The organism is Streptomyces sp. NBC_00076 (genome assembly GCF_045041235.1).
Lineage (GTDB): Bacteria > Actinomycetota > Actinomycetes > Streptomycetales > Streptomycetaceae > Streptomyces.
In genome coordinates, this window is record NZ_CP108242.1 from 2,164,297 (window position 1) to 2,620,802 (window position 456,506).

At 70.7% G+C, this 456,506-nt stretch carries 403 protein-coding genes, 1 tRNA gene, 3 rRNA genes, 6 pseudogenes and 1 riboswitch (1 of these 414 running past the window's edge); of the genes and pseudogenes, 170 read left to right on the top strand and 243 right to left on the bottom strand.

Annotation, left to right across the window (positions count from 1 at the left end; genetic code table 11):
* Positions 1-1,234: the 3' portion of an FAD-dependent oxidoreductase gene (locus OHA64_RS09925; protein WP_405611014.1), read on the top strand. Its footprint begins 383 nt before the window's first position; the window shows 1,234 of its 1,617 coding nt (coding positions 384-1,617); its start codon lies beyond the left edge, outside the window; it ends in the stop codon at positions 1,232-1,234.
* Positions 1,235-1,267: 33 nt separating this feature from the next.
* Here OHA64_RS09925 and OHA64_RS09930 read toward each other — a convergent pair whose 3' ends face one another.
* Positions 1,268-1,396, bottom strand: a complete 129-nt coding sequence (locus OHA64_RS09930) for a hypothetical protein (protein WP_405611017.1) — start codon at positions 1,394-1,396, stop codon at positions 1,268-1,270.
* 73 nt (positions 1,397-1,469) lie between these two features.
* Here OHA64_RS09930 and OHA64_RS09935 point away from each other — a divergent pair, with 73 nt between their 5' ends.
* Complete coding sequence (locus OHA64_RS09935) at positions 1,470-2,141, top strand: FadR/GntR family transcriptional regulator (RefSeq protein WP_405611020.1); 672 nt, start codon at positions 1,470-1,472, stop codon at positions 2,139-2,141.
* A gap of 140 nt (positions 2,142-2,281) precedes the next feature.
* Positions 2,282-3,277: a PAC2 family protein gene (locus OHA64_RS09940; RefSeq protein ID WP_405611023.1), complete on the top strand. Its 996-nt coding sequence runs from the start codon at positions 2,282-2,284 to the stop codon at positions 3,275-3,277.
* Positions 3,278-3,542: 265 nt separating this feature from the next.
* Here OHA64_RS09940 and mshC read toward each other — a convergent pair whose 3' ends face one another.
* The 4 genes from mshC to OHA64_RS09960 form a co-directional block, all read right to left on the bottom strand.
* Positions 3,543-4,772 carry a cysteine--1-D-myo-inosityl 2-amino-2-deoxy-alpha-D-glucopyranoside ligase gene (gene mshC / locus OHA64_RS09945; protein WP_405611026.1) on the bottom strand — a complete coding sequence of 410 codons (1,230 nt, stop codon included), beginning with the start codon at positions 4,770-4,772 and terminating at the stop codon, positions 3,543-3,545.
* A 150-nt stretch (positions 4,773-4,922) separates the two neighbouring features.
* On the bottom strand, positions 4,923-5,753 hold the full coding sequence (locus tag OHA64_RS09950; protein WP_405611029.1) for an SCO1664 family protein: 831 nt from the start codon (positions 5,751-5,753) through the stop codon (positions 4,923-4,925).
* On the bottom strand, positions 5,717-6,307 hold the full coding sequence (locus tag OHA64_RS09955; RefSeq protein ID WP_405611032.1) for a DUF3090 domain-containing protein: 591 nt from the start codon (positions 6,305-6,307) through the stop codon (positions 5,717-5,719). Before OHA64_RS09955 ends, OHA64_RS09950 begins: the two co-directional genes overlap by 37 nt.
* Before the next feature lie 116 nt (positions 6,308-6,423).
* On the bottom strand, positions 6,424-7,110 hold the full coding sequence (locus OHA64_RS09960; protein WP_405611035.1) for a histidine phosphatase family protein: 687 nt from the start codon (positions 7,108-7,110) through the stop codon (positions 6,424-6,426).
* Positions 7,111-7,172: 62 nt separating this feature from the next.
* Here OHA64_RS09960 and corA point away from each other — a divergent pair, with 62 nt between their 5' ends.
* Positions 7,173-8,168, top strand: coding sequence for a magnesium/cobalt transporter CorA (gene corA, locus OHA64_RS09965; RefSeq protein ID WP_405611038.1), 996 nt, complete (start codon positions 7,173-7,175; stop codon positions 8,166-8,168).
* Positions 8,169-8,315: 147 nt separating this feature from the next.
* On the opposite strand, the gene OHA64_RS09970 is transcribed toward corA, so the two are convergent.
* Complete coding sequence (locus OHA64_RS09970) at positions 8,316-9,104, bottom strand: ferritin-like domain-containing protein (protein ID WP_405611041.1); 789 nt, start codon at positions 9,102-9,104, stop codon at positions 8,316-8,318.
* Positions 9,105-9,422: 318 nt separating this feature from the next.
* Positions 9,423-10,478: an LLM class F420-dependent oxidoreductase gene (locus tag OHA64_RS09975; RefSeq protein ID WP_405611044.1), complete on the bottom strand. Its 1,056-nt coding sequence runs from the start codon at positions 10,476-10,478 to the stop codon at positions 9,423-9,425.
* A 413-nt stretch (positions 10,479-10,891) separates the two neighbouring features.
* Here OHA64_RS09975 and OHA64_RS09980 point away from each other — a divergent pair, with 413 nt between their 5' ends.
* The gene (locus tag OHA64_RS09980; protein WP_405611047.1) at positions 10,892-11,875 is read left to right on the top strand and encodes an aldo/keto reductase; all 984 of its coding nucleotides are present in this window, start codon (positions 10,892-10,894) and stop codon (positions 11,873-11,875) included.
* Positions 11,872-14,019: a helix-hairpin-helix domain-containing protein gene (locus OHA64_RS09985; protein ID WP_405611050.1), complete on the top strand. Its 2,148-nt coding sequence runs from the start codon at positions 11,872-11,874 to the stop codon at positions 14,017-14,019. Before OHA64_RS09980 ends, OHA64_RS09985 begins: the two co-directional genes overlap by 4 nt.
* 78 nt (positions 14,020-14,097) lie before the next feature.
* Here OHA64_RS09985 and OHA64_RS09990 read toward each other — a convergent pair whose 3' ends face one another.
* Positions 14,098-14,772, bottom strand: coding sequence for a hypothetical protein (locus OHA64_RS09990; RefSeq protein ID WP_405611053.1), 675 nt, complete (start codon positions 14,770-14,772; stop codon positions 14,098-14,100).
* A gap of 47 nt (positions 14,773-14,819) precedes the next feature.
* Between OHA64_RS09990 and OHA64_RS09995 the strand changes: the two genes are divergently transcribed.
* On the top strand, positions 14,820-15,008 hold the full coding sequence (locus OHA64_RS09995; protein ID WP_405611056.1) for a DUF5703 family protein: 189 nt from the start codon (positions 14,820-14,822) through the stop codon (positions 15,006-15,008).
* Positions 15,009-15,118: 110 nt separating this feature from the next.
* Here the strand turns inward: OHA64_RS09995 and OHA64_RS10000 are convergent, their stop codons facing one another.
* The 3 genes from OHA64_RS10000 to OHA64_RS10010 all read right to left on the bottom strand — a co-directional run bounded on the left by OHA64_RS10000 (position 15,119) and on the right by OHA64_RS10010 (position 17,981).
* Entirely contained in the window at positions 15,119-16,105 is a 987-nt protein-coding gene (locus OHA64_RS10000; RefSeq protein ID WP_405611059.1) for a chaplin family protein, read from the bottom strand.
* 160 nt (positions 16,106-16,265) lie between these two features.
* Positions 16,266-16,499 carry a chaplin ChpH gene (chpH, locus tag OHA64_RS10005; protein ID WP_405611062.1) on the bottom strand — a complete coding sequence of 78 codons (234 nt, stop codon included), beginning with the start codon at positions 16,497-16,499 and terminating at the stop codon, positions 16,266-16,268.
* Positions 16,500-16,655: 156 nt separating this feature from the next.
* Positions 16,656-17,981 carry a M20/M25/M40 family metallo-hydrolase gene (locus OHA64_RS10010; RefSeq protein ID WP_405611065.1) on the bottom strand — a complete coding sequence of 442 codons (1,326 nt, stop codon included), beginning with the start codon at positions 17,979-17,981 and terminating at the stop codon, positions 16,656-16,658.
* Positions 17,982-18,191: 210 nt separating this feature from the next.
* Here OHA64_RS10010 and OHA64_RS10015 point away from each other — a divergent pair.
* From OHA64_RS10015 to OHA64_RS10030, 4 genes are all read left to right on the top strand, one after another.
* Positions 18,192-18,276: transfer RNA gene (locus OHA64_RS10015), tRNA-Leu, on the top strand.
* Positions 18,277-18,595: 319 nt separating this feature from the next.
* Positions 18,596-22,468, top strand: coding sequence for a Pls/PosA family non-ribosomal peptide synthetase (locus OHA64_RS10020; protein WP_405611068.1), 3,873 nt, complete (start codon positions 18,596-18,598; stop codon positions 22,466-22,468).
* A 192-nt stretch (positions 22,469-22,660) separates the two neighbouring features.
* Entirely contained in the window at positions 22,661-24,040 is a 1,380-nt protein-coding gene (locus OHA64_RS10025; protein ID WP_405611071.1) for a M1 family metallopeptidase, read from the top strand.
* Between the two features lie 192 nt (positions 24,041-24,232).
* Positions 24,233-24,643 carry a YchJ family protein gene (locus OHA64_RS10030; protein WP_405611074.1) on the top strand — a complete coding sequence of 137 codons (411 nt, stop codon included), beginning with the start codon at positions 24,233-24,235 and terminating at the stop codon, positions 24,641-24,643.
* 55 nt (positions 24,644-24,698) lie between these two features.
* Here the strand turns inward: OHA64_RS10030 and OHA64_RS10035 are convergent, their stop codons facing one another.
* Positions 24,699-25,400 (bottom strand): FadR/GntR family transcriptional regulator, encoded by a 702-nt coding sequence (locus OHA64_RS10035; RefSeq protein WP_405611077.1) that lies wholly within the window; start codon positions 25,398-25,400, stop codon positions 24,699-24,701.
* Between the two features lie 150 nt (positions 25,401-25,550).
* Here OHA64_RS10035 and OHA64_RS10040 point away from each other — a divergent pair, with 150 nt between their 5' ends.
* The 4 genes from OHA64_RS10040 (at position 25,551) to OHA64_RS10055 (ending at position 29,395) form a co-directional block, all read left to right on the top strand.
* A complete protein-coding gene (locus tag OHA64_RS10040; protein ID WP_405611080.1) occupies positions 25,551-26,069 on the top strand; it encodes a gluconokinase in 519 nt (172 codons plus the stop codon).
* A gap of 71 nt (positions 26,070-26,140) precedes the next feature.
* Positions 26,141-27,568: a GntP family permease gene (locus OHA64_RS10045; RefSeq protein ID WP_405611083.1), complete on the top strand. Its 1,428-nt coding sequence runs from the start codon at positions 26,141-26,143 to the stop codon at positions 27,566-27,568.
* 10 nt (positions 27,569-27,578) lie between these two features.
* Positions 27,579-28,340: an SDR family oxidoreductase gene (locus OHA64_RS10050; RefSeq protein WP_405611086.1), complete on the top strand. Its 762-nt coding sequence runs from the start codon at positions 27,579-27,581 to the stop codon at positions 28,338-28,340.
* A 17-nt stretch (positions 28,341-28,357) separates the two neighbouring features.
* A complete protein-coding gene (locus OHA64_RS10055; protein WP_405611089.1) occupies positions 28,358-29,395 on the top strand; it encodes an L-idonate 5-dehydrogenase in 1,038 nt (345 codons plus the stop codon).
* Between the two features lie 33 nt (positions 29,396-29,428).
* On the opposite strand, the gene OHA64_RS10060 is transcribed toward OHA64_RS10055, so the two are convergent.
* The 6 genes from OHA64_RS10060 to OHA64_RS10085 form a co-directional block, all read right to left on the bottom strand.
* Positions 29,429-31,432 carry a nitrate- and nitrite sensing domain-containing protein gene (locus OHA64_RS10060; protein ID WP_405611092.1) on the bottom strand — a complete coding sequence of 668 codons (2,004 nt, stop codon included), beginning with the start codon at positions 31,430-31,432 and terminating at the stop codon, positions 29,429-29,431.
* A gap of 49 nt (positions 31,433-31,481) precedes the next feature.
* Complete coding sequence (locus OHA64_RS10065) at positions 31,482-32,291, bottom strand: MHYT domain-containing protein (RefSeq protein WP_405611095.1); 810 nt, start codon at positions 32,289-32,291, stop codon at positions 31,482-31,484.
* A gap of 439 nt (positions 32,292-32,730) precedes the next feature.
* Complete coding sequence (locus OHA64_RS10070; RefSeq protein WP_405611098.1) at positions 32,731-33,357, bottom strand: cytochrome b/b6 domain-containing protein; 627 nt, start codon at positions 33,355-33,357, stop codon at positions 32,731-32,733.
* Positions 33,358-33,359: 2 nt separating this feature from the next.
* Positions 33,360-34,103 (bottom strand): molybdopterin-dependent oxidoreductase, encoded by a 744-nt coding sequence (locus OHA64_RS10075; RefSeq protein WP_405623921.1) that lies wholly within the window; start codon positions 34,101-34,103, stop codon positions 33,360-33,362.
* A gap of 146 nt (positions 34,104-34,249) precedes the next feature.
* Positions 34,250-35,791: an APC family permease gene (locus OHA64_RS10080; RefSeq protein ID WP_405611101.1), complete on the bottom strand. Its 1,542-nt coding sequence runs from the start codon at positions 35,789-35,791 to the stop codon at positions 34,250-34,252.
* Positions 35,792-35,888: 97 nt separating this feature from the next.
* On the bottom strand, positions 35,889-36,833 hold the full coding sequence (locus tag OHA64_RS10085; RefSeq protein WP_405611104.1) for a hypothetical protein: 945 nt from the start codon (positions 36,831-36,833) through the stop codon (positions 35,889-35,891).
* 642 nt (positions 36,834-37,475) lie between these two features.
* On the opposite strand from OHA64_RS10085, the gene OHA64_RS10090 reads away from it, so the two are divergent.
* The 6 genes from OHA64_RS10090 to OHA64_RS10115 all read left to right on the top strand — a co-directional run bounded on the left by OHA64_RS10090 (position 37,476) and on the right by OHA64_RS10115 (position 42,475).
* Positions 37,476-38,369 (top strand): DMT family transporter, encoded by an 894-nt coding sequence (locus OHA64_RS10090; RefSeq protein WP_405611107.1) that lies wholly within the window; start codon positions 37,476-37,478, stop codon positions 38,367-38,369.
* Between the two features lie 121 nt (positions 38,370-38,490).
* Positions 38,491-39,006, top strand: a complete 516-nt coding sequence (locus tag OHA64_RS10095; protein ID WP_405611110.1) for an NUDIX hydrolase — start codon at positions 38,491-38,493, stop codon at positions 39,004-39,006.
* Positions 39,007-39,232: 226 nt separating this feature from the next.
* Positions 39,233-39,625 (top strand): YidH family protein, encoded by a 393-nt coding sequence (locus tag OHA64_RS10100; RefSeq protein WP_405611113.1) that lies wholly within the window; start codon positions 39,233-39,235, stop codon positions 39,623-39,625.
* Positions 39,622-39,951, top strand: coding sequence for a DUF202 domain-containing protein (locus tag OHA64_RS10105; protein WP_405611116.1), 330 nt, complete (start codon positions 39,622-39,624; stop codon positions 39,949-39,951). The genes OHA64_RS10100 and OHA64_RS10105 overlap by 4 nt, the downstream gene beginning before the upstream one ends.
* Before the next feature lie 280 nt (positions 39,952-40,231).
* Positions 40,232-41,254 (top strand): phosphotransferase family protein, encoded by a 1,023-nt coding sequence (locus OHA64_RS10110; protein ID WP_405611119.1) that lies wholly within the window; start codon positions 40,232-40,234, stop codon positions 41,252-41,254.
* 6 nt (positions 41,255-41,260) lie between these two features.
* Complete coding sequence (locus OHA64_RS10115) at positions 41,261-42,475, top strand: acyl-CoA dehydrogenase family protein (RefSeq protein ID WP_405611122.1); 1,215 nt, start codon at positions 41,261-41,263, stop codon at positions 42,473-42,475.
* A gap of 59 nt (positions 42,476-42,534) precedes the next feature.
* Here OHA64_RS10115 and OHA64_RS10120 read toward each other — a convergent pair whose 3' ends face one another.
* From OHA64_RS10120 to OHA64_RS10130, 3 genes are read right to left on the bottom strand one after another with little or no spacing between them, the layout of a single operon-like run.
* Positions 42,535-43,128, bottom strand: coding sequence for a TetR/AcrR family transcriptional regulator (locus OHA64_RS10120; protein WP_405611125.1), 594 nt, complete (start codon positions 43,126-43,128; stop codon positions 42,535-42,537).
* Positions 43,129-43,169: 41 nt separating this feature from the next.
* Positions 43,170-44,831 (bottom strand): class I adenylate-forming enzyme family protein, encoded by a 1,662-nt coding sequence (locus OHA64_RS10125; protein WP_405611128.1) that lies wholly within the window; start codon positions 44,829-44,831, stop codon positions 43,170-43,172.
* A complete protein-coding gene (locus OHA64_RS10130) occupies positions 44,828-45,601 on the bottom strand; it encodes an SDR family oxidoreductase (protein WP_405611131.1) in 774 nt (257 codons plus the stop codon). Before OHA64_RS10130 ends, OHA64_RS10125 begins: the two co-directional genes overlap by 4 nt.
* Positions 45,602-45,807: 206 nt before the next feature.
* Between OHA64_RS10130 and OHA64_RS10135 the strand changes: the two genes are divergently transcribed.
* A complete protein-coding gene (locus OHA64_RS10135; RefSeq protein ID WP_405611134.1) occupies positions 45,808-47,037 on the top strand; it encodes an exo-beta-N-acetylmuramidase NamZ domain-containing protein in 1,230 nt (409 codons plus the stop codon).
* A gap of 85 nt (positions 47,038-47,122) precedes the next feature.
* On the opposite strand, the gene OHA64_RS10140 is transcribed toward OHA64_RS10135, so the two are convergent.
* A complete protein-coding gene (locus tag OHA64_RS10140) occupies positions 47,123-49,918 on the bottom strand; it encodes a penicillin acylase family protein (protein WP_405611137.1) in 2,796 nt (931 codons plus the stop codon).
* A gap of 221 nt (positions 49,919-50,139) precedes the next feature.
* Between OHA64_RS10140 and OHA64_RS10145 the strand changes: the two genes are divergently transcribed.
* Positions 50,140-50,742: a hypothetical protein gene (locus OHA64_RS10145; protein WP_405611140.1), complete on the top strand. Its 603-nt coding sequence runs from the start codon at positions 50,140-50,142 to the stop codon at positions 50,740-50,742.
* Positions 50,743-50,948: 206 nt separating this feature from the next.
* The gene (locus OHA64_RS10150) at positions 50,949-51,677 is read left to right on the top strand and encodes a 3-keto-5-aminohexanoate cleavage protein (RefSeq protein ID WP_405611143.1); all 729 of its coding nucleotides are present in this window, start codon (positions 50,949-50,951) and stop codon (positions 51,675-51,677) included.
* 130 nt (positions 51,678-51,807) lie between these two features.
* Here OHA64_RS10150 and soxR read toward each other — a convergent pair whose 3' ends face one another.
* Complete coding sequence (soxR, locus tag OHA64_RS10155) at positions 51,808-52,323, bottom strand: redox-sensitive transcriptional activator SoxR (protein ID WP_405611146.1); 516 nt, start codon at positions 52,321-52,323, stop codon at positions 51,808-51,810.
* Between the two features lie 103 nt (positions 52,324-52,426).
* Between soxR and OHA64_RS10160 the strand changes: the two genes are divergently transcribed.
* The gene (locus OHA64_RS10160; protein ID WP_405611149.1) at positions 52,427-52,888 is read left to right on the top strand and encodes a MaoC family dehydratase; all 462 of its coding nucleotides are present in this window, start codon (positions 52,427-52,429) and stop codon (positions 52,886-52,888) included.
* A gap of 69 nt (positions 52,889-52,957) precedes the next feature.
* On the opposite strand, the gene OHA64_RS10165 is transcribed toward OHA64_RS10160, so the two are convergent.
* From OHA64_RS10165 to OHA64_RS10175, 3 genes are all read right to left on the bottom strand, one after another.
* Positions 52,958-53,581, bottom strand: a complete 624-nt coding sequence (locus OHA64_RS10165; RefSeq protein ID WP_405611152.1) for a TetR/AcrR family transcriptional regulator — start codon at positions 53,579-53,581, stop codon at positions 52,958-52,960.
* Positions 53,582-53,652: 71 nt separating this feature from the next.
* Positions 53,653-53,898 carry a YiaA/YiaB family inner membrane protein gene (locus OHA64_RS10170; protein ID WP_405611155.1) on the bottom strand — a complete coding sequence of 82 codons (246 nt, stop codon included), beginning with the start codon at positions 53,896-53,898 and terminating at the stop codon, positions 53,653-53,655.
* Positions 53,899-54,013: 115 nt separating this feature from the next.
* Positions 54,014-55,165: an acyl-CoA dehydrogenase family protein gene (locus OHA64_RS10175; RefSeq protein ID WP_405611158.1), complete on the bottom strand. Its 1,152-nt coding sequence runs from the start codon at positions 55,163-55,165 to the stop codon at positions 54,014-54,016.
* A gap of 112 nt (positions 55,166-55,277) precedes the next feature.
* Here OHA64_RS10175 and OHA64_RS10180 point away from each other — a divergent pair, with 112 nt between their 5' ends.
* A complete protein-coding gene (locus OHA64_RS10180) occupies positions 55,278-55,919 on the top strand; it encodes a TetR/AcrR family transcriptional regulator (RefSeq protein WP_405611161.1) in 642 nt (213 codons plus the stop codon).
* A 77-nt stretch (positions 55,920-55,996) separates the two neighbouring features.
* Here OHA64_RS10180 and OHA64_RS10185 read toward each other — a convergent pair whose 3' ends face one another.
* The 11 genes from OHA64_RS10185 to OHA64_RS10235 all read right to left on the bottom strand — a co-directional run bounded on the left by OHA64_RS10185 (position 55,997) and on the right by OHA64_RS10235 (position 69,778).
* On the bottom strand, positions 55,997-57,319 hold the full coding sequence (locus tag OHA64_RS10185; protein ID WP_405611164.1) for an MFS transporter: 1,323 nt from the start codon (positions 57,317-57,319) through the stop codon (positions 55,997-55,999).
* A gap of 124 nt (positions 57,320-57,443) precedes the next feature.
* Positions 57,444-58,526, bottom strand: coding sequence for a Zn-dependent alcohol dehydrogenase (locus OHA64_RS10190; protein ID WP_405611167.1), 1,083 nt, complete (start codon positions 58,524-58,526; stop codon positions 57,444-57,446).
* Positions 58,527-58,537: 11 nt separating this feature from the next.
* Positions 58,538-59,926 (bottom strand): aldehyde dehydrogenase family protein, encoded by a 1,389-nt coding sequence (locus OHA64_RS10195; protein WP_405611170.1) that lies wholly within the window; start codon positions 59,924-59,926, stop codon positions 58,538-58,540.
* A 197-nt stretch (positions 59,927-60,123) separates the two neighbouring features.
* Entirely contained in the window at positions 60,124-61,464 is a 1,341-nt protein-coding gene (locus tag OHA64_RS10200) for an ABC transporter ATP-binding protein (RefSeq protein WP_405611173.1), read from the bottom strand.
* A 228-nt stretch (positions 61,465-61,692) separates the two neighbouring features.
* Positions 61,693-62,316, bottom strand: coding sequence for a class F sortase (locus OHA64_RS10205; protein ID WP_405611176.1), 624 nt, complete (start codon positions 62,314-62,316; stop codon positions 61,693-61,695).
* On the bottom strand, positions 62,303-63,046 hold the full coding sequence (locus OHA64_RS10210) for a hypothetical protein (RefSeq protein WP_405611179.1): 744 nt from the start codon (positions 63,044-63,046) through the stop codon (positions 62,303-62,305). Before OHA64_RS10210 ends, OHA64_RS10205 begins: the two co-directional genes overlap by 14 nt.
* Before the next feature lie 102 nt (positions 63,047-63,148).
* Positions 63,149-64,393 carry an MFS transporter gene (locus OHA64_RS10215; RefSeq protein ID WP_405611182.1) on the bottom strand — a complete coding sequence of 415 codons (1,245 nt, stop codon included), beginning with the start codon at positions 64,391-64,393 and terminating at the stop codon, positions 63,149-63,151.
* Positions 64,394-64,425: 32 nt separating this feature from the next.
* Entirely contained in the window at positions 64,426-65,853 is a 1,428-nt protein-coding gene (locus OHA64_RS10220; protein ID WP_405611185.1) for a CitMHS family transporter, read from the bottom strand.
* Between the two features lie 122 nt (positions 65,854-65,975).
* Positions 65,976-68,252 carry a molybdopterin oxidoreductase family protein gene (locus OHA64_RS10225; protein WP_405611188.1) on the bottom strand — a complete coding sequence of 759 codons (2,277 nt, stop codon included), beginning with the start codon at positions 68,250-68,252 and terminating at the stop codon, positions 65,976-65,978.
* Between the two features lie 255 nt (positions 68,253-68,507).
* Positions 68,508-69,161, bottom strand: coding sequence for a TetR family transcriptional regulator (locus OHA64_RS10230; RefSeq protein WP_405611191.1), 654 nt, complete (start codon positions 69,159-69,161; stop codon positions 68,508-68,510).
* Complete coding sequence (locus tag OHA64_RS10235; RefSeq protein WP_405611194.1) at positions 69,158-69,778, bottom strand: hypothetical protein; 621 nt, start codon at positions 69,776-69,778, stop codon at positions 69,158-69,160. The genes OHA64_RS10230 and OHA64_RS10235 overlap by 4 nt, the downstream gene beginning before the upstream one ends.
* A 161-nt stretch (positions 69,779-69,939) precedes the next feature.
* On the opposite strand from OHA64_RS10235, the gene hmgA reads away from it, so the two are divergent.
* The 3 genes from hmgA (at position 69,940) to OHA64_RS10250 (ending at position 73,316) form a co-directional block, all read left to right on the top strand.
* On the top strand, positions 69,940-71,265 hold the full coding sequence (hmgA, locus tag OHA64_RS10240) for a homogentisate 1,2-dioxygenase (RefSeq protein ID WP_405611197.1): 1,326 nt from the start codon (positions 69,940-69,942) through the stop codon (positions 71,263-71,265).
* Positions 71,266-71,293: 28 nt separating this feature from the next.
* Positions 71,294-72,043, top strand: a complete 750-nt coding sequence (locus OHA64_RS10245; RefSeq protein ID WP_405611200.1) for a GntR family transcriptional regulator — start codon at positions 71,294-71,296, stop codon at positions 72,041-72,043.
* A 115-nt stretch (positions 72,044-72,158) separates the two neighbouring features.
* Entirely contained in the window at positions 72,159-73,316 is a 1,158-nt protein-coding gene (locus tag OHA64_RS10250; RefSeq protein WP_405611203.1) for a type ISP restriction/modification enzyme, read from the top strand.
* Between the two features lie 32 nt (positions 73,317-73,348).
* Here OHA64_RS10250 and OHA64_RS10255 read toward each other — a convergent pair whose 3' ends face one another.
* The gene (locus OHA64_RS10255) at positions 73,349-74,062 is read right to left on the bottom strand and encodes a TetR/AcrR family transcriptional regulator C-terminal domain-containing protein (protein WP_405611206.1); all 714 of its coding nucleotides are present in this window, start codon (positions 74,060-74,062) and stop codon (positions 73,349-73,351) included.
* A 63-nt stretch (positions 74,063-74,125) separates the two neighbouring features.
* Between OHA64_RS10255 and OHA64_RS10260 the strand changes: the two genes are divergently transcribed.
* Positions 74,126-75,085 carry an ATP-binding cassette domain-containing protein gene (locus OHA64_RS10260; RefSeq protein WP_405611209.1) on the top strand — a complete coding sequence of 320 codons (960 nt, stop codon included), beginning with the start codon at positions 74,126-74,128 and terminating at the stop codon, positions 75,083-75,085.
* Positions 75,082-75,864 (top strand): ABC transporter permease, encoded by a 783-nt coding sequence (locus tag OHA64_RS10265; protein ID WP_405611212.1) that lies wholly within the window; start codon positions 75,082-75,084, stop codon positions 75,862-75,864. The genes OHA64_RS10260 and OHA64_RS10265 overlap by 4 nt, the downstream gene beginning before the upstream one ends.
* Positions 75,865-76,197: 333 nt before the next feature.
* On the opposite strand, the gene OHA64_RS10270 is transcribed toward OHA64_RS10265, so the two are convergent.
* The 3 genes from OHA64_RS10270 to OHA64_RS10280 all read right to left on the bottom strand — a co-directional run bounded on the left by OHA64_RS10270 (position 76,198) and on the right by OHA64_RS10280 (position 77,972).
* The gene (locus OHA64_RS10270) at positions 76,198-76,467 is read right to left on the bottom strand and encodes a hypothetical protein (protein ID WP_405611215.1); all 270 of its coding nucleotides are present in this window, start codon (positions 76,465-76,467) and stop codon (positions 76,198-76,200) included.
* A gap of 126 nt (positions 76,468-76,593) precedes the next feature.
* A complete protein-coding gene (locus tag OHA64_RS10275; protein WP_405611218.1) occupies positions 76,594-77,433 on the bottom strand; it encodes an anti-sigma factor domain-containing protein in 840 nt (279 codons plus the stop codon).
* Positions 77,430-77,972, bottom strand: coding sequence for a sigma-70 family RNA polymerase sigma factor (locus tag OHA64_RS10280; protein ID WP_405611221.1), 543 nt, complete (start codon positions 77,970-77,972; stop codon positions 77,430-77,432). The genes OHA64_RS10275 and OHA64_RS10280 overlap by 4 nt, the downstream gene beginning before the upstream one ends.
* A 229-nt stretch (positions 77,973-78,201) precedes the next feature.
* Here OHA64_RS10280 and OHA64_RS10285 point away from each other — a divergent pair, with 229 nt between their 5' ends.
* The 4 genes from OHA64_RS10285 (at position 78,202) to OHA64_RS10300 (ending at position 85,170) form a co-directional block, all read left to right on the top strand.
* The gene (locus OHA64_RS10285) at positions 78,202-79,737 is read left to right on the top strand and encodes a DUF4331 domain-containing protein (protein WP_405611224.1); all 1,536 of its coding nucleotides are present in this window, start codon (positions 78,202-78,204) and stop codon (positions 79,735-79,737) included.
* A 151-nt stretch (positions 79,738-79,888) separates the two neighbouring features.
* Positions 79,889-81,721: a tetratricopeptide repeat protein gene (locus tag OHA64_RS10290; protein ID WP_405611227.1), complete on the top strand. Its 1,833-nt coding sequence runs from the start codon at positions 79,889-79,891 to the stop codon at positions 81,719-81,721.
* Positions 81,718-83,505, top strand: a complete 1,788-nt coding sequence (locus OHA64_RS10295) for a sulfite exporter TauE/SafE family protein (RefSeq protein ID WP_405611230.1) — start codon at positions 81,718-81,720, stop codon at positions 83,503-83,505. The genes OHA64_RS10290 and OHA64_RS10295 overlap by 4 nt, the downstream gene beginning before the upstream one ends.
* Positions 83,506-83,550: 45 nt before the next feature.
* Positions 83,551-85,170 (top strand): protein kinase domain-containing protein, encoded by a 1,620-nt coding sequence (locus OHA64_RS10300; RefSeq protein WP_405611233.1) that lies wholly within the window; start codon positions 83,551-83,553, stop codon positions 85,168-85,170.
* 23 nt (positions 85,171-85,193) lie between these two features.
* On the opposite strand, the gene OHA64_RS10305 is transcribed toward OHA64_RS10300, so the two are convergent.
* Positions 85,194-86,000, bottom strand: a complete 807-nt coding sequence (locus tag OHA64_RS10305) for an SGNH/GDSL hydrolase family protein (protein WP_405611236.1) — start codon at positions 85,998-86,000, stop codon at positions 85,194-85,196.
* 239 nt (positions 86,001-86,239) lie between these two features.
* On the opposite strand from OHA64_RS10305, the gene OHA64_RS10310 reads away from it, so the two are divergent.
* From OHA64_RS10310 to OHA64_RS10330, 5 genes are all read left to right on the top strand, one after another.
* Positions 86,240-86,674 (top strand): hypothetical protein, encoded by a 435-nt coding sequence (locus tag OHA64_RS10310; RefSeq protein ID WP_405611239.1) that lies wholly within the window; start codon positions 86,240-86,242, stop codon positions 86,672-86,674.
* Between the two features lie 342 nt (positions 86,675-87,016).
* Positions 87,017-87,838, top strand: a complete 822-nt coding sequence (locus tag OHA64_RS10315) for a glycosyltransferase family 2 protein (RefSeq protein WP_405611242.1) — start codon at positions 87,017-87,019, stop codon at positions 87,836-87,838.
* On the top strand, positions 87,835-88,845 hold the full coding sequence (locus OHA64_RS10320) for a glycosyltransferase (protein WP_405611245.1): 1,011 nt from the start codon (positions 87,835-87,837) through the stop codon (positions 88,843-88,845). Before OHA64_RS10315 ends, OHA64_RS10320 begins: the two co-directional genes overlap by 4 nt.
* Positions 88,838-89,638: a polysaccharide deacetylase family protein gene (locus OHA64_RS10325; protein WP_405611248.1), complete on the top strand. Its 801-nt coding sequence runs from the start codon at positions 88,838-88,840 to the stop codon at positions 89,636-89,638. The genes OHA64_RS10320 and OHA64_RS10325 overlap by 8 nt, the downstream gene beginning before the upstream one ends.
* Positions 89,631-93,446, top strand: coding sequence for a lipopolysaccharide biosynthesis protein (locus OHA64_RS10330; protein ID WP_405611251.1), 3,816 nt, complete (start codon positions 89,631-89,633; stop codon positions 93,444-93,446). Before OHA64_RS10325 ends, OHA64_RS10330 begins: the two co-directional genes overlap by 8 nt.
* 116 nt (positions 93,447-93,562) lie before the next feature.
* Here the strand turns inward: OHA64_RS10330 and OHA64_RS10335 are convergent, their stop codons facing one another.
* Positions 93,563-94,993, bottom strand: a complete 1,431-nt coding sequence (locus tag OHA64_RS10335) for a GH39 family glycosyl hydrolase (RefSeq protein WP_405611254.1) — start codon at positions 94,991-94,993, stop codon at positions 93,563-93,565.
* A gap of 301 nt (positions 94,994-95,294) precedes the next feature.
* Here OHA64_RS10335 and OHA64_RS10340 point away from each other — a divergent pair, with 301 nt between their 5' ends.
* The gene (locus tag OHA64_RS10340) at positions 95,295-96,389 is read left to right on the top strand and encodes a DUF5925 domain-containing protein (RefSeq protein WP_405611257.1); all 1,095 of its coding nucleotides are present in this window, start codon (positions 95,295-95,297) and stop codon (positions 96,387-96,389) included.
* Between the two features lie 21 nt (positions 96,390-96,410).
* Positions 96,411-97,142 (top strand): annotated as a pseudogene (locus OHA64_RS10345) (DUF72 domain-containing protein); the annotation flags it as partial.
* A 75-nt stretch (positions 97,143-97,217) separates the two neighbouring features.
* Here the strand turns inward: OHA64_RS10345 and OHA64_RS10350 are convergent.
* Positions 97,218-97,589 carry a GntR family transcriptional regulator gene (locus OHA64_RS10350; RefSeq protein WP_405623922.1) on the bottom strand — a complete coding sequence of 124 codons (372 nt, stop codon included), beginning with the start codon at positions 97,587-97,589 and terminating at the stop codon, positions 97,218-97,220.
* A 72-nt stretch (positions 97,590-97,661) separates the two neighbouring features.
* On the opposite strand from OHA64_RS10350, the gene OHA64_RS10355 reads away from it, so the two are divergent.
* On the top strand, positions 97,662-98,591 hold the full coding sequence (locus OHA64_RS10355) for a GNAT family N-acetyltransferase (protein ID WP_405611260.1): 930 nt from the start codon (positions 97,662-97,664) through the stop codon (positions 98,589-98,591).
* On the top strand, positions 98,572-99,072 hold the full coding sequence (locus tag OHA64_RS10360) for a DUF402 domain-containing protein (protein ID WP_405611263.1): 501 nt from the start codon (positions 98,572-98,574) through the stop codon (positions 99,070-99,072). The genes OHA64_RS10355 and OHA64_RS10360 overlap by 20 nt, the downstream gene beginning before the upstream one ends.
* A gap of 55 nt (positions 99,073-99,127) precedes the next feature.
* Here the strand turns inward: OHA64_RS10360 and OHA64_RS10365 are convergent, their stop codons facing one another.
* Positions 99,128-99,757 carry a class I SAM-dependent methyltransferase gene (locus OHA64_RS10365; protein WP_405611266.1) on the bottom strand — a complete coding sequence of 210 codons (630 nt, stop codon included), beginning with the start codon at positions 99,755-99,757 and terminating at the stop codon, positions 99,128-99,130.
* A gap of 139 nt (positions 99,758-99,896) precedes the next feature.
* On the opposite strand from OHA64_RS10365, the gene OHA64_RS10370 reads away from it, so the two are divergent.
* Positions 99,897-100,028 (top strand): hypothetical protein, encoded by a 132-nt coding sequence (locus OHA64_RS10370; RefSeq protein ID WP_405611269.1) that lies wholly within the window; start codon positions 99,897-99,899, stop codon positions 100,026-100,028.
* A 19-nt stretch (positions 100,029-100,047) separates the two neighbouring features.
* On the opposite strand, the gene OHA64_RS10375 is transcribed toward OHA64_RS10370, so the two are convergent.
* The 3 genes from OHA64_RS10375 to OHA64_RS10385 all read right to left on the bottom strand — a co-directional run bounded on the left by OHA64_RS10375 (position 100,048) and on the right by OHA64_RS10385 (position 102,097).
* Positions 100,048-100,497, bottom strand: a complete 450-nt coding sequence (locus OHA64_RS10375; protein WP_405611272.1) for a GNAT family N-acetyltransferase — start codon at positions 100,495-100,497, stop codon at positions 100,048-100,050.
* A 111-nt stretch (positions 100,498-100,608) separates the two neighbouring features.
* Positions 100,609-101,466: an esterase/lipase family protein gene (locus OHA64_RS10380; RefSeq protein ID WP_405611275.1), complete on the bottom strand. Its 858-nt coding sequence runs from the start codon at positions 101,464-101,466 to the stop codon at positions 100,609-100,611.
* Between the two features lie 184 nt (positions 101,467-101,650).
* Positions 101,651-102,097 carry a MarR family winged helix-turn-helix transcriptional regulator gene (locus OHA64_RS10385; RefSeq protein WP_405611278.1) on the bottom strand — a complete coding sequence of 149 codons (447 nt, stop codon included), beginning with the start codon at positions 102,095-102,097 and terminating at the stop codon, positions 101,651-101,653.
* 111 nt (positions 102,098-102,208) lie between these two features.
* Here OHA64_RS10385 and OHA64_RS10390 point away from each other — a divergent pair, with 111 nt between their 5' ends.
* Positions 102,209-102,583 carry a cupin domain-containing protein gene (locus OHA64_RS10390; RefSeq protein ID WP_405611281.1) on the top strand — a complete coding sequence of 125 codons (375 nt, stop codon included), beginning with the start codon at positions 102,209-102,211 and terminating at the stop codon, positions 102,581-102,583.
* Positions 102,584-102,633: 50 nt separating this feature from the next.
* Here the strand turns inward: OHA64_RS10390 and OHA64_RS10395 are convergent, their stop codons facing one another.
* Positions 102,634-103,614: a DNA polymerase thumb domain-containing protein gene (locus OHA64_RS10395; RefSeq protein ID WP_405623924.1), complete on the bottom strand. Its 981-nt coding sequence runs from the start codon at positions 103,612-103,614 to the stop codon at positions 102,634-102,636.
* A gap of 5 nt (positions 103,615-103,619) precedes the next feature.
* Complete coding sequence (locus OHA64_RS10400; protein ID WP_405611284.1) at positions 103,620-107,075, bottom strand: DNA polymerase III subunit alpha; 3,456 nt, start codon at positions 107,073-107,075, stop codon at positions 103,620-103,622.
* 382 nt (positions 107,076-107,457) lie between these two features.
* On the opposite strand from OHA64_RS10400, the gene OHA64_RS10405 reads away from it, so the two are divergent.
* Together OHA64_RS10405 and OHA64_RS10410 are read left to right on the top strand one after the other, a co-directional pair.
* The gene (locus tag OHA64_RS10405) at positions 107,458-107,583 is read left to right on the top strand and encodes a hypothetical protein (RefSeq protein WP_405624440.1); all 126 of its coding nucleotides are present in this window, start codon (positions 107,458-107,460) and stop codon (positions 107,581-107,583) included.
* Position 107,584: 1 nt separating this feature from the next.
* Positions 107,585-107,902, top strand: a pseudogene (locus OHA64_RS10410) (response regulator transcription factor); the annotation flags it as partial.
* A 112-nt stretch (positions 107,903-108,014) separates the two neighbouring features.
* Here the strand turns inward: OHA64_RS10410 and OHA64_RS10415 are convergent.
* The 8 genes from OHA64_RS10415 to OHA64_RS10450 form a co-directional block, all read right to left on the bottom strand.
* Positions 108,015-109,097 carry an alpha-lytic protease prodomain-containing protein gene (locus OHA64_RS10415; protein ID WP_405611287.1) on the bottom strand — a complete coding sequence of 361 codons (1,083 nt, stop codon included), beginning with the start codon at positions 109,095-109,097 and terminating at the stop codon, positions 108,015-108,017.
* Between the two features lie 420 nt (positions 109,098-109,517).
* Positions 109,518-110,423 (bottom strand): S1 family peptidase, encoded by a 906-nt coding sequence (locus tag OHA64_RS10420; protein ID WP_405611290.1) that lies wholly within the window; start codon positions 110,421-110,423, stop codon positions 109,518-109,520.
* 184 nt (positions 110,424-110,607) lie between these two features.
* Complete coding sequence (locus OHA64_RS10425) at positions 110,608-111,417, bottom strand: DUF1684 domain-containing protein (protein ID WP_405611293.1); 810 nt, start codon at positions 111,415-111,417, stop codon at positions 110,608-110,610.
* A gap of 4 nt (positions 111,418-111,421) precedes the next feature.
* Entirely contained in the window at positions 111,422-112,750 is a 1,329-nt protein-coding gene (locus OHA64_RS10430; RefSeq protein WP_405611296.1) for an NtaA/DmoA family FMN-dependent monooxygenase, read from the bottom strand.
* Positions 112,747-113,826: an LLM class flavin-dependent oxidoreductase gene (locus OHA64_RS10435; protein WP_405611299.1), complete on the bottom strand. Its 1,080-nt coding sequence runs from the start codon at positions 113,824-113,826 to the stop codon at positions 112,747-112,749. Before OHA64_RS10435 ends, OHA64_RS10430 begins: the two co-directional genes overlap by 4 nt.
* A gap of 84 nt (positions 113,827-113,910) precedes the next feature.
* Entirely contained in the window at positions 113,911-114,672 is a 762-nt protein-coding gene (locus tag OHA64_RS10440; protein WP_405611302.1) for an amino acid ABC transporter ATP-binding protein, read from the bottom strand.
* Positions 114,673-114,703: 31 nt separating this feature from the next.
* Positions 114,704-116,470 carry an FAD/NAD(P)-binding protein gene (locus tag OHA64_RS10445; protein WP_405611305.1) on the bottom strand — a complete coding sequence of 589 codons (1,767 nt, stop codon included), beginning with the start codon at positions 116,468-116,470 and terminating at the stop codon, positions 114,704-114,706.
* On the bottom strand, positions 116,467-117,324 hold the full coding sequence (locus OHA64_RS10450; protein ID WP_405611308.1) for an amino acid ABC transporter permease: 858 nt from the start codon (positions 117,322-117,324) through the stop codon (positions 116,467-116,469). The genes OHA64_RS10445 and OHA64_RS10450 overlap by 4 nt, the downstream gene beginning before the upstream one ends.
* A 433-nt stretch (positions 117,325-117,757) precedes the next feature.
* On the opposite strand from OHA64_RS10450, the gene OHA64_RS10455 reads away from it, so the two are divergent.
* Entirely contained in the window at positions 117,758-118,711 is a 954-nt protein-coding gene (locus OHA64_RS10455; protein ID WP_405611311.1) for an ABC transporter substrate-binding protein, read from the top strand.
* An 8-nt stretch (positions 118,712-118,719) separates the two neighbouring features.
* Here OHA64_RS10455 and OHA64_RS10460 read toward each other — a convergent pair.
* A pseudogene (locus OHA64_RS10460) lies at positions 118,720-118,931 on the bottom strand (hypothetical protein); the annotation flags it as partial.
* A gap of 300 nt (positions 118,932-119,231) precedes the next feature.
* On the opposite strand from OHA64_RS10460, the gene OHA64_RS10465 reads away from it, so the two are divergent.
* A complete protein-coding gene (locus OHA64_RS10465; RefSeq protein ID WP_405611314.1) occupies positions 119,232-119,672 on the top strand; it encodes a cell division protein SepF in 441 nt (146 codons plus the stop codon).
* 46 nt (positions 119,673-119,718) lie between these two features.
* Here OHA64_RS10465 and OHA64_RS10470 read toward each other — a convergent pair whose 3' ends face one another.
* Positions 119,719-120,891 (bottom strand): acyl-CoA dehydrogenase family protein, encoded by a 1,173-nt coding sequence (locus OHA64_RS10470; RefSeq protein WP_405611317.1) that lies wholly within the window; start codon positions 120,889-120,891, stop codon positions 119,719-119,721.
* A 109-nt stretch (positions 120,892-121,000) separates the two neighbouring features.
* Positions 121,001-122,602, bottom strand: coding sequence for an MFS transporter (locus OHA64_RS10475; RefSeq protein WP_405611319.1), 1,602 nt, complete (start codon positions 122,600-122,602; stop codon positions 121,001-121,003).
* 276 nt (positions 122,603-122,878) lie between these two features.
* Between OHA64_RS10475 and OHA64_RS10480 the strand changes: the two genes are divergently transcribed.
* Together OHA64_RS10480 and OHA64_RS10485 are read left to right on the top strand one after the other, a co-directional pair.
* On the top strand, positions 122,879-124,102 hold the full coding sequence (locus OHA64_RS10480; RefSeq protein WP_405611323.1) for a mannosyltransferase family protein: 1,224 nt from the start codon (positions 122,879-122,881) through the stop codon (positions 124,100-124,102).
* A 248-nt stretch (positions 124,103-124,350) separates the two neighbouring features.
* Positions 124,351-125,352, top strand: a complete 1,002-nt coding sequence (locus OHA64_RS10485; RefSeq protein ID WP_405611326.1) for a phosphatase PAP2 family protein — start codon at positions 124,351-124,353, stop codon at positions 125,350-125,352.
* A 127-nt stretch (positions 125,353-125,479) separates the two neighbouring features.
* Here OHA64_RS10485 and OHA64_RS10490 read toward each other — a convergent pair whose 3' ends face one another.
* On the bottom strand, positions 125,480-125,695 hold the full coding sequence (locus OHA64_RS10490; protein ID WP_405611329.1) for an I78 family peptidase inhibitor: 216 nt from the start codon (positions 125,693-125,695) through the stop codon (positions 125,480-125,482).
* 431 nt (positions 125,696-126,126) lie between these two features.
* Here OHA64_RS10490 and ctaD point away from each other — a divergent pair.
* A pseudogene (gene ctaD / locus OHA64_RS10495) lies at positions 126,127-127,809 on the top strand (cytochrome c oxidase subunit I); the annotation flags it as partial.
* On the opposite strand, the gene OHA64_RS10500 reads toward ctaD, so the two are convergent.
* From OHA64_RS10500 to OHA64_RS10510, 3 genes are all read right to left on the bottom strand, one after another.
* A complete protein-coding gene (locus OHA64_RS10500; RefSeq protein ID WP_405611332.1) occupies positions 127,697-128,737 on the bottom strand; it encodes a helix-turn-helix transcriptional regulator in 1,041 nt (346 codons plus the stop codon). The pseudogene ctaD and the gene OHA64_RS10500 overlap by 113 nt on opposite strands.
* Before the next feature lie 178 nt (positions 128,738-128,915).
* Positions 128,916-129,482 carry a transglycosylase family protein gene (locus tag OHA64_RS10505; protein ID WP_405611335.1) on the bottom strand — a complete coding sequence of 189 codons (567 nt, stop codon included), beginning with the start codon at positions 129,480-129,482 and terminating at the stop codon, positions 128,916-128,918.
* A gap of 117 nt (positions 129,483-129,599) precedes the next feature.
* The gene (locus tag OHA64_RS10510; RefSeq protein WP_405611338.1) at positions 129,600-130,298 is read right to left on the bottom strand and encodes a transglycosylase family protein; all 699 of its coding nucleotides are present in this window, start codon (positions 130,296-130,298) and stop codon (positions 129,600-129,602) included.
* A gap of 540 nt (positions 130,299-130,838) precedes the next feature.
* Here OHA64_RS10510 and OHA64_RS10515 point away from each other — a divergent pair.
* Both OHA64_RS10515 and OHA64_RS10520 read left to right on the top strand, forming a co-directional pair.
* The gene (locus OHA64_RS10515; protein ID WP_405611341.1) at positions 130,839-131,621 is read left to right on the top strand and encodes a hypothetical protein; all 783 of its coding nucleotides are present in this window, start codon (positions 130,839-130,841) and stop codon (positions 131,619-131,621) included.
* An 84-nt stretch (positions 131,622-131,705) separates the two neighbouring features.
* Positions 131,706-132,083 carry a hypothetical protein gene (locus OHA64_RS10520; protein ID WP_405611344.1) on the top strand — a complete coding sequence of 126 codons (378 nt, stop codon included), beginning with the start codon at positions 131,706-131,708 and terminating at the stop codon, positions 132,081-132,083.
* 71 nt (positions 132,084-132,154) lie between these two features.
* Here OHA64_RS10520 and der read toward each other — a convergent pair whose 3' ends face one another.
* The 5 genes from der to aroH all read right to left on the bottom strand — a co-directional run bounded on the left by der (position 132,155) and on the right by aroH (position 136,650).
* Entirely contained in the window at positions 132,155-133,630 is a 1,476-nt protein-coding gene (gene der / locus OHA64_RS10525) for a ribosome biogenesis GTPase Der (RefSeq protein ID WP_405611347.1), read from the bottom strand.
* Between the two features lie 105 nt (positions 133,631-133,735).
* Positions 133,736-134,431 (bottom strand): lysophospholipid acyltransferase family protein, encoded by a 696-nt coding sequence (locus OHA64_RS10530; RefSeq protein WP_405611350.1) that lies wholly within the window; start codon positions 134,429-134,431, stop codon positions 133,736-133,738.
* Positions 134,389-135,075, bottom strand: a complete 687-nt coding sequence (cmk, locus tag OHA64_RS10535; RefSeq protein ID WP_405611353.1) for a (d)CMP kinase — start codon at positions 135,073-135,075, stop codon at positions 134,389-134,391. Before cmk ends, OHA64_RS10530 begins: the two co-directional genes overlap by 43 nt.
* A 124-nt stretch (positions 135,076-135,199) precedes the next feature.
* The gene (locus OHA64_RS10540; RefSeq protein ID WP_405611356.1) at positions 135,200-136,285 is read right to left on the bottom strand and encodes a prephenate dehydrogenase; all 1,086 of its coding nucleotides are present in this window, start codon (positions 136,283-136,285) and stop codon (positions 135,200-135,202) included.
* The gene (gene aroH, locus OHA64_RS10545; protein ID WP_405611359.1) at positions 136,282-136,650 is read right to left on the bottom strand and encodes a chorismate mutase; all 369 of its coding nucleotides are present in this window, start codon (positions 136,648-136,650) and stop codon (positions 136,282-136,284) included. Before aroH ends, OHA64_RS10540 begins: the two co-directional genes overlap by 4 nt.
* Before the next feature lie 176 nt (positions 136,651-136,826).
* Here aroH and OHA64_RS10550 point away from each other — a divergent pair.
* Positions 136,827-136,999, top strand: a pseudogene (locus tag OHA64_RS10550) (DUF6529 family protein); the annotation flags it as partial.
* The gene (locus OHA64_RS10555) at positions 136,996-137,403 is read left to right on the top strand and encodes a Rieske (2Fe-2S) protein (RefSeq protein ID WP_405611362.1); all 408 of its coding nucleotides are present in this window, start codon (positions 136,996-136,998) and stop codon (positions 137,401-137,403) included. The pseudogene OHA64_RS10550 and the gene OHA64_RS10555, both read left to right, overlap by 4 nt.
* Positions 137,404-137,509: 106 nt before the next feature.
* On the opposite strand, the gene OHA64_RS10560 is transcribed toward OHA64_RS10555, so the two are convergent.
* The 10 genes from OHA64_RS10560 to OHA64_RS10605 form a co-directional block, all read right to left on the bottom strand.
* A complete protein-coding gene (locus OHA64_RS10560) occupies positions 137,510-138,526 on the bottom strand; it encodes an ADP-ribosylglycohydrolase family protein (RefSeq protein ID WP_405611365.1) in 1,017 nt (338 codons plus the stop codon).
* A gap of 173 nt (positions 138,527-138,699) precedes the next feature.
* Positions 138,700-139,821: a pseudouridine synthase gene (locus tag OHA64_RS10565; protein WP_405611368.1), complete on the bottom strand. Its 1,122-nt coding sequence runs from the start codon at positions 139,819-139,821 to the stop codon at positions 138,700-138,702.
* The gene (scpB, locus tag OHA64_RS10570) at positions 139,821-140,486 is read right to left on the bottom strand and encodes an SMC-Scp complex subunit ScpB (protein WP_405611371.1); all 666 of its coding nucleotides are present in this window, start codon (positions 140,484-140,486) and stop codon (positions 139,821-139,823) included. The genes OHA64_RS10565 and scpB overlap by 1 nt, the downstream gene beginning before the upstream one ends.
* Positions 140,483-141,589, bottom strand: a complete 1,107-nt coding sequence (locus OHA64_RS10575; protein ID WP_405611374.1) for a segregation and condensation protein A — start codon at positions 141,587-141,589, stop codon at positions 140,483-140,485. Before OHA64_RS10575 ends, scpB begins: the two co-directional genes overlap by 4 nt.
* Before the next feature lie 18 nt (positions 141,590-141,607).
* Positions 141,608-142,201 (bottom strand): hypothetical protein, encoded by a 594-nt coding sequence (locus OHA64_RS10580; RefSeq protein WP_405611377.1) that lies wholly within the window; start codon positions 142,199-142,201, stop codon positions 141,608-141,610.
* Entirely contained in the window at positions 142,186-143,310 is a 1,125-nt protein-coding gene (locus tag OHA64_RS10585; protein ID WP_405611380.1) for a ParA family protein, read from the bottom strand. Before OHA64_RS10585 ends, OHA64_RS10580 begins: the two co-directional genes overlap by 16 nt.
* Before the next feature lie 401 nt (positions 143,311-143,711).
* On the bottom strand, positions 143,712-144,836 hold the full coding sequence (gene ald / locus OHA64_RS10590; RefSeq protein WP_405611383.1) for an alanine dehydrogenase: 1,125 nt from the start codon (positions 144,834-144,836) through the stop codon (positions 143,712-143,714).
* A 136-nt stretch (positions 144,837-144,972) separates the two neighbouring features.
* The gene (locus OHA64_RS10595) at positions 144,973-147,060 is read right to left on the bottom strand and encodes a tetratricopeptide repeat protein (RefSeq protein WP_405611386.1); all 2,088 of its coding nucleotides are present in this window, start codon (positions 147,058-147,060) and stop codon (positions 144,973-144,975) included.
* A gap of 183 nt (positions 147,061-147,243) precedes the next feature.
* Complete coding sequence (locus OHA64_RS10600; RefSeq protein ID WP_405611389.1) at positions 147,244-147,870, bottom strand: NUDIX domain-containing protein; 627 nt, start codon at positions 147,868-147,870, stop codon at positions 147,244-147,246.
* A gap of 142 nt (positions 147,871-148,012) precedes the next feature.
* On the bottom strand, positions 148,013-149,695 hold the full coding sequence (locus tag OHA64_RS10605) for a CTP synthase (RefSeq protein WP_405623925.1): 1,683 nt from the start codon (positions 149,693-149,695) through the stop codon (positions 148,013-148,015).
* A gap of 511 nt (positions 149,696-150,206) precedes the next feature.
* Between OHA64_RS10605 and OHA64_RS10610 the strand changes: the two genes are divergently transcribed.
* The 3 genes from OHA64_RS10610 (at position 150,207) to OHA64_RS10620 (ending at position 155,239) form a co-directional block, all read left to right on the top strand.
* The gene (locus OHA64_RS10610; protein WP_405623927.1) at positions 150,207-152,009 is read left to right on the top strand and encodes a glycoside hydrolase family 15 protein; all 1,803 of its coding nucleotides are present in this window, start codon (positions 150,207-150,209) and stop codon (positions 152,007-152,009) included.
* Positions 152,010-152,078: 69 nt separating this feature from the next.
* Positions 152,079-153,461: an FAD-binding oxidoreductase gene (locus tag OHA64_RS10615; protein ID WP_405611392.1), complete on the top strand. Its 1,383-nt coding sequence runs from the start codon at positions 152,079-152,081 to the stop codon at positions 153,459-153,461.
* 137 nt (positions 153,462-153,598) lie between these two features.
* Positions 153,599-155,239: a PucR family transcriptional regulator gene (locus OHA64_RS10620; protein WP_405611395.1), complete on the top strand. Its 1,641-nt coding sequence runs from the start codon at positions 153,599-153,601 to the stop codon at positions 155,237-155,239.
* 27 nt (positions 155,240-155,266) lie between these two features.
* Here the strand turns inward: OHA64_RS10620 and OHA64_RS10625 are convergent, their stop codons facing one another.
* The 5 genes from OHA64_RS10625 to OHA64_RS10645 form a co-directional block, all read right to left on the bottom strand.
* On the bottom strand, positions 155,267-156,403 hold the full coding sequence (locus tag OHA64_RS10625) for a glycosyltransferase family 4 protein (protein WP_405611398.1): 1,137 nt from the start codon (positions 156,401-156,403) through the stop codon (positions 155,267-155,269).
* A gap of 384 nt (positions 156,404-156,787) precedes the next feature.
* Positions 156,788-158,506, bottom strand: a complete 1,719-nt coding sequence (gene recN / locus OHA64_RS10630; RefSeq protein ID WP_405623928.1) for a DNA repair protein RecN — start codon at positions 158,504-158,506, stop codon at positions 156,788-156,790.
* A 157-nt stretch (positions 158,507-158,663) separates the two neighbouring features.
* On the bottom strand, positions 158,664-159,569 hold the full coding sequence (locus OHA64_RS10635) for an NAD kinase (RefSeq protein WP_405611401.1): 906 nt from the start codon (positions 159,567-159,569) through the stop codon (positions 158,664-158,666).
* Positions 159,566-160,381: a TlyA family RNA methyltransferase gene (locus tag OHA64_RS10640; RefSeq protein WP_405611404.1), complete on the bottom strand. Its 816-nt coding sequence runs from the start codon at positions 160,379-160,381 to the stop codon at positions 159,566-159,568. The genes OHA64_RS10635 and OHA64_RS10640 overlap by 4 nt, the downstream gene beginning before the upstream one ends.
* A 7-nt stretch (positions 160,382-160,388) precedes the next feature.
* Positions 160,389-160,736, bottom strand: a complete 348-nt coding sequence (locus OHA64_RS10645) for a hypothetical protein (protein ID WP_405623929.1) — start codon at positions 160,734-160,736, stop codon at positions 160,389-160,391.
* Between the two features lie 201 nt (positions 160,737-160,937).
* Between OHA64_RS10645 and OHA64_RS10650 the strand changes: the two genes are divergently transcribed.
* Positions 160,938-161,285, top strand: a complete 348-nt coding sequence (locus OHA64_RS10650) for an SCP2 sterol-binding domain-containing protein (protein WP_405611407.1) — start codon at positions 160,938-160,940, stop codon at positions 161,283-161,285.
* Here OHA64_RS10650 and OHA64_RS10655 read toward each other — a convergent pair.
* The 4 genes from OHA64_RS10655 to OHA64_RS10670 form a co-directional block, all read right to left on the bottom strand.
* The gene (locus OHA64_RS10655) at positions 161,269-162,135 is read right to left on the bottom strand and encodes an ABC transporter ATP-binding protein (protein ID WP_405611410.1); all 867 of its coding nucleotides are present in this window, start codon (positions 162,133-162,135) and stop codon (positions 161,269-161,271) included. The genes OHA64_RS10650 and OHA64_RS10655 overlap by 17 nt on opposite strands.
* The gene (locus tag OHA64_RS10660; RefSeq protein ID WP_405611413.1) at positions 162,132-163,169 is read right to left on the bottom strand and encodes a FecCD family ABC transporter permease; all 1,038 of its coding nucleotides are present in this window, start codon (positions 163,167-163,169) and stop codon (positions 162,132-162,134) included. Before OHA64_RS10660 ends, OHA64_RS10655 begins: the two co-directional genes overlap by 4 nt.
* Entirely contained in the window at positions 163,166-164,209 is a 1,044-nt protein-coding gene (locus OHA64_RS10665) for a FecCD family ABC transporter permease (protein WP_405611416.1), read from the bottom strand. Before OHA64_RS10665 ends, OHA64_RS10660 begins: the two co-directional genes overlap by 4 nt.
* Before the next feature lie 96 nt (positions 164,210-164,305).
* Positions 164,306-165,334, bottom strand: coding sequence for an HAD hydrolase-like protein (locus tag OHA64_RS10670; RefSeq protein WP_405611419.1), 1,029 nt, complete (start codon positions 165,332-165,334; stop codon positions 164,306-164,308).
* Positions 165,335-165,406: 72 nt separating this feature from the next.
* Between OHA64_RS10670 and OHA64_RS10675 the strand changes: the two genes are divergently transcribed.
* The gene (locus tag OHA64_RS10675; protein WP_405611422.1) at positions 165,407-166,699 is read left to right on the top strand and encodes a DUF1015 domain-containing protein; all 1,293 of its coding nucleotides are present in this window, start codon (positions 165,407-165,409) and stop codon (positions 166,697-166,699) included.
* A 62-nt stretch (positions 166,700-166,761) separates the two neighbouring features.
* Here the strand turns inward: OHA64_RS10675 and OHA64_RS10680 are convergent, their stop codons facing one another.
* The 6 genes and pseudogenes from OHA64_RS10680 to OHA64_RS10705 form a co-directional block, all read right to left on the bottom strand.
* The gene (locus OHA64_RS10680) at positions 166,762-167,631 is read right to left on the bottom strand and encodes a hypothetical protein (RefSeq protein WP_405623930.1); all 870 of its coding nucleotides are present in this window, start codon (positions 167,629-167,631) and stop codon (positions 166,762-166,764) included.
* A 42-nt stretch (positions 167,632-167,673) separates the two neighbouring features.
* Positions 167,674-168,945, bottom strand: a pseudogene (locus tag OHA64_RS10685) (hypothetical protein); the annotation flags it as partial.
* A gap of 53 nt (positions 168,946-168,998) precedes the next feature.
* Positions 168,999-169,115: ribosomal RNA gene (gene rrf / locus OHA64_RS10690) — 5S ribosomal RNA — on the bottom strand.
* Between the two features lie 103 nt (positions 169,116-169,218).
* Positions 169,219-172,341 (bottom strand): 23S ribosomal RNA (locus OHA64_RS10695).
* Between the two features lie 319 nt (positions 172,342-172,660).
* A 16S ribosomal RNA gene (locus OHA64_RS10700) occupies positions 172,661-174,186 on the bottom strand.
* The 16S, 23S and 5S rRNA genes sit together here, the layout of an rRNA operon.
* 541 nt (positions 174,187-174,727) lie before the next feature.
* Entirely contained in the window at positions 174,728-175,369 is a 642-nt protein-coding gene (locus OHA64_RS10705; protein ID WP_405611425.1) for a DNA-3-methyladenine glycosylase, read from the bottom strand.
* 137 nt (positions 175,370-175,506) lie between these two features.
* Between OHA64_RS10705 and OHA64_RS10710 the strand changes: the two genes are divergently transcribed.
* From OHA64_RS10710 to OHA64_RS10720, 3 genes are all read left to right on the top strand, one after another.
* Positions 175,507-176,289, top strand: coding sequence for a sporulation protein (locus tag OHA64_RS10710; RefSeq protein ID WP_405611428.1), 783 nt, complete (start codon positions 175,507-175,509; stop codon positions 176,287-176,289).
* Between the two features lie 42 nt (positions 176,290-176,331).
* Positions 176,332-176,874 carry a YbhB/YbcL family Raf kinase inhibitor-like protein gene (locus tag OHA64_RS10715; protein WP_405611431.1) on the top strand — a complete coding sequence of 181 codons (543 nt, stop codon included), beginning with the start codon at positions 176,332-176,334 and terminating at the stop codon, positions 176,872-176,874.
* A gap of 146 nt (positions 176,875-177,020) precedes the next feature.
* Positions 177,021-177,527, top strand: a complete 507-nt coding sequence (locus OHA64_RS10720; protein ID WP_405611434.1) for an HNH endonuclease — start codon at positions 177,021-177,023, stop codon at positions 177,525-177,527.
* A 157-nt stretch (positions 177,528-177,684) separates the two neighbouring features.
* Here OHA64_RS10720 and OHA64_RS10725 read toward each other — a convergent pair whose 3' ends face one another.
* The 3 genes from OHA64_RS10725 to OHA64_RS10735 form a co-directional block, all read right to left on the bottom strand.
* A complete protein-coding gene (locus OHA64_RS10725) occupies positions 177,685-178,632 on the bottom strand; it encodes an SPFH domain-containing protein (RefSeq protein ID WP_405611437.1) in 948 nt (315 codons plus the stop codon).
* Positions 178,633-178,768: 136 nt separating this feature from the next.
* Entirely contained in the window at positions 178,769-179,200 is a 432-nt protein-coding gene (locus OHA64_RS10730) for an NfeD family protein (RefSeq protein WP_405611440.1), read from the bottom strand.
* 94 nt (positions 179,201-179,294) lie between these two features.
* The gene (locus OHA64_RS10735) at positions 179,295-180,092 is read right to left on the bottom strand and encodes an ABC transporter ATP-binding protein (RefSeq protein ID WP_405611443.1); all 798 of its coding nucleotides are present in this window, start codon (positions 180,090-180,092) and stop codon (positions 179,295-179,297) included.
* A 150-nt stretch (positions 180,093-180,242) separates the two neighbouring features.
* Here OHA64_RS10735 and OHA64_RS10740 point away from each other — a divergent pair, with 150 nt between their 5' ends.
* Complete coding sequence (locus OHA64_RS10740; protein WP_405611446.1) at positions 180,243-181,031, top strand: hypothetical protein; 789 nt, start codon at positions 180,243-180,245, stop codon at positions 181,029-181,031.
* 165 nt (positions 181,032-181,196) lie between these two features.
* On the opposite strand, the gene chpE is transcribed toward OHA64_RS10740, so the two are convergent.
* The 3 genes from chpE to OHA64_RS10755 form a co-directional block, all read right to left on the bottom strand.
* On the bottom strand, positions 181,197-181,439 hold the full coding sequence (chpE, locus tag OHA64_RS10745) for a chaplin ChpE (RefSeq protein WP_405611449.1): 243 nt from the start codon (positions 181,437-181,439) through the stop codon (positions 181,197-181,199).
* Positions 181,440-181,607: 168 nt separating this feature from the next.
* Complete coding sequence (locus OHA64_RS10750) at positions 181,608-182,249, bottom strand: response regulator (RefSeq protein ID WP_405611452.1); 642 nt, start codon at positions 182,247-182,249, stop codon at positions 181,608-181,610.
* On the bottom strand, positions 182,242-183,411 hold the full coding sequence (locus OHA64_RS10755; protein ID WP_405611455.1) for a GAF domain-containing sensor histidine kinase: 1,170 nt from the start codon (positions 183,409-183,411) through the stop codon (positions 182,242-182,244). The genes OHA64_RS10750 and OHA64_RS10755 overlap by 8 nt, the downstream gene beginning before the upstream one ends.
* Positions 183,412-183,596: 185 nt before the next feature.
* Here OHA64_RS10755 and OHA64_RS10760 point away from each other — a divergent pair, with 185 nt between their 5' ends.
* The 3 genes from OHA64_RS10760 to OHA64_RS10770 all read left to right on the top strand — a co-directional run bounded on the left by OHA64_RS10760 (position 183,597) and on the right by OHA64_RS10770 (position 186,486).
* The gene (locus tag OHA64_RS10760; RefSeq protein ID WP_405611458.1) at positions 183,597-184,292 is read left to right on the top strand and encodes an SDR family NAD(P)-dependent oxidoreductase; all 696 of its coding nucleotides are present in this window, start codon (positions 183,597-183,599) and stop codon (positions 184,290-184,292) included.
* Positions 184,289-185,383: an S-adenosylmethionine:tRNA ribosyltransferase-isomerase gene (locus OHA64_RS10765; RefSeq protein ID WP_405611461.1), complete on the top strand. Its 1,095-nt coding sequence runs from the start codon at positions 184,289-184,291 to the stop codon at positions 185,381-185,383. Before OHA64_RS10760 ends, OHA64_RS10765 begins: the two co-directional genes overlap by 4 nt.
* Before the next feature lie 296 nt (positions 185,384-185,679).
* The gene (locus OHA64_RS10770) at positions 185,680-186,486 is read left to right on the top strand and encodes a transglycosylase SLT domain-containing protein (RefSeq protein WP_405611464.1); all 807 of its coding nucleotides are present in this window, start codon (positions 185,680-185,682) and stop codon (positions 186,484-186,486) included.
* A gap of 91 nt (positions 186,487-186,577) precedes the next feature.
* On the opposite strand, the gene OHA64_RS10775 is transcribed toward OHA64_RS10770, so the two are convergent.
* Positions 186,578-189,160: an FHA domain-containing protein gene (locus tag OHA64_RS10775; protein ID WP_405623931.1), complete on the bottom strand. Its 2,583-nt coding sequence runs from the start codon at positions 189,158-189,160 to the stop codon at positions 186,578-186,580.
* 240 nt (positions 189,161-189,400) lie between these two features.
* Here OHA64_RS10775 and OHA64_RS10780 point away from each other — a divergent pair, with 240 nt between their 5' ends.
* On the top strand, positions 189,401-191,752 hold the full coding sequence (locus tag OHA64_RS10780) for a streptophobe family protein (protein WP_405611467.1): 2,352 nt from the start codon (positions 189,401-189,403) through the stop codon (positions 191,750-191,752).
* Positions 191,753-192,105: 353 nt separating this feature from the next.
* Positions 192,106-193,323, top strand: a complete 1,218-nt coding sequence (gene serB, locus OHA64_RS10785; protein ID WP_405611470.1) for a phosphoserine phosphatase SerB — start codon at positions 192,106-192,108, stop codon at positions 193,321-193,323.
* A gap of 110 nt (positions 193,324-193,433) precedes the next feature.
* On the opposite strand, the gene OHA64_RS10790 is transcribed toward serB, so the two are convergent.
* From OHA64_RS10790 to OHA64_RS10805, 4 genes are all read right to left on the bottom strand, one after another.
* Positions 193,434-193,952 (bottom strand): SixA phosphatase family protein, encoded by a 519-nt coding sequence (locus OHA64_RS10790; protein ID WP_405611472.1) that lies wholly within the window; start codon positions 193,950-193,952, stop codon positions 193,434-193,436.
* 65 nt (positions 193,953-194,017) lie between these two features.
* A complete protein-coding gene (locus OHA64_RS10795) occupies positions 194,018-194,224 on the bottom strand; it encodes a hypothetical protein (protein WP_405611475.1) in 207 nt (68 codons plus the stop codon).
* A gap of 169 nt (positions 194,225-194,393) precedes the next feature.
* Complete coding sequence (locus OHA64_RS10800) at positions 194,394-194,510, bottom strand: SGM_5486 family transporter-associated protein (protein WP_269787331.1); 117 nt, start codon at positions 194,508-194,510, stop codon at positions 194,394-194,396.
* 68 nt (positions 194,511-194,578) lie between these two features.
* On the bottom strand, positions 194,579-195,919 hold the full coding sequence (locus OHA64_RS10805; RefSeq protein WP_405611479.1) for a CynX/NimT family MFS transporter: 1,341 nt from the start codon (positions 195,917-195,919) through the stop codon (positions 194,579-194,581).
* Between the two features lie 70 nt (positions 195,920-195,989).
* Between OHA64_RS10805 and OHA64_RS10810 the strand changes: the two genes are divergently transcribed.
* On the top strand, positions 195,990-196,733 hold the full coding sequence (locus tag OHA64_RS10810; RefSeq protein WP_405611482.1) for a FadR/GntR family transcriptional regulator: 744 nt from the start codon (positions 195,990-195,992) through the stop codon (positions 196,731-196,733).
* On the opposite strand, the gene OHA64_RS10815 is transcribed toward OHA64_RS10810, so the two are convergent.
* From OHA64_RS10815 to OHA64_RS10840, 6 genes are all read right to left on the bottom strand, one after another.
* Complete coding sequence (locus OHA64_RS10815; protein WP_405611485.1) at positions 196,711-197,076, bottom strand: hypothetical protein; 366 nt, start codon at positions 197,074-197,076, stop codon at positions 196,711-196,713. The genes OHA64_RS10810 and OHA64_RS10815 overlap by 23 nt on opposite strands.
* A 174-nt stretch (positions 197,077-197,250) precedes the next feature.
* On the bottom strand, positions 197,251-198,018 hold the full coding sequence (gene fabI, locus OHA64_RS10820) for an enoyl-ACP reductase FabI (protein WP_405611488.1): 768 nt from the start codon (positions 198,016-198,018) through the stop codon (positions 197,251-197,253).
* Positions 198,019-198,023: 5 nt separating this feature from the next.
* Positions 198,024-198,743, bottom strand: a complete 720-nt coding sequence (gene fabG / locus OHA64_RS10825; protein ID WP_405611490.1) for a 3-oxoacyl-[acyl-carrier-protein] reductase — start codon at positions 198,741-198,743, stop codon at positions 198,024-198,026.
* Between the two features lie 192 nt (positions 198,744-198,935).
* Positions 198,936-200,435: a hypothetical protein gene (locus OHA64_RS10830; protein ID WP_405611493.1), complete on the bottom strand. Its 1,500-nt coding sequence runs from the start codon at positions 200,433-200,435 to the stop codon at positions 198,936-198,938.
* A gap of 3 nt (positions 200,436-200,438) precedes the next feature.
* Positions 200,439-204,959, bottom strand: a complete 4,521-nt coding sequence (locus OHA64_RS10835) for a hypothetical protein (RefSeq protein ID WP_405611496.1) — start codon at positions 204,957-204,959, stop codon at positions 200,439-200,441.
* A gap of 31 nt (positions 204,960-204,990) precedes the next feature.
* On the bottom strand, positions 204,991-206,115 hold the full coding sequence (locus tag OHA64_RS10840; protein WP_405611499.1) for a hypothetical protein: 1,125 nt from the start codon (positions 206,113-206,115) through the stop codon (positions 204,991-204,993).
* 372 nt (positions 206,116-206,487) lie between these two features.
* On the opposite strand from OHA64_RS10840, the gene OHA64_RS10845 reads away from it, so the two are divergent.
* From OHA64_RS10845 to tyrS, 3 genes are all read left to right on the top strand, one after another.
* The gene (locus OHA64_RS10845; RefSeq protein ID WP_405611502.1) at positions 206,488-208,011 is read left to right on the top strand and encodes a TldD/PmbA family protein; all 1,524 of its coding nucleotides are present in this window, start codon (positions 206,488-206,490) and stop codon (positions 208,009-208,011) included.
* An 82-nt stretch (positions 208,012-208,093) separates the two neighbouring features.
* Positions 208,094-209,488, top strand: a complete 1,395-nt coding sequence (locus OHA64_RS10850; protein ID WP_405611505.1) for a metallopeptidase TldD-related protein — start codon at positions 208,094-208,096, stop codon at positions 209,486-209,488.
* Positions 209,489-209,565: 77 nt separating this feature from the next.
* Complete coding sequence (tyrS, locus tag OHA64_RS10855) at positions 209,566-210,834, top strand: tyrosine--tRNA ligase (RefSeq protein WP_405611508.1); 1,269 nt, start codon at positions 209,566-209,568, stop codon at positions 210,832-210,834.
* Positions 210,835-210,911: 77 nt separating this feature from the next.
* On the opposite strand, the gene OHA64_RS10860 is transcribed toward tyrS, so the two are convergent.
* Complete coding sequence (locus OHA64_RS10860) at positions 210,912-211,190, bottom strand: GlsB/YeaQ/YmgE family stress response membrane protein (protein WP_405611511.1); 279 nt, start codon at positions 211,188-211,190, stop codon at positions 210,912-210,914.
* A 246-nt stretch (positions 211,191-211,436) separates the two neighbouring features.
* On the opposite strand from OHA64_RS10860, the gene OHA64_RS10865 reads away from it, so the two are divergent.
* Complete coding sequence (locus OHA64_RS10865; RefSeq protein ID WP_405611514.1) at positions 211,437-211,850, top strand: DUF3099 domain-containing protein; 414 nt, start codon at positions 211,437-211,439, stop codon at positions 211,848-211,850.
* Positions 211,851-212,083: 233 nt separating this feature from the next.
* Positions 212,084-212,332 (top strand): hypothetical protein, encoded by a 249-nt coding sequence (locus tag OHA64_RS10870; RefSeq protein WP_405611517.1) that lies wholly within the window; start codon positions 212,084-212,086, stop codon positions 212,330-212,332.
* On the opposite strand, the gene moaA is transcribed toward OHA64_RS10870, so the two are convergent.
* The 3 genes from moaA to OHA64_RS10885 all read right to left on the bottom strand — a co-directional run bounded on the left by moaA (position 212,329) and on the right by OHA64_RS10885 (position 215,444).
* On the bottom strand, positions 212,329-213,318 hold the full coding sequence (gene moaA, locus OHA64_RS10875; protein ID WP_405611520.1) for a GTP 3',8-cyclase MoaA: 990 nt from the start codon (positions 213,316-213,318) through the stop codon (positions 212,329-212,331). The genes OHA64_RS10870 and moaA overlap by 4 nt on opposite strands.
* Before the next feature lie 153 nt (positions 213,319-213,471).
* Complete coding sequence (locus OHA64_RS10880) at positions 213,472-215,091, bottom strand: cation acetate symporter (RefSeq protein WP_405611523.1); 1,620 nt, start codon at positions 215,089-215,091, stop codon at positions 213,472-213,474.
* Positions 215,088-215,444: a DUF485 domain-containing protein gene (locus tag OHA64_RS10885; RefSeq protein WP_405611526.1), complete on the bottom strand. Its 357-nt coding sequence runs from the start codon at positions 215,442-215,444 to the stop codon at positions 215,088-215,090. The genes OHA64_RS10880 and OHA64_RS10885 overlap by 4 nt, the downstream gene beginning before the upstream one ends.
* Before the next feature lie 253 nt (positions 215,445-215,697).
* On the opposite strand from OHA64_RS10885, the gene OHA64_RS10890 reads away from it, so the two are divergent.
* From OHA64_RS10890 to OHA64_RS10900, 3 genes are all read left to right on the top strand, one after another.
* Positions 215,698-217,227 (top strand): S8 family peptidase, encoded by a 1,530-nt coding sequence (locus OHA64_RS10890; protein WP_405611529.1) that lies wholly within the window; start codon positions 215,698-215,700, stop codon positions 217,225-217,227.
* Between the two features lie 146 nt (positions 217,228-217,373).
* Positions 217,374-218,939 carry a S8 family peptidase gene (locus OHA64_RS10895; RefSeq protein ID WP_405611532.1) on the top strand — a complete coding sequence of 522 codons (1,566 nt, stop codon included), beginning with the start codon at positions 217,374-217,376 and terminating at the stop codon, positions 218,937-218,939.
* Between the two features lie 39 nt (positions 218,940-218,978).
* Positions 218,979-220,364 (top strand): CoA transferase, encoded by a 1,386-nt coding sequence (locus OHA64_RS10900; protein WP_405611535.1) that lies wholly within the window; start codon positions 218,979-218,981, stop codon positions 220,362-220,364.
* A 157-nt stretch (positions 220,365-220,521) separates the two neighbouring features.
* Here the strand turns inward: OHA64_RS10900 and OHA64_RS10905 are convergent, their stop codons facing one another.
* On the bottom strand, positions 220,522-221,232 hold the full coding sequence (locus OHA64_RS10905; RefSeq protein ID WP_405611538.1) for a VIT family protein: 711 nt from the start codon (positions 221,230-221,232) through the stop codon (positions 220,522-220,524).
* 261 nt (positions 221,233-221,493) lie between these two features.
* Here OHA64_RS10905 and OHA64_RS10910 point away from each other — a divergent pair, with 261 nt between their 5' ends.
* The 5 genes from OHA64_RS10910 (at position 221,494) to OHA64_RS10930 (ending at position 226,384) form a co-directional block, all read left to right on the top strand.
* Positions 221,494-222,492, top strand: coding sequence for a DEDDh family exonuclease (locus tag OHA64_RS10910; protein ID WP_405611541.1), 999 nt, complete (start codon positions 221,494-221,496; stop codon positions 222,490-222,492).
* 79 nt (positions 222,493-222,571) lie between these two features.
* Complete coding sequence (locus OHA64_RS10915; RefSeq protein WP_389158348.1) at positions 222,572-222,805, top strand: hypothetical protein; 234 nt, start codon at positions 222,572-222,574, stop codon at positions 222,803-222,805.
* A 64-nt stretch (positions 222,806-222,869) separates the two neighbouring features.
* On the top strand, positions 222,870-223,667 hold the full coding sequence (locus tag OHA64_RS10920) for an SURF1 family protein (protein WP_405611544.1): 798 nt from the start codon (positions 222,870-222,872) through the stop codon (positions 223,665-223,667).
* Between the two features lie 168 nt (positions 223,668-223,835).
* On the top strand, positions 223,836-225,623 hold the full coding sequence (locus OHA64_RS10925) for a glycoside hydrolase family 15 protein (RefSeq protein ID WP_405611547.1): 1,788 nt from the start codon (positions 223,836-223,838) through the stop codon (positions 225,621-225,623).
* A gap of 5 nt (positions 225,624-225,628) precedes the next feature.
* Complete coding sequence (locus tag OHA64_RS10930; protein ID WP_405611550.1) at positions 225,629-226,384, top strand: SDR family oxidoreductase; 756 nt, start codon at positions 225,629-225,631, stop codon at positions 226,382-226,384.
* 13 nt (positions 226,385-226,397) lie between these two features.
* On the opposite strand, the gene amaP is transcribed toward OHA64_RS10930, so the two are convergent.
* Genes amaP through OHA64_RS10955 form a run of 5 tightly spaced genes read right to left on the bottom strand, consistent with a single transcriptional unit; the run spans position 226,398 to position 228,732 of the window.
* On the bottom strand, positions 226,398-226,976 hold the full coding sequence (gene amaP / locus OHA64_RS10935; protein ID WP_405611553.1) for an alkaline shock response membrane anchor protein AmaP: 579 nt from the start codon (positions 226,974-226,976) through the stop codon (positions 226,398-226,400).
* A 5-nt stretch (positions 226,977-226,981) separates the two neighbouring features.
* Positions 226,982-227,647 (bottom strand): DUF6286 domain-containing protein, encoded by a 666-nt coding sequence (locus OHA64_RS10940; RefSeq protein WP_405611556.1) that lies wholly within the window; start codon positions 227,645-227,647, stop codon positions 226,982-226,984.
* Entirely contained in the window at positions 227,644-228,027 is a 384-nt protein-coding gene (locus tag OHA64_RS10945; protein WP_405611559.1) for an Asp23/Gls24 family envelope stress response protein, read from the bottom strand. The genes OHA64_RS10940 and OHA64_RS10945 overlap by 4 nt, the downstream gene beginning before the upstream one ends.
* Complete coding sequence (locus OHA64_RS10950) at positions 228,024-228,218, bottom strand: hypothetical protein (RefSeq protein WP_405611562.1); 195 nt, start codon at positions 228,216-228,218, stop codon at positions 228,024-228,026. The genes OHA64_RS10945 and OHA64_RS10950 overlap by 4 nt, the downstream gene beginning before the upstream one ends.
* Before the next feature lie 34 nt (positions 228,219-228,252).
* Positions 228,253-228,732 carry an Asp23/Gls24 family envelope stress response protein gene (locus OHA64_RS10955; RefSeq protein ID WP_405611565.1) on the bottom strand — a complete coding sequence of 160 codons (480 nt, stop codon included), beginning with the start codon at positions 228,730-228,732 and terminating at the stop codon, positions 228,253-228,255.
* Between the two features lie 84 nt (positions 228,733-228,816).
* Here OHA64_RS10955 and OHA64_RS10960 point away from each other — a divergent pair, with 84 nt between their 5' ends.
* Positions 228,817-229,539, top strand: coding sequence for a nucleopolyhedrovirus P10 family protein (locus OHA64_RS10960; protein ID WP_405611568.1), 723 nt, complete (start codon positions 228,817-228,819; stop codon positions 229,537-229,539).
* Positions 229,540-229,621: 82 nt separating this feature from the next.
* On the opposite strand, the gene OHA64_RS10965 is transcribed toward OHA64_RS10960, so the two are convergent.
* From OHA64_RS10965 to OHA64_RS10975, 3 genes are all read right to left on the bottom strand, one after another.
* Positions 229,622-230,434 carry an enoyl-CoA hydratase/isomerase family protein gene (locus OHA64_RS10965; protein WP_405611571.1) on the bottom strand — a complete coding sequence of 271 codons (813 nt, stop codon included), beginning with the start codon at positions 230,432-230,434 and terminating at the stop codon, positions 229,622-229,624.
* Between the two features lie 117 nt (positions 230,435-230,551).
* Complete coding sequence (locus OHA64_RS10970) at positions 230,552-230,773, bottom strand: helix-turn-helix domain-containing protein (RefSeq protein WP_004002281.1); 222 nt, start codon at positions 230,771-230,773, stop codon at positions 230,552-230,554.
* 351 nt (positions 230,774-231,124) lie between these two features.
* On the bottom strand, positions 231,125-232,723 hold the full coding sequence (locus tag OHA64_RS10975; protein ID WP_405611574.1) for an ABC-F family ATP-binding cassette domain-containing protein: 1,599 nt from the start codon (positions 232,721-232,723) through the stop codon (positions 231,125-231,127).
* Positions 232,724-233,012: 289 nt separating this feature from the next.
* On the opposite strand from OHA64_RS10975, the gene OHA64_RS10980 reads away from it, so the two are divergent.
* Positions 233,013-233,426, top strand: a complete 414-nt coding sequence (locus OHA64_RS10980; RefSeq protein ID WP_405611577.1) for a VOC family protein — start codon at positions 233,013-233,015, stop codon at positions 233,424-233,426.
* Between the two features lie 12 nt (positions 233,427-233,438).
* Here the strand turns inward: OHA64_RS10980 and OHA64_RS10985 are convergent, their stop codons facing one another.
* The 3 genes from OHA64_RS10985 to OHA64_RS10995 form a co-directional block, all read right to left on the bottom strand.
* The gene (locus OHA64_RS10985) at positions 233,439-234,863 is read right to left on the bottom strand and encodes a hypothetical protein (RefSeq protein WP_405611580.1); all 1,425 of its coding nucleotides are present in this window, start codon (positions 234,861-234,863) and stop codon (positions 233,439-233,441) included.
* A 243-nt stretch (positions 234,864-235,106) separates the two neighbouring features.
* Positions 235,107-236,246 carry an alpha/beta hydrolase gene (locus tag OHA64_RS10990; protein ID WP_405611583.1) on the bottom strand — a complete coding sequence of 380 codons (1,140 nt, stop codon included), beginning with the start codon at positions 236,244-236,246 and terminating at the stop codon, positions 235,107-235,109.
* 159 nt (positions 236,247-236,405) lie between these two features.
* Positions 236,406-237,137: a class II aldolase/adducin family protein gene (locus OHA64_RS10995; protein ID WP_405611586.1), complete on the bottom strand. Its 732-nt coding sequence runs from the start codon at positions 237,135-237,137 to the stop codon at positions 236,406-236,408.
* 195 nt (positions 237,138-237,332) lie between these two features.
* Between OHA64_RS10995 and OHA64_RS11000 the strand changes: the two genes are divergently transcribed.
* From OHA64_RS11000 to cobI, 10 genes are all read left to right on the top strand, one after another.
* Positions 237,333-238,079 (top strand): lysozyme, encoded by a 747-nt coding sequence (locus tag OHA64_RS11000; RefSeq protein WP_405611589.1) that lies wholly within the window; start codon positions 237,333-237,335, stop codon positions 238,077-238,079.
* A gap of 163 nt (positions 238,080-238,242) precedes the next feature.
* On the top strand, positions 238,243-239,499 hold the full coding sequence (locus OHA64_RS11005; protein ID WP_405611592.1) for an anion permease: 1,257 nt from the start codon (positions 238,243-238,245) through the stop codon (positions 239,497-239,499).
* A 43-nt stretch (positions 239,500-239,542) separates the two neighbouring features.
* A complete protein-coding gene (locus OHA64_RS11010; protein ID WP_405611595.1) occupies positions 239,543-239,764 on the top strand; it encodes a hypothetical protein in 222 nt (73 codons plus the stop codon).
* A 143-nt stretch (positions 239,765-239,907) separates the two neighbouring features.
* Positions 239,908-240,040, top strand: a riboswitch (cobalamin riboswitch).
* A gap of 100 nt (positions 240,041-240,140) precedes the next feature.
* Positions 240,141-241,106 carry a cobalamin biosynthesis protein gene (locus tag OHA64_RS11015; protein WP_405611598.1) on the top strand — a complete coding sequence of 322 codons (966 nt, stop codon included), beginning with the start codon at positions 240,141-240,143 and terminating at the stop codon, positions 241,104-241,106.
* Positions 241,103-242,635 carry a cobyric acid synthase gene (locus tag OHA64_RS11020; protein ID WP_405611601.1) on the top strand — a complete coding sequence of 511 codons (1,533 nt, stop codon included), beginning with the start codon at positions 241,103-241,105 and terminating at the stop codon, positions 242,633-242,635. Before OHA64_RS11015 ends, OHA64_RS11020 begins: the two co-directional genes overlap by 4 nt.
* The gene (gene cobN / locus OHA64_RS11025; RefSeq protein WP_405611604.1) at positions 242,632-246,297 is read left to right on the top strand and encodes a cobaltochelatase subunit CobN; all 3,666 of its coding nucleotides are present in this window, start codon (positions 242,632-242,634) and stop codon (positions 246,295-246,297) included. Before OHA64_RS11020 ends, cobN begins: the two co-directional genes overlap by 4 nt.
* The gene (locus tag OHA64_RS11030; RefSeq protein ID WP_405611607.1) at positions 246,294-248,306 is read left to right on the top strand and encodes a putative cobaltochelatase; all 2,013 of its coding nucleotides are present in this window, start codon (positions 246,294-246,296) and stop codon (positions 248,304-248,306) included. Before cobN ends, OHA64_RS11030 begins: the two co-directional genes overlap by 4 nt.
* On the top strand, positions 248,306-248,905 hold the full coding sequence (gene cobO, locus OHA64_RS11035; protein ID WP_405611610.1) for a cob(I)yrinic acid a,c-diamide adenosyltransferase: 600 nt from the start codon (positions 248,306-248,308) through the stop codon (positions 248,903-248,905). The genes OHA64_RS11030 and cobO overlap by 1 nt, the downstream gene beginning before the upstream one ends.
* Positions 248,899-250,380, top strand: coding sequence for a cobyrinate a,c-diamide synthase (locus OHA64_RS11040; protein WP_405611613.1), 1,482 nt, complete (start codon positions 248,899-248,901; stop codon positions 250,378-250,380). The genes cobO and OHA64_RS11040 overlap by 7 nt, the downstream gene beginning before the upstream one ends.
* Positions 250,377-251,126, top strand: coding sequence for a precorrin-2 C(20)-methyltransferase (gene cobI, locus OHA64_RS11045; RefSeq protein ID WP_405611616.1), 750 nt, complete (start codon positions 250,377-250,379; stop codon positions 251,124-251,126). The genes OHA64_RS11040 and cobI overlap by 4 nt, the downstream gene beginning before the upstream one ends.
* 20 nt (positions 251,127-251,146) lie before the next feature.
* Here cobI and OHA64_RS11050 read toward each other — a convergent pair whose 3' ends face one another.
* Complete coding sequence (locus OHA64_RS11050) at positions 251,147-251,884, bottom strand: ZIP family metal transporter (protein ID WP_405611619.1); 738 nt, start codon at positions 251,882-251,884, stop codon at positions 251,147-251,149.
* An 83-nt stretch (positions 251,885-251,967) separates the two neighbouring features.
* Here OHA64_RS11050 and cobM point away from each other — a divergent pair, with 83 nt between their 5' ends.
* From cobM to cobC, 6 genes are read left to right on the top strand one after another with little or no spacing between them, the layout of a single operon-like run.
* Positions 251,968-252,786 (top strand): precorrin-4 C(11)-methyltransferase, encoded by an 819-nt coding sequence (gene cobM, locus OHA64_RS11055; protein WP_405611622.1) that lies wholly within the window; start codon positions 251,968-251,970, stop codon positions 252,784-252,786.
* A complete protein-coding gene (gene cbiE, locus OHA64_RS11060; RefSeq protein ID WP_405611625.1) occupies positions 252,783-254,099 on the top strand; it encodes a precorrin-6y C5,15-methyltransferase (decarboxylating) subunit CbiE in 1,317 nt (438 codons plus the stop codon). The genes cobM and cbiE overlap by 4 nt, the downstream gene beginning before the upstream one ends.
* Positions 254,096-255,799: a precorrin-3B C(17)-methyltransferase gene (gene cobJ / locus OHA64_RS11065; RefSeq protein WP_405611628.1), complete on the top strand. Its 1,704-nt coding sequence runs from the start codon at positions 254,096-254,098 to the stop codon at positions 255,797-255,799. The genes cbiE and cobJ overlap by 4 nt, the downstream gene beginning before the upstream one ends.
* Positions 255,796-256,386: a precorrin-8X methylmutase gene (locus OHA64_RS11070; RefSeq protein WP_405611631.1), complete on the top strand. Its 591-nt coding sequence runs from the start codon at positions 255,796-255,798 to the stop codon at positions 256,384-256,386. Before cobJ ends, OHA64_RS11070 begins: the two co-directional genes overlap by 4 nt.
* The gene (locus OHA64_RS11075) at positions 256,383-257,309 is read left to right on the top strand and encodes a sirohydrochlorin chelatase (protein ID WP_405611634.1); all 927 of its coding nucleotides are present in this window, start codon (positions 256,383-256,385) and stop codon (positions 257,307-257,309) included. Before OHA64_RS11070 ends, OHA64_RS11075 begins: the two co-directional genes overlap by 4 nt.
* On the top strand, positions 257,299-258,360 hold the full coding sequence (gene cobC / locus OHA64_RS11080; RefSeq protein ID WP_405611637.1) for an Rv2231c family pyridoxal phosphate-dependent protein CobC: 1,062 nt from the start codon (positions 257,299-257,301) through the stop codon (positions 258,358-258,360). Before OHA64_RS11075 ends, cobC begins: the two co-directional genes overlap by 11 nt.
* Here the strand turns inward: cobC and OHA64_RS11085 are convergent.
* The 9 genes from OHA64_RS11085 to OHA64_RS11125 all read right to left on the bottom strand — a co-directional run bounded on the left by OHA64_RS11085 (position 258,308) and on the right by OHA64_RS11125 (position 269,306).
* A complete protein-coding gene (locus tag OHA64_RS11085; protein ID WP_405611640.1) occupies positions 258,308-260,254 on the bottom strand; it encodes a DUF2264 domain-containing protein in 1,947 nt (648 codons plus the stop codon). The genes cobC and OHA64_RS11085 overlap by 53 nt on opposite strands.
* Before the next feature lie 113 nt (positions 260,255-260,367).
* A complete protein-coding gene (locus OHA64_RS11090; RefSeq protein ID WP_405623933.1) occupies positions 260,368-261,429 on the bottom strand; it encodes a LacI family DNA-binding transcriptional regulator in 1,062 nt (353 codons plus the stop codon).
* Between the two features lie 60 nt (positions 261,430-261,489).
* Complete coding sequence (locus OHA64_RS11095; RefSeq protein ID WP_405611643.1) at positions 261,490-263,139, bottom strand: sugar ABC transporter substrate-binding protein; 1,650 nt, start codon at positions 263,137-263,139, stop codon at positions 261,490-261,492.
* 56 nt (positions 263,140-263,195) lie between these two features.
* Positions 263,196-264,095: a carbohydrate ABC transporter permease gene (locus OHA64_RS11100; RefSeq protein WP_405611646.1), complete on the bottom strand. Its 900-nt coding sequence runs from the start codon at positions 264,093-264,095 to the stop codon at positions 263,196-263,198.
* Positions 264,092-264,946, bottom strand: a complete 855-nt coding sequence (locus OHA64_RS11105; RefSeq protein ID WP_405611649.1) for an ABC transporter permease — start codon at positions 264,944-264,946, stop codon at positions 264,092-264,094. The genes OHA64_RS11100 and OHA64_RS11105 overlap by 4 nt, the downstream gene beginning before the upstream one ends.
* A gap of 661 nt (positions 264,947-265,607) precedes the next feature.
* Positions 265,608-266,699 carry an amidohydrolase family protein gene (locus OHA64_RS11110; RefSeq protein WP_405611652.1) on the bottom strand — a complete coding sequence of 364 codons (1,092 nt, stop codon included), beginning with the start codon at positions 266,697-266,699 and terminating at the stop codon, positions 265,608-265,610.
* An 87-nt stretch (positions 266,700-266,786) separates the two neighbouring features.
* Positions 266,787-267,596, bottom strand: coding sequence for an amino acid ABC transporter ATP-binding protein (locus OHA64_RS11115; RefSeq protein ID WP_405611655.1), 810 nt, complete (start codon positions 267,594-267,596; stop codon positions 266,787-266,789).
* On the bottom strand, positions 267,593-268,426 hold the full coding sequence (locus OHA64_RS11120; RefSeq protein ID WP_405611658.1) for an amino acid ABC transporter permease: 834 nt from the start codon (positions 268,424-268,426) through the stop codon (positions 267,593-267,595). Before OHA64_RS11120 ends, OHA64_RS11115 begins: the two co-directional genes overlap by 4 nt.
* Positions 268,427-268,430: 4 nt before the next feature.
* Positions 268,431-269,306 carry a transporter substrate-binding domain-containing protein gene (locus OHA64_RS11125; protein ID WP_405611661.1) on the bottom strand — a complete coding sequence of 292 codons (876 nt, stop codon included), beginning with the start codon at positions 269,304-269,306 and terminating at the stop codon, positions 268,431-268,433.
* Between the two features lie 172 nt (positions 269,307-269,478).
* Here OHA64_RS11125 and OHA64_RS11130 point away from each other — a divergent pair, with 172 nt between their 5' ends.
* Complete coding sequence (locus tag OHA64_RS11130; protein WP_405611664.1) at positions 269,479-270,579, top strand: pyridoxal-phosphate-dependent aminotransferase family protein; 1,101 nt, start codon at positions 269,479-269,481, stop codon at positions 270,577-270,579.
* 101 nt (positions 270,580-270,680) lie between these two features.
* On the opposite strand, the gene OHA64_RS11135 is transcribed toward OHA64_RS11130, so the two are convergent.
* Positions 270,681-271,007 (bottom strand): hypothetical protein, encoded by a 327-nt coding sequence (locus OHA64_RS11135; protein WP_405611667.1) that lies wholly within the window; start codon positions 271,005-271,007, stop codon positions 270,681-270,683.
* A gap of 159 nt (positions 271,008-271,166) precedes the next feature.
* On the opposite strand from OHA64_RS11135, the gene OHA64_RS11140 reads away from it, so the two are divergent.
* From OHA64_RS11140 to thpD, 5 genes are all read left to right on the top strand, one after another.
* The gene (locus OHA64_RS11140; RefSeq protein WP_405611670.1) at positions 271,167-271,700 is read left to right on the top strand and encodes a DinB family protein; all 534 of its coding nucleotides are present in this window, start codon (positions 271,167-271,169) and stop codon (positions 271,698-271,700) included.
* Between the two features lie 328 nt (positions 271,701-272,028).
* Positions 272,029-272,547, top strand: a complete 519-nt coding sequence (gene ectA / locus OHA64_RS11145; protein ID WP_405611673.1) for a diaminobutyrate acetyltransferase — start codon at positions 272,029-272,031, stop codon at positions 272,545-272,547.
* A gap of 57 nt (positions 272,548-272,604) precedes the next feature.
* Positions 272,605-273,876 carry a diaminobutyrate--2-oxoglutarate transaminase gene (ectB, locus tag OHA64_RS11150; protein ID WP_405611676.1) on the top strand — a complete coding sequence of 424 codons (1,272 nt, stop codon included), beginning with the start codon at positions 272,605-272,607 and terminating at the stop codon, positions 273,874-273,876.
* Between the two features lie 55 nt (positions 273,877-273,931).
* Entirely contained in the window at positions 273,932-274,336 is a 405-nt protein-coding gene (locus tag OHA64_RS11155) for an ectoine synthase (RefSeq protein WP_356777138.1), read from the top strand.
* Positions 274,337-274,343: 7 nt separating this feature from the next.
* Entirely contained in the window at positions 274,344-275,255 is a 912-nt protein-coding gene (thpD, locus tag OHA64_RS11160) for an ectoine hydroxylase (RefSeq protein ID WP_405611680.1), read from the top strand.
* A gap of 264 nt (positions 275,256-275,519) precedes the next feature.
* On the opposite strand, the gene OHA64_RS11165 is transcribed toward thpD, so the two are convergent.
* The 3 genes from OHA64_RS11165 to OHA64_RS11175 form a co-directional block, all read right to left on the bottom strand.
* Entirely contained in the window at positions 275,520-276,608 is a 1,089-nt protein-coding gene (locus tag OHA64_RS11165; protein ID WP_405611683.1) for an aminotransferase class V-fold PLP-dependent enzyme, read from the bottom strand.
* A 116-nt stretch (positions 276,609-276,724) separates the two neighbouring features.
* Positions 276,725-277,441, bottom strand: coding sequence for a DsbA family oxidoreductase (locus OHA64_RS11170; protein ID WP_405611686.1), 717 nt, complete (start codon positions 277,439-277,441; stop codon positions 276,725-276,727).
* A 181-nt stretch (positions 277,442-277,622) separates the two neighbouring features.
* The gene (locus OHA64_RS11175) at positions 277,623-278,618 is read right to left on the bottom strand and encodes a GlxA family transcriptional regulator (protein ID WP_405611689.1); all 996 of its coding nucleotides are present in this window, start codon (positions 278,616-278,618) and stop codon (positions 277,623-277,625) included.
* A gap of 70 nt (positions 278,619-278,688) precedes the next feature.
* On the opposite strand from OHA64_RS11175, the gene OHA64_RS11180 reads away from it, so the two are divergent.
* Positions 278,689-280,071 carry an MFS transporter gene (locus OHA64_RS11180; RefSeq protein ID WP_405611692.1) on the top strand — a complete coding sequence of 461 codons (1,383 nt, stop codon included), beginning with the start codon at positions 278,689-278,691 and terminating at the stop codon, positions 280,069-280,071.
* Here the strand turns inward: OHA64_RS11180 and OHA64_RS11185 are convergent.
* Together OHA64_RS11185 and OHA64_RS11190 are read right to left on the bottom strand one after the other, a co-directional pair.
* The gene (locus OHA64_RS11185; protein ID WP_405623934.1) at positions 280,037-280,645 is read right to left on the bottom strand and encodes a DUF1349 domain-containing protein; all 609 of its coding nucleotides are present in this window, start codon (positions 280,643-280,645) and stop codon (positions 280,037-280,039) included. The genes OHA64_RS11180 and OHA64_RS11185 overlap by 35 nt on opposite strands.
* A gap of 46 nt (positions 280,646-280,691) precedes the next feature.
* Complete coding sequence (locus tag OHA64_RS11190; protein WP_405611695.1) at positions 280,692-282,221, bottom strand: aldehyde dehydrogenase (NADP(+)); 1,530 nt, start codon at positions 282,219-282,221, stop codon at positions 280,692-280,694.
* Positions 282,222-282,375: 154 nt separating this feature from the next.
* Between OHA64_RS11190 and OHA64_RS11195 the strand changes: the two genes are divergently transcribed.
* The 3 genes from OHA64_RS11195 to OHA64_RS11205 all read left to right on the top strand — a co-directional run bounded on the left by OHA64_RS11195 (position 282,376) and on the right by OHA64_RS11205 (position 285,190).
* Positions 282,376-283,149 carry an IclR family transcriptional regulator gene (locus OHA64_RS11195; RefSeq protein ID WP_356776745.1) on the top strand — a complete coding sequence of 258 codons (774 nt, stop codon included), beginning with the start codon at positions 282,376-282,378 and terminating at the stop codon, positions 283,147-283,149.
* 4 nt (positions 283,150-283,153) lie between these two features.
* Positions 283,154-283,624 carry a GNAT family N-acetyltransferase gene (locus tag OHA64_RS11200; protein WP_405611699.1) on the top strand — a complete coding sequence of 157 codons (471 nt, stop codon included), beginning with the start codon at positions 283,154-283,156 and terminating at the stop codon, positions 283,622-283,624.
* 114 nt (positions 283,625-283,738) lie between these two features.
* Positions 283,739-285,190, top strand: a complete 1,452-nt coding sequence (locus OHA64_RS11205; protein WP_405611702.1) for a peptidoglycan D,D-transpeptidase FtsI family protein — start codon at positions 283,739-283,741, stop codon at positions 285,188-285,190.
* A 114-nt stretch (positions 285,191-285,304) separates the two neighbouring features.
* On the opposite strand, the gene OHA64_RS11210 is transcribed toward OHA64_RS11205, so the two are convergent.
* Positions 285,305-286,756 (bottom strand): NCS2 family permease, encoded by a 1,452-nt coding sequence (locus OHA64_RS11210; protein ID WP_405611704.1) that lies wholly within the window; start codon positions 286,754-286,756, stop codon positions 285,305-285,307.
* Between the two features lie 272 nt (positions 286,757-287,028).
* Between OHA64_RS11210 and OHA64_RS11215 the strand changes: the two genes are divergently transcribed.
* Complete coding sequence (locus OHA64_RS11215) at positions 287,029-287,595, top strand: SigE family RNA polymerase sigma factor (RefSeq protein ID WP_405611706.1); 567 nt, start codon at positions 287,029-287,031, stop codon at positions 287,593-287,595.
* Entirely contained in the window at positions 287,592-288,434 is an 843-nt protein-coding gene (locus OHA64_RS11220) for a hypothetical protein (protein WP_405611708.1), read from the top strand. The genes OHA64_RS11215 and OHA64_RS11220 overlap by 4 nt, the downstream gene beginning before the upstream one ends.
* Positions 288,435-288,702: 268 nt before the next feature.
* Here OHA64_RS11220 and OHA64_RS11225 read toward each other — a convergent pair whose 3' ends face one another.
* Entirely contained in the window at positions 288,703-289,857 is a 1,155-nt protein-coding gene (locus OHA64_RS11225) for a right-handed parallel beta-helix repeat-containing protein (RefSeq protein WP_405611710.1), read from the bottom strand.
* A gap of 235 nt (positions 289,858-290,092) precedes the next feature.
* Between OHA64_RS11225 and OHA64_RS11230 the strand changes: the two genes are divergently transcribed.
* On the top strand, positions 290,093-292,315 hold the full coding sequence (locus OHA64_RS11230; RefSeq protein ID WP_405611712.1) for a family 43 glycosylhydrolase: 2,223 nt from the start codon (positions 290,093-290,095) through the stop codon (positions 292,313-292,315).
* On the opposite strand, the gene OHA64_RS11235 is transcribed toward OHA64_RS11230, so the two are convergent.
* Positions 292,308-293,105: an HAD family acid phosphatase gene (locus OHA64_RS11235; protein ID WP_405611714.1), complete on the bottom strand. Its 798-nt coding sequence runs from the start codon at positions 293,103-293,105 to the stop codon at positions 292,308-292,310. The two genes, OHA64_RS11230 and OHA64_RS11235, sit on opposite strands and share 8 nt — an antisense overlap.
* A 205-nt stretch (positions 293,106-293,310) precedes the next feature.
* Between OHA64_RS11235 and OHA64_RS11240 the strand changes: the two genes are divergently transcribed.
* Positions 293,311-293,733, top strand: a complete 423-nt coding sequence (locus OHA64_RS11240) for a hypothetical protein (RefSeq protein WP_405611716.1) — start codon at positions 293,311-293,313, stop codon at positions 293,731-293,733.
* A gap of 42 nt (positions 293,734-293,775) precedes the next feature.
* Entirely contained in the window at positions 293,776-294,087 is a 312-nt protein-coding gene (locus OHA64_RS11245) for a hypothetical protein (protein WP_405611718.1), read from the top strand.
* A gap of 9 nt (positions 294,088-294,096) precedes the next feature.
* Here the strand turns inward: OHA64_RS11245 and OHA64_RS11250 are convergent, their stop codons facing one another.
* From OHA64_RS11250 to OHA64_RS11340, 19 genes are all read right to left on the bottom strand, one after another.
* The gene (locus tag OHA64_RS11250; RefSeq protein ID WP_405611720.1) at positions 294,097-295,209 is read right to left on the bottom strand and encodes a right-handed parallel beta-helix repeat-containing protein; all 1,113 of its coding nucleotides are present in this window, start codon (positions 295,207-295,209) and stop codon (positions 294,097-294,099) included.
* Positions 295,210-295,281: 72 nt separating this feature from the next.
* Positions 295,282-296,436 (bottom strand): dienelactone hydrolase family protein, encoded by a 1,155-nt coding sequence (locus OHA64_RS11255; protein WP_405611722.1) that lies wholly within the window; start codon positions 296,434-296,436, stop codon positions 295,282-295,284.
* A complete protein-coding gene (locus tag OHA64_RS11260) occupies positions 296,429-297,703 on the bottom strand; it encodes a polysaccharide lyase family 1 protein (protein ID WP_405611724.1) in 1,275 nt (424 codons plus the stop codon). The genes OHA64_RS11255 and OHA64_RS11260 overlap by 8 nt, the downstream gene beginning before the upstream one ends.
* On the bottom strand, positions 297,696-298,751 hold the full coding sequence (locus OHA64_RS11265; RefSeq protein ID WP_405611726.1) for a pectinesterase family protein: 1,056 nt from the start codon (positions 298,749-298,751) through the stop codon (positions 297,696-297,698). Before OHA64_RS11265 ends, OHA64_RS11260 begins: the two co-directional genes overlap by 8 nt.
* A 1-nt stretch (position 298,752) precedes the next feature.
* Positions 298,753-299,883, bottom strand: coding sequence for a pectinesterase family protein (locus OHA64_RS11270; protein ID WP_405611728.1), 1,131 nt, complete (start codon positions 299,881-299,883; stop codon positions 298,753-298,755).
* A gap of 109 nt (positions 299,884-299,992) precedes the next feature.
* Positions 299,993-301,306 (bottom strand): polysaccharide lyase family 1 protein, encoded by a 1,314-nt coding sequence (locus OHA64_RS11275; protein ID WP_405611730.1) that lies wholly within the window; start codon positions 301,304-301,306, stop codon positions 299,993-299,995.
* Between the two features lie 30 nt (positions 301,307-301,336).
* Entirely contained in the window at positions 301,337-302,143 is an 807-nt protein-coding gene (locus tag OHA64_RS11280; protein WP_405611732.1) for a rhamnogalacturonan acetylesterase, read from the bottom strand.
* A gap of 106 nt (positions 302,144-302,249) precedes the next feature.
* Positions 302,250-303,599, bottom strand: a complete 1,350-nt coding sequence (locus OHA64_RS11285) for an ABC transporter substrate-binding protein (protein ID WP_405611734.1) — start codon at positions 303,597-303,599, stop codon at positions 302,250-302,252.
* Positions 303,600-303,688: 89 nt separating this feature from the next.
* On the bottom strand, positions 303,689-305,671 hold the full coding sequence (locus OHA64_RS11290) for a pectinesterase family protein (RefSeq protein WP_405611736.1): 1,983 nt from the start codon (positions 305,669-305,671) through the stop codon (positions 303,689-303,691).
* 55 nt (positions 305,672-305,726) lie between these two features.
* Positions 305,727-307,235, bottom strand: a complete 1,509-nt coding sequence (locus OHA64_RS11295; protein WP_405611738.1) for a family 43 glycosylhydrolase — start codon at positions 307,233-307,235, stop codon at positions 305,727-305,729.
* A complete protein-coding gene (locus OHA64_RS11300) occupies positions 307,232-308,077 on the bottom strand; it encodes a PmoA family protein (protein WP_405611740.1) in 846 nt (281 codons plus the stop codon). Before OHA64_RS11300 ends, OHA64_RS11295 begins: the two co-directional genes overlap by 4 nt.
* Complete coding sequence (locus tag OHA64_RS11305; RefSeq protein ID WP_405611742.1) at positions 308,077-309,219, bottom strand: Gfo/Idh/MocA family protein; 1,143 nt, start codon at positions 309,217-309,219, stop codon at positions 308,077-308,079. Before OHA64_RS11305 ends, OHA64_RS11300 begins: the two co-directional genes overlap by 1 nt.
* Positions 309,216-310,508 carry a polysaccharide lyase family 1 protein gene (locus OHA64_RS11310; RefSeq protein ID WP_405611744.1) on the bottom strand — a complete coding sequence of 431 codons (1,293 nt, stop codon included), beginning with the start codon at positions 310,506-310,508 and terminating at the stop codon, positions 309,216-309,218. The genes OHA64_RS11305 and OHA64_RS11310 overlap by 4 nt, the downstream gene beginning before the upstream one ends.
* Complete coding sequence (locus OHA64_RS11315; RefSeq protein ID WP_405611746.1) at positions 310,505-311,401, bottom strand: carbohydrate ABC transporter permease; 897 nt, start codon at positions 311,399-311,401, stop codon at positions 310,505-310,507. Before OHA64_RS11315 ends, OHA64_RS11310 begins: the two co-directional genes overlap by 4 nt.
* Positions 311,398-312,333, bottom strand: a complete 936-nt coding sequence (locus OHA64_RS11320; RefSeq protein ID WP_405611748.1) for a carbohydrate ABC transporter permease — start codon at positions 312,331-312,333, stop codon at positions 311,398-311,400. The genes OHA64_RS11315 and OHA64_RS11320 overlap by 4 nt, the downstream gene beginning before the upstream one ends.
* Before the next feature lie 177 nt (positions 312,334-312,510).
* Entirely contained in the window at positions 312,511-314,250 is a 1,740-nt protein-coding gene (gene araD / locus OHA64_RS11325) for an L-arabinonate dehydratase (RefSeq protein WP_405611750.1), read from the bottom strand.
* The gene (locus OHA64_RS11330; protein ID WP_405611752.1) at positions 314,247-315,155 is read right to left on the bottom strand and encodes a dihydrodipicolinate synthase family protein; all 909 of its coding nucleotides are present in this window, start codon (positions 315,153-315,155) and stop codon (positions 314,247-314,249) included. Before OHA64_RS11330 ends, araD begins: the two co-directional genes overlap by 4 nt.
* On the bottom strand, positions 315,152-315,826 hold the full coding sequence (locus OHA64_RS11335; protein ID WP_405611754.1) for a GntR family transcriptional regulator: 675 nt from the start codon (positions 315,824-315,826) through the stop codon (positions 315,152-315,154). Before OHA64_RS11335 ends, OHA64_RS11330 begins: the two co-directional genes overlap by 4 nt.
* 265 nt (positions 315,827-316,091) lie before the next feature.
* Entirely contained in the window at positions 316,092-316,688 is a 597-nt protein-coding gene (locus OHA64_RS11340; RefSeq protein WP_405611756.1) for a TIGR03086 family metal-binding protein, read from the bottom strand.
* Positions 316,689-316,937: 249 nt separating this feature from the next.
* On the opposite strand from OHA64_RS11340, the gene OHA64_RS11345 reads away from it, so the two are divergent.
* Positions 316,938-318,200: an MFS transporter gene (locus OHA64_RS11345; RefSeq protein WP_405611758.1), complete on the top strand. Its 1,263-nt coding sequence runs from the start codon at positions 316,938-316,940 to the stop codon at positions 318,198-318,200.
* Here the strand turns inward: OHA64_RS11345 and OHA64_RS11350 are convergent.
* On the bottom strand, positions 318,137-319,300 hold the full coding sequence (locus OHA64_RS11350) for a hypothetical protein (RefSeq protein WP_405611760.1): 1,164 nt from the start codon (positions 319,298-319,300) through the stop codon (positions 318,137-318,139). The two genes, OHA64_RS11345 and OHA64_RS11350, sit on opposite strands and share 64 nt — an antisense overlap.
* A gap of 322 nt (positions 319,301-319,622) precedes the next feature.
* A complete protein-coding gene (locus OHA64_RS11355) occupies positions 319,623-320,564 on the bottom strand; it encodes a 5-dehydro-4-deoxyglucarate dehydratase (RefSeq protein WP_405611761.1) in 942 nt (313 codons plus the stop codon).
* A gap of 226 nt (positions 320,565-320,790) precedes the next feature.
* Here OHA64_RS11355 and OHA64_RS11360 point away from each other — a divergent pair, with 226 nt between their 5' ends.
* From OHA64_RS11360 to OHA64_RS11395, 8 genes are all read left to right on the top strand, one after another.
* A complete protein-coding gene (locus tag OHA64_RS11360) occupies positions 320,791-321,600 on the top strand; it encodes an NAD-dependent epimerase/dehydratase family protein (protein ID WP_405611763.1) in 810 nt (269 codons plus the stop codon).
* Positions 321,601-321,915: 315 nt separating this feature from the next.
* On the top strand, positions 321,916-322,686 hold the full coding sequence (locus tag OHA64_RS11365; RefSeq protein WP_405611765.1) for a DeoR/GlpR family DNA-binding transcription regulator: 771 nt from the start codon (positions 321,916-321,918) through the stop codon (positions 322,684-322,686).
* Between the two features lie 94 nt (positions 322,687-322,780).
* Positions 322,781-324,154, top strand: a complete 1,374-nt coding sequence (locus OHA64_RS11370) for an ABC transporter substrate-binding protein (RefSeq protein WP_405611767.1) — start codon at positions 322,781-322,783, stop codon at positions 324,152-324,154.
* A complete protein-coding gene (locus OHA64_RS11375) occupies positions 324,151-325,089 on the top strand; it encodes a carbohydrate ABC transporter permease (RefSeq protein WP_405611769.1) in 939 nt (312 codons plus the stop codon). The genes OHA64_RS11370 and OHA64_RS11375 overlap by 4 nt, the downstream gene beginning before the upstream one ends.
* Entirely contained in the window at positions 325,086-325,937 is an 852-nt protein-coding gene (locus tag OHA64_RS11380; RefSeq protein ID WP_405611771.1) for a carbohydrate ABC transporter permease, read from the top strand. The genes OHA64_RS11375 and OHA64_RS11380 overlap by 4 nt, the downstream gene beginning before the upstream one ends.
* Positions 325,934-326,923: a zinc-dependent alcohol dehydrogenase family protein gene (locus OHA64_RS11385; RefSeq protein ID WP_405611773.1), complete on the top strand. Its 990-nt coding sequence runs from the start codon at positions 325,934-325,936 to the stop codon at positions 326,921-326,923. Before OHA64_RS11380 ends, OHA64_RS11385 begins: the two co-directional genes overlap by 4 nt.
* Before the next feature lie 82 nt (positions 326,924-327,005).
* A complete protein-coding gene (locus tag OHA64_RS11390) occupies positions 327,006-327,230 on the top strand; it encodes a hypothetical protein (RefSeq protein ID WP_405611775.1) in 225 nt (74 codons plus the stop codon).
* Positions 327,231-327,304: 74 nt separating this feature from the next.
* A complete protein-coding gene (locus OHA64_RS11395; protein WP_405623935.1) occupies positions 327,305-328,534 on the top strand; it encodes a TerD family protein in 1,230 nt (409 codons plus the stop codon).
* 49 nt (positions 328,535-328,583) lie between these two features.
* On the opposite strand, the gene OHA64_RS11400 is transcribed toward OHA64_RS11395, so the two are convergent.
* The 10 genes from OHA64_RS11400 to OHA64_RS11445 all read right to left on the bottom strand — a co-directional run bounded on the left by OHA64_RS11400 (position 328,584) and on the right by OHA64_RS11445 (position 341,115).
* Complete coding sequence (locus OHA64_RS11400) at positions 328,584-329,171, bottom strand: TetR/AcrR family transcriptional regulator (RefSeq protein WP_405611777.1); 588 nt, start codon at positions 329,169-329,171, stop codon at positions 328,584-328,586.
* A 78-nt stretch (positions 329,172-329,249) separates the two neighbouring features.
* Positions 329,250-330,122: a carbohydrate ABC transporter permease gene (locus OHA64_RS11405; protein ID WP_405611779.1), complete on the bottom strand. Its 873-nt coding sequence runs from the start codon at positions 330,120-330,122 to the stop codon at positions 329,250-329,252.
* Positions 330,112-331,143: a carbohydrate ABC transporter permease gene (locus tag OHA64_RS11410; protein ID WP_405611781.1), complete on the bottom strand. Its 1,032-nt coding sequence runs from the start codon at positions 331,141-331,143 to the stop codon at positions 330,112-330,114. The genes OHA64_RS11405 and OHA64_RS11410 overlap by 11 nt, the downstream gene beginning before the upstream one ends.
* Position 331,144: 1 nt before the next feature.
* The gene (locus tag OHA64_RS11415; RefSeq protein ID WP_405611783.1) at positions 331,145-332,452 is read right to left on the bottom strand and encodes an ABC transporter substrate-binding protein; all 1,308 of its coding nucleotides are present in this window, start codon (positions 332,450-332,452) and stop codon (positions 331,145-331,147) included.
* A 255-nt stretch (positions 332,453-332,707) separates the two neighbouring features.
* On the bottom strand, positions 332,708-333,751 hold the full coding sequence (locus tag OHA64_RS11420; protein ID WP_405611785.1) for a LacI family DNA-binding transcriptional regulator: 1,044 nt from the start codon (positions 333,749-333,751) through the stop codon (positions 332,708-332,710).
* A gap of 95 nt (positions 333,752-333,846) precedes the next feature.
* Positions 333,847-334,863, bottom strand: coding sequence for a 1-aminocyclopropane-1-carboxylate deaminase (locus tag OHA64_RS11425; RefSeq protein WP_405611787.1), 1,017 nt, complete (start codon positions 334,861-334,863; stop codon positions 333,847-333,849).
* A gap of 20 nt (positions 334,864-334,883) precedes the next feature.
* Positions 334,884-335,537 carry a GntR family transcriptional regulator gene (locus tag OHA64_RS11430; protein WP_405611789.1) on the bottom strand — a complete coding sequence of 218 codons (654 nt, stop codon included), beginning with the start codon at positions 335,535-335,537 and terminating at the stop codon, positions 334,884-334,886.
* An 85-nt stretch (positions 335,538-335,622) separates the two neighbouring features.
* The gene (locus OHA64_RS11435) at positions 335,623-337,212 is read right to left on the bottom strand and encodes a TROVE domain-containing protein (RefSeq protein ID WP_405611791.1); all 1,590 of its coding nucleotides are present in this window, start codon (positions 337,210-337,212) and stop codon (positions 335,623-335,625) included.
* Positions 337,213-337,713: 501 nt separating this feature from the next.
* Positions 337,714-339,174, bottom strand: coding sequence for an alkaline phosphatase PhoX (locus OHA64_RS11440; RefSeq protein ID WP_405611792.1), 1,461 nt, complete (start codon positions 339,172-339,174; stop codon positions 337,714-337,716).
* 516 nt (positions 339,175-339,690) lie between these two features.
* A complete protein-coding gene (locus OHA64_RS11445) occupies positions 339,691-341,115 on the bottom strand; it encodes a hypothetical protein (RefSeq protein ID WP_405611793.1) in 1,425 nt (474 codons plus the stop codon).
* A gap of 278 nt (positions 341,116-341,393) precedes the next feature.
* On the opposite strand from OHA64_RS11445, the gene OHA64_RS11450 reads away from it, so the two are divergent.
* Positions 341,394-343,220: an endonuclease/exonuclease/phosphatase family protein gene (locus OHA64_RS11450; RefSeq protein ID WP_405611795.1), complete on the top strand. Its 1,827-nt coding sequence runs from the start codon at positions 341,394-341,396 to the stop codon at positions 343,218-343,220.
* Positions 343,221-343,230: 10 nt separating this feature from the next.
* Here OHA64_RS11450 and OHA64_RS11455 read toward each other — a convergent pair whose 3' ends face one another.
* The 7 genes from OHA64_RS11455 to OHA64_RS11485 form a co-directional block, all read right to left on the bottom strand.
* Entirely contained in the window at positions 343,231-343,971 is a 741-nt protein-coding gene (locus OHA64_RS11455) for an SRPBCC domain-containing protein (protein ID WP_405611797.1), read from the bottom strand.
* Positions 343,972-343,984: 13 nt separating this feature from the next.
* The gene (locus tag OHA64_RS11460) at positions 343,985-344,596 is read right to left on the bottom strand and encodes an ArsR/SmtB family transcription factor (protein ID WP_405611799.1); all 612 of its coding nucleotides are present in this window, start codon (positions 344,594-344,596) and stop codon (positions 343,985-343,987) included.
* A 107-nt stretch (positions 344,597-344,703) separates the two neighbouring features.
* Complete coding sequence (locus tag OHA64_RS11465; protein ID WP_405611801.1) at positions 344,704-345,408, bottom strand: antibiotic biosynthesis monooxygenase; 705 nt, start codon at positions 345,406-345,408, stop codon at positions 344,704-344,706.
* 206 nt (positions 345,409-345,614) lie between these two features.
* Positions 345,615-346,061, bottom strand: a complete 447-nt coding sequence (locus tag OHA64_RS11470) for a DUF3618 domain-containing protein (RefSeq protein ID WP_405623936.1) — start codon at positions 346,059-346,061, stop codon at positions 345,615-345,617.
* A 5-nt stretch (positions 346,062-346,066) separates the two neighbouring features.
* On the bottom strand, positions 346,067-346,486 hold the full coding sequence (locus tag OHA64_RS11475; RefSeq protein ID WP_405611803.1) for a phage holin family protein: 420 nt from the start codon (positions 346,484-346,486) through the stop codon (positions 346,067-346,069).
* A 75-nt stretch (positions 346,487-346,561) separates the two neighbouring features.
* Positions 346,562-347,254 carry a hypothetical protein gene (locus OHA64_RS11480; protein WP_405611805.1) on the bottom strand — a complete coding sequence of 231 codons (693 nt, stop codon included), beginning with the start codon at positions 347,252-347,254 and terminating at the stop codon, positions 346,562-346,564.
* On the bottom strand, positions 347,251-347,379 hold the full coding sequence (locus OHA64_RS11485) for a hypothetical protein (RefSeq protein WP_405611807.1): 129 nt from the start codon (positions 347,377-347,379) through the stop codon (positions 347,251-347,253). Before OHA64_RS11485 ends, OHA64_RS11480 begins: the two co-directional genes overlap by 4 nt.
* A gap of 175 nt (positions 347,380-347,554) precedes the next feature.
* Here OHA64_RS11485 and dapA point away from each other — a divergent pair, with 175 nt between their 5' ends.
* Positions 347,555-348,445 (top strand): 4-hydroxy-tetrahydrodipicolinate synthase, encoded by an 891-nt coding sequence (gene dapA / locus OHA64_RS11490; protein ID WP_405611809.1) that lies wholly within the window; start codon positions 347,555-347,557, stop codon positions 348,443-348,445.
* On the opposite strand, the gene OHA64_RS11495 is transcribed toward dapA, so the two are convergent.
* The 4 genes from OHA64_RS11495 to OHA64_RS11510 form a co-directional block, all read right to left on the bottom strand.
* Positions 348,446-349,675, bottom strand: a complete 1,230-nt coding sequence (locus tag OHA64_RS11495) for a WD40 repeat domain-containing protein (RefSeq protein ID WP_405611811.1) — start codon at positions 349,673-349,675, stop codon at positions 348,446-348,448.
* On the bottom strand, positions 349,672-350,232 hold the full coding sequence (locus OHA64_RS11500; RefSeq protein ID WP_405623937.1) for a SigE family RNA polymerase sigma factor: 561 nt from the start codon (positions 350,230-350,232) through the stop codon (positions 349,672-349,674). Before OHA64_RS11500 ends, OHA64_RS11495 begins: the two co-directional genes overlap by 4 nt.
* A gap of 269 nt (positions 350,233-350,501) precedes the next feature.
* Positions 350,502-351,491, bottom strand: coding sequence for a 2,3,4,5-tetrahydropyridine-2,6-dicarboxylate N-succinyltransferase (gene dapD, locus OHA64_RS11505; RefSeq protein ID WP_405611812.1), 990 nt, complete (start codon positions 351,489-351,491; stop codon positions 350,502-350,504).
* 110 nt (positions 351,492-351,601) lie between these two features.
* Positions 351,602-352,921, bottom strand: a complete 1,320-nt coding sequence (locus tag OHA64_RS11510) for an MFS transporter (protein ID WP_405623939.1) — start codon at positions 352,919-352,921, stop codon at positions 351,602-351,604.
* A 101-nt stretch (positions 352,922-353,022) separates the two neighbouring features.
* Here OHA64_RS11510 and OHA64_RS11515 point away from each other — a divergent pair, with 101 nt between their 5' ends.
* The gene (locus tag OHA64_RS11515) at positions 353,023-353,910 is read left to right on the top strand and encodes a winged helix-turn-helix transcriptional regulator (protein ID WP_405611814.1); all 888 of its coding nucleotides are present in this window, start codon (positions 353,023-353,025) and stop codon (positions 353,908-353,910) included.
* Between the two features lie 52 nt (positions 353,911-353,962).
* Here OHA64_RS11515 and OHA64_RS11520 read toward each other — a convergent pair whose 3' ends face one another.
* On the bottom strand, positions 353,963-354,508 hold the full coding sequence (locus OHA64_RS11520) for a TetR/AcrR family transcriptional regulator (RefSeq protein WP_405611816.1): 546 nt from the start codon (positions 354,506-354,508) through the stop codon (positions 353,963-353,965).
* Positions 354,508-354,828 (bottom strand): DMT family transporter, encoded by a 321-nt coding sequence (locus OHA64_RS11525; protein ID WP_405611818.1) that lies wholly within the window; start codon positions 354,826-354,828, stop codon positions 354,508-354,510. The genes OHA64_RS11520 and OHA64_RS11525 overlap by 1 nt, the downstream gene beginning before the upstream one ends.
* A gap of 219 nt (positions 354,829-355,047) precedes the next feature.
* Between OHA64_RS11525 and OHA64_RS11530 the strand changes: the two genes are divergently transcribed.
* Positions 355,048-355,878 carry an AbfB domain-containing protein gene (locus OHA64_RS11530; RefSeq protein WP_405611820.1) on the top strand — a complete coding sequence of 277 codons (831 nt, stop codon included), beginning with the start codon at positions 355,048-355,050 and terminating at the stop codon, positions 355,876-355,878.
* A 66-nt stretch (positions 355,879-355,944) separates the two neighbouring features.
* Here OHA64_RS11530 and OHA64_RS11535 read toward each other — a convergent pair whose 3' ends face one another.
* The 8 genes from OHA64_RS11535 to OHA64_RS11570 form a co-directional block, all read right to left on the bottom strand.
* Positions 355,945-356,277 (bottom strand): metal-sulfur cluster assembly factor, encoded by a 333-nt coding sequence (locus tag OHA64_RS11535; RefSeq protein ID WP_030039960.1) that lies wholly within the window; start codon positions 356,275-356,277, stop codon positions 355,945-355,947.
* Positions 356,274-356,741, bottom strand: a complete 468-nt coding sequence (gene sufU / locus OHA64_RS11540; RefSeq protein ID WP_405611823.1) for a Fe-S cluster assembly sulfur transfer protein SufU — start codon at positions 356,739-356,741, stop codon at positions 356,274-356,276. The genes OHA64_RS11535 and sufU overlap by 4 nt, the downstream gene beginning before the upstream one ends.
* A gap of 18 nt (positions 356,742-356,759) precedes the next feature.
* A complete protein-coding gene (locus OHA64_RS11545) occupies positions 356,760-358,016 on the bottom strand; it encodes a cysteine desulfurase (protein ID WP_405611825.1) in 1,257 nt (418 codons plus the stop codon).
* Positions 358,013-358,777 (bottom strand): Fe-S cluster assembly ATPase SufC, encoded by a 765-nt coding sequence (gene sufC / locus OHA64_RS11550; protein WP_405611827.1) that lies wholly within the window; start codon positions 358,775-358,777, stop codon positions 358,013-358,015. The genes OHA64_RS11545 and sufC overlap by 4 nt, the downstream gene beginning before the upstream one ends.
* A gap of 7 nt (positions 358,778-358,784) precedes the next feature.
* The gene (locus OHA64_RS11555) at positions 358,785-359,105 is read right to left on the bottom strand and encodes a non-heme iron oxygenase ferredoxin subunit (RefSeq protein WP_405611829.1); all 321 of its coding nucleotides are present in this window, start codon (positions 359,103-359,105) and stop codon (positions 358,785-358,787) included.
* On the bottom strand, positions 359,105-360,286 hold the full coding sequence (gene sufD, locus OHA64_RS11560) for a Fe-S cluster assembly protein SufD (RefSeq protein WP_405611831.1): 1,182 nt from the start codon (positions 360,284-360,286) through the stop codon (positions 359,105-359,107). Before sufD ends, OHA64_RS11555 begins: the two co-directional genes overlap by 1 nt.
* Positions 360,287-360,348: 62 nt before the next feature.
* The gene (sufB, locus tag OHA64_RS11565) at positions 360,349-361,770 is read right to left on the bottom strand and encodes a Fe-S cluster assembly protein SufB (RefSeq protein ID WP_405611833.1); all 1,422 of its coding nucleotides are present in this window, start codon (positions 361,768-361,770) and stop codon (positions 360,349-360,351) included.
* Positions 361,767-362,510, bottom strand: coding sequence for a helix-turn-helix transcriptional regulator (locus tag OHA64_RS11570; protein WP_405611835.1), 744 nt, complete (start codon positions 362,508-362,510; stop codon positions 361,767-361,769). The genes sufB and OHA64_RS11570 overlap by 4 nt, the downstream gene beginning before the upstream one ends.
* 161 nt (positions 362,511-362,671) lie before the next feature.
* Here OHA64_RS11570 and OHA64_RS11575 point away from each other — a divergent pair, with 161 nt between their 5' ends.
* The 4 genes from OHA64_RS11575 to OHA64_RS11590 all read left to right on the top strand — a co-directional run bounded on the left by OHA64_RS11575 (position 362,672) and on the right by OHA64_RS11590 (position 366,344).
* The gene (locus OHA64_RS11575; RefSeq protein ID WP_405611837.1) at positions 362,672-363,475 is read left to right on the top strand and encodes an aminoglycoside N(3)-acetyltransferase; all 804 of its coding nucleotides are present in this window, start codon (positions 362,672-362,674) and stop codon (positions 363,473-363,475) included.
* A 100-nt stretch (positions 363,476-363,575) separates the two neighbouring features.
* Positions 363,576-364,499 carry an ABC transporter ATP-binding protein gene (locus tag OHA64_RS11580; RefSeq protein WP_405611839.1) on the top strand — a complete coding sequence of 308 codons (924 nt, stop codon included), beginning with the start codon at positions 363,576-363,578 and terminating at the stop codon, positions 364,497-364,499.
* Positions 364,496-365,290: an ABC transporter permease gene (locus OHA64_RS11585; protein ID WP_405611841.1), complete on the top strand. Its 795-nt coding sequence runs from the start codon at positions 364,496-364,498 to the stop codon at positions 365,288-365,290. Before OHA64_RS11580 ends, OHA64_RS11585 begins: the two co-directional genes overlap by 4 nt.
* Before the next feature lie 46 nt (positions 365,291-365,336).
* A complete protein-coding gene (locus tag OHA64_RS11590) occupies positions 365,337-366,344 on the top strand; it encodes a COX15/CtaA family protein (RefSeq protein ID WP_405611843.1) in 1,008 nt (335 codons plus the stop codon).
* Between the two features lie 24 nt (positions 366,345-366,368).
* On the opposite strand, the gene OHA64_RS11595 is transcribed toward OHA64_RS11590, so the two are convergent.
* The 3 genes from OHA64_RS11595 to OHA64_RS11605 form a co-directional block, all read right to left on the bottom strand.
* Positions 366,369-367,475 carry an amidohydrolase family protein gene (locus OHA64_RS11595; RefSeq protein WP_405611845.1) on the bottom strand — a complete coding sequence of 369 codons (1,107 nt, stop codon included), beginning with the start codon at positions 367,473-367,475 and terminating at the stop codon, positions 366,369-366,371.
* Positions 367,476-367,555: 80 nt separating this feature from the next.
* The gene (locus tag OHA64_RS11600; protein WP_405611847.1) at positions 367,556-367,912 is read right to left on the bottom strand and encodes a hypothetical protein; all 357 of its coding nucleotides are present in this window, start codon (positions 367,910-367,912) and stop codon (positions 367,556-367,558) included.
* Between the two features lie 104 nt (positions 367,913-368,016).
* A complete protein-coding gene (locus OHA64_RS11605) occupies positions 368,017-368,970 on the bottom strand; it encodes a heme o synthase (protein ID WP_405611849.1) in 954 nt (317 codons plus the stop codon).
* 356 nt (positions 368,971-369,326) lie between these two features.
* Between OHA64_RS11605 and tkt the strand changes: the two genes are divergently transcribed.
* From tkt to pgl, 5 genes are read left to right on the top strand one after another with little or no spacing between them, the layout of a single operon-like run.
* On the top strand, positions 369,327-371,414 hold the full coding sequence (tkt, locus tag OHA64_RS11610) for a transketolase (protein WP_405611851.1): 2,088 nt from the start codon (positions 369,327-369,329) through the stop codon (positions 371,412-371,414).
* Positions 371,415-371,448: 34 nt separating this feature from the next.
* On the top strand, positions 371,449-372,567 hold the full coding sequence (tal, locus tag OHA64_RS11615) for a transaldolase (protein WP_405611853.1): 1,119 nt from the start codon (positions 371,449-371,451) through the stop codon (positions 372,565-372,567).
* A gap of 13 nt (positions 372,568-372,580) precedes the next feature.
* Positions 372,581-374,110, top strand: coding sequence for a glucose-6-phosphate dehydrogenase (zwf, locus tag OHA64_RS11620; RefSeq protein ID WP_405623940.1), 1,530 nt, complete (start codon positions 372,581-372,583; stop codon positions 374,108-374,110).
* Positions 374,107-375,315, top strand: a complete 1,209-nt coding sequence (gene opcA, locus OHA64_RS11625; RefSeq protein ID WP_405611855.1) for a glucose-6-phosphate dehydrogenase assembly protein OpcA — start codon at positions 374,107-374,109, stop codon at positions 375,313-375,315. The genes zwf and opcA overlap by 4 nt, the downstream gene beginning before the upstream one ends.
* A complete protein-coding gene (gene pgl, locus OHA64_RS11630; RefSeq protein ID WP_405611857.1) occupies positions 375,312-376,094 on the top strand; it encodes a 6-phosphogluconolactonase in 783 nt (260 codons plus the stop codon). The genes opcA and pgl overlap by 4 nt, the downstream gene beginning before the upstream one ends.
* Positions 376,095-376,198: 104 nt before the next feature.
* On the opposite strand, the gene OHA64_RS11635 is transcribed toward pgl, so the two are convergent.
* The 5 genes from OHA64_RS11635 to OHA64_RS11655 form a co-directional block, all read right to left on the bottom strand.
* Positions 376,199-377,038, bottom strand: a complete 840-nt coding sequence (locus tag OHA64_RS11635) for a carbohydrate ABC transporter permease (RefSeq protein ID WP_405611859.1) — start codon at positions 377,036-377,038, stop codon at positions 376,199-376,201.
* Positions 377,035-378,396, bottom strand: a complete 1,362-nt coding sequence (locus OHA64_RS11640) for an ABC transporter permease subunit (protein ID WP_405611861.1) — start codon at positions 378,394-378,396, stop codon at positions 377,035-377,037. Before OHA64_RS11640 ends, OHA64_RS11635 begins: the two co-directional genes overlap by 4 nt.
* Before the next feature lie 6 nt (positions 378,397-378,402).
* Entirely contained in the window at positions 378,403-379,728 is a 1,326-nt protein-coding gene (locus OHA64_RS11645; protein WP_405611863.1) for an ABC transporter substrate-binding protein, read from the bottom strand.
* Between the two features lie 80 nt (positions 379,729-379,808).
* Positions 379,809-381,440, bottom strand: a complete 1,632-nt coding sequence (locus OHA64_RS11650) for a glycoside hydrolase family 13 protein (RefSeq protein WP_405611865.1) — start codon at positions 381,438-381,440, stop codon at positions 379,809-379,811.
* 144 nt (positions 381,441-381,584) lie between these two features.
* A complete protein-coding gene (locus OHA64_RS11655; RefSeq protein WP_405611867.1) occupies positions 381,585-382,856 on the bottom strand; it encodes an ABC transporter substrate-binding protein in 1,272 nt (423 codons plus the stop codon).
* A gap of 149 nt (positions 382,857-383,005) precedes the next feature.
* On the opposite strand from OHA64_RS11655, the gene OHA64_RS11660 reads away from it, so the two are divergent.
* The 3 genes from OHA64_RS11660 (at position 383,006) to OHA64_RS11670 (ending at position 386,631) form a co-directional block, all read left to right on the top strand.
* Complete coding sequence (locus OHA64_RS11660; RefSeq protein ID WP_405611869.1) at positions 383,006-383,530, top strand: PadR family transcriptional regulator; 525 nt, start codon at positions 383,006-383,008, stop codon at positions 383,528-383,530.
* Positions 383,527-384,276 carry an ABC transporter ATP-binding protein gene (locus tag OHA64_RS11665; RefSeq protein WP_405611871.1) on the top strand — a complete coding sequence of 250 codons (750 nt, stop codon included), beginning with the start codon at positions 383,527-383,529 and terminating at the stop codon, positions 384,274-384,276. The genes OHA64_RS11660 and OHA64_RS11665 overlap by 4 nt, the downstream gene beginning before the upstream one ends.
* 72 nt (positions 384,277-384,348) lie before the next feature.
* Complete coding sequence (locus OHA64_RS11670; protein WP_405611873.1) at positions 384,349-386,631, top strand: FtsX-like permease family protein; 2,283 nt, start codon at positions 384,349-384,351, stop codon at positions 386,629-386,631.
* A gap of 60 nt (positions 386,632-386,691) precedes the next feature.
* Here OHA64_RS11670 and pgi read toward each other — a convergent pair whose 3' ends face one another.
* The 12 genes from pgi to uvrC form a co-directional block, all read right to left on the bottom strand.
* On the bottom strand, positions 386,692-388,353 hold the full coding sequence (gene pgi / locus OHA64_RS11675) for a glucose-6-phosphate isomerase (RefSeq protein WP_405611875.1): 1,662 nt from the start codon (positions 388,351-388,353) through the stop codon (positions 386,692-386,694).
* 64 nt (positions 388,354-388,417) lie between these two features.
* Positions 388,418-389,686: an MFS transporter gene (locus tag OHA64_RS11680; protein WP_405611877.1), complete on the bottom strand. Its 1,269-nt coding sequence runs from the start codon at positions 389,684-389,686 to the stop codon at positions 388,418-388,420.
* 133 nt (positions 389,687-389,819) lie between these two features.
* Complete coding sequence (locus OHA64_RS11685) at positions 389,820-390,155, bottom strand: RNA polymerase-binding protein RbpA (RefSeq protein ID WP_003976875.1); 336 nt, start codon at positions 390,153-390,155, stop codon at positions 389,820-389,822.
* Positions 390,156-390,368: 213 nt separating this feature from the next.
* Positions 390,369-390,599, bottom strand: a complete 231-nt coding sequence (gene secG, locus OHA64_RS11690; protein WP_362441621.1) for a preprotein translocase subunit SecG — start codon at positions 390,597-390,599, stop codon at positions 390,369-390,371.
* 131 nt (positions 390,600-390,730) lie between these two features.
* The gene (gene tpiA / locus OHA64_RS11695) at positions 390,731-391,507 is read right to left on the bottom strand and encodes a triose-phosphate isomerase (RefSeq protein WP_405611879.1); all 777 of its coding nucleotides are present in this window, start codon (positions 391,505-391,507) and stop codon (positions 390,731-390,733) included.
* 4 nt (positions 391,508-391,511) lie between these two features.
* Complete coding sequence (locus OHA64_RS11700) at positions 391,512-392,723, bottom strand: phosphoglycerate kinase (protein WP_405611881.1); 1,212 nt, start codon at positions 392,721-392,723, stop codon at positions 391,512-391,514.
* A gap of 133 nt (positions 392,724-392,856) precedes the next feature.
* The gene (gap, locus tag OHA64_RS11705) at positions 392,857-393,861 is read right to left on the bottom strand and encodes a type I glyceraldehyde-3-phosphate dehydrogenase (RefSeq protein ID WP_405611883.1); all 1,005 of its coding nucleotides are present in this window, start codon (positions 393,859-393,861) and stop codon (positions 392,857-392,859) included.
* A 225-nt stretch (positions 393,862-394,086) separates the two neighbouring features.
* A complete protein-coding gene (locus OHA64_RS11710; RefSeq protein WP_405611885.1) occupies positions 394,087-397,035 on the bottom strand; it encodes a M14 family zinc carboxypeptidase in 2,949 nt (982 codons plus the stop codon).
* 149 nt (positions 397,036-397,184) lie between these two features.
* Positions 397,185-398,174, bottom strand: coding sequence for a DNA-binding protein WhiA (whiA, locus tag OHA64_RS11715; RefSeq protein WP_405611887.1), 990 nt, complete (start codon positions 398,172-398,174; stop codon positions 397,185-397,187).
* Positions 398,165-399,232 (bottom strand): uridine diphosphate-N-acetylglucosamine-binding protein YvcK, encoded by a 1,068-nt coding sequence (gene yvcK / locus OHA64_RS11720; RefSeq protein ID WP_405611889.1) that lies wholly within the window; start codon positions 399,230-399,232, stop codon positions 398,165-398,167. The genes whiA and yvcK overlap by 10 nt, the downstream gene beginning before the upstream one ends.
* On the bottom strand, positions 399,229-400,281 hold the full coding sequence (gene rapZ / locus OHA64_RS11725; RefSeq protein ID WP_405611891.1) for an RNase adapter RapZ: 1,053 nt from the start codon (positions 400,279-400,281) through the stop codon (positions 399,229-399,231). Before rapZ ends, yvcK begins: the two co-directional genes overlap by 4 nt.
* Entirely contained in the window at positions 400,278-402,347 is a 2,070-nt protein-coding gene (uvrC, locus tag OHA64_RS11730; RefSeq protein ID WP_405611893.1) for an excinuclease ABC subunit UvrC, read from the bottom strand. Before uvrC ends, rapZ begins: the two co-directional genes overlap by 4 nt.
* 195 nt (positions 402,348-402,542) lie before the next feature.
* Here uvrC and OHA64_RS11735 point away from each other — a divergent pair, with 195 nt between their 5' ends.
* The 4 genes from OHA64_RS11735 (at position 402,543) to OHA64_RS11750 (ending at position 406,186) form a co-directional block, all read left to right on the top strand.
* A complete protein-coding gene (locus OHA64_RS11735) occupies positions 402,543-402,716 on the top strand; it encodes a hypothetical protein (protein WP_405611895.1) in 174 nt (57 codons plus the stop codon).
* A 413-nt stretch (positions 402,717-403,129) separates the two neighbouring features.
* Entirely contained in the window at positions 403,130-404,086 is a 957-nt protein-coding gene (locus OHA64_RS11740) for a hypothetical protein (RefSeq protein ID WP_405611897.1), read from the top strand.
* A gap of 136 nt (positions 404,087-404,222) precedes the next feature.
* On the top strand, positions 404,223-405,281 hold the full coding sequence (locus OHA64_RS11745; protein ID WP_405611899.1) for a LacI family DNA-binding transcriptional regulator: 1,059 nt from the start codon (positions 404,223-404,225) through the stop codon (positions 405,279-405,281).
* On the top strand, positions 405,278-406,186 hold the full coding sequence (locus tag OHA64_RS11750; RefSeq protein WP_405611901.1) for a carbohydrate kinase: 909 nt from the start codon (positions 405,278-405,280) through the stop codon (positions 406,184-406,186). Before OHA64_RS11745 ends, OHA64_RS11750 begins: the two co-directional genes overlap by 4 nt.
* Before the next feature lie 114 nt (positions 406,187-406,300).
* Here the strand turns inward: OHA64_RS11750 and uvrA are convergent, their stop codons facing one another.
* Positions 406,301-409,336, bottom strand: coding sequence for an excinuclease ABC subunit UvrA (gene uvrA, locus OHA64_RS11755; RefSeq protein WP_405611903.1), 3,036 nt, complete (start codon positions 409,334-409,336; stop codon positions 406,301-406,303).
* A gap of 224 nt (positions 409,337-409,560) precedes the next feature.
* Between uvrA and OHA64_RS11760 the strand changes: the two genes are divergently transcribed.
* The 5 genes from OHA64_RS11760 (at position 409,561) to OHA64_RS11780 (ending at position 413,844) form a co-directional block, all read left to right on the top strand.
* The gene (locus OHA64_RS11760) at positions 409,561-410,250 is read left to right on the top strand and encodes a maleylpyruvate isomerase family mycothiol-dependent enzyme (protein ID WP_405611905.1); all 690 of its coding nucleotides are present in this window, start codon (positions 409,561-409,563) and stop codon (positions 410,248-410,250) included.
* A gap of 46 nt (positions 410,251-410,296) precedes the next feature.
* On the top strand, positions 410,297-410,953 hold the full coding sequence (locus OHA64_RS11765; protein ID WP_405611907.1) for an MBL fold metallo-hydrolase: 657 nt from the start codon (positions 410,297-410,299) through the stop codon (positions 410,951-410,953).
* Positions 410,954-411,293: 340 nt separating this feature from the next.
* Positions 411,294-412,178, top strand: coding sequence for an ABC transporter substrate-binding protein (locus OHA64_RS11770; RefSeq protein ID WP_405611909.1), 885 nt, complete (start codon positions 411,294-411,296; stop codon positions 412,176-412,178).
* Complete coding sequence (locus tag OHA64_RS11775; protein ID WP_405611911.1) at positions 412,175-413,095, top strand: amino acid ABC transporter permease; 921 nt, start codon at positions 412,175-412,177, stop codon at positions 413,093-413,095. Before OHA64_RS11770 ends, OHA64_RS11775 begins: the two co-directional genes overlap by 4 nt.
* Positions 413,096-413,115: 20 nt before the next feature.
* On the top strand, positions 413,116-413,844 hold the full coding sequence (locus OHA64_RS11780) for an amino acid ABC transporter ATP-binding protein (protein WP_405623941.1): 729 nt from the start codon (positions 413,116-413,118) through the stop codon (positions 413,842-413,844).
* A gap of 24 nt (positions 413,845-413,868) precedes the next feature.
* On the opposite strand, the gene aroQ is transcribed toward OHA64_RS11780, so the two are convergent.
* Entirely contained in the window at positions 413,869-414,342 is a 474-nt protein-coding gene (gene aroQ, locus OHA64_RS11785) for a type II 3-dehydroquinate dehydratase (protein WP_405611913.1), read from the bottom strand.
* A gap of 224 nt (positions 414,343-414,566) precedes the next feature.
* Between aroQ and OHA64_RS11790 the strand changes: the two genes are divergently transcribed.
* Positions 414,567-415,838: an MFS transporter gene (locus OHA64_RS11790; RefSeq protein ID WP_405611915.1), complete on the top strand. Its 1,272-nt coding sequence runs from the start codon at positions 414,567-414,569 to the stop codon at positions 415,836-415,838.
* A gap of 150 nt (positions 415,839-415,988) precedes the next feature.
* On the opposite strand, the gene OHA64_RS11795 is transcribed toward OHA64_RS11790, so the two are convergent.
* From OHA64_RS11795 to OHA64_RS11815, 5 genes are all read right to left on the bottom strand, one after another.
* On the bottom strand, positions 415,989-416,987 hold the full coding sequence (locus OHA64_RS11795) for a TerC/Alx family metal homeostasis membrane protein (RefSeq protein WP_405611917.1): 999 nt from the start codon (positions 416,985-416,987) through the stop codon (positions 415,989-415,991).
* A gap of 226 nt (positions 416,988-417,213) precedes the next feature.
* On the bottom strand, positions 417,214-419,304 hold the full coding sequence (locus tag OHA64_RS11800) for a TerD family protein (RefSeq protein ID WP_405611919.1): 2,091 nt from the start codon (positions 419,302-419,304) through the stop codon (positions 417,214-417,216).
* A 50-nt stretch (positions 419,305-419,354) separates the two neighbouring features.
* Entirely contained in the window at positions 419,355-419,921 is a 567-nt protein-coding gene (locus tag OHA64_RS11805) for a TerD family protein (protein WP_405623943.1), read from the bottom strand.
* Between the two features lie 210 nt (positions 419,922-420,131).
* Complete coding sequence (gene uvrB, locus OHA64_RS11810) at positions 420,132-422,264, bottom strand: excinuclease ABC subunit UvrB (protein WP_405611921.1); 2,133 nt, start codon at positions 422,262-422,264, stop codon at positions 420,132-420,134.
* Between the two features lie 99 nt (positions 422,265-422,363).
* Positions 422,364-423,233 (bottom strand): MHYT domain-containing protein, encoded by an 870-nt coding sequence (locus tag OHA64_RS11815; protein WP_405611923.1) that lies wholly within the window; start codon positions 423,231-423,233, stop codon positions 422,364-422,366.
* A gap of 279 nt (positions 423,234-423,512) precedes the next feature.
* Here OHA64_RS11815 and OHA64_RS11820 point away from each other — a divergent pair, with 279 nt between their 5' ends.
* Both OHA64_RS11820 and OHA64_RS11825 read left to right on the top strand, forming a co-directional pair.
* Positions 423,513-424,388, top strand: a complete 876-nt coding sequence (locus OHA64_RS11820; RefSeq protein WP_405611925.1) for a glycerophosphodiester phosphodiesterase — start codon at positions 423,513-423,515, stop codon at positions 424,386-424,388.
* Between the two features lie 81 nt (positions 424,389-424,469).
* Positions 424,470-425,024: a methylated-DNA--[protein]-cysteine S-methyltransferase gene (locus OHA64_RS11825; protein WP_405611927.1), complete on the top strand. Its 555-nt coding sequence runs from the start codon at positions 424,470-424,472 to the stop codon at positions 425,022-425,024.
* A gap of 144 nt (positions 425,025-425,168) precedes the next feature.
* Here OHA64_RS11825 and OHA64_RS11830 read toward each other — a convergent pair whose 3' ends face one another.
* The gene (locus tag OHA64_RS11830; RefSeq protein ID WP_405611929.1) at positions 425,169-425,597 is read right to left on the bottom strand and encodes a VOC family protein; all 429 of its coding nucleotides are present in this window, start codon (positions 425,595-425,597) and stop codon (positions 425,169-425,171) included.
* 98 nt (positions 425,598-425,695) lie between these two features.
* On the opposite strand from OHA64_RS11830, the gene OHA64_RS11835 reads away from it, so the two are divergent.
* Both OHA64_RS11835 and OHA64_RS11840 read left to right on the top strand, forming a co-directional pair.
* The gene (locus tag OHA64_RS11835) at positions 425,696-426,604 is read left to right on the top strand and encodes a pseudouridine-5'-phosphate glycosidase (RefSeq protein ID WP_405611931.1); all 909 of its coding nucleotides are present in this window, start codon (positions 425,696-425,698) and stop codon (positions 426,602-426,604) included.
* Positions 426,605-426,681: 77 nt separating this feature from the next.
* Positions 426,682-427,572, top strand: coding sequence for a carbohydrate kinase family protein (locus tag OHA64_RS11840; RefSeq protein WP_405623944.1), 891 nt, complete (start codon positions 426,682-426,684; stop codon positions 427,570-427,572).
* A gap of 236 nt (positions 427,573-427,808) precedes the next feature.
* Here the strand turns inward: OHA64_RS11840 and OHA64_RS11845 are convergent, their stop codons facing one another.
* Positions 427,809-428,603, bottom strand: a complete 795-nt coding sequence (locus OHA64_RS11845; protein ID WP_405611933.1) for a methyltransferase — start codon at positions 428,601-428,603, stop codon at positions 427,809-427,811.
* 385 nt (positions 428,604-428,988) lie between these two features.
* Between OHA64_RS11845 and OHA64_RS11850 the strand changes: the two genes are divergently transcribed.
* Positions 428,989-430,116, top strand: a complete 1,128-nt coding sequence (locus tag OHA64_RS11850; RefSeq protein WP_405611935.1) for a magnesium and cobalt transport protein CorA — start codon at positions 428,989-428,991, stop codon at positions 430,114-430,116.
* 88 nt (positions 430,117-430,204) lie between these two features.
* On the opposite strand, the gene OHA64_RS11855 is transcribed toward OHA64_RS11850, so the two are convergent.
* Positions 430,205-430,636 carry a CBS domain-containing protein gene (locus OHA64_RS11855; protein ID WP_405611937.1) on the bottom strand — a complete coding sequence of 144 codons (432 nt, stop codon included), beginning with the start codon at positions 430,634-430,636 and terminating at the stop codon, positions 430,205-430,207.
* On the opposite strand from OHA64_RS11855, the gene OHA64_RS11860 reads away from it, so the two are divergent.
* Positions 430,635-430,982: a hypothetical protein gene (locus OHA64_RS11860; protein WP_405611939.1), complete on the top strand. Its 348-nt coding sequence runs from the start codon at positions 430,635-430,637 to the stop codon at positions 430,980-430,982. The two genes, OHA64_RS11855 and OHA64_RS11860, sit on opposite strands and share 2 nt — an antisense overlap.
* A 42-nt stretch (positions 430,983-431,024) precedes the next feature.
* Here the strand turns inward: OHA64_RS11860 and OHA64_RS11865 are convergent, their stop codons facing one another.
* The gene (locus OHA64_RS11865) at positions 431,025-431,666 is read right to left on the bottom strand and encodes a uridine kinase (protein ID WP_405611941.1); all 642 of its coding nucleotides are present in this window, start codon (positions 431,664-431,666) and stop codon (positions 431,025-431,027) included.
* A gap of 117 nt (positions 431,667-431,783) precedes the next feature.
* On the opposite strand from OHA64_RS11865, the gene OHA64_RS11870 reads away from it, so the two are divergent.
* From OHA64_RS11870 to OHA64_RS11880, 3 genes are all read left to right on the top strand, one after another.
* A complete protein-coding gene (locus OHA64_RS11870) occupies positions 431,784-432,503 on the top strand; it encodes a DUF2293 domain-containing protein (RefSeq protein WP_405611943.1) in 720 nt (239 codons plus the stop codon).
* Between the two features lie 257 nt (positions 432,504-432,760).
* On the top strand, positions 432,761-433,240 hold the full coding sequence (locus OHA64_RS11875; protein ID WP_405611945.1) for a DUF1772 domain-containing protein: 480 nt from the start codon (positions 432,761-432,763) through the stop codon (positions 433,238-433,240).
* 290 nt (positions 433,241-433,530) lie between these two features.
* Positions 433,531-435,018 (top strand): glutamate synthase subunit beta, encoded by a 1,488-nt coding sequence (locus tag OHA64_RS11880; protein WP_405611947.1) that lies wholly within the window; start codon positions 433,531-433,533, stop codon positions 435,016-435,018.
* Positions 435,019-435,210: 192 nt separating this feature from the next.
* Here the strand turns inward: OHA64_RS11880 and OHA64_RS11885 are convergent, their stop codons facing one another.
* Positions 435,211-435,732 carry a carboxymuconolactone decarboxylase family protein gene (locus OHA64_RS11885; protein ID WP_405611949.1) on the bottom strand — a complete coding sequence of 174 codons (522 nt, stop codon included), beginning with the start codon at positions 435,730-435,732 and terminating at the stop codon, positions 435,211-435,213.
* A 47-nt stretch (positions 435,733-435,779) separates the two neighbouring features.
* On the opposite strand from OHA64_RS11885, the gene OHA64_RS11890 reads away from it, so the two are divergent.
* Positions 435,780-437,240 (top strand): PLP-dependent aminotransferase family protein, encoded by a 1,461-nt coding sequence (locus tag OHA64_RS11890; protein ID WP_405611951.1) that lies wholly within the window; start codon positions 435,780-435,782, stop codon positions 437,238-437,240.
* A gap of 87 nt (positions 437,241-437,327) precedes the next feature.
* On the opposite strand, the gene OHA64_RS11895 is transcribed toward OHA64_RS11890, so the two are convergent.
* The 3 genes from OHA64_RS11895 to OHA64_RS11905 all read right to left on the bottom strand — a co-directional run bounded on the left by OHA64_RS11895 (position 437,328) and on the right by OHA64_RS11905 (position 439,373).
* A complete protein-coding gene (locus OHA64_RS11895) occupies positions 437,328-438,140 on the bottom strand; it encodes an SAM-dependent methyltransferase (protein WP_405611953.1) in 813 nt (270 codons plus the stop codon).
* Between the two features lie 117 nt (positions 438,141-438,257).
* Positions 438,258-438,512: a DUF397 domain-containing protein gene (locus tag OHA64_RS11900; protein WP_362441748.1), complete on the bottom strand. Its 255-nt coding sequence runs from the start codon at positions 438,510-438,512 to the stop codon at positions 438,258-438,260.
* Complete coding sequence (locus OHA64_RS11905) at positions 438,513-439,373, bottom strand: helix-turn-helix transcriptional regulator (RefSeq protein ID WP_405611955.1); 861 nt, start codon at positions 439,371-439,373, stop codon at positions 438,513-438,515. It lies immediately after the preceding gene.
* Positions 439,374-439,599: 226 nt separating this feature from the next.
* Here OHA64_RS11905 and OHA64_RS11910 point away from each other — a divergent pair, with 226 nt between their 5' ends.
* The 3 genes from OHA64_RS11910 to OHA64_RS11920 all read left to right on the top strand — a co-directional run bounded on the left by OHA64_RS11910 (position 439,600) and on the right by OHA64_RS11920 (position 443,016).
* The gene (locus OHA64_RS11910) at positions 439,600-440,379 is read left to right on the top strand and encodes an ATP-binding protein (RefSeq protein WP_405611957.1); all 780 of its coding nucleotides are present in this window, start codon (positions 439,600-439,602) and stop codon (positions 440,377-440,379) included.
* Positions 440,370-440,813 carry a hypothetical protein gene (locus OHA64_RS11915; RefSeq protein WP_405611959.1) on the top strand — a complete coding sequence of 148 codons (444 nt, stop codon included), beginning with the start codon at positions 440,370-440,372 and terminating at the stop codon, positions 440,811-440,813. The genes OHA64_RS11910 and OHA64_RS11915 overlap by 10 nt, the downstream gene beginning before the upstream one ends.
* Positions 440,814-441,120: 307 nt before the next feature.
* On the top strand, positions 441,121-443,016 hold the full coding sequence (locus OHA64_RS11920) for an ABC transporter ATP-binding protein (protein WP_405623945.1): 1,896 nt from the start codon (positions 441,121-441,123) through the stop codon (positions 443,014-443,016).
* A gap of 2 nt (positions 443,017-443,018) precedes the next feature.
* Here the strand turns inward: OHA64_RS11920 and OHA64_RS11925 are convergent, their stop codons facing one another.
* Both OHA64_RS11925 and OHA64_RS11930 read right to left on the bottom strand, forming a co-directional pair.
* Positions 443,019-443,204, bottom strand: coding sequence for a hypothetical protein (locus OHA64_RS11925; protein ID WP_405611961.1), 186 nt, complete (start codon positions 443,202-443,204; stop codon positions 443,019-443,021).
* A gap of 260 nt (positions 443,205-443,464) precedes the next feature.
* Positions 443,465-444,817 (bottom strand): amidohydrolase, encoded by a 1,353-nt coding sequence (locus OHA64_RS11930; protein ID WP_405611963.1) that lies wholly within the window; start codon positions 444,815-444,817, stop codon positions 443,465-443,467.
* 137 nt (positions 444,818-444,954) lie between these two features.
* Here OHA64_RS11930 and OHA64_RS11935 point away from each other — a divergent pair, with 137 nt between their 5' ends.
* Positions 444,955-445,905, top strand: a complete 951-nt coding sequence (locus OHA64_RS11935; protein WP_405611965.1) for an endonuclease/exonuclease/phosphatase family protein — start codon at positions 444,955-444,957, stop codon at positions 445,903-445,905.
* Between the two features lie 43 nt (positions 445,906-445,948).
* On the opposite strand, the gene OHA64_RS11940 is transcribed toward OHA64_RS11935, so the two are convergent.
* From OHA64_RS11940 to OHA64_RS11950, 3 genes are all read right to left on the bottom strand, one after another.
* Complete coding sequence (locus OHA64_RS11940; protein WP_405611967.1) at positions 445,949-447,928, bottom strand: FUSC family protein; 1,980 nt, start codon at positions 447,926-447,928, stop codon at positions 445,949-445,951.
* Between the two features lie 675 nt (positions 447,929-448,603).
* Positions 448,604-449,335 (bottom strand): hypothetical protein, encoded by a 732-nt coding sequence (locus tag OHA64_RS11945; RefSeq protein ID WP_405611969.1) that lies wholly within the window; start codon positions 449,333-449,335, stop codon positions 448,604-448,606.
* Positions 449,336-449,376: 41 nt separating this feature from the next.
* Complete coding sequence (locus tag OHA64_RS11950; protein ID WP_405611971.1) at positions 449,377-450,162, bottom strand: nucleotidyltransferase domain-containing protein; 786 nt, start codon at positions 450,160-450,162, stop codon at positions 449,377-449,379.
* Positions 450,163-450,279: 117 nt separating this feature from the next.
* On the opposite strand from OHA64_RS11950, the gene OHA64_RS11955 reads away from it, so the two are divergent.
* Positions 450,280-450,720 carry a RidA family protein gene (locus tag OHA64_RS11955; protein WP_405611973.1) on the top strand — a complete coding sequence of 147 codons (441 nt, stop codon included), beginning with the start codon at positions 450,280-450,282 and terminating at the stop codon, positions 450,718-450,720.
* A gap of 130 nt (positions 450,721-450,850) precedes the next feature.
* On the opposite strand, the gene OHA64_RS11960 is transcribed toward OHA64_RS11955, so the two are convergent.
* Positions 450,851-451,597 (bottom strand): aspartate/glutamate racemase family protein, encoded by a 747-nt coding sequence (locus tag OHA64_RS11960; protein ID WP_405611975.1) that lies wholly within the window; start codon positions 451,595-451,597, stop codon positions 450,851-450,853.
* Between the two features lie 5 nt (positions 451,598-451,602).
* Entirely contained in the window at positions 451,603-453,081 is a 1,479-nt protein-coding gene (locus tag OHA64_RS11965; protein ID WP_405611977.1) for an NCS1 family nucleobase:cation symporter-1, read from the bottom strand.
* Between the two features lie 141 nt (positions 453,082-453,222).
* On the opposite strand from OHA64_RS11965, the gene OHA64_RS11970 reads away from it, so the two are divergent.
* Positions 453,223-453,891 (top strand): GntR family transcriptional regulator, encoded by a 669-nt coding sequence (locus OHA64_RS11970; protein ID WP_405611979.1) that lies wholly within the window; start codon positions 453,223-453,225, stop codon positions 453,889-453,891.
* Here the strand turns inward: OHA64_RS11970 and pip are convergent.
* Both pip and OHA64_RS11980 read right to left on the bottom strand, forming a co-directional pair.
* Positions 453,888-454,850 (bottom strand): prolyl aminopeptidase, encoded by a 963-nt coding sequence (pip, locus tag OHA64_RS11975; RefSeq protein WP_405611981.1) that lies wholly within the window; start codon positions 454,848-454,850, stop codon positions 453,888-453,890. The genes OHA64_RS11970 and pip overlap by 4 nt on opposite strands.
* Before the next feature lie 75 nt (positions 454,851-454,925).
* Positions 454,926-455,768, bottom strand: a complete 843-nt coding sequence (locus OHA64_RS11980; RefSeq protein WP_405611983.1) for a uracil-DNA glycosylase — start codon at positions 455,766-455,768, stop codon at positions 454,926-454,928.
* Positions 455,769-455,863: 95 nt separating this feature from the next.
* Between OHA64_RS11980 and OHA64_RS11985 the strand changes: the two genes are divergently transcribed.
* Entirely contained in the window at positions 455,864-456,469 is a 606-nt protein-coding gene (locus tag OHA64_RS11985) for an RNA-binding S4 domain-containing protein (protein WP_405611985.1), read from the top strand.
* Positions 456,470-456,506 lie beyond the last annotated feature (37 nt).

Consider the following 456,506-nt stretch of genomic DNA (forward strand, 5'->3'; position numbering starts at 1 on the left):
CGGGCCGCACGGCGCGGCGAAGCTCGGAGCCGGTGTCTTCGCGTACTCGATGCTGTCGGCGTTCGGCGACGGGGTGGGACACCTGCTGTCCCCCTCGAAGGCACAGCGGGACGTGCCCGAGCTGCGCACCGAGAACCTCAAGGCCGTGGCGGTGTACGGCGACGACCAGATGAACGACGCGCGCATGGCGCTGATGACGGTCCGCGGGGCCGTCGAGGCGGGCGCCGTGGTCCTGAACCACGCCGAGGTCACCGGCCTGCGCTTCACGAAGGGCCGGGTGACGGGCGCGGACCTGCGCGACCGGACCTCGGGTGACGAGTTCGGCGTGAGCGCCCGGCTGGTGCTGAACGCGACCGGCCCGTGGGTCGACCACCTGCGCAGGATGGAGGACCCGAACGCGGCGCCGTCCATCCGCCTGTCCAAGGGCGCGCACCTGGTCCTGAAGCGCACCTCCCCGTGGAAGGCCGCGCTGGCGACGCCCATCGACAAGTACCGGATCACCTTCGCCCTCCCCTGGGAGGACATGCTGCTGCTCGGCACGACCGACGAGGAGTTCGAGGGCGACCCGGCGGATGTCGCGGTCACCGAGAAGGACACCGCCCAGATACTCGACGAGGCCGCGTTCTCCATCCGCGACCAGCAGCTCGACCGTGACCTGATCACCTACTCGTTCGCCGGTCTGCGGGTGCTGCCGGGCGGGCCCGGCAGCACCGCGAAGGCCAAGCGCGAGACGGTGGTGACCGAGGGCAGGGGCGGCATGCTGTCCGTCGCGGGCGGCAAGTGGACGACCTTCAGGCACATCGGCCGTACGGTCATGCAGAAGCTGGAGGCGCTGCCCGGGCACCCGCTGGGCGACGCCTTCGAGCCGATCTCCTCGCTGCCGAAGAAGCTGCCGCTGCCTGGTGTGGCGAACCCGCGCGCGGTCGCCCACCGCCTGCTGGTCGACCACCCGGCGACCGGCACCCGGATGACCGCCGACACCGCCAGGCACCTGGCCACGCACTACGGTTCGCTGGCCTTCGACATCGCCCGGCTGGCCAACGAGAACCCGGAACTCGCCGAGCGGGTCCACCCGGACGCCCCGGAGATCTGGGCGCAGGTCGTCTACGCCCGGGACAACGAGTGGGCCCAGACGCCGGACGACGTGCTGCGCCGCCGTACGACGCTGACGATCCGGGGCCTTGCCACGGACGACGTCCGCGCGAAGGTGAAGGACCTGCTCGACAAGAACTAGTGCCGTGGCAGGCAATGTTTGCCCGCCGCGGCACTAGCCCCCACGGTCCCGGCCCGGCCCTCCCCTGACCAGGGTCGGGACCGTGGAGGCTTCGTCGACCCGGGCACCCACCCGGTGACCCTCGGCGAGGTAAAAGGTGATCGCCGATCTGGCTGCGCTCATCTGACCTGCCCCCATAATGTGCTGAGACATCCGATGTCTCGGCACAGCATGAGTACGACAGGGAGGCCAGGTCATGGCAGTCACCGATGAGGCGATCGAGAAGATCAAGGGCATGATCGTCTCCGGCGCGCTGCGCCCCGGCGACCGGCTCCCCAAGGAGAGCGAGCTCGCCGCCGAGCTGGGGCTGTCCCGCAATTCGCTGCGAGAGGCCGTGCGCGCCCTGTCCCTGATCCGGATCCTGGACGTACGCCAGGGCGACGGCACGTACGTCACCAGCCTGGACCCCCAGTTGCTGCTGGAGGCGCTCAGCTTCGTCGTGGACTTCCACCGCGACGACACGGTCCTGGAGTTCCTCGCGGTGCGTCGCATCCTTGAGCCGGCCGCGACCGCGATGGCGGCCCTGCGCATCAGCGAGCAACAGCTGAACGCGCTCTCCGCCCAGATGGACAAGCTCGGCGACAGCCCGTCCGTGGAGGAGCTCGTCGCCTGCGATCTGGACTTCCACCGCGGCATCGTGCAGAGCTCCGGGAACTCGGTGCTGTGTTCCCTCCTCGACGGCCTGTCCGGCCCCACCACCCGGGCCCGGATCTGGCGCGGCCTGACCCAGGAGGACGCGGTCGTCGGCACCCTGCGCGAGCACCGGGCGATCCTGGCGGCGCTGCGCGACCGGGACGCGGAGGCGGCCCGGTCCTGGGCCACCGTGCACATCGCGAGCGTGGAGCAGTGGCTGCGGTCGAGCCTGTGAGGACCGGGGGGCGGGGTGTCCGGGGCCGGCGAACGGGGCAGTGATCCGTTCACTCCCCCGTGCAAGGGGGCTGCGGGCGCCCCCGCCACACGCCGTAAGGTTGGGTCGTTAAGCGAGGGCACGTCGGAAGGAGGCGCTGGGTGATCGAGCTCGAGGGGGTTCCCGAGCTGATCGACCCGGTCATGGTGGCCGCGTTCGAGGGCTGGAACGACGCCGGCGACGCCGCTTCCACCGCGGTCGCGCATCTGGACAGGGAGTGGAAGGGCGAGGTGTTCGCGGCGCTGGACGCCGAGGACTACTACGACTTCCAGGTGAACCGTCCCACGGTGTGGCTGGACGGTGGCGTGCGGAAGATCACCTGGCCGACGACCAGATTGTCGGTCGTCCGGGTCGGCGGTGACAAGCCCCGCGACCTGGTTCTCGTCCGAGGTATCGAACCGTCCATGCGGTGGCGCTCGTTCTGCAACGAGCTGCTGGGCTTCGCCCACGAGCTGGGCGTGGAGCTGGTGGTGGTCCTGGGCGCCCTGCTCGGCGACACCCCGCACACCCGTCCGGTCCCGGTCAGCGGGGTCACGTCCGACCCGGACCTGGCCCAGCGCATGGATCTGGAGGAGACCAAGTACGAGGGGCCCACGGGCATCGTCGGCATCCTCCAGGAGGCGTGCACGCACGCGGGTGTCCCGGCCGTGTCGTTGTGGGCGGCCGTACCGCACTACGTGTCGCAGCCGCCGAACCCGAAGGCGACGCTGGCCCTCCTGAACCGTCTGGAGGACCTGATCGACGTGCGCATCCCGCTGGGGGAACTGCCGGAGGACGCGCGCGCCTGGCAGGTGGGCGTGGACCAGTTGGCCGCCGAGGACAGCGAGGTCGCCGAGTACGTCCAGTCGCTGGAGGAGGCCCGGGACACCGCGGAGCTGCCGGAGGCGTCGGGCGAGGCGATCGCCCGCGAGTTCGAACGGTATCTGCGGCGCCGGGACGGGTCAGGGCCGGGCGGCTCCGGCGGGCACGCCACGGCGGACGGCAGCGACAGCACGCCCTATCTGCGGGACAACCCCAGCGGTCGTACCAAGCCGCCGAAACCGCCGAAACCGCCGACGACCGAGGCGGACGACGACGATTCGCCATCGGAGGACTGAGCCGGTTCCCGGATCCAGGCGGCCGTCGCCTTCGGCCAACGGCTGATCGGGTGATGGGGTGATCGACGTATGGGGCGCCATGTCCCGAGCGTCCCGCGAAGCGTCCGGATCCAGAGCGGGTCCGACCCGCCGTCGAGAGCCGGTCGGCCCGCCCCCGGGAGCCGGGATCGGGTCGGGTCGGCTCGGGTCGGGTCGGCTCGCGAGAACGAGAGGGGCGCTTCCTCCGCTTGGAGGAAGCGCCCCTTTTTCCGTGCAGTCCCGTGGCCTACAGAGCCACGCCCAACAGTGCGTCCACCGCCCGCGACACGACCCCGGGCGCGCCCTCGTCCGTACCGCCCCGCTCGTCCTGGAGCGCCGCCCACCGGTCGACGGCGGCCAGCGCGCCCGGGGCGTCCAGGTCGGCGGCGAGGGCCTCGCGGATCTCCTCGACGAGCGCCTCGGCGGGCGGACCGTCGGGGCGGGAGACGGCGGCACGCCAGCGGCCGAGCCGGTCGACGGCGTCCTGGAGGACCTGGTCGGTCCACTCCCAGTCGGCCCGGTAGTGGTGGGCGAGCAGCGCCAGCCGTATGGCGGCCGGGTCGACGCCGTCGCGCCGCAGCTTCGACACGAAGACCAGGTTGCCCTTGGACTTGGACATCTTCTCGCCGTCGAGGGCGACCATGCCGGCGTGGACGTACGCCTTGGCCATGGGGAACTCGCCGGTGAGGGCCTGGGCGTGCGAGGCGCCCATCTCGTGGTGCGGGAAGGCGAGGTCGGAGCCGCCGCCCTGCACGTCGAAGCCCATCCCGAGGTGGTCCAGGGCGATGGCCACGCACTCGATGTGCCAGCCGGGGCGACCGCGTCCGAGGGAGGCGCCGTCCCAGCTGGGCTCGCCCTCACGGGCGGCCATCCACAGCATCGGGTCGAGCGGGTTCTTCTTGCCCGGCCGGTCCGGGTCACCGCCGCGCTCGGCGGACAGCAGCCGCATGGCGGCGGCGTCCAGGTTGGACACCTTGCCGAAGTTCGGGTCGGACTCGACGGAGAAGTAGACGTCGCCCTCGAGTTCGTAGGCGGCGCCCGCGTCCCGCAGCCGTTCGACGAGCGGCACGATGCCGGGTATCGCCTCGACCGCGCCGATGAATTCGCGCGGGGGCAGCATGCGCAGGGCGGTCATGTCCTCGCGGAAGAGGGTCGTCTCCTTCTCGGCCAGGGCGGCCCAGTCGATGCCGTCCCGCTGTGCGCGCTCCAGCAGCGGGTCGTCGACATCGGTGACGTTCTGGACGTAGTGGACCTGGCGCTTGGTGTCGAGCCACACGCGCTGAACGAGGTCGAACGCGTTGTAGGTCGCCGCGTGACCGATGTGGGTGGCGTCGTACGGCGTAATGCCACAGACATAGATTCGGGCGACGGGACCGGGGGCGGTGGTGACCAGGCCGCCGGTCGCGGTGTCGTGGATCCTCAGGTCGCGGCCCTGACCAGACAGGGCGGGGACCTCGGAAGCGGGCCAGGCATGCATGTCATGAGCCTAACCGGACGGATGTTCCGCATACGAACCGGACCGCGCAGATGTCCGGTAGGGCGTTCTTGCGCCGTGCCGGCCGTTGTGCTGTCGGCGGTAGTGGTCCGTCGAGGGGCCGGTGGTCGACGTGTCCCCGGTCGGCATCTCCTAGACGGGCGGCCAGGGGATCGCCGGCCACTCCCCGCTCGGCTCCGGGTGCTTCCCGGACGCCAGCAGCGCGTCGACACGTGCGCGTACGGCGTCGGTCTCGGCGGCGGTGATCAGCGCGGTCAGTCTCGCGGTCAGCGCGCCCGACTCCCCGAGCGACTCCTTGAGCCCCTTGAGCACGTCGACGGCCTCGCCCGTCAGGGGCTCCCCGGCCCATCCCCACAGCAGCGTGCGCAGTTTGTTCTCGGCGTTGAAGGTGACCCCGTGGTCGATGCCGTACAGACGCCCGTCGGCGGTCGGCAGCAGATGCCCGCCCTTGCGGTCGGCGTTGTTGATCACGGCGTCGAGTACGGCCAGCCGGCGCAGCCGCTCGTCGTCGGCGTGCACGAGCAGCGCGGTCCGTCCCTCACCGACCTCGGCGAACCCGATCGCCTTCCAGCCGGGCTCGGGTTCCTCCGCGTCGACGAGCGCGAGCAGTTCGCTCTCGGGCGTCACCTCGATCCACAGCTGGCACATGCCCTCGCCGTACGGTCCGTCGCGCAGCACGGTGGGCGGTACGAGCCCCCAGCCGGTCGCCTCGGAGACCGCGTACGCGGCGACCTCGCGCTGGGCGAGCGTCCCGTCGGGGAAGTCCCACAGGGGCCGCTCCCCGGCCACCGGCTTGTAGATGCAGGTGGCTTCCTGGCCCTGGTGCGAGACCGTGCAGTACAGCGCCGCGTTGGACGCCTCCCGGATGCGGCCGCGCACGGTCAGCTCGCCCTCGGCGAGCAGCTCGGCCGACATCGCCCCGGCGGTCACGCGTCGCGTCGGTATCCGTTCTGGCGCGGACATACGTGTCCTTCCGGGTCGAGCGGGAGACTGCACAGCGGACACGGCGGCCGCCCGGCGTTGACGACGTCCAGGGCACGCTTGGCGAAGGCTCTCGCCTGCGCGCCGGTGAGCCTGACCCGCAGCATCGGGGGTCCGTTCTCCTCGTCCTGGAGCAATCGCTCCTCGGCCTCGGCGAGGTCCTCCTCGGAGTCGGCGTCGAGCTCGACGAGAGCCTGCGCCTCGACGATCATGCGCTGCTCGTCGCCGTCCCAGGCGAGGGCCATGGTGCCGACCCGGAACTCCTCCTCGACGGGGGCGTCCAGAGGGTCGGTGTCGGCGACTTCGGTGGGCGGCACGGCCGGGACGGCGGCGCTGCCGCCACTACGGCGTACGACCTCGTCCAGCAGCTCGTCCATCCGCTCGGCGAGCGCGGCGACCTGGGTCTTCTCCAGAGCCACACTGGTCACCCGGGGGCCGGCCGTGGCCTGGAGGAAGAACGTACGGCGTCCGGGCAGTCCGACCGTACCGGCCACGAAGCGGTCCGGGGGGTCGTAGAGGAACACCTGACGGGACACGTCCTGTCTCCATTGAAATCGTGAGTCCGTGGTCGTGATTGCGGAGTCGTGGTTGCGGGGTCGTGAGTGCGGAACGTCCGTGTGCGCGGACCGCTTCACCCTACTGCGCCCGACGATCACGGTGCGCCCGCACCACCCCCCACGGGGGCGTCCCCGGCCGGAGGTTCCTCGTGCGGCGCCAGCGACGCGAAGTCACCGGTGTCGCCGAGGCGGACGAGAAACGGCCTCAGACGGGTGTAACGGATCGCGGTGATGGAACACGGTTCAACAGAAATCCGCTGGAAGAGGTCGAGATGAAGTCCGAGTGCGTCCGCCACGAGCGATTTGATGACGTCGCCGTGAGAGCACATCAGATAGACGGCGTCGGCTCCGTGATCGCGCTCCACGCGCGCGTTCCACTCGCGGACCGCCTCGGCGGCACGGGTCTGCATCGCCCGCATCGACTCACCGCCGGGGAACGCGGCCGCCGAGGGGTGCGCCTGCACGACCTCCATCAGCGGCTCCCCGCTGAGCTCGGCGAGCTTGCGTCCGGACCAGTCGCCGTAGTGGCACTCCCCGATCCGCTCGTCGGTGTGGGCCGTGAGACCGGGCCTGGCCTCCAGCAGCGGCCGGATCGTCTCCTGGCAGCGCTGCAGCGGGCTGGCGACCACCTCGGAGAGCGGCAGCTCGGCGAGCCTCCCGGGCAGCGCGGCGGCCTGCGTGGCGCCGCGCTCGTCCAGGGCGACGCCGGGCGTCCAGCCGGCGAGCAGGCCCTCGGTGTTGGCGGTGGATCGTCCGTGACGGACCAGGATCAGCGTGGGCATGCCGCCCAGCGTAGGCATACGCTCGCGTGCGGCGGACCTCGGGCGACGGGAGAACACGCACTGTGATCGTCGACTGCGCCATCTACCGTGACGGGCACCGGACGGAGGGCCCCGAGGACCTGTCCGACGCCCTTTCCGAGGCCCGGTCCGCGCACGGGTTCGTCTGGATCGGCCTGCACGAACCCTCCGAGAAGGAGTTCGACCACGTCACCCAGGAGTTCGGACTGCACCCCCTGGCTGTCGAGGACGCCCTCAAGGCCCACCAGCGGCCCAAGTTGGAGGTCTACGACGACTCGCTCTTCGTGGTGCTCAAGCCCGTGGTGTACGAGCCTGAGAGCGACGCCGTCTCGACCGGCGAGGTGATGCTGTTCCTCGGCGACTCCTTCGTGGTGACCGTCCGGCACGGCGAGGGCTCCCCGCTGGGCGATGTCCGGCGACGGCTGGAGCACGAGCCCGAGCTGCTCGGCAAGGGCCCCACGGCTGTGCTGTACGCGGTCGCCGACGCCGCCGTCGACCACTACCTCGACGTGGCCACCGAGCTGCAGACCGACCTCGAGGAGCTGGAGGCGGAGGTGTTCTCGCCGGACGGCGGGGGCTCGCGGCACACCGCCTCCCGGATCTACACCTTCAAGCGGCAGGTCCTGGAGTTCCGCCGGGCCTGCGGCCCGCTGGCGGTACCGCTGAACCGGCTCGCGGACGTGGGGCAGTTCGGCGGGGCGGTGCCCTTCGTCAACGAGAAGGCGCGGCCCTTCTTCCGTGACGTCAACGACCACCTCACGCGTGTGAACGAGTCCGTGGAGGGCCTGGACCGGCTGGTCTCGGACATCCTGTCCGCGCATCTCGCGCAGATGAGCGTCCGGCAGAACGACGACATGCGGAAGATCTCCGCGTGGGCGGCCATGGCGGCCATCCCCACGATGATCGCGGGGATCTACGGCATGAACTTCGAACACATGCCGGAGTTGCGCTGGGTGTGGTCGTATCCGGCGGTGATCGCGTTGATGGCCGGCCTGGAGGTGCTGCTGTACCGGCTGTTCAAGCGCCGGGGGTGGTTGTAAGGGGCTTTGGGTGGGGCGAGGCGAGTGGGGGCGCGGCTGGCGGGTGCGGGTGCCTGGGGGTGCGGCTGCCGGGTGTTTGGGGGTCGGGTGCTCGTAGGCGCTTGAGGGTGCGGGCGGGTGTGGGTGCGGGGCGCGTCGCGGTTCGGTTCAGGCGAACTCGTGGGCCGGGGTCGCGGGGCCGCCGAGCGCGTCCCGGCGTTCCGGCATCCTCAGCGACACCATTCGGCGCCAGCCGCCCAGCCGCTCGTACGCGTACATCGCGTGGATACCCACCGCGAGGAGCGCCGACTTGCCCTTCGACCAGCCGAGGATGCGGCCCATGTGGGCCATGACCGCCAGGCTGACGTCCCGGTGGACGCGGATCTCGGCGAGGGCGCACTCGCGCAGCGTGCACTGGATGAACCGGCCGTGCCCGGCGGCCGCGAAGCGCAGCAGCTCCTCGTGGGTGTACGCGAGATGGTTGTCCTCGTCGTTGGAGATCATCCGGACCGCCTTGCCGACCTCGGGGTGGTCCCCGAAGTACTTTCGCAGCATCGCCATCTGGTCGGCGGCGCGCTGCTCCGTGACCCGGCTGTGCGCCAGGTACGTGATGACGTCGTCCACCGTGAGCGGCTGGTCGGCCTTGAGCCTCGCGTGCGCCAGACCGATGCCCCGCCTCTCCAGGAGCATCGTGTAGTCGGTCTCGGACGGGACCCCGGCGGGCTGCAGGCCGCGCTTGCTGAGCAGGGCGTTGAAGATTCGCCCGTGCTTGTCCTCGTCCGCTCCGTGCCGGGTGATCTTGGGGGCGAGTGCGCGCTCGCTCGCCGGCACGAGCGCCGCGATGCGGCCGTTCTCCCAACCTCCCTGTGACTCCCCGCTGGCCGCGATGGAGCAGAAGAGCTGGAACGACTCGTCGTTGTCGACGATCTCCTTGAACAGACTCTTGGCCGAAAGCATCGAAGGCGCCTCTCTGCAGGGTTCCCGCAAAGAACGAGTCAAGTGCGGTACGAGAGGTGCGGCAACAGCTGTGTCCGACAACTCCGCCGAAAGGGGGACCCGGGGTCTCGTCGGGGGCGTAGCCGTGCGGGCTCGGGTGTGTTGTCCCCCGTGACGGCCGCGGCCGTGGTGGGCCCCCGAGTCCCCACCACGGCCGCGGAGACCTCCGGTGGTTGAACCGGGTTACGTCGGGTCTGGTGGTCGCCGGTTCGGTGTTCGCGGGTTCAGGTCGTTGGTTCAGGTCGTTGGTTCAGGTTGTCGGTTCAGGTGCGTTCGGTGTCACGCGAGTCCGGCCTGTTCCAGGGCCTCGATGCCGGCGCGGAGCGAGGCGAGCCGCTCGTCGAGTGAGAAGCCCGCGGGAGACAGGCTGAGGGTGGTGACACCGGCCTGGGCGTAGGCCTTCATGCGGTCCGCGATGCGGTCCACGGAGCCCAGCAGCGTCGTCTTGTCGATCAGGTCGTGCGGAACCGCGGCCGCAGCGCCCTGCTTGTCGCCGGCCAGGTACTTGTCCTGGATCTCGGCGGCCTCCTTCTCGTAGCCCATGCGCCGGGCGAGCTGGTTGTAGAAGTTCTGCTTGGGGCTGCCCATGCCGCCGACGTACAGCGCGGTGTACGGGCGGAAGGTGTCGGCGAGCGTGCTGACGTCCTTGTCGTCGCCTACGGCGAGCGGAAGGGTCGGGCACACGTCGAAGCCGTCGAGCGTCTTCCCGGCCTTCTCCCGGCCGGCCCGCAGGTACTTGATCGCCGTGTCCTCGATGTGGTCGGCGGAGGGGAAGATGAGCAGGGCGCCGTCGGCGATCTCGCCGGTCTGCTCGAGGTTCTTCGGGCCGATGGCGGCGATGTAGAGCGGGATGTGCTCGCGCTGGGGGTGCACGGTGAGCTTGATGGGCTTGCCGGGGCCGCCGGGCAGGGGCAGGGTCCAGTGCTCTCCGTCGTGGGTGAGGCGCTCGCGGGTCATCGCCTTGCGGACGATCTCCACGTACTCGCGGGTGCGGGAGAGCGGCTTGTCGAACTTGACGCCGTACCAGCCCTCGGAGACCTGCGGGCCGGAGACACCGAGGCCCAGGCGGAAGCGGCCGCCGGAGAGGGAGTCGAGGGTGGCGGCGGTCATCGCGGTCATCGCCGGCTGGCGGGCCGGGATCTGGAAGATGGCCGAGCCCACGTCGATGCGTTCGGTCTGGGCGGCGACCCAGGTGAGGACGGTGGCCGCGTCGGAGCCGTAGGCCTCGGCGGCCCAGCAGACGGCGTAACCGAGGCGGTCGGCCTCCTTGGCCACCGCGAGATTGTCCGCGTCCATTCCGGCACCCCAGTAGCCGAGGTTGATACCGAGCTGCATGCCGCATCCCCTTACCGATCAGTAACGTCCCTTGGGGAGACCATAGCGTGTGCCTTCGGCGGTGCGGTGGGGTGCCTGCTGTGGTCTGTGCGGGTTCGGTGGCGGGGGATGCCTGCGGCGGCCTGTGCGGGTTCGGTGGGGGTGCGTGTAGCGCCTGCGGTTCGGGGGGTGGGGCGGGGCCGGGACGGGGGTGTCCGTCCTCGGAACGTCGCGGAATCGGTCTCTCAGTGAGGGGGCGGTGTTGACGCGACAACCGCTGCGGGCGGACACCCCCGCCCCGTCCCCTTCCCGCCGTGCGCGAGCGCGGGTGGGTGGTGGGTGGTGGGTCGTGGTCTCAACAGGGCTGCCGCTGACGGGAACTGGTTATCCACAGGCACCCACATGGCAGGTTCTGGCCAGTAATCTCGGCGTCCATGGAGCAGAGGCATCTCGGCCGCACCGGCCTGCGTGTGTCCCGGATCGGGCTCGGCACCCTGACCTGGGGGCGGGACACCGATGAACATGACGCCGCGGACCTCTTGAAGACGTTCTGGGAAGCGGGCGGGAGTCTTGTCGACACGGCGGACGTGTACGGCGACGGGGAGGCCGAGTATCTGCTCGGGCGTCTCATAGAAGGCCTGGTGCCTCGTCGGGACCTGGTCATCTCCACGAAGGCCGGCAGTGTGCCGGATCCCGACCGTCGCTTCGACGGCTCGCGCGGGCATCTGCTCTCCGCGCTGGACGCCTCGCTGGCCCGGCTCGGTACGGACTACGTCGATGTGTGGCACATCCACGCCTTCGATCCGGACACCCCGCTGGAGGAGAGCCTCCAGGCGCTGGATCTGGCGGTGAGCAGTGGACGGGCCCGGTATGCCGGGGTGTCGAACTTCTGTGGCTGGCAGCTCGCCAAGGCGGCGACGTGGCAGATGGCGGCGCCGGGCACCCGGACCCGGCTGGCGAGCACGCAGTTGGAGTACTCGCTGCTCCAGCGCGGTGTCGAGCGGGAGGTGCTGCCGGCCGCGCTGGACCTGGGGATCGGCATGCTTCCCTCGTCGCCGCTCGGGCGCGGGGTGCTCACGGGCAAGTACCGGCACTCCACGCCGGCCGACTCGCGGGGCGCCTCGGAGCATCTGGCGCCGTTCGTCGCGCCGTATCTCGACGACACGGCGACGCGGATCGTGGACGCCGTGACGACGGCGGCGGACGGGCTCGCTGTGACGCCGCTCCAGGTGGCCCTCGCCTGGGTCCGGGACCGGCCCGGGGTGGCCGCGCCGATCGTCGGGGCGCGCAACGCGCAGCAGCTCACGGCGGCGTTGTCAGTGGAGGCCCTTAGTCTTCCTGACGAGATCTGCCGGGCGCTCGACGACGTGTCGGCGCCCGTGCACCGCTATCCCGATCACGACTGGAGCACGCTGTGAGCACGGAGCCGGAGCCCGCTGAGGACCTGGAGGCCACCGAGCCGGGTGCCGCCGCGACCGCGCAGGAGGGTGTCGAGGCCAAGGCACCGGATGCCGCGGACGCTGGTGAGGACGCGGGGAAGGTGTCCGAGGCCGCCGCCGAGCTCGCCGCGCAGCGGCTGGAGCGGGAGCGGATCGCGAAGCGGAAGGCCGAGAAGGCGCCGATCGCCGCCGGGACCAAGCTCAGCGGCACGGCCGCCGATCTGCTCGCGGCCGTGCGGGCCGTGGAGAGTGGTGAGAAGCCCGTGGCGGCCGTCGTCGAGGAGCCCGCGCCCCGACGGTCCGCACCCGAGCCGAAGCCGCAGCCCGTCTCGGCCGAGACGGCTGCCCTCCCGGCGCCGGACGTCGTCGAGGCCGTACGGGGTGTCCTGGTCGAGGGGGGTGCGCCGGACGGGCTCGCGGGGCAGGTCGCCGCGGTGCTCGGCGCGGGCGCCGGTGACCGGCTGCGGGCGGACCCCTGGCAGCTGTTGCGGGTGGGCGGGGTGCGGCCCGAACAGGCCGACGGGTTCGCGCGGGCGCTCCTGGGCGCGGAGTGCGGGCCGGACGACGAGCGGCGTGGGCGGGCCGTCACGGTGTGGCTGCTGGAGCAGGCCGCCCTGGCGGGGCACACGGTCCTGGAGATGCCGGCCCTTGTCGCGGCGCTCTCCCAGCGGGGCGTGCCGGATCCGGATGCGGCCGTCCAGGAGACCCTCGCCGAGGGTGAGGCCCTGGCCTTCCAGGACGCCCTGGAGGAGCCCGGAGCGCCCGCCCAGGGGGACGACGACGAGGAGGAGGAAGAGGAGCGGCCGGTCCGTGTCCTCGTGGGGCTGGAGCGGTACGCCCTCGCGGAGGAGAGCCTCGCCGACGGTCTGGCCCGGCTGATCAACTCCGTGCCGAAGGAGGACGGTTCGGACGCGGAGTGGGAGCGGATCGCGGACTCGGCCGGCGGGTCCGCCGCAGAGCTGATCCGCGCGGTCGCCCGCCACGGTCTCGTGCTGCACACCGGCGGTGAGGCCTCACTGGCCGAACCCGCGGCGTTGCTGCGCGGCGCCGGGGAGCTCGGGCTGCGGGCCTGGGCCGCCGCCCACGGTCCGCTGGGGCGCGATCGGTTCGCGGCCCTGCCGGGCGTGACGGAGGAGCCGCGGGAGTCGTCCGTCGACGGCGGCTCCACCGGCGTCGTCACCGTCGCCGGGCTGCTGTCCGGTGCCGAGGGGCCGGGACGGGACGCCGAGGGCAGGTTCGACCTCGACCTGCTCGTCGTCCTGGACGCTCCTCAGCTGGACGTCGAGACGGCGGCCCTGCTGTCGGAGTCGCTTCCTGACGGTGCCCGGCTGGTGCTGGCGGGGGACCCCGCGGTGCTGGCGTCCGTCGGTCCCGGGCGGGTGTTCGCGGATCTGCTGGCCGCCCGGGTCTGTCCCCAGGTCGCCTCGCGGCGGCCGGATCCCGGGCCGCTGGGCGAGCTGGTGTCCGGCGTCGGGATCGGCGAGCTGAACCAGGTCGAGGCCCCTGGCAAGGAGGTCGTGATCGTGCCGGTGCGAGACGCGGGAGAGGCAGTGCACCGGACCGTGCAGCTCGTCGCGGACTCGGTGCCGCGGGCCATCGGCGTGTCCGCCGAGGACACCCAGGTGATCACGCCGGGCCACGGCGGTGCGGCGGGCACCCGCGCGCTGAACGCGGTTCTCAAGGAGCGGCTCAACCCGGGCCCCGGCCGCTTCGGTGGTTTCGATCCCGGTGACCGGATCGCCTACTCCCCCACGCCGGGGCGTACGTTGCCGGGCCACGTGGTCAAGGCCGACGCCGAAGGGCTGCACCTGTCGTGCAGCGGCGAGGCAGTCGTCGTGCCGAAGGAGCGGGTGGAGCTGGATCTGCGGCACGGATGGGCACTGACCGCGCATCAGGCCGTGGGCGGCCGGTGGCCCGCGGTGGTCGTGGTGCTGCCCGGTGACGCGGCGCAAGCGCTCAGCCGGCCGTGGGTCTACACGGCGTTCGGGCGGGCGGAGCGGCATCTGTCCGTGGTGCACGGCGCGGAACAGGCTCTGCCCAGGGCGGTCGCCGAGGTCCGCGCCAAGCCCCGTACGACTCGGCTGCCCGTTCTGCTGGCGCCGCAGGTGCCGGTGTCCGGCTGACCGCGACCGCAACACAAGGCGGCGGTCGCGGAGGTTCAACCTCCGGGACCGCCGCCTTGATTCTCAGACCATGGTCGCTCAGCGGTCCGCGTCCAGGGGTTCCAGGTCCTCGTCCAGGTCGTCCACCACGTCGTCGGGCTCGTCGTCGATCTCGTCGTCGAAGACCGCGCTGACGTCGAAGCGGCAGATCACTCGCTGGGCGTCGGCCTGCTCGAACGGGGCCTCCAGCCACTCGCCGGGCTCGGGTGCTTCGTCGGCGGCCGTCACCCAGAGGGTGGAGTCGCCCTCCTCCAGTCCGAACTCCTTGTGCCGGGAGGCGATCTCGTCCGGTTCGAACTCGCCGAACAGCAGCCCCAGGGCGCCGTGGACCGTGCCGGATGCCCCCGCGCCGCTGCCGTCCTCGTCCGCCGCCTCGATCCGCTGGGCCTGCGCCAACAGCCGCTGGGGCTCCACGACGGAGTAGTCGCGGCGGATCAACACGCTGAGGGCGTTCGGTTCCTCGGGGCCCGTGTACGGCGGGAGCGAGTCGTCCGCTCCGGGGATCTCGAAGGGTGTGACCTCGTCGTATCGGTCGTAGAGAAGTTCGTCGTACGTTTCGGCGGCCGCGGCCAGCTCGTTGAACGCTTCGTAGACAGCCGGGTCGTCCTCCCCCGACCTGCGTTCGACCGCGGCCAGGTGGCGGTCGAGCGCGGTCTTGACCGCCTCGGCGGCGGCTCGTACCTCGGCAGCGGTGGGCTGCGCAGCATCAGACATAGTGCAGACGCTATCCGTACCGGGCCCCAGCCCGCACAATAGATGCGATGCCGGAATACGAATTTGTCGACGTCTACGTACCGCGCGGGGTCTCCCGCCAGGACGCCACACGTCTGCTGACGGACCATGCCGAGTACGGTCACTGGGAGTTGGACCGCCTGAGCCTGATGCGCGACGGCAGCCGCCGGGTGCGGCTGCGACGGAGGATCATCCGTCAGGTTCGCGCCACCTGGTGAGCTGAGGCGACGGAAACGGAGCGGGCCCCGCCGAGGCAGGGCCCGCTCCGTCGTGCGCACCGTGGGGGAGAGATCGCGGTGCTGTCGGTCGCCGTGCGGCTTGGGTGCGTCTACGCGGTGGCGCGGCCCTTCCGGTAGAGCACGGTGCCCGCCAGCAGCGCCCCCGCGCCCATCGGCAGGGCGAGGCCCATCGGCAGCTCGCTGCCGGTCTGCGCGAGCTGCGCGGAGCCCGTCGACCCGGTCGCCACGAACCGGGCTCCGGGCTGGTTGGCGTGCGCGGATCCGACCTGCGTCCCATCGACCGGGGTGGTCGGAACACCGGGGCGGCTGGGCTCCACCGGGTTGCCAGGGGTGCCGGGGGTCCCGGGGTGGCCCGGAGTGCCGGGGTGGCCGGGGGTGCCAGGGTGGCCGGGGTGGCCCGGCTGCTGGGGACCACCGGGCGGGGTCGTCCTGTCGCCGCCGCCGGGAGGCGTGCTTGAGTGTCCGCCGCCGGCGCCGTCGCCGTTCGCACAGCCGTCGGCCGTGGTGGCGTTGCCGATCCCGATGATGTCGACGCTGTTGCCGCAGACGTTCACCGGGGCGTCGATCGGCACCTCGACGTGGTTGCCGGATCCGACGCCTGGCGAGCCGCCGGTGTGCCCGCCGGCGTGCGAGCCATCGTGACCACCATGGCCACCGGGACCGCCATGACCGGAGTGACCGCCATGGCTGCCGTAACCACCCGAGTCGCCGTGTCCGCCCGAGCCGCCGTAACCGCCCGAGTCACCGTCTCCGCCCGAGCCGCCGTAACCGCCCGAGTCACCGTCTCCGCCCGAGTCGCCATAGCCACCGGACCCGCCGCCCCCGGTCCTGACGTCGGTGTTGACGCACTTGTTGCCCATCGCCGGGTTGAGGAGCCCGACGACGTTGACCGTGTTGCCGCAGACGTTCACCGGTGCGTGCAGCGGCGCCTGCACCGAGTTGCCCGACAGCACGCCGGGCGAGTCGGCGCTCGCCCCGCTCGCGAACGAGCCGGCGTGCGCGGCACCGCCGGTGGCGGCGATCACGCCGGTCGCGGCGGCCACGGTCATCAGGCCCTTGCGGGTGACCTGTCGCATTTGCTGAATTCCTGCCTTCGACCTTGTCCCGAAATCTCGACGTTCGGAAAGAACGATAAGAACCGTGAAGAGCTCTTCCGAAATGGCCGGTCGGCCCCGGAGCGCATGGCGTGCGCTCCGGGGCCGATCAGCTCAGCCCCTCACGGGGCGACGCACAACGTCACTTGTTGATGCAGGTGTTGCCGAACGCGGGGTTCAGCAGCCCGATCACGGAGACCGTGTTGCCACAGGCGTTCACCGGGACGTGAACCGGAACCTGGACCACGTTGCCGGACAGGACGCCCGGGGAGTGCACGGCGGCACCCTGGGCACCGGAGTCGGCAACGGCCATGCCCGCACCCGCGAGAACCAGACCACCAGTGACAGCAGCAGCGGCGAAAACGTTCTTGATCATTATTCCTCCTCGTTGGCAATGCGATCCCATGTAGCGGATCGCATCACCTGTAACGAGGAAGGAGTAATCGAGCTACGAGCTTATCGTCGCATTCACTCTTCTCAGTCGATTCCGTACGGGCGCGCGATTGCTGAAGTTTCGTTTCAGTGGGCGAATTCAGGACGCGTCGAGGAACCTGTCGAGCACCCGGACGCCGAACTTGAGCCCCTCCACCGGGACGCGCTCGTCGACTCCGTGGAACATGCCGGCGAAGTCCAGCTCCGGCGGCAGCTGGAGCGGGGCGAAGCCGAAGCCCCGGATCCCCAGGTCGTCGAAGGACTTGGCGTCCGTACCGCCGGAGAGCATGTAGGGGATGGCCTTCGCGGTCGGGTCCTCGGCGAGCAGCGAGGACTGCATCGCCTCCACCAGCGCCCCGTCGAAGCTGGTCTCCAGGGCCTTGTCGGAGTGCACGTCCTCGCGTCGCACGTTCGGACCGAGGATGCGGTCGAGGTCGGCGAGGAACTCCTCCTCGTGCCCCGGCAGGAAACGTCCGTCCACGTGCGCGGTCGCTTCACCCGGGATGACGTTGACCTTGTAACCGGCGCCCAGCTGAGTCGGGTTGGCCGTGTTGCGGAGGGTCGCGCCGATGAGCTTGGCGATGCCGCCGAGCCGGGCGAGGGTGGCCTCCATGTCCTCCGGGTCGAGCTCGGTGCCGAGCGCGTCGCCGAGTTCGTCGAGGAAGGCCCGGGTCGTCTTGGTGACCCGCACCGGGAACGTGTGCCGGCCGAGCCGGGCGACGGCCTCCGACAGTTCGGTGATGGCGTTGTCCCGGTGGATCATCGACCCGTGCCCGGCGGTGCCGGCCACCTTCAGCTTCATCCAGTGCATGCCCTTCTCGGCCGTCTGGATCAGATAGAGCCGCCGCTGCTCGCTCACGGTGAACGAGAACCCGCCGACCTCGCTGATCGCCTCCGTGACGCCCTCGAAGAGATCGGGGTGGTTCTTGACGAGGTGCTTGGCGCCGTACGTGCCGCCCGCCTCCTCGTCGGCGAGGAAAGCGAGGACGATGTCGCGCGGGGGCCTGCGCCCGCTGCGCAGCCGGTCGCGGACGACCGCCAGGGTCATCGCGTCCATGTCCTTCATGTCGACCGCGCCGCGCCCCCACACGCACCCGTCGGCGATCTCGCCGGAGAAGGGGTGGTGGGTCCAGTCGTCGGCGTTGGCCGGTACGACGTCGGTGTGGCCGTGGATGAGCAGGGCGGGCCGGGACCGGTCCTCGCCCTCGATCCGGGCCACCGTGGAGGCGCGCCCCGGGTGCGATTCGAAGATCTGCGGTTCGAGCCCCACCTCGGCGAGCTTCTCGGCGACGTACTCGGCCGCCTTGCGCTCACCGGGTCCCGAGTGGTCGCCGTAGTTGCTGGTGTCGATCTGGATCAGTTCGCGGCAGAGGTCCACGACCTCGTCCTCGCCGGTGACGCCCCTGGCCGTGTCCGTCTCGCTCACGCTGCTTCCTCCCGCACTGTCGCCGCTGGTGGTCCCTGCCATCCTCCCCCTCCCCCGGTCGCACCCCAAGAGCGGTCCCGGCCCGTCACACCGCGTTCACGCACGGAGGGGGTGTGATCAGCGGGGCGGGGGGTGATCAGGGGCCTGTCCAAAGCCTGGTAATGTTTCCTGTGTCGCCGCGGGGTCACTCCCGCACGCGACAGACACCTTGTCCGGGTGGCGGAATGGCAGACGCGCTAGCTTGAGGTGCTAGTGCCCTTTATCGGGCGTGGGGGTTCAAGTCCCCCCTCGGACACTGACGAATGAAACTCACGAAGACCCCTGTTGACCAGGGGTCTTCTGCTTTTCCGGGGCTCAGGATCCGCAATCGGGCCCGTGTGGCCGCCCTTTGATGTGTGCGATCTCTCCTTCCGTGGACGAACCTGCTGGTCATCGCCCGTTCGCGGGGCTGCCGGGCCGCCTCGGACGGCCGCCCCGACTGGCCGTTCGAGGCGGCCGAACCTAGCTTCGTACTAAAATTTCCGGCTTGTTACGTGAGCTGGACCGGACAACCCCAGGCAGACCTGCGGACCCGCCGGCGCCCCGGGCTTCCGGGAACGAGACGCGAGGACCCGATGGCAGCCACACACGAGAGCAGCGCTCTCAGTCTGCTCGACGAAGAGATCCGCGACCGGTTCGGCGACACCGCACGTTTCTCCGGAGGTCCGGCCGCCTCCCCGCGCACGCTCGTGGACGTCTTCGACGCTTCCGTACGGTCGTATCCGAACGAACTCGCCCTGGACGACGGCACGACGCAGCTCACCTACCGCGCGCTGGCCGGGGAGGTGGAGAGACTGCGGCTGCGGCTCGCGCACGCCGGGGTGGGACTGGGTGACCGCGTGGGCGTCCGGGTGCCGTCCGGGACCAATGAGCTGTACGTGGCGGTCCTCGCGGTGCTGGCCGCGGGCGCCGCCTATGTGCCCGTGGACGCGGAGGACCCGGACGAGCGGGCCGAGCTGGTGTTCGGGGAGGCGGCGGTGCGGGCCGTCGTCGGGGGCGGGCACGAGCTGACCGTCCACGGTCGGTCCGAGATTCCCGCCGCGCGTCCCGGCATCGAGCACGACGCCTGGATCATCTTCACCTCCGGGTCCACCGGGAAACCCAAGGGTGTCGCCGTCAGCCACCGCAGCGCCGCCGCCTTCGTGGACGCCGAGGCCGCGCTGTTCCTCACCGAGGACCCGATCGGGCCCGGGGACCGGGTCATGGCGGGGTTGTCGGTCGCGTTCGACGCGTCCTGCGAGGAGATGTGGCTGGCGTGGCGGTACGGGGCCTGTCTGGTGCCGGTGCCGCGTGCCCAGGTCAGGAGCGGTGCCGATCTCGGGCCCTGGCTGGTCGAGCAGGAGATCACCGTCGTGTCGACGGTGCCGACGCTGGCCGCGCTGTGGGAGCCCGAGACCCTCAACGACGTACGGCTGCTGATCTTCGGCGGTGAGGCGTGCCCGCCCGAGCTGACACAGCGGCTGGTGACGGAGGGGCGCGAGGTGTGGAACACCTACGGGCCCACCGAGGCGACCGTCGTGGCCTGTGCCTCGCTGCTGAGCGGTGAGGAGCCGATCCGGATCGGGCTGCCGCTGGACGGCTGGGAGCTGGCGGTCGTCGACGAAGCCGGGGAGCCCGTGCCGATGGGCTCCAGCGGTCAGCTGGTGATCGGCGGGGTGGGCCTCGCCCGGTACCTCGACGCCGAGAAGGACGCGGAGAAGTACGCGCCGCTGGAGTCCCTGGGCTGGGAGCGGGCGTACCGCAGCGGTGACCTCGTCAAGGCGGAGCCCGAAGGCCTGGTGTTCCTCGGGCGGGCCGACGAACAGATCAAGCTCGGCGGGCGGCGCATCGAGCTCGGCGAGGTGGACGCGGCACTGCAGGCGCTGCCCGGTGTCGCCGGTGCCGCCGCCGCCGTACGGACCGCTCGCAGCGGCAATCAGCTCCTCGTCGGGTATGTCGTCACCCAGGAGGGCTGGGACCACGCGACGGCCGTCGAGAAGCTGCGCGCCGAGCTGCCCGCCGCCCTGGTGCCGCTGCTCGCGCCGGTCGCCGAGCTGCCGACCCGGACCAGTGGCAAGGTCGACCGGGGCGCCCTGCCCTGGCCGTTGGAGGAGCTGGAGGGCAAGGGGCCCGCCGAGCAGCTCTACGGCACCGAGGCCTGGCTGGCCGAGCAGTGGAGCGAGGTCCTCGGCATTCCCGTGACGAGCGCCCGGGACGACTTCTTCGCCATCGGCGGCGGCAGTCTCGCCGCGGCCCAGCTGACCACCCGGCTGCGCACCCGCCACCCGAGCGCCGCCGTCCTCGACATCTACCAGCAGCCGGTGCTGCGGAAGCTGGCCCGGCACCTGGAGGAATCGGCACAGGACGACGGTGCCGTGCGGGTGATCGCTCCGGTTCCGGTGCGCGCCCAGGTGGTCCAGCTCCTCCTGCTGCTTCCCCTGTTCACCGTGCTCGGGCTGCGCTGGACCGTCGTGCTGGCCGCGCTCGGGAACCTGCTGCCCGGGTACGCCTGGCTGCCGACCGCCCCGTGGTGGCTCGTCGGCGCCGGGGCACTGCTCTTCTTCAGCCCGCCGGGGCGGCTCGCGATCGCCGCGGGCGGGGCACGGCTGCTCCTCAAGGGGGTCAGGCCGGGGCGGTACGCGCGCGGTGGCAGCGTGCACCTGCGGCTGTGGGCCGCCGAACGGCTGGCCGAGTTCAGCGGGGCGACCTCGCTGACCGGGTCGTGGCTGGAGCGGTACGCGCGGGCGCTGGGCGCCAAGGTCGGACCGGACGTTGACCTGCACTCGCTGCCGCCGGTCACCGGCATGCTCAAGCTGGGCCGGGGCGCGGCCGTGGAGTCCGAGGTGGACCTGTCCGGCTGGTGGCTGGACGGCGACCGGCTGGAGATCGGCCCGGTCAAGGTGGGCGCGCACGCCGTCGTCGGCACCCGCGGCATCCTCTTCCCGGGGGCCCGGGTCGGCAAGCGGGCCGAGGTGGCGCCGGGTTCCGCGGTCACCGGTCAGGTTCCGACCGGGCAGCGGTGGGCGGGCGCCCCCGCCGCCAAGCTCGGCAAGGCCAAGCGCAACTGGCCCAAGGAACGGCCGGCGCGGGGCACGTACTGGCGCGTGATGTACGGCCTGTCGGGCTTCGCGCTGAGCACGCTGCCGGTGCTGGCGGGCGCCGCCGCGCTCCTGGTGGGCCGCTTCTTCGTCACGCCCGAGGTGACGGCCTCGGGTGTCGCGCTCGGCCTCGTTCCGGCGACCCTCGCCTTCGGGCTGGCGTACGCGCTGCTGCTCCTGGTCGCCGTACGGGTGCTCAGCCTGGGCCTGCGTGAGGGCACGCATCCCACGCACAGCCGGATCGGCTGGCAGGCGTGGACGGTCACGCAGCTGATGGACCGCTCCCGCGAGACGCTGTTCCCGCTGTACGCCGGGCTGGTCACGCCGGTGTGGCTGCGGCTGCTGGGGATGCGGATCGGGCGGGGCGCCGAGGTGTCGACCGTGCTGGCGCTGCCCAGCCTGACGACGGTCGGTGAGGGCGCGTTCCTGGCCGACGACACGCTGACCGCGCCGTACGAGCTCGGTGGCGGCTGGATGCGGATCGGCCGGGCGGAGATCGGACGGCGGGCCTTCCTCGGGAACTCGGGGATGACCGCGCCGGGACGGTCCGTGCCGGACGGCGGGCTGGTCGGGGTGCTGTCGGCCACGCCGAAGAAGGCGAAGAAGGGCAGCTCGTATCTGGGGCTGCCGCCGATGAAGCTGCCGCGTGCGGCGACCGGCGGCGACCAGAGCCGGACGTACGACCCGCCGGCCCGGCTGCTGTGGGCGCGTGGGCTGGTGGAGCTGTGCCGGCTCGTGCCGGTGTTCTGCTCGGCCGCGCTGGCCGTGCTGACGGTGGCCTCGCTGTGCGCGCTCGGGTCCGACGGCGCGCTGGGCGCGTGGGCGCCGCTGCTGTCGGGTCTGGTGCTGCTCGGGGCGGGGTTCGTGGCGGGCCTGGTGTCCGTCGTCGCCAAGTGGGTGCTCGTGGGGCGCCACCGCGGCGGGGAGCATCCGCTGTGGAGCGGGTACGTGTGGCGCAACGAGCTGGCGGACACCTTCGTGGAGGTGCTGGCGGTGCCGTGGCTGGCGGGTTCCGTGCCCGGTACGCCGGTGCTGACGGCGTGGCTGCGCGGGCTCGGGGCGCGGATCGGCCGGGGTGTGTGGGTGGAGAGCTACTGGCTGCCCGAGACCGACCTGGTGACGCTGGAGGACGCGGCGACCGTGAACCGGGGCTGTGTGCTCCAGACGCACCTCTTCCACGACCGGATCTTGCGGACGGATACTGTGGTCCTCCGTGAGGGCGCGACGTTGGGCCCTGGCGGAATCGTCCTGCCCGGCAGCACGATCGGCGCCCGTACGACGCTGGGGCCGGCATCGCTGGTGATGGCGGCGGAGTCCGTTCCCGACGACACCCGCTGGCTGGGCAACCCGATCGAGTCATGGCGTTCCTGAGCGCGGCTCGGCCGGATCGGGACCGGTCCGGCGGATCAGGTCGCGGGAAGGTCGGCGGCGCCCCGTGAACGCCGTTGAGCGGGGGCGGTCACGCGTGCCGGCCCCCGCGCCTGCGGCATGATCTACCGGACAGGCCCTCAGTACGGCACACCGGCACGACGTCCGAGCACAGCGCAGGGAGCAGACGCAGCAGTGACCGTTCAGCAGGCAGTGGGTCCGGACCCGTACTTCCCGGCCAACGGCGATCCCCGCTACCGGGTGCACCGCTACGAACTCGCGCTGGACTACCGCCCGGCTCCCAACCGGCTGTCGGGGACGGCGCGGATCAACGCCATAGCGGGACGGTCGCCGCTGGCCGAGTTCCAGCTGAACCTGGCCGACTTCAAGATCGGCCGGGTCCGGGTGGACGGCCGGCAGCCGCAGTACACGCACCGGGGCGGCAGGCTGCGGGTGCGTCCGGCCAAGCCCGTCCGGCCCGGTGCCGCCTTCACCGTGGAGGTGCACTGGTCGGGAAACCCCAAGCCGGTGAACAGCCCCTGGGGCGGACTCGGCTGGGAGGAGCTGGAGGACGGGGCGCTGGTGGCGAGCCAGCCGATCGGGGCGCCGTCCTGGTACCCGTGCAACGACCGGCCCGCCGACAAGGCGTCGTACCAGATCTCGATCACCACGCCGTCCGCGTACGCGGTGGTGGCGGGCGGGCGGCTGCTGACCCGGACGACGAAGGCCTCGACGACCACCTGGGTGTACGAGCAGGCGGCGCCCACGTCCAGCTATCTGGTCGGGCTGTCGATCGGCAAGTACCAGACGGTGCTGCTGGGCGATCCGGGGCCGGGCGGCGTGCCGCAGCACGGGCACATCCCGGCGCACCTGCTGCCTGATTTCTCGCGGGACTTCGCGCGCCAGCCCCAGATGATGGACCTCTTCCAGGAGCTGTTCGGTCCGTACCCGTTCGACGAGTACGCGGTGGTGGTGACCGAGGAGGAACTCGATGTCCCCGTCGAGGCACAGGGGTTGTCGCTGTTCGGCGCCAACCATGTGGACGGGGCGCGGGGTTCGGAGCGGCTGGTGGCCCACGAGCTGGCGCACCAGTGGTTCGGCAACAGTGTGTCCATCGCCGACTGGCGGCACATCTGGCTGAACGAGGGGTTCGCCAAGTACGCGGAGTGGTTGTGGTCGGAGCGGTCGGGGGGCCGTACGGCGCATCAACTCGCCGCGGCGGCCCACCGGTTGCTGTCCTCGCTGCCCCAGGACCTGCGGCTGGCCGATCCGGGGCGCAAGTCGATGTTCGACGACCGGCTCTACCAGCGCGGCGGGCTGGCCCTGCATGCGGTGCGGTGCGCGACGGGCGACGAGGCGTTCTTCCGGATCCTGCGCGGGTGGGCCACGCTGCACCGGGGCGGGGCCGTGAGCACGACCACGTTCAGGGCGCACGCGGCCCGTTTCGCGCCGGAGCCGCTGGACGAGGTGTTCGAGGCGTGGGTGTACGGCACCGCGCTGCCGCCACTGCCGACACCGGACGCCCGGATACCGGCCCGCCCCGCGCATCCGCCGACCAACGCCGGGCCCGCGTAGGGGTCCCCGGTGGGCGGGGCTGGGTCAATGCCCCACCGGGTCAGTGCCCCACCGTGTCGGTGTTCCGCTGAGTCGGTGCCCCGCCGAGTTGGGACGGTCGGCCGTTCGGTGGGGACCTGGTGATACCGCCGCTCGTGCCCCGGTGACGGACCGGGTGGGCTCGCGCCGTGGGGCCGGCGGCACAATGGGCGCATGTCCCGACGCAGCACCCGCCCCGCCCGACCCTCCCGACCCGCCGTCACCTGCCCCTGCGGGCGTGCCGAGCCGTACGACGCGTGCTGCGGCCGGTTCCACGCGGGCGCCGCCGCTCCCACCGCCGAGGCGCTGATGCGGTCCCGCTACTGCGCCTTCGTGACGGGGGACTCGGCGTATCTGCTGCGGACCTGGCATCCCCGGACCCGGCCCGCGCGGGTCGACCTCGATCCGGGGCAGCGGTGGACGGGGCTGGAGATCCTGGGAGCGACGGAGGGGTCCGCGTTCCACACCACGGGGACCGTGACGTTCCGGGCCTCGTTCCGGGGCGGGTCGCTGCACGAGCGCAGCCGGTTCGAGCGGGTGCAGGGGGCCTGGGTGTACGTGGACGGGGAGTTCCTCGACCAGTAGGAGACCGGTCGAGGATCAACTGGGCACCGATTAAGGACAGTTGGGGAACAGCGCGCTACGGCGCCAGTATGTCCAGTTCCTGGAGCGCGCCCACCGTGATCTGGCGGGTCAGTTCCTCCGCGCGCGACGCGTCGCCCTCCCGGACCGCCTCGGCGACCTGGACATGGAGGGTGACAGCGGCCGGGTCGGGGTCCTCGAACATGACCTCGTGGTGGGTTCGGCCCGAGAGGACCTCGGCGACGACATCGCCGAGGCGGGCGAACATCTCGTTGCCGGAGGCGTTGAGGATCACCCGGTGGAAGGCCATGTCGTGGACGAGGTAGCCCTCCAGTTGGTGGCCGCGCGAGTGGGCCACCATTCCGAGGGCGCACTCGGTGAGTTCGGCGCACTGCTCCGCCGTGGCGTGTCTGGCGGCGAGGCCCGCGGCGACCGGTTCGACCGCCGAGCGCAGCATCGTGAGCGAGCGCAGTTGGCGCGGGCGGTCGGCGCCGGCCAGGCGCCAGCGGATGACCTGGGGGTCGTAGACGTTCCACTCGTTCTTGGGGAGCACGGTGACGCCCACCCGGCGGCGGGACTCGACCAGGTGCATGGACTCCAGGACCCGCACCGCCTCGCGCATCACGGAACGTGAGACGTCGAAGCGCTGGGCGAGTTCGTCCGTACGCAGGACACTGCCCGGCGGGTACTCACCCGCGGTGATCGCGGGGCCGAGGGTTTCCAGTACCTGGCCGTGCAGCCCCCGGCCCGATGTGCTCATGAACTCAGCGTACGGGGCACGCTGCACGCGGCGACCACGAAAAGTCAGACTTATTTGTCACAGACTCTTGAATTCGTCGTACCTAATGGGTTTCAGTATGGCCGACGTCAGATGTCGACGTCGGATGTCGAGGAAGACAGCGAGGCAGTGATGCGTACCCCTCACGTCGTCGTGGTGATGGGCGTCGCCGGCACGGGCAAGACCACGATCGGTCCCCTGCTCGCGGCCCGGCTCGGCGTCCCGTACGCCGAGGGCGACGACTTCCACCCGCGGGCCAACATCGACAAGATGTCGGCCGGCACCCCGCTCGAGGACGCGGACCGGTGGCCGTGGCTGGACGCCATCGGCGGCTGGGCGCACGGGCGGGCCGGGCTCGGCGGGGTGGTGAGCTGTTCGGCGCTGAAGCGGTCGTACCGTGACCGGCTCAGGGCCGAGGCCCCGGGGGTCGTGTTCGTGCACCTCGCGGGCGAACGGGCGCTGATCGAGGACCGCATGGCGCATCGGCAGGGTCACTTCATGCCGACCGCGCTGCTGGACTCCCAGTTCGCCACCCTCCAGCCGCTCGGCGCGGGCGAGGCCGGGGTCGTCGTGGACGTCACCGGCAGTCCGGAGGAGATCACCGAGCGGGCCGCGGAAGCGCTCGACGCCCGTGCCGAGACATCCCGGTAACCACTCCCCCCTCCCCACCCCCCACCGCAGTTCCCCCCTCCCACTTCCGTACCTGCAAGGGACCCCACCCCGTGACCAGACTCAGTGTCGAGATGCTGGCAGCGGACGCACCCGAGCCGATCACCTCGGCCGGCCATGCTCAGCTGGGTATCGCCGTTCTGGCGGGCATCGCCGTCATCGTCCTGCTCATCACCAAGTTCAAGCTCCACGCCTTCCTGTCACTGACCCTCGGGACGCTGGCGCTCGGCGCGTTCGCCGGTGCCCCGCTCGACAAGACCATCACCAGCTTCACCACCGGACTCGGGTCGACGGTGGCCGGCGTCGGCGTACTCATAGCCCTGGGCGCGATCCTCGGCAAGATGCTCGCCGACTCCGGAGGCGCCGACCAGATCGTCGACACCATCCTGGCTCGGGCCAACGCCCGCACCATGCCGTGGGCGATGGTGCTGATCGCCTCGGTGATCGGTCTGCCGCTGTTCTTCGAGGTCGGCGTGGTGCTGCTGATCCCGGTCGTCCTCATGGTCGCCAAGCGGGGCAACTACTCGCTGATGCGGATCGGCATCCCGGCGCTCGCGGGCCTGTCCGTGATGCACGGCCTGGTCCCCCCGCACCCCGGCCCGCTGGTCGCCATCGACGCGGTCAAGGCCAACCTCGGTGTCACCCTGGCGCTCGGCGTCCTGGTCGCCATCCCGACGGTGATCATCGCCGGGCCGCTGTTCGCGAAGGTCGCCGCCCGCTGGGTGGACGTCCCGGCCCCGGACCGCATGCTGCTTTCAACTGGGGGTTCCCCTCAGACCCCCGCCCAGCGCGCCTCCGAGGAACTGGAGCGGCGCCCCAGCTTCGGCGCGACCCTGGCCACGATCCTGCTGCCGGTCGTCCTGATGCTGGCCAAGGCGCTCGTGGACATCGTCATCGACGACCCCGAGAACACCGTGCAGCGTGTCTTCGACGTCGCCGGCTCCCCGCTGATCGCCCTGCTCGCCGCCGTGCTGGTGGGCATCTTCACCCTGCTGCGGCCCGCCGGGTTCGCCAAGGACCGGGTCTCCCAGCTCGTCGAGAAGGGGCTCGCGCCCATCGCGGGCATCCTGCTGATCGTCGGCGCGGGCGGCGGCTTCAAGCAGACGCTGATCGACTCCGGCGTCGGCCAGATGGTCCTGGACATCTCCAAGGACTGGTCGATCCCGGCGCTGCTGCTGGCCTGGCTGATCGCGGTGGCGATACGGCTGGCGACCGGATCGGCGACGGTCGCGACCATCTCGGCGGCGGGCCTGGTGGCCCCGCTCGCGGCCGACATGTCGACGACCCACACGGCCCTGCTGGTCCTCGCCATCGGCGCCGGCTCGCTGTTCTTCAGCCATGTCAACGACGCCGGGTTCTGGCTGGTGAAGGAGTACTTCGGCCTCAGCGTCGGCCAGACCGTCAAGACCTGGTCGGTCATGGAGACGATCATCTCCGTGGTCGCGGGCGGGCTGGTCCTGCTCCTTTCCCTGATCATCTAGGAGTACGTCGATGAGTCACCCCCTGTTCGACATCAGCGGCCGCACGGCCCTGGTCACCGGCTCCAGCCGGGGCATCGGGCTGGCGCTGGCCCGCGGCCTCGCCCAGGCGGGCTGCCGGGTCGTCCTCAACGGACGGGACGGCGAACGCCTCGCCGAGGCCGCCGCGGAGCTGCCCGGCGACGACGTCCACACGGCCGTGTTCGACGTGACCGACGGCCCGTCGGTCGCCGCCGGGATCGCGGATGTCGAACAGCGGGTGGGCCCGCTCGACATCCTGGTCAACAACGCGGGCATGCAACTGCGCGCCCCTCTGCTCGAGTTCACGGACTCGGACTGGCACCGGATCCTGGACACCAACCTGACCAGCGCGTTCCTGGTCGGCCGGGAAGCAGCCCGCCGGATGACGGAACGCGGCCACGGCAAGATCATCAACATCTGCTCGTTGCAGAGCGAGGTGGCCCGGCCCGGCATCGCGCCCTACGCCGCCACCAAGGGCGCGCTGAAGATGCTCACCAAGGGCATGTGCGCGGACTGGGGACCGCACGGCGTGCAGGTCAACGGTCTGGGGCCGGGATACATCGAGACGGAGCTGACCCAACCCCTTGTCCAGGACGAGGAGTTCAGCGCCTGGGTGCGGCGGCGCACCCCGGCCGGCCGCTGGGGCCGTACGGAGGACCTGGTGGGCGGGGTGCTGTTCCTCGCCTCGCCCGCCGCGGACTTCGTCGGCGGACAGGTGCTGTATGTCGACGGCGGCATGACGAGCGTGCTGTGACCTCCAGGGAGACCGCGATGCTGGGATGTGTGATCCACGGTCAGGGCGACCTGCGGGTCGAGGAGGTGCCGGTGCCGTCGCCGGGCCCCGGCCAGGCGCTGGTGGCCGTCCGCTACGGCGGTGTGTGCGGGTCCGACCTGCACTACTGGCGGCACGGCGGGGTCGGCGACTTCCGGCTCAAGGAGCCGATGGTGCTCGGCCACGAGGTGGTCGGAACGGTCGTCTCGTACGGCGACGGAGCGTCAGGCCCCGCTGCCGGTACGGCCGTCGCGGTGCACCCGGCGAGCCCCTGCGGGGTGTGCCCGGAGTGCGTGGACGGACGCCGGAACGTCTGCCGGGACACGCGCTACCTCGGCAGCGCGGCCCGCTTCCCGCACGTCCAGGGCGGCTTCGCGGCCCAAGTGGTCGTACCGGTCGAGCAGTTGAGGCCCCTTCCGGCCGGTCTGGAGCCGCGCCGGGCGGCGCTCGCGGAACCGCTGTCGGTGGCGCTGCACGCGGTGCGGCGGGCCGGGGACGTGCGCGGGCGGCACGTCCTGGTCACCGGCGCGGGGCCCATCGGGTGCCTCGTGGTCGCCGCGGCGAAGGCGGCGGGCGCCGCGCACGTGACGGTGACGGACCTGCTCCCGGCGGCACTGCGGTACGCGTCCGCCGCGGGCGCCGACACCGTCGTACGGGCGGACGATCCGGACGACGCCGGGTGGCCGGCTGAGGTGGACGCGGCCGTGGAGGCATCCGGAGTGGCCGCCGGGCTCGACGCCTGTCTGCGGCGGGTGCGGCGCGGCGGGGTCGTCGTGCAGCTCGGCATGCTGCCGCCCGGACCGAGCCCCTTCGCGGGCAACCTCGTGGTGAGCCGGGAGATCGAACTGCGGGGCGCGTTCCGCTTCGACGGGGAGTTCGACGAGGCGCTGGAACTGCTCGCGGCCGAGCCGGCGTTCGACGCCCTGGTCAGCGACGTGGTCCCGGTCGCGGAGGCGGAATCGGCGTTCGCGCTGGCCGCCGACCGGAGCCGGTCGTGCAAGGTGTTGCTGGACTTCGGCGTCCTCAGCGCACCCTGAGACATCACCACGTGTACCGAACCGGCGCACCCGCTACCCCCGCTGCTGAGGGATCAACGCCGAGGCGGGGGCCAGTGACCGGCCGCCGTCCTGACCGTCGGCGCGCACCTCGTCGTGCACCGGCATGTCGTCCCGTATGAGGTTCTCGCGGATGAGGACGGCCGCCGTGGCACCGCCGCTCTCCGAGGAGCGCAGTTCGACGCTCAGACCCTGCCGGGCGGCGATGCGGTTGACCACGAAGAGGCCGATCTGCTTGGCGTCGAGCAGGTCGATGTCCTCGGACTGGATCTTGCGGTTCGCCTCGGCCATCGCCTCCTCGTTCATGCCGAAGCCGCTGTCCTCGATCTCGATGAGGAGGCCCTCCCGCAGCCGGGCGGCCCGCAGCCGGACGTGGGCGCTGGGCGGGGAGAACGAGGCCGCGTTCTCGACGAGTTCGGCGAGCAGGTGGATGACGTCGGCGACGGAGCCGCCGTTGAGGGAGACGCGCGGTACCGGCCAGACCTGGACCCGGCCCGGCTGCTCGATCTCCGCGACGGCGGCCCGCAGGACGTCCACCAGCGGGATGGGGTCCCGCCATCCGCGTCCGGGTGCGATGCCGGACAGGATGAGCAGGCTCTCGGAGTGGCGGCGCATCCGGGTGGCGAGGTAGTCGACCTGGTACAGCTCCTGCACCTCGGCCGGGTCGCGCGGGCGCTGCTCCAGTTGGTGGAGCAGGTCGAGCTGGCGGTGCAGCAGCACCTGGCCGCGGCGGGCGATGCTGACGTACACCCCGGAGATACCGCTGAGCAGTTCGGCGCGCTCGGAGGCGGCCTTGAGCGCGGCCCGCTGCACGGCGGTGAGTGCGGTGCCCACCTGGGCGAGTTCGTCGCCGACGAGGCGGCGCATCGGGGCCTCGGCGTCGATGTCCACGCCCTGCCCGGCGTGCAGTCTGCGCATGGCCCGCGGCAGTCGGCGCCCGGCGACTTCGAGGGCGTCGTCGCGCAGTTCGAGCAGTTCGACGATGAGCCCCCGGCCGACCCCCACGGACACGAGCAGCGACAGCAGCACGCCCAGCAGACCGAGGATGACGGCGACGCCGGAGGCACCCAGCGTGTCCCAGCCGAACGGGTTCGCCTTGGCCGTGGCCCCCGTGCCGGCGTCCGACTCGGCCTCGCCGAACCCCTTCAGCACGGCGTCGGCGTCCTTGTCCCAGTCCTTCAGGAAGCCCGTGGAGATGACCGAGGCGCCGGGCCCGGCGCCGCGCACCCGGTTCTCACCGGCGGCGAACCCTGCGTAGTTCGAGCTTTGCAGCACCGCGTTGTACGCCGCCTGGTGGACCGCCTTCAGGTCGGCGATTGCGGGTTTCAGCAGCTCCTGCTGGGTGGCGACGGCGCCGACGAACAGCGTGTACTGCTCCGTGGTGAGCTTGCCGGCCCCGCTCCCCGCGGCGAGGAGTGCCTGTTCCTGGGCCACGGCCTCGCGGGCGCGGGCGAGTTCGAGCACGACCCGCGCCTCGGATGCGGCGTCGGTGCCGTTCTCGCCGGTGAGCGCGCCGGTGACGGCGAAGGCGTGCTCGATGACCGTCGAGTATCCCGTGAACGCCGTCCGGGAACCGTCCTTCGCCTCGGTCTGCTCGCGCAGCGCTGTGAGTCCACGCGCGTCGGCCTCCAGGCGGTCGATGCGCGTGGGCAGCCCGGCGTCGAGGAGCTCGGCGTCCGCGGTCGCGGCGTCGGCGCCGTTGCGGAGAGCGGTGGCGGCGTCGTCGGTGGCCTTGCCCGCTGCTTTGAGAGCGTCGAGACCTGCCGTGTTCCCGGCGGCCGCGTGGCGTGTGGCGGCGGTCCGCTCGGTCTGCAGTGCGGTGATGAACTCGTCGACGGGGGTGAGGAGTTCGGCGTTGACGTCCTTGACCCGCTGGGTGTCGCCGATGTGGGAGGCGGTGGTCACCGCGGCGTATCCCCACAGTGCCATGAGGGACACGATGGGCAGCATGAGCAGGGCGACGATCTTGGCCCGGACCGATCTGGGGCGCAGCCGTGCCGTTGTAGGGGTGACACGCATGGGATACCTCTTCGAGGGTGTGTGCGGTGCGGCTCTGCGGACGGACGGCTCAGACGGTCGCGGTGGCGGCGGGCTCCGTGGTCGTCGCGGTGGAGAGCTCGACCTCGCGCAACAGCTCGGCGGCGACGGACTCGGCGCGCTTGCCGGTCGGGGAGAGCGCCACGTACGCGGAGGCGAGGAAGAGGAACGAGCCGAGCACCACGGCGAGCGGGAAGAGGAACTCGGTGGCCGTGACCCCGGGCAGCTCCGCGCTGCTGGGCGCGAGGCTGACGCCGACGGCGTACATGGCGGTGTAGTGCATGCTGCTGACCGCGAGCCCCATGACGAGCGCGGCGACGACGGTGAGGACGGGGCCGCGCACGATGAGGGTGAGGGTGAGCGCGGCGGTCGCTGCGACGACGGCGATCACGACGGAGGCGGCGACGAAGGGCGGGTCGTAGTCGACGGAGCCGTGCAGGTTGAGCGCGGCCATGCCGGTGTAGTGCATGGCCGCGACACCCAGTCCGGTGCCGAGCCCGCCGAGCACCACCGCCGCCACGCGCGAGCGCCCGTACCCGGCGGTGAAGACGCCGGCGCTGACGACGGCGATGGCCATGACGAGGCTGAGCAGGGTCAGCGGGACGTCGTAGCGGATGGGGGTGCCCTCGACGCCGAAGCCCATCATCGCGACGAAGTGCATGGTCCAGATTCCGGAGCCGATCGCGAACGACGCCAGCAGCAGCCAGTTCCGTTTCGAGGCGCCGTCGGCGTCAAGCGCCCTGACGGTGCATCGCAGGCCGAGCGCCGAGCCGACGCAGGCCATGACGTAGGACAGGACGGGCGTGACCCATCCGGCGCTGAAGTGGTCCATGTGCCCCATGGAAAACCCCTCTCGCCCGCCGGGCGGTCAGCACAGCGCGCACGGTGGTACCGCCGGTGACCAGAGACATGGGGGGAACGAGATCAAGCCACTGGTTGCCGGAGGCCGGTGCGGACAAAAATACTGCCGTGTGCGCAACACTCCCGTTTGCGCGCAAGTGCTTCACATTCCTCTTACTGCGCCCACATTTTCCTTGCCAACGCGACGTGCGTGCCCGCCCGCGACCGTCGGATCGGGTATCAGGAGGGCCCGGGACGGCCAGGAACGACAGACTCCGCCCACCTCCAACGTGGCCGAAAGGTGCCCCCGGAAGGGGTGTTGAAGACCCGTCGTCGGCGACGACGGCAGCCTCACGATCCGTCAGCGGACGGCGAGTTGGGGAGTTGGGAGCGACGAGCTGGGAAGGACCAGCTGGGAACTACGAGCCGGCCACGACGAGCTACGGGCGCCACAGCGGATGCTCCCGCTCCGCCCATTCCCGGCTGACCTTTCCCGTCCGCAGGCCACGGCGGGCCTCCGGGTCCCCGAGTGCCATGCCGATGTGGCCGCCCAGGACGATGCCGACGGTGAGGGCGAGCCAGTCGTGGACGAAGGTCGCGCTGGTGCGCCACTGGATCGGGGTGAGATGGGTGAACCACATCAGCAGGCCCGTGCCGAGCATCACCAGGGTGGCTCCGGCGATCCAGGCCGCGTAGACCTTCTGCCCGGCGTTGAACTTGCCGGCCGGTCGGGACCCGGGCCGTTTGTCGCGGCGCAGGGCGGCGCGCAGCCAGACGCGGTCGTGCGGGCCGAAGCGGTTCAGGAAGCGCAGGTCGGCGCGGAACGCGCGGGAGGCGAGGCCCACCAGCACCGGGACGGGCAGCGCGAGTCCGGCCCACTCGTGGACGCGGACCACCAGCTCGCGGCGGCCGACGAGTTCGGCGAACTGCGGGACGTAGAGGCAGGCGGCCGTCACCACGCACACGCCCATCAGGGCGGCCGTGGTGCGGTGCACCCACCGCTGGGTGGGGCCGAAGCGGCGGACGCGGGACGCCTGCGGCGTCGGGGTGTCGGTTCCCAGGCTCATGGTCAACTCGTGGGCTTGTCGTCGCGGCCGTTCGAACGGCCGACCCAGGCGTCGACGTCGTAGCCGCGCTCCTCCCAGTAGCCGGGCTTCACGTCCTCGGTCACGGTGATGCCGGACAGCCACTTGGCGGACTTGTAGAAGTACATCGGCGCCACGTAGAGGCGGACCGGGCCGCCGTGGGAGTGGCCGATCTCCTTGTCCTGCATGCGCAGGGCGACCAGGACGTCCGCGCGGCGGGCCTGGTCGAGGGTGAGGCTCTCGGTGTACGCCCCGTCGAAGCAGGTGAAGCGCACCGCCCCGGCCGAGGCGCGCACTCCCGCCGCGTCCAGGAGCCGGGACAGGCGTACCCCCTCGAAGGGGGTGTCGGGGACCCGCCAGCCGGTGACGCACTGGACGTCCTTGACCATGCGGGTCTGCGGCAGATCTCGCAGGTCGCCCATCGTGTACGACCGCGGGTGGTCGACGAGGCCGCCGACGGTGAGGCGGTAGGTGTCCGCGTTCTTCTTGGGCACGGAGGACGTGACCGAGTAGTAGCGGAAACCGCCGCCGTTCGGAAGCAGGCCGGTCAGGCCGGTCGGGTCCTTGTCGGCGGCGCTGCCGAGGAAGGCCTCCAGGCCGCGTTGCAGGGTGGGTGCGGCGACCACACCGAGCGCGCCCAGGCCGAGGGTGCCCAGGAGGACTCGGCGGCCGATCGGCGCACCTCGTTCCTCGGGTCGTTCCGGGCTCGGCTCCTCGGGGCGGCTCATGCCTGGTTCCGCGGGGCGGTTCGTGCCGGCTTCCTCGGGCTGTTCGGAGTTCACCTTCTCATTCGAGCACCCGCGACCCCCGCCGGACCAGGGATAGCGGGTGCTCGTCAGAGTTCCGTAACCACTTCTCACTCCGCTCTCAGCGTCTACGGCGTCCGCTCCGCCGCCTTCTCGAGCTGGAACGCCTCGTTGCCGAGCCCGATGCGGGCGTGCGCCTCGGGGCGGCGGGCCCGCAGGACCACGCCCTGCAGCAGGCCGACGATCAGGGCGAGAGCGATGATGCCGGGCAGGACCCAGCTCAGCGAGGAGTCCGGGCCCGCGCCGACCAGGACGTCGAAATCCTTGACCGTGTAGCCGGCGATCACCAGCAGGGCGACGCCCGCGACGGCGGAGGTGAGCAGCCGCCCGGCCTGGGCGCGCACGGCCCCGCGCCGCGCGAAGAACACCACGACCGAGAACGAGGCCGCCGCCATCAGCACGATCACACCGAGCGCCCCGATGTTTCCGAACCACGTGAACAGGTGCAGGACGGGTCCGGTCGGATCGCCGGCCGGCTTGTCGTCGGCGACCGCGAAGCCGACGACGATCACCACGGAGACGGCCGTCTGGAGCAGCGAGCCGGTGCCGGGGGCGCCGCTCGCGCCGGTCGTACGGCCGAACGCGGCCGGCAGCAGGCCTTCGCGGCCCATGGCGAAGGCGTACCGGGCGACGACGTTGTGGAAGCTGAGCAGGGCGGCGAACATGCCGGTCACGAACAGGATGTGCAGGGCGTCGGTGAAGGTGGCGCCGAGGCGGGACTCGGTGAGGGAGAACAGCAGTCCGGCGCTCTGTTTCTGCGACTCGCCGACGATGGCGGAGGGGCCGGCGGCGACGGTGAGGGCCCAGCTGCTGAGCGCGAAGAAGACGGCGACCCCGCCGACCGCGAGGAACATCACGCGCGGCACCAGGATGTGCGGCCGGCTGGTCTCCTCGGCGTACACGGGGGCCTGCTCGAAGCCGAGGAAGGCGGCGATGCAGAAGCACAGCGCGGTGCCGACCCCGGCGCCGGTGAGGGTGTCGGGGTTGAAGGCGTGCAGGGACAGGCCCTCCTTGGCGGGGTCGGCGACCGCCGCGATGTCGAAGATCACGACCAGGGCGACCTCGATGACCAGCAGAACGCCGAGCACGCGGGCGTTGACGTCGATCTTCAGCCAGCCGAGCGCGCCGACGACCAGCGCGGCCAGCAGCGCCGGTATCCACCAGGCGATCTGGAGGTCGGCGTAGGTGGCGAACAGGCCGGAGACCTCGAAGCCGAAGATCCCGTAGATGCCGACCTGGAGGGCGTTGTAGGCGACGAGGGCGACGAGCGCGGCGCTCGCCCCGGCCGTGGCGCCGAGGCCGCGGGAGATGTACGCGTAGAAGGCGCCCGCGTTGTGGACGTGCCGGCTCATCTCCGCGTAGCCGACGCCGAACAGGACCAGGACCACACCGAGGACGACGAAGAGGAGCGGCTGTCCCACGATGCCCATCACCGCGAATGTGGTGGGCATGACACCCGCAACGACCATGAGGGGGGCGGTGGCGGCGAGGACGGAGAGCAGCAGGCCCCCGGTGCCGAGACGGTCGGCGCGCAGGGCCCGCTCCTGGCCCTTGAACGTGCTGATGCCGTCGCGCGTGGCTTTTCTCGTGTTGGAGCTGTCCGTTGTCACGGGAGGACCGTTCTGTTCGGAGGATCGGGGGATCGGATCTGTTCGGAGGATCGGGGGATCGGAGGATCGGGGGTCGGGAGAATTCGGGGCAAGGGCGTTACGCCGTGCCGAGCGCGTGGTCGCGGGCGGCGCGGAAGGCGGTGTACGGCTCACGGTCCGGGTACGACCAGGGAGCCGGGGTGGGGTGTTCGCCGATGCGGTGGAACAGGGCGGCGGCCTCGGCGCCCCGGCCCTCGCAGACCTTGGCGTGAGCGAGGAAGTTCAGGTCGACCAGTCGGCGGGGGTGGCCCTCCTGCTCCCACTCCAGCCACCAGTCGAAGGCGGCCTTCATCACCTGCCGGGCCCGGCGGCCGGTCCAGTGCCGGGAGATCGCCGGGTCGGGGGGCTCGTGGCCGGTGGCGGCGAGGACTCGGTAGCGCTCGGCGTGCGCCACGACCGGGAGGATCGCGAGCGGGGAGTCGGCGGGTGCCTGTTCGGCGGCCCAGGCGGCGAAGTCGTAGACCTCGTGCAAGGGGTCCGGGCCGGCGGCGGAACCGTGCTCGGCGAGGCGGGCGACCATCAGATGGTGGGCGTGGTGGTGGTCGGGGTGCCGGGCGCGGACCTCGCCGAACAGCCGGCCGACCTCGTCACCGGAGCCCAGGGACTGCTCCAGCAGGAGCAGCCCGAGCCAGGGGGTGGGGTCGGCGGGCGCGCGCGAGGCGGCGGACCGGCAGGACTCACGGGCCCGTGCCGGTTCCTCCTTGCCCCGCAGGGCGCGCCGGACCTGCGCGAGGGCGAGCAGGACGGCGGCGTCGGCGGAGTCGGGCTCGGCGAGCAGCCAGTCGTTGGCCCAGGCGGCGCAGTAGGGCTCCCGGGCGAGAACCGTCACCCGGTGCCCGCGGCGGTCCCACTCGTCCCCCGTGGAGGCCAGCAGCGTACGGGCCGCCTGCCATCGCCCCTGCGCGAGCGCGGCTCGCGCGGACACGAGCTCGGTGTCGTCCAGGGCGGCGTCGAGCGCGTGGGCGGCGGCACGCTTGCGGCTGAGTCCTGCTTTTCGGATCACGTCGGCTCCGCGGGACGGCGCCTGGAAGCGCGGGTGAGGGGGGTCATGGGGAGTCCCCTGCCCGAGCGGGGCCGCGGGCCGGGGGAAGCGTGCGGCTGCGGGGCGGAGTCGGGCGCCGCGATGCCGGTCACGTTTCCTGGTGAGTGCTGGCCGGCCTCCTGGGGCAGGGCGCGATCCGAACGGCAGGCCTCTGGGCCGTGGGGCGGGGGTGGGGACACCGCGGGGACTTCCTCACGCGACGCGGCTCATGGTCGGTTGTGCCGACGGGCCGGCCGGTTCACCCGGTCCCGGGTATTGCGGCTTGTCGTCAGCTGATCACGCACAGCCAATCCCCAGCCAACGGTTTCCGTCAAGTGCCGCCGGGACGTTACACGCGTCAACTCTAGGGATTCACTTAGTACTTGTGCATTCACAGGAGAGGGACGGCCCCCGTCGGGGGCGGCGTCTGTGTCGTACGCCATGGCGCCGACCGGCTCGGCACCGCACCATGGCAGGACGGACATGGTCCCGCCTTTGATCGATCGGGCGGCGTGACCGCGTCGACCGCCCGAATCCGGGTACTCCCAGGGGCAAGCCGGGCCCTGGGCCGCTACAGTCAGCCCCCTACGCACCCCGTGGCCCGGCTGGATCGAGGTACGCAGCGTGTCGGTACTGGTTCTTGTTCTCGCCGTGAGCGCGGCCTGCTGTCTGGGCTTCGGGTTCGTGCTCCAGCAGAACGCCGCCCGCCAGGCACCGATGAGCGACTTCCTGTCGTTCCGGCTTCTCCTGGACCTGATGAGGGTGCCGCGCTGGCTCGGCGGCATCGGCCTGATGGTGGCCGGCATGGCCCTCGGCGCGATCGCGCTGGGCAAGGGTGAGATCTCCCTGGTGGAACCGCTCCTCGCGACGAACCTGCTGTTCGCCCTCGCCCTCTCCCGCAGGCAGACCAAGCAGCCGCTGGGCCGCCAGGGCTGGGCCGGTCTCCTGCTGCTGGCCGGCGGGGTGACGGCGTTCATCGTGGCGGGCCAGCCACGCGGCGGCAACGCGGTCACCGACCCGCTGCGCCACTGGCTGATCATCGGCGTGATGATCGGTCTCGCGCTGCTGCTCACGACGTACGCGAAGCGTTCCCGGCTCAGCTCCGGACCGGTCCTTCTGGCGGTGGCGGCCGGCCTGCTGTACGGCGTGCAGGACGCCCTGACCCGGGTGAGCGGGGAGCGGTTCTCGGAGGGCGGCCTCGTCGAGGTACTGACCGGCTGGCAGCCGTACGCCGTCCTGGCGCTCGGTGTCACCGGCCTGGTCCTGGTGCAGAGCGCGTTCGAGACGGCACCCCTGCGCATGTCGCTGCCCGCCCTGACGGCGGCCCAGCCGCTGGCCGGGATCGTCTGCGGCGTCGGCTTCCTCGGTGACCGGCTGCGCACCGACCCCGGCGCGCTGGCCTGGGAGGCGGCCGGTCTCGCGGCGATCGTGGTCGGCATCGTCCTGCTGGGCCTCCACCCGGCGATGCCGCGCGGTGTGACACCGCCCGAACGGGCACGTGACCTGCAACCGCGCTGACGGCTCCGCCCTCTCGCCCCACTCGCCCCTCTCGCCGCCCGCCTGCTCGCGCGGGGTCGCACGGGCTGTGTTTGGTTATATGGAGCGTTTGGTTGTATGGAGCGTTTGGTTGTATGGAGCCATGAGCGCTGCTGACGAGATCCTCGACATCGTCGACGAGAACGACCAGGTCATCGGGCAGTCCCCGCGCGGTGCGGCCTACGCGCGGGGCCTGCGCCATCGCTGCGTCTTCATCCAGGCCCGGGACGCGGCGGGTCGGCTCTTCGTCCACCGCCGCACACCGACCAAGCTGGTCTTTCCCTCGCTGTACGACATGTTCGTCGGCGGAGTGGTCGGCGCGGGCGAGTCCTACGACGACGCGGCCCTGCGCGAGGCCGAGGAGGAGCTGGGGGTGACGGGCCTCCCCCGCCCCGAACACCTCTTCAGGTTCCTCTACGACGACGGCGCCGGGCAGACCTGGTGGTCGGCCGTGTACGAGGTCCGCTGCGACCTCCCGGTCAGCCCCCAGGTCGAGGAGGTGGCCTGGCACGCCTTCCTGCCCGAGGACGAGGTCGAGCGGCGCCTGCGGGAGTGGCGGTGGGTACCGGACGGACTGGCGGCGTACGAGCGGCTGAAAGCGCACCGGTCGGCGGGCTGAGTCAGTGAACGTCGACGCCGACTGCCGGCGAGCGATCGACAGGCCGTGCAGCCATCAGCCCGTCCGGCGCTCGAGGACGAGGCCCGCTCGAGGACGAGGCCCACTTGAGGACGAGGCCGTTCTGGCCCCAGCCGGCCCGGGGGCGGCAGCCCCCGGCGACGGCGAGCCCGCGGGCCACGGTCGGCCCAAGCCCAGCGCGGCGGAACCGCCGGGTAGGGTCCTCGGCGTGATCGGTTTCGCACGGAACGTTCGGTTGTGGTTCGCCCCGCGGGATCTCCGGCAGGAGGGCGGCACCCCCGACTACCGCTTCTCGCTGGCGAACGAGCGCACCTTCCTCGCATGGCTGCGCACCGCGCTCGCGCTGATCGGCGGCGGCTTCGCCGTGGACCAGTTCCTGCCGGACCTGCGCTGGGGCTGGCGGGTCGGGCTCGCGCTGGCGCTGCTCGCCGCGGGTGTGCTGTGCTCGCTGCGTGCGGTGAACCATTGGGTGCGCTGCGAACGGGCCATGCGCCGGGGCGAGGACCTGCCGGTGTCACGGTTCCCGGCGTTGCTGAGCATCGCGGTCGCGGTCGTGGCCGTCGCGATGGTCTTCGTGGTGCTCGTCGGGTGGGAGGGGTGAGCGGGACGGCCCCTGAGGGCACGGACCGGGATCCCGGCCTCCAGCCGGAGCGGACCCGGCTCGCCTGGCGGCGGACGACCCTGTCCAGCACCGTGGCCGCCCTGCTGGCCATGAAGGCCACGCTGCACGGCGGAGTCTCGGTGGCCGGGGTCACCGTGTGCGCGCTGTCCGGTGCCCTGTGGCTGGGCTTCCTGCTCGTCGCCCACCGCCGCATCCGCGTCCTGTCGGCGACGAGCAGCCCCACGGCGCTGGCCCCGCGGGACGCGACGACGGGGGCACTCCTGACCGTGGCGCTGGCCGTCTGCGCGGCGGCGCTGGTCTTCTAGGGCCGGCCGGAGAAGACCAGAGAAGGCCGGCCGGAGAAGAACCGAGCAGGACCGAGGAGAGTAAGCCTCCGATCAGCCGCATGCCTCACACGGACCCCGCAAGCAACTCCCGGCCGCGCCGACCGCTCCCCGTCGCCACCGGCGGGGAGCGGTCCGCCTATCGTGGCTCCGATCACGTTCTGCCCCGGCCCTGGACGACATACCGACCGGTCGGCATCATGGAGCAGTCCCGTTCACGCGCCCGCGGGCCCCGTGCACACCGCACACGTAAGGAGCATCGATGAGCCCCGACCACCCGCCAGGACTCGATCTCGACCGGCTGCGCGCCCTGCTCGACCGTGAGCGGCCCGGCCTGGTGCAGGGCCCGCTGACCGGCCGGCTGATCGAGGGCGGACGGTCGAACCTCACGTACGCGCTCTCCGACGGCAGCGCGAAGTGGGTCGTCAGACGGCCCCCGCTCGGCCATGTTCTGGCCACCGCGCACGACATGAAGCGCGAGCACCGGGTCATCAGCGCGCTGCACCCGACCGAGGTGCCGGTGCCGCGACCGGTGCTGCTCTGCGAGGACGAGGAGGTGCTGGGCTCGTCCTTCTACGTCATGGAGTTCGTGGAGGGCACCCCGTACCGCACCGCCGACCAGCTGGCCCCGCTCGGCCCCGCGCGTACCCGGGAGGCCGTCCTCGCGCTGGTCGACACGCTCGTCGAGCTGCACGCGGTGGATCCCGCCAAGGTGGGTCTGGCCGACTTCGGCCGGCCCGAGGGCTTCCTGGACCGGCAACTGCGGCGCTGGGGCAAGCAGTTGGACGCCTCCCGCAACCGTGAGCTGGCCGGGATCGACGAGCTGCACGCGACGCTCGGCCGCGCCATGCCGCACTCCCCCGACCCGACGGTCGTGCACGGCGACTACCGGCTCGACAACGTGCTGATCGGCGACGACGACCGGATCAAGGCCATCCTCGACTGGGAGATGTCGACGCTCGGCGATCCGCTGACCGACCTGGGTCTGCTGGTGATGTACAGCCTGCCGCTCGGTGCGCCCGACTCGCCGGTGTCCACGACCGCCGAGGCCCCCGGGCACCCGGATCCCGCCGAACTGATCGAGCGGTACGCGGCGCGCTCGGGCCGTGACGTCTCCGCGGTCTCCTGGTACACGGCGTTCGCGTGGTTCAAGCTCGCCGTGATCCTGGAGGGCATCCACTACCGCTACACCCTGGGCCAGACGGTCGGCCGCGGCTTCGACCGCATCGGCGACCTGGTCCCGGTCTTCATCGAGCACGGCCTGACCACCCTTCAGGAAGGCTGACCAGACATGGACTTCGCGTTCGACGCGCGCACCGAGGAACTACGCGCCAAGCTGCTCGCCTTCATGGACGAGTACGTCTACCCGGCCGAGGCCGTCGCGCACGAGCAGCGCGAGAAGCTCGCCTCGCCGTGGGACACCCCGGCCGTGGTCGAGGAGGTGAAGGCGGAGGCCCGCAGGCAGGGCCTGTGGAACCTCTTCCTCCCGGACTCCGAGTACGGCGCCGGCCTGACCAACCTCCAGTACGCGCCCCTCGCCGAGATCACCGGCCGTTCACCGCAGTTGGCGCCCACGGTGACGAACTGCGCGGCTCCGGACACCGGCAACATGGAGGTGCTGACGCAGTTCGGCGACGAGCAGCAGAAGAAGCAGTGGCTGGAACCGCTGCTGGCGGGCGAGATCCGCTCGGCGTTCGCGATGACCGAGCCGGAGGTGGCCTCCTCGGACGCCACCAACATCACCACGCACATCCGGCGGGAGGGCGACGAGTACGTCATCTCCGGCCGCAAGTGGTACATCTCCGGGGCGATGAACCCGGACTGCAAGATCTTCATCGTGATGGGCAAGACCGATCCGGACGGCGACGACATCCGCCGTCAGCAGTCCATGGTCCTGGTCCCGCGCGACACCCCGGGCGTCACGGTGAAGCGCGCCATGCAGGTCTTCGGGTACGAGGACCACTACCACGGCGGCCACGCCGAGGTCGTCTTCGACGGGGCGCGGGTGCCGGTGTCGAACCTGATCGGCGAGGAGGGCGGCGGCTTCGCCATCGCCCAGGCCCGTCTCGGCCCCGGCCGCATCCACCACTGCATGCGACTGATCGGCATGGCCGAGCGGGCGATCGAGCTGATGTGCAGGCGGGCCGTCTCGCGCGACGCCTTCGGCAAGGCGCTGGCCCAGCAGGGCGTGGTGCACAACTGGATCGCGGACGCGCGGGTGGCCGTGGAGCAGCTTCGGCTGCTGGTCCTCAAGACGGCCTGGATGATGGACACGGTCGGCAACCGGGGCGCCCACGCGGAGATCCAGGCCATCAAGATCGCCACGCCCCGCACGGTCGTCGACATCATCGACCGCGCGATCCAGCTGCACGGCGCGGGCGGCGTCAGCCAGGACTTCCCGTTGGCCGAGCTCTACGCCGGAGCCCGCACCCTGATGATCGCCGACGGCCCGGACGAGGTGCACCAGCGCTCGCTGGCGCGGCGGGAGTTGAAGAAGTACCTGTGAGGTGACGCGGTGAGGGGCGGTCGCCATGGCGACCGCCCCTCACCCATGTCCGTCGGCTGTCAGGGCCGCAGCGCCCGCAGCAGCAGGTCCGCGAGGTGGTCCGCGACCTCCTGCGGGCTCATCGGACCGTCGGGGCGGTACCAGGTGGAGAGGTGGTGGACGGAGCCGAAGTGGTAGTCGACCACCAGGTCGGCGGGGGTCGCCCTGGAGAAGACGCCTGCCTGCTGGCCCTCCTCGACGAGCGCGCGGAAGCGTTCGTGGTAGCGCCGGCGTTCGGCCCGCACCTGCTTGTTCTTCTCGGGGCTCAGGTGGTGCATCGAGCGGAAGAAGATCATCGCGTCGTCGAGGTTGTCGATGGTCGTGACGACGACGTCGGCCGCCGCGCCGCGCAGCCGCTTCTCGATCGGCTCGTCGGCGCCCGCGAAGGCGTCGAGTCTCTCCTGCTGGACGCGCAGCACGCGCGCGTACACCTCGTGCAGCAGGTCGTCCTTGGAGCCGAAGTAGTGGTAAAGCGCCCCCTTGGTGACGCCGGCCGCCTCGACGATCTCCTGCACCGAGGTGCGGTCGTAGCCCTGCTCGGCGAAGAGCCGGGTGGCGGCGGCCAGCAGCCGCTGCGGCACGGGGATCCCGTCACCGTCCGTCGTCCTGGGCACTGCCGCCACCTGCCTTCCGAGTTGTTCTTCTGCTGCTGCCTCTAGCCCTGCGGGCGAGACCGCAGTTCCCGCCGGAGGATCTTCCCACTAGCCGTCTTCGGCAAGTCGGGCAGGATCTCCACCTGCCGCGGGTATTTGTAGGCGGCCAGTCTCTCCTTGCAGTAGGCGGCGAGCGCACCGGGGTCCGTCTCGGCCCCCGGACGGAGACTGATGTACGCCTTGACGGTCTCCCCGCGGTACCCGTCGGCGACCCCGACGACGGCCGCCTCGCGCACCGCCGGGTGCGTGTAGAGGACGTCCTCGACCTCGCGCGGCCACACCTTGAAGCCGGACGCGTTGATCATGTCCTTCTTGCGGTCGACGACGTACAGCCAGCCCTGCGGGTCCATGAAGCCGATGTCGCCGGTGCGCAGCTCGCCGTCCGGGAAGGTCTCGGCGGTGGCCTCCGGGCGCCGCCAGTATCCGGGCACGACCTGCGGCCCTCGCACGACGATCTCGCCCTGCTCCCCGAAGGGCACCTCCGCGCCCTGGTCGTCGACGATCCGGACGACCGTGTCGGGGCCGGGCACGCCCACCGCCAGCGTCCCGGAGACCGGGTCGACCGGGGCCTCCAGGGTGGGCGGCACGGAGGCGCAGGGCGCGCTGCACTCGGTGAGCCCGTAGCCGTTGCGGATGTACGGCCCGAAGCCGGCCCGGAACTTCTCCACCAGGGCGGGCGGCAGCGGGGCACCGCCGGAGGAGATGGTGACGAAGGACGAGAAGTGGTCCCGGGTGACGTCGGGGTGGGCGGCCAGCGCCATGAAGGCGGTCGCCGGACCCACCGTGTAGTGCGGGCGGTGCTCGGCGAACGCGTCGAGCACGACCCCCGACTCGAAACGGTAGGCCAGGACCAGCGTGCCCGCGCTGTCGAGGCACGCCCCGAACTGGCAGACCATCCCGGTGATGTGGAACAGCGGCGCCATCGCGAAGTAGACGGGTGACTCGGGCAGGCCCAGGCCCGTCCGCTGCCGCTCGGCGTTGTACATGATGTTGGCGTGCGTGTTGGTGGCGCCCTTGGGGGTGCCGCTGGTGCCCGAGGTGTAGCTGATCAGCGCGACGTCGGACGGTGCCGGGTCGCGGCCCTCGGGTGCCTTGTGCCCGGCCCGGGCCACCTCCGTGAGATCGTCGGCGTCCCCGGCCCCCGGCAGCCGCTCGAAGGTCAGCACGCGCGCGTCCCCGCGGGTCTGGAAGTCCAGCTCGCAGGCGGTGAGCGCGATCCGCACCGGTGAGTCGGCGGCGGCGTCGCGCAGATACGCGTCCCAGGCTCGGTCGGAGCAGATCAGCGCGGCCACCTCGCCGTCGTGCAGGACATGACCGACCTCCCCCGACTTGTACATGGGGTTGACGGGCACGACGGTGGCGCCCGCCTTCCAGGCACCGAGCACCGCGAGCACGAAGTGCGGGGAGTTCTGCAGCAGGACCGCCACCCGGTCGCCGCGCTCCAGGCCGCGGGCGGCGAGGTGACCGGCGACCGAGTCGCTCAGTTCGTCGACCTCGCGGTAGGTCAGGCGGCCGTCGAAGTAGGCGAGGAAGGTGCGGTCCGGGGTCTCGGTGACGGCCCGGCGCAGGGCGTGCACGAAGGAGTCGGCGGGGTCGGCGGGGGCGCGCTGGGCGTCGTTGAGCAGGCCCAGCCAGGGCTTGGCCGCGTAGCGGGAGTCGGTCACCGGGTCGTCTCCCACTTCTGCTGGATGTGGTTCATGTTCGTCAGCCAGCGGTCCGGGTCGGCGGCCCTGGCCTGGTAGTACCCGGCGACCTCGGGGTGCGGCAGGATCAGGAAACGGTCCTCCTCGATGCCCTTGAACAGGGCGTCCGCCACCTCCTCGGGGGCGATCGCGGTCGGCTGGAGGATCAGGTTGCCCGCGCTGCCGGTGGCGGCCAGCATGTCGGTGCGCACGCCCTGCGGACAGATCGCGTGGACCTTCAGACCACGGTGCCGGTACGTCAGCGACAGCCACTCGGCGAAGGCGTACGCGCCGTGCTTGGTGACGCTGTAGGAGGGCGCGCCGATCATCGTCAGCAGGCCGGCGGCGGAGACGGTGGACACGAAGCGGCCACTGCCGCGCTCCAGCCAGGCGGGGAGCAGCTCATCGGCGGCACGCACATGGGCCATGACATTGACGTCCCACGCCACGGCCCAGGACTTCTCGTCGGCCGACAGCCCGTGGGCCCCGTCCTCGAAGGCGACACCGGCGTTGGCGCAGTACACGTCCACCGTCCCGCCCAGCGCCGCACGGGCCTCGGTGACGATCCCGGAGGCGTCGCCCGGGACCGCGATGCCGCCGATCTCGTCGGCCACCGCTCCGGCCCGGTCGGCGTCCAGGTCGTTCACGACGACCCGGGCGCCCTCGGCGGCGAAGCGACGGGCCAGCGCGGCCCCGATACCGCCCCCCGCTCCGGTGACGACCACTCCGGCATCCTGCACGGCTCCCACCATCGGTCTCCTTCGACGCGACGCGATTCGGCTCTGCCCCCGCGGCGCCCAGACTAACCGGTCGGTATGTTCGAAGGAAGGGTGGCTGGAGCACCTGAGGGCGAGAGCGCTGTCGATGTATCAATATGCGGCTCCGCCACGTGGGCGCGACAGGCCACAACCGACCCGGAGCTTACGTACGACCCGCGGGAGCGCTTAACCTGCACCGCATGCGCCTATCCAGACGAGCCCTGCTCGCGGCGACCACGGCAGCAACATCACTCACCGCCGCACCCCCCGCCTCCGCGGCCCGCCGCAGGCGAACCGGCTTCGAGAACCTGGCCGCGAACCACTACGCCCAGCTCAGCGGCCGGCGAACCGGCATCGTCACCAACCCCACCGGCGTCACCCGGGACGTCCGCCACATCGTGGACGTCATGCACGCCGACGACCGGGTGAACCTGGTCGCCGTCTTCGGTCCCGAGCACGGTTTCCGCGGCACCGCCCAGGCGGGCGGCTCCGAGGGCCGTTACGACGATCCGGCGACCGGCCTGCCCGTCTACGACACGTATCTCAAGAGCGGCCAGGCCCTCGCCGACATCTTCACCGCGTCCGGCGTGGACACCGTCGTCTTCGACATCCAGGACGTGGGCGCGCGCTTCTACACGTACATCTGGACGCTGTACGACTGCATGGAGGCGGCCCGACTCGCGGGCAAGCGGTTCGTGGTCCTGGACCGGCCGAACCCCGTGACCGGCCGGGCGGCTCTCGGCCCGGTGCTGCACAAGGAGTTCGCGACCTTCGTCGGACGGCAGCCGATCTCCCAGGCGCACGGGATGACCGTCGCGGAGCTGGCGCGTTTGTTCAACGGGGAGTTCCTGAGCTCGCCGGTCGAGCTGGACACCGTACTGATGACCGGGTGGCGCAGGTCGGAGTGGTACGACGCCTGGGGTCTGCCCTGGGTGCCGCCGAGCCCGAACATGCCGACGCCCGACACCGCCCTCGTCTACTCGGGGACCTGCCTCTTCGAGGGGACGAACCTGTCGGAGGGACGCGGGACGACCCGGCCCTTCGAACTGCTGGGCGCGGAGGGCCTGGACGGGCGGTGGGCTGCCGCGGTGAGTGAACTCGCCCTGCCCGGCGCGCACTTCAGGGAGGCGTACTTCGCGCCCACTTTCTCCAAGTTCCAGGGGAAGACGATCGGGGGCGTGCAGATCCATGTGCACGACCGGGACGCCTACGACCCCGTACGTGCCGGGATCGCGCTCCTGGTGACCGCGAAGAAGGTGTGGAGCGGCTTCGCCTGGCGCCCGGACAACTGGATCGACAAGCTGACGGGCTCCACGCTGGTGCGCACGATGATCGACGCAGGCGCGGACACCGACGAGGTGGTGGCGGGCTGGGGACGGGAACTGGCGGCGTTCCGGCGGATGCGCGGGGAGTACCTCGTCTACCGGTGAGGACGTCCACGGCTCGACCGGTGATGACGGCGGGCCGCGTTCGCCGACCCGCCGTCACTCGTGCCTCACCGGTGTTCCGCGGTGTTCACCGGTGTGACGTGAACTCCACGACCTGCTGGAAGGTGGGCCGGTTCTGCCAGCTGATGTTGCCGTGCTTGATGCCGCCCAGGGTGCGCTGGACGATCGAGTCGGCGCACCACTGGTTGCCGGCCGAGCACAGGTCGTCGCCGGGGTAGACCTGGGCGGGCGTCTTGCCCGCGGCCTCCTTCAGGGTGCTGATCAGGATGTCCCGGCAGGAGCTGCGGCTGCCGCCGCCGCAGTACTTCCGGGCGAGCGGCCCCTGGACCGACTCACCGAGCACCGACCGGATGTCCTTGTCGACATAGCTCCACCAGCCGTACTGGAAGGAGCTGCCCGCGTGCGCGCCGGTCGGGCCGTGCGCGGCCGAGGGAGCCTCGTCGACGGGCAGGTTGGCGGTGAAGGCGGTGTACAGGTCGTTGCCGAGGCCCGGCGTGAACTCGGCCTTCACCAGCAGCGGCCACCAGGCGTCCAGGAGGCGGATCGCGTCGGCATTGGCGTAGGTTTTCGAACCCGCCGACGTCTCGGTGCGCTTGGCGCCCGCCGTCAGCCACGCCTGCAACTTGCTCACCGCCGCCGCAGCCGTCGAGTCGGTCACCGTGGAGCTGTTGACCACCTTGAGGAGGTCCGGCAGCACGTCCTCGGCCCGCAGGTCGGCCAGCGCCGCGTCCGCCATCGCCTTGGTCAGCGCGGCCCGGGTGACCCCGCCCGCGGCGACCAGCTTCCTCACCCGGTCGTCGAGGAGGTTGCCGCGATGGACGGAGCCGTCGCCCCAGGACGCGGTCGTGTAGTCCTTGGCCTGCTTGTTGTTCCAGGAGATGTAGTAGTCCTGGTCCGTCGAGTGGGGGTGGGCCGAGGCCGGTGTGTAGTCCGAGGTGTTCGTCGCCGGGTTCCAGTTCCGCCACTCGTACGCCGGCCGCGCCCACACCGGGAACTCGGCGTCGACGCCGCTCGCCCGCACCGGGTTGTCGCCGCTGTTGTAGTACGCGGTGTGCTCGGAGTCGGCGTAGAACCAGTTGAAGGTGTAGTTGATGTGCTGCACCGCGGACTGGAAGCCCTCCGGGCCCTTCACGTAGTCGGGGTCGTTCAGCATCTGGAAGCCGATGATCGAGTCGGCCTCGTGCAGGAAGGAGGAGCGCAGGGTGGTGTAGGCGACCTTCTTGCCGCCGACCGTCGCGCGGTATTCGACGGGTCCGTACTCGGTGCGCCACGCCCGCATCGTGTAGGAGCCGGCCGCGGTGCCGTCGGCGGTGGTCGGCTTCCAGGCGTTCTTCTGCTCGATCTTCTCCATGGCCGTGCAGGTGCCGCGGTACAGGTAGTGGTAGTCGTCCTGGCACAGCTCGACGGCGTACGTGTCGATGATGTCCTGGCCGGAGGTGGTGGCGCTCCATGCGTAGTCCTGGCCGCGGCCGAGTTCGACGTACATGCTCAGGCCCGCGAAGGAGGCGCCGCGGGCGCTGAGGCCGGGGCCCTGGATCTCCTGGAGCATCAGCAGCTGGGGCGCGAAGTAGCCGGTCTGCGGGCCGAAGACGGCGATCGGGTTGCCGCTCGCCGTGTGGTCCCCGCTCACCACGAGGGCGTTGGACATGCCCCGCTTGGCCGAGGTGACGGCCGTCTTCGCCGCCGTCGTGGAGGCGCCGGTGGCGCCCGCGGTGGCCGCGCTGCCGGTGCGGTCGTAGACCAGTTGCTCCCGGGTCACCGAGCCGGCGTCGGGAAGGGCCTCGCCCTGGGCGTCGGCGGGCTTGGTGGCGTACGGGAAGCTGCCGTCCTTGACGGTGAGGACCGCCTCGGGGTCGTTGCGCTCACGGAAGGACTCCCAGACCTGGGTGCCCTGTTCCACGCCGTACTTCTGCTGTGCCGCGAGCAGCGACATCGCGTTGTTGACCTCGCCGCCGCCCCCGGAGCCGAAGAGCGAGCCGATGACGGAGGCCAGCGCCACCAGGTCGGTGGTCTTGAAGTGGTCGATCGTGCCGGCGTTGGTGACCGAGTCCTTGTAGCCGGTCAGGACGTACTCGCCGGGGAAGTAGCGGCCGCTGTCGGAGGCGTCGATGTAGGCGTTGATGCCGGCGACGTAGGCGTTGACGTCGCCGAGGGCCTGCCGGCCCCGGTCACCGGCGGAGGCGACGGCGTTGTCGATCTGGGCCTGGAGATCGGCCTCGGTGTAGGGGGCGTTGCGCCAGAACTCCTGCTCCAGGCCCTGGTTGGACGGGGCGCCGCCCGCGAAGGAGGTCAGCTGGCCGCGTCCGACGTGCCGGAAGACGTCCATGAGCCACAGCCGGTCCTGAGCCGCCGCATAGCCGGCGCCGAACTCCGTGCCGTATCTGGTGGTACCGGTGATGTGCGGTACGCCCGTCTTCTTGTCGCGGACGATCGTCACGTCGCTGCGACCGGCCGGCTTGACCGTGGAGGCGACTTGATCGGCGGGGACCCCGAAGGACGCGTCGTTGAAGAAGGTGTTGATCGTGGTGTCGGTGAGCGAGGGGTACCCCTTGGCCAGGTTGGCGTACGGGGCGAGTTGGTCCTCGGCGTGCTCGGGCTGGGTGCCGAAGGCCTGGTTGAGCAGGACCTGCGCGAGGGTGGCGTTGCCGTTCTGGCCCGGCGGGAGGATGTCGGAACACTGTCCGCCACAGTGGTCGTTCGCCGCCGTCGCGTCGACCGCCGCTGACTGAGCCGCCGCTGACGGGGCAAGCGGGGACAAGAGACCGGCAATCATGACGCATACGGAGGCGGACTTCAGGAACCCGGGGAATCTGCCGGGAGTTCTCAGTCTGTCGAGGACGGTGCGTGGGGTGCGCCGTGGCATGGCAGCTCCTACCGACGGGGGTGGGCCGGATGTTACCGCCGGTATCCCCGGGATTGAAGATGAACATGCGTCAAGTTTTGGAGGGGCGTCGGTCGGCTTATGGAGGCCATCGGAAATCGGATGGAGCCAAATCGCTTGTCGATACGTCTATTCGACGACGTCCGTTGGACGACGCCGAAGTGACCGAAGTACAGGTGCAGGTGTGACGGAGGTGCAGGGCGATGGCCGGTTTCCGGAGTTTGGCGAGACAGGTGCGCGACCCCCGGTGCGATCTGGCACTGCGGCGTTACTCGCTCCGCAAGTGCCTTGAGCGGTTCGCCCCTTACGGACACAGGGCGACCTGGGACCATTTGTGCTCCCGGGCCGGATTCGGTCCGGAGGACCGCTCCCCCGACCCAGCGCGGCTCGTGGCCGCACTGGAGGAACTGGAGGAGGCGCGTTCGGTCTGGCTGGCCTACGAGGTCGAGTTCGCCGAGCGACGCAAGAAGGAGAAGCACGACGGGCTGCGCAGGCCGGGCAGTGTGGACGACTGGCACCGGCTGACCTGGGGCGGCTTCGGAGTCGCCTGGTGCGACGACCCCCGGGTCCATCCCCATGAGCCGTTGGCGCTGGTACTGCGCCGGCTGATCTCCGCACTGGAACGGGAGCCGGGCGCCGAGTGTCCGGCGTGCGGCGGGGAACGCCTCGTCTGGAAGTACGAACTGGACCACGAACCCTCGACCGGTCCGGTCTGCACGGCCTGCGGAATTCTCGTACCGCGGCCCGTGCTCACGCCCGAGGCCCTGGCGGACGCCAGGCGCGGACGGCTGCTCGTGTCGGCCTGACCGAACTGACGGAAGCGATCCGAGGGATCGGAGCGACCGAAGTGACCCAAGCCACCGAAGCGACCTAGGAACCGTGCGTTGCGGGGGTGCGCCGGGGATGCCGCACCCCCCGTTTGTTCCCTACGGCTGTTCAGCAGCGGCACACCACAGTCGGTGGTGTCCGCAGTTCGGCGGTGTCCGCACTGTTTCGCGGGCATCATCGGGACATGGTGCAGGTGTGTCTCAACGGGCCCCGAGGGGCGACCGACGGCGCGATGGTGCCGCTCACCCCGGAGACGATGGCCGAGTCCGCGGTGGCGGCGGTCGCGGCCGGGGCCACGGATGTCCATGTCCATCCCAAGACCCCCTGCGGTCGGGACAGCGTGTCGACGCGTGTGGTCGCGGCCACCCTTGAGGCGATACGCGCGCGGGTGGCGGTGCCCGTCGGTGTGACCACGGGTGCCTGGGCGGAACCGGATCCTTCGGCTCGGGTGGAGCGGATCCGGAACTGGACCGTGCTCCCCGACCACGCCTCCGTCAACTGGCACGAGCCGGGCGCCGAGCAGGTGGCCGCCGCCCTGATCGACCTGGGCGTGGACGTGGAGGCCGGCATCTGGTCCGGGACGGACGGGGCGGCACGGTTCGCCGTGTCACCGCTCGGCCCGAAGGTGCTGCGGGTCCTCGTGGAGGTGACGGACCCGGCACTCGACACGGCCGAGCAGACCGCGCGCGCCCTCCTGGCCGACCTGGGCCCCGCACACGGCCGCCCGCTGTTGCTGCACGGCGAGGACGGCGGCGCATGGCCGGTGTTGCGGCTGGCCGGGCGGCTGGGGCTCGCGACCCGTGTCGGCCTGGAGGACACGCTGCTCCTGCCCGACGGTCAACGGGCCCTGTCCAACGCCCGGTTGGTGGCGGAGGGGCTGGCCCAGTACGGGTGGGCGCGGAGGTCGCCGTAGAGCTGGGTGGAGGTCCGCTGCGCATCGCGGGCCAGGCACCGCAAAGCGCCACCGCGACCACCACGGAGCCCACCGCCACCGCCACGGCACGACCCCACGCCAGCCGTACGACCCCACCTCAGCCGCGGCTTCAGCAAGGGCTCTCCGGATCTGGTTCTCCTTGGCGTCGTCCGGACTTGGGGCGGTCTGCACCCCGTTCCACCAACAGCCGTGATCCCGCCTGCCGTTCGCCGAACACGTCGTCCGGGTTGGACAGGACACAGCTCCGAAGGGAAAGGCAGCCGCAGCCGATGCAGTCGGTGAGGTGATCGCGGAGGCGGTTGAGTTGATTGATGCGTTCGTCGAGTTCGGAGCGCCATGCCTCGGAGAGGTGGGCCCAGTCCTCGCGGGTGGGGGTGCGTTCCTCGGGGAGTTCGGCGAGGGCATCGCGGATCGTCGCCAGCGGGATGCCGACGCGTTGCGCGGCGCGGACGAAGGCGACCCGGCGCAGCGCGTCACGGGAGTAGCGACGCTGGTTGCCCGTGGTCCGGCGGCTGCTGATCAGGCCCTTGGACTCGTAGAAGTGCAGGGCGGAGACGGCGGCACCGCTGCGTGCGGCGAGTTGGCCGACCGTGAGCTCATGGATCTTCTCGGGAATCTGGGGCACCCCTCGAACCCTACCCACCTCTTCGCCGCCCGGGTCCGTTGACATGGGGTGCGCGGGCGACCATGCTAAGCAGTCGCTTAGACATCACACGAGAGGCCGGGTCATGGCAGAGCCGAGGATCTTCACGTCCGCCGACGATCTGAAGGCGGCGGTGGGCGAGCAGCTTGGGCACACCGACTGGCTGGAGGTCGACCAGAAGCGCATCGACCTGTTCGCGGAGGCGACCGGCGACCACCAGTGGATCCACGTCGACCCGGAGCGGGCCGCCTCGGGGCCCTTCGGGACCACCATCGCGCACGGCTATCTGACCCTGTCCCTGCTGCCCCTCTTCGGGCCGCAGCTGATCAAGGTCGAGGGTGTCAAGATGGGCGTCAACTACGGCACCAACAAGGTCCGTTTTCCCGCCCCGGTCCCGGTCGGCTCCCGACTGCGCGCCACCGCCACGATCAACGACGTCGCGGATGTGACGGGCGGTATCCAGGTGACCGTCGCGTTCACCGTGGAGCGCGAGGGCGGGGACAAGCCGGTGTGCGTCGCGGAGTCGGTGTCCCGCTACTACCTCTGAGCTACCACCTCTGAGCTGCCGCGGCGGAGGCAGGGCCTCTGAGCCACTGCCTCCGGGGCCGCGGACGGCCTACTTCGCCCCCACCATCCGCAGCACGAGGTCGGCGTACAGCGCGCCGACCTCCTCGGGCGAACGCGGGCCCGCGACGTTGAACCAGCGGGCCACGTCGATGCAGAGGGAGAGCACGGCGAGGGTGGTGCCGGGCACGTCGAGCACGTCGAACTCGCCCGTGGCCACGCCGTCCTCGAGGATCCCGCGCACCTCGGCGTCGCACTGGCGGCGCAGCGCGAGGATCTCGGCGCGGGCGTCCGGGCCGAGGGAGTCGAGTTCGTACTGCACGACTCGCGCGGTGGTACGACCGCCCGCGTGCCAGCGGACGAAGGAGCTGACCGCGTCGGCGAGCCGCTCGGTCGCACTGCCCTCCCGCCGGGCTGCCACGCGCAGGATCTCCACGGCCTTCTCGTGGCCGATCCTGCTGATGCGGTGGAGGAGTTCCTCCTTGGTCTTGTAGTGGATGTACAGCGCGGCCGGGCTCATACCGGCGCGGCCCGCGATGTCACGGGTCGTCGTCGCGTGGTAGCCGCGCTCGGCGAACGCCTCCACCGCCGCGACGAGCAGCCGCCGCGCCGCGTCGGGCGTGACCTCGCCCCACGCCGACGTCTCGCCGTCGGCCGTCTCCTCCGCGGTACTCATCGCACGCTCCCTCTCCACTGACACGGCCTCCACCATACCGTCGAAGGTGAGCGAGCGCTTAGTGAGCCCGCTCAGAGCTTTTCGAAGGGGTGGTACGACGGTGCCGCCGCCTCCTGGCGGTCCCGGATCACCTTGGAGAGCGTGAAGGCGGAGGTGACCAGGTACAGGACGGCGATCGCCAGGAACGCCCGCACCCAGGCGTCGGCGTTCAGCTTGAAGATGCCGACGGCGGTGGCCGCCATGGCCACGGAGAAGGACGCGACGGCCTGGCCGTAGAAGGCTGCCGTGTTCTGCTGCTTGCCCGGTGTGTCACTCATGGGACAAGGATCGGCGGACGTGGCCCGTGCCACATCCGCCGAAGTACTCAGAGCGGTACTCAGATGACCCGCCGCCCGGACGACCCACCGCTCGGCGCGCTCGCCCGGTCGGGTCTCAGAACGCCGAAACCCCCGTGAGCGCCCGCCCGATGACCAGCTTCTGGATCTGGCTGGTGCCTTCGTAGAGGGTCATCACCCGGGCGTCGCGCAGCAGTTTGCCCGCCGGGTACTCGTCGATGTAGCCGTAGCCGCCGAAGACCTGGAGGGCGTTGTTGGCGGCGCGGACGGCCGCCTCCGAGGCGAACAGCTTGGCCTTGGAGGACTCGACGGCGAAGGGCCGGCCGCGGTCGATCAGGTCGGCGACCCGCCAGGTGAGCAGGCGGGCCGCGTCCACGTCCACGGCGATGTCGCTGATCAGCTCCTGGACGAGCTGGTGATGGGCGATGGTCTTCCCGAACTGCTCGCGCTCGCCCGCGTACCGGACGGCCACGTCGAGGGCGGCCTGGGCGATCCCCACACAGCCGGCCGCGACCGACATCCGGCCCTTGGCCAGCGCCGACATGGCGACCGAGAAGCCCTTGCCCTCGGGGCCGAGCATCGCGGAGGCCGGGACGCGCACATCCTCCAGGACCAGTTCCGCGGTCGCCTGGCCGCGCAGGCCGAGCTTGCCGTGGATGGTGCGGCGGGTCAGGCCGGGGGTGTCGGTCGGCACCAGGAAGGCGGAGACGCCCTGGTGACCGGGGGCGTCGGTGGAGCGGGCGAACAGCAGCACGACATCGGCCCAGGTGCCGTTCGTGATGAACGTCTTGGTGCCGTCGAGGACGTACTCCGCACCGTCCCGGACCGCACGCGTGGCGAGGTTGCCGGCGTCGGACCCGGTGCCCGGTTCGGTGAGGCCGAAGCAGCCGACGTGGGCGCCGGAGGTGAGCCCGGGCAGCCACTGCCGCTTCTGCTCCTCGTTCCCCCAGGCGGCGATCGTCTTGGCGACCAGGCCGAGCGAGACGGACACGATCCCGCGCACGGACGAGTCCCCGCGGCCGAGCTCCTCCGTGACCAGGCAGTACGCGAAGTGGTCGCCGCCCGAGCCGCCGTACTCCTCGTCGACGGTCAGGCCGAGGAAACCGACCTCGCCGAGCTTCTTCACGATCGAGCGGTCGACTTCCTCGGCGCGGTCCCACGCGACGACGTGCGGAGTGATCTCACGGGCCACGAAGTCCTCGGCGAGCCGTCGGACGGCCTCCTGCTCCTCGCTGAGCTCCAGATTCACGCGTCACCTCCATTGAACCGCTGCTCTGATCCGTTGAACCGCTGCACTGAACGGCTGTCGCACATTAAATTAGCACTGCTAGTTTCTGCTCGACAGCCCTACTATGTGCGCCATGGCCCGACCGCGCAAGCCCCTCCTCAGCACCGACCGGATCGTCGGGACGGCCCGCGTGCTCGTGGACGCGGAGGGTCTCGCGGCCGTCTCCACGCGTCGGCTCGCCGCCGAACTGGGAGTCAGCGGGCCCTCTCTCTACAACCACTTCCGCACCAAGGACGAGATCCTGGAGGCGGTCGCCGACTCGGTGAGCGCTCAGGTCGACCTGTCGATGTTCGAGGACGGCCGGGACTGGCGGACCGCGCTGCACGACTGGGCCGTGTCCTACCGGGCCGCCCTGCGCGACCATCCGAACATCGTGCCGGTCCTCGCGCGCGGCCCGGGCCGCCGGCCGGCGGGCCTGCGGCTCGCCGACGCCGTCTTCGGCGGGATGGTCGCGGCGGGCTGGCCTCCGGCGCAGGCCACGTCCATCGGCGCGCTGATGCGGTACTTCGTCATGGGCTCCGCGCTCGGCTCCTTCGCCGCCGGTTTCGTGGACGACGCCGGCGCGTACGACCCCGCCGACTATCCGCACCTCGGGCAGGCCCACCTCCTCGCCGAGCAGCAGGAGAAGATCGACGAGCGGGCCTTCGAGACCGGGTTGACCGCCCTGCTGGACGGGCTGGCACAGCAGTACGAGCAGGTCGGACGGACGGCGTAGGGCACTTCGGCTCCCACCGAAGTGCCCGTGCCCGATACCGGGACGCCTGGCCGCCAAGGTCCGAGATGGCGTCCGACTCAGTGTGGGCGCGCCCGGCCCGCGAGGACCTTGATGGAGAGCAGGGCGATCACCGCGAGTCCGATGATGTAGCCGGAGACCGCCATCGAGGTGCCGGTGGTCTCAAGGAGCAGCACCATCACGAAGGGCGCGAGCCCGCCGCCGAACACCGCCGCGATCTGGTAGCCGAGCGAGGCGCCCGTGTAGCGCATCTCGGGGGTGAACAACTCGGCGAACAGGGCGGCCTGGGGGCCGTACATGATGCTGAGGAAACAGCTGGCGACGAAGGTGGAGACCGCGAGCCACAGCAGCGAGCCGGTGTCGATCAGCAGGAACATCGGTACGGCCCACAGCGCGATGCCCGCCGCGCCGAACGCGTAGATCCTGATGCGGCCGACGCGGTCGGAGAGCGCGGCCGAGGCCGGGATCAGTACGAGCTGGGTGAGGCTGACGCACAGCGAGACGGTGAGCACCGCGCCGCGCCTCATGTCGAGTTCGCGGGTCGTGTAGTCGAGGACGCCGGTGATGAGGATGTAGAAGGTCGCGGTGTTCACGGCGAAGGAGCCGCCGGCCAGTAGCACCGTGCCGAGGTGGCCGCGCAGGATCGTGCGCAGCGGGGAGCTCCGCTCGGACCTCTCCTTCTCCGTCAACGCCTTGTCGGCCTGCCGGTATTCGGGGGTCTCCTCGACCTTGGCGTGGATGTACCAGGCGAGGACGAGCACGAACAGGCCGATGAGGAAGGGGACTCGCCAGGCCCACGCGGCGAACTCGCTGTCCGTGGTGAAGGCGCCGGCCAGCAGGAAGACCGAGTTGGCCGTCACCACGCCGATGGGGACGCCGAGTTGGACGACGCTGCCGTAGACACCACGCTTGCCCTCGGGGGCGTACTCGGTGGCCAGCAGCATGGCGCCGCCCCACTGCGCGCCGACCGCGACGCCCTGCACGACGCGCAGGGCGACCAGCAGGATCGGGGCGGCGACGCCGATGGTGGCGTACGTCGGGAGCAGGCCGATGCCGGTGGTGGCCAGGCCCATCAGGGTGAGCGCGAGGACCAGCATCGGCTTGCGGCCGCGCTTGTCGCCGAGGTGGCCGGCGACGATGCCGCCGAGCGGGCGGGCGAGGAAGCCGACGGCGAAGGTGGCGAAGGCGGCGAGGACGCCGGCGGTGGAGCTGCCCGAGGGGAAGTACAGGTCGCCGAGGACCAGGGCGGCGGCTATCCCGAAGACGAAGTAGTCGTACCACTCGACGGCGGAGGCGAGCGCCGCGGCGGTGGCCACGCGGCGACGGTCGGCCGTGGGGAGGGCCGTGGTGGGCGCGGTGTGAGCGGGTGGGGCGGTGTCCATGGATGCACACTCCGGTGGGTGCGTGGGGACGGTCCCCGGAACATACTGACCGGACGGTATGGGGTCAACGGTCGTGCGGGAAGGTTGCCCGGAGCACCCAAGGGCTCCGGGCGTCCCACCGCTCTCAGAACACGACGAGCGCCCTGCCGCCCTTGCCCGCCAGCATGTTCTCGAACGCCGCCGGAATGCCCTCCAGACCGATCCGTTCGGTCACCAGCGCACCCAGGTCCAGGCGGCCCGCGCGGACGTGGTCGGCGATGACGGGCAGGTCCCGCACCGGGTCCGAGTTGCCGTAGACGCAGCCCGCCAGGGTCCGGCCCCAGTGGAAGATCTCCAGGGCGTTGAAGGTGACCTGCTGGTCCTTGCCGCCGATGCCGACGACCGTCGTACGTCCGCCGCGGCGCGTGGACTCCCAGGCGGTGCGGATCGTGACCGCGCGGCCCACGCACTCGACGGCCACGTCGACGCCCTGCTTGCCGGTGAGGGCGCGGACCTCCCGGGCCGTGTCGTCCGAGGCGACGACGTAGTCGGTGGCTCCGGCACTCCGGGCCAGTTCCTCCTTCGCCGGGGAGACGTCGACCGCGACGATCTTGGACGCGCCCGCGATCCGGGCGGCCTGGAGGGCGGCGAGGCCCACTCCCCCGACTCCGTACACCGCGACCGTCTCCCCCGGGCGGACCTGCGCCGAGTGGTGGACGGCTCCGTAGCCGGTGAGGACGGCGCACCCGAGGAGGGCGGCGTCGGTCAGGGGGACGCCCTCCGGGGCCGGGAGGACGCAGTTCACCGCGACGACCGTCTCCTCGGCGAACGCGGCGACGTTCAGGCCGGGGTGGAGGTCGGTGCCGTCGGAGGCACGACGGGCGTACACGTCGGCGGCCCCCTTGAGGGCGTTGGCGCACAGCCAGACCTCGCCGAGCGTACAGGCATGGCAACTGCCGCAGGATGGGGCCCAGTTGAGGACGACGTCGTCGCCGGGCCGGGTGTGGGTGACCCCGTCGCCCACCGCGACGACCGTCCCGGCGCCCTCGTGGCCGAGGACGGCGGGGACGGGGACACGCATGGTGCCGTTGGACAGGGACAGATCGGAGTGGCAGACCCCGGCGGCGGCGAGCCGGACCCGGACCTGGCCGGGCCCGGGGTCGGGGAGGTCGATCTCGGCGATCTCCAGGGCGGCGCCCACGGCGGGAAGTACGGCGGCACGAACCACGGCAACGCTCCTCAGAACTGCAGGGACTTGGTCTGGAGGTACTCGGCCAGTCCGTGCGAGCCGAGTTCGCGGCCGACGCCCGACTGCTTGTAACCGCCGAAGGGGGCGAGCGGGTTGAAGCGGCCGCCGTTGATGTCGACCTGCCCGGTGTCCATGCGGCGGGCGAAGGCGACCGCCTCGGCCTCGTCGCCGGCCCAGACGGCGCCCGCGAGGCCGTAGACGGTGCCGTTGGCGATGCGCAGGGCGTCCTCCTCGTCCTCGTAGCGCAGGATCGACAGGACGGGGCCGAAGATCTCCTCCTGAGCCACGGCCATGTCGGGGGTGACGTCGGCGAGGACCGTGGGACTGACGAAGTAGCCCTGTTCGCGCGGGGACTCGGGGCCGCCCGCGATCAGCCGGGCGCCCTCGGACACGCCCTTCTCGATGTAGCCCCGCACCCGGTCCCGCTGCTTGGCGTTGACGACCGGGCCGATGCGCTCGCCGTACTTCGCGGCGGCCGCGGCGGCCAGTTCGAGGGCCTCGTCGTACTGCTCCCGGTGCACCAGCATCCGCGTCCAGGCACTGCACGTCTGGCCGGAGTTGGACATGACGTTGGCGACCCCGACGTTGACCGCCTTGGCCAGGTCCGCGCTCGGCAGGATGACGTTGGCGGACTTGCCGCCCAGCTCCAGCGCGACCTTCTTGATCGCCGCGCCCGCCGTCGCACCGATCTGCCGGCCGACGGCCGTGGAGCCGGTGAAGGAGACCAGGTCGACGTCCGGGTGCTCGGCGAGGGCCTGCCCGGCGACCGGGCCGAGGCCGGTGACCAGGTTGAAGACGCCCGCCGGAAGGCCGGCCTCGTGGACCGCCTCGGCGAAGAGCTGAGCGACCAGCGGGGTGTCCTCGGCGGGCTTCAGGACGACCGTGCAGCCCGCCGCCAGCGCCGGGGCGGCCTTGGCGACGATCTGGTGCAGCGGGTAGTTCCAGGGCGTGATCGCGCCGACCACGCCGACGGGCTCCTGGTGGACGACCGAGTTGCCGACCTTCTCCTCGAAGGCGTACGTCGCCGCCAGCTCGGCGTAGGAACCGGCGACGGCGATCGGCACGGCCGCGTGCACGGCCTGCGAGAACTTCAGGGGCGAGCCGAGCTCCGCGGTGACCGTCTCGGCGATCTCGTCCTTGCGGGCCGCGAGGACGTCCCGCAGGGCGGCCAGGCGTGCGGCCCGTTCGGCGGGGGCGGTGGCGGCCCAGGCCGGAAGGGCGGCGCGGGCGGCCCGTACGGCGGCGTCGACGTCCTCGGCGGTACCGGCGGGGACCCGGCCTACGATCCGCTCGTCGACCGGGTTCACGACCTCGATGACGTCCGGGCCGGTGGCGGGGCGCCACTCGCCGTCGATGTACATGCCGTCGTGTGCCTTCATCGTGCGTCCTCCCGGGCGGGGCTGCGTCGTCCGCGTCACAACCTAAGCGACCCCCATAAACTAGCGGCGTTAGTTTTTGACCGCCAGGGATCTCCGGGTACGGCCTGCGGTGATCTTCGAAACAGCCTGCGGTCCCCGGGACGGGCCCGCGGCCGTCTCCGGGACGGCCGGCGGTCGTGGCGGACGCCGGGCCGACCTCACCCGTCCAGATCAGGCAGCCGCGCCGGGGCCGGGCAGATGCGTTCGCCGTGCTGGTCGAAGACGAACAGGTGGGCGATGTCGACGAGCAGGGGGACCTGCATCCCCCTGCGGAGGTCGATGTCGGGGGTGGTGCGGACGACCAGGTCTCCGGGGAGACGGCTGTCCGGCCGTGCGGACGCGAGGACCGGCTCCGCCGGCTCGTCCAGGACCACCACCGGTCCGGCGCGCAGGGCGCCCGCCCGCTCCCGGAAGCGGCCCAGGACGGACCCGCTCTCGCGGTGACGGCGTCTGGCCTGGGCGGCGGCGGGGCGCGGGGCCTCCAGGTCCGGTACGAGGGCGGGGCTGGAGCCGGTGTTGAAGTGCACGAGGACCTCGTGCCCCTGGAACTCCACATGCTCCACGAGGCCGCTGATGGCCACCTCGCCGGGACGGGCCGCGGACGGCTTGGCGAGCCGGACGGCCTCCGAGCGCAGTCCCACGATGATCTCGCGGCCCTGCTGGACCCGGAGCAACTGGTGATCCAGGGACAGGGGCTCGGGCAGCCGCAGGTACTGCTTGCCAAGGCTGATGGTCATCGCGCCGTCGAGCGGGGCGCGGACCAGGCCGCGCAACAGGTTGATGCGCGGGGTGCCGATGAAGGCGGCGACGAAGACGTTGCGCGGCAGGCCGTACACCGAGCGCGGGGTGCCCACCTGCTGGAGCACTCCGCCGCGCAGTACGGCGACCCGGTCGCCGAGCGACATGGCCTCGGCCTGGTCGTGGGTGACGTACACCGTGGTGACGCCCAGCTCCCGGGTGAGGGAGGTGATCTCGGCGCGCAGGTGGTTGCGGAGCTTGGCGTCGAGATTGGAGAGCGGTTCGTCCATCAGGAAGGCGGACGGGTGGCGGGCTATCGCCCGGCCCATGGCGACGCGCTGGCGTTCGCCGCCGGAGAGCTGGCCGGGGAAGCGGTCCAGGATGTCCTCGATGCCCAGCATGCGGGCGGTGGCGTCCACGCGGGGGCTCGGGTCCTGGCCGGGTGTCTCGATACGAAGCGGGAAACCGATGTTGCCGCGGCTCGTCATGTTCGGGTAGAGCGCGAAGTTCTGGAACACCATCGCGATGTCCCGCTCGGACGGGACCCGGTCGTTGGCGTATTCGCCGTCGAGCAGCAGCCGTCCCTCGGTGATGTCCTCCAGGCCGGCGATCATCCTCAGCACGGTGGACTTGCCGCAGCCGGAGGGGCCCAGCAGCACGAGGAACTCGCCGGGCGTGATGTCCAGCGACAGCCGGTCCACCACCCGGACGCCTCGCGTGTAGGTCTTGCTCACGTCGTGAAGAGAGATGGCGCGTGTCATGACGGTGCCCCCGGGGGCTCACTGCGCGAGCGCTGACGCTCCGCGGCCGAACAGCCCGTGCGAGTCGTACGGGCTGTAAGTCACGGAAGTTAACGGAATGTACGCGCTCGGGGGAAGACGCGCGACGGAATCGGCTTCCGCCTTCCGCCGGGCGAAAGCGGAAGCGGCGATTCGGCGGGGAGGCGCCCCCGGGAGCCCACGACCGGCGTATGCACGCCCGGCTCCGGGTCAGCGGGTGGCGGTCAGATGGGCGAAGACGACGACGTTGCTGGTGTAGCCCGTCCTGCGGTTGAAAAGGCCGCCACAGGTGAGTACCCGCAGCTCCGGGCGCCGGCTCGGCCCGTACACCTCCTTGTCGGGGAATTTGGACTTGTCGAAGACCTTGACCCGGTCCACGGTGTAGACGGCCGTTCGGCCGTCGGCCCGCCGGGCCTCGATGTGGCTTCCGCGGTCCACCTGCGCGAGGGCGGCGAAGACCGCGGGGCCGGTCTTGGTGTCGCGGTGACCGACGGCGATGGCCGTGCCCTTCTCACCCGGCGTGGGACCGTCCTGGTACCAGCCGACGAGTTTGGGCTTGTCGAGCGGTGGTGTCCCGAGTTGCCGGTCGGGACCGAGCCGCATCCCGATGATCGGTGCGTCGATCTTCAGGGACGGGACGCGCAGGGTGGTCGCCGGCGACCTGGGCAGCGGCCGGGGCGGTGCGGCTCCCCCGGCCTGGTCCGGCGCGGTGAGCTGCTCGTGCCCCCCGCACCGGACGAGCGTCGCCAGGACGGCCACGATCATGACCGTCCTGACGAGGCGATAGGCGCGGGTCCGGTACCAGGGCCTGCGGCTACGCCTACGCGGCACCATGCGAGCGTCGGCGCAGCATCCGGAAGTACAGCGCTCCGCTGACCCCGACGAGGCCCACGGCGGCGGCCGCGCTCAGCGGGGTGTACGCCTGTGCGGTGTCACCGAGACCGCCGCCACCGGCGTGGACGCCGCCCTTCGGCCCGCCTTTCTCGTGCTCACCCCAGACGGGCTCTTCCTTGGGCTCCTCGCTCTCGTAGCCGCTCGGCTCGCCCTTTTCGTAGCCGCCCGGCTGTCCCTTCTCGCCGCTCGGGTCCTCGTACGAGTGGCCGCCGGGGCCGTGCGCCTTGCCGTGCTTGCGCTCCTCGTGGCAGTCGACCTGGAAGATCTTCTGGGCGGGGGGGACACTGACGTTCCCCGGGGGGTTGGGCCAGGTGAGCACGTACTGCCCGTCGGCCAGCTCGATCGGGATGCTCTGGCCGGCGCCGTTGGTGAGGGGGATGGTGCCCGTCGTGGTGACGGCGCTGGGGGGCACCTGCGCGGTGATCGTGTAGCCGACAGTCGTGTTGGCGATGGTTGGGAAGCCGACGGCGTCGAGGCGGAACCTGCAGACCACAAGGTCGTCCGCCGCCGAACCGTACGGCGTGCGCACGTCGTGGATCAGGATGTCCGGACCGGTGACGGCCACGGCGGTCGGGGTCGCGAGCCAGGTGGCCCCGGCCGCGGTGAGGACGGTCAGGGCCGTCGCGCCGAGGCGGGTGCCGGCGACGGACGGGGGCAACATGGTGCGCATGGATGTTCCTCCGAGTCAGACGATTTTCATACAAATCGCTCTTTCACGTGACTCTCTTTCACATCCAGCGCCCGCCGTGCGGGAGGGAGGCCCGACGCGCCGTCAGATATCGCTCGATCGGCGCAACCGGGTCTTGGATCCGCTCCCCCGCGGGGCGGGCCCGGCCGCCTGACCGTCTCCCGGGGGCGTCGGCGCGCGCAGTGCGGTGCCCGCCGAGAGCAGGAGCAGCGCCCCCAGCATCACGAACGGCGCGGCCACGCCGGCGACCCCCGCGACCAGGCCGGCCGCGGCGGGCGCGGCGACCTGGCCCAGGCGGTTGCCGGTCAGGCGCAGGGCGAGGGCGGTGGAGCGGGCCGCGTCGGGGGCGGCCTGGACGACCGTCGTCATGGACAGCGGCTGTCCGACGCCGAGGCAGAAACCGAGGGCGGCGAGGATCACGGCCAGCGCCCAGACCGGCACCGGCAGCGCGATGCCGGCGCACAGCACGGCGGCCAGCGCACAGGTGACGGTCAGCAGCAGCGACCGGCCCAGCATCCGCAGCAGGGGCGTCAGCACCAGACGGCAGGCGATCGTGGCCGCGGCGCGCAGGCTGAGCAGGAGGCCGATCACGGACGGGGCGATGCCCCGGTGTTCGCCGACCACCGGGAGGTAGGCGGTGAGGATGTCCGTCGCGGACAGCACGGAGAGGCTGACGAAGATGCCGGCGGGTACGCCCCGGGCGCGCAGGATGCGCTGGACGGGGACGCGGTCGCCTTGTGAATTACGGGACTTGACGGTCGTACGGTCCTCGATGCGCCACAGCGAGGTGAACGCGACCGCCGCTCCCGCGCCCGCCACGACGAGGGCGAGCGCGCTGGTGCCGGCCATGTCCCGGCCGCCGATCAGCGCGCCCGCGGCGATCGGGCCGACCAGTTGGCCGAGGGAGGCGCCGATGGTGAAGTGGCCGAAGTTGCGGTCCTGTTCGTGCGGCGCGGACTGGCGGGCGACGAGCGACTGGGCGCCGATCACGAAGCAGAGGTGGCCGAGGCCCATCACTCCGCTCCAGATCGCCATCGCCCACAGGGAGTTGGCGGCACCGCTCATCGCACAGCCGCCGGATATCAGGACCACGCCGGCCGGCAGCAGGGGCGCGCAGCGGCCGTGGTCGGTACGGCGGCCCAGCGGCACCGCGGCGAAGAGCGGCAGCAGTGCGTACACGCCCGCGATGACACCGATCGCCCTCTCGTCCGCGCCCAACGCGAGGGCCCGGTAGGAGACGGCGGGCCGGGCCATCGACACCGCCCCCTGCGCGAAGCTGAAGGCGATGACGAGGCGAAGCAGCCAGCCGCGGTTCCCACCGGGCCTCATGTGTGGATCCTCCGTCGGTGATCGGGTGTTGGTCAGATGATCCCGAAGAGGATGCCTGCCCCGAGGATGATGAGGCATGTGAGCGCCGCCCACTTGACCACGAACTTCGTGTGGTCGCCGAACTCCACCTTGGCCATGCCGACCAGGACGTACACGGCCGGGACGAGCGGGCTCGACATGTGCAGCGGCTGACCGACCAGCGAGGCGCGGGCCATCTCCAGCGGCGTGACACCGTGCGCCGCGCCGGCCTCGGCGAGGACCGGGAGGACGCCGAAGTAGAACCCGTCGTTCGACATGAAGTAGGTGAGCGGGAGGCTCAGGACACCGGTGACGAGGGCCATGTGCGGGCCCATGCCCTCGGGGATGACGTCCACCATCCAGCGGGCCATGTGGTCGACCATGCCGGTGCCCTGGAGGACGCCGGTGAAGACGGCGGCGGCGAAGACCATGCCGGAGACGTTGAGGACGTTGTCGGCGTGCGCGGCCAGGCGCGCCTTCTGGTCGGGGATGTGCGGGAAGTTCACGGTCAGCACGAGCGCGGCGCCGAGCAGGAACAGCACCGGGATCGGCAGCCACTCCATGATCATGGAGGTGAGCAGGACGACCGTCAGCAGCGCGTTGAACCAGTAGAGCTTGGGGCGCAGGGTGGCCCGGTTCGGGTCGAGGACCTGGAAGCGCTCCGCGTCACCCTCGGCGTCGGCGTCCGCGTCGGAACCGGAGCCGGCTCCGCCGGTGGCCGCGGCGCTCTTGCCCGTGCCGGAGGCACCGGAACCGGCGCCGACCAGAACCGTCTCGGTCTCCTTCTCCTCGACCTTCTCCTCCACCAGGACGTCGCCCAGCGTGAGGACACCGAGGCGCTTGCGCTCGCGCTTGCCGAGCACGTACGAGAGGACGAAGACGCCCAGCAGGCCGACCGCGAGGGCCGGGATCATCGGGACGAAGATGTCGCTGGCGTCCACCTTCAGCGCGGTGGCGGCGCGGGCGGTCGGGCCGCCCCACGGCAGGGTGTTCATGACGCCGTTGGCCATCGCGGCCACACCGGTCATCACGACGAGGCTCATCTTGAGGCGCTTGTACAGCGGGTACATCGCCGAAACAGTGATCATGAAGGTGGTCGAGCCGTCGCCGTCGAGCGAGACGATCGCGGCGAGGACGGCGGTGCCGACGACGATCCGCATCGGGTCGGCCTTCGCGAACTTCAGGATCCCCCGGACGACCGGGTCGAAGAGGCCGACGTCGATCATCACACCGAAGTAGACGATCGCGAACATGAGCATCGCCGCGGTGGGGGCGAGGCTGGTGACGCCTTCGATGACGTAGTCACCGAGCTTGGCGCCCTTCCCGACGAAGACGCAGAACAGTGCCGGGATCAGTACGAGCGCCGCGATCGGCGACATCTTCTTCATCATGATCAGGACCAGGAAGGTCGCGATCATGGCGAAGCCGAGGATGGTCAGCATGAGTGGATACCTAACGTTCGCCCTTGAACATCCCACCAGGGACGGCGGTTCTGCGACGTTAGGGCCCGTCAAGCAGCGTTAACAAGACGTTGACATGCGAGCAATAAGCGCAAAACTGCTGGTCACGGCTTTGCGCTGCTCACAGGGGGTGCGTTTTCGGCCCCGTGTCGGTCCGTCGCGGCCACTTTCACGGGGATGCCGTTGAGTACCGCGTTGCCCGAGAGCGGGTCGAGCAGAGTGCCGTCGAGGAGCTGGTTGACGTTCACGCCGGGGTCGTTGGCGGCGTGGCTGAGCCGGGTGCCGGGCCGGTCGTGGCCCCAGCCGTGCGGCAGGCTGACCACCCCCGGGCGCACGCTGTCGGTGACCTCGGCGGGAGCGGTCACCTCTCCCCCGGCGCCCTTGACGCGTACGGGGGTCGCGTCGCGCACGCCCAACCGTTCGGCGTCCTCGGGGTGGATCTGCAGGGTGCAGCGGTTGGAGCCGCCGGTGAGGGCGGGCACGTTGTGCATCCAGCTGTTGTTGGAGCGCAGATGGCGGCGGCCGACCAGGACGAGCCCGTCGGGGCGTTGCTCCAGGGCGTCCCTGAGCCGGGGCAGGTCGTCCGCGATCGGCTGCGGCAGCAGTTCCACCTTGCCGCTGCGGGTCTTCAGGGGCTGCGGCAGCCGGGAGCCGAGCGGCCCGAGGTCGATGCCGTGCGGATGCGCCAGCAGCTTGTCCAGGCCGAGCCCGTCCGGTCGTACACCGAAGCCGTCGCCGTAGGGACCGAGGCGCAGCATCATGTCGAGCCGCCGCTCGGGGCCGCTCTCGCCGGTGAGTTGTGCGGCGAGTTCCTTCGGGTCGCGGCCGTGCACGGGTGAGTACGGTTCGCCCACCGCCTTGTCGAGGGTCTGGCCGATGACCAGGTCGTCGACGGCGGACGGGTCGGCGCCGTGCATGCCGGTCGCGGCCAGGACCAGCCGGGCCAGGATCTCGGTCTCGGCCATCCTGCCCGGCTCCAGGGGGACGGCGGGGCGGGTGTAGCGGACCTGGTTGCGGACGGCGAGGGTGTTGAAGGCGAAGTCGTGGTGCGGGCTCTGGGCGGGCGGGGGCGGCGGCAGGACGACATGGGCGTGCCGTGAGGTCTCGTTGAGATAGGGGTCGACGCTGACCATGAAGTCGAGCGAGTCGAGGGCCTTGTCGAGCCGGTCGCCGTCGGGCGCGGACAGGACGGGGTTGGCGGCGACGGCGATCAGTGCCCGGACCGGCTCGCCCTCCTCGGTCGCGGTGTCGATCTCCTCCGCGAGCGCGGACAGCGGCAGCTCCCCCTTGGCCTCCGGGTGCCGGCCGACCCGGGAGTGCCAGCGCCCGAGCGCGAACCCACGGCCGGGTCCGGCGGGCCGGGGTGTCTTGTCGGTGGCCGCCTGCGGGAAGAGGGCACCGCCGGGCCGGTCGAGGTTGCCGGTGAGGATGTTGAGGACGTCCACGAGCCAGCTGGCCAGGGTGCCGTGCTGGACGGTGCAGCTGCCGATGCGGCCGTATACGGCGGCGGTGGGGGCGGCCGCCAGTTCGCGCGCGAGGGTGCGGATGGTCGCGGCGTCCACGTCGCACGCGCCGGCCACCGCCTCCGGGGCGAAGTCCCGTACGGATTCCCGGAGTTCGTCGAGACCCTGCACATGCGGGGCCAGCGCGCCGAGTTGCACGAGGTCCTCCTCGAAGAGGACGTACGCCGCCGCGGCGAGCAGCAGGGCGTCGGTGCCGGGCCGGATCGGGATGTGGCGGTCGGCGAGCCGTGCGGTCCGGGTCCGGCGGGGATCGATGACGGTGAGCGTGCCGCCGCGGGCCTTGAGGGCCTTGAGCTTGCCGGGGAAGTCGGGGGCGGTGCACAGACTCCCGTTGGACTCAAGGGGGTTGGCGCCGATGAGGAGGAGATGGTCCGTGTGGTCGAGGTCGGGGACCGGGATCGCGTTGGCGTCGCCGTACATCAGGCCGCACGACACATGCTTGGGCATCTGGTCGACCGTGGAGGCGGTGAAGACGCTGCGGGTGCCGAGCCCGCCGAGGAGCACGGTCGGATAGAGGCCTCCGGCGATGGTGTGCACGTTGGGGTTGCCGAGGACGATACCGACGGCGTGCGGCCCGTACCGTTCGACGACCGGCCGGATCCCGGCGGCGACCGCGTCGAACGCCTCCTGCCAGCTCACCTCCCGCAGCTCGCCGTCCTTGCGGACGAGGGGGGCGCGCAGCCGGTCGGGGTCGCCGTCGACAGCCCCGAACGAGGCCCCCTTGGGGCAGATGAACCCCCGGCTGAACACGTCGTCCCGGTCACCTCGGGCACCGGTCACCCGGGTCCCGTCGATGGTGAGGGTGAGGCCGCAGGTGGCCTCGCAGAGGGGGCAGATACGCAGGGCGGTGCGGGGCACGGGTCCTCCCGGAGGACGGCGGCGGCGACGGTGATGCCGGGTTCGAGGCCGAGCATACCGACCGGTATGCAGGGAGGGGAGGCCCTTGCGCCGACAACCCTCGGTCCGGCCCCCAGGCCGGCGGCCCTCGATCCGGCGCACGCGCCGACAGCTCTCGCTCCTGCACCCTCTCCGGCAGCCCTTGATCCGGCCCCGCACCGGCAGACTTCGACCCGGCACCCGCACCGGCAGTCCTCGACCCGGCACCCGCGCCGCTCAGTCCAGCACCCGCGCCAGATACGCCCGCAGCATCTCCCGCGTCTCCGCGATGATCCTCGCGTCCCCCTCCGGCGCCACCCGGAAGGCGAGATGGACGAGGGTGTCCGCGGTTTCCACGGCGACGAGGAAGACGCGGCGCAGATCCTCGTCCGGTTCACGGTCGAGGTAGCCGGAGAGGAGGTCGGTGAGGCGGTCGGCGACTCGGTGGTTGGGCTCGGCGTAGCGGGCGCCGACCGGGATCTGGTTGCCGAAGTCGACGAGAGAGAAGCCGGGCGCGGTGCGCTTCATGGCGAGGTACTCGTCGAGGACGGCGTCCACCGCCGCGCGCCAGCCTCCCCCACCTGAGGCTCCGCCCGAGCCGGACGCGTCCTCGGCGCCGGTCTTCTCGAGGCGCTCGGTGACCCGCTCGGTGTAGCGCTCCAGGTTGCGCTGGGCGAGCGCGTCGGCCATCGCGCGCTTGTTGCCGAAGAAGCGGTAGACCGAGCCGATGGGGACCTCGGCGCGCAGGGCGACGGCCCGGGTGCTCAGGGCGTCGTAGCCGACCTCGTCGAGCAGATCGGCGCAGGCGTCGAGGATCCTGGTCAGGCGTTCGGCACTGCGCCGCTGCACGGGCGCTCGGCGGAGCGATGTCGCTTGGGGCACGGGCTTCATGATGCCTCTCCGCCGGGGCCCGCGGAACCTCGCCCCCCAGTACGGAGCAGGACGCCGGGCGCACTCAGCGCGCCGTTCGCGGTTCCGGTGGGCGCCGGGTCCGAGGCGGTGATGTCCGCGGTGGACTCGACGGGTTCGCCGTCGACGGTCCACACGGTGCCGTCGTCGGCGTACAAGCGGGCGGTGAGGTGGTGCGTGCCGTGCGGGACGTAGCGGGCCGCGAGTCGGTATTCGGCGGTGCGCAGCCGCACGACGGGGCGCCCGTCCACGAAGAGCCGGGCCACGCCGCGGCCGGCCACCGCCGCCGGTTTCCGGCCGAGGGCCGAGAGGCGGAAGTCGCGGAGGGTCAGCCGTACGTTCCACCCGCCGTCGTTCCCGTCGGGCTGCACCTCGATGCCGATGCCGGGCGCGCCCTTCTCGTCCACCTCCCGGTAGCGGTGCCCCTGCTTGTCCGTCTCGTCGAGGAGCTTGCCCACCGGTGCGGACGAGTCTCCGTTCCTCGCGTTGTTCGCGTTGTTCGCGTTCTCCTGCGAACCGCCCGGGCCGCACCCCGCGGAGCCGGTCAGCAGCAGGACACAGACCGCGAGCACGGCAGGAAGTTCCCGTGTCCACGACATGCCGGGGAGCGTAGAACACCGGTACGACACCTCGAATCCCCCTGGGGTCTGGTTCCGGTCGGTTCCGGTAGTCCTCGGTGAGGAGGCCGCACGCCCCTCTTGCGCCCGGGAAACCGCAATCCTACGGTGGTGCATAGGAATCAAACGCCCAGGGAGCGATGATGAGCGGGGACCCGCGGAAGACCGCGGAGGGGCTGACCTACCTCTCCGGTTTCGGCAACGAGCACAGTTCGCAGGCCGTCCCGGGCGCCCTGCCCGACGGCCGGAACTCGCCCCAGCGCGCACCCCTCGGGCTGTACGCGGAGCAGCTCAGCGGAACGGCGTTCACCGAGCCGCGGGCCTGCAACCGGCGCTCGTGGCTGTACCGGATCCGTCCCTCGGCCGCGCATCCGGCGTTCACCCGCACGGAGAACGGCACGATCCGTACGGCGCCCTTCACGGAGGCGGTGGCCGACCCGAACCGGCTGCGCTGGGACCCGCTGCCCGAGCCGGCACCGGGAACCGACTTCCTCGCGGGGCTGTGGACCCTCGGCGGCAACGGCGACGCGACCCAGCGCACCGGCATGGCCGTGCACCTGTACCACGCCAACGCCTCGATGGACCGCGTCTTCAGCGACTCCGACGGGGAGTTGCTGATCGTGCCGGAGCGCGGCGGACTGCTGCTGCACACCGAGTTCGGACCGTTGTATGTGGAGCCGGCCCAGGTGGCGCTGATCCCTCGTGGGGTGCGCTTCCGTGTGGAGCTGATCGAGGACTTCGCCCGGGGTTATGTGTGCGAGAACTACGGCGCCCCCTTCCGCCTCCCCGACCTCGGCCCCATCGGCGCCAACGGCCTCGCGAACGCCCGGGACTTCCTGGCCCCGGTCGCCGCGTACGAGGAGGTCGAGGACCCGGTGGAGGTGGTCAACAAGTTCTGCGGCAACCTCTGGACGGCGACCTACGACCACTCACCGCTCGACGTGGTCGCCTGGCACGGCAACCATGTGCCGTACATCTACGACCTGCGCCGTTTCAATGTGCTCGGCACCATCTCCTACGACCACCCGGACCCGTCGATCTTCACGGTGCTGACCTCCCCGTCCGACACCCCGGGCCTGGCCGGTGTCGACTTCGTGGTGTTCGCGCCGCGCTGGCTGGTGGGCGAGGACACCTTCCGGCCGCCGTACTTCCACCGGAACGTGATGAGCGAGTACATGGGCCTGGTCGAGGGCGCGTACGACGCCAAGACGGCCGGGAAGGGGGGCTTCGTGCCCGGGGGCGGCTCGCTGCACAACATGATGTCGGCGCACGGGCCGGACCGGGAGACCTTCGACCGGGCCAGCGCCGCCGAGCTGCGTCCGCAGAAGGTGGACGACGGGCTGGCGTTCATGTTCGAAACACGGTGGCCGCTGACCCTGACACCGCACGCGGCCCGGGCGGAGCACCTGCAACAGCGTTACGACGACGTGTGGCAGGGCCTGCAGCGGCATTTCCGCCCCTTGCACTGAACACCGCCTACCGGTACGGATGGGCCCCGTGACCTCCTTCGCCCCGGACTCGATCGTCCTGAACCGCAAGCTGCCGCTCTGGTACCAGGTGTCGCAGTCGCTGCGTGCCTCGATACTCGGCCGCTCGCCCCGGGACCCCCTGCGGCTGCCCACCGAGGAGCAGCTCGCGGGGCACTACGGGGTGAGCGTCCTGACCATGCGGCAGGCGCTGAAGGAGCTGGAGGACGAGGGACTGATCACCCGCCACCGTCGCCGCGGCACCTTCATCGAGCCGGACGCCCGCAGGGGTACTCCCGTACGGCTGCTGGGCTCGGTGGACGCGATCGTGGCCCAGCAGTCCGGTATGGCGACGGAGCTGCTGGACCACGGCAAGGGGCCGGCGCCGGCCGAACTCGCCGAGTTCTTCCCGGATCTCGGGGAGGTGGCGACGTACCACCGGCTCCGCTCCGACGAGAAGACCGGCGAGCCGACCAACCACGCCCGCAACTACGTCCGGCCCGAACTCGCCGCGTCCATCGACCTGGACGACCTGGCGCGCTGGCCGATGACCAAGGTGCTGCGGGATGTCGTCGGGGCGGACATCAGCCGCATCACGGACACGGTTCAGGCCCGGCTGGCGGACCCGGAGACGGCCCGCCTGCTCCAAGTCCCGCTGCTCAGCCCGATCCTGCACTACACGGGCGTGACCTACGACGGTGCGGGCCGGGTGCTGGACGCGGCCGTCATCCACTACCGGGGGGATCGTTTCTCCTTCACGGTCACTCTCGACGCCACGTAGGCCGGTCCGGCGGATCAGCGGAGCAGCGAGCGGGCAGGACCCGCGCGCCGGAACAGCGCCGCTTCGGCCGCACGCCGGACAGGCCCTGGTCCCGCTGTCGTCGGCAGGTCGTACGATGCCCAGCGTGACGCACGACGACGCTCCGCTGCTGGCGGACCTCATGCCGTGGTCCGTCGCACCGCCCCGGCTCGGCCGGGGGTGGCCGGCGGGTCCCGACCCGGCATCCCTCAGGGCCCGCTGGGACGCCCTGCTGAAGGCCGAGGGCCCGGACCGGGAGGCCCTGTTCGAACCCACCCGTTCCCGCACGCTCCACTCGGCCGTCGGCCGGCTGCCGGGCCCGTCCGGCGGCACGGAGAAGCTGGTGCGCGCCTCGGGGCCCTGCCCGCAACCCGTACGGGTGCTGCACGCCCCCTTCGACGAGCAGTGGTTGATCCCCGACCAGCGACTGATCGACAGCGCCCGGCCGGAGCTGTGGCGGGTGGCCGACGAACAGCAGATCTTCGTCACGGAGACACCCGACGCGGCCGGCCCCCAACTGCTCGCGACCTCACTGCTCCCGCTTCTTCGCCCCGGCCGGATCCGCCCCCTCCACCGCCGCCCAGGCGGCGCGGAACCGAACCTGGCGCCGGGCCTGCTGGAGCACCTGGCCGGCCGCCTCGGCCTCTCCCCCTCCCCGGCGGACCTGCTGGCCTGGATCGTGACGGCGGCCCGCCCCGGCCTGACCGTCCCGCTCACCGAGGACCCCGAACTCTGGTCACACGGCGTCGAACTGGGCCACCGCACGCTCTGGCTGATGCGCCGCGACGGCGCCCGCCCCAAACTCCCCGGCGGGCGCCGCCCCTATGTCCGCGCCCCGCTGCCCGACCGTCCGCTGACCCTGCGCTACGACCGCGACGAGGAGTCCCTGCACCTCGACGACGGCCGTATCTCCCCGGTCCCCCCTGAGGCCTGGGACTTCGAGGTGTCGGGGGTACGGGTCCTGGAGCAGTGGTTCGCGAACCGCACGGCGACGGCGGACCCGGGCACGCTGGCCGCGATCCGCCCGGTGACCTGGCCGCAGACGTGGACGTCGGAACTGCTGGAGCTGATTACCGTGCTCGCGCTGTTGGCGGAACTGGGCCCACGGCGGGCGGAGTTCACCGTGACCGCCCCGATCACGGCATCGGAGCTGAGGAAGGCGGGCATCCTGCCGGTGCCCGAGGCGGCACGTCGGCCGGCCTCGGTCCTCGACCACCACGAGGAAGGCCCGGAAGGACAGTTCGCCCTGCTCTGAAGAGCCTTCCCCCTTGATCCCCGGCCTGGCCCCTACGCCTTGGGCTCGAAGGCGTCCAGCACGCGTTCCAGCATCCGCTCGAACACCGCCTCCATGTCGATCGGCCCCGCGTCCTCGGCGAACGCGGCGGCCAGCCTCGGATAGGCGCCGGAGGCGACCCGGCTGCCCAGATAGGCGATCCGCACCGCGTTCTCCTCGTCCTCCGACCACGGCAGCGACCGTGCCCGCTCGACCGAGGACAGCTCGGTCGCGACGTACGCCGTCACGCACCCGTTGAGCATCCCGAGCAGCTCCATCTTCGTACCGGAGGGCGCGTCGAGGGAGTCCATGCAGCTCATGCAGTGCTCGAGATAGCGCAGGGCATTGGGGCTGAAGCCGTAGACCGGTGACATGAGCCTCGGCAGCCACGGATGCCGGTGCATGGCGGCCCGCGTCTGGTGCGCCACCCGGAGCATGTCCGCCCGCCAGTCACCGCTCGGCTCCCACAACTCGTGCTCGCCGCCGACCGCGTCCACCATCAGCTCGTACAGGTCCTCCTTACGGGGGACGTAGTTGTAGAGCGACATCGTCCCGCAGCCCAGTTCGGCCGCGACATGCCGCATGGAGACGCCGTCCAGCCCCTGCGCGTCGGCGATCCGCACCGCCGCCGCCGCGATGTCCGCACGCGTGAACGCCGGTCTCGGCCCCCGGCCCGCGCGCTCGGGACGGGCCCAGATCACTTCGGGTACGGCCGCTCGGCCCGCCATCGATCATCACCTCGTCCACCATCGTAGTTACGTACAGCGTACGTAGTGCGCTATGGTCGAGGCATGACTTCTACGTACGCTGTACTTAGTGAAGGCCTGGAGAAGCGTTTCGGTGCTGTCCACGCACTCCGCGGCCTGGACCTCGCGGTGGCGACCGGCACGGTCTGCGGAATCCTCGGACCGAACGGGGCGGGCAAGACCACGGCCGTCCGACTGCTCACCACCCTGCTGCGACCGGACGCCGGTTCCGCGCGGATCGCCGGACACGACCTCGTCCGGGAGGCGGCGGCGGTACGGACGAGGATCGGCGTCACCGGGCAGTACGCGTCGGTCGACGGGGACCTCACCGGCCGCCAGAACCTCCACCTGTTCGCCCGGCTGCACCGGGTGCGCGGGCCGGCCGAGCGGGCCGGTGACCTGCTCGACCGCTTCGGACTGACCGAGGCCGCCGACCGGCCCGCGTCCACCTACTCGGGCGGGATGCGCCGCCGTCTGGACCTGGCGGCGAGCCTGATCCGCCGCCCCGAGGTGCTGTTCCTGGACGAGCCGACGACCGGCCTCGACCCGGCGAGCCGGAACCTGATCTGGGCCGCCGTACGCGACCTCACCGCGGACGGCACGACCGTACTGCTGACCACGCAGTACCTGGAGGAAGCCGACCAACTCGCCGACGACATCGCGCTGGTGGACCGGGGCCGGGTGGCACACACGGGTTCGCCGGCCGAACTGAAGGCGCTCATCGGGGCGCATGTCGAGGTGGTCGTCACGGACGTGGACGTCATGGCGACGGCGGCGGGCGTCCTCGACCAGCTCACCGGCGCGCAGCCGTCGTTCGACCACGAGCGGAAGGCCGTCAGCGCGGTCACCCGGGACTCGACGCTCACACTCCCCCGGCTGGTGCGTGAACTGGACTCGGCCGGCGTGCCGCTGCTGGACGCGAGCCTGCGCCCGCCGACCCTCGACGACGTGTTCCTCCGGCTCACCACGGAGACCGTCCTGGACCAGAAGGAGACCGCCGCATGAGCACGCTGGCGTACGACGGAACCGCGATGCTCGGCCGCCAGCTGCGGCGGACGCGGAACAACCCGGGCCTGATCGTCCTGACCCAGACCATGCCGGTCACCATGCTGCTGTTCTTCGGTTACGTCTTCGGCAGCGCGCTGGCGATGCCGGGCGGGGAGTACCGCTCGTTCCTGGTGCCGGGCCTGCTGGTGGCGACCGCCGCGAACGGGATCATGACCGGGATGTTCCAGGCGGCCCAGGACACCCACCGGGGCGTGATGGACCGCTTCCGCACGATGCCGATGAGCCGGGCCGCGGTACCGCTCGGCCAGGCAGGCGCGGATCTGGTGGTCACGGCGGCCGGCACGGTGCCCTTCCTGCTGGTGGGGCTCGCGCTGGGCTGGCGGATCGAGGGGAGCACGTTCGAAGCGGTGGGCGCCTTCGGCCTGTTGCTGCTGTTCCGGTTCGCGACCACGTGGATCGGGATCTTCCTGGGCCTGCTCACCCGGAACGAGGAGGCCGCGGGCCAGCTGGGCGGCGCGACCTTCCTGCTGCCGCTGCTGTCGAACGCGTACATCCCGACCGAGGGCCTGCCGGGCTGGCTGCGCGTGGTCGCCGAGTGGAATCCGATCAGCGCGATGTCGACGGCCCTGCGGGACCTGTTCGGAAACGCGCCGGTGCCTCAGGGTGCGGCCTGGCCGGTGGCCCATCCGGTCGCCGGGTCACTGGTCTGGTGCGCGGTGCTCCTGGCGGTGTTCGCGCCGGCTGCCGTGCACCGGTACGCGAACGGCGAGCGATGAAGCATTGCCGTACGTGCCGGGCGTCGCGCCGCGGCCGGCGCTGCCTGCCGCGGCGCCGGTAGGCCCGATCCACGCCCGTACCCGATCCACGCCCGCACCGGGCGAAGCCGTTGGACACGCCGGGTGGAGGCGTGCGGGCGGCGCGGGTGGGGGCGCGTGGTGGGCGCGGGGGATGGACGGGGGTCTTGCCCCGCGCCCGGAAACCACGACCGGTGCGGCGCCGCGTGCCGTGGGAATGACGGACGGCTGGAGCGCGGCGTCGCGCCGGGACGGCGTGGCGGCCCGAGCGGGGGCTCCTCGGGACGGCCCCGAGGAACGCCGGTGTCGGGTCGCTCAGCGCCCGCCGAACAGCGAGCGGCGCAGCCGTCGCAGTGGCGCGAAGAGCGAGACGCGGCGCACTCGCGCTCCCCTCGCACTTCGGTTCTGTGCGGGCTCACGTGCGGTCAGCTCGCGCATCAGCGAGGTCGCCTCGGCCGTCTCGACCTGCGGAACGGCGGGGCCGCCCAGCACCGAGAGATGGCGGTCGAGACGCGAACTGGTCGCGCTGCTCCCGCACGTGATCGCAGGGACCCTCGCCCTGCTGCGCACTGTTATCTGTTCCATGTCACTCCCCACCCGTACGAGTCCACCCGGCCCGGGCAGAGTAACCCTATCGCTCCCTCGGGGCACTCGTGTATCGCGGTCACAGGATTCACCTTCCCCACAAGGGCGTTGACGACTCCTTCTCGGTCAATCTCCAAATCCCACCGATTTCAGGGCGAGTTGGACAACTGGCTGGGTGGTGGGCTGCTCCGAGCCCCCATCCGGCTCGACGGTCACAGCGAGTGACGTCGCCGACTTGTCCAGCCCGGACGTGACCAAGGGCGTGTCGTCGGCGAAGAGTCCGAGGGAGCGCGGTTGCGCGTCGGGGCGCATGAGCCACAGTTGGCGTACGCGGTCACTCGGCGGATCGCCGTAGCCGCTCAGGGTCACCACCGCGCGCCCCTCTGATACGGAGGCGATCACTCCGATATTTCCACCCTGAGTGTCCCGCCCGATGCTCGACCGGGCGTCGGGAGCCCCGAGAACGTGGGCGATCTCACGTGACTGGGCCCGCTCGGCGTTCAGCGTGTCCCGTGTCTGGTTGGCCTGGACGGCGAACAGGGACGCCACCACGAGGGCCGCTGCCGCCGTCGCCGTGGCGAACGGCACGAACAGGGGGCGCGGGCGCGGCGCACGGGAGCGTGACGGCGGTGGCTGCGTGCCCCACACATGCGGCGGCAACTGGGTCGACCGCGCCCGTCCCGCGTCCTGCCGGGCGTGTTCCTGCCGGGGGGCGGGTTCCTGCGGAGTCGTGCGTACGGCGGCCAGTACCCGGTCGCGCAGCGCGGCGGGCGGCGGTGCGGCCGTCGACCAGGCGAGCCGGACGGCGTCCTCGGACAGGGTGCGGACCTCGGCGGCGCAGCGGGCGCAGTTCTTGAGGTGCTTCTCGAAGCGGACCCGCTCGGCGGGTTCCAGGGCGTCGAGGGCGTACGGGGCGGCGAGGGAATGGAGATCCCCGCGGCGGAACAGACGGTCACTCAGACTCATGCGGCACCTCCCAGGCACTCGCGCAGCCGGGTGAGTCCGTCGCGCATCCGGGTCTTGACCGTGCCAAGGGGCAGGGAGAGCCGCTCGGCCACTTCACGGTACGTATAGCCCTCGTAATAGGCGAGTGTGACCGACTGGCGCTGCAGGGCGGTGAGTCCGTCCAGACAGCGTCGCACCCACTCCCGTTCGAGTCCGGCCTCGACCTCCTCGGTGACCTGGTCGAAGGCGGGGTGGTGGGAGCGGCGGGCCTCGCGCTGCTCTCGTTCGCCGGCCGCCCGGGCGCTGCGCACCCGGTCGACGGCCCGGCGGTGGGCGAGGGTGAGGACCCAGGACAGGGCGCTGCCGCGCCCGGGATCGAACCGCGACGCGGTACGCCAGAGTTCCAGCAGCACCTCCTGCGCCACCTCCTCCGACTGCGCGGGATCCCGTACCACCCTCCGCACAAGGCCGAACACCGGTCCGGACACCAGCCCGTACAACTCCTCGAAGGCCCTCTGGTCGCCGCCGGCCACCAGCACCAGCAGCTCGTCCGCCTCCAACTCGTCTCCCCCTCCAGCCAGGCCGCACCTGGGTCGTCTCGTCCCACGAGGCATTCGCAACCAACCCACCTCCGGCAGGGGTTACGGATCGGCGGGCCGAAAACGCGGGTGGCCGTCGATGAAACAAGTATTCAGCCGCTCCGTAAGAACGTTTGGGATTCGACCAATCCACCCTGCCGACCGCTCCGAATCGCGTTCGTCAGGCAAGTTGGCACTGAGGACGGACGGCATGACACCAAACTCCAGGACCGGCGCGCGACACCGGAGCCTTGCGACCCTCATATGCGGAGCGCTGGCCGCCGGGGGGCTCGCAGCCGCCGGCGTGGCCACGCTGGAACCGGGGGCGGCCTCCGCCTCCAGCCACCGGGAGGCCCCGCTGATCTCGGGGCAGCCCCAGTACGACAACACCGACGTGTACGCGTTCGTCAGTCCGGACAAGCCGGACACGACGACCATCGTCGCGAACTGGATCCCGATGGAGGATCCGGCCGGCGGGCCCAACTTCTTCACGTTCGCCGAGGACGCCGAGTACGACCTGCGCATCGACAGCGACGGTGACGCGCAGGAAGACCTGCTGTTCCGGTACACGTTCAAGACGCACACGAAGAACGACAAGACGTTCCTGTACAACACGGGTCCGGTCGAGAGCCTCGACGACCCCGACCTCAACATCACGCAGACCTACGACCTCGAGCTGATCAAGCTGAAGCACCTGAAGGCGGTGTCGAAGACCAAGATCGCCAACGACGTGCCGGTGGCGCCGTCGAACGTCGGCAAGGCGTCGATGCCGGACTACAACACCCTGCGCAAGCAGGCGATCCACAAGCTCGCCGGCGGCGCCCAGACGTTCGCCGGGCAGGCCGACGACCCGTTCTTCCTGGACCTCAGGGTCTTCGACCTGCTGTACGGCGGGAACCTGTCCGAGGTCGGCAACGACACGCTCAAGGGCTACAACGTCAACTCCATCGCCCTGCAGGTCCCCAACAGCTTCCTCGCCGAGTCGCACGAACAGCCGATCGTCGGCATCTGGTCGACGACGCAGCGCGAGAACGCCAAGGGCTACTACTCGCAGGTCTCGCGCCTCGGCATGCCGCTGGTGAACGAGGTCGTCAACCCGCTGAAGGACAAGGACAAGTTCAACGCGTCCGCGCCGCGGGACGACGCGCAGTTCCTCAAGAACGTCACCAACCCGGAGCTGCCCAAGCTCATCGAGGGGATCTACAAGATCCCGGCGCCCGACGAGCCGCGCAACGACCTGGTCGACGTGTTCCTCAAGGGGGTCAAGGACCTCAACCAGCCGCCGTACGTGACGCCGTCGGAGCAGCTGCGGCTCAACACCTCCATCAAGCCGGCCGCCAAGCCCAAGCGGCTCGGCGTGCTCGACGGCGACACCGCGGGCTTCCCGAACGGGCGCCGGCTGACCGACGACGTGATCGACGCCTCGCTCCAGGTCGTCGAGGGTGAACTGCTCGGCGCTAAGAACGACCTCGGTGACGCGGTCGACAAGAACGACAAGGACTTCGAGAAGGCCTTCCCGTACGTCGCGCTGCCGACGGAGGGCTCGCGTGGCCCGCTCGCCAAGGGCACGACCGACGGGACCGACGTCCGCAGCCAGCTCGGCGACGCCCTTCAGCCGGCCGGCTCGGGCAGCTCCTCCGACAACATGACCCTGATCGCGGGCTCGGCGGGCGCGGGCGCGCTCGGCATCCTGCTGATCGGCGGGGCCCTGATGTGGTGGCGCCGGATGCGGGACCGGGCGTACTAGGACGGCCCTCCCGGCCGCACCGGCCGGGAGCCCGTCCCATCGACTGGCGCGGTCCGCTCGTACCCATCCCCCACGGCGCGGGCCGCGCCGCTGCACGGCAACCAGGTTGAACAGTCAGTCGACCCGTCGACCCGTCGACCAAGGAGAGGGCATGCCCCGGCGTACGAACGACAGCGCACCGGCCAGCGGCCACATGGCACCGCCACCCGCCGCACCGGAGCGCGAGCACGGCACGGGTTCACCCGCCGGGGCAGAGACACCGAGCACGCCGGAGGCCACCGAAGCGAAGACGCCGGCCTCCGGCCCGGAGCCGGCCACCACTCCGCGCCCCGCCGGGACGGAGACGGACTCGGCGCCGCGCCCCGCCGCGGCTGAGGCAGACTCCGCGCCGCAGCCGCAGCCCGTCGAGGCTGAGGCCGAGACGGCCAGCGCGCCGGAAGCCGCGGGGGCACACCCCGACGGGCCGTCCGCAACGGCCGGAGCCGAAGCCGGCTCGGTCGCGGGCCCCGTACCCTCCCGCGAGGAAACCGGCGTGGGGCAGGGCGACGGCACCGATACCGGTACCCCGGGCAAGGAGCCCGCTGGGGTCGGTGAGGGGTCGGGCGGGGATCCGCGGGTCGTCGCCGTGCGGCGGGTCTCGGCTGCCGGACGGCGTTGGCGGGTTGCCCAACTCGCCGGGTGTGCCGCCCTGTTGGCGGTGGCGCTCACCGCCGGATCCATCGTGGTCGGGGCCGCTCGGGACGGCGGGGGCACGGCGGTGGCACCCGCGTCCGCCGCGCTGTCACCGCAGTTGCTCACCAGCGGTGACATCGACACGAGCATCACCGCTCTCCAGGCCCATCTCCGCGCCCAGCCACGGGACTTCAGCGGCTGGGCCACCCTGGGGCTCGCCTACGTCGAGCAGGCCAGGACCAAGGGCGACCCCTCGCGCTACCCGCAGGCCGAGCGCGCCCTGAAGCACTCGCTGGACCTGGAGCCGGACAACGACCAGGCCCTGGCCGGCCGAGCGGCCCTCGCCGCCGCCCGCCACGACTTCGAGGACGCGCTGACGTACGCCGACCGGGCCCTGGAGCAGAACCCCTACAGCGAACGCGCGCTGTCCTCCCGTATCGACGCGCTCGTCGAACTCGGCCGCTACGACGACGCGTCGAAGGCGGCCGACACCGCCGACACCCGGCGGCCGGGCGTCCCCGTCTTCACGCGGTACGCGTACGTGCACGAGCTGCGCGGTGACGTGCGGACCGCGAGGCGGGTGCTGGAGCAGGCGCTCGCCACCGCCACCGCCCCGGGAGACGTGGCGTACGTGTCCACCTCCCTCGGTCAACTCGCCTGGAACCAGGGCGACTACAAGGCGGCCCTGAACCACTACGCGCGCGCCCTCGCCGCCGACGAGAGCTACCTCCCGGCCCTGGAGGGCCGTGCCCGCGCCCAGGCCGCCGACGGCGACAAGGCCGCGGCGCTGCGGAACATGGAGGCCGTGGTCGCCCGCTACCCGCTGCCCGGCCCGCTGGTCGAACTCGGCGAGCTGTACGAGGACCGGGACGCCGACGGCGACCGTGCGAAGGCACACGACCAGTACGCCCTCGTCGACGCCTGGACGGCACTCGCCCGCGCCAACAAGGTCAACGCCGACCTCGACACCGCGCTCGCCGCCGCAGACCACGGCGACAAGGCCGAGGCGCTGCGCGCGGCCCGCGCCGAGTGGTCCCGCCGCCACACCGTGCACACGGCGGACGCTCTCGCCTGGGCCCTGCACGTCAACGGCCGTGACGAGGAGGCCCTGCCGTACGCCCGCCGGGCCACCGCCACCGGCTACCGCAACGCCGCGTTCCGCTACCACCGCGGGATGATCGAGCGGGCCACGGGCCACGAGAAGGAAGCGCGCACCCATCTGACGGCGGCGCTGGAGCTGAACCCCGGCTTCTCGCCGCTGGGCGCCCGCGAGGCCCGTAAGGCGCTCAAGGCACTGGAGGCCGCCCGGTGAGCCGCCGGTCCGCGACCCGTCGCCTCGTCGCCTCCGGTGCGGCCGTGCTCACGGCCGCCTGCGCGTTCGTGCTGGTCCCGTCGGGGGCGGCGAGCGCCCACCCCCTCGGCAACTTCACCGTCAACCACTACGACGGACTCGTCGCCGCCCCCGGCGAACTGCGCGTCCGGCACGTCGAGGACCTCGCCGAGATCCCGGCCACCCAGGCCAAGCCGGACCTGAAGAAGCTCGGCACCACCGAGTGGGCCCGGCAGCGGTGTGCGACGGCCGCCCGGGACAGCGAGGTCACCGTCGACGGCCGTGCGGTCACGCTCACCGCGCGCGGCAGCAAGGTGCGGGTGCGTCCCGGGCAGGCCGGGCTCGACACCCTCCGCGTGGAGTGCCGGCTGACCGCCCCGCTGCCCGAGAACGACAGCGTGACCCTCGGCTTCCACAGCGTGGCCACCTCCGCCGGTCCCGGCTGGCGGGAGATCACCGCGCGCGGCGACCGTATGACCCTCACCGACTCGGACGTACCGGAGAAGTCGCTGTCGGGCGAACTGACCAAGTACCCGGCGGAGTTGCTCTCCTCCCCCGCCGACACCACGACCGCGTCGCTCCGGGTCCGCCCCGGCGGCCCGGCCCTGACCGAGACGGGCGGGGACGCTCCCGCCGCCTCCGTCCTCCCGCGTGGCGCCGACCGCTGGACGCGGGCCCTGGACTCCCTGGTAGCCCGCAACGACCTCACCTTCGGCTTCGCCGCGCTGGCGATCCTGATCGCCGTCGTCCTGGGCGCGATGCACGCGCTCGCGCCGGGCCACGGCAAGACACTGATGGCCGCGGTGGCGGCCGCCCGGGGCGGCAAGGCCCGGATGAAGGACGTCCTCCCGCTGGCCGCCTCGGTGACCGTCACCCACACCCTGGGCGTGGTCACCCTCGGCCTCCTGGTGACGGCCGGCTCGGCGGCGGCGCCCTCGGTGATCGCCTGGCTGGGCATCGCCAGCGGCGCGATGGTGACGGCCGCGGGGCTCACCCTCGCACGACGGGCCTGGCACAACCGGGCCCACGCGCGCGGGCACACGCAGGGTCACGACCACGGGCACGGTCACTCGCACGACGACCGCCACGGGCACGACCACGGGCCGGGGCACGGTCACGGTCACGGTCACGGTCACGGTCACGGCCACGATCACGGGCACGACCACCCGCACGACCACAGCCACCCGCACGAGACAGCCGACGCGCACGAGCGCCCGCTGGTCCTGGCCGCCGCACACAGCCACACCACCTCAGCGGCCCCCGCCACCACCTCCCCCGCCCCCTCCACGACCCCCGCGCACGACCACCCCCACCCCCATACGCATACGCATACGCACGACCACGACCACGACCACGACCACGACCAGAGCCACTCCCTCACGCACTCGCACGGCGGGTTCACCCACACCCACGCCACCGCACCCACCCTGCGCGGCACGATCCTCCTCGGCTTCGCCGGCGGGCTCGTGCCCAGCCCGTCCGCGGTCGTGGTGCTGGTGGGCGCCGCGGCGCTCGGGCAGGCCTGGTTCGGGCTCCTGCTCGTCGTCGCCTACGGCGTCGGGCTGGCCCTCACGCTGACCGCGGCCGGCTTCGCCGTCGTCAAACTGGGTACCGGTGTCACCCGGGTGCTGGACCGGCGTCCGCGGTGGACGGCCAGTCCGCTCCTGGCCCTGGTACGCAGGACCGCGCCCCTGGGATCCGCGCTCGTGGTCGTGGCCATTGGGGCCGGATTGGTGCTCAAGGGGGCCGCATCCGCACTCGGCTGAGCTACTTTTGTGGAGAAATCTCGCGGATGCGAATGGGGGACGCCCGTGTCCGAAGAACCGGGCAGTGAACGTCTGATCGCGGGCCGCTACCGTCTCCTGTCGCCGCTCGGCGAGGGCGGCATGGGGACCGTGTGGCGTGCCCGCGACGAGGTGCTGCACCGCGAGGTCGCGGTCAAGGAGGTACGGGCACCCGCCGGGCTGCAGGGATCCGAGATCGAGCGGATGTACGCCCGGCTGGAGCGGGAGGCGTGGGCGGCCGCCCGGGTCGCCAACCGCAACGTGGTGACGGTGTACGACGTGGCCACCCAGGACGGCCGTCCCTGGATCGTCATGGAGATCGTGCGGGGCATCTCCCTGGCCGAGCTCCTGGAGGCGGAGGGTCCGCTCTCCCCGCAGCGGGCCGCGCACATCGGCGCCGAGGTGCTGTCCGCGCTGCGGGCCGCGCACGAGGCCGGGGTGCTGCACCGGGACGTGAAACCGGCCAACGTGCTGATGTCGAACGACGGCCGGGTCGTGCTGACCGACTTCGGTATCGCCATGGTCGAGGGCAGCTCCGCGCTGACCATGACCGGCGAGGTCATCGGCTCGCCCGAGTTCCTGGCGCCGGAGCGGGCGCTGGGCCGCACGCCCGGCCCCGAGTCCGACCTGTGGGCGCTGGGCGTCCTGCTGTACGCGGCGGTCGAGGGCCACTCCCCGTTCCGCCAGAACACCCCGCTCAGCACCCTGCGGGCGATCGTCGACGAGGAGTTGCCGCCGCCGCTGAGGGCCGGTCCGCTGGCCCCGGTGATCGAGGGACTGTTGCGCAAGGACCCGGCCGAGCGGCTGTCCGCCGAGCGGGCCGAGCAGGACCTGCGGGTCGTCGGCGCGGGCGGCACACCGCGCGCGGACTTCGGGCCGGAGTCCTCGTTCGCGTACCCGCCGACCGTCGCCCGACAGCAGCCGCCGCCGACCTCGCCGGACCCGTCCCAGTGGACGCAGCCCACCCCGGCGGGTGGCCCCACGGCGCCCACGACCGCCCCCGGCGGACCCACCGGACCGCGCCGCAACCGCCGCGCGGCCGTCGTGCTGGTGGCGGGCATCGCCGCCCTGGCGCTGGCGATCGCGGGACTGACGTACACGCTGCTGAACGGTGACGACGGGGACAAGACCGAGGGCGGAGGGACCAAGAACGAGACCTCCGCGCAGGTTTCACCCTCGGTGAGCGACACCGCGCCGCAGGACACCGGAAAGCCCGAGCCCACGCCCAGCGAAAGCCGTGAGTCCACGTCCGCTGCCCCGGCGCAGTCGGTGAAGGTCTCCCTGGCCGGTTCGCACACGGAGTACTCCGGCACCTGCCCGCCGGCGCGGGACGACGCGCCCGCCTTCACGGCGACGTTCACGGTGGGCACGCTGCCTGCCGAGGTCAGCTACCGCTGGGTGTCGCGGGACGGCGACGTCATGGACGCGGGGTGGAAGACCCTCTCGTTCCCGGACGGCGGCGACAGGACCAAGCAGGACACGGCGTTCGTGACGACGAACGACGACAACGGCAGCTTCGAGAACGAGATCAGTGTCGAGGTCCGCGATCCCGTGCACACGACGTCCAACTCGGTGCCGTTCTCGGTGACCTGTGAGTCGGAGGCCCCGTCGGACGAGGCCTCCCCTTCCACTTCGGAGTCGCCGTGACGGCGCCCGCGCTTTCCTGACGGTCAGGCCAGGCCGTTGAACACCGGCAGATAGCCACCGGACTGGCCGGCCGCCTTCGGGTGGTACGACTCGCCGATGTTGAGCAGGTTGAGGCTGTTCAGCCAGGGGCTGCCGGAGCAGAGCTCGTGGCCGGTAAAGGTGCCTCGGACGTCGCCGAAGGCGAAGCCGTGGTCCGCGGCCCTCTTGGCGACCGCGGTGTCCAGGTAGTCGGCCGCGTCGTTGATGGCCTTCCGCTTGGTCTCGGAGAGGCCGACGCAGGTGGCGCCGAGCTGGTAGAAGCGGGGGTAGCCGAGCACGACCACGCGGGCGGACGGTGCCTTGGCGCGGATCGCCGAGTAGACGCTGTCGAGCCTGCCGGGGAGCGTCGAGTCGACGTACGCCCTCGCGGTGTCGATCCGGGACAGGCAGGAACTGTCGGACTGGAGCACACAGGTCGTCATGACATCGGAGAAACCGGCGTCGTTGCCGCCCACGCTGATCGAGACGAGGGCGGTGGCGGAGTTGAGCGGGGTCAGTTGACTCGCCAGAACATCACTCGTTCGGGCGCCCGAGCAAGCGGTGAAGTCGAAGGACGAGGGTGAATGGGCGGCGGCCCAGAGGTAGGGATACGCCTTCGCGCTGCGCTTGCAGTCACCGCTCGCGGAGAGGTAGCTGCCCGTGCCCACCCCGGAGGAGTAGGAGTCACCGAGCGCCACATAGCCGCCGGTTGCGGCGAGTTGGGACGCCTGGGCGGTGGCCGCGCCGGTGAGCGCGGTGCCGACGGCTAGGAGGAGAGAGCTGACGAATACGGCAAGTCGGGAACATCTCATGGAACCTCCTTTAGCAGGATCTCTGCCATAACTGTCGTAGCAACTACGCGTGTTGACGGGAAGTGTCCATGCCAAGTCTTTTCGGTCGTTTGCGCGAGTGACCGACCTGTTCGCCGTGACCTGAACCAGCGTTCCTGACCTGCTTCAGGCGCCCCCGGGAACGTGCGCGTCTTGACGGCCCGGCGGGGCTGAGCGACATTGAAGCCCGGCATCCGGCGCTTCGGGGGGCAAAGTCGCCAATGCGGACCACACGCGTCAAGGCATCGTCAAGAGATCTGTCGCCGCTGCTCGCCGGCGCCGCGACGGCCGTAGCGGGATGCGGCGCGCTGTTCGCGTTCGCCGACTCGGACTCACCGCTGCGCGGCCCGTTCACCCTGTTCTTCCTGCTCGCCACGCCCGCGGCCGCCATCGCCGCCGGGCTGCGCGGGCTGGAGCCGTTCGGTCGTCTGCTGACCGCGGTCGCGGGCTCGGTCGTCGTCAACATGCTGGTGGCCCAGGGCATGCTGGCCGTGCACCGCTGGTCGGTGCGGGGCGGGCTGGTGGCCGTGACCGCCCTCAGCGCTCTCGTGCTCCTGCCGTCCGTGGTGCGGCGAATGCGCGGGACCGTGCGCGGGCGCGCGCCCCAACTCACCGACGGCCAGGGATCCGTAACGGTCAAACCATCAAAAACGTGAGGCCTCGTTCCAGGTCTTGCCATACAGGCTCAATCATCAATACCGTCGTACATCTCACCCGCATCGGCCCATCATCAAGCGGCTCCAGGGGAGGGCTCAGGACCGCGATGGATTCCGGCGCGGGGCGCGGTAGGGGGGTGCCGTGCTCGGTGACGCACTTGTGACCGGGCCGTGCCGCGAGACCGGCTGCCGTTTTCCGGGGCCGGCCAGCTTTTGCCAGCTCACCCGGCACGCACGGAGATCGCCTCCGGCATGCCTCGGGTGAGAACCCCCCTTTCGAACCGGACAAAGAACCGGGCTGCCCAGGGGCGGGCGGTCCACCGGACGAGAGGGACCAGACCCATGAGCTCAGTTCTGCGCCCGGCCAGTACGGGCCACGATCCGTCAACAGCCGGTAAGTACCGTCCGATCTCCTCTCACCTGGCGATCACGCCACCGGTGAGCGTCGTGATTCCCGCCATGAACGAGGCGGAGAATCTCCCGTACGTCTTCAAGACCCTTCCGGCCTGGATACACGAAGTGGTCCTTGTGGACGGCAACTCCACCGACGACACCGTCGAAGTGGCCCGCTCCCTGTGGCCGGACGTCAAGGTCGTCGAACAGCGCGGCAAGGGCAAGGGCGACGCGCTGACCACCGGGTTCCAGGCCGCCACCGGCGACATCATCGTGATGGTCGACGCGGACGGCTCGGCCGACGGCAACGAGATCGTCAGCTATGTCTCCGCCCTCGTCTCGGGCGCGGACTTCGCCAAGGGGTCCCGGTTCGCCAACGGAGGCGGCACCGACGACATGACCTTCATCCGCAAGCTCGGCAACTGGGCGCTGTGCACGGCGGTCAACCGCAAGTTCGGCGCCCGCTACACGGATCTGTGCTACGGCTACAACGCGTTCTGGCGGCACTGCCTCGACAAGATCGAGCTGGACTGCACCGGCTTCGAGGTCGAGACCCTGATGAACATCCGGGTGGTGAAGGCCGGCCTCAAGGTGCAGGAGATACCGAGCCACGAGTACCTCCGCATCCACGGCACCAGCAATCTGCGGGCCGTGCGGGACGGGCTCAGGGTGCTCAGGGTGATCCTGAGCGAGCGCTCCAACCGGCGGGCCCTGCGCCGCCGGCCGCAGCACTCCCCGCTGCTCGACTCGGTCCGGGGAGAGGTGTCTTGAGCGGTCCCGACATCTCCGTGGTGATCTGCGTCTACACCGAGGACCGCTGGGAGGACATCCTCGCGGCGGTCTCCTCGGTGCGGGCGCAATCACACCCCGCGCTGGAAACACTCCTCGTCGTCGACCACAACGCGGCGCTCCTGGACCGGCTGGCCAAGGAGTACAAGGAGCCCCAGGAGACCCGGGAGGTGCGGGTGCTCGCCAACGCGGGCCCCCGCGGTCTGTCCGCCGGCCGCAACACCGGGATCGCCGCGGCGCACGGCGACGTCGTGGCGTTCCTGGACGACGACGCGGTGGCCGAACGGGACTGGCTGCGGCACTTCGCCGCCGGTTACGCCGATCCGCGGGTGCTGGCCGTCGGCGGCCGTACCGTGCCGATCTGGGCGTCGGGCCGCCGGCCGGCCTGGTTCCCGGAGGAGTTCGACTGGGTGGTCGGCTGCACCTACCGGGGGCTTCCCCCGGGCCGGGTGCGGGTGCGCAACGTCCTGGGCGGCAACGCCTCCTTTCGCCGCAGCGCCTTCGACGCGGCGGGCGGCTTCGCCACCGGTATCGGACGCGACGGCGACAAGCGGCCGCTGGGCTGCGAGGAGACCGAACTGTGCATCCGGCTCACCCGGGCGAGACCGGAGGCGATCCTGCTGATCGACGACCGTGCGGTGATCCACCACCGGGTGCCCGAGACACGTGAGCACTTCGGGTACTTCCGGACGCGGGCATACGCCGAGGGTCTGTCGAAAGCACTGGTGGCCCGAAGTGTGGGCACAGACAAGGGACTTGAGTCGGAGCGCCGGTACGCGACGCGGGTACTGCCGGCCGGGGTGGCGCGCGGTCTGCGGGACGCCCTGCTGGCCCGTCCGGGCGGCGCGGGCCGCGCGGGCGCGATCGTCGCCGGGGTGCTGACGGCGGCGGGCGGGTATGTGGTGGGCAGTGTCCGGGCGCGCCGCGGCACCACCACCTTCTCGGTGGCCGGGATCGACGGCGGGATCGAGGGGGAAGCGGATGGCTGACACGCCGGTGCCGATCCTCATGTACCACGCGATCGCGGCCGAACCGAACGAGGCCACCCGGGAGTTGTCGGTGGCCCCGGAGGCCTTCGCCGAGCAGTTGGCCGTGCTCGGCGAACTGGGGTTCACCCCCGTCGACACCGCCCGTCTCGCCGCCCGTTGGCGCTCCGGACGCCCGCTGCCCGCACGGCCCGTCCTGATCACCTTCGACGACGGCTACGAGGGCGTGCACCGGCACGCCCTGCCCGTGCTCGCCAAACACGGCTTCGCGGCCACCCTGTTCGTCTCCACCGGCTGGATCCGGGGCGCGTACGACACCGGGGGCGGCCTCGACACCATGCTGGACTGGGACCAGATCCGCGAACTGGCCGCGGCCCGCGTGGAGATCGGCGGACACAGCCACACCCACCCGCAGCTCGACCAGCTCGACGACGCCACGCTGCGCCACGAGCTGATCCAGTGCAAGGAGATCGTCGCCGACGAACTCGGCACGGTCCCGGCCTCGTTCGCCTACCCCTACGGCTACTCCAGCCGCCGGGTGCGGCAGGCGGTGCGGGAGACGGGGTACGGTCAGGCGCTCGCCGTCGGCAACGGGCTCGCCCGCCGCCGGCAGGGGCCGTACGCCCTGCAACGCGTGACCGTGCGCCGCAGCACCGGCATCGAGGAGTTCGAACGGCTCGTCCAGGGCCGCGCGATCGCCCGGAACTTCGCCCGGGACCGTGCCCTCACCAAGGGGTACGCCCTGGTCCGCAGAGCACGCCAGGTCCGCCGGAAGGCCATCCGTTCCCGTGTCTGACACGACCACGACCACGCCCGAGGACACATCGCCCAAGGACACCTCGCCCGCGACCAAGGCGCCCGAGCGGTCGGGGCGCCGGCTCCGGCTGCCCGGCCTGGGCCGGTCGCCGGGGGGCAGTCAGCTGTTCCGCAACGCCTACGCGCTGATGCTGAACACCGGCATCTCCGCGGTGCTCGGCCTCGGCTTCTGGCTGGCCGCCGCCCGCTACTACTCCGAGTCGGCGGTCGGCCAGGGCTCCGCCGCGATCGCCGCGATGAAGCTGCTCGCGGGTCTGACCGCGGTGACCCTGACCGGCGCGCTCGCCCGCTTCATCCCGGTCGCGGGCCGGGCCACCGCTCGGCTCATCTTCCGGACGTACGCGGGCAGTTCGGTGATCGTGGCGGTGGCCGCGCTGGTCTTCCTGCTCACCCTGAACCTGTGGGGGCCGTCGTACCGCTTCCTGCACGGGCCCCTCAACGGGCTCGGCTTCGTGGTGGCCGTCGTCGCCTGGTCGCTGCTGACATTGCAGGACGGGGTGCTGACGGGGCTGCGCAACGCGCTGTGGGTGCCGGTCGGCAACACCGTGTTCTCCGCGGTGAAACTGGGGCTGCTGGCCGCGTTCGCGGTGGCCCTCCCGACATCGGGCGTGTTCGCCTCGTGGGTCGCGGCGATCGCCTTCTCCGTACTGCCGCTGGGCTGGCTGGTGTTCCGGCGGCTGGCGCCCCGGCACATCGAGGCCACCGACGAGCACGCGCGGCCACCGACCCTGAAGGAGATCGGGCGGTTCCTGGCGGGCGACTACACCGGCTCGCTGTTCTCGCTGGCCGTGGTCTACCTGGTCCCCGTGATCATCGCCTCGCAGGTCAGCTCCGAGGACAACGCGTACTTCTACATCACCACCACGATCGGCGGCACGATCAATCTGCTCGCCATCAACATGGGCGCCTCGCTGACCGTGGAGGGCTCCCACGACCCGCGCCGGCTGGCCTCCAACACCCGGGCCGCGCTCAGGCGGATGGCCCGGATCATGCTGCCGGTGGCCGCGATCCTGTTCGTCGGGGCACCCTGGATCCTCGGCGTGTTCGGCGCGGGCTACGCGGACGCGGCCACCGGGCTGCTGCGCTGGTTCGCGGTCGGCGCGGTGCTGCGGGTCGTCATGGAGACCTACTTCGCGGTGCTGCGGGCGCAGAGCCGCACCGCCGGACTCGCCTGGATGCAGGGCCTGTTGTGCGTTCTGGTGCTCGGCCTGACGCTTTTGCTGCTGCCCCGCATGGGCCTGATCGGCGCGGGCGTCGCGGAGATCTCCTCGCTCGCGGTGATCGTGGCGATCGCCGCGCCCAAGCTCTACAAGACCGTCCGGGGCGGGCCTGGCGACCGGCCCGAGGACGCGGCGCCGGACGGGGACCTCGCCGACCTGGGGGCGCGCGAGGTCCCCGCTCCGACCGGGCCGCTCCGGCGCGGACCCGGCTGGGCGCTCGACCAGGACACCCTGGCCCTCGGTGTCCACGTCGACTTCGACCACCTGGAACGCCGGCCGGACGTCCGCCCGGGCCCCGGCACACCGCCCACCGGCACACCCGTGGAGCCTGAGGACCGACGTCCGGCCTGGGCGTGGGCGCCCGAGCTGGGGCTGCCCGTCGAGGCGCGGGAGCCGGGCTCCGAGGCATCGCTGGGTCCGGCGGAGGCCGAGGTGGACGCCCCGTTCGAGCCCCGGGAGGAGATCGCGCGGGGCGCCGAGGCGGCCGTACGGGAAGAGCCGCCCGTCCCCGCGAAGGCAGTCACCGGCGAAGCGGCACCGGCGCCCGCGCGTGGGGGGCCCACCCGCGTCGGGGTGATCCTGGGCTGTCTGCTGACCGCCGCGCTGCTCCTCTACTGGGTGCCCGCGCTGCGGCTCGGCGAGGCCGACCTGGACGAGATGGGCGGGCTCGGGTTGATCTCCGTGCTGCCCCTGCCCACCCTGGCCGGAGCGGCGCTGCTGGTCGTGGTGTTCGCGTCGCTGCTGTGGCTCGGGCGCGAGCACCGGGCGCTGCTGCTGCTGACGCTGCTGGCCACCGTCGTCTCCCTGCACGCGCTGCCCGCCGTGATCGAGACGGAACCGCGGTTCGCGACGGCCTGGCAGCACCTCGGGTTCATCGACTACATCGACCGGACCGGGTCGGCCGTGCCCGACCTGGACGCGCGCTGGAGCTGGCCGGGATTCTTCGCGGTGGCCGCGTTCGTGGCCAAGGCCTGCGGGGTCGGCGACCTCACCGAGGTCATCCGCTGGTGGCCGACCGCCATCCAACTCCTCTACCTGGCCCCGATGTTCCTGCTGGTGCGCTCGATGCGGGCGAGCTGGCGCGCCAAGTGGACCGGCATCTGGATCTTCGTGCTCAGCGGCTGGGTGGGGCAGGACTACTTCTCCCCGCAGGGCTTCACGTATCTCCTGTACCTCGTGTTCGTGGCGATCCTGCTCGTGTGGTTCCGGGCACCGGGCATGATCTGGGCGAAGCGGCGGCCCGGCGAGATCGAGGTCGAGCCGACGGACCGGCGTCAGCGGGCCGTGCTGCTGGTGATCGTGATCGGCCTGTTCGCGGCGAGCGTCCCGGCCCACCAGCTCACCCCGTTCGTGATGCTGGGCGTGCTGGCGGTGCTCGTCCTGGTCGGCCGCAGCGAACTGCGGGGCCTGCCCATCCTGTTCGGGGTGCTGGTGGCCGCCTGGGTGGGCTTCATGGCCGAGCCGTACTGGTCCGGGCACTTCGACGAACTGTTCGGCGGGGTCGGCGGGGTCGGCAGCAATGTGTCGTCCTCGGTGTCCGGCCGGATCCAGGGCGGCAGTTCGACGCACAAGCTCGTGCTGTACGTGCGGGTGCTGCTGGCCGGCGGTGTGATGGCCTTCGCCTGCTGGGGCTGGTGGCGCCGACGCTGGCACCGCTACCGCGAACGGTCGCTGCTGGTCCTCACCTTCGTACCGTTCCTGGGCTTCGGCATGCAGTCGTACGGCGGTGAGATGGCGCTGCGCGTCTTCATGTTCGCCCTGCCCGGCTCGGCCCTGCTCGCCGCACTCGCCCTGTTCCCGCGCACCGGCGTCACCGTCGAAGAACGCGACAAGGACCGGGTGAGCCTCGCCCCGCTGGCCGCGCTGATGGCGGGACTGATCCTCATGGGCGGTTTCCTGGTGGCGCGTTGGGGCAACGAGCCGTTCGAACGGATCCGGCCCGGCGAGGTCACGGCCATGGACTACGTGTACGCCCATGACGATCCGACGGTACGGCTGCTGTGGCTGAGCAACGACACGGTGAACAACGTGACGCCGGCGATGCCGTGGGGCACCAGGGACATGGAGAAGGTCCAGTACGTGCCGACGCTGGCACCGCCCGACCCGGTGCTGGTGTCGGGTCTGGTCAAGGCGTTGAAGGACGCGGGCCCGAACTCGTATCTGATGATCAACCGCAGTCAGGTCGTCTATCTCCAGCTGGACGTGGGCTATTCGGACAGCTGGGAACCTCGGCTGGTCAAGCACCTGGACGCGCGGCCGGAGCTGAGGAAGGTCCTCGTCAACGACGACGTGACGATGTACACGCTGCGCAAGCAGCCCGAGGGCAAGGTCCCGGCCGCGGCCCCGGGCCCGATCGGGCCGCAGGTGACGTGGACGCCGTGGTCGGTCGTCGGGGCGCTCGCGGCGCTCGCGCTGATCGTGCTGCTGACGGCACGGGAGGTCGTCCGGGTCGCGGTGCGGCCGAGCGTGCGGCAACTGCGGTGGCTGCAGAGCAGCTTCTGGTTCTCGCTGCCGTTGCTGGCGGTGCTGTTCGCCGCGCTGGTCCAGCGGTTCCTGACGATGAAGTAGGAGTCGTCGTCGGTGGAGTAGGGCTCGTTGTCGGTGGAGTAGGGCTCGTTGTCGGTGAGGCAGGGCGCGTTGTCGGTGAAGCGGGGATCGCCTCAGCGCGGGCCAGGTGAAGTGGCTCAGCCGGACCGCCGGTCGAGCCACTTCACCTCGTACGCCTGCATCTCGAACCGTCTGCCGTCGACCTGGGCGCTGATCTGCCGGTCGAGGGTGTTGACGACGAGGGCCAACGTGTCGGTCGCCAGGACCCGCACGTTGGGTACGTCGTCCTTGGCGACGGACACCGTCCGGTAGGCGGTGCCGGGCGGGAACTCCGCGCCGAAGCGGGAGACGAGGTCGTACAGGGGAAGCTTCGCGCCGCCGCTGCCCCCGTCGGTCGGGGTCCACAGACAGCCGGGACAGTCGGTGCCCTTCTCCCGCTCCGGGTTCCAGTAGAAGCCGGAGGAGGCGCCGCCCTTGACCATGGCGATCATCCCGGTGGCCTGGACGGCGACCCGGCGGGTCTCGGACCAGCCCTTGCGTTCGTCGTTGGCGTCGCCGGGCTCGACGTAGTACTCGGCCCACCACAACGGCAGGTCGCCGGTCCGCGCCCGCACCCACTTCCCCACCGCCGTGAACTTGTCGGTGGCCGCGAACTCGTCGGGCAGCAACTCGTCGTCGTTGGTGTAGCTGGAGCCGTCGACGACCACGAAGTCGGCGCCTGCCTTGTGCCGGTTCCAGTAGGCGAAGGCGTCGAGGATCCGCTGGTCCATGGCGCCCCAGGGCCCCTTGAAGGTGGTCGAGGCGTCGGCCGAGCGCGGGTCGACGCTGTCCATCACCAGGTACGGCCCGCCGACCTCGATGTCCTTGTCGACACCCTTGAGAGCCTTGTAGACCAGGTTGTAGAGCCTGGTGTAGCCCTCGTAGTCCCAGCGGGCCTCGGCGTCGTTCCAGAAGCCCTTGAACTCGTTCCAGACGACGAAGTGGCGTACGTCCGGATAGCGCTTGGCGACGGTCGCGGCCAGGTCGGCGAAGTCCTGGTAGTGGTCGGGAGTCGGCGAGGTCTCCAGGGCGGCCTGGCTCCAGTTCGTGTTGCCGACGCCTGCCTTGCCGCCCTTCATCCAGTCCGGGGAGCAGCACAGGGTGATCACCGGGGTGGCTCCGGAGGCGCGCATGAAGTCGACCCGGCGGTCCATGGCCCCGAAGTCGTAACGGCCCTTCACCGGCTCGGGGTTGTCGGCGCCCCAGCCCATGATGTGCTGGTTCTGCGGCAGGCCCCCGGCATTCGACAGCCGGTCCTCGACACGCCGGGTGGCGGCGCCGGCCCCCTCGTCGGCACTGAACTGGGTGTGCGTGAAGCCCCAGCCCACCTCGGGCTTCGCCGCACCGGCGGGAGCCCTCGGCGTGCCGTGCACCTTGTCGCCGTCGCGTGAGGTGCCCTCGGTGCCGCCGTCGTTCCCGGGAAGCGTGTTGAGCAGGGTCACGACCAGGGCCAGCGCGGCCAGGCCCACACCGAGCAGCGCGGTGAGACGCCACCGCCCGGCCCCCGAATTCCACCCATGACGTCCCATCAAGGGCAACGGTAACCGGCCCGACACCCGGCCGGGCAGATGTCGTAGCCGCACAGCTCTGTAACAGGACGGACGCCGGGACGGAGGGGACGCAGAGGACACAGGGGACACAGGAGAAGCACGTGACACCGGCTCCCCGGCTGACGCACCGACACCGACGCACCGACGGCACGGCTGGTGCGCCGAGGACACGACCAGCGTGCTGAGGGCCCGGCCGGCGCACGGACGACACGACAGGTGCACTCCGGTGCGCTACGGAAAGCGGGTGCACGAGGCCCGAACGTGCCGGATCATGGCGGGCATGTCTGCGAACCCACACGACGCTCTGCCGATCCGGCTCAACGTCGACGACAGCGACTCGCCGTCCGACGTCGTCGACGCGCTGTTCCTCGGTCGCTTCGCGACGGGCGAGCAGCCGTACTCGCACGCGGCCAACATCGACCGCGTGCGCTCCGGGGCGACCCTCCTGCCGCCGGACGCCCGTGTCCTGCGCATGGCCCGCGACGACGACCGCAGCGCGACGCTGGCCGAGGGCGACGGCTGGACCCTGCTGATCTCCCGCTGGAACCGGGGCGCGGACGTCACCGTCACAGCGACCACCGCGGAGCTCGCGGAGAAGGTCCTCGAGCAGGCCACCGACGGCGCCGCGGACGAGCCCGAGCCACAGCCGGAGAACGTGACGATGGGCTTCTGGTACGTCTCCCCGAGGCGTGGCCCGCACCGCACCACCCGGCAGATCTCCGCGGGCACCTGGGACGAGGTGCGGGCCAACTACACCGCGCCCGTCGCGGACGCGATGGACGTCCTGATGAAGACCACCCCGGAGGACATCGCCGGCCGGCTGCTGCTCCTGCACGGCCCGCCGGGCACCGGCAAGACGTCGGCACTGCGGACGCTCGCGCGGTCCTGGCGGGACTGGTGCCAGGTGGACTGCGTGCTGGACCCCGAGCGGCTGTTCAGCGACGTCGGCTATCTGATGGACATCGCGATCGGCGAGGACGACAGCACGGGCAAGGGACGCTGGCGGCTGCTGCTGCTGGAGGACTGCGACGAGCTGATCCGCGGCGAGGCCAAGCACACCGCCGGCCAGGCGCTGTCCCGGCTCCTCAACCTCACCGACGGCCTGCTGGGCCAGGGCCGCAACGTCCTGGTCGGCGTGACGACCAACGAGGACCTGGAGCGCCTTCACCCGGCCGTGGTCCGCCCAGGCCGGTGTCTGGCCCGTATCGAGGTGGGGCCGCTGACCCGACGGGAGGCCGTGAGCTGGCTGGGCGACGAGGAAGGCGTGGGCCGCGAGGGCGCGACACTCGCGGAGCTGTACGCGCTGCGGCGGGGCACCTCGCCGACGTCGGTGCCGGAGCCCCGGCCGGAGACGGACGCGGGGCTGTACCTGTAGGGCGCGTGCTTTGATGGAGGTATGACCCTGTTCGTCGGCACGTCGGGGTGGCAGTACAAGGACTGGCGGGGCGTGCTCTACCCCGCCGGGTGCCCCACGCGGCTGTGGCTGGAGGAGTACGCGGCGCGTTTCGCGACCGTCGAGATCAACAACGCCTTCTACCGGCTGCCGTCCCGGGAGAACTTCGAGGCCTGGCGGGAACGCACCCCGCCGGACTTCGTGGTCGCGGTGAAGGCCAGCCGCTATCTGACCCACATCAAACGGCTGCGGGACCCCGAGGAGCCGGTGCACCGTCTGATGAGCCGCGCGGCTGGCCTCGGCGACCGGCTGGGTCCGGTCCTGCTCCAGCTGCCACCGACCCTGCGCGCGGATGCGGAGCTGCTGGACACCTGTCTGTCCTGCTTCCCGGCCGGCACGACGGTCGCGGTCGAACCGCGCCATGACTCGTGGTGGACGTCCGAGGTGCGCGAGGTGCTGGAATCCCACGGCGCGGCCCTGTGCTGGGCGGACGTCCGCTCCCGCCCGTCGACCCCGCTGTGGCGCACCACCGACTGGGGCTACGTCCGCTTCCACGTCGGCCGCGCCCGGGCCTGGCCCCACTACGGCCGACAGTCACTGAGGAGCTGGGCCGAGCGGATCGCGGACACCTGGACCGAGGGCGAGGACGTGTTCGCGTTCTTCAACAACGACCCGAACGCGGCGGCGGTGAAGGACGCGGTGGTCTTCGCAAGGGCGGCCGACAGAGCGGGACTGCCCCCCTACGCGCACACCGTGAACATTCACCGACCTGAGCAGCCCACGACCGGCCTCACCCTCCACCGGCCCCGCTCACCCCGCCCCGTAAGCCGCCCGCAGGGCGTCCCGTACCGCGACAAGCGCCGCGTTCTCGTCCAGGCCCAGACGCCGGACCCGCTCGACGTACGCCTGGGCGGCCGACGCCGCTTCGCGTTCCGCCGCCGAGCCCGCGGCGGCGACATACGTTCCGTTGCGCCCCCGCGTCTCGATCACCCCGTCCGCCTCCAGCGCCCGGTACGCCTTGGCGACCGTGTTCGCGGCCAGGCCGAGCGACTCGGCCAGCCCCCGGACGGTGGGCAGCCGGTAGCCCACCGGCAGTTCTCCCGAGCGCGCCTGCTCGGAGATCTGTGCCCGTACCTGCTCGTACGGAGGGGCGCTCTCATCGATGTGGATCTTCAAGGTCACGCAGGCGATTGTCCCGCACCCGGGGGAAAATGAGAGGCACCGGTACGCGTCTCCCCCGTAGCGTGCGCCCATATGACCATGACTGTGCGCGACCTCCGACCAGGCGTCCGGGCCGACTTCGAGGGCTTCGCCCGTGTCCGCCATCTCGCCCTCCCGTTCTATCTCGTCACCCCGGACTCCCTCGCCCACGACCTCGCCCACGCGCATCCCGACTCCCACTACCGCCCCCTGGTCGCGGAGGAGGACGGGGAGGTGATCGGCACCGCCCAGGTCGGGATCGTGCACGAGAGTCCGGAACCGGGCCAGGGCTACGTCAACGTGTACGTGCACCCGGAGCGCACCGGCCGCGGCGCCGGTTCGCAGCTGGTGCGTGCCGCCGAGGAGTACCTGGCCGGCCTGGGGGCGACGAAGCTGTTCGCCTGGGTCCTGGACGAGCCGGACAACCGTGCCTTCGCCGAACGGCACGGCTATCGCGGCAGCCGCTCCGCCCACTTCCTGCGCCTGGACCTGGCGCACGGCACCCTGCCCCCGCTCCAGGACCCGCCACCGGGAGTCGAACTGCGTACCGGCGCCGACTTCGCCGACGACCCTCGCCCGCTGTTCGCGCTGGACTCGGAGACGATGTCGGACGAACCGAGCGACATCGCCTACGAGTTCACCGACTACGAGGCCTGGCTGGAGGACACCTGGAACCACCCCCTCCTCAGCCGCGAGCTGACCTCGGTCGCCGTGGTCGACGGCCGCCCGGTGGCCTTCAGCGCGGCCCGCACGGACGGCGGCACCCGCTACGGCACCGTCATGACCGGCACCGCCCGCGCCTTCCGCGGCCGCGGCCTGGCCAAGCTCGCCAAGACCGATTCCCTGCACCGCGCCCGTGCCGCGGGGTTCACCGAGGCGTTCACGGGAAACGACACCGGCAACGAACCGATGATCGCGATCAACAAATGGTTCGGCTACGAGATCTGTGCAACGGAGATGCGCCATGTCCGCGAACTCACCTGACCCGAAGTCCCTCGTGGAGGTCGTCCTCGTCAAGGCGGGCCGCACGAAGATCCGTTACGGGGCCCAACTCCTCGGCGACGACGGCACCCGGATCGCGGTCCGCGCCCCCTGGGCCGGCGAAGGCGTCCGCGACTTCGGCTTCGTCCGCTTCGAGCCGGGCGATGTCTTCACCGAGTACTACTGGCGCGACCGCTGGTATGCCGTGAAGGAGGTCCGCGACGGGGTCGGCGCCCTGAAGGGCTGGTACTGCGACATCACCCGCCCGGCCGCACTCTCCGGCGCGGAGCTCGTGGTCGAGGACCTCGACCTGGACCTGTGGGTCTCCGGCGACGGCACGGACGTACGCCGACTGGACGAGGACGAGTTCGCCGAGAGCGGTCTGGCGGACCGGGACCCGAGGGCCGCGTCCGCCGCCGTGGCCGCGCTCGACGAGCTGGAGGCGCTGGCCCGCGAGTCCGGCCTCGCCGGGCTGCTCGGCTAGCAGCTTCCGCCCCCGGCCGCACACCGTCCCCCCCCCCCCCCCCCCCCCCCGCCGCTCACCCCACCGTCGCCACCGCCACGTACCGCTCGTCGTCCACGTCCCTCCCCCACAGCCGCGCGTCGTCCGAGAGCCGGTCCACGCGCACCTGACCGCCGAGCGGCGTGAGCAGGGCGGTGAGCCGGTCGGCGGGTATGCCGACGGGGTGGGACGTGCCCCACAGGCCCTCGACGAGGACCAGCCGCCCGCCGGGGCGCAGCAGCTCCCGCCAGTGCCGCAGGGCCCGGCCGGGGTCGGGCAGCGCCCACAGCACATGCCGGACGAGCACCACGTCGAAGCGCTCCTCCCCCACCGGCGGCTCCGCCGCGTCGCCGACGAGGAACACGGCGTCCCGCCCGGCGAGCTTGGCGCGCGCGAGGGCCACCATGTTCGGGGACGCGTCCACCCCGGTGACGTGGTGTCCCTGCTCGGACGCGAGGAGCGACAGACTGCCGGTGCCGCAGCCGAGATCGAGGATGTCGGCGGTGGGTCCGGGCAGCCAGTCACGCAGCCGTTCGGCCCAGGCGTGGCGCACCTCCGGGTCGCGCAGGCCATGGTCCGGTTCGTCGTCGAAGGACTCGGCCCGCCTGTCCCAGTCGACATCCGTCGAGGTCATGGCCGGGTTCGTGGCATCACTCTCGTTCGTCATGGGCCCAAGAGTGACACCCGCCACTGACACCCGAATCGTGACACCGGCCACTGACAGACCGGCAACCGATGAGCAACTCTCCCTGCACGGGTCTACCTCCGTGAAAACACGGAACTCGGTAGCCCTGGAGGAGGCAGCCATGCGCCGTATGACCGTGCAGAAGCCCCTGAAGAAGACGGACTCCCGGGTCCGTGAGGAGGCCGACGAGCGCCCCGCGGGACGCCCGGAGGTCCGCAAGGACATCGCACGCACCTGGTGGCCGGAAGCGTGAGCGTGAGGGCCAGAGCCCCTCAGCCCAGCCGCTTGCGGTAGTGCACGCGGTCGTACGGCCCGTCGACGCGCCGCTCCACGACCTCATAGCCGAACTTCGGGTAGATCTTCTGGTTCTCCCACATCATCGCGTGGGTGTAGAGCCTGACCTCGGGGAGGCCGAGCTCACGCGCGCGTGCCTCGACGAAGTCCAGCAGCCGTCGTCCCACGCCCTCGCCCTGCGCGTCGGGGTGGACGGCGAGGTTGTCGAGGTACAGGTGATCGTCGCGTTCCTCGATCACCACCAGACCGGTCACGGGGTCTCCCGTGACGAAGACCATCCCCGCGGCCACGTTCGCCGCGTGGTCCCGCTCCATGGGCTGGGGCACCCTCCCGATCCGCTCGATGTAGTGGCGGTACGCCGCGTCGGTCACGGTTTTCACGGCCTGTACATCGCCCGCCGTGGCGGGCCGGATCTCCTCGCTCGTCATACACGCACGCTACCCATCTGACCGAGCCCGACGGAGTCCGAGGTCGCCGCCCGAGCCGCCGGGGCCTGACCGGCGGCTCGGGCCGGACAGCCCCCGACGACAGGAGTCGGTTCAGCTGAACGCCGACGCGCAGGTCGTGGGCTTGGCGTGGGCCGGGTCCAGCGCGTTGGCCACCTCGTGGAAGGCGATCCGGTCGAACAGCCCGATCGCCACGTGCTCGGACAGGTCGACCGGGCACAGGTCCTGCAGCAGCACGTTGTGCACGTCGGATCCGCTCAGGAACTGGCTCCGGTACGGCGTGACCACCTCGTCGTACCTGGTGGCGAGGACCGTGTAGCGGACGCCGGGCACCGTGTCGCCGCCCTCGTTGAGCCTGGCGAGGAAGGCGGAACCGGCCACCTGGTCGGCGAGGGCGGGGGTGTTGGTGGTGAGCAGGTCCCCGATGCCCGGGAAGTACGGCAGCAGTCCGGTGAGCCCGGAGAGTGTGGTGCCGTGGTTGATGGGTGCGATGCCGACGAGGGCGTTCACCTTGGCGGCTCCGCCGAGGAACTTGAGGTAGTGGCGGGGCATCATGCCGCCCTGCGAGTGGCCGACGAGGTCGGTCTTGTCGGCGCCGGTCGCCGCGAGCACCCTGTCGACGTATGCCTTCAACTGCTCGGCCGACTTGTCGATGGGACCGAGGCCGTAGAAGAGCGGGACGCCGGAGAGCCGGCCGTAGTCGAAGGAGAAGACGCAGTAGCCGCGGTTCTCCAGGTACGGCGCGAGGGCCAGCCAGTTGTCGACGGAGTTTCCGAAGGTGCCGTGCACGAGGACGACAGGCCGGGGGTGGGCGGCGGAGGGCTTGCAGGAGTAGTCGTTCCAGCCGGCGTCAGGACTGTCGGCCGCCTGGGCGGTGGCGGGGACGACGGCGGCCGCGGCGGTCAGCAGCAGCGCGGTCAGGGGTCTGAGCACTCGTTTCCAGGGCAGCATCGAGTGATCTCCTTGCGGCTCAAGGGAGTTGCGACGGCTCTACGCCCTGTGATCCGGATCACAAGAATGCTGTTCACTCGTCAAGTTACGGGCGAGTAGTGCTCTTGTGAAGTTACGCGTCAGTAAAAACTTCCAGTGGTAACCAACGACGGCAGGTGCCACTGATGCACCGCCACCAGGTACGTCACCAGGCGGGCCTGATGGGACCATGGGGAGCAATACGCCCCAATCGGTCACGCAACGCGCGCACTTCAGCCTCACCGAGCAGCGCGGCCCACACCCCGACGACCTCCGCCGCCGCCTCCTCCGCCGCACGAGTGCAGGCCCACCCCCGCCCGGTCAGCACGACCAGCCGGGCCCTCGCGTCCTCGGGATGCGGCCGGCGCTCGGCGTACCCCTTGCGCACGATCTCGTCGACCAGCTGACTGGCGGCCTGCTTGGTCACTCCCAGATGCGCCGCGAGATCGGTGACCGTCGCCCCGTCCGGGGCGAGCCGGGCGAACGCGAAGCCGTGCGCCGGCCTGACCCCCTCGAAACCGCGGGCGACGACACCCTCGTGAATGCGCTGCGTGAGCTCACCGGCGACGGCGAGCAGGGCGGCGGACAGGGCCATGGCGTCGGAGTTCTGCACGGGTGCATTGAAACACCCTTGACGAATTGGTCAAGCTGCTTGACTATAAGCTCAATTAGTCAAGCTGCTTGACCACTTGCCCGGTTCCGCATCCCGCGACAGGAGACAGCCATGCCCGTCATCCGCCAGTCCGAAGCCGTCACCCACGAGATCCACGGCGCCCGCTTCGTCTCGTACGCCACTCCCCTCACCGGCAGCAAGGAGCTGTGCGCCTGGCGGGGCGAGATCCCGCCCGGGACCAGGGCTCCCGCGCACACGGTGAACCGGGAGGAGATCTTCCACCTGCTCATCGGCGAACTGCTGATCACCCTCGACGGCCGCACCGACCGGCTCACCGCGGGCGACACGGCGATCATCGGCCGCGGAGCGACCGTCGCCATCGAGAACCCGACCGACCACACCGCGATCTCCTGGGTCACCACATCCGTCGGCCTGGAGGCGGAACTGGCCGACGGCACACGCCTCATTCCGCCGTGGGCCAACTGATCCCCGGGCCCGGAAGACAGGCCTGCGCCGACGGTCCTCCCCAAAGACGGTCAGTCAGCCAGAGCCGCTGGACGTACAGCCTCCGGCCCGAAGCGTCGGCGGGCACGGTCGGCGGCGGCCTCGGCTGCGCGGGCACGGGCATCGCCGGGATCCAGGGACAGCTGCCAGTAGGCACTGCCGGCCGGCAGCAGATCGTCAGCACGGATCGCGAAGGAGCGGACTCGTGCCCGCTGCAGCCCGAGGGCGCTCAACAGCCCCAGGGCGGCCGCGGCGAGGGCGGGTGAGTGATTGGTCGGTTCCGGCAGCGTGTGCGTGCGCGTGGTGGAGCTGCGGTCGGCGTACCGCACGGTGAGGGTGATCCGGCCGGCGATCTGGCCTTCGCCGCGCAGGCGCCCGCCGATCTGGTCGGCGAGTCCCAGGACGGCCCGGTGATGCCACGCCGGTTCAAGGCAGTCCCGCTCCAGCACGAGATCGGCGACCAGGTGCGCCGCCGGTTCCGACCTACCGACCGGGCGGGGATCATGGCCGCGGGCCCGCTCGGCCAGCAGCCGGGCCGAACCGGCGCCGAGGAGTCGCTGCAGGGTCGCCGCGGGTACGTCCGCGACCTGGCCGATGGTGTGCAGCCCATATCTGTCGAGCGTTTCCGCTGTCGCGCGGCCGATCCCCGGCAGCGCGGTGACCGGACGGGGATACAGCCACGTGGCGGCCTGCCCGTCGCGGACCCAGGTGGTGTCTCCCGGCGCGGACGCGTCGGCCGCCATGGCGGCCAGCATGCGGTTGTTCGCGAGCCCGGCGCTGCTGTCGATGCCGTAGAGGGCCTTCAGCCTCATCTTCGCCAACTGGACCAGGTCGTAGGGGGACAGGTCGAAGTATCTGAGTGCCGACGTCAGGTCGAGCTGGACGGCGTCGGGCCGGACAGCCTGGACATGAGGAGTGATACCAGACATCAGTTCGATTACATCGTCGTACTGAGTCTCGGTCAGTGCCGCGTGCAGGTGGAGGTGGGCAATGTGCCGCTGACGCGTGGTCATCTCGCTCATCCCGCGCTCCCCGGGCTGCGATGGCCGAACTTCTTCAGGTCGGCCGAGCGGGTGCCGGCGGGCTGGAGGTCGGCGTAGGGGTGCAGGCGGGCGCCGGTGGTGCCGTTGGCCAGGGTCCGCTGCGGCTGGGCGGGGGTCGGGGACGGATGGTCGGCGCCGAGGAGGGCAAGGGCGGCCTCGGGGCCCTCGTCACGGCGGGCGGCGGCGATCTCGTCCAGGTCCCAGGCCATGGTGCCGACGACGGTGCGGCGGGTGCCACGCACCTGGACCGTGCCGCGCACCAGCAGCAGTCCACTGTGGAAGACCGTGTGCGCGCAGGCCGGATGGGAGTCCTCGAAGAAGGCCAGGTCGACCAGGCCGGAGCCGTCCTCCAGGGTGACGAAGATGATGCGCCTGCCGCTGGCGATCGGCGGGGTCTGGGTCGAGGCCCGCACACCGGCGACCAGGACCTGCTGACCGGCGCGCAGTCCGGCCAGGTGGGCCGCGTCGGTCGCGCCGATCTCCCGCAGCAGTCGGTGATGGTGCTCCATCAGGTGCTTGGAGACGTCGATGCCGAGGGTGTTCAACTCGGCGCTCAGGGCTTCCCGTCCGGTCATCTCCGGCAGACCACTCGGCTCCGCTCCCCCGACCGCGCCCGTTTCGATGGGCAGTTGGCCCTTTCCGGCGGACCGGGCGCGGGAGGCCCGGTGGAGTTCGGCGATCTGCAGGAGCAGGTCGCGTCGCGTGAGGCGCCCGTCGTGGAGACAGGTCAGGGCGCCGATCTCGGCGAGGCGTTCGGCGACCGGTCGGCTGGGGTGGGCCCGCTGCCAGAAGTCCGACAGCGATCCGTACGGCTGCCCCTCCTCGATCCGGGCGCACTCGCCCTCGCTGATGCCGTGCACCGCTGAGAGAGCGAGGCGTACGCCCCACTGCTCTCCATCGGCCTTCTCCACCGTGTGCTTCACCTGGGAGTGGTTGATGTCGACGGGCAGAACGGGAACATCGCGCCGACGGGCGTCGGAGACGAGGACCCGCTTGGGCCACATCCCGGGATCGTGTTCGAGCAGGCCGGCCAGCAGAAACGCCGGATAGTGCGCCTTGAGCCACGCGCTCTGCAGGGCCGGTACGGCAAAGGCGACCGCGTGGGCGCGGCAGAAGCCGTAGGCGCCGAAGGCCTCGACGGTCTTCCAGACCTCGTCCCGCACGGTCGTGCCGTAGCCACGGGCCCGCGCTCGGCGATGGAACCAGTCCTTGATCCCGGGCAGTCGGCCCTTGTCCCCGAGTGCCCTCCGGGCGATCTCCGCCAGTGCGCGGTCGCAGCCGGTCATCACGGCGAAGGTCTCGATGATCTGCTCGTGCCAGATGGTCACGCCGTAGGTGTCGGCGAGCACCGGCTCCAGGTCCGGGTGGGCGTACGACGGTGTGCCGCCGTGCCGGGCGGCGATGTACCGCTCGGGCATGCCGCCGGCGACCGGGCCGGGGCGGAAGAGGCTGATGTCGGCGATGACGTCCTGCGGGTCGCGGGGCTGAAGCCGGGACAGCAGGTCCTGCTGGCCGGGCGACTCGAGCTGGAAGAGACCCAGGGTCTGGCTCTCCTGGATGAGCTTGAACGCGAAGACGTCGTCGAGCGGCACCTGCTTCGGGTCGTCCAGGTCGATGTGGCTGCCGGTGGTCCGTTCGATCTCGGCGACGGCGTGGGCCATCGCGGACTGCATGCGCACTCCCAGGACGTCGAGCTTGATGTTGCCCAGCGCCTCGATCTCCTCCTTCGCCGCCATCGCCATGGGGTAGTCGCCCTGTGGCGTGGGCTGCACCGGCAGCCGGTCCAGGAGCGTCGCGTCGCTGATGACCACGCCGCAGGGGTGCATGGCCATGCCGTGGACCAGGGAGTCGAGGCCTTCGGCGAGCTCCCACAGCGGTCCGTACCGGTGCGCCTCGGCCGCCAGCTGCCGCAGTTCGGGCAGTTCGGCGAGGGCGCCGGTGATGTCGGAGGCTCTCAGGTGCGGGAAGCTCTTGGCGATCCGGTCGACGTCCGCGGGCGCGATGCCGAGCGCGAGGCCGGTGTCCCGCAGGGCGCGGCGGGCGCGGTAGGTCTCGGGCATCGCGGTGACCGCGACCCTTTCCTTGCCGAACCGGTCGAAGATCGTGTCGTAGCACTCGAGCCGTCGGGCGGACTCCACGTCGATGTCGATGTCGGGCAGCGAGGCCCGGCGCACGCTCAGGAAGCGTTCGAACAGCAGGCGGTGGTCGAGCGGGTTGGCGGTGGCGATGCCCAGGGCGTGGCAGACCATCGACCCGGCGCCCGAGCCGCGGGCCGCGACTCTGATGCCCTTGGCCCGGATGTCGGCCACGACCTGTCCGACGGCGAGGAAGTACGGGTCGTAGTCGAGCTCGGAGATCACGGCGAGTTCCTCGTCCAGCCGGTCGAGCGCCGCCCGGTCGCGGTCGAGGCCACGGCGGGCCATGCCGGCCTCGCACTGCCGGCGCAGCAGTTGTGCCGCTCCCCCCGCTCCCGGCTCGGCGCCGAAGAGCGACGGCTCCGGGAAGTGCGGTGTGCCCAGCCCGAGGTCCGCTTCGGGGTCGACGGTGCACCCGGCCGCCGTGGCTGCGGTGTCCGCCATCAGGAGACGTGCCCGCCGGACGTCCGTTCCGGCGCATTCGGAGATCATCTGCGCGACGACCGTCATCGCCCGCTCGTCCTTGAGCCAGCGCTGTCCGCTGTCCAGGCGGCGCCTGTCGATCGGCCGCAGCAGTCTCGCGGCGTCCAGGACGTCGGCGAGGCGGTGCTGTTCGGGGTCGGCGTAGCGGACGGCGTTGGAGAGCACCGCGGTGGTACGGGTGCGGTCGGCCAGCGCCAGCGTCCGGGCCGCCAGCCGTAGCGATCCCGGCCCGACGCTGAAACGTTTCTGCGCAACAGCCTCCAACCTGACTCCACTCCCGAAGATCTCCCGCCAAGGCGCCAGCAGCTTCATCGCGACGTCCTCGCGACCGGCCGCCAAGGCCCGCACCGGCTCCGAGAGCGGCCCGAGCAGGACGGTCAGGCCGGGACCGCCGTACTCACGCAGCGCCTCCCACGGCACCACCACCGGTGCCGCGCCGGACGCGGTACCGGCATGGGCGGCCGACGTGATGCGGCACAGCCGCGCCCATCCCGTCCGGTTCTGCGCGAGCAGCACGAACCGCAGCGGCGGCTCGATCACGTGCGCGCCACCACGCGCCGGGGTGCGGCGCCGCCGGGGAGGCGGCGGGGAGGTGAGAGCCTCCACCGCCAGGTCGACCCCGAAGACCGGCCGGACCCCGGTCCCGGCGCACGCCTGGGCGAACCGGACGGCTCCGGTGACCGTGTCCCGGTCGGTGAGCGCGAGTGCCGTCACACCCCGCTCGGCGGCCCGCCGGACGAGATGCTCGGGGTGGGCGGCGCCGTAGCGAACGGAGTAACCGGACGCGACGTGCAGATGGGCGAAGCCCGCCATGCCGCACCTCCATCACTCCACCCCTTTTCGGCCATATACCCGCTACATACCGATATGCTCATCGTACTCTCGTTCGATTACTCTAACCCCACCAGCCCCCGGTCAGCGACTTGATTCGAACACACAAACGATTCTTTGGCGAGTCGAACAGGAACCGAAAAGGCGCCGGCCCGTCACCTCGTCCACGGGGCAGATCAGTTGCTCTCGCGGACTCTCCTGGAGGCCGCTCACACGTCGCGGCGCCTGACGACCGGCCGGCGGCAGCGACCGCGGACGCGGGGGTACGCGTCGACGTGTGCCGCAGCGGGAAGCAGCGTCCCGTGCCGGCCGACATCGACCTGTCCGCCTACCGCATCGTGCAGGAAGCTTCAGCATCATCGGGATGCGGGAGCGGGTCGGCCTGCTGCACGGCCGGCTCAGCGCCGGGCCCCGCCCCGAGGGCGGCTTCCGGGTGGCGGCACGCCTGCCGCCACCCACGCCCGCCGGAGTTCCGGTGGAGGCCCGATGACGCGCCGGGTGTGACGCGTCGTCTGATCGCGGACTTCGTCAAGCGCCCCGCGGATGTCCCGGAACTCCCCCCACGGCCGGCAGAGGGCATCACCGAGCGGGAACGGGAGGTACTGACCCTGGTCGGACGCGGCCGGTCGAACACCGAGATGGCCGAGGACCTCTTCATCACGGTGGCCACCGCCAAGTCACACGTGTCGAGGCTGCTCGCCGAACTGAGCGCGCGGGACCGGGGCCAGCTCGTCATCACCGCCTATGAGGCAGGGCTCGTGCCGCTGCGCGACCGGCGTCCTCGTCATTGGTCCGCCGTACGGCATTGATCCGCCTGTACGGCATTGATCCGCCCGTACGGCACGAAAGTCCCGCCCCTCGTGCGTGGGGCGGGACTTCGTCGGGCCGCGATCACGGCCGTGCCGTACTACCGCGTGGCCGTCAGCCGATCTCGGCGCCGAAGGCCGAGAGCGCCTCCGTGACCGGCTGGAAGAAGGTTTCGCCGCCCGAGGTGCAGTCGCCGCTGCCGCCCGAGGTGAGGCCGATCGCGTTGCTGCCGGAGAAGAGCGAGCCGCCGCTGTCGCCGGGCTCGGCGCAGACGTCGGTCTGGATCAGGCCGTTGACGATGTCGCCGTTGCCGTAGTTCACGGTGGCGTCCAGGCCGGTGACCGTGCCGTCGTGCACCTGGGTGGTGGAGCCGCTGCGGGTGACCTTCATGCCGACGGTGGCCGCGGCCGCTCCCGTGATCTTCTGCGTGGAGCCGTTGTAGAGGTTCACCTCGCTCGGGTGGGCCACGTCGCCGGTGTACTTGACCAGGCCGTAGTCGTTGTCCGGGAAGCTCGACTCCTCGTTCTGGCCGATCGTGTCGCCGCTGGAGTCGGACCAGGTGGAGATGGACTCGGTGCAGTGCCCGGCGGTGATGAAGTACGGCGCGCCGTCCTTGACCACGTTGAAGCCGAGCGAGCAGCGTCCGCCGCCGCCGGTGATGGCGTCGCCACCCGCTATGAAGGGTTTGAACTCCCCCTTCGTGCGCTGCAGTTCGGTGGTGGCGCCGAGTCCGTCGACGACCTTGGTCAGCTTCGCCCACTGGGCGTCGGAGACCGTGCGGTCGGCGGTGACGACCACCTTGTTGGTCGTCGGGTCGGTCGCCCAGGCGGTGCCGGGGATGCTCGCGTCCTGCTTGAGGGTGCCGTGGGCGCTCTTCAGCTCGGCGAGGGAGTTCTCGACGACTCTGGCCTTGGCGCCGGCCGCCTCGACGGTCTTCGCCGCGGTCTCGTCGAGCACGTTGACCACGAGGCTCTTGGTCTTCGCGTCATAGAACGTTCCCGCCGCGTCGGCGCCCAGGTCCTGACCGAGCGTCGAGGCGAGCTTTCCGGCCGCGAGGGCCGAGAAGGTCTGGGGCGCCGGGGACTTCGCCGGCTCGCTGGCGTTCGCGGACTGGAAGGTGACACCCGCGGCGACCAGTGCGGTGACGCCCGCACCTGTCAGGGCCACTCGTCGCCTGGATATGCGTCGGTGCTTCAACTCGCGTCCTCCTGTGGGGGGTCGGTCCGGATGGTTGTGGGGACCTCGGGACCGAAAGGCTGGTTGGCGAGCGCCCACTCTTCCGAATTCCACAGGGGGCGCACAAGGGTGACTTCAGGACGCGCGTAGAACGCGGTTGCGCGCCCCTCCGTTTTTGACGGTCCACGGTCACGCCAGGCCATTCGCGCCGCAAACACTACGGGCGAGTAACTCTCATCAACCCGTGAGGACTAGTCCTGTCTTGAAATCGACCCCTGCGTATCGGGGTTCGCATGGGCCTCGACGGGCGGGAGTTGCTCCTGCACCGGTTGCAGCGACTGCCGCACCGGCTGCCGACGAACAAGGGCGAGCCCCCGCACGAGAGTTCGTGCGGGGGCTCGCTCGCTGCCGGCTGCGGAGCCTCGCGGTGGCGCGGCCGGTCTAGAAGACGCTCACGCCATAGGCGTTCAGGGCCTCCACGACCGGCTGGAAGAAGGTCGTGCCGCCGGAGCTGCAGTTGCCGCTGCCGCCGGAGGTCAGACCGTAGGCGACACCGTTGGTGCCGTAGAGCGAACCGCCGGAGTCGCCGGGCTCGGCGCAGACCGTGGTCTGGATCATGCCGTAGACGACGTCGCCGCCACCGTAGTTGACGGTCGCGTTGAGGGCGGTCACCCGGCCGCTGTGGATGCCGGTGGTCGATCCGTCACGGGTGACGGTGGTGCCGACGCTCGGCGTGCCGGCGCTGGTGATGTCGGTGTTGCCCGCGGTGCCCGCCTTGGCGACCGACGAGTTGGTGTACCGCACGATGCCGTAGTCGTTCGTCGGGAAGCTGGAGCCCGACGTGGTGCCGAGCGTGGTGGTGTGACCGGAGTTGGACCACCACGTGCCGGCGCCGTCGGTGCAGTGACCGGCGGTCAGGAAGTAGTAGGTGCCCGCGCTGTCACGGACGTTGAAGCCGAGGGAGCAGCGCCAGCTACTCGCATAGATGGCGTCGCCGCCTCCGATGTACTTCTGGAACGTGCCGCTGGTGCGCTTGATCGTGAGCGCGTCGGCGTTGGCGCCCGCCTGCTCCTTGATCTTCGCGATCTCGGCCTGGGAGACCGTGCTGTCGGCGGTGACGAGCACCTTGCCGGTCTTGCTGTCGACGGCCCAGGCGGTGCCCGGGACATCGGCCTTGAGCACCGAGCTGCTGACGCTCTTGAGCTCGGAGGCGCTGAACGTGGGAGTGTCGGACGCGTTCGCGCTGGGGACCGCGATCGCGGCGGCGGCCACGAGGCCGGTGGTGACGGCGGTCAGCCGAGTGCGTCTCGCGATGCCGCTGCGGGGAGTGGTGCGCTTGATCCTCACTTTTCGTTCCTCCACATGGGAAGTCGGGGGCCCTCGTGGGGTTTGGGCCCGTGAGGCGCAGCCAGGGCGCCGACCGCCCGAAATCCGGACACGCCGTGCCCCTGACAAGCGCTGAGGGGGAGTATTCGGCCGAACGGACGGTCGGCGCAAGGGCGCCTTTCGGCCGTCAACCTTTGAACGATCTTTACGATCCCGGTGACCGTACCGCCCCTCGGAGCACGTTCCGCTCCCCCGCCCCGACCGCGACGGCCAGGGAGTTCCCCGGCGGCGGCAAGGGGCAGACGAAGTGGTCGGCGAACGCGCACGGGGGCAGCAGCGCCCGGTTGAGGTCGACCGTCGTACGGCCCTCGGCGTCCGGCGCGGCGGGCCGCAGGAAGCGGAACCGGTAACTGCTGTTCCCGCCCGTCGTATCGCCGAACACCGCCCACAGCGAACCGTCGGCCTCGACCGTCACCTGGAGCGTCAGTTCCTGTCCGGCCAGGCGGAAGGCCAGTTCCCCGCCGAGGCCGAGACCGCGCGTGCGGCCGTCCGCGTTCTCGACGCGTACGGTGCGGCTCTCCCCGTACGGCGTGAAGCGCCCCGGCACCGACCAGCGCGGATCGTACGGTGTGGCCTCGATGCCCCGGAACGCCTCGCGTGCCGGAGCGGCGGGGTCGAAGTCGCGTACACCCCACGCTCCTTCGCGCACCAGCACGACCAGGCGGCGCTCACCGTGCCCGACCCGGGCGGCCGCCACCGGCCCGGGGTCGGCGGTGAGCCGCACCGCGCCGTCGAAGGGCCGTCCGTCCACGCTCAGCCCGTCCGCCTCGGCGGCGGTCAGCCGCACCGCGTCGCCGTCGGTGGTCCACGTCCCGGGGATGTCCGGAAGTCGCCCGTCCGGATAGTCCTCCAGCCAGTGCGTTCCGGTGAGCGACAGGGGGCCGTAGGGCGCCGACACCGTCTCGACGCGGTGCTCGTGCCACTGCTTCCACGCCTCGGATGCGTCCGTCGTCATGTCATCAGCCCTTCCTCAGCGGGTCGGAGAGCCCGAGGTGGGAGCGCAGAGTGGTGCCCTCGTACGCCGTGCGGAAGGCCCCCCGCTCCTGGAGCAGCGGCACCACCCGGTCCACGAACTCGTCGAGCCCGCCCGGGGTGAGGTGCGGGACGAGGATGAACCCGTCGGCGGCGTCCCTCGTCACGAACTCGTGGAGTTCGGTGGCGACCGCCTCGGGGGTGCCGATGAAGGACTGCCGGCCGCTCGCCTCGATCACGGTCTGCCGGATGGACAGGCCCTTCTCCTTCGACAGCGCCCGCCACTTCTCGGCGATCGCCACGGTGTCGCCACGCCGGGTCCGCCCCTGTGTGATCGACGTGTCCGGCACCGGGTCGATCTCGGGCAGCGGCCCGTCCGGGTCGTACGACGACAGGTCGACGCCCCAGATCTGCTCCAGCGTGAGGATCGCGTTCTGCGGGGAGACCTGGCGGCGACGGATCCCGGCGGCTCGCTCCTGTGCCTCGGCTGCCGTGTCCCCGAGGACGACGGTGACACCGGGCATGATCTTCAGGTCGTCGGCACCGCGGCCGTACTTCTCCAGACGCCGCTTGACGTCGGCGTAGAAGGACCGTCCGGCCTCCAGGGTGCCGTGCCGGGTGAAGATCACGTCGGCCGTGGCGGCGGCGAACTCCCGCCCCTCGTCCGAGTCCCCGGCCTGGATCACGACCGGGTGCCCCTGCGGCGGGCGCGGCAGGGTGAACTCGCCCGCGATGTCGAAGTGCCGCCCTCGATGCGCGAAGGGGCGGCTCACGCCGTCCGGTGTCCAGGAGTCCCACAGCTCCCGTGCGGTGGCGACGAACTCGGCGGCCCGGGTGTACCGGTCGGCCTGGTCGAGGTATCCCCCACGGCGGAAGTTCTCGCCGGTGAACGCGTCGGAGGAGGTGACCACGTTCCAGGCGGCCCGGCCACCGCTGAGATGGTCCAACGTGGCCAGCCTGCGGGCGAGTTCGTACGGTTCGTTGAACGTGGCGTTGACGGTGGCGGCCAGACCGATGCGGTCGGTGACGGCGGACAGCGCGTTCAGCACGGTCAGTGATTCCGGCCGGCCGACCACGTCCAGGTCGTGGATGCGGCCCTTGTGTTCGCGCAGCCGCAGCCCCTCGGCGAGGAAGAAGAAGTCGAACAGGCCGCGTTCCGCGGTGCGGGCGAGGTGTTCGAAGGAGGAGAACTCGATCTGCGACTTCGAGCGCGGGTCGGTCCACACCGTCGAGTTGTTGACGCCGGGGAAGTGCGCGGCGAGATGGATCTGCTTCCCGCGCCTCCCCTGCCTCTGCGAAGGGGTGCGTACGGTCATGACGCTCCCCCTGTCACGGCGTACCGGTTGACGGGCCGGGCCAGGCCCAGGTGCTCCCGGAGTGTGCTGCCCGGGTAGAAGGTGCGGAACAGGCCCCGGTGTTGCAGCAGCGCCACCGTGCCGTTGACGAGTCGTTCCAGGTCGCGGCGGGGCTCGGCGGGCGTGAGGTGGAAGCCGTCGACGGTCCGGTCCGTGTACCAGGCGGTGATCAGGTCGGCGAGGTCGACGGGACCGCCCCGGTACAGCGGGCCCCGCGCGGTCTGCCGGGGGCCGCCTCCACCGTGGCCCGGCTCGGCCGCGTGCTCCCCGTCACCGAGGTCGACGACAAGGCATGCGAGCACACACAGGTCATCGGGATTCCGGCCGAACTGCTCGGCCGACTCCCGCACCTGGTCCCGTACGGCGGCGGCGTGCGCGGCGCTCACGGCCCGGACCAGCACCACGTCGGCGTACCGTGCCGCCGTCCGCCGGGCGGGCCCCTCGGTGGCGTCGACCACGCGCACCGGGTGCCCCTGCGGCGGCCGGGGCACGATCGACGGCCCCTTGACGGAGAAACCGGAGCCGGTGAAGTCGACGTGGTGCAGCTTGTCCCGGTCGACGAAGCGGCCGGTCGACACGTCCCGTATCTCGGCGTCGTCCTCCCAGCTGTCCCACAACCGCGCGGCCACGTCGGCTACTTCGCCGGCCTCCCGCCACAGCTCGTCGGCGGGGGCGGCGGACCGGCGGCCGAACAGGCGGGCCTCGCCCTCGGTGGTCGACACCTCGATCCGCCAGCCGGCCCGGCCGCGGCTGGCCCAGTCGAGGGTCGCCACGGCGGCCTGGACGTGGAACGGCTCGGTGTGGGTGGTGGTGACCGTGGGCACCAGGCCGATACGGCTGGTGGCCGGGGCCACCGCGGACAGGACGGCGAGCGCGTCGGGCCCCGGGCGGGCGAGGGTGTCGTCCAGGGTCACGAAGTCGAGGCCGCCGCGCTCGGCCAGCCGTGCCAGGCCGACGTAGGAGCCGGCGTCGTACACCGTCGGCTGGTCGACGGCGGCGGCCAGGTGCAGCGGGCCCCGGCCGGGCGATGAGGTCATGGGGGAAGCCTTTCTCGGCAGGTCGCGGAGGACCTGTTCGCAGGGGACCCGGTCTCGGAGAACGCGGTCTCAGGGGACCCGGTCTCAGAGGACCTTGGAGAGGAACGCGCGTGTGCGGTCGTGCCGCGGCCGGTCCAGCACGTCGGCGGGCGGGCCCTGCTCGACGATCCGCCCGTCGTCCATGAACACCACCGTGTCGGCGACCTCGCGGGCGAAGCCGATCTCGTGGGTGACGACGATCATCGTGGTGCCCTGGTGGGCCAGGTCCCTGATGACGTCGAGGACCTCACCGACCAGCTCGGGGTCGAGCGCGGAGGTCGGTTCGTCGAAGAGCAGCAGCCTGGGCTCCAGGGCCAGCGCCCGGGCGATCGCCACCCGCTGCTGCTGTCCGCCGGAGAGGCGCTTCGGGTAGGCGTCCGCCTTGTCGGCGAGGCCGACCCGGTCGAGGAGCCGGCGCGCGCTCTCGACAGCCTCCTGGCGGGGCCGCTTCAGCGCGGACACCGGTGCCTCGATGATGTTGTCCAGCACGGTGAGGTGCGGGAAGAGGTTGAAGTTCTGGAAGACGAAGCCGATGCGCGTGCGCTGCCTCAGCACCTCGCGCTCGGGCAGCTCGTGCAGGGTGTCGCCGGAGCGCCGGTAGCCGACCAGTTCCCCGTCCACGCTGATCGCGCCCCGGTCCACCTTCTCCAGGTGGTTGATGGTCCGCAGCAGGGTGGACTTGCCGGACCCGGACGGGCCCAGGATCACGGTGACCTCGCCGGCGCGCACGGCGAGGTCGACGCCCTTGAGCACGTCCAGGGGGCCGAAGCTCTTGTGCACGGACCTGATGTCGACCATGACGCTCATCGCGGGGATCCTTCGGGTAGGCGTGGATGTCTCATGCGGCCGCGCGCCCGGAGAGCGCGGTCAGGAACGTCAGCGCGGCCCGGGCCGTGGCGTCGTTCTGCCGGAACGCGGGCCCGCCGGTGCGCGGCCGGGTGAACGCGCCGGGAGTGCGGCCGTCGGTGTAGGGCCCGAGCGCGAAACGCCGGGGATGTGGCCGCCCTGCCCGGTCGAGGAGCCGTCCGTCGGCGGGATCCACCCGGAGCAGCCCGTCCGGTGTCTCGGCCGCCCCGTCGGCGTGCAGTGCGCGCAGCAGGGGGTCGCGGGCGCGCTCGACCGTCGGCTCGGGCAGCCGCGCCTCGACCAGCGCGCGGGCCTCGACGGAGAACCCGGGCACGGTGGCGCTCGACGCCCGGAACACCCCGCCCTCGGCGGCGACGGTCATGTCTGCGCCCAGGAACTTCAGGACGCCCGCGCGGGAGAGGGCGAGCAGCTGCCTGAGCCGGGGTCCGGGCGGTCCGGAGGCCAGATAGCTGAAGAAGCCGTGCCACCAGGGGCCCACGTCCCCGAGCCTGACCAACTGGCCGTAGACGGACAGCAGTCCGAGGAAGACCGCCAGGTCGGGGCTGTGCGCGGGATCGTGACGACGCCCCAGGTCCCGCTCGACATAACCCCGCAGCCCGTCCTGGAAGGCGTCGAAGGAGTCGTACCGCACTCCCTCCAGCGGGCGGTCCAGTGCGGCGAGGTCGAGCCGGTCGGCGGGGTCGGGCACGGCGGCGGCGACCAGGGCGGCCCGCCCCGCCGGATCGTCGACGGCCGCGTACTTCTCCTCGAAGACGCTCCAGGCCACGCCGGTCCGCTCGGGATGGACGGTGAACAGCCGGTGGTAGTGCGCGAAGCCCAGCTCCTTCTCCACCAGCGGCCACACGTCCCGCCGGAAGTCGAAGCCTCCCGGCCTGGCGAGCAGCCCGTTCACCTCGGCAGGGCCGAAGAACCGGGGCAGCGGCGGTCGTTCGCCGGTCCAGTCGTAGCCGATCTTCGAGTGGTACGGCACTCCGCGCCGCGAACCGACGTACAGGACCGGCTCCCGCCCGGACGGCACATAGGTGTCTTTGTCGTACCGCCCGCCCCGGCCCTCGGTGAGCAGCACCATCAGGTCGACAAAGGCGAGCCCGAAGCCGCGGACCAGGACGGGTTCGCCGGGTGCGAGCGGGGACAGGTCGCTGTCGGCGGTGAAGTCCGGCGGCAGGTGGACCAGCCCGTGGGCGCCCGCGTAGGCGGCCAGCTCGCCCTGCTGGTCGTCCAGTTCGGCGTCGAGGTGACCGAGGGCGAGCACCACGAGGTCGGCGTGGAGCGGGCGGGGGCGGCCCTCCAGCCACACCTGCTGGCGTCCCTCGGCCGGTCCGCCGACGCGCAGCGCCCGGCGCGGATGGTGGTGGACGGTGACACCCGGCGGCAGGGAGGCCACCGCCCGCTCGTGCACCCAGCGCAGATAGGCGCCCTGGATCCGCCGGTCGGCGAAGGTGCGCCCGTCGATGCCGGCCCACTCGTGCAGGGTGGGCCCCTCGGTGACGGGGCCGGCCATGTCGACCGTCTCGTCGGTGAACATGGTGACGTCCTCGGCGTGCGAGTTCATCCAGAGCAGCGACGACTGGGCCTGGCGCCAGATGCGTCCGGCACCCGGCGGATGCGGGTCGACGAGGTGGATGTCGAGGCCCGAACCGGCGTACAGCTCGGGTGCGTTGGCGGCGATCCGCTCGATCAGGCCGGTGCCCCGCGGCCCGCCCCCGACGATCACCAGGGAGGGTCGGTACGCGCTCATCGGGTGCGCTCCGAGCCGCGCGCGTAGTGCTTCTCGACGTAGTGCTGGCCGAGGCTGAGCACCGAGGTGACGACGGTGTACCAGACGGTGGCCACCATCAGCAGCGGGATGACCTGGTAGGTGCGGTGGTAGACGAGTTGCACCGAGTAGAGCAGGTCCTGGACCGCGATGACGCTGACGATGGAGGTGCCCTTGAGGGTGCCGATCAGCATGTTCCCGGCCGGCGGCACGATGGAGCGCATCGCCTGCGGGAGCACGATCCGCCACCATCGGCGCCACCGGCTCAGTCCGAGCGCCTGCGCGGCCTCGATCTGTCCGCGGTCGACGGAGAGGATGCCGCCGCGGACGACCTCCGCGGCGTAGGCGGCCTCGTGCAGGGTGAGGCCGATGACGGCGACGGTGATCGGTCCGAGCAGGTTCACGGTCTTCACGCCGAGGATCTGCGGGTACAGCGCCCCGATGTTGAACCACAGCAGCAGCTGCACCAGGATCGGGATCGACCGGAACAGCCAGACGTATCCCCAGCTGACGCTTCTCAGCACGGGGTTGGCGGACAGCCGGAAGGCGGCGAGCAGGGTGCCCAGCACGAAGCCGAGCACCATCACGACCGCGGTCAGCCACAGGGTGAGCCACAGGCCGCGCAGCACGGCGTCCGAGGTGAAGTAGTCGGCGACGACGTCCCACTGGAACGCCTCGTTGCGCAGCACGGAGTTGACGGCGAGCGCCAGGAGCACGAGCACGGCGACGGCGGCCGTCCACTGGCCGAACCGGCGTTGCGGGACGATCCGCAGGGACTCCGCGGGTTCCGGAATGTCCGGTGCGGCGGGGGCTTTGGCGAGGGTGTCGGAGGACATGCGAAGGCTCCGGGGCATCGAGTCGGGCGAACTCGGGCGGGTGCCTTCACACGGCGGTGCGCACGGACGCGACAGAGCGCGGCGCGGGATACGGCCGAGCCCCTCAGCAAGGCCGCACCTTGAGAGTACGGTGCCGTTTCCCGTCACTGTCAAGGCTGTCCAGAGTGTGAGCCGTACGTCTCAAGTCGGTTGACGCAAAACCGGATGCCTGTTCCACTTGGCCCATGCATCCACAGCAGTGGCTGGTCAAGCGCTCCCACATCGACTTCGGTCGCGTGTGGTCCTCTTCCTGTTGAGCTGACCCACTGCGCGCCCGGGATCCTCTGATCCCGCGGGCGCTTTCGCGTTCTCCCCTTCGCTTTGCCTTCACACGCGCTCCCCTCCCCTCACTCAGCGCCTTTCTTCGCCTTCTGCTTTCAGGAGACCGCACCCGATGCGCACGCCCATGCATGCCCGTAAAAACCTCTTTGCCGCTTTCACCCTGATCACCTCGGCGACCCTGTTCCTCACCGCGTGCGGCTCCGGTGCGGGCGACTCCACCGGTGGGACCGCCAACGCCGCGGCCCAGTCCGACGAGATCCCGACCAAGGACGTCGTCTCCGCCGTCAAGAAGGACCCGGCGGCGGCCAAGCTGCTGCCCTCCGGGACGCGGAGCCTCACCATCGCCGTCAGCGTCTCCGGCCAGCCGCCCGGCACCTCGATCCTGGACGACGGAAAGACCCTGGCCGGCCAGGACGTCGACTTCGCGAACGCCGTGGCCAGGGTCCTCGGCATCAAGCTCAAGACCGAACAGGCGAGCTTCGAGGCGATCCTGCCGGCCCTCGACAGCGGCAAGTACGACCTCGGCGTCGGCAACTTCGGTGTCACCGACGAGCGTCGCAAGACCATCGACTTCGTCACCTACATCAACGACGGCCAGGGCTTCGCCACCCGCGAGGACAGCAAGCTCTCCAAGGTCACCGACCTGCGGCAGCTGTGCGGCCTGAACATCGCGACCGGCGCGGGCACCACCTTCGAGGCGACCCTGGAGGACAACCGGCACCTGTGCACCGACGCCGACAAGAAGGCGTACAAGGTGCAGACCTACAACGAACAGGGGGCGATCTGGTCCTCGCTCCAGCAGGGCCGCAGCGATGTCGTGATGTCCACGATCAACGGCCTGCGCTACGCGGTCGCCCGCCAGGAAGGCGTGAAGTTCCTCAACGAGTTCCACCGCCTCGACGTCGGCTTCGCCTTCGAGAAGGGCACCAAGCTGGCTCCCGCGTTCCGGGCCGCGGTGAACAAGCTCATCGCGGACGGGACGTACGACAGGATCCTGAAGAAGTGGGGTACGACGGGCTCGGCGATCACCGCGTCACAGATCTCACCACCGGAACTGAAGAACTAGCGCCCGGCAGGACCCGCCGCACGCCGTCCTCCCCCGTCCCCTTCGGCCTGAGTCTCCGTCAAAACGGATATCGGCGGCCTGTCGTGGTTGGTCACGACCAGGTGAACTTTCCGTGGTCACTTACTCAGCGCGAGACACAGCCCGCACAAATGCGCCATCCACTGGGTTTTTTGAGGCCTTCACCGAGCCGGTGACGGACGGGCCCGACGATGGGGCACACGACGATCGCCCGTGGTGCGTACGGCGTTGAACTGCGAAGAACCGCGGTCTCGTACCGGTCCGGCCGTTCACCCGTACGCACCGGCCATCACCCGTACGCCGTGAAGAATCATATTTCACTCACAGTCAGCAGTTGTTTGCGGAACGACCCTTGGGACACCTGGACTCTCGACGGATTCGCTGTGCACCAGTACCGTCACAAACCCCCCGCTCGGCGTCTATCCACATGGCGCACCGTCCTCATCATGGATGACCATGGGGATGCGGAAAGCAAGAGAGACCGCTGTGAGAGGAGGCGTCCATGGGATCGGTACGCAAGGCGAGTGCCTGGCTCGGCCTCGTCGACGACAACGACGACGAGCGTTACTACGACGACGACTACTCCGAAGGGACCGAGCAGCCCGGGGAGGCCTGGGTCACGGACCCGCGGGTCAAGGTGGCGTCCGACGTCGCCGAGGAGAGAGGCCGCCGGATCGGCACGGTCACCCCGGACAGCTTCCGGGACGCCCGCGCCATCGGCGAGCTGTTCCGCGAAGGCGTCCCGGTCATCATGAACCTCACGGCCATGGAGGCGGGCGACGCCAAGCGTGTCGTCGACTTCGCGGCCGGGCTGATCTTCGGCCTGCGCGGTTCGATCGACCGGGTGTCCAACCGGGTGTTCCTGCTCACCCCCGCCGACACGGAGATCATCAGCGAGAAGTCGGCCGCGCACCGGACGGACGGTTTCTTCAACCAGAGCTGAGGCAGGGCCGCTCGCCGGCCCTGCCCCCGCAGGTCCCGATCCGTCTTCACCGGAAGGCGTCGAGTCCGGTGAGCGCCTTGCCCAGCACGAGCTGGTGCATCTCGACGGTGCCCTCGTAGGTGAGCACCGACTCGAGGTTGGTCGCGTGCCGCATCACCGGGTACTCCAGCGAGATCCCGTTGGCACCGAGGATCGTACGGGCGGTCCGGCAGATCTCGATCGCCTCCCGTACGTTGTTGAGCTTGCCGAAGCTGACCTGCTCGGGACGCAGACGGCCGGCGTCCATGCGCCGCCCCAGGTGGTGGGCGAGCAGAATCCCCTTGTGCAGTTCGACCGCCATGTCGGCGAGCTTGGCCTGGGTCAGCTGGAACCCGCCGATGGGCCGCCCGAACTGCTCCCGTGTCTTCGCGTAGTCGACAGCCGCCTCGAAACACGACCGGGCCGCGCCCATGGCCCCCCAGACGATGCCGTAGCGGGCGTGCGACAGACAGCTGAGCGGCCCGCGCAGTCCCGCGCCCTCCGGCAGTACGGCATCGGCGGGCAGCCTCACGTCGTCGAGCACGAGTTCGCTGGTGACGGAGGCGCGCAGGGACCACTTGTGCTTGATCTCCGGGGCGGCGAAACCGGGGGTGTCGGTGGGGACGACGAACCCGCGCATCCCGTCGTCGGTCTGCGCCCACACCACGGCGACGCCCGCGACGGACCCGTTGGTGATCCACATCTTCCGTCCGTCGAGGACCCAGTCGCCGCCGTCCCGTTTGGCGTACGTCCGCATCGAGGCGGGGTCGGAGCCGTGGTCGGGTTCGGTGAGCCCGAAGCAGCCGATCACGTCACCGGCGGCCATGCGCGGCAGCCATTCCTGCTTCTGCTCCTCGGAGCCGAACCGATGGATGGCGTACATGGCGAGGGAACCCTGCACCGACACCAGCGACCGGATACCGGAGTCGGCGGCCTCCAGCTCCAGACAGGCGAGCCCGTACTGCACGGCACTCGCCCCGGCACACCCGTACCCGCTGAGCGACATCCCGAGCGCCCCGATCCCGCCCAGTTCGCGGGCGAGGTCCCTGATCCCGGGCAGTTCCCCGCTCTCGTACCACTCCGCGACAAAGGGCAGGACCCGGTCCGCGGCCCAGTCCCGCACGGTGGCCCTGATCGCCAGGTCCTCCGGATCGAGCAGGTCGTCGATACCGAGGGGATCCGCGGGGTCGAACGGGGGCATGAGCACGTCCTCTCATAAACTAGCACCGCTAGTTACAGTCCGCTCCCGACGGTACGACGGACCGCCTCGCACGTCCAGGACCCACGCACGCGGGTGGGAGAGCGTCGCGTCAGGCGGAGACGCGGGACTCCGCGACCTCACGAGGCGCGGGGATCCCCGCCTCCACCGAGGCGGCCTCGCACTGCATGACCCGCGGCAACCGCAGCGCCATCACCGCGCCCAGCACCAGCAACCCCGCGCTCACCAGCAAGGTCACATGCAGCCCATGCACGAAGCAGTCCCGAGCCGTCCGCCGCAGGGCCACCCCGGCGGGCCCCCCGAGCCGCCCGGCGACCTCGTACGCCTCGCCCAGCGAATGCCCCGCGTCCGCCGACGCCGACGCCGGAACACCGGGCACCGACGACACCCCGGGCGTGTACGCCGCGTTCATCACGCTGCCGAGCAGCGCGATCCCGATCCCCGCGCCCAGCTGGTAGGAGGTCTCACCGATCGCCGCCGCCCCGCCCGCCTGCTCAGGCGGAGCCTCGCTCAGCATCGACTCGTACGCCCCGAACAGCGTCGTCTCCAGCCCGAAGCCGAGCAGCACGAACCCGGACAGCATGAGTCCGGGGTTGTCCTCGCCGCCCATCGCGGTCAGCAGCAGGACGGCCACCGCCGTCAGGCAGAACCCGAGGCTCACCATCCGCCGCGGCCCGAACCGCCGTAGCATCCGCGCCCCCGCCAGCCCTGCGGCCATCGCGGCGACGGTCAGCGGCAGCAGCCGGAGCCCGGTCTCCAGCGGGGACAGCCCCAGCACCAGCTGGAGATACTGCGCGGCGATCAGTTCGAGGCCCACCAGCGCGAGCATCGCCAGCACGATGCAGCCCACCGACGTACTGAACGCCGGCCGCGCGAACATCCGCAGGTCCACCAGCGGATGCGCCCGGCGCCGCTGCCGCCGTACGAAAAGAAGGATCAGAGTCGCGCCCACGGCCAGCGGCACCGCCGTGAACACGTCCAGCTCCCCGCTGCCGAGCCGCTTCACGCCCAGCACCAGGCAGAACAGCCCGGCCGCCGCCGTCAGCGCGCCGACCACGTCCCAGGGCCCGCGCCCGTCCCCCTTCGACTCGGGCAGCAGCAACCGCCCCACCGGCAGGCTGACCAGCATCAACGGAATGTTGATGAGGAACACCGAGCCCCACCAGAAGTGCTCGAGGAGGAAACCGCCGAGCAACGGACCGATCGCCGCGCCGACCGCAGCCACCGCACTCCAGATGCCGATCGCGAGCGCCCGCTCCCGCCGGTCCGGAAAGACCTGGCGCAGGATCGACAGCGTCGCGGGCATGATCATCGCGCCGCCGACCCCCAGCAGCGCCCGCGCCACGATCAGCACCTGGGCGGTGTCGGCGAGGGCGGCCACGGCGGAGGCGACGCCGAACAGGCCGTATCCGAGCAGCAGGATCCGTCTGCGGCCGACGCGGTCGCCGAGTGTGCCGAAGAGGATCAGCAGGGAGGCGCAGACGAGCGGGTAGACGTCGACGATCCAGAGCAGTTCGATCGCGCCGGGCCTGAGGTCCTCGGTGACGGCGGGGACCGCCACGTGCAGCACGGTCGCGTCGAGGGCGACCAGGAGCAGGCTCACGCAGAGGACGACGAGGACGACCCAGCGGTTGGCGCCGGCCCCGGCCGCCCGGCGGCGCAGCACAGCGGCGGCCGTGGTCGTCCCGGACATGCACGTACCTCCCAGATGTTCCCTCGCGTTCGGCGGGGCTCACGGGTGGGGACTCCCGTGACTCGGCCGGAGAGAAGCGGTGGTCTCCGGCCCGCGCAGCGAACGGCGAGTGACACGTCAGAGTACGCGAGTCCGCGTCGGAGCCGAGTGGCGGAGCTCTCACAGGCATACGGAACAGCTGTGGCCTACACCACTCCTCCCCTCTCTCCTCATCTCTCTCACCGAGCCGAGCCCCCACGGGCCGCCCGGTTCGGTCCGCGGTCGATAATCGGGCCCGTGACCGATCTTGAGACGCGCGGGGCCCGGCCCGGCGCCGCGACCCTGCGCCGCGCGGCCCCGGCCCTCCTCGGGTACGCGGCCGTGCGCGCCCTGGGGCTGCTGACGCTGGCCCTGTGGAGCGCCGCCCGCGACAAGAGCGCGTACACACTGCTGACCGCCCGCTGGGACTCGCTCTGGTACACGCGGGTCGCCGAGCTGGGGTACGGCTACGAGGTGCGCCTGCCGAACGGCGACGTGCACTCCAACCTCGCGTTCTTCCCGTTGCTGCCGTGGCTGGAGCGGCTGCTGGCGGCCACGACCCCGCTGTCGTACGCCGGCGCGGGCCTCGTCGTCGCTCTGCTCACCTCGCTCGCGGCGGCCTGGGGGATCTTCGCCGTCGCGGACCATGTGTACGGCGGTACGGACAACGGCGCGGAACCCGGCCTCGGCGGAGTGACGGCTGAGGGCGGGCGGGCGGGCGTCTGCGCGGTCCTGCTGTGGGCCGTACTGCCCGTCGGGATCGTGCAGTCGATGGCGTACAGCGAGTCGCTGTTCACCGCGCTGGCCGCCTGGTCGCTGTACGCGGTCCTGACCGGCCGGTGGGTGACGGCGGGCGCGCTGGCCTCGCTGGCGGGCCTGACCCGGCCGGTGGGGCTCGCGGTGGTCGCGGCGGTGTGGGTGGCGGCGATCGCCTCCTTCGCCCGCGATCGGAGGGCGGCCCCGGCGGCCCCGGACAGCAGACGGACCACAGCACGCGCCCTCGGGATGCTGCTCGCCCCGCTGGGAGCCGCCGCCTACGTCCTGTGGGTCGGCCACCGCACCGGCAAGGGCCCACTCGGGTACCTCGACGTCCAGGCAGGCTGGCGCAACGGCTTCGACGGCGGCTACGCCTTCGCCCGCTTCGTCGCCGACAAGTTCACGTCGTTCCCCTCGGCCATGGCGGGCGTGGGGCTGATCGTCGGGGTCGGCCTGATCGTCTGGCTGTACGTCGTCTGCGTCCGGCAGGGACAGCCACTGCCACTCCTGGTGTACGCGGGGGTCGTCACCGCCCTCGCCCTGTGCGCGTCCAGCTACTTCGGCTCGAAACCTCGCCTGCTGCTGCCCGCCTTCCCCCTGCTGCTGCCTCTCGCCCGGGCCCTGGACCGCGCGCGTCCCCGCAGGTCGGCGCTGGTTCTGGGCGGGGTCGCGGTGGCGTCGGCGGCGTACGGGGCGTTCTGGCTGAACGGCTCCGGTCCACCATGATCGACTACAGGGCGTGCACGAGCGTCAGTGAGCGCACGGGTAATTCCACCCCATGATTCGGTGAACGAATTCATAAGGGCCATATAACCCCCACCCAAAACGATCAAAGGAATTGAAGGGGGTACCCGGCCGGCATTGCGGATTCCTCGGAAATAAACCTCGCCGTGAGAGGAATCCCACATCACATGGTCATCACAAAGCCGTGGATTCGATCGGGGACTGAGCTCACTCGCTGTAACGTCGATTGGGTGCGTACCGAACGAAACCTCACCCGTCTGGACCGGGTGTTCGCCAGGCTCGACCGTGAGCCGGAACGACCGGCCCACCTCGATGTGCCGAAGATGAGCCGGCACCGAGTCGCGCTGCTCGCCGGAACCCTCGCGTTCTATCTGGCGATGGTGTGGCTCGTGGTGATCACCTCATGGCTGGTCCGTCTCGACTGGCAGGTCATGTTCTTCCGCCCGTACCAGCAGTGGGCGGAGATCCACTGGTTCGTCGACTACTACGTGGTGCTCGGCCAGCGCGGCCCCACCGCCGTCATGGTCGCGGCGTGGCTGGGCTGGCGCTCCTGGCGGCAGCACACCCTGCGCCCGCTGCTGACCCTGGGCGCCTCGCTGCTGCTGCTGAACATCACGGTCGGCGCCGCCAAGTACGGCATGGGCAGGCTCGGTCCGCACTATGCGACCGCCATCGGCTCGAACGAGATGGGTCTGGGCGGCGATATATTTCCCAGCGGCCACACCGCCAACGCCGTGGTGACCTGGGGCATCCTGGCGTACCTGGCCTCCACCCCGGGAGCGCGACGCACTCTGTCCGCCGTGTCCGCGGTGGTCTCGCTCGGCGTGGGCATGGCCACCGTCTACCTCGGTACGCACTGGCTCAGCGATGTGCTGCTCGGCTGGACCGCCGGCCTGCTGGTCCTGCTGGCGCTGCCCTGGTGCGAACCGCTGATCGCCCGCGCCGAAACCCAGATCTTCGATCTGCGCGACCGCTGGCGCGCCGGACGCGGCAGCCCGGCACCCGCGCCGCTCGCGCCGGTCGAGACGCCGGTGCGGCTCAAGCCGATCACCGTTCCGCAGAACGAGACCGCGGCCCGTTCCCCTCGGGCGCCCGCCTATCTGGCCCCGGGGCCGCACACGACCCGCTCGGAGCGCACGCCGGTCACCCCGGTCGGCAGCCGCCGGCCACCGCACCCGGACCGCGTCGCGCGGGGCGCAGGCCCTGCGGCCCGCCCGGTGACCGGCGGCTGACCTCCCGCACCACCGAACGCCTGGGACCACCCCCGTCCAGACAGGGGGCCCGGTACGCACAGCCCGGCGTCCGCACGGCGACGGCCCCGCTCCTCGACAGGAGCGGGGCCGTCGTCGTGTGCGGGACTCAGCCCTTCCAGGCCCGGGCCACGTGGCCGTCCTTCACCTCGAAGTTCAGGCGTCCACTGCGGTATTCCATGGTGATGACGGCCCCCGGCGGCAACGAGCGGACCGTCGACCACCCCCGCTCGCGGGCGAGCCGTTCGGCCCTTTCGGCGTCGAGGCCGGCATAGGTGTCCGGGCTGTCGTCGGGTTCGGCGGGAGGTGTCGGAATCGGTGCCATACGGCCACGCTAGGCGCTGGCCGACGACCGGGGAAGTCCGGACTTGTGCCGAACGTCACTCATCCGTCTCCGGTCACGCTTCTGTCACAGAACAACGACATCGTTTCGGCCTAACTCCGTCACACGTACGAGCGGTTTCGTACGCCTTCCGCTGGGATTCGAAAGTAATTCCCGCGTGTCGCACCGGCCGCGGGAAAAGCCCGGCGGAAAGTTCCGGAAGAACCGTCCCGGCCCTTTTCTCCTCACCGTTCCGAACGGGTCCACGGGAACCGACAACGCATAGCAAATACACGGTCGCGACACAGAACCCCCCGTACGCCACTTGTCGGAGCACGTGTAGACGCGAGCATCATCATGGCGACGGCTCGCGGGTACGCGTGGCGAGGGCTTCAGCGGGCTCGGGGTGCGACGAGCGAAGGGGCGAGCGAGCGATGGGGACGCAGACCGTGCAGGCGGCGGCACGACCCGAGGAACGGCAGACGCGCGGGCGTGTGATCGTCGACTGGCTGACCACGACCGACCACAAGAAGATCGGCCACCTCTACCTGATCACGTCGTTCCTGTTCTTCCTGATCGCCGGTGTCATGGCGCTGCTGATGCGGGCCGAGCTCGCCCGCCCCGGGCTGCAGATCGTGGACAACCAGCAGTTCAACCAGTTGTTCACGATGCACGGCTCGATCATGCTGCTGCTGTTCGCCACACCGAGTTTCGCCGGCTTCGCCAACGAGCTGATGCCGCTGCAGATCGGCGCCCCGGACGTCGCCTTCCCCCGGCTGAACATGCTGTCGTACTGGCTGTTCCTCTTCGGCGGCCTGATCGTGCTGGGCTCGCTGCTGGTGCCGTCCGGACCGGCCGCGTTCGGCTGGTTCGCCTACGCGCCGCTCAACGACTCCGTGCACTCCCCCGGGGTCGGCCCCGACCTGTGGATCATGGGTCTGGCGCTGGCCGGCTTCGGCACGATCCTCGGCGCGGTCAACTTCATCACCACCATCATCGGGATGCGCGCGCCCGGCATGACGATGTTCCGGATGCCGATCTTCGTCTGGAACACCCTGTTCACGTCGATCCTTGTCTTGATGGCGTTCCCGGTGCTGGCCGCCGCGCTGCTGGCCCTGGAGGCGGACCGGCGGTTCGGCGCGCAGGTCTTCGAGGCGGCCAACGGCGGGGCGCTGCTGTGGCAGCACCTGTTCTGGTTCTTCGGCCATCCCGAGGTGTACATCATCGCGCTGCCGTTCTTCGGGATCATCACGGAGATCATCCCGGTCTTCAGCCGCAAGCCGATCTTCGGCTATCTGACGCTGGTCGGGGCGACGATGGCGATCACCGGTCTGTCGGTGGTGGTCTGGGCGCACCACATGTTCGCGACCGGCGCGGTGCTGCTGCCGTTCTTCTCGTTCATGAGCTTCCTGATCGCGGTGCCGACGGGCGTGAAGTTCTTCAACTGGACCGGGACGATGCTCAAGGGCTCACTGTCCTTCGAGACGCCGATGCTGTGGGCGGTCGGCTTCCTGGTGTCGTTCCTGTTCGGCGGACTGACCGGGGTGATCCTCGCCTCGCCGCCGATGGACTTCCAGGTCACCGACTCGTACTTCGTGGTCGCCCACTTCCACTACGTCGTCTTCGGCACGGTCGTCTTCGCGACCTTCGCCGGCTTCTTCTTCTGGTGGCCGAAGTTCACCGGGAAGATGCTCGACGAACGGCTCGGCAAGATCCAGTTCTGGACGCTGTTCGTCGGCTTCCACACCACGTTCCTGGTGCAGCACTGGCTGGGCGCGGAGGGCATGCCGCGGCGTTACGCGGACTACCTCGCCGCCGACGGCTTCACCGCGCTCAACACCCTGTCGACGATCGGCGCGTTCCTGCTGGGCATCTCCACGCTGCCGTTCCTCTACAACGTCTGGAAGACCGCCAGGTACGGCGAGAAGGTCGACGTCGACGATCCCTGGGGCTTCGGCCGCTCCCTGGAGTGGGCGACCTCCTGCCCGCCGCCCCGGCACAACTTCACCACGCTGCCCCGGGTCCGCTCCGAGGCCCCGGCGTTCGATCTGCACTATCCCGAGTACGCGGCTCAGATCCCCCATCCCGAGCCAAAGAGCGAGCAAGCCGGTCCCGAGCGGTCCTGATCGCCTCGGTCAGCTCGGCCGGCTCCAGCACCTCGAACTCGAGGCCCAGCAACATCACGTGGATCACCATCACATCGAGGCTCGCGGCGCCCGTGCGCAGGACGCAGGCGTCCGGCCCGTCGGGCTCCAGCGTCCCGGCGGTCGGCGACACGTGTTCGGCGGCCTCCTCCAGCGGCACCAGCAGCCGGATCGCCGCGTGCGAGGCGTACACGCGCGTGGAGACCCCCTTGGAGACGTAGGCGGCGAGGTCGTCGGCGGGCGGCCTGCGCGGGGCGAAACGCGGGCCGTGCGGTGGCCTGGGAGTGACACGGTCGACGCGGAACGTACGCCAGTCGTCGCGGTCGACGTCCCAGGCAACCAGGTACCAGCGGCGCTCACTGCACACCAGTCGGTGCGGTTCGACGGTGCGGCGGCTGGGGGTGCCACCGTGATCGCGGTACTCGAAGCGGAGGCGCTCGGCGTCCCGGCAGAGGTTGGCGAGCTCGGTGAGGACGGCCGGGTCCACGGTGGAGGGGGCGGGACCGCGCAGCATCGGCACGGTGAAGGCGTTCAGGGCGCTCACGCGGCGGCGCAGCCGGCCCGGCAGCACCTGCTCCAGCTTGGCGAGCGCCCGCACCGAGGTCTCGCCGATGCCGTCGATGCCCTGCCCGGCGGCCGTGCGCAGGCCCACGGCGACCGCGACGGCCTCGTCGTCGTCCAACAGCAGTGGGGGCAGCTCGGCGCCCGCGCCCAGCTGGTAGCCGCCGCCGGTGCCGGGGCTGGCGTTGACGGGATAGCCCAGCTCGCGAAGCCGGTCCACGTCCCGGCGGACCGTGCGCGGGGTGACACCGAGGCGGTCCGCCAGATCGGCGCCGGACCATTCGCGGTGGGCCTGGAGCAGCGAGAGCAGACGCAGCAGACGTGCCGAGGTCTCCAACATGCGTCCGAGTCTGCCAGCGATCGCGGACAGCTTCTGTCCGCGATGGCATGGAGGCTGCTGCGGCGGCCCGGTGGGTCCTTGCGGCCGTCGGGCACGGTGGACGCCCGGTTCTGCGTGTTCGCCCTGCTCCTTCGGGTCGGCCGCCACGGCACGGGAGTGGCGACGGACCGACGACCGCCTAGGACCGGGCGAAGGACCGGGCCGAGCCCTTCGGGATGACCAGCAACGTGTCCGGGTACAGCAGCCCCGGACGAGGGCCGATCGATTTCCTGTTCACCGCGTAGAGCTTCTTCCAGCCGCCCTTGACGCCGTACTTGCGGGCGATCGAGGAGAGTGTGTCGCCGGTTTTCACGGTGTGCATACGGCCCTTGAGCCCGTAGCGCGCGGAGCAGACCGGCCAGGCCTTCCAGCCCTGCACGGCCAGCACCTTCCGGGCGACGGCGATCTGTTCCGTGCGGGTGGCCAGGTCCGCGCGCGGGGCGTACTTCAGGCCGCCGTACCCCTTCCAGGTGGGCTGCCAGAACTGCAGCCCCCCGTAGAAGCCGTTCCCGGTGTTCACATGCCAGCGGCCGCCGCTCTCGCACTTGGCGACGCAGCCCCAGGGCCAGTGGTCCTTCGCGCATTCGTAGGGCACGCGTCTGTGCGGCGGTCCGGGAACCGGCGGTGACGATGTGGCGTACGCAGCACCGGGGGCGAGGACGAGCAGGGCGGCGGCCAGGGCGAGCTCGATCGTCTTGGGGTACATCGGGCCACGCTATGCAGCCGGTGCCACGGGGCCGTCCCGGCGCGTCCGAGAAGCCCGGGGGCCCCACCCGGTCGGCGGACCGGATGGGGCCAGGTGCCGGGACGGCGGGGGCGAACCTCAGATGTCGAGGCGCTGACCTGGCGCGATCACGTCGGGATCACCGCCGATGGCGGCCTTGTTGGCGGAGTACAGCCGCTGCCAGCTGGTCCCGTGCCGGGCGGCGATGCCGCTCAAGGTGTCGCCCGCGCGGACGGTGTAGTCACCTCGGGACGAGCCCCGGGTGACGTGCTGCGCCGAACGCTCCGCTGCCCTGGTGGAACGCTCCGGAGCGTCGGCCGAGCGCTCCGGCGCCTTGTAGGGCTTCGGGGCGGAGTTCTGGGTCTCCGTACCGGAGGAGGAGGTCGCGGGCGCGTTCCCGGACGCTCCGGCCCGTGCCGAACAGGTGGGCCAGGCGCCCCATCCCTGGGCCCGCTGGACCTTGGTGGCCACGGCGATCTGCTGGTCCCTGGTGGCCTGGTCGGCGGTCGCCGCGTAGGCCGTGCCGCCGTACGCCCGCCAGGTGGAGGCGGAGAACTGGACTCCTCCGTAGTAGCCGTTGCCGGTGTTGATGTGCCAGTTGCCGCCGCTCTCGCACTGGGCGATGCGGTCCCACACCCCGCCGTCCGCCGCCGCGGCGTTGCCGGTCGCGGCCAGCACTCCGAGCGGGGCGAGCAGTGCCGCCCCGGCGAGAACCGCCGCGGTACGGGCCTGGCTCCTGCCGGGAGCCTTCTGCGCCTTACGAACGTTGTCGCGAGTGGTATCGGCACATTCGGACATGTAGTTCCCTCTCCAAGGACTCGGGGTCCCCCAAGGCGGTTCGCCACGGCCCGCGTTCGTACGCGGTCGTCGCGCTCCGCCCCGTCCGCCGGAAGGTGGTGCTGAAAGCCTGTGTGGTGCGGTCGGCGGACGTACCCGAGCGGTGCTGTCTGCACTCGGCGGAGAAATGTATGAGGGCGACCGGTCAAGATCAAGCAATCGCTTGTCCTCCCAGGCCAGTTCACCGTTACCGCGAGTACCGGCGATTTCCGGTCACCCACTTCATTCGTTGATTTCCGGATTTGTCGACCAGCCGACGCGGCGAGCTGTGACTCTGTTCACCTCTTCAACCCCCTTGCGCTTCCGTGGAGTTGACCATCCGCACCGACTTCCGCACCCTCTGCGACCTTGCACGTAGAGCGGTTCGATTCCATTCGGCGCGGAGCCGTGACTCCCGCCACAGCTCACCCGTTGTCTCATTCATGAGCCCGGGACCGGCCCGGCTTCACGGGCCGGGAGCCACCCGGTCCCACCACGCACCACATCCCGAGGGAGCCACCCGTGCCGCGCATGCTCGACGTCAGCGACGAGGTACGCGCCGAGATCGGCGACGAAGAGGCCGACCGGCTGCTCGCCGGAGAGAACGCCCCCGGCAGTTACGACTGCACGTCGTGCCGTACCCCGGGCGACTCCGCGCAGGAGCGCACCAGCACCGTCCTGTTCATCGGCGACGAGACCGCCGTCCTGGCCTTCGCCCACTCCAGCTGCCTGCCGTCCCAGGTCGTGCAGGTCACCGAGGAGCAGCTCCAGGGGGCGGTGAAATCCATCACCGGTGCCACCGTCGATTCGGAGCCGGACAGGAGCACGCCCGAGCAGGCCGTGCTCGGGGTGACCAGCGGGCTCGTCCTGATCGCCGGGGAACTGCACCCCGCGCTGGTCGTCGAGCCGACGGCGCCGATCGTGCGGCCCGGCGCGACGGGCTCCGGCGACGACTTCCTTCCGCTCCTGATCGAACAGGGGTTCATGCCGCTGACGGCCATCCAGTCCGTGCCCTCCGTACTGCACGGCTGGTCGGTGCTGTTGGCCGTGGGCCAGCTGCACGCGGTACTGCAGCCGTCACCGAACGGCGGGCAGCCGGTCGCCTGGTGGCAGGCGCACCAGCCGCTTCAGGTGACGGAGAGCTGGCGGGCCGCAGCCAACAAGCACCAGCAAGTACTGCTGTTCGCCGCACCGGTGGGGTCGATCGGCCGGCAGCCGCGCGAGGACCTGCTGCGGGGCGCGCTGGACAAGGCAGCGGCGAACGGGCAGTTGGTCGCGGCGGCGCTGCCGCTCGCGGGGACCTGAGCGGCAGCGGTTCCGCGGCTGGGGTGGCGCCCCTAAAGGGCGCCCCGGCCGCATCCCCGATGGCTCGGGGTCGTTTGGACATACGTGCACATCTACGACGTTCCCCGCCGCCAGCCCTACCAGTCGGTTCCGTCCGCGCGGTCGACTCAGGACCGCTTGGGCGGCCCATCGGCCACGCCGATCTACGACGCGCTCTACGCCGAGTACGTCAAGTCGTTCCGTTCGCTGCCGGGTGACCGCAGCGGCGAGGAGGAGCTGGGCTTCACCGCTTTCGGGAACACCCCGCACAGCACGGGCTCGTTCAACAACTCCTACAGCGCGTACAGCGCGGGGGCGTACAGCGCCCGGCAGCAGTCGCAGTGGCAGCGGGTGGGGCAGATCGGGCAGCAGCACAGCGCGCACAGCACCGGGATGCACCACGTTCCGGCGGCGCTGCCGCCCGGGCCTCGCAGGGGCGCCTGAGACGGTCCCGGGTGTTCGGCGGGTATGAGGAAGGGCGGCCCCGGTCGGGGCCGCCCTTCCTCATACCGGCGTCACTTCTTCTTGCCGCGCTTCTCGCGCACCCGCACCGAGATGTGGATCGGCGTGCCGTCGAAGCCGAACTCCTCGCGCAGGCGGCGCTCGATGAAGCGCCGGTAGCCCGCCTCGATGAAACCGGACGCGAACAGCACGAACCGCGGGGGCTTGGTGCCGGCCTGGGTACCGAAGAGGATGCGGGGCTGCTTGCCGCCCCGCACGGGGTGCGGGTGGGCGGCGACCAGTTCACCGAGGAAGGCGTTCAGGCGGCCCGTGGGGACCCGGGTCTCCCAGCCGGCGAGGGCCGTCTCGATGGCCGGGACCAGCTTCTCCATGTGCCGGCCGGTCTGCGCCGAGACGTTCACCCGGGGCGCCCAGGCGACCTGGCCGAACTCGGTCTCGATCTCCCGCTCCAGGTAGTAGCGGCGCTCCTCGTCGAGGGTGTCCCACTTGTTGTAGGCGATCACCATCGCGCGTCCCGCCTCCACGGCCATGCTGACGATCCGCTGGTCCTGGACCGAGATGGGCTCGGAGGCGTCGATCAGGATGACCGCCACCTCGGCCTTCTCGACGGCGGCAGCGGTGCGCAACGAGGCGTAGTAGTCGGCGCCCTGCTGGAGGTGGACGCGCTTGCGGATGCCCGCCGTGTCGACGAACTTCCAGATCACGCCGCCGAGTTCGATGAGTTCGTCGACCGGGTCGCGGGTGGTGCCCGCGATTTCGTTGACGACGACGCGCTCCTCGCCGGCCACCTTGTTCAGCAGCGAGGACTTGCCGACGTTCGGGCGGCCGATCAGAGCGATGCGGCGCGGGCCGCCGACCCCGGTGCCGAAGGTCTGCTCGGGGGCGTCCGGCAAGGCCTCCAGGACGGCGTCCAGCATGTCGCCGGTGCCGCGGCCGTGCAGCGCCGAGACGGGGTACGGCTCGCCGAGGCCCAGGGACCACAGGTAGGCCGCGTCGGCCTCGCCGCTCTGGCCGTCGACCTTGTTGGCGGCCAGGACCACGGGCTTGCCCGCCTTGCGCAGCAGCCGTACGACCGCCTCGTCGGTGTCGGTGGCGCCGACCTTGGCGTCGACGACGAACACGACGGCGTCGGCGGCCTCGATCGCGTACTCGGCCTGGGCGGCCACGGAGGCGTCGATGCCGAGGACGTCCTGCTCCCAGCCGCCGGTGTCGACGACCTTGAAGCGGCGGCCCGCCCACTCGGCCTCGTAGGTGACCCGGTCGCGGGTGACACCCGGCTTGTCCTCGACGACGGCCTCACGGCGGCCGATGATCCGGTTCACCAGGGTCGACTTGCCGACATTCGGGCGGCCGACGACGGCGAGGACGGGAAGCGGACCGTGACCGGCCGCCTCGATCGCGCCCTCGACGTCCTCGATGTCGAAGCCCTCTTCCGCGGCGAGCTCCATGAACTCCGAGTACTCGGCATCGCCGAGCGCTCCGTGGTCGTGCTCCTCGCCCGAGCCGTCGGAGTGGATGTGGTCGTTCATGAAGTCCGTACCTCGTTCATCGTGGTGATCGGTGGAGCATCCGGTTTCCTCCGGTTGATCCACTACTCAGTGTCGCCCAGCGCCCTCGTGGACGCCCGGCTTTTTTCACCGGCGGCCGGTCAGCCGCCTGGCGTTCTGCAGGTGCGCGGTGAGCTGCTTCTGGATGCGCTCGGTCGCCTCGTCGAGCGCCTTGCGCGTACGTCGTCCGCTGCCGTCGCCCGCCTCGAAGGGATCGCCGAAGACGACGTCGACGCGGCTGCGCAGCGGAGGCAGCCCCTTGACCAACCGTCCGGGCCGGTCGGAACTTCCCAGGACGGCCACCGGGACGATCGGTGCGCCGCCGCGTACGGCGAAGTACGCGAGCCCTGCGCGCAGCGCGGCGAAGTCTCCCTCGCCCCGGGTGCCCTCCGGGAAGATCCCGAGGCACCCGCCGTTGTCCAGCACGCCCAGCGCCTGGGTGATCGCCGTGCGGTCGGTGGTGTCGCGGTCGACCTTGACCTGCCCGATGCCGAGCAGGAAGGGGTCGAGCGGTCCGATGAACGCTTCCTTCTTGATCAGGAAGTGCGTCGGCCGCGGCGCCACGCCCATGACCATCGGGCCGTCGATGTTGTGGGAGTGGTTGACGGCGAAGATCACCGGACCGGACACGGGCACCTTCCAGGCACCCAGCACCCGCGGCTTCCACAGGCCGTACATCAGGCCGACGCCGATGCGCCGCCCCACCTCGGCGCCCTTCTCCGAGGGCACGGACGGACCACTCACTTCGCGTCCCGCTTCTCCTCGACGAGCGTGACGACGCACTCGATGACCTGCGCGAGGGTGAGCTCGGTGGTGTCGACCTCGACCGCGTCGTCCGCCTTGGCGAGCGGCGAGGTCTTACGGCTGGAGTCGGCCGCGTCCCGCTTGATCAGGGCCTCGCGGGTGGCGTTGACGTCGGCGCCCTTGAGCTCGCCGCTGCGCCGGGCCGCGCGGGCCTCGGCGGAGGCGGTCAGGAAGACCTTCAGGTCGGCGTCGGGCAGCACGGTCGTACCGATGTCGCGGCCCTCCACGACGATCCCCTTCTCGGCGCCGGCCGCGATGGAGCGCTGCAGCTCGGTGATCCGAGCCCGCACATCGGGCACCGCGCTGACCGCGCTGACCTTGGAGGTGACCTCCTGGGTGCGGATCGCGGCGGCCACGTCGGTGCTGTCGACCGTGATCGTGGGGTTCGCCGGGTCGGTGCCGGAGACGATGTCCGCCTTGCCGGCCACGGCGGCGATCGCCGACGGGTCGTCGGTGTCGATCCCGTTGGTCACCATCCACCAGGTGATCGCCCGGTACTGGGCGCCGGTGTCCAGGTAGCTCAGGTCGAGCTGCGCGGCGACGGCCTTGGACGTGCTCGACTTACCCGTGCCGGAGGGACCGTCTATGGCGACAATCACGGGCTGGGCGGCGCCGTTTTCCACGGGGGGACACCTTCCTGGTGCGGTGCGGTGGGGTGTGCGGGGCGCGATCGTGCCCTGCACAAGGTTACTGGCTCCCCGGGCCCCCTCTTACAGACGGATGATCGGCACGCTCGGGCGCGGGCGGTCACTGCCGGATGGCCCAGCCCCGCTCCTTCAGCGCCACCGTGAGCACGGGCGCCGCCTTCGGCTCCACCATCAGCTGCACCAGGCCCGCCTGCTGCCCGGTCGCGTGCTCGATACGGACGTCCTCGATGTTGACCCCGGCCATCCCGGCGTCCGCGAAGATGCGGGCCAGCTGGCCCGGCTGGTCGTCGATGAGGACGGCCACGACCTCGTACGCCCGCGGGGCGGACCCGTGCTTGCCGGGCACGCGGACCTGGCCCGCGTTGCCGCGCCGCAGGACGCCCTCGATGCCGACGGTGCCCTCCCGGCGCTTGTCCTCGTCGGAGGACTGCAGGGCGCGCAGGGCCCGGACCGTCTCCTCGAGGTCCGCGGAGACGTCCGTGAGGAGGTCGGCGACCGGCCCGGGATTCGCGGACAGGATGTCGATCCACATCCGGGGGTCGGAGGCCGCGATCCGGGTCACGTCCCGGATGCCCTGGCCGCACAGCCGTACGGCGGTCTCCTCGGCGTTCTCCAGACGTGCGGCGACCATGCTGGACACCAGATGGGGCATGTGGGAGACGAGCGCGACGGCTCGGTCGTGGGCGTCGGCGTCCATCACCACCGGCACCGCGCGGCAGTGCGAGACCAGCTCCAGGGCGAGGTTCAGGACCTCGGTGTCGGTGTCGCGGGTCGGCGTCAGCACCCAGGGCCGGCCCTCGAACAGGTCGCCGGTGGCCGCCAGCGGGCCCGACTTCTCGCGGCCGGACATCGGGTGGGTGCCGATGTACGGCGACAGGTCCAGGCCGAGCCCCTCCAGCTCGCGGCGCGGACCGCCCTTGACGCTGGCCACGTCGATGTAGCCACGGGCGGCACCCCGGCGCATGACGTCCGCGAGGACCCCGGCCACGTGGGCGGGAGGGGCGGCGACGATCGCGAGGTCGACGGGCCCCTCGGGCGCCTCGTCGGTGCCGGCGCCGAGCGCGGCGGCGGTGCGGGCCTGCTCGGGGTCGTGGTCGGCGAGGTGGACGACGACGCCACGCTCGGTCAGCGCGAGCGCGGCGGACGTACCGATGAGGCCGGTTCCGATGACAAGGGCGGTTCTCACTGGGCGATGTCCTTGCGCAGGGCCCCCGCGGCGCCGAGGTAGACGTGCGCGATGTCGGCGCGGGGCCGGGCGGACTCGATGTGCGCGAGGACCCGGACCACCCGGGGCATGGCGCCCTCGATGTCGAGTTCCTGGGCGCAGATCAGCGGTACGTCGGCGAAGCCGGTGCCGAGCTTGCGGGCGGCGGCCGCCGGGAAGTCGCTGTGCAGATCGGGCGTGGCCGTGAACCAGATGCTGATCAGGTCGTCGGCGGTCAGGCCGTTCCGCTCCATGATGGCGGTGAGCAGGGCTCCGACCTGCTCGTCCATGTGGCCGGCCTCGTCCTTGTCGAGTTGGACGGCGCCCCGGACCGCTCGTACCGCCACGGCGATGCTCCTTGCTGATGTACGGCTCTTGGTGTGTCCAGCGTAGTCAGCCCCCGTCGGTCCGGTATGCGGCGCCCGCCCCCTGAGACACCCTCCTCATACCTTGACAATGTGGTCCAATTCTCCCCACTCCGGCACTTGCGGGGAGAACACCCACGTGGGCGTGGCGAAGGGACTCGGTCCTGCGGTGCTTCTTCTTCGGTGCTTTCGGTGCCACGATGCTGCTCCGTCGGCAACGGCTGCCCGGCAGGCCGCTGCCGCTCGTCGGCGGGCCGGTCCTCACCGCTCTCGCCTCGTCCGGCCGGCCTCAGCCCTCTGGTTCTCACGCATCTTCGGAGTGACGACATGACCGACAGCCCCACGCGGCGCACCATCCTTCTCGCGGCGGGCGGGGCGGGCGCTGCGGCGCTGACCGCGGGCTGCGGCGAGTCCGGTGACGACAAGGCCTCCTCGAACGCCTCCCCCGGGCAGGAACTGGCCAGGACGACCGACATCCCGGTCGGCGGCGGCAAGATCTTCAAGGACGAGGGGATCGTCGTCACCCAGCCCAAGCAGGGCGAGTTCAAGGGATTCTCGAACATCTGCACACACGCGCAGTGTCCGGTGGCCGGCGTCTCGGACGGCACCATCAACTGCACCTGCCACGGCAGCAAGTTCAACATCACGGACGGCTCGGTGGCCCACGATCCGGCGACGCGACCGCTGCCCGAGAAGAAGATCACGGTGCAGGGCGACTCGATCCGCCTGGCCTGAGGACCACCCGGGCCGCCCGTTCGTCACCGGCCCGCCCTCCGGGCGTCCGACCAGCAGTCCGCCACCGGTCTCCTCCGGCGCCCGACGGGCGGTCACCAGCGGCCCGTCAGGCGTCCCAGAGCGCCCCGAACGTCGCCAGCTCGCTCTGGTACTCGATCCGGTCCGCCCACTGCCCGGGCCACACCTCCGCGCCCAGGTGCGCGCCCGCGAACGCGCCCGCCAGGCAGGCGATCGAGTCGGAGTCGCCGGAGGTGCAGGCGGCGCGCCGCAGGGCCGTCAGCGGCTCGTCGACGAAGAGCAGGAAGGACAACAGCCCGGTCGCCAGCGCCTCTTCGGCGATCCAGCCCGCGCCGGTGGCCAGGCACGGGTCGGTCTCGGGCGAGGGGGCCCGCAGCGCCTCCTGGAGACGGTCCAGGACTCCCACGCACTCGTCCCATCCGCGCGCTATGAACTGCTCGGGCGAGGGGTCGTGGCTGCGCGTCCACAGATCGCCGAGCCAGCGCTCGTGGTAGTGGCTGCGGTTCTCGTCCGCGTACGACCGCAGCAGCCCGGCCAGCGCGGCCGGCTCGGCCCCCTGCGCGAGCAGCCGTACGGCATGCGCGGTGAGGTCGGAGGCGGCGAGTGCCGTCGGATGGCCGTGAGTGAGCGCGGCCTGCAACTGGGCGGCGCCCGCGCGCTGTTCGTCGCTCAGCCCGGGGACGAGGCCGACGGGCGCGACCCGCATATTGGCGCCGCAGCCCTTGGAGCCGAGCTGGCTGGCGTCCTGCCAGGGCCGGTCCGGAAGCTCCAGCAGCTCGCAGGCCCTCAGACACGTGTTGCCCGGCGCCCGGTTGTTCTCCGGCGACCGGTTCCAGGCGATGAACTCCCGCCGCACGGGCTCCGCCAGGTCGGGACCGAGCACCCCTCGGTCCATGGCCGCCCGCAGGCCCCGGGCCAGCGCCAACGTCATCTGTGTGTCGTCGGTGACGATCGCGGGCGTCGGCAGCGCCATCTCCCGCCACGGCCCGCACTTGGCGAGGATCGACGGCACGTCGTTGAACTCGGTCGGAAAGCCGAGCGCGTCGCCGAGGGCGAGCCCCGTGAGCGCGCCGGTCGCGGCGCGCTTCGTGGCGGTCATGGTCATAGGTGGACGGTGTCCTTCCCGAAGTGATTGGAGGAGCGACGAGGCTCTTTTAATCGTCACCTTGACCATAAGGGGCGGCGGTGCGTACACGCAAGAAAGCGGCCGGCCCCGCCGCAACGGGATACCGGCCGCCTGCGCCTCAGCGGAACTCGCCGACGCCGCCACGGGGTTGCCTACAGATCGACTTCCTTCATCAGCATCCCGACCTCCGTGTTGGACAGCCGCCGCAGCCAGCCCGACTTCTGGTCGCCCAGGGTGATCGGCCCGAAGGAGACCCGGACCAGCTTGTCGACCGGGAAGCCCGCCTCGGCGAGCATGCGACGGACGATGTGCTTGCGGCCCTCGTGGAGGGTCACCTCGACCAGGTAGTTCTTGCCGGTCTGCTCGACGACCCGGAAGTGGTCCGCCTTCGCGTACCCGTCCTCCAGCTGGATGCCGTCCTTGAGGCGCTTGCCCAGGTCGCGCGGGATCGGACCCACGATGTGCGCGAGGTAGACCTTCTTCACGCCGTACTTGGGGTGGGTCAGCCGGTGCGCCAGCTCACCGTGGTTGGTGAGCAGGATGACGCCCTCGGTCTCGGTGTCGAGCCGTCCGACGTGGAAGAGCCGGGTCTCACGGTTGGTGACGTAGTCGCCGAGGCACTGCCGTCCCTCGGTGTCCTCCATCGTCGAGACGACACCGGCCGGCTTGTTCAGCGAGAAGAACTGGTACGACTGCGTCGCCACCGTCAGGCCGTCGACCTTGACCTCGTCCTTCTCCGGGTCGACCCGCTTGCCCTGCTCCAGGACGATCTCGCCGTTGACCTCGACCCGCGCCTGCTCGATCAGCTCCTCGCAGGCCCGCCGGGAGCCGTAGCCGGCGCGCGCGAGGATCTTCTGCAGCCGCTCCCCCTCCTGTTCGGCGCCCGGGAAGGTCTTGGGCAGCTTGACGTCCTTCTTGCCCGCGTACCGCTCGCGGTTGCGCTCCTCGGCGCGCGTCTCGTACTCGCGTGAGGTCGCCGGGGCCGTCCGCCTGCTCTGCTGGGGCCTCTTCGGGCCGCCCTTGGCGCCGCCGCGGGCCGCGCCGCCGCGACCGGCCTTCGGGCCCTCATGAGACGCGCTGGGTCCCACGTCGTAGCGGCGCTCCTCGGGGCGGGGCTTGCTGGGACGGCCCTGGCCCTTGCTCTGGCCCTGACTCTTGCTCTGACCCTGGCCCTTGCTCTGACCCTGGCCCTGCTTCTGGTCCCTGTTGTTGCCGGCCCCGCGGTGGTTACCGCGCCCACCGCTCTTGCCGCTACCGCTGCCGCTGCTTCGCATCAAAGTTCCGTCGTCGTCGGGTTCGTCGTGGGACCGTCGTCCGCGTCCGGGGCGTCCGGATCGAACGACGGTACGCCTTCCTGTGTCTCGGCCTCGATCGCCTCCGCCTCCGGGAGGAAGGGCGCGAGCTCCGGGAGCTCGTCCAGACCGCGCAGGCCCATCCGCTCCAGGAAGTAGTTCGTCGTCACGTACAGGATCGCACCTGTTTCGGGTTCCGTGCCCGCCTCCTCCACCAGACCGCGCTGGAGAAGAGTGCGCATCACGCCGTCGCAGTTCACTCCGCGCACCGCGGAGACCCGGCTGCGGCTGACCGGCTGGCGGTAGGCGACCACGGCCAGGGTCTCCAGCGCCGCCTGGGTCAGCCGGGCCTGCTGGCCGTCCAGGACGAAGCCCTCGACGGCCGGCGCGTACTCGGGGCGGCTGTAGAAACGCCAGCCGCCCGCGATCAGCCGCAGCTCGAAGCCGCGCCCCTGCACGGTGTACTCGTCGGCCAGCTCCCGCAGCGCGTCCCCGATCTGCCTCTTCGGCCGCTGGAGTATCTTCGCGAGGTGTTCCTCGGTCGCGGGCTCGTCCACGACCATCAGGACTGCCTCCAGGGCCGGTTTGAGATCGAGGTCGGCGACGGTGCGCAGCCCGGCCGGAACGTCGGTCGTGTCCTCGCTCACGCCTTCTTCTCCTTGGCTTCGCCGGCTTCGTCTCTGGCTTCGTCTCTGGCTTCGGCCTTGGGCACCTCGGGCGGCCGGTCGAACTCGTCGGTGACCCTCGGCGTATCGCCCCCGTCCCCGCCGGTCCAGCGCACCAGCAGCTCCCCGAGGGCGGTCTCCTGCTCCAGGGCGACGGCCTTCTCCCGGTACAGCTCCAGCAGCGCCAGGAAGCGCGCCACGACGGTCAGTGTGTCGTCGGTGTCCTCGATCAGCGCCCGGAAGGTCGCCTCGCCCCGCTCCCTGAGCCGTGCGACCACGATCTGGGCCTGCTCCTGGACGCTCACCAGCGGCGCGTGGATGTGATCGACGTACACCTGCGGCCGGGGCCTGGGCTGCATCGCCTTGACCGCGAGCTTCGCGAAGCCCTCCGCGCCGATGCTGATGACCACCTCGGGCAGCAGTTCGGCGTGGTGCGGTTCGAGTCCGACGGTACGGGGGTAGCGGCGGGCCTCGTCGTCGAGCCGGCCGCTGAAGATGTCGGCGATCTGTTTGTAGGCGCGGTACTGCAGAAGCCGGGCGAACAGCAGGTCCCGGGCCTCCAGCAGAGCCAGGTCGGCCTCGTCCTCCACCTCGGCTGCGGGCAGCAGCCGGGCCGCCTTCAGGTCCAGCAACGTGGCGGCGACGACCAGGAACTCGGTGGTCTGGTCGAGGTCCCAGTCCGGACCCATCGCCCGGATGTGCGCCATGAACTCGTCGGTCACCTTGGACAGGGCGACCTCGGTGACGTCCAGCTTGTGCTTGGAGATCAGCTGGAGGAGGAGGTCGAAGGGCCCCTCGAAGTTGGAGAGACGGACCTTGAAGACACCGTCGCCGGGTTCTTCGGGCCCTTCGGGCTCCTCGTGCTCCACAGGCGCGGAAATCTCCACTGGAGCGGGAGATCCGGCCTGAGCGGGCGGTTCAGCGGGAGTTGAGGGTTCAGCCGGAGCGGGGTGCTCCACCACCGGCGGTTCCGCCGGCGGAGCCGGGGCTTCCACAGGAACGGGAACTGCCCCCGGCCCTCTCCCCAGCGCACGCCTGCGACCGGCGGCTGCGCCGGGGCCCGGGGGAACGTCGTTCGAGGTCATGGCCCCCGCAGGCTACCGTTACCGCCCGCGCAGCCGTCGTACGAGGATGCTCGCGTCCCCGCGCGACTCCAGATCGGCCAGCACCACGGCGACGGCCTCGCGGACGATCCGACCGCGGTCGACCGCCAGCCCGTGCTCGCCCCTGAGCACCAGACGCGCGTGCTCCAGATCCATCAGCTCCTCGGCGGAGACGTACACGGTGATCTTCTCGTCGTGCCGCTCCCGTCCGCTCGGACGGCGCGAGGGGGCCCGTCCGCGCTTGCCGCGCGGCGCCGCCCCGTTGGCAGCCGAGGCAGAACCTTCCTGCGTCGCCTGACGACGTCCGGAGGGGTCGGCGCCCCGGCTGCGGGACTCACCGGCCCCGGCCGGCTCCGAGTCGGCCGCCACATGCTCCGCGCCGTCGCCGTCACCGCCCTGGGCCGGCACCGACTGCGGTGCGTCCTCGGACGTGGACGGCGTCGCCGTGACGGCGGCCCCGTCGGACTCCCCCGCGGGCGCCGGCACCCGGGCCTCGCCGTTGACCGGGCGCCGGGGAGCGGACGGCTGGAGCGCCGTGCCCCCTGTCGTACGGAACAGTTCGTCGGCCCCCGGCAGACTCACTCGGCGTGACACCGGGCGAGCACCTCCCTGGCGAGCTGGCGATAGGCGGCGGCACCGACGGAGTTGGACGCGTACGTGGTGATCGGCTCACCGGCGACCGTGGTCTCCGGGAAGCGGACCGTGCGCCCGATGACCGTGTGGTAGACGTGGTCGTCGAACGCCTCGACGACCCGCGCGAGCACCTCACGGCTGTGCACGGTGCGCGAGTCGTACATCGTGGCGAGGATCCCGTCGAGCTCCAGCTCCGGGTTGAGCCGCTCCTGGACCTTCTCGATGGTCTCGGTCAGCAGCGCGACACCACGGAGGGCGAAGAACTCGCACTCCAGGGGCACTATCACCTTGTGCGCGGCCGTCAGGGCGTTCACCGTGAGCAGGCCGAGCGAGGGCTGACAGTCGATCACGATGTAGTCGTAGTCGGCCAGCAGCGGCTTGAGGGCACGCTGCAATGTCGACTCGCGCGCGACCTCGGAGACCAGCTGCACCTCGGCGGCGGACAGGTCGATGTTGCTGGGCAGCAGGTCCATGTTGGGGACCGCTGTCTTCAGGAGCACCTCGTCGGCCGCCATGCCCCGCTCCATGAGCAGGTTGTAGACGGTGAGGTCGAGCTCCATCGGGTTGACACCGAGACCCACCGACAGCGCGCCCTGCGGGTCGAAGTCCACGAGCAGCACACGACGGCCGTACTCCGCGAGGGCGGCACCCAGGTTGATGGTCGACGTCGTCTTACCGACGCCGCCCTTCTGGTTGCACATCGCGATGATCGTCGCGGGGCCGTGACTGGCGAGCGGGCCCGGGATCGGGAAGTACGGCAGCGGGCGTCCGGTCGGACCGACGCGCTCACGGCGCTGTCGGGCGGCGTCGGGCGCGAGCGTGGCCGCGTACTCTGGATCGGGCTCGTACTCGGCGTCGGGGTCGTAGAAGTGCCCGTCGGGCAGTTCGTCGTAGTCGGCGAGTTGGTTGTGGGGCGCGCCACTTCCGTCGCCGGCCATGGCGTTCACGTGATGGCCATCCATGCTCTGGTGTGTCCTAGTCACCTGCGGACTCTGGTGGGCTGCGAAGGTGCGCACCGCGACGGAGCCGACAGCCTCGAACCCCTCGGGGTCCTGGGCCCCTGCAGGCATTCCTGGTTGACCACCCCCGGGAGAAAATGTCGACTCATTCACAAGTCGTCTTACCTCCTTGGTGACCAGGAAACTTCTAGACAGGTCGGCGTGGCACCATGCCGACGGTTGGCGACTCTATGGCGTGTCGGGCGTTTGCAGCAACACAATCCGCCGGACCCGGCAGGATGTGTCGGCAATGAAACATCCCTCTGTCAAGGGCGTACGGCCGTCGCACGGTGGGTTTCACCGGTGTACGAATCGGTTCAAGGGTTACGTTCGAGGCGAGTTGACCGAGAGCCGCAAAGTGACCATACACACACCTGGCCGGACCTTGTCGGGCAAGGTCCGGCCAGGTGCGCGGGGTTGACGACCTCTGTTGACGTATCGACCTTTACCAAAAGGAGACTTAAGGTCGTCGCTCAGCCGATCAGTGCGTCGAGCTCCACGTGCTCCAGGCCGTGCGCCTCGGCGACCTCGCGGTAAACGACCTTGCCGTCATGCGCGTTGAGCCCCTTGGCGAGCGCGGGATCCCGGCGCAGCGCCGCCACCCAGCCGTGGTCGGCGAGTTCGACGATGTACGGCAGCGTCGCGTTGGTGAGCGCGTAGGTGGAGGTGTTGGGCACCGCTCCGGGCATGTTGGCGACGCAGTAGAAGACCGAGTTGTGGACCGGGAAGCTCGGCTCGGCATGGGTGGTCGGACGGGAGTCCTCGAAGCAGCCGCCCTGATCGATCGCGATGTCGACAAGGACACTTCCCGGTTTCATGCGGGACACGAGCTCGTTGGTGACGAGCTTCGGGGCCTTGGCGCCCGGGATGAGCACGGCGCCGATCACGAGGTCCGCCTCCAGGCAGGCCTTCTCCAGCTCGAAGGTGTTGGAGACGACGGTCTGGATCTTCGTCCCGAAGACCTTGTCGGCCTCCTTGAGCTTGTTGATGTCCTTGTCGAGCAGGGTCACGTGGAAGCCCATGCCGATGGCGATCTGCGCCGCGTTCCAGCCGGAGACACCACCTCCGATGACGACGGCCCTCGCGGCCAGTACGCCCGGGACGCCGCCGGGCAGTACCCCGCGGCCGCCGTTGGCGCGCATCAGGTGGTAGGCGCCGACCTGGGGGGCGAGGCGGCCCGCGACCTCGGACATGGGGGCCAGCAGCGGGAGCGCGCGGCCGGGCAGCTCCACCGTCTCGTATGCGATCGCCGTGGTGCCGGACTCGACGAGGGCGTCGGTGCACTCCTTGGAGGCGGCCAGGTGCAGGTACGTGAAGAGCGTCTGGTCCTTGCGGAGGCGGTGGTACTCCTCGGCGATGGGCTCCTTGACCTTGAGCAGCAGGTCGGCGGTGGCCCACACCTCGTCGGCGGTCTCCAGGATCCGGGCGCCGGCCGCGACGTACTCGCCGTCCTCGATCGAGGAGCCGAGACCGGCACCCCGCTCGACGGCGACCTGGTGGCCGTGGCGCACCAGCTCGTGCACGCCGGCGGGGGTGATGGCCACCCGGAACTCGTTGTTCTTGACCTCGCGGGGGATGCCGACCTTCACGTCGATCACGGTCCTTGACTCAGAGAATGTGGGGGCATTACGAGACATACCCAGGCATGCTCGGGCACACCAGGACGCACCGCAGGAGAAGGCGCGGCAGAGCCAGTCTAATGAAGGCGTTCCCGCTGTCTAGCCTTTCATTGCATCAATCTTCAGCGGATGCACTACGGATTTCGCAGGCGTTAGCGTCTTGTTCCAGTTGAAGGGCCTGCTCCGGCCCCGGTTCGGCCGGTGTTTCGGGCTCCTGAAGCTCCTCGCCCAGCAGCCGCTCGGCCGCGCCCCGGTGCAGCGAGGCCGCCGCCGGATCACCGAGGTGCTCCAGCGTGTCGCCGAGCCGCAGCTGGAGCGCGGCCTGGAGACGGACGTCCTCGGCCCGGCGCGCCCACTCCAGCGCCTCGTGGCAGGTGCGCAGCGACTCCTCGAGGCGTCCGGCGTACTCCTGGACGCGCGCGAGTTCGCTCAACGCCCGCGCGTGGGCGGCCACATCGCCGTCCTTGCGGTGCCCGGCCGCCGCTGCCCGCCAACCACGCAGCGCCTCGCCGTATCGGCCCGCGAGTGTGTGTACGGCGGCGATACGCCCGTACAGCCGGGCGGCGTCGGCGCGCTCGTCCCGGGCCAGCCGCTGGGCGAGGGCGCGGCCGTACCAGTCGGCTGCCCGGTCGTAGTCCCCGAGCTCCTGGTGGGCGCCGCCCACGGATTCCATCGCACGGCCGGTCGCATACGGGTCGTTCGCCTCCCGCCCGGCGTCCAGTGCCGCCCGATATCGCGCCAGCGCCTCGTCCGTGCGGCCGGTCCGGGCGTCCAGGTCGGCGAGGTTCAGCAGCGCGGCGGCCTTCTCGCGGGGCAGCTTCCGGCGCTCGGCCACGTCGAGGACGAGGCGGTGGACTCCGTACAGGTCGGGCGCGACGGCCCGGGTGCCGCAGTGGGCCACCAGGGCCCGGACGAGCTGGGACATCAGACGCCGGGCGAGGGTGTCCAGCTCCCCGTCGGCGACCGCTAGGCGGGCCGCGGCGAGCAGGGCGGGCTTGCGGAGGGTCAGCCACTGGGCGGCCGCCCGGGGAGTCGGGAAGCGCAGCGCGCGCGGCATGCCCAGGAGCTTCTCGCGGGCCTCGGGGCTGTCGGTCTCGGTGATCGCCCGGCAGGACTGCAGCAGCCGTACGGTCCGCTCCAGCATGCGGGCCCGGGCCAGCTGCAGTTCGGCGGGCCGGTCCTCGGTCTCCGTGAGGGCCTTCAGCAGGGGGTGCAGACAGCCGGGAACCTCGTACTGCGGCAGCGGCGAGTCCACCGCCCGGAGCAGGCCGAGGGCGACGAAGTCGTCCAGGGCGGTGCGGGCGCCGTTCACCGAGCAGCCGGCCAGCGCGGACGCCGTGTGCGGGTCGACCAGCCCGGCCGGGGCGAGGGCGAGCAGGCGCAGGATCCGGGCGGCGGGGCTGGGCAGGGACGCGTACACGAGCCGGAAGACCCGGCTGAGCGGGGTGCCCTCGTCGCCCTCCGCGTGCAGCTGCTTGGCGAAGTCGGAGACGGCCGCCTTGGGACGGGCGGCGAGCCAGCCACCGGCCAGGGTCAGCGCAGCGGGCTGGGCCTGGCACGCCACGACCAGGCCCTCGGCGGCCCGCGGATCGACGGTGACGCGGACCGACCCGGTGTGCCGGGACAGCAGCTCCACCGCCGACTTGGTGTCGAGGCCGCCCAGGGTGCAGGGCCGGACGTCCGCGATCCCGGTCAGCGGGCCCCCGGAGACGGCGACGACCAGGCATTCCGGGGTGTCCGGCAGCAGGGCGTCGACCTGGGCGGCGGTGGCCGCGTCGTCGAGCAGGAGCAGCATCCGGCGGTCGCTGAGGGCCTCGCGAAGGGTCGCCGTGAGGTCGTCCTCGGCGGCTCCGGCCGGGGCGGGCGCCTCAAGCGCGGCGAGCAGTTCGCGGGCGGTGCGCTCGACCGGGACGGGCGTGCCGTCGGGCTCGCCGAGGCGGGCCCGCAGGACCCCGTCCGGGTAACGGTCCGCGACCTGCCGGGCGAGTTCCGCGGCGAGGGCGGTGCGTCCCGAACCGGGCCTGCCCGCGATGAGCAGCACGCGCGCGCGGGGGGCCTTGCGGCCGGAGATCGTATCCAGTCCCGCGCGCTCGATGTCGGCGCGCAGTTCCTTCAATTCCCGTGTGCGGCCGAGGAATTGGACGTCCGCGAAAACCCGTGCCGACAGCCGTGCACCGTCTGCGTCCACCGCCTGATCCGTCACGGGCCACACTCCCGTCCCACCGCACGCGCAAGCCCGCCGGGACTCCGGTTCGGGCGTTTCCAGAGCCTAGTTCACGCTCTGCTACCTTCCGGGCGGAGCGCGGCGGACACGTCCCCCGATCGGATCAGCCGATGGTCACACCGGATGGGAGATGTGAACGTTCCGGAACGGGGGTGCGGGCGTTCAGGAGTCGAAAGGACGCGCGGGCCACGGCGCCTCCGCCGGACGCAGTGCGTCGAGCCCGTCACCACCCCGCGCCGCGACCAGGGAAAGCACGCCCACCACGAGGCAGTTGTTGTGCAGGTCGCCCGCCAGCGCACCCCGGACGAGGTCGTCGACCGGCACCCGCGCGTGCTCCATGTCGGCCTCCTCGTCCTCCACCTCGAAGCGGTCCCCCTCGGCCTCGGACAGGCCACGGGCGAGGAAGATCCGTACGGCTTCGTCACAACCGCCGGGCGTGGTGTAGACGTCGGTCAGCACCCGCCAGTCCTCGGCCTTGACGTGCGCCTCCTCGTACAGCTCACGCTGGGCGGCGTGCAGCGGGTTCTCGCCGGGCACGTCGAGCAGGCCGGCCGGGATCTCCCACAGCCTCTGCCGCACCGGGTGGCGGTACTGCTTGATCAGCAGGACCCGGTCCTCGTCGTCGAGGGCGAGGACGGCCACCGAACCGGGGTGGACCTGGTAGTCGCGGTGGACCACCGAGCCGTCGGGCATGACCACCTCGTCCGTGCGGACGGAGGTCTTGTTGCCCACGAAGGGGGTCTCCGTCGACCGGATCCGCCACTCCTCGGGGGTGTCCTTGATCGTCATGCCTGTCCTTCCAGACGTACAGAAGCCACGCGGCGTACAGCGGCCGAAAGCCGCCTGACACACGGCGGCCACGCGCGAAAAAAAGCAGCCGGAGTGCTCACCTTTTGAAGGATCGCACCCCGGCCACCGTACAACTGGTGTGTTACTTCGAATTCTCCCGCGCGGCCTCTGTCCTTTGGACGGCCGCCTTCACGAGCCCGGCGAACAGCGGGTGCGGACGCGTCGGACGCGAGCGCAGCTCCGGGTGCGCCTGGGTGGCGACCAGGTAGGGGTGGACCTCGCGCGGGTACTCGACGTACTCGACGAGCTTGCCGTCCGGCGAGGTGCCGGAGAACAGGATGCCCGCCTTCTTCTCCAGCTCCACGCGGTAGGCGTTGTTCACCTCGTAGCGGTGCCGGTGGCGCTCCTCGACGTACTCCTTGCCGTCGTAGACCTCACGCACGATCGACCCCTCGGCGAGCTTGGCCGGATACATGCCCAGCCGCATCGTGCCGCCCATGTCGCCATCGCCGGCGACGATGTCGAGCTGCTCGGCCATGGTGGAGATGACCGGGTGCGAGGTGGCCGCGTCGAACTCCGTGGAGTTGGCGTCCGGGATGTCGGCCAGGCTGCGCGCGGCCTCGATCACGATGCACTGCAGGCCCAGGCACAGCCCCAGCAGCGGGATCCTGTTCTCGCGGGCGTAGCGGATGGCGCCGACCTTGCCGAGCACACCGCGGTCGCCGAAGCCGCCGGGGATGCAGATGCCGTCCACGTCCTCGAGCTGCTGGGCGGCGCCGGCCTGGGTCTTGCAGTCGTCCGAGGTGACCCACTTGATCGTCACGCGGGCCTTGTTGGCGAAGCCGCCCGCACGCAGCGCCTCGATGACCGAGAGGTAGGCGTCGGGCAGGTCGATGTACTTGCCGACCAGGGCGAGGGTGATCTCGTGGTCGGGGTTGTGGACGCGGTCGAGCAGGTCGTCCCAGGTCCGCCAGTCCACGTCACGGAACGGCAGGTCCAGCTTGCGGACGACGTAGGCGTCCAGGCCCTCGCCGTGCACGGTCTTCGGGATGTCGTAGATCGAGCGGGCGTCGGGGCAGGCGACCACGGCGGCCTCGTCGACGTCGCACATCAGCGAGATCTTGCGCTTGATCGCGGTGGGCACCTCGCGGTCGCAGCGCAGCACGATCGCGTCTGGCTGGATACCGATGTTCCTGAGAGCCGCAACCGAGTGCTGGGTCGGCTTCGTCTTCAGCTCACCCGAGGGACCGATGTACGGCAGGAGCGAGATGTGGACGACGAAGACGTTGTCACGGCCGACCTCGTGCCGGACCTGGCGGACCGTCTCCAGGAACGGCAGCGACTCGATGTCGCCGACCGTGCCGCCGACCTCCGTGATCACGACGTCGACCTCGTCGGTCGCCATGCGGCGGATGCGGTGCTTGATCTCGTTGGTGATGTGCGGAATGACCTGGACGGTGTCGCCGAGGTATTCGCCACGCCGCTCCTTGGCGATCACCGTGTTGTACACCTGGCCGGTGGTGACGTTGGCGGAGCCGTCCAGGTCACGGTCGAGGAAACGCTCGTAGTGGCCGATGTCCAGGTCGGTCTCGGCGCCGTCGTTGGTGACGAACACCTCACCGTGCTGGAAGGGGTTCATCGTGCCCGGGTCCACGTTCAGGTACGGGTCGAGCTTCTGCATCACGACGCGCAGGCCCCGCGCCTTGAGCAGCATGCCGAGGCTGGAGGCCGTCAGGCCCTTGCCGAGCGAGGAGGCGACACCCCCGGTGACGAAGATGTGCTTGGTCGTCGTGGCTGTGCTGTTTCGAAAAGCAGCGGTCGGCATGGCCAAGGCGGGGCTCCCGTGGTCGCGGTCTGGAGGTGCGGTGCGGCTGCCGAACCGGAGGCTCTCCGGAGGTGCCGTCGCTGCGGTTCGGGGGTTTCGTGCCCACCGGTCCACGGGCTACCAGGGTATCAGCGACCGGACGAGGTGGCTTCCGGCCACGCTCCGCACACAGGTCGCCACAGACCCGCACGCGCTTACGCTTTTCTCACCCCACGCTCACCCGTTCGGCCCGCCCGCGTTGCCCGGGGCGGCACGCAGATCATCTGCGTGCGTCGTATCCTGCTCGGACACTCGCTGCCGAGCCCGGCCGGCAACACGGCACCACCCCCGCCCGTAACCACCGGAACAACGAGAGCTCGTCAGTTCGTTGAGAGACAGTTGTCGTTTTGCCTCACAGCGGCACGACTGTTTTGATTCACCGCTCAACGACGCATTACCAAGACCCCCTTGACCGCACCAGCGACAGCCCCCTGTTCCGGGGGGTGACGTGGCCGTTCGACTGGAGTTGCACGTGGCCGGGCGCATCGAAGATTACGCACTCATCGGAGACATGCAGACCGCTGCCCTGGTCTGCCGGGACGGCACGGTGGACTGGCTGTGCCTGCCCCGCTTCGACTCGCATGCCATCTTCGCCGGTCTGCTCGGCACGGAGGAACACGGATTCTGGCGGATCGGCCCCGCGCACGCGTCCGACGCCGAGCCGCCCACCGCGGCCCGGCGCAGCTACCGCGGCGACTCGCTGATCCTGGAGTCCGAGTGGGACACCCCACGCGGCACGGTCCGGGTGATCGACTTCATGCCTCCGCGTGACGGCGCTCCGCAGCTGATCAGGATCGTGGAGGGCGTCTCGGGCCGGGTCCCGATGCGCTCGGCGCTCCGGATGCGTTTCTCCTACGGCCGGGTCGTCCCGTGGGTGCACAAGCACGAGGGCCGTACGGTGGCCGTCGCCGGCCCGGACTCCGTGTGGTTCGACACAGAGGCCGAGACGTTCGGAAAGTCGCTGACGACGTACGCGGACTTCACGGTCGCCCCCGGTGACCGGATCGCGTTCACCATCTCCTGGGAGCCCTCGCACAAGCAGCCGCCGCCGCTGCCGGAGCCCGAACAGTCGCTGGAGGCGACGGAGGACTTCTGGCGGGACTGGGTCGAGCACTGTACGTACCACGGCCCCTACCGCGAGGCAGTGGTCCGCTCGCTGATCACGCTGAAGGCGCTGACGTACGCCCCGACGGGCGGCATCGTCGCCGCGCCCACCACATCCCTGCCGGAGGAGATCGGCGGTGTCCGCAACTGGGACTACCGCTACACCTGGCTGCGGGACGCGGCCATCACCCTCTCCTCGCTGCTGCGCACCGGCTACCGCGAGGAGGCCCGTGCCTGGCGCGAGTGGCTGCTGCGGGCCGTCGCCGGTGACCCGGAGAACCTGCAGATCATGTACGGCATCGCCGGCGAGCGCGAGCTGGGCGAGGCCGAGCTGGACTGGCTGCCCGGCTACGAGAGCTCCGGGCCGGTCCGGGTCGGCAACGGCGCCGCGCACCAGCTCCAGCTGGACGTGTACGGCGAGGTCACCGAGGCCCTGCACCTGGCCCACATGACGGGTCTGGCCCGCAACGACTACGCCTCGCTGCTCCAGCTGAAGCTGATCCGCTACCTGGAGCAGCACTGGGACGAGCCGGACGAGGGCATCTGGGAGGTGCGCGGCCCGCGCCGCCACTTCGTGCACTCCAAGGTGATGGCCTGGGTCGCCGTCGACCGCACGATCAAGCTGATCGAGTCCGGCGACGCGGACGGCCCGCTGGAGAAGTGGCGTGAACTGCGCGACGACATCCACCGGGACGTGTGCGAGCGGGGCTACGACAAGGAGCGCAACACCTTCACACAGTCGTACGGCTCGAAGGAGTTGGACGCCTCCCTGCTGCTGATCCCGCAGATGGGCTTCCTGCCTCCGGACGACAAGCGCGTGATCGGCACGATCGAGGCGATCCAGCGGGAGCTGTCCACCTCGGACGGGTTCATCCTGCGTTACCCGACCTCGGGCGACAACGAGGGCGTCGACGGCCTGCCCGGCGACGAAGGCGCCTTCCTGGCCTGCTCGTTCTGGATGGCGGACGACCTCGCGATGATCGGCCGCGTGGACGAGGCCCGCAAGCTGTTCGAGAAGCTCCTGTCCCTGCGCAACGACCTCGGCCTCCTCGCCGAGGAATGGGACCCCCGTCTGCAACGCCAGGTCGGCAACTTCCCGCAGGCCTTCAGCCACGTGCCTCTCATCGACACGGCCCTGCGCCTGACGGCGTCGGGGGCGTACGGCGGCTGAGCGAGCCCTGAAAGCCGGGCCCGCCTAGGGTGGAAGCAGACAATGGCCCCTTCTCGGAAGGGGGCGGCCATGGCTTCCCTCTCGAAGGCGGGCGCGGCTCTCACCGCGTTGCGCGAGGATCTGGTCGGCGACGTGTTCGCCCCGGGGGACCCCGGGTACGAAGACGCCCGGACCGTCTTCAACGCCATGATCGACCGGCGGCCGGCGGTGATCGCGCAGTGCGTGGACGAGACCGATGTGGTGCGCTCGATCCGCTTCGCCCGAAGCCTCGATCTGCCGGTCGCGGTGCGCGGCGGCGGGCACAGCGTGGCGGGCATGGCGCTGGGCGACGGCTCGGTGGTGATCGACCTGCGTCATATGCGCGCTGTCACCGTGGATCCCGCGGCCGAGGCGGTACGGGTCGCGGGCGGCGCCATCATGAGCGACCTGGACCGGGCCACCCAGCCCCACGGCCTGGCCACCACCGGAGGCCGGGCGTCGACGACCGGTGTCGGCGGCTTCGTCCTGGGCGGCGGCACCGGCTGGCTGGACCGGTGCTGCGGACTGGCCGTCGACAACCTCCTGGGCGTGGAACTGGTCACAGCCGACGGCCGCCGGGTGCACGCGAGCAACGACGAGAACCCGGACCTGTTCTGGGCCCTGCACGGCGGCGGCGGCAACTTCGGCGTCGCGACCGCGATCACCCTGAAACTGCACGAGCTGCCGGAGTTCTCCATCGCGCTGCTGCTGTACCTCCCGGAGCACGGCCTCGAGGTCGCCCGTACCTACCGCGACGTGATCACGGCCGGCCCTGACGAGGCGGGCGGCGCCCTCATCCACCTCACCGGCCCGCCCGAGGAGTTCGTACCGCCGCACCTGGTCGGCACGCTGCTGTGCGGGGTGCTGCTGACCTACGCCGGGTCCGAGGCGGACCTGCGCAAGCTGGCCGAGCCGCTGCTGGCGCTGCCGCACGAGTCGGAGGTCGTCGGGGCGATGCCGTACGCCGACGTCCAGTGCATGCTCGACAATCCGCCCGGAATGCGGAACTACTGGTCGGCGGAGTATCTGACGGGCGCGCCCGACGACTTCCTGGCCGCCCTCTGCGCCCGGGGAGAGGCCCTGCCCGTGCCTACTGGCAGCATGCTCGCGTTGTTCCCCCAGGGAGGGGCGATCGAAGCCGGCCCGCACGAGTATCCCGCGCCCTACCGGGAGGCACCGTGGGGTGTGCACCCCTTCGGGCTCTGGGAGGACCCCGCGGACGACGAGCGATGCGTCCAGTGGGTTCGGGACGTCCGCGCCGACGTCCGGCCGTGGAGTACCGGCGCGGTCTATCTCAACTTCATCGGCGACGAGGGCAGCGACCGGGTCGTGGCCGGCGTGGGCGCCGAGAACAGTCAGCGGCTGGCGGAGGTGAAGCGGCGGTACGACCCCGACAACGTCTTCCGCTTCAACCACAACATCGGTCCGGCCTGAGAGCCGTCAGCTTTCCTGGGGTTTCCTGGGGTTTCCTGGGGTTTCCTGGGGTTTCCTGGGGCGGCTGCGTCCGGCGGACCGCCCCCGCGACGGTCCGGAGATGTCCCCGGAACGAGTCCGCGGGTAGCGTCCGATGCATGGACAGCCGCACGGACCAACGATTCGAGACCCACGGCGGCGGGATCACCGTGCAGCGCGCTCTCGAACTGCCGGGCCTGCGCGGCGGCCTGCCCGAGGTCCTCGCGGGCGCCGACCGGCTGCACCGAACCGTCCGCTGGGTACACGCGGGCGAGGTGCCCCACATCGCCTCGCTGCTCAAGGGCGGCGAACTGCTGTTGACCACGGGATACGGCCTCGGCACCCGCCCGGTCGACCAGCGCGTGTTCGTGCGCACCCTCGTCGAACGTGGCATCGCGGCCCTCGTCGTGGAACTCGGCCCGCGCTTCGCCCGGCTGCCCGCGGCCCTGGTGGACACGGCCCGCGCGGCCGGTCTGCCGCTGGTCCAACTGCATCGCGAGGTGCCGTTCGTGACCGTCACCGAGGAGATCCACACCGAGATCGTCAACGGTCACTACGCCCTGCTCCAGCGGGCGGAAGAGGTGCACCGTCGTTGCACGGAGGCCCTGCTGGGCCGCGGCGGGATACCGCAGGTCCTCGGCATCCTGGCCGACTTCGGCGGCAACCCGGTCTTCCTGGAGACAACGGACGGCCGGCTCCTGTTCGCCGCGGGGGCCGGCCCCGAGGGCACGGATCCGCTCCAGGTGTGGGAGGGGCTGCGCGGCCAGTACAAGGACACCCCGCCGGCCGGCTCGGTCCTGGTGGACGTTCCGGGCGGCGGGCCGGGGACGGGGGCGGTCCGGGCCCGCCTCGTCCTGCTGCCCGTACGCGCGCCGCTCGCGCCCGTGCACCGCATGGCCGCCGAACGGGCCGCCGGCATCCTGGCCGTGGTCCTGATGCAGGCCCGCCAGGAGGAGGAGCTGGCGGCGCGCGGACGCGGGGATTTCCTGACCGACCTCGCCGAGGGCCGAGTGGCGGCCCAGGACGCGCCCGCGCAGGCGCGCGTTCTGGGCTTCAAGCCGGGTGACAGCCCGCTGCTGCCCGTGGTGATGCGACTCGGGGACGCCCTGCCCCCGGGCGGCGGCTGGGCGGTCCTGGCGCGTGCGGTCGCGGAGGAGCTGGCGTCGTTGGGGGTGCCGGTCCTGTTGGGCGTACGACCGGTCGAGGGCCGTGTCCCGCTGCTGCTGGGTCTGCGGTCGGAGTCGGAGAGGTCGGCCGTCGCGGACCGGGTGGCGGCGGCGCTGCGGGCGGGTGTGGAGCGGGCCGGGACGCAGCGGCCGGGGGCGCAGCCGCCGGTGGTGGTCGTCGGGGTGGCCGGCGGCTGGGCGGCGGCGTCGGCGGGGCTCAGGCACGCGGCGGAGACGGCGACGGCGGCCCAGGGCCTGTCGGACCGCCCCTGGTACGACGCCCGCCGCCTGGACATCGACCTTCTGCTGTGGCGGCTGCGCGACCAACCGGACCTGGCGGCCTTCGTGGACCGTGCGATCGGTCCGGTCCGGGACCACGACCGCCGCTCCAAGCCGCCGCTGCTGCCCACCCTGGAGACGTATCTGGCGCACGCGGGACGCAAGGCGGAGACGGCCCGCGAACTCCACCTCAACCGGCAGACGTTGTACAACCGACTGGCGCGGATCGGGGAGTTGCTGGGTACCGATCTCGACGATCCGCAGACGGTACTGGCGTTGAGCCTGGCCCTGCGGGCACGCCGGCTGGTGCCGTAGTCCGGCGTTTCCAGTGCCTGCCGCGGGCTAGATCAACGGCCTGAGTTGGGTCAACTCGTCGTAGACGCTGAGGACTTGGGCGACGGTCTCGTCCTCGGAGGGCCAGGTGGCCGCCTGCCGGGCGCCCTTGTCCCGGAGCGACTCCTGACGCTCGGGGTCGCCGAGGAGGCGTACGACGGCGTCGGCGAACGCCTCGGGGTGTCCCGGCGGGACGAGTTCGGCCGCGTCGCCCACGAGTTCGGGGACGGCGCCGGAGGCGGTGGCGACGAGCGGCACGCGCGCGTGGAGCGCTTCCTGGGCGAGGACGGACCGCGACTCCCCGCTGTTCGGCAGCAGGGCGAGGTCGGCGGCGGCGAGCAACTCGGTGACGTCCTCCCGCCGTCCGATGAGCCGGACCGGCAGCCCCTCGCCCTCGATCCGCCCCTGCAACTCGGCGCGCGACGGTCCCTCTCCCGCGATCACCACCAGCGGCACGGGATCGAGGTGGCGCCACGCGCGCGCGGCGTCCAGCAGCATGTCGTAGCCCCGGTGCCGGTCGAGGGAGCCGACGGCCATCAGCAACGGACGCCCGGTGGCACCGAGTTCGGCCCGGATCTTGGCCTGCGGCCGGTCGGGGTCCTCCGGCTCGAGGGTCTCGCGCGGACCGGGCAGCGCCACGGCGGCGAGCCGCGCGTCCCGTGCTCCGGTACGGCGTGCCCGGTCCACGAGGGTGGAGGTGGTGCCGAGTACAACGGTGGCGGTCTTGACCACCCGTCGCTCCAGAAGCCGCAGGAAGTGGGCGCGCGCGCCCTCGGCGTACGCCCGGTCGTGCCAGGTGACGATGAGCGGGGTGCGCCGTCCGCTGAGCGCGAGCACGGCGCGGAAGGAGGCGTGCAGTCCGTGCGCGTGCACCAGGTCGGCGCCGGTGCACGCCTGCCGCAGCGCGGCCACGGACCCGGGGTCACTGCTGCGCGGCACGTGCACGTGTTCAGCACCGGCGCCGGTGAAGTCGTAGGCACGATCGGCCTCGACGGGGGCACACACGGTGACCCGCACGCCCCGCGCCACCAGCCCGGAGGCCAGGGAGCGCACATGCGCGCTGCTGCCGGCGTTGCCCCCGCCGAGCACCTGCACGGTGCGCAGCGGCGACTGGCCGGGCGGTGAGTGGCTGCTCACGGGGGTCACGTGGCCGGGGCTCCTGGTTCGGCGTCGGGCGGTCACGAGGAAACGTACAGAAGGTGTCGGGCGGAGGGGGTGTACCGCGCGCTTCCTACGCGTACTGCGTTCTGATCCAAGGATGCCAGTACGTACGGGTGTTCCGGGAACGCCGTCGGCCGTACGCCCTGACGGCACGGCGGCCGGGGTCACCCACACGAGTGAAGGAGGACATGATTCCGCACACATGTGCCCGCACTGTTCACCCTGGGGGACGCGCAAGCCACGCCCCGCGCGCGATCGGCCCCGCGAGCACAGCGGGTCGTCCGATCACCTTACGAGGAGACTCCTCGGCCCGGTGCGCGGCCGCTCGCCACTCGTCGAGCAGCAGGCGCCGAGCCCCGAGCAGCAGGCCTAGCCATCCGCCCTGGCCGTGGCCAGCAGCTCCTCCGCGTGGGCCCGGGCCGTCTCCGAGTTCTCCTGACCAGCGAGCATCCGGGACAGCTCCCGGACCCGCTCCTCCCCCTCCAGGACCTTCACTCCGGACCGGGTGACCGAGCCGTCGTTGGTCTTCTCCACCAGCAACTGCCGGTCGGCGAACGCGGCGACCTGCGGCAGGTGGGTCACGACCACCACCTGCGCGGTCTTCGCGAGCCGGGCCAGCCGCCGCCCGATCTCCACCGCGGCCTTGCCGCCGACACCCGCGTCGACCTCGTCGAAGAGATAGGTCGGCACCGGATCGTTCCCCGCGAAGACCACCTCCACCGCCAGCATCACGCGGGAGAGCTCACCCCCTGACGCGCCCTTGGCGATGGGCCGGGGCGGCGCCCCCGGATGCGGGGCCAGCAGCAGTTCGACCTCGTCGGCACCGGCCGGCCCGTAGGCGACCGCACGCCCGCCGACCTCGACACCCTCCGGGTCCTCGGTCTGCCGGATGTCGAAGGACACGCGCGCGTGCGGCATGGCCAGCGAGGCCAGCTCGGCGGTCACGGCGGCCGCGAACCGCTCCGCTGCCTCCGTCCGCGCGTCGGTCAACGCCTGCGCCAGCCCGCCCAGTTCGGCCCGCAGGGCGTCCCGTTCGGCGGTCAGCTCCCCGGTGCGCTCGTCGTCGCCGTCCAGTTCGGTGAGCCGCGTGGCACTGTGCTCGGCCCAGGCCAGCACCGAGGCGACGTCCTCGCCGTACTTCCGCGTCAGCGCGGTCAGCGCGGCCCGCCGCTCCTCGACGGCCGCCAGCCGCAGCGGATCGGCGTCCAGGTCGTCGGCGTACCCGGCGAGTTCCCCCGCCACGTCACCCAGCAGGATCCCGATCTCCCCGATCCGGTCCGCGAGCGCGGCCAGCGACGGGTCGTGCGACCGAACGGCGTCCAGAGCCCGCTGCGCGCCCGCGACGAAGGTCGTCGCGTCGATGCCCTCGGGATCCTCCGGGTTTCCGGCGAGTGCGGCGTGAGCGGCCGTGGCGGCGGACGACAGCGCCTCGGCGTGCCCGAGCCGCTCCGCCTCCTCCGCCAGCTCCACGTCCTCCCCGGCACGCGGTTCGACGCCGGCGATCTCGTCGAGCCCGTACCGCAGCAGGTCGGCTTCCTGAGCCCGCTCACGCGCGCGCGTGACGATCTCCTCCAGCTCCACGGACACCGCCCGCATCCGCCGATGGGCCTCGCCGTACTTGGCCAGCGGCACGGCGACGGCGTCCCCCGCGTACCGGTCGAGGGCCTGCCGCTGCCGGGACAGCTTCAGCAGCCCCTGCTGGTCGGTCTGCCCGTGCACGGCCGCCAGGTCGTCGGCGAGCTCGGCGAGCAGCCCCACCGGCACGGAGCGCCCGCCCAGGTGCGCCCGGGACCGCCCTTCGGCGGAAACGGTGCGACTGATCAGCAGCGCCCCGTCGTCGAGCTCGGCCCCGGCCTCCTCGGCCCGCACGAGGGCGGAGTCGCCGGCGGACATGCTGACCCGCCCCTCCACGACAGCGTTCTTCGCCCCGATCCGCACGAGCCCCGGGTCGGCACGTCCACCGAGCAACAGCCCGAGGCTGGTGACCACCATCGTCTTGCCCGCACCCGTCTCACCCGTGACGGCGGTGAAGCCGGGCGACAGCTCCACGACCGCGTCGTCGATGACTCCGAGCGACCGTATCCGCATCTCCTCCAACACGGACACGACCTTACGAGGTCGGAGAGGGGAAGTGCGACGGCCCCCGGTCCTGTGATGTGAAGGTGCAGGTAACGAATGCGCACAGCCGGCACTTGTCACCCAGGTGAGTGGAGGTGCCCCAGGGGAGCGGGGCTGTGTCGAACCGCTAGTGGGGCGCCCCCCGCCACCCGGAGACCGGCAGAGCGAACTTCGCCACCAACCGATCCGTGAACGAAGCGTGATGCAGCCGGGCCAGCCGCACCGGCACAGCCCCCCGCCGCACCTCGACGCGCGCACCCGGCGGCAACTCGACGGTCCGCCGCCCGTCACACCACAGAACCCCCGGCGGGATATGAGGCAGCACCTCCACCGCCAGCACGGAGTCCGGCGAGGTCACCAACGGTTTCGCGAACAGCGCGTGCGCACTGATCGGCACCATCAGCAACGCCTCGACCTCGGGCCACACCACCGGCCCACCCGCCGAGAAGGCGTACGCGGTCGACCCGGTCGGGGTGGACAGCACGATCCCGTCGCACCCGAACCCGGTGACCGGCCGCCCGTCGATCTCCAGCACCACTTCGAGCAGCTTCTCGGCGGACACCTTCTGCACGGCCGCCTCGTTCAGCGCCCAGTCGGTGTGCACGATGTCCCCGTTGCGATGCACGACCACATCGACGGTCATCCGCTCCTCGACCTCGTACGCCTTGCTCGCCACCCGCTCGACGACCCTGTCGAGGTCGTCCCGCTCGGCCTCCGCGAGGAATCCGACGCGCCCCAGGTTGACGCCCAGCATCGGCACCCCGGACGCCCGGGCGAACTCGGCGCCACGCAGAAGCGTCCCGTCACCGCCGAGCACGATCAGCAGCTCGCATCCGTCGAGGCACTGGGGAGTCGCCTCCTTGACCAGCTCCACCTCGCTCGGCAGCGGCAGGTCGGCGGCCTCGTACTCCAGGACGCGTACGCCGATGCCCTCGCGCAGCAGCCCCTTCACCACCAGTTCGGCGCTGCGGATCGCCGCGGGCCGCCCGGTGTGGGCCAGCAGGAAAACAGTACGAGCTCGGTTCTGGCTCAACGCGGCCCCTCCGCCACTGCACGGTCAACGTCAGCCGGGTCCAGTTCGGGTGCACCCGACCGCAGCCACAGAAAATACTCGACATTCCCGGACGGCCCGGGCAGCGGACTGGCGGTGACACCCTTCACGCCGAGCCCCAGTTGCCAGGCCCGCCCCGCCACCGCGCGCACGGCGTCGGCGCGCAGCTGCGGACTCCGTACGACTCCCCCACTGCCCAGCCGCTCCTTCCCCACCTCGAACTGCGGCTTGACCATCATCACCAGGTCGGAGTCCGGCTTCACGCACCGCGCCAGGGCGGGCAGTACCAGTCCGAGCGGGATGAAGGACAGATCCCCCACGACAAGATCCACTGGTTCCCCATCAATCACTTCGAGCGTCAACTCGCGTACGTTCGTACGGTCCTTGACGGTGACGCGTTCATCACTCCGAAGAGACCATGCGAGTTGTCCGTATCCGACGTCCACGGCGACCACGTGCGCGGCTCCCGCCCGGAGCAGAACATCCGTGAAACCCCCGGTGGACGCGCCGGCGTCCAGCGCCCGCCGCCCCTCGACGACAAGCCCCTCCGGTACGAACGCCGTGAGCGCGCCGGCGAGCTTGTGGCCGCCGCGCGACACGTAGTCGGGGTCGCTGTCGTCGGCCGAGACCACGATCGCCGCCGCGGTCTCCACCTGGGTGGCGGACTTGGTCGCGACGGTCTTCCCGACGGTGACCCGCCCGGCGGCGATCAGCTGCCCGGCGTGCTCGCGCGAGCGCGCGAGTTTCCGGCGGACCAGCTCCGCGTCGAGACGGCGACGTGCGACTCCTGCCACGTTCGGTTCAGCTCCTGTTTCGTACTGACTGGAAGGCGGGGCCCGAAGGGCCTCGTTGAGGTGCGGTGGTCGGATGACGGGCGGGCGGGGGCACCGGAGGTCCCGGGCGGGCGTCGAGCGCGGTGAGCGCGTCGCGCAGCCCCCGGTGTACATCCTCGTACACCTCGACGTGCCCGTCTGTGGCGAGGTGGTCGGCGTCTCCGAGCCGAGCCAGCTGGGCGTCCACCTCGGCGTTCCCGGTGGGGGCGCGGGGGACGGCCAGGGGGGCGGGCGCCGCCGGGTCGTAGTCCGATTCAGCCTGGCCGTCCGGTTCGTCCGGGACGCGCGCATCGGGAACTTCGGGTACGTCCGACACGTCGCGTACGTCCGGCACTTCGCGTGCGTCGGGTACGTCGATCACCTCGGGTGCGTCAGGTACGGCCGTCGGAGCCGGTACATACGTCGAGGTCGGGGCGTCCGACGCCGGAACCTCCGCTTCCGCCCGGACCGCGACCTCGGGCACTGAGTCGCTCATGCCCAGACGCTACCTCGTAGCCCTGGGGTAACGTCGATCGCGATGGCCACGATCGAGGAGTGCCGCGCCGCACTCGAAAAGCTCTCGGACACCCTGCAGACCGCCGAGGGGGACGTCCGCACTGCCGCGGCCCTGGACCGCTCGGTGAGCTGCCACATCACCGACCTGGACGTCACCTTCGTCGGTCGGCTCGTCGACGGCCGGATCGAGGTGGCGGACACGCTCCAGGGGCCGCCACCGGAGAAGGCCCAGATCAGACTCGCCATGGCGGGCGACGACCTGGTGGCCCTGGTGAACGGCGAACTGAACTTCGCGAAGGCGTGGGGTTCGGGCCGGGTGAAACTGGAGGCAGGTCTCAAGGACCTGTTCCGCCTCAGGAAGCTTCTGTAGCCACCGCACCCGTCCGAGCCTTGCGTGCCGCCGGCACCACCAGCGGCGTGCCCGTCTCCGGATCGTCGATGACCTGGCAGCGCAGTCCGAAGACCTCCTCGACCAGGTCGGCGGTGACGATGTCGTTCGGCGCGCCCTCGGCGACGACGGTGCCGTTCTTCAGGGCGATCAGGTGCGTGGCGTACCGCGCGGCGTGGTTGAGGTCGTGCAGGACGGCGACCAGTGTGCGGCCCTGCTCCTCGTGCAGTTCGGCGCACAGGTCGAGGACGTCGATCTGGTGCTGGATGTCCAGGTAGGTCGTCGGCTCGTCGAGCAGCAGCAACGGCGTCTGCTGGGCGAGCGCCATCGCGATCCACACCCGCTGGCGCTGGCCGCCGGACAACTCGTCGACATAGCGGTCGGCGAGTTCGGCGACCCCGGTCTGCGCCATCGACTCCTGGACGACCCGCTCGTCCTCGGTCGACCACTGCCGCAGGATCCCCTGGTGCGGGTACCGGCCGCGGCCGACCAGGTCGGCGACGGTGATCCCGTCGGGTGCGATCGACGACTGCGGAAGCAGCCCCAGGGTGCGGGCGACCTTCTTCGCCGGCATCGACTGGATGACCTGCCCGTCGAGCAGCACCCGCCCCCGGCTCGGCTTGAGCATCCGTGACAGCGCCCGCAGCAGCGTGGACTTGCCGCACGCGTTCGGGCCGACGATCACCGTGAAGGAGTTGTCGGGTATCTCCACCGACAACTCCTCGGCGATGACCCGCTGGTCGTAGGCGAGCGTCACGTTCTCGGCGGACAGGCGGTTCACAGTGCTCCTTCGGTTGTTCAGCCCGTTACGGGCGCTGCTGTCGACGCTCATATCCGGCCCGCCTTGCGCTCGATGACCAGCAGCCACAGCAGGTAGACCCCGCCGAGCGCGCCGGTGACCACGCCGACGGGCAGCTGGTCGGCACCGAACGCGCGCTGCGAGAGCCAGTCGGCGGTGACCAGGAGGGTGGCACCCATGCACAGGGACGGCAGCAGGTTCGGTCCGGGCGAGCGGGTCAGCCGACGGGCCAGTTGCGGCGCGGTCAGCGCCACGAAGCTGATCGGTCCGGACGCCGCGGTGGCGGTCGCGGTGAGCAGGACGGCGACCACGAGCAGCATCATCCGGAGCCGCTCGACACGCACCCCGAGGGCGTACGAGACGTCGTCGCCCATCTCCGTCATCCGCAGCCCGCGCGTGTTGGCGAGGACGAGGGGCACGAGCACGGCGCACAGCCCGAGCAGGGGCCAGACCTGGTCCCAGTCACGGCCGTCGAGCGACCCGGTCATCCAGACCACGGCACTGGCCGCGTCGGTGAGGTCGGAGATGGTGAGCAGATAGCTGTTGAGCGCCGTGAGGATCGCCGCCACACCGATGCCGACCAGCACCAGCCGATAGCCGTGCACCCCCCGCTTCCAGGCGAGCAGATAGATGGCGAGCCCGGTCACGATTCCGCCCAGGAGCGCCCCGGCGGTGACCTGGGCCGCGTTCCCGGACATCAGCACTATGACGATCAGCGCACCGGCCGCGGCCCCCTGTCCGAGCCCGAGCACGTCCGGACTGCCCAGCGGATTACGGGAGATGGCCTGGAACAGCGCACCCCCGAGTCCGAGCGAGGCGCCTACCAGGAGTCCGACCAGGACCCGCGGCAGCCGCAGATCGTTGATGATGATCTCCTGGCTCGCGCTGCCGTTGCCGACCAGCGTCCTGAGCACGTCGGCGGGCGGGATCGGGAAGTCGCCGGTGCCGATCAGCACGACACTCGCGGTGAGCGCGGCGAGCGACAGGATTGCGACGACGGCGACAGCACGGGCGTCCAGCCGGATCGACAGGCCGCCGCGGGTCCTGAGGGCACGGGTGGTCTTCACAGCTGGGCCAGCCTCCGCCGACGTACGAGAAAGATGAACACGGGGCCGCCGATGAGCGCGGTGACGATCCCGACCTGCACCTCCGCGGGGCGCGCGACGATCCGGCCGAGGACGTCGGAGCCCAGCAGCAGCACGGGCGACAGGATGGTCGCGTACGGCAGGATCCAGCGCAGGTCGGGCCCGGTGAAGGACCGCACGACATGCGGGACCATCAGCCCCACGAACACGATCGGCCCGCAGGCGGCGGTCGCGGCCCCGCTCAGCACGGTCGCGGCGAGCATCGACAGCGCCCTGGTGCGGTTCAGGTTGGCGCCCAGCGCCTTGGCGGTGTCGTCACCCATGGCCACGGCGTTGAGCGGCCGGGCCAGGGCGAGCGCGAGGACCGAGCCGGCCAGCAGGAACGGCAGCACCTGCGTGATGGTCGAGCCGGTCGCCGAGGACAGCGAACCGACCGTCCAGAAGCGCATCCGGTTCAGCGCCGCGTTGTCCAGGATCATCACGGCCTGGAGATAGCCGTAGAGCGCGGCGCTGATCGCGGTGCCGGCCAGCGCGAGCCGCACCGGCGTGGCCCCCCGGCTGCCGCCCAGGAACCAGACCAGAGCCCCGACAGCGGCCGCGCCGAGGAAGGCGAACCACACATACCCGCTCAGCGAGGTGACCCCGAGGAAGGAGATCGCGGTGACGACAGCGGCGGACGCCCCCGCGTTGATGCCGAGCAGCCCGGGATCGGCCAGCGGATTGCGGGTGAGCGCCTGCAGTACGGCGCCGGACAGCCCGAGCGCGGCGCCGACGAGCAGACCCAGCACGGTCCGCGACAGCCGGTCGGCCACGACGACGTCGGCGTACGTCCCCGAATCCTCGAACAGCCCGTGCCAGACCTCGGGGACGGAGAGCGCCTTGGCGCCGATCGCGATGCTCGCCACCGCGACGATCGTCAGCATCACGACCGACACGAACAATCCAACGACTCGTATCGCCCTGCGGTTCGGGGGCGCGGGGGCGGTCTCCGCGCGCTGTTCGGGGGGACTGTCGACCAACACGTAGTTAGGTTAGCCTACCCTCGCATTCAGTCACGATCCGGTGCCACGAACGTTCGTGGGCCTTTCACGGGCCAGTCACGGGTACGGGCCATGGGTTCACAAGCCCAGCCGTGCCAGCGCCTTCCCCCCGTCCAGCTCGCACACACCGTCCCCGGCCGCCGTCCAGGCCGCCGCGCACAGTGCCCGCAGCCCGTCCAAGGCCTCGCCTCCGCCGCCGAGTTCCAGCGTCTCGGCCCCGGCCGTCGCCGTCCACCCGCCGCACCGGAAGCCCTGCCCGTCCTCGGTGACCTCCGGCTGCCCGGTGAGCAACCCCCGCAGATCGGCGTCGACATACGTCGGCCGGTGCTGCGGCGGCGCGGCCAGCAACTGCGGCCCATCCGTGACCCCGGTCAGGACGAGCAGCGAGTCGACCTCCCCGTTGAACGCCCCCTCGATGTCCGTGTCCAGCCGGTCCCCGACCACCAGCGGCCGCTCGGCACCCGTCCGCAGAATCGTCTCCCGGTGCATCGGCGGCAGCGGCTTGCCCGCCACCTGCGGATCAGCACCGGTCGCGATCCGTACGACCTCCACCGCCGCGCCGTTGCCCGGCGCGATCCCACGCGCACTCGGGATCGTCAGGTCGGTGTTGGACGCGAACCACGGCACCCCGCGCGCGATGGCATAGCACGCCTCCGCGAACCGGCCCCACGGCAGGTCGGGCCCGCCGAACCCCTGCACCACCGCCGCCGGATCGTCGTCCGCCGACTCCACCGGCTCAAGGCCCCGCTCACGCAGCGCCACCCGCAGCCCCTCGCCACCGATCACGAGCACGCGCGCACCGGACGGCACCTGCTCGGCGATCAGCCGTGCGACCGCCTGCGCGGAGGTGATGACATCCGACGACCCCGTCGGTATGCCCAGCTCGGTGAGGTGCTCGGCCACGGTGTCCGGCGTGCGCAGCGCGTTGTTGGTGACGTACGCGAGCCGCATCCCGCCGTCGCGCGCGGTGGCCAACGACTCGACGGCGTACGCGATCGCGTTCCCGCCCGCGTACACCACCCCGTCCAGATCGAGCAGCGCCGTGTCATACGCCTCACTCAGGGCCTGCCCACTGCCCTCGGGCCTCGTCCTGACGCCCTGGCTCATTCCGCATCGCTCCTCGTTCGACGGATTTCCCCCGATCATCCCGCATGCCACTGACACACGTACGATGCCGGGATGAACTCAGCAGGTCACTCGGAAGCAACGGCGCCCCGAGGCCTGGAACTCACCCCGTTCCGAGGCCTGCGCTACGACCCCGACCGGGTCGGCAACCTGGCCGCCGTGACGTCCCCCCCGTACGACGTCGTCGTACGCCCCGACGGAGTGCACCACCTGCAGTCCGCCGACCCGCACAACATCGTCCGGCTGATCCTCCCCCAGGCCACGACCCCCGCCGAACGCAACGCACAGGCGGCCCGCACTCTGCGCCGCTGGCTGTCCGAAGGAGTCCTGACCACCGACTCCCAACCGGGCCTGTACGTCTACGAACAACGCGACGGCGACGGCCTGCTCCAGCGCGGCGTCATCGGCGCCCTACGCCTGTCGGAGCCGTCGGAGGGCGTGGTCCTGCCCCACGAGGACGTCATGCCGCACGTCGTCGCCGATCGCGCCGCCCTCATGCGCGCCACCTCCGCGAACCTGGAGCCCCTGCTCCTGACCTACCGCGGCGACGGCGCCGCGTCCGCCACCGCCGAGGTCGTCGAGCGCCTCGCCGAACAGCCCCCGCTGCTCGCGACGACCACGGAGGACGGCCACAGCCACCGCCTGTGGTCGGTCACCGATCCGTCCGACATGGACCGCGTCCAGTCCGACCTCGCCCGCCATCAGGCCCTCATCGCCGACGGCCACCACCGCTGGGCCACCTATCGTCGTCTACGCGCGGAGCACCCCTCCCCCAGCCCCTGGGACTACGGCCTGGTCCTCCTCGTCGACACGGCCCGCTACCCGCTGCGCGTCCGCGCCATCCACCGCCTCCTGCACGGCCTGCCCGTCGCGGACGCGGTGACCGCCCTGGACGGCCTGTTCCGCGTCCACCGCCTCGAAGTCCCGTTGGCGCAGGCGCTGGACGCACTGGCGGACGCGGCCCGCGAGGGCAACGCGTTCCTGCTGGCCGGCGACGGTGCCTTCCACCTGATCGACCGCCCGGATCCGGCCCTGCTGTCCCGCACGGTCCCCGCCGAGCACCCCGCCGCCTGGCGCACCCTCGACGCGACCGTTCTGCACGCCGCTCTCCTCGACCACGTCTGGCACATCCCCGAGGACGACCCCGCCCGCATCACCTACATCCACGACACGGCGGCCACGGTCGAGAAGGCCGAGCGTGACGGCGGTACGGCCGTCCTGATGCACCCGGTCCGCGAGGACGTCGTCCGCGATCTGGCCCGACGGGGCGTCACCATGCCGCGCAAGTCGACATCGTTCGGGCCGAAGCCGGCGTCAGGCCTGGTACTGCGCGCGCTGGACGTGTAGCGGCAGGGACAGCAGAAAGGGTGGGACCCCGGAACCGGGATCCCACCCTTCACACAAGGCCGTCAGTCCTTGCCGTCGTCCTTGTGGTCGTCGTTCACGTCGTCGTCCTTGTCGTCGTCCTTGTCGTCATCCCAGTCGCCGTCCTCGGCCTTCGCCACGGCGGCTTCCTGGGGCTCGACGTCGTCCGAGCGCTCGCTCTCGACCGCCCCCTCGGCCTCGACCGCCCCCTCGGCCACGACCTCGTCCTCGTCCTCGTCAAGGGCGTCGACGAATTCGACTCCGTCGAGCTCGGCGAGCCGGTCCGAGGCGTCCGTGCTGCCGTCCTTGTCGGCCTCAACGGCCTTGGCGAACCACTCCCGAGCCTCGTCCTCCCGCTTGGCGGCAAGCAGGGCGTCGGCGTACGCGTACCGCAGCCGCGCGGTCCACGGCTGTACCGAGTGAGAGGCCAGCTCGGGGCTCTGCAGCGTCACGATCGCCGCGTCCAACTGCCCCATGTCACGCCGGGCGCCGGCCGCGACGAGCCGCATCTCCACCTGTCCGGCCTTGTCGAGCTTGTGCACCTCGGCGGTACCGGCCATGTCCAGCGCCTTCTCCGGACGCCCGAGCCCACGCTCGCAGTCGGCCATGACGGGCCACAGGTCCACGTTCCCGGTCATCCGCCGCGCTGCCCGGAACTCCGCGAGCGCCTCGCTGAACTTCTGGTTCGCGTACGCCGCGAACCCGGCCGCCTCGCGCACGGCGGCAACCCGCGACGCCAGCCGCAGGGCCACCTTGGAGTAGCCGTAGGCGCCTTGGGGGTCCTCGTCGATGAGCCGGGCCACCATCACCAGGTTCTTGGCGACGTCCTCGGCGAGCCCCTTCGGCAGGCTCTGCAGCTCCTGCCGTACGTCCTTGTCGATCTCGTCGCCCGTGACGTCCTCGGGGATCGGCAGCCGCCTGATCGGCTCCCGGTCCCGGTCACGCTCGTCACGGAAGCGCCCGCCACCGCGTCGGTCGTCGCCGCCGCGCCGGTCATCACGCCCACGGAAGCCACCGGGGCGGTCACCCCGGTCGTCCCTACGCGGCCCACGGGCACCACGGTCGTCCCGCCCCCGGAATCCGCCCCGCTCGCCACGGCTGTCATCACGGCGGAAGCCACCGCGGTCGCCACCGCGGTCATCGCTCCGACGATCATCCCGACGATCGCCACCACGGTCCCTGTCACGATCGTCACGCCGGAAACCACCACGATCGCCACCGCGGTCACCGCTGCGATCATCACGACGGAAGCCACGATCACGGTCGTCACTCCGGAACCCACGGTCCCGGTCCCGATCGTCACGGCGGAAACCGCCACGGTCACCATCACGGCGGTCGTCAGTACGACGGTCATCAGTACGACGGTCATCACGCCGGAAGCCACCACGATCGCCACCGCGGTCATCACCGCGACGATCGTCACGGCGCCCAAAGCCGGCACGGTTGTCGTCCCGTCGGAAACCACCACGGTTGTCGTCCCGGCGCTCCCCACGGTCGTCGCGGCGGAAGGTCGGACGGTCTCCATCACGACGGGGACCACGGTCACGATCGTCCCGACGCGGCCCGGCGGGGCGATCGTCCCGACGCGGCCCCGCAGAACGGTCATCACGACGGGGCCCCACGGGGCGGTCATCCCTACGCGGCCCCGCAGAACGGTCATCCCGACGCGGCCCCACGGCGCGGTCATCCCTACGCGGCCCCGCAGAACGGTCATCCCGACGCGGACCCGCGGAACGGTCGTCGCGACGGAAGGCCGGACGCGGTCCACGATCGCCTTCACGTCGGTCATCCCGCCGGCCGTACCCGCCGCCCCGGTTGTCGTCCCGACGGAAACCACCCCGGTCGCCACCACGGTCGTCGCCCCGACGATCATCACGGCGATCGTCGCGACGGTCATCCCGCCGGTCGTCACGCCGGAAACCACCGCGGTCACCACGGTCACCACTGCGGTCGCCAGCACGGTCACCACTGCGGTCATCGCTAGGACGGTCGTCACGACGACCGTAGCCACCACGGTCGTTGTCGCGACGGAAACCACCACGATCTCCGCGGTAGCCCCCTCGGTCACCCCGGTCACCGCCGCGATCACCACGGTCACCACTGTCCCGTCGCCGCTGGTCGCGCTCCGGTCGATCGTCGGGAGAGTTGGTGGACATGGGTGACTCCTGTCTTCGGTACCGCAAGTCATTCTCGCGCAGCCGGGTACCCGACGCGCTCTGGAAAAACAAAAGGACCCCTGGTCCCAGCTGAACGCTGGTGACCAGGGGTCCTTCCAAAAATTGTTCGGCGGCGTCCTACTCTCCCACAGGGTCCCCCCTGCAGTACCATCGGCGCTGTAAGGCTTAGCTTCCGGGTTCGAAATGTAACCGGGCGTTTCCCTCACGCTATAACCACCGAAACCCTATTGGTTTCGAGCGAACAAGCACACTTTTCAGTTGGTGTTCTGCTCTAAGCCGGCAACGGTCGTTGCCTCAGAACTAACACAGTGGACGCGAGCAACTGAGGACAAGCCCTCGGCCTATTAGTACCGGTCACCTCCACACGTTACCGTGCTTCCAGATCCGGCCTATCAACCCAGTCGTCTACTGGGAGCCTTAACCCCTCAAAGGGGGTGGGAATACTCATCTCGAAGCAGGCTTCCCGCTTAGATGCTTTCAGCGGTTATCCCTCCCGAACGTAGCCAACCAGCCATGCCCTTGGCAGAACAACTGGCACACCAGAGGTTCGTCCGTCCCGGTCCTCTCGTACTAGGGACAGCCCTTCTCAATATTCCTACGCGCGCAGCGGATAGGGACCGAACTGTCTCACGACGTTCTAAACCCAGCTCGCGTACCGCTTTAATGGGCGAACAGCCCAACCCTTGGGACCGACTCCAGCCCCAGGATGCGACGAGCCGACATCGAGGTGCCAAACCATCCCGTCGATATGGACTCTTGGGGAAGATCAGCCTGTTATCCCCGGGGTACCTTTTATCCGTTGAGCGACGGCGCTTCCACAAGCCACCGCCGGATCACTAGTCCCGACTTTCGTCCCTGCTCGACCCGTCGGTCTCACAGTCAAGCTCCCTTGTGCACTTACACTCAACACCTGATTGCCAACCAGGCTGAGGGAACCTTTGGGCGCCTCCGTTACTCTTTAGGAGGCAACCGCCCCAGTTAAACTACCCATCAGACACTGTCCCTGATCCGGATCACGGACCCAGGTTAGACATCCAGCACGACCAGACTGGTATTTCAACGACGACTCCACCTGAACTGGCGTCCAAGCTTCACAGTCTCCCAGCTATCCTACACAAGCCGAACCGAACACCAATATCAAACTGTAGTAAAGGTCCCGGGGTCTTTCCGTCCTGCTGCGCGAAACGAGCATCTTTACTCGTAGTGCAATTTCACCGGGCCTATGGTTGAGACAGTCGAGAAGTCGTTACGCCATTCGTGCAGGTCGGAACTTACCCGACAAGGAATTTCGCTACCTTAGGATGGTTATAGTTACCACCGCCGTTTACTGGCGCTTAAGTTCTCAGCTTCGCCAAGACGAATCCTGACTAACCGGTCCCCTTAACGTTCCAGCACCGGGCAGGCGTCAGTCCGTATACATCGCCTTACGGCTTCGCACGGACCTGTGTTTTTAGTAAACAGTCGCTTCTCGCTGGTCTCTGCGGCCACCCCCAGCTCGAGGAGCACGTCCTCTCACCAGTGATGGCCCCCCTTCTCCCGAAGTTACGGGGGCATTTTGCCGAGTTCCTTAACCATAGTTCACCCGAACGCCTCGGTATTCTCTACCTGACCACCTGAGTCGGTTTAGGGTACGGGCCGCCATGAAACTCGCTAGAGGCTTTTCTCGACAGCATAGGATCATCCACTTCACCACAATCGGCTCGGCATCAGGTCTCAGACTATTGCCAGGCGGATTTACCTACCTGACGTCCTACACCCTTACCCCGGGACAACCACCGCCCGGGATGGACTACCTTCCTGCGTCACCCCATCACTCACCTACTACAAGTCTGGTCCGTCGGCTCCACCACTTTCCTTTCCCCGAAGGGTCCGGAACGGCTTCACGGACTTAGCATCGCCTGATTCAATGTTTGACGCTTCACAGCGGGTACCGGAATATCAACCGGTTATCCATCGACTACGCCTGTCGGCCTCGCCTTAGGTCCCGACTTACCCTGGGCAGATCAGCTTGACCCAGGAACCCTTAGTCAATCGGCGCACACGTTTCCCACGTGTGTATCGCTACTCATGCCTGCATTCTCACTCGTGAACCGTCCACCACTCGCTTACACGGCGGCTTCACCCGGCACACGACGCTCCCCTACCCATCACAGCGGGCGTTGGCCCTCATGCTGCAATGACACGACTTCGGCGGTACGCTTGAGCCCCGCTACATTGTCGGCGCGGAATCACTAGACCAGTGAGCTATTACGCACTCTTTCAAGGGTGGCTGCTTCTAAGCCAACCTCCTGGTTGTCTGTGCGACTCCACATCCTTTCCCACTTAGCGTACGCTTAGGGGCCTTAGTCGATGCTCTGGGCTGTTTCCCTCTCGACCATGGAGCTTATCCCCCACAGTCTCACTGCCGCGCTCTCACTTACCGGCATTCGGAGTTTGGCTAAGGTCAGTAACCCGGTAGGGCCCATCGCCTATCCAGTGCTCTACCTCCGGCAAGAAACACACGACGCTGCACCTAAATGCATTTCGGGGAGAACCAGCTATCACGGAGTTTGATTGGCCTTTCACCCCTAACCACAGGTCATCCCCCAGGTTTTCAACCCTGGTGGGTTCGGTCCTCCACGAAGTCTTACCTCCGCTTCAACCTGCCCATGGCTAGATCACTCCGCTTCGGGTCTTGAGCGTGCTACTGAAACGCCCTGTTCGGACTCGCTTTCGCTACGGCTACCCCACCCGGGTTAACCTCGCAACACACCGCAAACTCGCAGGCTCATTCTTCAAAAGGCACGCAGTCACGACGCACCAAGCAAGCTTGATGCGCGACGCTCCCACGGCTTGTAGGCACACGGTTTCAGGTACTATTTCACTCCGCTCCCGCGGTACTTTTCACCATTCCCTCACGGTACTATCCGCTATCGGTCACCAGGGAATATTTAGGCTTAGCGGGTGGTCCCGCCAGATTCACACGGGATTTCTCGGGCCCCGTGCTACTTGGGTGTCTCTCAAACGAGCCGTTGACGTTTCGACTACGGGGGTCTTACCCTCTACGCCGGACCTTTCGCATGTCCTTCGCCTACATCAACGGTTTCTGACTCGTCTCACGGCCGGCAGACCGTAAAAGAGAGATCCCACAACCCCGCATACGCAACCCCTGCCGGGTCTCACACGTATACGGTTTAGCCTCATCCGGTTTCGCTCGCCACTACTCCCGGAATCACGGTTGTTTTCTCTTCCTGCGGGTACTGAGATGTTTCACTTCCCCGCGTTCCCTCCACTTGCCCTATGTGTTCAGGCAAGGGTGACAGCCCATGACGACTGCCGGGTTTCCCCATTCGGACACCCCCGGATCAAAGCCTGGTTGACGACTCCCCGGGGCCTATCGTGGCCTCCCACGTCCTTCATCGGTTCCTGGTGCCAAGGCATCCACCGTGCGCCCTTAAAAACTTGGCCACAGATGCTCGCGTCCACTGTGCAGTTCTCAAACAACGACCAGCCACCCATCACCCCGAACCAACCGGTTCGAGTGCACTGGGGCCGGCAACTGAAGATCCAGACTCTCAAGCCCGTACCCTCAGACACCCAACAGCGTGCCCGGCATCCCTGCCGCTTCCCTCAACGTTCCACGCTCCGAAGAGCAGTACTGGAAGGAGAAGACGATCAAGTATGCCGAATAGTCAACGTTCCACCCTTGAGCAACCAGCACCGGACATTCGCCGATGTACTGGCCTCTGACCTCACCCCGGAGGGATCGGTAAGAAGTGCTCCTTAGAAAGGAGGTGATCCAGCCGCACCTTCCGGTACGGCTACCTTGTTACGACTTCGTCCCAATCGCCAGTCCCACCTTCGACAGCTCCCTCCCACAAGGGGTTGGGCCACCGGCTTCGGGTGTTACCGACTTTCGTGACGTGACGGGCGGTGTGTACAAGGCCCGGGAACGTATTCACCGCAGCAATGCTGATCTGCGATTACTAGCAACTCCGACTTCATGGGGTCGAGTTGCAGACCCCAATCCGAACTGAGACAGGCTTTTTGAGATTCGCTCCACCTCACGGTATCGCAGCTCATTGTACCTGCCATTGTAGCACGTGTGCAGCCCAAGACATAAGGGGCATGATGACTTGACGTCGTCCCCACCTTCCTCCGAGTTGACCCCGGCGGTCTCCTGTGAGTCCCCATCACCCCGAAGGGCATGCTGGCAACACAGAACAAGGGTTGCGCTCGTTGCGGGACTTAACCCAACATCTCACGACACGAGCTGACGACAGCCATGCACCACCTGTACACCGACCACAAGGGGGGCACCATCTCTGATGCTTTCCGGTGTATGTCAAGCCTTGGTAAGGTTCTTCGCGTTGCGTCGAATTAAGCCACATGCTCCGCTGCTTGTGCGGGCCCCCGTCAATTCCTTTGAGTTTTAGCCTTGCGGCCGTACTCCCCAGGCGGGGAACTTAATGCGTTAGCTGCGGCACCGACGACGTGGAATGTCGCCAACACCTAGTTCCCACCGTTTACGGCGTGGACTACCAGGGTATCTAATCCTGTTCGCTCCCCACGCTTTCGCTCCTCAGCGTCAGTAATGGCCCAGAGATCCGCCTTCGCCACCGGTGTTCCTCCTGATATCTGCGCATTTCACCGCTACACCAGGAATTCCGATCTCCCCTACCACACTCTAGCTAGCCCGTATCGAATGCAGACCCGGGGTTAAGCCCCGGGCTTTCACACCCGACGTGACAAGCCGCCTACGAGCTCTTTACGCCCAATAATTCCGGACAACGCTTGCGCCCTACGTATTACCGCGGCTGCTGGCACGTAGTTAGCCGGCGCTTCTTCTGCAGGTACCGTCACTTTCGCTTCTTCCCTGCTGAAAGAGGTTTACAACCCGAAGGCCGTCATCCCTCACGCGGCGTCGCTGCATCAGGCTTTCGCCCATTGTGCAATATTCCCCACTGCTGCCTCCCGTAGGAGTCTGGGCCGTGTCTCAGTCCCAGTGTGGCCGGTCGCCCTCTCAGGCCGGCTACCCGTCGTCGCCTTGGTGAGCCATTACCTCACCAACAAGCTGATAGGCCGCGGGCTCATCCTTCACCGCCGGAGCTTTTAACCACCATTCAGGAGAATGGAAGTGTTATCCGGTATTAGACCCCGTTTCCAGGGCTTGTCCCAGAGTGAAGGGCAGATTGCCCACGTGTTACTCACCCGTTCGCCACTAATCCCCACCGAAGTGGTTCATCGTTCGACTTGCATGTGTTAAGCACGCCGCCAGCGTTCGTCCTGAGCCAGGATCAAACTCTCCGTGAATGTTCTCCCGTAATCGGGATGACACCACGAGAGCGGAACAGCCAGGCGGAATAAGCCCGGCCGTTCACAGCGTCCTCGCTGTGTTTTCTTCAAAGGAACCTCGCCCCAACCGGAAATCCGGCCGGAGACGGGGTATCAACATATCTGGCGTTGACTTTTGGCACGCTGTTGAGTTCTCAAGGAACGGACGCTTCCTTTGTACTCACCCGAGAGACTCTCTCAGGCTTTCCTCCGGGCGCTTCCCTTCGGTCTTGCGTTTCCGACTCTATCAGATCCTTTCGGACCCGATTCCCTGCCGGAGGGGATTTGCCGGAAGGTCTTGGCTTTCGCCTGTCGGCCTTTCGACATTCACTACGTTAGCCGATTCCCGAGCCAACTCATAATCGAGCTCCGCAGGTTCCGAATTCAGACGTGCGGACACGTCGAACTCGCCCCCGCTGGGAGGGAGTCGTAGGTAGTGGGTTGGCCACTTCCGGCTGCAGGCGATCGCCGTACCCGGTTCAAGCGGCTGGAGCTACATTACGCATCTTGGGAAGGCGCGTCAACTTCGGCGACGCCTCGGTACGTGGGCCCGATAGGGGCTCACGGTCGGGTCGTTGGCGATCCAGAAGCGCCAGGGGTGGACGCCTCCGTCGCCGGCCACTCCGGTGCGAGGGCCGTTCAGTACCTGGTCAGAGGGGACGGGCGTACCGGTCAGGACCCGTAGCGGGGTGTCATGCGGAGTGCAGGCGTCCGTACCGTCCAGGGCGCGGTCCACGCCCAGGGCCGTCGCGAGGCGGGCCGGTCCTTTGGCCAGTTCCTTGTCGTTTCGGGCCGACAGCCGACGTTTGCGCGCCAGTTCGGCGCCCTCGACGATCTCGCCGGCGCGGAGCAGAACCGCACTCGCCCTGTCCGCGGGGCCGCACACCAGGTTCATGCAGAACCACATGCCGTACGTGAAGTAGACGTACACGTGCCCGGGGGGACCGAACATCACGCCATTGCGGGCTGTGCGACCGCGATAAGCGTGCGAACCGGGGTCGTTCGGACCGTCGTAGGCCTCGACCTCCGTGAGGCGGAGGGCGATCGGACCGTCCGGCGTGGTGTGTACGAGGGTGCGGCCCAGGAGGTCGGGGGCGACTTCCAGGACAGGTCGGTCGAAGAACTCCCTGGGGAGGGGCGTACGGTCGGGGGTCGCGATCATGCCGTCCGAGGGTAGTGCAGACGGGTGAGCGCAGCGGGGTGGTGCGGGGGCGTTCGCCTTGTCAGGGTGAGGACGCGGAACCGGCCGCGACCGGAACGCGTTTCTAAGGATCAAGGATCCATACGAGAGGGAGAGACATGGCGTTCAAGAAGCTGCTCGCGAGCCTGGGGGCCGGCGGGGCTTCGGTGGAGACGGTGCTGACCGAGGTCAACGTCGTTCCGGGTGGTGTCGTCCAGGGTGAGGTACGGATCCAGGGCGGGTCGGTCGACCAGCAGATCGAGGCACTGTCGGTCGGCCTGCAGGCCAAGGTCGAGGTCGAGAGCGGTGACCAGGAGTACAAGCAGGACATCGAGTTCACGAAGCAGCGGCTCGGCGGCGCCTTCGAACTGAAGGCGGGCGCCGTGCACGCGGTGCCGTTCGGGCTGGAGATCCCGTGGGAGACGCCGATCACGACGATCGACGGGCACTCGCTGCCGGGGATGCACATCGGAGTGAGCACGGAGCTGGAGATCGCCCGGGCGGTGGACTCCGGTGACCTGGACCCGGTCAACGTGCACCCGCTGCCCGCGCAGAAGGCGATCCTGGACGCCTTCATCCAGTTGGGCTTCCGGTTCAAGAACGCGGACATGGAGCGTGGCCTCATCCGCGGTACGCGCCAGCGGCTGCCCTTCTACCAGGAGATCGAGTTCCTGCCGCCGCAGCAGTACCGCGGCCTGAACCAGGTCGAGCTGAGCTTCGTCGCGGACGCGAATGCGATGGACGTCATCCTGGAGATGGACAAGAAGCCGGGTCTGTTCAGCGAGGGCAGTGACACCTTCCGGTCGTTCCAGGTGGGTCTGCACGACTACCAGGGCACCGACTGGGCGGCGTACCTCAACCAGTGGCTGTCCGAGGTCGGCAGCAAGCGCAACTGGTTCTAGGCTCGGAAGCACAGACTCCAGAACCGATCAGGAGGTACCGAGGTGACCGAGCTCAAGAGGCGGCCGCTCCCCCACGACTTCCATCCGCCCGTGCCGTCGTTCACGGTGGCGAGCGAGGACGTCGCGGAGGGCGCGACGCTCAAGGACGCTCAGGTCCACGCGGCCGGCAACACCTCGCCGCAGCTGCGGTGGGAGGGCTTCCCGCCCGAGACCAAGAGTTTCGCCGTGACCTGCTACGACCCCGACGCTCCGACGGGCAGCGGGTTCTGGCACTGGGTCGTTTTCGACATCCCGTCCTCGGTGACCGAGTTGCCGGTGGGTGCGGGCAGCGGCAAGTTCGAGGGCCTGCCGGAGGGTGCCGTACAGGCGCGGAACGACTTCGGGACGAAGGACTTCGGTGGTGCCGCGCCGCCGCCGGGGGACGGACCGCACCGGTACGTGTTCACCGTGTACGCCGTGGACCAGGACAAGCTCGGTCCGGACTCGGACGTCTCTCCCGCCGTCGTGGGCTTCAACCTGAGGTTCCACACGATCGCGCGTGCCCAACTGGTGGGTGAGTACGAGGTGTCGGCCGACGAAGCCTGACGTTCGTGGAACGTTTGCCCGTCCCTGGTCTTGGAAGTGATCAGGGGCGGGCACTTTTTATTTCGTTGTCCATCTCGGCGTGCCCGGCCAGAGTTGATCCCAGTCCGCCGTGGGGTGGGCGGGTGCACACGGGAGGTGGGCTGGTCATGCGGGACACGCTGGTACTGAACGCGAGCTTCGAGCCGCTGTCGACGGTGACGTTGAACCGAGCCGTCGTTCTGGTGCTTCAGGACAAGGCCGTCGTCGAACAGTCCCACCCCGAACTGCGCATGCGCGGAGCCGCGGTCGACATACCGGCGCCCCGGGTGATCAGGCTGTGCAGGTACGTGAGGGTGCCCTTCCGAAGACAAGCTCCGTGGTCGAGGCGGGGTGTTCTGGTGCGGGACCGGCACAGGTGCGCGTACTGCGGCAGGCGGGCGACGACCGTGGACCACGTGGTACCGCGGTCGCAGGGTGGTCAGGACACCTGGCTGAACACGGTGGCCTCGTGCGCGCAGGACAACCACCGCAAGGCGAACCGGACTCCGGAGGAGGCGGGCATGCCCTTGCTGCGGCTGCCGTTCGAGCCGACTCCGGCGGACGCGATGCTGTTGTCACTGGGCAACGAGGACCTGGGGGCTCTGCCGGACTGGCTCGCGCGGGAAGCGGCGTAGGGCCGGGGTAGGGCTGAGGTCATTCGGGCTGCGGTCGTTCGGCGGCTGCGGGTGGTTGGTGGCTGCGGGTGGTTGGTGGCTGCGGGTGGTTGGTGGCTGATAGCGCAGTTCCCCGCACCCCTTGGGGGGTGCGGGGAACGATTGTTTCAGGGCGGTGCTAGTCGATCGACGGCTTCTCTCGGCGTTCCGTGCCCCCGTTACCGGAGTTGCCTCCGCCCGAACCGCCGCCCATGCCACCGAAGTTGCCCATGGCGCCGGACAGGCCCTTGAGGGCGTCGCCGATCTCGCTGGGGACGATCCAGAGCTTGTTGGCGTCGCCCTCGGCGATCTTCGGGAGCATCTGGAGGTACTGGTAGGAGAGGAGCTTCTGGTCCGGGTCGCCTGCGTGGATCGCCTCGAAGACCGTACGGACCGCCTGGGCTTCGCCCTCGGCGCGCAGGGCGGCGGCCTTGGCCTCACCCTCGGCGCGCAGGATCTGGGACTGCTTCTCGCCCTCCGCGGTGAGGATGGCGGCCTGGCGCGTACCTTCGGCGGTGAGGATCGCGGCGCGCTTGTCACGGTCGGCGCGCATCTGCTTCTCCATCGAGTCCTGGATGGAGGTGGGCGGTTCGATGGCCTTCAGTTCCACGCGGTTGACTCGGATGCCCCACTTGCCGGTGGCCTCGTCGAGGACACCGCGCAGGGCCGCGTTGATCTCCTCGCGGGAGGTCAGGGTCCGCTCCAGGTCCATCCCGCCGATGATGTTGCGGAGCGTGGTGACGGTGAGCTGCTCGATCGCCTGGATGTAGCTGGCGACTTCGTAGGTCGCCGCCCGGGCGTCGGTCACCTGGTAGTAGATGACGGTGTCGATGTTGACGACCAGGTTGTCCTGGGTGATCACCGGTTGGGGCGGGAACGGCACGACCTGTTCACGCAGGTCGATGCGGTTGCGGATGGTGTCTATGAACGGGACGACGATGTTGAGTCCCGCGTTGAGTGTCCGCGTGTAGCGGCCGAACCGCTCGACAATGGCCGCGCTGGCTTGCGGGATGACCTGGATCGTCTTGATCAAGGCGATGAAGACCAACACCACCAGGATGATCAAGACGATGATGACCGGTTCCATCGTGTTCCCCGACCCCTTCTCCGCATCGCTTTCGGAAGATCTTATGGTTGTTGAAGATCTTGCTGGTCGAGTCTGACAGACCGTCGCGTACCTTGTGACCGTTCCGTTCAGTTACGTCATGCCTCAACTGACAAGGTCACATGACGATCGCGGTGGCGCCCTCGATCTCCACGACGTCCACTTCTTGACCTACTTCGAAGGCGTGGCCGGTGTCCAGGGAGCGGGCGGACCAGACTTCGCCTGCGAGCTTGATCCGGCCGCCGGAGCCGTCGACGCGTTCCAGGACGACGGCCTGTCTGCCTTTCAACGCGTCCACGCCGGTGGCGAGTTGGGGTCGTTGTGAGCGGTGCCGGGTGGCGATGGGCCGTACGACGGCGATGAGGGCGACCGAGACGATCACGAAGGTGAGCACCTGGACGACCACGCCTGCGCCCAACCCGGCCGCGATGGCGGCGGCCACCGCGCCCACCGCGAACATGCCGAACTCCGGCATCGCGGTCACGACGAGCGGGATTCCGAGCGCTGCCGCGCCGACGAGCCACCACACCCATGCGTCGATGTCGTTCACGTGGTCATGGTAGGGCTGCAAGTCCCGCCGCCGACAGGGCGCAGAGTGCCTGGGAACAGCTTCTTACCCGGGTTTTCACATGGTCGGGTGGGTTTCAGGACAGCGGGAGGCCGTGTGCGGTCCAGCGGTCTCCGACCTGTTCGACGACGAGCGGGAGACCGAAGCAGAGGGAGAGGTTGCGGGAGGTGAGTTCGAGTTCCAGCGGGCCGGCCGCGAGCACCTTGCCCTGGCGGATCATCAGGACGTGGGTGAAGCCGGGGGCGATCTCCTCGACGTGGTGCGTGACCATGAGCATCGAGGGCGCGATCGGGTCGCGTGCGAGGCGTCCGAGGCGGCGTACCAGGTCCTCACGGCCGCCGAGGTCGAGGCCGGCGGCGGGCTCGTCGAGGAGCAGCAGCTCGGGGTCGGTCATCAGCGCACGGGCGATGAGGGTGCGCTTGCGCTCGCCCTCGGAGAGCGTCCCGAACCTGCGGTCCACGTACTCGGTCATGCCGAGGCGGTCGAGGAAGGCGCGGGCGCGCCGCTCGTCCACGTCCTCGTACTCCTCCTGCCAGCCCGCGGTCATGCCGTAGGCGGCGGTGAGCACGGTCTGAAGGACGGTCTGGCGCCTGGGGAGCTTGTCCGCCATGGCGATGCCGGCCATGCCGATGCGCGGGCGCAGTTCGAAGACGTCGGTGCCGGGGGTGCCGAGGGTCTCGCCGAGGATGGTGGCGGTGCCCTTGCTGGGGTAGAGGTAGCTGGACGCGACGTTCAGGAGGGTGGTCTTGCCGGCGCCGTTCGGGCCCAGGATGACCCAGCGCTCGCCCTCCTTCACCGACCACGAGACCTGGTCCACCAGAGCCCGGCCCTCGCGGACCACGGATACGTCCTGAAGCTCCAGAACATCGCTCATGAGCGCGTTGTCTCCCCTTGCAGTGTGGCCGGTCTCGGCTGTCGGTTCGCCTGTGGCTCGGTCCGCCGCGCCGATGGGCGCAGCCCTCGAAGAAATCTACGCCACCGGTCCCCCGCTCCATTCCATCGGTCCGGTCCTTAGGGTGGAGGCATGCTTTCGGAACCACGTTCAGGACGCCTTGCCGCCTGGGGAAATGCCCTGTTGGCCGGACTTGTCTCGCCGGACGACGCCGTTCTCGCCATCGTGGGCGAGGACGCCGTGCACCGGGTGGAGGGGCTGCCGGGTGAGTCGGCGCCCGTCGGTCTCACGCTCGCGTTGGGGCGGCTGCGGTCGCTCGGGGTGGCGGGGCTGCGGATCGCCTTGCCCGCGCCCGGGCATCCGCTGGGGCTGAGCGGACCGCCGGAGTTCAATGCCCGGGCGTTGGACGCGGAGGAGGCCGTGGTCTGTCACGGGGCCGCGCTCGGGCTGGTGCCGGAGGTGTACGAGGTCGGCCCCGAGGGCGATGTGCATGCCGAGGTGATGTGGCATGTGCTTCCCGTACGGGAGGCGCCGCCCGCGGACGTGCCGTCTCTCGGGGAGGCCGAGCGGGAGCTGGCGGAGGCGCTGCGGGATGCGACCGAGGTGCTCACGCGGCTGGACGTGGCGGGGTCGGGGCCGGTGGCGGAGGCCGCGGTCGAGGCGTACCGGGCGCGGGCGGAGCGGGGCCGGGAGGTGTTGGCGCCGGGGTATCCGCCGCGCGCGGTGCGGGTGCTGGAGTTGGCGCAGCGGGTGGGGCTGCTTGTCTCCCTGGCGTACGGGAACGGGCCTGGGGGCGCGGTCAGCTCCGCTGAGATGAGGGCGCGTGCCGAGGCTCTGCGGCCGGTGGAGCGGACGGCTCGACGGGCGGCTGTCGCCTCCTACAACGCGTATGTGGAGGAGCGGGAGAGGGGGGTGCGGTGAGCGTCGGTCGGTGGGGGATCGCTTGTCGGTGTGGGCGTTCACAGCCGATATGGGGATCAGCCCGGGATTCGAACGCCTGCCCGTGCGGAACATCCGGCCCGCAAAAGGACCGGCCTCCCGGGTGGGCCGGGAGGCCGGAGGTCACTGCCCGTTCGGCGACGGGTGTCAGCGGTTGATGCCGAGGTTGCCGAAGGCGGGGTTCAGTACGCCGATGACGTTCACGCTGTTGCCGACCGCGTTCACCGGGATGTGCACGGGAGCCTGGATGAGGTTGCCCGAGGCGACGCCCGGGGAGCCCACGGCCTTGCCGTCGGCGTGCGCGTCGGTGGCGGAGGCCATTCCGGCACCGGCGGCGATCAGCCCGCCGGCCACCATCGTCACGGCCGCTGCCTTCTTCAGGTTCTTCACTTCTGAGCCCTCCCTAGCGATTGCCGCGGCAGTCGCCGCAGCACGCACTGGAGAACGGCGGAGATCGGCGAAGGATGCGCCATTCGGGGGACATTCCCACGACGGTATGAATCTCAGACCGGAGTGGAACGCTCCGTATTGCCGCGCGGAGCGCGCACCGGGCGCGTTTCAGCCGGTCACGCCATGGCGTACGGCCCACAGGGCCGCCTGGGTGCGGTCGGACAGGTCGAGTTTCATCAGGATGTTCGAGACGTGCGTCTTGACGGTCTTCTCGGAGAGGACCAGGGCGCGGGCGATCTCCCGGTTGGAGCGGCCGTCCGCTATCAGCCCGAGCACCTCCCGCTCCCGTTCGGTGAGCGAACCGCCTCTGCCCTGCCCCGAGTTGGTCTCCTCCTGGGACAACAGGGCGCCCGCCACCTCCGGTTGGAGGAGGATGTGGCCCGCGTGGACGGAACGGATGGCCCCGGCCAGGGCGTCGGGGTCGACATCCTTGTAGATGTATCCGGCGGCGCCGGCGCGCAGAGCCGGGACGACCGTGCGCTGCTCGGTGAAGCTGGTGACGATGAGGACGCGCGCGGGGTTGTTCAGTTCGCGGAGCTTGCGCAACGCCTCGACGCCGTCCATGCCCGGCATCTTGACGTCCATGAGGACCACGTCGGGTTTCAGTTCCTCGGCGCGGGCGACGCCCTCGACGCCGTCGGCCGCCTCGCCCACGACCTCGATGTCGTCCTGGACCTCGAGGAACGTGCGCAGTCCCCGGCGGACCACCTGGTGATCGTCGACGACCAGCACCTTGATCGGGTCAGCCACCGGGAACCTCCAGTTCGATCGTGGTGCCCTTGCCGGGCGCCGATTCCACGGTCAGTGTGCCGCCGACCCCGCTCGCCCGGTCCCGCATGGAGACCAGGCCGAGGTGCCGCCCCGCGCGGCGTACGGTCTTCGGGTCGAAGCCGCTGCCGTCATCCGAGACCCGGAGCACGGCACCGCTGCCGCGTCGGTCGACGGTCACGTCGACATGTCCGGCGCCCGAGTGCCGCAGGGCGTTGTGCAGTGCCTCCTGAGCGACGCGGAGCACGGCTTCCTCCTGGGAGGCGGGCAGAGCGCGGACGCCGTGGCCGAGGAAGGTCACGCGTGCGGTGTGCGCCCGGTCGAGGACCTGGATGTGGGTGCGGAGGGTCGCGACCAGACCGTCCTCGTCCAGTGCCGCCGGGCGCAACTCCACGACCGCGGCGCGCAGTTCGTCGGCGGCCTCGGCGGCCAGAGCGGCCACCTGCTGGAGTTCGCCCTTGGCGCGGGACGGGTCACGGTCGACCAGGGCCGCGGCGGCCTGGGCGGTCAGGCGCAGGGAGAACAGCTTCTGGCTGACCGCGTCGTGCAGTTCGTGGGCGAGCCGGGAGCGTTCCTCCGCGATGGTCAGCTCGCGGCTGCGTTCGTACAGGCGGGCGTTGGTGAGGGCGATCGCCGCGTGCTGGGCGAGGATCCCCAGGAGCTCCGCGTCCTCCTCGGTGAAGCCGCAGCGGTCTTCCGGCTCGGGGCTCGGGAGGCCATCCTCGTCAGGACGCAGCTTGTTCGCGAGGAACAGGGCGCCGATGACCTCCTCGCCGTCGCGGATCGGCAGGCCCAGGAAGTCCGACATCTCGGGGTGGGCGGAGGGCCAGCCCTCGAAGCGGGGGTCCTTGCGCACGTCGGCGAGGCGCTCCAGGCGGGCCTCCTGCAGCATCGCCGCGAGGATGCCGTGCTGGCGCGGGAGCGGGCCGATGGCCTTCCACTGGGCGTCACTGACGCCGTCCACCACGAACTGGGCGAAGCCGCCGTGATCGTCGGGCACGCCGAGCGCGGCGTACTGCGCGTCGAGCAGTTCGCGCGCGGAGGCGACGATCGTCTTGAGGACGTCGCGCACCTCCAGGTGCCTGCTCATGGCCAGCAGCGCGGAACTCACCGCGGCGAGGCCGGACCGGGGGCCTTGACTCATGCCCTCACGGTACCGGCGGGGTGTGACAGTCCGTATCGGTCCAGTGGCGGCCGTCGTCTAGGGCGCGGGACCTAGGGCGAAGGGCCTCGCCGGTCTGCGGCTCGCGTCCGAGGCGGACGGGGCGACCGGGTTCCTACGTTGGGGGCAGGCCGATCAGGAGGCATCGAGGACGAGGGGCGTGTGTCATGCCGGTAGCGATCATCACGGGAGCCTCGAAGGGGCTGGGGCGGGCGCTGGCCGATGCCCTGGCCGGACGTGGCTGGGATCTGGTGCTCGACGCCAGAGGCGCCGAGACCCTCACGGAGGCGGCCGGCGTCGTGTCCGCGCATGGGAGGCGCGTGACAGCCCTGCCAGGGGACGTGACGGACCCCTCCCACCGCGGCGAGCTGGTGGCGGCGGCCCGGAAGCTGGGCGGGCTCGACCTGCTGGTCAGCAACGCGAGTGCGCTGGGTGCCGAACCGCTGGTCCGGCTGGCGGGGCTGCCGCTGGAGGGACTGCGGCGGGCGCTGGAGGTGAACGTGGTGGCCGCCCTCGGCCTGGTCCAGGAGGCGCTGCCCATGCTGCGGGCCTCCGAGGCGGGCGCGGTGATCACGGTCAGCTCGGACGCGGCCGCGGAGGCGTACGAGACGTGGGGCGGCTACGGGGCGTCGAAGGCGGCCCTGGACCATCTCGCGGCGGTGCTGGGCGAGGAGGAGCCCGGGTTGCGGGTCTGGGCGGTCGACCCCGGGGACATGGCGACGGACCTGTACGCGGTGGCCGTACCGGAGGACGAGGACCCGCGGCCCGAGCCGGTGACCGTGGTGCCCGCGTTCCTGCGGCTGCTGGACGCGCGTCCCGCGAGTGGGCGGTACGGGGCTGTCGCACTGATGGAGTCACCGTGACGCTGGCGGCGAAGGTGCCTCAGGAGTTGTCGGCGCGGGTGCCTGCCGAGCAGCGTGGGCGCGGGCGTGACCGGGACGCCGTACGACTGCTCGTGTCGCGGGGCGTGGAGGTGTCGCACCACGCGTTCGTGGAGCTGCCCCGGCTGCTGCGGGCGGGGGATCTGTTGATCGTCAACACGTCCCCCACGCTGGCGGCGGCCGTGGACGGGCGGATCGGGCACGCGCGCGTGGTGGTGCACTTCTCCACCTGCGGGGACGACGGGCGATGGGCCGTCGAGCTGCGGGATCCCGACGGAACGGGCACCACGCGCGCGCGTGCCGGCGGGCCCGCGGGGACGGAGGTGCGGCTGCCGGCGGGGGTACGGCTGGTGCTCGAGGATCCGGTGGGCGCGGGGAGCGAGCGGCTGTGGTGGGCTCGGGTGTCCGTCGCGAGGGGCTCGGGGATCCTCGGGCTGATGCGGGAGTACGGGCGGCCTGTTCGCTACTCCTACACCGAGCGGGACCAGCCGTTGTCGGTGTACCAGACGGTGTTCGCGCTGCCGTCGTCGGACGGGTCGGGCAGCGCGGAGATGCCGAGCGCCGCGCGGCCGTTCACCGCGCGGCTGGTGGCGGAGCTGGTGAGCCGGGGTGTCCGGTTCGCACCGGTCACGCTGCATGCCGGGGTGGCCTCGGCGGAGGCGCACGAGCCGCCGTATCCGGAGCGGTTCGCGGTGCCGGAGTCCTCGGCGGAGTTGATCAACGCGGTGAGGGCGGGGGCCGGGCGGGTCGTGGCGGTCGGTACGACGGCCGTACGGGCCGTCGAGTCGGCGGCCGGTCCCGACGGGGTGGTACGCGGTCGTGCGGGGTGGACCGATCTCGTGGTCAGCCCGGAGCGCGGGGTGCGGGTGGTGGACGGGCTGTTGACGGGCCTGCACGAGCCGGAGGCCTCGCATCTGCTGATGCTGGAGGCGATCGCCGGACGGGCCGCGGTGGACCGCGGTTACGAGGAGGCGCTGCGCGGGCTCTACCTGTGGCACGAGTTCGGGGACGTGCACCTCGTCCTCCCGCCGGAAGGACCTCACACACAGCATTGCGCCAGCAACTGGTGGTGAGGTTGCTGTCCGCCCGATGTGAGCCCGGACATAGGGCGCACATCACGTACGAAGAGAAATAGGAGACAAAGGGTTCACACCTGAACGGGGCAGACGTTCTAGTCTGTCCCGTTTTGCCCTTCCCCGATCCACTACCCGGGGTCGTAGGTCACACCTTTGCCTGGGCATTTTGCTGCCGCTAAGAATGGCTCCCGTCGCTCGGCGCCGCGGGTTCGATCCGCGGCGTTTGTGCCGGAAGCACCCGTCCCCCACGGGACGACGAGCGACCTCCGCGCTATTCGAAGAGGTCCACTCGCATGCTCCAGAACATCAAGGCCCGAAGTCGCAACCTGAAGAACATCAAGGCCCGAAGTCGCAACCTGACCAAGACGCACAAGATCGCGATCGCTGGTGTGACCACACTCAGCGCCGCCGCCATAGCGTTCACCGCGGTTCCGAGCGGACAGACGACCACGTCCGAGGCTGCCGCCCCCGCACGCGTCGCCTACAGCTCCGAGCAGCTCAAGGGTCTCCAGTCGGGCGTCACCGAGCAGCTCGCCGGTGCCGGCCTGCAGGGCAAGAGCGTCGACGCGCAGGCCAAGGCGAAGGCGGCGACCCAGGCCAAGGCCAAGGCAGAAGCGGACGCCAAGGCCAAGGCTGCGGCCAAGGCCAAGGCCGTCGCGAAGAAGAAGGCCGCCGCGGCCGCCGCCAAGAAGAAGGCCGAGCAGGCCCACAAGGCGAAGAAGGCCGCGAGCCGGTCCGCCAAGCGTCCGCACCTCAAGACCGTCGCCGCGAAGTCCTATGCCAACAACCTCAACGGCTGGATCAGGGAATCCCTGGACATCATGAAGGCCAAGGGCATCCCCGGTTCGTACAACGGTCTGTACCGCAACATCATCCGGGAGTCCTCGGGCAACCCGAACGCGATCAACAACTGGGACATCAACGCCATCAACGGCATCCCGTCGAAGGGGCTGCTCCAGGTCATCCCGCCGACCTTCAAGGCGTACCACGTCGCGGGCACGTCCTGGAACATCTACAACCCGGTCGCCAACATCACCGCCGCCGCCAACTACGCGGCCGACAGGTACGGCTCGATGGACAACGTCAACAGCGCGTACTGAGGCCGCGCGGACCTCTTCACGCCGAAGGGCGGCACCCCCACCGGGGTGCCGCCCTTCACTGTCGTACGGAGACGATGCCGTACGGAGGCGATCACTTGCGCATGACCTCGGGCTCGTGGCGGCGCAGGAAGCGGGCCACGAAGAAGCCGCAGATCACACCGAGGACGATCAGGGCGGCCATGTCCATGCCCCAGGCGCCGACCGTGTGCTCCCACAGCGGGTCGTTGCCGCCGCCGTCCTTGGGCGGGCTGATCTTGTTGAAGTCCAGCGTGGCGCCCGCGGCCGCGACCGCCCAGCGGGACGGCATCAGATACGAGAACTCGTTCACGCCGACCGCGCCGTTCAGAGCGAACAGGCAGCCGGTGAACACGACCTGGATGATCGCGAACATGACCAGCAGCGGCATGGTCTTCTCGGCCGTCTTCACCAGCGAGGAGATGACCAGGCCGAACATCATCGAGGCGAAGCCCAGGGCCATGATCGGGATGGAGAGTTCGATCATGGTGTTGCTGCCCAGGACCACGCCCTCCTTCGGGATCTCCCGGCTGGCGAACCCGATGACGCCGACCAGCAGGCCCTGGAACACGGTGATCAGGCCGAGCACGAACACCTTGGACATCAGGTACGCGGAGCGGGACAGGCCGGTGGCGCGTTCCCGCTCGTAGATGACCCGTTCCTTGATCAGCTCACGGACGGAGTTCGCGGCACCCGCGAAGCAGGCACCGACCGCGAGGATCAGCAGGACGGTGGTGGCCGTGCCGTTGGGGATGATCCGGCCGGTCTTCGGGTTGGCCGGGTTGGGCAGCAGGCTGTTGCCCGAGTCGATGAGCAGGCTCACCGCGCCCAGGACCGCCGGCAGGATCACCATCAGGGCCAGGAAGCCCTTGTCGGAGGCGATCACCGAGGTGTAGCGACGCACCAGGGTGATGAACTGCGACATCCAGCCCTGCGGCTTCGGCGGCTTCATCGCCTGCATGGGCGGCATCTGTACGGACTGTGGCGCGACGGCGTCGATGTCCGCGGCGTACATCTGGTAGTGCTGCGAGCCCTTCCAGCGGCCCGCCCAGTCGTAGTCGCGATAGTTCTCGAAGGCGGAGAAGACGTCGGCCCAGGTGTCGTAGCCGAAGAAGTTCAGTGCCTCCTCCGGCGGACCGAAGTAGGCGACCGCGCCGCCGGGCGCCATCACGAGGAGCTTGTCGCAGATCGCCAGTTCGGCGACGGAGTGCGTGACGACGAGGACCGTACGGCCGTCGTCGGCGAGACCGCGCAGCAGCTGCATGACGTCGCGGTCCATGCCCGGGTCGAGGCCGGAGGTCGGCTCGTCCAGGAAGATCAGTGACGGCTTGGTGAGCAGCTCCAGGGCAACCGAGACGCGCTTGCGCTGGCCGCCGGAGAGGGAGGTGACCTTCTTCTCCTTGTGGATGTCCAGCTTCAGTTCACGCAGCACCTCGTCGATACGGGCCTCGCGTTCGGCGCCCGTGGTGTCGGCGGGGAAGCGCAGTTTGGCCGCGTACTTGAGGGCCTTCTTGACGGTCAGTTCCTTGTGCAGGATGTCGTCCTGCGGGACCAGACCGATGCGCTGACGCAGCTCGGCGAACTGCTTGTAGAGGTTCCGGTTGTCGTAGAGGACGTCGCCCTGGTTGGCGGGCCGGTAACCGGTGAGCGCCTTCAGGAGCGTCGACTTGCCGGAACCGGACGGACCGATGACCGCGATGAGCGACTTCTCCGGGACGCCGAAGGAGACGTCCTTGAGGATCTGCTTGCCGCCGTCGACCGTGACGGTCAGGTGACGGGCCGAGAAGGAGATGTCACCGGTGTCGACGAACTCCTCGAGCCGGTCGCCGACCAGGCGGAACGTGGAGTGGCCGACGCCGACGATGTCGTTCGGGCCGAGCAGCTGCGAGCCGCCCTTGGCGATCGGCTGGCCGTTGACGTACGTGCCGTTGTGCGAGCCCAGGTCATGGATCTCGAAGCGGCCGTCGGGCGTGGCGTGGAACTCGGCGTGGTGGCGGGAGACCTGGAGGTCGGAGACGACCAGCTCGTTCTCCAGCGCGCGACCGATCCGCATCACACGGCCCAGCGAGAACTGGTGGAACGTGGTCGGGCTGCGGTCGCCGTAGACCGGCGGCGCCCCCGCGCCACCACCGGGAACCTGCTGCGCGTACACCTCGCCCGGGCCCTGCTGCTGCGGGACCTGCGGCGCGGCCCCCTGCTGCGGCTGCTGCCAGCCGGGGTGCGGGGCCTGCTGCTGCGGTACCTGCTGGGGCGGTGCCTGTTGCTGCGGTGCCTGCTGGGGCGGGGCCGCCGCCCAGCCGGGACCGGCGCCCTGGGCCGCGTACGGCTGCTGTTGGGGCTGGGCCTGCGGCGAGGCGACCGCGGCGGCGGCCGCCGAGATGTCCAGGCGCGGTCCGTCGGTCGCGTTGCCGAGGTGCACGGACGAGCCGGGGCCGATCTCCATCTGGTGGATCCGCTGCCCCCGCACGAACGTGCCGTTGGTGCTGCCGTGGTCCTCGACGACCCAACTGCGGCCACCCCAGCTGATCGTGGCGTGCCGCCACGACACCCTGGCGTCGTCGAGTACCACGTCCCCCTGCGGATCACGACCGAGGGTGTATGGCCTGGACGCATCGAGCGTCCAGGTCCGTCCGTTCAATTCCAGTACGAGTTCCGGCACTCCATGCCCCACTGAGTAGTCCCCCGAGTTACCCCCATCACAGGGAGTCTAGGGATGTCGAACATCGTCGGGAACTATTTCAGGCTCGTCCCTCTGACCGAAAGCCGGGCCTTGCGAAGAAGGGGTACGTCCGTTTCGACTGTTTCCGTTGACGGGGTTGAAACCGGCCCGGAGAGTGGTAATCCACGCGAGGGGGACATGCGCGGCAACTCGGCCGTGCAGCGGATCGGGGGGTCTGCCATGAGTGCGTCCATGAGCGTCGGGACCGCGAAGCCGGGCGCGAGGCTGCCGTGGGGCGACATCCTGCTCGCCGCGATCGCCTCCGTGAGCTGGGCGTTGATCGGGATGGCGGGCACGGCGGCGCTCGGTCTGCATCTGCTCGAAGCCGATACGGCGAGCTCGCTCGGCCCGATGACCGCGGCGGTTGTGGCTCTCGGTGCGGGTGGTTCCGTCACTCCGTCCGGCGATGTCTCCGCGTTCGGGCTGAAGGGCGCGGAGGCGGCGACGGCCATCGAGATCACGCCACTTGGGGTCAGCCTGGTGGGCGGGCTGCTGTTGTCGTGGTTCTTCTTAAGGTCCCTGCGGACGGCCGGAGTGGTGATCGCCCCGTCCGAACTCCTCGCGCGCGCGGGCGCGGTGGTCGCGGTGTTCGTGGCGATGCTGGGCGGGCTGGTCTGGGCGGGGCACGACGTCATCACGATCGACGGAAGCTCGCTGGGTCTGGACGACTTGCCCGGTGGTGGCGGGGGCGGCGGCATCGAGATTCCCGGAGTGGGCGACATCGGGGACATCGGGGGGCTGCTGCCGGACCAGATCGGCGGCCTCATCGACGCGAAGGCGGCGGTCGGTTTCACGGTGGACACCGCGCCGACCCTGCTCGGCGGGCTGGGCTGGTCGGCCGGGATCCTGCTGATCGCGCTGCTGGCCTCGCGCCGGACTCCGCTGCCGCACGGCTTCGAGGTCGTGCACAGGGTGGTCCGGCCGGCCGCGTCCGCCCTCGTCACCGTGTTGCTGGTGGCGGTGGCCGCGGGGTTCGCCGCGGCGGCGTACGCGGCGATCGGGGACGACCACCCGAAGCGGATCGCGGGAGCGGCGCTGCTGGGCGCGCCGAACGGGGTGTGGCTGGGCGTCCCGATCGGCCTGTTCGTGCCGTGGGACGGCAGGGCGACAGGCGAACTGACCCGGCTTCTGCCGACCCCGCTGGACGACCTGTTGGGCAACGGCTCGAACCAGTCCATCACGCTGGGGCGCCTGGCCGAACTGGACGGGCGGGTGTGGCTGCTGGGGGTCGCGACAGCGCTGATGATGCTGTTGGCGGGGGTTTTGACGGCTGCGCGGACGCCGGCGGCTGCGCGGACGCCGGCGGGGGCGGGGGGCGCTCCGGATGCGGGGGCAGCTGGGGTCGGGGGCTCGGGACACGAGCCGCACACGAGACCGGCCGGGCCCGGGAACTCGGGGTTCGCTCCCGATACGAGGCCGGCCGGGGCAGGGGGCTCGGGACTCGATCCGCGGACGAGGTCGGCCGGGCCTGGGAGCTTCGCGGGTGTGGGGTCCGGCGGGGTGCGGGGTCCTGGGGCCCTCGGTTTCGCGGGGCGGTGTGCCCTGCGGCTGGGGGTCGCGACCGCGTTGACGTTGCCCTTGCTCGCCTGGCTGACGGAGGTGTCGGTGGACGCCTCGCTGTCCGTGCTGGGCTTCGACGCGTTCGGCGCCGGAATAGACCTCCACGGGCATCTCGGTACGGCGTTGCTTCTCGGCGCGCTGTGGGGTGCGGTCGCGGGAGCCCTCGGGGCGCTTCTCGCCCGCGCGACGGGTGCGGCGGGGCAGCGGGCGGCGCCCCTGGCACGGGGGGACGTGGTGGGGCTGCGGAGTGCGGGGGCGCCTGGGCCGGAGGACGGGCGGCGTGTCCGGTACGGGGGCGAGACCGGTGGGCCGTACGGGGGCGAGCCGGGGAGTCGCTCTGCGGCCGGGGCTGGGGCCAGGGATGAAGGGCCGTACGCCGGTCAGGCCGGGCAGGCGTACGGCGGTGAGCCTGGACGGTCCTACGGGGGTGATGCGGTTGATCCGTACGCGGCTGAGCGTGGGGGTACCGAGGCGGGCGGGTCCGGGATGCCGCCGTACACCGGCGCGTCCGGGGGCCCGCCGTACGCAGGTGAGTCCCGAGCGGGATCGAACCCGTACCCGGCGGTGCCCGGAGATCCGTACGCCGGTGAGCCCGGGCCCTATTCCCCCGGCTCGCCGCACCGGCCGCCGAACCCGGCCACCGATCCGTATCTGCGGATGCCGGAGGAGTCGCGGGAACCGCAGGACGCGCGACCGCCGGAGACAAGGCCGGCACTCGGGGCTGAGTCGGCCCCAGGGGCGGGGCGCCGGCCCGATGTCGACATGTACGGCTCACCCACGGTGGTCCGGCCGCTCGGGCCGCCTGTCCGCAAGCCCCGCAAACCTCCCGAGCCGAGGTCCGAAGACCGCCCGCCGTCCACACCGGACGACGGACCGCCTCCGCCTCCGCCACCACCACCGCTACCCCCACCACCACCGCCGCCCCCGCCCTCTCCCCCGCCGCCGGGGAGGCCGAAGCGGGGACGACCCTGACCCGGCGCACGCGCGTCCCCAACGCCTCGGGTCCCGATGCCTCGGGTTCCTGGCTCCTCGGGCCCCTGGCACCTCGGCCTCTGGCCGTGCCGGTGACACCACGTCCGGAATCGTCCCCGCCCCTCCCGCCCCTCCCGCCCCTCGCGCCCGGACGGAGTCGACCGGCGGGCGACGCCGTGGTCGCGCGGGCTTCGACTGCGGGTCGCCTCGTGACCGTCGCCGCGGTGGTCCGCGCCACGCATTGGTGGTCGAGACGTAAGGTCAGGGCCACCGGCCCGCCACCCAGTGTTCCCTGTCCGTCAGACGGACCTCGGGAGCGGAAGGCACTGCGTGCCGGATACGGTGGGAACACCATGAGCGCTTCGCAGACCTCGCTGTCCTCCGACGCCCCCACCCTTCTCGTCAAGATCTTCGGGAAGGACAGGCCGGGCATCACGGCCGGACTCTTCGACACCCTCGCCGCCTACTCCGTCGACGTGGTCGACATCGAGCAGGTCGTCACCCGTGGCCGCATCGTTCTGTGCGCGCTCGTGACCGCACCGCCCCGCGGGCTGGACGGCGATCTGCGCGCCACCGTCCACAGCTGGGCGGAGTCGATGAAGATGCAGGCGGAGATCATCTCCGGCCGCGGCGACAACCGGCCGCGTGGGCTGGGGCGTTCCCTGGTCACCGTGCTCGGACATCCGCTGACCGCGGAGGCGACGGCGTCGATCGCCGCTCGTATCACCCGGGCCGGCGGCAACATCGACCGTATCTTCCGACTGGCCAAGTATCCCGTGACGGCCGTGGAGTTCGCGGTGTCCGGTGTGGAGACGGAAGCCCTGCGCACCGCCCTGGTGACAGAGGCGGCGGCGCTCGGCGTCGATGTGGCGGTGGTCGCGGCCGGTCTGCACCGGCGGGCGCAGCGCCTGGTCGTCATGGACGTCGACTCGACGCTCATCCAGGACGAGGTGATCGAACTCTTCGCCGCGCACGCCGGGTGTGAGGACAAGGTCGCCGAGGTGACCGCGGCCGCGATGCGCGGTGAGCTGGACTTCGAGCAGTCGCTGCACGCGCGGGTGGCGCTGCTGGAAGGACTGGACGCGTCGGTGGTGGACAAGGTCCGCGCCGAGGTGCGGCTGACGCCGGGGGCGCGCACGCTGATCCGCACGCTGAAGCGGCTCGGCTTCCAAGTCGGTGTGGTGTCGGGCGGCTTCACCCAGGTCACCGATGATCTGAAGGAGCGGCTGGGGCTCGACTTCGCCCAGGCCAACACGCTGGAGATAGTCGACGGGAAGCTGACCGGCAAGGTCACCGGCGAGATCGTGGACCGTGCGGGCAAGGCACGGCTGCTGCGCCGGTTCGCCACCGAGGCGGGCGTACCGCTCTCCCAGACGGTGGCGATCGGTGACGGTGCCAACGATCTGGACATGCTGAACGCGGCCGGTCTCGGGGTTGCCTTCAACGCCAAGCCGGTGGTGCGGGAGGCCGCGCACACCGCGGTGAACGTCCCGTTCCTGGACACGGTCCTGTATCTGCTGGGCATCACCCGCGAAGAGGTCGAGGCGGCGGACGCGCACGTGGAGGACTGAGCAGGACCTCGTACGAGAACCGAGCAGCACTACATGTGTGAGGGGCCCAGCGCTGCAGGGCCCCTCAGGCATGTCTCTGGCGTGTCGTCTCGCGTGTCGTTGGGACCAGGTCAGTCGGACGGTGCCCAGTAGTCGAGGAGAGTGGCCACGCCCGGCTCCAGAGCCTTCCAGGGGCCGCTGAACGACAGGACGGCGAAGGCCGCGGCCGGGAAGCCGCGCAGGCTCATCCGGTCACGGGCGTCGCCCTCGGCCGAACCGGCCAGGATGTCCGCGAGGCCCTGCACACCCGGGTTGTGGCCCACCAGGAGGACGTTCTGCGCGTCGTCGGGGGTTTCGTTGAGCAGGGCGATCAGCTCACCGGGCGAGGCCTCGTAGATCCGCTCCTCGTAGACCGTCTTCGGTCGGTGCGCGAACTCGTGGACGGCGAGTTTCCAGGTCTCGCGGGTCCGGGTCGCGGTGGAGCACAGGGCCATGTCGAAGGAGAGGCCTGTGTCGGTCAGCCTGCGTCCGGCTTCGGCCGCCTCCATGCGGCCCCGATCGGTGAGCGGCCGCTCATGATCGGTGACCTGGGGCCAGTCGGCCTTCGCATGCCGGAAGAGGACGATCTTGCGGTGTTCTGCGACGCTCATGGGATCCAGCTTCGCATGAAACAGGCCATGGGGCGCGAGGAGTTGACGGGCGGCTCCGGCCGTGCTCAGCGCGATATCAGCTGCTGGAGGCGCTCGAAGAGCCGGGTGACGGCGGGGTCCCCGGTTGCCGCCTGGGCGTCCGTCGGGTTCAGGATCAGCGCCAGCAGCACGATGAAGGCGAGCGTCGGCAGCGCCAGCGCCCACCAGGGCAACCGGATGTCGACGCCGGCCCGGGAGGCCGGGTGGGGCCGGGTGTGCGTAGGGGCCGACATGGGTGCCTCCGCTGCTCTTCGAGTGGTCCGTGGTCCGCCGTTCGCGGCCACATCTCGAAGCTACGGAGTCCGTGCCCCTCAACCCATCCGGTGATCCACCCAGTTGACCCTGACACTCACCCCCTAGGGGATGGTGGTGCCAGCCCCACCCCTGGGCGGAACGATCAGGTCACGGCGAGGCGATCGTCGCGATGATGGCGATGATCACGAAGATGGCGAGGAACGAGCCGAAGACCAACAGCATCTTCTTCTGGCCGTTCTGGGGGTTCGGATCGAGCACTGGCATACGGCAAGTCTCGCACCGGTCCCCCGCGACCGTTCGCCGGGGGTGAGGTCAGGGGCTCCGGCACCGGCTCAGCGGGCTGCCTCGTCCTCCACCGTGCGGTTGCGTCCCGCGAGGACGCCCACCACCATCTGCGGCACCATCAGGGCCGCCATCAGGGCGATCGGCAGGCCCCAGCCCCCGCTGCCCTGGTAGAGCACGCCCACCAGGAGCGGGCCCGGGATGGAGATCAGATAGCCGGCGCTCTGCGCGAAGGCCGACAGCTGAGCGACGCCGGCGCCGGTCCGGGCCCGCATCCCGACCATCGTGAGGGCGAGCGGGAAGGCACAGTTGGCGACGCCGAGCAGCACGGCCCAGGCCCAGGCGCCGCCGGCCGGCGCGAAGTACAGGCCCGCGTACCCCGCCAGACCGCAGACGCCGAGCACGAGGACGATCGGCCCCTGGTGCGGCAGCCGGGTGGCGACCCGCGGGATGACGAAGGCCAGCGGCACGCCCATGACCATCGTGACGGCAAGCAGCAGACCGGCCGTGCTCGCGGGCACGCCCGCGTCCCGGAAGATCTGCGCCATCCAGCCCATGGTGATGTAGGCGGCGGTGGCCTGGAGGCCGAAGAAGACGGCGAGCGCCCAGGCGGTGCGGCTCCGGGTGATCCGTACCGCGGCCGGTGCCTCCTCGCGCGCGGGTTCGGCCGCCGCGGAAGCGGGCGATCCGGTGCTCCGGTCCCGTACGAGCGGAATCCACGGCAGCATGGCGGTCGCCGCCAGGACGGCCCACACGGCGAGCCCGGAACGCCAGCTGCCGCCCAGCGCCTCGGTGATCGGCACGGTCACGGCCGCCGCCGACGCCGTGCCGAGCGCGAGGGCCATCGAGTAGAGGCCGGTCATGGAGCCGACCCGGTCCGGGAACCAGCGCTTGACGATGACGGGCATCAGGACGTTGCTGACGGCTATGCCCATGAGGGCGAGGGCGCTGCCGGCCAGGAATCCGGGCGCGCCACCCGCGTACGGCCGTATGAGCAGGCCCGCCGCGATGGCGGCCATGCCCGCGCACACCACCGCGCCCGCTCCGAAGCGGCGGGCCAGTCGCGGAGCCATGCCGCCGAAGACGGCGAAACAGAGCGGGGGTACGGAGGTGAGGAGTCCGGCCACGCCGCCGCTCATGCCGAGTCCGTCGCGGACCTCTTCGAGGAGCGCGCCGAGACTGGTGATGGCGGGGCGCAGGTTCAGGGCGGAGAGCACGATGCCGACGACGACCAGACGGGTCGCCCACGCGCGTGTGGCGTCGCCTGCGGGCACGGCGGCTCCCTGGAAGTCGCTGGTGGCCGAACCGCGTGAACCGGGTGCGTGCGGCGTATCGCGTACGTTCGGGGCTTTCGTCGTCCGGGTTTCCTCGCTAGCCATGCGGCCCATCATAGGATCATGGGATGATTGGTTGTCCATTCCCGGGTCGCCCGCATCGGCCCCGCCCGTGCGAAGGTGTGCCATGCCTCTGAGCCATCCCCGCCGCTCGGCACTGTCCGAGCAGGTCATCGCCGCGCTGCGGCACGAGATCGCCTCGGGCGAGTGGCCGGTCGGCTCCCGGATCCCGACGGAGCCCGAGCTGGTCGAGCAGCTCGGGGTCGCCCGCAACACGGTTCGTGAGGCCGTCCGCGCGCTCGCGCACAACGGCCTGCTGGACATCCGTCAGGGCTCGGGCACCTATGTCGTGGCGACCAGTGAGCTGGCGGGAGTGATGCACCGCCGCTTCGCGGACGCGGACCCCCGGCACATCGCCGAGCTGCGGTCCACGCTGGAGTCGTCGGCCGCGCGACTCGCCGCCGAGCGGCGCACGGAGAAGGACCTCAAGCAGCTCGACGCGCTGCTGGTGCGACGCGAGGAGGCCTGGGACTCCGGCGACGCGGAGGCGTTCGTGACGGCGGACGCGACCTTCCACCTGGCGGTGGTGGCCGCCTCCCACAACGACGTGATGTCCGCGATGTACGCCGATCTGGGCGAGGTGCTGCGGGACTGGCTGCGTGAGGACGTGGGCGCGGAGCTGACTCCGGAGACGCACATGGACCACGCACGGCTCGTCGACGCGATCCGCGCGGGAGACGCCCCGGCGGCGGCGGAGGAGGCCGCGAGCTATCCGTTCCTGTGCCGCCCCGGCCGGTTCGGCTCTCCGGCCGGTCCGGCGGCGGCCGACGGTCCTACGGCTGACGGTCCTACGGCTGACGACGGTGGCTGACCCACACCGAGCGGACCTCCTTCCAGCAGCGGCCGGTCAGACGTACGGTCTGCGCGGGCCCGGCCGCGAGCGCGGCACCGTCGGTGTCGATGTCCCACCAGCGGTCGCACTCGATGTGCAGGCTGACGAGGTCGACCGGCACATAGGGGTTGTGGCAGTAGGCGCTCACCCGGGAGCCGGTGATCCGGCTGTGGCAGGTGGCGCCGAACAGCTCCGGGGCGGCGGCCTTCCGTGCCTGCACGCGCGCGTGCGGCCTCACGTCGTCCGGCATCGCGTCGTACGGCAGGGACAGCACGAGACAGACCGCGACGGTCACTGAGGCCAGGCTTCGGAACAGGCACACAAGGGGACCTCCGCGGCCGGGCTGGGGAGGGGAGCGTGTGGTGAACGCCTACTCCAGAGTGCGCGGTCGTGGCCGCTGCCCGCCCGGTCGAATAGGCCGAACGGTTGATGGGTGCGGGCCCGCGTCCGAAAGGACAGCGGGCCCGCACCCATCAACCGTGTCGAAGCGGCGGCGTCACGCACCGACCGCGTGCAGGCCGCCGTCCACGTGGACGATCTCGCCCGTGGTCTTCGGGAACCAGTCACTCAGCAGCGCGACGACGCCCTTGCCGGCCGGCTCCGGGTCCTTGAGGTCCCACTCCAGCGGGGCGCGGTTGTCCCACACGGCGGCCAGCTCGGCGAAGCCCGGAATGGACTTGGCGGCCATGGAGGCGAGGGGGCCCGCGGAGACGAGGTTGCAGCGGATGTTCTGCTTGCCCAGGTCGCGCGCCATGTAACGGCTGGTGGCCTCCAGGGCGGCCTTCGCCGGGCCCATCCAGTCGTACTGCGGCCAGGCGTACTGCGCGTCGAACGTCAGGCCGACGACGGAGCCGCCGTTCTGCATCAGCGGCAGGCAGGCCATGGTCAGCGACTTCAGGGAGTACGCCGAGACGTGCATGGCCGTGGCGACCGACTCGAACGGCGTGTTGAGGAAGTTTCCGCCGAGCGCGTCCTGCGGCGCGAAGCCGATGGAGTGGACGACGCCGTCGAGCCCGCCGAGCTCCTCACCGACGATGTCGGCGAGCCGTCCGAGGTGCTCGTCGTTGGTGACGTCGAGCTCGATGACCTTGGTGGGCTTCGGCAGCTTCTTGGCGATGCGCTCGGTCAGCGTGGGGCGCGGGAAGGCGGTCAGGATGATCTCGGCACCCTGCTCCTGGGCCAGCTTGGCGGTGTGGAAGGCGATGGAGGACTCCATCAGCACACCGGTGATCAGGACGCGCTTGCCCTCGAGAATTCCACTCATGGTGATCAGTGACCCATTCCCAGTCCGCCGTCAACGGGAATGACGGCTCCAGTGATGTACGAGGCGTCGTCCGAGGCGAGGAACCGCACCGTCGCGGCGACTTCCTCCGGCCGCGCGTACCGGCCGAGCGGCACCTGCGACACGATGCCGGCGCGCTGCTCGTCGGTGAGGATCTTCGTCATGTCGGTGTCGACGAAGCCGGGTGCGACGACGTTGAAGGTGAGGTTGCGGGAGCCCAGCTCACGGGCGAGGGAGCGGGCGAAGCCGACCAGGGCGGCCTTGGAGGCGGCGTAGTTCGCCTGCCCCGGGGAGCCGTACAGCCCGACCACCGAGGAGATCAGGACGACACGGCCCTTCTTGGCACGCAGCATGCCGCGGTTGGCGCGCTTGACGACCCGGAAGGTGCCGGTGAGGTTGGTGTCGATGACCGAGGTGAAGTCCTCCTCCGACATCCGCATCAGGAGCTGGTCCTTGGTGATGCCCGCGTTGGCGATCAGCACCTCGACCGGGCCGTGCTCGGCCTCGATCTCCTTGTAGGCCTGCTCCACCTGCTCGGGGTCGGTGATGTCGCACTTGACGGCGAGGCAGCCCAGTTCGGTCAGGGCGGCCGGCGGCTCGCCCGAGCGGTACGTGATGGCGACCTTGTCGCCGGCGTCGGCGAACACGCGGGCGATGGCGAGGCCGATGCCCCGGTTGCCTCCGGTGACGAGAACCGAGCGGCTCAACGGATCACCCTTTCGATAGCGGTCGGACACACCCGCCCGGACACCTGGATGACAGGCGGCTTCTCCCCGAAAACCTATCGGTCGAGGCCCGCGCGCGGACAATCGGGCGCCCACAGTGGGAGACTGTCAGTGCTGTGGGATCCCTACAGGCCAGCGGTACGCGGCGACCGGTGGCGGGCCGCCGCCGGGCTCTCACTCGTCGCCGGACCAGCGCTGATCCGCCCGGGCCAGTTCGTCGCACAGGATGTGCAGGGTTCGGTCGAACAACACCCCGCGGTGCGACAGCACGTTCCGGGCCAGGACCAGCTGCTCCAGCAGCCGACGGTCCTCGACCGGAAGGTTCAGGTGGCCCTGGCAGCAGGCACGGAGCATGGGACCGACCTCGATGGTGCGGAACACCTCCTCTGGGCGCGTGCGGTATCCGGCCGGAGGCCGCTCGACGTAGCAGGCGACCAGCTCGGCCACGGGCCTGGTCGCACCGGACAGGGCACGCAGCGCCAGGCGCTGGCGAGTGTCCTCGATCCACGGCAGCAGCACCCGTGCCTGGGCCTGGCTGACCAGGATCTTCAGGTGATCCGACCGACTCTGGTCACCACACCAGACCGCAGGGTGGACACGTGAGCGGCCGTCCCAGGCCTGCAGCAGCCCGCGTGCCCAGGCAGGGCGCAGCCCGGTCGCCGGCCGGTGCCCGGAGCCGACGACCGAGAAACCCGTCAGGGGTGGCACCGGCGGGGCTGCCCGGACGCCGCCCAGGCACGCCCGCAGGCTGTCCTCCAGCGTGCCCTGGCTACCGTCCCACCGCCGCGCCAGTCGCCAGCCGAGCACCGGGTCGGGCCCGCACACCTCGCTGACCACCTCGTCGCGGACCGCACGCAGGATGCGGTCGCGCGGTACTTCTCCGTGTCGGTGGGCAGTGCGGGAGGCATCGGTGCCGACGGCCGAGACGACCGTCGCGCTGTCGAGCCGGCCGAGGGTCCCCCACCACCAGTGCACGGCCGAAGTGGCCAGGTCGAGTTCGAGTTCATCGGGCATCCGGCGCGGAAGATCCTCGAACCGTGCCGTCACCAGCAGCCGGGGACGATCCTCGGGCGGCAGACCAGCCTGTTTGGCCGCCGCGCTGAGCGATCGGATCAGGCGGGCGACCTCACGACCACGCTCCTGCTGCGGCTCCCCGGTGCCCGCGCTCCGCACCGACTCTTCCCAGGCGCGGACGCCGATCACCGGCCGCCACCGCCGGTCGGGGGCGATGAGCGTGTCGACGGCCTCTCCCGGAGCCACGGACAGTTCCTTAGCCAGTCGGGTGAGGAGTCCGGACTCCGGCCCTTCAAGGGGCTCGGTCAGCGGCTCCGGCGCACTGCGCTGACGGGGGAAGACCGGTTCCCACCCGATGTCGAACCCGTCGTCGTAGTCCTCCAGGAGAGGCAGATCGTCCAACGCCCAGCCCGTCGGCTCCGGCGCGAATTCCGGAAGCGGGGTTGCGGGCGTCCCCAGCTCGGACGGCGCCGGTACGTCCAGGCGGTCGGGTGAGGTACAGAGCGCCACGCGGTGCAGTTCCTCCGCGTAGCCGCCCTCGACCAGATCGTCTGGGAGGAGCCAGAGGCAGTGCAGGCCTGCCGCCAGATCGGCCGCGATGCGGCCGATCTGGCGTCGCACCCCGGGCAGTTCGGACAGTGCTCGGGCGCTCAGTTCCACGCGTCACCCTCCGGCCGCGCGGGCGCGTGCCGCCCGGAAGGTGACGGCGTCCACGGCGTGTCCGCCCGGCAGGGAATCCAGCACCCCGAGAAGGTCGAGCCGACCCAGCCAGAGCCTGGCCTCCTCCAAGGGCCGCTCGATCGCCGCCGCGACGTCGTCCAGGGGCACGCCTTGGTTCTCGTCGACGTAAGAGGTCCACATACCGAGGAGTTGCTCATCCTGGCTGTCGAGTCCGGTGTGCTTCCAGTGCGTGGCGAGGTTGCCCGGTTTCCCGATGGCATGGTGTACGGCTTCCAGCGAACTGTCCAGAGTGGCGCCCTTGACCGAGACCTCGGTGATGGCGAGCTCCACCCAGGGAGCCCAGCCGCCCGTAACCCGGATCAGGCTGCTGCGCTCCATCCTCGACACGAACGGGCACTCGGGCCAGGCTCGCAGGCTGTCCACGGTCCACCGTTCAGGATGCAGGAACCGCACCGGCAGTCGTGTGCCCTCCCGGGCGTCGTCCGTCAGTGCCCCGGTCGCGAGCGCGTCGCCCAGCAGGAACACGGAACGGTTGCCGGCGTGTTTGCGGACGGTGGAACGCACCCGCACGTCGGCCGCGGGTCCGGCATGTTCGGCACACAGCTGAACCGCCGTGGTGAGTTCCTGCCTGTCCAGGCTGGACAGGTCGGCCACGAGGACGTAGTTGCGGCGCAGCCGGGAGGCGTCCGCGAGCGCGACGCGCAGGTCACCGGGTTCCTTCACTTTGCGTACGTCCACTCCGCGGGCCTCGGCGAAGGCCTCGGCGGCCCTGATCATCAGAGGCGGCCGATACGACTCGGTCACACCGATCAGGGTGACGCCGGGCTGGGCCGCCTCATGCAGCTGGCCCTCGGTGAGCGGGCTGTAGCGCTGGATGCCGTCTCTGGCGTCCCGTCCCAGAAGCCGGCGCGCGGCACGAGGGTCGTAGTCGTACGGAAGGCTGAACTCCGTCTCCTTGAGCTCCAGTTCCAGTTCCTCCCGCGTGCCCAGCATGTTCACCACGTTGGGGCTGCGCACAGCGAACCTGGACCGGTCGCCCAGCTGGACCAACAGGCCCAGGCCCACCATCTCGGTGAGGTAGATCTCGACCCGCTTCACCCCCAGTTCGTCGAAACCTCGCGGCCAGGCATCCCGCGCCAGGTCGAGCAGTTGCTCGGCCGTGTAGTCACCCCGGTACTTGTCGGCGAGACTGCGCAGGGCGATCACCAGGGTGAGGACCCGATAGCGGTCCTCCAGGTTGATGGTGAAGCGGAGCCGCTCCGCCAGACGCCGCCGGACCGTCTCGGAGGCGGCGACGCTCTGGACGTCCTCCTCGGTGATCCGCATCGGCCGTTCAGGCTCCGGGTGCGGGCGCCCCTGGAGAGTGCGGACGAGTTCGCTGCAGAAGATCTGCACCAGATTGGCCTGGTAGTTGGTGATGGCGAGGATCCGCCACACGAGCTCGGGGCGGTCGAAGACGAAGCCCAGGGCCGCCATAGGCTCGGTGACCAGCCGGACCGCGGCGTGCGGCTTGAGCGGACCTACCAGAACGTCGGGGCCGCCATGGGCAGTGGACACGTTCGACAGGTCGCCGAAACGCTGCACCTGGTGGAGACCGGCGAACACCACCTTCAGGCGCCGGTTGGTTTGTTCCATGAGCTGCTGGAACCGCTTGACGTTCTGGAACGTCGACTCGCCACCGCTGCGGAATACTCGCCGCGAGTCGGCGGTGAGGAAGGCGTCCGCCTCGTCCGCAAGGATCAGCAGTCGTCGTGACTCGTCCGCATCCAACCAGTCACGAATCCGTTTGGCCACCACATCGGGACCGCCGCGCTCGGACATCTTCACGTCGAAGACCTGACGTCGCTTGAGCCCCTCGGCCAACAGCGACCAGATCTGCTCCGGAGGTTCCGCCTGACCGATCTCGGCCTTCAGCAGATCGAGGTAGACGGCGACGTTGGACTCCGACCGGCTGGGAAACAACTCGGCCACACGTTGCAGCAGTGCGGACTTGCCCAGCTGCCGTCCGCCGTAGAGGAAGAGTCCCCCGTTGGGGTCCATCACCTCCCGCAACTCGTCGTCCCGCCCGTAGAAGACCTCCGGGGGTACTAGTCCAGCGACAAATGGGGTGTAGGGATTGTACGAGGTCCACGGCAGCGTGACCCGCTGCAGGGAACGGAACGAGCGGGGAGCCCGGGCCACCATCCAGCCGAAGACGGCCGGGTCGATGACCAGTGCCTGCTGGGCCTGTCCAGACGCCGCCTCGACGAGAGCGTGTCGGCCGGCGAAGCCCAGCGGATGGAGGTACAGCACGATGTTCGCGTCGACGTCGGCGTCCTCCAGGTGCGTCAGCGGTCCGCCCGCTCGCTGTTCCTCCCACACGAGCAGGATCGTGTACGAAGTGGCGCGGGAACCGAGCGCGGCGACGTAGCCGCCGTCCTCAGCGACGGTCGCACGGACCTTGAGCCGACGGACGCCCTGGCCGGGGCGGTCGGAGTGGAGCTGGCCGACCGGTTCGAGGCCCAGCAGGCGCAGTACGCGCGGTATGTGCTGCTGCCACTCGCTGCTGCGCCCCTTCTTGGTGCACAGCGCCTGCCAGGAGTCGAGCGCCTGCTCCGCGGCCGGGGTCAACCGCTCGCCGGAATCGTAGTTGCGGACCCACCACGAGGCGTGGACTCCCTCACCGCCGACCTGGGGCATGCCCGGGCCGGTGAGTCCGGACACGAACTCGACGAGTTCGGTTCCGTCGTGCTCGGGACGGTCCGGGAGGCTGTGCCCGCCGCTCGCCAGAGCCAGGAACTCCTGGGCGGTGACGGTGTCGCCCTCATCGATGAGCGCCCGGATGCGGTCGTGGTCACTCTCCGTAAGAGCGCGTTCCGGATCGAGGCGGAGGCGGTCCAGGTCCTGGAGCAGTCGCCCGGTCGATTCCTTGACGAGACCGGCTAGGTCCTGCACCAACTGAGCCAGTCGCTCACGTGCGTACCGGTAGCGTCCGGCCTCGTCCCCGTCGGCGAACTCCTGGAGCCGGCCGGTCAGGTTTCGTTCGACGTCCGGTGCCATCAGGTTGAGCGTGCGGATCTGGGCGAGGAGTCCGGCGGCTCGTCGGTGGTATTCCGCGGTGCGGTCGCGCCAGCCCTTCTCCGCCTCACGGCAGCGACGGGTCGCCACTTCGGCCCAGTCCTCCGGCAGGGACGCCATGAGGGACGGGTTCCGTTCGACCCACGCGATCAGCCCCTTGGCGAGGTGCAGGTCTCCAGCGTCCAGGTAGGTGCCGAGAGCGGCGTCGGGTGACGCGGGCGCGAGGAGCGCGGCCATCGCCCGCGGGGTGCGCGGGTCGCCGAGGTCGGGCTGTCCGTCGACGTCCCTGGGGAGGTCCGGCGCGAGCAGCAGGCAGTCGGCGGACGGAACGTGATGGGACGGCGCGCGTCCCACCGACGTCCCGGTATCAGCAACGGACTGGCCGACGAGCCAGTCCCGCAACAGGCCCAGAGCGGCTCCGCCCACGCCGGGCGGCGACCCGTACGACTCCAGTTCACCGATGGCGTTGGCCAGCTGGGGCAGGTCACTGCCCTGCGCGGCGCCACGACTGCGGATCGCCGCGGCCACGGCGTCAGCCTTAGCCAGCAGTTCACTCACGGATCGCACGGCAGCGTGGAGCTGACGCAGCGCTCCGGAATGGATCGCCTCCTTGGCCTGCTTCGGCGTGCGGAAACGGCTGTCGGCCTCCTCAATGAGACGGTCGACGTACTCCGGTCGTCGCAGGTTCTCGCTCAGTACGGCCAACGGTGCCGGGTCGCCCCCTTGGGCCCACGCCACGACCGCCTTGAGCGCCTTGTGCGGCGTACCCGACGGTCCGGTCAGATACTGCAGCACGCGGGAGGCCCGCTGGTACTTGATCTTCCGCCGCGGCAGGTCCTCCAGCAGGACGCGCGCGGACTCGCCGAGATCGCGCAGTGTGACGGCGTCACCCGGGTCGGCGAGGTCACCGATGGCACCGGGGCCGAAGGTCCGGCAGTCGCGTACCGCCGCGACCAGCACGGTGAGCAACTTCTGCCAGGGCTCGGGCAGTCCGGACGGCGTGACGAAGTCGCTGACCAGGGCATGCGGCCAGCCCGCGGTCAGGCCTGCTCGCAGGGCCGCGACCGTTGCGACGATTGCCGCCTCGCGGTCCTCTGCAACGCGCTCCGGCGTGATGTCGTGGTCGATCTGCACCTGCGTGGCCTCGTCGCTGCCGACGCAGCCGAAGGCCGCGGCGGCGAACGCGAGCGCCTGGGCGCGCGGCTCCGGTTCCTCGGACGCGGCCGTCATCCAGTAGGCGTGCGGCAATTGGCCCCGTCCGACCAACCGCGCCACAGGCGGGTCCTGGCTGGTCTCCCAGGGAACCGCCGGATCCCAGTCCGCGTGGGCCATGCCGACGGGCCAAGCCACAGGGGCGGGCGGGGCCTCGTCCGTGACCATCGACGGGTCGTCCTCGGTGGCCAGGGGGACGACCGGCTCCGGAGCGTCCGCGGTGGGCTCCAGCACAGGAACGTCCGGCTCCGCGGAGCCGTAGGCCTCACCGGGGTGCGGAGACGACCGGGGGGGCCGGAGCTTCCGCAGCAGCCGCCGTCTGTACGGCTTCCACCGGTTGCGTCGTCTCGCCGGCCTCGGTCACACCGTCGGAGTGGGAGGGTTGCGGTGCCACCGTGGCGGCTTCGTCACGGGTCGACTCAACAGGCTCGGCATCGAGGACGTCCTGTCCGACCACCACGGAGGGCTGAGGCGCCGGGGCGGCGGCGTCCACCGCCGCGTCCAGTTCTGTCGCCGGGGAGAGGTCGACCTCTTCTTCCGACTCCGCCGACGGAACGGCCGCCTCACCAGGGCCGCTCTCCAAATCGGCGATCTGCACGGCCAGTTGATTCAGAGCCTGTTCCAAATGCGCGGCGACAGAGGCGTCCGAGACGGCGATCAGCGTCTTCAGCTGGGCCTCCCGCTGACGCAGGTCTTCCAGTCGGCGCCTGCGCTCTTCCGATTCCACGGCTTCCAGGCGGTCGAACTCGGCCTCCAACTGCGCGAATCCGGAATCCACGTCCCACGTTCCACCGGCCCCGGACACGCTCTCGGCCAGCAGAGTGCGCCGCCGCCGCCAGCCGTCGACCGCGTCCGATGTCCACCCGTCCGCCGGAAAAACGCGCCCCTCGCTCATCAGCTGGGCCGTCTCGCGCAGGGCTCGCGCCAACTCGTCTCCGTGGGAGCGCAGTCGGTCGGCGGAGTCCCGGAGGTCACGCAGCTTCCCGTCATCCGAGGTTCGGGAGTCCTGCTGCTCTGGCGGCGTCATCGTGGCGGCTTCCGCTTTCTTGTCAGGCTCGGTGGGCGGGGCGGGCACGCGCAGTGAGGGGCCGACGTCCCGGGCCCCGGACGGTGGTTCGCTGTCCGCCGCGCGGAAGTACGCCTCCGGACGGCGCGTGGCGAGGGCCGCGGCCGGCATGTCCCTGAACTGCGGGTGCAACAGACCGTGGACGACGCATCGCGCGAACTCCGGGTCGAGCACCTCCAGCATCAGGACAAGTTGGTCTGCGGACGGCTCGGCCACCACTTGTTCGGGAAAGCCGTAATCCACCCTGAGGGCCCTGGCCGTGATGACCAGCGCACAATGTGCGACGTCGGTCAGCTGGGATTCCCTCGCCCTGGTCAACCACACCCGCGCAGACTGCGCCTCCTGGCGAGTGACTGGCTGTGCCACCGCGGTGGCCTTCCGGTGCACACATCTTCGCTGCCGCAGGCACGCGTGCCGCGTCAATAATCGCCGCATACGGACGTCATCCAGCGACAACGACCATGTGCGGAACTCAAGTCCCCACCCCTCCATGCCCAAATATTGGCATGAGTATCTGACAGTGCGTGAGGCACTTGCGGATCAGATATGAGAAGCGTGCACCGGAGGGGGCGAGATCACCCGGCTCGATCGGAAACGGACACGGTCACCTGCCGCGGTGGCGCATCATGGCACTTCGGTACGCCGGCTCGGAGATGGCGTGCCTGCCAAACGGGGTCGAAGAGGAGGAGGGCCACCGTGCCCCATGAGATCGACGCGACATTTCTCGCACTGCCCCTACGCGCCCTCGCCGACGCCGCCCTCGCCCGCGCCCGTGCCCTCGGCGCGCAGCACGCGGACTTCCGGTTCGAGCGGGTGCGCAGCGCGTCCTGGCGGCTGCGGGACGCCAAGCCCTCGGGCTCGTCGGACACCACCGACCTCGGGTACGCGGTGCGGGTGGTGCACGGCGGGACGTGGGGGTTCGCGTCCGGGGTGGATCTGAGCCTCGACGCCGCCGCCAAGGTCGCCTCGCAGGCGGTCCAGATGGCCAAGCTGTCCGCACAGGTGATCAAGGCGGCCGGGTCGGACGAGCGGGTTGAGCTCGCCGACGAGCCCGTGCACGCCGAGAGGACGTGGGTCTCGTCGTACGAGATCGATCCGTTCGGCGTGCCCGACGAGGAGAAGTCGGGGCTGCTGGCCGACTGGAGCGCGCGACTGCTGGCGGCGAGCGGGGTCAACCATGTGGACGCCTCGCTGCTCACCGTGCACGAGAACAAGTTCTACGCCGACACCGCCGGGACCGTCACCACCCAGCAGCGGGTACGGCTGCATCCGCAGCTGACCGCCGTGTCGGTGGACGAGTCGAGCGGCGAGTTCGACTCCATGCGGACCATCGCGCCGCCGGTGGGGCGTGGCTGGGAGTACCTCACGGGCACCGGCTGGGACTGGGAGAGCGAACTCGAGCAGATCCCCGAGCTGCTCGCCGAGAAGATGCGCGCGCCGAGCGTCGAGGCGGGGCTGTACGACCTGGTGGTCGACCCGTCCAACCTGTGGCTGACCATCCACGAGTCCATCGGACACGCGACGGAACTGGACCGGGCGCTGGGCTACGAGGCCGCCTACGCCGGCACCTCCTTCGCGACCTTCGACCAGCTGGGCAAGTTGCGCTACGGCTCCGAGCTGATGAACGTGACCGGGGACCGCACCGCCGAGCACGGCCTGGCGACCGTCGGATACGACGACGAGGGCGTCGAGGGCCAGTCCTGGGACCTGGTGAAGGACGGCACGCTCGTCGGCTACCAGCTGGACCGGCGGATCGCGAGGCTGACCGGGTTCGAGCGGTCCAACGGATGCGCGTTCGCGGACTCCCCCGGGCACGTGCCCGTGCAGCGGATGGCCAACGTGTCGCTCCAGCCGGACCCGGCCGGGATGGCCACGGAGGATCTCATCGGGGGCGTGGACCGCGGGATCTACGTCGTCGGTGACCGGTCCTGGTCGATCGACATGCAGCGCTACAACTTCCAGTTCACCGGGCAACGGTTCTTCAAGATCGAGAACGGGCGGCTCACCGGGCAGCTGCGGGACGTCGCCTACCAGGCGACGACCACCGACTTCTGGGGCTCGATGGCCGCGGTGGGCGGTCCGCAGACGTATGTGCTGGGCGGCGCCTTCAACTGCGGCAAGGCCCAGCCGGGGCAGGTCGCGGCGGTCTCGCACGGCTGTCCTTCGGCCCTCTTCAGGGGCGTCAACATCCTCAACACGACCCAGGAGGCCGGTCGATGAGCGTCAGTGCAGGACTCGGCTGGGGGGCCGGGGGTTATCCCCCGGTAAAGCACAGCCTGAACACCACGCAGGAGGCCGGTCGATGAGCTCTCGTACTAACAAGCCTCACGAGATCGTCGAGCAGGCCCTCGACCTGTCCCGGGCCGACGGCTGTGTGGTGATCGCCGACGAGCAGTCGACCGCGAACCTGCGCTGGGCGGGCAACGCGCTCACCACCAACGGTGTCACGCGCGGGCGCACCCTCACCGTCATCGCCACCGTCGACGGCCAGGAGGGCACCGCTTCCGGGGTCGTGTCGCGGTCCGCCGTGACCGCGGCGGAACTGGAGCCCCTGGTGCGGGCCGCCGAGGCCGCCGCGCGCGGTGCCGGGCCCGCGGAGGACGCGCGGCCGCTGGTCACCGGCGTACCGAACTCCCCCGACTTCCAGGACGCGCCCGGCGAGACCTCGTCCGCCGTGTTCGCCGACTTCGCGCCGGCGCTCGGTGAGGCGTTCGCACGCGCGCGTGCGGGTGGCCGCGAGTTGTACGGCTTCGCCAACCATGAGCTGGTCTCCAGCTATCTCGGCACGTCCACGGGACTGCGGCTGCGGCACGACCAGCCCAACGGCACTCTGGAGCTGAACGCCAAGTCGCCGGACCGGACGCGTTCGGCGTGGGCGGGACGGTCCACACGGGACTTCAAGGATGTCGACCCGGCGGCGCTGGACGCCGAACTCGCCGTACGCCTCGGCTGGGCCGAGCGGCGGATCGCGCTGCCCGCCGGGCGGTACGAGACGCTGCTGCCGCCGACCGCCGTGGCGGACCTGCTGATCTACCAGATGTGGTCGGCGTCGGGCCGGGACGCGGTCGAGGGGCGCACGGTGTTCTCCCAGCCGGGCGGCGGCACACGCGTGGGCGAGCAGCTGAGCGAGCTGCCGCTGACGCTGCGCAGCGATCCGAACGAGCCGGGTCTGGAGTCCGCGCCCTTCGTGCTCGCGCACTCCTCCGGGGGCGACCAGTCGGTGTTCGACAACGGTCTGCCGCTCGCGGCCACCGAGTGGGTGCGCCGGGGCGAACTGAGCAGCCTGCTGACCAGCCGGCACAGCGCGGAGCTGACCGGGCTGCCGGTCGCGCCGGGGATCGACAACCTGATCCTCGACGGGGGCGAGGACCGCTCCCTGGAGGAGATGGTCGCGAACACCGAGCGCGGGCTGCTGCTGACCTGCCTCTGGTACATCCGCGAGGTCGACCCGGCGACGCTGCTGCTCACCGGCCTGACCCGGGACGGCGTGTATCTCGTGGAGAACGGCGAGGTGAGCGGCGAGGTCAACAACTTCCGGTTCAACGAGTCCCCGGTCGGTCTGCTGGGCCGGGCCGCCGAGGCCGGGCGCACGGAGAAGACGTTGCCGAGGGAGTGGAGCGACTGGTTCACCAGGGCCGCGATGCCCGCGCTGCGGATCCCCGATTTCAATATGAGCTCTGTCAGTCAGGGCGTATAACCTCGTAGGCGGCTGTCTCTCGACCGCCCCAAGAGCATTTCGACTGCACGAAGATCCTCCAAGGAGATACGAGAACCGTGACGGACATCGTCGACGAGCTGAAGTGGCGTGGGCTGTGGGCCCTGTCCACTGACGAGGACGCTTTGCGCAAGGCGCTCGCGGACGGTCCCGTCACGTTCTATTGCGGTTTCGACCCGACCGCGGCCAGCCTCCACGTCGGCCACCTGGTGCAGGTCCTCACCATGCGCCGGCTCCAGCAGGCGGGCCTGCGTCCGCTGGCCCTGGTGGGCGGGGCGACCGGCCAGATCGGCGATCCCCGCCCCACGGCCGAGCGCACCCTGAACGACCCGGAGACGGTCGCGAACTGGGTGACCCGGCTGCGCGGGCAGATCGAGCCGTTCCTGTCCTTCGAGGGCGAGAACGCCGCGGTCATGGTGAACAACCTGGACTGGACGGCCGGCCTGTCCGCCATCGAGTTCCTGCGGGACATCGGCAAACACTTCCGCGTCAACAAGATGCTCACCAAGGACTCGGTCGCCCGGCGCCTGGAGTCCCAGGAGGGCATCAGCTACACGGAGTTCAGCTACCAGCTGCTCCAGGGCATGGACTTCCTGGAGCTGTACCGTCGGTACGGCTGCACGCTCCAGCAGGGCGGCAGCGACCAGTGGGGCAACCTCACGGCGGGTCTCGACCTGATCCACAGGCTGGAGCCCGAGGCCGAGGCGCACTGCCTGGCGACGCCCCTGATGGTCAAGGCGGACGGCACCAAGTTCGGCAAGACCGAGGGCGGCGCCGTCTGGCTCGACCCGGAGATGACGACGCCGTACGCGTTCTACCAGTTCTGGCTGAACGTGGACGACCGGGACATCTCGACGTACCTGCGCATCCTGTCCTTCCGGTCCCGCGAGGAGCTGGAGGAGTTGGAGAAGCAGACCGAGGAGCGTCCGCAGGCCCGTGCCGGGCAGCGTGCGCTGGCCGAGGAGCTGACGACGCTGGTGCACGGCGCCGACCAGACGGCCGCCGTGATCGCCGCGTCGAAGGCGCTCTTCGGTCAGGGCGAGCTGGCGGAGCTCGACGAGAAGACGCTGGCCGCGGCCCTGTCCGAGGTACCGCACATCCAGGTCGCCGAGCTCGCTCCGGTGGTCGACCTGTTCGCCGAGGTCGGCCTGGTCGCCAGCAAGTCGGCCGCGCGTCGGACGGTCAAGGAGGGCGGTGCCTACGTGAACAACGCGAAGGTGGCCGCCGAGGACGCCGTCCCCGCCAAGGAGGACCTGCTGCACGAGCGCTGGCTGGTGCTGCGCCGGGGCAAGAAGAACCTGGCGGCGGTCGAGGTCACGGGAGTCTAGGCAGTACGACGACGCGACGTGACGGCGGGGACGGTCTTCCTGAGGGAAGGCCGCCCCCGCCGTCGTACCGCCGGCTGTCAGGTCCGCTCTTTGTCGCGGCCGAGCGTGGCCATGTACGCCATGTCGCCCAGGGCGACGATGACGACCGCGGCGACGAGCTGGAAGAGGTGCCGCCACCAGTCGATGCCGGACGTGGCGTCGACGCCCGCCGCACGGGCGATCGCGTTGCCGACGATCGCTCCGAGAATGCCGCAGATGGTGGTCAGCCAGAGAGGGCTGTGCTGCTTGCCGGGGATGATCGCCTTCGCGATCAGGCCGAGCACGAATCCCACGATGATCGCCCACAACCAGCCCATGGCTGCCTCCTCGTACGGCTCGACGTGAGCATTACGCCCAGTGTCGGCCCGACTGCGGTACGCCGCATGTCAGGTACCGCCGTACGCGATACGGCCGGAGCGGTTGGTCCTGTTTGGATGTGCCCCGGTCTCGTTGACGACGCAGCCGCGGCGTAACGTGGGGGCTGTGCGGGTTCTCCTCCTCGACCAGGGGCGGACCTGGTGTCGGGGCGGGGTGGGGCCGATGCGGGCGGATGGTGGAGTGCGATGCGGAAGCAGCATGGCGGCGGCGGCAACGCCCAGGTGTTTCGGATCACCGGAGCCCGGACGGGGCTCGAGGAGGACGTGCGGGGACGGCAGCGCCGGTATGTCATCTCGATGGCGATCCGTACGGTGTCGGTGATCCTCGCGGCCACTCTCTGGAACGTGGAACGGCACGTCGCGATCGTCGCGCTGGTGCTGGGAGCGGTCCTGCCGTACATCGCCGTGGTCGTCGCCAACGCGGGGCGGGAGAACGCGCCGTCGCTTCCGTCGACGTTCGTGAACGTGCCGACGCGGCCGATGATCACACCGCCGAGTGCCGATGAGGGGTTCCCGGAATCCGGCGAGGGACCCCCCGCGGAGGACGTCAAGGCCGACTCCGGGCAGGGTGTACGGAACGAGCCGCGCGACCGGGCGTGATCATGGCGCATCCCTGTCGGGTGCCTCCCAACCGGAAGTCAGCCCCCCACCAAGCTCAAGAAAAGCTCAGATCAATCACGTTGTTCCGGTGCCGGGCGACGGGTCTCCCGTGACATACTTCGTAGGCGCTCCGCATCCCCCGTCGGAGCGACAGACCGACGCCGGGCAGCTCCCCCCGTGGCTGCTCGGCGTCGCCTTTTCTCCGCACCGATCGGGTTAGGGTCGGGCTTGTGATGGTCCCTGATCCTGATGCGCCGATCTGTTCCGCCAAGGGCTGCCGTGCCGCCGCCCTGTGGGTGCTCGCCTGGAACAACCCGAAGATCCACCCGCCGGAGCGCCGCAAGACGTGGCTGGCGTGCGAGGAGCACCGGGAACATCTGTCGCAGTTCCTCGGAGTGCGGGGGTTCCTGAAGGACGTGGTGACGTTCGAGGACTGGACGGCGCGGGAGAGCTCCCAGGACGGGTCCTGGGACAAGCCCTAGCCGCCGATCGCCGACATCGGCCGGTCCGGCTGGACGAACGTCGGGTCGTCCAGGCCCGCGCCCGCCTTCTTGCCCCACATCGCGAGGCGCCAGATGCGGGCGATCTCCTCGTCGGGGGCGTCGGAGCGCAGGGCCGCGCGCAGGTCGGTCTCCTCGCGGGCGAAGAGGCAGGTGCGTATCTGGCCGTCGGCCGTGAGGCGGGTGCGGTCGCAGGCCGCGCAGAACGGGCGGGTGACGGACGCGATGACACCGACACGGTGCGGACCGCCGTCCACGATCCAGCGCTCGGCGGGGGCCGAACCGCGCTCGTCGGAGCCCTCCGCGGTCAGTTCGAAGCGGGTGCGCAGGGAGGCGAGGATGTCTCCCGCGGTGATCATGCCGTCGCGCTTCCAGCCGTGCTGGGCGTCCAGGGGCATCTGCTCGATGAAGCGCAGTTCGTAGTCGTGTTCCACCGCCCAGGCCAGGAGGTCGGGGGCCTCGTCCTCGTTGAGTCCCGGCATCAGGACCGAGTTGACCTTGACCGGGGTCAGGTCGGCGTCGCGGGCGGCTTCCAGGCCCGCGATGACGTCCTCGTGGCGGTTCCTGCGGGTGAGGGTCTTGAAGACGTCCGGCCGCAGTGTGTCCAGGGAGACGTTGACCCGGTCCAGGCCGGCCGCCTTCAGGGCGGACGCCGTGCGCTTGAGGCCGATGCCGTTGGTGGTGAGGGACATCTGGGGGCGCGGCTCCAGGGCGGCGACCCGCTCGACGATGCCGACCAGGCCCGGGCGAAGCAGCGGTTCGCCGCCGGTGAAGCGGACCTCCTCGATACCGAGGGTGGTGACGGCGATGTCGATCAGGCGGACGATCTCGTCGTCCGTGAGCAGGTCCGGCTTCGCCAGCCACTGCAGGCCCTCCTCGGGCATGCAGTAGGTGCAGCGCAGATTGCACCGGTCGGTCAGCGAGACCCTCAGATCGGTGGCCGCCCGGCCGTACGTGTCGATGAGCACGTGGGTCCCCTCCCTCGCGGATCACAGGTTTTCCGACACCTGCGAGCCTACGCGACGCCACTGACATCAACAGAGCCCGATCCCACGACGAACGAAGCGGCCGCGTCGTAGGGAGCTACGACGCGGCCGCTCAGGGGGCGGATCGGAGCCGGATCAGTGGGCGCCGGTTCCGGTGAGGGACCGGACCTCCAGCTCCGCGTACTTGGCGGCGTCCGGCTCCTCCTTGGACAGGATCGTGCCGAGCCAGCCCATCAGGAAGCCGAACGGGATCGAGATGATGCCCGGGTTCTTCAGCGGGAACCAGGCGAAGTCGACGTCGGGGAACATCGCCTTGGGGTCACCGGAGACAACCGGCGAGAACAGCACCAGGGCGACGGCCACGACCAGGCCGCCGTAGATCGACCACAGGGCGCCCTGGGTGGTGAACCGCTTCCAGAACAGGCTGTAGAGGATCGTCGGCAGGTTGGCGGAGGCCGCGACCGCGAAGGCCAGGGCGACCAGGCCGGCGACGTTCAGGTCGCGGGCGAGGGCGCCCAGGAGGATGGAGACGGCGCCGATGCCGATGGTCGCCAGCCGGGCCGCCCTCATCTCCTGCTTCTCGGTGGCCTGTCCCTTCTTGATGACGTTCGCGTAGATGTCGTGGGCGAACGACGAGGACGAGGCCAGGGTGAGGCCGGCGACCACGGCGAGGATCGTCGCGAAGGCCACCGCCGAGATCGTGGCGAGCAGGATCGCGCCCCAGGTCGAGTCGACGCCGCCGAGGTGGAGGGCGAGCAGGGGTGCCGCCGTGTTGCCGGACGGGTTGGACGCGATGATCTCGTCCTGGGAGATCAGCGCCGCGGCGCCGAAGCCGAGGGCGATGGTCATCAGGTAGAAGCCGCCGATGATGCCGATGGCCCAGTTCACGGACTTCCGGGCCGCCTTGGCGTTGGGCACCGTGTAGAAGCGGATCAGGATGTGCGGCAGGCCGGCGGTGCCGAGCACCAGGGCGATGCCGAGGGAGATGAAGTCCAGCTTGGTGGTGCCGTTCGCGCCGTACTGGAGACCGGGCTCGAGGAAGGCCGAGCCCTTGCCGCTGTTCTCGGCTGCCGTGCCCAGCAGGTCGGAGATGTTGAAGTTGAACTTCAGCAGCACCAGGAAGGTGATCAGGATGGTGCCGCCGATGAGCAGCACGGCCTTGACCATCTGGACCCAGGTGGTGCCCTTCATCCCGCCGATGGAGACGTACACGATCATCAGCACGCCGACGAGGGCGACGATGCCGATCTTGCCCGCGTCGGAGGTGATGCCGAGCAGCAGCGAGACGAGGACGCCCGCGCCCGCCATCTGGGCCAGCAGGTAGAAGATCGAGACGACGATCGTGGAGGTGCCGGCGGCGGTACGGACCGGGCGCTGGCGCATGCGGTACGCGAGCACGTCGCCCATGGTGTAGCGGCCGGAGTTGCGCAGCGGTTCCGCGACCAGGAGCAGGGCCACCAGCCAGGCGACCAGGAAGCCGATGGAGTAGAGGAAGCCGTCGTAGCCGAAGAGGGCGATGGCGCCCGCGATGCCGAGGAAGGACGCGGCCGACATGTAGTCGCCGGAGACCGCGAGGCCGTTCTGGAAGGCGCTGAACTGGCGGCCGCCGGCGTAGAAGTCGGCGGCGTCCTTGGTCTGGCGGCCCGCCCACACGGTGATGACGAGCGTCGCGAGGACGAACACCGCGAACAGGGAGATGATCAGTGGCCGGTGCTCGCTGGCCTCGCCGGCCGCCAGGGTGATCGCGAGGCTCATGCGCCGCCCTCCATTCGGGTCTTGATGGCCTCGGCCTTGGGGTCGAGCTTCGCGGCGGCGTGCCGCGAGTACCACCAGGCGATGAGGAACGTGGTGAGGAACTGGGCGAGGCCGAGGACGAGGGCCACGTTGATGTTGCCGAAGACCTTGGTGCCCATGAAGTCGCCCGCGTAGTTCGACAGCAGGACGTACAGCAGGTACCAGGCGATGAAGCCGATGGTCAGCGGGAAGGCGAAGGAGCGGTGGGAGCGGCGCAGTTCACCGAACTCCGCGCTCTCCTGCACCTCGGTGAACTCCTCGGGTGAGGGGAGTTTGTGTGTCTCTTTCGAGGGTGGCGGTGCGTCGGTGGCCACGGAGTCTCCTCGCGGTGCGGATGCGGTTGTGACGGGGATCGGGGGCGCGTGTCCTCGCGCTCCCTGCCCAAGGTCACGGCGGCGCGCAAGGACCGGTTCAACAACGAGGGCGTCTTTGTGAAGTCACCTCCAATAGTTATTGCTGGCCAGCGACTTCGGAAGATAGCTTCGGGACCGCACCACCCGTCATGTACCTGCCCGAGCACCACCTGTGCCTCGGGCCGGTTTTGTTTCCGGATGATGTGGAGACCCCATGCCTCATCTGCGTTCCAGACGCCGACTCGCCCTCGCCGTCCCCGTCGTGCTCTCGCTGACGGCCTCGCTCGGCTTCCTGCCCGCGGCGGCGTCGGCCGCGCCCCGTGCGGACAGCGCGGCCCGGGCGACGGACGCGCCCGACCTGGCGTATGTCGTCAACACCAGGCTGGACCGCGGCACGATCGCGTCGGTGAAGAAGGCCGTCCCGGCGGTCGGCGGCACCGTCGTGACCACCTACGAGAAGATCGGCGTGATCGTCGTCCACTCGTCGAACCCCGGCTTCGGCAAGGAGATCCGGGCCGTTCGCGGGGTGCAGTCGGCGGGTGCCACACGGACCACGCCGCTGACCGCGACGGGGACGACGGACGAGGGCGCGGCCCGGTTCCTGTCGAAGGAGCAGGCCGCGAAGGTGGCGAGCGCCTCCGCCCGCACACCGGACAGCGAGCCGCTCGAGGCCGACCAGTGGGACCTCCGCGCGATCGGCGCCGACAAGGCAGCGAAGATCAACCCGGGCAGCCGCAAGGTGACCGTCGCCGTGATCGACACCGGCGTCGACGACAGCCATCCCGACCTCGCCCCGAACTTCTCCGCCGGCCAGTCGGCCAACTGCGTCGGCGGCGTCGCGGACACCAGCGCGGGTGCCTGGCGCCCGTACACCGCGGAGGACTACCACGGAACGCATGTGGCCGGTGAGATCGCCGCGGCCCGCAACGGCATCGGCGTCGCCGGAGTCGCTCCCGGCGTCAAGGTCGCCGGCATCAAGGTCAGCGACCCGGACAACGGCCTCTTCTACCCCGAAAGCGTCGTGTGCGCCTTCGTGTTCGCCGCCGACCACGGCGTGGAGATCACGAACAACAGCTACTACGTTGATCCTTGGATGTACAACTGCATGGACGATCCGGATCAGAAGGCGATCGTCGACGCGGTCAACAGGGCGCAGCTGTACGCCCAGAAGAAGGGCACGCTCAACCTGGCGTCCGCGGGCAACTCCAACCACGACCTGGACTCCGACGCGATCGTCGACGACACCAGCCCCGACGACTCCACGCCGGTCGCGCGCACCATCGACCCGCACGAGTGCTTCGACGTGCCGACGCAGTTGCCCGGTGTCGTCACGGTCAGCGCGACGGGCGTCCAGAACCTCAAGTCGTACTACTCCTCGTACGGCAAGGGCGTAGTGGACATCGCGGCGCCGGGCGGCGACCGGCGCTACCAGCTCCCGGACACGCCCTCCAAGGACGGCCGCATCCTGTCGACGATGCCGAACGGCGAGTACGCCTTCCTTCAGGGCACGTCGATGGCCTCGCCGCACGCCGCCGGTGTCGCCGCGCTGCTGAAGTCGAAGTACCCGCACGCCACCCCGGCCGTGCTGCAGGCTCTGCTCAAGGCGCAGGCGGACAACCCCGGTTGCCCGGCCTCGTACGACCAGGACGGCGACGGAACGCAGGACGCGGTGTGCGAGGGCGGCAAGCGCGTCAACGGCTTCTACGGGTACGGCATCGTCAACGCGCTACGCGCGGTGAAGTGAAGTAGCCGCCTTTCCCATGGCATCCCTCTCCCCCGACGTCCAGGACATCCCTTTCCCCGGACCTCCCTTTCCCCGGGACGTCCCCGCCGCTTCGGACTTCCCGCACGGCTCGCTCGTACCGCCAACGAACTGGAGACCCTGACACCATGACCGCGCCTCACCCGCGATACCGCCGAGCGCTCACCGTCCCGCTCGGAATGGCCATGGCCACGGCGGTGGCGTTCCTGCCCAACACCGCGGCCGCGGCCGATGTGCCCGGCACCGTCGCCGATGTCACCGGCGCCGTGAACGACGTCCTCGCGTCGGCCACGGCCGCGGACGCGTCCGCGCTCAGCTACGTCGTCAACGTCCGCCCCGGGCACGGTCCTTCCGCGCAGGTGAAGAAGGCCATCACCGAGGCCGGCGGCACGATCGTGACGTCGTACGACCAGATCGGCGTGATCGTCGTCCACTCGTCGAACCCGGACTTCGCCAAGACGGTCCGCAAGGTGCGGGGGGTCGACTCGGCCGGCAACACGCGCAACGCGCCGCTGCCCGCGCAGTCGACGACCGACCTGGGGACGCCGAAGGCGCTCAGTGCGACGGCGGTCGCCGCCGCCGAGGCCAAGTCGGCCGCCGGGCAGGACCCGCTGGAGTCCCAGCAGTGGGACCTGGCGGCGATCAAGGCGGACAAGGCGCACGAGAAGTCGCTGGGCAGCCGCAAGGTGACGGTCGGCGTGATCGACACCGGTGTCGACGACACCCACCCCGACATCGCGCCGAACTTCGACCGGGCCGCCTCCGTCAACTGTGTGACGGGCAAGCCGGACACGACCGACGGGGCGTGGCGGCCGAGCTCGGCGGAGAGCCCGCACGGCACGCACGTGGCCGGTGAGATCGCGGCCGCGAAGAACGGCGTCGGCATGACGGGCGTGGCGCCCGGGGTGAAGGTCTCCGGCATCAAGGTGTCGACCACCGCCGGCTACTTCTACACGGAGGCCGTGGTGTGCGGCTTCATGTGGGCGGCCACGCACGGTGTCGACGTCACCAACAACAGCTATTACACCGACCCCTGGTACTTCAACTGCACGGACGACCCGGACCAGAAGGCGCTCGTGGACGCCGTCTCGCGAGCCTCGCGGTACGCGGAGAAGAAGGGCACCGTCAACGTCGCCGCGGCCGGCAACGAGAACTACGACCTCGCGGCCGACGAGATAACCGACCCGTCCTCGCCGAACGACGGCACGCCCTCGGACCGGGTGGTCGACCCGTCGAAGTGCCTTGACATACCGACCCAGTTGCCGGGTGTGGTGACGGTCGCGGCGACCGGCGCGAAGGGCCTCAAGTCGTCCTTCTCCAACCACGGTCTGGGGATCATCGACGTCGCCGCTCCCGGTGGCGACTCGACGGCCTACCAGAAGCCGGAGGCGCCCGCGACGGACGGCAGGATCCTGGGCACGCTGCCCGGCGGCAAGTGGGGCTACATGGCCGGTACGTCGATGGCGAGCCCGCATGTGGCGGCCGTCGCCGCGTTGATCAAGTCGACGCACCCGCACGCCTCGCCCGCCCTGGTGAAGGCCCTGCTGTACGCCGAGGCCGACGCGACGCCGTGCACGAAGCCGTACGACATCAACGGCGACGGCAAGGTCGACGCGGTGTGCGAGGGCTCGAAGAACCGCAACAGCTTCTACGGCTGGGGTGTGGTGGACGCACTGGACGCGGTGACCAGGTAGGTCCATATATTGATTGGGTCAATACTGCATAGTGCAGTCATGACTGCAATCAAGTCCGCCTGGTCCGCGGTGGGCGGCGACCCCGCCCGCCTCTCCCGCGTGTCGACCGTGGAGCGGGAAGGCTCTCTCCAAGGGCGCCTTCCCGTACGGGAGTTGGCGCGGGCCTGCGTGGGCGCCTGCGCGCTGGCCGCGGCGGAACTCGGGGCCCGGCGGGCCGGGCTCCCGGCGGTGCCGCGGGTGCGGGTGGACGACGGAGCCGTCGCGACCGCGTTCGTCAGTGAGCGGCATCTGCTGGTGGACGGGCGGGCGCCGGTCACCTTCGCGCCGCTGTCCCGGTTCTGGCGGACGGCGGACGGGTGGGTGCGCACGCACGCGAACTATCCGCACCACCGGGAGCGACTGCTGACAGCACTGGGGCTGCCCGAAGAGCCGTCTGCGGTGAAGTCGGCACTGGCCGAGCGGTCCGCCCTGGAGGTCGAGGAGACCGTGTACGCGGCCGGCGGCCTGGCCGTCGCGCAGCGCACGCCCGAGGAGTGGGCCGCGCACGCACAGCGGGCCGCGGTGGCCGCCAGGCCGCTGGTGGAGCGCGGGCGTACGGACTCCGCGCACGCGCGCGTGCTCGCTCCCCTGGACGCCGGCACCGGCGCTCCCCTGCTGCCCGCCGCCGGCCTGCGCGTCCTGGACTTGACCCGGGTCATCGCGGGTCCGGTCGCCACCCGCACCCTGGCCCTGCTGGGCGCGGACGTGCTGCGCGTGGACGCCCCGCGACTGCCCGAGCTCCCCGACCAGCACGCCGACACCGGGTTCGGGAAGCGGTCGACCACCCTCGGCCTCGCGGCCGACCGACACACCTTCGAGGAACTGCTCGCGACGGCGGACGTGGTCGTCACCGGGTACCGGCCGGGCGCCCTGGACCGGTTCGGCCTGTCGGCCCAGGCTCTCGCCGAGCGACGGCCCGGGGTGGTCGTGGCGCAGTTGTCGGCGTGGGGCGGATACGGGCCGTGGGCCGGGCGGCGCGGATTCGACAGTCTGGTGCAGGTGGCCACCGGGATCGCCGCGATCGAGGGGTCGGTCGAGCGGCCGGGTGCGCTGCCGGCCCAGGCGCTGGACCACGGGACGGGGTACCTGCTGGCGGCGGCCGTGCTGCGGGCGGTGACCGAGCAGTCGTACGACGGTGGCAGCCGCTTCGTACGAGTGGCGCTGGCGCGCACGGCCGAGTGGCTGCTGCGCGACATCGGGCAGGACCGCGCGGAAGGTACCGCGGTCGGTACGGCGTACGACGGGCCGGGGCCGTGGCTGGCCGAGTCGGACAGCACGCTCGGGCGGCTGCGGTACGCGCGCTCGCCGGTCTCCTTCACGGGCGGGCCGGCCGACTGGACGCGGACGCCGGGGCCCTGGGGGTCGGACGCGGCCCGCTGGACCTGAGCCGCGGGTCGGCCTGCGCCGTACTCGCCGCAGGACTCACGCCCAACTCGCGGGCGGAATACCGTATCCCCAGGTATTTTCCGGCACCTGCCCCGTCCGGGGCGGGGTGATGAGCGCCGCGCGGGTCGCCGTGAGGCAGTGGGCCAGGGACGAAGGGTCAGACTCCCGCCGCCCCCAGCAGCGCGCCCGCCGCGTAGGTCACCCCCATCGCCAGCGCGCCGCCCGCGACGTTGCGCAGCATCGCCCGCCCCGGCCTCGCGGCCCCCAGCCGGGCGCTGCTCCAGCCGGTCAGGGTGAGCGCGGCGAGGACCGACACCACCGTGACCGGCACCCGCCAGTCCGCTGGCGGCAGGACGATCGCCAGCAGCGGCAGCAGCGCCCCGACCGTGAACGCGAGGAAGCTCGCCCACGCCGCGTGCCACGGGTTGGTGAGGTCGTCCGGGTCGATGCCGAGCTCCACGCGCGCGTGCGCCCGCAGCGCGTCCCGTTCGGTCAACTGGACGGCGGCCTCCCGGGCCACCTCACGGGTGAGCCCCCGTTCCGCCAGCAGCTGGGTCAGCTCCTGCAGCTCGGCCTCGGGCTGCTCGCGCAACTCCCGCCTCTCCAGCGCCAGGGCGGCCTTCTCCGAGTCGCGCTGGGTGGAGACGGACACGTACTCCCCCGCCGCCATCGACATGGAACCGGCCAGCAGACCCGCAAGGCCGGCCGTGAACAGCGTGGAGCGGTCCGCCGTGGCGCCGGCCACGCCGACCACGAGGCCGGCGGTGGAGACGATGCCGTCGTTCGCGCCCAGGACCGCCGCCCGCAGCCAGTTGAGGCGCGCGCCGAGCGCTCCGCCGTGGGCCTCGTCATGAGTGGGTTCGGTCACACCCGGAGGATCGCACTCCCGGCGTCGGCCGTCCCACACCGACGCGGATCCGCGTCGAGGGCCCGCGCCGCGTGCCTCGAGCGGGTCCGGAGCGGGGTGGCGCGCGGGTGCGCCCGGGGACGAACCCTCCACCGTGCAAAGGGACTTCGGGGCGCTACGGCCCGACCGCCCCGTCGAGTCTCGAACAGGCGGGCGCCGCCCGGGACCTGACGGACGGGTACGGGACGGCGCTGTCAGTCGTGGCCCGTATCCTCAGTGACCATGCTCGAAGACCGCACGACCGCAGCGTCCTCCGCCACGGAGTGGCCGGCCGCGTATCCGAAGGGATACGCGGTCGTTGACGTGGAGACCACCGGCCTTGCCCGCCACGACCGGATCATCTCCGCGGCCGTCTACCGCCTGGACGCGCGCGGCGAGGTCGAGGACCACTGGTACACCCTGGTCAACCCGGAGCGTGACCCGGGCCCGGTGTGGATCCACGGTCTGACGAACGACGTGCTGGAAGGCGCGCCCCTCTTCACGGACATCGCCGAGGAGTTCTCGAGCCGCCTCGACGGCCGGGTACTCGTCGCGCACAACGCGGTCTTCGACTGGCAGATGATCGCCCGGGAGTACGCGCGCGCGGAGCGCGAGGCTCCGGTGCGGCAGCGGCTGTGCACCATCGCGCTGTCCAAGGAGCTGGGCCTGCCCCTGCCCAATCACAAGCTGGAGACCCTCGCGGCGCACTTCGGCGTCGTACAGCAGCGTGCGCACCACGCGCTGGACGACGCGCGGGTGCTGGCGGAGGCGTTCCGGCCGAGCCTCAGGGCCGCCGCCACCGGCGGGGTACGCCTGCCCCTGCACGAGTGCCGGCCGCTGACCGAGTGGTCGGACGTACCGGCGCCCCGGATCGGGCAGCAGGCGGGCCCGGGGGGCTACGGCAGCTACCGGCAGACCAGCTGGCGCCCCGCCCGCAAGAGGCCCGCCTGCCCCTATCCCAACCCGGGCCGCTACGAAGACGGCAAACCGCTCAAGCAGGGCATGCGGATCGCCTTCTCCGGAGACACGTCCATCGAGCGCGACCTCCTGGAGGACCGCGCGACCGAGGCCGGCCTGCATGTCGCCACCAGCATCTCCAGGCTGACCAGCCTGCTCGTCACCAACGACCCGGACTCCGGCACCTCGAAGGTGGTCAAGGCCCGGCAGTTCGGCACCCCGGTCGTCGACGAGGCGGCGTTCGGGCAGCTGCTCAGGGATGTCGAGCCGGCCACGGCGCCGTGACCGTACGGACGGGTGATTGCCGGGCGACTCGCCCGCCGTCGCCTCGCTCCCACGGCACCGACGGCCCACCCTGTGGCGCATGGCGACATGTGAAGTCTGCGGCAACAACTACGGAATGACCTTCGAGGTGCACGCGCAGGGCGCGGTGCACGTCTTCGACTGCTTCTCCTGCGCGATCCACCGCATGGCTCCCCTCTGCGAGCACTGCCGGGTGCAGATCATCGGCCAGGGCGTCGAGGTCGAGGGCCACTGGTACTGCGGCGCCCACTGCGCCCGCGCGGAGGGAAAGGCGGGCATCGTCGACAAGGTCTGACACCGGACGGTACGAAGCGGCCCCCACCGCGATGCACCCCACGACCGAGTTGTACGGTCGTGGGGTGTACCGCTTCCTTCTGTCCCGGCAGTGGGTGATCCTCACGCTGGTCGCCCTCCTCCTCATCCCCACGATGATCAGGCTGGGCATCTGGCAGATGCACCGCTACGAGGAGCGCACGGCCCGCAACCAGCTGGTCTCGAACGCACTGTCCGCCGAGCCGGTACCGGTGGAGAAGCTGACCTCGCCCGGACACGTCATCACCACCGACGAGCGCTACCACAACGTGACCGCGAAGGGCCGTTTCGACACCGATGACGAGGTCGTCGTGCGCCGCCGCACCAACTCCGACGACGAGGTCGGCTACCACGTCCTGACCCCGTTCGTCCTCGACGACGGCAAGGTCCTGCTGGTCAACCGGGGCTGGATCCCCGCCGACGGACCGAGCCAGACCGCGTTCCCCAAGATCCCCGCACCGGCCCGCGGGGAGACCACCGTCACCGGGCGGCTGATGCCCGACGAGACGACCGCGGCGAGCGGCATCAAGAACGTCAAAGGACTGCCCGACCGGCAGATCATGCTGATCAACAGCGCGCAGGAGGCCCGCCGCCTCGGCGCGGAGGTGCTCGGCGGCTACATCGCGCAGACGGCTCCGGAGCCGAAGGGCGACGTCCCGGAGCTGGTCGGCAGGCCCGGCAACGAGGACGCGGCACTGAACTACGCCTACGCCATCCAGTGGTGGCTGTTCGCCGCGGGCGTCCCGGTCGGCTGGGTGGTCCTGGTCCGGCGCGAGCTGCGCGACCGGCGAGAGGCGGCGGCCGAGGAGCAGGCCACGGAGGAGACGGAACCGGCGGCGGTGTAGTCGCCTTCACGACTGGTCGGTGTAGTCGCCCGCGCGACCCGGCGGCGTAGTCGCCCGCGCGCCCCACCCCCATCACCACTCCACCCGCCACCACCCGCCCCACACGTCATGTCACCCGCCCGGTCCCGCCCCGGATTGGTGCGCCCGGGGGACGGGAACCCGCACTGCGTGCACCCCCGCATCGAGGACTACGCCATCATCGGCGACGAACAGACGGCCGCCCTGGTCGGCCTGGACGGTTCTGTCGACTGGCTCTGTCTGCCCCGCTTCGACTCGGCCGCCTGCTTCGCCAGGCTCCTCGGCGACGAGGACAACGGCCACTGGCGGATCGCTCCCAAGGGCAGCACAGGCCGCTGCGCCCGGCGCGCCTACCGCCCCGACACCCTTGTCCTCGACACCGAGTGGGAGACCGACCAGGGCAACGTGCGGGTCACCGACCTGATGCCGCAGCGGGAGCGCGCCCCCGACCTCGTACGCGTCGTGGAAGGTCTCAGCGGCCGGGTCACCGTGCGCAGCACCCTGCGGCTGCGCTTCGACTACGGCACGGTCATGCCGTGGGTGCGCCGGTCGGACGGCCATCGGGTGGCCGTCGCGGGGCCCGACTCGGCGTGGCTGCGCAGCGAACCGGAGGTGCACACCTGGGGCGAGGACTTCGGCACGCACTCCGAGTTCACGGTCGCCGAGGGCGAGAAGGTGGCGTTCGTCCTCACCTGGCATCCCTCGCACGAGCCGCGCCCCCCGCTCGTCGATCCGTACGAGGCGCTGGAGAGCAGCGTCGCCGACTGGCGGGCGTGGGCGTCCCGCTGCCGCTACGACGGCCCGTACCGGGACGCCGTGGTCCGCTCGCTGATCACCCTCAAGGCCCTCACCTACGCGCCGACCGGCGGCATCGTGGCCGCGGCGACCACCTCGCTGCCCGAGGAGGTCAGCGGGGTGCGCAACTGGGACTACCGCTACTGCTGGCTGCGGGACTCCACCCTCACCCTGGGCGTCCTGCTGTCCTGCGGCTACCACGAGGAGGCCGAGGCCTGGCGGAACTGGCTGCTGCGCGCGGTCGCCGGCGATCCGGCGGACCTGCAGATCATGTACGGCCTGGCGGGTGAGCGGCGGCTGCCCGAGTTCGAGCTGCCGTATCTGTCCGGCTTCGCCGGCTCCAGGCCCGTCAGGATCGGGAACGGAGCCGTCGACCAGCTCCAGCTGGACGTGTACGGCGAGGTCATGGACTCGCTGTCGCTGGCGCGGGCGGCCGACCTGCCCGCCACCAGCGACATGTGGGCACTGCAGCGCGCCCTGATGACGTTCCTGGGGTCGGCCTGGCGGCAACCGGACGAGGGGCTGTGGGAGGTGCGCGGGGGCCGCCGCCAGTTCGTCCACTCGAAGGTGATGGTGTGGGTGGCCGCCGACCGTGCCGTGCGCGCCCTGGAGTCGAACCCGGAGCTGCACGGCGATCTCGACGACTGGCGCGCGATGCGCGACGAGGTGCACCGGGAGGTGTGCGAGAAGGGCTTCGACCCGGAGCGGAACACCTTCACCCAGTCCTACGGCTCGCGCGAACTCGACGCGGCGCTGCTGCTGATCCCGCGCGTCGGCTTCCTGCCGCCCGACGACCCGCGCGTGATCGGCACCATCGACGCGATCCGCGAGGACCTGGGCCACGGCGGCTTCCTGCGCCGTTACAGCGTCGGGGAGAACGGTGTCGACGGGCTGCCGGGAGACGAGGGCACGTTCCTGGCGTGCTCGTTCTGGCTGGCGGACGCCCTGCACATGACGGGCCGCACGAAGGAGGCCCGGGAGCTGTTCGAACGACTGGTCGGGCTCGGCAACGACGTGGGCCTGCTGTCCGAGGAGTACGACCCCGTGGCGGGCGTCCAGCTCGGCAACGTTCCGCAGGCGTTCAGCCACATCGGCCTGGTCAACACCGCCCTCGCCCTGTTCGGGGGCGAAGGGGCAGGATAGGGGCCATGGATCTTGGACTGAAGGACCGGGTGTACGTCGTCACCGGAGCCACCCGCGGTCTCGGCAACGCCGCCGCGCGCGAACTCGTCGCCGACGGGGCGAAGGTGGTCGTCACGGGGCGGGAGGAGAAGGGTGTCGCCGAGGCGGCCGCCGCGCTGGGGCCGAACGCGGTGGGGGTCGTCGCGGACAACGCCGAGCCGGCGGCCGCGGAGCGGCTGATCGCGGCGGCGCGGGAGCACTTCGGCGGGTTCGACGGTGTTCTCGTCAGCGTCGGAGGGCCGGCGCCGGGGTTCGTCGCCGACAACACGGACGAGCAGTGGCAGACGGCGTTCGAGTCGGTGTTCCTGGGGGCGGTGCGGCTCGCGCGGGCGGCTGCGGCCGAGCTGGAGGCCGGTGGTGTCATCGGGTTCGTGCTGTCCGGGTCGGTGCACGAGCCGATTCCCGGGCTGACGATCTCCAACGGGCTGCGGCCGGGGCTGGCCGGCTTCGCGAAGTCACTGGCCGACGAGCTGGGGCCGCGGAACATCCGGGTGGTGGGCCTGCTGCCGGCTCGTATCGACACGGACCGGGTGCGTGAGCTGGACGGGTTGTCCGCGGATCCGGAGGCCACCCGGGCGGCCAACGAGTCGCGGATTCCGTTGCGGCGGTACGGGAGGCCCGAGGAGTTCGGGCGGACGGCCGCGTTCCTGCTGTCGCCGGCGGCCTCCTACCTGACGGGCGTCATGGTGCCGGTGGACGGCGGCATGCGGCACGGGTTCTGAGCGGAACGGCGGGTCAACCGACCCTTTCCGGGCGGTGCTTGACCCCGCTGAGCCGGACCTCCGTCGGCAGTGACGCCAGGCCCGCCGAGTTCCGGGCGCGGGTGAGCGCGCCCTCGGTGAAGTCGTGCAGGGCCGTTCCCGGATCCACGTGCGGTTCCAGTTGCAGCCGTACGCGGGCCTCGGGGGCGGTCGGGCGGCCGGTGAGGTGCGTGTGGGCGCGCGCCACGCCTTCCAACTCACCCGCCTGGCCTGCCAGTACGCCCTCCAGTGCGCGACCCCGCAGCAGCGCGCCCGCACCGTCGCCGGTGTCCACGAGAACCTGGGTGAGACGGCGTCGGCGCAGTACCGCCGTCAGCCACCACAGAGCGAGCAGGACGAGGACGGCGAGCACCGCCAGGACGGTCGGCCACCACCAGTCGGACTCCCGCCAGCGCGTCCGCTCGGCGTCGGAGAGCAGCACGTCATGTCGGCTGTCGTGGATCCACCAGGAGGGGGCCGAGACGCCCAGTCCGATGGCGAGCACGGAGCCGCCGAGGACGACCAGGACAAGGCCGACGACTCCGAGCAGTACGCGGTTGACGATCCTGAGCACCGCCCTCACCCCTTCCGTCCGGGTCGTGCCACATGCACCGACAGCGCGGGCGGGCGGGCCGCTCCCAGTCCACGGATCGCCTCGGTGAGCGTGGCGTCCAGGTCGGCGCGTACGTCGTCCAGCTCACGGAAGTGGGAGACCGCGCGGACGTCGGCCCGGGCGCGTTTCACCCGCACCCGTGCCGACTGCACGCCGGCGACCTCCATGGCCCGGTCGCGGAGCACCATCGCCGCCGCATCGCGGTGCAGTCCCGCGCGGACGTCGGTGTGGGGGCGCCGCATCGGGAGCACGGCACGCAGGCCGGGGGTGACCGCCAGCACGATCAGCCACAGGCCGAGGGCGGCGGCGACGCCCGCGCCGACGAGCACCCAGATGTCGTCCAGGGGACGCTCGGCGAGCTGCTCGGCGAGGTTCCGGCGCCAGGCCATGGCGTCCCGGCCGGCCCGTACGGCGGCGACGTCGTACAGGAAGGCGCCCGCGACGACCAGGAGCAGCAGCGCCACGATCCCCGCCGGGACGCGGCGCGCCGACCAGAAGCGGCCGCTACCGCGCGCCTCGTCCGTCTCGGCGGCCGGTACGGGTGGAGCCTCGTACTCCCCGCCGGTATCGGCCGGCTTCTCGATGACCGGCAGTCGTTGTGTGGTGCCCTCGGAACTCTGGGGCTCGCTCATCGCGTCCTCCCCTGTGCCGTGCCGTACGCCGTCGCCGGGTGCAGCCGCTCCACCTGAACGGCGACCTCCGGCACTTCCATGCCCACCAACGCGCCTACCCGCTCGACGACGTGTCGACGCACCGAACCGCATCGGGCGCCGATGTCGCAGGGATAGTCGAGTTCCAGGTGCACGCGGACCCGCGCGGCCCCGTGGTGGACGACGACGGAGGCGTGCGGGGGCGAGGCGGCGTCGGGCAGTTCGCCGAGGACCTCTCGCGCCGCCTGTCCGGCGACCTTCGCGACGACCCGGTCGGCGATCCGGGTCGCACCCCGCTCCCCCGGCGGAACGACGTCCGGAGGTTTTCGGAGCTCACCGGCCCCACCGGTCACGGACGTCATCTGGGCCGGTCGCGGCGGTCGTCACGGGTACGGAAGAAATCGCCGAGGTCCAGGTCCCCCTCCAGGAACCGGCCGACGACGAATCCGATGGCGCCCAGGGCGGCGACCAGCACGAAGGCGCCGAACCCGCCGAAGTATCCGGCGAAGCCCAGCGCCATGCCGGCGATCATGCCGACCACGGCCATGCTCATGGCGACTCCGTTTCGATTGTCGGTCGTCGGTGCGTCACTGGAGTCGGGTCTCCGGCTCCTCGTCCTCTTCCTCCGGCAGCTTCACGTCACTCACCGCGATGTTGACCTCGACGACCTCAAGACTGGTCATCCGTTCCACCGCCGCGATGACGTTCTCGCGTACCGCCTTGGCCACGTCCGCGATCGATACGCCGTAGTCGACGACGATCTCCAGGTCGAGCGCGGTCTGCACCTCGCCGACCTCGACCTTCACCCCGCGTGTCGCGGCCTTGGACCCGCCGGGCACCCGGTCCCGTACGGCACCGAAGGTGCGGCTCAGTCCGCTGCCCATCGCGTGCACGCCGAGGACGTCCCGGGCTGCGAGCCCGGCGATCTTCTCCACCACTCCGTCGGCGATGGAGGTCCGGCCCCGATTGGCCGGGTCCCCGCCGCCTCGCCGCACGGTCTTGCGGGTCTGTACCGGCGTCTCGCCCTCGGAGGTCTGCGTCCGGTTCGGCTCCGTGATGTCACTCATCGCCGTACGTCCCTTCCGATCGTCCTTTGACCACCGTAAGTGGGGTTGCGCGATCGCGCGCCAGGGATGCGGCAGGCTGGGGCAATGACAGTGGACCGGTGGACGCAGACCGTACGGCATCAGCTGGGGCTGGGCAGGTTGCTGCCCTTGGGGGACGCGCGGGACGGCGCGTGGATCTCGGAGGCGGCGGCCGACGCGGTGCTACGGCGCGCGGCCGAGAGCATGAGGGACGTGCGGCTGGGCGCCGTGCGGATCGGGCTCGCGGACCCGGAGGTCGGTCACGAGTCCGCCGTACCGCCGCCGCCCAGCGCCCTGCCGCCGGGCCCGCTGCGGGCCACGGCCGAGTTCGCCGCCACGGCGAACGAACCGCTGCCGACCGTCGGAGCGCGGCTGCGGGCGGTGCTGGTGGCCGCGGCGGAGGGACTCGGTCTGGCGGTGGCGGAGGTGGACCTGCGGGTGACGGATCTGATCGATGCGGCGGACGACGAGCCGGAGCCTCTTCCCGTACCGCCGGAGCCTGCCCCCGCCGTGTCGAGCGGGGACGACGACGAGGGCCACGCGGCCGACGCGGCCCTGTCCGTTCCGGGCGTGGCCCATCTCACCGGCACGCTGGGGCGCCCGGTGCACGTCGAGGAACGGCCGAGGGAGACGGCCGCCGCCCTGCCTCGCCGCCATGTCCGTGTGGAACTGGCGGTTCGCGCGGACCACCACCGGGCACTGGACGTGGCCCGGGAGGTCCGCGCGAGGGTGGGGCAGGCGTTGCCGGATCACCCGACGGTGGCGGTGCTGGTGACCACGGTCCGGTGAGGACAGGGGCCGTCGAGGGGTGTACTCGCCGACGCGGGCGGAAGGATCGGTGGCTGTCGAAGGACCGGTGGCCTTCGAAGGGCTATTCGCCCACGCCGGCCAGGTCCCGCAGCCGTCGGGCCTGCGCGGCCCGCTCCGCGGTGCGCTGCTCCTCGTAGTCCCGGTCCGATGCCCCGCGCAGCAGTGCCTTCGTCTCGATCACCGCGTCCCTGGGGGCGGCGAGGATCGCCGAGGCGAGGTCCCGTACCGCTTCCGCCAGTTGGTCCGCGGGCACGGCGACATTCGCCAGGCCCGTGCTCACGGCCTCCTCGGCGTGCACGAACCGCCCGGTCGCGCAGATCTCCAGCGCGCGGGCATAGCCGACCAGTCCCACCAGCGGATGCGTACCGGTCAGGTCCGGCACGAGGCCGAGGCTGGTCTCGCGCATGGCGAACTGCACGTCGTCCGCGACGACGCGCAGGTCACAGGCGAGCGCGAGCTGGAAGCCCGCCCCGATGGCATGCCCCTGCACCGCGGCGATGGACACGATGTCGCTCCGTCGCCACCAGGTGAAACCTTCCTGGTACTCGGCGATGGTCGCGTCCAGCTCGGCGTCACCACCCCGTGCGAGGTCGACGAACGACGGCTCGCCGTCGAAGCCCTCGGGCGTGAACGCCTGCCGGTCGAGTCCGGCGGAGAAGGACTTGCCCTCGGCACGCAGCACAACGACACGGACCGACCCCGGCAAGAGCCGCCCGGCTTCGGCCAACGCCCGCCACAGAGCGGGGCTTTGGGCGTTGCGCTTGGCCGGGTTGGTCAGCGTCACCGTCGCGATCGCGTCGTCGACGGTGAGCTGTACGCCGTCCTTGTCGAATGCGGGAACGTCGGGAACGACGTCCTGATCGGGCGAAGCCATGCGGCACCTCCGGTGAGTGCGGTCAACAGAGCGATGCTAAGTGACTGCACAGTAACCACCCGGTCGGTCAACCGACCGACCGGGTGGCCACCATCGAAGCCGATGGGCCGCCCGGGTTCAGGACGACGCGGCCTTCTTGCCCCGCGTCGCCCCGCCACGCCCACGGAGCGTGACGCCCGATTCGCTGAGCATCCGGTGTACGAAGCCATACGAGCGGCCGGTTTCCTCGGCCAGTGCCCGAATGCTCGCACCGGAGTCGTACTTCTTCTTCAGGTCTGCCGCGAGCTTGTCGCGCGCGGCGCCGGTTACCCGGCTGCCCTTCTTCAGAGTCTCGGCCACCCGGTCCTCCTCATGGGAAGTGCGCTCTGGTCTCCTCATGATCACCCCTCCGGCGCTTCATGGCCACCCATTCGGCAAGGTCCGTGAGACATGGTTTTGACGACAGGAGCACGTCCCCACATACGGAAGCCGCGATTCCAGGACTTGGCGTTCGTACCGCCGAACGGGTTCTTTCACGAAGTGCCAGGTCACAGACGTGCGACGGCCGAGCCCTTGTCGATAAAGGACTCGGCCGGGAAATCGGTGTAGGACACACTTCGGTACGAGGAGATCTCACACAGATGATGGATCACGGATCGGCCGAATGATCCATACGCAGTGGATCACGCCTTCGATCAAGCGTGCCGACCGTCAGGCGAGGGCGACGAGGTCCGCGTAGTCGGCACCCCAGAGGTCCTCGACACCGTCGGGCAGCAGGATGATCCGCTCCGGCTGGAGCGCCTCGACGGCGCCCTCGTCGTGGGTGACCAGCACGACCGCGCCCTTGTAGGTGCGCAGCGCGCCGAGGATCTCCTCACGGCTGGCCGGGTCGAGGTTGTTCGTCGGCTCGTCCAGCAGCAGCACGTTCGCCGACGACACCACGAGGGTCGCCAGCGCCAGACGGGTCTTCTCACCGCCGGAGAGGACCCCGGCCGGCTTGTCGACGTCGTCGCCGGAGAACAGGAACGAGCCGAGCGTCTTGCGGACCGCGACGAGGTCCAGGTCGGGGGCGGCGGAGCGCATGTTCTCCAGGACCGTCCGCTCCGGGTCCAGGGTCTCGTGCTCCTGGGCGTAGTAGCCGAGCTTGAGGCCGTGGCCCTCGATGACCTGTCCGGTGTCGGGCTTCTCGGCGCCACCGAGGAGCCGGAGCAGGGTCGTCTTGCCCGCGCCGTTCAGGCCCAGGATGACGACGCGGGAGCCCTTGTCGATGGCCAGGTCGACGTCGGTGAAGATCTCCAGCGAGCCGTACGACTTGGACAGTCCCTCGGCCATCAGCGGGGTCTTGCCGCACGGGGACGGCTCCGGGAAGCGCAGCTTGGCGACCTTGTCGGACTTCCGCTCGGCCTCGAGACCGGCGAGCAGCTTGTCGGCGCGGCGGGCCATGTTCTGCGCGGCGACGGTCTTGGTGGCCTTGGCGCGCATCTTGTCGGCCTGCGAGTGGAGGGCGGATGCCTTCTTCTCGGCGTTCTGCCGCTCGCGCTTGCGCCGCTTCTCGTCCGCCTCGCGCTGCTGCTGGTAGAGCCTCCAGCCCATGTTGTAGACGTCGATCTGGGAGCGGTTGGCATCCAGGTAGAAGACCTTGTTGACGACCGTCTCGACCAGGTCCACGTCGTGGGAGATCACGATGAAGCCGCCGCGGTAGGTCTTGAGGTAGTCGCGCAGCCAGACGATCGAGTCGGCGTCCAGGTGGTTCGTCGGCTCGTCGAGCAGCAGCGTGTCCGCGTCGGAGAAGAGGATCCGGGCCAGTTCGATACGACGGCGCTGACCGCCGGAGAGCGTGTGCAGCGGCTGGCCGAGCACCCGGTCGGGCAGGTTGAGCGCGGCGGCGATGGTGGCGGCCTCGGCCTCGGCGGCGTACCCGCCCTTGGTGAGGAACTCCGTCTCCTGGCGCTCGTACTGCCTCAGCGCCTTCTCGCGGGTGGCGCCCTGGCCGACCGCGATGCGCTGCTCGTTCTCGCGCATCTTGCGGATCAGCACGTCGAGGCCGCGCGCGGACAGGACGCGGTCACGGGCGAGGATGTCGAGGTCGCCGGTGCGGGGGTCCTGGGGGAGGTAGCCGACCTCGCCGGAGCGGGTGATGGTGCCGGCGGCGGGGGTGCCCTCGCCGGCCAGGCACTTGGTGAGGGTGGTCTTGCCGGCGCCGTTGCGGCCGACCAGGCCGATGCGGTCGCCCTTGGCGACACGGAAGGTGGCGGACTCGATGAGGACGCGCGCACCGGCGCGCAACTCGATACCGGAGGCGGAGATCACGGACAGACTCCAGGGCGGATGGGGGCAGGATGGGCGGCTGAGGACGTTCCCGCCGTCTAATGCGCGAGGAGAATGGCCATGAGGCCAGTCTAACGGGGTCGTGCAACCACTTTTTCTGCGTTCAGGTGTTCGAGCGACGTACTCGGGCGGGCCGTCGCGTCCTCGGCGGTGGGACGTCGCCGCCTTTGGTGAGGCGTCGTCAGTGCTCTCGTGAGGCGTTGTCAGTGGTCGCTGCGAGACTGGACAGCGGACGGAATTTCCGACATGTGGTCACAAGGGAGTGATCGGGATGGCAGGTACGAGCGGCGGGCGTCCGAGCATCTACCCGACCCTGCTCTACGCGGACGCGAAAGCGGCGATCCGGCAGCTGACGGAGGCCCTGGGCTTCACCGAACTGTCGGTGTACGAGGGCGAGGACGGCTCGGTGCTGCACGCCGAGCTGGCGCAGGGCAACGGCGCGGTCATGGTCGGCTCGAAGGGCCGCGGCGGCCTCTTCGACGCGGCGATGAAGGACTCGGGCACCACAGGGGTCTACGTCGTCGTGGACGACGTGGACGCACACCACCGGCGTGCCGTGGACCACGGCACGGAGATCATCATGCCCCCGACGGACCAGGACTACGGCTCACGGGACTACATGGCCCGGGACGTCGAGGGCAATGTGTGGAGCTTCGGCACGTACGCGCCCGACACAGGAGGCTGACGGCCGGGCGGTTCAGCTGCCTCCCGTGTGCACCTGGAAGGCGGCGCGACGCACGGCCTTGGCCAGGGCCGGGTCGGGGTGCGCGGCGGCGAGCGCGACCAGCACCTGCACGGTGCGCGGGTGACCGACGGCACGCACCTCGTCGAGGAGCGCGGGGACGGTCGGTTGCAGCGCGGACTCCAGATGCCGTACCAGCATCGGGGCCTCGCCGTGATCGGCGACGGCGGCGGCCGTGTCGACCCACAGCCAGGTGGCCTCGTCCCGGGTGAGGACCTCGTGGGCGTCCTCCGGGTCTATGCCGTCGTGCTCGGCGAGCCACAGTAGGGCGTACGGGCGCAGTGTGGGCTCGTCGGCCACGGAGCGGACATCGTGCTCGGCGGGGGCGCCGACGACGCGCAGGGCCTCGAAGGCGAGGCCGCGCAGCAGGGCGTCCTCGCCGCGGGCGGCGCCGAGCAGCTCGGTGACAGCGTTGCCGACGGGGCGGGCGGCGAGCCAGGCTCGGTATTCGGCGCGGGCCGCGTTGGGGCGAAGCTGGGCGCAGCCGCGCAGCATGCCCTCGGCTGCCTGCTCGATGTTCCCGGCGGGGCTCTGCGCGGCCACGCAGATCTGCTCCAGCTTGACCCAGACCGCCCAGCTGCCGAGCGGGGTGAGTGTCGCCTGCCCGTCGCCGTAGGTGAGCGCGCCGACGGAGGCGAGGGCCCGCAGAGCCCAGTCGAGAAGGGGCGCGAGAGGGGCGAGGGCGACGTCGGCGACGGGGGGCGGCTGGGGCGGTTCGGGGCGAGCCGGTACCGGCTGGGGGCCGTAGGGAATCTCGCAGCGCTCCGTGCGCAGCTCGGTGACCCGCTGCTCCAGGAGGTCGAGGAGCTGTTCCACGGGGACGGGACCGGCGGACAGCTGGAGAAAGGAGAGCACCTGCGGCATGGCCGAGACGACCTCGGCCACGGCGGACGGTTCGTGACCGGAGGGCTCGGGGAAGGCGAGCGACCAGGCGTCGAAGAGGGCGACCCAGCCGCGCAGTACGGCACTGTCGTCGCGGTTCCAGGCGCGCAGCCGCCAGCCGGGGCGGGCGCTGTCGCCGTGCACCTCGATGAGGCCGGCCAGGCGGGCGGTGTCCCAGTCGGCCCGGACCTGAATTGGGGTCAGGCCCAGGTCGGACGCCGCCTGTTCGGCGGTCTCGTCGGAGAGGGTGCCCTTGCCCTCGGGGCTGGCTCCGTCGCGGCCGGGGCGGAGTGCGGCGTCGGCCCACCGCGCGACGCGGGCCGCGGCGGCCAGACCTGAGCGCGCCATTCTGGCCAGTTCCGCGGGGGCGGGGGTGCCCTCCGGCGGGCGGGGTGCGGGGCGGCTCGGGCGCCGCTGGTTCACAGCTCGGGGGGCGGCGGCCAGGGGTCGCGGGCGGACGAGTCGAAGCCTGGAGTCGCGCGGGATACGGGACGTCACAGGTGCAGTCTTCCGGTTGACAGTCCGAAAACCCAAACGGAATGCCAACGCGGGCGGCGGCGAGGGCGGAAGCAGGGCCCTCGTGTATGGACTCAGGCCGAGATCAGGCCAGTGGTACGGCGTTAAACGGAATCTTTGCTACCGGGGTCGGGAGAGACGCGGCGACGAGGGGACGAGGGGCGAAGCAGCGGTGAAGAGAGCCGGCCGAGGGGCGGCCGAGGAGGGGGAATCGCGGCGGGTGTGTCACATCAGAGGGGTCAGGAAGCGGCGCAGTGCCTCTTCGTAGGCCTCAGGGTCGGCGTTCCACATGGCCGCGTGCGGGGCCTGGCGCACGGTGTGGAGGGCCACGCGGTCGGGGTGGGCGGCGGCGAGGCGACGGGACGGACCCCAGGGGGCCACCCGGTCGTCGGGGCCGTGGAAGATCAGGGTCGGTGCCAGGGCACGGCCGGGCGCGGCGACATCGGCGTCGGCGCCGACGAGGGGATCGGCGGACATGCCGGTGCGGCCCTGTGCGGCGCGCACCGCGAGCGGCAGCAGGACGCCCGGGGTGTGGCGGGCGGCGGCCAGGGCGCGCAGCGTCGTCTGCCAACTGAGCACCGGGGAGTCCAGCACGAGGCCCGCGATGCGTTCGCTCAGTTCCGAGCGCGCGGCGGCGCGCAGCGCCATGGTGGCGCCGGTGGACCAGCCGTGCAGGACGACCCGGCGGGCGCCGTGGGCCACGGCGTGCCGGATGGCCGCGTCCAGGTCGTGCCACTCGGTCTCGCCGAAGTGGTTCAGCCCGTCCGGTCGGCGGGGGGCGCCCGGGTCACCGCGGTAGGCGAGGGCCAGCACCGGGAAGCGGTGGTGGTGCAGGAACTCCATGATGTTCATGGGGTGTTCGCGGGTGGTGCCCAGACCGTGCACGGCGATCACCCAGGTGTCCCGGATCCCGGGCACGAACCAGGCGGGCAGGGTGCCGAGTTCGCCGGGGACGTCCATGTCGGTGTGGTCCAGGCCGAGCGCGGTGGCCGGGTCGCCGACGTGGAGGCTCGGGGTGAGCCAGACCTTGTCGCCGGGCTTCACCGTGCCGTGAGTGACGCGCTCCAGGCGTCGTACGACGGTGTCCGCGGAGCGGGTCTCCGTGCCGAGGACGGGACCGACGACCGCGTGCGATCCGTCTCCGACGAGACCGTACGTTCCCGGGCGCAGGGCGGCCAGGTCGCGGGTGACGGTGATCCGGCCCGCAGCCGTGGCGTGCACGGTGAGCCGGGGATCCGTGGGCAGGGGGAGGCCGGGCGGCGCCTTGAGTGCGGCGTCGCCGGCGAGTCGGCCGACGACGACGCTCGCCGCGCCGGCGGCGAGAACTGCGGTGACGGCAGCGGCCGTCGCTTTGACAGTGCGCACCCGTCCAGTGTCCAGGCCCACCCCGTCACCGGCCAGCGGGAGGACGGCTCGGAGTGACCGCTCTTGCCGGGCGTCCAGGCGACCATGCCACCCGTGGCCTCAACCCCGCGGGCCACACGCCGCCCGAAGCCTCGGGCCTGCGGCCTCACCCCCGCAGCCTCAACCCCGCTGTCCGTACCCCCGCAGCCGCTCCCCCGCCTCCGTCACCTGTGCCTCGGTCAGCAGCGTCGGCGACATCCCCGGGACCGAGGAGGCCGTCAGCCACAGGCGGCACATCCACTCCAGCTGGGCCGTGCGGTCGTAGGCCTGGTCGAGGGTGGCGCCGTGGGTGAGGGTGCCGTGGTTCTGGAGGAGGCAGCCGGAGCGGTCGACGAGGGCGTGGAGCATGTTCTCGGCCAACTCGTCGGTGCCGTACGTCGCATACGGGGCAACCCGGACGGTCCCGCCGAGCGCGACGGTCATGTAGTGGACCGCCGGGAGCTCGGAGACGAGCGTCGAGACGGCCGTGGCGTGCACGGCGTGGGTGTGGACCACGGCCCGGGCGTCGGTGGTGCGGTAGACCGCGAGATGCATGGGCAGCTCACTGGTGGGGACGAGCGTGCCGAGCACCTGGCGGCCGTCGAGGTCGACGCCGGTGACGTCCGTCGGCGTGAGCCGGTCGTAGGGCACGCCCGACGGCGTGACCAGCACGGTGTCCTCGACGCGCACGGAGACGTTGCCGGAGGTGCCGACGACCAGTCCGTCGGAAACCGTCCGGCGGGCGGTGGCGACGAGCGCCTCCCAGGCATGCGCCTCCTCGGGGCGCACACTCCTCCCCCGCGGCTCCCGCACATCCTGTGCGCCCTCACTCGCGCCTCGTACGCCCCGCGGGTCCCGCTGCTCCTCGACCATGTGCCGATCCTGCCAGGCCCGGCGTCAACTCGCCGTGGGGCGGGGGCACTTTAGGCCGGAATCCACCCTTCCGAAAGGTCACGTACCGCCACATAAAGACTCTTTGATCGCTTGGCCGGAGATCACCGAGTATTCGGTGATCTTCCAGTAGCCTCTGGGTGATTTGTCGTGTACGTCGCCATTCCCGGGGGACACATGGCCCGTGATCGCACACCGTTCCGCCGCCGGAGCGCCCTGGTGGCGTCCGTGGCGGCGCTCGCCGTAGGGGGCGTCGCTCTCGCCGGGACGCCGGCCTCGGCGGCGGACCCACCGAAGGGACACGACGTCTCTTCCCACCAGAGGAACGTCGACTGGCAGAAGGCAAGGACGAACGGCGCCAGGTTCGTGTACGTCAAGGCGACCGAGTCCCACACCTATCGCAACCCGTCCTTCGACCGGCAGTACAACGGGGCCCGCGACGTCGGCATCATCCGCGGGGCGTACCATTTCGCACTGCCGGACAGGTCGTCGGGCAGGACACAGGCGGCGTACTTCGTGCGCAACGGCGGCACCTGGAGCGCCGACGGCTGGACGCTGCCGCCCGCGCTCGACATCGAGTACAACCCGTACGACAAGCGACACAAGTGCTACGGGCTGAGCAAGGCCGGGATGGTCAGCTGGATCAAGTCGTTCAGCGGCGAGGTGAAGCGGCTCACGGGCCGCCGTCCGGTGATCTACACCACCGCCCACTGGTGGAACACCTGCACCGGCGGCAGCCGCGCCTTCGCCGCGAACCACGCCCTGTGGGTGGCCCGCTACGACTCCGCGGACGCGGGAGCTCTGCCGACGGGATGGTCGTTCTGGACGCTCTGGCAATACGCCAACAGGGGCGGCCTGCCGGGGGACCAGAACCTCTTCAACGGATCCCTGAACGAGCTCAGAAAGTTCGCCAGGGGCGCGTAACCAAGGGGCACTTGGGCCGCACGGGTCCGGTGGGACTCGGCCGGACCCGGCGGTGCGATAACCATCGCTCCCGGACACCGTGTGGCCTGCTTCAGTTCATCTTCCGTTCATTCAGGTTACTTACGTTCGTCCGGCCAATGACTTCGAACGATTGCCTGGGTAAATGGAAAACTTCTCGCTGATCCTCGCGATTGTGGTCGTAACCGCACTCGCGTTCGATTTCACGAACGGTTTCCACGACACCGCCAACGCGATGGCCACGACCATCTCGACCGGCGCACTGAAGCCCAAGGTCGCGGTGGCCATGTCCGCCGTGCTGAACCTTGTGGGTGCCTTCCTCTCCGTGGAGGTCGCCAACACGATCTCCAAGGGTCTCGTCGACGAGAGCGGAATACGTCCCGAGGTCATCTTCGCCGCCCTGGTCGGCGCGATCCTCTGGAACCTGCTGACCTGGCTGGTGGGTCTTCCCTCCAGTTCCTCGCACGCCCTCATGGGCGGTCTGATCGGCGCCACCATCGCCTCGGCGGGCACGGGCGCCGTCCACGGTGACGTGCTCGTCACCAAGGTCCTGATCCCGGCGATCGCGGCCCCGATCGTCGCGGGGCTCGCGGCGATGCTGGCCACCCGCCTGTCGTACTCCCTCGGCCGGAAGGCCGACGGCAAGGCCGCCGAGAAGGGCTACCGCGCCGGGCAGATCGCCTCCGCCGGCCTGGTCTCCCTGGCCCACGGCACCAACGACGCGCAGAAGACGATGGGCATCATCACCCTGGCCCTGGTCGCCGGCGGTGCCGTCGCCCCCGACTCCGACCCGCCCACCTGGGTCATCCTGTCGGCGGGCCTGGCCATCGCGCTCGGCACCTACCTCGGCGGCTGGCGAATCATCCGCACCATGGGCAAGGGCCTGACCGACCTTCAGCCGCAGCAGGGCTTCGCCGCCCAGACCAGCGCGGCCACGGTCATCCTGGCCTCCTCCCACCTCGGCTTCTCCCTCTCCACCACGCACTCGGTCTCCGGTTCGGTGATGGGCGCGGGCCTCGGCCGCAAGGGCGGCGTCGTCCGCTGGTCGACGGCGACCCGGATGTTCGTGGCGTGGGGTCTGACCCTGCCCGCCGCGGCCCTGGTCGGCGCGCTCGCCGAGTACGTGACCGGGCTCGGGGACTACGGCACGGCCCTCGTCGCCGTCTTCCTGATCGCTTCCAGCGCGGCCATCTGGAAGGTCTCCCGTCGCGAGGTCGTCGACGCGAGCAACGTCAACGAGCCCAGCGGGACCGGTGAGCCGGCCGGTGTGGTGACCGCAGCGATCGCCGCCGTGACCCCGCCCCCGGCGGGCACCGTCACCGAGGAGCTCACGGCCACGATCCCGGCCCCGACCGCCGCGGCCACCGACGCCGCGACACCGCCGGCCACGACCACCGTCTGAGCCCGGTCACCCAGGCACCCACCGGCACGAAGGAAGAAGCAGTATGAAGATCGACTGGGCGGCCCTCGGCTCCGTCTTCGGCGTCAGCCTCGTGGTCACCGTGGCCCTCGTGGCCCTGTTCACCCTCGGCATCATGGGCCTGTCGCGCCGCGAACGGGCCACGGCCCAGGGCGACTCCGCCGCCCTCGCGGTCACCGGCGCGTACGCGTGCTTCGCGGCGTGCGCGGCCGCGGTGGCCTACGGGATCTCACTGATCGTCGCCTGACCTGCGACACCCGGACGACACATGGGGTGCGGGACGGTTCGCCGTCCCGCACCCCATGTCTTTTGTGACGGCTGTGACCGCGCGCGTGTGGGTCTCAGCACACTCTCCCTTCGCAGGTCAACGGCAAGTTGACGGCCCTTCCAAGTGCGTGGTGGACTGCCGGGGCCATGTACGGCGGCAGAAGAGGAAGCCGGTGCGAGTCCGGCGCGGTCCCGCCACTGTCACCGGGGTAGAAAGCCCCGGGAGCCAGGAACTCTCGCCGCCGGTCTCGTCGAACCAGGGCGTGGACACCCTGAGTGAGGACATATCGCCATGCTCGGCTGCCGTTCGAGATCCCGTAGCTGCGCCCTGTCTGTGACAGCGGTCGGCTGAGCCCATGCGTGCCGATCGCGTCTTCGCGTACGGCGCCGCCGCCGGCCTCCTCGGTGACCTGCTCCTCGGTGATCCTCGCCGTGGGCATCCGGTCGCCCTGTTCGGGCGGGCCGCGGGTGCCGTGGAACGGGTGTTGTGGCGGGACCACCGGGGCTGGGGCTCTCTGCATGCCGTCGTGTGCGCCGGTGGCGCCGTCGCGCTCGGGTCCGCGGCCGTTCGTGCCGTACGTACCTCACCCGCCGCTTCCGTCGCGCTGACCGGCGCCGCCACCTGGGCGGTCGTCGGCGGGACGTCGCTCGCGCGGGAGGCCCGGAGCATCGGGCGTGCGCTGGAGGCGGGGGATGTCGCCGCGGCGCGGGCGCGGCTGCCGCATCTGTGCGGGCGGGATCCGCAGGCGCTCGACGCCGACGGGATCGCGCGCGCGGTCGTGGAGTCGGTCGCCGAGAACACCTCCGACGCCGTGGTGGGGGCGCTGGTGTGGGGAGCGGTCGGCGGGGTCCCCGGGCTTCTCGGGTTCCGGGCCGTCAACACCCTCGACGCGATGGTCGGTCACAAGTCGCCCAGGTACCGGCGCTACGGATGGGCGTCCGCGCGGCTCGACGATGTCGCGGGCTGGCCGGGGGCGCGGCTGACCGCCGTCCTCGCGGCGCTCGCGGGACCCGATCCGCGAGGTGCCGTGCGCGCCTGGCGGGCCGACGCGGCACAGCATCCCAGTCCCAACGCGGGGCCCGTGGAGGCGTCGTTCGCGGGCGCCCTCGGGGTGCGGCTGGGCGGGACGTTGTCGTACGGGGGCCGGGTGGAGCACCGGCCCGTGCTGAACGGGGAAGGGCGGGCCGTCACGTCGCACGACGTCGAACGGGCGGTACGCCTCTCGGGGCGCGTCGGCCGGCTCGCGCTCGTCGTCAGCGTCGCCGCACGACTCGCCGCACGACTCGTGACCGGGGAACGAGCGAAGGGGCGTACGCCATGAACGGTGGTCTTCTGGTCGCCGGCACCACCTCCGACGCCGGCAAGAGCGTCGTCACCGCGGGGATCTGCCGGTGGCTGGTGCGGCAGGGCGTCAAGGTCGCGCCCTTCAAGGCGCAGAACATGTCCCTCAACTCGTTCGTGACGCGGGAGGGCGCGGAGATCGGGCGGGCGCAGGCCATGCAGGCTCAGGCCTGCCGGGTGGAGCCGACCGCGGCGATGAACCCCGTGCTGCTGAAGCCGGGCGGTGAACAGAGCAGTCAGGTCGTCCTGCTGGGGAAGCCGGTCGGGGAGCTGAGTGCTCGCGGCTATCACGGTGGGCGGCAGCAACAGCTTCTCGGGACCGTCCTCGACTGTCTCGCTCAGTTGCGGGGCACGTATGACGCGGTGATCTGTGAAGGGGCCGGCTCTCCCGCCGAGATCAACCTGCGGCGGACCGACATCGTGAACATGGGCATCGCCCGCAATGCGCGGCTTCCCGTGCTCGTGGTCGGTGACATCGACCGTGGGGGCGTCTTCGCCTCCTTCTTCGGGACCGTCGCGCTGCTCTCGCCCGAGGACCAGGAACTCGTCGCCGGGTTCCTCGTCAACAAGTTCCGGGGGGACGTCAGCCTGTTGGAGCCCGGGCTCGACATGCTGCACGGGCTGACCGGGCGGCACACCTACGGCGTCCTGCCCTTCCGGCACGGCCTCGGCATCGACGAGGAGGACGGGCTGCGTGTCTCGCTGCGCGGGACCGTACGGGAGTCGAACCTCTCCCCGCCCGTCGGCGAGGACGTCCTGCGCGTCGCCGTCTGCGCGGTCCCCCTCATGTCCAACTTCACGGACGTGGACGCGCTGGCCGCCGAACCCGGCGTCGTCGTGCGGTTCGTGGACCGGCCCGAGGAGCTGGCCGACGCCGATCTCGTGGTGATTCCGGGTACCCGGGGCACGGTCCGTGCCCTGGAGTGGCTCCACGAGCGGGGGCTGGCCGAGGCCATCAGGCGCAGGGCCGCCGAGCAACGGCCCGTCCTCGGCATCTGCGGTGGCTTCCAGGTCCTCGGCGAGCACATCGAGGACGACGTCGAGAGCCGTCGCGGGCATGTGGACGGGCTCGGGATCCTGCCCGTCCGGGTGCGGTTCGCCCGCGAGAAGACCCTCACCCGGCCCGTCGGGGAGGCCCTCGGCGAGCGGGTCGAGGGGTACGAGATCCATCACGGCATCGCCGATGTCACGGGCGGGGACACGTTCCTCACCGACGGCCAGGGGCACAGCCTGGACGGCTGCCGGGTCGGCCAGACCTGGGGCACCCACTGGCACGGCTCGCTGGAGTCGGACGGCTTCAGACGGGCCTTCCTGCGCGAGGTGGCGGCCGCCGCGGGCCGCCGTTTCGTGCCGGCCGCCGACACCTCGTTCGCCGCGCTGCGCGAGGAGCAGCTCGACCGGCTCGGCGACCTGATCGAACAGCACGCGGACACGGACGCGCTGTGGCGGCTCATCGAGTCCGGCGCGCCGCAAGGACTGCCTTTCATTCCACCGGGAGCGCCCGCATGAGCACAGTGTTGTTGTTGTCGACCGCCGACACGGACCTGCTGGCGGCCCGGGCCGCTTCGGGTGCCTCGTACCGGATCGGCAATCCGACCCGGGTGGACGTCACGGAGGAACTGCCGGGACTCCTCGAGGGCGCGGACGTCGCCGTCGTACGACTGCTCGGTGGCAAGCGGGCCTGGGAGGACGGGCTGGCGGCCCTGAAGGCGTCCGGTGTCCCGACGGTGCTGCTGGGCGGGGAGAGCGTTCCCGACGCGGAGTTGATGGCCGAGTCGTCGGTGCCCGCCGGAGTCGTGGCCGAGGCGTTGCGGTACCTCGTGGAGGGCGGGCCCGACAACCTCACCGAGCTGGCGCGCTTCCTGTCGGACACCGTGCTGCTGACGGGTGAGGGGTTCGTCGAGCCGCGGAAGATGCCCGAGTTCGGGGTGCACGGAGAGCGTGCGCTCGAGGCCGGCCGTCCGACCGTCGGCGTGCTCTTCTACCGGGCCCATGAGCTGAGCGGCAACACCGCCTTCGTGGACACGCTGTGCGACGCGATCGAGGCGAGGGGCGTCAACGCCCTCCCCGTGTACTGCGGTTCGCTGCGCGACGCGGACGCCGGGCTGTACGAGATCCTCCAGAAGGCCGACGCCCTGGTCGCCACCGTCCTCGCGGCCGGCGGCACCCACGCCTCGCAGGCCTCGGCCGGCGGTGACGAGGAGGCCTGGGACATCGGAGCCCTCGCCGACCTCGACGTCCCCGTGCTGCAAGGGCTGTGTCTGACGTCCTCCAGGAAGGCCTGGGACGAGTCGGACGCCGCCCTGTCCCCCATGGACGCGGCGATGCAGGTCGCCATCCCGGAGTTCGACGGACGCCTCATCACCGTCCCCTTCTCGTTCAAGGAGCGGGTCGACGACGACACGGCCGACGTGCCGGTGTACGTCGCCGACCCCGAGCGGGCCGCGCGGGTCGCCGGGATCGCCGTGCGGCACGCGCGGTTGAAGCACAAGCCGAACGCCGAGAAGAAGCTCGCGCTGGTCTTCACCGCGTACCCGACCAAGCACTCCCGGGTCGGCAACGCCGTGGGTCTGGACACGCCCGCTTCGGCGGTGCGGGTGCTGGACTCGCTCCGGGACGCCGGATACGTCGTCGAGGGCCACCCCGACAACGGCGACGAGCTGATCCACCGGCTGATCAACGCCGGTGGCCACGACGTCGAATGGCTCACCGAGGAGCAGCTGGCCGCCGCCCCGGCGCGCGTGCCGCTGGCCGACTACCGGGCCTGGTTCGACACGCTCGCCCCGGACCTCAGGGACGGCATGCTGGACGCGTGGGGCGAGCCACCGGGCAGCCTGTACGTGGACGGGGACGACATCGTGCTCGCCTCGCTCCAGTTCGGGAACGTCGTCGTGATGATCCAGCCGCCGCGCGGCTTCGGCGAGAACCCGATCGCGATCTACCACGACCCGGACATGCCGCCGTCGCACCACTACATGGCGGCCTACCGGTGGCTGGAGAACAGTTTCGGCGCCGACGCCGTCGTCCACATGGGCAAGCACGGCACGATGGAGTGGCTGCCGGGCAAGGGGCTCGGGCTCAGCGGCGGCTGCGCCCCCGACGCCGTACTCGGTGAACTCCCGCTCATCTACCCCTTCATCGTCAACGACCCCGGCGAGGGCACCCAGGCCAAGCGGCGCGGGCACGCCACCGTCGTCGACCATCTGGTGCCGCCGATGGCCCGCGCCGACACGTACGGCGACCTGGCCAAGCTGGAGCAGCTCCTCGACGAGTACGCGCTCGTCTCCGACCTGGACCCGACGAAGGCGCCGGCTGTGCGGGCGCAGATCTGGACGCTGGTGAAGGCGGCCGAGCTGCACCACGACCTGCATGTCGACGACCAGCCGGACGACGACTCCTTCGACGAGTTCGTCATGCACATCGACGGCTATCTGTGCGAGATCAAGGACGTGCAGATCCGGGACGGTCTGCACATCCTCGGTGGCGGTCCGGTCGGCGAGCCTCGGGTGAACCTCGTGCTCGCCGTGCTGCGGGCGTCCCAGGTGTGGGGCGGGCAGGCGAACGCGCTGCCGGGCCTGCGGGCGTCGCTGGCCGAGCACTTCGGACTGGTGGAGAAGGAGCTGCTCGCCGAGCCGGGAGCGCCGCTCAAGGTGCCGGTGGAGCTGACGGACCTCGTCGAGGGGCCCGCCCGTTCGGCGGCCGACGCGGTCGACCTGCTGGAGCAGCTGTGCCGGCGGTTCGCCGAGGGCATGGAGGAGCGGGGCTGGGCGGTCGCCGAGAGCGCGCCGCTGGTGCGCGAGGTGCTCGGCACCGAACTCCCCGCCGCCGTCGCCGTGCTGGAGTTCGCCTGCGCCGAGGTGGTACCGCGGCTGGCCCGGACCACGGACGAGATCGACCACATCCTCAAGGCGTTGAGCGGTGGTTACGTACCGGCCGGCCCGTCGGGCTCCCCGACGCGCGGGCTCGTCAACGTCCTGCCGACCGGCCGCAACTTCTACTCCGTCGACCCCAAGGCCATTCCGTCCAGGCTGAGTTGGGAGGTCGGCCAGTCGCTCGCCGACTCGCTGGTCCAGCGCTATCTCCAGGACACCGGCGAGTACCCGAAATCCGTGGGCCTGACGGTGTGGGGCACGTCCGCCATGCGCACCCAGGGCGACGACATCGCCGAGATCCTCGCGCTGCTGGGCTGCCGCCCGGTGTGGGACGACGCCTCGCGCCGGGTGACCGGCTTCGAGGTGGTCCCGCCGGCGGAACTGGGCCGGCCCCGCATCGACGTCACGGTCCGTATCTCCGGTTTCTTCCGGGACGCGTTCCCGCATGTGGTCGGGCTGATCGACGACGCGGTGCGGGCGGTGGCGGAGCTGGACGAGACACCGGAGCAGAACTACGTGCGCGCGCACGCCGACGCGGACACCGCCGAGCACGGTGACCGGCGGCGCGCGACCGCCCGGGTCTTCGGCTCCAAGCCGGGCGCGTACGGTGCCGGGCTGCTGCCGCTGATCGACGCCCGCAACTGGCGCAGCGACGCCGACCTCGCCGAGGTGTACGCGGTGTGGGGCGGCTACGCCTACGGGCGCGGGCTCGACGGGCGGGCCGCGCGCGGCGACATGGAGACGGCGTTCAAGCGGATCGCGGTGGCCGCGAAGAACGTGGACACCCGCGAGCACGACCTCGTGGACGCCGACGACTACTTCCAGTACCACGGCGGCATGGTCGCCATGGTCCGCCATCTGACGGGCACCTCACCGGAGGCGTACGTCGGCGACTCGGCGACACCCGACCAGGTGAAGACCCGCACGCTCGGCGAGGAGACGCACCGCGTGTTCCGCGCCCGGGTGGTCAACCCGCGCTGGATGGCGGCGATGCGGCGGCACGGCTACAAGGGCGCCTTCGAGATGGCGGCGACGGTCGACTACCTCTTCGGGTACGACGCGACGGCCGGGGTCGTCGACGACTGGATGTACGAGAAGCTCAGCGCCGAGTACGTCTTCGACCAGGAGAACCGGGACTTCATGAAGAAGTCCAACCCCTGGGCGCTGCGCGGCATCACCGAACGGCTCCTGGAGGCCGCCGAGCGCGGGCTGTGGGCCGAGCCGGACGCGGACACCCTGGAACGGCTGCGGGCCACCTACCTGGAGCTGGAAGGCGATTTGGAGGGCGACGACAAGTGAGTACCCCGTTCCCGTTCACGGCCGTCGTCGGCCAGGACGACCTGCGGCTCGCGCTGCTGCTGAACGCCGTGTCCCCGGCGGTCGGCGGAGTGCTGGTGCGCGGCGAGAAGGGCACCGCCAAGTCGACGGCGGTGCGGGCGCTCTCGGCGCTGCTGCCGGAGGTCTTCGTGGTCCCCGGCTGCCGTTTCTCCTGCGACCCCGCCTCACCCGACCCCGACTGCCCGGACGGACCGCACGAGACCGGCGGCGGCGCCCCGCGTCCCGCCCGCATGGTCGAACTCCCCGTCGGCGCCTCCGAGGACCGGCTCGTCGGCGCCCTCGACATCGAGCGGGCGCTCGCCGAGGGCGTCAAGGCCTTCGAGCCGGGGCTGCTCGCCGACGCGCACCGCGGGATCCTGTACGTCGACGAGGTCAACCTCCTCCACGACCACCTGGTCGACCTCCTCCTCGACGCGGCGGCGATGGGCGCCTCGTACGTCGAACGCGAGGGTGTCTCCGTACGGCATGCCTCGAAGTTCCTGCTCGTCGGGACCATGAATCCCGAAGAGGGCGAACTGCGGCCGCAGTTGCTCGACCGGTTCGGGCTGACCGTCGAGGTCGCGGCCTCGCGGGAGCCCGACCAGCGGGTGGAGGTGGTACGGCGGCGGCTCGCGTACGACGACGACCCGGCCGGCTTCGCCGCGCGGTGGGCGGACGAGGAGGCCGCCGTACGGGCGCGGATCGTGGCGGCACGAAAGCTGCTGCCGTCGGTGCGGCTGGGCGACGGGGCGCTGCGGCAGATCGCGGCGACCTGTGCCGCGTTCGAGGTGGACGGCATGCGGGCCGACATCGTGATGGCGCGGACGGCGACCGCGCTGGCCGCGTGGGCCGGGCGGACGGACGTGCTCGCGGAGGACGTACGGCAGGCCGCGCTGCTCGCGCTGCCGCACCGCAGGCGACGCAACCCCTTCGACGCGCCCGGACTCGACGAGGACAAGCTCGACGAGACCCTGGAGGAGTTCGGCGGCTCGGACGACGAGGATCCGGAACCCGACGGGCCCGGTCCCGACGGAGACGGCGGGGGCGGCGGACAGCCGCCGTCCGAGGGGCCCGAGGGCGGCGACACCGGTGCGCGGCCCGAGGCCGGGGAGCAGGACGGGGAGCCGCAGTCCCCCGGCGGCGGCTCGGGTGAGCAGCAGCCGACGCGGGCCTCCGAGCCCTTCCGTACCAAGGTGCTGAGCGTGCCCGGACTCGGTGAGGGTGCCGCGGGAAGGCGTTCGCGGGCGCGGACCGAGCAGGGGCGCACGACCGGGGCCCGGCGGCCCCGGGGGGCGCTGACCAAGCTGCACCTGGCGGCGACCGTACAGGCGGCGGCGCCGCATCAGCGGGCGCGCGGTCGGTCGGGGCGTGGGCTGGTCGTGCGGCGGGACGATCTGCGGCAGGCGACGCGGGAGGGGCGCGAGGGCAATCTGGTGCTGTTCGTCGTCGACGCCTCCGGGTCCATGGCGGCCCGGCAGCGGATGAGTGCCGTGAAGGGTGCCGTGCTGTCCCTGCTGCTGGACGCCTATCAGCGGCGGGACAAGGTGGGGCTGGTGACCTTCCGGGGTTCGGCCGCCGAGGTGGCGCTGCCGCCGACCTCCTCCGTGGACGCGGCCGCGGTGCGGCTGGAGTCGCTGCCGACGGGTGGCCGGACGCCGCTCGCGGCGGGTCTGCTGCGGGCGCACGAGGTGCTGCGGGTGGAGCGGCTGCGGGATCCGGCCCGGCGGGCGCTGGTCGTGGTGGTGACCGACGGGCGCGCCACGGGCGGCCCGGAGCCGGTGGCGCTCGCCGGGCGTGCGGCCCGGCTCTTCGCGGCCGACTCGGTCGCCTCCGTGGTCGTGGACTGCGAGTCGGGGCCGGTGCGGCTGGGGCTGGCCGGACAGCTCGCGGGTGAGCTGGGCGGCACGGCGGTGACGTTGGACGAGCTGCGGGCGGACTCGATCGCCGGTCTCGTCAGGGAAGTTCAGGGCGATTCGAGGAGGGCCGCGTAATGCCGCAGGGACAACCGAGTGTCGTACCGGAGGACGGACTGACGACCCGTCAGCGGCGTAACCGGCCGCTGGTCGTCGTGCACACGGGCATCGGGAAGGGCAAGTCCACCGCCGCTTTCGGTCTCGCGCTGCGGGCCTGGAACCAGGGGTGGCCGATCGGGGTGTTCCAGTTCGTCAAGTCGGCGAAGTGGAAGGTCGGCGAGGAGCGGGCGCTGCGGGTGCTCGGGGACTCCGGCGAGGGCGGGTCCGTCGCCTGGCACAAGATGGGCGAGGGCTGGTCCTGGGTTCAGCGGGACTCGCAGATGGACAACGAGGAGAAGGCCCGGGAGGGCTGGGAGCAGGTCAAGCGGGATCTGGCGGCCGAGACGTACCAGCTGTACGTGCTGGACGAGTTCGCCTATCCCATGCACTGGGGGTGGATCGACACCGACGAGGTCGTCTCCGTGCTCCGGGACCGGCCCGGAACCCAGCATGTCGTGATCACCGGACGCAACGCCCCCGAGAAGCTGGTGGAGTTCGCGGACCTCGTCACCGACATGTCCAAGGTCAAGCATCCGATGGACGCCGGGCAGAAGGGGCAACGGGGCATCGAATGGTGACGTCCTCCGTCCCTCGGCTGGTCATCGCCGCGCCCTCCTCGGGCAGCGGCAAGACCACCGTCGCCACGGGGTTGATGGCCGCGTTCGCCGCGCGGGGGCTCGCCGTGTCCCCGCACAAGGTCGGGCCGGACTACATCGACCCCGGGTACCACGCGCTCGCGACCGGGCGGGTGGGACGGAACCTCGACGCGTATCTGTGCGGGCCGGAGTTGGTCGGGCCGTTGTTCGCGCATGGCGCGCGGGGCTGTGACATCGCCGTCGTCGAAGGGGTGATGGGGCTGTACGACGGGGCCGCCGGGGAGGGTGAACTGGCGTCCACCGCCCATGTGGCGAAGCTGCTGCGGGCGCCGGTGGTGCTGGTCGTCGACGCCTCGTCGCAGTCCCGGTCGGTGGCAGCGCTGGTGCACGGGTTCGCCTCCTGGGATCCGGAAGTGCGGATCGGGGGCGTGATCCTCAACAAGGTCGGATCGGATCGGCACGAGGAGCTGCTGCGGGAGGCGTTGGAGTCGGCCGGGGTGCCGGTGCTCGGTGTGCTGCGGCGGGTGGCTCAGGTGGATACGCCGTCGCGGCATCTGGGGCTGGTGCCGGTCGCCGAGCGGCGGGCTGAGGCCGTGGATGCGGTGGGTGCCATGGCCGCGCAGGTGGTCTCCGGGTGTGATCTCGAGGGGCTGCTCGGGCTGGCGCGCAGTGCGGGGGACTTGTCCGGTGCGGCTTGGGACGCGGCTGAGGTGCTGGTTTCTTCGCCCCCTCCGCCCCTTCCCGTCCCGTCCCTGGGGGCTGCCGCCCCCAGGCCCCCGCTTCGGCCTGAACGGCCTCGTCCTCAATCGCCGGACGGGCTGAGTGAAGCGGACGGGCGTTTCAAGGAACTGCCCGCCGTGAGAGTCGCCGTCGCCGGTGGTCCCGCCTTCACCTTCTCCTACGCCGAGCACACCGAACTTCTCACCGCGGCCGGTGCCGAGGTCGTCACCTTCGATCCGCTCCGGGACGAGCAACTGCCCGACGGAACAAGTGGGTTGGTGATCGGCGGCGGGTTTCCCGAGGTGTACGCCTCCGAGCTGTCCGCCAACGAACCCCTGCGCAAGTCCGTCGCGGCGCTCGCGGAGAGCGGTGCTCCCGTCGCCGCCGAGTGTGCCGGGTTGCTCTATCTCTGTCGTGAGCTCGACGGGCTGCCTATGTGCGGAGTGCTGGACGCCACCGCGCGGATGAGCGAACGGCTCACGCTCGGGTACCGGGACGCCGTGGCCGTCAGCGACAGCGTGCTCGCCGAGGCCGGGACGCGGATGCGGGGGCACGAGTTCCACCGGACCGTGATGGAGCCCGGGGCGGGGGAGGTCGCCGCCTGGGGTGTGCGCACCCCCCGACGGCGGCTCGAAGGTTTCGTACAGCAGGGTGTGCACGCGAGTTATCTGCACACGCACTGGGCGTCCGAGCCCGGTGTCGCCCGTCGGTTCGTGGAGAGGTGCCGGACGTCATGAGCAGCAGACTGATCGGAGTCGGGGTAGGGCCCGGGGACCCGGAGCTGGTGACCGTCAAGGGCGTCAACGCTCTGCGGGAGGCCGAGGTGGTCGTGGTCCCGGTGATGGCCGCGGCTGACGGGAAGGACGGCGGCGAGCGGGGGCGTGCCGAAGCGACCGTCCTGCACTACGTGCCCGAGGAGAAGGTCGTACGGGTGGTGTTCGCGCTCAACGAGCGCAGTGACCGGGCGCGGCGGGAGGCCGCCTGGGACGCGGCCGGGGAGCGGGTCGCCCGGCTGCTGGAAACCCGGGGCTCCGTCGCCTTCGCGACCATCGGCGATCCGAACGTGTACTCCACCTTCACCTATCTCGCGCAGACCATCACCGAGCTGGTGCCGGGCGTGGTCGTGGAGACGGTGCCCGGTATCACCGCGATGCAGGACCTCGCGGCACGCTCGGGGGCCGTCCTCACCGAGGGGACCGAGCCGCTCACGCTGGTACCCGTCACCGCCGGGGCCGCCGCGCTCAAGGACGCCCTGAACGGGCCCGGGACCGTCGTCGCGTACAAGTTCGGGCGGCAGTCGCAGGAGGTGGCCGAGGCGTTGCGGGAGACCGGGCGGATCGACGACGCCGTGTGGGGGTCGGCACTCGGACTGGAGTCCGAGTCCATCCGGCCGGCCGCCGACCTCGACGGTGCTCCGCTGCCGTATCTCTCCACGCTCATCGCACCCGCTCGGCGCGACGGCGGCCGGGGCGGCAAACTGTGAGCCCGTCAAGAACCACGGGGTCAGCCCGCGACTCCGACCACGAGCCAGATGAACGCCACCCCCGCGATCGTGCACAGCAGGGTCGAGCGGGCGGGGTGGTCGTGGTGGGCCTCGGGGAGGATCTCGGCGGCCGCGAGATAGAGGAGCGCGCCGCCGAAGAAGCCGAGATAGCTGCCGAGCACCCCCTCCGGGATCGTGAACAAGAGCGTGGAGGCCGCGCCCGCGACCGGGGCCGCCGCGTCCGCGAACAGCATCGCCAGGGCTCGGCGGCGGGCGTTCCCGTACAGACTCGTGATCGTGTACGTGTTGAAGCCGTCCGCGAAGTCGTGGGCGACGACGGCCAGCGCGACCGCCGCGCCCATGCCGCCGCCGACCTGGAAGGCCGCGCCGATCGCCACGCCGTCCATGGCGCTGTGACCGACCATCGCGGCCGCCGCCGTCAGACCCACCTCGGGGGCCCTGCCCTCGTGAGAAGCGCCGTCCTCGGCGCCGTGCGCGGCCTGCCGGCCGGCGAGCAGGCGTTCCACCATGTGGGCCAGCAGGAATCCGGCCACGAACAGGAGCAGGGCGGCGGGGACACCGAAGACCTCGGTGCCGGCCGCGTCCAGCGCCTCCGGCATCAGGTCCAGGCCGACCACGCCGAGCATCAGGCCGCCGGCCAGGCCCAGCACGAGATGGCGGCGGTCGGTCACCCGCAGTGCCGTCCAGCCGCCCGCCAGCGTCATCAGGAACGCGCCGAGCGCGACGAAGACCGCCATGTGCCCTTGGTATCCGATCAGGGCCCACTCACGCACCTCCGACCCCAGCAGCACTGAACTTCCGTACGAGAGGACCCGAACCCATGGCCGATGCCCCCACCGGCAAAGTGACCTTCGTCGGTGCCGGCCCCGGCGCCGCCGACCTGCTGACGATCCGTGCCGCGCGTGCCATCGCCGACGCCGACGTCGTGATCTGGGCGGCCAGCCTGGTCCAGGCGGAGGTCCTCCAGCACGCGCGCGAGGGCGCGGAGATCCTCGACTCGGCGACGATGTCCCTGGAGGACGTGGTGGCCGTGTACGAGCGGGCCCTGGCGCAGGGCCTGCGCGTGGCCCGTATCCACTCCGGCGACCCCGCCCTGTGGGGCGGTACGCAGGAGCAGCTCGACCGGTGTGCCCGGATCGGCATCGCGACCGAGGTGATCCCGGGTGTCTCCGCCTTCTCCGCCGTCGCGGCGCTCGCCGGGCGCGAGCTGACCATTCCGGAGGTCGCCCAGTCCGTCGTGCTCACCCGGCTCGGCGGCGGCAAGACGCCGATGCCGCCCGGGGAGGAGGTGCGGGAGTTCGCCAAGCACGGCACCACGATGGCGATCTTCCTGTCGGCCGCGCGCAGCGGGCAGCTCGTGCGGGAGCTCCTTGAGGGCGGCTACCCGACCAGCACACCGGTCGTCGTCGCCTACCAGGCGACCTGGCCGGAGGAGCTGATCGTGAAGTGCACGATCGGCACGCTGGAGGAGACGGTCAAGGAGCACAAGCTCTGGAAGCACACCCTGTTCCTGGTCGGCCCGGCACTCGACGCCGAGGGCACCCGCTCGCACCTCTACCACCCCGGTCACTTCCACGGCTACCGCAAGGCCGACCCTCAGGCCCGCAAGGCCCTGCGCGCCAGGGGTGCCGGCACGTGAGGGACCGTCCGATCACCGTCGTCGGTACAGGGACGGGGGCGCCGCTGCCGCCCGACGCCGCGGCCGCCGTGGCCGGGGCGGGCCTGGTCGTGGGCGGCCGACGCCATCTGGCCGCCGCCCCGGTGACCGCGGACGCCGAGCAGGTGGTCCTCGGTGCGCTGGCGCCGGCCCTGGACACCATCGAGCGATATCTGGACGACGAGCGGCAGCCGGACGGCGAAGAGCATCCGGACGGCGAGCCGCATGAGCCGCGCCCTGACCGGCCGGGCCCGGTGGTCGTGCTGGCCTCCGGCGACCCCGGGTTCTTCGGGATCGTCCGGGTGCTGGCGGAGCGGTTCGGCGCCGAGCGGCTCGACGTGCGGGCCGGTGTCTCGTCCGTCGCCGCCGCCTTCGCCCGCCTCGGGCTGCCCTGGGACGACGCGGTCGTCGTCAGCGCGCACGGGCGCGAGCTGCGGACGGCGGTCAACGTGTGCCGGGCCCGGCCGAAGGTCGCCGTGCTGACCGGGCCGGGCGCGGGGCCGGCGGAACTGGGGGCCGCGCTCGGCTCCGCCGCGCGGGTCCTGGTGGTCGCCTCCGCGCTCGGCTCCGAGGAGGAGCGGGTGGAGCGGGTGACACCGGCCGAGGCCGCGGCCCGGGACTGGGGATCGTCGGTGAACGTCGTGCTGTGCCTGGACGAGGCACGGGCGCTCGGCGCTGTGCGTACGGTCGCCGGACCGCCCGCCGGACCCGCCGGATGGGCCCTGGCCGAAGAGGACTTCGCGCACCGCGACTCGATGATCACCAAGTTCGAGGTGCGGGCACTGGCCCTGGCCCGGCTCGGGCCCCGCCTCGGCGACCTGGTCTGGGACATCGGCGCGGGGTCCGGGTCGGTGGCCGTGGAGTGCGCGCGGTTCGGCGCGGCCGTGACCGCGGTGGAGAAGACCGGCGACGGGGCCGGGCGGATCCGCGCCAACGCAGCCGCGCACGGCGTCGACGTGCGGGTGGTGCACGGGGCGGCGCCGACCGTGCTGTCCGGCCTGGACGATCCCGACGCGGTGTTCGTCGGCGGCGGAGGGCGCGAACTGCCCGCCGTCGTCACGGCGTGCGCGCGGCGGGCCCGGCGGACCGTCGTCGTCGCGATGGCCGCGCTCGACCGGGTGCCGGCCGCGCGGGCCGCGCTCACCGACGCCGGCTTCGACTGCGACGGGGTGCTGTTGCAGTCGTCCCGGCTCGCGCCGCTGCCGGGGGACGTGACCCGGCTCGCGGCGACGAATCCCGTTTTTCTGCTGTGGGGCGTCCGGCCCCCGGCACGGCCTGAAGGAGCAAATCAGTGATCGGCCTCATTTCCGCCACCGCGGCAGGCGCGGCCGCGCGGGACCGGCTGGCCGCGGCCTGGCCGGACCGGACGCGCGTGTACGAGGGCCCGGTGGGGGACGCCGTACGGGCCGCGTTCGCCCAGTGCGAGCAGCTCGTGTGTTTCCTGGCGACGGGGGCGACGGTCCGGCTGGTCGCGCCGCTGCTGGGCGACAAGGCGTCCGACCCGGGCGTGGTGTGTGTCGACGAGGGCGGCCGGTTCGCCGTGTCGCTGGTGGGCGGGCACGGCGGCGGCGCCAACGAACTCGCCTGCGAGGTCGGCGAGTTGCTGGGTGCGCACCCCGTGGTGACGACGGCCACGGACGCGGTGGGGGTGCCGGGGCTCGACACCCTCGGGTTCCCGGTCGAGGGGGATGTGGCCGGAGTGTCGCGGGCCCTGCTCGACGGCGAACCGGTGGCTCTGGAGGCGGACTTCGGCTGGCCTCTTCCGGCCCTCCCGGTCACCGCGGAAGGGGCGTACGTGATCCGGCTGACGGATCGTCTGGTCGAACCCGCCGAGCGTGCGGTCGTGCTGCGTCCGCCGTCCCTCGTCGTCGGCGTGGGCGCCTCCAGGGGCGCCCCGGTGGAGGAGGTGCTGGGGCTGGTCGAGGCCGCGTTGCGGGACGCGGGACTGTCGGCCCGTAGCGTCGCCGAACTCGCCACCGTCGACGCCAAGGCCGAGGAGGCCGGGATCGTCGAGGCGGCCGAGCGCCTGGGCGTGCCTCTGGTGACCTACTCGGCACCGGAGTTGGCCGCCGTGCACGTGCCCAACCCCTCCGACGCGCCGCTCGCCGCCGTCGGCACCCCGTCCGTGGCCGAGGCCGCCGCGCTCGTCGGTGGGGGTGAACTCCTCGTCCCCAAGCGGAAGTCGGCGGCGGATCCCGCCATGGCGACCTGTGCCGTCGTACGACGGCCCGCACGTGGCCGGCTCGCGGTGGTCGGGCTCGGACCGGGCGCCCGGGACCTGCTCACGCCCCGCGCCAAGGACGAACTGCGGCGTGCCTCCGTGCTCGTCGGGCTCGACCAGTACGTCGACCAGATCCGCGACCTGCTGCGACCGGGCACCCGGGTCCTGGAGTCGGGGCTGGGGGCCGAGGAGGAGCGGGCTCGGACGGCCGTCGAGGAGGCCCGCAAGGGGCAGGCGGTCGCGCTGATCGGCAGTGGGGACGCCGGCGTGTACGCCATGGCCTCCCCCGCTCTCGCGGAGGCCTCCGACGACATCGACGTGATCGGCGTACCGGGCGTCACCGCCGCCCTCGCGGCCGCCGCGATCCTCGGCGCCCCGCTCGGCCACGACCACGTGTCCATCAGCCTCTCCGACCTGCACACGCCGTGGGAGGTCATCGAGCGGCGGGTGCGGGCGGCGGCCGAGGCGGACATCGTCGTGACGTTCTACAACCCGCGCAGCCGGGGCCGCGACTGGCAGCTGCCGAAGGCGCTCGCGATCCTCGCCGAGCACCGGGAGGCGACGACGCCGGTCGGTGTCGTGCGCAACGCGTCGCGGCCGGACGAGTCCGCCCGGCTGACGACCCTGGCCGACCTGGACCCGGCGACGGTCGACATGATGACGGTCGTGACCGTGGGCAACACCGCGACCCGGCGGATCGCCGGGCGCATGGTGACGCCGCGCGGCTACCGCTGGCAGGAGAGCCCTCGGGACGCGCAGGAGGAGGCCAGGTGAACCGTGTGGTCCACCCGATCGAGCAGGAGTCCTTCCGGCGGCTGCGCGCGCGCCTGGACACCTCGCACTTCCCGCCGCTGACGCGGGCGGTCGTGGAGCGGGTCATCCACTCCGCGGCCGACCTGGAGTACGCGAACGATCTCATCATGGCCGAGGACGCGCTGGAGAAGGCGCACGCCGCGCTGCACGCCGGGGCGCCCGTGGTCGTGGACGTGGAGATGGTCGCGGCCGGGATCACCCGGCGGGAGACCGTCTGCCGGCTCAGGGACGCCGAGTCGGGGCCCGGGCTGACCCGTTCGGCCCACGCGATCCGGCTGGCGTACGAACAGGTCGGCCCGGGCGCCCTGTGGGTGATCGGCAACGCCCCCACCGCTCTGGAGGAGTTGCTGACCCTGGACGCCTCTCCCGCGCTGGTCATCGGCCTGCCCGTCGGTTTCGTCGGCGCGACCGAGTCCAAGGCCGCGTTGCGGGAGAGCGGACTGCCCGCCGTGAGCAACGTGTCCGAGAAGGGCGGTTCGGCGGTCGCCGCCGCCGCGCTCAACGCTCTGCTGTACCACCCCGATTCGCATCCCGAGGAGCAACAGTGACCACCCCGCCGCCCGCCCTGCTCATCGCCGGCCACGGCACCCGGGACGACGCCGGAGCCGAGGCGTTCCGCGACTTCGTACGGCGCCTGGGCAGCCGCCACCCCGAACTTCCCGTCGCGGGCGGCTTCATCGAGCTGTCCCCGCCGCCGCTGGGCGACGCGGTCGCCGAGTTGGTGGAGCAGGGGGTGCGCCGGTTCGCCGCCGTACCGCTGATGCTGGTGTCCGCCGGACACGCCAAGGGGGACATCCCGGCGGCGCTGTCCCGGGAGAAGGAACGGCACCCGGGGATCTCGTACAGCTACGGCCGCCCGCTGGGCCCGCACCCCGCGCTGCTGAGCGTGCTGGAGCGACGGCTGGACGAGGCGCTCGGCGGGTCGGTGCGCACGCCCGCCGACCGGGCCGACGTGACCGTGCTGCTGGTGGGGCGCGGTTCCACGGATCCCGATGCGAACGCCGAGGTGCACAAGGCGGCCCGGCTGCTGTGGGAGGGGCGCGGCTACGCGGGCGTGGAGACGGCGTTCGTGTCGCTGGCGGCGCCGGACGTGCCGAGCGGCCTGGACCGGTGCGCGAGGCTCGGGGCGCGGCGGATCGTGGTGCTCCCCTACTTCCTGTTCACCGGGATCCTGCCGGACCGGGTGCGGCAGCAGACGGAGGGCTGGGCGGCGGCGCACCCGGAGGTCGAGGTACGGTCGGCCGATGTCATCGGTCCGGAGCCGGAGTTGCTGGATCTGGTGTGGGAGCGGTACGAGGAGGCCGTCAAGGGCGACCTGCGGATGAACTGCGACTCGTGCGTGTACCGGATCGCGCTGCCCGGCTTCGAGGACAAGGTCGGGCTGCCGCAACAGCCGCACTTCCACCCGGACGACGACCACCACCACGGGCACCACCAGCACGGAGGACACACACACTCCCATGCGCACTGAGGGACATGACCTACGCCACCACGGCGACGCCGAGGTGCGTGACGCCGGCTCGGCGGTCGTCGACCTGGCCGTGAACGTACGCGCCGACACCCCGCCCGTGTGGCTGCGGGAGCGGATCGCCGAGTCGCTGACCTCTCTCGCCGCCTATCCGGACGGGCGGGCGGCGCGGGCGGCGGTGGCGGCGCGGCACGGGCTGCCGGTGGAGCGGGTGCTGTTGACGGCGGGTGCCGCCGAGGCGTTCGTCCTGCTCGCGCGTGCCCTGAAGGTTCGCCGGCCGGTCGTGGTGCATCCGCAGTTCACGGAGCCGGAGGCGGCGCTGCGGGACGCCGGTCACCCGGTCGACCGGGTGCTGCTGCGGGAGGAGGACGGTTTCCGGCTGGATCCGGCGGTCGTTCCGGAGGACGCCGACCTGGTGGTGATCGGCAACCCGACGAACCCGACGTCCGTGCTGCATCCGGCCGCCGCGATCGCCCGACTGGCGCGTCCCGGGCGGACGTTGGTGGTGGACGAGGCGTTCATCGACGCGGTGCCGGGCGAGCGGGAGGCGCTGGCCGGGCGGACGGACGTCCCCGGCCTTGTGGTGCTGCGCAGCCTGACCAAGACGTGGGGGCTGGCCGGACTGCGGATCGGTTACGTGCTGGCCGAGCCCGAGACCGTGGTGGAACTGGAGCGGGCCCAGCCCCTGTGGCCGGTGTCCACGCCCGCCCTCGCGGCGGCTCAGGCGTGCGTCTCGCCGCGGGCGCTGGCGGAGGCGGGCCATGCCGCCCACCGCGTCGCCACCGACCGGGCCCATCTCGTGGCGGGCCTGGAGGAGTTCGGCGCCGACGGGCTGCGGGTGGCGGGGCCCGCCGAGGCGTCGTTCGTCCTGGTTCGACTGCCGCACGCCCTCGCCGTACGACGGCATCTGCGCGACCTCGGGTTCGCGGTCCGGCGCGGGGACACCTTCCCGGGGCTGGACGAGCGGTGGCTGCGGCTGGCGGTACGGGACCGGGTGACCGTCAACTCGTTCCTCCAGGCGCTGGACCGGGCGATGGCTCTCGCGCAACGCTGAGCCCAACTACCACCCGCTCCCGTGTGCCGTCCGGGAAGCGGATCTCCACGGTGCCGTCCTCGGCGACCGACGCGCCCGCTCCGGTACGCAGCGCGTCCGGGTCCGCGCTGAGCACCACGAGGGTGACCAACAGCCTTGCGCCGTCGGCCAGTTCGAGCTGAGGTGTCGCCGAGTGGCGCCCGACGGCGTTGGTGCCGAGGGACGTCGCGACCGTTCCTTGGGCGCCGTCCCATCCGTACAGGCCGGTGATCGCGCTGCTCAGGCCGTCCGCGCGGCGGGCAGATGCCCGGCTCGGGCCGGTTTCGGCGACCGGCGGCGCGGTGTCGTCGGCGACCGCCCAGCCGCCTTCGCGGACCGGAGTTCCGGGCGGGACGTCGAGGCGGTGGACCCGCACCTCCCACGGGCCGTGGACCACGCTCACCGTCTCGACGCGGTGCCCCCGCGCCCGGTGCCAGGAGGCGGCACGCCCGCCCGAGGCGCCGAGCGGGTGGATACGGCCGCGGGGGGACGGCGTGCCGTCGGGGGCCAGCAGGGCGATGTGGTTGTCCGCACCGGTGCTCGGGGCGCCCGGGGTTTCGGGGGCCGTCGCGCTGGAGTATGCGAACCGGGCGTAGTGCGGGCTCTCCTCGGCGGTCGCCGGCGGGGGCGGGAACCGGTCACTGCCGTGGTTGACGAGGCGTACGATCCCGTCGGCGGCGGTGGAGTGCAGGAGCCAGCCGGGGGCGGGCAGGGCCAGGCGTACGTCGGCCGTGTCCACCGGGGAGGGCTCCTCGGGTGCCGTCCACACCGGGTGGTTCTCCGGCAGGAGCAGGCCGAGGAAGGCCTTGCTCGCCCAGTACGGGGAGGCGGGGCCCGAGTAGCGCTGGGTGACGGGGAGGAAGGGGCGGTACCAGCCGAGGGTGAGCAGACCGCGCTCGTCCGGCACGCCTCGCTCGGCGAAGTGCTTCAGCGCACCCGAGGCGAGGCGGCGGGCACGGCCCGGCGGTAACGGGGAGGCGTCGGCGAGGGCGCCCGCCCACAGCGGTGCGGTGGTCGCGAAGCGGTAGGTGAGGGAACGGCCCTGGTGCACCGGGGCGCCGTCGGAGCCGAAGAAGTGCTGGTGGACGGAGAGGAACTCACGCAGGCGGGCGCGGTGCCGGGCCACCGTGGCGGGGTCCGCGCGCGGCCCCGCGATGCGTGCCCACAGCACCGGGTACAGATGCAGCGCCAGGGCGTTGTAGGAGTCGAACTTGCGGCCGTCGCCGTCGGTGTACCAGCCGCCGCCCCGGTACCAGTCGTCCAGGCGGGCGAGCCCGGCGTCGATCTCGGCGCGGCTGTGCGGGGCGCCGACGGAGGCCAGGAACTCCTCCGCGATGACCTGGAACAGGCGCCAGTTGGAGTCGTTGACGTCGGCGCCGACGAACCCGCCCAGCCAGTCGGCGACCTGGTCGCGTACCCGGTCGTCGAGGTGATCCCACAGCCAGCGGCGGGACTCGTGCAGGGCGATCGCGATGGACGCGGCCTCGACCATGGGCTGGGCGCGGTCGGTGATGGGCGGCCAGCGTTCGTCGCCGCGCGGGTCGGTGCCGGCGGCGAGTCCGGCCGCGTACCGCTCGATGAGGGCGGGGCCGACGCGACCGCCCGAGCCCGCGATGCGGAAGGCGGCGAGGAGGAAGGAGCGGGCGAAGCCCTCCAGGCCGTCCGACCAGGGCCCGGAGTGGCTGGCCGGCCCGGGCAGCCGGTACTGCGCGAACCCCGGGGAGGCGTACGGCAGCAGCCCGTCGAGGAGGCGGTCGGCGATCGCCTCCCAGTGGGCGCGGGTCCAGCCGGTGATCGGCGAGAGCAGCGGGTCGGGTGCGGGAAGGTCGGGAAGGTGCGTCGGGTCGTCGGGCAGCGACACATGCGGCGCGGTCATACGGGGCTGAATCCTCCGTGTCGGTCAGATGGCGGCCAGTGCTGCGGCGCCCCTACAGGGACGTGGGGCCGCATCCATGTGCGGCTCCCCCCGGGGGCGCGAGCAGCCACAGGTCACCCGCAGTGGCCCGACGGCCTCGGCGGCGCGGCGACACTGCGGCGAACGACGATGTGCGTCCCCAGCAGATGGTGGCTCGCGGCGGCGTTGTCGGGGTCCCGCAGGGCGATGCGTACCGCGGCGCGGCCGAGTTCCTCGGCGGGGGTACGAACGGTGGTGAGGGGCGGGTTGAAGTCCTCCGCGAGCGGAATGTCGTTGTAGCCGACGACGGAGATGTCGTCGGGGACGGTGAGCCCCGCATCGGCGATCGCGCGCAGCGCCCCCGCGGCGACCATGTCGTCGCCGGCGAAGACAGCCGTGAACTCCCTTGTCTCCTTGAGCAGTTCGGCCATAGCCCGCAGGCCGGCCGCACGGCCGAGCCCGCAGTCGACGACCTGCGCGGCCTCGGGTGGCAGGCCATGTTCGGCGAGCGCGGCCCGGTAGCCGGTGACGCGGGCGTCGAGCGCGGTGTTCCCGGGCAGCCCGCCGAGGAAGACGATCCGGCGATGACCGGCCGACAGCAGGTGTCCGGTGATCGCCCGCGCCCCCGCCTCGTTGTCGAACTCGACCACCAGTGCGGGGATGTCGGGATCGGGCGCGGGTCGCCCGCACAGCACCAGCCGGGCGCCCGTGGAGTCGAGGGCCTGCGCGTAGTGGGCGACGCGCTCCCGGTAGGCGTCGTCCTCGACGACCCCGCCGACCAGGATCACAAGGCGCGCGCCCTCCTCCCGCATGAGCTGCACGAACTCCATCTCGCGCTGCGGGTCCCCGCCGGTCGCGCCGACCACGCACAGCCAGCCCCGGTCGGCGGCCTCCGCCTCCACGCCCTCGGCGACCTGGGCGTAGAACGGGCTGGTCACCTGGCGGACGACGACCGCGGCCATCTTGCGGCCGCCGCCGACCAGGGCGCGGGCGTGCGCGTTGGCGACGTAGTCGAGGTCGCGGGCGGCGCGCAGCACGCGGGCCCGGGTCGCGGCGGGCACCGGGTGGTTGCCGCTCAGGGCGCGGGAGGCGGTCGCCATCGACACGCCCGCCCGCTCGGCGACATCCCGGATCGTGACCCGCCGCTTGGACTCCATGTCGCTCCCCATCCCCCGCGTCTCCTCTTCCACCGGCACCCGCCGTCCACCGGTACCCGGTCACGTGTTGGCGTCGTAGTCCTTCGCGAACTCCTCGGCCATTCTGTCGCCGCCCCGGGAGCGCCACTTCTTGACCGCCCCGTCCCACTCCGACAGCGGGACGCGACCGGCGACGATGCCGGTGACAGTGTCCTCGAGCAGCGCCTTCAGTGTCGTGCCCTGGGCGTTCTTCGTCCGGGACTGCAGGCCGTAGGAGGCGTTGCGGATGGCGTGCGGGACGGTCTTGATCTGCCAGGCGTGCAGCGCCCGTACGGCGTCGGGCATGCCCGGCACGAACAGCACCTGGGGGCCTTCGGCGAGGTACTTCAGCGGCAGGTTGACGTTGTTCTCCACCTCGCCGAGCTTGGTGGGCTGCGGTGAGCCGTCCTTGCCGCGGGTGAAGTGGGTGCCCTCGACGCCGTAGTGGACGAGCTCCCACTCCTTGCTGCCGAAGGGGGCGGCGAGGTAGTCGAGGATGCGCAGCAGCAGTTCGACGCGTTCCTTCTTCGCCTTCTTCAGCACGGTGTAGCCGAAGGAGCGGCGGGCGGCGACGATGCCGCCGGGCTCACCGCCGACGCTGTACGGCAGCGCTGCGGCCGGGGTCAACTTGCCTTTCGACTCACGGTACTTGGGCAGGTAGGCGCCGAAGCCGTCCTGCATGGAGCCGACCGTGCCGTTGTAGTAGAGGGTGGTCAGGTCGATCTGCGAGATGGACGTGGCGTCCGGATGGTAGGAGCCCGCCTTGCGCAGTCCGGCCTGGAAGGCGATGGCCGCCTTGAAGCGTTCGTCGGCCCAGCCCGGCTGGAAGGTGCCGTCCTTGGTGACGGCCCACTCCTGGGGCGCGTTGTGGGCGGCGGAGTGCACGCCGTTGCCGAAGAGGGAGCCCTGGGCGGCGCCGAGCGCGTACGTCCGTCCGCTGGTCGCCCGCTTCGCGACGGCGGCGAAGTCGTCGGCGGTCCAGCCGTCCTTCATCCCGGCGTCGGCGAACATGCCCTGGTTGAGCCAGAGGGTGGAGCCGGGAAGCGGGCGTTCCAGGGGGATGCCGTAGATACGGCCGCCGATGCGGCCCATGTCGCGCCAGGCGTGGGTGGGGATGTTCGCGAGGTTCGGGTAGTCGGTGATGGCCTCGCCGGACAGGTGCGACGTGAGGTCCTCCGCGCGCCGCTGCACGAACTCGGCCTCGCGCGGCAGGACGAACCCGGAGAAGAGGTTGATGATGTCCGGCAGGGTGTCGGCGTCGCCGGCCATCACGGTGGCCATCTTCTTCTGGTAGTCGGCCTGGGAGACGACCGTGTACTCGATCTTCACGCCGAGGGCCTTCTCGACGGCCGCCCAGAAGTGGTTCGCGGAGGCGGGCTTGGGCGGGGTGCCGAAGGAGACCGACATGACCTTGACGGTGGATCCGTCGCCGGGCGTGCGAGCGACGGACTTGACCAGGTCGGAGGGGTAGGCGGAATAGCCGGCCTGGACACCGGCGTCGGTGGGGGCCAGGTCCGGCTTGGGACCGGTGGCGGGGCGGTACGCGGGCCAGGGGGCGAGCTTCTTGCCGGCGTTGGAGACGTCGCTGTCGCCGGAGCTCGTGGAACAGGCGGTCAGCAGGGTGGGCGCGGAGACTGCGGCGCCGACCGCGGCAGCGGAACGCAGCAGGGTACGGCGGGAGATGCTGGGCATGAGCGGATGACCTTTCTGGACACGGCTCTTGACGGCCTGTCAGCTCTCGGGACGGGTCAGCTCTTGATGGCGCCGGTGAGCACGCCCTTGGTGAAGTACTTCTGCAGGAACGGATAGACGAGCAGGATCGGCACGGTGGCGATCACCAGCACCGCCATCTGCACCGTCTGCGGGGCGGTGACCGTGCCCTCACCGGTCGTCGCGTCGGTGAGTCCGGAACCCGCCACCACGTAGGTGCGCAGGACCTGTTGCAGGGGCCAGTGGTCGCTCTCCAGGTAGAGCGAGGCGTAGAACCAGGAGTTCCAGTAGGCCACCGCGTAGAACAGCCCGACCACGGCGAGCGCCGCCTTGGACAGCGGCAGGACGATCGAGACCAGTACCCGCCAGTCCCCCGCCCCGTCGAGCCGGGCGGCCTCGTACAGCTCCTCCGGGATGCCCTGGAAGAAGCCGCGAAGGACGACGAGGTTGAACACGTTCACCAGGACGGGCAGGACCAGCGAGGCGTAGTTGTCCAGCAGGCCCAGCTCCTTGACCAGCAGGAAGCTGGGGATCATGCCGGGCGGGAAGAGGAACGTGAACAGGATCAGCAGCAGCGCGGGCCGGGCGCCGAAGACGCCGGGGCGGGACAGCGCGTAGGCGAGGGTCACCGTGCACACGAGGCTGAGCAGGGTGCCGACGATGGTGACGCCGGCGCTGACACCGAGGGCGTGGGTGACGATGCCGCCTTCGAGGATGTCGCGGTAGGCGTCGAGTGTGGGATCGGTCGGCCACAGCACCCAGCCGCCGTTGGCCACGACCTCGTCGGTGGAGGCCAGCGAGGTCGACACGATGACGAGGAACGGCACGCAGACCAGCAGCACGACGGCGACGAGCGCGAGGGCTTTGGCGGCCTGGGTGAGCGGCTTCGGCTTCTCCAGCCAGCCGGGCCGGACAGCGGTGCGGGTGCGGGCACTCACTTGTAGACCCCCTGTTCGCCGAGGCGGTGGGCGACCTTGTTGGCGGCGTAGACGAGGAGGGCGCCGATGACGCCCTTGAACAGGCCCGCGGCGGCGGCGAATCCGTAGTCGCCGCCGACGATGCCCTGGTAGTAGACGAAGGTGTCGATGATCTCGGCGGTCTCGGGGCCGACCGCGTCGCGCTGGAGCAGCATCTGCTCGAAGCCGACGGAGAGGATGTCACCGAGCCGCATGATGAGCAGCAGCACGACCACCGGGCGGATGGCGGGCAGGGTGACGTGCCAGAAGCGCCGCCAGGGGCCCGCGCCGTCGATCGCGGCGGCCTCGTACTGCTGCTCGTCCACCTGGGCCAGCGCGGCCAGGAAGATGATCGTGCCCCAGCCGGCGTCCTTCCAGATGACCTGGGCGACCACCAGCGGCTTGAAGGCGTCGGGGTTGCCGATGATGTCGACGCTTTGCAACCCCATGCCGTCCAGCGAGGAGTTGAGCAGGCCGGTGTCGCCGAGCAGCTGCTGGAAGAGGGCGACGACGATCACCCACGAGATGAAGTGCGGCAGATACGCCACCGACTGCACGAACCGGCGCACCGAGCTCCAGGTGAGGCTGTGCAGGAGCAGGGCGAGGCCGAGCGGCACCGGGAAGTAGAAGACCAGCTGGAGGACGGCGATCCAGACGGTGTTGAGGACGGCGGCCCAGAACTCCCCGTCCTCGAACATCCGCTGGAAGTTGCCCGGGCCGACCCAGGGGCTGCCCCAGAGACCGTCGAAGGGGACGTACTCCTTGAAGGCGATGACGTTGCCGACCAGCGCTCCGTAGTGGAACAGCAGGAAGTAGGCGAGGCCGGGCAGCATGAGCAGAAAGAATGCACGCCCTTGAAAACGTTTTCGCTTCGGATGCGCGCCACCGGTTGGGTGAGGAGTTACGTCAACCTCCTCTGTACCTGCATGTTCCCGCAGTACTGCGGCCACGGGTCCCCCTCATGTCTCGAAGTCGGAGTGAGGGGAAGTTAAAACGTTTTCATCGCGCCGTCAACAGCCCTGACACACAAGGACTGTTGACGGCGGAGATCCTGAACCGGTCAGCTCCTGCCGCGTCCCGCCGCCGCGACGGACTCTCCACCCGCGATGACCAGGGCGATCACCTGGCCCGCCGGGTACGGGGTCATCGAGCCGACGCCGGTCAGGCCAACTCCGTTTCGGTGGGGGCGCCTTGAGGGGTCACGCCGATGGCCGGAGCGTCGGCGGGGCGGGGGCGGCGCGGCGTGACGGGGACGGCGCGCGCATGGCGGGGACGGCGCGCGTGACGGGGGCATTCGAAGACGCCTGTAGATGCCTCGCGGGTCGCCTTCGCCGGACTGGCCCGTGGCGTGCCAGGATCCGGTCGCGCCATCGGGCGGGAGGCCGTCGTCACGGGGCGGCTGTCGCACCGGGCGGCCGTCACACCTGGCGGCCGTCGTCACGGGGCGGCCGTGGTCACGGCGAGGCCGTCGTCACCCGCCGGTTGTCGTCGTCTCTAGCCCGCGACCCGCCCGTTCACCACCACCCGCGACGGCGCCCCCAGCACGCGCACATCCGTGCGCGGGTCCTGTTCGTACACCACCAGGTCCGCCGGCGCTCCCTCCGTCAGCCCGGGTCGGCCCAGCCATGTGCGGGCGCCCCAGGCCGTCGCCGAGAGGGCGTCCAGGGGTGGGATCCCGGCGGTCACCAGTTCCGCCACCTCGGCGGCGACCAGGCCGTGCGGCAGGGTGCCGCCCGCGTCGGTGCCGACGAAGACCGGGATGCCGGCGTCGTAGGCGCCCCGGACGGTGTCGTAGCGGCGTTCGTGGAGCCTGCGCATATGGGCGGACCAGCGGGGGAACTTGGCCTCGCCGCCGTCGGCCAGCTTCGGGAACGTGGCGATGTTGACCAGCGTCGGGACGATCGCGACCCCGCGGGACGCGAACAGGGGGATCAGCTCCTCCGTGAGACCGGTCGCGTGCTCGATGCAGTCGATGCCGGCCTCGACCAGGTCCCGCAGGGAGTTCTCGGCGAAGCAGTGGGCGGTGACCCGGGCGCCGAGGCGGTGCGCCTCGGCGATGGCCGCCTCGACCGCCCCCCGCGGCCAACTGGGCGCCAGGTCGCCGAGGTCACGGTCGATCCAGTCGCCCACCAGCTTCACCCAGCCGTCACCGCGCCGCGCCTCCCGGGCGACGTACGCGACCAGGTCCTCCGGTTCGATCTCGTGCGCGTAGCCCCGGATGTAGCGGCGGGTGCGGGCGATGTGCCGGCCCGCACGGATGATCTTGGGGAGGTCCTCGCGGTCGTCGACCCAGCGGGTGTCGGAGGGCGAGCCGGCGTCCCGGATGAGCAGGGTCCCCGCGTCACGGTCGGCGAGCGCCTGCTTCTCCGCCACGTTCTCGTCCACGGCCCCGCGCGGGCCGAGACCCACATGGCAGTGGGCGTCGACCAGGCCGGGCAGCGCCCAGCCCTCCACGGTACGGACGTCACGGGCGCCGACGGGGCGGTCGTAGGAGATCCGGCCGTCGACGACCCACAGGTCGTCGCGAACGTCCTCGGGCCCGACCAGGACCCGGCCCTTCACGTGCAGTACCGCGTGATCGCTCATGCCCTGCACCTTAATGAGCGGCCCGGGCGGTCAAGGCCCCCAGGTGGTGGTCCCGCGCACGCGGGGGTCGGCGCCCGCCCGGGCCGCTCAGCCGTCGTCGTCGGCGGCGGCGTCGTCGTCGGCCTTGTCCGACGGCGTCGACTCGACCTCGGCCATCGCCGGGTCGAGGAGGCGGGAGAGGAAGTGGCGGGTGCGGTCGTGGCGGGGGTTGCCGATGACCTGTTCCGGGGTGCCGTCCTCGACGACCGCGCCGCCGTCCATGAAGACGACCCGGTCGGCCACCTCGCGGGCGAAGCTCATCTCATGGGTGACGACCATCATCGTCATACCCTCGTCGGCGAGCATGCGCATCACCGCGAGGACGTCCCCGACGAGTTCCGGGTCGAGCGCCGAGGTCGGCTCGTCGAACAGCATCACCTGGGGGCCCATGGCGAGTGCGCGGGCGATCGCGACCCGCTGCTGCTGCCCGCCGGAGAGTGAGGAGGGGTAGGCGTCCGCCTTCTCGGCGAGACCCACCCGCGCCAGGTTCTCGGCGGCCACCTTCGCGGCCTGCGCCTTGCCGCGCCCGAGCACCCGGCGCTGCGGCAGCGTGAGGTTCTCGGTCACCGTGACGTGCGGGAAGAGGTTGAACTGCTGGAAGACCATGCCGATACGGCGGCGTACGGCGTCGATGTCGACGTCCGGGTCGGTGAGTTCGGCACCGCCGACGAAGACCCGGCCCTTGGTGGGTTCCTCCAGCAGGTTCACGCACCGCAGCAGGGTCGACTTGCCGGACCCGGACGGGCCGATCACACAGACGACCTCGCCCTGGCCGATCTCCAGGTCGATGCCACGCAGGACCTCGTTGTCGCCGAAGGACTTGTGCAGGCCCTGGACCTGGATCTCCGGTCGGCTCATTTCACGGCCTCCTGGGCCTTCGCCTCCATACGGCGTACGACGAAGCCGAGCGGGATCGTGACCAGCAGGTAGCACAGTCCGGCGACGAGGATCGGCGTGGAGTTGGCGGTCGTACTGGCCAGGTCCCGGCCGTACTTGGACAGTTCGCGTTCCTCCAGCGTGACGCCGAGGAACAGCACCAGCGAGGAGTCCTTGAAGAGCAGGACCAACTCGTTGGTCAGCGGCGGGAGGATGATCCGGAACGCCTGCGGGATGACGATCGAGACCATCGCCCGCGCGGGTGAGAAGCCCAGCGAACGGGCCGCCTCCAACTGCCCCTTGGGCACGGCCTGGATGCCCGCGCGGATCGTCTCCGCCATGTACGCGGCGGCGACCAGGCCGAGCGCGAGGGCGACCTTGCCGTAGGTGCCGCCGATGATCTCCGTGCCCGGGAAGGCGAGGGGGACTGCGACACCGATGAAGATGAAGATCAGCAGGGCGGGCAGGCCGCGGAAGATCTCGATGTACACGCCGGCGAACCAGCGGTACGGGCCCACCGACGACAGCCGCATCAGGGCGATCAGCATGCCGAGCACGAGTCCGACGACGAAGCCGGACAGCGTGTAGAGCACGGTGTTCTTGAGCGCCAGGGTGATGACGTCCGGGAACATCTGCTCGGCGATGTCGGCCTGCGCGAACTGGTTCTTCAGCCGTCCCCAGTCCGCCGAGACCGCGAAGGCGATCACGGCGGCGACGAAGACGACGTACTGGGCGCCGCGCGACAGAGTGCGCTTCTGACGCCGGGTCAGGCCCTTTTTCCTGGGCTGGAGTGGTACGTCCGTGTCAGTCATGGGGTCAGGACGCGGACGGGGAAGCGGACGGGGAGGCGGCGGACTCGTCGTACGGGCCGATCCACTTCTCGTACAGCTTCTTGTACGTGCCGTCCGCCTTGGCGTCCGCGAGCGCCTTGTTGACGGCGGCCAGCAGCTTGGCGTTGCCCTTCTTCACCGTGAAGCCGTACTGCTCACCGGTGTTGAGGTTGTCGACGACCTTGTAGGCGTCGGCGGTGGCCTTGGTCTTCAGCCAGCCCTGGACGACCGGGTAGTCGATGACGACCGCCTTGACCTGACCGGTGCGCAGACCGTTGAGGACGGCGTCGGAGGACTCGAAGGAGACCGCGTCGAAGCCCTGCTTCTTGACGTAGTCCTCGCCGGTGGTCTGCGCCTGGGCGCCGAGCTTCACGCCCTTGGACTTCACGTCGGCGAGGGAGTTCACGCCGGCCTTCTTGTCGACCAGGACGGCCTGGGTGGCGTCGAAGTACGGGTCCGAGAAGTCGACGTTCTTCTTGCGCTCCTCGGTGATGGTCATGCCGGCCGCGGCGAGGTCGCACTGGCCGGCGTTGAGGAAGGCGCCGGTCTTGAAGTTCTCGAACGGCGTGTCGAGGATGTCCTGCTTCACGCCCAGGTCCTTGGCGACCAGGTCGACGAGGGAGACGTCGAAGCCCTGCACCTTGCCGTCCACCTCCGACTGGAAGGGCGGGTACGGCAGATGCGTGCAGGTGGTGAGCTGACCGCCCTTGACCAGTTCGACCCCGCCTGCGGCGGTCTTGGAACCGCTGCCTCCGTCGTCGGTGGAAGTACAGCCGGAAGCAGCGGCAGCCAGGAGCACCAGCCCGGCCGTCGCGGTGGTGGCGGCCAGGACGCGGGTCCGGCGCCCGATGAGCGTGTTCACGGCGGGCCTTCCTAGGGGGGACTAAGGGTTCGATTATAAGGAGAAGTTTGAGTCTCTCAAACCAAAACGATGGTCACGCGGCTGCCCGACCTAAGAAGTAATCGGTCGGAGGTGGACGAAAGGTGCCGGTTACCCTCGTCTCGTCTACCCCGAGAGTGAAGAGAGCACCCCCGTGACACATCCGTTTCTGGACCTGGCCCCGTTGACCGCGGCGCACTTCGCGTCGATCGAGGACCGCGTGGCGCGGCTGTTGAGTACCAGGCAGGACGTGGTGATCACGCAGGGCGAGGCGCTGCTGCCGCTGGAGGGCGCGATCCGTTCCGCCGCCGGGCCGGGCACCACGGCCCTCAACGTCATCACGGGCCCTTACGGGCAGACCTTCGGCGACTGGTTGCGCGACTGTGGCGCGACCGTGATCGATCTGGCGGTGCCGTTCCACACGGCGGTCGGCGCCGAGCAGATCCGGGAGGCCTTCGCCGAGCACCCGGAGATCGACTTCGTCTCCCTGGTGCACGCGGAGGCGGCGACCGGCAACACCAACCCGGTCGCGGAGATCGGAGACGTCGTACGACGGCACGGTGCCCTGTTCTACCTGGACGCCGTCGCGTCGATCGGGGCCGAGCCGGTGCTGACGGACGCGTGGGGCGTGGACCTGTGCGTGATCGGGGCGCAGAAGGCGATGGGCGGGCCCGCGGGTGTCTCGGCGGTGTCGGTGAGCGAGCGGGCCTGGGCCCGGATGGCGGCGAACCCCGGGGCGCCGCGACGGTCGTACCTCTCGCTGCTGGACTGGAAGGACCGATGGCTCGACGGCGGCCGGAAGGCGCTGCCGCACGCGCCGGCCCAGCTGGAGATGCTGGCGCTGGAGGCGTGTGTCGAGCGGATCGAGTCGGTGGGTCTTGACGTGGTGATGGACCGGCACCGTCGTGCCGCCGAGGCGACCCGGGCGGGTGCGCGGGCGCTGGGCGGAGGCATCGAGCCGTATGTGCACGAGGACCGTGAGGCCGCGCCGGTCGCCACGACCCTGCGGGCGCCGTCGGGAGCGGTGGCGTCGGAGTTGGTGGCCCGGGCACTGACGTCGGACCCGGCGGTGCCGTTGGTCGCGGGCGGGGGCGCTCTGGCCAAGGAGATGATCCGGGTCAACCACTACGGGGTGGACGCCACACCGGGAGCGGTGCGGGCGAGCCTGGCGGCACTTGGGGGCGCGTTGCGGGAGAACGGCCTGGGCGTGGATGTGGAGGCAGCGTTGCGAGCGGCCGAGGGTGCTTGGCGGTAGCCCTCGGTAGGGGGTGAGGGTGCGCGGCGGCAGCCCGCGGTAGGGGTCGAGGATGCGCGGCAGTAGCCCGCCCGGCGGCCGAGGATGCACGGCCACAGCCGTCAGTCGCGGTCGAGCGCTCGGCGGTGGTTGCCGGCGGCGGTCGGGATGCGGGGCCGCAGTCGTCGGCCCGGGTCCAACGCTCGGCAGCAGTCGCCGGCGCCGGTCGGGAAGCGCGGGCACAGGCCTCGGCGCAGGTCGAGTGCTGCGCGGTAGTCGCCGACGGCAGCCGGGACGCCCGCCCGCAGGCCTCGGCCCGGGTCGAGCACTCTGCGGCAACAGCCGTCGGCAACGCTCCAGCCCTCGGCCGCAGTTGCCGACGGCGGTCGGACTACGCGGCCGCAGGCCTCGGCGACGGCCGAGCACTCCGCGGCCACAGCCGTCGGCAACGCTCCAGCCCTCGGCGGCCGTTACCGACGGCAGCCGGGATGGCTCGCCCGCCGGCCCCGGCGACGGCCGAGCACTCCGCGGCAGTCGTCGGCCGCGCCCCCGGGGGCCTCGGCCGGAAACGCCGGACAGGTGGAAAATCCCCGTGCCATGCTCGCTCCATGACCACCGACACCAACTCACCCCTCACCCTTCCCGACGGCCGCCCCATCCCCCTCATGACCGGTGAGGAGCGGCCCATGCTGGAGAGCTGGCTCGCCTTCCACCGGGCCACGCTGGAGCTGAAGTGCGCCGGGCTGGACGACGTGCAGGTGCGGACCGCCTCGGCCGAGCCGTCGTCGCTCACCCCGCTCGGGCTGGTACAGCACCTCGCCGAGGTCGAGCGGAACTGGTTCCAGCGAGTGGCCGCGGGACTGGACGTTCCGCCGGTGTACGGGAAGGGGAACGGGTACGTCCTCGATCCCGGGCGGGGTCTCGACGAGGCGCTCGCGGTGTGGAGGCGCGAGATCACCCGGGGGAACGAGGTGTGCGCGGGACTGTCGCTGGACGACACCGGGCGGATCGCCGACGGGCCGATGGCCGGTCTGGAGGTCAGCCTGCGCTGGGTGTACGTCCACATGATCGAGGAGTACGCGCGGCACAACGGCCACGCGGACATCCTCCGGGAGCGGATCGACGGAGTGACCGGAGTCTAATTCCGGATTAACTCCCGGCGTAATATGGGACACATTAGAGAATGCATTCGCGAACAGCTTCCCGTATTCTTCTGCCCGCTTTCACTCGACCTAAACGCAAAGATTCTGCGAACGCCGAAGGGCGCAATTCGGGTAGATCTCGTGATGGTTACACGGCTGTGACGCGTTACACATCGTGATGCATTTGCCCCTTATCTGACGATCAAACCAGTCGATAAGGGGCCATGTTCGGGCGCCCGTACGCGCCCGCGTGATAACACAGATCGCGCCCGTACGTAACCCCCCGCGGCGATGCATTTTTCAATTTCCCTCGGTAAATTCAATTCGCATGACTGCCGCACAAGCAGACCTGCAAATCGACCGTCCGTCGGTGGCGGACGGCGCCGCGCTGTGGCGGATGGCCAGGGACTCGAAGGTCCTCGACCTGAACTCGTCCTACAGCTATCTGCTGTGGTGTCGTGACTTCGCCGCCACCTCGGCCGTGGCGCGCGACGAGCACGGTGAGCCGGTCGGCTTCGTCACCGCCTACGTCCGGCCGGACCGCCCGGACACCCTGCTCGTCTGGCAGGTGGCGGTGGACGAGTCGCACCGCGGCCGCGGGCTCGCCGCCGCCCTGCTGGACGGGCTGGTCGCACGGACCGTGACCGAGCGCGGGCTGACCACCGTCGAGACCACCATCACGCCGGGCAACACCGCCTCCGAGCGCCTGTTCACGTCGTTCGCCGAGCGCCACGGCGCCCGGCTGGAGCGCGAGGTGCTGTTCGAGACGGCCGTGTTCCCCGACGGGCCGCACGACCCCGAAGTGCTCTACCGCATCGGGCCGCTGTCCCGCACCCCCTCCGCCTGACCCCTGTCTTCGCCTGACCACCGCCGCTGCACCCCACGCAACGAGGAGCGATTCGTCGTGACCATCACCCAGCCCGACCTCAGTGTCTTCGAGACCGTCGAGTCCGAGGTACGCAGCTACTGCCGCGGCTGGCCCGCCATCTTCGACCGTGCGCAGGGCAGCCGCATGTACGACGAGGACGGCCACGAGTACCTGGACTTCTTCGCCGGAGCGGGGTCACTGAACTACGGCCACAACAACCCCGTCCTGAAACGGGCGCTGATCGACTACCTGGAGCGCGACGGCGTCACGCACGGGCTCGACATGTCGACCACCGCCAAGCGGGCCTTCCTGGAGTCCTTCCAGAACCTGGTCCTGCGGCCGCGCGACCTGCCCTACAAGGTCATGTTCCCGGGCCCGACCGGCACCAACGCCGTGGAGGCCGCGCTGAAGCTGGCGCGGAAGGTGAAGGGGCGCGAGTCGATCGTGTCGTTCACCAACGCCTTCCACGGCATGTCCCTCGGCTCGCTCGCCGTGACCGGCAACGCCTTCAAGCGGGCCGGGGCCGGCATCCCGCTGGTGCACGGCACGCCGATGCCCTTCGACAACTACTTCGAAGGCACGGTGGAGGACTTCCTCTGGTTCGAGCGGCTCCTGGAGGACCAGGGCTCGGGCCTCAACAAGCCCGCCGCGGTGATCGTGGAGACCGTGCAGGGCGAGGGCGGCATCAACGTGGCGCGCCCGGAGTGGCTGCGCGCGCTGTCCGAGCTGTGCGAGCGGCAGGACATGCTGCTCATCGTCGACGACATCCAGATGGGCTGCGGGCGGACCGGTGCCTTCTTCTCGTTCGAGGAGGCGGGCATCACGCCCGACATCGTCACCGTCTCCAAGTCCATCAGCGGCTACGGCCTGCCCATGTCGCTGTGCCTGTTCAAGCCCGAGCTGGACATCTGGGAGCCGGGCGAGCACAACGGCACCTTCCGCGGCAACAACCCCGCCTTCGTGACCGCCACCGCCACGCTGGAGGCGTACTGGGCGGACGGGTCCGTGATGGAGAAGCAGACCCGCGCCCGCGGTGAGCAGATCGAGCAGGCCTTCATCTCCATCACCGAGGAGAACCCCGCCGACGTGAAGGAGTACCGGGGCCGCGGCCTCGTGTGGGGCCTGGAGTTCCACGACAAGGACCGGGCCGGACGGGTCGCGAAGCGGGCCTTCGACCTCGGCCTGCTCATCGAGACGTCGGGCCCGGAGAGCGAGGTCGTGAAACTGCTCCCGGCGCTCACCATCACGCCCGAGGAACTGGACCAGGGCCTGAGCGTCCTGGCCCGGGCCGTCCGCGAAACGGCCTGATCAACACCAGCACGACCGACACATCCGTCATCCATCTAGGAGGCATCGCAGCACCGTGATCGTCCGTTCGTTCAAGGACATCGAAGGCACCGACCGGCACGTGAAGGCCGAGTCCGGCACCTGGGAGAGCAAACGCATCGTTCTCGCCAAGGAGAAGGTCGGCTTCTCCCTGCACGAGACGACCCTGTACGCGGGTACGGAGACGTCGATGTGGTACGCGAACCACATCGAGGCCGTCGTGTGCGTCGAGGGCGAGGCCGAGCTCACCGACGACGAGACCGGGCAGAAGTACACCATCACGCCCGGGACCATGTACCTGCTCGACGGCCATGAGCGGCACACGATGCGGATCAAGGAGGACTTCCGCTGCATCTGTGTCTTCAACCCGCCCGTGACCGGACGGGAGGACCACGACGAGAACGGCGTCTACCCACTGCTCACCGAGCCCGAGGAGGTGTGACATCACCATGACCGCCACCACGCACAGTCCCAGTGCCTCGGTCACGGACCTCTACCCCAGCCGCGGCGCCACCGAGGTGGCGATCCCGCGCCAGGACCCGGTGGTGTGGTCCGCGCCCGGCGCGGTCGGCCCGATTCCCGGCCCCGACCTCCAGTCGTTCGAGCGCGACGGTTTCCTCGCCATCGACCAGCTCATCGGGCCCGACGAGGTCGACGTGTACCACCGGGAGTTGGAGCGGCTCGTCACGGATCCGGTGATCCGCGCCGACGAACGCTCGATCGTCGAGCCGAAGTCGCAGGAGATCCGGTCCGTCTTCGAGGTGCACAAGATCAGCGAGGTGTTCGCGAACCTCGTGCACGACGAGCGGATCGTCGGCCGGGCACGGCAGATCCTCGGCTCGGACGTGTACGTCCACCAGTCGCGGATCAACGTCAAGCCGGGCTTCGGCGCCAGCGGCTTCTACTGGCACTCCGACTTCGAGACCTGGCACGCCGAGGACGGTCTGCCGAACATGCGGACGGTCTCGGTGTCGATCGCGCTCACCGAGAACTACGACACCAACGGCGGCCTCATGATCATGCCGGGGTCGCACCGGACGTTTCTCGGGTGCTCGGGGGCCACCCCGAAGGACAACTACAAGAAGTCCCTGCAGATGCAGGACGCGGGCACGCCGTCCGACGAGGCGCTGACCAAGATGGCCTCCGACTACGGCATCAAGCTGTTCACCGGCAAGGCCGGTTCGGCGACCTGGTTCGACTGCAACTGCATGCACGGATCGGGCGACAACATCACGCCGTTCCCGCGCAGCAACGTGTTCATCGTGTTCAACAGCGTGGAGAACAAGGCCGTCGAGCCGTTCGCGGCTCCGGTGCGGCGACCGGAGTACATCGGCGCGACGGACTTCACTCCGGTGCGGTAGGTCGAGTTCGGCCGGGGGTCCGGGTGTTGTCCCCCGGAACATGCGGCATCGGCGCGACGGACTTCACTCCGGTGCGGTAGGTCGAGCCCTGGGGGTGTCCCCGGAGTATGCGGCAACGGGCCACGGGACCTCACCGCGGTGAGGTGACCCCGGGCCCGTGGAGCGGGCGGTGTCACAGGCGTAATCGGCTATACGGCCACGCCAGTGACACCGCCCGCTCCAGTGCGTTCGGTGTGTTCGGTGTGTTTAGGGCGATCCGTACGTTCAGCCGGACAGGACGTCCAGCAGCCGGTCGACGTCGTCGGACGTGTTGTACAGGTGGAAGGAGACGCGCAGGTTGCCCGCGCGCTCGGCGGTCTGGATCCCGGCGCTGTTCAACCGGGGTCGGCGGTCACCGAGCCCGGGGACGGAGACGATCGCCGAGCCGGGAGCGGGCACGGGCTCGTGGCCGAGGGCGGCCAGTCCCGTGCGGAAGCGGTCGGCGAGGGCGAGGTCGTGGGCGTGCAGGGCGTCGACGCCGAGTTCCTCGACGAGTTCGAGGGAGCGGCGCATCCCGGCGTAGGCGGCCAGATCCGGAGGCAGGTCGAACCGGCGCGCGGAGTGGGCGAGTTCGGCCAGGGGGCCGTAGCAGCTGTCCCACGGGTTCTCCCCCGCGACCCAGCCGGCCAGGATCGGCGTGAGGCCGCCGAAGTCCTCCGAGCCCCCCGAGCCCGCCGAATCCTGCGAGTTCTCCGGTACGACGAGGAAGGCCACCCCGTGCGGGCCGAGCAGCCACTTGTAGCCGACCGAGACGGTGAAGTCCTGCGCGTCGGCCTTGATCGGCAGCCATCCGGCGGACTGGGAGACGTCCACGTACGTGCGGGCGCCGTGCTCGCGGGCCGCCTCCCGGAGCGCGGGCAGGTCGGCGATCCGGCCGTCGGCTGACTGTGCGGAGCTGACCGCAACGAGCGCGGTGCCCGGGCGGACCGACTCGGCGAGCCGCTCCAGGGGCACGGCGCGCACCTTGAGGTCCCCGCGGGCGTGGAAGGGGTTCACGACGGAGGTGAAGTCGCCCTCGGCGGTGAGTACTTCGGCGCCCGCGGGCAGTGAGGCGGCGACCAGCCCGGTGTGGGCGGAGACCGAGGACCCGGCCGCGACCCGGCCGACCGCGACGCCGGCCAGCCGGGCGAAGACGGCCCGGGCGGTCTCCACGTCCTCGTACAGCGGGTCCAGCGGGCTGCCCTCGGCCCGCAGCAGGGCCGCCTCCTGGAGGGCGGCCACGGTACGGGCGGGGAGCAGCCCGTTGCTCGCGGTGTTCAGAAAGGTGTTCTTCGGGGCGAACTCGGCGCGGACGAGGCTCTCGAAGGTCTCCATGAGACCACTGTGAGCCACCGACCACCCCTCGTCCATTACGCAGTTCTACGAGGATTCGCCAAGCGATGCTTATACGTCAGCCCCGACCTGCACGTCTCCCGGTGCGGCGGCACGGCTCAGTGCTGCGGCACCGCGCACCCGTCCGGACCGCACGCCTGCGCGCCGCCCTCGTCGATCAGCTTCAGCGGTGACCGCTCGCCCCACGCCTCGGTCAGCGCCTGCGCGAAGACCTCGGCGGGCTGGGCGCCGGAGACACCGTACTTGCGGTCGAGGACGAAGAAGGGCACCCCGTTCGCCCCGAGCTGGGCTGCCTCACGCTCGTCGGCGCGGACGTCTGCCGCGTACGCGGTCGGGTCGGCGAGGACCGCGCGGGCGGCGTCGGCGTCCAGGCCCGCGGCGACGGCCAGCTCGATCAGCCGCTCGTCGCCCTCGGAGAAGACGGACCGCTCCTCGGCGAAGTTGGCCGTGTAGAAGGCCTGGATGAGCTCGCTCTGCCTGCCCTGCTCCTTGGCGAGGTGGAGCAGCCGGTGCATGTCGAAGGTGTTGCCGTGGTCGCGGTCCCGGGTGCGGTACTCCAGCCCCTCGGCGGCGGCCTGCGCGCCCAGGTTCTCCTCGCCGGCCTGGGCCTGCGCCTCGCTCATGCCGTACTTCTTGGTGAGCATCGCGAGCACCGGCTGGATGTCGTCCTTGGCGCGACCGGGGTCCAGCTCGAACGACCGGTGCACCACCTCGACCTGGTCGCGGTGCGGGAAGGCCTCCAGCGCCTTGTCGAAACGGGCCTTGCCGACGTAGCACCAGGGGCAGGCGATGTCCGTCCAGATCTCGACGCGCATGTCTCGGTCTCCAGGTCGTACGGGTACGGAGGCTCCCTCCGCCGAGTGCGTGAACGTTAAAGCAACGTGGTTCATTCCCGAACGTGGTTCATTCCCGGGTGACGGGTTGCAGGGCCGTACCGATGCCGGCGCGCCAGTGGCCGGGGTCGACGCGGAACTGGAACAGCTTGACCGTGTCCGATCACGCAGCGGAGGACGTGCCGGTCACGGACGTGGTTCCCAGGCGGCTGAACTGTGCCCGGTAGGCGCTCGGGGTCAGTCCGGTCCGCCGCACCACATGGGCGCGCAGCGAGTCGGCGGTGCCCAGGCCGCAGGCGCGGGCCACCTGGTCCATGGACAGGGCGGTGGTCTCCAGGAGCTCCTTCGCCCGCTCGATGCGCTGGTGGAGCAGCCACTGCAGCGGGCTCACACCGCTCTCGGCGTGGAAGCGCCGGGTGAGGGTGCGCACGGAGACGCCCGAGTGCCGGGCCAGTTCGGCCAGGGTGAGCGGCTTGTCCAGGTTGCGCATGGCCCAGCCGCGGGTGTCGGCGCAGGCGGTCCCGCGCTCGGGCGGCAGCGGGGTCTGGGTGAACTGCGTCTGGCCGCCGGGGCGCACCGGGGCGACGAGGGCGAGCCGGGCGACCTTGTTGGCGACGGCGGCGCCGTAGTCGGTGCGGATGAGGTGCAGGCACAGGTCGATGCCGGCGGCGTAGCCGGACGCCGTCAGATACGGCCCGTCCTGCACGTACAGCACGTCCGCGCAGAGTTCGACCTGCGGGTAGCGCGTGCGGAGTTCCTCGGCGTGCGCCCAGTACGTCGTGGCCTTGCGGCCCTGGAGCAGGCCCGCCTCGGCGAGCTGGAAGGCGCCGGTGCACAGGGCCGCGATGCGCTTGCCGGTGGCGGCCGCCTCGCGGACGGCGGCCACGATCCGCGCCTCCGGCTCGAACGGCGCCCCGGTGCCGGCGACGAGCACCGTGTCCGCGTCCCGCACGGCGTCCAGGCCGTGCGGGACGTACAGGTCGAGGCCGCCGCTGGTGGGCAGCGGGCCGGGCTCAGCCGTGCAGATGACCACCTCGTACCCCGGCCGCCCGTCCCGCTCGACCTTGCCGAAGAGCATCTCCGGGATGGCGAGGTTGAACATCGAGACGGGTGAGGGCGCGATGACCGCGATGCGGTGCGGGCTGAGCTGCTCGGGCATGGCCAGAACCTCCGGGCATATGGCATTGCGGCCACTACTGTACGGCGGCGGAGATCCGCAGCATGGAGTCATGGCCACGAAACAGTCCCGGAGCCCCGACCGACTCGCCCTTCCTGAGCGCGAGTTGGGTTCCAGGAGACCCTCCTCCGCGCTCACTCTCACCGCCGCCCTGCTCGGCTTCGCGCTGATCTGCCTCGACGCGTCGGTGGTGAACGTGGCGCTGCCCGCGATCGGTTCCTCCCTCGACGCCGGCATGTCCGGCCTGCAGTGGGTGGTGGACGCGTACACGCTGGCCTTCGCCGCGCTGATGCTGTCCACCGGGGCGTTCTCGGACCGCGTGGGAGCGAGCCGGGCGTACGCGCTCGGCACCACCGTGTTCACGCTCGCCTCGGTCGCCTGCGGACTGGCACCGAATCTGCCGGCTCTGATCGGCGCCCGGGTGGTGCAGGGTGTGGCGGCGGCCGTCGTGCTCCCGGCCTCACTGGCGCTGGTGCGGCAGGCGTACACCGATCCGGCCCGGCGGGCCCGCGCGGTGGCCCTGTGGGCGGCCGGTGGTTCGGCGGCGGTGGCGCTGGGCCCGGTGGCGGGCGGTGCGCTGACCACGGCGTGGGACTGGCGGGGGATCTTCTTCGTCAATCTTCCCGTGGGGGCGCTGATCCTCGTCCTGCTCCTGCGGGCACCGCGCTCCGAGCGCCGTCCGGCACCACTGGATCTGCCCGGCCAGGTGACGGCGGTGCTGGCCCTGACGGCTCTGGCGTTCGCGGTGATCGAGGGCGGAACGGCGGGCTGGGCGGCGGGAGCGGTGGCCGTCGTCGCCGCGGTCGCGTTCCTGCGGATCGAGGCGCGCACCCCGCACCCGGTCGTCCCCCTCGGCCTCTTCCGCGACCGGACCGTGGTCGCGACGGTCGCGACGGGAGCGGCGGTCAGTGTGGCCTTCTACAGCATGGTGTTCGTCTTCTCGCTCTTCTTCCAGCAGGTGCAGGGCCGTTCGGCGCTGGCCGCCGGGCTGATGTTCCTGCCGATGACCGGGCTCATCGCGGTGACGAACGTGGTGGCGGGCAAGCTCGCCGGCCGCCACGGCCCCCGGCTGCCGATGCTGGTCGGGCAGGGGCTGGCCGTCGCGGGACTGCTCGGGCTGCTGTACGTCGACGCGGGCACCCCGCCCGCTCTGGTGGCGGGGCTCCTCGTGCCGATGGCGCTGGGCTGCGCGCTGACGGTGCCGCCGCTGACCGCCGCGATGATGGACGCCGTGCCCGCCGAACGGGCGGGCCTGGCGGCCGGGGTGCTCAACGCGGCGCGACAGGTGTCCGGGGGCCTGGGCATCGCCGTCTTCGGGGCGCTGGTCTCCGACGGGTTCGTCGAGGGGATGCGGCTGAGCCTGGCCGTCAGCGCGGCCCTGCTCGTGGTGACGTTCGCCCTCAGCTGCCGTCTCGCAGGTCGTCCGGCCAGGTAGGCCGGAACTCGATGTGGTCGTACGTCACGACACACCCCGCCCCCATCGGCGACTGTGTCATGAAGCCGACGAGGGCGGCGCCGGTCTCCTCCTCGTCCCCGAGGGTGAAGAGCCGGACGAAGGTCCAGCGCTCACCGTCGCGGGAGGCGTGAAAGGCGAAGGCCCGCCCGGTGCGGCTCACCCGCAGCCATACGGAACTGCCGTCCACGGCGAAGGAGTTGGCGTCGTCCGAGTGCCCCCGGGTGACCACCGTGCAGACGGTGGGCACGTCCGGGGAGAACTCCAGACACAGCTTCGCCCACGCCCGCTCACCGACATGGACGTACAGCACCCCGGCGTCGAAGGCCGCGGCGAACCCGACGGTGACCCGGGCGATCAGCTGGAAGTCGCCCACGGGTGACCCGAGCAGCCGGGGCGCGTCGGAGGCGGGGTCCAGGCCCTCGCCGGTGGGCGTGACGAAGCGGTCCTGGCGGGGTCCGGCCCATCCGGTGAGGACACCCTCCTCGTGGGACCAGTTGCCGTCGGGGCCGTAGGTGCGCAGGGGGAAGGGGAGTTCGGGAAGTTTCACGTCCATCATCGGAGTTTCCCAGTTTCCCCTTCTCCGCGCGGCCCTTGTGCGATCAGCGTTCGAGTCGGCCGTTGAAACGGCGGGGCAGCCCGAGCGGGTTGTCGTCCCGCAGCTCCGCCGGCAGCAGCGCCTGAGGCGCGTTCTGGTAGGCCACGGGCCGCAGCCACCGCTCGATCGCCGTACCGCCGACGGAGGTCGACGTGGAGGTCGTGGCCGGGTACGGCCCTCCGTGATGCTGGGCCGGGGCCACGGCGACACCCGTCGGCCAGCCGTTGACCAGCACCCGGCCGGCCAGCGGGGTCAGCTCCGCCAGGATCTCCGCGCCGCGTCCCTCACCGGCCGCCTCCTCCGTCGACAGATGGACCGTCGCGGTGAGGTTGCCCGGCAGGCGGGAGAGCACGGCCTGGGCCTGGGCGTCGTCGTCGTAGCGGGCCACGACCGTCACCGGGCCGAAGCACTCCTCCAGGAGGAGGTCGTAGGCGCCCTCGGTGGCCAGCTTGTCCGCCGCCACCGTCAGGAAGCCCGCGCTCACCGTGTGCTCGCTGCCCGCGCCCGGCGTCACCGGGGAGTCGACGTCGGGGAGTTCCACCCGCTCGGCCACGCCGGCGACGAAGTTGTCCCGCATGCGGTGGTCGAGGAGGACTCCGGCCTCGGTGTCGCTGACGGCGTCGGTCAGGGACTTCAGCAGGCGGTCGCCGGACGCGCCGGACGGTGCGAGGACGAGGCCCGGCTTCACACAGAACTGGCCGACGCCCAGCGTCATCGAACCGGCGAGACCCGCGCCGATCGCCTCGGCCCGTTCCGCGGCCGCCGCCTCCGTGATCACGACGGGGTTCAGCGACCCCAGCTCGCCGTGGAACGGGATCGGCACCGGACGCGCGGCCGCCGCGTCGAACAGCGCGCGGCCGCCCCGGATGGATCCGGTGAAGCCCGCCGCGGCGATCAGCGGGTGCTTGATCAGCTCGATGCCCGCCTCGAAGCCGTGCACGAGACCCACGACCCCCTCGGGGATGTCGTGCCCGGCGGCGGCCCGGCGCAGCACGGACGCGACCAGCTCGGACAGCGCCGGGTGGTCGGGGTGCGACTTGACGACGACCGGGGAGCCCGCGGCCAGCGCGCTCGCCGTGTCGCCGCCGGCGACCGAGAAGGCGAAGGGGAAGTTGGAGGCCGAGTAGACGGCGACCACACCGAGCGGCACCTTGTAGCGGCGCAGGTCCGGGATCGGCGGCGTCGCGGTGTCGTCGGGGTGGTTGATGACGACGTCCAGGAAGGCGCCCTCGTCGACGATGTCCGCGAAGGCCCGCAGCTGGTAGCAGGTGCGGGCGAGTTCGCCGGTCAGCCGCACCGGACCGAGCGCGGTCTCGGCGTCGGCGGCCTCGACGAGGTGGTCCTTGGCCGCCTCCAGACCGTCGGCGGCGGAACGCAGGAACGCCGAGCGCACGGTTCGGTCGGCCAGCGAGCCCCGCGCCGCGTGCGCGGCGCGGACGGTGGCGTCCACCTCCTGGGCTGTGGCCTCCACCGCAACCTGCTCGCGCTGCTTCCCGGTTCGGGGGTCGACACTCCAGACTGGTGCTGCTGCCACCGCGGGTCCCTCCAGGTATGTCTTGCGTATGTCTTGCGCTGTAATGCCGCAGTATCTGGGCCATCCACCAGGGCGTTCGATATGCTGAACACTGTCTCTGATGGTGAATATGCTGTTGGAGACTATTTCCCGTCGAACGAAGGGGTCAAGGGCGATGTCGGCAGCCGAGACAGGCGGCGGGGCGCAGGTCAAGTCCGCGGTACGGACCGTTGAACTGCTCGAATACTTCGCCGGACGCCCCGGCATGCACTCCCTGGCGGCGGTCCAGGAGGCCGTCGGCTACCCCAAGTCCAGTCTGTACATGCTACTGCGCACACTCGTGGAGCTGGGCTGGGTGGAGACGGACGCCACGGGCACCCGGTACGGCATCGGCGTAAGGGCACTGCTGGTGGGCACCTCGTACATCGACGGCGACGAGGTGGTCGCGGCCGCCCGGCCGACCCTGGACCGTCTCTCGGACGACACCACGGAGACCATCCACCTGGCCCGTCTGGACGGCACGAACGTCGTCTACCTCGCCACCCGCCAGTCGCAGCACTACCTGCGCCCCTTCACCCGGGTCGGCCGCCGCCTGCCCGCGCACTCGACCTCCCTCGGCAAGGCGCTGCTGAGCACCTACCCGGACGAGCAGGTCCGCAAGATGCTCCCGGAGACCCTGCCGGCGCTCACCGAGCACACGATCACTGATCGGGAGAAGCTCATCGAGGAGCTGCACCAGATCAGGGAGCAGGGCTTCTCCGTCGACCGCGAGGAGAACACGCTGGGGCTGCGCTGCTTCGGCGTGGCGATCCCCTACCGCACGCCCGCGCGGGACGCGATCAGCTGCTCCGTGCCGGTGGCCCGGCTGACCCCCGCCCACGAGCAGATGGTGAAGGACGCCCTGTTCGACGCCCGTGACCGGCTCACGCTCGCCACTCGGAGGCTCTGAATCGATGGAGATCGCACTGCGCGAGGTCCACGACAGCGACCTGCCGGTCTTCTTCCGGCAGATGAACGACCCGGAGGCCGTCCGCATGGCGGCCTTCACCCCGAAGGATCCCGCCGACCGGGACGCCTTCGACGCCCTCTGGAAGCGGATCCGCGCCTCGGACGCCGTCGCCCGGACGGTGCTGGCCGACGGTGACGTGGTCGGCAGCGCGGCGGTGTACGGGGAACCGGGCGAGCGCGAGGTGACGTACTGGGTGGACCGCGCGTACTGGGGGCGGGGCGTGGCCACCTCGGCCCTGCGCGCACTGGTGACCGAGGTGCCGGAACGCCCGCTGTACGCCCGCGTGGCCGCCGACAACGAGGGCTCCCTGCGCGTCCTGGAGAAGTGCGGCTTCCGGGCGACGGCACGGGCGCGGGGTTTCGCGAACGCGCGTCGCGAGGAGATCGACGAGGTCGTGCTGACCCTGCGGGGGTGAAGGCCCGTGCCCGCCGGACGGAGTTCGTGAACGCCCCATGTGTTCATGAACGTCCGATGAGAAATCCGGCGGAAGGGAACGATCCGATCGTCCTTGCTCGTCCTTCAGAGCGGGATGAACAAGACGATCAGGCGCGCCTCCGTCCTCACGCTGCTCCTGGTGCTCGCCCTGCTGGTCCGGGCGACCTGGGTGCAGTTCTACGACGGCCGGGCGCTCGCGGACGACAAGGACAACCGGCGCAACGCGATCGAGACGTACGCGGAGCCGCTCGGGAACATCATCGTGGCCGGCAAGTCGATCACCGGTTCCGCGCAGACGAAGGGCAGCGATCTCAAGTACAAGCGCACCTACACGGACGGCCCGCTGTACGCGGCGGTGACGGGCTACGCCTCGCAGGCGTACGCGCCCACCCAGCTGGAGGGCGTCTACCAGGACCTCCTCAACGGGACGGACAACCGGCTGAAGACGGTCATGGACACGGTCACCAACGAGCGGGCCGAGCCCGGCAACGTGGTGACGACCGTCGATCCGGACGTGCAGAAGGCGGCGTACGACACGCTCGGCGACAAGAAGGGCGCGGCCGTCGCGATCGACCCGAGCACGGGCAGGATCCTCGCGGTCGTGTCGACGCCGTCGTACGACCCCTCCTCGCTCACCGCCGCCAACACCGCCGGTACGGCCTGGGGAAAGCTGACCAAGGACTCCGACAAGCCACTGACCAACCGGGCGCTGCGCCAGCCGCTGCCGCCGGGCTCCACGTTCAAACTGGTCGTGGCGGCGACCGCGCTGGAGGACGGTCTGTACTCGTCGGTGGACGAGAAGACGGACAGCCCGAACCCGTACAAGCTGCCGCAGTCCAACAGCGTCCTGGCGAACGAGAACCCGTCGGCACCCTGCGAGAACGCCACGATCCGGGTGGCCCTGGAGTACTCCTGCAACAACGTCTTCGCGAAGATGGCCGTGGACCTGGGTGAGGACAAGATCCGGGCGACGGCCGACAAGTTCGGCTTCGACGACGCGACGCAGGACGTGCCGGTGCGCGCGTACGAGAGCGTGTATCCGAAGGACATGGACCAGGCGCAGACGGCCCTGTCAGGCATCGGCCAGTTCGATGTGACGGCGACGCCGCTGCAGATGGCCATGGTGTCCGCGGCCATAGCCAACGACGGCAAGCTGGTCTCGCCGCATATGGTTTCGCAGATCACCGACAGCGGCGGTTCCGTCCTGGAGAACTACGACGACGACGCGGACACCAAGGAGATCGTCAGCTCCTCCACCGCCGAGCAGTTGCAGTCGGCGATGCAGACGGTCGTCGAGGAGGGCACCGGCACGAACGCGCGGATCTCCGGTGCGACGGTGGGCGGCAAGACCGGCACCGCCCAGCACGGCGAGAACAACAGCCAGACGCCGTACGCCTGGTTCACGTCGTACGGCAAGGCCGATGGCAAGGAGGTCGCCGTGGCGGTGGTCGTGGAGCAGTCGAACGCGGCGCGTTCGGAGGTCAGCGGCAACGGGCTGGCGGCTCCGGTGGCCAAGGCCGTGATGGAAGCGGCGCTGAAGAACTAGGTGCGGCGCCGAAGGACTGGATGCGGCGCTGGAGAACGGATCGGTGCTGAGGTCCGGATCGGCACTGGAGAACGGGCGGAAGCCCCGGCAGGGCGCCGGGGCTTCCGCCCGTTCTCACTTCGCGCCGAGGATCTGCTCGATCGGGTCGATCGCGAAGTACACCAGGAACAGGGCGGCCGTCCCCCACAGCAGCCAGTGGATCTCCTTCGCCTTGCCGAGGACCGTCTTGAGCAGGACGTAGGAGAGGAAGCCGGCGCCGATGCCGTTGGTGATGGAGTAGGTGAACGGCATCACGGCGATGGTCAGGAACGCCGGGATGGCGATCTCGTACTTGTCCCAGTCGATGTTCTTGACCTGGGTCATCATCAGGAAGCCGACGGCGACGAGGGCCGGGGCCGCCGCCTGGAGCGGGACGATGGTGAGCAGCGGGGTCAGGAACAGGGCCAGGGCGAACAGGCCGCCGGTGACGAGGTTGGAGAAGCCGGTGCGCGAGCCCTCGCCGACACCGGCCGCCGACTCGATGTAGGAGGTGGCGGAGGAGGACGAGGACGCGCCGCCCGCGACCGCCGCCGCGCCGTCGATGAGCAGCACCCGCCCGAGGTTCGGCACCCTGCCCTGATCGTCCAGCAGTCCGGCCTCGGCGCTGACGCCGACCACCGTGCCCATGGTGTCGAAGAAGTCGGACAGGATCAGCGTGAAGACCAGCAGCACGACGGTGATGGCGCTGGTCTGACCGAAGGCGCCGAACAGGCTGAAGTGGCCGATGAGGCCGAAGTCGGGCGAGGCGACGATGTCGTCCGGGATCTTCGGCGTGGTCAGGCCCCAGGTCTTGATGTCGGCGATCGAGTCGATGACGATCGCGACGACCGTCATGGTCACGATGCTGATGAGGATGGCGCCCCTGACCTTGCGGGCGAGCAGTCCGATCGTCAGCAGCACCCCGAGACAGAAGACCAGGATCGGCCACCCGGTGAGGGTGCCGGTGGCGCCGAGCTGGACCGGGACGGTGGTGCCCGCCACGTCGGGGATCCGGCTGACGAACCCGGCGTCGACGAAGCCGATGAAGGCGATGAAGAGACCGATGCCGACGCTGATCGCCTGCTTCAGCGACTGCGGGATCGCGTGCATGACGGCCTCGCGCAGCCCGGTCACCACCAACACGCAGATGAGCAGGCCCTCGAGGACGATGAGGCCCATCGCGTCGTCCCAGCTCATCAGCGGGGCGATCTGGAAGGCGACGACCGCGTTCAGTCCGAGGCCGGCCGCGAGCGCGAGCGGGAGGTTACCGCCGATACCCATGATGATCGTCATCACGGCGGCCACCAGGGCGGTGGCGGTGGTCAGTTGGACGGCATCCAGCTGGTGGCCGAACTTGTCCTTCGCGCTGCCGAGGATGATGGGATTCAGGACAAGGATGTAGGCCATCGTGAAGAAGGTGGCGAGGCCGCCGCGTATCTCCCGGCCGAGGGTGGACCCCCGCTCGGAGATCCTGAAGAACCGGTCGACGCCGTTCGCCCCTGGTGGCGGGCCACCTGGCCGGTCGGTCGGCTGCTGCGTCACGGACATGGTCGTTGCTCCTTGTTGCCTGAATGATCGGTGTGCGGATGCTGGCTGGATTGTTCCGTCGTTGAACCGTTTTCAGGTTTTCTCCGTGTTACGGAATCAGAGTCGCGCCGGTCAGAGGGTGTTCGAAGGCCCGTACGAACCATGCGCACGATCGCTGCTACGCTTCCGGATCCCGAACCGGCCTACGCCGGATGATCACATGTCATACGCATGACACGCACAGACGGCATCCGTCTGCCGGATGCCCGAGCCGCCGTGAGGAGAGGTCGCCCGTGGGCACAGTCGTCGACGACGCAGCCTCCGTGGAGTTCCACGCCTTCTTCGAGCGTCACTACGCCGAACTGTCCCGTCTCGCACATCTGCTGACCGGTGAGGCGGACGCCGCCGACGACCTGGCGGCGGACGCCCTGCTGGCGTTGTGGCACCGCTGGGACCGGGTACGCGCGGCCGACCATCCGGCGGCCTACGCGCGCGGTGTCGTTGCCAACCTGGCCCGCACCCGGATCCGCAGTGCCGTCCGGGAGCGGCGACGGGTCGCGCTGTTCTGGTCGCAGCGCGAGGAGAAGACCGAGAACCCGGACGTGGCGGGCGTGGTCGACGTGCAGGAGGCGTTGCGTAGACTCCCGTTCCGCAAACGCGCCTGCGTGGTGTTGCGGCACGCCTTCGACCTCTCGGAGAAGGACACCGCGCTCGCTTTGGGCGTCTCGGTCGGTACGGTGAAGAGCCAGACCTCCAAGGGGATGGCCGAATTGCAGCGGTTGCTCGGGGCACCGGCAGCTCCGCGTCAGGTGCGCGCTGCGATGGTGCGCACCGGTGACGCCGGAGGAAGGGACCGATGATGATGCGGCGGGACGTGCACGACGGGCTGCGCGCTCGGCTGCACGAGGTGGCCGGGGCACACGAGCCCGACCGCGCGCGCATCCTGGCCCGGGTCGAGCGCGGGATGACCGAGCAGACCCGCGCCGACCATCGGGAGGCCCGTCCGCCGGTGTTCGGCTGGGTGCGGGTGGTCGGCGCCACCGCCGCGGTCGCGTGCGTGCTCGGGGTCGGCGGCTACGCGGTCGCCTCCGCGGTCAGGGACGAGGCTCCCCCTCAGGCGGTCGACGTCTCACCGACGCCCACACCGTCGCCGGACGCGACGAGCCGCGCGCCCGCCCCGCCGGCGGACCCGACACCGAGCACCACCCGGGAGCCCGACCCGCCGAGCAAGTCGCCCACTCGATCGCCGAGTTCCGCCACTACCGCGCCGCCGTCCGCCTCCGGCACCGAGGACGGCCCGCTGTGGTCGGACGGTTCGGTGGACCCGCACAGCAACGAGTTCTGGGCGCAGAGCAACGTCACCGTGAAGACGAGCGAGAAACTCACCGCGCTCACCGTCCGGTTGAAGGTCAGGCAGACCGGCGGGGTGACCTCGGCCGGTGCCTGGCGGTCCGCGCCCGAGGGCGACTTCACGGCGACGGTGGCCGAGCAGGACGGCTACCTCGTCTACACGTGGGTGCTCAAGCAAGGCCGTACGGTGTGGCCGGGCCAGTGGGTCTTCGCGGGCCAGTACGACCACGACCGCGGCGGCCGGGACGCGAAGGACGACACCTACACGGTCAGCGGCACCGCGGGCGGCGGGCAGCGCGCCGTGGCCGGCGACTTCGCCGCCCGTGGGAGCGACGAAGGCGACTCCTGAAAAAAGCCGACGCTGCGGCAACCCTTTCCTCGGCGGTGGCGACCAGGGAACATGGTCCCTGGATGCCGGCCTGGCCAAAGCCCCCCTTTGGGCCAGACCGGAAGCACTGGTCGAGCCCCCCTCGGCCGGTCACGAGGACGCCCCCGCCGGTGACGACCGGCGGGGGCGTTTCGCACCCCCAGGGGCGCGGGAAGACCTGGGCGACCAGCCGGACTTGGTACGGCCCCGGCGGCGCCGGCCGCCGCTCGATGCCGCCCGCGAACCGCACTCAGTGCATGGTGGCGCCGATGGTGGTGGACCCGGTGGTCAGGAACGTGGTGGAGGGCAGGGCCCCGTCCGGCTTCCGGGCCCCGTAAGCCGACGTCGCGTCGGTCGACCTGAAGACGGGCGTGCTGACACCGCTGTCCCAGTTGTTCGCCGCGGAGACGGTGGCCGGACTCAGCTCGGACAACCCGCCCTGGTTGCTCACCGCCAGGTTCCGGGCGAGCCGGGCCTTCCCCGTGGCGAAGAAGAAACCCGCCTCGGCGTTCGCGTAGGCCGTGTTCCGGTTGAGCACGATCGCGCCCGGGTTGGAGTTGTCGGTGAACCCGTGCAACGCGTTGTCCCAGGCCGCGTTGTGGTTGACGACATGCGCGACGGTGGCGCCCCCGCCGCCCAGCTTGAAACCGTTCCCGTTGCCCTCGAACGCGGAGTCCCCCCACCGGTTGCGGCCGTTGCCGAAGGCCCAGGTGCGCTCGACGGTGACCGACGAGGAGAACTGCCACAGGTCGAGGCCGTCGTCGGAGTTGTCGTACAACCGCGCCCCGATGATCCTGTTGCCGGTACCGGAGCCGAACTTCACGGCGATCCCGTCGGCGTTCTGCCCGTGCCCGGCGGCGTCGTAGTTGCCGTGACTGTCCAGGTTCTGCACGAGGTTGCCGGTCGTGCCGTCGCCGCGCAGCGTGAAGCCGGAGTCCCCGTTGTCGGCGGTGACCAGGTTTTTGAAGACACCGCCCACGGAGGACGTGGCCACGAAGCCCTGCGCCGGGGAGTTCTGGAAGGTGAGGTTCTGGACGGTCCAGTAGTCGCCGTGGATCCCGGCCAGCCAGGAGCCGTCGGGCAGCTCGGACCCGTCGATCCGCACCTTCTCGGTACCGTACGCCCGCAGCGTGATCCGGGCCGAACCGGTGCCGTCGGCCGTGGACTTGAGGGCGGCCGCCGGGAAGTACGTGCCCCCGCGGACCTGGATGACGGTGCCGGCGACCGCGTTCCTGACCGCCGACTCCAGCTGCGCGGTGGTGGACACGGTGACCGTCGACGAGGCGGCCTGCGCTCCGACGCCCGAGAGGCCGAGGTACACGCCGCCCGCCCCCGCGGCGACGGCCACCACCGCGGCGATCGACAGGGTCCGTGTCCTGCGGTGACGTCCGGTGCCAAGACGCACGAAGCGTTCCTTTCCTGGGGGATGGGGGCGAAACGGGCCGGAGGGGCCGCCCCGGCCCGTTTCTGGGATCTGGTCGCCACCGCTGACCGGAAAGGTTGCCGCCGCCCGGCGAAAACGATCGAAACTTTCGATCCCCGCGGTCCAGCCCGCACCGATTGACGCGCTGTGTCACTCCTATGACACTCCGAGGACACAGCGACCCAACAGAAACCCCCACAGTCCCACAGGATGTGTCATGCGACCCCCCAGACGCCGTACCGCCCGCACGCTCCTGGTCCCCTTCCTGGCGCTCCTCCTCTCCCTCCTCTCGATACCTCCCGGCACCGCCCATTCAGGAGCGCCACCCGTGAAGCAGCCCAAGTACGCCGGGTACCTCTTCACCTACTTCACCGGCGAGGGCACCGCCGACGGCGAACAGATCCGCTACGCCCTCAGCCGTGGCAACGATCCGCTGCACTGGCGGGAACTGAACGCGGGCAAGCCGGTCCTGACGTCCACCATCGGGGAGAAGGGGCTGCGCGATCCGTTCGTCATCCGCTCCCCCAAGGGCGACAAGTTCTTCCTGATCGCCACCGACCTCAGGATGTACCAGAACAGCAGCGGCAGCTGGGACGACGTCCAGCGGCACGGCAGCAAGTCGATCATGGTGTGGGAGTCCACGGACCTGGTCCACTGGACCGACCAGCGCCTGGTGAAGGTCGCTCCGGACAGCGCGGGCAACACCTGGGCGCCGGAGGCCTACTGGGACGACTCCCTCGGTGAGTACGTCGTCTTCTGGGCGTCGAAGCTGTACGCCGACGACGATCCCGACCACAAGGGATCGACGTACAACAAGATGCTCTACGCGACCACGAAGGACTTCCGCGACTTCAGCGAGCCGAAGGTCTGGGACGACCCGGGCTACTCGGTCATCGACTCGACGGTCGTGAAGAACAAGGACACCTACTACCGCTTCACCAAGGACGAGCGGGACCCGACCTCCAGCTCGCCGTGCGCCAAGTTCATCACCGGGGAGAAGTCGACCAGTCTGACGTCGACCAGGTACGACCTGGTCGCGGACTGCATCGGCAGCGGTGCCATGGACCGCGGTGAGGGCCCGACGGTCTTCAAGTCCAACACCGAGAAGAAGTGGTACCTCTTCATCGACGAGTACGGCGGCCGGGGCTACGTCCCCTTCGAGACCACCGACCTCGACTCGGGCAAGTGGACCCCGTCCACGAACTACCAGCTGCCCGCGAGCCCCCGGCACGGCACCGTCCTCCCGGTGACGCAGAAGGAGTACGACCGGCTCCTGGCCGCGTACCCCTCCACTCCCGCCTCGCTCATGGACGCGACGGCCGAGGGCCAGAAGGGATACGCGATCGTCACGGAGGCCGCGTCGAAGGCCGTGCTGCCGATGGAGCCCGGTACGGATCTGCGCCGACTCGCTCCGAAGCTGTGGGTGGGCAAGGGGGCGACGGTCAGTCCGAGGTCCGGTACCCGCCGGGACTTCCGCACACCGCAGAGGTACACCGTGACGGGCGCGGACGGCACAAGGCGCACCTGGACCGTCGAGGCGGTCCGCACCGGCAGCCCGACGCTGCCCGGCCTCAACGCCGACCCGGACGTGCACTACCTGAACGGCGAGTACTGGATCTATCCGACGACGGACGGCTTCCAGGGCTGGAGCGGCACGCGGTTCAAGGCGTACTCGTCGAAGGACCTGGTCCACTGGAAGGACCACGGAGTCATCCTCGACCTGGGTCCGGACGTGAGCTGGGCCGACAAGAACGCGTGGGCGCCGGCGATCGCCGAACGCGACGGCAAGTACTACTTCTACTTCTGCGCCGAGCAGCAGATCGGCGTGGCGGTGGCCGACTCCCCCGCCGGTCCCTTCAAGGACGCCCTGGGCAAACCCCTGGTGGCGAAGGGCGGTTCACTGAGCGGCCAGATGATCGACCCGGCGGTGTTCACGGACGACGACGGCCAGTCGTATCTCTACTGGGGCAACGGGCACGGGTACGTGGTGCCGCTGAACGACGACATGACCTCGTACGACGCTTCGAAGGTGAAGGACATCACCCCGGACAACTTCCGCGAGGGATCCTTCGTGATCAAGCGGAAGGGCACGTACTACTTCATGTGGTCCGAGGACGACACCCGTAGCGAGAACTACCACGTCGCCTACGCGACCGGACCGTCCCCGCTCGGCCCGTGGACCAAGCGGGGGACGATCCTGTCCAAGCGTGCCGAGTACGGCATCCTCGGCACCGGGCACCACTCCGTGGTGAACGTCCCCGGCACCGACGACTGGTACGTCGTCTACCACCGGTTCGCCGTGAACGGCCCCGGAAAACCGGGCGGCGACGGCATGCACCGCGAAACCACGATCGACCGCATGGAGTTCGCGGCGGACGGCACGATCAAGCCGGTGGTGCCGACGCTGGAGTCGGTGAGGCCGGTACGCGGGATCAGCTGACGAAGTACGTCGGGTTCGGCAGCTTGTACGTCCGGTCGGCGTAGCCGCCGTCGAGGTCGGAGTACTGGTCGCCGAAGTTGGCGACGACCTCGTACCCGAGGTCCTTCTCGATGTGCTTCCGGGTGCCGGACTTGTACTGCACCGTGGTGCAGGTCCAGGCACCCGGGGTGGCACAACCGCTCAGGTAGGACGGCGGGTTGGCGGCGTTCTTCAGGAACATGTGGTCGGCGTCGAGGTTGATGTCGGCGCCGATCTTCTTCAGGTTCTCGACGGCCGCCGAGCGCTGCGCCTCGCTGAGCCCCGAGTTGTAGAACACCTCGACGCCCTTCTTCTCGGCGTACCGCACCAGTTCGGGGCTGCCGAAGACGGCCGGGCGGTCGGCCTTGTTGACGTAGGCCGCCCAAGTGGCCGAGTTGTACGTGTAGTTGTAGCGCTTCTCGTAGTCGAGGCTGAGCAGCAGCGTGTCGTCGATGTCGAAGACGACCGCGGGCTTCTCGCCCCTGTGGTGGGCCTTGCGCGCCGCCTGGTCGAGGTACTTCCTCGCGGCGGCGTCGATCCGCGCGAGATCCTTGGCGTACGGGCTGTCCGGGGACGCCTGGTACACACCCTCGGCGTCGGGCGTGGTGCCGTAGTAGGTGTCGATGTCCTTGACCAGCAGCCCGATGTTGTAGGGCTCGTGCGTGGAGTTCGCCGTGGACTGACCGGCGGTGGCCGCGCCGGCGCCGTACAGGGCGCCACCGGCGACGACACAGGCGGCGCCGACGGCGGCCGCTTTGAGGGACTTCCGCATGGAATCTCCGGATCTGATGGGTGATTGATGCCCCAGGTCAGGGCACTGTCTACGCGCATCACACGCTCGGCGCGAGCCCCGTTATCCGATCGATACGCAGCCCATGGTGGGGGCATTGCCCACCCATGAACCGGGGTTGGCCATCCCTTGACCTGCCTCTCCTAGGGTCGGTAGCCGCAGCTGCGAACGGGGGCACCCATGGATCGTGAAAAGCTCGGGCGGGCGCTCCAAAGCCTTCCGGAGGAACCACACCATGACGGATCGTCCTTCCAGCAGGCCTCTCTCCCCCCTTGAACAGCGCGTCCTCGCCGAACTCCTCTCGGAGGATTTCAGCGGCGTACACGAGCTCAGAAACCAGCTTGCAGAAGCCCGCGTCACGGGCCACTGGGGGTCTGAATCTCCGAGTGTCGACCTCGAAGTGCCTTCCCGGGTTCCTGAGGCGCGGATCAAGGACGGCATCATTCCGGCTTCCGGCACGGTCACGGACAGCTCGGGCCGGCTGTTCGGTGAACTGCTCGTCTGGGTGAGCGGCGGAAGGCTTTCGGCACTCGAGTTCTCCTGGTACGGCGACACCGCTCCAACCGAACTTCCCGATCCTCAACTCGTCACCGTGACCGTCTCCGGATGACCACCACACCGTTGATCAGATGACAAGCAAAAGGATCGGGAATTGACTGACGCATTCTTCCTCGCCGCACGGTCGACCGGCAGCTCACCAGTTCTCCTCTCGGTCTTCTTCCTGGGCGGCGTCGTCGCCCTCTGGAGTGGAGTGAGCTGGGCTTTCGACATCCGCGGTATCACCACCCGGCGGGCCGAGCGGATTCGCCAGAGAAATGCCGACATGTGGGCGACGACGGGGCAACTCGGCGGGTCGCCCAGCATCTTCGCCGCACCCGGCTATCTCCGGTTCCTGGGCGCACTCATGGCAGTCGCAGGCATGCTCATGCTCCTGGTCACGTACGCCCTGTGGCACCTGGGCTGAGATTCCGCGCTAGTTCATGGTCGCGCCGATGGTCGTGCTGCCCGTGGTCAGGAACGTGGTCGCGGGCAGGGTGCCGCTCGAACCGCGGGCGTTGTACGTGCTGCTCGCATCCGTCGACTTGAAGGCGGGGGTGGATACCCCGGAGTCCCAGTTGTTGCCGGAGGAGACCACCGAGGAGCCCTTGCTCACCGAGCCGCCGCCGTTGCTGACTGCGAGGTTCTTGCCGAGGCGGGCCGCGCCGGTGGCGAAGTAGTAGCCCCACTTGGCGTTGGCGTAGGCGGTGGTGCGGTTGATGACGATGGCGCCCTTGTTGGAGTTCTCGGTGAAGCCGTTGCCCGCGTTGTCCCAGGCTGCCGAGTTGTTGATGACGTGTGCGACGACCTCGCCGTCACCGCCCAGCTTGTAGCCGTTGCCGTCGCCCGCGAACGCGGAGTCGGACCAGCGGTTCTTGCCGTTGCCCATGGCCCAGGTGTGTTCGACGGTGACGGGCGAGGAGAACGACCAGAAGTCCAGACCGTCGTCGGAGTTGTTGTAGAGGCGGGCCCCAGTAATCAGGTTGCCGGTGCCGGAGCCGAACTTCACGGCGATGCCGTCGGCGTTCTCGCCGTGGGTGGCGGCGTCGTAGTGGCCGTAACTGTCGATGTTCTTCACGGTGTTGTTGACCGTGCCGTCGCCGGTGAGCGTGAAGCCGGAGTCGCCGCCGTTGATGGTCTTGATGTTGTTCCAGACCGTCCCCGTGCAGGACTGGCAGACGACCGCGCTGTCCGGGGAGTTCTGGAAGGTGATGTTCGAGACGTTCCAGTAGTCCGCGGTGAGCTTGAAGATCCAGTCGCCCGAGGGGAGCGAGGAACCGTCGATCTTCACCGTCTCCGAGCCGTACGCGGTGAGCGTGACCGGTGAGGACGAGGTGCCGTTGGCCGTGGACTGGATCGTGGCCGTCGGGTAGTAGGTGCCGCCGCGCACCTGGATGACGGTTCCGGCGGTGGCGTTCTTGATGGCGTTGGACAGGTCGGTCGAGTTGCTGACGACCACGGTCGCGGCCTGGGCCTGGGTGGGGAGGACGGCGAGGCCGGCGCCGAGGGTCAGGGCCGCCAGGGCGGAGAGAGCGGTACGACGGGACATGGAGTGCGGGTCCTTTGCCTCGTTCGGATGGGGGGAGTTGTTCGCGGGGGAAAGGCGTTCGGATGGGGCGAGTCAGAGGACGCGGTCCAGCCATGTGAAGACCTCGTCCTGCATGCGGTCGACGAAGACGTGTCCGAGGTCGGGCCAGGTCTTCAGACGCAACCGCTCCTCGGCGTGGCGCGAGCGCCAGACGGCGCGCAGTTTGTCGTGGGCCACCCGCACGCCGTCGGCGGGGAAGAGGGTGTCCAGCGCGCCGCTGAAGAACAGCATCGGCCTGGGTGCGGCGATGCCCGCCACGTCGGGGAAGTCGAGGAACCGGGGAAGCCCGGGGTGGAGCATGTAGTACGACGACTGCCCGCGCAGCGTGTTGTTGCCGGGCACCATCATTTCCTTCAGGCCCGTCATCCAGCACACGCTCGCCGCCGCGGCGATGTCGTCGCTGAGCGCGGCCGTCTGCCAGGCTCGGAAGGCGCCCATGGAGAACCCGACGGCCGCGACCCGGCGTGCGTCCACCCGGTCGAGGCCGGCCAGGAACCCGGCGGCGCGGGCGTCCTCGCGGGCCATGAGCCCGGCGAGGGAGGAGCCGAGGTTGTAGAAGTTGGAGGCGAGGGCCTGCTGTTGGTCGTAGGCGAGCGGGCCGCGGTCTCCCCAGCCGAGCGCGTCCAGGCAGAGGACCACGTATCCGCGCCTGGCCAGTTCGTCGCCGACGAAGCGTCCGCTGAAGTACTTGTCCGCCCACGCCTGCGCGGAGGTGAGGCGCGTGTCGTCGTACCAGGGCCGGACGAGTTTCTCTTTGCCGATGTCGAACGTGGCCCCGTGGTCGTGGAGGAGGAGCACGGCGGGGAAGGGGCCGGGGCCGTGCGGGGTGAGCAGGACGCCGCGGACGCGTTCGTAGCCCGTCAGCGCGAGGGTCACCAACTCCCTTGTGTATCCCTCCTCCTGGGGTCCCGGGGTGAATCGGGGCGCGTACGGTGTCCCGTGCTGCGGGGCGACGAGGAGGTGGTCCTCGACCTTCGAACGGGCGGCTCGACGCCACGCCCGGAAGTCACGGACGGGTGAAGTGCCCCAGGCGAGCGGGAAGTTCAGCCCGTCCTTCAGTGCCGGGTGGAAGTCGGGCAGGTTGCCGGCCACCAGGTCCGCCGCCTGCGCGGTCCCGGTGCCGCCCGTGAGGAACGCCGCGGCGGCGGCCCCCGCCACGAACGTGCGGCGTCCGAGCGGCTCACTCATACGACCTCCCGGTGCCGGCGTGCTTCAGGACGTACCGTTCGACCGCCGGTCGGGACGTGAGGGGCCGGTAGTCATAGGTGTCGGCGGGGTCCCAGCCGACGTCACTCGTGAGACCGAGGCCGCTCGCCACGGCGTTCAGGCGGGCGGGGCGGCCGTTGAACCAGGAGCCGGTGTCCCGGAAGTGGTCGCCTCCGTAGTCCGCGACGGCGAGGGCCGAGGAGCCCCTCGGATACCGGAAGACGTTGCGCTCGGAGAAGATCGCCGACTCCAGGCCGACGCCGAGCGCGTACAGCGTGTCGGCCGTCCGCCCCCGGTAGACGTTGTTGACGACGTGCACCTGGCCGAAGCGGACCCGGGGGCCGCGCTGCACGATGTCCGTGAAGAGGTTGCGGGCGAAGGTGACCTTGAGGTGCCCGCGGTCCCGGTCGCCGCGCCCGTCCCCCGAGCCGATGAGGAGCGCCTTGTCGTGGTCGGTGAAGCGGCTGTCGGAGACGGTGACGAAGTCCGAGCCGTCCTCGATGTCCAGCAGCCCGTCGTGTCGCTGGACGTGCTCCCCGTGGAAGCCGAGGGGTGCCTCGCGGTCGGGGAAGCGGCCGTCGGTGAACGTGCAGTGGTCGACCCAGATGTTCCTGCCGGTGATCACGGTCATCGCGTCGAAGCGGGCGTTCCAGTTGCCCTGCGTGCCGTCGTCCGGGGACCAGGAGGTGAAGTGGTCGACGGGTGCTTCCAGTTCGAGGTTCCGGACGATGATGTTGGTGCCCGTGTTGACGGTCAGGAAGACGCCGAGGAGCCGCGCGGAACCGCCCGCGCCCACCAGGGTGGTGTTGCTCGGTACGGTCAGCTGGATCTGCAGTTTCTCGTTCGTCGACCCGGTCTGCCGGAGCTGACGCTGCTGTTTGCAGTAGTCGTGGCGGGTGTCGGACCAGGTGCTGCCGTCCGCACCGAAGCAGGACATGTACTTGGCGAGGTCGTACCCGGGCGCGTAGTCCTGCTCGCCGAGCAGCGATCCGTCCGCCGCCTCGTGGCCGTCGATGTCGCCGACGACCCGGATCACCTTGGGCGCGCTGGGCTCGCCCTTGTTGGCCAGCGCCTCCTTGAGCTCGGCGCGGGTGCGCACCGTCCAGGTGGTGCCGCCCGCCCCGCCGGTGGTGCCGGTGCCGGAGGCGGCCCAGCCGACGGGGGTGCGGGCGGCGGAGGTGGACGCGGAGGCCTCGGTCGGCACCAGCAGGAACGCGCAGGCCAGCAGGGCGCCGAGGGCCCTACGCACGGGGCCGCCAGTCGCCGAGGTAGGCCGACCTGGTGTGCGACACGGCTTCCGCCCGTCCGAGTTGAGGCCGGTTCTCCGGCACCGTGATCTCCGCTCCCGGCCCGGTGTTGCGGTACTCCCAAAACCGCATGGTCTGCCAGGGATACGCCTCCCGCATGTTGGTGTAGGGGGTCACCGCGTCGATCCCGGGACCGATCCGGGTGTCCCGCACGACGAGGGACGGCCAGGCGGTCGTCTCGTACGTCGGCACCCAGGGGCGGGCCAGTTTGTACGCCCCGTCCTCGGCGGCGGAGGTGATCCGGGAGCGGAGCGCCAGGATGCCGTGCGGGTTGGCGCGGGCCGTGGAGGGGGCGAAGACCATGCCCTTGGGGGTGAAGTCGACGTCCCGTCGCAGCGTGTGGAAGTGGCAGTCCTCGAAGACGGCGGTCGCCCGCCCGAAGACGAAGTCGACGTCGCCCTCGATGTGGCAGCGGTGGAAGTACTGCCGGTCGAACACGTCGAGCGCGGTCGTCTCGACGAAGAGGGTGTCCTGGTGGGCCAGCAGGCGCACGTTCTCGAAGTGGGTGCGGTCGCCGTAGGTGTACGCGGCCACCGCCTGGGTGCCGGTGATCTCGGGGTGGTCGGCGCGCAGCCAGTCGTTGGCGAGGGTGAGGTCGCGGACCCTCAGCCCTCGGGCCGCCGAGGTGAAGGTGGCGGAGCCGGCGGTGCCGTACGTGGTGCCGTCGGGCTTCTTCGTGCCGTTCGCGTTGTCGTAGACGATGACGACGTCGCGCGGGTCGCGGGTGGCGCCGCGCAGGGTCAGCTCGGCCTTGTCCGCGGCGATGGAGATGACCTCCCGGTACGTCCCCGGGTGCACGACGATCGTCCAGCCGGGCCCTGGCACCGCGTCGACGGCCGCCTGCACGGAGTCTCCGGGCCGCACGTGCAGGACCCGGCGGCCGGTGGCGGATGCCGAGGCGGAGGCGGAGGCGGAGGCGGAGGCGACGGGAGTGGCGCCGACGGCGACCAGGCCTGCGGACAGTCCCGTCAGGAGGGTGCGCCTGCGCATGTCAGCACCCCCGCTTCCATGGCCGCCAGTCACCCAGATAGGTGGCGCGGGTTGCCGACTCGGCCTGTTCCGCGGTGAGTTGGGGACGGTTCGCGGGCACGGAGATCTCGGCGCCGGGGCCCGTGTTCCGGTACTCGGCGAACCGCTGGCTCTGCCACGGGAAGCTGTCCGACATGTTGGTGTAGGGCGCGACCGCGTCGATGCCGGGGCCCAGCCAGGTGTTCCGCACGGTGAGCGACGGGCGGGCGGTGGTGTCGGAACTGGGCACCCACGGGCGGGCCAGTTTGTAGTGGGCGTCCGGGGCCTCGCTGCCGACCCGGCCGCGGACGACCAGGTATCCGCGTGGGTTGGCGCCGGCCGTCGAGGGCGCGAGGACGAAGCCGTAGGGGGCGGCCGTCAGGTCGGTGCGGTTCAGGGTGCGGAAGTGGCAGTCCTCGTAGACCGCGGTCGCCCGGCCGAAGACGAAGTCGACATCGCCCTCGACGTAGCAGTGGGAGTAGTACTGGCGGGCGAAGACGGCCAGGGACATGGAGTCTGCGTACAGGGTGTCCTGGTGGCCGAGGAAGCGGCAGTGGTGGAAGGCAGAGCGGTCGCCCCGCACCTTGATGGCGACGGCCTGGGTGCCGGTGATCCCTGGGTGATCGGCGCGCAGCCAGTCGTTGGCGAAGGTGATCCAGCGGGCGGTGAAGCCGGCTGCCTGCACGGTCGTGGTGGCCGACCCGGTGGTGCCGTAGGTGCCGCCGCCCGGCTTGGGGGTGCCGGCCGCGTTGTCGTACACGATCACGACGTCCCGGGGGTCCTGGGAGGCGCCGATCCAGGTCGCCTCCGTCCGGGTGGCGTCGACGGCGACGGTCTCCCGGTAGACGCCCGGTGCGAGGACCAGGGTCCGGCCGGTGCCGGTCGCGGCGGTCACGGCGGCCTGGACGGAGGTGAAGTCGCCGCGGCCGTGCGGGTCGACGTACAGGGTCTGCGGGGTGAGGCGGGCCGTGGGCGACCCGTACCGGCCGAAGGGGCGCTTGCCGCCGGCGGCCCGCGCGGGGTTCGCCCCGACCGCGAGCGCGGCGCCTGCCCCGGCACTCGCGAGCAGCAGTCCCCTTCTGGACAGGGGGAGTTGGAGGTGGTGCGAGGGCATGCGGGGCTCCTTGGATGTGCGGCGCGGCAGCGTGGCTCGGTTACTTCCTCGCGTGGGGATGTGGGGGCCGGGGCGGAGCGCGGTCCGCCCCGGCCGGTCGGTGCTTCTGTCAGCGCAGTCGGCCGGCGCCCGCGCCGCAGTTGACGATCCCGGGCACCGCCTTCGCCGGGTCGACCTTGGTGCGCAGGGTCGGCTTCCAGCCCGCGCCGGACGGGAGGGTCTCGCCGGGGATCTCCGCGTTGTGCACGGCGATCAGGTCGACGGGCTTGCCGTTGACGTAGTTGTCGGCGGCGGTGACCGGCGACTCGTTCCACCGCTTGAGGACCTTCGCCGCGCTGACTCCGGTGGGCAGCGTGAACGCGTTGTGCTCGGCGACGAGTTGGGACTCCTTGCCGATGCCGTAGCTGTAGGCGTATCCGGAGTCCGCCACGAAGTGGTTGTTGTACGAGTCGACCTGGCCGAAGCGGACCCGGGGCGCCCGCTCGACCAGCTTCGAGAACAGGTTGTGGTGGAAGGTGACCTTGAGGTGGCCCCGGTCGCCCGCCGCGGTGGACTCGCTGTCGCTGTTGCCGATCAGGATCGTCTTGTCGTGCTCGGTGAAGACGTTCCAGGAGGCGGTGACGTAGTCGGCGCCCCGGACGACGTCCAGTTCGCCGTCGTGCTGCTGGTAGAGCATCCCGAAGTAGGTGGGCGCCGCGCTGTCGGGGTGGCTGCCGTCGGTGAACGTGTTGTGGTCCAGCCAGACGTGGGTGGAGCCGTAGACGACGGCGGTGTCGTACTCGGAGTTCCAGTTGCCCTTGGCGCCGTCCGTCGGGTCCCACTGCGGGAAACAGTCGATGGGGCTCTCGAAGGTGAGGTTGCGGACGATGACGTTGTCCACGGCCTTGATCTGGAGGCTGGCGCCCTTGAAGCCGGCGTTCTTCCCCACCCCGATGATCGTGGTGTTGGCCGGGACGTTGGCCTTGATGGTCTGGTCCTGGTTGGCGGCGGAGACTCTGCGCAGGCCCTCGGGGCTGTCGGCGGGTTCGGCGCTCAGGTCGGTGTCCAGGCCCCATGCCTCGGGCGCGTACTTCTCCAGATAGGCGTCGAAGTCGTAGCCGGGCGCGGCGAGGGAGGCGCAGCCCTCCGACACCGCGTCGATGGTCCCCTTCACCTTGATGATCTTCGGCGCGCTGCCCCCGGCGGCCAGCGCTGCCTTGAACCCGGCCCAGGTCGTCACGGTGTAGACGTGGTCGGCGTCGGCGGCGGCGCCGCCGGTCGTGCCCGTCCCGTACGAGGCCCAGCCGTCGTTCGCGGCGAGCGTCCCCCGGGCGGGGTCACGGGGCTGGGCCTGGGCGGCGGGGCCGGTGGCCGTCAGGGCGAGGGCGGTGCATCCGACCAGGGCGATGGTTGTGGCATGCCCATGCCATCTCTGTGTGTTCACTGTTCGGCTCTCTCTTCCGGATCGGAGTGGTTACGCGGAGGCCTGCGGCCAGCTGATCCAGGACGCGGGGATCTCGTCGTCGAGCCGACGGACCTCCCGCGGGGTCAGCACCCGGGTACGCAGCAGTTCCCGGGCCACCAGCCGGGCCACGGCGATCGCGCCCGGCGGGTTGAAGTGCGTGTTGTCCTGCTCGGTCGCGGTCCAGTTGAAGTACGTCTTCGTCTCCTCGACCCCCAGCTTCTGCCACAGCGCGAGGGACAGGGCCTGGATGTCGAGCAACGCGACCCGCTCCCGCTGGGCGAGCGCACGCATCGCCGCCGGATAGTCGCCGTGGCTCGGCACGGCGTTGCCGCTCGCGTCGAACCTCCTGCGTTCGACGGGCGTGGCGAGCACCGGCCGGGCACCACGGGCCCGGGCGCCGTCGACGTACTGGCGCAGATGGTCCTGGTACGTCGTCCAGGGCTCCGTGTAACGAGTCGGGTCTTCCGCCTTCTCGTCGTTGTGCGCGAACTGGATGACCAGGAAGTCGCCGGGCCGGATCGCGCCGAGAATGACGTCGAGCCGTCCCTCGTCGATGAAGCTCTTCGAACTCCGCCCGTTCACGGCGTGGTTGGCGACGGGCCGGTCGCCGTGCAGGAAGAACGGAAGCGCCATGCCCCACCCGGTCTCGGGTGCGGCGTCGGCGTACTTCTGCGCTGCGGTGGAGTCACCGGCTATGTAGAGCGTGCGAGGCCTCTTGTGGGAGGCGGAGGCCTGGGCGCTCCCCTGGGCCGCGAGGGCGGCGAGGGGAACAGCGGCAAGAGCCGCGGAGGTGACCTGTCTGCGGGTGAGCGACACGACGATGTGCCTTTCTCGACAGTCCTGCTAGATAAAAGGGCCTTTCGAAAGGGGGGTGGTGCCCCCGCGCCCCCGAAGGGGCGCGGGGCCGTGCCGATGCGTGTTCTCAGGCCTTCTGCTCGTTCCACTCGGCCTGGGCGGTGTTCAGCTGATCGGCCAAGGTGTCCAGGAAGTCCTTCGCGCTCATCTTGCCGAGCAGGACCTTCTGGAAGTTCGGCTCGTTGTCCGACTTGGAGATGGTGTTCCAGTCCGGGAGGTAGTACGGCAGCTGCACGATCGTCGTGGAGCCGTCGGTCAGCGCGGCCGCGGCCAGTTTCGTCGGCTCGGCCTTGGCGATCCACGCGTCCTTGGCCGCGTCCAGGTTGGCGGGCACCTGACCCGCCGACTCGTTGAACTTCGAGCTCTCCTCGTGCGAGCTGGCGAACTCGATGAACTTCCAGGCGGCTTCCTTGTTCTTGGAGCTCTTGAACAGTCCGAGCCCGTCCACGGGGTTCGACACCTGGACCCGCTTGCCGCCGGGCCCGGTCGGCTGGGGAATACCCCGGAACTTCCCGGCTCCGAGCGCCTTCACATGGTCCTGGTAGGAACCCAGGTTGTGGTTCAGCATCCCGATCGTGCCGGAGTCCCACTGCGCGACCATCTTGGTGAAGTCGTTGTTCAGGTCGGCGGCCGGGGTGACCTTCTTGTAGAGCTTGGCGTACTTCTCCAGGCCCGCAATGTTCTTCGGGTCGTTGACGGTGGTCTTCTCACCGCTCGCGTCCCAGAACGAGGTGATGCCGGACTGTCCGTACATCGCGTCCAGCGCCTGGGCGATGGAACCGGCGCCGCCTCGGATGGTGTATCCGAACTCGTTCTTGCTGGCCTTCGTGAGCTTGTCCGCGGCCGTGTAGAAACTGTCCCAGGTCGTCGGCGCCTGAAGTCCCGCGCTCTTGAACAGGTCGGTGCGGTAGTAGAGGACGCCGTTGTTGGCGGAGGTGGGGATCGAGTAGAGCTTCTCGTCCCGGCCGCCGGCCGCCTTCAGCGACTTGACCATGTTCTCGTTGAGCTTGCCGTTGAGGGCCGACTTGGCGAGCCGGTCGTCCAGCGGGTCCAGCGCGTTCTGCGCGGAGATGGACGCGATCATCGCCGCGCCGACGCCGCCGACGTCCGGCAGACCGCCGCCCTGGATCGCGGTGTCGACCTTCGACTGGTAGTCGGTGGAGGGGATCCCGACGTACTCGACGTCGATGGACGGGTTCGCCTTCTCGAAGTCGGCGATGACCTCCTTCCAGATGTCGGTACGGACACCGCCGTTGTTGTCCCAGAAGACGATCTTGCCCTTGCCACTGCCTTCGGCGCCCTTGTCACCGCCCGAGCCGCTGCCGTCGTCACCGCAGGCGGTGGCGGTCAGCGCGAGGACGGAGCCCAGGGCGACGGCTGTGGCGACGCGCCTGCTTCTGCGGATGCTGATCTTCATTGGTCGGCTCTCTTCTTCTTTCTGGATCCAGCGGAGATATGAAGTTGTGGGGGGTCTGATGTCCCCCGGCACTGGGAGGGCCGGGCGACTCACCGGCGGGCGTGCGGCGCCCATCCGTCCGCGCCCTTGAGGTAGTCGGTGACGGTGTACGACCTCGCGTCGGTGTCGCTCAGCTGCGGCCGGTCCGCGGTGACCGCCGCCCCCGCGCCGCGATTGCGGTACTCGGCGAACCGCGCGTCCTTCCACGAGAACCCGCCCATGTCGGTCCACGGGGCGGCCTTGACCGCGGCGGGCAGTGCGGTTTCGCGGATCACCACCTGGGCGACCGCGGCCGGTTCACCACCCGGGTGCCAGGGCCGTCCGAGGTGGAAGGTCCCCTCCGGCGCGTCGCTCACGATCTTCGACCGGGTGATGAGGAAGCCGTACGGGTTGCCCGTCCACGTCGAAGCGGCCGTGATGTAGCCGTTGTTGCTGTCCGAGCCACGGCTCAGCGCGCGGATGACGGAGCGCTCGACGACGGTGGTCGCGCGTCCGTAGACGAAGTCGACATCGCCCTCGATGTACGAGTCGCGAACGTAGACCCGGCTGATCACGTCCAGCTTGGGGCTGTCGGTCATCAGGGTGTCCTGGTTGCCCAGGAAGGCGGTGTCCTCGAAGACGATCCGGTCCCCGGTCGTCTTCATCGCGAGGGCCTGCTCGCCCTTCAGCTCGACCGCGGCCTCGTCGAAGTCGTTGCTGAAGGTGAGGTTGCGGGCGGTGACGTCGTTCGCGGCGATCCGTACGGTCGCGCTCCCCGTGGAGCCCCCGTACTCGGCGGGCGTGTCGTGGACGATGACGGTGTCCGAGCGATCGTGTCCGGTCCCGAGCAACTCGATGTTCGGCTTGGTCGCGGGGATCAGGACCTTCGCCCGGTAGGTGCCCGGCGCGATCGCGATGGTCACCGGCACGGCGTTGGCGTCGGGGACGGCGTCCACGGCGGCCTGGACGGTCGGGTAGTCGGCCGGGACCCGAAGCGTGACACCGATCTGCTTCTGCGGCCCGGAGAAGCGCTTGACCACCGCCGGAACAGCCGCGGCCGGGTCCAGCCGGTAGTCGTAGAAGTCACGCGGGTCGAAGGCGGCGCCCCACTCGTCGTGCCGGCCCGTCGTGTTCCTCAGGATCGACCCGCGCTGCACCAACTCCGCGGTGGCGTCGGCCTGGTAGGGGTGCTGGACGTCCCGGTAGTAGCTGTTCTCGATGACCATCCTGGTCCGGCCCCGCGACCAGTTCCCGTACGTCCACACCGGATCACCGGGATCCACCTGTGCCGTCAGGTAGTTGTTGTAGAGGTGCGCGTAGGCGGCGTTGTCGACGGAGGGGTTGCGCTGCTTGGTGTGCGCGAACCAGTTGTGGTCGATGGTGATCTGCGTCTTGACGTCGGTGGTCCAACCGAGGCCGAACGTCTTGTTGTTGTTCTCGAACCGGTTGTAGGAGACGGTCACGTACTCGCTGTCCTTGCGGACGTCCAGCTGCCCGTCGCAGATGTTCGAGAAGCGGTTGTGGTCGACCCACACGTGATGGACGGTGTCCATCTGGATGCCGTCGAAGTCGGTGTCCTTGCAGTCCCAGTTGCCCGCGATCGCCGAGTCACGGATCGTCAGATTGCGGATGATCACGTTGCTGGTACCGGGGTTGAGGTGCAGCTCGCCGTGGACGATCTCGCCGGTGTCCCCCACGCCGACGATCGTCTTGTCCGAGGCCACGACGATGTCCGCGCCGAAGGGTTCGACGGCCAGCGCCCCCGACACCCTGATGACGTACGGCTCTTCGGCCGCCGCGTACCGGGCCAGCGAGGCCGGGTCGGTGACGGTGACGACCTTGCCGCCCGCACCGCCGCTGGTGCCGCCGGCCAGCGAGGCGAAGCCGTGCGGCCGGTCGGTCAAGCGGTCCGCCGTCGTCGGGGACCGGTCGACGGGCGCGGCCTCGACCTGTCCGACGGACCCGAGGCTCAGCGCGGCCACCAGGCCGATCACGGCAGCCAGGGCCTTGCCGAGCCCAGGTCTCGGCAAGCGCTTGCTCCGGAAGTGCGTCATTGCGGCTCCCAACAGGCGTACAGCGGGGGTTCGACAGGCGTGCGGGTGCGGTGCTCTACAGGTCGGTGATCCGGAACCGGGTGAAGCTCGCCGCGCCGGCGTGCCCCGGCCCGGCCGGTGCGACGGAGAACAGGCCGAGCAGGGCGCCGACCCACCGCCAGGGGGTGGCGGCGAAGACCGGCCCGGAGGGGCGCGGGCCGTCGCCGACGTCGTAGAAGAAGCGGCAGCGTGCTCCGGTGCCGATCTCGATCCGCAGCCTCGCCCGTCCCTCGGGCGCGAGGCGCGGGTGGTCGGCGTCGCGCTCCGTCTCCGCGACCGCCTCGGCGAACCGGTGCACCAGGTGCACGGTCCCGTCGGTCCCCCGCTGGAGTCCGATCCAGCCGAAGGCGTCCCCGAGGACGGCGAGCCCTGCCCGCGCCCCCGGCTCCTCACCGTGCAGCGTCAGCTCCACCTCGACCACGGACGGGACGCCCGGCAGCCGCTGGGTGAGGACGTTCGGCAGTTTGCGCAGGTCGTGCAGGTCCACCGAGCGGGAGCAGGAGAGTCTGAGGCCGTCCCCGGAGTGCTGGGTGGCCCAGCCGTCCTGCGGGTTGGCCGTCCACTGCCATTGACGGCCGAACCGTCCGCCGGGGAAGTCGTCGTCGGTGGCGGGCTTGGCGGGCGGCTGCGGCGGCAGGTCGGGCCGCCGGTGTACGGCGACGGGGGCGCCGTCGGAACCGAGCACCGGCCAGCCGTCGGCGCCCCAGCTCATCGGCTGGAGGTGGACGACCCGGCCGTAGGCGCCGCGCTGCTGGAAGTGCAGGAACCAGTCCTCGCCGGACGGGGTGCGCACCCAGCCGCCCTGGTGGGGGCCGTTGACGTCGGTGTCCTTCTGCTCCAGGACGATCTTCTCCTCGTACGGCCCGAAGAAGTCGCGCGAGCGGAAGGCGCCCTGCCAGCCGGTCTCCACGCTCCCGGCCGGGGCGAAGATCCAGAACCAGCCGTCGTGCCGGTAGAGCTTGGGGCCTTCGAGGGTGAACCAGCCGGGGATCCGGTCGCCGTCGACGATCACCTTGCCCTCGTCGAGAAGTGACGCGCCGTCAGGGTGCATGCGGTGGCCGGTGAGCCGGTTCTTGATGCCGGAGCGCGACTTGGCCCAGCCGTGCACCAGATAGGCCTCGCCGGTCTCCTCGTCCCACAGGGGGCAGGCGTCGATCAGGCCCTTGCCCGCCTTGAGGAGGTGCGGGCGGGTCCATGGGCCGCGTATCCCGGGGGCGTTGACCTGGAAGATGCCCTGGTCGGGATCGCCCCAGAAGATCCAGAAACGCTCGTCGTGGTAACGGAGTGCCGGTGCCCAGACCCCGCAGTCGTGCCGCGGGGTCCTGAACTCGCCCGCCGGTTCCAGGCGTTCCAGGGCGTGGCCGACCAGGGTCCAGTTCACCAGGTCGCGGGAGTGCAGGAGGGGCAGGCCCGGGGCGCGGCCGAAGCTGGACGCGGTGAGGTAGAAGTCGTCGCCGACGCGGACCACGTCCGGATCGGACCAGTCGGCGTTCAGGACCGGGTTCGTGTACGTCTCGGCGGTCACAGGTTCACCGCCTTGCGTATGAGGGCGGCTGCCCCGTCCCGGTCGAGGCGGCCGTCGGCCACCACTGTCACGATCCGTCGTACGACGGTGTCGCCCGGCTCGATCGGCAGCCGCTCGTCGAACGCCAGGGACGAGCCGACGCCCGGGTACTCGGCGGTGCGCACGAACCACGGGTCGCGGCGGGTCTGTTCGGTGGCGCCGGCGAAGACCAGGGTCCAGGTGGAGCCGGCCAGAGCGAGCCAGTCGGCGCGGGTGCCGTGGATCCCGGCCTCGCCCTCGGTGCCCGCGGTGAAGACCCGCGGGGCCTCGCTCTCCTTGCGGGCCCGCCAGAAGTAGCCGCCGTAGGCCGCGCCGGGGCGCCCGTTGGTCGCCGGGGAGCCGATCGACAGGGGGCCCTGGGTGACGTTGGTGAGCGAGAAGGTGAAGTCCAACGCCCATGCGGAGTCGGTGAGTTCGGTGGCGGCGACGGTCCGGCGCTCGCGCAGTAACTCGGCTCCCGGGGCGACCCAGCGCAGCTCCTCCACGAAGCCGTCGGGATCGCGCAGCTGGAACGAGGTGTGGCGCTGGACGCCATGGTTGTCGAGCTCGGTCGGGCCCTGGTCGCGGACGTAGGTGCGTCCGCCCCAGAAGTTGATCCCCTCGACGTCGGGAACGGCTACACCGACGCCGAGGTGGTGTGTGTGGTCGGCGGGGCTGAGTTCGGTGACCGCCGTGCCGGCCAGGGTGGTGACGGGGTGCAGATAGGGGCGCGGGGAGAGCCGGGCGGGCAGCTCGGGCCGGGTGACGTACCGGCCGACCGGCCGGCCCGCGACCCGCAGCACCGGCGTGTCGTTGCTCGTCATCAGGTGCTCACCTCTTTCGGTAGGGCCCAGGTGGCGCCGAGCTCGGAGAAGAGGGCGAGGTCGTCCGCGGAGGCCGCGACGAAACCGTCGACTCCGGGCACGACCCTGCGGTCCTCTCCCGGCAGCAGATGCCAGGCGTTCTCGGGCAGTGGGGCCGGGTCGGGGGCGCTGCGGATCGCCTCGACGACCTTCATGAAGGCGCCGGTCTCGTCCGGCGGCACCAGCAGGTCGACACCGTCGGTGAGGTGACCGACGAGGTTCTCCAGCAGGTCGGTGCGGCCGTACTCGTACTCCTCGGGGCCGTGGTCGGCGCGCTGGAGCAGGACGCGGTCCTGCTTGTACCAGAAGGTGATCCGGCCGCTGCCGCCGTGCACGACGACGTACGGATCGTCGGGGTCCTCGGCGCACAGGGTCGCGGCGACGGTGACCGGGAGCCCCCGCGTGGTGGTGACGCGCACGCAGGAGGTGTCGTCGGACTCGATGTCGTTGGCGCGCAGCAGCTCGGTCTCGATCCCGGCGACGTCCTCCGCGTGCGAGGCACCGGCCAGCGCGAGACCGGTCGCGACGGCGTGCGCCAGCGGGTTGGTCAGCGCCCCGTCGATCACGTCGACGCCGTTCAGCCGCCGCTTGCCCGCCCAGGGTGCCCGCCGGAAGTACGACTCGGGGCGCGCCCAGGCTCCGGCCCCGCCGACACCGACCACCTCACCGATCGCGCCCTCGGCGATCAGCTCCCGGATCGCGGGCACGGCGTGCGAGCCCAGCGACTGGAAACCGACCTGGCAGACCACCCCGGCCTCGGCGACCCCGTCCGCCATCCGCCGGAACTCGGCGTAGGAGGGGGCGGGCGGCTTCTCCAGCAGCAGGTGCACGCCCCTGCGTGCGGCCGTCAGCGCCAGGTCGGTGTGGGTCGGGATCGGCGTGCAGACGACCGCGATCCGGGCGCCGGTCGAGTCGAGGAGGGCGCCGAAGTCCGCGGACTGCTCGGGCGTGCCGAGGCCCTCGGGGAGCTCGTCCGCGGTCAGCGGGTTCAGCTCGCAGATGCCGGCGAGCCGGACGATCCCCTTGTCCTGGAGCCTGCGGATGTTGTCCAGGTGCCAGCGGCCGTGGCCGCGCGCTCCCGCCAGGACGATGTCTGTGCTCATGGGGTCCTCCCTGCGCCCGCGCCGCGTGCCACCTCTCGGTCGGCCGCATCGGCGCTGTCGATCTTTGTGTGCAGGGTAGGTGTCCAGCCGACGTCCGCCGTGAGGTCACGCTCGCTGCCCGAGTTGTAGGCGTTGTAGATCGTCAGCAGGTCCACCGGATAGCCGTTGAAGAGGGTGCCCGTCGCGTGCAGGGCGGTGCCGTTCCAGCTCTTGACCAGGTCGGCGACCTCGATGTGGCCGGGGGTGTGGAAGGCGTTGTTCTCGGCGAAGACCGCCGACTCGGTGGACACACCGACGGAGTAGCGGTAGTCGTGGGCGTCCTCGGGGACGACGTACCGGTTGTTGTACAGGTGCACCTGTCCGAAGCGGACCCTGGGCGCCCGCTGGACCACCGACTCGAACTCGTTGTGGTGCAGGGTGACCCGGAGTCGGCCGCGGTCGCCCGTCACCGTGTCGCCGTTGCCGATGAGCATCGCCTTGTCGTGGTCGGCGAACCGGCTCCAGGAGACGGTGACCAGGTCGGAGCCGCCTGTGATGTCCAGCAGGCCGTCGTGGCGCAGGTAGTTGCGGCCGAAGTAGGTGGGTTCCTTCTCGTCCGGGTGGCCCTTGTCGGAGGCCGTGACGTGGTCGACCCAGACGTGGGTGGCGCCGTTCAGCCACAGGGTGTCGTACGCCGTCTTCCAGTCGCCGAGGCCGCCGTTGTTGGGCTGCCAGACGGGGAAGCAGTCGTAGGCGTCGCGCAGTTCGAGGTTGCGGATGATCACGTTGTCCGCGTCCTTGACCTGGAGGCTGCCGCCCTTGAGGACGGCCTTGGAGCCGAGGCCGACGATCGTGGTGTTGGAGCCGACCGGCAGGACGACCCGCTCGGCCTGCCTGGCCGCCGACGCCTGGCGGGCCTCCTCCTGCGGGCCACTGGGCTTGGCCGACCCCCAGGTGCGCGGGTCGTAGGCGGCCAGGTACTTCTTCGTGCGGTAGCCGTCGGTGGCGTAGTCGGCGCAGTCCAGGCGGTCGCCGTCGTCGTCGGTGTTGGCGTCGATGGTTCCGGCGATCTTGATGATCTTCGGGGTGTCGCTGCCGCCGTCGAGGGCGCGGACCAGGCCGGCCCGGTCGGTGACCGTGTACACATGGGCGTCGTCGGCTGCCGAGCCGCCCGTGGTGCCGCCGTCGGCCCAGGCCCAGCCGTCGTTCTCGGCGAGGACGTCGCGGCTGATGTCCCGGGCCTCGGCGTGCGCCGGTACGCCCAGGAGCCCCAACAGCGCGCCCACGACGGCTACCTGACGGATTCTCATCCCTTCACCGCCCCCGCGCTGAACCCGGTGATCAGCCACTTCTGGATGAAGGCGAACACGATCACCACGGGTACGGCCGCGATGATGCCGCCCGCGGCCAGCGCGCCGAGGTCGACGCTGTCCGCGCTCATCAGGGTGTTGAGGCCGACCGGGATGGTCTGCTTGCTCTGGTTGTTGAGGAACATCAGGGCGAACAGGAAGTGGTTCCAGGAGTGCACGAAGGCGAACGAGCCGACGGCGATCAGACCGGGCCGCAGCAACGGCAGGACGACGATCCGGAACGCGGTGAATCGGTTGCAGCCGTCGACCCAGGCCGCCTCCTCCAGGGAGTACGGCACGTTCTTGATGAAGTTGCTGATCAGGATCATCGACAGCGGCAGCTGGAACACCGTCTCCGCGATGATCACGCTGCCCAGTGAGTTGATCATCTGCAGTTCGGCGAAGATCTCGAACAGCGGGACCAGCAGCAGCGCGCCCGGCACGAACTGGGAGCACAGCAGGGCCAGCATGAACGCCTTCTTGACCCGGAAGTTGAAGCGGGCCAGGGCGTACCCGCCGGCCAGCGCGACGAGGGTGGTCATCAGCAGGGTGGCGACACCGACGAGCAGGCTGTTCTGGAAGTAGGTGCCGAAGCTGCGGTCCGTCCACACCTTCTCGAAGTGGTCGAAGGTCATCGGCCAGGGCACGAGCGAGGTCGAGCCGGCCGGGCGCAGCGCGAAGAGCAGGATCCAGTAGAAGGGGATCAGGGTGAAGACGAGGTAGATCGACAGCGGCAGATAGACCTGCCAGCGCGGCACCTCGTCCCAGTTGCGGCCGGCCTTGAGCGGGCGCGGGGGGTCGGCGGGCGCGTGCGCGGGCGCGGGCGCCGCCTTGGTGGCCTCCTTGGTGATCACTTGTCCGTACCTCCGAACTTGCTCAGCCGCAGATAGACCATCGAGCAGAAGAGCAGGATCACGAACGCGACCGCGGTCAGGGCGGAGGCGTAGCCGAAGTTGTGGGCGTCGACGCTGGTGTTGGCGATGTACAGCGGGAGGGTCGTGGTCTCGCCCGCGGGTCCGCCGCCGGTCAGGGTGTAGAGCAGGTCGACGTTGTTGAACTCCCAGACCGCGCGCAGCAGCGTGGACAGGACGATGGCGTCCTTCAGATGGGGCAGCGTGATGTGCCAGAACTGCTTGATCCGGCTCGCCCCGTCGACCTCGGCGGCCTCGTAGAGGTCCTTGGAGACGGACTGGAGGTCGGCGAGGATCAGGATCGCGAAGAACGGGACTCCGCGCCACAGGTCGGCGACGACCGCCGCCGGGAACACCGTCGAGGTGTCCGACAGCCAGCTCGTCCCGTAGCTGCCGATGCCCATGTCCGCGAGGTAACGGGTGATGCCCGTCTGGGAGTTGTAGAGCAGCACCCAGATCGCGGAGGTCAGCACACCGGAGACGGCCCACGGCGAGAAGACCATCGCGCGGCCGAGCCCCCGCCCCACGAAGGTCTGGTTGACGATCAGCGCCAGCGCCAGACCGAACAACAGCTGGAGCCCGACCTCGACGACGACCCACTTGGCGCTGAAGGTCAGCGTGTCCCAGAAGACCGGGTCGTCGGTGAAGGCGTGGACGAAGTTGTCGAAGCCCGCGTAGCCGTTCCGCCACGGTTTGGTGGGGTTGTAGTTCTGCAGGCTGTAGTAGAAGACGCTGATCACCGGGTAGGCGATGAAGCCCAGCATCAGCAGGGCCGCCGGGGCGATCAGCAGGTACGGCAGCCTGCGCGGCGTGGCGGAGGCCCGGCGCCGCCGGGGTGGCGCGGGCGGCTTCGCCACGGCTGCGGCTTGGGCCATGACAGTTCTCCGTTCTCGTGCGTCTGGTGCAACTTGTGCGTTTCGTGCGGGGAAGCGCTTACTGTGCGGCGTGCGAGAGGCCGGCCGTCCTGGTGGGGGTCGGCCGTGAGGTGGTGCGGTGGTGACTCCTGGTGCTGTGCCGTGTCTTTGGTGCCGGCTGTGCTGTGGTGCGGTCGTTCAGCCCGCGTACGGGTCCTGCACCTTGCCCGGGCGGGCCAGGAACTCGAAGTCGCAGCCGGTGTCGGCCTGCGTGATCTGCTCGTTGTAGAGCGCGCCGTAGCCGCGTTCGTACCGGACGGGCGGCGGCGTCCAGTCCGCCCGCCGACGGGCCAACTCCTCGTCGGCGACGTGGAGATGGAGGCTGCGTGCCTCGACGTCCAGGGTGATCGGGTCCCCGGTGCGGACCAGCGCGAGCGGTCCGCCGATGTACGACTCGGGGGCCACGTGCAGCACACAGGCGCCGTAACTCGTGCCGCTCATGCGGGCGTCGGAGATGCGGACCATGTCCCGCACGCCCTGCTTGAGCAGGTGGTCCGGGATCGGCAGCATCCCGTACTCGGGCATCCCGGGGCCGCCCTTGGGTCCGGCGTTGCGCAGCACCAGCACGCTGTCCGCGGTGATGCCCAACTCCGGGTCGTTGATGGTGCGTTGCATGGTCCGGTAGTCGTCGAAGACGACCGCGGGCCCGGTGTGCGCGAGCAGGTGCGGCTCGGCGGAGATGTGCTTGATGACGGCGCCGTCCGGGCACAGGTTGCCGCGCAGCACGGCGACCCCGCCCTCGCTCGCGACCGGGTTGTCCCGGGGCCGGATGACGTCGTCGTTGTGCACCTGCGCGCCGGTGATCTGCTCGCGCATGGTGTCGTACGAGACGGTCGGCCGCTCCAGGTGGAGCAGGTCCGGGATCCGGGACAGGAACCCCGGCAGCCCGCCGGCGAAGTGGAAGTCCTCCATGAGGTACGTCTGTCCGCCGGGCCGTACGTTGGCGAGCACCGGCACCGTGCGGGCGATGCGGTCGAAGTCGTCGAGGGTGAGCTTCACTCCGGCCCGGCCCGCCATGGCGATCAGGTGGATCACGGCGTTGGTGGAGCCGCCGAGGCCGAGGACGGTCGTCACCGCGTCCTCGAACGCGTCACGGGTGAGGATGTCGGAGAGTTTGCGGTCCTGGTGGACCAGGTCGACGATCCTGAGGCCCGCCGCGGCTGCCATCCGGTCGTGCCCGGAGTCGACGGCCGGGATGCTGGAGGCCCCCGGGACCGTGACGCCGAGGGCTTCCGCGGCGGCCGTCAGCGTGGACGCCGTACCCATCGTCATGCAGTGGCCGGGTGAGCGGGCGAGGCCGCTCTCCAGCTCGGTCATCTCGCAGTCGCCGATGAGGCCGGCCCGCTTGTCGTCCCAGTACTTCCACATGTCGGTGCCGGAGCCGAGGACCTCGTTGCGCCAGTGCCCCGGCAGCATGGGCCCGGCGGGCACGAAGACGGCGGGCAGGTCGGCCGTCGCGGCGCCCATCAGCAGGGCCGGCGTGGACTTGTCGCAGCCGCCCATCAGCACGGCGCCGTCGACCGGGTAGGAGCGCAGCAGCTCCTCGGTCTCCATCGCGAGCATGTTGCGGTAGAGCATGGGGGTCGGCTTCTGGAAGGTCTCGGAGAGGGTGGAGACCGGGAACTCCAGCGGGAAGCCGCCCGCCTGCCACACGCCCCGCTTCACGGCCTGCGCACGGTCGCGCAGGTGGACGTGGCAGGGGTTGATGTCTGACCAGGTGTTGAGGATCGCGATGACCGGCTTGCCCAGGTGCTCCTCGGGGAGGTAGCCGAGCTGGCGGGTGCGGGCGCGGTGGCTGAAGGAACGCAGGCCGTCGGTGCCGTACCACTGGTGGCTTCGCAGTTCCTCGGGGCTCTTCTTGTTCCGCGGCTGGTTCATATGGACCACCCGGAGGCGATGGCGGCGACCTCGGCACGTTCGCCCTCGGGCAGCTGCCGGCTCGGCGGGCGGACGTCGCGGCGGCACAGGCCCAGGGAGGCGAGGGCCTCCTTGACGACGGTGACGTTGTTGGCGGAGCCGTTGGCCGCGCGGAGTTCCTCGAAGCGGCGAATCTGCTCCCAGACCTTCATCGCGGCCGGATAGTCACCGGCTCGAAGCGCTTCGATCATGTCCAGCGAAACGGACGGGGCGACGTTCACGAGGCCCGAGGTGAAGCCGGTGGCGCCCGCGGAGAAGTACGAGGGGGCGTAGGGCTCGGCGAGACCCGCGACCCACACGAAGCGGTCGAGGCCGGCGTCCCGGGCGAACGCCGCGAAGGCGGCCGCGTCCGGGACGGCGTACTTCACACCGATCACGTTGGGGCAGGCGTCGGCGAGTTCGGCGAGGCGGGCACCGCGCAGCTGGGTGTTGCGGATGTACGGGACGACGCCCAGCTCGGGCACCGCCTCGGCGATCGCGCGGTGGTAGTCGACCCAGCCGCTCTGCGAGACGTACGGGTGGACCGGCTGGTGGACCATGACCATCTGGGCGCCGAGCTCCCGGGCGTGCCGGGCGGAGGCGACGGCGGTCGGCACGTCGTGCCCGACCCCGACAAGGATCACGGCACGGTCGCCGGCCTCGTCGACGGTCCACTCGGTGACCAGCTGCCGCTCCTGCGGGGTGAGGGCGTAGAACTCCCCGGTGTTGCCGTTGGGGGTGAGGGTCCTGACCCCGCCGTCGAGCAGACGGCGCAGCAGGGCCCGGTGGTTGTCCTGGTCGAGGCTTCCGTCCTCGGCGAACGGGGTCACCGGGATCGCCACCACGTCGGCCAGAGCCGTCCGCTGGGTCTCGAACGAGATCGTCATGCCTGACCACCCTCTCCCTGGACCTCGGACTCGGACTCCGCTTGCGGAAAAGCCCGTTGCACGAACGACCCGATGTGCGCGTGCAGCGCGAGTGCCGCGCCGTCGGCGTCACCGGCGAGGGCGAGCCGCAGGATCTCCCGGTGCTCGCCGGCCTCCCGGTCCCAGGACGGCGACGCCGCCCAGGCCACGGCGGAGACCAGGGCCGCCTGGTCGCGGACCTCGTCGAGCATCCGGCCCAGCAGCGGGTTGCCGCACGGCAGGTACAGGGCGCGGTGGAACTCCCGGTTGGCGAGGGAGCGTTCGGCGGTGTCCGTGGCCTCGTCGGCCCGGGTCAGCGCGTCACGTGCGGCGTCGAGGGAGGCCCCGCGCCGCACCGCCCGCTTCAGCGCCTCGGGTTCCAGGAGGAGCCGCACGTCGTAGACCTCGCGCGCCATGTCCGCGTCCACCATGCGCACCGTGACGCCCTTGTACTGGTTCATCACCACGAGCCCGGTGCCGGCCAGCGTCTTGAGCGCCTCGCGCACCGGGGTCTTGGAGACCCCGAACTGCGCGGCTAGTTCGGTCTCGACGAGGGCCTGACCGGGCGTCAACTGCCCGGTGAGGATGCGGTGTTTGATCCCTTCCAGCACGTACTGCGTGCGGGAGGGGATCGGCGTGGGCACAGAGGTCATGCGCGCCTCTCGGATATCGCGTATCGGATCTCACGTATCGCGTCTCATATATGACGTACGAAGTACGACGGGGTTGAAGGTAGGGAGGGGGTGTGTGTTTCGTCAATGCTTCTGACAAAGGAAGGTGGGGTTTCGGCAAAGACCCGTCGGCCGGTCGGGCTGCTTCACCTGTTCGCTTACGCAATGCAGACCTGATGACGCCCTGAACCCGGAAGGGTTCAGGGCGTCTGGATCAGCGTGCCGACGCGATGTGGCAAAGCACAGGTCACCGCCTCGGCGACCACCGCGGATCCCGCCCGCTCAGCCCCACCGCCCGGTCGAGGAGCGGGGCGTCCGCGGGGACGGGGACGACCGGACCGAAGATGCCGCCTCCGTCGTCGCCCTCCTCTGCGGCGGCGCGGAGGAAGTCGTGCGACACCTGGAGCACGGTGGGGTCGGGGGCGTAGGACTGCCCTGTCGCGCGGGCCAGGTCCCAGCCGTGGATGGCCAGTTCGTCGGCCGCGACGGCGGCGGCGACCGCGCCGGGCAGGTCGACGCCGCCCGCGCGGGTCATGCCGGTCCAGGCTGCCGGGTCGCGCCAGGCGTCGGCGAGTTCTTCGAGGGCCTTCGTGAGTTCCTCGCGCCAGCCGGGTCCGATGTCGGGCACGGCGGTGTTCGGCGGGGTCTCGGTCGTGGCCCCCAGGTCCTTGCGCGCCGCGTCACGGAAGGCGACGGCCAGACCGGTCAGGTGCCCCAGCAGGTTGCGCACCGCGAGGTCCGGGCACGGCGTCGGGTCCGCGAGCTGCTCGTCGGTCACGCCCTCCGCGAGGCGGGCGACGATCCGGGCCTGCGGTTCGAGGTCGAAGGTCGTCGGGTCGGTCATGTGCTGCTCCTCAGGGAACCAGGATGCGGGATGCGAGCTGTCCTCGGAGGGTGGACCGGCCCCACGCCCCGAACTCATCGCCGCACCACGCCCCGAACTCATCGCCGCACCGCGACCCGGCTCGCTGCGTCCGCACGAACTCGCCGGCGTCCGGCCGACAGCCCCTCAGCGGAATCCGTCCGGTCCCCCGCACTTCTAGGGCACCTGCCCGATCCGTACGCCCCCTCCTTAGCCGCACGATGACCAGGCATGACGACGAAACGTACAAGGGCAAGGGCACGGGCACGGACCTGGCCGGTGGTGCGCGTCCTGCGCGACCGCGAGGCGGGGCTGTACCTCGCCGGAGTCGTGGTCTCCGGCTTCGGCACGTCGGCGCTGTGGCTGGCGTCCGGCGTATGGGTCAAGGAACTCACCGGGTCGGACGGACTTGCCGCGCTGTGCCTGCTCGCCCTGTGGGCACCGACCCTCGCTGGCCCGCTCCTCGGCACGCTCGCCGACCGGTTCCGCCGCAAGCCGCTGCTGATCGGCGTGAACCTGTCGCTGGGCGCCCTCCTGCTCACCCTCCTCACCGTCGGCTCGGCGCGGGACCTCTGGCTGCTGTACGCGGTCCTGTTCGTGTACGGCGCCGCCGGCGTCGTCCATGACGCCGCGGAGTCCGCCCTGGTCGCCGCCGCCGTGGGCCCGTCGCTGCTCGGCGACTTCAACGGACTGCGGATGACGGCGAGCGAGGGCGTGAAGCTGGTGGCCCCGCTGGCCGGAGCCGGCCTCTGCGCGGCCTACGGCGGTCCGAGCGTCGCCCTGCTGGACGCGGTCACCTTCGTCCTCGCCGCGGGCCTGTACGCCGCTCTGCGCGTCCACGAGGAGAAGCCCGAGCGGCCCGCGAACGGCTGGCGCGAGCGGACCGCCGAGGGGGCCCGGCATCTGCGGAGGTGCCCCCGGCTGCGGTCGCTGGTCCTGGCGGGCGGCGCGACCATGATGTGCGCGGGCGTCAACGGGGCGTTGATCTACGCCGTCGTCGAGGGCCTCGGGCACTCCCCCGCGTACGCCGGTGTGCTGTACGCCGTGCAGGGCGCCGGCTCGGTCGTGGTCGGCCTGGCGTCGGGCCCCGGGCTACGGCGACTCGGGACGCACCGGTTCGCGGCCTGCGGTATCGCCGTCACGGCCGTCGCGGTGGCGCTGCGGGCCGTTCCGTCGGACCCCCTGGCCCTGGTGTGCAGCGCGGCGATCGGCGCGGGCCTGCCCTGCGTGCTGATCGCCGCGCTCACGGCCGTGCAACGCGAGACGCCGGGTCCGCTGCTGGGCAGGGCGGTCGCCACGGCCAACACCCTGATGTTCGCGCCGAACGTGCTCGGGCTGGCCGTGGGCGCCGCCCTGGTCGCACCGGTCGGCCACCGGACCCTGTTGGCCGTCCTCGGCGCGCTGTGGCTGCTGACCGTGGTGCCGCTGCTTCACAGCCCGGCGAGCGCCTCCCGGGCCGTCTCCAGGTCGCCGTCCGACGCCAACCCGGCGTGATACAGCCGCAGTTCCGTGGCTCCCAGCTCCCGGGCCCGCACCGCGTCCGCAGCGAGCGTGCCGGGGCTGCCGCCCATCCCGGAGACCAGCCCGAAGTTGGCGGCGACCACGGTGTCGGCCCGCCGGTGCTCCGCGAACGGCGTCAGCGGGGCGGTGCCGCCCGCGCACGGTACGACCACGCCGTCCGCGACGGACAGGATGTGCGCGGGATCGACGCCCGGGTTGGCGCCGACGTGGTAGGTCACGGGGTCGGCGTGCAGAAGCACCTGGAACCCCTCGGGAGCGGCGGCCCGGACGGCGGCGACGGCCGTCTCCTGGAGCGTGCGGGCGATGTCGTCGCGCCACGCGCGCGTGGCGGCCGCGTTCGTCTCCCCGAGCAGCTTCTCGACCCCCGCCCAGCCTTCGTCGTCGGGCGCGCCCCGCCACACCGGCGCCAGCGCCTCGCGTACGGCGGCCGCCAGTTCGTCGGCGTCCAGGCCCTGAAGGCCGTAGCCCCCCCGGCAGGTCGGGCAGAAGCAGAGCGCCATCAGGTACTGGCCCGCGTCCCCGAGGCCGATCCCGGCGGTCTTGTCGTGGGCGTGCAGGTGCTGGAGCCCGTACCAGCCGAGGGACTCGAGTTCGGTGCCGGCCGCTCCGGGGCGTACGGCGGCCTCGGCGGCCAGGTCGACCAGGTATGCGCGGGTGGCGGGCTGCGCGATGCAGGGGGCCCACGGGTAGCGGTCGCCGTAGGCGTTGACGACCGAGGTGTCCGGGTGCTCGGCGCCCAGACGGGAGTTGTGCGCGAGGACGACCCAGGTGTGCACCTCCAGACCGGCGTCCGCGAGCGCGCCCGCCGCCTCGCCGAACGCGTCTCCGGGGGCCCAGTCGCCGGCGGCGTACGGGCGCAGCTCCCGCCCCGCCCACCGGTCGTCCGTGGGGTACAGCACGGCCGCGTGTTCGGCGGTGACGATGCGGTGGCGCGGGTGGCGGGGGGTGAGCGCGCGCGTGGAGTGGTAGGCGGCGGCCAGGGTCACCTGCCGCACTCCGAGCGCGGCGATGCGTTCCGCGGCTTCCGGGTCCCCGTTGACATCCCAGGGGTAGACGAACGTCGACGCCTTCACCGGGTTCCTCCGAGGATGCCTCGGCCTCGGCCTTCAGGCCCGGGAGGAATCGGACTCCTGCGGAGCAGGGCAGGAAGCGGGACTTCGCCCATAGGGCGAAAAACCGTCCACCTGCTCGGGTAAACTGCATGCCGTGCGTTGCGAGAACCAAGCGCGTACACCGTGTTGATCGAGAGCCAAGACAGCACATGCACCTCCAAGCTTTGTCGTACAAACCGGGCTGGTTTCAACCCGGCTGGTGTTGATCGTGGAAGGACCTGTCGGGTCGCTGACCCGCAGGCTGCGTGAGCCAGGAATCCCCCTGCTTCAGCTGGGGGAGGATTCAATTGCCCTCGTCCAGCAGGGCGTATCCCCGCTCGACGATCTGGGCGAGCTGTTTCACATGATCCTCGCTCGGCTCGTGCAGCGGGGGCCGCACCTCTCCCACGTCGAGTCCGCGCATCCGTACGCCGGCCTTGACGAGGGCGACGGCATAGCCGCGGCCCTGGGCGCGCAGGTCGACGAAGGGCCGGTAGAAGCCGTCGAGGAGACGGTGGGCGGTGGCGTCGTCGCCGGTCTTGTGGGCCTCGTAGAAGGCGAGGGCGATCTCCGGGGCGAAGCAGAAGACGGCGGAGGAGTAGAGCGTGATGCCGATGCCGCGGTAGGCGAGCTGGGTCTGTTCGGCGGTCGGCAGCCCGTTGAAGTAGAGGAAGTCGCCCGGAACCTCGGTGCGCACGGCGCTGATGATCCGCTGCATCAGGTCGAGGTCGCCGAGGCCGTCCTTGAAGCCGATGATCCCGTCGGTGCGTGCCAGCTCCACGACGGACTCCGGGGTGAAGACGGCGTTGTCGCGCTGGTAGACGATCACCGGCAGCGGGGTCGCCGCGGCGACCTCCCGGTAGTGCCGCAGCAGCCCCTCCTGGCCGGCGACGACCAGGTAGGGCGGCATGGCGAGCAGCCCGTCCGCGCCGGCCGCCTCGGCGAGCCGCGCGTACCGCACGGCGAGCGCGGTGCCGTATCCGGCGCCCGCGACGACCGGCACCCGGCCCGCCGCCTCCGCCACCGCCGCGCGCACGCACGCCTCGAACTCCTCGGGCGTGAGCGCGTGGAACTCCCCGGTGCCGCAGCACGCGAAGACGGCGGCGGCGCCGGCCTCGATCCCGCGGCGCACATGGGCGCGGTAGGCGTCCAGGTCCACCGAGCCGTCGGGGCCGTAGGCGGTGACGGGGAAGAACAGCGGCCCGCTGGGAATGCCGAGTCGAGTGGCGAGGGGGGCTGACGTCACGGGCTCTCCCTAGAACGAGCGCTCACGTTTATGATTTGCATCCATATCTATGAACGACGCCAGCCTAGGGATTCCCGTTGGGGCCGGTCAAGCGCCCAAACACGCATCACAGAGCGGATCCGCCGGGTTCGCGCCACACTTGACGGAGGACACCCACGATCCATAGCGTGTCCACGCATGTGAATGGGATCCATGCATGCGGCCGTCGACTCAAGGAGACCCGAGGATGCCAGCTCCCCGCACCGTTCTGCTCACCGGCGCCGCCGGCGGGCTCGGCACCCTGATGCGGAATCTGCTCCCGGCCTTCGACTACGAGCTGCGCCTGCTCGACGTGCGCCCGATCGAGGGCGACCCGGACGCCATCACCGCGGACCTCGCCGACAAGGACGCCGTGCGGGAGGCCGTGCGGGGTGTCGACGCGATCATCCACCTCGCGGGCATCTCCCTGGAAGCCCCCTTCGAGAAGATCCTCTCGGCGAACATCGCGGGCACGTACAACCTGTACGAGGCCGCCCGCGAGGAGGGCGTGAAGCGCATCGTCTTCGCCTCCTCCAACCACGCGGTCGGTTTCACCCCGCGCCCCCAGGGCGACGACCCCCTCATCCCGATCGACACCCCGCGCCGCCCGGACACCTTCTACGGCCTGTCCAAGTCGTTCGGCGAGGACCTCGCCCAGTTCTACTGGGACAAGCACGGCATCGAGACCGTCTCCGTCCGCATCGGCTCCTGCTTCCCCGAGCCGACCAGCGTGCGCATGCTGTCGGTGTGGATGAGCCCGGCCGACGGCGCCCGCCTCTTCCACGCGGCCCTGACCGCCGAGAACGTCGGGCATACCGTCGTCTACGGCTCCTCCGCCAACACCCGCCTGTGGTGGGACCTGAGCACCGCGCGGGCCCTCGGCTACGAGCCGAAGGACGACTCCGAGCCGTACGCCGAGAAGCTGATCGCCGAGCAGGGCGACTTGGACCCTGACAACGTGGGCCACGCCTACCTGGGCGGCCACTTCGTCAGCGACCCGCCGATCTGGCCGTACTGACCCGGCGACCGCACGGACCGACGCGGCGCACCGACCCGCCGCACCGACGCGGCGCAAAACCATCGTTCGCGGCGGCAGGCGGGCACCGAACGGGCCCGCCCGCCGCCGCATTCGGGCATCCGCGCTGCCCGATCGCGCGCCTCCGCTCCCTGCCCCGCAGGTCCGAGACGGTCACGCCGTCCCGTGAACGGGCACACACGGGCAGCATCGAGCCCGCAACAGGCCTGGTCACTGCCGCGCACCCGCTGTAGAACTTTCCCCCATGGGCCCCACCGGGCCCGAACGGGCAGGCAGGCACGGAAGCGGGTGACGGGTATGGACACGAGGACGGCGGAAGAACGCCAGCGGGAGATCGTCCGGGTCGCCCGCGCCACCGGTTCGGTCGACGTCTCCGCGCTCGCCGACGACCTGGGCGTGGCCAAGGAGACCGTACGGCGGGATCTGCGCGCCCTGGAGGACCACGGCCTGGTCCGCCGCACCCACGGCGGGGCCTATCCGGTGGAGAGCGCCGGCTTCGAGACGACGCTCGCCTTCCGCGCCACCAGCCACGTACCCGAGAAGCGCCGGATCGCGGCCGCCGCGGCCGAGCTGCTCGGGGACGCCGAGACGGTCTTCGTCGACGAGGGCTTCACCCCACAGCTCATCGCCGAGGCACTGCCCAGGGACCGGCCGCTGACCGTGGTCACCGCGTCCCTGCCGGTCGCGGGCGCGCTCGCCGAGACCGAGAACACCTCCGTCCTGCTGCTGGGCGGCCGGGTCCGCTCCGGCACCCTCGCCACGGTCGACCACTGGACGACGAAGATGCTGGCCGGCTTCGTCGTCGACCTCGCCTACATCGGCGCCAACGGCATCTCCCGCGAACACGGACTGACCACCCCCGACCCGGCGGTCAGCGAGGTCAAGACACAGGCCGTCCGGGCCGCGCGCCGCACCGTGTTCGCGGGCGTCCACACCAAGTTCGGAGCGGTCAGCTTCTGCCGGTTCGCCGACATCGGCAGCCTGGAGACGATCGTGACGAGCACCCTCCTCCCCACGGCCGAGGCCCACCGCTACTCACTGCTGGGACCCCAGGTCATCCGCGTCTGAACAACCGACTCACCCCTTCGCAGGGCACCCTGACGCCCCGCGACGCCCTTTATCTCCTCATATGCCTTTCTCCCCATACGTCCAGGAGCGATCCATGCGAACCCAGAGCCGACGACGGCCCCCGCGAGCCACGCTCGCCATGGCCGCCGCAGGGACGCTGCTCGCCCCGCTGCTCTCCGGCTGCTGGGTCGGAGCGGGCGGGTCCGGGTCGGGCGGCAACTCCATCAACGTCCTGATGGTCAACAACCCCCAGATGACCGAGCTGCAGAAGCTCACCGCCGCCCACTTCACCAAAGAGACCGGCATCAAGGTCAACTTCACCGTCCTGCCCGAGAACGACGTCCGCGACAAGATCAGCCAGGACTTCGCCAACCAGGCCGGCCAGTACGACGTCGCCACCCTCTCCAACTACGAGATACCGATCTACGCCCGCAACGGCTGGCTGCACGAGATGAACTCCTACGTCGCCAAGGACCCGGCGTACGACGAACAGGACGTCCTCAAGCCGATGCGCCAGTCACTGACCGGCGACGACCACAAACTCTACGGCCAGCCCTTCTACGGCGAGTCGTCCTTCCTGATGTACCGCAAGGACGTCCTGGCCCAGAAGGGCCTGACGATGCCCGCGCACCCGACCTGGACCCAGGTGGCCGACCTGGCCGCCAAGGTCGACGGGGCCCGGCCCGGCATGAAGGGCATCTGCCTGCGCGGCCTGCCGGGCTGGGGCGAGGTCATGGCACCCCTGACCACGGTCGTGAACACCTTCGGCGGCACCTGGTTCGACAAGGACTGGAAGGCACGGCTCGACTCCCCCGAGTTCGAGAAGGCGGTGAAGTTCTATGTCGACCTGGTCCGAGAGCACGGCGAGTCCGGCGCCGCCCAGTCCGGCTTCGCCGAGTGCCTCAACAATCTGACCCAGGGCAAGGTCGCCATGTGGTACGACGCCACCTCCGCGGCCGGATCCCTGGAGGCGGCGAACTCCCCGGTCAAGGGCAAGCTCGGCTACGCACCCGCCCCCGTCGAGAAGACCGAGTCCGCCGGCTGGCTCTACACCTGGGCCTGGGGCATCCAGGACGCCTCCCGCAACCCCGACAAGGCCTGGAAGTTCATCTCCTGGGCGTCGAGCAAGCAGTACGAGCAACTGGTCGGCGACCAGATCGGCTGGGCCAACGTCCCGGCCGGCAAGCGCGCGTCGACGTACACGAATCCGGCCTACGCCAAGGAGGCCGCCGCCTTCCAGGAGATGACCAAGAAGGCCATCGAGGGCGCCAAGCCCAACGACCCCGGCGTGCAGCCGCGTCCCGCGCCCGGCATCCAGTTCGTCGGCATCCCCGAGTTCACCGATCTCGGCACCAAGGTCTCCCAGCAGATCAGCGCGGCCATCGCCGGACGCCAGTCCGTCGCATCGGCCCTGAAGAAGTCCCAGCAGCTCGCCGAGCGGATCTCCGAGGAGTACGAGGGACGATGACCGCGACCGCAACGGCTCCGACAGCCACCACTCCCGTACCCACCGTGCGGCAGCCCTCCGCCCGCCTGCGTGCCTGGGCCACCCGCGCCCCGCTGCTCCCCGCCCTGATCTTCATGATCGTGGTCACCCAACTCCCGTTCGTGGCCACGCTGGTGATCTCCTTCTTCGACTGGAACGCCCTCTATCCCAAGGCCCGCCACTTCACCGGCCTCGACAACTACCAACAGGTGCTGACCGACGCCGACCTGCGCCAGTCCGTGTGGACGACGGTCCTGTTGACGGTCGCGGTGGTCCTCGCCAGCCTGATCCTGGGACTGGCCCTGGCACTGCTCCTTGACCGGAAGTTCCGCGGCCGGGGCGTGGTCCGCACGCTCCTCATCGCCCCCTTCCTGGTGGTCCCGGTGGCGGCGGCCCTGCTCTGGAAGCATGTGCTGTACAACCCTGAATACGGCCTGCTCAATGGGTTGTTGCACTATGTGGGCGGTCCACAGCCGGACTGGATCTCCAACACCCCGCTGCTCGCGGTCGAGGCCTCCCTCGTCTGGCAGTGGACCCCGTTCATGATGCTGATCCTGCTGGCCGGCCTGCAGAGCCGCGACCAGCAGCAGATGGAGGCGGCGAGGGTCGACGGCGCGAGCAACTGGCAGATCTTCCGTTATCTGACGCTCCCGCACCTGCGCCGCTACCTCGAACTCGGGGCGCTCCTGGGCTCGATCTACATCGTCCAGAACTTCGACGCGGTCTTCACGATCACGTCCGGCGGCCTGGGCACCGCCAACCTCCCCTACACCGTCTACCAGAGCTTCTACCAGGCCCACGAGAACGGCCTCGCCTCGGCCGCCGGCGTCCTGGTGGTCATCGGATCGATCATCATCGCGACCTTCGCCCTGCGCGTGGTGTCGTCCCTGTTCCGCGAGGAGGTGGGTCGGGCATGAGCGGCATCGCCGTACGACCGCGCAGTGGCCGTCGTAAAGGATCGGGCCTCGGCCTGGTGGCCTGGCTGCTGGGGATCGTCTTCTTCCTCCCCATCGCCTGGATGGCCCTGACGTCCTTCCACTCGGAGCAGGACGCGGCAACCAATCCGCCCTCCTTCGGGGCCGCCCTCACCCTGGACGGCTACCGCGAGTTCTTCGGCACCGGCGGCGGCGCGAGCCCCTGGCCGGCGCTGGTCAACTCGACGGTGGCCTCGCTGGCGTCGACGCTGTTCGTGCTCCTCCTGGCCTTCCCGGCGGCGTACGCGCTGTCGATCCGGCCGGTGAAGAAGTGGACGGACGTCCTGTTCTTCTTCCTGTCGACGAAGATGCTCCCGGCCGTGGCGGGCCTGCTGCCGATCTACCTGTTCGCGAAGAACACCGGCATGCTCGACAACATCTGGCTGCTGGTCATCCTCTACACCTCGATGAACCTGCCGATAGCGGTGTGGATGATGCAGTCCTTCCTCGCCGAGGTCCCGGTCGCGGTGATCGAGGCGGCGAAGGTCGACGGGGCGCCCCTGCCGACGATCCTGGCGCGCGTGGTGGCCCCCATCGCCCTCCCGGGAATCGCCGCGACAGCGCTCATCTGCTTCATCTTCAGCTGGAACGAACTGCTCTTCGCCCGCGTGCTGACGGGTGTGGTGGCCGAGACCGCCCCCGTCTTCCTGACCGGCTTCATCACCAGCCAGGGCCTGTTCCTGGCGAAGGTGTGCGCCGCGTCGCTCGTGATCTCCCTGCCGGTGCTCGCCGCGGGGTTCGCCGCCCAGGACAAGCTGGTCCAGGGCCTGTCGTTGGGAGCCGTGAAATGAAGGCCGCCGTCATCGAGTCCGTGGGCCGTGCCGTCGTCACCGAGGTCCCGGACCCGACGCCGGGACCCCGCGAGGTCGTCGTCGAGGTCGCCGCCTGCGGCCTGTGCGGCACCGACCTGCACATCCTCCAGGGCGAGTTCGCACCGAAGCTGCCGATCGTGCCCGGGCACGAGTTCGCGGGCGAGGTGGTCGGGGTGGGTACCCAGGTCACGGAGGTCGCGGTCGGCGACCGGGTCGCGGTGGATCCCTCGCTGTACTGCTACGAGTGCCGGTACTGCCGTACGGGCCACAACAACCTCTGCGAGAGGTGGGCCGCGATCGGCGTCACCACGGCCGGGGGCGCGGCGCAGTTCGCGGTGGCCCCGGTGGCCAACTGCGTGAAGCTGCCCGAGCACGTGCGCACCCAGGACGCGGCACTGGTCGAACCGCTCTCCTGCGCCGTCCGCGGCTACGACGTCCTCCAGTCCCGCCTCGGCGCCCACGTCCTGATCTACGGCTCCGGGACGATGGGCCTGATGATGCTGGAGCTCGCCAAGCGGACGGGGGCGGCGAGCGTGGACATGGTGGACATCAACGAGCAGCGCCTGGCCACGGCCCAGCGGCTCGGGGTGTCGTCCTCGGCGACCGGCGCCGACGAACTCGACCGGCCGCAGGGCTGGGACCTCGTGGTCGACGCGACCGGCAACGCGGCGGCGATCCAGGACGGCCTGGGCCGCGTGGCCAAGGCGGGCACCTTCCTCCAGTTCGGCGTCGCCGACTACGCGACGCGGGTGACGATCGACCCGTACCGCATCTACAACCAGGAGATCACCATCACCGGCTCGATGGCGGTCCTGCACAGCTTCGAGCGGGCGGCGGAACTGTTCGCGAACGGTGTCCTGGACCCGGAGGTCTTCATCAGCGACCGCATCCCGCTGGACCGCTACCCGGAGGCACTGGACCAGTTCAAGGCGGGGGTGGGGCGGAAGATCGTGGTGGTGCCGTAAGCGGACTCCAACGGGGCGGATCGGGGCGGCGGGGGCGAAATCCACTGGAGGCCGCCGCCGCCGAACCCATACCCTCCCGGACATGGCCGGCCCCCACGGATTCAGCTACGAGGCGCACGCGAACGGCACCGTCCACATCTCCCACCACCATCACCTCGCGACCACCCTCAAGGGTGCCCGCGCCGCACGGTTCCTCGCCGAGGTCGAGTCAGCGTCCGACCCCCAGCTCGTCATGGCCCGCTGGACCGGTAACTACAAACGGGGCAACGAACGCGCCGCCCGCGCCCACCCCCGCAACAGCCGCTGAGCGACAGCGACCCGATTGGCCCTCGGTAAGGGAACGGTAAAACGCCTTCGCTCGTTCAATGGGGCATGACAGCTATGACCCCCGGCTCGAACATCCCCCTCTCCGCCGCCCGCGTGACGGTGGACGTCGCCGCCCCGGTGCGGCTCGACGTATCGGGCCTGCTGCTCACCGCCGACGGCAAGGTGCGCTCCGACGACGACTTCATCTTCTACAACCAGCCCACCGGCCCCGGCGTGACCTACCGCTCGGGCGGCGGCACGGCCCCGGACGCGATCACCGTCGACACCTCCGCCGTCCCCCCGGGCATCGAGAAGATCGTCGTCACCGCCAGCCCGGACGCGGCCGGCCAGACCTTCCAGGGCATCGAGCCGACGGCCACCATCCGCAACGCGGACGACAACAGCGTGCTGGCCACGTTCACGCCCCCGCAGCTGGGCACCGAGACGGCCCTGGTGATCGTGGAGGTCTACCTCCGCAACGGCGCCTGGAAGGCCCGCGCGGTCGGCCAGGGGTACGCCAACGGCCTCGCGGGCATCGCCACCGACTTCGGCGTCTCCGTGGAGGAGCCCGCCGCCCCGGCCGCCGCTTCCGCCCAGCCGGTGGCTCCTCCCCCGCCGGCCATGCAGCCCCCGGTGGCGCCGCCGGCCCCGCCGCTCGACCCGCGGGTCAGCGCGCCCCCGGCCCCCGCCGCGCCCCCGGCCCCGCCCGCCCCCGTCCCCGGCGCCGGGAAGATCAACCTCGACAAGGGCCGGGTCAGCCTGCAGAAGAACCAGACCGTCTCCCTGGTCAAGGGCGGCCGCCCCCTGCTGTCCCAGGTCAAGATGGGCCTCGGCTGGGAACCGGCGTACCGCGGCAAGGACATCGACCTGGACGCCTCGGTCATCGCGTACGGCCCGCAGCGCAACCACATCGACAGCTGCTACTTCGGCAAACTGTCCATCGTGAACGGCGCGATCAAGCACTCCGGCGACAACCTCACGGGTGAGGGCGGCGGCGACGACGAGGTGATCGTGGTCGACCTCGGCCGTCTCCCGCAGGAGGTCACCGGCCTGGTCTTCACGGTCAACTCGTTCTCCGGCCAGAAGTTCACCGAGGTCGCCAAGGCCTACTGCCGCCTCCTGGACGCTGCGACCGGCGAGGAACTCGTCCGCTTCGACCTCACCAACGCCGAAGCACAGACCGGCGTGATGATGGCGAAGCTGGTCCGCCAGTTCTCCGGCGAGTGGGACATGACGGCGATGGGCGACTTCGTGAAGTCCCGCACGGTACGGGGCATGGTGAAGCCGGCGGCCCAGTCCCTGTAACCACCGCCACGACCACCGGGGCGCCCCCGTCGCAGGGGGCGCCCGGCGTTCAGCTCTCCGCGTCCGCCGTTCCCGGTCTCAATCCCTCCGTCAGCAACGACACGTACCGCCGGATGGTCTTCCCCTGCCCGTCGGCCAACTCCGACGCCGTGGCGACTCCGTGCGCGAGCCGCAGCACGTCGACCGGATCGACGTCCGCTCGCAGGGTCCCCTCCCGCTGTGCCGCCTCCACCAGCCGCGTCGCCGCCGCCTTCATCGTGCCGGCGCACACGGTGGCCGCGGCCGAACTGCCGTCCGTGACGGTCGACCCCAGCAGCGCCCTCAGCCCACGGACCTGGATCATCCCCACGCCGAGTTCGTTCAGCCACTCCACCAGGGCGTCGCCCGGCGGCAGCCGCGCCGCGATCTCGTCCGCGCGCGCCGCGATCGCCTCGATCCGGTCGACGTACGCCTCCTCCAGAAGCGCCTGGCGCGTGGGGAAGTGCCGGTACAGCGTGCCGGTCCCGACCCCGGCCCGCTTGGCGATGTCGTCGAGGGACGCGCCTTCCCCGTGCTCGGCGAAGGCCTCCGCCGCCACCTCCAGCAACCGCTCGTAGTTGCGCCGGGCGTCCGCACGCATGGGCCTGACCTGCGCCATCCACAAACTCCTCGCACCGGGGACCCTGTGCGCACCTTACGAGCAAGGGCCCCCGTACGAACAGCGCCGGCCAGGTCCTCACATCTTCGTGGCCCCCGCTGCCAGGTCCCGCAGGAAGTGCCGTGCCCCGACCAGGAACACGAGGATCAGCGGGACGACGCTCATCAGTGCCCCCGCCATCACCAGCGAGTAGTCGGTGTTGTACAGGACGTTCAGGTTCGCCAGAGCGACCTGGAGGGTGACCTTGTCGGGGTCGATCATGACGACCAACGGCCAGATGTAGTCGTTCCAGATGCTGATGAACGTGAAGATGCCGAGGAAGGCGAGGGCCGGCCGGAACAGCGGCAACGCGATCTGCCAGTACAGACGGAAGAAACCGGCGCCGTCGATCCGTCCGGCGTCCAGCAGCTCGTCGGGCAGCGAGTTCTGGGCGTACTGGCGCATCCAGAAGATGCCGAAGGCGTTGGCCGCTCCGGGGATGATCAGCGCCTTCAGTGAACCGGCCCAGCCGAACGCGGCCATGGTGACGAACTGCGGCACCAGGGAGAGCTGCGCGGGAATCATGTACGTGATCAACAGCGCGCCGAAGAGGAGCTTCTTGGCCGGGAACTCGTACTTGGCGAAGGCGAACGCGGCCAACGAGTCGAAGAACAGCACCAGCGCGGTCCCGAGCACCGCGGCGACGACGGTGTTGAGCAGCGAGCCGAAGAAGTCGACGGTGTCGAGCACCCGCCGCATGTTGTCCAGGAGATGCGGTCCCGGTATCAGCTTGGGCGGGTACTGGTAGATGTCCTCGGTGGTGCCGGAGGCCATCACCACCAGCCAGTAGAAGGGGAACAGCGAGATCAGCGCACCGAGCACCAGCACCCCCCGGACACCGGCTCGGGTGAGCCTGCTGCCGGAGCCGATGGCGAGGCCCGCACTTCCGGTCGTCCTCTCGTCAGCGGCCATTGCGTGCCCCCTTGCGGCGCAGCAGGCGGGCGAGGCCGGAGCGGTCCTCGCTGTCGGAGCCGGAGACCAGCCGCCAGTTGATGAGCGTGAAGACCGCGATGATCGCGAAGAGGAGCCAGCCCATCGCGGCCCCATAGCCGAACTGGTGCTCCTTGAAGGCCTTCTGCCACAGATAGAGCACGATGGTCATACCTTCCTGGCCGGGCCCGCCCGTGGTCCCGACGTCGCCCGACTGGAAGAGCACCTGGGACTCGGTGAAGATCTGCAGGCCGTTGATGGTGGACGTGACGGCGGCGAAGACGACCACCGGACGCAGCTGCGGCAACACGACCCGGAAGAGGGTCTGCCAGCTGTTCGCGCCGTCGACCCGGGCGGCCTCGAAGTGCTCGGTGGGGATGGCCTGGAGGCCGGCCAGGAAGATCAGGGCGTTGTAGCCGACCCACCGCCAGATGATCATGATCGAGAGGGACAACTTGATCCCCCACTCGGAGGACAGCCAGCCCACACCGTCCACCCCGACCAGTCGCAGCGCCGAGTTGGCGAGGCCCGTCTGGGCGAAGACCGAGCCGAAGACGACGGTCATGGCGACCATCGAGGTGACGTTGGGGATGAAGTACGCCACCCGGTACGCGCCGGTGAACCGGACCTGCGAGTGCAGCAGGAACGCGAGCACCAGGGCCAGGAACAGCATCGGCACCGTGGACAGGAACCAGATCTCGAAGGTGTTGAGCACCGAGTGCCAGAACACCGAGTCCTCGAGCAGCCAGCCGTACTGCTTGAGGCCGACGAAGCGCATGTCGCCGATGCCGTCCCAGTCCTGGAAGGACAGGTACAGGGAGAAGACCACCGGGAAGGCGCCGAAGACGGCGAACAGCACATAGAACGGGGAGATGGCGAGGAGGGGCCCGACATGGCGTCGGCGTCCGCCCGGGGCGGTGGCGCGCACGTCGCGGCCGTCCGCCCGCTGTCTGCCGTCGGCCGTGGGGGCACCGGCGTCCGCCGGGTCGGCGACTGTGGTCACGTCAGCTCACCCCCAGCCGGGACAGCGTGGTCTCGGCGGTGTTCACCGCGTCCCGCCAGGCCCGTTCGGGTTTCTTGCCGAGGGATTCCACGTTGGTCAGCTCCTGGAAGAACGGGGTGTTGGCGGTCTCCTCGTACGGACTGAAGTAGACGACCGGTGCCTTCTGGGCGGCCGGGCCGAAGACGTCGATGGGCTGCTGACCGCCGAAGAAGGGGTCGGGCTTGTGCATCGCGGGGTCGGCGTAGGCGGCCGGAGTGGTGGGGAACAGGGCCATCTCCTGGTAGCTCTTGAGCTGGTTCGCCGGCCCGAGCAGCCACTTCACGAAGGCGAAGGCGGCCTCCGGGTCGCGGCAGTAGCGGGTCAGGGTGACGTAGGACCCGCCGTAGTTGGCGGGGCCGTCCGGCATGGTGGTCAGCCGCCAGGCCCCGGACGTCTTCGGCGCGGAGTCCTTGAGGCCGTTGATGGCCCACACAGCCGTGGTCATCGTGGCGACCCGGCCGCCGCTCATGGCGGCGTTGAAGTCGGGAGTGCCGTCCGTGATCCTGGCGCTGAGTCCCTGGCGGAGCATCTCCACGGACAGGTCCCAGGCGTGCCGGATGTGGGGCTGGTCGCCGATGAAGCGGTTGTCGGCGTCCACGAACTGCTTGGGGCTCTGGAGCAGGACCTGTTGGAAGACGTTGCCGACGTTGCTCACCAGGTACGGCTTGCCGGGCCCCTTCGTCCGGAGCGTCCGCCCGGCGGCGAGGAACTTCTCCCAGGTGGAGATCTCCTCGGCGACCTCCCGCGGCTCGTGGGGCAGTCCGGCCCGCCGGAAGAGGTCCCTGCGGTAGTAGAGCGCCGTGGGGCCGGCGTCGAGAGGGAAGCCGATCATCCGGCCCGTCGGGGTGAAACAGGCTTTCCACTTCCAGTCGAGGTACTGGTCGCGGACGGAGTCTGCGCCCAGCGTCCGCAGGTCGAGGAACTCGTTCTCGTCGGGGAAGAACGTGGCGAGGTTGTCGGAGTTCACGACCGTCAGGTCCGGCACATAGGCACGGGCGGCGAGACTGGTGCGCACCTTCGAGTCGATGTCGCCGTCGGGGATCTGGGAGCCCTTCACCCGCAGCCCCGGCACGCCGGGCACGGCGCGCCTGGCGGTGGCGAGCAGTTTGTCGCTGAGCGAGCCCTTCCAGTACCAGAGGCTCAGGTGGTCGGTGCCCGCGGAGGCCGAGCCGTCGTCCGCCCCGCATCCCGACAGGCCCAACAGGGCTCCGCCGACACCGCCGAGGGAAGCCCCCAGCAGACGTCTACGGGAGATCGTTCGGTGTTCCATCGGCGCGCACTCACTTTCCGGGCACGGCTCGGCCGGGGCAGGGCGCTGCCGCGGGCCCGTCTGCGGGGTGGGGGGAATCGAAGACAACGATGTCGACCGGTGGTTCCGGGCTCGGGGCCGACAGCGACGTGGGGGTTCTTCAGGGGCCGTGAACGTTCACGTGAACGTTGCCGTCGAGTATCGGGGTGGCCGAAAAGCAGTGTCAAGGGACCTACGTCGGCAATCTGCTGACGCACCTTCAACGGCCGGGCGGCGTCAGGCGGAACCCCGTACCACAAGTTCGGGAATCACCCAGGCGTCCGCCCCGTCGAGCGGCTCCTCGCCGGCCCGCAGCCGGGCCACCTGCTCGACGGCCAGGCGTCCCAGCTGTCGTTTGTCGAGGTGCAGGGTGGTGAGCGCGGGTTCCACCAGTTCACCCAGCGAGAGTCCGTCGAAGCCCATGACGGCCAGGTCGTCGGGGACCCGACGGCCGCGGCGACGGGCGGAACGCATCGCGCCGACGGCGATCAGGTCGTTGAACCCGAAGACCGCGGTCATCTCGGGCCGCGCGTCCAGGAGTTGCTCCATCCCGGCCTCGCCGCCGGCCAGACTGTGCTCGGGACACTTCACGATCCAGCCGTTGTCGACGGGCAGGCGGTGCCGCCGGATCTCGGCCAGGAAGGCCTCCCGCCGGGGGCCGGGGGCGTCGGGCCGGTCGCCGTCCAGCATGCCGATCCTGCGGTGCCCCGCGCGGACCAGGTGGGCGATGCCCTGCTCCAGGCCGGCGGCGGCGTCGATACCCACGGCCGCGAACCGGGTCTGCTGCGGGCCGCGCTCCAGCAGCACCAGCGGCACACCTCCGAGGTGCCGGGCGAGGACGTCGTCCTGGTTCTTGAAGTAGCCCACGACCGCGTCCGCCTGGTGGGACAGCACGTCGAGCGCCTCCCGCTCCCGCACGTGGTCGGTGCGGGAGTCCCACACCACGACCTGCCAGCCGCGCTGTTCGGCGGCCTCCAGCACCCCGGCGGCCACCTCGGGGAAGAACGGGTTCATCAGGTCCGGGATCACCAGCCCCGCGGTCACGGTCCCCTTGCGCACCAGCCCCCGCGCGAACCGGCTGGGCCGGTAGTCCAGCAGCCGTGCCGCCTCCAGTACCCGCTCCTTCGTGGCCGGGTCGATCTCGCCCTTGTCGTTGACCGCACGGGAGACCGTCTGACGGGACACTCCCGCCAGCCGGGCGACATCGTGGATGGTGGCCCGGCGGCGAGGGCCGTCGGACACGTCGGTACGCGGTTCCCGCTGCTGGTTGTCGGCCCACACGCTGTGCACTGTATCCGGCCGTCGCGGCCACGGTGCCGGAGCCGGGGCTCCGAGGCTCCGAGGCTCCGAGGCTCCGAGGCTCCGAGGCTCCGAGGCTAGAACAGCGCGCTGTACGCGTTGAGCGCCGGCTGCCCGCCCAGGTGGGCGTAGAGGACGGTGGAATCCCGCCCGATCTCCCCGCGACGGACCAGGTCGATCATCCCGGCCATCGACTTCCCCTCGTACACGGGGTCGGTGACCATGCCCTCGGTCCGGGCGGCGAGCCGCATCGCCTCCAGGGTCGACTCGTCCGGGATGCCGTACGTGCCCGCGTGGTAGCGATCGTCCAGCTCGACGTCCGCCTCCGTCAACTCCTTCTGTGCGCCGATGAGTTGCCCGGTGTTGTGGGCGATCCGCGCGATCTGCTCCCGGGTGCGGGCGGGCGCCGCCGACGCGTCGACACCGAGCACCCGGCGCCGCCGACCGCCCGCCTCCTCCAGCGCACGGAACCCGGCGACCATGCCGGCCTGCGTGGAGCCGGTCACCGAGCACACCACGACGGTGTCGAAGAAGACGCCCGACTCCCGCTCCTGCTCGGCGACTTCATACGCCCATCCGGCGAAGCCGAGACCGCCGAGCGGGTGGTCGGAGGCGCCCGCGGGGATGGCGTACGGCTTTCCTCCGCTCTCCTCGACCTCCCTGAGCGCCTGCTCCCAGCTGTCCTTGAACCCGATCCCGAAGCCGGCCTTCACCAGCCGTACGTCGGCCCCGGCGAGCCTGCTGATCAGGATGTTGCCGACCTTGTCGTACACGGCGTCCGGCCAGTCCACCCAACTCTCCTGCACCAGAACGCACTTGAGTCCGGCGCGGGCGGCACAGGCCGCGACCTGGCGGGTGTGGTTGGACTGCACCCCGCCGATCGAGACGAGCGTGTCGCAGCCCTTCGCGAGGGCGTCGGCGACCAGGTACTCCAGCTTGCGCGTCTTGTTGCCGCCGTACGCGACCCCGGAGTTGCAGTCCTCGCGCTTGGCCCAGAGGGAGGCGCCGCCGAGGTGGGCGGTCAGGCGCTCCAGGGGGTGAACCGGGGAGGGGCCGAAGAGGAGGGGGTAGCGGTCGTACGAGGAAAGGGACATGGGTCCTCCCGGGGTCGGGCTCAGTCGCCGTCGGTCAGATCGACGAGGTCTGCGAGGCTCCGCCAGATCTCCGCGGTGACACGGACCGCCGTCTGAGCGTCACCGGCCGCACAGGCCTCGATGAGCTGCTCGTGCAGTCCGGCCGAGCGGCAGCTGCTCTCGCCGAAGCGGCGGCGCTCCAGTCGGCGGATGAGCGGGGTGTAGCGGGCGATGGTGGCGGCCGCCGCGTGGTTGCGGGCGACCCGGACGATGACGTCGTGCAGGGCGTCGTCCGCGCTCAGGGCCCCGTCGACGTCACCCGCGCCGACGGCGGCGGCGAACCGCTCGTTGGCCGCGCGCATCGCCTGGACGTCCGCGGCGAAGAGGCGGGGCACGGCGACCCGGGTGGCCAGCTCGTGCATGGCACCGACCACGGCCGCCGCGTCCCGTACGTCGGCTGCCACGACCGGGGTCACCCGGGTGTAGCTCTGCGGCTTGCTCTCCAGCAGCCCCTCGTCGACCAGCCGCGCGAAGGCCTCGCGCACCGGCGCCCGGGACAGCCCGAGCCGCTCGGCGAGCTCGGCGTCGCGCACCACGGCACCGGGTTCGAGCTCCCCGGCCACGATGGCGTCCCGGATGGCTTCGTAGGCGCGGTCCCTGAGGAGGGTGCGCCGGACGGGTCGTATGGCCTCCACGACTGAAATGTTAGATGTCGATCATGGAGGCGGGCAAGGGTGTGGCCCGCACCCCCCGTAGAAGTGCGGGCCACGACTTTGCGGCTCAGGCTGCCTCGGACATCCAGGGCCAGTCGGCGTCCCGCGCCGATTCGAGCAGCGGAACCATCCGGAAGGCCGCGTCCGAGAGTCCCCCGAAGGTGTGCCGGTTCCCCTTGCCCGACGGGCCGTGGCCCGCCCGGTATCCGGCGAGGTTCCAGGTGTAGACGGGCACGTTCGCCGGGACCTGCTCGGTCGGGTCGCCGTGGTGGCTGAAGGCGTACTGCTCGTCGGTGACGATCAGCACCCGGTCGTGCTTCTTGTAGTGGCGGCGCACCGCCGCGCTGGTGTCGGTGCCGCCCAGGTCTCCGAAGCGGCCGAGGATCTTCAGCACGGACTCGCCCCGGCGGTACTTGATCTTGTTGCTGCTGGTGCCGAACTCGACGAGATCCGCGTCCGCCGCCCGCAGCGCGAGCGCCGTACCGAAGATCGCCGCCGCGTCGGCGCGGTTGAGCTCCGAGCGGTCGGACAGCCGCGCCCACATCGAGCCCGACCGGTCGACCAGCACCAGCGTGCGGCCGGGCAGCGCGGGCACGTTGGCCAGCGAGTGGCCGAGTGCCTGCTCCAGCGGGTACGACCAGCGCAGCGAGGGCGCGTGCTGGTACGCGGCGAGGTACCGGAAGGGGAACTGCCGGGAGCGCGCGACCTCCGCCGGGTCACTGATCTTCGCCGCGACCCGGGCGGCCACCTCGTCGGAGACACCTGCCTGGTCGAGGTTCCGCAAGTTGCGGACCAACGCCATCGACCCCATGGAGGGCACGACCGCCTCCCAGGCCGCCTTGTCCATCGGCCCCTGCAGCCAGCCCGCCAGCGCCTCCCACGTCATCCCGGCCGCCGCGAGCCGCTCGGCACCGTGGTCCGACAGGACGACCGCGCGCCGCTCGTCGACCGGCAGCGCCATCAGTTCGCGGTGCGCGGTCAGGACCCGGTTCGAGGCGGGCGGTACGGCGGTGTCCGGGTTGTGCCGCCGGTCGAGGGCGTACTGGAACAGCTCGCCCTGCCACGGCTTGTCCGGGTCCGGGGCCGCGTGCACCAGGTTGAGGATGTCGCCGAAGCGGTAGCCCTTGGACGCGGTGTCGTACTTCAGCAGCGACTTGCCGTGGTAGAGGCGGCGTACGGCGTCGGCGATCCCCCGCTTGACGGGCTTGGGGACGTTGCGGCCGTACGTCGCCGTCCAGTACGCGAGCAGCTCGCCGGGCTCGTCGGGACGCCGCAGCACGGAGGCCACGACCTGGCGGTTGGCCGGGCCGTCGGTGGCGCCCGCGTCGAGGCGTGCCTTCACGTACTCTGCGGCGCCCACGAGGGAGGCCGTACGGAGGTTCCCCTCGCCGCGCAGCCAGCCGAGCAGGCCGGCGGTCCAGGCCGGGTCCTCGACGGCGAGCCGGCGTACGAGCTTCGCGAACCGGTCGTCGCGGTCGGCACCGGTCTCGTAGAAGGTCTGCTGAGAAACGAAGTTGGCGACCGCGAGAAGGAAGAGCTCGGACCGTGCGTCGCGCTCGCGGCCCCGGCCGCCCTGGTAGGTACGGAGCACTCGGCCCGTGGAGGTGACCCGGGAAGTGGGCTGTGCCCGGGCCGCCTTGGAGTTGAATCGCGCCATGATGAATTCCCCCGAATTCTGGTTCTGTTTCGGAGGGAGGCGCAGCAAAAGGAGGGTGCCCGAGTTCAGGGGTCGGCGACGGGCTTTTACCCGGACGCTCTGCCGAATTGAGCTACACCGACCCGAAGTCGGTGACGAGGACTCGAACCCCGCAACCTTCCGATCCCAATGAAGTAACCGCTGCCTGCGCACCGGGCACCCACCATGTGCTGCGCCTCCCGAGATCAAATCGGCGGCGGCACTGATTCACTGAAAGGGAAGTAGCCGCAGCCTGCGCACCGGGAGGTGCCATGAAGTTGTGGTGTCCAGAGATCGAAGTCGGCGGAACCGACGTAGGTGCTCTAACCCCTGAGCTACACCGGCCTGTTGTACCGGTGGCGGGACTCGAACCCGCGGCCGCCCCATTATCAGTGGAAGTAGGTCCTGCCTTCGCACCTGGACGTGCATAACCTTAGGAGGACGGCCGCGGGTCGGGCGAGCGAATTAAATTCAGGGAGATGGTCAGCCGCGCTTCTGCCGCTTCCAGGGCCCCGTGATCTCCAGCATGATGCCCGGCGTCTGGATGTTGGCGTACAGCGTCCGGCCGTCGGGCGAGAAGGTGACGCCCGTGAACTCGCTGTATTCCGGGTCGGCCTCGGTGCCGATGTTGAGTTCGTTGCGGGCGATGGGGTACGTGCGGCCGCTGTCGGTGGCGCCGAACAGGTGCTGGACACCCTCGCCGTCCTCGGCGATGACGAGGCCGCCGTAGGGGGAGACGGTGATGTTGTCGGGGCCGTCGAAGGCGCCGTCGACGGAGGGGTCGGGGTTCACGCCGAGCAGGACCTTCAGGGTCAGGGTGCGGCGCTTGGGGTCGTAGAACCAGACGGCGCCGTCGTGCTGGACGGGGCTCTCGTCACGGGCGTAGGAGGAGACGATGTAGGTGCCGCCGTCGCCCCACCACATGCCCTCGAGCTTGCGGGCGCGGGTGACCTGGCCGTCGGTGAACTGCTTGCGGACGGGCACCGTCTTGGCGTCGCGGTCGGGGACGTCGATCCAGTCGACGCCGTAGACCGTGCCGATCTTCGTGGCGCGGGAGAGGTCGTCGACGAACTTGCCGCCGGAGTCGAAGCACTTGAAGGCCTGGAGGACGCCGGCGTCGGCGGCGAGGGTGCGCAGTTTGCCGCGGCCATGGCGGAAGCCCTCCGGCGGGGTCCAGCGGAAGAGCAGGCCGTTGGGGCCTGAGGCGTCCTCGGTGAGGTAGGCGTGGCCGCGCTTGGGGTCGATGACGACCGCCTCGTGGGCGTACCGGCCGAACGCCTTGACGGGCTTGGGGTCGCGGTTGGCGCGGCGGTCTTCGGGGTCGACCTCGAAGATGTAGCCGTGGTCCTTGGTCATGCCGTTCTGGCCGGCCTTGTCCTCGGTCTCCTCGCCGGTGAGCCAGGTGCCCCAAGGGGTGCTGCCGCCCGCACAGTTGGTGGAGGTGCCGGCGACGCCGACCCACTCGGCGACATGGCCGCCGGGGCGCACCTCGACGACCGTGCAACCGCCGGACGCGGCCGGGTCGTAGACCAGGCCCTCGGTGAGCGGCACCGGGTGGGGCCAGCTGGCGCGCGGGCCCTTGAGCTCGTGGTTGTTGACGAGGAGGGTGGCGCCGCGCGGGCCGTCGAAGGTGGCCGTGCCGTCGTGGTTGGAGGGGGTGAACTCGCCCGACTCCAGCTTGGTCTTCCCGCTGTAGGTGATGACGCGGTACTTGAATCCGGCGGGCAGCGCGAGGATGCCGTCGGGGTCGGGCAGCAGCTGTCCGTAGCCGACCCCGTGGTGCCCGGCCGTCGATTCCGTTCCGGTGTTGCCGGCCTCCGGGGAGGTCTCCGTGGACGCGAGGGCGTTGGGGGCGGTGGCGAGGGCGCCGACGCTGCCCGCCAGCGCGACACCGGCACCGGTGATCGCGGAGTTTCTGGCGAAGTCCCTGCGGGTGAGCGACATGGTGTCTCCTGTGACGGTGGGCGTGCCCGTGGCGTGGAGGGTGGCGGACCTCGGTCCGCGCCACGGTCCCGCCCGTGCCTGAACGGCGGTTGAACACCGGGCGACGCCAGGGGACCCGCTTCCATGAATCCGTACGCGCTGCCCCACCGGAACCAAAAGAGGACCCCACCGTGGGTTCAAGCCCGGCCCCGGCCCGGAAACCCGGCTGAGCCGGGATGTCGCCAGGAGAAACCCGCTTCAGCGCGGATGCCGGCCTCGGTCCGGACCCCGGTCCGGCCCGGGATCACCCTCAGCCCGGACCCGCTCGGAACCTGACCCGAAGAGACCCAGCCCGGGCCCGGAAACCGGCTGAGCGGGACCTCGTCCCGGAGACTTTCCTCCACCAGGGCCCCGCCCGAGGTCAAGCCCCGGCCCGGACAGCCACCTGAACCCGGACCGACCGGGGACCCGCCTCAGCCCGGGCCCCGCCCGACCCCGAAACCTGGACTCCGCCCTCGCCCACGTCCCCCTGCTGCCTCAACCCCCTTGCTGCGACCGCGCCTTGAACGCCGCCTTCCGCGCTTCCTTCGCGATCCGCTTGTCCGGGTGCAGGCGCCCCATCGCCTCCAGGACGTCCGCCGCGGCCGGGTGGTCGACCCGCCAGGCCGCCGTGAAGAAGCCGCTGTGCTGCTGGGCCAGGCCTTCCACGAGTTCTCGCAGCTCGTCGGAGTTGCCCTCGGCCGCCAGTTGGGCGGCGACCGTGTCGACGGTCAGCCAGAAGACCAGGTCCTCGGAGGGCGCGGGTACGTCCGGGGCACCCCGCTCGGTGAGCCAGACCCGGGCCAGGCCGCCCAGTTCGGGGTCGTCGAGCACTTCCCGCAGGGCCGGTTCGGCCTCGTCGCCCACCAGGGACAGCGCCTGCTGGCATCGCAGCCGGCGCAGCGGCGCACCGGCGTCCAGGCCCCGCGCCGCGGCCAGCAGCTCCCGTGCCGCGGCGAGGGAGTCACGTCGGGCCAGCCACCGCTCGGTCTCGGCGTGGGCCGCCGCCGGCGGGAAGGTCGCCGTGCCGTCGAGCAGCGCGTCGGCCCCCTTGTCCGCGAGGTCGCCGACCGCGGGCGCCTCGAACCCGGCCTCCTGGAGCCGGGCCCGCAGTCCGTACCGGCCGAGCGGGGTCAGCCGGACCATGCCGTATCGGGAGACGTCGGTGTCGTCGAGGGCCGCGGGCTCCTCCTCGGTGTCCGCCATCAGCGTCTCGTCGACGGGCTGGTACTCGACCAGCCCGACCGGCTCCAGCAGCCGGAACTGGTCGTCCAGCCGCATCATCGCGTCGGACACCTGCTCCAGCACGTCGTTGGTGGGCTCCCCCATGTCGCTCGGCACGATCACCGAGGCGGCCAGCGCGGGCAGCGGCACCGGGCCCTCGGCCGGTCCGTCCTCGGTGACGGTGAGCAGGTAGAGGTTCCCGAGCACGCCGTCCAGGAAATCCGACTCGGCCTCCGGGTCCCAGTCCAGGGAGGAGAGGTCGACCTCACCGCCCGCGTCGACCGCGTCGACCAGGTCCTCCAGGTCCGGCACGCTCGCGTCGGCCAGTACCGTCTCCAGCGCGCCCAGCCACACCGCGAGCACGTCGTGCGGGGAGCCGCCGGTCAGCAGCGCCAGGTCCTCGCCGGCCGCGACGGTGCCCGCCTCCTCGTCGACGATCTCGACCAGTCCGGTGTCGACGGCGATCCGCCATGCCTCGCTCGCGTAAGCCGCCGCGTCGTCGCCGGTCAGGCCGAGGAGCTCGGCCGCCGCCGGCAGCTGTTCGTCGACGAGTCCGCCCCCGGCGTCGACGCGGGTGTCCGGGCCTGCCCAGCGGGCGAGGCGCGCGGCACGTGACAGCAGTGGCGTGGACAGCGCGTCCCGCGCCAGCTCCGCTTCGGGGTGAAGCCGCACCGGCGGCAAGGGGGAGCTGTCTGACATCGGTTGGTTCTCCTAGGGACGTGTCCTACCACTCAACCGCTCAGCCTAGACGGATATCCACCCATGCCGCCCGGTTCATCTGCCGGTCGGCCGGAGTACATGGCCGGATCCTTGACAACTGGCCGGACCACGCAGGAGATTGACGCGCGTAGAAATCAGCTGGACATCTGTTCACTGTATTTTCTACGCGCGTCGCCACCGCCCCACAGGTCGCGGCTCCCGCCGTTCCCCGCACCACCCTCGTCCCGGCGCCCATGTACGTCCCCGGAGGGATCCCGTTGCCGAACAAGTCTTCCGCCCGTCTCGCCGCGCTCACCGTCGCCGCCGTCTGTTCCGCGGCGTCCACCGTGGTCCTCACCTCCCCCGCGCACGCGGACTCCGTGCGCATCCATGACATCCAGGGCACCACCCGGATGTCGCCGTACGCCGGACAGCAGGTCACGGACGTGGCCGGAATCGTCACCGGCGTGCGCACCTACGGCTCGTCCAGAGGTTTCTGGATCCAGGATCCGAACCCGGACGCGAACCCGGCCACCAGTGAGGGTGTCTTCGTCTTCACCGGTTCCGTGCCGAAGGTCGCGGTCGGCGACGCGGTGACCGTCTCCGGCACGGTCTCGGAGTACGTCCCGGGCGGCACCGCCACCGGCAACCAGGCGCTGACCGAGATCACCAAGGCGACGGTCACCGTCGTTTCCAGCGGCAACCCGGTCCCGGCCGCCACCGTCATCACCGCGAGGTCGGTGCCGAGCGCCTACGCGCCGGCCGGTGACGCGGCCGCTAGCGGCTCGGTCAACGGTCTGACTCTGCGTCCGTCGAAGTACGCCCTGGACTACTACGAGTCCCTGGAGGGCATGAACGTCCAGGTGGCCGACGCCCGCGTGGTCGGCGCCACCGACCCGTACACCGAGCTGTGGGTCACGGTGAAGCCGCGCGAGAACAGCGACCGCCGGGGCGGCACGGTCTACGGCTCCTACGACTCACAGAACACCGGCCGGCTGCAGATCCAGTCGCTGGGCGCGACGGCCGACTTCCCGGTCGCGAACGTCGGTGACACCCTCCGCGGCACCACCGCGGGCCCGCTGGACTACAACCAGTTCGGCGGCTACACCCTGGTCGCGAACAGGATCGGCACGCTCGGGAGCGCCGGGCTGAAGCGCGAGACCACCGAGAAGCAGAAGAAGGGCGAACTGGCGGTCGCGACGTACAACGTCGAGAACCTCGACCCGGGCGACGCCACCTTCGACGCGCACGCCGCCGCGATCGTGCACAACCTTCAGTCGCCCGACATCGTGTCCCTGGAGGAGATCCAGGACGACAACGGCGCGACGAACGACGGCACGGTCGCCGCCGACCGGACGGTCACGAAGCTGATCGACGCGATCGTCGCGGCGGGCGGCCCGAGGTACGACTGGCGCTCCATCGATCCGACGAACAACGCGGACGGCGGCGAGCCGGGCGGCAACATCCGTCAGGTGTTCCTGTTCAACCCGCAGCGGGTGTCCTTCACGGACCGCGCGGGCGGCGACGCCACGACCGCCGTCGGTGTCACCAAGGAGCACGGCAAGGCCGCGCTGACCCTCTCCCCGGGCCGGATCGACCCGGCGAACACCGCCTGGGCCAACAGCCGCAAGCCGCTGGCGGGCGAGTTCGTCTTCCGCGGCCGTACGGTCTTCGTGGTCGCCAACCACTTCAACTCCAAGGGCGGCGACCAGGGCCTGACCGCGCAGTACCAGCCGCCGGCGCGCAGCTCGGAGACGCAGCGCCACCAGCAGGCGACCGTGGTGAACGGGTTCGTCAAGGACATCCTGGCCACGCAGAAGAACGCGGACGTCATCGCCCTCGGCGACATCAACGACTTCGAGTTCTCCGACACAGCCAGGATCCTGGAGTCCGGCGGAGCGCTCTGGTCGGCGGTCAAGTCGCTGCCGAAGAGCGAGCGTTACTCGTACGTCTACCAGGGCAACACCCAGGTCCTCGACCAGATCCTGGTCAGCCCGTCGATCCGGCGTGGCTGCGACTTCGAGTACGACAGCGTGCACGTCAACTCGGAGTTCAACGACCAGATCAGCGACCACGACCCGCAGGTGCTGCGGTTCCAGCCGTAACGCTCCGGGCTCAGGGCTGGCTGAACACTCCGTCCAGCCAGCCCTTCCAGGCGGTCTCGACCGCCTTCGCGTCCGCGCCCGGCGCGAAGTCGTGGACACTGATCCCGACCGGGTAGCCCCAGTGGTTGCGCCCGAAGACGCGCAGCAGTGTGTCGTCGGTGCGCAGCCCGATGAAGTACGGGTTGCGGAAGTCCAGCGCGGCGTCGAGGACTTGGTCCTCGGGGCCGCGGGCCCGGATCCGCGCGCCCTCGGCCGTGTCGTCCGCGAGCCCCAGGGCCCGGCCGACGGCGGCGAGGGCGTCTGCTCCCTTGGAGCTGTCGGGTCCGTCGAACGTGGTGAAGGCGACCTGGCGGCCGTCGAAGTGTTCCAGGTACTGGCGCAGGGTGTGCAGGTAGAAGTCGGTGTGCCGGCCCGCCGCGTCGTACTGGTTGTCCCAGTCGTCCACGAAGATGCCGCTGTGCACGTACCGCACCCAGGCGCGGCGGCCCTCGTCGCGCGGTTCGATCGTGTAGTCGAGCTGGTTGAGGGTCTGTTCGGAGATGCCCTCGACGTCCTCGACACGGTTGGTGTAGCGGTGCGGCGGATCCCAGGCGGTGATGGTGGAGCCGAAGGGGCCCTTGCCGCCCTCGCGCGGCTCGGGGGCCTCCATCGGCCACAGCCAGCCGCCGGTACCGGCGGTGACGGCCTCCCACACCTTCTCGGGTGAGGCGTCGACCTCGAACTCGCGGGCGATCTCGAATTCCTTGGACATGGCGGGCTCCTGCTTACTGTGTGTCGAGTTCCGGGGTGGTCTGGTCCTTGACCGTGGGATGGAGTGCCAGGACGATCCGGTGGTCCCGGCCGCCCTCGGCGTCCGGGGAGTCGTACTTGCGGATCAGCGCGCTCACACCGGCGGTCAGTTCCTGGGCGAACGCGGCCCGGTCGGCGGCCGAGGCGAAGCGGACCTCGCCGTCCAGCGCGTACGTCGCCAGCCGCTTGCGGGCCTTGGCGGCGCCGGTGACCAGCGAGCCGACGTCCCGCACCAGGCGGGCGCCGAGAGCGAGCATCCAACGCGCGGAGAGCTGGTCCCGGAAGCGGTCCGGGTCCGGCTGTACGGCGGCGAGCGCGAGCGGCGAGATGACGTACGACGCGGCGGTCGCGCGCATCAGCCGCTCGGTGACGTTGCCCTTGCGGCGTTCGCCGGCCAGCTCGACCAGGCCGTGCCGCTCCAGCGCCTTGAGGTGGTAGTTCACCTTCTGCCGGGGCAGTCCGACCTGGCCGGCCAGCATGGCGGCCGACGCGGGGCCGGCCGTCAGCTCGGCGAGCAGCCTGGCCCTTATGGGGTCCAGGGAGACGGCGGCGGCCTCGGGGTTCTCGATCACGGTCACGTCCAGCATGGGTCCACGGTCCCACCGAAAACTTTTTCTGTCCAGACGGTTCTGATTTTCGGTGAGATCTCGATACGGCTCTTGATACGCCTCTCGGTACGGCCCGCCCGGCGCCGTCAGTCCGGCACGAGGCCGAGGGCGTGGTCGTACCGGCTGACCGTGCTGCTCTTCAGCCCCGGCCAGGTCTGCACGCGCTGCCACTGGGCGGTGGCCGAGCCGACCCCGTGGCCGGGCGCGGCGAGCGCGTCGATGTGGGCCTGGGCGCTCTCCCACTCGGCGTAGTTCAGGACCCTGGTGCCGTCGGTGCCGACGTGGAAGTGGGCGGAGATGCCGCCGTGGCGCGGGTTCGGCTCGCTCTCCAGCGCCTCGAAGACGGCGTCGACCCAGGCTCGCTGCCGATCGGGGTCCGGCCCCTCGAACTCGATGTCGACGATCACGACGCAGCCCGGCACCCGGGCGGGGCGGTCGTCCCGGCCGCCGCTGCGGTAGCGCCGGTAGCGGTCGAGCCGTACGCGCTCGATCCCCGGCACGAGGGTGTCGATCTCGTCGACCCGCTCCTGCCGGTGGGTCTTCACGAAGGCCCCGTAGTCCTGCTCGCTCCGCCACTGCGAGTGGTGCAGCAGGGTGGAGCCGTCGTGCCCTGTGTAGACGTGGTAGCCGAGGAGGCCGGGGGCGGGCCAGGGCCGTCGGGTCCAGGTGCGCGCGATGGCGTCGACCGTCTGCCGCTGACGCTCGGGCGTGCCGACCCGCCAGGTACTGAAGAAGGGGGCGCCGACGTGGGGGTGCGTGAGGTCGGGTTGTGTGTCGGTACGGCGGGTCATGGTGGGCTCCGTCGAGTGGTGGGAATCGGTACGGGATGCGCGCACCCACCACTCTTCGACCTCAACCAAGATTCAGGTCAAGTGACACATTCGGGCGGCGGCCCCGGGCCCGGCCCAGGACCCACCGAGGCGCGGCACCCGCCTGCGTCGAAAAAGGCGCCGACGTCACCCCTCAGGGCAACACCGGCGCCTTCGTCACTCCGCGCTCACCTCCCGTGTCGGCGTCGCCGCAGCACCCCCACCGCGACGACCGCGCCCGCCCCCGCCGCCACCCCGGCGACCAGCACCGGCCGCGGATGGCGACGGCCCTTCTCGACCGCGTTGCGGACCGGAACGGGAAGGTTGTGTTCCACGGTGTGGGCCCGGTGCTGGAGGCCGTGCTCCACGGCGTGGGCCTTCTCCTGGACCGTATGACCGGTCTGCGCCGCCGTGCTGCGCAGCTGGACCGTCATCGCGCCGGCCTTGTCACGCAGGTCGGCGGCCCTGGCCAGGGCGCGGCCCTTGACGTCGGCCTTCCCCGCCAACTCCTCGACGGTGTCGCCGAGTTCGCCACGGGTCCGCTGGATCTGCTCGCGCAGTTCGTCGGGCCCCTTGGCGCCGACCTGCCGCGCCGCCTCACCGCCCGACTCGTGATCGTTCGCTGACTTGTCCATGTCCGTCATCGGTGCGCCCTTTCCCTGATCTCCTCGACATCGGCCTTCACGCTGCCGAGCGCCTCCTCGGGCGTGGGCGGTGTGGCGCGGCGCAGCTGGGCGCGGCCGGTCGCCGCGAGCAGGGCCGCGAGGGCGAACAGCACGCCCGTCACGATCAGTGCCGCGGCCCACACGGGCAGCACCAGCGAGAGCGCGGCGGCGCCCGTGGCGGAGAGGGCGAGTAGACCGGCGTAGCCGACGGCGCCCGCGGCACCGAGCAGCCCGCCGCCGCGTCCCGCGCGACGGCCCTTCTCGGCCAGTTCCTCCTTGGCGAGTGCCACTTCCTGTCGTACGAGCCGGGAGATCTGTTCGGTGGCCTGTCCGACGAGCTCGCCCACCGAATGATGTTCGTCGTGTGTCAGCCTGGGGGCCGTGGTCCCGGTCACGGTTCCGCCTCCTCTCGGTATGGGAACTCCCGGGTACCCCTGCCCGCCGCCGATTACCCCTGCGTCGCTCCCCCGCTACTGCTGCGGTCCGGCGCCGGAACCGCGCTCGCCCAGCCGGGCCAGCTGTGTCTGGAACCAGTCGAGTCGCGCCTGCAACAGGGCGGCCTCCGCGGCGAGTTCGGGCACACCGAGCCCTTCGGCGGTGCCGAGGCCGGCGGTCGGCAGAGGGGTGCCGGTGCCGGCCACCACGCGCAGGCCGTCTCCGGCCAGCCGGGCGAAGGCGGCGAGCGAGACCGACGTACGGCCCCGGAGGCAGCCCGCACAGGAGGGGACGAGCGCCCATCGGCCCGGGTGGCCCAAGCCGGCGTCGGCCAGGGCGGACGCGACCGTGCCGCAGACGCAGGGACCCACGGTCGCCGTACGGACGCGCTGCCGGGCGTAGCGGAAACCGCGTTCGAAGCGGAGGTAGCGGCCGAGCACGGACACCTCCAGCAGCACGGCCGTGCGGTGCTCGGCCGTGCACAGCAGCCCCTCGGCCACCGTGCGGTCGTGCACGCAGTGGAAGCCGCAGTCGCAGCGGCGGTGCGGTGCCCGGTGCCGCAGGCCGTAGACGCAGGACGCCTCGGCCAGGACTCCGTACGGCAGCGCGCCACCGAGCGACACACCGGTGAACCCGGCCCGGGCGCCGTCCTGGGACAGCACCGGGTGGGCGATCTTGTATCCGGTCGGCGGCTCCGTCGGGCGTTCCTCGGGGAGCCGCAGCCTCATCGGGCGGCCGGAGCCTCTTCGGATGCCTGCGGTTCCTTGATCTCCTCGGGGAGTTCGAGCTCTTCCTCGGGGACCTGCGGCCGCTCTTCCGCCACTCCGGTGGCGAGTGCCTTGCCGAGCTTCATGAAGCCTCCCTTGACCAGGGGCCGATGACCGTCCTGCCATGGTGACCCATCAGAGGCCGACTTGCACATAGGGCCTACCGCCCGCGCGACGACCGGCAACCAATCAGCAGTCCTTACCTATATCTCGTAGGAAAATTAAGTAGAGCTTCACTGTCGGTGGGCCGAGACTACCCCCATGACCACACCTCGGCCCTTCGGCCGCACCCTCTGCGCCATGATCACTCCCTTCACCGAGGCCGGCGCGCTCGATCTCGACGGCGCGCAGCGGCTCGCCGACCGGCTGGTCGCGGACGGCTGCGACGGGCTGGTGCTGTCCGGCACCACGGGCGAGTCGCCGACCACGACGGACGCGGAGAAGGCCGCCCTGATCACGGCCGTACGCGAGGCCGTCGGCGGTCGCGCCTCGATCGTCGCGGGTGTGGGCACCTTCGACACCCGGTACACGGTCGAGCTGTCCCTGACGGCCGAGAAGGCGGGCGCGGACGGCCTGTTGGTGGTGGCCCCCTACTACAGCCGGCCCCCTCAGGACGCCGTCGAGGCCCACTTCCGGGAGATCGCCGACGCCTCCGGCCTGCCCCTCGCGCTCTACGACATCCCCGGCCGCACCGGCACCCGCATCGAGCCGGACACACTGCTCCGGCTGGCCGAGCACCCCCGGATCGTGGCGGTCAAGGACTGCTCCCACGACTTCCTGGCCGCTCAAAAGGTCATCTCCCGCACCGAGTTGGCGTACTACGCGGGCTGCGACGAGCACAACCTCGCCCTGTACGCGGTGGGCGGCGCGGGATACATCAGCACGGTCGCGAACGTCGTACCGGCGCACCTCCGAGCGGTCCTGGACGCGTTCGAGGCGGGCGACACCCCCGTGTCCGCCCGCCTCCAGCAACGCGCCACGCCGCTCATCGAGTTGATGATGGCGGCGGGCCTGCCCGGCGCCGTCACGGCCAAGGCCCTCCTGGGCGAGCTCGGCCTGCCGGCGGGCCCCGTCCGCGCACCGCTGCGGCCAGCCGGCCGCGAGGCGGTCGACGGGCTGCTGGCGGCGTACGAGTCGCTCACCGCGGGTTGATCAGCGGCGCGCGAAGACGGGCTCCCACTCCTGCCGGTCGGTGCTGCTGTTCGGTTCACGGACGCCGCTCAGCGGTACGACCTTGTCGCTGCCGATCGTGACCAGCACGAGCTGGGGCCGGTATTCCTCCTCCAGGCTCGTGACCCGCTCCCACGCGATGAGCCGCTTGTCGTCGGCCCAGGCGAGCAGCTCGCCGCCGCGAATCCTGGTGATCTCCTTGTTCGTCAGGGGATCCCGGATCGAGGAGTACGACTTGCCGGGGGAGCCGGCGACCTCCTTCGTGAGGCCGAGGGCGGCCAGCCTGCCGTTCGGGGACAGTCGCGCTTGGACGTCCGACCGCAGGTACCGTTCGTTCGCGGGCGCGGCGACCTTGGCGCCCTTGAGGTCGTAGAACTGCTGCAGACCGTCCCGGCCACCGATGACCTGCGCGTACATCCGGTCGCCGGCCCGGCTGAAGGCGAAGTCCTGGCGGGCGTTGATGTCGCGGTCGGGTGCGACCGGGCTCCAGGAGCCCTGGCCGGACGCCACGTCGAGATCGTAGAAACCAGATCGGCTCGACCGGCCGAACTGGGACATCCAGGCGGGCTTGCCGCCGTCGGCCGACTGCACCTCGACGCGCAGATCGGGGTTCTCGTCGTACGTCGTCGCGACGATGCGGCGCCCGTCGTACGAGAACGCGAGCCCGCCGACTCCGTGCGCGACCGGGATCCACCGCTCGACCTCCCCCGTCGTGAGGTCGAGCATGCCGATCCGGCCGGCGGGCAGGTTCCGCTCCAGCACGGCGGCGGTCTTCAGGCCGGGGGCGACGGCCACGAAGGACCACCGCGGGTCCTTCTCGTACGTCCCGGTCTTCGGGTCGAGCAGCCAGTACGTGCGCACGGAAGTGCCCTTGCCGCCGGAGGCGCGGTGGGTCTCCGCCGTGTAGTACGCGGCCAGTACCGCCTCACCGGCCCCGATCAGGTCGCGCGGCGGGGACTGGTCCGGGTGGGCGTTGATCCCGCCCTGCTGGACGATTCCGGCGGGACGTACGTCGTCCTTGCCGGAGTCCAGCAGCGGCACTCCCACGGCCACGGCGACCACGGCGGCGGTGGCCGTGGCCACGGCGACGAAGGCGCGGGTCCGCCGACGCCGGCGGACCGCCAGCACCCGGTCGGCGAACCCGATCCTCGCCGGAGCCTGTTCCGCGGCCTGCTCACGCAGCGCCTCGCGCACGAGTTCCTCGACGTTCATGGACGCACCTCCACGGGCGAGAAGTCACGGGACCGCTGCTGCCCGGCGTCGGGCGGCCCCAGGGCGGCCAGTTCGGGCGCGAGGGTGCGCAGCCGGGCGAGTGAGCGATGGGTGGTGGACCGGACGGTGCCGACCGAGCAGCCCAGCAGCCGGGCCACCTCCGCCTCGGGGAGGTCCTCGAAGTAGCGCAGCACCAGCATGGTCCGCTGACGTGCGGTGAGCCGGGACAGCGCCTCGCGCATCACGACGCGCAGTTCGGCCGCGGCCGCCGCGTCGGAGCCGCTCGCGCCCGCCTCGGGCGGCTCCGCGACGGTGACCTCCCGTCCGCGCCACTTCAGCCGCCAGCGGCTGACCTGCTGGCGGTAGAGGATCCGTCGTACGTAGGCCTCGGGCTCATCGATCCGCTGCCACTTGCCGGCCGCCTTGGCCAGCGCGCTCTGCAGCAGATCCTCACCGGCGTGCCGGTCTCCCCCGCACAGCAGCACCGCCGTCTTCAGCAGCGCCGACGACCTGTTGTCCACGAACTCCCGGAAACTCTCCAGCTCCGCGGCATCCATCGTCACCTTCTCTTCCCCGACGGCACCTGTGTTCCGCCCCTGTGCCCCTTGTGACGCGCACGGCGGCACGCCGCTATGCCACCTCCGGAAGAAAAATCCTGGAGCCCGAAAACAACATGGCCGGCACGGACGGCACGGCCAGCACGGACGGCGAGTGGCCGAGGACAGCGACGGGACGAGAAGGGCCGGGGCCCGTACCGCTGGTGCGTGCGGTACGGGCCCCGGCCTCACCGACGGGCGGCTGCGATCAACTCCGTGGAGGTACGGGGTCAGTTGTGGCTGTGCAGGATCTCGTTCAGGCCGCCCCAGACCGCGTTGTTCGGGCGGCCCTCGACCCTGCCGGTGACCGAGTTGCGGCGGAACAGGACGTTGGAGGCGCCGGACAGCTCACGGGCCTTGACGATCTGCCCGTCGGGCATGGTCACGCGCGTCCCGGCGGTGACGTACAGCCCGGCCTCGACGACGCACTCGTCACCGAGCGCGATGCCGACGCCCGCCTCGGCGCCGATCAGGCAGCGCTCGCCGATGGTGATACGGACGTTGCCGCCTCCGGACAGCGTGCCCATGGTGGAGGCACCGCCCCCGATGTCGGACCCGTCGCCGACCACGACGCCCGCGGAGATGCGCCCCTCGACCATCGACGTGCCGAGGGTGCCCGCGTTGAAGTTGACGAAGCCCTCGTGCATCACGGTGGTGCCCTCGGCGAGGTGCGCGCCGAGCCGCACGCGGTCCGCGTCGGCGATCCGGACGCCCTTGGGGGCGACGTAGTCCGTCATCCGCGGGAACTTGTCGACGGACGTCACCTGGAGGTGCAGGCCCTCGGCGCGGGCGTTCAGCCTCGCGGTCTCGACGTCGTCGACGGCGACCGGGCCGAGCGAGGTCCAGGCGACGTTGGCGAGGAAGCCGAACATGCCGTCCAGGCTCTGCCCGTGCGGCTGGACCAGCCGGTAGGAGAGGAGGTGAAGCCGCAGGTAGACGTCATGGGCGTCGATCGGCTTGGCGTCGAGGGAGGAGATGACCGTGTGGACCGCGACCACTTCGACGTTCCGGCGGGCATCCGGTCCGATCGCCTTGGCGGCGCCCTCACCGAGCAGCTCGACGGCCCGCTCGGCGGACAGCCGCTCCGTGCCGGACGGGCCGGCCTCTGCGGTGAGTTCCGGCGCGGGGAACCAGGTGTCGAGAACGGTGCCGTCCGCGGCGATGGTGGCAAGCCCGGCGGCAACAGCGCCGGTGGTACGAGGAGCAGTCGTGTCGGTCATGAGGGCAACCTAACCGGCGGGGGCCCACGGAGGCGAACCAGCGAACGGTGCGTCTCAGGGGCCGGGCGGTCGGACCGGGGCGGGACACTCCTGCACCGCCCGGGGAGGGATCACTTCCGGGCCGACCGGAGCTGGTCCCGGGCGGCAGGGGGTCCAGGGTCGGCGCCGTCGGTAGGGCCCTCGCCGTCGGTAGGGACCTGGGTCGGCGCCGTCGGCAGGGGAACCAGGGCCGGAGCCGTCGGCGAGGTCGGCGCCGACGCGCGGCGCCGCGTTCCCACCGCGAGGACCGCGCCACCCGCCAGCACTCCCGCCCCCGCGCACAACGGCCACAACACACCGGGTGCCGCCTCGTACACCGCCCCGCCCGCCGGCGCGGCCAGCACCACCCCGCTGATCGACACCCCGGCGTACAGAGACTGGAACCGTCCCTGGACATGCTCCGGCGCCTGATCGGCGACGTAGGCCGTCGCAGTGGTCTTGTACAGCAGCTCACCGATCGTGAGCAGCCCCATCATCACGACGGCCGTACCGATCCCCACCCCGGACAACAGCACCCCGTACCCCGCGCCGACCAGCAGCAGCCCCGCTCCGACGACCCGCAGCGGCGGCACCCGGCGCAGCGCGAGCGCCGCGGGCAGTTCCAGGCACAGCAGCACCCCTCCGTTGACCGCGAGCAACGTGCCGTACACCCGTGCGTTCATGCCGTGGTCGTCGAGGAACATCGGAAAAGTCGAGTACTGCTGCCGGTAGACGACGTCGACCACCAGGATCGCCACCAACAGCACCACCACAGCCGGCCGTGCCCGCAACGCCGCCCACACCCCACCGTTCCCGCCGTCGCCCCGCGCGGCACCGGGCCGTCCCGCCCGCCCCCGGGCCGGCACCACCCGGGCCGTCCAACAAGCGAACCCCACACTGGCCACCCCTTCGGCCACGTACAGCCAGTCGTACGACAGCTCGGTCGCGACCACCGCACCCAGCACGGGCCCGATCGTGAACCCCCCGTTCGCCGCCGCCCGGACCACCGCGAACGCCTGCCGCCGTGCCCCCTCGGGCACGATGACCGCCACGAGCGCGGAGTTCGCGGCGCGCTGCACCCCGGACGCGTACTGCGTGACGGGCAGCGCGGCGAACAGCGCGGGCGTCGGCACAAACGGCACCGCGGCCAGCACCAACCCCGACACGGCGGCCGCCACGAGCAGCACGCGCCGGTGCCCGAACCGGTCCCCGTACCAGCCGCCGGTGAAGTTGCCGGCGACGAGCCCGACTCCCCCGATGCCGCTGAGCAGCCCCGCCTGCCCCGCGTCGAGCCCGCGCGGCCCGGTCAGGTACAGGAAGGTGAACGCGAAGCTGACGCTCACCACCATGTTGGCGAAGGTGCCGCAAGCCAGCAGCCACACGGTCCGCGGTACATCCCTCAGCGCGCCCACCCGTCCCACGCCCCCCCCGGTGAGTTCCTTTTGGGAACTCACTATGGCAGGGTGACAGCCTCGGGTCAACGCACAGCAGGCGCGAGGGAACAGGAGGGGTCATGGCCCGCAGGACGAGCCTGGAGGAATCCACCTGCGCCATCGCGCAGGCGCTGGACGTCGTCGGCGACTGGTGGACCCTGCTGATCGTGCGGGACACCGCGCGTGGGGTGCACCGCTTCGACGAGCTGCAACGCGAACTCGGCCTCTCCCGCAAGGTGTTGACGGAGCGGCTGCGCCTACTGGTGGAGGCGGACGTGCTCACCCGGGTGCCGTACCAGGAGCGCCCGGTGCGTCACGAGTACCGGCTCACCCCGCGCGGCCGGGCCCTCCTGCCAGTCCTCATCGCCCTTCAGGACTGGGGCGACGCCTGGGTCCTGGGAGACGGGAGCACCACGGCGACGGCGGCGGAGGCGTCCGCGGAGGCCCGCCGCGTCCACGAACTGCTCGGCACCCGCGTCCCCGAACTGCACCTGCTCGACCACACGGGCGCGCCACGCGACCCCGTCGCGGCGGACACCCCGTACACCGTCCTGTACTGCTTCCCCGGCGCCTACGCGCGCGCCGACGCCTATCCGCCGGGCTGGTCGGAGATCCCCGGCGCCCCCGGCTGCACCCTCGAGTCCCGCACCTATCGCGACCGGCAATCGGAGTTCACCGCCGCGGGCGCCACCGTGCACGGCGTCTCCACTCAACGCCCGGACGAACAGCGGGAGTTCGCGGACCAGGAGCGGATCGACTTCCCGCTCCTGTCGGACGCGGGGCTGGCCCTGATCGCCGCGCTGCGCCTGCCGACGTTCCGAGCGGCGGGCGCGAGCCGTCTCAAGCGGCTCACGCTGGTCGTCGACCGGGAGCGGATCGTGCGGGACGTGCAGTATCCGGTGACGGACATCGCGGCGAGCGTGACGACGGCACTGGCGGCGGTCACCCGTCCCGACGGCCGGCCCTGACCCGCCGACCCGCTGAACTGATGACGCGCCGACCCGCCGACCGCCCAGTGGATCACCGGACATCGGGGATGACCCGCCCGAACGCCTCCCGTGCGAATCCCTCGTCGTACGGCGCGTCCGTCAACAGCACCTGGAGGCAGATCCCGTCCAGCAACGCGACCAGCGCCCGCGCGGTGACCGGGTCGGTGCGGTGCGCGAGCACGGTCGCGAGGCCGTCGGCCCATTCGGCGGCGACCGGGCGCAGGGCGGGGCGGCGCAGGGCGGCGAGGTAGAGCTCGCACTCCAGCTCGACGCCGGTGCGCTCGCCGGCCAGCCACTCGCCCAGCAGTCCGGCGAGTTCGGCGGCGAGGTCGGTGCGCGGGTCGGACAGGCTGCCACGCGCGGCGACCACCTTGTCGAAGCCCTCGCCCGCCTGTCTCAGGGCGGCCACCATCAGCTCGTCGAGCGTCTTGAAGTGGTACGTCGTGGAGCCGAGCGGCACATCGGCCTCGGCGGCGACGGTGCGGTGGCTCAGCCCCGCGAGGCCCTTCTCCCCCACCACCCGGATCGCCGCGTCGATGATCCGCTGCCGCCGGTCGGGGTCGTAGCGCCGGGCCATCAGTGCGCGCCACCCAGGTTCAGCACCACCACGCCGACGATGATCAACGCGATGCCGCCGGCCTTGGCGAGGGTCAGCCCGTCCCCCAGGAACACGATCCCGATCGCGGCGATGGCCGCGGTGCCGACCCCGGCCCAGATCGCGTACGCGGTGCCGATCGAGACGGTCCGCAACGTCTGGGCGAGCAACGTGAAGGAGACGACGTAGCCGAGGACGGTCAGCAGCGAGGGCACCAGCCTGCTGAAGCCGTCGCTGTACTTCATGGCCGTCGTCGCGGCGACCTCGACGGCGATGGCGCCGGCGAGCAACAAGTATCCCATGTGTACGAGCGTACATATCGGCGTCGCCCAGTCGGTTCACGGTGTGCCCCTTGTCCAGGTGACCGCCGGTTTCCGATAGTTGGACCCGGCCGCGATGTGGAAACCGCTCGCTTCGACCCCCTGACGGGAAGTCACCTGCTCCACTAGTGTTTCACCGTTCACTTACTTCCCCATTACGTGCCGCAGCCGTCGCCTCGGGCGCCGCTGGAGGAACCTCGCATGCCACAAAGCAAGTCCCGGCCCCCGAAGAACTCCCCGTGGGAGAACGGCTGGGTTCCGGACACCTCCCGGGTACCGGGAACACGTCGGCTCTGGCTGGCCGGCGTGCTGGCCATAGCCACCGTCGTCACCTGTGTGACGGCCATCGCCCTCACGGACCAGCACACCGAAGCCAAGTCACCCGCCAAGGACGGAACGCCCGCCGTGGACCAGAGCGGCCCGGGCCTGATCTCCTACGCAAGCAACTCCCCGAGCGGCGAGGCGGTACCGTCCGCTCCTTCGGGCAGGAAGAGCGGTTCCCCCTCGGCGCGGTCCACCACCACGACCGCCCCGGAACCGCAGGGTTCGGCCTCCGCCGCGCCGACGCCCAAGCCCCCCGCCCCGCACCCCACTTCGTCCGCCAAGCCGTCGACCACCTGGCGTTCGGTCCGCTCGGTCAACTACCCGGACCGCTACTGGCACGTCAACGGCAGCTACGTCGGACTCGACCAGGTCAGCTCCGCCTCGGCCCGCCGGGACGCCACCTTCGAACTGGTCAAGGGCCTCGCCGACGCCTCCTGTTACTCCTTCGCCACGTCTGGCGGCTCCTACCTGCGCCACCGCGCGTTCGTCCTGCGCGTGGAACGCAACGACGGCTCCGGACTCTTCCGGCAGGACGCCACGTTCTGCCCGCGGACCTCGCGGGTGTCCGGCGCGGTCATGCTGGAGTCGGTCAACTACCCAGGCCGTTTCCTGCGCCACAAGAACTTCACCCTGCGTCTCGACCCGTACCAGTACGGCGGGCCGTACCAGTCGGACTCCGCGTTCCGGCTGGTGGGCGGGCTGGCCTGAGCCCGGACACACCAGTGGCCCCCGGCACCTGGTGCCGGGGGCCACCGCATGGCCGTACAGACGGTCTCAGACGTTGAACCCGAGCGCCCGAAGCTGCTCCCGCCCATCGTCCGTGATCTTGTCCGGACCCCACGGCGGCATCCACACCCAGTTGATGCGGAGTTCGTTGACGATGCCGTCGGTGGCGGACTTGGCCTGGTCCTCGATGACGTCCGTCAGCGGACAGGCCGCCGAGGTCAGGGTCATGTCGATGGTCGCGATGTTCGCGTCGTCGATGTGAATGCCGTAGATCAGGCCGAGGTTGACGACGTCGATGCCCAGCTCGGGGTCGACGACGTCGTACAGGGCCTCTCGGACTTCTTCCTCCGAGGCCGGCTTCATCTCGATGGTCTCGCTCATGCCGTCTTCCTTTCGGCGTCGGCCTCGCCCAGGGCCTGGGCCGTCGCGTCCTTCCAGGCCATCCAGCTCAGCAGCGCGCACTTCACGCGGGCCGGGTACTTGGAGACCCCGGCGAACGCGACCGCGTCCTCCAGGACCTCCTCCATCGCGTCGTCCGGCTCGATGCGGCCCTTGGACTGCATCAGCTCCAGGAAGGTCTCCTGGATCTTCTGCGCCTCGGCAAGGTCCTTGCCGACCAGCAGTTCGTTCAGCACGGAGGCCGATGCCTGGCTGATGGAGCAGCCCTGCCCCTCGTACGAGACGTCGCTGATCGTCGTGCCGTCGTACTTCACGCGCAGGGTGATCTCGTCGCCGCACGTCGGGTTGACGTGGTGCACCTCGGCGTCGCCGTCCCGAAGACCACGCCCGTGCGGGTGCTTGTAGTGGTCCAGGATGACTTCCTGGTACATCGAATCCAGCTTCACGGTCTCAGCTCACGTCCCTCAGCCGAAGAAGTTCCGTACGTGCTCCAGCCCGTCGACCAGAGCGTCGATCTCGGCCGGCGTGGAGTACAGATAGAACGACGCTCGCGTGGTCGCAGGAATTCCGTACCGCAGGCAGACGGGGCGTGCGCAGTGGTGACCCACGCGTACCGCGATGCCCTGCTCGTCCAGAACCTGGCCCACGTCGTGCGGGTGGATGTCGCCCAGCGTGAAGGAGATCGCCGCGCCCCGGTCCTCGGCCGTCGTCGGGCCGATGATCCTGAGGCCCGGGACCTCGCCGAGCTTCTTCACCGCGTACTCGGTGAGCGCGTGCTCATGGGCGAGGACCTTGTCCATGCCGATCGCGGACAGGTAGTCGATGGCCGCGCCCAGACCGACCGCCTGCGCGATCGGCGGGGTGCCCGCCTCGAACTTGTGCGGGGCGGGAGCGTACGTCGACGAGTGCATCGACACCGTCTCGATCATCTCGCCGCCGCCGAGGAACGGAGGCAGGTCCTCGAGGAGCTCCTGACGGCCCCAGAGGACGCCGATGCCGGTCGGGCCGCACATCTTGTGGCCGGTGAAGGCCACGAAGTCGGCCTGCAGGGCCTGCACGTCCATCGGCATGTGCGGCGCGGCCTGCGAGGCGTCGATGCAGACCAGCGCGCCGACTTCCTGCGCACGGCGCACTATCGCCTCGACCGGGTTGACCGTCCCCAGGATGTTGGACACCAGCACGAAGGAGACGATCTTCGTCTTCTCGGTGATGATCTCGTCGATGTTGGAGAGGTCGAGGCGCCCGTCGTCGGTCAGGCCGAACCACTTCAGCTTCGCGCCCGTGCGCTGCGCCAGCAGCTGCCACGGCACGATGTTGGAGTGGTGCTCCATCTCCGTGATGACGATCTCGGTCTCGGAGTCCACGCGGTAGGGCTCGTCGGCCCAGCCCAGCATGTTCGCCACGAGGTTGAGCGACTCGGAGGCGTTCTTGGTGAAGATCACCTCGTCGCGGCTCGGCGCGTTGATGAACGCGGCGACCTTGTCACGCGCGCCCTCGTACAGCGCCGTGGCCTCCTCGGCGAGCACATGCACACCGCGATGGACGTTGGCGTTGTAGCGCTCGTAGTACTCGTTCAGGGCGTCCAGTACCTGGCGCGGCTTCTGCGAGGTCGCCGCGTTGTCCAGGTACACGAGCTTCTGACCGTCGTGGACCGTACGGTCCAGGATGGGGAAGTCCTTGCGGATCGCCTCTGTGTCGAGGAGGCCCGGCAGCTGTGTCACGCGGATACGCCACCCTTCGTGTATGCCTCGTAGCCCTCGTTCTCCAGCTTGTCGGCCAGCTCGGCGCCGCCGGACTCCACGATCCGGCCGGCGGAGAAGACGTGGACGAAGTCGGGCTTGATGTAGCGCAGGATGCGCGTGTAGTGCGTGATCAGCAGGGTGCCGACCTCGCCGCTCTCGCGGACGCGGTTGACGCCCTCGGAGACGACGCGCAGCGCGTCGACGTCCAGGCCGGAGTCGGTCTCGTCGAGGATCGCGACCTTCGGCTTGAGGAGCTCCAGCTGAAGGATCTCGTGGCGCTTCTTCTCACCGCCGGAGAAGCCCTCGTTCACGTTGCGCTCGGCGAAGGCCGGGTCCATGTTGAGGCGCTCCATGGCCCCCTTGACCTCCTTCACCCAGGTGCGCAGCTTGGGGGCCTCGCCGCGGATCGCGGTGGCGGAGGTGCGCAGGAAGTTGGAGACGGAGACGCCGGGGACCTCGACCGGGTACTGCATCGCGAGGAACAGGCCCGCGCGGGCGCGCTCGTCGACGGACATCTCCAGGACATCCTCGCCGTCGAGCAGTACGGTGCCGCCGGTGATCGTGTACTTCGGGTGCCCCGCGAGCGAGTAGGCGAGCGTCGACTTGCCGGAGCCGTTGGGGCCCATGATGGCGTGCGTCTCGCCCTGCTTCACGGTGAGGTCGACACCCTTGAGGATTTCCTTCGTGCCGTTCTCGACCTCGACGGTGACGTGCAGGTCTCGGATTTCAAGCGTTGCCATGGGTGCCTCAGGACTCCTGGGTGAGGGAGACGAGCACGTCGTCCCCTTCGATCTGTACGGGGTATACGGGGACGGGGCGCGTCGCGGGCAGGCCGGACGGCTTGCCGGTGCGGAGGTCGAAGCTGGAGCCGTGCAGCCAGCACTCGATCTGACAGTCCTCCACCTCGCCCTCGGAGAGCGAGACGTTCGCGTGGGAGCAGATGTCGTTGATCGCGAACACCTCTCCCTCGGTGCGGACGACGGAGAGCGGCGTGCCGTCGAGTTCCACCCGCTTCGGGGTGTCCTCCTCCAGCTCGCCCAGACCACAGACGCGTACGAAAGCAGCCATCAGACCGACGCCTCCAGCTCCTCGTCGATCTTCACGAGGAGGCGCTCTTCGATGTCGTCGACACCGATCTGCTGGACGAGCTCGGCGAAGAAGCCACGGACCACCAGTCGGCGGGCCTCTTCGGCGGGGATGCCGCGGGCCATCAGGTAGAAGAGCTGCTCGTCGTCGAAGCGGCCGGTCGCCGAGGCGTGTCCGGCGCCGACGATCTCGCCGGTCTCGATCTCCAGGTTCGGCACCGAGTCGACCCGGGCGCCGTCGGTCAGAACCAGGTTGCGGTTCATCTCGTACGTGTCCGTGCCCTCGGCCTTGGCCTCGATGAGGACGTCGCCGATCCACACGGCGTGCGCGCCGTCGCCCTGGAGCGCGCCCTTGTAGGCGACGTTCGACTTGCAGTGCGGGGTGTTGTGGTCGACCAGGAGGCGGTGCTCCTGGTGCTGGCCGGCGTCCGTGAAGTACAGGCCGAACAGCTCGGCCTCGCCGCCGGTGCCGGCGTAGGCGACGCGCGGGTGCAGGCGTACCAGGTCGCCGCCGAAGGTGACCACGAACGACTTGAAGGTGGCGTCACGGCCGATCAGCGCGTTGTGCTGGCCCACGTGCACCGCCTTCTCGTCCCAGTCCTGGACGGAGACGACGGTCAGCTTGGCGCCGTCCCCGAGGACGTAGTCGACGTTGGCGGCGAGTACGGCGTCACCGGTGTGGTCGATGACGACGACGGCCTCAGCGAAGGCTTCGAGCTCGACGACCTGGTGGGCGTAGGCGATCCCGCCCTCGCCGTGCACGGCGATACGGATCGGCTCGGCGAGGACCGTCTCCTTGGGGACGGTGATCACGCCGGCCTTCTCGAACGCCGAGTACGCCTGGGCGGCGATGCGGTCCGCCGGGGTACCCGCCCTGCCGAGGCGGGCGTCGTCACGGCCGACGGTCTCGACCCTGACGCCCTCGGGCGCCACGATGTCGACCTTCAGGCCGTCGCCGGTGGCGACCGCGGTGCCGTCGTGCAGCCCGCGCAGCCGCTCCAGCGGGGTGAACCGCCACTCCTCCTCACGGCCGTGCGGGACCGGGAAGTCCCGCACGTCGAAGGACGGGGGCGCGCTCATGCGCGTGGCGACGGTGGACTCGGCGGCCACCGCGATCTGGCCGGCGGTTGTACTGCCCACCGGGATGTTCTGAGCCTCAGCCATGGCTGTCGGTCTGCTCTCTTTCCTACGTCGGAATTCGCTAGCTGGTCGTGGTGGGGCGGGTCTTAACCGACCGCGCCTTCCATCTGCAGCTCGATCAGCCGGTTGAGTTCCAGCGCGTACTCCATGGGCAGCTCCTTCGCGATCGGCTCGACAAAGCCGCGCACGATCATGGCCATCGCCTCGAACTCGGTCATGCCCCGGCTCATCAGGTAGAAGAGCTGGTCGTCGCTGACCTTGGAGACGGTCGCCTCGTGACCCATGGACACGTCGTCCTCGCGGACGTCCACGTAGGGGTACGTGTCGGAGCGGGAGATGGTGTCGACGAGCAGCGCGTCGCACAGCACGTTGGACTTGGAGCCGTGGGCGCCCTCGCCGATCTCGACGAGACCGCGGTAGGACGTACGGCCGCCACCACGCGCCACGGACTTCGACACGATGTTGGAGGAGGTGTTCGGCGCCATGTGGACCATCTTGGAGCCGGCGTCCTGGTGCTGGCCCTCACCCGCGAAGGCGATGGAGAGGGTCTCGCCCTTGGCGTGCTCGCCCATCAGGTAGACGGCCGGGTACTTCATCGTGACCTTGGAGCCGATGTTGCCGTCGATCCACTCCATGGTCGCGCCCTCGTACGCCACGGCGCGCTTGGTGACCAGGTTGTAGACGTTGTTCGACCAGTTCTGGATGGTCGTGTAACGGCAGCGGGCGTTCTTCTTGACGATGATCTCGACGACCGCGGAGTGCAGCGAGTCCGACTTGTAGATCGGTGCCGTACAGCCCTCGACGTAGTGCACGTAGGCACCCTCGTCGACGATGATCAGGGTCCGCTCGAACTGGCCCATGTTCTCCGTGTTGATACGGAAGTAGGCCTGGAGCGGGATCTCGACGTGCACGCCCTTCGGCACGTAGATGAAGGAACCGCCGGACCATACGGCCGTGTTCAGCGAGGCGAACTTGTTGTCGCCGACCGGGATGACGGTGCCGAAGTACTCCTTGAAGAGCTCCGGGTGCTCCTTCAGGGCCGTGTCGGTGTCGAGGAAGATGACGCCCTGCTCCTCCAGGTCCTCGCGGATCTGGTGGTAGACGACCTCGGACTCGTACTGGGCCGCGACACCGGCGACGAGGCGCTGCTTCTCCGCCTCCGGGATGCCGAGCTTGTCGTACGTGTTCTTGATGTCCTCGGGCAGGTCCTCCCAGGACTCCGCCTGCTTCTCCGTGGAACGCACGAAGTACTTGATGTTGTCGAAGTCGATGCCGGACAGGTCGGAGCCCCAGTTCGGCATGGGCTTCTTGCCGAACAGACGCAGACCCTTGAGACGGAGCTTGGTCATCCACTCCGGCTCGTTCTTCTTCGCGGAGATGTCGCGGACGACGTCCTCGTTGATGCCGCGCTTGGCAGAGGCGCCGGCCGTGTCGGAGTCGGCCCAGCCGTATTCGTACTTGCCCAGGCCCTCGAGCTCGGGGTGGGCAGTCTCCGTGGGGAGAGTCATGCGGGGTTCCTCCCGGCCGTGCTTGCAGATGCGTTGTCAGACATGTGGGAAATCTTGGGGATGAACGTCGTGCAGACGCCGTCGCCGTGCGCGATGGTCGCCAGTCGCTGGACGTGGGTGCCGAGCAGCTGGGAGAAGATCTCGGTCTCCGCCTCGCAGAGCTGCGGGAACTTTTCCGCGACGTGGGCCACCGGGCAGTGGTGCTGGCAGAGCTGCTCGCCGACCGGTGCGCTTCGCGCCGTAGCAGCGTACCCGTCCGCGCTCAGGGCCTTGGCCAGCGCTTCGGTCCGCTCTTCGGGGGCGGCGGCCTCGATGGCCCGGCGGTAGGCGGTGGCCTGCTCGGCGATCCTGGCGCGGGCGAAGGCGACGACCGCCTCGTCCCCGCCGAACCGCTCCTGGATGAAGCGCAGGGCGTCCGCGGCGAGCTTGTCGTAGGACTGGTCGAAGGCGTCGCGACCGCAGTCGGTGAGTGCGAAGACCTTGGCGGGCCGGCCGCGCGTGCGCGCTCCGTACACCCGCTGCTCGCGCGCCTCCACGACGTCGTCGGCGGCCAGTGCGTCCAGGTGCCGGCGTACGGCCGCCGGGGTGAGTCCCAGGCGTCCGGCCAGCTGGGTCACGGTCGAGGGCCCGTGGTCCAGGATGGATCGCGCGACACGGTTGCGCGTCGAGCGCTCCCCTGTCGCGAGCTCCTCCTGAGGGGCCCCCGTGGGGGTCTCCCGAGCCTCGCCGACGTTTTTCACAACGCCATTGTTGCGTAATTCCTCGGAACCAGGCAAGCCACGTCCGGCCGACCGGGCGGTGCCCTGCGTCACTTAGGTTCACCTAATCTGACCTGCGGGAACGATCTCCGCTCGAACAAACAGGTGGCGCCGCCCTGCCCGGTCGGGGAGACTCCCGAACCATGTCCATACCCCCTCCGACCGGCCCTCTTGTCACCCGGGACACCCTCGCCACGCAGCTCACCGAGCTCGGTGTCCGCCCCGGCGAAACCCTCCTGGTCCACTCCTCGCTCAGCTCCCTCGGCTGGGTGTGCGGCGGCGCCGTGGCGGTCGTCCAGGGACTGCTCGACGCGCTCGGTCCGGCCGGCACACTCGTGGTCCCCACCCAGTCCGGCGACCTCTCCGACCCGGCCGTGTGGAGCAGCCCGCCGGTGCCCGAGGAGTGGTGGGAGACCATCCGGGCCACGATGCCGGGGTACGACCCCCTTCTCACGCCCACCCGCGGGGTGGGCGTGATCCCCGAGACCCTGCGAACCTGGCCGGGCGCCCTGCGCAGTGCTCATCCGCAGACCTCGTTCGCCGCCGTCGGTCCGCGTGCGGCGGAGATCGTCGAGGGGCACGCGCCCGACTGCCGGCTGGGCGAGCGGAGCCCGCTGGCGCGGCTGGAGGAGCTCGGCGCCCGGGTACTGCTGCTCGGCGCCGACTACGCCACCTGCACCTGCTTCCACCTCGCCGAGTACCGCGTGCCGTCACCGCTGGTGAAGGTGGGCCGGCCGGGCCCGGCGGGCTGGGAGGTGGTCACCGAGGTGTCGATCGACTCGGACCGGTTCGACGAGCTGGGCTACGACTTCGAGCGGGACGAGGGACGGCGTTCCGTCGTACGGGGGCGGGTGGGCGCGGCCGACGTACGGCTGTTCCCGGTGGCGGACGCGGTGGCGTACGCGCAGCGGTGGCTGACGCTGCACCGGTCCTGGGAAGAGATCTGAGGCTCCGTCCGGGCCGGGGCGGGTGGGCCGGGGTGGCCCGGGGTGGAGATCTCGTACCCGCCGGTCTGGACCGGCGCCCGCGAACCTAGACTCTGGACCCATGCGAAGTGAGCCCGTGGTCCAGGTCCACGCCTTGGTGAAGCGGTACGGCCCGAAGACCGCGGTGGACGGCCTCGACCTGGTGGCCCGGGCGGGCGTGACCGCCGTCCTCGGACCCAACGGGGCCGGCAAGACGACCACGGTCGAGACCTGCGAGGGGTACCGCAGGCCCGACTCCGGCACGGTGCGGGTCCTGGGCCTCGACCCGGTGCGACAGGCCCGCGAGCTGCACCCCCGGATCGGGGTGATGCTGCAGGCCGGGGGCGTGTACTCGGGCGCCCGGGCGGACGAGATGCTGCGCCATGTGGCCAAGCTGCACGCCCACCCGCTGGACGTGGACGCGCTCATCGAGCGCCTGGGGCTGGGCAGTTGCGGCCGGACGACGTACCGGCGGCTGTCCGGCGGGCAGCAGCAGCGGCTGGCGCTCGCCATGGCCGTCGTGGGCCGCCCTGAGCTGGTGTTCCTGGACGAGCCGACCGCGGGCCTCGATCCGCAGGCCCGCCACGCCACCTGGGACCTGATCCGCGACCTGCGCGCCGACGACGTCTCCGTGATCCTCACGACCCACTACATGGACGAGGCCGAGCAGCTCGCCGACGACGTCGCGATCATCGACGCGGGCCGGGTCATCGCCCACGGCTCCCCCGAGGAGCTGTGCCGCGGCGGCGCCGAGAACACCCTGCGCTTCAGCGGCCGCCCCGGGCTCGACGTCGGGTCCCTCCTCAAGGCACTCCCGGCGGACTGCACGGCCGCCGAGCTGACGCCGGGTTCGTACCGCGTCGGAGGCAAGATCGACCCGCAACTACTCGCGACGGTCACCTCGTGGTGCGCGCAGCACGGGGTGATGCCGGAGAAGATCTCCGTCGAACGGCACTCCCTCGAAGACGTCTTTCTGGAGCTCACGGGCAAGGAGCTGCGCTCATGACCAGCGCCACCACCGCCACCGCCACCGCCACCGGCGCCTACGCGCCGAAGCCGGGGGCCGCGCCGCTCCCCCGCATGATCGTCGCCCAGGCCGCCCTGGAGACGAGGATGCTGCTGCGCAACGGCGAGCAGCTGCTGCTGACGGTCGTGATTCCCGCCCTGCTGCTGCTCCTGTTCAGCTCGGTTGACATCGTCGACACGGGTGCCGGCGAGGCGGTCGACTTCCTCGCGCCCGGCATCCTGGCGCTGGCCGTGATGTCCACGGCCTTCACGGGCCAGGCCATCGCGACGGGCTTCGAGCGGCGCTACGGCGTCCTGAAGCGCCTCGCCTCCTCCCCGCTGCCCCGCTGGGGCCTGATGACCGCGAAGACCCTCTCCGTCCTGGTCACCGAGATCCTCCAGGTGATCCTGCTGACGGCGATCGCCCTCGCCCTGGGCTGGTCGCCGCACGGCAACCCGGTCTCCGTCCTGCTCCTGCTGGTCCTCGGCACGGCCGCCTTCTCCGGCCTCGGCCTGCTGATGGCCGGCACGCTCAAGGCGGAGGCGACCCTGGCCGCCGCCAACCTGGTCTTCCTGCTGCTCCTCGTGGGCGGCGGCGTGATCGTCCCCCTGGACAAGTTCCCGCCCGCCGCCCAGGACGTCCTCGGCCTGCTGCCGATCTCGGCCCTGTCGGACGGCCTGCGGGACGTGCTGCAGCACGGCGCCGGCGTCCCCTGGGGCGACCTGGGGATCCTCGCCGCGTGGGCGGTCGTGGGACTGGCCGCGTCGGGGCGGTTCTTCCGGTGGGAGTAGCCCTCCGCGGGACCCTAGTGAAAGCGTGCACAAGCGGCCCCCTACGATGGAACGCGTGCCGAACCTGACCCGCGCCGACGCCGTAGCGGCCGTCCGCAACCCGCTCGCCTTCATCGCCGAACGCTGGACTCCGACCCCTCGGACGGTCCGGCGGGCGGCGCTCGCCGCGCTCGTGATGTCGGTGCTCATCGTGGTCACCGGTGGTGCGGTGCGGCTCACCGGATCGGGGCTCGGCTGCCCGACCTGGCCCAAGTGCACCGACGACTCGCTGACCGCCACCGGCGCGATGGGCTTCCACGGCGCCATCGAGTTCGGCAACCGCATGCTGACGTACGTGCTGTGCGCCGCGGTGGGCTGGGCCATCATCGCCGCCCGGGCCGAGAAGCCCCACCGGCGCGGTCTGACGCGGCTGGGCTGGGCCCAGTTCTGGGTCGTGATGAGCAACGCCGTCCTCGGCGGCATCGTGGTCCTGGTCGGCCTCAACCCGTACACGGTCGCGGCGCACTTCGTGGCGACGTCGGCCCTGATCGCGATCGCCACGGTGATGTGGCAGCGTGCCCGCGAGGGTGACGCGCCGCCCCGTCCGCTGGTCGGCGGGGCCGTGCAGCAGCTGGTGTGGTTCCTGGTCGCGGCGGCCGTCCTGCTGATCCTGGTCGGCACGGTGGTGACCGGCGCGGGCCCGCACGCGGGCGACTCCAGCGAGGTCGAGCGGATGCCGGTCAACTGGGAGACCGTGAGCAAGGTGCACGCGGTGCTGGCCTGGATCGTGGTGTCGCTGACCTTCGCCCTGTGGTTCGTCCTCAAGGCGGTCGACTCCCCCAAGGGCCCGCTGCACCGCACCCGCGACCTGTTCCTGATCCTGCTCGCCCAGGGCGTCATCGGCTACGTCCAGTACTTCACGGACCTTCCCGAGCTGCTGGTCGGCCTGCACATGCTCGGCTCGGCCCTGGTGTGGATCGCCGTCCTGCGAGTCCTGCTGGCGCTGCGCGAACGTCCGGACGCGGAGGCCGACCTGCCGGGGCCTTCGACCGAGGCGGCCCTGACCCGGGCGTGACTCCCCGGCCGTAGGCCGCCGCGGTCACTCCAGCCCGTACACGCGCCCGGCGTTGCCCGCCGCGATCATCCCCGCCACCCGCTGGGCGTCCGTCTGCGACCACGCGCCCTCGGCGACCCAGGTGCCGAGCACCCGTCCCAGGGCCTCACGGAACAGGCAGGCGCCGACCACGTGCAGCTCGGGCAGGCCCTGGGCGCCGCTGGAGAAGAGGATCTTGCCGAAGGGGGCGAGCTCCAGGATCTCCGCGAGCACGGTCGCGGCCCGGGCGCCGGTGCGCACCAGGGCGGCGCCCGAGTCGGCGTAGACGTGGGAGAAGACGCCGGCGAGGTGGGCGGCGTGCCGGTGGTACGGGTAGCTGTACAGCAGCACGAGATCCGTGCCGAGGCCCGCTGTGGCCCGCACGAAGTCCGTCAGCAGCACGGGATCGGTGCGGTCGATGCGCAGGCCCGGTTCGCCGAGACCGGCGTGGAGCTGGAGGGGCCTGCCGGAGGCGACAGCGATCCACAGCAGGTGCCGCAGCAGCACCGGATCGCGCAGTTCCCCGCCCACCCGGCGGCCGGCGAGCCAGCGGCCGGCCGCGCCCCGCACCTCCCCCGGCCCCGGCGGCTCGGGCGCCAGCGCGAGTCCGTGCCGTACGCCCGCCACCGAGGTGAAGGCCACGGCGTTCGCGGCGGCGCCGTGCACCGACTCGGCGAGGTTGGCGAGGAAGGACTCGACGGTGCCGGAGGTGTCGGCGACCTGTTCGGCGAGGGGTTCCAGCCGCACGATCTCGCGGGCCTCGGCGGCCGCCGTGCCGGCCAGTTCGCCCGGTCCGGTGAGGTCGCCGGGCAGTCCGGTGTCGACCAGGTACGTCGTGATGCCGCTGCCGCGCAGCAGGCGTCGGCCCGACTCCAGTACGCCGAGTTCACGACGTCGGGCGAGATAACGGGCGGGCGGACAGTGCGCCTCCAGGCCGAGGAGCGGGGGGCACCAGCGGCGTACCGCGAAACCGGTCTGGGTGTCGAAGAGGGTCGTGCCCGGCGCGGGCGGGCCCTCGGAGCGGGCCAGCTGGGCCTCGAAGGTGCCGAGTCCCAGCTCCGTCCTCAGTACGCCGTGGCAGTACTGGTCCACCAGGGACGGCGTTTCGATCATCCGGACTCCCGCGAGTGGACCACGTCCGAGGACCGTGTCCTCCTACGGTCCTCCACGGGTCCTAACGGGTGAACCGGGTGTCAGGTGTTGCTCGGACCGCCCACCTGGATCCCGGCCATCCGGGTCCACTCGTACGGACCGGTCCGCACCTTGGCCGCGAACTCGCCGTCGAAGGCCTCGTGGACCGTGATCCCGGACTTCGCCACGGCCTTCTCGGCGATGTCGTACGACGGGGCCACCAGGTCGCCCCAGCCGCCGTCCTCGCCGACGAGCACGATGCGGGCGCCGCGCTCCCCGAGGTAGGCGACCTGGCCCTCGGCCCCGCCGTGCGCCTTGGAGAAGGCGCCGATCTGCTTGGCGAGGCGGGCCGCCCTGCGCTCGGCACGTGCGGCCTGCTTGGCGTCGGTGCCCTCGTCAACCTGCTGCGTGTCTGCCATGGCCAGGATGCTACCGACGGGTAGAGGGAACGGCGACGGGCGGGGTGCGTGGCCTTGACCACGTACCCCGCCCGTCACGGGAAATCTTGGGAGGGCTCAGGAAGTCAGCGCAGGAAGGGATCGACCGCGACGGCCACGAACAGGATCGACACATAGGTGATCGACCAGTGGAACAGCCGCATCTCCTTGAGCTTGACGCCGGTGACCTCGGCCCTGGCGCGTTTCTGCAGCCCGTGCGCCTCCCACAGCCAGAAACCGCCCGCCAGCAGCGCGACCGCCGTGTAGAACCAGCCGGTGTAGCCGAGCGGCGTCAGCAGCAGCGACACCCCGACCATCATCCAGCTGTAGAGCACGATCTGCTTGGCGACCACCTTGTTGGAGGCGACGACCGGCAGCATCGGCACGCCCACGCGCGCGTAGTCCTCCCTGACCTTCATGGACAGCGGCCAGTAGTGCGGCGGGGTCCAGAAGAACATCACGAGGAAGAGGATGACCGGCGCCCACGACAGGGAGTTCGTGACCGACGACCAGCCGATGAGAACGGGCAGGCACCCGGCGATCCCGCCCCACACGATGTTCTGCGAGGTACGGCGCTTGAGGATCATCGTGTAGACGACCACGTAGAAGAGGAGCGCTCCGAGTGACAGCCAGGCCGACAGCCAGTTGACCGCGAGGCCGAACAGCAGGGTGGAGACGACGGCCAGGGTGATGCCGAAGGCGAGGCACTCGCGCGGGCTGACCATGCCGGTGACCAGCGGCCGCTGCGAGGTGCGGTCCATGAGCGCGTCGATGTCGCGGTCGATGTACATGTTGAGCGCGTTCGCGCCACCCGCGGAGAGGTACCCGCCGAGGCACGTGAGCAGCACCAGCCCGAGGTCGGGGACACCTTGCTGCGCCAGGAACATCACCGGCACGGTGGTGATGAGCAGCAGCTCGATGATCCGAGGCTTGGTCAGAGCTACGAACGCCTTGACACGGGCCCCGAACGGCCGGTGGCTCGGGCTCTGGCTCGCACCGAGTACCCCCGCTGGACGGGATTCGACGGCCGTCACGCACACCCCTACAGAGACATCCCAGCAAGCCTCAGCCGTGTGAAGTCCCGGTAAAGGCTCGCGCGTACCACGCCACTGTAGACGTTGCCCAGACCCCGACATTCGCGGGGGTCGGATCGTGTTCGGGCGGCCCGCTGAGAAGAGCCGGGAGGCACTCGATTGAGCACTCGTACGAGCGGCTCCGTATTCACCTGCCGAACAGGGAACGGCCCAGTCGGGAGGCGGATCCCGAAGACTCCCGGCAGTCTGGAACGGCTCGAAAAGGCCCACGTACTCACGGGGGTAGGCTCGACAACGGCCGGGGCGTCCAGTGCACCGGCAATTCGACATGCGTGACATGTGGAGAGGAGCCCTGACCCAGGGTGAGCACCAAGCCGACCACCACAGACCTCGAGTGGACCGAGTTGGACCAGCGGGCCGTCGACACCGCCCGCGTCCTGGCCGCCGATGCCGTACAGAAGGTCGGCAACGGCCATCCCGGTACGGCGATGAGCCTGGCGCCTGCCGCGTACACCCTCTTCCAGAAGGTGATGCGGCATGACCCGGCGGACGCCGACTGGGTGGGCCGGGACCGCTTCGTGCTGTCTGCCGGCCATTCGTCCCTGACCCTCTACACGCAGCTGTACCTGGCCGGTTTCGGTCTGGAGCTGGAGGACCTGAAGTCGTTCAGGACGTGGGGGTCGAAGACGCCGGGGCATCCGGAGTACGGCCACACCACGGGTGTGGAGACGACGACGGGCCCGTTGGGGCAGGGTGTGGCCAACGCGGTGGGCATGGCGATGGCCGCCCGTTACGAGCGCGGTCTGTTCGACCCGGACGCGCCCGCCGGTGAGTCCCCCTTCGATCACTTCGTGTTCGCGATCGCCGGTGACGGCTGTCTGCAGGAGGGCATCTCCGCGGAGGCGTCCTCGCTGGCCGGTCACCAAAAGCTCGGCAACCTCATCCTGTTGTGGGACGACAACCACATCTCCATCGAGGGCGACACCGAGACAGCTGTCTCCGAGGACACTGCCAAGCGCTACGAGGCGTACGGCTGGCATGTGCAGCGGGTGGCCGCCAAGCCGGACGGCGACCTGGACCCGCACGCCCTCTACGACGCCATCGAGGCCGCCAGGCAGGTCACGGACCGGCCCTCCTTCATCGCGATGCGCTCGATCATCGCCTGGCCCGCCCCCAACGCCCAGAACACCGAGGCCGCGCACGGCTCCGCGCTGGGCGACGACGAGGTCGCGGCCACCAAGCGCGTCCTGGGCTTCGATCCCGAGCAGACCTTCGAGGTCGCCGACGAGGTCCTGACCCACACCCGCGCGCTGAGTGAGCGGGGCCGTCAGGCCAGGGCCCAGTGGGAGAAGTCCTTCCAGGAGTGGCGCAACAACAACGCCGAGCGTGCGGCCGAGTTCGACCGGATCGCCGCGGGTGAGCTGCCCAAGGGCTGGGAGGACAAGCTTCCGGTCTTCGAGACGGGCAAGGGTGTCGCGACCCGTGCCGCGTCCGGCAAGGTGCTGCAGGCGCTCGGCGCGGTGATCCCGGAGCTGTGGGGCGGCTCGGCCGACCTGGCCGGCTCCAACAACACCACGATCGACAAGACGAGCTCCTTCCTGCCCGGGGACAACCCGCTGCCCGAGGCGAACCCGTACGGCCGCACGATCCACTTCGGCATCCGCGAGCACTCCATGGCCGCGGAGATGAACGGCATCGCCCTGCACGGCAACACCCGTATCTACGGCGGCACCTTCCTGGTGTTCTCCGACTACATGCGCAACGCGGTGCGCCTGTCGGCGCTGATGCACCTGCCGGTCACCTACGTGTGGACGCACGACTCCATCGGCCTGGGCGAGGACGGCCCCACCCACCAGCCCGTCGAACACCTCGCGTCCCTGCGCGCCATCCCGGGCCTGAACGTGGTCCGTCCGGCGGACGCGAACGAGACCGCGATCGCCTGGCGCGAGATCCTGCGCCGCTACACCAAGGTCTTCGGCAAGGGAGCCCCGCACGGCCTCGCGCTGACCCGTCAGGGCGTGCCGACGTACCAGCACAACGAGGACGCGGCCAAGGGTGGTTACGTCCTGTTCGAGGCCTCCACCGGGACGCCGGAGGCGATCCTCGTCGCGACCGGTTCCGAGGTGCACGTCGCCGTCGAGGCCCGTGAGCGGCTCGAAGCCGACGGTGTGCCGACGCGGGTCGTGTCCATGCCGTGCGTGGAGTGGTTCGAGGAGCAGGACCAGGGGTACCGGGACAGCGTCCTGCCGCCTGCGGTGAAGGCGCGTGTCGCGGTCGAGGCCGGGATCGGTCTCACCTGGCACAAGTACGTGGGAGACGCCGGACGCATCGTTTCCCTGGAGCACTTCGGTGCTTCGGCGGACGGCAAGGTGCTCTTCCAGGAGTTCGGCTTCACCGCCGAGAACGTGGCGGCCCAGGCCCGGGAATCGATCGCCGCAGCCCAGCGCTGACGCTCATATACGACACGTAGGAGATGCAATTTCCATGACAGACGCACTCAAGCGCCTCTCCGAGGAAGGCGTGGCGATCTGGCTGGACGACCTGTCGCGCAAGCGGATCACGTCCGGCAACCTCGCCGAGCTGATCGACCAGCAGCACGTCGTGGGCGTCACCACCAACCCGTCCATCTTCCAGAAGGCGATCTCCGAGGGCGACGGTTACGACCAGCAGCTCTCCGACCTCGCCTTCCGCAAGGTCACGGTCGAAGAGGCCATCCGCATGATCACGACGGCGGACGTCCGCGACGCCGCCGACATCCTGCGGCCGGTCTTCGACGCCACCGGCGGCCAGGACGGCCGGGTCTCGATCGAGGTCGACCCGCGCCTGGCCCACAACACCAAGGCGACGACCGCCGAGGCCCGGCAGCTGGCCTGGCTGGTGGACCGTCCCAACACGCTCATCAAGATCCCGGCGACCCGGGCGGGCATCCCGGCGATCACCGAGGTCATCGGCCTCGGCATCAGCGTCAACGTCACGCTGATCTTCTCGCTGGAGCGCTACCGCGAGGTCATGGACGCGTTCCTCGCGGGCCTGGAGAAGGCCAAGGAGCGCGGCCTGGACCTCTCGAAGATCCACTCCGTGGCGTCCTTCTTCGTGTCCCGCGTGGACACCGAGATCGACAAGCGGATCGACGCGCTCGGCACCGACGCCGCCAAGGCCGCCCGCGGCAAGGCCGGCGTCGCCAACGCCCGTCTCGCCTACCAGGCGTACGAGGAGGTCTTCTCCTCGGACCGCTGGAGCACGCTGGAGAGCGCGGGCGCCAACAAGCAGCGTCCGCTGTGGGCGTCGACCGGTGTCAAGGACCCGGCGTACAAGAAGACCATGTACGTCGAGGAACTGGTCGCGCCGAACACGGTCAACACCATGCCGGAGGCGACCCTGTTCGCCACCGAGGAGCAGGGCGAGATCCGCGGCGACGCCATCTCGGGCACCTACGAGCAGGCCCGCGCCGACCTCGACGCGGTCGAGAAGCTCGGGATCCCGTACGACGAGGTCGTCCAGCTCCTGGAGGACGAGGGCGTCGAGAAGTTCGAGTCGTCCTGGAACGACCTGCTCAAGTCGACCGAGGCGGAGCTCCAGCGCCTCGCCCCTTCGGAGGGCTGAAGCCTTGGCTCCTATTTCCGGTCCCGGAGCGAACCCGCTCCGGGACCCCGCCGACCGACGGCTCCCGCGTATCGCGGGGCCGTCGGGCCTGGTCATCTTCGGCGTGACGGGCGATTTGTCACGAAAGAAGCTCATGCCCGCCGTGTACGACCTCGCGAACCGGGGTCTGCTGCCTCCGGGTTTCTCGCTGGTCGGTTTCGCCCGGCGTGAGTGGGCGCACGAGGACTTCGCTCAGGAGGTCCACGACGCCGTCAAGGAGCACGCCCGTACGCCGTTCCGTGAGGAGGTCTGGCAGCAGCTCATCCAGGGGATGCGCTTCGTCCAGGGCACCTTCGACGACGACGACGCGTTCGAGCGCCTGCGCGGCACCATCGAGGAGCTGGACAAGGCACAGGGCACGGGCGGCAACTTCGCCTTCTACCTGTCCGTGCCGCCGCGCTCCTTCCCCGTGGTCATCCAGCAGCTGAAGAAGCACGGGCTGGCGGACCAGCAGGGAGGCTCCTGGCGGCGCGCCGTCATCGAGAAGCCCTTCGGCCACGACCTGAAGTCGGCCGAGGAACTCAACAAGGTCGTGCACGAGGTCTTCGCCCCGGACCAGGTCTTCCGTATCGACCACTACCTGGGCAAGGAGACCGTCCAGAACATCCTGGCGCTGCGCTTCGCCAACACGATGTTCGAGCCGATCTGGAACCGGTCCTTCGTGGACCATGTGCAGATCACGATGGCCGAGGACATCGGCATCGGCGGCCGGGCCGGCTACTACGACGGCATCGGCGCCGCCCGTGACGTCATCCAGAACCACCTGCTCCAGCTGCTGGCCCTCACGGCGATGGAGGAGCCGTCGTCCTTCGACGCGGACGCCCTCGCCGCCGAGAAGACCAAGGTGCTCGGCGCGGTGAGACTGCCGAAGGACCTCGGCGTGGACACCGTGCGCGGGCAGTACGCGGCCGGCTGGCAGGGTGGCGAGAAGGTCATCGGCTACCTCGAAGAGGACGGCATCGACCACAAGTCGAAGACCGACACCTACGCGGCGATCAAGGTGGAGATCGACAACCGGCGCTGGGCGGGGATCCCCTTCTATCTGCGCACCGGCAAGCGGCTGGGCCGCCGGGTCACCGAGATCGCGGTCGTCTTCCAGCGGGCCCCGCACTCCCCCTTCGACCACACGGCGACGGAGGAGCTGGGCAAGAACGCGATCGTCATCCGCGTCCAGCCCGACGAGGGCGTCACGGTCCGCTTCGGCTCCAAGGTGCCGGGCACCTCGATGGAGATCCGGGACGTGTCCATGGACTTCGCCTACGGCGAGTCGTTCACGGAGTCCAGCCCGGAGGCGTACGAGCGCCTCATCCTCGACGTGCTGCTCGGGGACTCGAACCTCTTCCCGCGCACCGAGGAGGTCGAGCTGTCCTGGAAGATCCTCGACCCGATCGAGCAGTACTGGGACAAGAACGGCAAGCCCGCCCAGTACCCGGCCGGCACCTGGGGACCCGTCGAGGCGGACGAAATGCTCGAGCGAGACGGACGGAGCTGGCGCCGGCCATGAAGATAGACCTCACGGACACCACGGCCAGCAAGGTCAACAAGGCACTGGTGCAGGGCCGGCGGGCCATCGGCACCCCGGCCGTCGGCATGGTGCTCACGCTGGTCATCGTCACGGACGAGGAGAACGCGTACGACGCTCTGAAGGCCGCCAACGACGCCTCGCACGAGCACCCCTCGCGCACGCTCGTGGTCATCAAGCGCGTCTCACGTTCTCCCCGCGACCGGACCCAGTCACGACTGGACGCCGAGGTGCGGGTGGGCGCGGACGCGGGCACCGGCGAGACGGTCGTCCTGCGGCTGTACGGCGATGTCGCCCACCACGCCCAGTCGGTCGTCCTGCCACTGCTGCTGCCGGACGCCCCGGTGGTGGTCTGGTGGCCGGTGAACGCGCCCCTGGACCCGGCACAGGACCCCCTGGGCGCCCTCGCCCAGCGCCGGGTCACCGACACCTACGCCTCCGAGCAGCCGGTACGGGACCTCGGTTCCCGCGCGGACGCCTACACGCCCGGGGACACGGATCTGTCGTGGACCCGGATCACGCCCTGGCGTTCGATGCTGGCGGCGGCTCTCGACCAGGTGACCTGCGAGGTCGAGGCCGTCGAGGTGGAGGGCGAGGAGTTCAACCCGAGCTGTGAGCTGCTGGCGATGTGGCTCGCGGACCGGCTGGACGTCCCGGTGAAGCGTTCGCTGTCGTCGGGCCCCGGTCTGACGGCGGTCCGGATGCACACCGACTGCGGCCCGATCATCCTCGACCGTGCCGACGGTTCCCTCGCCACCCTCTCCATCGAGGGCCAGCCGGACCGTGCGGTGGCGCTCAAGCGCCGCGAGACGGCCGAGCTGATCGCGGAGGAGCTGCGGCGGCTGGACCCGGACGACACGTACGCGTCCGCGCTGCGGTTCGGGGTGGAGCGGTTGAACACCTCGCACGGGTCGCACGGGTCGCACGGGTCGCACGGGTCGCACGGGTCGCACGGGTCGCACGGCAAGGGTGCCGAGGTGCCCGACCCGGAGCCGGCCGCTCACGAGCACACCAGCTCGGAGGGACCGGTGGCCAAAGGAGCCGAAGGAGCCAAGGGAGCCGAAGGAGCCAAAGGAGCCGAACGAGAAGGGGCCGCCGCGGTCCCTACTCCCCTTGAAGCGGCTGCGAAAGCACCCGCGAAGGAAGCGGCGGCGCAGGCTCCGGTGAGGAAGGCGGCGGCGAAGTGAGCACTCCGCAGCTGGTCGTGCACCACGACAAGGAGCTGATGGCCCAGGCCGCCGCGGCCCGCCTGATCACGAAGGTCGTGGACGCGCAGGCCTCGCGCGGCACGGCCTCCGTGGTCCTCACGGGCGGCCGCAACGGCAACGGGCTGCTGGCCGCCCTGGCCGCCGCGCCCGCCCGGGACGCCGTCGACTGGGGCCGCCTGGACCTGTGGTGGGGCGACGAGCGGTTCCTGCCCGAGGGCGACCCGGACCGCAATGTCACGCAGGCCCGCGAGGCCCTGCTGGACGCGGTGCCGCTGGACCCGAAGCGCGTGCACGCCATGCCCGCGTCGGACGGACCGTACGGGTCCGACGCGGACGCCGCGGCCGCGGGTTACGCCGAGGAGCTGGCCCGTGCGGCGGGCCCCGAGAACCACGGCTCGGTACCGACGTTCGACGTCCTGATGCTGGGCGTGGGACCGGACACCCATGTGGCGTCCCTGTTCCCCGAACTGCCGGCCGTCCGGGAGACCGAACGCACGGTGGTCGGCGTCCACGGCGCTCCGAAGCCTCCGCCGACCCGCGTGACCCTCACGCTTCCGGCGATCCGGGCGGCGCGCGAGGTGTGGCTGCTGGCGGCGGGCGAGGACAAGGCCGAGGCCGCGGCGATCGGCCTCTCTGGCGCGGGCGAGATCCAGGCCCCGGCGGCGGGCGCACGCGGCAGGCAGCGCACCCTGTGGCTGCTGGACTCCGCGGCGGCCTCGCAGCTGCCGCGGGCGCTGTATCCGCCGGCGTCGTCATGAACCGACACTCGGCGTTGTCATGAGTTGAGGGACGGCGTTGTCGTGAGCTGAGGGGCGGCGGAGGTTCTCGCCTCCGCCGCCCCTCAGCCGCGCGAGGAGGCGGCCTACTTCACCGAACCCGCCATCACGCCCTGCACGAAGTGCCGCTGGAACGCGAAGAACACCACCACCGGCACCACCAGCGACAGGAACGCGCCGGGTGCCAGGACGTCGATGTTGCTGCCGAACTGACGTATCTGGGACTGGAGTTCCACGGTCAGCGGCTGTGCGGAGCCGTCCGCGAACAGCAGGGCGACCAGCATGTCGTTCCACACCCACAGGAACTGGAAGATGGCGAGGCTGGCGATCGCCGGCCGTCCCACCGGCAGGACCAGCCGGGTGAAGATCCGCCACTCGCTGCCCCCGTCCATCCGGGCCGCCTCCAGCATCTCCTTCGGCATCTCGGCGAAGTAGTTGCGCAGCAGGAACACCGCGAACGGCAGCCCGTACGCCACGTGGAAGAGCACCACACCCGGAATCGTCCCGAACAGCCCCAGCTGCCCGAAGAGTTTGGCGACCGGGAGCAGTCCGATCTGGACCGGCACCACCAACAGCGCCACCACGACCAGGAAGACGGTGTCCCGCCCGGGGAAGTCCAGCCAGGCGAACGCGTATCCGGCGAGTGCCGCGAGGACCACCACCAGGACGGTCGTCGGCACCGAGATCAGCACCGTGTTCCAGAACGACTGGATCATCCCGGAGTTCTTCAGCAGCGCCGAGTAGTTGTCGAAGGACAGCTGCCCGGGGCTGGCGAACACGGTCCACCAACCGCCCCCCGCCGTGTCCTGGGCGGACCGCAGCGAGGAGAGGAACAGTCCCGCGAGCGGGGTCACCCAGACCAGGCCGATCACCACGAGGAAGGCCTGCACCAGACCGTTGGCCAGGCCGCGTCGCACGGCGTTCATCGCTGACTCCCTCGGAAACGACGGACGTTGAAGACCATGGCCGGGATCACCAGAAGCAGGAGCAGAACCCCGAGGGCACTGCCCAGGCCCTGGTTGTTGCCGCCGCCGAACGACACCAGCCACATCTGCGTGGCGAGCACGGTCGCGTCCTCCTGCACCGGCCCGGGCGCGATGATGTAGACGAGGTCGAAGACCTTCATCACGTTGATCACGAGGGTCACGAAGACCACGGTGAGGACGGGCGCCAGCAGCGGCACCGTGATCCGCCGGAAGATCTGCCACTCGTTCGCCCCGTCCATCCGCGCCGCCTCCAGCGCGTCCCGGGGCAGCGCCGCGAGCCCGGCGCCGATCAGCACCATCGCGAAGCCGGTCCAGATCCACAGGTACGCCCCGATGATCGCCGGGGTGACGAGCGCGGGCCCGAGCCAGGAGACGCCTCCGTACGGCTCGGCGAAGTTCGACGCGGGCAGCTTCACCGTGTACGAACCGGAGTCGAGGCCGGTGAAGCGGAAGGAGCCGTCGGACGCCGTCGTCGTACTCGCGGCCGTCTTCCCGTCGCCGCCGACCGCCTCGACCTTCGTCTGCGGCAGCCCACTCTCCCGCCGGTCGACCTTGCCCTGCTCCCCTCCCCCGCCGGGTGTGAAGTCGAGGTAGACCACCCCGCGCAGCTCGTCCGGCGCCGCCGCGCGTGCGGCGGCCGGGTACGCGGGCTCGGCCCCCGCGGGCAGTTCCTTCGGCGGGACGCCGACCAGGCCGAGGGTCACCGAGTCCCCGGGGGAGACGGTGGCGGTCGTCCGGTACGAGCCGTCCGGCTCGCCCTTCAGTCCGTGGCCGTCGCGGGCGCGGGCCGTCGGGTACGGCGAGGTGCCCGCGAAGGCGTCGTGCACCGAGACGACGGCGGCGTTCAGGACGCCCTTGTTCGGGTCCTCGTCGTAGGCCAGCCGGAAGATGATGCCGGCGGCGAGGAAGGACACCGCCATCGGCATGAACAGCAGCAGTTTGAAGGCGGTCGCCCAGCGGACCTTCTCCACCAGCACGGCGAGGATCAGGCCGAGGCCGGTCAGCAGGGCGGGAGCCACCACCACCCAGATCGCCGTGTTCCGGACGGCCTTGACGGTCGCCGGGTCACGGAACATCTCGGTGTAGTTCTCGCCGCCCACAAAACGGGTGCCGGACGCGTCGAAGAAGCTGCGGCCGATCGAGAACAGCACGGGATAGACGACGAGCGCGCCGAGCAGGAGCAGGGCGGGGAACGCGAACAGGACGGCGATGACGCGTCCGCGCCGCCGCGTGCGCCGGGCGCGGACGGCGGGACCGGAGGGCGGAGCGCCCGCCTCTTTCACAAGGGTCGCGGTCATGGCCGGTCAGCCCTTGTACGCCTTGGCGGCCGCGGCTTCCAGCTGCGCCGCGGTCCCCTTCGGGTCCGACGGGTCGCGCAGGAAGTCCTGCAGCAGCTTCCACTCACCGGCGCCCTTGGTGCCGCCGAAGGCCGCCGGGGCCTGGTCGGACATGTCGAAGCGGACCGAATCCCCGGCCCCGACAAGGGACTTGGCGGTGGCGCGGGTGACGTCGTCGCCGTACGTGGCGAGGTCGAGCTTCTTGTTCGGGGACAGGAAGCCGCCCGCCTTCGCCCACACGGCCGCTGCCTCGGGGGTGGCCAGGTACTCCAGGAGCTGCATGCCGGCCTTGGCGTTCTTGCCGTCCTTCAGCACCACGGCCGCGTCACCGCCGCTGACCACCGGGGCCTTGCCGCCGTCGACCGCCGGGAAGGGGAAGAAGTTCGCGTCCTGCCCGATCGCCTTGCCGAACTGGTCCTTGGCGACCCCGGCGACGAAGTCGCCCTCGTAGACCATGCCGGCCTCGGGCTCGGGCCCGAACACCTTCTCCACCGAGCCCGGGAAGTCGGTGTTGAGCGCCCCCTTCTGCCCGCCCGCCAGCAGCTGCTTGTCCTTGAAGAGCTTGCCGAGCGTGTCGAGCGCCTTGACCACCGACGCGTCGGTCCACTTCAGCTTGTGGGTGGCCAGGGCGTCGTACTTCTCGGGTCCGGCCTGGGAGAGGTAGACGTTCTCGAACCAGTCGGTGAGGGTCCAGCCGTCCTGCCCGGCCACCGAGAAGGCGGCGAGACCGGAGTCGGAGACGACCCGCCCGGCCTTCAGCATCGCGTCGTACGTGGCCGGCGGCTTGACCCCGGCCTGGTCGAGGGCGTCGGGGCTGTACCAGACCGTCGACTTGTGGGCGGCCTTGAAGTAGAGGCCGTAGAGGGCGCCGTCGACGCTGCCGTACTTCTTCCACACGGGCGCGTAACCCGCGTCCACGGACTGCTCGGTCGTCTTCGACAGCGGCTTGAGCCAGCCCTGCTTCGCGAACTGCTGCAGGACGCCGACCTGCGGGACCATCACCACGTCGGGCGCGTTCCCGCCCTCGATCTTGCTGCCGACGACGGTGGAGACGTTGTCCCCGGTGGACACGAACTGCGTCTTGGCGCCGGTCTTCTCGCCGAAGGCGTCCAGCACCTTCTGGAAGTTCTTCTGCTCGCTGCCGGACCAGACACCGGCCACGGTGACCGTCTGACCGCTGAGCGCCTTGTCGCCGCCGCCCGCCGAGACGGGGCCGCCTCCGCAGGCGGTGGCGCCGAGTGCCAGGGCGAGGGCGGTGCAGCTCGAGAGCAGGGTCGTACGTCGTCGCATCATCGTTGATGTCCCTTCGAGGGGTGAGAAGTTGACGGAAGGCAGGGGGAAGTCGACGGGTAGTCAGGAGGGTCGGAAGAAAGTCAGAGCTGGTCGCTGATCCACCAGGCGGCCGTCGAACCGGGGAGCACCCCGGCCGGGCAGGCGCCGCTGGACAGCAGAGGGGTGCCGGAGACCGGCGCGGGCGCGGGCGCCGTACCGAAGTTGACGGCGCAGACCAGCCCGTCGCCGCGGGCGAAGCCGAGGACGCCGGGCGGGGTGTCCAGCCAGCGCAGCGACCCTTCGCCCAACTGGGGCAGCGCGGCGCGCAGTTGGAGGCCGTCGCGGTACAGGTGCCAGAAGGAGCGGGTGTCGGCGAGGGCGCGGTCGGTGGCGTACTCGGCGAAGTACTCGGGCTGCGGCAGCCAGGGCTTGGCGCTGTCGGCGCCGGAGGTGAAGCCGAACGGGGACGCCTGCCCGGACCACGGCAGCGGCACCCGGCAGCCGTCACGGATGCGGGCCCGGCTGCCGGTGCGCCGGAAGATCGGGTCGGTGAGCACGTCGTCGGGCAGGTCGACGACCTCGGGCAGGCCCAGTTCCTCGCCCTGGTAGATGTACGCGGCTCCGGGCAGCGCCAGCATCAGCAGCGCGGCGGCGCGGGCGCGGGCGGTACCGAGTCCGCTGCCGTCGGTGGCGGGTTCGCCGTAGCGGGTGACGGTGCGGACCTGGTCGTGGTTATTGAGGACCCAGGTGACCGTGGAGCCGGTCCCGGCGATGTCCTGCATGGCCTCGGAGATGACCTTGCGGAAGGCGTCGGCGTCCCAGGAGGCGCCGAGCAGGTCGAAGAAGAAGGCCTGGTGGAGCTCGTCCGGGCGGACGTACCGGGCGTGTTCGCGGGCGGTCGGCACCGAGACCTCGCCGACCAGCAGCCGTTCCCGGCCGTCGCGCGCCGCGTATTCGTCGCACACGGAGCGCCAGTGCCGCCATACGTCGTGCACCTCGGGCTGGTTCCAGGCGAGCGGGTTGACCGAGTCGCGGGTGCGGGCGTCGGCCTCCGGGTCCGGGGAGTCGGGCAGTTCCGGGTGCTTGAAGAGGCCGGCGGCCACGTCGATGCGGAAGCCGTCGACGCCCCGGTCGAGCCAGAAGCGGAGCACCCGGTCGAACTCGGCGCCGATCTCGGAGTTGCGCCAGTTCCAGTCGGGCTGCTCGGGGGCGAACATGTGCAGGTACCACTGGCCGGGCCGCCCGTTCGCCTCGGTCACCCGGCTCCATGCCGGGCCGCCGAACATGGAGTGCCAGTTGTTGGGCGGCTCGGCACCGTCCGGGCCGCGGCCGTCGGCGAAGTGGAAGCGGGCGCGGGCCGCGCTGCCGGGAGCGGCGGCGAGCGCCTCCTGGAACCACGGGTGCTCGCTGGAGCAGTGGTTCGGGACGATGTCGAGGAGCACCTTGACGCCGAGTCGCCGGGCGGCCGCCATCAGCAGGTCGAACTCGGCGAGGTCGCCGAAGGTCGGGTCGACGTCGCGGTAGTCGGCCACGTCGTAGCCGTGGTCGTGCTGCGGCGAGGGGTAGAAGGGGCTCAGCCAGATCCCGTCGACGCCCAGCTTCTTCAGGTACGGCAGTCCGGCCCTGACCCCGGCGAGATCGCCGATGCCGTCGCCGGTGCTGTCCAGGAAGCTGCGGACATACACCTGGTAGATCACTGCGTCGCGCCACCAGCGGCGGTACTTGCTCGACATGCATGCATGTTAGGTAGACGTGTCGTGAGGGTGTCAATGAAAGAAACAGAAGCTACTGCCGAGTTGGCGTGACAAAAGGGGCCCTACAGGGGCATTGTGAAGCCAGATGAGATAGCCGCGTTACCTAACAGGTAACTACGATCGCTATCGACTGGAGACGGCCGCGAGCTCCCGCGCCAGCCGCCGCACCGCCGCCGCAGGCGTCTCGCGCCCGGTCATCGCGTCGTGCACGACCGCCTGCACCACCAGGCTGACCTGGTCGTAGCGGGGGCTCTTCGGCCGCGGGGCGGCCCGGACGACGCTCGCACGCAGGGTCGGCAGGTACGGGAACTCCCGCACCAGCTCGGGGTCTTCGTACAGCGCGGCACGTACCGGTGGCAGCGCGCCGCGTGTGAGGACCTGGCGCTGGACGGGCTCGCTGGTGAGGTACGCGATCAGACGCGCGGCCGAGTCGGGGTACCGCGCGTGCGTGCTCACGGCCAGGTTGGAGCCGCCGAGGACGCTCCTCCCCGGCCCGCCGGGTCCGGGCAGCGGCACGGCGCCGATCTTCCCGGCGACCTTCGACCCCCTGGCGGAGGCACCGACGTACGCGTACGGCCAATTACGGAGGAAGAGCAGCCGTCCGTCCTGGAAGGCCTGCTTCGACTCCTCCTCCTTGTACCTCAGCGCCTGCTTCGGGATCCAGCCCTCCCGCACGCCCCTGGCGAGGAACCCGATGCCCTCGCGGGCGGCGGCGGAGTTCACAGTGACGCGTTCGCCCTCGTCGCCGAGGATCGTGCCGCCCGCCGAGTAGACGGCCTCGGCCGCGTTGACGGTGAGGCCCTCGTAGGGGAGGAACTGGCCGGCGTAGCCGTCGAGACCGTACTTCGGGGCGATGGTCTTCGCGTCCCGCTCCAGTTCGGCCCAGGTGCGCGGCGGCCGGACGCCCTCCTTCGCCAGGATGTCCTTCCGGTACAGCAGCAGTCCGGCGTTGGTGACGTAAGGGACGGCGTACAGCTGTCCGTCGTAGGTCGCGGTGTGCTCGACCGGCTTGAGGAAGGACTTCAGCGGGAAGCGGTCGCGCGGCAGCGGGCGGATCCAGCCCGCTGCGGCGAACTCCGAGGTCCAGTTGACGTCGATGTTGAGGACGTCGAACCGGCTGCGGTCGCCGTCGCGCAGGTCGGTGGCCATCTGCGCGTGCGTCTCGTCGGCGGAGTCCGGGAGCTCGACGAGGGTGACCCGCTCGCCGGGATGGGTGCGGTTCCAGCCCTGAAGCAGGGGGCCCAGATAGCCGGTGAGATCTCCGGCGGTGGCCACGGTGAGCGGCCCACGGCCACCCGCGGGCCCGTCATCGGCGTGCGCGCCGGAGGCGACGTACCCGGTCAGGACCACCGCGAGAACGAGAAGGCCCCTACCGGCGGCGTGAATCCACCGCATAGGTTCCTCCCTGTACACCCGGCACCTGACACCTGACACATGCCGAGTGGCGCCGGGCGCCCTCGCACGAGTCAGAGGCCATGTATACCTGTTAGGTATGGGCGATACTAGGGCCCGGAGCACATTACGCGACTAGGAGGACAGCACGAGTGCGCCTGCCCCTCCTGGCTCTCCTCGCGCGCGGACCGGCCCACGGCTACGAGCTCAAGCACGACCTTGAGCAACTGCTGGGCTCCGCGTACCCTCAGCCGAACGTCGGCCAGATCTACGTCACCCTCGGCCGCCTCGAGAAGACGGGACTGATCGAGGGCGAAGAGGTCGAGCAGTCGAGCCGGCCCAACAAGAAGATCTACCACCTCACCGACGCCGGGCGGGAAGAGCTGCGCGCCTGGTACGAGGAGACGGCGGACGAGCCACGGGTGCGGGACGAGTTCTTCATGAAGCTGGCCCTCGCCCCGCAGACCGGTCTCGCCGACCAGATCGCCCTCATCAACAAACAGCGGCGCCAATACCTCAACACCATGCGCGACCTGTCGAAACTGGCCGCCACCGAGAACCGGGACAACCGCGTCGCCCACCTGCTCATCGAGGGCGCGATGCTGCACCTTCAGGCCGACCTCGACTGGCTGGAACGGTGCCAGGAAGAACTGGAAGAGCTGGAGGAGCTGGAGTGAACGACAGCCCCGCTCCCGTGCTGCGCGCCGAGGGCCTGGTCAAGACGCACCACGGCGAGGGTGCCCCGGCGCATGCCGTGCGCGGAGTCGATCTGCGCGTACGGCAGGGCGAGTTCGTGGCGATCACCGGGCCGTCGGGGGCCGGCAAGTCCACGCTGCTGCACCTGCTGGGCGGTCTGCAACGACCGGACGACGGCAGCATCTGGCTGGACGGCGAGCGCTCCGACACGTGGAGCGAGGCGCGCTGGGCCGTGGAGCGCAGGAAGCGCATCGGGATCGTGTTCCAGTTCTTCAACCTGGTCTCCGATCTCTCGGTCGCCGACAACGTGGAACTGCCGGCGCTGCTCGCCGGGTCATCCCCCAAGCAGGCCCGCGCCGAGCGGGAGGGTCTGCTGGCCGAGCTGGGACTGACGGGCAAGGAGCGGAGCATGCCCGGCGAGCTGTCCGGCGGTGAGCAGCAGCGGGTCGCGCTCGCCCGGGCCCTGGTCAACCACCCGCCGCTGCTGCTGGCCGACGAGCCCGCGGGCAGCCTGGACAGCAAGGGCACCCGCGAGGTGACCCGGCTGCTGTCCCGCTTCCACCAGCGGGGCCAGACGATCGTGCTGGTCACCCATGACGCGCGGCTGGCGAGCGCCGCGGACCGGGTGATCAGCTTCTTCGACGGGCGGATCGCCGACGACGCGGACATCCACGGGACGCCGTCGCGCGGCACCGGCATATCCGGTGTGCTGGAGCTCAAGGAGTGACATGCGGGTGCGGGACTGACATGCGTAGGTACGACGGTGCCTTCGCGGTGCGCGAAACGAAGGGCTGAGCCCGTGCGAGCCACCCTGCGCTGGGCGCACTCCGATCTGCGCACGCACCGCGGCGAGGCGCTGTTCCTCGTCCTCGCCACCGCCGGCATCGTCGTCTCGCTGCTGCTGGCCACGGCCCTGTTCGGGTACGCCACCAATCCCTGGCAGCGGGTCTTCACCCAGGCACACGGCGCGCACGTGTGGCTGCACACCGGCCCGTCGACGGATGTACGCGAGGCAGCGGGCCTGGACGGCGTCGAGTCGGTCTCCGGTCCCTACCCGACCGAGTCCGCCACCCTCGCCTCCCGCGGCGCCCGCGCCTCCGTCGAACTGCGCGGCACCTCGGGGCGGCCCACCGTCGGCCGTCCGCTGGTCACCTCCGGCCACTGGCTGGACGCCGGCACCCCGGACGGCGTCGTCCTGGAGAGCCGCCTGGCCCGCGCCCTGCTGGCCGAGCCGGGCGACACCCTCAGCGTGCCCGGCACGGCACGGAGACTGACCGTCCTCGGCATCGCCGACAGCGCCGAACCCCGCTACCGGCCCGGGGAGCAGCCGGGGCTCGTCTGGGCGCTCCCGTCCGCCGTGCGCGACCCGGGCGGCCAGGTGATCGGGCTGCGCCTATCGGACCCCGACGACACGGACTACGTCGTCCAGCGCGCCGTCACGGTCCTCGGCTCCGGTGCCGTCAGCGAGGTCTCCACCTGGCAGCAGGCGCGTGCCGAGGCGCAGGGCGACAGCCGGCTGCTGGGGCAGGTGCTGGGCCTGTTCGGCCTCGGTGCGCTGATCGCCGCCGGACTCGCGGTGCACGGGGCGATCGCCACCCGTATCCGGGGCCATCTGCGGGACATCTCGGTGCTGAAGGCGATCGGCTTCACACCGGGCCAGGTGGTCCGCGTCTTCCTCTTCCAGCACATCGCCTACGCGCTGCTCGGCGCGGTGGCCGCGGCGGCGCTCACCCAGGCACTGGGCAGCCGCCTCCCCGGACGTCTCGGGGACGCGGTCGGTGTGTGGCAGGGGCTGCCGGGGCACACGGTGGCGCTGTTCGCGGTGCCGGTGGCGGCGGTGCTGCTGATCGGTGCGACCACCGGACTCGCGGCATGGCGGGCGGGGCGGGTGCCTCCGGTGCCGGTGCCACGGCCCGCGGCACCGGCGGGCGGGCGGCTTTCGTCCGTGGCTCGCCGGGCGCTCGGGCTGCGGCTGCCGCCCGCGCTGGTCCTCGGCTGGCACAAGGCGTTCGCGAGGCGCCCGCGGTCCTTGGCGACGGTGGCCCGGCTCGCGTTGCCGCTGCTGCTGATCGTGGTCGCGATGAGCGCCTGGACCACCATCGACCGCTTCCAGAGCAGGCCCGAACAGATCGGTGTCCCGGCCGCGCTCTCCGTCCGCGCGGACTCCGGCCTCGGTGAGCGGGACACCCGTCGCCTGCTGGAGCGCGACCCGGGCGTCGCCGCCGCCTACCCGGGTGTGGAGGTGGCGGCCCTGGTGCCGGGTCAGACGGCCACCATCGCGCTGCGCGGCCTCGGCACCCACCGGCAGCCGTACCCGTACGCCCTGGCCCAGGGCCGCGCCGCGCGGGGCCCCGACGAGGCGGTGGCCGGGCAGGGGCTGCTGGACCTGCTCGACGTGCGGGTGGGCGACTGGGTGCGGATGACGGTGGGCGACCAGCCGCAGATCCTGCACATCGTGGGCCGCAGCATCGAACCGGAGAACGCCGGCCGGGTCATCTCCACCTCGCTGGACACCCTCCGCGAGAACGACCCGGGCCTCGGTCCCACCCTCTACCAGCTGCGACTGCACCCCGGCGCGGACCCACAGGCGGTCGCCACCCGGCTGACCACCGCCGGGCGCGGTCACCTGGACGTACACACCGTGCCGAATCCGGCCGACGGGCTCTCGCCGCTGCGCGGGGTCGTGGTGGGCCTGATCGTCGTCCTCGCCCTCATTGGGCTGATCGAAGTGCTGACCGCGATCGGCGGCACCGTGCGCGAGGGCGAGCGGGACCTGCTGGCGCTCAAGGCCATCGGCCTGTCCCCACGGCAGATCACCGCGGTCACCGTCACGGCCACCGGCTGTACCGCGCTTGCCGCGGTCCTCGTCGGTACGGCCCTGGGCGCCCCGCTCGCCCACTGGCTGATCGACGCCCAGGGCAGGTCGAGCGGTATCGGCGCCGGGATCGCCCAAGGACCGTCCCTCGCCCTGCTGGCGCTGTTCGGCGCGGCCGCCGTACTGGGGGCGGCCGCGCTCGCCACGGTGCCGATGTCCCGGGCGGCACGGCGTCGGCTCGCGGACACCCTGAGCGCCGTGGCCTGAGCAGCGCCCCCGCACCTACGGCGGAGGCGCACTCTCAGGAGGGGCCGCCTCCTCGCTCGCTCAGTCCCGGCTGCGCAGCTCCCGGTAGGCGGCGACCAGGGCCTTGGTGGAATGGTCCAGGCCGGGTACGTCGGTGCCTTGGGTGAGGGCGGGTTCGACGCGCTTGGCGAGGACCTTGCCGAGTTCGACGCCCCACTGGTCGAAGGAGTCGATGTTCCAGACGGCGCCCTGCACGAACACCTTGTGCTCGTAGAGCGCGATGAGCTGGCCCAGCACCGACGGGGTGAGCTCCCTGGCCAGGATCGTGGTGGTGGGATGGTTGCCCTGGAACGTCTTGTGCGCCACCAGCTCCTCGGCCACACCCTCCCCGCGTACCTCGTCGGGGGTCTTGCCGAACGCCAGCGCCTGCGTCTGCGCGAAGAAGTTCGCCATCAGCAGGTCGTGCTGCGCCCGCAGCCCCTCGCTCAGCCCGTCGACCGGGCGGGCGAAACCGATGAAGTCCGCCGGGATCAGCTTGGTGCCCTGGTGGATCAGCTGGTAGTAGGCGTGCTGCCCGTTGGTGCCGGGCGTGCCCCACACCACCGGCCCGGTCTGCCACTGGACCGGGTGCCCGTCCCGGTCCACCGACTTGCCGTTGGACTCCATGTCCAGCTGCTGCAGATACGCCGTGAACTTCGACAGATAGTGGCTGTAGGGCAGCACCGCGTGCGACTGCGCGTCGTGGAAGTTGCCGTACCAGATGCCCAGCAGGCCCAGCAGCAGCGGCACGTTGGACTCGGCGGGCGTGTTGAGGAAGTGCTCGTCGACGATCCGGAAACCGTCCAGCATCTCCCGGAAACGGTCCGCCCCGATCGCGATCATCAGGGACAGACCGATCGCCGAGTTGTAGGAGTAACGACCCCCCACCCAGTCCCAGAACTCGAACATGTTCGCCGTGTCGATGCCGAACTGGGACACCTTCCCCGCGTTCGTCGACAACGCCACGAAATGCTTCGCGACAGCCTTGTCCTCACCGAGGCCGCCGGGGCCGTTGAGCAGCCAGTCGCGGGCCGAGGTCGCGTTGGTGATCGTCTCGATCGTGGTGAACGTCTTCGACGCGACGATGAACAACGTCTCCGCCGGGTCCAGGTCGTGGATGGCCTCGTGCAGGTCGGCCCCGTCCACGTTCGACACGAACCGGAAGGTCAGCGACCGGTCGGTGTACGCGCGCAGCGCCTCGTACGCCATCGCCGGACCCAGGTCCGAGCCACCGATACCGATGTTGACGACATTGCGGATCCGCCTGCCGGTGTGCCCCGTCCACTCACCCGAACGCACCCGCCCGGCGAAGTCACTCATCCGGTCCAGCACGGCGTGGACCTGCGGCACCACGTTCTCACCGTCGACCTCGACCACCGCACTCGCCGGAGCACGCAACGCCGTGTGCAGCACGGCCCGGTCCTCGGTGATGTTGATCCGGTCACCGCGGAACATGGCGTCCCGCAGCCCGAACACGTCGGTGGCGACGGCCAGTTCCTGCAGCAGGGCCAGCGTCTCGTCGGTGACCAGGTGCTTGGAGTAGTCGACGTACAGATCACCGACCCGCAGCGTGAATGCGGTGCCGCGGTCCGGAGCGGCGGCGAACAGCTCGCGCAGCCGCACCTCCCCGAGCTCCTCGCGGTGCTTCGCCAGAGCGGTCCACTCGGGCCTCTGGTTGAGTCTGGTACGGCCGTCTGCGTTCATGGAGGACTTCAGCCTTCTCTCGTACCTGTGCCTGCTGCCCCGCTGCCGTTGCCAACCTAATTGATCAGCGCGGGGCGTGAGCTGTCGTGGCGTCGTCGTCGGGCGCAACAACGGATACGTTCACCTTGAGCGCGGGTATCAGCGAGGCGACGGACAGGACGAAGAAGGCGGCCGCGAGCAGGGCCGGGGTGTTCAGGCCCCAGGCGGTGGCCACCGCCCCGCCGAGCAGGGCGCCCAGAGGCGCGCCGGCGACCGCCAGGGTCCGGAAGGCGGCACTGACCCGCCCCAGGGTGTCGGCGGGGGTGCGCTCCTGCATCAGCGTTCTGGTGTTGACGTTCCACAGCATGCCCATGAAGCCGAAGACGCCCATGGCCGCCGCCAAGGCCACCGGACTGGGCACCGAACCCATGACCACCAGCGCACCGATCTGCACGGTCCCCGCGAGCACCACCGCGCGCAGCCGCCCGAGGCGGGCGACGAGCCGGCCGCTCGCCACTCCCCCGGCCAGGCCACCTATCGTGTAGGCGGTCATGGCCGCCGCATAGCCCGCGGTGCCCGCGTGCAGCCAGCCCGTCACCAGGAGCACCAGGCCGGCGATGAGGGCACCCATGCCGATGTTGCACAACGCCGTGGCGGCGCACAGTCCGCGCAGTGCCCTGTCCTGTCCCAGGGCGCGCAGCCCTTCGGCGATCTCGCGGCGCAGGGTGCTGCCCGCCGGTCTGGGCTTCCGCTCGGGCAGGCCGGTACGCAGCGACGCGACCAGGGCGGCCGCCACCAGGAAGGTCACCGCGTCGGCTGCGAAGGGCATCGCGGCACCGGCCATCAGCAGCAGCGGCACGAGGGGTGCCCCCAGCAGACCGGCCGCGATCTGCTGGCCGGTCATCAGTCGGGCGTTCGCGCTGCCCAGAGCGTCGCGGTCCACCAGGGCGGGCAGCAGGGCGGTGGCGGCGTTGTCGAAGAGCGTCTGGAGTGTGGTGAGGGCGAAGGCCAGCGCGATCAGCAGGCCGATGGAGGCCTGCCCGAGCACGACGGCCACCGCGAAGCAGGCGACCAACAGACCTCGTACCGCGTCCGCCGTCCACATCGCGCGCCGCTGGTCCACGCGGTCGGCGACGGCGCCGCCGAGCAGCCCGAAGATGATCCAGGGCAGATAGCCGCAGGCGGTGACCGCCGCGATGAGCAGGGGCCGGCCTGTCAGTGTCGCGGCGAGCAGGGGCAGCGCGGAGGTCCGCAACGCGTCGCCGAAGCTGGAGAGCACGGCGGCGCTCCACAACCGCCCGAATCCCCCACGCCACGCGGGCGCGCACACGCCCCCCGTCTCGACCGTCGCCACGAATCCCCCTCCGGTTCGCCGATGAACAAACCGTAGAGGGCACCACTGACAATCGGCCTCGGCCGGGAATCCGGCGGCCGACGCTCCGAACGACTCCGGCCAGGCATCTGGATGCCCGGCCGGTTCTCAACTCCTAGATCTCGCCCCGCAGTTTGGCGAGCGCCTCGGCGAGGATCGCCTCGCCGTCCGCGTCGCTGCGTCGCTCCCGCACATAGGCGAGGTGCGTCTTGTAGGGCTCGGTGCGCGGCGGGTCCGGAGGGTTGTCCCGGTCCTGCCCCGCGGGAAAGCCGCATCGCGGGCAGTCCCAGGTTTCGGGGACCTGCGCGTCGCTGGCGAAGCTGGGCTGCGTCTCATGCCCGTTGGAGCACCAGAAGGAGATGCGCAGCCGGGGCGCGGACTCGCCCCGCTCGGCCTCGCCCATCGGCCCCGCCCCGACCCGGCTTCCTCGGATCGCGTTGCCACTTGCCACGGTCGTAACTCCCTGCGTGATGGTGCCGCAAAGCGAGTCGGCGTTTCGCTTCACTGCGAGCGCCTCAGTCTACGTAAGGCCCAACGCGCGTCCAGTGATTGGAGTTACAACCCCCATACACAGACGCAAGCCCCATGATAGGCCGCGCTCAGCTGCGCGTACCGTACATGGGGCCTTACGTGCGGAATGGACGTGCTGCGTGTGCGACGCTGATCAGTTGTTCACCTTCATCAGGATGCCGAGCACCACAATGCACGCGAACCACAGCAGACCGACTACCACAGTGATGCGGTCCAGGTTGCGCTCGGCGACCGAGGAGCCACCGACGGACGACTGCATACCGCCACCGAACATGTCGGAGAGGCCGCCGCCCTTGCCCTTGTGCATCAGCACCAGCAGCATCATCAGCGCGCTGAAGACGATCAGGGCGATCGAGAACCCCATAACCACAGCTGGACCAACTTCCTCGGATCTGGATGGACGACGGGGGCCGAAGCTCTGTCCGTGAGCTGTGCACGCTCTCTTCGGAGCCCTCGGCCCCCGCAAGGGTACGACGGATTGCGCCTACCGCATACTCACTGGTCGCGGAACCGGACGATCTTGACGAACTCGTCGGCGTCCAGCGAGGCGCCGCCGACCAGGGCGCCGTCGATGTCGGCCTGGGCCATGATCTCGGCGACGTTGCCCGACTTCACGGAGCCGCCGTACTGGATGCGGACCTGGTCGGCCAGCTCCTGCGTGTACAGCTCGGCGATCTTGCCGCGGATGGCGGCGCAGACCTCCTGGGCGTCCTCGGCGCCGCAGACCTTGCCGGTGCCGATGGCCCACACCGGCTCGTAGGCGATCACGACGGTCCCGGCCTGCTCGGCCGGGAGGTCCTTCAGGCCGCCCTCGACCTGGGTGAGGGTGTGGGTGACGTGGTTGCCCGCCTCGCGGACGTCCAGTTCCTCGCCGACGCACAGGATCGGGGTCAGGCCGTGCTTGTAGGCGGCCTTGACCTTGGCGTTGACGAGCTCGTCGGTCTCGTTGTGGTACTGGCGGCGCTCGGAGTGGCCGACCGCCACGAAGCTGCACTTCAGCTTGGCCAGCATCGGGCCGGAGATCTCGCCGGTGTAGGCGCCGCCGTCGTACGCCGAGATGTCCTGGGCGCCGTACTTGATCTTGAGCTTGTCGCCGTCGACCAGGGTCTGCACGGAGCGCAGGTCGGTGAAGGGCGGCAGGACGGCCACCTCGACGGCGTCGTAGTCCTTGTCGGCCAGGGCGAAGGCGAGCTTCTGGACGTGCGCGATGGCCTCGAGGTGGTTGAGGTTCATCTTCCAGTTGCCCGCCATCAGCGGCGTGCGCGTGCTCATAGGGTCAGTCCTCCAGTGCGGCGAGGCCGGGGAGCGTCTTGCCCTCGAGGTATTCGAGGGAGGCGCCGCCGCCGGTCGAGATGTGGCCGAATGCGTTCTCGTCGAAGCCCAGGATGCGGACGGCCGCGGCGGAGTCGCCGCCTCCGACCACGGTGAAGCCCGGGGAGTCGAGGAGGGCCTGGGCGACCGCCTTGGTGCCCTCGGCGTAGTCGGGGTGTTCGAAGACGCCCATGGGGCCGTTCCAGAAGACGGTGGCGGCGTCGGCGAGCTTCGAGGCGTAGAGGTCGCGGGTCTGCGGACCGATGTCCAGGCCCAGCTCGCCGGCCGGGATGGCGTCCGCGGCGACCGTGTTGGGGTTCGCCGGCGCCTTGGTCTTCAGGTCCGGGAACTCGGTGGAGGTCAGCACGTCGACGGGGAGGACCAGCTCGACGCCGTTCTTCTCCGCCCGCTCGATGTACTCCTGGACGACCGGGATCTGGTCCTCCTGAAGAAGGGAGGAACCGACCTCGTACCCCTTGGCCTTCAGGAAGGTGAACACCATGCCGCCGCCGATGAGGAGGCGGTCCGCCTTGCCCAGCAGCTGGTCGATGACGGCGAGCTTGTCGGAGACCTTGGAACCGCCGAGAGCGACGACATAGGGTCGCTTGACGTCCTCGGTGAGCTTCTTCAGGACGCCGACCTCGGCGGCGATAAGGTAACCGGCGGCGTGCGGCAGCCGGGCCGGGAGGTCGAAGACCGAGGCGTGCTTGCGGTGGACGGCGCCGAAGCCGTCGCCCACGTACACGTCCGCGAGGGCGGCGAGCTGGTCGGCGAAGGCGCCGCGCTCGGCGTCGTCCTTGGAGGTCTCGCCGGCGTTGAAGCGCAGGTTCTCGATGACCGCGACCTGGCCGTCGGCGAGACCGCCGACGGTGGACTTGGCGGATTCGCCGACCGTGTCGGTCGCGAACGCCACCTCGGCACCGAGGAGTTCACCGAGGCGCGCGGCGGCCGAGGCGAGCGAGAAGGCGGGGTCCGGGGCGCCTTTGGGACGGCCCAGGTGCGAGGCCACGACCACCTGGGCGCCCGCTTCGGCGAGGGCCTTGACGGTGGGCAGGACGGCGCGGATACGGCCGTCGTCCGTGATGGTGGTGCCGTCCAGCGGCACGTTCAGGTCGGCGCGGACGAAGACCCGCTTGCCGCCCACACCTTCGGCGAGAAGTTCGTCGATCGTCTTCATGGAGGGGACTCCTGGGGAGGGCTCGTGATGCTCGTGATCGTGAGAGGGCTGATCTGTACGCGAGTCAGGGCTCGGACAGCGCGTCCCTGCGCTGCCCGAGCCCTGACTCACACCGAAGTGCCTGCTCTGTCGATCAGAGCTGGTTGCCGACGAAGACCGTCAGGTCGACGAGGCGGTTGGAGTAGCCCCACTCATTGTCGTACCAGCCGATGATCTTCACGCTCTTGCCCTGCACCATGGTCAGGGAGGAGTCGAAGGTGCAGGAGGCCGGCCAGTTGACGATGTCCGAGGAGACGATCGCGTCCTCGGTGTAGTCCAGATAGCCCTTCAGCTCGCCCTGGGCGGCCTTCTGGAAGGCGGCGTTGACCTCTTCCTTGGTCACCACGCGCTCCGTCTCGACGACCAGGTCGGTGACGGATCCCGTCGGGACCGGCACCCGCATCGCCATGCCGTTGAGCTTGCCCGCCAGCTCCGGGATGACCAGGCCGAGGGCCTTGGCCGCGCCGGTGCTCGCCGGAATGATGTTCTCGGCGGCGGCGCGGGCGCGGCGCAGGTCCTTGTGCGGGAAGTCCTGGAGACGCTGGTCGCTGGTGTAGGCGTGGACCGTGGTCATCAGCCCCGAGACGATGCCGAAGTTCTCCAGGAGAACCTTGGCCATCGGCGCCACACAGTTGGTGGTGCAGGAGGCGTTGGAGATGATGTGGTGGTTCGCCGCGTCGTACTTCTCTTCATTGACGCCGAGCACGATCGTGATGTCCTCGTCCGAGGCCGGAGCCGAGATGAGGACCTTCTTGGCGCCGCCGGCGATGTGCTTCTCGGCGTCGGCCTTCTTGGTGAAGATGCCGGTCGACTCGATGACGATGTCGACGCCCAGCTCGCCCCACGGGATGTCGGCGGGGTTGCGCTCGGACAGCACCTTGATGGTGTGGCCGTCGACGGTGATCGTGTCGGCGGTGTGCGACACCTCGGCCTTGAGGCGGCCCAGGATGGTGTCGTACTTCAGCAGGTGAGCGGTGGTCGCGGTGTCACCCAGGTCGTTGACAGCCACGATCTCGATGTCTGCACCCTGCTCCAGCAGCGCGCGGAAGTAGTTACGACCGATGCGGCCAAAGCCGTTGATGCCTACGCGGATCGTCACGAAACCGATCTCCTCGTTGGTACGCCGGGTTCGAATCCGGCGAGCTGTATGGGATGTCCCCGACCGCCTACGACCCTACCTCCCTGAGCACGCCGTGGTGACATCGAGATGCCCCATACACGGCGAGGCGGTCCGTACCCGCCAGTAGGGGTACGGACCGCCCGAGCCCGAAGGCCTGATCACCCGATTTTGCTACGTGGTGTCACCCCTGGTTGACCGGGGGCGTCATCCTTCGAGCGCCGCGAGCGCCTTCCTCACCAGAGCCGTCCGATCGGCCGCCGAGGAGACGTGCTCCAGGCCGAAGCCCAGCAGCACCGTGTCGTCCGTGGTGACCGCTCCGTAGGTCTGGAAAAGGGCCCCGGTGCGCGCCCAGTCCTTGAGGACCGGCGGGCTGCCCGGAGGCGGTCCGGCGACGCTCCAGGCGCCCAGCGAGGTCTCGAAGCCCTCGGTCTCGGTGGCGGTGCCCCCGACGACCAGTGAGGCGTTGTCCGCGAGAACGCCGTGGCCGCCGCTGCCCGGGTCGGTGACGTAGCTGACCGAGATCTCGACGGACTTGCCGGCGTACGCGCTCAGGTCGAAGGCAACCTGCTGCCAACCGTCGGACGAGCCGGTGAAGGCGTTCCACGCACCGGTGGTGCCGGTCGCGACGCAGCCGTCGTTCGTCACGGTCAGGTAGTGCTCCAGCTGCGGGTGCCCGCCCACGTAGTACCCGGCCGAGCACTCCGCCGGCACGGTGGTGCGGGTGGCACCGCCCGTCTCGGGGAGGGTGGTCCAGTCCTCGGTGCCGGTGGTGTGGGCTTCGACGATCACGTTGTCGTAGCCGGGCTCGGTGTCCCACAGCAGCTGGGAGCGCAGAGCGGGTTGGTCGGCCGCGGTCACGCCCGTGAGGTCCACGGTGCGGGTGAGCCGCTTGTAGGAGTCGTCGTTGTGGACGGCGGCCGCCATGTAGTCGCCCGCGTAGGGCCCGTACGGGTTGATGGTCCCGGCGAACTGGCCGGCGCCCGCACTCGCGAACTGGGGGTACTTGTCGGCGGGCAACTCGTCGGACGTCACGCCATAGGTACCAGCCCGGTCCAGCGGGTTGCCGGCCGCGGGGCCGAGCGCCCCCGTGAAGCCGCCAAGCCTGCCGGAGCCGGTGAAGCCGGTGGCCCCGGGTGTCGACGTACGCGAGTAGGCGCCCAGGTAGTACTGGCTGAAGTCGTCCGACGGGGTGCCGTCGGCGAGGTCGACGCTGCCGCCGGCCAGTTCGCCGGCCTCGACCAGTTTGCCGCCCTCGTTGAGGAAGGCACGCAGTTCGAGCTGGGTGGCGATGCCGGGGGTGCTCGCGCCCGTGTAGTGGACGACGGTGTCGAAGTGGTTGAGCACGCCGAGCGCGTCGGGCGCGCCCCGAGCGGCGACGTCCCAGACGAGCGCCTTGCGGCCGGCGCCCTTCAGCGCGTCGACGTAGGTCTGCGCCTGTGTGGCGGCCGTTCCCTCCTCGGCGACGACGAGGACGTCCGCGCGGGGCCGTTCGGCGATGGTGTAGGTGAAGTGGTCGCTGGAGACGTTCTTGCCGCTCTTCGTCTCGCCGGTGAACCACACCTCGACCTGGTCGCCCGGTTCGCCGTCCTGGACCTTGGCCCGGTACTCGTCGAAGTAGAGGTTGTCCTCGCCGCCGTAGGTCTCGCCGCCCTTCCAGGGGCGCAGCGTCTGGTCGTACGTACGGCCGTTGACGCGGTACTTGAGTTCCTTGTCGCGCACCGCCTTGCGGACGACGACGGAGACCTCCTGGTCGGCGCCGCGCGAGTACGACGTCGTGAACGGGGCCGGGGTGAAGTCGGCGGCGCTCCGGCCGACCGAGGACTTCGGCTGGTCGGGTCGTGCGGCGGACTCGGCGACGGAGAGCGCGAACGGGATGTTCTTGGCGAACTCCTGCTGGATCAGCTTCTCGTCGTCCGGGAAGTTGAAGACCGACTGGCAGTCGGCCGCGTTCCAGGCGTCGTCGGGGTCGATGTTCGACGCGGTCTCACAGGTCGACATCTCGGGGGTGAACAGCGCCGTGCCGTTGACGTTCGCCGCGTGGCCGTCGGCCTCACCGTTGGTGGTGTACAGCTCCGAGGAGACCTGGGGGTGGTAGCCCGGGATCGCGGAGTTGTCGGGGGTGCCGGCGAGCGCCTTGTAGAGAACGTCGTCGGGGGTGTCCGTGGCCACCTGCCAGCCGACTCCGTAGAGGAGGAGTTCGGCGGCGGAGTGGTAGTTGATGCCGTAGGTGAACCCGATCCGCTTCTCGAAGGCGTCCAGGGCCTTGGTCTCCGGCTCGGAGTTCGGGCCCGCGCCGCGGTAGGTCTGGCTGGTGGGGTTGGGCGAGGAACCCTCGTCGTCGTAACCCCACTTGTAGGCGAAGTTGCGGTTGAGGTCGACTCCGTCGCTGGTGCTGATGCTGCCGTCGCCGTTGTTGTCACGCAGGTTCTTGCGCCACAGGCGATTGTCGGTGTTCTGAAAGGTGTAGTCGTAGCCGTCGGGGTTGGCCGACAGCACGAACCACAGCTCGGTCGAGTCGACGAGCTTCTTGATGCGCTTGTCCGTCTTGTAGTTGTCCAGGTAGTGGTGCATCAGCCGGCGGGTCATCTCCGGCGTGATCCACTCACGCGCGTGCTGGTTGGACATGTAGAGGACGGAGGGCTTGGAGCCGTCCGCGGACTTCTTGGCGCCCTTGGTCAGCTTGAGGGCGAGGATGTCCTGGCCGCCCACCGTCTTGCCGATGGAGACGACCTTGGTGAGGCCGGGGTTCTCCTGGCCGGTCCTGACGATCTCCTCCTTCAGGCCGCCGCTGCCGCTGTACGGGCGGAACACCCCGTCGGCGGCCGCTTCTACGCGGTTCTCGGCCTTGGCGGACAGCTTGTGTTCGGTGAGGTGGACCCCTTGGTCCTCAAGCCTGTCGGCCTGCTGGTCGGTGAGGTAGACCTCGACGGTGGCCTCGCCCTTCGCGGGCACCTGCTCACCGAGTTCGTGGCCGTCCTGACCGGCCGCCAGCAGCAGGGGTACCTGTTGCTGGGTGACCTCGGCCCGGAAGACCTTGACCTCGTTCGGATCGGGAGAGCCGGGATTGTCCGCGGCCTGTGCGACGGGTGCGACACCCGCACCGCCCAACAGAAGCGCGCCGACAGCGAGGATCGGTCTCGCTCTTCGTCTCATGAACCCCCCTAGCGTGGGTTCGCCACAGCAGCGAACTGATGCCAGGCTCATGACAGTCCATGATCGAGTCAAGGGTGCCTCAACGACACACAAACGCCGGTGACGATCACCCAAGTGGGCGTCGGCACCGGCGTGTTGGACTACGGGATTCAGCCTACGAGGTTGTCGGCCAGGTCCTCGCTGAGGTTGGCATCCGTCCCCGCGATGCCGAGGTCGGAGGCCCGCTTGTCTGCCATCGCCAGCAGTCTGCGGATACGGCCGGCCACGGCGTCCTTGGTCAGCGGCGGGTCGGCGAGCGCGCCCAGTTCCTCCAGCGAGGCCTGCTTGTGGTCCATGCGCAGCCGTCCGGCGGCGGCGAGGTGCTCGGGGACGTCGTCGGCGAGGATCTCCAACGCGCGCTGCACCCGGGCACCGGCGGCGACGGCCGCGCGGGCCGAGCGACGCAGGTTGGCGTCGTCGAAGTTGGCGAGACGGTTCGCCGTGGCCCGCACCTCGCGGCGCATCCGGCGCTCCTCCCAGGCCAGCACCGACTCGTGGGCGCCGAGGCGGGTGAGCAGGGCACCGATCGCGTCGCCGTCCCGGACCACCACCCGGTCCACGCCGCGCACCTCGCGGGCCTTGGCGGCGATCGACAGCCGGCGGGCGGCGCCGACCAGGGCGAGCGCGGCCTCCGGGCCCGGGCAGGTCACCTCCAGGGAGGAGGAGCGGCCCGGCTCGGTGAGCGAGCCGTGCGCCAGGAAGGCGCCACGCCAGGCCGCCTCCGCATCGCAGGTGGCCCCCGAGACCACCTGCGGGGGCAGGCCCCGGATCGGACGGCCCCGGCCGTCGACCAGGCCGGTCTGCCGGGCCAGCTGGTCACCGCCGGCGACAACCCGAACGACGTAACGCGAGCCCCGGCGCAGTCCGCCGGGCGCCATCACGATCAGCTCGGAGCTGTGGCCGAAGATCTCGAGGATGTCCCGCTTGAGGCGGCGGGCCGCCATGGCGGTGTCCAGCTCCGCCTCGATCACGATGCGCCCACTCACCAGGTGGAGGCCGCCGGCGAACCGCAGAATGGCGGAGACCTCCGCCTTCCTGCAGCAGGTCCGGGTGACGGGGAGCCGGGAGATCTCATCCTTCACCGCTGCCGTCATCGCCATGGGCCGATCCTTCCATGCATCCGAAAAATACGGTCGTACGCGGCGGCCAGGAGCTCCGGGTCGTGCCGTGGAGTTCCGTCCGGCCGAGCCACCGGGGCCAGCTCGACCGCGGCACCGAACCGCTCGGCGGCCTCGATAAGCACATCGCGGTCGGGCACGGCGGCCTCGTCGGCCAGCACCACGTCCAGGGCGAGTTTAGGGGCGTGTCGACCCAAAACCTCCAAATGACGCTGCGGGGAGAAGCCGTCGGTTTCTCCCGGTTGCGGGGCGAGGTTCAGGGAGAGCACCCGGCGCGCCTTCGTCTGGGTGAGCGCGTCGAGGAGCTCCGGCACGAGCAGGTGCGGGATGACCGAGGAGAACCAGGAGCCGGGGCCGAGGACCACCCAGTCCGCGTCGAGGACGGCCGCCACCGCCTCCGGCACCGCGGGCGGGTCGTTCGGCACCAGATGCACGGACTGCACCTCGCCGGGCGTGAGAGCGACGGTCGCCTGCCCCCGGACGGTGTCGATGTCCTCGGGTCGGTCCGGGTCGTGGCCCTTGACCAGGGCCTGGAGCTCCAGTGGCACGGCGGACATGGGCAGCACGCGGCCGTGCGCGCCCAGCAGCTTGCCGACCAGGTCGAGGGCCTGGACATGGTCGCCGAGCTGTTCCCACAGGGCGACGATCAGCAGGTTGCCGACCGCGTGTTCGTGCAGGTCGCCCTGTGACTGGAAGCGGTGCTGAATGACCCGGGCCCAGGTCTGGCCCCAGTCGTCGTCGCCGCACAGCGCGGCCAGGGCCTTGCGCAGGTCGCCGGGCGGGAGCACGCCCAGCTCGTCGCGCAGGCGCCCGCTGGAGCCGCCGTCGTCGGCCACGGTGACTACGGCGGTGAGGTCGCCGGTGATCCGGCGCAGCGCGGCGAGCGAGGCGGACAGGCCCATGCCACCGCCGAGGGCGACCACCTTGGGCTGGGCACCGCGGCGGCGCGGTTTGGCACCCCGTGCCTCGACGGGCCTGCTCGCGCGCCCCTCGGGGACGGCCCGGCGCAGCCGGCTCGGCCGCGGACTACGTTCCGTCATTCCCGTCCCATGTCCCGGTGCACGACCACCGTCTCCACACCCTCGGCCACGAGCCGCGCGGCGAGCTTCTCCGACGTGGCGACCGAGCGGTGTTTGCCGCCCGTGCAGCCGATGGCGATCGTCACGTACCGCTTGCCCTCACGGCGGTAGCCGGCCGCGATGAGCCTCAGCAGCTCGGCGTACCGGTCGAGGAACTCCTTCGCGCCGGGCTGGTTGAAGACGTACGCGGAGACCTCCTCGTTGAGGCCGCTGAAGGGGCGCAGCTCCGGGACCCAGTGCGGGTTGGGCAGGAAGCGCATGTCCGCGACCAGGTCGGCGTCGACCGGGAGGCCGTACTTGAAGCCGAAGGACATGACGGTGGCCCGCAGCTCGGGCTCCTCCTCGCCGGCGAACTGGGCGTCCATCTTGGCGCGCAGCTCGTGCACGTTGAGGCTGGAGGTGTCGATGACCAGGTCGGCGTCGCCGCGCAGCTCGCGCAGCAGTTCACGCTCGGCGGCGATGCCGTCGACGATCCGGCCGTCGCCCTGGAGGGGGTGCGGCCGGCGCACCGACTCGAAGCGGCGTACCAAGGCGTCGTCGGAGGACTCCAGGAAGACGATCCGGCGGGTGACCTGCCTGCCGTCCAGGTCGGCGAGGGACTCGCGGAGGTTGTCGAAGAAGCGGCGTCCGCGGACGTCGACGACGACCGCGATCCGTGCCACGTTGCCCTGCGAGCGGGCGCCGAGCTCCACCATGGTGGGGATCAGCGCGGGCGGCAGGTTGTCGACGACGAACCAGCCGAGGTCCTCCAGACACTTGGCCGCTGTCGAGCGGCCGGCCCCGGACATGCCGGAGATGATCACCAGCTCGGGGATGGCCGCCTCGGGGACCCCGGGTGTTTCGTTGGCCGTACTCACTTGTGCTCCGTCTTCGTGGCGCTCTTCGTCCTGTGCGTCTTGCTGTGCGTTCTGCGGGGCGTCCTGCGTCGGGTCCCGCTGTGCGGGATCATCGCCCGTTTCCTTGTGCGTGCGATCTCGTCGCGCTGTGGCCTGCTCGTCGTGCTCCGTCATGTCTCCTGCCCCCGTCGTTCGTCCGGGGCGCCCGCGGACACGGGCTCCCCAGGGGCATCCGCCGTCGTCTCGGGTGCCCCGTCCTCGTCGTCTTCCATGATCTCGCCGGTCGCCGTGTTGACGGCGGGTGCGGCCGGGGACGCCCGGACGAAGGCCGCGGCGACGCTTTCGGCCGTTTTGCGGCCTATGCCGGGTACCTCGCAGATCTGGTCGATTGTCGCGGACCGCAACCTCTTCACCGAGCCGAAATGCTTGATCAGCGCCTGCTTGCGAGTGTCGCCGAGGCCCGGTACGTCGTCCAGTGGGCTCGACCTGAAGCGCTTGGCGCGCTTGGTGCGCTGATAGGTGATCGCGAAGCGGTGGGCCTCGTCCCGGACCCGCTGAAGCAGATAGAGGCCCTCGCTGGTGCGGGGAAGGACCACCGGGTCGCCCTCGTCGGGCAGCCAGACCTCTTCCAGACGCTTGGCGAGGCCGCACACGGCGATGTCGTCGATACCGAGTTCGTCGAGGGCCTTCTTGGCGGCGGCCACCTGGGGCTGCCCGCCGTCGACGACGACCAGCTGGGGCGGGTAGGCGAAGCGCTTCGGGCGGCCGTCCTCCTCGGTGAGGCCGTTGCCCGGGCCGTCCGCGTCGGGGTTCTCGTCGTCGGCCCACTCCCCCGTCCGCTCCTTCTCGGCGAGGTAGCGCCGGAAGCGGCGGGTGATCACCTCGTGCATGGAGCGGACGTCGTCCTGGCCCTCGAAGCCCTTGATCTGGAAGCGGCGGTACTCGCTCTTGCGCTGAAGGCCGTCCTCGAAGACGACCATGGAGGCCACCACGTCGTCGCCCTGGAGGTGCGAGATGTCGTAGCACTCGATCCTCAGCGGTGCGCTGTCGAGGTCGAGGGCCTCGGCGATCTCCTCCAGGGCACGCGAGCGCGTGGTCAGGTCGGAGGCGCGCTTGGTCTTGTGCAGACCGAGTGCCTGATGGGCGTTGCGCTGCACGGTCTCCATCAGGGCCTTCTTGTCGCCGCGCTGTGGGATGCGCAGGGACACACCGGAACCGCGGCGCTCGGTGAGCCATTCCTGGACGGGCTCCACCGGGTCGGGCAGGGCCGGGACGAGGACCTCCCTGGGGACCGCGTCGCCCTTCTCCTCGCCGTAGAGCTGCTGCAGAGCGTGTTCGACGAGGGCCCCGGTGGTGACCTCCTCGACCTTGTCGGTGACCCAGCCGCGCTGGCCGCGCACCCTTCCGCCGCGTACGTGGAAGATCTGCACGGCCGCTTCCAACTCGTCCTCGGCGACCGCGATCAGGTCGGCGTCGGTCGCGTCGGCGAGTACGACCGCGCTCTTCTCCATGGCCTTCTTCAGGGCCTCGATGTCGTCGCGCAGACGCCCCGCCCGCTCGTACTCCAGGTCCTCGGCAGCCTCCGTCATCTGCTTCTCCAGGCGGCGCAGATACGTGCCCGTGCGGCCGGCCATGAAGTCGCAGAACTCCTCGGCGAGCTCCCGGTGTTCCTCGGCGGACACGCGGTCCACACAGGGCGCGGAGCACTTCCCGATGTAGCCGAGCAGACAGGGGCGGCCGGTGCGGGCGGCGTTCTTGAAGACGCCGGCCGAGCAGGTGCGGACGGGGAAGACCCGCAGCAGGAGGTCCACGGTGTCGCGGATCGCCCAGGCGTGCCCGTACGGCCCGAAGTAGCGGACGCCCTTCTTCTTGTGACCGCGCATCACCTGTACCCGCGGGAACTCCTCGTTCATCGTCACCGCGAGGTACGGGTAGCTCTTGTCGTCGCGGTACTTGACGTTGAACCGGGGGTCGTACTCCTTGATCCAGGAGTACTCCAGCTGCAGCGCCTCGACTTCCGTGGACACCACCGTCCACTCCACGGACGCGGCCGTGGTGACCATGGTGCGGGTGCGGGGGTGCAGGCCCGCCAGGTCCTGGAAGTAGTTCGCCAGGCGCTGGCGCAGGCTCTTCGCCTTTCCGACGTAGATCACCCGGCGGTGCTCGTCACGGAACCTGTACACCCCGGGAGAGTCGGGGATCTGTCCCGGCTTGGGGCGGTAGCTGGAGGGGTCGGCCATGTCTCACACCCTACTGGCGAGGACCGACAGCGCGGCGATCCTGTGGACAACGCCGAGCCCGCCGGAACGACCGGGATGGCGGGGACCGGAACCACCGACTTGAGACCGGCGCGAGGGAGAGTCGAGTCTCTGCGGATACAAAGGGGGGCGGCCGCTCCGGACGGGGCGGCGGTCATCGGTCGAAGGGCTGCGGACATGCGGCAGACACGGATCGAGAAGCGAAGGCGGCCGGGCCGTCCCGGCCACGCCACGGACGACCGGACCACGGACGGCATGTACTCGCTGCGCGATCTGCTCGACCCGCGCGACCCCGACATCGTGCGCGCCAAGCGCGCCTCGCGGGCACAAGGCGATGGACCCCGCTCCTAGGGCGGCGGACCCCCATAGAACCGGACGGATGCCTTCCCGTCCGAACCCGACCGCCCGGAGCATACGCGACGTCACCGAGCCCAGGCTCCCCCTCCTGGACCACTCCCGCCGCGTACGCCCCGGGCGGTCGTATGTCCGCTCGGGACCCGCGCCCCGGCAACCGTGCGGTCACGGCGTGCCCGCGATCAGGGAAGTGCCGGCCCTCGACGAGTGAGCATGAACTCGGCCAGGAGCCGAGGCTGTTGGGCATCAGGTGTTGTCGGGACTTGGTCAACACGCTTCAATGCGGGGGAACTCGGGGCCCTGAACGACGGCGTACGGATGTGAAGACCCCCGACGCCGGCTCAGTGGCCCCGGCACCTCCCTCGAACGGTCTGACCAGCCGTTGTGCCCCTTCACAGAAAGGCCCCTGCATGCCGCACGCCACACAGCACGGGGACGTCGCCACCTTCGCCACCGCGGAACTGGACTCGGCCCTGCGTGGCGGCCCCTTCCACGTAGCGCTGCGCGCCGCGATCGCCGCCCGCGGACTGCCGCTGCAGCGCGTGCAGCACCATCTGTCACGTCACGGGGTCAAGGTCGGTGTCACCAGCCTGAGTTACTGGCAGCAGGGCGCCCGGCGCCCCCAGCGCCCGGAGTCGCTGCGGGCGGTCCGCGCGCTGGAGGAGATCCTCCAGTTGCCGGAGGAGTCACTGATACGGCTGCTCGCCCGCGCCGACGAGGAGCCCGGGGCACAGCGGACCGCGGCCCGCTCGTACCGTTCCCTCGTGGCGGCATCGGACGTGCTCGAACAGTTGCTGGCCGAACTGGGATCGCCGCTCGACGGCGGCCTGCACGCCCTCGGCCACCATGAAAGGGTACGGATCGGGGCGCGCCGCGAGCTGGCCGGGCGCGAGTCCCACCACATCGTGCGCGCCCACCGGGACGGCGTCGACCGTTTCATGGCCGTCCACCACGGCGACCCGGGGTGCGCGCCGGAGCGCACGGCCATCCATGCCCTGGAGAACTGCCGTACCGGACGCGTCCGTTCGCACACCGACACCGGTGTGCTCGTGGCCGAATTGCTCTTCGACACCCGGCTGCGGGCCGGCGACACGTACCTCTTCCGCTACGGCGTCGAGGACGGCACGGCGGGCGTGTCGCGCGAGTACGTCCGCGGATTCGGAGCCGCGGGCGGCCAGTACGCGCTCCAGGTCCGGTTCGACGCGGACGCCCTGCCCGTGCGCTGCCACCGGTTCACCCAGCACTCGGCGGCGGCGCCTCGCAGTGGCCGCCAGGAACTGGCCCTCACCGGGCAGCACCACTCGGTGCACCTTGTCGAGCCGCGGGTGCGGTCGGGGATCGTGGGGATCGCCTGGGACTGGGAGTGAGCGTTCCCGGCGTGGTAGGGAGGCGGCCGCGGCCGACGTAAACGCTTGCGCAAGCGTTTACGTCGGCCGCGGAATGAGATACGTTCCCGATGGCCGAAAGCCCGAAGGCCCGCACGGCCCGATGGAGGGGGACCTCATGCCGACCATGGCCGACGTCGCACGCAGCGCCGGCGTGTCCGTGGCGACCGTCTCGCACGTGCTCAACGAGACACGACCGGTGCTCCCCCACACCCGCCAGGCCGTGCTGGACGCCATCGACGAGCTCGGTTACACGCCCAACACGCTCGCCCGCTCCCTGGTGACCTCGCGCACCCGGTCCATCGGGCTCGCGGTGTCGGCGATCAGCAACCCGCACTTCACGGACATCCTCCAGGGCGTCGAGACCGGTGCCCTGGAGCACGGTTACAGCCTGTTTCTCGCCGATCCGCACGACGATCCCGTACACGAGCGCAAGGTCGTCCAGCTCCTGCATGAGCGGCGAGTGGACGGCATGATCGTCGCGCCCTCGGCGGACCCCCGCGAGCTCGTCTCCTACCTGCGGCGTCACGACGTGCCGACCGTGTTCCTGGACCGAGTCGTCGACTCCCCCGGAGACGAGTCCCCGCGCTTCGACCAGGTCTGCGCCGACAGCGCCGCACCGACCGCCGACCTGGTCGCCCACCTCGCCGGGCTCGGCCATCGGCGGATCGCCCTGGTCGCGGGTCGGCCCGGGCTGAGCACGACCCGTGAGCGGATCAACGGGTACCGGTACGGCCTCGCCGCCGCGGGGTTCCCCTACGACGAACGCCTGGTCGTGCACGGCGCCTCCGAGTCGGCCGGAGGGCAACGGGCCACCGCCTCGCTGCTGTCCCTCGCCGTGCCGCCCACCGCACTCGTCACCGCCAACAACGTGATGACCCTGGGCGCCCTGCGGGCACTGAGCGAGCGGGGCCTGTCCGTACCCGACGACATGGCGCTGTGCTGCTTCGACGACTTCGACTGGGCCGACCTGTTCACCCCCCGGCTCACCGCGGTCGCCCAGCCCGGCAAGGAGATCGGCGCCCAAGCGGTCCGGTTGCTCCTCGAACGCCTCGCCGTACCGGACCGGCCCGCCCGGACCGTTCGGCTGACCTGCACCTTCGTCCACCGCACCTCGTGCGGCTGCCCCGGCGAGCCGGAGCGGTCCGCGCAGCCCGAGAGAGGAATCGTCCCGTGATCGTCGTCGCCGGTGAGGCCCTGATCGACCTGGTACCGCAGGGCACGGGTGCCCTCGCGAGCCTTCAGCCGGCGCTCGGCGGGGGCCCCTACAACACGGCCGTGGCACTCGGCCGCCTCGGCTCCCCCACCGCCTTCTGCTCCCGCACCTCGCGCGACGCCTTCGGCGAGGCTCTCCTGGACAGGCTGCGGCGTGCGGGGGTGGACGTCTCCGCCGTACAGCGCGGCGCCGAGCCGACCACCCTTGCCGTCGCCACGATCGACGCGCACGGTTCGGCCGCCTACTCCTTCTACGTCGACGGCACCGCCGACCGGCTGTTCACGGCTCCCGCTGAACTGCCCGAGGGGACACGGGCGGTGTCCTTCGGTACCTGCTCACTCGTCCTGGAGCCGGGTGCGAGCGCCTACGAGGAGCTGCTGCGAACCGCCGCCGGGCAGGGCGTGTTCACCGCGCTGGACCCGAACATCAGGGCCGGGCTGATCCCCGACGCGGACGCGTATCGGGCTCGCTTCAAGAGCTGGCTGCCGTCCGTGTCGCTGCTCAAGCTCTCCGAGGAGGACGCCCTGTGGCTGGGTGGCACCCCTCGCGAGTGGCTGGCCGCCGGCCCCTCGGCCGTCGTGATCACCCAGGGCGGCGACGGGCTGACCGTTTTCACACGGGACGGCTCGGTGCACTCCGTGCCGGGCGAGAAGGTCGACGTGGTGGACACGATCGGCGCGGGCGACACCGTGAACGCGGCCTTGCTGCACGGTCTTTCCGCACGGGACGCGCTGTCCGCGGAGGCGCTCGCCGCTCTGGGCGCCGACGGCTGGACCCAGCTCCTGCGGTTCGCGGCCCGCGCGGCAGCGATCACCTGCTCCCGCGCGGGGGCGGAACCGCCGTACGCCGATGAACTGGACGGCTGACAGGCGACGTGGAGCCTGCGGCGGCTGAACCAGAACCGGCCGGGCGGACCGCGCGTCCCAGGCCCGTGAGCCCGGGTCGCGCGGTCCGTGCAGCCAGGACGGGCGCGCCCGGGCTCAGGCTCTGCGGGCCCGGGTCGTCTTCTTCGCGGCTGCCGCCTTCTTCGTGGCCGAGGCCGCCTTCGTCGTGGCTGTGTTGTTGGCGGTTCCCGTCTTGGCCGTCGCCGTCTTCTTCGCCGTCGACTTGGCCGCGACCGTCTTCTTGACCGCCGACCTGCGCGAGGCCTTCACCGGTGCTCCGTCGCTGATCCGGTCGGCGCCCAGCACCTCCCGCAGGAACTTGCCCGTGTGGCTGGCCGGGATCCCGGCGACCTGCTCCGGCGTGCCCTCGGCGACGACCAGACCGCCGCCGGCGCCGCCCTCGGGTCCCATGTCGACGACCCAGTCGGCGGTCTTGATCACATCGAGGTTGTGCTCGATGACGATGACCGTGTTGCCCTTGTCGACCAGGCCGGACAGGACGGTCAGCAGCTTGCTGATGTCCTCGAAGTGCAGACCGGTGGTGGGCTCGTCCAGGACGTAGACCGTGCGCCCGGTGGAGCGCTTCTGCAGCTCGCTGGCGAGCTTCACGCGCTGGGCCTCGCCGCCGGACAGGGTGGTCGCGGCCTGGCCGAGGCGGACGTAGCCGAGACCGACGTCCTTGAGCGTGTTGAGGTGGCGGGCGATCGAAGGGACGGCTTCGAAGAACTTCGTCGCCTCCTCGATCGGCATGTTCAAAACCTCGGAGATGGACTTGCCCTTGTAGTGGACCTCCAAGGTCTCCCGGTTGTAGCGGGCTCCGTGGCAGACCTCGCACGGGACGTACACGTCCGGGAGGAAGTTCATCTCGATCTTGATCGTGCCGTCGCCCGCGCAGTTCTCACAGCGGCCGCCCTTGACGTTGAAGGAGAAGCGACCGGGCATGTAGCCGCGGACCTTCGCCTCGGTCGTCTCGGCGAACAGCTTGCGGACGTGGTCGAAGACGCCGGTGTACGTCGCCGGGTTGGACCGAGGGGTGCGGCCGATGGGCGACTGGTCGACATGGACGACCTTGTCGACGAGGTCGTCGCCGTCCACGCGCGTGTGCCGCCCCGGGACGTTCCTTGCGCCGTTGAGCTCGCGGGCCAGGTGGGTGTACAGGATGTCGTTGACCAGCGTGGACTTGCCGGAGCCCGACACGCCCGTGACCGCGGTGAAGACGCCCAGCGGGAAGGACACGGCGATGTCCTGGAGGTTGTTCTCGCGGGCGCCGTGCACCGTGAGCTGCCGGGACGGGTCGAGGGGGCGCCGGATGTCGGGCAACGGGATGGACTTCTTGCCGGACAGGTACTGGCCCGTCTGCGACTCGGCGTTGGCCAGCAGCCCCTCCAGGGAGCCGCTGTGCACGACCTTGCCGCCGTGCTCGCCGGCGCCGGGACCGATGTCGACGACCCAGTCCGCGACCTTGATGGTGTCCTCGTCGTGCTCGACGACGATGAGCGTGTTGCCCATGTCGCGCAGCCGGACCAGGGTCTCGATGAGCCGGTGGTTGTCGCGCTGGTGCAGACCGATGGACGGCTCGTCCAGGACGTACAGGACGCCGACGAGACCGGAGCCGATCTGGGTGGCCAGGCGGATGCGCTGGGCCTCGCCGCCGGAGAGGGTGCCGGCCGCGCGGTTGAGCGAGAGGTAGTCGAGGCCGACGTCGACCAGGAACCGCAGTCGCTCGTTGACCTCCTTCAGGACGCGCTCGGCGATCTTCTTGTCGCGGGCGTCGAGCTTCAGCTCGCCCAGGAAGTCCGCGCAGTCACTGATGGACATCGCGGAGACCTCCGCGATCGACTTCCCCATGACCGTGACCGCGAGGACGATCGGCTTGAGGCGGGTTCCCTCGCAGGTGGGGCAGGGGACCTCGCGCATGTAGCCCTCGAAGCGCTCACGGCTGGCGTCACTCTCGGCCTCGCTGTGCCGGCGCTTGACGAAGGGGACGGCACCTTCGAAGGGCGTGGTGTAGACCCGCTCGCGCCCGTAGCGGTTGCGGTAGCGGACCTCGATCTGGGTCTTGTGACCGTGCAGCAGGGCCTTCCTGGCACGCTGCGGGAGGCCCGCGAAGGGGATGTCCGTACGGAAGCCCAGCGCGTCCGCGAGAGCACCGATCAGCCGGCCGAAGTAGTCCTTGGTGTGGCCGTGCGACCAGGGGTGGATGGCGCCCTCGTCGAGGGACTTGTCCTCGTCCGGGACGATCAGCTCCGGGTCGACCTCCATGCGCGTGCCGATGCCACTGCAGTCGGGACAGGCACCGAAGGGCGAGTTGAAGGAGAACGAGCGGGGCTCCAACTCCTCGAAGGACAGGTCGTCGTACGTGCAGTACAGGTGCTCCGAGAACATGCGCTCGCGCTCGGGGTCGTCCTCGGGGAGGTCGACGAAGTCGAGCACGACCATGCCGCCGGACAGGCCGAGGGCCGTCTCCACGGAGTCGGTGAGGCGGCGCTTGGCGGAGTCCTTCACCGTGAGGCGGTCGATGACCACCTCGATGGTGTGCTTCTCCTGCTTCTTCAGCGTGGGCGGGCTGGAGAGCTGGACGGTCTCGCCGTCCACCCGGGCACGGCTGTACCCCTTGGTCTGGAGGTCGGCGAAGAGATCGACGAACTCGCCCTTGCGCTCACGCACGAGCGGGGACAGCACCTGGAAGCGGCTCCCCTCCGGCAGCTCCAGGACCCTGTCGACGATCGCCTGCGGCGACTGGCGCGAGATCGGGCGGCCGCACTCGGGACAGTGCGGCTTGCCGATGCGGGCGAAGAGCAGCCGCAGGTAGTCGTAGACCTCGGTGATGGTGCCGACCGTCGAGCGCGGGTTGCGCGAGGTCGACTTCTGGTCGATGGAGACCGCGGGCGACAGGCCCTCGATGAAGTCGACGTCCGGCTTGTCCATCTGGCCGAGGAACTGGCGGGCGTACGAGGAGAGCGATTCCACGTAGCGCCGCTGGCCCTCGGCGAAGATGGTGTCGAAGGCCAGGGAGGACTTGCCCGACCCGGACAGGCCCGTGAAGACGATGAGCGAGTCGCGAGGCAGGTCGAGCGAGACGTTCTTCAGGTTGTGCTCGCGCGCGCCACGGACGATGAGACGGTCGGCCACGCCGGTCCGCACCTTTCTTGAGAGAAGTGACAGGGGCGAGGCCCCCGTGCTTTTTCAGACTAGGGGGAGCCACTGACAACGCCGGTCGGATTCCCGGATGGCATAACAATCCCCGGACATCCAGCATGCCCGACGCCACAACCGACCCTATAGCACGCACATTCGATTTCCGGCACTCGTTCACCACCTTCACCCAAAGGTGTGGCGGGGTTAGTGTCAGGGCCATGATTGATCACGCTCATGACCTGGCGTCTGTACGTGACGCGACGGAGCGGCTGCTCACCGCAGTCGCCGAACTGGACAACGCGTCGGTGACCGAGCCGTCACGGCTCCCCGGCTGGAGCCGCGGCCACGTCCTCGCCCACCTCGCCCGCAACGCGGACGCCCTCGTGAACGTACTCGACGGGCGCCCGATGTACGCGTCCGCGGACGCCCGGGACTCCGACATCGAGCGGGACGCCTCACGCCCGCTCGACGTGCAGCTCGCCGACCTGCGCGAGAGCACGGCACGGTTCCAGGAGACGGGGGCCGCTCCCGCGGACTGGGCGCGCACGGTCGCGCTCCGCAACGGGGTCACCGACTCGGCTTCCCGGGTGCCGTTCCGGCGTTGGATCGAGGTGGAGCTGCACCACGTGGACCTCGGCATCGGGTACGAGCTGGAGGACCTCCCTGAGGAGTTCGTGGAGCGGGAGACCGGCTTCCTCGCCGAGCGCTTCACAGGGCACCCCGGGGTGCCGCCGACACACCTGACGGACGGCACGCGCGCGTGGACCACGGGCCGCCGGGACACCACCTCGCCCGAGGTCACCGTCACGGGCCCCGCGCCCGACCTGCTCGGCTGGCTCTGCGGCCGGCGCGGCGGCTCCGGACTGACGGTGGCCGGCGGCTCGCTTCCGGCGCTCCCTCCGCTGTAGCCCGCGAACGGTCTCCGGGCCGCCGCCCCGCTATAGGCTGATCGCTATGACGTACAGCGGACAGGTGACGGTCGGCGGCCCGGCGGACGTACACGAACTCAAGGACCTGATGATCACCAAGATCGCGGTGGGTCCGATGAACAACAACGCCTACCTGCTGCGCTGCCGGACCACGGACGAGCAACTTCTGATCGACGCGGCGAACGACGCGGACACGCTCCTCGGCACGATCGGCGACGACGGCATCGCATCCGTGGTCACCACGCACCAGCACGGCGACCACTGGCAGGCACTCGCCGACGTCGTCGCCGCCACACGCGCGCGTACGTACGCCGGCCGGGACGACGCCGAAGGCATCCCGGTACCGGCCGACGTCCTGGTCGACGACGGCGACATCATCCGCGTGGGGCGCGTGGAGCTCACCGCGCGCCACCTGGTCGGTCACACGCCGGGGTCGATCGCCCTCGTGTACGACGACCCGCACGGTCATCCCCATGTGTTCACCGGGGACTGCCTCTTCCCCGGAGGTGTGGGCAACACCCGTAAGGATCCGAAGGCGTTCGCCAGCCTGATCCACGACGTCGAGACGAAGATCTTCGACGCTCTCCCGGACGAGACCTGGGTCTACCCGGGACACGGCGACGACACCTCCCTGGGCGCCGAGCGACCGCACCTGCCGGAGTGGCACGCGCGCGGATGGTGAGCACGAACGTGATGCGTACGGGGTGGTGAACCCGTCGCATGGGGCGCGCGCGAGGAGCATTGCCCTCGCGCGCACGCACCCCGTGTGAAACGTTCACACGCGCCGATGTCTCGCGCGCGCTCCCGGCGCACTTGGTTGCGCAGTCAACTGGGTGGAGCCCCGTGCAGGGTGACGGCTCCTGCGCGGTACGGGCCGCCGGTCTTTCGATCCCCGCCCTCGACCGGCGGCCCCGGCACTTCTCTCGTAGCGCGTTCACAAGAACGCAACACCCGTTCCCACCATGCGGACAGTTCCTGCCGTGACCTCGACAAACGGGACGGTCGACTGTCAATCTCCCGCCATGCCTCTTGCCTCGCGCGCGCTGCGCCGCACCGTCGCCGCCGCGACCACAGCCCTGCTCGCCACCGCTGTCGGCTGTGCTCCGCAGCCGGAGGAGAAGGCCGCCGACACGCCTTCCGGGTCGGCCGGGACCACCTGTGCCAAGGGCGAGCTGGCCACCAAGACGTCCGGCAAGCTGACCGTCGCCACCGACGAGCCCGCGTACGAGCCATGGTTCAAGGACGACAAGCCGGCCGGCGGCGAGGGCTTCGAGTCGGCGGTCGCGTACGCCGTGGCGAAGCAGCTCGGCTATGACAAGAGTGCCGTGGTCTGGCAGAGCGTCCCCTTCAACAAGGCCTTCGCGCCCGGTGAGAAGACCTTCGACTTCGACATCAACCAGGTGTCGATCAGCGCTGAGCGCAAGAAGGCCGTCGACTTCTCGTCCGGCTACTACGACGTCCGCCAGGCCGTCATCGCGCTCAAGGGCACCAAGGCCGCGAAGGCGACCAGCATCGCGGATCTGAAGGGCCTCAAGCTGGGCGCCCAGGTCGGCACCACCAGCCTCGACTACATCGACGACCTGGTGAAGCCGAACCAGGACGCGGCCGTCTACGCCAAGAACGACCAGGCCAAGTCCGCGCTGAAGAACGGCCAGGTCGACGCCATCGTCACCGACCTGCCCACCGCGTTCTACATCACCGCCGCCGAGGTGACGGACGCGAAGATCGTGGGTCAGTTCGAGAACTCGGGCGGTACGCCGGAGCAGTTCGGGCTCGTGCTCGACAAGGGCAGCGCGCTCACCTCGTGCGTGACTGACGCCGTGGACACCCTGCGCGAGAACGGCACGCTGGCGAAGCTGGAGCAGCGGTGGCTGTCCGACGCCGTCGACGCCCCGGTGCTCAAGTGACGGTCACGAAGGAGGAGTCCGGCCAGGAGGACGCGGACGACAAGGGCGGCATGCCCGCCGACGGAGGCGACGGGTACGCCCCGTCGCGACGGCGGCTGGAACGCGAGGCCTACAAGCGCGCCCGGTCCCGCCGCGCCACGGCCATCGCCGCGCTCTCGACCCTGGCGACCGGTGTCGTCCTCTACCTCGTCGTCGTCAACGCGCCCGGCTGGTCGCGCACCCAGGAGACGTTCTTCAACGGGCAGTACGCGCGCGAGGCGCTGCCCAAGGTCCTCGAAGGGCTGTGGCTCAACGTCCGGCTGCTGCTGATCTGCGGCGCCGCCGTACTGGTCCTCGGGATGCTCATCGCCATCGCCCGCACCCTGCGCGGTCCGGTGTTCTTCCCGCTGCGGGTCCTGGCCGCCGCCTACACCGACTTCTTCCGCGGGCTGCCGCTCATCATCAACCTGATGATCGTGGTCCTCGGTGTCCCCGCGCTGCGGCTGCAGGGTGTGACCGTCGATCCGGTGCTGCTGGGCGGCACCGCGCTCACGCTGACGTACTCGGCATACGTGGCCGAGGTGTTCCGCGCCGGAATCGAGTCCGTCCACCCCTCGCAGCGCGCGGCGGCCCGCTCGCTCGGCCTGTCCAACCGGCAGGCGCTGCGGTATGTCGTGCTGCCGCAGGCCGTGCGCCGTCAGGTGCCGCCCCTGTTGAACGACCTGGTGTCCCTCCAGAAGGACACCGGTCTGGTGTCGATCGGCGGCGCGATCGACGCCGTTCGGGCCGCGGACATCATCGTGGGCCGCAGCCTCAACTACACGCCGTACATCGTCGCGGGCCTGGTCTTCGTGGCGCTGACGATCCCGATGACCCGGTTCACGGACTGGGTGACGGCCCGGATGGACCGTCGCCGGGCCCAGGGAGGAACGCTGTGAGCGACACACCCGTGCTGCGCATGCAGTCCGTGCGCAAGACCTTCGGCGACACGGTCGTGCTGCGGGACGTCGACCTGGAGGTGGCCCCGCACACGGTGACCGCGCTGATCGGCGCCTCCGGCTCCGGCAAGTCCACGCTGCTGCGGTGCGCGAACCTCCTGGAGGAGATCGACGACGGCGCGATCTGGCTGGACGAGGAGGAGATCACCGACCCGCGTGTCGACCAGGACGCGGTACGCCGCCGTATCGGCGTGGTCTTCCAGGCGTACAACCTCTTCCCGCACCTGACGGTCCTGGAGAACATCACGCTCGCCCCGCGCCGTGTGCACGGTGCGTCCCGTGCGGAGGCCGAGGCCCGCGCGCGTGAGCTGCTGGAGCGGCTCGGGCTGGGCGGCAAGGCCGGTGAGTATCCGGACCGGTTGAGCGGTGGTCAGCAACAGCGCGCCGCGATCGTGCGTGCCCTGGCCGTACGTCCGAGGCTGCTGCTGCTCGACGAGATCACCGCCGCGCTCGACCCGGAGCTGGTGGGGGAGGTTCTCACCGTCGTCCGTGATCTGAAGGGCGATGGCATGACCATGGTGCTGGCCACACACGAGATGGGCTTCGCCCGCGATGTCGCCGACCAGGTCTGTTTTCTGGACTCGGGGGTGGTGCTGGAACGGGGCACCGCCGAGCAGATCTTCGGCGATCCGCAGCAGGAGCGTACCCAGCGCTTCCTGCGGCGGATCGTGGAGGCGGGCCGGCTGTGAGGAGCCCGCTGGGCACGTAGGTCCTTACGCGCCGGCCTGGCCCGTCCTCGCCAACGCCGCGACGCGCTCGACGCCGAACACGTACCCCTGCACGCCACATCCCGCGATGACACCGTCGGCACGCAGCGAGACGTACGAGTGGTGCCGGAACGACTCGCGCTGATGGACGTTGGAGATGTGGACCTCCAACACCGGCAGTCCGTCACAGGTGTTGAGCGCGTCCAGAATCGCGACCGACGTGTGCGAGTAGGCCGCCGGGTTGATCACGATCCCGCAGTGGTTGAGCCGTGCCTCGTGGATCCAGTCGACCAACTCCCCCTCATGGTTGGACTGCCGGAAGTCCACCGTGCCGCCGTGCGCGGCCGCAGCCTTGACGCACAAGGCCTCGACGTCGGCGAGTGTGTCGGAGCCGTAGATCTCCGGCTGGCGCTGGCCGAGCAGGTTCAGGTTGGGGCCGTTGAGGATCATGATCGGGGCGTTGGCCAGGATGCGGGGCACGGTTCCTCCGGTCCGTCAGGGGGCGATCCGTCCAGGACCGCTGCTCGGACACGGTCTATCACGGTGTGCGCGGGAGAACGGCCCCTGCCCTCGTGGGATGACGACACCGGCGCATCATCGTCACCTCCGCACGCGTGCCGCACCTCCGCACGCCCCCGTAACCCGCAATCACTGTGGGTAGTTGATCCGACATGCGCCACGTACGCTCCGTAAGGGCCCCCTCCATGCTGCGGCTCGCGACCGCCTCGCTCGCCGGGACGGCCATCGAGTTCTACGACTTCTTCGTCTACGGGACGGCGGCGGCGCTGATCCTGGGGCCGCTGTTCTTTCCGACGTTCTCGCCGCTGGCGGGGACCCTGGCCGCCTTCGGAACGTTCGGCGTGGGGTTCGTCGCACGGCCGCTGGGTTCGGTGCTGTTCGGGCACATCGGGGACCGGCACGGGCGCCGCCCGGTCCTGGTCGCCTCTCTGCTGCTGACCGGTGTCTCCACCGTCGCGGTCGGCTGTGTACCGACGTACCACACGATCGGTGTGGCCGCTCCGGTGCTGCTGTTGGTGCTGCGCTTTCTGCAGGGGCTGGGGCTCGGCGGGGAGTGGGGCGGTGCCGTGCTGCTGACCGCGGAGCACGCGCCCGTCGAGCGGCGCGGCCTCTGGTCGAGCTTCCCGCAGGTCGGTCCCGCGCTGGGGTTCCTGCTCGCCAACGGTGTGGTGCTGGCACTGTCCGCGACGCTGACGGAGGCGCAATTCGCCCAGTGGGGCTGGCGGGTGCCGTTCTGGGCGGCCGGGGTGCTTGCCGTGGCGGGGCTGTGGCTGCGGTCGTCCATCACCGAGAGCCCCAGCTTCCTCGGCATCGACGACCACGCGCGCGTGCCGTTCGCCGATGTGGTGCGCGACCACTGGCGACTGGTGCTGCTGACCGCCGGGGCCCTCGCGGTCGGGTACGCGATCTTCTACGCCGTCACGACCTGGTCCCTCGCCTACGCGACCGAACGGCTCGGGGTGAGCCGTACCGTCATGCTGACCTGCATCATGGCCGCGGTGCTGGTGATGGGCTCGCTCACGCCGGTGGTGGCGCTGCTCGGTGACCGTTACGGTCGGCGTCCCCTGTGCCTGGCCGGGTGCGCGGCCGCCGCTGTGTGGATGTTCCCGATGGTCGCGCTCCTGGCGACCGGTGAGCCGTTGCTGATGTTCCTCGGTTTCCTCGGGGCGTTGCTCGCGTTCATCACGATGTTCGCGGTGATCGCCGCGTATCTGCCGGAGTTGTACGAGCCCCGGGTGCGCTGCACGGGTGCCGCGGTGGGCTACAACCTCGGCGGGGTCGTGGGAGGCGCGCTCACGCCGATCGTGGCGACCGCGCTCGTCGAACAGGGCGGCCGGGTGCCGTGGGGCGTGGGTGCGTATCTGACGGGGATCGCGCTGCTGAGCCTGGGGTGCTTCGCGCTGCTGCCGGAGACGCGGCCGGTGCCGGTGGTGGCGGCACGGCCTGTCATGGATTGATCGTCGGCTCCAAGTACTCGGCGAACAGCACCAGATGCACGCCTCCGTGGCCCAGGCGACCGCCGGTACGGTCAGGCCGGCCCCGGGAGCGGTGGTCGGCAATGCGCCGCACACCTCTCCCGGGGCCGGTTGTTCCTACGTCCGACGCGGTCAGGCCTCGATGCTGTCCTTCGGAGCGCCTTCGCTCTCAGCCTGCGCCGCCTCGGCCGCCTGCTTCTTGGACGCCCTCAGGCTGGTGATCGTGGTGACGATCAGGACGGAGCAGATCACGCCGAGAGAGACCGGGATGCTGATCTCCGGGACGTGTACCCCGGACTCGTGCAGCGCGTGCAGGACCAGCTTGACGCCGATGAACCCGAGGATGATCGACAGACCGTAGCTGAGGTGGACCAGCTTCCTCAGCAGGCCGCCGATGAGGAAGTACAGCTGCCTGAGCCCCATCAGAGCGAACGCGTTGGCGGTGAACACGATGTACGGGTCCTGGGTCAGGCCGAAGATCGCGGGGATCGAGTCCAGGGCGAAGAGCACGTCCGTGGTGCCGATCGCGAGCATCACGACCAGCATCGGGGTCATGATGCGCTTGCCGTTCTCCTGGATCCACAGCTTGGTGCCGTGGTACCGGTCGGCCACGCCGAAGCGCTTCTCCACCGACTTCAGGAGCTTGTTCTCCTCGAACTCCTCGTCCTCGTCGTCGGCGCGTGCCTCCTGAATGAGCTTCCAGGCGGTCCAGATCAGGAAGGCACCGAAGATGTAGAAGACCCAGGCGAAGCTGGCGAGGATGGCGGCACCCGCGGCGATGAAGATCGCCCGCAGAACCAGGGCTATGAGAACACCGACGAGGAGCACCCGCTGCTGGTACTGCGACGGCACCGCGAACTTCGCCATGATCAGGACGAAGACGAAGAGGTTGTCGACGCTCAGCGACTTCTCGGTGATGAAGCCGGCGAAGAACTCGCCGGCGGGCTGGCCTCCGCCGAAGATCAGCAGGCCGAGCCCGAAGAGTCCGGCCAGCGCGATCCAGACGATCGTCCAGATCCCGGCTTCCTTGATGGACACGTCATGCGGTTTGCGACCGATGAAGAAGTCGACCGCGATCAGGGCGGCCAGCCCAATGATCGTGAGAACCCACAGGTTCAGGGAAACATCCACTTGCGCCTCCGACAGTACGTAACGGCAGGAACCAGCGTCGTCGCGCTGCCGGAGGTCTCTTCCACCCAGGATGGGCCGACGCCCCGGGATCAGGCCTGATCCGTATTGACGGGAACGCCGCAGTCGACAGGGAGTACTCCCCTCCGTGAGGAAGACGGTACCCCAATTACCAAGGAAAGGTAAAGCGATTGGCAAAAGAAAGGTCAAAATTCCTGGTCAGATGACTTTACGTGCGCTTGGTACGGGCGGCGGCGACCTGACTGAGCACCTGCTGGAGCACCTGGCTGCCTACAGGCACGAGCGCGGGCTCGTACGTCCAGGCGTGTCCGACCCAGGGATCGGCAAGGTGGTCGTCGGGCACCGGCGTGAGCCGCAGCAAAGAACGCCACAGTGGATCGAGCAAGGGACCGTAGGCGGTGGCCTCGTCACGGTCCGCGACCATCATGAGGTGGACACCGACGGCTGGGCCCTCGTCCGCGAGGTACCGCAGCTGGTTCACCGCTCGGTCGTCAAAGCCGTGCGGGAAGTCGTTGACGATCAGCAATTGCTCGGCGGGGTCGAGGTCGGGCGGGAGCGAGTCGGCGGCGCCACCGCGCACCGCCATCTGCACCAGGTCGACCCGCTGGGTCAGCCGGGCCAGGACATCCGCGACCCCCGCCGCTCCGATCGCGGGCGGCGCCGCGAGGACACCGGCCCGCACCAGCGGGAGGAGCGGCTGCGCGCCGGACCCTGCGGCGTCGATGACATGCACGGTGAACTCACCCGCCGGGTGGACCGCGAGCAGCCGGGCCGCGTGTGCCACCGCCGCCTCCATCGCGAGGCGCCGCAGGTCGTGGGTGTCGGTGAAGGAGCCGTCGAGCGAACCGGCTGGCCCGCTGTCGATCCACAGACCACGTTCCAGCGGCAACCGCACCAGCATCGGAACACGCAGGTCAGGAGCCTCGGGCAGATGGAGATCGCCCATACGCAAGGCCATGGGGATCTCCATCGGCACCCGATAGGCGTGCCACACGGGGTTGTCCCAGCGCGCGAAGGCAGACGGCAGCGCCGGCTCGACGACCTCGGCCTCCGCGGTGAGCTGGGCGAGGTCCCGGTCCAGGGCGGCTCTGGCCTGGTCGACGAGCTGGGCGTGCTTGGCGCGGGCCGCCTCCCGTGCGGCGTCGCCCTGTCCGCCGATCCGGCTGCGCGGGTCGGACAGGACCTGGTCGAGTTCCTTCTCCATCCGCGAGTCGGCGAAATCGACGGCGCTGCGGTACGCGGCCGTGGTGCGGGCCAGGTCCTCGAACATGCCCCACACCTGGTTGTAGAGCCGCTCGTCCATCGACCAGCCCGTCGCGTCGCCCGCGACCGGCGCTGCGGGCTGCCCGGGCGGGGCGGGAGGCGCGCTGGGCGGGGGTGGAGGCGGCGCCGCATTCTGCCGACGCGGGTGGCTGTAGTCGATCGGGCCGCCCGAGGTGGGACCGGTGGGCTCGGTGACCGCGGGCGGATCGGCGTAGGGGGAGGCGGAGGGGTTCGGTGCTCCGGCCGCGGGTGAGGTGGGCGACGATGCGTCGGCCGATGTGCCCTGCGGGGCGTAGGGCGAGGCGAGATGCTGCGGTATGCCGGGGGCAGGACTCCCGTACGGAGGCATCGGCTGTGGTGATTCGGGGCCGGGGGCGATCTCGGGTGCCGGTCCGCCCTGGTCGGCGACGGGCGCAGGCGCGGCCCCCTGACGGGAGCGGTCGGCGTCTGTCGGGCGCGGCGGGGCCTGGACTGACCGGGCCAGCCCCTGGGTGACCGCTGCGTCGATACCGCTGGCGAGTTGGTGGGCCTGGGGCAGGCCTTGGTCGGTGAGAAGCTCGGCGAGGCCGCCCGCGTACCCCTGACCGACGGCCCGCACCTTCCAGGCGCCTTGCCTGCGGTAGAGCTCCACGGCGACCACGGCCGACTCGGCGTCCAGCCCCGTGATCGTGTAGCTGGCGATCTCGGTGCCGTCGAGACCGGTGACCGCCACGAACGGGGCGGCGACCGCACCGAAGCGGACGGGACCCCCGGTGCCCGGCGTGGGCAGGGCCAGCAGCACGCTGACCCGGTGCCCGGCCTCGGGCACGGCGCCGAGATCGATGGCGAGACGGTGATCGGCCGCCGCCTGCCGGGAGACCTCCAGCCCCGGCAGGGTGGGAGCGCCCGGATGGGCGACCCACTCGACGCCGTGCACCTTGCCGTGCTCGTCGCCGATGGTGGCTCCCGCCACGACCGGCGTGCCGGCCGAGACCCGGATCTCCAGACGGGCCTGGGAGAGCGGGTGGTTCTGTCCCCGCGCCAGCTCGGCCGTCATCGCCTTCTCCCCCTGTGTGTCGCTGTGTGGTGTCGGCGCCGCTCGCGGGCCTACAGGTGAGGCAGGATCGCGGGCATCAGGTCCTGGAACGTACGGCCGTTGGCCGGGGTTCCGAGGGCCGTCATCGTCCAGCCGGGGCCCGTGCGGTGCACCTTGGCCATGATCTGGGCCGTGTAGGCGCCACCACCCGCGAGCGTGTAACGGGCGAGCTCTTGGCCGTTGGTCTCGTCGACCAGACGGCAGAACGCGTTCTGCACTTCCTGGAAGGTCTGACCCGTGAACGAGTTCACGGTGAAGACGATCTGGTCGATATGGACCGGCACCCGCGACAGGTCGACAAGGATCGCCTCGTCGTCGCCTCCCTGGCCGACACCGCCGACGAGGTTGTCACCGGTGTGGCGCACCGAGCCGTCGTCACTCACCAGATGACGGAAGAAGACGACGTCGAGCGGCTGTTTGTCCGCGAAGAGCACCGCGGACGCGTCGAGGTCGATTTCTCGGGTGCGGGAGCCGAAGAGGCCGCGCCGGGGCGCTGCCTGCCAGCCGAGGCCCATGCGCACGGCTGTGAGGCTGCCCCCGTCGTCCTTCTGCAGGCTGATGGCCTGACCCTTGGTCAGATTCACGCCGCCGCCGGGCGCGCCGCCCTTGGATACGTCCACCACGCGCTGGTCCCCTCTCGTGATTCCCCTGTTGCCGCGGGATCCGCGGATGTCCAGAACCTTACGCAGGGCCACTGACAGTCACGTACCCTCGTCCGCGCTTTGTGTCGGTGTTGCAACACAGCGCGTACGCGCCGCAGGCCCGAGGGCCTCACGGGAGCCGGTCCGTCAGGCCAGCCCGGCCTCCCGCATCTGGCGCAGCTCCTTCTTCATCTCGGAGACCTCGTCGCGCAGTCGGGCCGCGATCTCGAACTGGAGGTCGCCGGCCGCGGCACGCATGCGCTGTGTCATCTCCTCGATCTGTTCGGCGAGTTCGGCCGCCGGACGGTCGGTCGGGACCGTCTCCTTGCCCTTGGCGGCCTTGGTGCCCTTGGCCGCCTTGCCGCCGAGTGCCGGCACAGGTGCCTTGGTGCCCTTGTCGTCCTTCGACTTGCGGTAACCGGAACCGAGCAGCTGCTCCGTGTCGATGTCCTCGCGTGCGATCTGGGCCACGATGTCGTTGATCTTCTTACGGAGCGGCTGGGGGTCGATGCCCCGCTCCGTGTTGTACGCGACCTGCTTCTCCCGGCGGCGGTTGGTTTCCTCGATGGCCTTCTCCATCGCCGGGGTGATCTTGTCGGCGTACATGTGGACCTGACCGGAGACATTGCGCGCCGCGCGGCCGATGGTCTGGATGAGGGACGTTCCGGAGCGCAGGAAGCCCTCCTTGTCGGCGTCGAGGATCGCCACCAGGGACACCTCGGGCAGGTCGAGGCCCTCGCGCAGGAGGTTGATGCCGATCAGGACGTCGAACTCGCCGGAGCGCAGCTCGCGAAGAAGTTCGACACGGCGCAGGGTGTCGACGTCGCTGTGGAGATAGCGGACCTGGATGCCGAGTTCCAGGAAGTACTCGGTGAGGTCTTCGGCCATCTTCTTGGTGAGCGTGGTGACCAGGACGCGCTCGTCCTTCTCGACGCGCTCCCGGATCTCGTGAACCAGATCGTCGATCTGGCCCTCGGTCGGCTTGACGACGACCTCCGGGTCGATCAGACCGGTGGGGCGGATGATCTGTTCGACGGCGCCGTCCGCGCGCGAGAGCTCGTACTTGCCCGGGGTCGCGGACAGGTAGACGGTCTGCCCGATGCGCTCCTGGAACTCCTCCCACTTCAGGGGGCGGTTGTCCAGGGCGGAGGGCAGCCGGAAGCCGTGGTCGACGAGGGTGCGCTTACGGGAGGCGTCGCCCTCGTACATGGCACCGATCTGCGGGACGGTGACATGGGACTCGTCGATGACGAGCAGGAAGTCGTCCGGGAAGTAGTCGAGCAGGGTGTTCGGCGGGGAGCCGGGCGAACGGCCGTCGAAGTGCATCGAGTAGTTCTCGACACCGGAGCAGGAGCCGATCTGGCGGAGCATCTCCAGGTCGTAGGTGGTACGCATGCGCAGTCGCTGGGCCTCCAGGAGCTTGCCCTGCTTCTCCAGGTCGGCCAGGCGCTCGCCCAGCTCCTTCTCGATGTCGTTGGCGGCCCGCTCCAGGCGCTCGGGGCCCGCTACGTAGTGGGTGGCCGGGAAGATGTACAGCTGCTGGTCGTCGCTGATGATCTCGCCGGTGAGCGGGTGCAGCGTGGACAGGGCCTCGATCTCGTCGCCGAACATCTCGATGCGGACGGCGAGCTCCTCGTAGACCGGGAAGATCTCGATGGTGTCGCCGCGCACCCGGAAAGTTCCACGGCTGAACGCCAGGTCGTTGCGTGTGTACTGGATGTCCACGAAGCGGCGCAGCAACTGGTCCCGGTCGAGCTCGTCGCCGACCCGGAGCGGGACCATCCGGTCCACGTACTCCTGCGGAGTACCGAGGCCGTAGATGCAGGAGACGGAGGCGACCACGACGACGTCACGACGGGTGAGCAGCGAGTTGGTCGCCGAGTGGCGCAGCCGCTCGACCTCCTCGTTGATCGAGGAGTCCTTCTCGATGTAGGTGTCCGACTGCGGGACGTACGCCTCGGGCTGGTAGTAGTCGTAGTACGAGACGAAGTACTCGACGGCGTTGTTCGGCAGCAGCTCTCGGAACTCGTTCGCCAGCTGGGCGGCCAGTGTCTTGTTCGGGGCCATGACCAGGGTGGGGCGCTGGAGCTTCTCGATCATCCACGCCGTGGTGGCGGACTTGCCGGTGCCGGTGGCGCCGAGCAGTACGACGTCCTTCTCACCGCCCTCGACGCGCCGGGCCAGGTCGGCGATGGCCGTCGGCTGGTCGCCGCTGGGCTGGTAGGGGCTGACGACCTCGAAAGGCGCCACCGTGCGTTCGATGTGGGAAACGGGCCGCATGTCATCAACCGTACGACCCCCCACTGACAACGCGGCCCGATCAGCAGTTTTGCGAGCGCACGGGGCCGGGGTGCCGGGGCTGGTGACGGGGGTGGCGCGTCAGCGGTTCTGGGGGGTGCGGGAGGTGTAGTGGTCCGCCTGGCGGCCGGCCCGGAGGTCGGGGTGGCGGATGGTGGAGTGCGAGACGAGTTCGCTCGCGGGTATGCCCGGCTTGTTCTCCGCGGGTGTCCAGACGGGCTTCCCCATGACCATCAACGGGTCGAACAGCACCACGACGCCGGCGAGCAGGAGGAAGGCGAGGGGGCCGATCATCATGGGCGCGAGCAGTGAGGCGGGCGAGTCGCCCGAGGTGGGGGCCGCCGTGCCGTGGAGATGGACGCTGAGGGAGGCCATGCCCGTGTAGTGCATACCGGTGACCGCGAGCCCCATGATCAGGCTCGCTCCGACGCTCCACAGGAAGCCTCTGACCTGACCGGCCGACCACAGGGCGGCGGTGGCGGCGACGACGGCTATCACGACGGACACGGCGACGGTGAGCGTGTCGTACTCCAGCTTGCCGTTGAAGCGCATACCGGCCATGCCGAGGTAGTGCATGGTGGCGATGCCCAGTCCGGTGACGGCGCCCCCGGTCATCAGGGCCGTCCCCCTGGCTCCTCGGTAACCGACGATGAAGATCCCGACACCCACCATGACGATGGCGACGCCCAGGCTCGCGTAGGTGGTGACCCTGTCGTAGTGGATCGGGGCCTGCTCGATCGTGAAGCCCATCATCGCGATGAAGTGCATGGTCCAGATACCGGAGCCGATCGCGGCCGAGCCGAGGGCCAGCCAGCCGAGGCGCCAGGAGTTGCCGACGAGCATGGACCGGGTGGTGCAGCGCAGCCCAAGAGCACCGCCCAAGCAGGCCATGAGGTAGGCCACCAGCGGTGTGACGAGTCCGTAGCTGAATCCGTCGACCGTGCCTTGCATGCGCGGCTACCCTTCCGCCTTCTACGTCATGGAATTTTCTGTTGTGCACCCCTTCCCAGGACCATCCAGGCGGTCAGGGCTGAGGCAGAGAGTATGTCTCCCACCGGAATGGTCGAACGACTTTCCGGCAAAGAAACACGGCCTTGCCCCAGTTGTGCGGTACCCGTGAGCGGACTTGGGACAACACCATTCAAGTTGTGGTCATCCTGTGCCCGTCTGCCGTTGACCGTCTGCTGTCACAGTTGTGCTGTACGTGTTCGCTCGACGCGAGGAGTACGCATGCACGCGCGCGCAATTGCCGCCACGACCACCGCGCTCCTGGGGACCGCAGCCCTCCTGCTTCCGCTCTCCCACGCCCGGGCCGACGGGGACCGGGGAAGCCCCACGGTCATCGCCCACCGGGGCGCCTCCGCCTATGCGCCGGAAAACACCCTGGCCGCCGTCGACAAGGCGGCCGAGATGGACATCGCCTGGGTCGAGAACGACGTCCAGCGCACCCGGGACGGCGAACTCGTCGTCCTGCACGACGACAGCCTGCAGCGCACCACCGATGCCGAGGAGGTCTTTCCCGAGCGGGCTCCCTGGAAGGTGAAGGACTTCACCGCGGCCGAAGTCGCGCGCCTCGACGCGGGAAGCTGGTTCAGTCCCGCGTACGCGGGCGCGCGCGTGCCGACGCTCCAGCAATATGTACATCGTGTGGAGATCCATCACCAGAAGCTGCTTCTGGAGGTCAAGAACCCGGAGCTGTATCCGGGCATCGAGAAGCAGACCCTGAAGCTCCTGAGCAACGAGGGCTGGCTCGACCAGCGGCATCTCGCGGACCGGCTGATCGTGCAGAGCTTCAGCGCGGACAGTGTGCGGACCGTCCATCAGCTGAAGCCCGGTGTCAAGACCGGCTTCCTCGGTACGCCGTCCGTGGCGGACCTGCCCGCGTACGCCGCCTTCGTCGACCAGATCAATCCCTCGTACGGCTCCATCTCCGGCGGGTACGTCTCCGCGGTCCACGCCTTCACGGGGGCGCACGGCAGGCCGCTGGAGGTCTTCACCTGGACCGTCAACGACGAGAACACCGCCCGGCTGGTGACCGGGTACGGCGTCGACGGCATCATCAGCAACAAGCCCGACGTGGTGCGCGACGCCCTGCCCAGCGCCTGACCCCGGCGTCGCCCGGGGAGCTTGCGCGGGTGGCGTCCGGCACTTCGAGCGTTGTCAGTGGCGGGTCGTACGGTGGGTCGCATGAACAGCCACGGGCAGTACGAGCAGCAGGTCGTGTGGACCGTCGTCGCCACCGACATCGGTCCGCTTCTGCTTGCCGCGACCCGCGAAGGCCTGGTCAACGTCGTCTTCCACGCCACGGACACGGTCCGCGACAAGGCGCTCGACCGGCTCGGGGCCCGGCTGGGCGGGGAGCTGGTCGAGGCACCCGACTCCCCGCTGCTGGCCGAGGCGATACGCCAGCTGCGGGCGTATTTCTCGGGTGAGCGGCACGACTTCGAGCTGCCCCTGGACTGGTCGCTGATCTCCGGCTTCAACCGACAGGTGCTGCGCGAGCTGGCGTCCGGCGTGCCGTTCGGCACGGTCGTGGGGTACGGCGATCTGGCCGGCCGGGTCGGCCAGCCGGGTGGTGCCCAGGCGGTGGGGGTGGCGATGGGTTCCAATCCGCTGCCGGTCGTCGTGCCCTGCCATCGGGTCGTCGAGAGCGACGGCGGCATCGGCGGTTTCGGGGGCGGGCTGGAGACCAAGCGGAAGCTGCTCGCGCTGGAGGGAGTCCTTCCCGAGCCGCTGTTCTGAGCCTCCTGGCGCTGTCGACGGCATTCCCGCTTCACTCGCTCCCGACCGCGACCGCCGACCGCCGACCGCCGACCGCCGACCGCAACGGCTTACGACCTGCCTGACGTGTGGGGGCCACGCCCGCATGCGTGGCCCCCACACGCGCTAGTCGTAGTGCCGGGCTTCGAAGACGTTGCCGTCGGGGTCGCGGAAGTAGAAGCTGCGTCGGGCCATTCCGCGGGCGCCGAAGGAGTCGTAGGAGATGTCCGAAACAGGGACCGACCGTTCCTCCAGGCGGGCGCGCAGTGTCTCGAATTCGTCGCCGGGCATGGCCAGGCAGACGTGGTTGACCGGGTGGCCGGCGCTGTCGGCGGCGCCGGGCACCATCTTCATGTGCTCCGCCGTGGAGAGCGGCATGAGATCGAGGATGGTCTCGTCATTGAGCCGTACGGAGGGGAACGGGGCCGCCCCGGCGGCGAAGTCGGTGAGCCGCACGGGTTCCATGCCGAGCGTCTTCTCGTAGAAATCGGCCGACGCCACCGGGTCGTGCACCCAGAGGACGACGTGGTCGAGACGTGTCGTGTTGTCCGTCATGCGGCCCAGGCTGGTGGCGTCCCCCACAGGGTGCAAGTGTTTGACCGGGCGTGCCGCCCGCCAGAGATGAGGAAGACCGACCGACAGGAGGCAGGCTCGTGGTGCTGGTGCTGTCCGAAGAAGTGCGGGACGCGATCGACGCGCGTCGACCCGTGGTCGCCCTGGAGTCCACGATCATCGCGCACGGGTTGCCGCGCCCGCGGAATCTCCAGGTGGCTCTGGAGCTGGAGGACGTGGTGCGGCAGGAGGGCGCCGTCCCCGCGACCATCGCCGTGCTGGACGGTCGGCCTCATGTCGGCCTGGACAAGCAGCAGTTGGAGTTGGTCGCGAACCAGGACGGCATCCGCAAGCTCGGTCACCGGGACCTGCCGCTCGCGATGGCCTCCGGGGCGAGCGGGGCGACGACGGTGTCGGCGACCGCGCTGTTGGCGGCTCTGGCGGGCGTACGGGTGTTCGCGACGGGTGGGCTCGGGGGGGTGCACCGGGAGTGGACCGTGACCCAGGACGAGTCTGCCGACCTCGGACTGCTGGCACGCACGCGGATCACCGTGGTGTGTGCGGGCGTGAAGTCGATTCTGGACGTCCCGGCGACGCTGCAACGGCTGGAGACCCTGGGTGTCGCGGTGGCGGGCTACGGCACAGACCGGTTCCCCGGCTTCTATCTGTCCGACTCGGGGCATCCGGTGGAGTGGACGCTGGAGACTCCTCGGCAGGTGGCGGACGTCATGAAGGCTCAGGACGCGCTCGACGGCCCCGGGTCGGCGCTGATCGTCGCCAATCCGGTCCCCGAGGCGGAGCAGCTGGATCCCGACCTGCACGCGCGGGTGCTCAACGAGGCGCTGCACGCCTGCGGGGAGGAGGGGATCACCGGGCAGGCGGTCACTCCGTTCCTGCTCGACCACCTGGTGCGGCACACCGAGGGAGCCTCGCTGAGCGCCAATCTGGCGGCGGTGCGCGGCAACGTACGGCTGGCGGGACGGATCGCGGCGGCCTGGGCAGGCACGTGACCGCGGAGCGGCCCCGGCTCGGTGCGGTCGGCGCGACGGATCAGCGGCCGACCCGAACGGTCCGTCCCGAGGGTGCGCTGCTGGTTGTGGGGGACGTCATCACGGACGTCGTCGCCCGGCATCGCGGTCAGCTCGCCCCGGGCACGGACACCGTCGCGACGATCCGGACGGTGCCGGGCGGAGCGGGGGCCAACGTGGCCTGCTGGGCCGCTCACCAGGGGCGCTGCGAGGTGCGGCTGGTCGGACGGGTGGGCGCGGACTCGGCCGCCTGGCACGAGCGGGAACTGGTCGCCTGCGGGGTGCTGCCCGGGCTCGTCGTAGATCCGCAGGCTCCGACCGGGACGGTGATCTGCCTTGTCGATGCGGACGCGGCGGCCGAGCGGACGTTCCTCACCGACAGCGGGGCATCGTTGCGGCTCGCGCCCGAGGACTGGTCGGACACGCTGCTCGACGGGGTCGCACGGCTGCATCTGTCGGGCTACCTGCTGTTCTCCGAACCGAGCCGGGCACTGGTGACGGTCGCCCTGGCGGCGGCACGCGCGCGCGGGGTGCCGGTGAGCCTGGACCCGGCGTCGGCCGGCTTCCTGATGGCATTGGGAGTGGATCGTTTCCTCTCGCTCGTCGAGGGCGTGGATCTGCTGTTGCCCAGTCGGGACGAGGCGTGCCTGCTCACCGGGTTGCCCGATGCGGCGGACGCGGCGGCCAAGCTGAGCCGTCACATCCCGCTGGTGGTCGCCAAGCAGGGTGCGGAGGGTGCGCTGGTGGCCCGGTCAGGCACCGTCGTCGCCCGCGTGCCAGCCGTACCGGCGACCCCTCGCGACACCACCGGAGCCGGCGACGCCTTCACCGGCGCCTTCCTCGCGGCCCTGCTCATGGGCGTCACCCCCGAGGACGCGGCGGCGGAGGGCTGCCGGGCGGGCGCGTCGGCGGTGGAGGGGATTGGGGGGCGGCCTCCGCGGGTGGGGTGAGGGAGCGGGGCCCGGCCTGCCTGCACCGGTCGACACGGAACTCACGGGACCACACCGGCCGACACGGGAACGCACCGGACCACACTGCCGACTCCGGCCGACTGCGATCGACTGCGATCGACTGCGATCTACTCCGAGCGGCTCCGGCCGGCTCCGAGCGACTGCGGACCGCCACCTCGCACCTGTTGTGCACCGCCCGCCGTCCCACCGCGCCGGCGTCAACTTCCGCCGCTCTCCTATCCCTTGCGTCCCCACGCCGAGATCATCGGGGCCGTGGCGAGGTCCATGCCGCCGGAGGCAACGTTCGCGAGGTGGCGGTCGATGTCCCGGGCCGTGGCGATGCCCGCGGTGACGAGTTGGTCGCGGATCTGGCGGACGGTGGCCGATTCGAGGGCAGCGCAGGCGGGTGAGCTGACCGGGAAGTAGGCGTCGGCCTCCACCTGGCGCAGACCGGCCTCGCGGAGCAGCCGCGGCAGCCTGCGCCCGTAGGCCAGATCGGCGCCCCGGTCGGCGAGGAGTTGGCGGAAGCCCTCCCGCAGCCGGTTCGCGAGTTGCTGCTCGGGGCCGTGCTCGTCGGGGCAGAGCAGCGGCTGGAGGGCCGGGTCGGCGTCCTCGACCAGGAGGCGCCCGCCTGGTCGCAGGGCCTTGACCATGGACCGCAACGCCCTTTCCCGGTCCGGCACATGAACGAGGACGAGCCGGGCGTGCACCAGGTCGAATCCCTCCTCCGGCGGTTCCTCGGCGCCCACGTCGTGCACCCGCACGTGCACCGGCTGGCGGGCGACCGCGGCGACCCGTGAGGTGTCGATGTCGGTCGCGAGGACCCGCCCGGTCGGGCCCACCTTCTTGGCCAGCCAGGACACCACTGAGGTACCCCCGGCCCCGACCTCCCAGCAACGCCAACCGGGTCCGACGCCGAGGCCCTCGATGTGTCGGAAGGTCGTGGGGTCGAAAAGGGTGGCGAAGGCGTCGAAACGTTCCCCCGCCTCGGTCTGCCGGTTGTCGAGGAGATACCCGTCGGTTCGCGTCATACCGCGATCATCCCAGTTGCCCGGCTTGTCCGGAGCGGTTGACGCGACGCGACTCCTACGACGAGAGGGCCGCGCTCCCGTCGGCGCACGACCTGAACACCTCCCAGCGGAAGGCCCCCGTCGGCTCTGCGCCGGACGGTCCAGGTCCGTCCGGCGCACAGCCGACGGTCCCGCCCCCGCTTCCCGTCTCCAGGCGTCCATGTCCGGGCGTCCGTGCGCCCGTGTCCGCGCGTCCATGCCCGTGCACCAAACCGTTGTCCACAGCCGGGAACCAAGCGGAACGTCCTGCTCCCACAGGCTTACCCACCGCTCACCCCGAGCTGGCAAACTGGCACGCCAGGGCGCGGGAGTGCGGCGCGGGGGAGATCCACGCAAGGAGATCCAGATGTCCATGGCAGGGAATCTGCGGAAGGTCACGAGCCTCGGCAGGGTTGGCGGCCTCCGCAAGGTGGCACGGCTGGCCCGGCGGCGCCCCCGCGTCGACCTGAGCCATCCGGCCAGGTCTCCGCTGGGCACCTCGGTGGTCAACTGCGTGTCCTATCGGGAGGGTGTCCGGATCCCCGCCGGCAGAGATCTGGTCGACTCGGTGGAACAGGTGCGCAAGAACCGCGACGGGTTCCTCTGGCTCGGTCTGCACGAGCCGACGGACCAGGAGTTCGCGGGTGTCGCCGAACTCTTCGACCTGCACCCGCTGGCGGTCGAGGACGCGGTCGAGGCGCATCAGCGCCCGAAGCTGGAGCGCTACGGCGAAACGGTGTTCGCGGTGTTCAAGACGGTCTGCTACGTCGAGCACGAGGAGCTCACGGCGACCAGTGAGGTGGTGGACACCGGCGAGATCATGGTGTTCGTCGGCGAGGACTTCGTGATCACGGTGCGCCACGGGCGGCACGGTTCACTGGGGCCGTTGCGCGAGACGCTGGAGGCCTCGCCCCAGCAACTCTCCAAGGGCCCGGCGGCGGTGCTGCACGCGATCGCGGACCATGTGGTCGACGACTACCTGCACGTCACCGACTCGGTGCAGGAGGACATCGACCAGGTCGAGATGGCCGTGTTCGCGGAGAACGGCGCGCGGGTGGACGCGGGGCGCATCTACCAGCTCAAGCGGGAACTCCTGGAGCTCAAGCGGGCCGTCGTGCCGCTCGGACGTCCGCTCGAGGAACTCGCCACCCGACCGATGCGGGTGGTCGATCCAGAGATACAGGCCTACTTCCGTGATGTCTCCGACCACCTGCTGCGGGCCAAGGAACAGATCGCCGCCTTCGACGAGCTGCTCAACTCCATCCTCCAGGCGCATCTCGCCCAGGTGACGGTCGCGCAGAACGAGGACATGCGGAAGATCACCGCATGGGCCGCCGTGGTCGCCGTACCGACCATGGTGTGCGGCGTGTACGGCATGAACTTCGAGCACATGCCGGAACTGCACTGGCGGTACGGCTACGGCCTGATCATCGGCGTGATATCCGTCGCTTGTGTGTTGTTGTACCGGGGATTCCGGCGCAACGGCTGGATCTGACACGGGCGGGACGGAGTCCGTCAGGGGCCGGTCAGGAGGCGGTCGGGGTCGGGGTCGGGGTCGGGGTCGGGGTCGGGGTCGGGGTCGGTCAGTGGTGGCCGGCGGTCCGGGCGTAGACACTCTCGGCCCAGGTCGCGATCTGGTCGTCCGTGAGGTGCTGGGCCAGGTCGGCCTCGCTGATCATGCCGACCAGGCGCTTGTCGTCGATGACGGGGAGCCGACGGATCTGATGCTCCTGCATCTCGTGGAGCACCTCACTGACATCGGCGCTCGCGTCGATCCAGCGGGGCGTCCCCTGGGCCATCTCGCCCGCGGTGACCTTGGCCGGGTCGTGACCCATGGCGACACAGCCGACGACGATGTCGCGGTCGGTGAGGATGCCGCAGAGCCGTTCGTTCTGGTCGCTGATGGGCAGGGCGCCGACGTTGAGGTCGCGCATCAGCTGGGCGGCTCGGTCCAGGGTCTCCCCTTCGGGGATCCACTGGGCGCCGCGGTGCATGATGTCTCCGGCGGTGGTCATGGAGTACCTCCCGGTGCCGGACGGCCGGCGCGGAGCGGGGTGGCACCGCAAGTCCCGGCGCCGACCATTCTCGCGGCGCCGGGAGGCGTACGCACTCGGAGAGGGCTCAGGCAGAGAAGCCCACGATCTTGGGCGGGACGACACGGATGATCACGCGGACCTCGTCGTCCTTCTCGGCGGGCGGGTCGATGCCGAGGTACTTGTGCGAGAGCTCGTGCGGGAGTCGCTTGTCCTCGTCCGGGAGGATCTCGGCGGTGCCGCGAATCTCGACCGAGGTGTAGGGGTTGGCGAGCCGAAGACCGAGAGGCTCGCATGGGGGTCGCGGCGCAGGTTGCGCACCTTCTGACGTCCGTCGGTGGAGGAGAAGAGCACGGGGAACGGGCCTCGGTCAGCCGTTCCAGGCGGGGTGGCGTGGGTCGTCGGCGCGTACCAGGACATCGGCCGTGGTGGCCGGGTCGGTCTCGGTCTCGTAGCGCTCGAAGGCGGGCAGCGTCCAGTGGTCGGACTCGGGGGTGCGGCGTCGCAGGGCCCCCGCCGAGAGAAGCACGTGAAGGGTCAGATCGAAGGGGAACCAGTGGTGCAGCAGGAGGGGGCCGTGCAGCAACAGGAACCCGTCGGGCGGGAGTTGGACGTACGGGCTGCGGGTGGCCCGGTCGGTGGCGGGGTCCCACAGGTCGGGCAGGACCCGGCCGTCGCCGCCGGGTTCGAGGGGGCCGAAGACCTCGCGCCACAGGGCGCCGGTGTCGAACCAGCCGGTGTAGTAGGCCTCCGAGTCCTGGTGCCCGTATTCCAGGCGGAGCGAGGCGGGGCGCAGAAAGCCCTGTGTCCCGACGACCAGCGAGGCACGGCCGCGTATGCGGAGCGCTTCCGATACCCGTTCGGCGAGGTCGCCGGGGCGGGCCGCGGGCGCCCCGTCGAAGGCGATGCGCGGCCAGGGGCTGCCGTCGGCCGGTTTCAGGTCGAGCAGTCGTTCGGCGAGCTGTTCGCCGAGCCGGTCCCAGGTGATCGCTTCGAGTCGCACACGGCCCATGATGCGTCAGGTCGCGTTCAGGCCGTGGCGTGGCCATGGGGGCTGCCGCCTCGCCACGGCGGACCAGGACGGGTGGAGGGCGTAGTTCCGGGGCCGGAAGACGGGAATGAACCCTGCATGGCGCACCTCGCAACTCCCCCTCCCCCTACCGGATCCCGAACCGGTCCTCTCGTCGTCCAGCCGCTGCGGAGACGACAGTGCGCGGACTGCCGGAGCGGGCCGTTGTCGCTGCTCGTCGTCGAGGACGGAGCGCCTCGGTGCCTCGACTGTGCCGATCTGGGGCATCTGGTGTTCCTGCCGCGCGGCGACACCGCGCTGACGCGCCGGACCCGGGAGGAGAGCACGTTGTCGGCGGTGGTCGTGCGTTTCAACCGGCGCAGGGGGCGGTACGAGCGGCAGGGCGTCCTGGTCGAGGAGGCGGCGCTCGCGCGGGCCGAGGCACGGTGCCTGGCCGACGCGGAGGCACGGAGCCGGCGCCGGGTGCGGGACGCCGCGCGGCGGGCGACGGCGGACGTGCGGTTCACGGATGCCTTCGCGGCGGAGATACGGCGGCTGTTTCCCGGGTGCCCGCGGGCGCGGGCACGGGAGATCGCCGAGCACGCCTCGGTGCGGGGCAGCGGCCGGGTGGGGCGGAGCGCGGCGGGGCGGGCGTTGTCGGAGGGGGCCGTGACTTCGGCGGTCGTGGCGTCCGTACGGCATGTGGAGACGCCGTACGACCACCTGCTGATGAGCGGGATGGCGAGACATGAGGCGCGGCGGCGGATCGCGGGGGCGGTGGAGACGGCGCTCAGGGGGTGGCGGGAGGACGTGGACGTCGTGGAGGTGTCGGCCGGGTGAGAGTTGGGCCAGGGCTGTCGCGCGGAACGGGTTCGGGGGCGCCGCAGGAGTGGGTGTCCTCCGGACGAGTCGTGAGCGACGAGCCGTGGGTACGGGGCGTGGGTACGGGGGCGTTCCACCTGGACGTCGCGTCTGTTCCCGGGTCCTCGGGGTGCTCGGGCATGGCCGGGCGGGTTGTTCGGGGATTCACTGGTGGTGACAGTGACGACGGTGGAGGGCGGGCCGCGGCTCCGCCGGATGCGGGAGTGGGTGTCGGCGTGATCGATGGGCCGTATTTCGTACTGATCGTGGTGGGTGTGCTGGGGACCGGTTTGGTGGCGGGGGTGTTCTGCGGGTTCTCGACCTTTGTGATGCGGGCGCTGGCCGCGTTGCCGCCCGCTCAGGGCGTCGCCGCGATGAACGCGATCAACGTGACCGCGGTGCGGCCCGCGTTCATGCTCGTGTTCACCGGGTCGGCCGTGGTGTGCGCGGTGATCGCGGTGGTGACGTTCGTGTTGTGGCCCGACGGAGGGACGGTCGAGTTGCTGGTGGGCAGCGCGCTGTATCTGTTCGGCGTGTTCGGGCTGACCATCGTGGCGAACGTGCCACGCAACAACGCGCTGGCGCAGCTGGACCCGGGCACCCGGGAGGCTGCCGCGTACTGGCCGACGTACGTGCGTGAGTGGACGATGTGGAACCACGTCCGCACGGTCGCCTCGGCCGCCTCGGCCGGGGCGTATCTGCTGGCGCTGACCTGAGCGCGAGCTGGATCCCCGCTGGGCGTGGGCCTGCCCAGCCTGCGAGAAAGCGCCGTCGAACGCCCTGCGCGGGTGCCCGACGGGACGTATCGTGGCCGAAAGACGTACCGGGAGAAGTCCCGAACGACGACCGGACCCCGCACCGGACCCCGCACCGGACCCCCCACCGGACGAGGTATCGGTCGATGTACCGGGCTACCTGGCAGAAGCAGTGCCGAAAGAGTGCCGCCCGATGACGCACGGCCACGTCGGACGCGCAGCCGTCGCACGCGCAGGCAAGGAACACACCCATGGCCGACCCCAAGGGATTCATGACCACGCCCCGCCAGGACTGGCCGCGCCGGCCGGTCGAGGAGCGGGTCCGGGACTGGGACGAGGTGTACGTCCCCGGGGCACTGCTGCCCATCGTCAGCAAGCAGGCGGATCGCTGTATGGACTGCGGCATCCCCTTCTGCCATGACGCCTGTCCGCTCGGAAATCTGATCCCCGAGTGGAACGACCTCGTCTCCCGGGAGGACTGGAGGGCTGCCTCGGACCGGCTGCACGCCACCAACAACTTCCCTGAGTTCACGGGCCGGTTGTGCCCGGCACCCTGCGAGGCGGGCTGTGTGCTGGCGATCAACCAGCCCGCGGTCACGATCAAGAACGTCGAGGTCGCCGTCGCCGACCGCGCCTGGGAGCTCGGTTTCACGCCGCCGCGCCCGCCGGAGCGACTGTCCGGGCGGACGGTCGCGGTGATCGGCTCGGGACCCGCCGGCCTCGCCGCGGCACAACAGCTGACCCGTGCGGGGCACACGGTCGCCGTGTACGAGAAGGACGACCGGCTCGGCGGGCTGATGCGGTACGGCATCCCCGAGTTCAAGATGGAGAAGCGCCATCTGGAGCGGCGGATCGAGCAGATGCGAGCCGAGGGGACGAAGTTCCGTACGTCTACAGCGGTCGGACGGGACATCGGCGCCGCGGAACTGCGTGCGCGCTACGACGCCGTGGTGATCGCCACAGGCGCGACAGCCTGGCGTGAACTGGACGTGCCGGGGCGAGAGTTGGCCGGAGTGCGACAGGCGATGGAGTATCTGCCGCTGGCCAACCGGGTACGCGAGGGGGATCTGGAGGTCTCGCCCATGTCCGCCGCCGGACAGCACGTCGTCATCGTCGGCGGCGGGGACACGGGTGCCGACTGTCTGGGTACGGCGATACGGGAAGGAGCCGCGTCCGTGACCCAGTTGGACATCTACGTCCAGCCCGGCGCCGAGCGCGACGAGGACGCCGAGCCGTGGCCGACGTATCCGAAGGTCTACCGGCTGTCGGCCGCGCACGAGGAGGCGCGGGACCTGCGGACGGCACCGGCGGCGAACGCCGACGCACGGCTGTTCGCGGCGTCCACGCTCCGCTTCACCGGGGACACCGACGGGCATGTGCGGTCACTGCACCTGGTGGAGGTGGACGCGCGGCGGCGGCCGGTGCCGGACAGCGGACGCAGCCTCCCCGCCGACCTCGTGCTGCTCGCGCTCGGTTTCTCGGGGCCGGACCAGGAGGACGGGCTCGTGCGTCAGCTGGGGCTGGAGCTGGAGCCTCGTGGGACTCTCTCGCGGGACGCCGGGTTCGCCACGAACGTCCCCGGCGTGTTCGCCGCGGGGGACGCCGCACGGGGACAGTCGTTGATCGTGTGGGCGATAGCGGAGGGGCGGGCGGTGGCGGCGGCGGTCGACCGCCATCTGACGGGAAGTTCGCGACTGCCGGCACCGATCGGTCCGTACGACCGCCCCATGGCCGTCTAGCGGCTCACCCCGGCCTGCCGGAGTCGGACACGGCATGGCCGTCCCGTCGCGGTGACGTACCGCTCCGGGCGGAAGGCGGCGAATGTGGCGGAAGCAGCGGAAGCAGCGGAAGCAGCCCAGCGCGGATGCGGCGGAAGAGGTGGATGCGGCCCAGCGGGGCCGCATCCAGTAGCGGCAGATGCGAGGGGCGCGTCAGCGGCGCTCGTCCGTCCCGGCCACCTTGGCCGTCGCCAGGGCCACCCGGTTCCAGGTGTTGATCGTGAGGATCAGGGACAGCACACGGGCAAGTTCCTGGTCGTCGAAGTGGGCCGCCGCTCGGGCGTAGACGTCGTCCGGAACGCCTGCGTCGGCCACGCGTGTCACCGCGTCCGTCAGGGCGAGGGCGGCCTGTTCCTTCTCGGTGAAGAAGTGGCGGGCCTCGCGCCAGACCGCGACCATGTGGAGCCGGTCCTCGGTCTCACCGGCCTTGCGGGCGTCGTTCGTGTGCATGTGCAGGCAGTACGCGCAGTGGTTGAGGTGCGAGGCGCGGATCTGGATCAGCTCGACCAGCGCCGGGTCGAGGCCCTCCCGGGCGGCGGCGTCGAGGCCGACGAGAGCGCGAAAGACCCTGGGGGCGGACTTCCCGAGGTCCAGGCGAGGGCCGGCCGTGGTGTGTCCGCCTGTGCTGGAGCCGGAGCCAGTGTGGGTGTCTGTGTCAGTCGTGTTCGTCGTCATGTGCATCAACCTACGATCGGGAAAGACCGTCTGTAGGGTGCATTTCCATGGATGAATCATGGGTCAATTCCGCGGAGGGGATCGGTGCCGACCTGCATCTGGAGCTGTCCGGCCCCGGCGGTCGGCGGGCCGCGCTCATCGGGGCGCTGCGCGAGGCCGTACGCAGCGGGCGGCTCGCCCCCGGCACCCGGCTGCCGCCGTACCGTTCGCTCGCCGCCGACCTCGGGGTCGCCCGCAACACGGTGGCCGACGCCTACGCGGAGCTTGTCGCGGAGGGCTGGCTGACCGCTCGCCAGGGCTCGGGCACCCGGGTGGCGAAGCGGGCCGAGCCGCTGGGACACGCCGTACGGGTGGCTCGTCAGGGTCCTCCCCGCACGCGTGGCCCCCGGCACGATCTGCGCCAGGGCACCCCGGACGCGTCGTCGTTCCCGCGCGCGGCCTGGCTCACCTCCTACCGGCGGGCTCTCCAGCAGGCGCCCAACGAGGTGTTCGGGCCCGGCGACCCGGTCGGCCGCGTCGAGTTGCGGGAGGCTCTCACGGAGTACCTGGCACGCGCGCGAGGTGTGCGCACCGAACCGGGCCGGATCGTGATCTGCTCCGGTTTCGCGCACGCGCTGCGGCTCCTGTTCGGCCAGGACCGGGGCGGCGGGGGCGGCGTGCTGCGCGGTCCCCTGGCCGTGGAGGCCTACGGGTTGGGCTTCCACCGGCAGCTCCTCCGGGCCGCCGGGGTACGGACCGTGCCGCTTCCCCTCGACGAACACGGCGCGCGGGTCGACGGGCTCGGCCGCGAGCGGGCCGTGCTGCTCACGCCCGCGCACCAGTTCCCGACGGGCGGACCGCTGGATCCCGAGCGCCGGGCCGCGGTCGTCGACTGGGCACGCGCACGTGGGACGGTGATCCTGGAGGACGACTACGACGGCGAGTTCCGCTACGACCGCAAGCCGGTCGGCGCCGTCCAGGGCCTCGATCCGGAACGTGTGATCTTCATCGGCTCGGTCAGCAAGAGCCTGTCGCCCGCGGTGCGGCTGGGGTGGATGGTGCTGCCGGAGCGGTACGTCGACGAGGTACGCGCGGCCAAGGGGGAGCGCGAGGCCTGGGCGAGCGTTCTCGACCAGCTGAGCCTCGCCGACTTCCTGTCCTCCGGGTCCTACGACCGTCATGTGCGGCGCATGCGTCAGCGGTACCGCGTCCGTCGGGACCGGCTGGTCGCGGCGCTCGCCACGCACGCGCCGCACGTCGAGGTCACCGGTGTCGCGGCCGGCCTGCACGCGGTGCTCAGGCTGCCCGCGGGTACCGAGCGGTCCGCGGTGAAGGCGGCCGCCTGGCAGGGCGTCGCCCTGGAGGGCCTCGCCGAGTTCCGGCACCCGGAGACCGACATGGCGGCGGGCGACGGCCTGGTCGTGGGGTACGCGACGCCCTCGGAGCACGCGTACGCCGCGGCGCTGGACGCGCTGTGCGCGGCGCTCCCACCGGAGGAGACGCTCACGGCGGACCCTGGGCGCGGATGAGCCACGCACTCCCGTGTACGAGTACGAGTACGAGCGGCCCTGCACCCCCTCGTGGTGGGGCGCACACGGTGCACGCGACAGCGGTGCTCAGGGCTTGCGTGCCACCGCCCCGTACCCGGGAATGACGCCGTCGTCCTGACCGGGGACCGGGTCGCCCAGTTCGGGGTGCCACAGCTGCGGCACCTCGACGCCGGGTTCGACGAGTTCCAGGCCGTCGAAGAAGCGGGCGAACTGCTCCCGGGAGCGCAGCGCCAGGGTGACGCCGACCGCCTTGAGCTTCTCGGTGGCCGCCTTCGACTCCTCGGGCGTGAAGTCGGCCGTCGCATGGCTGACCACCAGGTAGCTGCCCGAGGGCAGTTCGGACAGCAGCCGCGCCACCAGCTCGTGCGCACCGTCCTCGTCGGAGACGAAGTGCAGCAGTGCGATGAGCGAGAGCGCGACCGGCCGGCCGAAGTCCAGGACCTTCCGGGCGCCTTCGAGGATGGCGTCCGGGTCCCGCACGTCGGCCTGCAGGTACTCGGTCACCCCCTGGTCCGTGCCGCGCAGCAGAGCCGCCGCGTGGGCGAGCACGATCGGGTCGTTGTCGCAGTAGACGACCCGCGCGTCGGGGGCGACCCGCTGGGCGACCTGGTGGAGGTTCGGTTCCGTGGGGATGCCGGTGCCGACGTCCAGGAACTGGCGGACGCCGTGTTCGGCGAGCCAGCGCGTGGCCCGGTGCATGAAGGCCCGGTTGACCCGCGCCATCACCGGCACCCTCGGATCGAGGGCCAGCATCTGCCGGCCCATCGCCTCATCGACGGGGTAGTTGTCCTTGCCGCCGAGGTACCAGTCGTACATCCGCGCGGGATGCGGCCTGGTGGTGTCGATCTCGGCGGCGCCGAGAGGGTCCTGCCCGGTCATGAGGCACTCCGTAAGATGCAATGGATATTCAATAAGACGCAATGGGTGTTCAATTCAGCACCAAAATTAAGGAAGTTGAGCGAGGGAGAGGCAATCAGTCGAGAGAACGGCAATCGGTCAGGAGAGGAGGAAGTCGGCCTCCCCCGCCTTGGCGCCCTCGATGAAGGCGGTCATCTCGTCCGTGGTGTAGATCAGCGCGGGGCCGTCCGGGTCGGTGGACTGACGGACGGCGATCCGGCCGTCGGCGAGCTTCATCGCCTCCAGGCAGTTGCCGCCGTTGCCGCCGCTCCAGGGCTTGTGCCAGCCCTCGCTGCCCAACTCCCTTGCGGGCATGCCGTTGTAGACGCGTCGGCGCGGCTTGATGCGATTCATTCACAGCTCCTTGCGGAGATCCCGGAGGATCTCCTTCGTGCGATGTGCAGTAGCGGCCTGCGCCGCCATGCGGTCCATGACCTCGAGGTGGGTCGCCACCTCGGCGCGCGCGTCCAGATAGACGGCGCCGGTCAGGTACTCGCTGTAAACCATGTCCGGGAGTTCCGGCACGGCGAATCGGAAGAGTACGAAGGGGCCGTACGTGCCCGGGTGCGGCCCGTTCGCGAACGGGGCGACCTGCAGGGTGACGTTGGGCAGCTTCGTCGCGTCGAGGAGCTTGTCGATCTGCGCACGCATCACCTCCGGGGTGCCGACGGAGCGGCGCAGTACGGTCTCGTCCATCAAGACCCACAGCCGGGGCGCTTCCTGACGGGTGAGCAGTTCCTGGCGCTGCATGCGCAGGTCGACATGGCGCTCGATGTCGTCGGGGCTGGTCTGCCCGATGGCGCCCGACTTCAGGACGGCGCGGGCGTAGTCCTCGGTCTGCAGCAGGCCGGGGACGAAGTGCGGCTCGTACTGCCGGATGAGGGCGGCCGCCCCCTCCAGGCTCACATGCATCGAGAACCAGCCGGGCAGGACGTCGTGGAACCGCTGCCACCAGCCGGGTCGGTTGGCGTCCTCGGCCAGTTGGACGAACGCGTCGGCCTCGTGGTCGGAGATGCCGTAGGCCTTCAGAAGGAGTTGGAGGTACGGGATCTTGAGCCCGACCTCGGCCATCTCCATCCGGCGGACCGTGGCGGGGGCGACCCGGAGTATGCGGGCGGCTTCCTCGCGCTTGAGTCCCGCGCGTTCCCGCAGGTCCAGAAGGCGCCGGCCGAGGACGACCTGGCCGACCGTAGGCGCGGACCGCGGCTCGCTCACCCTGCACCTCCACGAAGTCCCTGATCAGACGGCCCCTGGGGAGCGGGCCGGTCACCAAAGCACGCTGACAGCCCGGCGGCGCCATGCGAAGACCTATGTGAAGGTCTGCACGGATACGTACCGATCTTCGTTGATCCCAACTGGCGCCGCTCGACGTGCTGTTGCCAGCAGTGTGCCACGGCCCTTCACCGCGTCACACAGCACTCTGCATTTTTCAGAGTGACACTTGCCAAGTGTTCATGGCGGGGCGATAGTGGCAAGCGTGATTCCGCCCGCGCCCTTAGGAACAGACGCCGCAGCAGGCCGCCCCCTCGGCCTCGGTGCCGATGGGATTCCCCCCGCTCGAGCCCGTTCGAGAGCGGACGAGGGAGTGGGCCCCGAGCCGGCCGCTGCCGAGCGCCGGTTCCGGTTCGAGCTGGCCGCGCATCCGGGTTCTCCCGCGCAGGCCAGACGCCTGACACTGGCGCGCCTGACGGGCTGGGCGGTCTGCGCGGACACCTGCGACTCGGCGGCCCTGGTGGTCACCGAGCTGGTCACCAACGCCATCGTGCACACCGCGAGCAGCCGTGTGGTCTGCGAGCTGCACGACGGTGAGGACCTGGTGCGGATAGCCGTGCGTGACGAGGGTTGCGCGCCGGGTGAGCCTCACCCCTCACCGCAGCGGCCCGAGGAGGAGCAGGGGAGGGGACTGCTGCTCGTCGACGCCCTCTGTCACGCCTGGGGAGCCCATGAGCACGGCCCCGGTCTGCTGGTCTGGGCGGAGCTCCCTCGCAAGGGCGACATACCTCGCGAGTCCTCCGACCCCCGCAACGACCTGGGCTGGGGCGCCCGCCCGAAGCCGGGCCCGTCCGGCAGCCCGGGAAGCGCCGCCGCGCCCCAGGCGCACGCCGGCGCCGACCTGAGCGTGGATGCGCCTGCGGACATGGAGCAACGTCACGGCATCGCACCCGAGACCGGTGGCACTGCGGGTACTCGGCAGCACGGGACGGAGGCCGAATGGGCATAAGGGCGCGGGCCGGCGGCGGCCCGGTACTGAGCCTGGACACACTGGTCCGGCTCGGACACGGGCCGCGCACCTCTCAGGCCCCCCGGCGACTGTCCGTACCCGAGGGCATGACGGCCCCGATGGGCTGTGACGCGGTGGTGGTGCCCGCGCGGTTCGGGCCCCGGCTGATGCCGCGGCTGCCGCGGGTCGGGTGCGTGTACGCCGACGAGGCGCACTGGTGGTGGATCGTTCCTGCAGACTCCGACTTCGCCCTGGAGTGGCCCGCCCCCGCGCAGTACGCCGCCGGGGCGGTCGTACCGGACGCTCCGACCGAGCCGGGTCTGATCCACCGGCCGGAGGGGACCATTCCGTACACCCCGCCGATACCGCTCTATCTGGCGCTGTGCCGGCTGACGGGCACGACGCCGACGTGGTCGAGACCGGTCAGCGCGTAGGTCGCCTCCAGGCTTCCACCGCAGGCCCCCTCCCCTTCCTCCTCCCCTTGACCCTCCTCTTCTCGCCCCTCTCGGCTCCCCCTCTACGGACGTGCGCCTGCGCCTCACCGGATGTGCGCCCGCGTGCCCCGACCGCCGCGGCACACGCCCTGCCCGTGACGAGTCCGCCCCGCGATAGTGGCCGTTCGTCCACGATCAGGGGAGGTCGACGGTGGGAAAGACGCGCGACGCGGATCAGGGCGGCGCGGGCACACCGGAGGTGTCCGAGTCGGAGCAGCTGCTCTTCGGCGGACCGTTGCGCTACGACATGGGCTGGAACTCGCACGCGGACGCGTTCCTGGAGCTGAACTTCCGGGCCATGGTGACCCGTCTCCCGTCCCTGCTGACGGCGAGCTTCCGTCTCGCCTGGCAGGCCGACCGACGGGCCGCCCGGACCGTGCTGGCCGCCGAGGTGGGCCGAGGTCTGACGCAGGCCGTGAGTCTCCTGGCCGTCAACAGCGTGCTGGGCCGGCTGATCGGCGGCGGCGTCCTGGAGGACCGGTTGCGCGGCGCCGTCCCCGCCCTGGTGGTGATGGCCGCCGCGATGCTGGTCGGGGCGCTGCTGCGGGCCGCGTCGACCTACGCCACCGGGGGGCTGGAGCCCAAGGTGGAACGGGTGGCGACCGAGCGCTATCTGGAGCGGGCGGCGACCGTGGAGCTGGCCGCGATCGAGGACCACGCCTTCCACAAGCTGCTGGACACCGCTCAGTACGGCGCCTCGTCCGCCCGGCGGATGATCTCGTACGCCACTCGTGTGGTGAACGCGATGATCTCGCTGATCGCGGCGGCGGGCGTGCTGACCGTGCTGCACCCCGCGCTGCTGCCGCTGCTGGTGACGATGACCCTGCCGAGCGCCTGGAGCGCGCTGACCATGGCCCGCCGGCGCTACGAGTCCTTCCACGCCTGGGTGCAGCACGCGCGCGCGGGGCGACTGCTCGGCGCCCTGCTGATCGAGCCGGAGGCCGCCCCGGAGATCCGCGTGCACGGTGTGGGCCCGTTCCTGCTGCGGCACTTCCGCGCGATGTCGGAGACGGCGGAGGCGGAGCAGGCCCGCCTCGCCCGGCTGGCGGCCCGTACGGGACTGATCGCGGCGGCCTGGACGGGCCTGGCCACGGCGGCGACGTACGCCACGCTCGGCGGACTGCTGCTGGCGGGTGCGATGGCGCTGTCGGTGGCGGGGACGGCCGTGATCGCCATCCGCACCGGCTCGCAGAGCCTGGACACGCTGGTCGTGGAGGTGAACGCACTGCACGAGGAGGCGCTCTTCGTCGGCGACCTCCAGCGTCTTTACGTCGAGGCTGCCGAACGGGCGATCCCGGTGGGCGGGGTGGCCCTGCCGGCCGAGCCGCGCGAGATCCGGTTCGAGAACGTCTCCTTCACCTACCCGGGAGACGCGACCCGTCCCGCCCTCGACGCCGTGACCCTCAGCTTCCCGCTCGGCAAGATCGTGGCGCTGGTCGGCGAGAACGGCTCCGGCAAGACGACCCTGGTCAAGCTGCTGGCCGGGCTGTACGCCCCCGACGGCGGCCGGATCCTGTGGGACGACGTGGACGCCGCCGGCGCCGACCGGCACCTGCTCGCAGAACGGGTCGCGATGGTCGCCCAGGACTTCAAGCGGTGGCCCTTCACCGCCCGCGTCAATGTGGCGGTCGGCCGTTCCTCGGCGCCGCTCACCGACGAGCGGCTCACGGAGGCGGTCGCGGAGGCCGGGGCCGAGGAGGTGGTCGTGGATCTGCCGCGTGGTCTGGACACCCTGCTGGCCCGCAACTTCAGCGGCGGCCACGAGCTGTCCGGAGGTCAGTGGCAGCGGCTGGGGATCGCCCGGGCCGCGTACCGGCGCGCACGCATCCTGATCGTGGACGAGCCGACGGCGGCCCTGGACGCCCGGGCGGAACTGGAGGTCTTCGAGAAGATCCGCGCTCTGGCAGGCACCGGGCAGACCGTCATCCTGATCACCCACCGGCTGGCTTCCGTCCGGCACGCGGACCTGGTGCACGTCCTGGAGCAGGGCCGCCTGGTGGAGTCCGGCACACCGGACGAGCTACTGGCGACCGGCGGGGTCTACGCGGAGTTGTACTCGCTCCAGGCGGCACAGTTCACGGCGAAGATCCCCACGCGGGCGACCGCCCGGACGCCGCAGGTGCCGGCCCCGAAGGCGGGCTGACCTCACGCGACGGCGTCGGCCGCCTCACCGCTGCGCACGATCACCAGGAACGTGTCCGTCGCGAGGTCCATCACGACCTCGGCGGGCAGTCCTTCAAGTCGCCGAGCGTGCGCGAACTCCTCCGCCGGCCACGAGCCTCGCGGCCCACCTGCGGGAAAGCGTTCGAGCACTGTTCGCCCGTTCACCACCCTGCACCTCCAGAAAGCGTCGTACTTGTAGGAGTTAACGCCTTCCAGGGGGTGAACGGGTCGGTCAGTTGCGGGACTGAGACGTACTCGACACCAGTTCAGCACGCAGCGTGAGAATCCGGTTACCGAACGGTCACTTCCGCCACCTTTCGTGTCGCATCCCGCACTCATAGTGACACCGAAAGCGCTCACTGTCCGCAGGCGCCTCGCATGCCGACGCGCGGGCGATCTTCCGCGGCCGCCCTCGGACACGTGCTTTTTCAGGTGTCGTAGTCCTGGATGCGCCTGCCGTGGCTCCGGTCGACGAGGGTCGGCAGCCGCTCCGCCAACTCCGTCACCACCGCGGGGACGTCGATCGTCAGCAGTTCGCGGTCGCGCATCAGGATCCTTCCGTCGACGATCGTCGTACGGACGTCGGCGGAGCGGGCGCTGTGCACGAGGGTCGCGGCGAGGTCGTGGACGGGCTGGGTGTGCGGGCCGGTGAGGTCGACGAGGACGAGGTCGGCCCGCCGGCCCGGCGCGATGCTGCCGACGGCCTCGCCGAGACCGACCGCCCGGGCACTCTGCAGGGTGGCGTGGTGCAGGGCCCGCCGGGAGGTCAGCCAGCGCGGGTCGCCGGTCGTGGACTTCTGGACCAGTGCGGTGAGCGCCATCGACTCCCACACGTCGAGGGAGTTGTTGGAGGCCGCTCCGTCGGTGGCGAGCCCGACGGGCACCCCGATGTCGTGCAGGGCGCGGACCGGTGTGGTGGTGGGCCAGGCGAACTTGAGGTAGCCGCGGGGCGCGGTGGCGACGGCCGTACGCCCTTCGGCGCCTTCGAGGAGTGGGAGGTCGCGTTCGACGATGCCGGTGCCGTGGGCGAGGAGGACGTCCGTGTCGAGGATCCCGGTGCGCTTGAGGACCTCGATCGGAGTGATGCCGTGCCGGGCGAGGCTGGTGTCGGTCTGCTCGCGGTTCTCGGAGGCGTGGATGTGCACGGGAAGGCCGTGCGCGTGGGCGAGTTCGGCGGTGGCGGTGAGATCGGCGTCGTCCACGGTGTAAGGGGCGTGCGGGGCAAGGGTGGTGGTGATGCGGCCGTCGGCACCGTCACGGTGTCGTAGCGCGAACTCCAGTGACCTCTCCCGCCCTTGGGGCCCTTGAGAGGAGAAGTACGCCTCCCCGAGGTGGGCGCGGATCCCGGTCTCGGCGACGACGGCGGCCACCGCGTCCATGGCGAAGTAGTGATCCGCGAAGCAGGTGACGCCGCCCCGGATCATCTCGGCGCAGGCGAGCCTCGCCCCCAACTCCACGTCCTTCTCGGTGAGGTTGGACTCCATGGGCCAGACGACGTCGTTGAACCACTCCTCGGTGGGCAGGTCCTCGGCGAGGCCGCGCAGGGCGACCATCGGGGCGTGGGTGTGGCAGTTGACCAGCCCCGGCAGGGCGATCTGGCCGCGCGCGTCGAGACGTTCACCGGCCGGCCGGTCCGCGACCGCGGCGGCGGTCGTCACGGACGCGACGAGTCCGTCCCGTACGACGATCGCGGCGTCCTCCTCGAACCCGATCCGCTCTTGATCGTCGTGCACGAGGACGGTGCATCCGGTAATGATGAGATCAGCGGGAGAGCCACTCATGACGCCAACGTACGACGCCGTAGTCGCCTGGCGTGAGCCGAACCGCGCATCCCGTCACGGCTCTGTCACCTCCTTGGCCGGACCGGCACCCTGGCCTCACCACAGCCCGCCCGACGGCTTCTGGAAAGGAGCCCGGCATGCTCGTAGGCACCTGGAACCTGGAGAACCTCTATCGTCCCGGCGGCCCGTTCGGCCCCGAGGACAAGGCCGCGTACGAGGCGAAACTGGCCGCCCTCGCCGCCGTGATCACAGAGCTCGACCCGACGCTGCTGGGTGTGCAGGAGGTCGGGGAGCCGGAGGCGCTGCAGGACCTGACCGAGATGCTGCACGGCGACTGGAGCGTCGCGCTCTCCCGGCACCCGGACCCCCGGGGCATCCGGGTCGGCTTCCTCAGCCGTACGCCGTTGCGGGTGCTGTCGGACACGAACGGCTTCCCGGCGAAGCTGCGTCCGGTGCAGTCGGACGACGACGGGGCGACGGTGGGGCAGGCGGGCCGCGGCTTCCTGGCGGTGGAGGCGGACACGGAGATCGGGCCGCTGCGGGTGGCGGTCACCCACCTCAAGTCGAAGCTGCTGACGTATCCGGGCAAGCGCTTCCAGCCGCACGACGAGGGCGAGCGGGCACGGTACGGGGCGTACGCGCTCTACCGGCGGGCGGCGGAGGCGACGACCCTGCGGGCCCTGGCCGACGAGCTGCTGGCAGGCGAGGGCCGCGAGCGGGACGTGGCGGTGCTGGGCGACCTGAACGACGAGGTGCAGGCGGCGACCACCCAGATCCTGGTGGGCCCGCCCGGCTCGGAGATCGGCACCGGCGGCTTCCAGACGCCCGACCGGGGCGACGCGGTCCGGTTGTGGAACGTGGCCCCGCTCATACCCGCCGAGCAGCGCTACTCCCGCATAAACTTCGGCCGCCGCGAACTCATCGACCACGTCCTGGTGAGCCACCGCCTCGTCCACCGGATCACGAAGGCGGGCACGGGCCTGCCGGACGACGGGGCGCCGCGGCTGCCCTCGGTGGGACCGGATCCGGCGGAGCGGCGCGGGGAGCCGGGGTCGGATCACGCACCGGTGTGGGTGCGGGTGGGATAGCGGTGCGTGGCCTCAGTGCGACTCCGGAGCCATAGCCCTTGAGTCACCCCGCCGCGGGTAGATCGGGCATCCGCAGGCCCCCGCGCCCGCCCTCCTTCGCCAACTCGGCCAGCAGTTCGGTGAGGCGTTCGGTGTGCCGCGCGGTGAGCCGGCCGGTGTCGTCGAGGTGCACAGCGCAGGCGGTGGTGGTGTCGACGAGCCGTTCGAGGGTGGTGGCGATCTCGTCCGCGCCCTCCGAGTGCCGGGCGAGAGGCGGGAGTTCGGCGGCGGCGAGGGCAATGGCGGTGCGGGCCTCGGCGAGGGCCCGGTAGGCCTCACGGCGGAGGGTCCAGCGGACGGCACGGCTGTCGGAGTCGGGGTCGGAGTCGGTGCTGGGGTCGGTGCCGGCGGTGGAGTCGGTGGCAGCGCGCAGCCGTTGCAAGCTGGACTCCCCCGATGCGTGGGCGTCGGACTCGCGCGGCGCGGGGTCGTCGGACTCCCGCAGGACATGCGCCAGGTACGCCCGTGCGGCGGCTTCCGCCGTTGCGAGCCGGGAGCGTACCCCGCCGGCCCGCTGTCCCGGCATCGGCAGGTGGCCCACGATCAGCACGATCGCGCAGGCCAGCAGCGTCTCCCCGATCCGGCCGGCGGAGGCCTGCGGCTCGCCGCCGACCATCACCAGCGCCAGCACGAGGACGGTGACGACGGCGGTCTGCGCGGCGAAGTGCCGGGTGGCGACCGGGATGAGGGCACCGCTGACGGCCACGAGGGCGATGAGCCCTTCCGGCCGGGGCAGCACCATGGCGAACCCGGCGAAGACGAGGGCCCCGAGGACCGTCCCGGCCGCGCGGCACAGGACACGCGAGGCGAGTGGCCCCAGGTCGGGCTTGACCAGGAAGACGGTGGTGGCGGGCAGCCAGTACCAGTGCTCGTGCAGCCCGTACCAGCGGGCCTGGTGCAGGGCCTGGGCGACGCCGACGCTGGCCCCGAAGCAGAGGGCGACCCGCAGCCCGTACTCACGCCCCCCGACCCCGAACACGGTGCGCAGCAGGGCCCCCGTGCCTCGCCTTCGGGTGTGCAGGTCGGAACCCTTGGCCCGGTCGAAGGCCTCGGCGGCGTGCAGCAGGGCGTCGTCCAGGGCGCGCAGCCCGGGCGCCGACCGCGACGGCGCCGGCAGAGGCCCGGTGTGCGTGTTGTCGCGTACGGCGGCGGCGAGGCGCCGGGGCCCCGCGGAGGACCGCGCGGAGACGTCCTCCCCGGCCCAGGCCAGCGCGGTCGCGGCCTCGGCGAGCGGTAGCGCGGCGGCGTACTGCGCGTGCAGCCGGCGTTCGGCCGCCGAGCTGGCGTAGCGCCGCAGCCGGGGCCCGGCGAGCGCGTCCTGCGCGTGATCGAGCGCGGCGGTCAGCGCCACGCGGCGGGAGGTGGCGTCGGGTGTACCCGCGGCGTCGAGAAGCGCCGCCACGGCGTCGTAGACGGCGGCGACGGCCTTCCGCTCGCCGTCGAACCGGAAGTCCCCGACGAGGCCGCCGGGCGTGGGCAGAACCAGCCGCAGCCCGAGCAGCCACCCGGCCCCCACCAGGTAGGCGAGCGCCCGCTGCCACCCCGGCTCGGGCAGCGGCATCCCGGCTCCGATGGCGGAGGCGACGAGCCACTGCGTCCCGGCAGCCGAGGCGACGGGGCCGACGGCACTGACGCCCCCGGCGACCAGCCCGACGAAGGTGAGCAGCACGGTCAGGGCGACCGCCCCGACCTGCGCTCCCGTATACGTCCCCATGAGCAGCCCGCAGGCTCCGGCGAGCGCGGGTACCCCGATCCGCCGGACGGAGGCCCGTCGGCTGCCGGGGCGGTCGTTGATCCCGGCCAGCATGGCGGCGATGGCCGCGACGACCCCGAGGGAGGTACGGCCGACGAGCACGGCGGCGAGAAGCACCGGCCCGGCGGACAGCGCGCCCCGCACGACCGCGTTCCAGGGCACGGGCCCGCGCTGGGCACGGAAGGCATGGGCGAGCCAGGGCGGAAGGGGCAGAGCGGCGGGGCGGGACACGGGGCTCCTGTCGTCTGGACGAGGCGGGGGTGAGCCTGCGGGCGACGGTGGCCGGGCTGGGGGTCTGGGCCGTGGGGGGTGCGGCCCGTGTCTCCACGGTAGATCGCGGTCTTGGAGGAGATGGAACGGATGTATTTCGGCGATGTGACGATTGTGGGCAGGGGCGGTTTCTTTATGAACGCAATTGCCGGTGACGGGTGCTGGAGTCTGTCGGCGCCTGAAGCTGCCGGAGCCGGAAGCTGCCGGTGCCGGAATCGGTCCGTGCGAAAGGGAGCCGCCCCCTGGAAGACCGGAAGAGAAGCGGGCCCGGAGGCGTAGCCTGCCCCCGGGCCCTGTCGAGCCGCCATATGCACACGCCGGCACGCTTGAGGGCTCAGGTCAGTCGTGATGTCGTCGCGTCCTGCCTTTGGACCACCGCACATCGAGCTGTGCGGGCCGGACTTGAACCGGCAATTCGACGTTCTGGAGCCTGAGCCCGGTCGATCCGGCGATCGGCGGCGAATACTGAGTCTGGAGCGAGAGTCTGAGATTGAATGCGATCCGCCCCTGATGTTCTGGCGGGTACGGACCGCTTCGTCACGACAAGCTTCAGATTCAGCTTGCGCTCCTCGCGCACCCCGGCCACCAGGGCCGGGGAGTCATTGTGGTGTCCGGCGCCCCGGACAGGGGGTTGCTTTATCCGAAAAGGTAGCCGAAGACAGCGTCCCCGACCCGCTGGTCGACGACGTCCGTGCCGTTCGCCTCTTCCCGGGCGAATTTCACGGCCTGCTGCACTTTCTCCACCCGGTCGAGGAGTTCATTGACCCGACGTGCGGGAAGGGCTCCCGAGAACTTCACGGTCGTCCAGTACCCGACCGGGATGTCCTCGTAGTAGACCTCGACCTGCGCCGGATGCTTCTCGGTCGCGTCCGCCTTCACATGGTTGCGCGGCACCTTCTTCGTCCGCAGCGTCCGCACCGGCTCGGTCTTCCACGCGTCCGTGGACGGGTCCTGCGTCCACGACTCCGACGCGTCGAGGACGGGCAGCTTCCGTACGAAGGTGTGGAGATCCACGAGCTGCTTCTCGAGGAAGAGCAGATAGGACACGGGCACGTCGGCGAGCAGTACCCGCCCGTCCACCGTGACGTCCGCGCGGGCGGCGCAGTTGGACCAGTCCTTCGTGGCGGTCACGTCGAACAGCCGCGTCAGGGTGGTGGCGGTGTCCCGCAGCACGTCCTCCGCCTTCACCTGCACCCGCGTCGACTCGGGCGGCAACTGCTCGCCCTCCTCGTCCTTCGGCTGGTAGGTACGCGAGATTCCGGCCAGCAACGCCGGCTTCTGCAAGCCGTGATGAGCCGCCGTCAGGTCCTGATGCGCCTTGGACTTGATGCCCTTCTCGACTGCGATGATCTGATTGAGTTTCGCCACGACGGAAACGGTAGCGGCTTCAACTCCGCGGCCTCAAAGCATTATTTCTCGAAGAGACGCCGGGCTTTTTCCACACCTCTTGCCAACGCCCCCGCCAATTCACCGGGATCGGCGCTGTTGAGTTCCGCGATGACGCCGTCGACGCCCCGCAGTCCGGCCCGCTCCAGCAATCGCTTCTCGTTCGTCACCCACTCCCCGCGCGCGGCGAGCACACCGTGGCCCGCCTGTGCGGCGGCCGTGGCGATCGCGCCGGCGACTTCCGTGAGGCGGCCCGCCGGGGCGTGGTTGGCCTCGGCGTACGCAAGGGTGGCGAGGGCGGTTCCGTGCCACCGCTCGGCGGCGGAGGTGCGAAGTTTCTCCGGGTAGGCGGCCGGGCGGGGAAGTTCGCCTCGCAGCACGCGGTTGACGGCCAGCTCGGCGACGACCAAGTAGCTGGGAATTCCCGCCAGATGGAACAGCAGGGGCTCCACCCGGAAGCGTCCCTCCTCCGCCTCCGCCAACTCGTGCTCCACCACGTCGAGATCGCGGTAGTGCACGTCTACGCGCTGCCCGTCGATCGTCAGCCACGCTCCCCCGTTGAACACGCCCCCGCCCCAGCCGCCGATCTCGGAGACCTCGCCCTCCCAGCCGAGGGCGCGCAGGTCGGCGGGCTCGAAAGGGCCGCGGTAGTAGACGGCCAGATCCCAGTCGCTGTCGGGCTTGTGGGTGCCCTGGGCTCGGGAGCCGCCGAGGGCCACGGCCCGGGCGGTCGGGAGGGCGGCCAAACGGTCGGCTGTGGTGCCGAGGAAGGCGGGGTCGGAGAGGGTGGGGTCGGGGCGGGTCGGCATGACGGAAGCGTACGTAGGGCACCGTACGGCGGGTCGGGCCCCGGGAAATTCGGATGCGGTTCCGGCCAGGGATCCGGATGATCGGCGGGTTGTCCACCGCCCGGCTCAGGAGCTCACGTGATCCAGCGCGTCACCGTCCCCGCCCTCTTCCCGCCGCCGGTCTACTCCCACGCCTCCGTCGTCGAGGCCGGCACCAGGCTTGCGTTTCTCGCCGGGTCGGTACCGCTCGACGCCGACGGGAAGTTGGTCGGCGCGGGAGACCCGGTGCGGCAGGCCGAACAGGTGATCGCAAATCTCCGTGAACAACTGCGCGCTGTCGGGAGCGACCTGGACCATGTGGTGTCGACCGACGTGTACGTCGTGAGCGGTGAGCCGGCGACGCTCTCCGCCGTCTGGGGTGTGGTCGAGGCGTCCGCGCTCAGTACCGGGCCGCACTCGTCGACGCTGCTCGGCGTGGCCTGCCTCGGCTACACGGGGCAGTTGGTGGAGATCACGGCGACGGCCGTGGTCCCGGAGGCCCAGCCCGCAAGCGAGTCCGAGGATCATCGAAGTGGGTGACCAGGGAAGCCGCCGTCCGCGCGTCGATGCGTCACGTGACCGCCACCTGCTCCCGACGTCACCTCGGCGGCGCCCGCCGTTCTGGGCCCCGACGTCACCCCACCAGCACCCGCCGTCCTGCACCCTGACGTCACCCCACCGACGGCGGCCCCCACACGCGCCCCTTCGGCACCGGCTTCGCATAGCTCCCCGCGCGGCTCGTCGTCAGGCCGAGCGTGACCAGGGACTCCGCGAGCTTGACCGCCGCGGCGACCCCGTCGACCACCGGAAGCCCCAGCTTCTCCCCCACCATCCGCTCCAGTCCGGTCATCCCGGCGCAGCCCAGCACCAGCACCTCCGCCCCGGCGCGGCACGCCTGCTCGGCCGCCGCCAGGAACGCCGCCTCCGTACGCGCCCGCTCCCCGCGCCCGTCACCCGCTCCGTCACCGAGGTCGAGGACACTCAGCCCCGTGCCCACGACGGCGGCGCAGTTGCGCCCCACACCCGCCAGTTCCAGGCTGTCCTCGATCTGGCCGCACGACCGCTCCAGCGTGGTGACGACCCCGTACCGGCGTCCCAGCAGGCAGGCCAGATGGGCCGCGGCCTCGGTGATGTCGACCACCGGTACGTCCACGAGCTCCCGCGCTCCCTCCCGTCCGTGCTCGCCGAAACCGGCCATGACCACCGCGTCGTACGGTGGGCCCTGGTAGGTGCGCAGCAGGTCGATGACCGCCGCGGCCGACAGATAGCTGTCGAGCCAGCCCTCCGCGGACTCGGGTCCCCAGGCGGGGGTCAGCCCGGTCACGATGGTGCCCGGGCCGGCCGCGGCCCGGGCACCTCGTACGATCTCCTCGGTCATCTCCTGCGTGGTGTTGCAGTTGGTGACGACGATCCGCACGTTTCTCAGACCTCCACGGACTTCTGGGACACGGCCACGGAGTCGGCCGCGCGGTCGGCACGGCACAGCGCCACGTACAGTGCGGCGGCCAGCGCCGTGCCGATGAACCAGGAGTACGGCGCGACGTCGCTGAAGGTCTTCACCAGCGCGAGCACCGCGGCGACCGCCGCCGAGGGCAGGAACGCCCACAGGGCCTTGGGGTTGACGCCCCTGGCGTAGTAGTAGCGGGATCCGGGCCGGCCGTCGAACAGTTCGTCGACGTCGATGCGGCCGCGCTTGACCCAGTAGTAGTCGACCATGATCACGCCGAACAGCGGGCCGAGGAAGGCGCCGAGGCCGCCGAGGAAGTAGTTGACGACCGTGGGGTTGGAGAAGAGGTTCCACGGGGTCACCAGCAGCGCGACGACCGTGCTGATCATGCCGCCGACCTTGAAGGTGATCTTCTGCGGCCAGACATTGGCGAGGTCGTAGGCCGGGGAGACGAAGTTGGCGACGATGTTGACGCCCATGGTGGCGATGGCGAAGGTCAGCGCACCCAGTACCAGCACCCACGTGTTGCCGATCTCGGCGACGAGGTAGGCGGGGTCGGTGATCTCCTTGCCGAACACCTCGTAGGCTCCGGCGGTGACGATGACCGACACGATCACGAAGGCCGTCGAGTTGACCGGCAGCCCCCAGAAGTTGCCGCGCCGGACCGTCTTGTAGTCGGGTGCGAAGCGGGAGAAGTCGCAGAAGTTGAGCATCAGGGTGCCGTAGGTGGCGAGGATCAGGCCCACCGCGCCGAACCACTGCCGCCACTGCTCGCCGACGGAGACCGGGTGCGGGGTGCTGGTGAGCGAGATGGTCCAGCCTGCCTTGGCCAGGATCCACACGGCCAGCGCGATCATCACGACCCAGATGGCCGGTCCGCAGAAGTCCTGGAACTTCCGAATGGACTCCATGCCCTGACTCATGATCGCCGCCTGGACCAGCCACAGCGTCACGAACGACACCCAGCCGAGCGCGTCGAGCCCGAGGAACGGGCTGTGCGTCCAGGACTCCAGGCCCGGCCAGGCCGCCAGCAGCATCACGTTGACGGCGATGGAGGCCAGGTAGGTCTGGATGCCGTACCACATGATGGCGATGACGGCCCTGATCAGGGCGGGGATGTTGGCACCCCAGACACCGAAGGCGATCCGGCTGACCACCGGGAACGGGACGCCGGTGCGCTGCCCGATGCGGCCCATCATGTTCATCCCGGCGTAGATGATCACGAACCCGACGAGCAGGGACGTGAAGATCTGCCAGACGTTCATGCCCAGGAAGAGCAGTCCGGCTGCGAACGTGTAGTTGCCGAGGTTGTGGACGTCGGACATCCACATGGCGAAGAGGTCGAAGACCTTCCAGTTGCGCTTGCCCGCGGGGGCGAGGTCTTCGTTGGTGAGCCGCGGATCGGGGACGAACGCTGCTGTGCCGGTGGCTTCGGCAGAGTCGGCGAGGGACACGGGGGCCTCCATGAGCGAGTGGAGCCGGCGACGCGTTTGGTATACCAAACTGCCGACATGGTCCTCTCGTCAACCGTTCCGACCGATGTCGCTGTTGTTAACGCTCCGTAAAACACCCTCGGAGTCGGCGAAGATGGGCCCATGAGCTCCATGACGAAGATCGAGCCCCTCGGCGCGGTACGCGAACGCGTCCTGGCCACGCTGCGCCAGGAGATCATCGCGGGCCGTCTCGGCCCCGGCGACCGGCTGGTCGAACGGGAGCTGGCCGAGCGCTTCGGGGTCTCGCGCGTCCCGGTCCGGGAGGCGATCCGCGCCCTGGTCGCCGAGGGCTTCGTCCACTTCGAGACCCCGCGCCGCACGGTCGTCCGCCGCCTGACCCCGAACGACGTCAAGGAGCTCTTCGAACTACGCGAGGCGCTGGAGGTCTACGCGGCCGGACTCGCCGCCGCCCGCGCCACACCCGAGGACCTCGCCGAGGTCGAGGCACTCCTGGACGTGGCCGCCACCGCGACCGAGGCGGGTGACGCCGAGGCCATCACCGACATCAACAGCCGCCTGCACGACCGCATCCTGGCGATGGCGGGCAACAGCCTGCTGATCGAGGCCCTGGAACCGGTCGCCGGCCGCCTGCGCTGGATGACCCGACGCAACGAGGAGTGGCCCCAACTTCTCGTGGAGCACCGCGAGTTGTACGAGGCGATCGCCTCGGGCGACCCGGAGCGGGCACGCGCCCACGCACTCACGCACGTTCAGACCAACTACCGCTCGACGGTACGGCAGTTGTTCGGGGACACCGGCGAACTCTCCTAGCGGGCCGCGTACTTGTCCGTCGCCGCCATGAGCGCCTCCGCCATGCTCGGCGCTCCCGCGTTGTGGCCCACGTCGTCCACGACGACCACCTCACTCCCCGGCCAGGCGTGATGGAGCCGCCAGACGGTGCCGAGCAGGTTGCCGAGATCGAGGCTCCCCTGAACGAGGGTGCCCGAGATTCCCTTGAGCAGCGGGGCGTCGCGCAGGACGACGCCCTCGTCGTTGCCGTCGCCCAGGAAGTGGTCGTTGCCGAAGTAATGGGTGACCGTCCGGGCGAAGGCCATCCGGAACACCGGGTCCTCGTACCGCGGGACCGAACGCGGCGGTGCGGGCACGATCGCCGTCTCCCAGTCGGTCCACGCCCGCGCGGCCCGCTCCCGCACCGCGGCATCCGGCGACTCGATCAGCCGGTTGTACGCCGCCGCGAGATTCCCGTCCCGCTCACCGGCGGGCAGCTCGCCGACGAACCGCTCGAACGGCTCCGGAAAGATCTTCCCGAGCCCCTGGGTCAGCAGGGCCACTTCGGCGTTCGCCGCGGTCGCGATCCCCGTCAGCACCAGCTCGGACACCGCCCCCGGATTCGTCTGGGCGTACCTCAGCCCCAGCACCGACCCCCACGACACGCCCCACACCAGCCACCGCTCGATCCCTAGGTGGCGGCGCAGCAGCTCCAGGTCGGCGATGAGGTGCGGGGTCGTGTTGACGCTCATGTCGGTCTCGTACACGCCGGCGTGCGGCGTCGAACGCCCGCAGCCGCGCTGGTCGAGCAGCACGATCCGGTACACGGCGGGGTCGAACAGCCTCCGGAAGTACGGCGTACAACCCGAGCCCGGCCCGCCGTGCAGCACCAGCGCGGGCTTGCCGCGCGGGTTCCCGCAGGTCTCCCAGTAGACGCGGTTGCCGTCGCCGACGTCGAGCATGCCGTGGTCGTGAGGTTCGATCTCCGGGTAGAGGGCCATCCGGGGACCCTAACCGTCGTACGTGTCCCCGTCGCCGCATTTTCAGCGCCGCAGGTGGGGTCACGTCGCGGCGCGTCAGGTCGGCTCGCCTCGGGCCGGGCCGGGGAGTCCGGCCGCCTCGGCCGCCGTCCTCAATACCTCCCGCAGCATCGCGGGCGTGAGGCGGCCGGTGAAGGTGTTGCGCTGGCTGACGTGGAAGCAGCCGAAGAGCTCCAGGCCGTCGAGCGGAACGTGCGTGCCGTGGCCGAAGGCGGGGCGCGGCCGGGGCACCGTCCAGCCCGCCTCGGCGAACGCAGGCAGCGCGGCCTGCCAGCCGAAGGCGCCCAGGACGACCACGGCTCGCAGGGTCGGCCGCAGCAGGTTCAGCTCCTGGACGAGCCAGGGCCGACAGGTGTCCCGCTCCTCGGGGGTGGGCTTGTTGGCGGGTGGGGCGCAGTGCACCGGCGAGGTGACCCGCACCCCGTGCAGCTCCAGGCCGTCGTCGGCGGAGACCGAGGTGGGCTGCGAGGCGAGCCCCACGTCGTACAGCGCCTCGTACAGCACGTCTCCGGAGCGATCGCCGGTGAACATCCGGCCGGTGCGGTTGCCGCCGTGCGCGGCCGGAGCAAGGCCGACGATCAACAGCCGGGCGTCCGGCGGACCGAAGCCCGGTACCGGCCGGCCCCAGTACGTCCAGTCGGCGAAGGCCGCGCGCTTGACGCGGGCCACCTCCTCCCGCCAGGCGACCAGCCGAGAACAGGCCCGACACCCGGCGACCCGCTCGTCCAGCCCTGCGAGCCCGGCATGCTGGACAGGTCCACCGGAGCCGACGGGGTCGACGGCTCCACCGGGTCCGCCGAGTCCGCCGGGTCCGCCGGGGTCGACGGGTCCGCCGGGGTCGACGGGTCCGTATTGTCCGGAACGGCCGCTGGTGTCCATACCCACCACCGTACGAAAGCCCTGGCCTCCACCCCGATCCGGTCCACCGGGAAAACCCTCCTGGCCCCGCGGCCCGGGGTACTAAGGTCGCAAGCATGGCTGTGGAGCACGCGGACGACGACAGGACGAGCGGGACGACCGGCCCGGACCCGAACCGCCGGACCGGCGATGCCGCCGCCGCGGGCGCGACGGGTGCCGACGGGAACAGTCCGGAGTCCGCCCCGGCCCCCACCTCGGGTGCCGGACCGCAGGAGGGGGACGCCAAGATCGCCGCCGCCGTGGCCGCAGCGGAGGCGGCCGGTCCGAAGACCGGTGAGACCGTGCGTCTCGACAGCTGGATCTGGGCGGTCCGGCTGGTCAAGACCCGTTCCATGGGAGCCACCGCCTGCCGGGGCGGCCATGTCCGGGTGAACGGCGAGCGGGTGAAGCCGGCCTACTCCGTGCGCGTCGGCGACGAGGTGCGGCTCCGCGGAGAGGGCCGGGAGCGGATCATCGTCGTCAAACGGTTGATCCGCAGGCGGGTCGGCGCCTTGGTGGCCGCACAGTGCTACGTCGACAACAGCCCGCCGCCCCCGCCCCGCGAAGCCATCGCCCCGGCCGGTATCCGTGACCGAGGCGCGGGCCGCCCGACCAAGCGCGACCGCCGCGAGCTGGAACGCCTGCGAGGATTGCTCGGCGGCGACCACCCCGAGGATCGCTGACAGCAAAGTCCACGGACAGCTCGTCCCCGATCGGACC

Bases quoted from the DNA above. Each gene is read 5' to 3' on its own strand.
- OHA64_RS09930 (WP_405611017.1), bottom strand. From the start codon at position 1,396: ATGAGCGCAGCCAGATCGGCGATCACCTTTTACCTCGCCGAGGGTCAC.
- OHA64_RS09935 (WP_405611020.1), top strand. From the start codon at position 1,470: ATGGCAGTCACCGATGAGGCGATCGAGAAGATCAAGGGCATGATCGTC.
- mshC (WP_405611026.1), bottom strand. From the start codon at position 4,772: ATGCATGCCTGGCCCGCTTCCGAGGTCCCCGCCCTGTCTGGTCAGGGC.
- OHA64_RS09950 (WP_405611029.1), bottom strand. From the start codon at position 5,753: ATGTCCGCGCCAGAACGGATACCGACGCGACGCGTGACCGCCGGGGCG.
- OHA64_RS09960 (WP_405611035.1), bottom strand. From the start codon at position 7,110: ATGCCCACGCTGATCCTGGTCCGTCACGGACGATCCACCGCCAACACC.
- OHA64_RS09970 (WP_405611041.1), bottom strand. From the start codon at position 9,104: ATGCTTTCGGCCAAGAGTCTGTTCAAGGAGATCGTCGACAACGACGAG.
- OHA64_RS09975 (WP_405611044.1), bottom strand. From the start codon at position 10,478: ATGCAGCTCGGTATCAACCTCGGCTACTGGGGTGCCGGAATGGACGCG.
- OHA64_RS09980 (WP_405611047.1), top strand. From the start codon at position 10,892: ATGGAGCAGAGGCATCTCGGCCGCACCGGCCTGCGTGTGTCCCGGATC.
- OHA64_RS09990 (WP_405611053.1), bottom strand. From the start codon at position 14,772: ATGTCTGATGCTGCGCAGCCCACCGCTGCCGAGGTACGAGCCGCCGCC.
- OHA64_RS09995 (WP_405611056.1), top strand. From the start codon at position 14,820: ATGCCGGAATACGAATTTGTCGACGTCTACGTACCGCGCGGGGTCTCC.
- OHA64_RS10000 (WP_405611059.1), bottom strand. From the start codon at position 16,105: ATGCGACAGGTCACCCGCAAGGGCCTGATGACCGTGGCCGCCGCGACC.
- chpH (WP_405611062.1), bottom strand. From the start codon at position 16,499: ATGATCAAGAACGTTTTCGCCGCTGCTGCTGTCACTGGTGGTCTGGTT.
- OHA64_RS10020 (WP_405611068.1), top strand. From the start codon at position 18,596: ATGGCAGCCACACACGAGAGCAGCGCTCTCAGTCTGCTCGACGAAGAG.
- OHA64_RS10030 (WP_405611074.1), top strand. From the start codon at position 24,233: ATGTCCCGACGCAGCACCCGCCCCGCCCGACCCTCCCGACCCGCCGTC.
- OHA64_RS10035 (WP_405611077.1), bottom strand. From the start codon at position 25,400: ATGAGCACATCGGGCCGGGGGCTGCACGGCCAGGTACTGGAAACCCTC.
- OHA64_RS10040 (WP_405611080.1), top strand. From the start codon at position 25,551: ATGCGTACCCCTCACGTCGTCGTGGTGATGGGCGTCGCCGGCACGGGC.
- OHA64_RS10050 (WP_405611086.1), top strand. From the start codon at position 27,579: ATGAGTCACCCCCTGTTCGACATCAGCGGCCGCACGGCCCTGGTCACC.
- OHA64_RS10055 (WP_405611089.1), top strand. From the start codon at position 28,358: ATGCTGGGATGTGTGATCCACGGTCAGGGCGACCTGCGGGTCGAGGAG.
- OHA64_RS10060 (WP_405611092.1), bottom strand. From the start codon at position 31,432: ATGCGTGTCACCCCTACAACGGCACGGCTGCGCCCCAGATCGGTCCGG.
- OHA64_RS10065 (WP_405611095.1), bottom strand. From the start codon at position 32,291: ATGGGGCACATGGACCACTTCAGCGCCGGATGGGTCACGCCCGTCCTG.
- OHA64_RS10070 (WP_405611098.1), bottom strand. From the start codon at position 33,357: ATGAGCCTGGGAACCGACACCCCGACGCCGCAGGCGTCCCGCGTCCGC.
- OHA64_RS10075 (WP_405623921.1), bottom strand. From the start codon at position 34,103: ATGAGCCGCCCCGAGGAGCCGAGCCCGGAACGACCCGAGGAACGAGGT.
- OHA64_RS10095 (WP_405611110.1), top strand. From the start codon at position 38,491: ATGAGCGCTGCTGACGAGATCCTCGACATCGTCGACGAGAACGACCAG.
- OHA64_RS10110 (WP_405611119.1), top strand. From the start codon at position 40,232: ATGAGCCCCGACCACCCGCCAGGACTCGATCTCGACCGGCTGCGCGCC.
- OHA64_RS10115 (WP_405611122.1), top strand. From the start codon at position 41,261: ATGGACTTCGCGTTCGACGCGCGCACCGAGGAACTACGCGCCAAGCTG.
- OHA64_RS10130 (WP_405611131.1), bottom strand. From the start codon at position 45,601: ATGGTGGGAGCCGTGCAGGATGCCGGAGTGGTCGTCACCGGAGCGGGG.
- OHA64_RS10135 (WP_405611134.1), top strand. From the start codon at position 45,808: ATGCGCCTATCCAGACGAGCCCTGCTCGCGGCGACCACGGCAGCAACA.
- OHA64_RS10140 (WP_405611137.1), bottom strand. From the start codon at position 49,918: ATGCCACGGCGCACCCCACGCACCGTCCTCGACAGACTGAGAACTCCC.
- OHA64_RS10145 (WP_405611140.1), top strand. From the start codon at position 50,140: ATGGCCGGTTTCCGGAGTTTGGCGAGACAGGTGCGCGACCCCCGGTGC.
- OHA64_RS10150 (WP_405611143.1), top strand. From the start codon at position 50,949: ATGGTGCAGGTGTGTCTCAACGGGCCCCGAGGGGCGACCGACGGCGCG.
- OHA64_RS10160 (WP_405611149.1), top strand. From the start codon at position 52,427: ATGGCAGAGCCGAGGATCTTCACGTCCGCCGACGATCTGAAGGCGGCG.
- OHA64_RS10165 (WP_405611152.1), bottom strand. From the start codon at position 53,581: ATGAGTACCGCGGAGGAGACGGCCGACGGCGAGACGTCGGCGTGGGGC.
- OHA64_RS10170 (WP_405611155.1), bottom strand. From the start codon at position 53,898: ATGAGTGACACACCGGGCAAGCAGCAGAACACGGCAGCCTTCTACGGC.
- OHA64_RS10180 (WP_405611161.1), top strand. From the start codon at position 55,278: ATGGCCCGACCGCGCAAGCCCCTCCTCAGCACCGACCGGATCGTCGGG.
- OHA64_RS10185 (WP_405611164.1), bottom strand. From the start codon at position 57,319: ATGGACACCGCCCCACCCGCTCACACCGCGCCCACCACGGCCCTCCCC.
- OHA64_RS10195 (WP_405611170.1), bottom strand. From the start codon at position 59,926: ATGAAGGCACACGACGGCATGTACATCGACGGCGAGTGGCGCCCCGCC.
- OHA64_RS10200 (WP_405611173.1), bottom strand. From the start codon at position 61,464: ATGACACGCGCCATCTCTCTTCACGACGTGAGCAAGACCTACACGCGA.
- OHA64_RS10205 (WP_405611176.1), bottom strand. From the start codon at position 62,316: ATGGTGCCGCGTAGGCGTAGCCGCAGGCCCTGGTACCGGACCCGCGCC.
- OHA64_RS10210 (WP_405611179.1), bottom strand. From the start codon at position 63,046: ATGCGCACCATGTTGCCCCCGTCCGTCGCCGGCACCCGCCTCGGCGCG.
- OHA64_RS10215 (WP_405611182.1), bottom strand. From the start codon at position 64,393: ATGAGGCCCGGTGGGAACCGCGGCTGGCTGCTTCGCCTCGTCATCGCC.
- OHA64_RS10220 (WP_405611185.1), bottom strand. From the start codon at position 65,853: ATGCTGACCATCCTCGGCTTCGCCATGATCGCGACCTTCCTGGTCCTG.
- OHA64_RS10230 (WP_405611191.1), bottom strand. From the start codon at position 69,161: ATGAAGCCCGTGCCCCAAGCGACATCGCTCCGCCGAGCGCCCGTGCAG.
- OHA64_RS10235 (WP_405611194.1), bottom strand. From the start codon at position 69,778: ATGTCGTGGACACGGGAACTTCCTGCCGTGCTCGCGGTCTGTGTCCTG.
- hmgA (WP_405611197.1), top strand. From the start codon at position 69,940: ATGAGCGGGGACCCGCGGAAGACCGCGGAGGGGCTGACCTACCTCTCC.
- OHA64_RS10250 (WP_405611203.1), top strand. From the start codon at position 72,159: ATGCCCAGCGTGACGCACGACGACGCTCCGCTGCTGGCGGACCTCATG.
- OHA64_RS10255 (WP_405611206.1), bottom strand. From the start codon at position 74,062: ATGGCGGGCCGAGCGGCCGTACCCGAAGTGATCTGGGCCCGTCCCGAG.
- OHA64_RS10260 (WP_405611209.1), top strand. From the start codon at position 74,126: ATGACTTCTACGTACGCTGTACTTAGTGAAGGCCTGGAGAAGCGTTTC.
- OHA64_RS10265 (WP_405611212.1), top strand. From the start codon at position 75,082: ATGAGCACGCTGGCGTACGACGGAACCGCGATGCTCGGCCGCCAGCTG.
- OHA64_RS10270 (WP_405611215.1), bottom strand. From the start codon at position 76,467: ATGGAACAGATAACAGTGCGCAGCAGGGCGAGGGTCCCTGCGATCACG.
- OHA64_RS10275 (WP_405611218.1), bottom strand. From the start codon at position 77,433: ATGAGTCTGAGTGACCGTCTGTTCCGCCGCGGGGATCTCCATTCCCTC.
- OHA64_RS10285 (WP_405611224.1), top strand. From the start codon at position 78,202: ATGACACCAAACTCCAGGACCGGCGCGCGACACCGGAGCCTTGCGACC.
- OHA64_RS10290 (WP_405611227.1), top strand. From the start codon at position 79,889: ATGCCCCGGCGTACGAACGACAGCGCACCGGCCAGCGGCCACATGGCA.
- OHA64_RS10305 (WP_405611236.1), bottom strand. From the start codon at position 86,000: ATGAGATGTTCCCGACTTGCCGTATTCGTCAGCTCTCTCCTCCTAGCC.
- OHA64_RS10310 (WP_405611239.1), top strand. From the start codon at position 86,240: ATGCGGACCACACGCGTCAAGGCATCGTCAAGAGATCTGTCGCCGCTG.
- OHA64_RS10315 (WP_405611242.1), top strand. From the start codon at position 87,017: ATGAGCTCAGTTCTGCGCCCGGCCAGTACGGGCCACGATCCGTCAACA.
- OHA64_RS10325 (WP_405611248.1), top strand. From the start codon at position 88,838: ATGGCTGACACGCCGGTGCCGATCCTCATGTACCACGCGATCGCGGCC.
- OHA64_RS10335 (WP_405611254.1), bottom strand. From the start codon at position 94,993: ATGGGACGTCATGGGTGGAATTCGGGGGCCGGGCGGTGGCGTCTCACC.
- OHA64_RS10340 (WP_405611257.1), top strand. From the start codon at position 95,295: ATGTCTGCGAACCCACACGACGCTCTGCCGATCCGGCTCAACGTCGAC.
- OHA64_RS10355 (WP_405611260.1), top strand. From the start codon at position 97,662: ATGACCATGACTGTGCGCGACCTCCGACCAGGCGTCCGGGCCGACTTC.
- OHA64_RS10360 (WP_405611263.1), top strand. From the start codon at position 98,572: ATGTCCGCGAACTCACCTGACCCGAAGTCCCTCGTGGAGGTCGTCCTC.
- OHA64_RS10365 (WP_405611266.1), bottom strand. From the start codon at position 99,757: ATGACGAACGAGAGTGATGCCACGAACCCGGCCATGACCTCGACGGAT.
- OHA64_RS10370 (WP_405611269.1), top strand. From the start codon at position 99,897: ATGCGCCGTATGACCGTGCAGAAGCCCCTGAAGAAGACGGACTCCCGG.
- OHA64_RS10375 (WP_405611272.1), bottom strand. From the start codon at position 100,497: ATGACGAGCGAGGAGATCCGGCCCGCCACGGCGGGCGATGTACAGGCC.
- OHA64_RS10380 (WP_405611275.1), bottom strand. From the start codon at position 101,466: ATGCTGCCCTGGAAACGAGTGCTCAGACCCCTGACCGCGCTGCTGCTG.
- OHA64_RS10390 (WP_405611281.1), top strand. From the start codon at position 102,209: ATGCCCGTCATCCGCCAGTCCGAAGCCGTCACCCACGAGATCCACGGC.
- OHA64_RS10395 (WP_405623924.1), bottom strand. From the start codon at position 103,614: ATGACCACGCGTCAGCGGCACATTGCCCACCTCCACCTGCACGCGGCA.
- OHA64_RS10400 (WP_405611284.1), bottom strand. From the start codon at position 107,075: ATGGCGGGCTTCGCCCATCTGCACGTCGCGTCCGGTTACTCCGTTCGC.
- OHA64_RS10405 (WP_405624440.1), top strand. From the start codon at position 107,458: ATGCGGGAGCGGGTCGGCCTGCTGCACGGCCGGCTCAGCGCCGGGCCC.
- OHA64_RS10425 (WP_405611293.1), bottom strand. From the start codon at position 111,417: ATGACGACGGACGCATCCGAGGCGTGGAAGCAGTGGCACGAGCACCGC.
- OHA64_RS10430 (WP_405611296.1), bottom strand. From the start codon at position 112,750: ATGACCGTACGCACCCCTTCGCAGAGGCAGGGGAGGCGCGGGAAGCAG.
- OHA64_RS10435 (WP_405611299.1), bottom strand. From the start codon at position 113,826: ATGACCTCATCGCCCGGCCGGGGCCCGCTGCACCTGGCCGCCGCCGTC.
- OHA64_RS10440 (WP_405611302.1), bottom strand. From the start codon at position 114,672: ATGAGCGTCATGGTCGACATCAGGTCCGTGCACAAGAGCTTCGGCCCC.
- OHA64_RS10445 (WP_405611305.1), bottom strand. From the start codon at position 116,470: ATGAGCGCGTACCGACCCTCCCTGGTGATCGTCGGGGGCGGGCCGCGG.
- OHA64_RS10450 (WP_405611308.1), bottom strand. From the start codon at position 117,324: ATGTCCTCCGACACCCTCGCCAAAGCCCCCGCCGCACCGGACATTCCG.
- OHA64_RS10455 (WP_405611311.1), top strand. From the start codon at position 117,758: ATGCGCACGCCCATGCATGCCCGTAAAAACCTCTTTGCCGCTTTCACC.
- OHA64_RS10465 (WP_405611314.1), top strand. From the start codon at position 119,232: ATGGGATCGGTACGCAAGGCGAGTGCCTGGCTCGGCCTCGTCGACGAC.
- OHA64_RS10470 (WP_405611317.1), bottom strand. From the start codon at position 120,891: ATGCCCCCGTTCGACCCCGCGGATCCCCTCGGTATCGACGACCTGCTC.
- OHA64_RS10475 (WP_405611319.1), bottom strand. From the start codon at position 122,602: ATGTCCGGGACGACCACGGCCGCCGCTGTGCTGCGCCGCCGGGCGGCC.
- OHA64_RS10490 (WP_405611329.1), bottom strand. From the start codon at position 125,695: ATGGCACCGATTCCGACACCTCCCGCCGAACCCGACGACAGCCCGGAC.
- OHA64_RS10500 (WP_405611332.1), bottom strand. From the start codon at position 128,737: ATGTTGGAGACCTCGGCACGTCTGCTGCGTCTGCTCTCGCTGCTCCAG.
- OHA64_RS10505 (WP_405611335.1), bottom strand. From the start codon at position 129,482: ATGTACCCCAAGACGATCGAGCTCGCCCTGGCCGCCGCCCTGCTCGTC.
- OHA64_RS10510 (WP_405611338.1), bottom strand. From the start codon at position 130,298: ATGTCCGAATGTGCCGATACCACTCGCGACAACGTTCGTAAGGCGCAG.
- der (WP_405611347.1), bottom strand. From the start codon at position 133,630: ATGAACGACCACATCCACTCCGACGGCTCGGGCGAGGAGCACGACCAC.
- OHA64_RS10555 (WP_405611362.1), top strand. From the start codon at position 136,996: ATGACCGACAGCCCCACGCGGCGCACCATCCTTCTCGCGGCGGGCGGG.
- OHA64_RS10560 (WP_405611365.1), bottom strand. From the start codon at position 138,526: ATGACCATGACCGCCACGAAGCGCGCCGCGACCGGCGCGCTCACGGGG.
- OHA64_RS10565 (WP_405611368.1), bottom strand. From the start codon at position 139,821: ATGCGAAGCAGCGGCAGCGGTAGCGGCAAGAGCGGTGGGCGCGGTAAC.
- OHA64_RS10575 (WP_405611374.1), bottom strand. From the start codon at position 141,589: ATGACCTCGAACGACGTTCCCCCGGGCCCCGGCGCAGCCGCCGGTCGC.
- OHA64_RS10585 (WP_405611380.1), bottom strand. From the start codon at position 143,310: ATGCCTGCAGGGGCCCAGGACCCCGAGGGGTTCGAGGCTGTCGGCTCC.
- OHA64_RS10600 (WP_405611389.1), bottom strand. From the start codon at position 147,870: ATGACGATCAAGGACACCCCCGAGGAGTGGCGGATCCGGTCGACGGAG.
- OHA64_RS10605 (WP_405623925.1), bottom strand. From the start codon at position 149,695: ATGCCGACCGCTGCTTTTCGAAACAGCACAGCCACGACGACCAAGCAC.
- OHA64_RS10615 (WP_405611392.1), top strand. From the start codon at position 152,079: ATGGCTTCCCTCTCGAAGGCGGGCGCGGCTCTCACCGCGTTGCGCGAG.
- OHA64_RS10620 (WP_405611395.1), top strand. From the start codon at position 153,599: ATGGACAGCCGCACGGACCAACGATTCGAGACCCACGGCGGCGGGATC.
- recN (WP_405623928.1), bottom strand. From the start codon at position 158,506: ATGCGGATACGGTCGCTCGGAGTCATCGACGACGCGGTCGTGGAGCTG.
- OHA64_RS10650 (WP_405611407.1), top strand. From the start codon at position 160,938: ATGGCCACGATCGAGGAGTGCCGCGCCGCACTCGAAAAGCTCTCGGAC.
- OHA64_RS10655 (WP_405611410.1), bottom strand. From the start codon at position 162,135: ATGAGCGTCGACAGCAGCGCCCGTAACGGGCTGAACAACCGAAGGAGC.
- OHA64_RS10670 (WP_405611419.1), bottom strand. From the start codon at position 165,334: ATGAGCCAGGGCGTCAGGACGAGGCCCGAGGGCAGTGGGCAGGCCCTG.
- OHA64_RS10675 (WP_405611422.1), top strand. From the start codon at position 165,407: ATGAACTCAGCAGGTCACTCGGAAGCAACGGCGCCCCGAGGCCTGGAA.
- OHA64_RS10705 (WP_405611425.1), bottom strand. From the start codon at position 175,369: ATGATCGCGACCCCCGACCGTACGCCCCTCCCCAGGGAGTTCTTCGAC.
- OHA64_RS10710 (WP_405611428.1), top strand. From the start codon at position 175,507: ATGGCGTTCAAGAAGCTGCTCGCGAGCCTGGGGGCCGGCGGGGCTTCG.
- OHA64_RS10720 (WP_405611434.1), top strand. From the start codon at position 177,021: ATGCGGGACACGCTGGTACTGAACGCGAGCTTCGAGCCGCTGTCGACG.
- OHA64_RS10725 (WP_405611437.1), bottom strand. From the start codon at position 178,632: ATGGAACCGGTCATCATCGTCTTGATCATCCTGGTGGTGTTGGTCTTC.
- OHA64_RS10735 (WP_405611443.1), bottom strand. From the start codon at position 180,092: ATGAGCGATGTTCTGGAGCTTCAGGACGTATCCGTGGTCCGCGAGGGC.
- OHA64_RS10740 (WP_405611446.1), top strand. From the start codon at position 180,243: ATGCTTTCGGAACCACGTTCAGGACGCCTTGCCGCCTGGGGAAATGCC.
- OHA64_RS10755 (WP_405611455.1), bottom strand. From the start codon at position 183,411: ATGAGTCAAGGCCCCCGGTCCGGCCTCGCCGCGGTGAGTTCCGCGCTG.
- OHA64_RS10760 (WP_405611458.1), top strand. From the start codon at position 183,597: ATGCCGGTAGCGATCATCACGGGAGCCTCGAAGGGGCTGGGGCGGGCG.
- OHA64_RS10770 (WP_405611464.1), top strand. From the start codon at position 185,680: ATGCTCCAGAACATCAAGGCCCGAAGTCGCAACCTGAAGAACATCAAG.
- OHA64_RS10780 (WP_405611467.1), top strand. From the start codon at position 189,401: ATGAGTGCGTCCATGAGCGTCGGGACCGCGAAGCCGGGCGCGAGGCTG.
- serB (WP_405611470.1), top strand. From the start codon at position 192,106: ATGAGCGCTTCGCAGACCTCGCTGTCCTCCGACGCCCCCACCCTTCTC.
- OHA64_RS10790 (WP_405611472.1), bottom strand. From the start codon at position 193,952: ATGAGCGTCGCAGAACACCGCAAGATCGTCCTCTTCCGGCATGCGAAG.
- OHA64_RS10795 (WP_405611475.1), bottom strand. From the start codon at position 194,224: ATGTCGGCCCCTACGCACACCCGGCCCCACCCGGCCTCCCGGGCCGGC.
- OHA64_RS10800 (WP_269787331.1), bottom strand. From the start codon at position 194,510: ATGCCAGTGCTCGATCCGAACCCCCAGAACGGCCAGAAGAAGATGCTG.
- OHA64_RS10805 (WP_405611479.1), bottom strand. From the start codon at position 195,919: ATGATGGGCCGCATGGCTAGCGAGGAAACCCGGACGACGAAAGCCCCG.
- OHA64_RS10810 (WP_405611482.1), top strand. From the start codon at position 195,990: ATGCCTCTGAGCCATCCCCGCCGCTCGGCACTGTCCGAGCAGGTCATC.
- fabI (WP_405611488.1), bottom strand. From the start codon at position 198,018: ATGAGTGGAATTCTCGAGGGCAAGCGCGTCCTGATCACCGGTGTGCTG.
- OHA64_RS10850 (WP_405611505.1), top strand. From the start codon at position 208,094: ATGAGCTCTCGTACTAACAAGCCTCACGAGATCGTCGAGCAGGCCCTC.
- OHA64_RS10860 (WP_405611511.1), bottom strand. From the start codon at position 211,190: ATGGGCTGGTTGTGGGCGATCATCGTGGGATTCGTGCTCGGCCTGATC.
- OHA64_RS10865 (WP_405611514.1), top strand. From the start codon at position 211,437: ATGCGGAAGCAGCATGGCGGCGGCGGCAACGCCCAGGTGTTTCGGATC.
- OHA64_RS10870 (WP_405611517.1), top strand. From the start codon at position 212,084: ATGGTCCCTGATCCTGATGCGCCGATCTGTTCCGCCAAGGGCTGCCGT.
- OHA64_RS10880 (WP_405611523.1), bottom strand. From the start codon at position 215,091: ATGAGCCTCGCGATCACCCTGGCGGCCGGCGAGGCCAGCGAGCACCGG.
- OHA64_RS10890 (WP_405611529.1), top strand. From the start codon at position 215,698: ATGCCTCATCTGCGTTCCAGACGCCGACTCGCCCTCGCCGTCCCCGTC.
- OHA64_RS10895 (WP_405611532.1), top strand. From the start codon at position 217,374: ATGACCGCGCCTCACCCGCGATACCGCCGAGCGCTCACCGTCCCGCTC.
- OHA64_RS10900 (WP_405611535.1), top strand. From the start codon at position 218,979: ATGACTGCAATCAAGTCCGCCTGGTCCGCGGTGGGCGGCGACCCCGCC.
- OHA64_RS10910 (WP_405611541.1), top strand. From the start codon at position 221,494: ATGCTCGAAGACCGCACGACCGCAGCGTCCTCCGCCACGGAGTGGCCG.
- OHA64_RS10915 (WP_389158348.1), top strand. From the start codon at position 222,572: ATGGCGACATGTGAAGTCTGCGGCAACAACTACGGAATGACCTTCGAG.
- OHA64_RS10930 (WP_405611550.1), top strand. From the start codon at position 225,629: ATGGATCTTGGACTGAAGGACCGGGTGTACGTCGTCACCGGAGCCACC.
- OHA64_RS10940 (WP_405611556.1), bottom strand. From the start codon at position 227,647: ATGAGCGAGCCCCAGAGTTCCGAGGGCACCACACAACGACTGCCGGTC.
- OHA64_RS10945 (WP_405611559.1), bottom strand. From the start codon at position 228,027: ATGACGTCCGTGACCGGTGGGGCCGGTGAGCTCCGAAAACCTCCGGAC.
- OHA64_RS10950 (WP_405611562.1), bottom strand. From the start codon at position 228,218: ATGAGCATGGCCGTGGTCGGCATGATCGCCGGCATGGCGCTGGGCTTC.
- OHA64_RS10955 (WP_405611565.1), bottom strand. From the start codon at position 228,732: ATGAGTGACATCACGGAGCCGAACCGGACGCAGACCTCCGAGGGCGAG.
- OHA64_RS10960 (WP_405611568.1), top strand. From the start codon at position 228,817: ATGACAGTGGACCGGTGGACGCAGACCGTACGGCATCAGCTGGGGCTG.
- OHA64_RS10965 (WP_405611571.1), bottom strand. From the start codon at position 230,434: ATGGCTTCGCCCGATCAGGACGTCGTTCCCGACGTTCCCGCATTCGAC.
- OHA64_RS10980 (WP_405611577.1), top strand. From the start codon at position 233,013: ATGGCAGGTACGAGCGGCGGGCGTCCGAGCATCTACCCGACCCTGCTC.
- OHA64_RS10995 (WP_405611586.1), bottom strand. From the start codon at position 237,137: ATGGTCGAGGAGCAGCGGGACCCGCGGGGCGTACGAGGCGCGAGTGAG.
- OHA64_RS11000 (WP_405611589.1), top strand. From the start codon at position 237,333: ATGGCCCGTGATCGCACACCGTTCCGCCGCCGGAGCGCCCTGGTGGCG.
- OHA64_RS11005 (WP_405611592.1), top strand. From the start codon at position 238,243: ATGGAAAACTTCTCGCTGATCCTCGCGATTGTGGTCGTAACCGCACTC.
- OHA64_RS11010 (WP_405611595.1), top strand. From the start codon at position 239,543: ATGAAGATCGACTGGGCGGCCCTCGGCTCCGTCTTCGGCGTCAGCCTC.
- OHA64_RS11015 (WP_405611598.1), top strand. From the start codon at position 240,141: ATGCGTGCCGATCGCGTCTTCGCGTACGGCGCCGCCGCCGGCCTCCTC.
- OHA64_RS11020 (WP_405611601.1), top strand. From the start codon at position 241,103: ATGAACGGTGGTCTTCTGGTCGCCGGCACCACCTCCGACGCCGGCAAG.
- cobN (WP_405611604.1), top strand. From the start codon at position 242,632: ATGAGCACAGTGTTGTTGTTGTCGACCGCCGACACGGACCTGCTGGCG.
- cobO (WP_405611610.1), top strand. From the start codon at position 248,306: ATGCCGCAGGGACAACCGAGTGTCGTACCGGAGGACGGACTGACGACC.
- OHA64_RS11040 (WP_405611613.1), top strand. From the start codon at position 248,899: ATGGTGACGTCCTCCGTCCCTCGGCTGGTCATCGCCGCGCCCTCCTCG.
- cobI (WP_405611616.1), top strand. From the start codon at position 250,377: ATGAGCAGCAGACTGATCGGAGTCGGGGTAGGGCCCGGGGACCCGGAG.
- OHA64_RS11050 (WP_405611619.1), bottom strand. From the start codon at position 251,884: ATGGCGGTCTTCGTCGCGCTCGGCGCGTTCCTGATGACGCTGGCGGGC.
- cobM (WP_405611622.1), top strand. From the start codon at position 251,968: ATGGCCGATGCCCCCACCGGCAAAGTGACCTTCGTCGGTGCCGGCCCC.
- cobC (WP_405611637.1), top strand. From the start codon at position 257,299: ATGCGCACTGAGGGACATGACCTACGCCACCACGGCGACGCCGAGGTG.
- OHA64_RS11085 (WP_405611640.1), bottom strand. From the start codon at position 260,254: ATGACCGCGCCGCATGTGTCGCTGCCCGACGACCCGACGCACCTTCCC.
- OHA64_RS11090 (WP_405623933.1), bottom strand. From the start codon at position 261,429: ATGGAGTCCAAGCGGCGGGTCACGATCCGGGATGTCGCCGAGCGGGCG.
- OHA64_RS11095 (WP_405611643.1), bottom strand. From the start codon at position 263,139: ATGCCCAGCATCTCCCGCCGTACCCTGCTGCGTTCCGCTGCCGCGGTC.
- OHA64_RS11105 (WP_405611649.1), bottom strand. From the start codon at position 264,946: ATGCTGCCCGGCCTCGCCTACTTCCTGCTGTTCCACTACGGAGCGCTG.
- OHA64_RS11110 (WP_405611652.1), bottom strand. From the start codon at position 266,699: ATGAGCGATCACGCGGTACTGCACGTGAAGGGCCGGGTCCTGGTCGGG.
- OHA64_RS11115 (WP_405611655.1), bottom strand. From the start codon at position 267,596: ATGAGCCGACCGGAGATCCAGGTCCAGGGCCTGCACAAGTCCTTCGGC.
- OHA64_RS11120 (WP_405611658.1), bottom strand. From the start codon at position 268,426: ATGACTGACACGGACGTACCACTCCAGCCCAGGAAAAAGGGCCTGACC.
- OHA64_RS11140 (WP_405611670.1), top strand. From the start codon at position 271,167: ATGACCACCGACACCAACTCACCCCTCACCCTTCCCGACGGCCGCCCC.
- ectA (WP_405611673.1), top strand. From the start codon at position 272,029: ATGACTGCCGCACAAGCAGACCTGCAAATCGACCGTCCGTCGGTGGCG.
- thpD (WP_405611680.1), top strand. From the start codon at position 274,344: ATGACCGCCACCACGCACAGTCCCAGTGCCTCGGTCACGGACCTCTAC.
- OHA64_RS11165 (WP_405611683.1), bottom strand. From the start codon at position 276,608: ATGGAGACCTTCGAGAGCCTCGTCCGCGCCGAGTTCGCCCCGAAGAAC.
- OHA64_RS11170 (WP_405611686.1), bottom strand. From the start codon at position 277,441: ATGCGCGTCGAGATCTGGACGGACATCGCCTGCCCCTGGTGCTACGTC.
- OHA64_RS11175 (WP_405611689.1), bottom strand. From the start codon at position 278,618: ATGCCCGAGCAGCTCAGCCCGCACCGCATCGCGGTCATCGCGCCCTCA.
- OHA64_RS11180 (WP_405611692.1), top strand. From the start codon at position 278,689: ATGGCCACGAAACAGTCCCGGAGCCCCGACCGACTCGCCCTTCCTGAG.
- OHA64_RS11185 (WP_405623934.1), bottom strand. From the start codon at position 280,645: ATGGACGTGAAACTTCCCGAACTCCCCTTCCCCCTGCGCACCTACGGC.
- OHA64_RS11195 (WP_356776745.1), top strand. From the start codon at position 282,376: ATGTCGGCAGCCGAGACAGGCGGCGGGGCGCAGGTCAAGTCCGCGGTA.
- OHA64_RS11200 (WP_405611699.1), top strand. From the start codon at position 283,154: ATGGAGATCGCACTGCGCGAGGTCCACGACAGCGACCTGCCGGTCTTC.
- OHA64_RS11205 (WP_405611702.1), top strand. From the start codon at position 283,739: ATGAACAAGACGATCAGGCGCGCCTCCGTCCTCACGCTGCTCCTGGTG.
- OHA64_RS11210 (WP_405611704.1), bottom strand. From the start codon at position 286,756: ATGTCCGTGACGCAGCAGCCGACCGACCGGCCAGGTGGCCCGCCACCA.
- OHA64_RS11220 (WP_405611708.1), top strand. From the start codon at position 287,592: ATGATGATGCGGCGGGACGTGCACGACGGGCTGCGCGCTCGGCTGCAC.
- OHA64_RS11230 (WP_405611712.1), top strand. From the start codon at position 290,093: ATGCGACCCCCCAGACGCCGTACCGCCCGCACGCTCCTGGTCCCCTTC.
- OHA64_RS11235 (WP_405611714.1), bottom strand. From the start codon at position 293,105: ATGCGGAAGTCCCTCAAAGCGGCCGCCGTCGGCGCCGCCTGTGTCGTC.
- OHA64_RS11250 (WP_405611720.1), bottom strand. From the start codon at position 295,209: ATGTCCCGTCGTACCGCTCTCTCCGCCCTGGCGGCCCTGACCCTCGGC.
- OHA64_RS11255 (WP_405611722.1), bottom strand. From the start codon at position 296,436: ATGAGTGAGCCGCTCGGACGCCGCACGTTCGTGGCGGGGGCCGCCGCC.
- OHA64_RS11265 (WP_405611726.1), bottom strand. From the start codon at position 298,751: ATGCGCAGGCGCACCCTCCTGACGGGACTGTCCGCAGGCCTGGTCGCC.
- OHA64_RS11270 (WP_405611728.1), bottom strand. From the start codon at position 299,883: ATGCCCTCGCACCACCTCCAACTCCCCCTGTCCAGAAGGGGACTGCTG.
- OHA64_RS11285 (WP_405611734.1), bottom strand. From the start codon at position 303,599: ATGAAGATCAGCATCCGCAGAAGCAGGCGCGTCGCCACAGCCGTCGCC.
- OHA64_RS11290 (WP_405611736.1), bottom strand. From the start codon at position 305,671: ATGACGCACTTCCGGAGCAAGCGCTTGCCGAGACCTGGGCTCGGCAAG.
- OHA64_RS11300 (WP_405611740.1), bottom strand. From the start codon at position 308,077: ATGACGAGCAACGACACGCCGGTGCTGCGGGTCGCGGGCCGGCCGGTC.
- OHA64_RS11305 (WP_405611742.1), bottom strand. From the start codon at position 309,219: ATGAGCACAGACATCGTCCTGGCGGGAGCGCGCGGCCACGGCCGCTGG.
- OHA64_RS11310 (WP_405611744.1), bottom strand. From the start codon at position 310,508: ATGAGAATCCGTCAGGTAGCCGTCGTGGGCGCGCTGTTGGGGCTCCTG.
- OHA64_RS11320 (WP_405611748.1), bottom strand. From the start codon at position 312,333: ATGGCCCAAGCCGCAGCCGTGGCGAAGCCGCCCGCGCCACCCCGGCGG.
- araD (WP_405611750.1), bottom strand. From the start codon at position 314,250: ATGAACCAGCCGCGGAACAAGAAGAGCCCCGAGGAACTGCGAAGCCAC.
- OHA64_RS11330 (WP_405611752.1), bottom strand. From the start codon at position 315,155: ATGACGATCTCGTTCGAGACCCAGCGGACGGCTCTGGCCGACGTGGTG.
- OHA64_RS11335 (WP_405611754.1), bottom strand. From the start codon at position 315,826: ATGACCTCTGTGCCCACGCCGATCCCCTCCCGCACGCAGTACGTGCTG.
- OHA64_RS11340 (WP_405611756.1), bottom strand. From the start codon at position 316,688: ATGACCGACCCGACGACCTTCGACCTCGAACCGCAGGCCCGGATCGTC.
- OHA64_RS11345 (WP_405611758.1), top strand. From the start codon at position 316,938: ATGACGACGAAACGTACAAGGGCAAGGGCACGGGCACGGACCTGGCCG.
- OHA64_RS11360 (WP_405611763.1), top strand. From the start codon at position 320,791: ATGCCAGCTCCCCGCACCGTTCTGCTCACCGGCGCCGCCGGCGGGCTC.
- OHA64_RS11365 (WP_405611765.1), top strand. From the start codon at position 321,916: ATGGACACGAGGACGGCGGAAGAACGCCAGCGGGAGATCGTCCGGGTC.
- OHA64_RS11370 (WP_405611767.1), top strand. From the start codon at position 322,781: ATGCGAACCCAGAGCCGACGACGGCCCCCGCGAGCCACGCTCGCCATG.
- OHA64_RS11375 (WP_405611769.1), top strand. From the start codon at position 324,151: ATGACCGCGACCGCAACGGCTCCGACAGCCACCACTCCCGTACCCACC.
- OHA64_RS11380 (WP_405611771.1), top strand. From the start codon at position 325,086: ATGAGCGGCATCGCCGTACGACCGCGCAGTGGCCGTCGTAAAGGATCG.
- OHA64_RS11385 (WP_405611773.1), top strand. From the start codon at position 325,934: ATGAAGGCCGCCGTCATCGAGTCCGTGGGCCGTGCCGTCGTCACCGAG.
- OHA64_RS11390 (WP_405611775.1), top strand. From the start codon at position 327,006: ATGGCCGGCCCCCACGGATTCAGCTACGAGGCGCACGCGAACGGCACC.
- OHA64_RS11395 (WP_405623935.1), top strand. From the start codon at position 327,305: ATGACCCCCGGCTCGAACATCCCCCTCTCCGCCGCCCGCGTGACGGTG.
- OHA64_RS11400 (WP_405611777.1), bottom strand. From the start codon at position 329,171: ATGGCGCAGGTCAGGCCCATGCGTGCGGACGCCCGGCGCAACTACGAG.
- OHA64_RS11405 (WP_405611779.1), bottom strand. From the start codon at position 330,122: ATGGCCGCTGACGAGAGGACGACCGGAAGTGCGGGCCTCGCCATCGGC.
- OHA64_RS11415 (WP_405611783.1), bottom strand. From the start codon at position 332,452: ATGGAACACCGAACGATCTCCCGTAGACGTCTGCTGGGGGCTTCCCTC.
- OHA64_RS11425 (WP_405611787.1), bottom strand. From the start codon at position 334,863: ATGTCCCTTTCCTCGTACGACCGCTACCCCCTCCTCTTCGGCCCCTCC.
- OHA64_RS11435 (WP_405611791.1), bottom strand. From the start codon at position 337,212: ATGGCGCGATTCAACTCCAAGGCGGCCCGGGCACAGCCCACTTCCCGG.
- OHA64_RS11440 (WP_405611792.1), bottom strand. From the start codon at position 339,174: ATGTCGCTCACCCGCAGGGACTTCGCCAGAAACTCCGCGATCACCGGT.
- OHA64_RS11445 (WP_405611793.1), bottom strand. From the start codon at position 341,115: ATGTCAGACAGCTCCCCCTTGCCGCCGGTGCGGCTTCACCCCGAAGCG.
- OHA64_RS11455 (WP_405611797.1), bottom strand. From the start codon at position 343,971: ATGTCCAAGGAATTCGAGATCGCCCGCGAGTTCGAGGTCGACGCCTCA.
- OHA64_RS11460 (WP_405611799.1), bottom strand. From the start codon at position 344,596: ATGCTGGACGTGACCGTGATCGAGAACCCCGAGGCCGCCGCCGTCTCC.
- OHA64_RS11465 (WP_405611801.1), bottom strand. From the start codon at position 345,408: ATGACCCGCCGTACCGACACACAACCCGACCTCACGCACCCCCACGTC.
- OHA64_RS11470 (WP_405623936.1), bottom strand. From the start codon at position 346,061: ATGGACAAGTCAGCGAACGATCACGAGTCGGGCGGTGAGGCGGCGCGG.
- OHA64_RS11480 (WP_405611805.1), bottom strand. From the start codon at position 347,254: ATGAGGCTGCGGCTCCCCGAGGAACGCCCGACGGAGCCGCCGACCGGA.
- OHA64_RS11485 (WP_405611807.1), bottom strand. From the start codon at position 347,379: ATGAAGCTCGGCAAGGCACTCGCCACCGGAGTGGCGGAAGAGCGGCCG.
- dapA (WP_405611809.1), top strand. From the start codon at position 347,555: ATGACCACACCTCGGCCCTTCGGCCGCACCCTCTGCGCCATGATCACT.
- OHA64_RS11495 (WP_405611811.1), bottom strand. From the start codon at position 349,675: ATGAACGTCGAGGAACTCGTGCGCGAGGCGCTGCGTGAGCAGGCCGCG.
- OHA64_RS11500 (WP_405623937.1), bottom strand. From the start codon at position 350,232: ATGGATGCCGCGGAGCTGGAGAGTTTCCGGGAGTTCGTGGACAACAGG.
- dapD (WP_405611812.1), bottom strand. From the start codon at position 351,491: ATGACCGACACGACTGCTCCTCGTACCACCGGCGCTGTTGCCGCCGGG.
- OHA64_RS11515 (WP_405611814.1), top strand. From the start codon at position 353,023: ATGGCCCGCAGGACGAGCCTGGAGGAATCCACCTGCGCCATCGCGCAG.
- OHA64_RS11520 (WP_405611816.1), bottom strand. From the start codon at position 354,508: ATGGCCCGGCGCTACGACCCCGACCGGCGGCAGCGGATCATCGACGCG.
- OHA64_RS11525 (WP_405611818.1), bottom strand. From the start codon at position 354,828: ATGGGATACTTGTTGCTCGCCGGCGCCATCGCCGTCGAGGTCGCCGCG.
- OHA64_RS11530 (WP_405611820.1), top strand. From the start codon at position 355,048: ATGCCACAAAGCAAGTCCCGGCCCCCGAAGAACTCCCCGTGGGAGAAC.
- OHA64_RS11535 (WP_030039960.1), bottom strand. From the start codon at position 356,277: ATGAGCGAGACCATCGAGATGAAGCCGGCCTCGGAGGAAGAAGTCCGA.
- sufC (WP_405611827.1), bottom strand. From the start codon at position 358,777: ATGGCAACGCTTGAAATCCGAGACCTGCACGTCACCGTCGAGGTCGAG.
- OHA64_RS11555 (WP_405611829.1), bottom strand. From the start codon at position 359,105: ATGGCTGCTTTCGTACGCGTCTGTGGTCTGGGCGAGCTGGAGGAGGAC.
- sufD (WP_405611831.1), bottom strand. From the start codon at position 360,286: ATGGCTGAGGCTCAGAACATCCCGGTGGGCAGTACAACCGCCGGCCAG.
- sufB (WP_405611833.1), bottom strand. From the start codon at position 361,770: ATGACTCTCCCCACGGAGACTGCCCACCCCGAGCTCGAGGGCCTGGGC.
- OHA64_RS11575 (WP_405611837.1), top strand. From the start codon at position 362,672: ATGTCCATACCCCCTCCGACCGGCCCTCTTGTCACCCGGGACACCCTC.
- OHA64_RS11580 (WP_405611839.1), top strand. From the start codon at position 363,576: ATGCGAAGTGAGCCCGTGGTCCAGGTCCACGCCTTGGTGAAGCGGTAC.
- OHA64_RS11585 (WP_405611841.1), top strand. From the start codon at position 364,496: ATGACCAGCGCCACCACCGCCACCGCCACCGCCACCGGCGCCTACGCG.
- OHA64_RS11590 (WP_405611843.1), top strand. From the start codon at position 365,337: ATGGAACGCGTGCCGAACCTGACCCGCGCCGACGCCGTAGCGGCCGTC.
- OHA64_RS11595 (WP_405611845.1), bottom strand. From the start codon at position 367,475: ATGATCGAAACGCCGTCCCTGGTGGACCAGTACTGCCACGGCGTACTG.
- OHA64_RS11600 (WP_405611847.1), bottom strand. From the start codon at position 367,912: ATGGCAGACACGCAGCAGGTTGACGAGGGCACCGACGCCAAGCAGGCC.
- tal (WP_405611853.1), top strand. From the start codon at position 371,449: ATGACAGACGCACTCAAGCGCCTCTCCGAGGAAGGCGTGGCGATCTGG.
- opcA (WP_405611855.1), top strand. From the start codon at position 374,107: ATGAAGATAGACCTCACGGACACCACGGCCAGCAAGGTCAACAAGGCA.
- OHA64_RS11635 (WP_405611859.1), bottom strand. From the start codon at position 377,038: ATGAACGCCGTGCGACGCGGCCTGGCCAACGGTCTGGTGCAGGCCTTC.
- OHA64_RS11640 (WP_405611861.1), bottom strand. From the start codon at position 378,396: ATGACCGCGACCCTTGTGAAAGAGGCGGGCGCTCCGCCCTCCGGTCCC.
- OHA64_RS11645 (WP_405611863.1), bottom strand. From the start codon at position 379,728: ATGATGCGACGACGTACGACCCTGCTCTCGAGCTGCACCGCCCTCGCC.
- OHA64_RS11650 (WP_405611865.1), bottom strand. From the start codon at position 381,440: ATGTCGAGCAAGTACCGCCGCTGGTGGCGCGACGCAGTGATCTACCAG.
- OHA64_RS11655 (WP_405611867.1), bottom strand. From the start codon at position 382,856: ATGCGGTGGATTCACGCCGCCGGTAGGGGCCTTCTCGTTCTCGCGGTG.
- pgi (WP_405611875.1), bottom strand. From the start codon at position 388,353: ATGAACGCAGACGGCCGTACCAGACTCAACCAGAGGCCCGAGTGGACC.
- secG (WP_362441621.1), bottom strand. From the start codon at position 390,599: ATGGGGTTCTCGATCGCCCTGATCGTCTTCAGCGCGCTGATGATGCTG.
- tpiA (WP_405611879.1), bottom strand. From the start codon at position 391,507: ATGAGCACGCGCACGCCGCTGATGGCGGGCAACTGGAAGATGAACCTC.
- OHA64_RS11700 (WP_405611881.1), bottom strand. From the start codon at position 392,723: ATGAAGACGATCGACGAACTTCTCGCCGAAGGTGTGGGCGGCAAGCGG.
- OHA64_RS11710 (WP_405611885.1), bottom strand. From the start codon at position 397,035: ATGAGACGAAGAGCGAGACCGATCCTCGCTGTCGGCGCGCTTCTGTTG.
- whiA (WP_405611887.1), bottom strand. From the start codon at position 398,174: ATGGCGATGACGGCAGCGGTGAAGGATGAGATCTCCCGGCTCCCCGTC.
- yvcK (WP_405611889.1), bottom strand. From the start codon at position 399,232: ATGACGGAACGTAGTCCGCGGCCGAGCCGGCTGCGCCGGGCCGTCCCC.
- rapZ (WP_405611891.1), bottom strand. From the start codon at position 400,281: ATGACGGAGCACGACGAGCAGGCCACAGCGCGACGAGATCGCACGCAC.
- uvrC (WP_405611893.1), bottom strand. From the start codon at position 402,347: ATGGCCGACCCCTCCAGCTACCGCCCCAAGCCGGGACAGATCCCCGAC.
- OHA64_RS11735 (WP_405611895.1), top strand. From the start codon at position 402,543: ATGCGGCAGACACGGATCGAGAAGCGAAGGCGGCCGGGCCGTCCCGGC.
- OHA64_RS11740 (WP_405611897.1), top strand. From the start codon at position 403,130: ATGCCGCACGCCACACAGCACGGGGACGTCGCCACCTTCGCCACCGCG.
- OHA64_RS11745 (WP_405611899.1), top strand. From the start codon at position 404,223: ATGCCGACCATGGCCGACGTCGCACGCAGCGCCGGCGTGTCCGTGGCG.
- OHA64_RS11760 (WP_405611905.1), top strand. From the start codon at position 409,561: ATGATTGATCACGCTCATGACCTGGCGTCTGTACGTGACGCGACGGAG.
- OHA64_RS11765 (WP_405611907.1), top strand. From the start codon at position 410,297: ATGACGTACAGCGGACAGGTGACGGTCGGCGGCCCGGCGGACGTACAC.
- OHA64_RS11770 (WP_405611909.1), top strand. From the start codon at position 411,294: ATGCCTCTTGCCTCGCGCGCGCTGCGCCGCACCGTCGCCGCCGCGACC.
- OHA64_RS11780 (WP_405623941.1), top strand. From the start codon at position 413,116: ATGCAGTCCGTGCGCAAGACCTTCGGCGACACGGTCGTGCTGCGGGAC.
- OHA64_RS11790 (WP_405611915.1), top strand. From the start codon at position 414,567: ATGCTGCGGCTCGCGACCGCCTCGCTCGCCGGGACGGCCATCGAGTTC.
- OHA64_RS11800 (WP_405611919.1), bottom strand. From the start codon at position 419,304: ATGACGGCCGAGCTGGCGCGGGGACAGAACCACCCGCTCTCCCAGGCC.
- uvrB (WP_405611921.1), bottom strand. From the start codon at position 422,264: ATGCGGCCCGTTTCCCACATCGAACGCACGGTGGCGCCTTTCGAGGTC.
- OHA64_RS11815 (WP_405611923.1), bottom strand. From the start codon at position 423,233: ATGCAAGGCACGGTCGACGGATTCAGCTACGGACTCGTCACACCGCTG.
- OHA64_RS11820 (WP_405611925.1), top strand. From the start codon at position 423,513: ATGCACGCGCGCGCAATTGCCGCCACGACCACCGCGCTCCTGGGGACC.
- OHA64_RS11825 (WP_405611927.1), top strand. From the start codon at position 424,470: ATGAACAGCCACGGGCAGTACGAGCAGCAGGTCGTGTGGACCGTCGTC.
- OHA64_RS11830 (WP_405611929.1), bottom strand. From the start codon at position 425,597: ATGACGGACAACACGACACGTCTCGACCACGTCGTCCTCTGGGTGCAC.
- OHA64_RS11845 (WP_405611933.1), bottom strand. From the start codon at position 428,603: ATGACGCGAACCGACGGGTATCTCCTCGACAACCGGCAGACCGAGGCG.
- OHA64_RS11850 (WP_405611935.1), top strand. From the start codon at position 428,989: ATGTCCATGGCAGGGAATCTGCGGAAGGTCACGAGCCTCGGCAGGGTT.
- OHA64_RS11860 (WP_405611939.1), top strand. From the start codon at position 430,635: ATGGAGTACCTCCCGGTGCCGGACGGCCGGCGCGGAGCGGGGTGGCAC.
- OHA64_RS11855 (WP_405611937.1), bottom strand. From the start codon at position 430,636: ATGACCACCGCCGGAGACATCATGCACCGCGGCGCCCAGTGGATCCCC.
- OHA64_RS11865 (WP_405611941.1), bottom strand. From the start codon at position 431,666: ATGGGCCGTGTGCGACTCGAAGCGATCACCTGGGACCGGCTCGGCGAA.
- OHA64_RS11870 (WP_405611943.1), top strand. From the start codon at position 431,784: ATGGCGCACCTCGCAACTCCCCCTCCCCCTACCGGATCCCGAACCGGT.
- OHA64_RS11880 (WP_405611947.1), top strand. From the start codon at position 433,531: ATGGCCGACCCCAAGGGATTCATGACCACGCCCCGCCAGGACTGGCCG.
- OHA64_RS11885 (WP_405611949.1), bottom strand. From the start codon at position 435,732: ATGACGACGAACACGACTGACACAGACACCCACACTGGCTCCGGCTCC.
- OHA64_RS11890 (WP_405611951.1), top strand. From the start codon at position 435,780: ATGGATGAATCATGGGTCAATTCCGCGGAGGGGATCGGTGCCGACCTG.
- OHA64_RS11895 (WP_405611953.1), bottom strand. From the start codon at position 438,140: ATGACCGGGCAGGACCCTCTCGGCGCCGCCGAGATCGACACCACCAGG.
- OHA64_RS11900 (WP_362441748.1), bottom strand. From the start codon at position 438,512: ATGAATCGCATCAAGCCGCGCCGACGCGTCTACAACGGCATGCCCGCA.
- OHA64_RS11915 (WP_405611959.1), top strand. From the start codon at position 440,370: ATGGGCATAAGGGCGCGGGCCGGCGGCGGCCCGGTACTGAGCCTGGAC.
- OHA64_RS11920 (WP_405623945.1), top strand. From the start codon at position 441,121: ATGGGCTGGAACTCGCACGCGGACGCGTTCCTGGAGCTGAACTTCCGG.
- OHA64_RS11930 (WP_405611963.1), bottom strand. From the start codon at position 444,817: ATGAGTGGCTCTCCCGCTGATCTCATCATTACCGGATGCACCGTCCTC.
- OHA64_RS11935 (WP_405611965.1), top strand. From the start codon at position 444,955: ATGCTCGTAGGCACCTGGAACCTGGAGAACCTCTATCGTCCCGGCGGC.
- OHA64_RS11950 (WP_405611971.1), bottom strand. From the start codon at position 450,162: ATGCCGACCCGCCCCGACCCCACCCTCTCCGACCCCGCCTTCCTCGGC.
- OHA64_RS11970 (WP_405611979.1), top strand. From the start codon at position 453,223: ATGAGCTCCATGACGAAGATCGAGCCCCTCGGCGCGGTACGCGAACGC.
- pip (WP_405611981.1), bottom strand. From the start codon at position 454,850: ATGGCCCTCTACCCGGAGATCGAACCTCACGACCACGGCATGCTCGAC.
- OHA64_RS11980 (WP_405611983.1), bottom strand. From the start codon at position 455,768: ATGGACACCAGCGGCCGTTCCGGACAATACGGACCCGTCGACCCCGGC.
- OHA64_RS11985 (WP_405611985.1), top strand. From the start codon at position 455,864: ATGGCTGTGGAGCACGCGGACGACGACAGGACGAGCGGGACGACCGGC.